General features: G+C 64.9%; 405 protein-coding genes, 1 other RNA gene and 17 pseudogenes (2 of these 423 running past the window's edge). 154 read left to right on the forward strand and 269 right to left on the reverse strand.

Annotation, left to right across the window (positions count from 1 at the left end):
* From ACZY0R_RS25575 to ACZY0R_RS25590, 4 genes are all read right to left on the reverse strand, one after another.
* Window positions 1-958, reverse strand: the 5' portion of a protein-coding gene (locus ACZY0R_RS25575) for an alpha/beta hydrolase (RefSeq protein ID WP_488862258.1). 179 nt of this gene lie to the left of the window's left edge; 958 of the gene's 1,137 nt are visible here — the first part of the coding sequence; its start codon is at window positions 956-958; the stop codon falls past the left edge of the window.
* A gap of 21 nt (window positions 959-979) precedes the next feature.
* A complete protein-coding gene (locus ACZY0R_RS25580; RefSeq protein WP_488862260.1) occupies window positions 980-2,290 on the reverse strand; it encodes an MFS transporter in 1,311 nt (436 codons plus the stop codon).
* 171 nt (window positions 2,291-2,461) lie between these two features.
* A complete protein-coding gene (locus ACZY0R_RS25585) occupies window positions 2,462-3,049 on the reverse strand; it encodes an HD domain-containing protein (protein ID WP_043420468.1) in 588 nt (195 codons plus the stop codon).
* A 118-nt stretch (window positions 3,050-3,167) separates the two neighbouring features.
* A complete protein-coding gene (locus ACZY0R_RS25590) occupies window positions 3,168-3,857 on the reverse strand; it encodes a Crp/Fnr family transcriptional regulator (RefSeq protein WP_006159895.1) in 690 nt (229 codons plus the stop codon).
* Between the two features lie 71 nt (window positions 3,858-3,928).
* Here ACZY0R_RS25590 and ACZY0R_RS25595 point away from each other — a divergent pair, with 71 nt between their 5' ends.
* A complete protein-coding gene (locus ACZY0R_RS25595; RefSeq protein ID WP_488862263.1) occupies window positions 3,929-4,087 on the forward strand; it encodes a hypothetical protein in 159 nt (52 codons plus the stop codon).
* A 6-nt stretch (window positions 4,088-4,093) separates the two neighbouring features.
* Here the strand turns inward: ACZY0R_RS25595 and ACZY0R_RS25600 are convergent, their stop codons facing one another.
* From ACZY0R_RS25600 to ACZY0R_RS25620, 5 genes are all read right to left on the reverse strand, one after another.
* Window positions 4,094-5,095, reverse strand: a complete 1,002-nt coding sequence (locus ACZY0R_RS25600) for an NADP-dependent oxidoreductase (RefSeq protein ID WP_488862265.1) — start codon at window positions 5,093-5,095, stop codon at window positions 4,094-4,096.
* A gap of 8 nt (window positions 5,096-5,103) precedes the next feature.
* Window positions 5,104-5,568, reverse strand: coding sequence for a DUF2147 domain-containing protein (locus ACZY0R_RS25605; RefSeq protein ID WP_488862267.1), 465 nt, complete (start codon window positions 5,566-5,568; stop codon window positions 5,104-5,106).
* 132 nt (window positions 5,569-5,700) lie between these two features.
* Window positions 5,701-6,513 (reverse strand): oxidoreductase, encoded by an 813-nt coding sequence (locus ACZY0R_RS25610; RefSeq protein WP_488862269.1) that lies wholly within the window; start codon window positions 6,511-6,513, stop codon window positions 5,701-5,703.
* Between the two features lie 157 nt (window positions 6,514-6,670).
* Window positions 6,671-7,276 carry a TetR/AcrR family transcriptional regulator gene (locus ACZY0R_RS25615; protein ID WP_488862271.1) on the reverse strand — a complete coding sequence of 202 codons (606 nt, stop codon included), beginning with the start codon at window positions 7,274-7,276 and terminating at the stop codon, window positions 6,671-6,673.
* A gap of 100 nt (window positions 7,277-7,376) precedes the next feature.
* A complete protein-coding gene (locus ACZY0R_RS25620) occupies window positions 7,377-7,925 on the reverse strand; it encodes a TetR-like C-terminal domain-containing protein (protein WP_488862273.1) in 549 nt (182 codons plus the stop codon).
* Between the two features lie 134 nt (window positions 7,926-8,059).
* On the opposite strand from ACZY0R_RS25620, the pseudogene ACZY0R_RS25625 reads away from it, so the two are divergent.
* A pseudogene (locus tag ACZY0R_RS25625) lies at window positions 8,060-9,082 on the forward strand (IS110 family RNA-guided transposase).
* A gap of 351 nt (window positions 9,083-9,433) precedes the next feature.
* Window positions 9,434-10,345: an ISKra4 family transposase gene (locus ACZY0R_RS25630; RefSeq protein WP_488866158.1), complete on the forward strand. Its 912-nt coding sequence runs from the start codon at window positions 9,434-9,436 to the stop codon at window positions 10,343-10,345.
* A 68-nt stretch (window positions 10,346-10,413) separates the two neighbouring features.
* On the opposite strand, the gene acuI is transcribed toward ACZY0R_RS25630, so the two are convergent.
* From acuI to ACZY0R_RS25705, 15 genes are all read right to left on the reverse strand, one after another.
* Window positions 10,414-11,397, reverse strand: coding sequence for an acrylyl-CoA reductase (NADPH) (acuI, locus tag ACZY0R_RS25635; protein ID WP_488862275.1), 984 nt, complete (start codon window positions 11,395-11,397; stop codon window positions 10,414-10,416).
* Between the two features lie 71 nt (window positions 11,398-11,468).
* Window positions 11,469-12,221 carry an alpha/beta fold hydrolase gene (locus ACZY0R_RS25640; RefSeq protein ID WP_488862276.1) on the reverse strand — a complete coding sequence of 251 codons (753 nt, stop codon included), beginning with the start codon at window positions 12,219-12,221 and terminating at the stop codon, window positions 11,469-11,471.
* A 296-nt stretch (window positions 12,222-12,517) separates the two neighbouring features.
* On the reverse strand, window positions 12,518-13,000 hold the full coding sequence (locus tag ACZY0R_RS25645; RefSeq protein WP_488862278.1) for a putative quinol monooxygenase: 483 nt from the start codon (window positions 12,998-13,000) through the stop codon (window positions 12,518-12,520).
* A 17-nt stretch (window positions 13,001-13,017) separates the two neighbouring features.
* Window positions 13,018-13,998 (reverse strand): NAD(P)H-dependent flavin oxidoreductase, encoded by a 981-nt coding sequence (locus ACZY0R_RS25650; RefSeq protein WP_488862280.1) that lies wholly within the window; start codon window positions 13,996-13,998, stop codon window positions 13,018-13,020.
* Between the two features lie 36 nt (window positions 13,999-14,034).
* Window positions 14,035-15,756 (reverse strand): acyl-CoA dehydrogenase family protein, encoded by a 1,722-nt coding sequence (locus ACZY0R_RS25655; RefSeq protein WP_488866160.1) that lies wholly within the window; start codon window positions 15,754-15,756, stop codon window positions 14,035-14,037.
* 255 nt (window positions 15,757-16,011) lie between these two features.
* Complete coding sequence (locus ACZY0R_RS25660; protein WP_488862282.1) at window positions 16,012-17,907, reverse strand: acyl-CoA synthetase; 1,896 nt, start codon at window positions 17,905-17,907, stop codon at window positions 16,012-16,014.
* A 21-nt stretch (window positions 17,908-17,928) separates the two neighbouring features.
* Window positions 17,929-18,933: a Bug family tripartite tricarboxylate transporter substrate binding protein gene (locus ACZY0R_RS25665; protein WP_488862284.1), complete on the reverse strand. Its 1,005-nt coding sequence runs from the start codon at window positions 18,931-18,933 to the stop codon at window positions 17,929-17,931.
* Between the two features lie 124 nt (window positions 18,934-19,057).
* Complete coding sequence (locus ACZY0R_RS25670; protein WP_488862286.1) at window positions 19,058-19,516, reverse strand: MaoC family dehydratase; 459 nt, start codon at window positions 19,514-19,516, stop codon at window positions 19,058-19,060.
* 40 nt (window positions 19,517-19,556) lie between these two features.
* Entirely contained in the window at window positions 19,557-20,345 is a 789-nt protein-coding gene (locus ACZY0R_RS25675; protein WP_488862288.1) for a crotonase/enoyl-CoA hydratase family protein, read from the reverse strand.
* Between the two features lie 59 nt (window positions 20,346-20,404).
* The gene (locus ACZY0R_RS25680; protein WP_488862290.1) at window positions 20,405-21,187 is read right to left on the reverse strand and encodes an SDR family oxidoreductase; all 783 of its coding nucleotides are present in this window, start codon (window positions 21,185-21,187) and stop codon (window positions 20,405-20,407) included.
* A 31-nt stretch (window positions 21,188-21,218) separates the two neighbouring features.
* Window positions 21,219-22,394 carry an acetyl-CoA C-acyltransferase gene (locus ACZY0R_RS25685; RefSeq protein ID WP_488862292.1) on the reverse strand — a complete coding sequence of 392 codons (1,176 nt, stop codon included), beginning with the start codon at window positions 22,392-22,394 and terminating at the stop codon, window positions 21,219-21,221.
* A 28-nt stretch (window positions 22,395-22,422) separates the two neighbouring features.
* Window positions 22,423-24,501, reverse strand: a complete 2,079-nt coding sequence (locus ACZY0R_RS25690; RefSeq protein WP_488862294.1) for a 3-hydroxyacyl-CoA dehydrogenase NAD-binding domain-containing protein — start codon at window positions 24,499-24,501, stop codon at window positions 22,423-22,425.
* Window positions 24,502-24,551: 50 nt separating this feature from the next.
* On the reverse strand, window positions 24,552-25,325 hold the full coding sequence (locus ACZY0R_RS25695; RefSeq protein ID WP_488862296.1) for an enoyl-CoA hydratase: 774 nt from the start codon (window positions 25,323-25,325) through the stop codon (window positions 24,552-24,554).
* Between the two features lie 138 nt (window positions 25,326-25,463).
* Complete coding sequence (locus ACZY0R_RS25700; RefSeq protein ID WP_488862298.1) at window positions 25,464-26,096, reverse strand: response regulator; 633 nt, start codon at window positions 26,094-26,096, stop codon at window positions 25,464-25,466.
* A 3-nt stretch (window positions 26,097-26,099) separates the two neighbouring features.
* Window positions 26,100-27,242, reverse strand: coding sequence for a PAS domain-containing sensor histidine kinase (locus ACZY0R_RS25705; RefSeq protein ID WP_488862300.1), 1,143 nt, complete (start codon window positions 27,240-27,242; stop codon window positions 26,100-26,102).
* Between the two features lie 87 nt (window positions 27,243-27,329).
* Here ACZY0R_RS25705 and ACZY0R_RS25710 point away from each other — a divergent pair, with 87 nt between their 5' ends.
* The gene (locus ACZY0R_RS25710) at window positions 27,330-27,893 is read left to right on the forward strand and encodes a TetR/AcrR family transcriptional regulator (protein WP_043346293.1); all 564 of its coding nucleotides are present in this window, start codon (window positions 27,330-27,332) and stop codon (window positions 27,891-27,893) included.
* Window positions 27,894-27,918: 25 nt separating this feature from the next.
* Here ACZY0R_RS25710 and ACZY0R_RS25715 read toward each other — a convergent pair whose 3' ends face one another.
* From ACZY0R_RS25715 to ACZY0R_RS25740, 6 genes and pseudogenes are all read right to left on the reverse strand, one after another.
* Window positions 27,919-28,533, reverse strand: a complete 615-nt coding sequence (locus tag ACZY0R_RS25715; RefSeq protein ID WP_488862302.1) for a TetR/AcrR family transcriptional regulator — start codon at window positions 28,531-28,533, stop codon at window positions 27,919-27,921.
* A 31-nt stretch (window positions 28,534-28,564) separates the two neighbouring features.
* The gene (locus ACZY0R_RS25720; RefSeq protein WP_488862304.1) at window positions 28,565-29,200 is read right to left on the reverse strand and encodes a hypothetical protein; all 636 of its coding nucleotides are present in this window, start codon (window positions 29,198-29,200) and stop codon (window positions 28,565-28,567) included.
* A 970-nt stretch (window positions 29,201-30,170) separates the two neighbouring features.
* Window positions 30,171-30,488: pseudogene (locus ACZY0R_RS25725) on the reverse strand (TetR/AcrR family transcriptional regulator); the annotation flags it as partial.
* A gap of 26 nt (window positions 30,489-30,514) precedes the next feature.
* Window positions 30,515-30,769, reverse strand: a pseudogene (locus ACZY0R_RS25730) (ISKra4-like element ISBte1 family transposase); the annotation flags it as partial.
* Window positions 30,770-31,153: 384 nt separating this feature from the next.
* Entirely contained in the window at window positions 31,154-31,762 is a 609-nt protein-coding gene (locus tag ACZY0R_RS25735; RefSeq protein WP_488862306.1) for a plasmid pRiA4b ORF-3 family protein, read from the reverse strand.
* Between the two features lie 130 nt (window positions 31,763-31,892).
* Window positions 31,893-32,390: a copper resistance protein CopQ gene (locus tag ACZY0R_RS25740; RefSeq protein WP_488862308.1), complete on the reverse strand. Its 498-nt coding sequence runs from the start codon at window positions 32,388-32,390 to the stop codon at window positions 31,893-31,895.
* 513 nt (window positions 32,391-32,903) lie between these two features.
* Between ACZY0R_RS25740 and ACZY0R_RS25745 the strand changes: the two genes are divergently transcribed.
* Window positions 32,904-34,468, forward strand: a protein-coding gene (locus ACZY0R_RS25745; protein ID WP_488859618.1) for an IS3 family transposase whose coding sequence is annotated in 2 segments (ribosomal slippage) — window positions 32,904-33,342 and window positions 33,342-34,468 — 1,566 coding nt in all. Because the reading frame shifts where the segments join, the coding sequence is not laid out codon by codon here.
* Here the strand turns inward: ACZY0R_RS25745 and ACZY0R_RS25750 are convergent.
* The 3 genes from ACZY0R_RS25750 to ACZY0R_RS25760 form a co-directional block, all read right to left on the reverse strand.
* Complete coding sequence (locus tag ACZY0R_RS25750; RefSeq protein ID WP_488862310.1) at window positions 34,431-35,063, reverse strand: TetR/AcrR family transcriptional regulator; 633 nt, start codon at window positions 35,061-35,063, stop codon at window positions 34,431-34,433. The genes ACZY0R_RS25745 and ACZY0R_RS25750 overlap by 38 nt on opposite strands.
* Window positions 35,064-35,316: 253 nt before the next feature.
* On the reverse strand, window positions 35,317-35,718 hold the full coding sequence (locus ACZY0R_RS25755) for a copper resistance protein CopQ (protein WP_488862312.1): 402 nt from the start codon (window positions 35,716-35,718) through the stop codon (window positions 35,317-35,319).
* 734 nt (window positions 35,719-36,452) lie between these two features.
* The gene (locus ACZY0R_RS25760; RefSeq protein ID WP_488862314.1) at window positions 36,453-37,502 is read right to left on the reverse strand and encodes a DNA-binding protein; all 1,050 of its coding nucleotides are present in this window, start codon (window positions 37,500-37,502) and stop codon (window positions 36,453-36,455) included.
* 125 nt (window positions 37,503-37,627) lie between these two features.
* Between ACZY0R_RS25760 and ACZY0R_RS25765 the strand changes: the two genes are divergently transcribed.
* The 4 genes and pseudogenes from ACZY0R_RS25765 to ACZY0R_RS25780 form a co-directional block, all read left to right on the forward strand.
* Window positions 37,628-38,881: a tyrosine-type recombinase/integrase gene (locus tag ACZY0R_RS25765; RefSeq protein WP_488862316.1), complete on the forward strand. Its 1,254-nt coding sequence runs from the start codon at window positions 37,628-37,630 to the stop codon at window positions 38,879-38,881.
* A gap of 1,163 nt (window positions 38,882-40,044) precedes the next feature.
* Window positions 40,045-41,058: a Bug family tripartite tricarboxylate transporter substrate binding protein gene (locus ACZY0R_RS25770; protein ID WP_488862318.1), complete on the forward strand. Its 1,014-nt coding sequence runs from the start codon at window positions 40,045-40,047 to the stop codon at window positions 41,056-41,058.
* Window positions 41,059-41,153: 95 nt separating this feature from the next.
* Entirely contained in the window at window positions 41,154-43,100 is a 1,947-nt protein-coding gene (locus ACZY0R_RS25775; protein WP_488862320.1) for an Atu1372/SO_1960 family protein, read from the forward strand.
* Between the two features lie 150 nt (window positions 43,101-43,250).
* A pseudogene (locus ACZY0R_RS25780) lies at window positions 43,251-43,522 on the forward strand (biotin carboxylase N-terminal domain-containing protein); the annotation flags it as partial.
* Between the two features lie 131 nt (window positions 43,523-43,653).
* Here the strand turns inward: ACZY0R_RS25780 and ACZY0R_RS25785 are convergent.
* A complete protein-coding gene (locus ACZY0R_RS25785) occupies window positions 43,654-44,013 on the reverse strand; it encodes a winged helix-turn-helix transcriptional regulator (RefSeq protein ID WP_488866162.1) in 360 nt (119 codons plus the stop codon).
* A gap of 248 nt (window positions 44,014-44,261) precedes the next feature.
* Window positions 44,262-44,723, reverse strand: coding sequence for a DUF6130 family protein (locus ACZY0R_RS25790; RefSeq protein WP_488862322.1), 462 nt, complete (start codon window positions 44,721-44,723; stop codon window positions 44,262-44,264).
* Window positions 44,724-45,359: 636 nt separating this feature from the next.
* On the opposite strand from ACZY0R_RS25790, the gene ACZY0R_RS25795 reads away from it, so the two are divergent.
* On the forward strand, window positions 45,360-46,415 hold the full coding sequence (locus tag ACZY0R_RS25795; protein WP_488862324.1) for an alpha/beta fold hydrolase: 1,056 nt from the start codon (window positions 45,360-45,362) through the stop codon (window positions 46,413-46,415).
* Window positions 46,416-46,609: 194 nt separating this feature from the next.
* Here ACZY0R_RS25795 and tnpC read toward each other — a convergent pair.
* A pseudogene (gene tnpC / locus ACZY0R_RS25800) lies at window positions 46,610-47,740 on the reverse strand (IS66 family transposase); the annotation flags it as partial.
* Window positions 47,741-47,910: 170 nt separating this feature from the next.
* On the opposite strand from tnpC, the gene ACZY0R_RS25805 reads away from it, so the two are divergent.
* Window positions 47,911-48,147, forward strand: coding sequence for a winged helix-turn-helix transcriptional regulator (locus tag ACZY0R_RS25805; protein ID WP_488862326.1), 237 nt, complete (start codon window positions 47,911-47,913; stop codon window positions 48,145-48,147).
* Window positions 48,148-48,310: 163 nt separating this feature from the next.
* On the opposite strand, the gene ACZY0R_RS25810 is transcribed toward ACZY0R_RS25805, so the two are convergent.
* The 4 genes and pseudogenes from ACZY0R_RS25810 to ACZY0R_RS25825 form a co-directional block, all read right to left on the reverse strand.
* Window positions 48,311-49,564: an epoxide hydrolase family protein gene (locus ACZY0R_RS25810; protein ID WP_488866164.1), complete on the reverse strand. Its 1,254-nt coding sequence runs from the start codon at window positions 49,562-49,564 to the stop codon at window positions 48,311-48,313.
* 91 nt (window positions 49,565-49,655) lie between these two features.
* A complete protein-coding gene (locus tag ACZY0R_RS25815) occupies window positions 49,656-50,057 on the reverse strand; it encodes a cupin domain-containing protein (protein ID WP_488862328.1) in 402 nt (133 codons plus the stop codon).
* Window positions 50,058-50,625: 568 nt separating this feature from the next.
* Window positions 50,626-51,053, reverse strand: a pseudogene (locus ACZY0R_RS25820) (transposase); the annotation flags it as partial.
* A gap of 48 nt (window positions 51,054-51,101) precedes the next feature.
* Window positions 51,102-52,247, reverse strand: coding sequence for a helix-turn-helix domain-containing protein (locus ACZY0R_RS25825; RefSeq protein WP_488862330.1), 1,146 nt, complete (start codon window positions 52,245-52,247; stop codon window positions 51,102-51,104).
* Between the two features lie 273 nt (window positions 52,248-52,520).
* Between ACZY0R_RS25825 and ACZY0R_RS25830 the strand changes: the two genes are divergently transcribed.
* Window positions 52,521-53,660, forward strand: a complete 1,140-nt coding sequence (locus tag ACZY0R_RS25830) for a Glu/Leu/Phe/Val dehydrogenase dimerization domain-containing protein (RefSeq protein WP_488862332.1) — start codon at window positions 52,521-52,523, stop codon at window positions 53,658-53,660.
* Between the two features lie 246 nt (window positions 53,661-53,906).
* On the opposite strand, the gene ACZY0R_RS25835 is transcribed toward ACZY0R_RS25830, so the two are convergent.
* Together ACZY0R_RS25835 and ACZY0R_RS25840 are read right to left on the reverse strand one after the other, a co-directional pair.
* Window positions 53,907-54,185, reverse strand: a complete 279-nt coding sequence (locus tag ACZY0R_RS25835) for a hydroxyquinol 1,2-dioxygenase (RefSeq protein WP_488862334.1) — start codon at window positions 54,183-54,185, stop codon at window positions 53,907-53,909.
* Between the two features lie 236 nt (window positions 54,186-54,421).
* The gene (locus ACZY0R_RS25840; protein WP_488862336.1) at window positions 54,422-54,643 is read right to left on the reverse strand and encodes a hypothetical protein; all 222 of its coding nucleotides are present in this window, start codon (window positions 54,641-54,643) and stop codon (window positions 54,422-54,424) included.
* A 357-nt stretch (window positions 54,644-55,000) separates the two neighbouring features.
* On the opposite strand from ACZY0R_RS25840, the gene ACZY0R_RS25845 reads away from it, so the two are divergent.
* Window positions 55,001-55,447 (forward strand): GNAT family N-acetyltransferase, encoded by a 447-nt coding sequence (locus tag ACZY0R_RS25845; protein WP_488862338.1) that lies wholly within the window; start codon window positions 55,001-55,003, stop codon window positions 55,445-55,447.
* Between the two features lie 152 nt (window positions 55,448-55,599).
* Here ACZY0R_RS25845 and ACZY0R_RS25850 read toward each other — a convergent pair whose 3' ends face one another.
* From ACZY0R_RS25850 to ACZY0R_RS25865, 4 genes are all read right to left on the reverse strand, one after another.
* Window positions 55,600-56,622, reverse strand: coding sequence for a Bug family tripartite tricarboxylate transporter substrate binding protein (locus ACZY0R_RS25850; RefSeq protein ID WP_488862340.1), 1,023 nt, complete (start codon window positions 56,620-56,622; stop codon window positions 55,600-55,602).
* Window positions 56,623-56,669: 47 nt separating this feature from the next.
* Window positions 56,670-59,141: a CaiB/BaiF CoA-transferase family protein gene (locus ACZY0R_RS25855; RefSeq protein ID WP_488866166.1), complete on the reverse strand. Its 2,472-nt coding sequence runs from the start codon at window positions 59,139-59,141 to the stop codon at window positions 56,670-56,672.
* A 26-nt stretch (window positions 59,142-59,167) separates the two neighbouring features.
* Entirely contained in the window at window positions 59,168-62,485 is a 3,318-nt protein-coding gene (locus ACZY0R_RS25860; protein WP_488862342.1) for an acetyl-CoA carboxylase family protein, read from the reverse strand.
* 233 nt (window positions 62,486-62,718) lie between these two features.
* Complete coding sequence (locus tag ACZY0R_RS25865) at window positions 62,719-64,266, reverse strand: acyl-CoA carboxylase subunit beta (RefSeq protein ID WP_488862344.1); 1,548 nt, start codon at window positions 64,264-64,266, stop codon at window positions 62,719-62,721.
* A 178-nt stretch (window positions 64,267-64,444) separates the two neighbouring features.
* Between ACZY0R_RS25865 and ACZY0R_RS25870 the strand changes: the two genes are divergently transcribed.
* The gene (locus ACZY0R_RS25870) at window positions 64,445-66,190 is read left to right on the forward strand and encodes a sigma-54 interaction domain-containing protein (RefSeq protein ID WP_488862346.1); all 1,746 of its coding nucleotides are present in this window, start codon (window positions 64,445-64,447) and stop codon (window positions 66,188-66,190) included.
* Window positions 66,191-66,433: 243 nt separating this feature from the next.
* Here ACZY0R_RS25870 and ACZY0R_RS25875 read toward each other — a convergent pair.
* The 4 genes and pseudogenes from ACZY0R_RS25875 to ACZY0R_RS25890 form a co-directional block, all read right to left on the reverse strand.
* A pseudogene (locus tag ACZY0R_RS25875) lies at window positions 66,434-66,583 on the reverse strand (DUF4172 domain-containing protein); the annotation flags it as partial.
* 208 nt (window positions 66,584-66,791) lie between these two features.
* Window positions 66,792-67,997 (reverse strand): porin, encoded by a 1,206-nt coding sequence (locus ACZY0R_RS25880; protein ID WP_488862348.1) that lies wholly within the window; start codon window positions 67,995-67,997, stop codon window positions 66,792-66,794.
* 553 nt (window positions 67,998-68,550) lie between these two features.
* Window positions 68,551-69,393: a GntR family transcriptional regulator gene (locus ACZY0R_RS25885; protein WP_488862349.1), complete on the reverse strand. Its 843-nt coding sequence runs from the start codon at window positions 69,391-69,393 to the stop codon at window positions 68,551-68,553.
* 235 nt (window positions 69,394-69,628) lie between these two features.
* Window positions 69,629-70,672, reverse strand: a complete 1,044-nt coding sequence (locus tag ACZY0R_RS25890) for an AraC family transcriptional regulator (RefSeq protein WP_488866168.1) — start codon at window positions 70,670-70,672, stop codon at window positions 69,629-69,631.
* A 129-nt stretch (window positions 70,673-70,801) separates the two neighbouring features.
* On the opposite strand from ACZY0R_RS25890, the gene ACZY0R_RS25895 reads away from it, so the two are divergent.
* Window positions 70,802-71,713 (forward strand): TauD/TfdA dioxygenase family protein, encoded by a 912-nt coding sequence (locus ACZY0R_RS25895; protein ID WP_488862351.1) that lies wholly within the window; start codon window positions 70,802-70,804, stop codon window positions 71,711-71,713.
* 9 nt (window positions 71,714-71,722) lie between these two features.
* Window positions 71,723-72,283, forward strand: coding sequence for an RBBP9/YdeN family alpha/beta hydrolase (locus tag ACZY0R_RS25900; RefSeq protein ID WP_488862353.1), 561 nt, complete (start codon window positions 71,723-71,725; stop codon window positions 72,281-72,283).
* Between the two features lie 652 nt (window positions 72,284-72,935).
* On the opposite strand, the gene ACZY0R_RS25905 is transcribed toward ACZY0R_RS25900, so the two are convergent.
* On the reverse strand, window positions 72,936-73,931 hold the full coding sequence (locus tag ACZY0R_RS25905) for a Bug family tripartite tricarboxylate transporter substrate binding protein (RefSeq protein WP_488862355.1): 996 nt from the start codon (window positions 73,929-73,931) through the stop codon (window positions 72,936-72,938).
* A 269-nt stretch (window positions 73,932-74,200) separates the two neighbouring features.
* A pseudogene (locus ACZY0R_RS25910) lies at window positions 74,201-74,385 on the reverse strand (IS66 family transposase); the annotation flags it as partial.
* Window positions 74,386-74,915: 530 nt separating this feature from the next.
* Between ACZY0R_RS25910 and ACZY0R_RS25915 the strand changes: the two are divergent.
* Window positions 74,916-76,121 (forward strand): MFS transporter, encoded by a 1,206-nt coding sequence (locus ACZY0R_RS25915; RefSeq protein ID WP_488866170.1) that lies wholly within the window; start codon window positions 74,916-74,918, stop codon window positions 76,119-76,121.
* A 75-nt stretch (window positions 76,122-76,196) separates the two neighbouring features.
* Here ACZY0R_RS25915 and ACZY0R_RS25920 read toward each other — a convergent pair whose 3' ends face one another.
* The gene (locus ACZY0R_RS25920; RefSeq protein ID WP_488862357.1) at window positions 76,197-77,150 is read right to left on the reverse strand and encodes a LysR family transcriptional regulator; all 954 of its coding nucleotides are present in this window, start codon (window positions 77,148-77,150) and stop codon (window positions 76,197-76,199) included.
* A gap of 51 nt (window positions 77,151-77,201) precedes the next feature.
* Between ACZY0R_RS25920 and glaH the strand changes: the two genes are divergently transcribed.
* Together glaH and ACZY0R_RS25930 are read left to right on the forward strand one after the other, a co-directional pair.
* Window positions 77,202-78,131 carry a glutarate dioxygenase GlaH gene (gene glaH, locus ACZY0R_RS25925; RefSeq protein ID WP_488862359.1) on the forward strand — a complete coding sequence of 310 codons (930 nt, stop codon included), beginning with the start codon at window positions 77,202-77,204 and terminating at the stop codon, window positions 78,129-78,131.
* Between the two features lie 66 nt (window positions 78,132-78,197).
* Window positions 78,198-79,436 carry an alpha-hydroxy acid oxidase gene (locus tag ACZY0R_RS25930; protein WP_488862361.1) on the forward strand — a complete coding sequence of 413 codons (1,239 nt, stop codon included), beginning with the start codon at window positions 78,198-78,200 and terminating at the stop codon, window positions 79,434-79,436.
* A gap of 114 nt (window positions 79,437-79,550) precedes the next feature.
* Here the strand turns inward: ACZY0R_RS25930 and ACZY0R_RS25935 are convergent.
* Both ACZY0R_RS25935 and ACZY0R_RS25940 read right to left on the reverse strand, forming a co-directional pair.
* Window positions 79,551-79,700 (reverse strand): annotated as a pseudogene (locus tag ACZY0R_RS25935) (IS5/IS1182 family transposase); the annotation flags it as partial.
* A 633-nt stretch (window positions 79,701-80,333) separates the two neighbouring features.
* Window positions 80,334-81,314 (reverse strand): quinone oxidoreductase family protein, encoded by a 981-nt coding sequence (locus ACZY0R_RS25940; RefSeq protein ID WP_488862363.1) that lies wholly within the window; start codon window positions 81,312-81,314, stop codon window positions 80,334-80,336.
* Between the two features lie 924 nt (window positions 81,315-82,238).
* On the opposite strand from ACZY0R_RS25940, the gene ltrA reads away from it, so the two are divergent.
* Together ltrA and ACZY0R_RS25950 are read left to right on the forward strand one after the other, a co-directional pair.
* Window positions 82,239-83,717 (forward strand): group II intron reverse transcriptase/maturase, encoded by a 1,479-nt coding sequence (ltrA, locus tag ACZY0R_RS25945; protein WP_488862365.1) that lies wholly within the window; start codon window positions 82,239-82,241, stop codon window positions 83,715-83,717.
* Window positions 83,718-84,035: 318 nt separating this feature from the next.
* The gene (locus ACZY0R_RS25950) at window positions 84,036-84,965 is read left to right on the forward strand and encodes an SDR family NAD(P)-dependent oxidoreductase (RefSeq protein ID WP_488862367.1); all 930 of its coding nucleotides are present in this window, start codon (window positions 84,036-84,038) and stop codon (window positions 84,963-84,965) included.
* A 394-nt stretch (window positions 84,966-85,359) separates the two neighbouring features.
* Here ACZY0R_RS25950 and ACZY0R_RS25955 read toward each other — a convergent pair whose 3' ends face one another.
* The 9 genes from ACZY0R_RS25955 to ACZY0R_RS25995 form a co-directional block, all read right to left on the reverse strand.
* On the reverse strand, window positions 85,360-85,689 hold the full coding sequence (locus tag ACZY0R_RS25955) for a Rieske (2Fe-2S) protein (RefSeq protein ID WP_488862369.1): 330 nt from the start codon (window positions 85,687-85,689) through the stop codon (window positions 85,360-85,362).
* On the reverse strand, window positions 85,682-86,458 hold the full coding sequence (locus ACZY0R_RS25960) for a DsbA family protein (RefSeq protein WP_488866172.1): 777 nt from the start codon (window positions 86,456-86,458) through the stop codon (window positions 85,682-85,684). Before ACZY0R_RS25960 ends, ACZY0R_RS25955 begins: the two co-directional genes overlap by 8 nt.
* On the reverse strand, window positions 86,370-86,654 hold the full coding sequence (locus ACZY0R_RS25965) for an RBBP9/YdeN family alpha/beta hydrolase (RefSeq protein ID WP_488862371.1): 285 nt from the start codon (window positions 86,652-86,654) through the stop codon (window positions 86,370-86,372). Before ACZY0R_RS25965 ends, ACZY0R_RS25960 begins: the two co-directional genes overlap by 89 nt.
* Window positions 86,596-87,588 carry a Bug family tripartite tricarboxylate transporter substrate binding protein gene (locus ACZY0R_RS25970; protein ID WP_488862373.1) on the reverse strand — a complete coding sequence of 331 codons (993 nt, stop codon included), beginning with the start codon at window positions 87,586-87,588 and terminating at the stop codon, window positions 86,596-86,598. Before ACZY0R_RS25970 ends, ACZY0R_RS25965 begins: the two co-directional genes overlap by 59 nt.
* A 733-nt stretch (window positions 87,589-88,321) precedes the next feature.
* Window positions 88,322-89,644 (reverse strand): NAD(P)/FAD-dependent oxidoreductase, encoded by a 1,323-nt coding sequence (locus ACZY0R_RS25975; protein ID WP_488862375.1) that lies wholly within the window; start codon window positions 89,642-89,644, stop codon window positions 88,322-88,324.
* Between the two features lie 188 nt (window positions 89,645-89,832).
* Window positions 89,833-90,156: a hypothetical protein gene (locus ACZY0R_RS25980; protein ID WP_488862377.1), complete on the reverse strand. Its 324-nt coding sequence runs from the start codon at window positions 90,154-90,156 to the stop codon at window positions 89,833-89,835.
* A gap of 307 nt (window positions 90,157-90,463) precedes the next feature.
* Complete coding sequence (locus ACZY0R_RS25985) at window positions 90,464-90,703, reverse strand: hypothetical protein (protein WP_035862182.1); 240 nt, start codon at window positions 90,701-90,703, stop codon at window positions 90,464-90,466.
* Between the two features lie 67 nt (window positions 90,704-90,770).
* Entirely contained in the window at window positions 90,771-90,983 is a 213-nt protein-coding gene (locus ACZY0R_RS25990; protein ID WP_045240967.1) for a hypothetical protein, read from the reverse strand.
* 250 nt (window positions 90,984-91,233) lie between these two features.
* A complete protein-coding gene (locus ACZY0R_RS25995; RefSeq protein ID WP_488862380.1) occupies window positions 91,234-91,887 on the reverse strand; it encodes a DsbA family protein in 654 nt (217 codons plus the stop codon).
* A 124-nt stretch (window positions 91,888-92,011) separates the two neighbouring features.
* Between ACZY0R_RS25995 and ACZY0R_RS26000 the strand changes: the two genes are divergently transcribed.
* Window positions 92,012-92,923 carry a LysR family transcriptional regulator gene (locus tag ACZY0R_RS26000; protein WP_488862382.1) on the forward strand — a complete coding sequence of 304 codons (912 nt, stop codon included), beginning with the start codon at window positions 92,012-92,014 and terminating at the stop codon, window positions 92,921-92,923.
* A gap of 1 nt (window position 92,924) precedes the next feature.
* Here the strand turns inward: ACZY0R_RS26000 and ACZY0R_RS26005 are convergent, their stop codons facing one another.
* The 7 genes from ACZY0R_RS26005 to ACZY0R_RS26035 form a co-directional block, all read right to left on the reverse strand.
* The gene (locus ACZY0R_RS26005) at window positions 92,925-93,392 is read right to left on the reverse strand and encodes a RidA family protein (RefSeq protein ID WP_488862384.1); all 468 of its coding nucleotides are present in this window, start codon (window positions 93,390-93,392) and stop codon (window positions 92,925-92,927) included.
* Window positions 93,393-93,487: 95 nt separating this feature from the next.
* Entirely contained in the window at window positions 93,488-93,976 is a 489-nt protein-coding gene (locus ACZY0R_RS26010) for a cupin domain-containing protein (protein ID WP_488862386.1), read from the reverse strand.
* 439 nt (window positions 93,977-94,415) lie between these two features.
* A complete protein-coding gene (locus ACZY0R_RS26015; RefSeq protein ID WP_488862388.1) occupies window positions 94,416-94,718 on the reverse strand; it encodes a LysR substrate-binding domain-containing protein in 303 nt (100 codons plus the stop codon).
* A 118-nt stretch (window positions 94,719-94,836) separates the two neighbouring features.
* Window positions 94,837-95,256, reverse strand: a complete 420-nt coding sequence (locus tag ACZY0R_RS26020) for an organic hydroperoxide resistance protein (RefSeq protein ID WP_488862389.1) — start codon at window positions 95,254-95,256, stop codon at window positions 94,837-94,839.
* Between the two features lie 84 nt (window positions 95,257-95,340).
* A complete protein-coding gene (locus ACZY0R_RS26025; protein ID WP_488862391.1) occupies window positions 95,341-95,730 on the reverse strand; it encodes a hydroxyquinol 1,2-dioxygenase in 390 nt (129 codons plus the stop codon).
* 420 nt (window positions 95,731-96,150) lie between these two features.
* Window positions 96,151-97,476: an ATP-binding protein gene (locus ACZY0R_RS26030; protein ID WP_488862393.1), complete on the reverse strand. Its 1,326-nt coding sequence runs from the start codon at window positions 97,474-97,476 to the stop codon at window positions 96,151-96,153.
* The gene (locus ACZY0R_RS26035) at window positions 97,473-98,213 is read right to left on the reverse strand and encodes a response regulator (RefSeq protein WP_488862395.1); all 741 of its coding nucleotides are present in this window, start codon (window positions 98,211-98,213) and stop codon (window positions 97,473-97,475) included. Before ACZY0R_RS26035 ends, ACZY0R_RS26030 begins: the two co-directional genes overlap by 4 nt.
* Window positions 98,214-98,693: 480 nt before the next feature.
* On the opposite strand from ACZY0R_RS26035, the gene ACZY0R_RS26040 reads away from it, so the two are divergent.
* Both ACZY0R_RS26040 and ACZY0R_RS26045 read left to right on the forward strand, forming a co-directional pair.
* Entirely contained in the window at window positions 98,694-99,395 is a 702-nt protein-coding gene (locus ACZY0R_RS26040; protein WP_488862397.1) for a cytochrome c biogenesis CcdA family protein, read from the forward strand.
* Window positions 99,396-99,398: 3 nt separating this feature from the next.
* Window positions 99,399-99,926: a thioredoxin family protein gene (locus ACZY0R_RS26045; RefSeq protein WP_488862399.1), complete on the forward strand. Its 528-nt coding sequence runs from the start codon at window positions 99,399-99,401 to the stop codon at window positions 99,924-99,926.
* A gap of 131 nt (window positions 99,927-100,057) precedes the next feature.
* On the opposite strand, the gene ACZY0R_RS26050 is transcribed toward ACZY0R_RS26045, so the two are convergent.
* Window positions 100,058-101,110 carry an alpha/beta fold hydrolase gene (locus tag ACZY0R_RS26050; RefSeq protein ID WP_488862401.1) on the reverse strand — a complete coding sequence of 351 codons (1,053 nt, stop codon included), beginning with the start codon at window positions 101,108-101,110 and terminating at the stop codon, window positions 100,058-100,060.
* 657 nt (window positions 101,111-101,767) lie between these two features.
* On the opposite strand from ACZY0R_RS26050, the gene ACZY0R_RS26055 reads away from it, so the two are divergent.
* Entirely contained in the window at window positions 101,768-102,478 is a 711-nt protein-coding gene (locus tag ACZY0R_RS26055) for an SDR family NAD(P)-dependent oxidoreductase (RefSeq protein ID WP_488862403.1), read from the forward strand.
* Between the two features lie 107 nt (window positions 102,479-102,585).
* Here ACZY0R_RS26055 and ACZY0R_RS26060 read toward each other — a convergent pair whose 3' ends face one another.
* From ACZY0R_RS26060 to ACZY0R_RS26095, 8 genes are all read right to left on the reverse strand, one after another.
* Window positions 102,586-103,500 carry an alpha/beta fold hydrolase gene (locus tag ACZY0R_RS26060; protein ID WP_488866174.1) on the reverse strand — a complete coding sequence of 305 codons (915 nt, stop codon included), beginning with the start codon at window positions 103,498-103,500 and terminating at the stop codon, window positions 102,586-102,588.
* Between the two features lie 166 nt (window positions 103,501-103,666).
* Window positions 103,667-104,428: an HvfC/BufC family peptide modification chaperone gene (locus ACZY0R_RS26065; protein WP_488862405.1), complete on the reverse strand. Its 762-nt coding sequence runs from the start codon at window positions 104,426-104,428 to the stop codon at window positions 103,667-103,669.
* The gene (gene bufB, locus ACZY0R_RS26070; protein ID WP_488862407.1) at window positions 104,425-105,252 is read right to left on the reverse strand and encodes an MNIO family bufferin maturase; all 828 of its coding nucleotides are present in this window, start codon (window positions 105,250-105,252) and stop codon (window positions 104,425-104,427) included. Before bufB ends, ACZY0R_RS26065 begins: the two co-directional genes overlap by 4 nt.
* Window positions 105,253-105,337: 85 nt before the next feature.
* Complete coding sequence (gene bufA2 / locus ACZY0R_RS26075) at window positions 105,338-105,607, reverse strand: BufA2 family periplasmic bufferin-type metallophore (RefSeq protein WP_035862237.1); 270 nt, start codon at window positions 105,605-105,607, stop codon at window positions 105,338-105,340.
* 43 nt (window positions 105,608-105,650) lie between these two features.
* Entirely contained in the window at window positions 105,651-106,412 is a 762-nt protein-coding gene (locus ACZY0R_RS26080) for an alpha/beta fold hydrolase (RefSeq protein WP_488862410.1), read from the reverse strand.
* A 66-nt stretch (window positions 106,413-106,478) separates the two neighbouring features.
* On the reverse strand, window positions 106,479-106,925 hold the full coding sequence (locus ACZY0R_RS26085; protein WP_488862412.1) for a DoxX family protein: 447 nt from the start codon (window positions 106,923-106,925) through the stop codon (window positions 106,479-106,481).
* Window positions 106,925-107,200: a BufA1 family periplasmic bufferin-type metallophore gene (locus ACZY0R_RS26090; RefSeq protein WP_488862414.1), complete on the reverse strand. Its 276-nt coding sequence runs from the start codon at window positions 107,198-107,200 to the stop codon at window positions 106,925-106,927. Before ACZY0R_RS26090 ends, ACZY0R_RS26085 begins: the two co-directional genes overlap by 1 nt.
* 159 nt (window positions 107,201-107,359) lie before the next feature.
* A complete protein-coding gene (locus ACZY0R_RS26095; RefSeq protein WP_488862416.1) occupies window positions 107,360-107,602 on the reverse strand; it encodes a hydroxyquinol 1,2-dioxygenase in 243 nt (80 codons plus the stop codon).
* Window positions 107,603-108,170: 568 nt separating this feature from the next.
* Between ACZY0R_RS26095 and ACZY0R_RS26100 the strand changes: the two genes are divergently transcribed.
* Together ACZY0R_RS26100 and ACZY0R_RS26105 are read left to right on the forward strand one after the other, a co-directional pair.
* Complete coding sequence (locus tag ACZY0R_RS26100) at window positions 108,171-109,247, forward strand: porin (RefSeq protein WP_488862418.1); 1,077 nt, start codon at window positions 108,171-108,173, stop codon at window positions 109,245-109,247.
* A 295-nt stretch (window positions 109,248-109,542) separates the two neighbouring features.
* Complete coding sequence (locus tag ACZY0R_RS26105; RefSeq protein WP_488866176.1) at window positions 109,543-111,330, forward strand: cytochrome c biogenesis protein DipZ; 1,788 nt, start codon at window positions 109,543-109,545, stop codon at window positions 111,328-111,330.
* Window positions 111,331-111,379: 49 nt separating this feature from the next.
* Here the strand turns inward: ACZY0R_RS26105 and ACZY0R_RS26110 are convergent, their stop codons facing one another.
* Window positions 111,380-112,315 (reverse strand): LysR family transcriptional regulator, encoded by a 936-nt coding sequence (locus tag ACZY0R_RS26110; protein ID WP_488862420.1) that lies wholly within the window; start codon window positions 112,313-112,315, stop codon window positions 111,380-111,382.
* A gap of 255 nt (window positions 112,316-112,570) precedes the next feature.
* Here ACZY0R_RS26110 and ACZY0R_RS26115 point away from each other — a divergent pair, with 255 nt between their 5' ends.
* The 3 genes from ACZY0R_RS26115 to hmpA all read left to right on the forward strand — a co-directional run bounded on the left by ACZY0R_RS26115 (window position 112,571) and on the right by hmpA (window position 116,015).
* Window positions 112,571-113,857 carry an MFS transporter gene (locus ACZY0R_RS26115; RefSeq protein ID WP_488862422.1) on the forward strand — a complete coding sequence of 429 codons (1,287 nt, stop codon included), beginning with the start codon at window positions 112,571-112,573 and terminating at the stop codon, window positions 113,855-113,857.
* Window positions 113,858-113,914: 57 nt separating this feature from the next.
* The gene (locus ACZY0R_RS26120; protein ID WP_488862424.1) at window positions 113,915-114,664 is read left to right on the forward strand and encodes a creatininase family protein; all 750 of its coding nucleotides are present in this window, start codon (window positions 113,915-113,917) and stop codon (window positions 114,662-114,664) included.
* A 139-nt stretch (window positions 114,665-114,803) separates the two neighbouring features.
* On the forward strand, window positions 114,804-116,015 hold the full coding sequence (gene hmpA, locus ACZY0R_RS26125; protein ID WP_488862426.1) for an NO-inducible flavohemoprotein: 1,212 nt from the start codon (window positions 114,804-114,806) through the stop codon (window positions 116,013-116,015).
* A 112-nt stretch (window positions 116,016-116,127) separates the two neighbouring features.
* On the opposite strand, the gene ACZY0R_RS26130 is transcribed toward hmpA, so the two are convergent.
* Together ACZY0R_RS26130 and pedF are read right to left on the reverse strand one after the other, a co-directional pair.
* Complete coding sequence (locus ACZY0R_RS26130; protein WP_488862428.1) at window positions 116,128-117,021, reverse strand: substrate-binding periplasmic protein; 894 nt, start codon at window positions 117,019-117,021, stop codon at window positions 116,128-116,130.
* Between the two features lie 77 nt (window positions 117,022-117,098).
* Window positions 117,099-117,578: a cytochrome c-550 PedF gene (pedF, locus tag ACZY0R_RS26135; RefSeq protein WP_488862429.1), complete on the reverse strand. Its 480-nt coding sequence runs from the start codon at window positions 117,576-117,578 to the stop codon at window positions 117,099-117,101.
* Between the two features lie 261 nt (window positions 117,579-117,839).
* Between pedF and ACZY0R_RS26140 the strand changes: the two genes are divergently transcribed.
* Entirely contained in the window at window positions 117,840-119,885 is a 2,046-nt protein-coding gene (locus tag ACZY0R_RS26140) for a sigma-54-dependent Fis family transcriptional regulator (protein WP_488862431.1), read from the forward strand.
* A 28-nt stretch (window positions 119,886-119,913) separates the two neighbouring features.
* Here ACZY0R_RS26140 and ACZY0R_RS26145 read toward each other — a convergent pair whose 3' ends face one another.
* Together ACZY0R_RS26145 and ACZY0R_RS26150 are read right to left on the reverse strand one after the other, a co-directional pair.
* Window positions 119,914-120,849, reverse strand: coding sequence for an MBL fold metallo-hydrolase (locus tag ACZY0R_RS26145; RefSeq protein WP_488862433.1), 936 nt, complete (start codon window positions 120,847-120,849; stop codon window positions 119,914-119,916).
* Between the two features lie 23 nt (window positions 120,850-120,872).
* Window positions 120,873-121,802: an alpha/beta fold hydrolase gene (locus tag ACZY0R_RS26150; RefSeq protein ID WP_488862435.1), complete on the reverse strand. Its 930-nt coding sequence runs from the start codon at window positions 121,800-121,802 to the stop codon at window positions 120,873-120,875.
* 86 nt (window positions 121,803-121,888) lie between these two features.
* On the opposite strand from ACZY0R_RS26150, the gene pqqA reads away from it, so the two are divergent.
* The 5 genes from pqqA to pqqE all read left to right on the forward strand — a co-directional run bounded on the left by pqqA (window position 121,889) and on the right by pqqE (window position 125,118).
* A complete protein-coding gene (pqqA, locus tag ACZY0R_RS26155) occupies window positions 121,889-121,963 on the forward strand; it encodes a pyrroloquinoline quinone precursor peptide PqqA (protein ID WP_081862055.1) in 75 nt (24 codons plus the stop codon).
* A gap of 111 nt (window positions 121,964-122,074) precedes the next feature.
* Window positions 122,075-122,992, forward strand: a complete 918-nt coding sequence (pqqB, locus tag ACZY0R_RS26160) for a pyrroloquinoline quinone biosynthesis protein PqqB (RefSeq protein ID WP_488862437.1) — start codon at window positions 122,075-122,077, stop codon at window positions 122,990-122,992.
* Complete coding sequence (gene pqqC / locus ACZY0R_RS26165; protein WP_488862439.1) at window positions 122,989-123,681, forward strand: pyrroloquinoline-quinone synthase PqqC; 693 nt, start codon at window positions 122,989-122,991, stop codon at window positions 123,679-123,681. Before pqqB ends, pqqC begins: the two co-directional genes overlap by 4 nt.
* Entirely contained in the window at window positions 123,678-123,950 is a 273-nt protein-coding gene (pqqD, locus tag ACZY0R_RS26170; protein ID WP_035862268.1) for a pyrroloquinoline quinone biosynthesis peptide chaperone PqqD, read from the forward strand. Before pqqC ends, pqqD begins: the two co-directional genes overlap by 4 nt.
* Window positions 123,922-125,118: a pyrroloquinoline quinone biosynthesis protein PqqE gene (gene pqqE, locus ACZY0R_RS26175; protein ID WP_488862441.1), complete on the forward strand. Its 1,197-nt coding sequence runs from the start codon at window positions 123,922-123,924 to the stop codon at window positions 125,116-125,118. Before pqqD ends, pqqE begins: the two co-directional genes overlap by 29 nt.
* 153 nt (window positions 125,119-125,271) lie before the next feature.
* On the opposite strand, the gene ACZY0R_RS26180 is transcribed toward pqqE, so the two are convergent.
* The 11 genes from ACZY0R_RS26180 to ACZY0R_RS26230 form a co-directional block, all read right to left on the reverse strand.
* Window positions 125,272-125,556: a c-type cytochrome gene (locus tag ACZY0R_RS26180; RefSeq protein ID WP_488866179.1), complete on the reverse strand. Its 285-nt coding sequence runs from the start codon at window positions 125,554-125,556 to the stop codon at window positions 125,272-125,274.
* A gap of 152 nt (window positions 125,557-125,708) precedes the next feature.
* Window positions 125,709-127,451 carry a PQQ-dependent methanol/ethanol family dehydrogenase gene (locus ACZY0R_RS26185; RefSeq protein ID WP_488862443.1) on the reverse strand — a complete coding sequence of 581 codons (1,743 nt, stop codon included), beginning with the start codon at window positions 127,449-127,451 and terminating at the stop codon, window positions 125,709-125,711.
* A gap of 193 nt (window positions 127,452-127,644) precedes the next feature.
* Window positions 127,645-128,577: a quinoprotein relay system zinc metallohydrolase 1 gene (locus ACZY0R_RS26190; RefSeq protein WP_488862445.1), complete on the reverse strand. Its 933-nt coding sequence runs from the start codon at window positions 128,575-128,577 to the stop codon at window positions 127,645-127,647.
* On the reverse strand, window positions 128,574-129,338 hold the full coding sequence (locus ACZY0R_RS26195; protein WP_488862447.1) for a quinoprotein dehydrogenase-associated SoxYZ-like carrier: 765 nt from the start codon (window positions 129,336-129,338) through the stop codon (window positions 128,574-128,576). Before ACZY0R_RS26195 ends, ACZY0R_RS26190 begins: the two co-directional genes overlap by 4 nt.
* The gene (locus tag ACZY0R_RS26200; RefSeq protein ID WP_488862449.1) at window positions 129,335-130,159 is read right to left on the reverse strand and encodes an ABC transporter permease; all 825 of its coding nucleotides are present in this window, start codon (window positions 130,157-130,159) and stop codon (window positions 129,335-129,337) included. The genes ACZY0R_RS26195 and ACZY0R_RS26200 overlap by 4 nt, the downstream gene beginning before the upstream one ends.
* A 19-nt stretch (window positions 130,160-130,178) precedes the next feature.
* Window positions 130,179-131,360, reverse strand: coding sequence for an ABC transporter substrate-binding protein (locus ACZY0R_RS26205; protein WP_488862451.1), 1,182 nt, complete (start codon window positions 131,358-131,360; stop codon window positions 130,179-130,181).
* Entirely contained in the window at window positions 131,353-132,363 is a 1,011-nt protein-coding gene (locus tag ACZY0R_RS26210) for a PQQ-dependent catabolism-associated beta-propeller protein (RefSeq protein ID WP_488862453.1), read from the reverse strand. Before ACZY0R_RS26210 ends, ACZY0R_RS26205 begins: the two co-directional genes overlap by 8 nt.
* A complete protein-coding gene (locus tag ACZY0R_RS26215) occupies window positions 132,360-133,160 on the reverse strand; it encodes an ABC transporter ATP-binding protein (protein ID WP_488862455.1) in 801 nt (266 codons plus the stop codon). Before ACZY0R_RS26215 ends, ACZY0R_RS26210 begins: the two co-directional genes overlap by 4 nt.
* On the reverse strand, window positions 133,160-134,155 hold the full coding sequence (locus tag ACZY0R_RS26220; protein ID WP_488866181.1) for a tripartite tricarboxylate transporter substrate binding protein: 996 nt from the start codon (window positions 134,153-134,155) through the stop codon (window positions 133,160-133,162). The genes ACZY0R_RS26215 and ACZY0R_RS26220 overlap by 1 nt, the downstream gene beginning before the upstream one ends.
* A gap of 228 nt (window positions 134,156-134,383) precedes the next feature.
* Window positions 134,384-135,007, reverse strand: coding sequence for a response regulator transcription factor (locus ACZY0R_RS26225; protein ID WP_488862457.1), 624 nt, complete (start codon window positions 135,005-135,007; stop codon window positions 134,384-134,386).
* Window positions 135,004-136,419 (reverse strand): histidine kinase, encoded by a 1,416-nt coding sequence (locus tag ACZY0R_RS26230; protein WP_488862459.1) that lies wholly within the window; start codon window positions 136,417-136,419, stop codon window positions 135,004-135,006. The genes ACZY0R_RS26225 and ACZY0R_RS26230 overlap by 4 nt, the downstream gene beginning before the upstream one ends.
* Window positions 136,420-136,587: 168 nt before the next feature.
* Here ACZY0R_RS26230 and ACZY0R_RS26235 point away from each other — a divergent pair, with 168 nt between their 5' ends.
* Together ACZY0R_RS26235 and ACZY0R_RS26240 are read left to right on the forward strand one after the other, a co-directional pair.
* Entirely contained in the window at window positions 136,588-139,041 is a 2,454-nt protein-coding gene (locus tag ACZY0R_RS26235; protein ID WP_488862461.1) for a TonB-dependent receptor, read from the forward strand.
* Between the two features lie 294 nt (window positions 139,042-139,335).
* Window positions 139,336-139,503: pseudogene (locus ACZY0R_RS26240) on the forward strand (nitric oxide dioxygenase); the annotation flags it as partial.
* A 75-nt stretch (window positions 139,504-139,578) separates the two neighbouring features.
* Here ACZY0R_RS26240 and ACZY0R_RS26245 read toward each other — a convergent pair.
* The 12 genes and pseudogenes from ACZY0R_RS26245 to ACZY0R_RS26300 form a co-directional block, all read right to left on the reverse strand.
* Window positions 139,579-141,117, reverse strand: a complete 1,539-nt coding sequence (locus ACZY0R_RS26245; protein WP_488862463.1) for a class I adenylate-forming enzyme family protein — start codon at window positions 141,115-141,117, stop codon at window positions 139,579-139,581.
* An 89-nt stretch (window positions 141,118-141,206) separates the two neighbouring features.
* Window positions 141,207-141,413: a hypothetical protein gene (locus tag ACZY0R_RS26250; protein ID WP_488862465.1), complete on the reverse strand. Its 207-nt coding sequence runs from the start codon at window positions 141,411-141,413 to the stop codon at window positions 141,207-141,209.
* Between the two features lie 51 nt (window positions 141,414-141,464).
* Entirely contained in the window at window positions 141,465-142,286 is an 822-nt protein-coding gene (locus ACZY0R_RS26255; RefSeq protein ID WP_488862467.1) for an enoyl-CoA hydratase/isomerase family protein, read from the reverse strand.
* A 13-nt stretch (window positions 142,287-142,299) separates the two neighbouring features.
* The gene (locus ACZY0R_RS26260; protein WP_488862469.1) at window positions 142,300-143,094 is read right to left on the reverse strand and encodes an SDR family oxidoreductase; all 795 of its coding nucleotides are present in this window, start codon (window positions 143,092-143,094) and stop codon (window positions 142,300-142,302) included.
* Between the two features lie 277 nt (window positions 143,095-143,371).
* A pseudogene (locus ACZY0R_RS26265) lies at window positions 143,372-143,536 on the reverse strand (acyl-CoA dehydrogenase family protein); the annotation flags it as partial.
* A 38-nt stretch (window positions 143,537-143,574) separates the two neighbouring features.
* Window positions 143,575-144,402, reverse strand: coding sequence for an SDR family NAD(P)-dependent oxidoreductase (locus tag ACZY0R_RS26270; RefSeq protein ID WP_488862471.1), 828 nt, complete (start codon window positions 144,400-144,402; stop codon window positions 143,575-143,577).
* A 28-nt stretch (window positions 144,403-144,430) separates the two neighbouring features.
* The gene (locus ACZY0R_RS26275; RefSeq protein WP_488862473.1) at window positions 144,431-144,856 is read right to left on the reverse strand and encodes a MaoC family dehydratase; all 426 of its coding nucleotides are present in this window, start codon (window positions 144,854-144,856) and stop codon (window positions 144,431-144,433) included.
* 1 nt (window position 144,857) lies between these two features.
* Window positions 144,858-145,310 (reverse strand): MaoC family dehydratase N-terminal domain-containing protein, encoded by a 453-nt coding sequence (locus ACZY0R_RS26280; RefSeq protein ID WP_488862475.1) that lies wholly within the window; start codon window positions 145,308-145,310, stop codon window positions 144,858-144,860.
* A 10-nt stretch (window positions 145,311-145,320) separates the two neighbouring features.
* Window positions 145,321-146,505 carry a lipid-transfer protein gene (locus ACZY0R_RS26285; RefSeq protein ID WP_488866183.1) on the reverse strand — a complete coding sequence of 395 codons (1,185 nt, stop codon included), beginning with the start codon at window positions 146,503-146,505 and terminating at the stop codon, window positions 145,321-145,323.
* Between the two features lie 471 nt (window positions 146,506-146,976).
* A complete protein-coding gene (locus ACZY0R_RS26290) occupies window positions 146,977-147,972 on the reverse strand; it encodes an AraC family transcriptional regulator (RefSeq protein ID WP_488862477.1) in 996 nt (331 codons plus the stop codon).
* Window positions 147,973-148,144: 172 nt separating this feature from the next.
* Window positions 148,145-149,152, reverse strand: a complete 1,008-nt coding sequence (locus tag ACZY0R_RS26295; protein ID WP_488862479.1) for a tripartite tricarboxylate transporter substrate binding protein — start codon at window positions 149,150-149,152, stop codon at window positions 148,145-148,147.
* A gap of 394 nt (window positions 149,153-149,546) precedes the next feature.
* Window positions 149,547-150,857 (reverse strand): hypothetical protein, encoded by a 1,311-nt coding sequence (locus tag ACZY0R_RS26300; RefSeq protein ID WP_488862481.1) that lies wholly within the window; start codon window positions 150,855-150,857, stop codon window positions 149,547-149,549.
* Between the two features lie 221 nt (window positions 150,858-151,078).
* Here ACZY0R_RS26300 and ACZY0R_RS26305 point away from each other — a divergent pair, with 221 nt between their 5' ends.
* The 4 genes from ACZY0R_RS26305 to ACZY0R_RS26320 all read left to right on the forward strand — a co-directional run bounded on the left by ACZY0R_RS26305 (window position 151,079) and on the right by ACZY0R_RS26320 (window position 153,459).
* On the forward strand, window positions 151,079-151,591 hold the full coding sequence (locus ACZY0R_RS26305) for a hemerythrin domain-containing protein (RefSeq protein WP_488862483.1): 513 nt from the start codon (window positions 151,079-151,081) through the stop codon (window positions 151,589-151,591).
* A 206-nt stretch (window positions 151,592-151,797) separates the two neighbouring features.
* Window positions 151,798-152,478, forward strand: coding sequence for a Crp/Fnr family transcriptional regulator (locus ACZY0R_RS26310; protein ID WP_488862485.1), 681 nt, complete (start codon window positions 151,798-151,800; stop codon window positions 152,476-152,478).
* 113 nt (window positions 152,479-152,591) lie between these two features.
* Window positions 152,592-152,891, forward strand: a complete 300-nt coding sequence (locus tag ACZY0R_RS26315) for a DUF2249 domain-containing protein (RefSeq protein WP_045241117.1) — start codon at window positions 152,592-152,594, stop codon at window positions 152,889-152,891.
* Window positions 152,892-153,009: 118 nt separating this feature from the next.
* On the forward strand, window positions 153,010-153,459 hold the full coding sequence (locus ACZY0R_RS26320) for an RrF2 family transcriptional regulator (RefSeq protein ID WP_045241118.1): 450 nt from the start codon (window positions 153,010-153,012) through the stop codon (window positions 153,457-153,459).
* A 37-nt stretch (window positions 153,460-153,496) separates the two neighbouring features.
* On the opposite strand, the gene ACZY0R_RS26325 is transcribed toward ACZY0R_RS26320, so the two are convergent.
* From ACZY0R_RS26325 to ytfE, 8 genes are all read right to left on the reverse strand, one after another.
* On the reverse strand, window positions 153,497-154,684 hold the full coding sequence (locus ACZY0R_RS26325) for a DUF8744 domain-containing protein (protein ID WP_488862488.1): 1,188 nt from the start codon (window positions 154,682-154,684) through the stop codon (window positions 153,497-153,499).
* Window positions 154,633-154,986, reverse strand: coding sequence for a metal-sulfur cluster assembly factor (locus ACZY0R_RS26330; protein WP_488862490.1), 354 nt, complete (start codon window positions 154,984-154,986; stop codon window positions 154,633-154,635). Before ACZY0R_RS26330 ends, ACZY0R_RS26325 begins: the two co-directional genes overlap by 52 nt.
* 111 nt (window positions 154,987-155,097) lie before the next feature.
* Complete coding sequence (locus tag ACZY0R_RS26335) at window positions 155,098-155,814, reverse strand: anaerobic ribonucleoside-triphosphate reductase activating protein (protein ID WP_488862492.1); 717 nt, start codon at window positions 155,812-155,814, stop codon at window positions 155,098-155,100.
* A complete protein-coding gene (gene nrdD / locus ACZY0R_RS26340) occupies window positions 155,798-155,968 on the reverse strand; it encodes an anaerobic ribonucleoside-triphosphate reductase (protein ID WP_488866185.1) in 171 nt (56 codons plus the stop codon). The genes ACZY0R_RS26335 and nrdD overlap by 17 nt, the downstream gene beginning before the upstream one ends.
* 104 nt (window positions 155,969-156,072) lie before the next feature.
* The gene (locus ACZY0R_RS26345) at window positions 156,073-158,103 is read right to left on the reverse strand and encodes a ribonucleoside triphosphate reductase (protein ID WP_488862494.1); all 2,031 of its coding nucleotides are present in this window, start codon (window positions 158,101-158,103) and stop codon (window positions 156,073-156,075) included.
* 48 nt (window positions 158,104-158,151) lie between these two features.
* Window positions 158,152-158,502 (reverse strand): multicopper oxidase domain-containing protein, encoded by a 351-nt coding sequence (locus tag ACZY0R_RS26350; RefSeq protein ID WP_488862496.1) that lies wholly within the window; start codon window positions 158,500-158,502, stop codon window positions 158,152-158,154.
* A 41-nt stretch (window positions 158,503-158,543) separates the two neighbouring features.
* Window positions 158,544-160,829 (reverse strand): nitric-oxide reductase large subunit, encoded by a 2,286-nt coding sequence (locus tag ACZY0R_RS26355; protein WP_488862498.1) that lies wholly within the window; start codon window positions 160,827-160,829, stop codon window positions 158,544-158,546.
* A 37-nt stretch (window positions 160,830-160,866) separates the two neighbouring features.
* On the reverse strand, window positions 160,867-161,547 hold the full coding sequence (ytfE, locus tag ACZY0R_RS26360) for an iron-sulfur cluster repair protein YtfE (protein ID WP_488862500.1): 681 nt from the start codon (window positions 161,545-161,547) through the stop codon (window positions 160,867-160,869).
* A 149-nt stretch (window positions 161,548-161,696) separates the two neighbouring features.
* Between ytfE and norR the strand changes: the two genes are divergently transcribed.
* From norR to ACZY0R_RS26410, 10 genes are all read left to right on the forward strand, one after another.
* The gene (norR, locus tag ACZY0R_RS26365; protein WP_488862502.1) at window positions 161,697-163,265 is read left to right on the forward strand and encodes a nitric oxide reductase transcriptional regulator NorR; all 1,569 of its coding nucleotides are present in this window, start codon (window positions 161,697-161,699) and stop codon (window positions 163,263-163,265) included.
* Between the two features lie 182 nt (window positions 163,266-163,447).
* Window positions 163,448-164,731 (forward strand): MFS transporter, encoded by a 1,284-nt coding sequence (locus tag ACZY0R_RS26370; RefSeq protein ID WP_488862504.1) that lies wholly within the window; start codon window positions 163,448-163,450, stop codon window positions 164,729-164,731.
* A 49-nt stretch (window positions 164,732-164,780) separates the two neighbouring features.
* Window positions 164,781-166,166, forward strand: coding sequence for a NarK family nitrate/nitrite MFS transporter (locus ACZY0R_RS26375; protein ID WP_488862506.1), 1,386 nt, complete (start codon window positions 164,781-164,783; stop codon window positions 166,164-166,166).
* A 175-nt stretch (window positions 166,167-166,341) separates the two neighbouring features.
* The gene (locus ACZY0R_RS26380) at window positions 166,342-170,082 is read left to right on the forward strand and encodes a nitrate reductase subunit alpha (RefSeq protein ID WP_488862508.1); all 3,741 of its coding nucleotides are present in this window, start codon (window positions 166,342-166,344) and stop codon (window positions 170,080-170,082) included.
* Window positions 170,079-171,629, forward strand: coding sequence for a nitrate reductase subunit beta (gene narH, locus ACZY0R_RS26385; RefSeq protein ID WP_488862510.1), 1,551 nt, complete (start codon window positions 170,079-170,081; stop codon window positions 171,627-171,629). Before ACZY0R_RS26380 ends, narH begins: the two co-directional genes overlap by 4 nt.
* Before the next feature lie 91 nt (window positions 171,630-171,720).
* Window positions 171,721-172,413, forward strand: coding sequence for a nitrate reductase molybdenum cofactor assembly chaperone (gene narJ / locus ACZY0R_RS26390; RefSeq protein ID WP_488862512.1), 693 nt, complete (start codon window positions 171,721-171,723; stop codon window positions 172,411-172,413).
* A gap of 10 nt (window positions 172,414-172,423) precedes the next feature.
* Window positions 172,424-173,107 (forward strand): respiratory nitrate reductase subunit gamma, encoded by a 684-nt coding sequence (gene narI / locus ACZY0R_RS26395; protein WP_488862514.1) that lies wholly within the window; start codon window positions 172,424-172,426, stop codon window positions 173,105-173,107.
* A gap of 36 nt (window positions 173,108-173,143) precedes the next feature.
* Window positions 173,144-173,890 carry a peptidylprolyl isomerase gene (locus ACZY0R_RS26400; protein WP_488862516.1) on the forward strand — a complete coding sequence of 249 codons (747 nt, stop codon included), beginning with the start codon at window positions 173,144-173,146 and terminating at the stop codon, window positions 173,888-173,890.
* 121 nt (window positions 173,891-174,011) lie between these two features.
* Entirely contained in the window at window positions 174,012-174,593 is a 582-nt protein-coding gene (mobB, locus tag ACZY0R_RS26405) for a molybdopterin-guanine dinucleotide biosynthesis protein B (RefSeq protein WP_488862518.1), read from the forward strand.
* A 42-nt stretch (window positions 174,594-174,635) separates the two neighbouring features.
* Window positions 174,636-175,085, forward strand: a complete 450-nt coding sequence (locus ACZY0R_RS26410; RefSeq protein WP_488862520.1) for a putative zinc-binding protein — start codon at window positions 174,636-174,638, stop codon at window positions 175,083-175,085.
* 96 nt (window positions 175,086-175,181) lie between these two features.
* On the opposite strand, the gene ubiT is transcribed toward ACZY0R_RS26410, so the two are convergent.
* The 3 genes from ubiT to ubiU all read right to left on the reverse strand — a co-directional run bounded on the left by ubiT (window position 175,182) and on the right by ubiU (window position 177,665).
* The gene (gene ubiT / locus ACZY0R_RS26415) at window positions 175,182-175,634 is read right to left on the reverse strand and encodes a ubiquinone anaerobic biosynthesis accessory factor UbiT (RefSeq protein ID WP_488862522.1); all 453 of its coding nucleotides are present in this window, start codon (window positions 175,632-175,634) and stop codon (window positions 175,182-175,184) included.
* Window positions 175,631-176,557, reverse strand: a complete 927-nt coding sequence (locus ACZY0R_RS26420; RefSeq protein WP_488862524.1) for a U32 family peptidase — start codon at window positions 176,555-176,557, stop codon at window positions 175,631-175,633. The genes ubiT and ACZY0R_RS26420 overlap by 4 nt, the downstream gene beginning before the upstream one ends.
* Window positions 176,558-176,636: 79 nt before the next feature.
* Window positions 176,637-177,665 carry a ubiquinone anaerobic biosynthesis protein UbiU gene (gene ubiU, locus ACZY0R_RS26425; RefSeq protein WP_276290605.1) on the reverse strand — a complete coding sequence of 343 codons (1,029 nt, stop codon included), beginning with the start codon at window positions 177,663-177,665 and terminating at the stop codon, window positions 176,637-176,639.
* Window positions 177,666-177,960: 295 nt separating this feature from the next.
* Between ubiU and ACZY0R_RS26430 the strand changes: the two genes are divergently transcribed.
* From ACZY0R_RS26430 to moaA, 4 genes are all read left to right on the forward strand, one after another.
* Window positions 177,961-179,142, forward strand: coding sequence for an NAD(P)H-dependent flavin oxidoreductase (locus ACZY0R_RS26430; protein ID WP_488862526.1), 1,182 nt, complete (start codon window positions 177,961-177,963; stop codon window positions 179,140-179,142).
* 216 nt (window positions 179,143-179,358) lie between these two features.
* On the forward strand, window positions 179,359-181,350 hold the full coding sequence (locus tag ACZY0R_RS26435) for a type IV pili methyl-accepting chemotaxis transducer N-terminal domain-containing protein (RefSeq protein WP_488862528.1): 1,992 nt from the start codon (window positions 179,359-179,361) through the stop codon (window positions 181,348-181,350).
* 55 nt (window positions 181,351-181,405) lie between these two features.
* On the forward strand, window positions 181,406-182,071 hold the full coding sequence (locus ACZY0R_RS26440) for a response regulator (protein ID WP_488862530.1): 666 nt from the start codon (window positions 181,406-181,408) through the stop codon (window positions 182,069-182,071).
* A 24-nt stretch (window positions 182,072-182,095) separates the two neighbouring features.
* Window positions 182,096-183,220 carry a GTP 3',8-cyclase MoaA gene (moaA, locus tag ACZY0R_RS26445; protein ID WP_488862532.1) on the forward strand — a complete coding sequence of 375 codons (1,125 nt, stop codon included), beginning with the start codon at window positions 182,096-182,098 and terminating at the stop codon, window positions 183,218-183,220.
* A 770-nt stretch (window positions 183,221-183,990) separates the two neighbouring features.
* On the opposite strand, the gene ACZY0R_RS26450 is transcribed toward moaA, so the two are convergent.
* Both ACZY0R_RS26450 and ACZY0R_RS26455 read right to left on the reverse strand, forming a co-directional pair.
* Complete coding sequence (locus tag ACZY0R_RS26450) at window positions 183,991-185,283, reverse strand: MFS transporter (RefSeq protein WP_488866187.1); 1,293 nt, start codon at window positions 185,281-185,283, stop codon at window positions 183,991-183,993.
* Between the two features lie 253 nt (window positions 185,284-185,536).
* Complete coding sequence (locus ACZY0R_RS26455) at window positions 185,537-186,310, reverse strand: putative hydro-lyase (RefSeq protein WP_488866189.1); 774 nt, start codon at window positions 186,308-186,310, stop codon at window positions 185,537-185,539.
* 237 nt (window positions 186,311-186,547) lie between these two features.
* On the opposite strand from ACZY0R_RS26455, the gene ACZY0R_RS26460 reads away from it, so the two are divergent.
* Entirely contained in the window at window positions 186,548-187,480 is a 933-nt protein-coding gene (locus ACZY0R_RS26460) for a LysR family transcriptional regulator (RefSeq protein WP_488862534.1), read from the forward strand.
* A 15-nt stretch (window positions 187,481-187,495) separates the two neighbouring features.
* Here the strand turns inward: ACZY0R_RS26460 and ACZY0R_RS26465 are convergent, their stop codons facing one another.
* Window positions 187,496-188,347 (reverse strand): LysR substrate-binding domain-containing protein, encoded by an 852-nt coding sequence (locus tag ACZY0R_RS26465; protein WP_488862536.1) that lies wholly within the window; start codon window positions 188,345-188,347, stop codon window positions 187,496-187,498.
* 229 nt (window positions 188,348-188,576) lie between these two features.
* Here ACZY0R_RS26465 and ACZY0R_RS26470 point away from each other — a divergent pair, with 229 nt between their 5' ends.
* Both ACZY0R_RS26470 and ACZY0R_RS26475 read left to right on the forward strand, forming a co-directional pair.
* Entirely contained in the window at window positions 188,577-189,887 is a 1,311-nt protein-coding gene (locus ACZY0R_RS26470) for a DUF3422 family protein (RefSeq protein WP_488862538.1), read from the forward strand.
* Window positions 189,888-189,995: 108 nt separating this feature from the next.
* Window positions 189,996-190,571 carry a DUF1294 domain-containing protein gene (locus tag ACZY0R_RS26475; protein ID WP_488862540.1) on the forward strand — a complete coding sequence of 192 codons (576 nt, stop codon included), beginning with the start codon at window positions 189,996-189,998 and terminating at the stop codon, window positions 190,569-190,571.
* Between the two features lie 101 nt (window positions 190,572-190,672).
* Here ACZY0R_RS26475 and rpoD read toward each other — a convergent pair whose 3' ends face one another.
* The 3 genes from rpoD to ACZY0R_RS26490 form a co-directional block, all read right to left on the reverse strand.
* A complete protein-coding gene (rpoD, locus tag ACZY0R_RS26480) occupies window positions 190,673-192,631 on the reverse strand; it encodes an RNA polymerase sigma factor RpoD (RefSeq protein WP_488862542.1) in 1,959 nt (652 codons plus the stop codon).
* 342 nt (window positions 192,632-192,973) lie between these two features.
* Window positions 192,974-194,302: a type II toxin-antitoxin system HipA family toxin gene (locus ACZY0R_RS26485; protein WP_488862544.1), complete on the reverse strand. Its 1,329-nt coding sequence runs from the start codon at window positions 194,300-194,302 to the stop codon at window positions 192,974-192,976.
* Entirely contained in the window at window positions 194,299-194,679 is a 381-nt protein-coding gene (locus tag ACZY0R_RS26490; RefSeq protein WP_488862546.1) for a helix-turn-helix domain-containing protein, read from the reverse strand. The genes ACZY0R_RS26485 and ACZY0R_RS26490 overlap by 4 nt, the downstream gene beginning before the upstream one ends.
* 210 nt (window positions 194,680-194,889) lie before the next feature.
* Here ACZY0R_RS26490 and ACZY0R_RS26495 point away from each other — a divergent pair, with 210 nt between their 5' ends.
* Together ACZY0R_RS26495 and speG are read left to right on the forward strand one after the other, a co-directional pair.
* A complete protein-coding gene (locus tag ACZY0R_RS26495; protein ID WP_488866191.1) occupies window positions 194,890-195,675 on the forward strand; it encodes a TatD family hydrolase in 786 nt (261 codons plus the stop codon).
* Between the two features lie 182 nt (window positions 195,676-195,857).
* Complete coding sequence (gene speG / locus ACZY0R_RS26500) at window positions 195,858-196,400, forward strand: spermidine N1-acetyltransferase (RefSeq protein ID WP_488862548.1); 543 nt, start codon at window positions 195,858-195,860, stop codon at window positions 196,398-196,400.
* A 21-nt stretch (window positions 196,401-196,421) separates the two neighbouring features.
* Here the strand turns inward: speG and ACZY0R_RS26505 are convergent, their stop codons facing one another.
* The 3 genes from ACZY0R_RS26505 to ACZY0R_RS26515 form a co-directional block, all read right to left on the reverse strand.
* Window positions 196,422-198,257, reverse strand: a complete 1,836-nt coding sequence (locus tag ACZY0R_RS26505; protein ID WP_488862550.1) for a flavin monoamine oxidase family protein — start codon at window positions 198,255-198,257, stop codon at window positions 196,422-196,424.
* Window positions 198,258-198,292: 35 nt separating this feature from the next.
* On the reverse strand, window positions 198,293-199,657 hold the full coding sequence (locus ACZY0R_RS26510; protein ID WP_488862552.1) for a c-type cytochrome: 1,365 nt from the start codon (window positions 199,655-199,657) through the stop codon (window positions 198,293-198,295).
* Window positions 199,658-199,794: 137 nt separating this feature from the next.
* Window positions 199,795-199,980, reverse strand: a complete 186-nt coding sequence (locus tag ACZY0R_RS26515; RefSeq protein ID WP_035860331.1) for a DUF2970 domain-containing protein — start codon at window positions 199,978-199,980, stop codon at window positions 199,795-199,797.
* 187 nt (window positions 199,981-200,167) lie between these two features.
* On the opposite strand from ACZY0R_RS26515, the gene ACZY0R_RS26520 reads away from it, so the two are divergent.
* Window positions 200,168-201,580: an aminotransferase-like domain-containing protein gene (locus ACZY0R_RS26520; protein WP_045241147.1), complete on the forward strand. Its 1,413-nt coding sequence runs from the start codon at window positions 200,168-200,170 to the stop codon at window positions 201,578-201,580.
* Window positions 201,581-201,614: 34 nt separating this feature from the next.
* On the opposite strand, the gene ACZY0R_RS26525 is transcribed toward ACZY0R_RS26520, so the two are convergent.
* Complete coding sequence (locus ACZY0R_RS26525; RefSeq protein WP_488866193.1) at window positions 201,615-203,141, reverse strand: ABC transporter permease/substrate-binding protein; 1,527 nt, start codon at window positions 203,139-203,141, stop codon at window positions 201,615-201,617.
* 318 nt (window positions 203,142-203,459) lie between these two features.
* Here ACZY0R_RS26525 and ACZY0R_RS26530 point away from each other — a divergent pair, with 318 nt between their 5' ends.
* The 9 genes and pseudogenes from ACZY0R_RS26530 to ACZY0R_RS26570 all read left to right on the forward strand — a co-directional run bounded on the left by ACZY0R_RS26530 (window position 203,460) and on the right by ACZY0R_RS26570 (window position 214,046).
* Window positions 203,460-204,485 carry a LysR family transcriptional regulator gene (locus tag ACZY0R_RS26530; protein WP_488862554.1) on the forward strand — a complete coding sequence of 342 codons (1,026 nt, stop codon included), beginning with the start codon at window positions 203,460-203,462 and terminating at the stop codon, window positions 204,483-204,485.
* Entirely contained in the window at window positions 204,482-205,978 is a 1,497-nt protein-coding gene (locus tag ACZY0R_RS26535) for an FAD-dependent oxidoreductase (RefSeq protein WP_488862556.1), read from the forward strand. Before ACZY0R_RS26530 ends, ACZY0R_RS26535 begins: the two co-directional genes overlap by 4 nt.
* Window positions 205,975-206,961 (forward strand): ABC transporter permease, encoded by a 987-nt coding sequence (locus tag ACZY0R_RS26540; RefSeq protein ID WP_035860377.1) that lies wholly within the window; start codon window positions 205,975-205,977, stop codon window positions 206,959-206,961. Before ACZY0R_RS26535 ends, ACZY0R_RS26540 begins: the two co-directional genes overlap by 4 nt.
* On the forward strand, window positions 206,958-207,890 hold the full coding sequence (locus ACZY0R_RS26545) for an ABC transporter permease (RefSeq protein ID WP_488862558.1): 933 nt from the start codon (window positions 206,958-206,960) through the stop codon (window positions 207,888-207,890). The genes ACZY0R_RS26540 and ACZY0R_RS26545 overlap by 4 nt, the downstream gene beginning before the upstream one ends.
* Entirely contained in the window at window positions 207,887-208,897 is a 1,011-nt protein-coding gene (locus ACZY0R_RS26550; protein ID WP_488862560.1) for an ABC transporter ATP-binding protein, read from the forward strand. The genes ACZY0R_RS26545 and ACZY0R_RS26550 overlap by 4 nt, the downstream gene beginning before the upstream one ends.
* On the forward strand, window positions 208,894-209,940 hold the full coding sequence (locus ACZY0R_RS26555) for an ABC transporter ATP-binding protein (RefSeq protein ID WP_488862562.1): 1,047 nt from the start codon (window positions 208,894-208,896) through the stop codon (window positions 209,938-209,940). The genes ACZY0R_RS26550 and ACZY0R_RS26555 overlap by 4 nt, the downstream gene beginning before the upstream one ends.
* A gap of 55 nt (window positions 209,941-209,995) precedes the next feature.
* Window positions 209,996-211,570, forward strand: coding sequence for an ABC transporter substrate-binding protein (locus tag ACZY0R_RS26560; protein ID WP_488862564.1), 1,575 nt, complete (start codon window positions 209,996-209,998; stop codon window positions 211,568-211,570).
* Window positions 211,571-211,582: 12 nt separating this feature from the next.
* On the forward strand, window positions 211,583-212,905 hold the full coding sequence (locus tag ACZY0R_RS26565) for an acyl-CoA thioesterase/bile acid-CoA:amino acid N-acyltransferase family protein (RefSeq protein WP_488862566.1): 1,323 nt from the start codon (window positions 211,583-211,585) through the stop codon (window positions 212,903-212,905).
* Window positions 212,906-212,925: 20 nt separating this feature from the next.
* A pseudogene (locus ACZY0R_RS26570) lies at window positions 212,926-214,046 on the forward strand (CMD domain protein).
* Between the two features lie 82 nt (window positions 214,047-214,128).
* On the opposite strand, the gene ACZY0R_RS26575 reads toward ACZY0R_RS26570, so the two are convergent.
* Entirely contained in the window at window positions 214,129-214,494 is a 366-nt protein-coding gene (locus ACZY0R_RS26575) for a cupin domain-containing protein (RefSeq protein WP_488862568.1), read from the reverse strand.
* Window positions 214,495-214,537: 43 nt separating this feature from the next.
* Window positions 214,538-218,485 carry a DNA translocase FtsK gene (locus ACZY0R_RS26580; protein WP_488862570.1) on the reverse strand — a complete coding sequence of 1,316 codons (3,948 nt, stop codon included), beginning with the start codon at window positions 218,483-218,485 and terminating at the stop codon, window positions 214,538-214,540.
* A 259-nt stretch (window positions 218,486-218,744) separates the two neighbouring features.
* Here ACZY0R_RS26580 and ACZY0R_RS26585 point away from each other — a divergent pair, with 259 nt between their 5' ends.
* Entirely contained in the window at window positions 218,745-219,959 is a 1,215-nt protein-coding gene (locus ACZY0R_RS26585) for an EAL domain-containing response regulator (RefSeq protein WP_488862572.1), read from the forward strand.
* Window positions 219,960-220,002: 43 nt separating this feature from the next.
* Here the strand turns inward: ACZY0R_RS26585 and ACZY0R_RS26590 are convergent, their stop codons facing one another.
* Complete coding sequence (locus tag ACZY0R_RS26590; protein WP_045236369.1) at window positions 220,003-220,416, reverse strand: DoxX family protein; 414 nt, start codon at window positions 220,414-220,416, stop codon at window positions 220,003-220,005.
* Between the two features lie 177 nt (window positions 220,417-220,593).
* Window positions 220,594-221,550, reverse strand: coding sequence for a LysR family transcriptional regulator (locus ACZY0R_RS26595; RefSeq protein WP_488862574.1), 957 nt, complete (start codon window positions 221,548-221,550; stop codon window positions 220,594-220,596).
* A gap of 148 nt (window positions 221,551-221,698) precedes the next feature.
* On the opposite strand from ACZY0R_RS26595, the gene ACZY0R_RS26600 reads away from it, so the two are divergent.
* Window positions 221,699-222,301 (forward strand): FMN-dependent NADH-azoreductase, encoded by a 603-nt coding sequence (locus ACZY0R_RS26600; RefSeq protein ID WP_045236367.1) that lies wholly within the window; start codon window positions 221,699-221,701, stop codon window positions 222,299-222,301.
* A 365-nt stretch (window positions 222,302-222,666) separates the two neighbouring features.
* Window positions 222,667-223,956 carry an ergothioneine biosynthesis protein EgtB gene (egtB, locus tag ACZY0R_RS26605; RefSeq protein WP_488862576.1) on the forward strand — a complete coding sequence of 430 codons (1,290 nt, stop codon included), beginning with the start codon at window positions 222,667-222,669 and terminating at the stop codon, window positions 223,954-223,956.
* 46 nt (window positions 223,957-224,002) lie between these two features.
* Here the strand turns inward: egtB and ACZY0R_RS26610 are convergent, their stop codons facing one another.
* From ACZY0R_RS26610 to ACZY0R_RS26630, 5 genes are all read right to left on the reverse strand, one after another.
* A complete protein-coding gene (locus ACZY0R_RS26610) occupies window positions 224,003-224,701 on the reverse strand; it encodes an ankyrin repeat domain-containing protein (RefSeq protein ID WP_488862578.1) in 699 nt (232 codons plus the stop codon).
* Window positions 224,694-225,488, reverse strand: coding sequence for a TatD family hydrolase (locus ACZY0R_RS26615; RefSeq protein WP_488862580.1), 795 nt, complete (start codon window positions 225,486-225,488; stop codon window positions 224,694-224,696). The genes ACZY0R_RS26610 and ACZY0R_RS26615 overlap by 8 nt, the downstream gene beginning before the upstream one ends.
* 135 nt (window positions 225,489-225,623) lie before the next feature.
* The gene (locus ACZY0R_RS26620) at window positions 225,624-227,426 is read right to left on the reverse strand and encodes an acyl-CoA dehydrogenase family protein (RefSeq protein ID WP_488862582.1); all 1,803 of its coding nucleotides are present in this window, start codon (window positions 227,424-227,426) and stop codon (window positions 225,624-225,626) included.
* Window positions 227,427-227,468: 42 nt separating this feature from the next.
* Window positions 227,469-228,704 (reverse strand): CaiB/BaiF CoA transferase family protein, encoded by a 1,236-nt coding sequence (locus ACZY0R_RS26625; RefSeq protein WP_488862584.1) that lies wholly within the window; start codon window positions 228,702-228,704, stop codon window positions 227,469-227,471.
* Window positions 228,705-228,743: 39 nt separating this feature from the next.
* Window positions 228,744-229,721, reverse strand: coding sequence for a Bug family tripartite tricarboxylate transporter substrate binding protein (locus ACZY0R_RS26630; protein ID WP_488862586.1), 978 nt, complete (start codon window positions 229,719-229,721; stop codon window positions 228,744-228,746).
* Between the two features lie 156 nt (window positions 229,722-229,877).
* Between ACZY0R_RS26630 and ACZY0R_RS26635 the strand changes: the two genes are divergently transcribed.
* On the forward strand, window positions 229,878-230,774 hold the full coding sequence (locus tag ACZY0R_RS26635; protein ID WP_488862588.1) for a LysR family transcriptional regulator: 897 nt from the start codon (window positions 229,878-229,880) through the stop codon (window positions 230,772-230,774).
* Between the two features lie 16 nt (window positions 230,775-230,790).
* On the opposite strand, the gene ACZY0R_RS26640 is transcribed toward ACZY0R_RS26635, so the two are convergent.
* From ACZY0R_RS26640 to mltG, 5 genes are all read right to left on the reverse strand, one after another.
* Window positions 230,791-231,312 carry a GNAT family N-acetyltransferase gene (locus tag ACZY0R_RS26640; protein WP_488862590.1) on the reverse strand — a complete coding sequence of 174 codons (522 nt, stop codon included), beginning with the start codon at window positions 231,310-231,312 and terminating at the stop codon, window positions 230,791-230,793.
* 48 nt (window positions 231,313-231,360) lie between these two features.
* Window positions 231,361-231,819, reverse strand: coding sequence for a PilZ domain-containing protein (locus ACZY0R_RS26645; protein WP_488862592.1), 459 nt, complete (start codon window positions 231,817-231,819; stop codon window positions 231,361-231,363).
* Between the two features lie 84 nt (window positions 231,820-231,903).
* Window positions 231,904-232,911 (reverse strand): DNA polymerase III subunit delta', encoded by a 1,008-nt coding sequence (locus ACZY0R_RS26650; RefSeq protein ID WP_488862594.1) that lies wholly within the window; start codon window positions 232,909-232,911, stop codon window positions 231,904-231,906.
* 117 nt (window positions 232,912-233,028) lie between these two features.
* Window positions 233,029-233,643, reverse strand: coding sequence for a dTMP kinase (gene tmk, locus ACZY0R_RS26655; protein ID WP_488862596.1), 615 nt, complete (start codon window positions 233,641-233,643; stop codon window positions 233,029-233,031).
* A gap of 8 nt (window positions 233,644-233,651) precedes the next feature.
* On the reverse strand, window positions 233,652-234,647 hold the full coding sequence (gene mltG, locus ACZY0R_RS26660) for an endolytic transglycosylase MltG (protein ID WP_045236379.1): 996 nt from the start codon (window positions 234,645-234,647) through the stop codon (window positions 233,652-233,654).
* A 352-nt stretch (window positions 234,648-234,999) separates the two neighbouring features.
* On the opposite strand from mltG, the gene ygfZ reads away from it, so the two are divergent.
* From ygfZ to ACZY0R_RS26675, 3 genes are all read left to right on the forward strand, one after another.
* Window positions 235,000-235,995 (forward strand): CAF17-like 4Fe-4S cluster assembly/insertion protein YgfZ, encoded by a 996-nt coding sequence (gene ygfZ / locus ACZY0R_RS26665; RefSeq protein ID WP_488862598.1) that lies wholly within the window; start codon window positions 235,000-235,002, stop codon window positions 235,993-235,995.
* A gap of 27 nt (window positions 235,996-236,022) precedes the next feature.
* On the forward strand, window positions 236,023-236,313 hold the full coding sequence (locus ACZY0R_RS26670) for a DUF4936 family protein (RefSeq protein WP_035867655.1): 291 nt from the start codon (window positions 236,023-236,025) through the stop codon (window positions 236,311-236,313).
* A 109-nt stretch (window positions 236,314-236,422) separates the two neighbouring features.
* Window positions 236,423-237,250, forward strand: coding sequence for an NRDE family protein (locus ACZY0R_RS26675; protein WP_045236355.1), 828 nt, complete (start codon window positions 236,423-236,425; stop codon window positions 237,248-237,250).
* 30 nt (window positions 237,251-237,280) lie between these two features.
* Here the strand turns inward: ACZY0R_RS26675 and ACZY0R_RS26680 are convergent, their stop codons facing one another.
* Together ACZY0R_RS26680 and ACZY0R_RS26685 are read right to left on the reverse strand one after the other, a co-directional pair.
* Window positions 237,281-237,763: a hypothetical protein gene (locus ACZY0R_RS26680; protein WP_488862601.1), complete on the reverse strand. Its 483-nt coding sequence runs from the start codon at window positions 237,761-237,763 to the stop codon at window positions 237,281-237,283.
* A 159-nt stretch (window positions 237,764-237,922) separates the two neighbouring features.
* A complete protein-coding gene (locus ACZY0R_RS26685; protein WP_488862603.1) occupies window positions 237,923-238,348 on the reverse strand; it encodes a GNAT family N-acetyltransferase in 426 nt (141 codons plus the stop codon).
* Window positions 238,349-238,523: 175 nt separating this feature from the next.
* Here ACZY0R_RS26685 and ACZY0R_RS26690 point away from each other — a divergent pair, with 175 nt between their 5' ends.
* From ACZY0R_RS26690 to denD, 7 genes are all read left to right on the forward strand, one after another.
* Window positions 238,524-239,276, forward strand: a complete 753-nt coding sequence (locus ACZY0R_RS26690) for a FadR/GntR family transcriptional regulator (RefSeq protein WP_045236351.1) — start codon at window positions 238,524-238,526, stop codon at window positions 239,274-239,276.
* Window positions 239,277-239,302: 26 nt separating this feature from the next.
* Window positions 239,303-240,199, forward strand: a complete 897-nt coding sequence (gene ltnD / locus ACZY0R_RS26695; protein ID WP_488862605.1) for an L-threonate dehydrogenase — start codon at window positions 239,303-239,305, stop codon at window positions 240,197-240,199.
* Window positions 240,200-240,209: 10 nt separating this feature from the next.
* Window positions 240,210-241,514 carry a 3-oxo-tetronate kinase gene (gene otnK, locus ACZY0R_RS26700; protein WP_488862607.1) on the forward strand — a complete coding sequence of 435 codons (1,305 nt, stop codon included), beginning with the start codon at window positions 240,210-240,212 and terminating at the stop codon, window positions 241,512-241,514.
* Window positions 241,511-242,149, forward strand: coding sequence for a 3-oxo-tetronate 4-phosphate decarboxylase (gene otnC / locus ACZY0R_RS26705; protein ID WP_035867671.1), 639 nt, complete (start codon window positions 241,511-241,513; stop codon window positions 242,147-242,149). The genes otnK and otnC overlap by 4 nt, the downstream gene beginning before the upstream one ends.
* Window positions 242,150-242,313: 164 nt before the next feature.
* Entirely contained in the window at window positions 242,314-243,657 is a 1,344-nt protein-coding gene (locus ACZY0R_RS26710) for an MFS transporter (RefSeq protein WP_488862610.1), read from the forward strand.
* A gap of 46 nt (window positions 243,658-243,703) precedes the next feature.
* Window positions 243,704-244,486: a 2-oxo-tetronate isomerase gene (gene otnI / locus ACZY0R_RS26715; RefSeq protein WP_488862612.1), complete on the forward strand. Its 783-nt coding sequence runs from the start codon at window positions 243,704-243,706 to the stop codon at window positions 244,484-244,486.
* Window positions 244,487-244,538: 52 nt separating this feature from the next.
* Entirely contained in the window at window positions 244,539-245,516 is a 978-nt protein-coding gene (gene denD, locus ACZY0R_RS26720) for a D-erythronate dehydrogenase (RefSeq protein WP_488862614.1), read from the forward strand.
* A gap of 91 nt (window positions 245,517-245,607) precedes the next feature.
* Here the strand turns inward: denD and ACZY0R_RS26725 are convergent, their stop codons facing one another.
* The 3 genes from ACZY0R_RS26725 to ACZY0R_RS26735 all read right to left on the reverse strand — a co-directional run bounded on the left by ACZY0R_RS26725 (window position 245,608) and on the right by ACZY0R_RS26735 (window position 248,292).
* On the reverse strand, window positions 245,608-246,045 hold the full coding sequence (locus ACZY0R_RS26725) for a YbgC/FadM family acyl-CoA thioesterase (RefSeq protein WP_447429628.1): 438 nt from the start codon (window positions 246,043-246,045) through the stop codon (window positions 245,608-245,610).
* A gap of 100 nt (window positions 246,046-246,145) precedes the next feature.
* Window positions 246,146-247,132, reverse strand: a complete 987-nt coding sequence (locus ACZY0R_RS26730) for a tripartite tricarboxylate transporter substrate binding protein (protein ID WP_488862616.1) — start codon at window positions 247,130-247,132, stop codon at window positions 246,146-246,148.
* A gap of 134 nt (window positions 247,133-247,266) precedes the next feature.
* On the reverse strand, window positions 247,267-248,292 hold the full coding sequence (locus ACZY0R_RS26735; RefSeq protein WP_488862618.1) for an alpha/beta hydrolase: 1,026 nt from the start codon (window positions 248,290-248,292) through the stop codon (window positions 247,267-247,269).
* A gap of 229 nt (window positions 248,293-248,521) precedes the next feature.
* Between ACZY0R_RS26735 and ACZY0R_RS26740 the strand changes: the two genes are divergently transcribed.
* The 4 genes and pseudogenes from ACZY0R_RS26740 (at window position 248,522) to ACZY0R_RS26755 (ending at window position 250,964) form a co-directional block, all read left to right on the forward strand.
* Complete coding sequence (locus ACZY0R_RS26740; RefSeq protein ID WP_045236341.1) at window positions 248,522-249,670, forward strand: iron-containing alcohol dehydrogenase; 1,149 nt, start codon at window positions 248,522-248,524, stop codon at window positions 249,668-249,670.
* Between the two features lie 81 nt (window positions 249,671-249,751).
* Entirely contained in the window at window positions 249,752-250,273 is a 522-nt protein-coding gene (locus ACZY0R_RS26745; RefSeq protein WP_045236340.1) for an O-acetyl-ADP-ribose deacetylase, read from the forward strand.
* Window positions 250,274-250,379: 106 nt separating this feature from the next.
* Window positions 250,380-250,524 (forward strand): annotated as a pseudogene (locus ACZY0R_RS26750) (tyrosine-type recombinase/integrase); the annotation flags it as partial.
* 71 nt (window positions 250,525-250,595) lie between these two features.
* Window positions 250,596-250,964 carry a VOC family protein gene (locus tag ACZY0R_RS26755; RefSeq protein ID WP_488862621.1) on the forward strand — a complete coding sequence of 123 codons (369 nt, stop codon included), beginning with the start codon at window positions 250,596-250,598 and terminating at the stop codon, window positions 250,962-250,964.
* A gap of 112 nt (window positions 250,965-251,076) precedes the next feature.
* Here ACZY0R_RS26755 and ACZY0R_RS26760 read toward each other — a convergent pair whose 3' ends face one another.
* From ACZY0R_RS26760 to ACZY0R_RS26830, 15 genes are all read right to left on the reverse strand, one after another.
* Window positions 251,077-251,787, reverse strand: coding sequence for an aspartate/glutamate racemase family protein (locus tag ACZY0R_RS26760; protein WP_488862623.1), 711 nt, complete (start codon window positions 251,785-251,787; stop codon window positions 251,077-251,079).
* A 157-nt stretch (window positions 251,788-251,944) separates the two neighbouring features.
* Entirely contained in the window at window positions 251,945-252,865 is a 921-nt protein-coding gene (locus tag ACZY0R_RS26765; RefSeq protein ID WP_488862625.1) for an alpha/beta fold hydrolase, read from the reverse strand.
* A 121-nt stretch (window positions 252,866-252,986) separates the two neighbouring features.
* On the reverse strand, window positions 252,987-253,892 hold the full coding sequence (locus tag ACZY0R_RS26770) for an SDR family oxidoreductase (protein ID WP_488862627.1): 906 nt from the start codon (window positions 253,890-253,892) through the stop codon (window positions 252,987-252,989).
* 65 nt (window positions 253,893-253,957) lie between these two features.
* Complete coding sequence (locus ACZY0R_RS26775) at window positions 253,958-254,893, reverse strand: glutathione S-transferase family protein (RefSeq protein ID WP_488862629.1); 936 nt, start codon at window positions 254,891-254,893, stop codon at window positions 253,958-253,960.
* Between the two features lie 51 nt (window positions 254,894-254,944).
* Window positions 254,945-255,766 carry an SDR family oxidoreductase gene (locus tag ACZY0R_RS26780; protein WP_488862631.1) on the reverse strand — a complete coding sequence of 274 codons (822 nt, stop codon included), beginning with the start codon at window positions 255,764-255,766 and terminating at the stop codon, window positions 254,945-254,947.
* 4 nt (window positions 255,767-255,770) lie between these two features.
* Window positions 255,771-256,625 (reverse strand): class II aldolase/adducin family protein, encoded by an 855-nt coding sequence (locus ACZY0R_RS26785; protein WP_488862633.1) that lies wholly within the window; start codon window positions 256,623-256,625, stop codon window positions 255,771-255,773.
* Window positions 256,626-256,710: 85 nt separating this feature from the next.
* The gene (locus ACZY0R_RS26790) at window positions 256,711-257,721 is read right to left on the reverse strand and encodes an NADP-dependent oxidoreductase (protein WP_488862635.1); all 1,011 of its coding nucleotides are present in this window, start codon (window positions 257,719-257,721) and stop codon (window positions 256,711-256,713) included.
* 87 nt (window positions 257,722-257,808) lie between these two features.
* Entirely contained in the window at window positions 257,809-259,185 is a 1,377-nt protein-coding gene (locus ACZY0R_RS26795) for a serine hydrolase domain-containing protein (RefSeq protein ID WP_488862637.1), read from the reverse strand.
* Window positions 259,186-259,308: 123 nt separating this feature from the next.
* Window positions 259,309-259,752: a PaaI family thioesterase gene (locus tag ACZY0R_RS26800; protein ID WP_488862639.1), complete on the reverse strand. Its 444-nt coding sequence runs from the start codon at window positions 259,750-259,752 to the stop codon at window positions 259,309-259,311.
* A gap of 89 nt (window positions 259,753-259,841) precedes the next feature.
* Window positions 259,842-260,624, reverse strand: coding sequence for an SDR family oxidoreductase (locus tag ACZY0R_RS26805; protein WP_045236330.1), 783 nt, complete (start codon window positions 260,622-260,624; stop codon window positions 259,842-259,844).
* A gap of 68 nt (window positions 260,625-260,692) precedes the next feature.
* A complete protein-coding gene (locus ACZY0R_RS26810) occupies window positions 260,693-262,543 on the reverse strand; it encodes an acyl-CoA dehydrogenase (RefSeq protein WP_488862641.1) in 1,851 nt (616 codons plus the stop codon).
* A gap of 209 nt (window positions 262,544-262,752) precedes the next feature.
* Window positions 262,753-263,181 carry a PaaI family thioesterase gene (locus tag ACZY0R_RS26815; protein ID WP_488862643.1) on the reverse strand — a complete coding sequence of 143 codons (429 nt, stop codon included), beginning with the start codon at window positions 263,179-263,181 and terminating at the stop codon, window positions 262,753-262,755.
* Between the two features lie 16 nt (window positions 263,182-263,197).
* Window positions 263,198-264,376 (reverse strand): acetyl-CoA C-acyltransferase, encoded by a 1,179-nt coding sequence (locus ACZY0R_RS26820; RefSeq protein ID WP_045236328.1) that lies wholly within the window; start codon window positions 264,374-264,376, stop codon window positions 263,198-263,200.
* 128 nt (window positions 264,377-264,504) lie between these two features.
* Window positions 264,505-265,140, reverse strand: a complete 636-nt coding sequence (pncA, locus tag ACZY0R_RS26825) for a bifunctional nicotinamidase/pyrazinamidase (protein WP_488862645.1) — start codon at window positions 265,138-265,140, stop codon at window positions 264,505-264,507.
* 96 nt (window positions 265,141-265,236) lie between these two features.
* A complete protein-coding gene (locus tag ACZY0R_RS26830) occupies window positions 265,237-267,318 on the reverse strand; it encodes a 3-hydroxyacyl-CoA dehydrogenase NAD-binding domain-containing protein (RefSeq protein WP_488862647.1) in 2,082 nt (693 codons plus the stop codon).
* Window positions 267,319-267,852: 534 nt separating this feature from the next.
* Here ACZY0R_RS26830 and ACZY0R_RS26835 point away from each other — a divergent pair.
* Together ACZY0R_RS26835 and ACZY0R_RS26840 are read left to right on the forward strand one after the other, a co-directional pair.
* Entirely contained in the window at window positions 267,853-269,391 is a 1,539-nt protein-coding gene (locus tag ACZY0R_RS26835) for an amino acid permease (protein ID WP_488862649.1), read from the forward strand.
* Between the two features lie 205 nt (window positions 269,392-269,596).
* Window positions 269,597-270,970 carry an esterase-like activity of phytase family protein gene (locus ACZY0R_RS26840; protein ID WP_488862650.1) on the forward strand — a complete coding sequence of 458 codons (1,374 nt, stop codon included), beginning with the start codon at window positions 269,597-269,599 and terminating at the stop codon, window positions 270,968-270,970.
* 131 nt (window positions 270,971-271,101) lie between these two features.
* Here ACZY0R_RS26840 and ACZY0R_RS26845 read toward each other — a convergent pair whose 3' ends face one another.
* The 6 genes from ACZY0R_RS26845 to ACZY0R_RS26870 form a co-directional block, all read right to left on the reverse strand.
* A complete protein-coding gene (locus tag ACZY0R_RS26845; RefSeq protein WP_035867731.1) occupies window positions 271,102-271,815 on the reverse strand; it encodes an ABC transporter ATP-binding protein in 714 nt (237 codons plus the stop codon).
* The gene (locus ACZY0R_RS26850) at window positions 271,815-272,588 is read right to left on the reverse strand and encodes an ABC transporter ATP-binding protein (RefSeq protein ID WP_035867733.1); all 774 of its coding nucleotides are present in this window, start codon (window positions 272,586-272,588) and stop codon (window positions 271,815-271,817) included. The genes ACZY0R_RS26845 and ACZY0R_RS26850 overlap by 1 nt, the downstream gene beginning before the upstream one ends.
* Entirely contained in the window at window positions 272,585-273,898 is a 1,314-nt protein-coding gene (locus ACZY0R_RS26855) for a branched-chain amino acid ABC transporter permease (protein ID WP_488862653.1), read from the reverse strand. The genes ACZY0R_RS26850 and ACZY0R_RS26855 overlap by 4 nt, the downstream gene beginning before the upstream one ends.
* 4 nt (window positions 273,899-273,902) lie before the next feature.
* Window positions 273,903-274,850 carry a branched-chain amino acid ABC transporter permease gene (locus ACZY0R_RS26860; RefSeq protein WP_488862655.1) on the reverse strand — a complete coding sequence of 316 codons (948 nt, stop codon included), beginning with the start codon at window positions 274,848-274,850 and terminating at the stop codon, window positions 273,903-273,905.
* Between the two features lie 177 nt (window positions 274,851-275,027).
* The gene (locus ACZY0R_RS26865) at window positions 275,028-276,266 is read right to left on the reverse strand and encodes a branched-chain amino acid ABC transporter substrate-binding protein (protein WP_488862657.1); all 1,239 of its coding nucleotides are present in this window, start codon (window positions 276,264-276,266) and stop codon (window positions 275,028-275,030) included.
* A 149-nt stretch (window positions 276,267-276,415) separates the two neighbouring features.
* Entirely contained in the window at window positions 276,416-278,041 is a 1,626-nt protein-coding gene (locus ACZY0R_RS26870) for a 3-(methylthio)propionyl-CoA ligase (RefSeq protein ID WP_488862659.1), read from the reverse strand.
* Window positions 278,042-278,436: 395 nt separating this feature from the next.
* On the opposite strand from ACZY0R_RS26870, the gene ACZY0R_RS26875 reads away from it, so the two are divergent.
* From ACZY0R_RS26875 to ACZY0R_RS26895, 5 genes are all read left to right on the forward strand, one after another.
* Window positions 278,437-279,999, forward strand: a complete 1,563-nt coding sequence (locus tag ACZY0R_RS26875) for a protein adenylyltransferase SelO (RefSeq protein WP_488866196.1) — start codon at window positions 278,437-278,439, stop codon at window positions 279,997-279,999.
* Between the two features lie 102 nt (window positions 280,000-280,101).
* Window positions 280,102-280,548, forward strand: coding sequence for a peptide-methionine (R)-S-oxide reductase MsrB (gene msrB / locus ACZY0R_RS26880; protein ID WP_035867745.1), 447 nt, complete (start codon window positions 280,102-280,104; stop codon window positions 280,546-280,548).
* Window positions 280,549-280,618: 70 nt separating this feature from the next.
* On the forward strand, window positions 280,619-281,158 hold the full coding sequence (locus ACZY0R_RS26885; RefSeq protein WP_488862661.1) for a septation protein A: 540 nt from the start codon (window positions 280,619-280,621) through the stop codon (window positions 281,156-281,158).
* An 87-nt stretch (window positions 281,159-281,245) separates the two neighbouring features.
* The gene (locus tag ACZY0R_RS26890) at window positions 281,246-281,560 is read left to right on the forward strand and encodes a BolA family protein (RefSeq protein WP_045236318.1); all 315 of its coding nucleotides are present in this window, start codon (window positions 281,246-281,248) and stop codon (window positions 281,558-281,560) included.
* Window positions 281,561-281,564: 4 nt separating this feature from the next.
* Window positions 281,565-282,359 carry a peptidylprolyl isomerase gene (locus tag ACZY0R_RS26895; protein WP_488862663.1) on the forward strand — a complete coding sequence of 265 codons (795 nt, stop codon included), beginning with the start codon at window positions 281,565-281,567 and terminating at the stop codon, window positions 282,357-282,359.
* A gap of 125 nt (window positions 282,360-282,484) precedes the next feature.
* Here the strand turns inward: ACZY0R_RS26895 and ACZY0R_RS26900 are convergent, their stop codons facing one another.
* Entirely contained in the window at window positions 282,485-283,168 is a 684-nt protein-coding gene (locus tag ACZY0R_RS26900; RefSeq protein WP_488862665.1) for a TetR/AcrR family transcriptional regulator, read from the reverse strand.
* Window positions 283,169-283,277: 109 nt separating this feature from the next.
* On the opposite strand from ACZY0R_RS26900, the gene ACZY0R_RS26905 reads away from it, so the two are divergent.
* A complete protein-coding gene (locus ACZY0R_RS26905) occupies window positions 283,278-284,918 on the forward strand; it encodes an acyl-CoA dehydrogenase family protein (protein WP_488862666.1) in 1,641 nt (546 codons plus the stop codon).
* 45 nt (window positions 284,919-284,963) lie between these two features.
* On the opposite strand, the gene ACZY0R_RS26910 is transcribed toward ACZY0R_RS26905, so the two are convergent.
* Both ACZY0R_RS26910 and ACZY0R_RS26915 read right to left on the reverse strand, forming a co-directional pair.
* A complete protein-coding gene (locus tag ACZY0R_RS26910; protein ID WP_488862667.1) occupies window positions 284,964-286,175 on the reverse strand; it encodes a cyclic di-GMP phosphodiesterase in 1,212 nt (403 codons plus the stop codon).
* Between the two features lie 377 nt (window positions 286,176-286,552).
* Window positions 286,553-287,281: a helix-turn-helix domain-containing protein gene (locus ACZY0R_RS26915; RefSeq protein WP_488862669.1), complete on the reverse strand. Its 729-nt coding sequence runs from the start codon at window positions 287,279-287,281 to the stop codon at window positions 286,553-286,555.
* 342 nt (window positions 287,282-287,623) lie between these two features.
* On the opposite strand from ACZY0R_RS26915, the gene ACZY0R_RS26920 reads away from it, so the two are divergent.
* From ACZY0R_RS26920 to ACZY0R_RS26950, 7 genes are read left to right on the forward strand one after another with little or no spacing between them, the layout of a single operon-like run.
* A complete protein-coding gene (locus ACZY0R_RS26920) occupies window positions 287,624-289,078 on the forward strand; it encodes a M81 family metallopeptidase (protein ID WP_488866198.1) in 1,455 nt (484 codons plus the stop codon).
* A 58-nt stretch (window positions 289,079-289,136) separates the two neighbouring features.
* The gene (locus ACZY0R_RS26925; RefSeq protein ID WP_488862671.1) at window positions 289,137-290,720 is read left to right on the forward strand and encodes an ABC transporter substrate-binding protein; all 1,584 of its coding nucleotides are present in this window, start codon (window positions 289,137-289,139) and stop codon (window positions 290,718-290,720) included.
* A 39-nt stretch (window positions 290,721-290,759) separates the two neighbouring features.
* Window positions 290,760-291,695 carry an ABC transporter permease gene (locus ACZY0R_RS26930; protein WP_488862673.1) on the forward strand — a complete coding sequence of 312 codons (936 nt, stop codon included), beginning with the start codon at window positions 290,760-290,762 and terminating at the stop codon, window positions 291,693-291,695.
* Between the two features lie 30 nt (window positions 291,696-291,725).
* Complete coding sequence (locus ACZY0R_RS26935) at window positions 291,726-292,628, forward strand: ABC transporter permease (protein ID WP_488862675.1); 903 nt, start codon at window positions 291,726-291,728, stop codon at window positions 292,626-292,628.
* Window positions 292,629-292,644: 16 nt separating this feature from the next.
* Complete coding sequence (locus tag ACZY0R_RS26940; protein WP_488862677.1) at window positions 292,645-293,697, forward strand: ABC transporter ATP-binding protein; 1,053 nt, start codon at window positions 292,645-292,647, stop codon at window positions 293,695-293,697.
* Window positions 293,694-294,686: an ABC transporter ATP-binding protein gene (locus tag ACZY0R_RS26945; protein ID WP_488862679.1), complete on the forward strand. Its 993-nt coding sequence runs from the start codon at window positions 293,694-293,696 to the stop codon at window positions 294,684-294,686. Before ACZY0R_RS26940 ends, ACZY0R_RS26945 begins: the two co-directional genes overlap by 4 nt.
* Before the next feature lie 32 nt (window positions 294,687-294,718).
* Complete coding sequence (locus tag ACZY0R_RS26950; RefSeq protein ID WP_488862681.1) at window positions 294,719-296,179, forward strand: N-acyl-D-amino-acid deacylase family protein; 1,461 nt, start codon at window positions 294,719-294,721, stop codon at window positions 296,177-296,179.
* 17 nt (window positions 296,180-296,196) lie between these two features.
* Here the strand turns inward: ACZY0R_RS26950 and ACZY0R_RS26955 are convergent, their stop codons facing one another.
* Window positions 296,197-296,610, reverse strand: coding sequence for a RidA family protein (locus ACZY0R_RS26955; RefSeq protein WP_488862683.1), 414 nt, complete (start codon window positions 296,608-296,610; stop codon window positions 296,197-296,199).
* Between the two features lie 231 nt (window positions 296,611-296,841).
* On the opposite strand from ACZY0R_RS26955, the gene ACZY0R_RS26960 reads away from it, so the two are divergent.
* Both ACZY0R_RS26960 and ACZY0R_RS26965 read left to right on the forward strand, forming a co-directional pair.
* Window positions 296,842-297,165 carry a putative quinol monooxygenase gene (locus ACZY0R_RS26960; RefSeq protein WP_235185115.1) on the forward strand — a complete coding sequence of 108 codons (324 nt, stop codon included), beginning with the start codon at window positions 296,842-296,844 and terminating at the stop codon, window positions 297,163-297,165.
* A 170-nt stretch (window positions 297,166-297,335) separates the two neighbouring features.
* Window positions 297,336-298,334: a cysteine synthase A gene (locus ACZY0R_RS26965; protein ID WP_488862685.1), complete on the forward strand. Its 999-nt coding sequence runs from the start codon at window positions 297,336-297,338 to the stop codon at window positions 298,332-298,334.
* Window positions 298,335-298,351: 17 nt separating this feature from the next.
* On the opposite strand, the gene prpR is transcribed toward ACZY0R_RS26965, so the two are convergent.
* Entirely contained in the window at window positions 298,352-300,367 is a 2,016-nt protein-coding gene (gene prpR / locus ACZY0R_RS26970; RefSeq protein ID WP_488862687.1) for a propionate catabolism operon regulatory protein PrpR, read from the reverse strand.
* Window positions 300,368-300,655: 288 nt separating this feature from the next.
* Here prpR and prpB point away from each other — a divergent pair, with 288 nt between their 5' ends.
* The 5 genes from prpB (at window position 300,656) to ACZY0R_RS26995 (ending at window position 308,156) form a co-directional block, all read left to right on the forward strand.
* On the forward strand, window positions 300,656-301,564 hold the full coding sequence (gene prpB, locus ACZY0R_RS26975) for a methylisocitrate lyase (RefSeq protein WP_045236306.1): 909 nt from the start codon (window positions 300,656-300,658) through the stop codon (window positions 301,562-301,564).
* A gap of 70 nt (window positions 301,565-301,634) precedes the next feature.
* Window positions 301,635-302,792, forward strand: coding sequence for a bifunctional 2-methylcitrate synthase/citrate synthase (gene prpC / locus ACZY0R_RS26980; RefSeq protein WP_488862690.1), 1,158 nt, complete (start codon window positions 301,635-301,637; stop codon window positions 302,790-302,792).
* A gap of 108 nt (window positions 302,793-302,900) precedes the next feature.
* A complete protein-coding gene (gene acnD, locus ACZY0R_RS26985) occupies window positions 302,901-305,498 on the forward strand; it encodes a Fe/S-dependent 2-methylisocitrate dehydratase AcnD (protein ID WP_488862692.1) in 2,598 nt (865 codons plus the stop codon).
* A gap of 78 nt (window positions 305,499-305,576) precedes the next feature.
* Window positions 305,577-306,767, forward strand: a complete 1,191-nt coding sequence (gene prpF / locus ACZY0R_RS26990) for a 2-methylaconitate cis-trans isomerase PrpF (RefSeq protein ID WP_488862694.1) — start codon at window positions 305,577-305,579, stop codon at window positions 306,765-306,767.
* Between the two features lie 267 nt (window positions 306,768-307,034).
* Window positions 307,035-308,156, forward strand: coding sequence for an asparaginase (locus ACZY0R_RS26995; RefSeq protein ID WP_488862696.1), 1,122 nt, complete (start codon window positions 307,035-307,037; stop codon window positions 308,154-308,156).
* Between the two features lie 236 nt (window positions 308,157-308,392).
* Here ACZY0R_RS26995 and ACZY0R_RS27000 read toward each other — a convergent pair whose 3' ends face one another.
* Both ACZY0R_RS27000 and ACZY0R_RS27005 read right to left on the reverse strand, forming a co-directional pair.
* Complete coding sequence (locus tag ACZY0R_RS27000) at window positions 308,393-308,839, reverse strand: PaaI family thioesterase (protein ID WP_488862698.1); 447 nt, start codon at window positions 308,837-308,839, stop codon at window positions 308,393-308,395.
* A 68-nt stretch (window positions 308,840-308,907) separates the two neighbouring features.
* Entirely contained in the window at window positions 308,908-309,342 is a 435-nt protein-coding gene (locus ACZY0R_RS27005; protein WP_488862700.1) for a PaaI family thioesterase, read from the reverse strand.
* Window positions 309,343-309,463: 121 nt separating this feature from the next.
* Here ACZY0R_RS27005 and ACZY0R_RS27010 point away from each other — a divergent pair, with 121 nt between their 5' ends.
* Window positions 309,464-310,066, forward strand: coding sequence for a TetR/AcrR family transcriptional regulator (locus ACZY0R_RS27010; protein WP_488862702.1), 603 nt, complete (start codon window positions 309,464-309,466; stop codon window positions 310,064-310,066).
* Window positions 310,067-310,094: 28 nt separating this feature from the next.
* Here the strand turns inward: ACZY0R_RS27010 and ACZY0R_RS27015 are convergent, their stop codons facing one another.
* Window positions 310,095-310,571 (reverse strand): hotdog domain-containing protein, encoded by a 477-nt coding sequence (locus ACZY0R_RS27015; protein ID WP_488866200.1) that lies wholly within the window; start codon window positions 310,569-310,571, stop codon window positions 310,095-310,097.
* A gap of 286 nt (window positions 310,572-310,857) precedes the next feature.
* Here ACZY0R_RS27015 and ACZY0R_RS27020 point away from each other — a divergent pair, with 286 nt between their 5' ends.
* Window positions 310,858-311,043, forward strand: coding sequence for a DUF1289 domain-containing protein (locus tag ACZY0R_RS27020; RefSeq protein WP_045238471.1), 186 nt, complete (start codon window positions 310,858-310,860; stop codon window positions 311,041-311,043).
* Between the two features lie 36 nt (window positions 311,044-311,079).
* On the opposite strand, the gene ACZY0R_RS27025 is transcribed toward ACZY0R_RS27020, so the two are convergent.
* The 4 genes from ACZY0R_RS27025 to ACZY0R_RS27040 all read right to left on the reverse strand — a co-directional run bounded on the left by ACZY0R_RS27025 (window position 311,080) and on the right by ACZY0R_RS27040 (window position 316,894).
* Window positions 311,080-311,787 (reverse strand): MOSC domain-containing protein, encoded by a 708-nt coding sequence (locus ACZY0R_RS27025; RefSeq protein ID WP_488866203.1) that lies wholly within the window; start codon window positions 311,785-311,787, stop codon window positions 311,080-311,082.
* 44 nt (window positions 311,788-311,831) lie between these two features.
* Window positions 311,832-312,551, reverse strand: coding sequence for a glutamine amidotransferase (locus ACZY0R_RS27030; RefSeq protein ID WP_488862704.1), 720 nt, complete (start codon window positions 312,549-312,551; stop codon window positions 311,832-311,834).
* A gap of 183 nt (window positions 312,552-312,734) precedes the next feature.
* Window positions 312,735-315,200, reverse strand: coding sequence for a penicillin acylase family protein (locus ACZY0R_RS27035; protein ID WP_488862706.1), 2,466 nt, complete (start codon window positions 315,198-315,200; stop codon window positions 312,735-312,737).
* A gap of 260 nt (window positions 315,201-315,460) precedes the next feature.
* A complete protein-coding gene (locus tag ACZY0R_RS27040) occupies window positions 315,461-316,894 on the reverse strand; it encodes an aldehyde dehydrogenase family protein (RefSeq protein WP_488862708.1) in 1,434 nt (477 codons plus the stop codon).
* A 197-nt stretch (window positions 316,895-317,091) separates the two neighbouring features.
* Here ACZY0R_RS27040 and ACZY0R_RS27045 point away from each other — a divergent pair, with 197 nt between their 5' ends.
* Complete coding sequence (locus ACZY0R_RS27045) at window positions 317,092-317,736, forward strand: hypothetical protein (protein ID WP_488862710.1); 645 nt, start codon at window positions 317,092-317,094, stop codon at window positions 317,734-317,736.
* 108 nt (window positions 317,737-317,844) lie between these two features.
* On the opposite strand, the gene ACZY0R_RS27050 is transcribed toward ACZY0R_RS27045, so the two are convergent.
* The 6 genes from ACZY0R_RS27050 to ACZY0R_RS27075 form a co-directional block, all read right to left on the reverse strand.
* Window positions 317,845-319,455: an ABC-F family ATPase gene (locus ACZY0R_RS27050; RefSeq protein ID WP_045238449.1), complete on the reverse strand. Its 1,611-nt coding sequence runs from the start codon at window positions 319,453-319,455 to the stop codon at window positions 317,845-317,847.
* A 217-nt stretch (window positions 319,456-319,672) separates the two neighbouring features.
* Entirely contained in the window at window positions 319,673-320,647 is a 975-nt protein-coding gene (ldcA, locus tag ACZY0R_RS27055; RefSeq protein ID WP_488862712.1) for a muramoyltetrapeptide carboxypeptidase, read from the reverse strand.
* Window positions 320,644-321,300 (reverse strand): tRNA adenosine(34) deaminase TadA, encoded by a 657-nt coding sequence (gene tadA / locus ACZY0R_RS27060; protein WP_488866205.1) that lies wholly within the window; start codon window positions 321,298-321,300, stop codon window positions 320,644-320,646. Before tadA ends, ldcA begins: the two co-directional genes overlap by 4 nt.
* Before the next feature lie 29 nt (window positions 321,301-321,329).
* Window positions 321,330-321,806: a 6-carboxytetrahydropterin synthase QueD gene (gene queD / locus ACZY0R_RS27065; RefSeq protein ID WP_045238451.1), complete on the reverse strand. Its 477-nt coding sequence runs from the start codon at window positions 321,804-321,806 to the stop codon at window positions 321,330-321,332.
* A gap of 46 nt (window positions 321,807-321,852) precedes the next feature.
* A complete protein-coding gene (gene queE, locus ACZY0R_RS27070) occupies window positions 321,853-322,500 on the reverse strand; it encodes a 7-carboxy-7-deazaguanine synthase (RefSeq protein ID WP_488862714.1) in 648 nt (215 codons plus the stop codon).
* A gap of 324 nt (window positions 322,501-322,824) precedes the next feature.
* Window positions 322,825-323,730: a LysR substrate-binding domain-containing protein gene (locus ACZY0R_RS27075; protein WP_488862716.1), complete on the reverse strand. Its 906-nt coding sequence runs from the start codon at window positions 323,728-323,730 to the stop codon at window positions 322,825-322,827.
* A 106-nt stretch (window positions 323,731-323,836) separates the two neighbouring features.
* Between ACZY0R_RS27075 and ACZY0R_RS27080 the strand changes: the two genes are divergently transcribed.
* Complete coding sequence (locus tag ACZY0R_RS27080) at window positions 323,837-325,039, forward strand: MFS transporter (protein WP_488862718.1); 1,203 nt, start codon at window positions 323,837-323,839, stop codon at window positions 325,037-325,039.
* A gap of 119 nt (window positions 325,040-325,158) precedes the next feature.
* Here the strand turns inward: ACZY0R_RS27080 and ACZY0R_RS27085 are convergent, their stop codons facing one another.
* Window positions 325,159-325,665, reverse strand: a complete 507-nt coding sequence (locus ACZY0R_RS27085) for a DUF1993 domain-containing protein (RefSeq protein WP_488862720.1) — start codon at window positions 325,663-325,665, stop codon at window positions 325,159-325,161.
* 342 nt (window positions 325,666-326,007) lie between these two features.
* On the opposite strand from ACZY0R_RS27085, the gene ACZY0R_RS27090 reads away from it, so the two are divergent.
* Window positions 326,008-326,346, forward strand: a complete 339-nt coding sequence (locus tag ACZY0R_RS27090; protein WP_488862722.1) for a 2TM domain-containing protein — start codon at window positions 326,008-326,010, stop codon at window positions 326,344-326,346.
* Between the two features lie 27 nt (window positions 326,347-326,373).
* Here ACZY0R_RS27090 and ACZY0R_RS27095 read toward each other — a convergent pair whose 3' ends face one another.
* Together ACZY0R_RS27095 and ACZY0R_RS27100 are read right to left on the reverse strand one after the other, a co-directional pair.
* Entirely contained in the window at window positions 326,374-327,135 is a 762-nt protein-coding gene (locus tag ACZY0R_RS27095; RefSeq protein ID WP_488862724.1) for a LytR/AlgR family response regulator transcription factor, read from the reverse strand.
* A 13-nt stretch (window positions 327,136-327,148) separates the two neighbouring features.
* Window positions 327,149-328,063: a sensor histidine kinase gene (locus ACZY0R_RS27100; RefSeq protein WP_488862726.1), complete on the reverse strand. Its 915-nt coding sequence runs from the start codon at window positions 328,061-328,063 to the stop codon at window positions 327,149-327,151.
* A 174-nt stretch (window positions 328,064-328,237) separates the two neighbouring features.
* Here ACZY0R_RS27100 and ACZY0R_RS27105 point away from each other — a divergent pair, with 174 nt between their 5' ends.
* Together ACZY0R_RS27105 and ACZY0R_RS27110 are read left to right on the forward strand one after the other, a co-directional pair.
* Complete coding sequence (locus ACZY0R_RS27105; protein WP_488866207.1) at window positions 328,238-328,639, forward strand: hypothetical protein; 402 nt, start codon at window positions 328,238-328,240, stop codon at window positions 328,637-328,639.
* A 412-nt stretch (window positions 328,640-329,051) separates the two neighbouring features.
* A pseudogene (locus ACZY0R_RS27110) lies at window positions 329,052-329,483 on the forward strand (hypothetical protein); the annotation flags it as partial.
* Here ACZY0R_RS27110 and ACZY0R_RS27115 read toward each other — a convergent pair.
* Window positions 329,480-330,325, reverse strand: a complete 846-nt coding sequence (locus tag ACZY0R_RS27115; RefSeq protein WP_488862728.1) for an MBL fold metallo-hydrolase — start codon at window positions 330,323-330,325, stop codon at window positions 329,480-329,482. The pseudogene ACZY0R_RS27110 and the gene ACZY0R_RS27115 sit on opposite strands and share 4 nt — an antisense overlap.
* Window positions 330,326-330,378: 53 nt before the next feature.
* Here ACZY0R_RS27115 and ACZY0R_RS27120 point away from each other — a divergent pair, with 53 nt between their 5' ends.
* Window positions 330,379-330,975 (forward strand): type 1 glutamine amidotransferase family protein, encoded by a 597-nt coding sequence (locus tag ACZY0R_RS27120; RefSeq protein WP_488862730.1) that lies wholly within the window; start codon window positions 330,379-330,381, stop codon window positions 330,973-330,975.
* On the opposite strand, the gene ACZY0R_RS27125 is transcribed toward ACZY0R_RS27120, so the two are convergent.
* Window positions 330,946-332,667, reverse strand: a complete 1,722-nt coding sequence (locus ACZY0R_RS27125) for an IS1634 family transposase (RefSeq protein ID WP_488859241.1) — start codon at window positions 332,665-332,667, stop codon at window positions 330,946-330,948. The genes ACZY0R_RS27120 and ACZY0R_RS27125 overlap by 30 nt on opposite strands.
* 42 nt (window positions 332,668-332,709) lie before the next feature.
* Here ACZY0R_RS27125 and ACZY0R_RS27130 point away from each other — a divergent pair, with 42 nt between their 5' ends.
* Window positions 332,710-333,060: a DUF6788 family protein gene (locus ACZY0R_RS27130; RefSeq protein WP_488857120.1), complete on the forward strand. Its 351-nt coding sequence runs from the start codon at window positions 332,710-332,712 to the stop codon at window positions 333,058-333,060.
* Window positions 333,061-333,262: 202 nt separating this feature from the next.
* Window positions 333,263-333,604 carry a helix-turn-helix domain-containing protein gene (locus tag ACZY0R_RS27135; RefSeq protein ID WP_488862731.1) on the forward strand — a complete coding sequence of 114 codons (342 nt, stop codon included), beginning with the start codon at window positions 333,263-333,265 and terminating at the stop codon, window positions 333,602-333,604.
* Between the two features lie 253 nt (window positions 333,605-333,857).
* Here the strand turns inward: ACZY0R_RS27135 and ACZY0R_RS27140 are convergent, their stop codons facing one another.
* From ACZY0R_RS27140 to ACZY0R_RS27210, 15 genes are all read right to left on the reverse strand, one after another.
* Complete coding sequence (locus tag ACZY0R_RS27140; RefSeq protein ID WP_488862733.1) at window positions 333,858-334,262, reverse strand: cupin domain-containing protein; 405 nt, start codon at window positions 334,260-334,262, stop codon at window positions 333,858-333,860.
* Between the two features lie 4 nt (window positions 334,263-334,266).
* On the reverse strand, window positions 334,267-334,746 hold the full coding sequence (locus tag ACZY0R_RS27145) for a carboxymuconolactone decarboxylase family protein (RefSeq protein ID WP_488862735.1): 480 nt from the start codon (window positions 334,744-334,746) through the stop codon (window positions 334,267-334,269).
* Window positions 334,747-334,819: 73 nt separating this feature from the next.
* Window positions 334,820-335,572: an SDR family oxidoreductase gene (locus ACZY0R_RS27150; RefSeq protein WP_488862737.1), complete on the reverse strand. Its 753-nt coding sequence runs from the start codon at window positions 335,570-335,572 to the stop codon at window positions 334,820-334,822.
* Window positions 335,573-335,746: 174 nt separating this feature from the next.
* A complete protein-coding gene (locus ACZY0R_RS27155; protein ID WP_488862739.1) occupies window positions 335,747-336,370 on the reverse strand; it encodes an FMN-dependent NADH-azoreductase in 624 nt (207 codons plus the stop codon).
* Window positions 336,367-336,804 (reverse strand): GNAT family N-acetyltransferase, encoded by a 438-nt coding sequence (locus ACZY0R_RS27160; RefSeq protein WP_488862741.1) that lies wholly within the window; start codon window positions 336,802-336,804, stop codon window positions 336,367-336,369. Before ACZY0R_RS27160 ends, ACZY0R_RS27155 begins: the two co-directional genes overlap by 4 nt.
* Before the next feature lie 112 nt (window positions 336,805-336,916).
* Window positions 336,917-337,147 (reverse strand): DUF2798 domain-containing protein, encoded by a 231-nt coding sequence (locus ACZY0R_RS27165; protein WP_488862743.1) that lies wholly within the window; start codon window positions 337,145-337,147, stop codon window positions 336,917-336,919.
* A 91-nt stretch (window positions 337,148-337,238) separates the two neighbouring features.
* Window positions 337,239-337,964: a cysteine hydrolase family protein gene (locus ACZY0R_RS27170; RefSeq protein WP_488862745.1), complete on the reverse strand. Its 726-nt coding sequence runs from the start codon at window positions 337,962-337,964 to the stop codon at window positions 337,239-337,241.
* 68 nt (window positions 337,965-338,032) lie between these two features.
* On the reverse strand, window positions 338,033-339,022 hold the full coding sequence (locus ACZY0R_RS27175; protein WP_488862747.1) for an alpha/beta fold hydrolase: 990 nt from the start codon (window positions 339,020-339,022) through the stop codon (window positions 338,033-338,035).
* A gap of 80 nt (window positions 339,023-339,102) precedes the next feature.
* Entirely contained in the window at window positions 339,103-339,693 is a 591-nt protein-coding gene (locus ACZY0R_RS27180; protein WP_488862749.1) for a TetR/AcrR family transcriptional regulator, read from the reverse strand.
* Window positions 339,694-339,772: 79 nt separating this feature from the next.
* Window positions 339,773-341,206 carry a MocR-like pyridoxine biosynthesis transcription factor PdxR gene (pdxR, locus tag ACZY0R_RS27185; protein ID WP_488862751.1) on the reverse strand — a complete coding sequence of 478 codons (1,434 nt, stop codon included), beginning with the start codon at window positions 341,204-341,206 and terminating at the stop codon, window positions 339,773-339,775.
* Window positions 341,207-341,449: 243 nt separating this feature from the next.
* Window positions 341,450-342,457: a bestrophin family protein gene (locus tag ACZY0R_RS27190; protein WP_488862753.1), complete on the reverse strand. Its 1,008-nt coding sequence runs from the start codon at window positions 342,455-342,457 to the stop codon at window positions 341,450-341,452.
* Between the two features lie 396 nt (window positions 342,458-342,853).
* Window positions 342,854-343,063, reverse strand: coding sequence for a hypothetical protein (locus tag ACZY0R_RS27195; RefSeq protein WP_488862755.1), 210 nt, complete (start codon window positions 343,061-343,063; stop codon window positions 342,854-342,856).
* A 144-nt stretch (window positions 343,064-343,207) separates the two neighbouring features.
* Window positions 343,208-344,593 (reverse strand): MATE family efflux transporter, encoded by a 1,386-nt coding sequence (locus ACZY0R_RS27200; RefSeq protein ID WP_488862757.1) that lies wholly within the window; start codon window positions 344,591-344,593, stop codon window positions 343,208-343,210.
* Window positions 344,594-344,671: 78 nt separating this feature from the next.
* Entirely contained in the window at window positions 344,672-345,028 is a 357-nt protein-coding gene (locus ACZY0R_RS27205) for a YciI family protein (RefSeq protein WP_488862759.1), read from the reverse strand.
* Window positions 345,029-345,052: 24 nt separating this feature from the next.
* Window positions 345,053-345,958: an NmrA family NAD(P)-binding protein gene (locus tag ACZY0R_RS27210; RefSeq protein WP_488862761.1), complete on the reverse strand. Its 906-nt coding sequence runs from the start codon at window positions 345,956-345,958 to the stop codon at window positions 345,053-345,055.
* A gap of 274 nt (window positions 345,959-346,232) precedes the next feature.
* Here ACZY0R_RS27210 and ACZY0R_RS27215 point away from each other — a divergent pair, with 274 nt between their 5' ends.
* Window positions 346,233-346,796, forward strand: coding sequence for a PadR family transcriptional regulator (locus ACZY0R_RS27215; protein ID WP_488862763.1), 564 nt, complete (start codon window positions 346,233-346,235; stop codon window positions 346,794-346,796).
* A 30-nt stretch (window positions 346,797-346,826) separates the two neighbouring features.
* Here ACZY0R_RS27215 and ACZY0R_RS27220 read toward each other — a convergent pair whose 3' ends face one another.
* The 4 genes from ACZY0R_RS27220 to ACZY0R_RS27235 all read right to left on the reverse strand — a co-directional run bounded on the left by ACZY0R_RS27220 (window position 346,827) and on the right by ACZY0R_RS27235 (window position 349,894).
* Window positions 346,827-347,606, reverse strand: coding sequence for an alpha/beta fold hydrolase (locus ACZY0R_RS27220; RefSeq protein WP_488862765.1), 780 nt, complete (start codon window positions 347,604-347,606; stop codon window positions 346,827-346,829).
* 70 nt (window positions 347,607-347,676) lie between these two features.
* Window positions 347,677-348,729 carry an alpha/beta fold hydrolase gene (locus ACZY0R_RS27225; RefSeq protein WP_488862767.1) on the reverse strand — a complete coding sequence of 351 codons (1,053 nt, stop codon included), beginning with the start codon at window positions 348,727-348,729 and terminating at the stop codon, window positions 347,677-347,679.
* 219 nt (window positions 348,730-348,948) lie between these two features.
* Window positions 348,949-349,341 carry an MAPEG family protein gene (locus tag ACZY0R_RS27230; RefSeq protein WP_045241456.1) on the reverse strand — a complete coding sequence of 131 codons (393 nt, stop codon included), beginning with the start codon at window positions 349,339-349,341 and terminating at the stop codon, window positions 348,949-348,951.
* Between the two features lie 118 nt (window positions 349,342-349,459).
* On the reverse strand, window positions 349,460-349,894 hold the full coding sequence (locus tag ACZY0R_RS27235; RefSeq protein ID WP_488862769.1) for a hypothetical protein: 435 nt from the start codon (window positions 349,892-349,894) through the stop codon (window positions 349,460-349,462).
* A gap of 469 nt (window positions 349,895-350,363) precedes the next feature.
* On the opposite strand from ACZY0R_RS27235, the gene ACZY0R_RS27240 reads away from it, so the two are divergent.
* Window positions 350,364-351,140, forward strand: coding sequence for an enoyl-CoA hydratase (locus tag ACZY0R_RS27240; RefSeq protein ID WP_488862771.1), 777 nt, complete (start codon window positions 350,364-350,366; stop codon window positions 351,138-351,140).
* A gap of 33 nt (window positions 351,141-351,173) precedes the next feature.
* On the opposite strand, the gene ACZY0R_RS27245 is transcribed toward ACZY0R_RS27240, so the two are convergent.
* Both ACZY0R_RS27245 and ACZY0R_RS27250 read right to left on the reverse strand, forming a co-directional pair.
* Window positions 351,174-351,608 carry a MarR family winged helix-turn-helix transcriptional regulator gene (locus ACZY0R_RS27245; RefSeq protein WP_045241458.1) on the reverse strand — a complete coding sequence of 145 codons (435 nt, stop codon included), beginning with the start codon at window positions 351,606-351,608 and terminating at the stop codon, window positions 351,174-351,176.
* 111 nt (window positions 351,609-351,719) lie between these two features.
* Window positions 351,720-353,015 (reverse strand): MFS transporter, encoded by a 1,296-nt coding sequence (locus ACZY0R_RS27250; RefSeq protein ID WP_488862773.1) that lies wholly within the window; start codon window positions 353,013-353,015, stop codon window positions 351,720-351,722.
* A gap of 700 nt (window positions 353,016-353,715) precedes the next feature.
* On the opposite strand from ACZY0R_RS27250, the gene ACZY0R_RS27255 reads away from it, so the two are divergent.
* The 5 genes from ACZY0R_RS27255 to ACZY0R_RS27275 all read left to right on the forward strand — a co-directional run bounded on the left by ACZY0R_RS27255 (window position 353,716) and on the right by ACZY0R_RS27275 (window position 361,195).
* A complete protein-coding gene (locus ACZY0R_RS27255; RefSeq protein ID WP_488862775.1) occupies window positions 353,716-354,477 on the forward strand; it encodes an SDR family NAD(P)-dependent oxidoreductase in 762 nt (253 codons plus the stop codon).
* Entirely contained in the window at window positions 354,474-355,241 is a 768-nt protein-coding gene (locus tag ACZY0R_RS27260) for an SDR family NAD(P)-dependent oxidoreductase (RefSeq protein WP_488862777.1), read from the forward strand. The genes ACZY0R_RS27255 and ACZY0R_RS27260 overlap by 4 nt, the downstream gene beginning before the upstream one ends.
* A 25-nt stretch (window positions 355,242-355,266) precedes the next feature.
* On the forward strand, window positions 355,267-356,400 hold the full coding sequence (locus ACZY0R_RS27265; RefSeq protein ID WP_488862779.1) for a DUF5938 domain-containing protein: 1,134 nt from the start codon (window positions 355,267-355,269) through the stop codon (window positions 356,398-356,400).
* A gap of 15 nt (window positions 356,401-356,415) precedes the next feature.
* Window positions 356,416-358,302, forward strand: a complete 1,887-nt coding sequence (locus ACZY0R_RS27270) for an acyl-CoA synthetase (protein WP_488862781.1) — start codon at window positions 356,416-356,418, stop codon at window positions 358,300-358,302.
* A gap of 133 nt (window positions 358,303-358,435) precedes the next feature.
* A complete protein-coding gene (locus ACZY0R_RS27275) occupies window positions 358,436-361,195 on the forward strand; it encodes a winged helix-turn-helix domain-containing protein (protein ID WP_488862783.1) in 2,760 nt (919 codons plus the stop codon).
* A gap of 166 nt (window positions 361,196-361,361) precedes the next feature.
* Here ACZY0R_RS27275 and guaA read toward each other — a convergent pair whose 3' ends face one another.
* The 3 genes from guaA to guaB form a co-directional block, all read right to left on the reverse strand.
* Window positions 361,362-362,981: a glutamine-hydrolyzing GMP synthase gene (gene guaA / locus ACZY0R_RS27280; protein WP_488862785.1), complete on the reverse strand. Its 1,620-nt coding sequence runs from the start codon at window positions 362,979-362,981 to the stop codon at window positions 361,362-361,364.
* Window positions 362,956-363,558 (reverse strand): hypothetical protein, encoded by a 603-nt coding sequence (locus tag ACZY0R_RS27285; protein ID WP_488862787.1) that lies wholly within the window; start codon window positions 363,556-363,558, stop codon window positions 362,956-362,958. Before ACZY0R_RS27285 ends, guaA begins: the two co-directional genes overlap by 26 nt.
* A gap of 159 nt (window positions 363,559-363,717) precedes the next feature.
* Window positions 363,718-365,181: an IMP dehydrogenase gene (guaB, locus tag ACZY0R_RS27290; RefSeq protein ID WP_441631965.1), complete on the reverse strand. Its 1,464-nt coding sequence runs from the start codon at window positions 365,179-365,181 to the stop codon at window positions 363,718-363,720.
* 122 nt (window positions 365,182-365,303) lie between these two features.
* Here guaB and ACZY0R_RS27295 point away from each other — a divergent pair, with 122 nt between their 5' ends.
* On the forward strand, window positions 365,304-366,266 hold the full coding sequence (locus tag ACZY0R_RS27295; RefSeq protein ID WP_488862789.1) for a DMT family transporter: 963 nt from the start codon (window positions 365,304-365,306) through the stop codon (window positions 366,264-366,266).
* A 136-nt stretch (window positions 366,267-366,402) separates the two neighbouring features.
* The gene (locus tag ACZY0R_RS27300) at window positions 366,403-366,972 is read left to right on the forward strand and encodes a DUF4124 domain-containing protein (RefSeq protein ID WP_488862791.1); all 570 of its coding nucleotides are present in this window, start codon (window positions 366,403-366,405) and stop codon (window positions 366,970-366,972) included.
* 13 nt (window positions 366,973-366,985) lie between these two features.
* Here ACZY0R_RS27300 and ACZY0R_RS27305 read toward each other — a convergent pair whose 3' ends face one another.
* Both ACZY0R_RS27305 and ACZY0R_RS27310 read right to left on the reverse strand, forming a co-directional pair.
* On the reverse strand, window positions 366,986-367,327 hold the full coding sequence (locus ACZY0R_RS27305) for an RnfH family protein (RefSeq protein ID WP_488866209.1): 342 nt from the start codon (window positions 367,325-367,327) through the stop codon (window positions 366,986-366,988).
* Window positions 367,320-367,757, reverse strand: a complete 438-nt coding sequence (locus tag ACZY0R_RS27310) for a type II toxin-antitoxin system RatA family toxin (protein ID WP_045241471.1) — start codon at window positions 367,755-367,757, stop codon at window positions 367,320-367,322. Before ACZY0R_RS27310 ends, ACZY0R_RS27305 begins: the two co-directional genes overlap by 8 nt.
* A 323-nt stretch (window positions 367,758-368,080) precedes the next feature.
* On the opposite strand from ACZY0R_RS27310, the gene smpB reads away from it, so the two are divergent.
* Window positions 368,081-368,533, forward strand: coding sequence for an SsrA-binding protein SmpB (gene smpB / locus ACZY0R_RS27315; RefSeq protein WP_045241472.1), 453 nt, complete (start codon window positions 368,081-368,083; stop codon window positions 368,531-368,533).
* 119 nt (window positions 368,534-368,652) lie between these two features.
* Here smpB and ACZY0R_RS27320 read toward each other — a convergent pair whose 3' ends face one another.
* The 3 genes from ACZY0R_RS27320 to ppsA form a co-directional block, all read right to left on the reverse strand.
* Window positions 368,653-369,585, reverse strand: coding sequence for an SPFH domain-containing protein (locus tag ACZY0R_RS27320; protein ID WP_045241473.1), 933 nt, complete (start codon window positions 369,583-369,585; stop codon window positions 368,653-368,655).
* A 72-nt stretch (window positions 369,586-369,657) separates the two neighbouring features.
* The gene (locus tag ACZY0R_RS27325; protein WP_488862794.1) at window positions 369,658-370,083 is read right to left on the reverse strand and encodes an NfeD family protein; all 426 of its coding nucleotides are present in this window, start codon (window positions 370,081-370,083) and stop codon (window positions 369,658-369,660) included.
* Between the two features lie 163 nt (window positions 370,084-370,246).
* Window positions 370,247-372,631 (reverse strand): phosphoenolpyruvate synthase, encoded by a 2,385-nt coding sequence (gene ppsA, locus ACZY0R_RS27330; protein WP_045241475.1) that lies wholly within the window; start codon window positions 372,629-372,631, stop codon window positions 370,247-370,249.
* Window positions 372,632-372,968: 337 nt separating this feature from the next.
* On the opposite strand from ppsA, the gene ppsR reads away from it, so the two are divergent.
* Window positions 372,969-373,784, forward strand: a complete 816-nt coding sequence (ppsR, locus tag ACZY0R_RS27335; RefSeq protein WP_045241570.1) for a posphoenolpyruvate synthetase regulatory kinase/phosphorylase PpsR — start codon at window positions 372,969-372,971, stop codon at window positions 373,782-373,784.
* 124 nt (window positions 373,785-373,908) lie between these two features.
* Here ppsR and ACZY0R_RS27340 read toward each other — a convergent pair whose 3' ends face one another.
* The 17 genes from ACZY0R_RS27340 to rpsB form a co-directional block, all read right to left on the reverse strand.
* The gene (locus tag ACZY0R_RS27340) at window positions 373,909-374,691 is read right to left on the reverse strand and encodes a TrmH family RNA methyltransferase (protein ID WP_045241476.1); all 783 of its coding nucleotides are present in this window, start codon (window positions 374,689-374,691) and stop codon (window positions 373,909-373,911) included.
* Window positions 374,688-375,392 (reverse strand): ribonuclease HII, encoded by a 705-nt coding sequence (rnhB, locus tag ACZY0R_RS27345; RefSeq protein ID WP_488862796.1) that lies wholly within the window; start codon window positions 375,390-375,392, stop codon window positions 374,688-374,690. The genes ACZY0R_RS27340 and rnhB overlap by 4 nt, the downstream gene beginning before the upstream one ends.
* Complete coding sequence (gene lpxB / locus ACZY0R_RS27350; RefSeq protein ID WP_045241478.1) at window positions 375,392-376,600, reverse strand: lipid-A-disaccharide synthase; 1,209 nt, start codon at window positions 376,598-376,600, stop codon at window positions 375,392-375,394. Before lpxB ends, rnhB begins: the two co-directional genes overlap by 1 nt.
* A gap of 14 nt (window positions 376,601-376,614) precedes the next feature.
* On the reverse strand, window positions 376,615-377,418 hold the full coding sequence (gene lpxA / locus ACZY0R_RS27355) for an acyl-ACP--UDP-N-acetylglucosamine O-acyltransferase (RefSeq protein ID WP_488862798.1): 804 nt from the start codon (window positions 377,416-377,418) through the stop codon (window positions 376,615-376,617).
* Between the two features lie 68 nt (window positions 377,419-377,486).
* Window positions 377,487-377,561: non-coding RNA, sX9 sRNA (locus tag ACZY0R_RS27360), on the reverse strand.
* A 62-nt stretch (window positions 377,562-377,623) separates the two neighbouring features.
* Window positions 377,624-378,076, reverse strand: a complete 453-nt coding sequence (gene fabZ, locus ACZY0R_RS27365) for a 3-hydroxyacyl-ACP dehydratase FabZ (protein ID WP_045241480.1) — start codon at window positions 378,074-378,076, stop codon at window positions 377,624-377,626.
* Window positions 378,073-379,179, reverse strand: a complete 1,107-nt coding sequence (gene lpxD, locus ACZY0R_RS27370) for a UDP-3-O-(3-hydroxymyristoyl)glucosamine N-acyltransferase (RefSeq protein ID WP_488862800.1) — start codon at window positions 379,177-379,179, stop codon at window positions 378,073-378,075. The genes fabZ and lpxD overlap by 4 nt, the downstream gene beginning before the upstream one ends.
* Before the next feature lie 35 nt (window positions 379,180-379,214).
* Complete coding sequence (locus tag ACZY0R_RS27375; RefSeq protein WP_276290204.1) at window positions 379,215-379,742, reverse strand: OmpH/Skp family outer membrane protein; 528 nt, start codon at window positions 379,740-379,742, stop codon at window positions 379,215-379,217.
* A 36-nt stretch (window positions 379,743-379,778) separates the two neighbouring features.
* On the reverse strand, window positions 379,779-382,112 hold the full coding sequence (bamA, locus tag ACZY0R_RS27380) for an outer membrane protein assembly factor BamA (protein ID WP_276290205.1): 2,334 nt from the start codon (window positions 382,110-382,112) through the stop codon (window positions 379,779-379,781).
* Window positions 382,113-382,210: 98 nt separating this feature from the next.
* The gene (rseP, locus tag ACZY0R_RS27385; RefSeq protein ID WP_488862803.1) at window positions 382,211-383,602 is read right to left on the reverse strand and encodes an RIP metalloprotease RseP; all 1,392 of its coding nucleotides are present in this window, start codon (window positions 383,600-383,602) and stop codon (window positions 382,211-382,213) included.
* 138 nt (window positions 383,603-383,740) lie between these two features.
* Window positions 383,741-384,919 carry a 1-deoxy-D-xylulose-5-phosphate reductoisomerase gene (gene ispC / locus ACZY0R_RS27390; RefSeq protein WP_045241485.1) on the reverse strand — a complete coding sequence of 393 codons (1,179 nt, stop codon included), beginning with the start codon at window positions 384,917-384,919 and terminating at the stop codon, window positions 383,741-383,743.
* 11 nt (window positions 384,920-384,930) lie between these two features.
* Window positions 384,931-385,752: a phosphatidate cytidylyltransferase gene (locus tag ACZY0R_RS27395; RefSeq protein ID WP_488862805.1), complete on the reverse strand. Its 822-nt coding sequence runs from the start codon at window positions 385,750-385,752 to the stop codon at window positions 384,931-384,933.
* Window positions 385,753-385,787: 35 nt separating this feature from the next.
* Window positions 385,788-386,561, reverse strand: a complete 774-nt coding sequence (gene uppS, locus ACZY0R_RS27400) for an undecaprenyl pyrophosphate synthase (protein WP_488862807.1) — start codon at window positions 386,559-386,561, stop codon at window positions 385,788-385,790.
* 53 nt (window positions 386,562-386,614) lie between these two features.
* Window positions 386,615-387,175, reverse strand: a complete 561-nt coding sequence (gene frr / locus ACZY0R_RS27405) for a ribosome recycling factor (protein ID WP_045241488.1) — start codon at window positions 387,173-387,175, stop codon at window positions 386,615-386,617.
* A gap of 119 nt (window positions 387,176-387,294) precedes the next feature.
* Entirely contained in the window at window positions 387,295-388,005 is a 711-nt protein-coding gene (gene pyrH / locus ACZY0R_RS27410; protein ID WP_488862809.1) for a UMP kinase, read from the reverse strand.
* 285 nt (window positions 388,006-388,290) lie between these two features.
* A complete protein-coding gene (gene tsf / locus ACZY0R_RS27415) occupies window positions 388,291-389,169 on the reverse strand; it encodes a translation elongation factor Ts (protein WP_488862811.1) in 879 nt (292 codons plus the stop codon).
* Window positions 389,170-389,431: 262 nt separating this feature from the next.
* Window positions 389,432-390,175: a 30S ribosomal protein S2 gene (gene rpsB, locus ACZY0R_RS27420; RefSeq protein ID WP_045241490.1), complete on the reverse strand. Its 744-nt coding sequence runs from the start codon at window positions 390,173-390,175 to the stop codon at window positions 389,432-389,434.
* 465 nt (window positions 390,176-390,640) lie between these two features.
* On the opposite strand from rpsB, the pseudogene map reads away from it, so the two are divergent.
* From map to ACZY0R_RS27435, 3 genes and pseudogenes are all read left to right on the forward strand, one after another.
* A pseudogene (map, locus tag ACZY0R_RS27425) lies at window positions 390,641-391,462 on the forward strand (type I methionyl aminopeptidase); the annotation flags it as partial.
* A 67-nt stretch (window positions 391,463-391,529) separates the two neighbouring features.
* On the forward strand, window positions 391,530-394,115 hold the full coding sequence (locus tag ACZY0R_RS27430) for a [protein-PII] uridylyltransferase (protein ID WP_488866211.1): 2,586 nt from the start codon (window positions 391,530-391,532) through the stop codon (window positions 394,113-394,115).
* Window positions 394,116-394,138: 23 nt separating this feature from the next.
* On the forward strand, window positions 394,139-396,055 hold the full coding sequence (locus ACZY0R_RS27435; RefSeq protein ID WP_488862813.1) for a pseudouridine synthase: 1,917 nt from the start codon (window positions 394,139-394,141) through the stop codon (window positions 396,053-396,055).
* Window positions 396,056-396,143: 88 nt separating this feature from the next.
* On the opposite strand, the gene ACZY0R_RS27440 is transcribed toward ACZY0R_RS27435, so the two are convergent.
* The 5 genes and pseudogenes from ACZY0R_RS27440 to smc all read right to left on the reverse strand — a co-directional run bounded on the left by ACZY0R_RS27440 (window position 396,144) and on the right by smc (window position 404,974).
* Complete coding sequence (locus ACZY0R_RS27440; RefSeq protein WP_488862815.1) at window positions 396,144-397,277, reverse strand: hypothetical protein; 1,134 nt, start codon at window positions 397,275-397,277, stop codon at window positions 396,144-396,146.
* A gap of 122 nt (window positions 397,278-397,399) precedes the next feature.
* A complete protein-coding gene (def, locus tag ACZY0R_RS27445; RefSeq protein ID WP_035864901.1) occupies window positions 397,400-397,933 on the reverse strand; it encodes a peptide deformylase in 534 nt (177 codons plus the stop codon).
* Entirely contained in the window at window positions 397,930-400,047 is a 2,118-nt protein-coding gene (ligA, locus tag ACZY0R_RS27450) for an NAD-dependent DNA ligase LigA (RefSeq protein ID WP_488862818.1), read from the reverse strand. Before ligA ends, def begins: the two co-directional genes overlap by 4 nt.
* A 34-nt stretch (window positions 400,048-400,081) precedes the next feature.
* Window positions 400,082-401,461, reverse strand: coding sequence for a cell division protein ZipA C-terminal FtsZ-binding domain-containing protein (locus ACZY0R_RS27455; protein ID WP_488862820.1), 1,380 nt, complete (start codon window positions 401,459-401,461; stop codon window positions 400,082-400,084).
* A pseudogene (gene smc / locus ACZY0R_RS27460) lies at window positions 401,458-404,974 on the reverse strand (chromosome segregation protein SMC). Before smc ends, ACZY0R_RS27455 begins: the two are co-directional and overlap by 4 nt.
* 445 nt (window positions 404,975-405,419) lie before the next feature.
* Between smc and ACZY0R_RS27465 the strand changes: the two are divergent.
* Entirely contained in the window at window positions 405,420-406,295 is an 876-nt protein-coding gene (locus tag ACZY0R_RS27465; protein WP_488862822.1) for a ferritin-like domain-containing protein, read from the forward strand.
* 24 nt (window positions 406,296-406,319) lie between these two features.
* Here ACZY0R_RS27465 and ACZY0R_RS27470 read toward each other — a convergent pair whose 3' ends face one another.
* Complete coding sequence (locus ACZY0R_RS27470; RefSeq protein WP_488862824.1) at window positions 406,320-407,309, reverse strand: DMT family transporter; 990 nt, start codon at window positions 407,307-407,309, stop codon at window positions 406,320-406,322.
* A 264-nt stretch (window positions 407,310-407,573) separates the two neighbouring features.
* Here ACZY0R_RS27470 and dapC point away from each other — a divergent pair, with 264 nt between their 5' ends.
* From dapC to prmB, 6 genes are all read left to right on the forward strand, one after another.
* Window positions 407,574-408,791, forward strand: coding sequence for a succinyldiaminopimelate transaminase (gene dapC, locus ACZY0R_RS27475; RefSeq protein ID WP_488866213.1), 1,218 nt, complete (start codon window positions 407,574-407,576; stop codon window positions 408,789-408,791).
* A 65-nt stretch (window positions 408,792-408,856) separates the two neighbouring features.
* On the forward strand, window positions 408,857-409,684 hold the full coding sequence (gene dapD, locus ACZY0R_RS27480; protein WP_488862826.1) for a 2,3,4,5-tetrahydropyridine-2,6-dicarboxylate N-succinyltransferase: 828 nt from the start codon (window positions 408,857-408,859) through the stop codon (window positions 409,682-409,684).
* Window positions 409,685-409,857: 173 nt separating this feature from the next.
* Complete coding sequence (locus tag ACZY0R_RS27485) at window positions 409,858-410,217, forward strand: hypothetical protein (protein WP_045241500.1); 360 nt, start codon at window positions 409,858-409,860, stop codon at window positions 410,215-410,217.
* A gap of 23 nt (window positions 410,218-410,240) precedes the next feature.
* Complete coding sequence (locus ACZY0R_RS27490) at window positions 410,241-410,588, forward strand: ArsC family reductase (RefSeq protein ID WP_488862828.1); 348 nt, start codon at window positions 410,241-410,243, stop codon at window positions 410,586-410,588.
* A 98-nt stretch (window positions 410,589-410,686) separates the two neighbouring features.
* Window positions 410,687-411,838 carry a succinyl-diaminopimelate desuccinylase gene (dapE, locus tag ACZY0R_RS27495; protein ID WP_488862830.1) on the forward strand — a complete coding sequence of 384 codons (1,152 nt, stop codon included), beginning with the start codon at window positions 410,687-410,689 and terminating at the stop codon, window positions 411,836-411,838.
* A gap of 44 nt (window positions 411,839-411,882) precedes the next feature.
* Entirely contained in the window at window positions 411,883-412,776 is an 894-nt protein-coding gene (prmB, locus tag ACZY0R_RS27500) for a 50S ribosomal protein L3 N(5)-glutamine methyltransferase (RefSeq protein WP_441633421.1), read from the forward strand.
* Window positions 412,777-412,956: 180 nt separating this feature from the next.
* On the opposite strand, the gene ACZY0R_RS27505 is transcribed toward prmB, so the two are convergent.
* From ACZY0R_RS27505 to ACZY0R_RS27550, 10 genes are all read right to left on the reverse strand, one after another.
* Complete coding sequence (locus ACZY0R_RS27505; RefSeq protein ID WP_488862832.1) at window positions 412,957-414,036, reverse strand: M14 family metallopeptidase; 1,080 nt, start codon at window positions 414,034-414,036, stop codon at window positions 412,957-412,959.
* A gap of 85 nt (window positions 414,037-414,121) precedes the next feature.
* Complete coding sequence (locus tag ACZY0R_RS27510) at window positions 414,122-414,937, reverse strand: hypothetical protein (protein ID WP_488862834.1); 816 nt, start codon at window positions 414,935-414,937, stop codon at window positions 414,122-414,124.
* A 169-nt stretch (window positions 414,938-415,106) separates the two neighbouring features.
* Window positions 415,107-415,919, reverse strand: a complete 813-nt coding sequence (locus ACZY0R_RS27515; protein ID WP_488862836.1) for a M55 family metallopeptidase — start codon at window positions 415,917-415,919, stop codon at window positions 415,107-415,109.
* 13 nt (window positions 415,920-415,932) lie between these two features.
* Window positions 415,933-417,000, reverse strand: a complete 1,068-nt coding sequence (locus tag ACZY0R_RS27520) for a DmpA family aminopeptidase (RefSeq protein WP_488862838.1) — start codon at window positions 416,998-417,000, stop codon at window positions 415,933-415,935.
* Between the two features lie 13 nt (window positions 417,001-417,013).
* On the reverse strand, window positions 417,014-417,931 hold the full coding sequence (gsiD, locus tag ACZY0R_RS27525) for a glutathione ABC transporter permease GsiD (protein WP_488862840.1): 918 nt from the start codon (window positions 417,929-417,931) through the stop codon (window positions 417,014-417,016).
* Between the two features lie 11 nt (window positions 417,932-417,942).
* Window positions 417,943-418,863 carry a glutathione ABC transporter permease GsiC gene (gsiC, locus tag ACZY0R_RS27530; protein ID WP_488862842.1) on the reverse strand — a complete coding sequence of 307 codons (921 nt, stop codon included), beginning with the start codon at window positions 418,861-418,863 and terminating at the stop codon, window positions 417,943-417,945.
* Window positions 418,864-419,022: 159 nt separating this feature from the next.
* The gene (gene gsiB / locus ACZY0R_RS27535) at window positions 419,023-420,570 is read right to left on the reverse strand and encodes a glutathione ABC transporter substrate-binding protein GsiB (RefSeq protein ID WP_488862844.1); all 1,548 of its coding nucleotides are present in this window, start codon (window positions 420,568-420,570) and stop codon (window positions 419,023-419,025) included.
* Between the two features lie 38 nt (window positions 420,571-420,608).
* Window positions 420,609-422,498 (reverse strand): dipeptide ABC transporter ATP-binding protein, encoded by a 1,890-nt coding sequence (locus ACZY0R_RS27540; RefSeq protein WP_488862846.1) that lies wholly within the window; start codon window positions 422,496-422,498, stop codon window positions 420,609-420,611.
* Between the two features lie 90 nt (window positions 422,499-422,588).
* Window positions 422,589-423,542 (reverse strand): isoaspartyl peptidase/L-asparaginase family protein, encoded by a 954-nt coding sequence (locus tag ACZY0R_RS27545; RefSeq protein ID WP_488862848.1) that lies wholly within the window; start codon window positions 423,540-423,542, stop codon window positions 422,589-422,591.
* A gap of 5 nt (window positions 423,543-423,547) precedes the next feature.
* Window positions 423,548-424,573, reverse strand: a complete 1,026-nt coding sequence (locus ACZY0R_RS27550) for a MurR/RpiR family transcriptional regulator (protein ID WP_488862850.1) — start codon at window positions 424,571-424,573, stop codon at window positions 423,548-423,550.
* A 325-nt stretch (window positions 424,574-424,898) separates the two neighbouring features.
* On the opposite strand from ACZY0R_RS27550, the gene ACZY0R_RS27555 reads away from it, so the two are divergent.
* Window positions 424,899-426,845, forward strand: coding sequence for an ATP-binding cassette domain-containing protein (locus ACZY0R_RS27555; RefSeq protein ID WP_045241512.1), 1,947 nt, complete (start codon window positions 424,899-424,901; stop codon window positions 426,843-426,845).
* A 72-nt stretch (window positions 426,846-426,917) separates the two neighbouring features.
* Here the strand turns inward: ACZY0R_RS27555 and ACZY0R_RS27560 are convergent, their stop codons facing one another.
* From ACZY0R_RS27560 to alr, 5 genes are all read right to left on the reverse strand, one after another.
* Window positions 426,918-427,403, reverse strand: a complete 486-nt coding sequence (locus ACZY0R_RS27560; protein ID WP_045241513.1) for a disulfide bond formation protein B — start codon at window positions 427,401-427,403, stop codon at window positions 426,918-426,920.
* 320 nt (window positions 427,404-427,723) lie between these two features.
* Window positions 427,724-428,335: a GNAT family N-acetyltransferase gene (locus tag ACZY0R_RS27565; protein ID WP_488862853.1), complete on the reverse strand. Its 612-nt coding sequence runs from the start codon at window positions 428,333-428,335 to the stop codon at window positions 427,724-427,726.
* A gap of 19 nt (window positions 428,336-428,354) precedes the next feature.
* The gene (locus tag ACZY0R_RS27570; RefSeq protein WP_488862855.1) at window positions 428,355-428,930 is read right to left on the reverse strand and encodes a hypothetical protein; all 576 of its coding nucleotides are present in this window, start codon (window positions 428,928-428,930) and stop codon (window positions 428,355-428,357) included.
* 79 nt (window positions 428,931-429,009) lie between these two features.
* On the reverse strand, window positions 429,010-430,371 hold the full coding sequence (gene radA, locus ACZY0R_RS27575) for a DNA repair protein RadA (protein WP_488862856.1): 1,362 nt from the start codon (window positions 430,369-430,371) through the stop codon (window positions 429,010-429,012).
* Window positions 430,372-430,549: 178 nt separating this feature from the next.
* Window positions 430,550-431,665, reverse strand: a complete 1,116-nt coding sequence (gene alr / locus ACZY0R_RS27580; protein WP_488862858.1) for an alanine racemase — start codon at window positions 431,663-431,665, stop codon at window positions 430,550-430,552.
* A 432-nt stretch (window positions 431,666-432,097) separates the two neighbouring features.
* On the opposite strand from alr, the gene lplT reads away from it, so the two are divergent.
* Window positions 432,098-433,417 (forward strand): lysophospholipid transporter LplT, encoded by a 1,320-nt coding sequence (lplT, locus tag ACZY0R_RS27585; RefSeq protein WP_045241518.1) that lies wholly within the window; start codon window positions 432,098-432,100, stop codon window positions 433,415-433,417.
* Between the two features lie 26 nt (window positions 433,418-433,443).
* On the opposite strand, the gene ACZY0R_RS27590 is transcribed toward lplT, so the two are convergent.
* From ACZY0R_RS27590 to tsaB, 4 genes are all read right to left on the reverse strand, one after another.
* A complete protein-coding gene (locus ACZY0R_RS27590; protein WP_488862860.1) occupies window positions 433,444-434,595 on the reverse strand; it encodes a DUF1853 family protein in 1,152 nt (383 codons plus the stop codon).
* Window positions 434,576-435,559 carry a uracil-DNA glycosylase gene (locus ACZY0R_RS27595; RefSeq protein ID WP_488862862.1) on the reverse strand — a complete coding sequence of 328 codons (984 nt, stop codon included), beginning with the start codon at window positions 435,557-435,559 and terminating at the stop codon, window positions 434,576-434,578. The genes ACZY0R_RS27590 and ACZY0R_RS27595 overlap by 20 nt, the downstream gene beginning before the upstream one ends.
* Window positions 435,556-436,050: a ribosomal protein S18-alanine N-acetyltransferase gene (gene rimI, locus ACZY0R_RS27600; protein WP_488866215.1), complete on the reverse strand. Its 495-nt coding sequence runs from the start codon at window positions 436,048-436,050 to the stop codon at window positions 435,556-435,558. The genes ACZY0R_RS27595 and rimI overlap by 4 nt, the downstream gene beginning before the upstream one ends.
* 86 nt (window positions 436,051-436,136) lie before the next feature.
* Window positions 436,137-436,907: a tRNA (adenosine(37)-N6)-threonylcarbamoyltransferase complex dimerization subunit type 1 TsaB gene (gene tsaB, locus ACZY0R_RS27605; protein ID WP_488862864.1), complete on the reverse strand. Its 771-nt coding sequence runs from the start codon at window positions 436,905-436,907 to the stop codon at window positions 436,137-436,139.
* 199 nt (window positions 436,908-437,106) lie between these two features.
* On the opposite strand from tsaB, the gene ACZY0R_RS27610 reads away from it, so the two are divergent.
* The gene (locus ACZY0R_RS27610) at window positions 437,107-437,376 is read left to right on the forward strand and encodes an acyl-CoA-binding protein (RefSeq protein WP_488862866.1); all 270 of its coding nucleotides are present in this window, start codon (window positions 437,107-437,109) and stop codon (window positions 437,374-437,376) included.
* 24 nt (window positions 437,377-437,400) lie between these two features.
* On the opposite strand, the gene ACZY0R_RS27615 is transcribed toward ACZY0R_RS27610, so the two are convergent.
* Both ACZY0R_RS27615 and ACZY0R_RS27620 read right to left on the reverse strand, forming a co-directional pair.
* Window positions 437,401-438,879, reverse strand: a complete 1,479-nt coding sequence (locus ACZY0R_RS27615) for a DHA2 family efflux MFS transporter permease subunit (RefSeq protein WP_488862868.1) — start codon at window positions 438,877-438,879, stop codon at window positions 437,401-437,403.
* Window positions 438,876-439,346 carry an SRPBCC family protein gene (locus ACZY0R_RS27620; protein ID WP_045241579.1) on the reverse strand — a complete coding sequence of 157 codons (471 nt, stop codon included), beginning with the start codon at window positions 439,344-439,346 and terminating at the stop codon, window positions 438,876-438,878. The genes ACZY0R_RS27615 and ACZY0R_RS27620 overlap by 4 nt, the downstream gene beginning before the upstream one ends.
* A gap of 153 nt (window positions 439,347-439,499) precedes the next feature.
* Between ACZY0R_RS27620 and ACZY0R_RS27625 the strand changes: the two genes are divergently transcribed.
* The 7 genes and pseudogenes from ACZY0R_RS27625 (at window position 439,500) to ACZY0R_RS27655 (ending at window position 446,771) form a co-directional block, all read left to right on the forward strand.
* Entirely contained in the window at window positions 439,500-440,228 is a 729-nt protein-coding gene (locus ACZY0R_RS27625) for an SGNH/GDSL hydrolase family protein (RefSeq protein ID WP_488862870.1), read from the forward strand.
* Between the two features lie 200 nt (window positions 440,229-440,428).
* Window positions 440,429-440,860 carry a VOC family protein gene (locus tag ACZY0R_RS27630; protein ID WP_488862872.1) on the forward strand — a complete coding sequence of 144 codons (432 nt, stop codon included), beginning with the start codon at window positions 440,429-440,431 and terminating at the stop codon, window positions 440,858-440,860.
* A 310-nt stretch (window positions 440,861-441,170) separates the two neighbouring features.
* A complete protein-coding gene (locus ACZY0R_RS27635) occupies window positions 441,171-442,358 on the forward strand; it encodes an acyl-CoA dehydrogenase family protein (protein WP_488862874.1) in 1,188 nt (395 codons plus the stop codon).
* A 46-nt stretch (window positions 442,359-442,404) separates the two neighbouring features.
* A pseudogene (locus ACZY0R_RS27640) lies at window positions 442,405-442,736 on the forward strand (DUF3088 domain-containing protein).
* A 22-nt stretch (window positions 442,737-442,758) separates the two neighbouring features.
* Window positions 442,759-444,006, forward strand: coding sequence for an acyl-CoA dehydrogenase family protein (locus ACZY0R_RS27645; RefSeq protein ID WP_488862876.1), 1,248 nt, complete (start codon window positions 442,759-442,761; stop codon window positions 444,004-444,006).
* Window positions 444,003-445,358, forward strand: coding sequence for an LLM class flavin-dependent oxidoreductase (locus tag ACZY0R_RS27650; protein WP_488862878.1), 1,356 nt, complete (start codon window positions 444,003-444,005; stop codon window positions 445,356-445,358). The genes ACZY0R_RS27645 and ACZY0R_RS27650 overlap by 4 nt, the downstream gene beginning before the upstream one ends.
* Before the next feature lie 39 nt (window positions 445,359-445,397).
* Window positions 445,398-446,771: an LLM class flavin-dependent oxidoreductase gene (locus ACZY0R_RS27655; protein WP_488862880.1), complete on the forward strand. Its 1,374-nt coding sequence runs from the start codon at window positions 445,398-445,400 to the stop codon at window positions 446,769-446,771.
* 325 nt (window positions 446,772-447,096) lie between these two features.
* Here ACZY0R_RS27655 and aceB read toward each other — a convergent pair whose 3' ends face one another.
* Together aceB and ACZY0R_RS27665 are read right to left on the reverse strand one after the other, a co-directional pair.
* The gene (aceB, locus tag ACZY0R_RS27660; protein WP_488862882.1) at window positions 447,097-448,683 is read right to left on the reverse strand and encodes a malate synthase A; all 1,587 of its coding nucleotides are present in this window, start codon (window positions 448,681-448,683) and stop codon (window positions 447,097-447,099) included.
* 43 nt (window positions 448,684-448,726) lie between these two features.
* Window positions 448,727-449,428, reverse strand: a complete 702-nt coding sequence (locus ACZY0R_RS27665; protein ID WP_045241533.1) for a haloacid dehalogenase type II — start codon at window positions 449,426-449,428, stop codon at window positions 448,727-448,729.
* Window positions 449,429-449,670: 242 nt separating this feature from the next.
* On the opposite strand from ACZY0R_RS27665, the gene ACZY0R_RS27670 reads away from it, so the two are divergent.
* Window positions 449,671-450,621: a LysR family transcriptional regulator gene (locus tag ACZY0R_RS27670; RefSeq protein ID WP_441634659.1), complete on the forward strand. Its 951-nt coding sequence runs from the start codon at window positions 449,671-449,673 to the stop codon at window positions 450,619-450,621.
* Window positions 450,622-450,732: 111 nt separating this feature from the next.
* Window positions 450,733-451,167 (forward strand): universal stress protein, encoded by a 435-nt coding sequence (locus tag ACZY0R_RS27675; RefSeq protein WP_035864994.1) that lies wholly within the window; start codon window positions 450,733-450,735, stop codon window positions 451,165-451,167.
* Window positions 451,168-451,283: 116 nt separating this feature from the next.
* On the opposite strand, the gene loiP is transcribed toward ACZY0R_RS27675, so the two are convergent.
* On the reverse strand, window positions 451,284-452,036 hold the full coding sequence (loiP, locus tag ACZY0R_RS27680) for a metalloprotease LoiP (RefSeq protein ID WP_488862885.1): 753 nt from the start codon (window positions 452,034-452,036) through the stop codon (window positions 451,284-451,286).
* A 360-nt stretch (window positions 452,037-452,396) separates the two neighbouring features.
* A protein-coding gene (gene aceA, locus ACZY0R_RS27685) for an isocitrate lyase (RefSeq protein ID WP_045241535.1) crosses the window boundary here: on the reverse strand, window positions 452,397-452,515 show its end. Its footprint extends 1,177 nt past the window's final position; 119 of the gene's 1,296 nt are visible here — the last part of the coding sequence; its start codon lies beyond the right edge, outside the window; the stop codon is at window positions 452,397-452,399.

A 452,515-nucleotide genomic window follows, 5' to 3' on the forward strand; every position in this document is an offset into this window, starting at 1 on the left:
CGATGAAGCAGCTGGGCACGTCGATGGTCAATCCGGCATAGAGCTGCAGCCCCTGCTGAAGCTCACGGCTGGTGGCGGCCCGGTACCACAGCAGGCCGCCCTGGAAACCCGTGCGGCCAAATTCCTGGCTATACACGCGAAGCGCTTCTTCCGACAGCCACCGGCTCGGCCGCATCTCGCGTTGTGCAAGGCTGCGGGCGACGGTTTCCGACATCCCCAGGTCGGCGTCCATCACGTAGTAGGTGGGCAGCCGGGCCAAGGATTGCGCGGTCAGGTCGGGCAAGGGCTCGGGCCGCTCGTCGGTGCCCTGCGCACTCTTCAGGTAGTAGTAGCCCCGCAGGAATTCATGCAAGCCCTGGCGGGCGGCGTGCATCTCGGCATTGGCGTGCGGGCCGGAGTAGTAGAGTTGGTAGTGCTTGCGCGGGCGCTCGAGGGCCGAAAGGCCCGCGAGGGCTTCCGCCAGTTGCCTGGAACGAAGGTCCGGGGCATCAGGTGCGCCGAGCCGGAACAGCGGCGGCCCGGTGAAAGGCGTGGCCAACATCGCCAGTGAACGGAAGACGTCGGGGCGGATCAGCGCGCACCAGGCCGCCACGTGCGAGCCGAAGTCATGACCCACCACGGCGTGGACCGACGTCCTTCCAAGCGCCTGGACAAGACCCAGTACGTCTCGCACCAGATTGTCCATTCGGAATGTGCAAAGGTCCGTGTCGGCTTCGGCGATCCAGCCCGTCGTGCGGCCATAGCCGCGCTGGTCGGGCGCGACCACGTAAAATCCCGCTTGCGCCAACGAGTTCAGCTGGTGCCGCCAGCTGAACGCCAGCTCGGGGAAGCCATGCAGCAGCACGATCATCGGCGTCTCGGGACGCGGGTCGCCCGCCTCCAGCCAATGCATGCGAAGGCCATTGCCGTTGTCGGAATAGCACGCGCGCACGCCGGGCTCGAGCGGCAAGGTCATCATCGATGGTTCCTGGGTCATTGTTCAGCGCGCGGAGACATCCGACATCTTCCCGACCGGAAGCGATCGATGATCAGCGCGGGGGCGAATCGACCCGCTGCCGATCATCACGAAGGCGCCGGCCAGCATGACGCCGGCGATCAGGAACAGCCCGCCGGTCAGGCTGCCGGTGGATTGCTTGATCACCCCTAGCACGTACGGGCACGCAAGTCCGGCCAGGTTGCCTAAGCTGGTGATGATCGCGATGCCTGCAGCAGTCGATTGCGGGGACAGCTGGGCGGTCGCGACCGCCCAGAAGACCGGTAGCGCCGACACCGAGCCGGCAATCGCAATCGCGATCAACGCTACCGACAGCCACATGTAGGCACCGCTCCAGCTTGTGAGCGCCAGCCCTACCCCGCCGATGGCGACCGCCACGGCGTAGTGCCAGCGACGCTCGGCTCGCTTGTCCGAGTGGCGGCCGTACAGGATCATGGCCAGGGCCGCGAATGCATAAGGCACGGCGGAGATCAGTCCAATGATCTGCATGCTCTTTGCGCCCAAGCTCTGGATCATCGTGGGCATCCAGAAACTCAGGGTGGTGCCGCCGCAAACGGCCGCGAAGTACAGGAAAGACAGCAGGTAGACCTTGGGGTCGCGCAGTGCGGCACCCGCGGCCTCCAGCGCTGGCGTCGAGGCGTGAGGGGCAGCTTGCGTGGGCAGTTCGACGCAGATCATTCGCTTCTCGTCCTCCGACAGCCACTTGGCCTCCTCAGGCGAGTTGGACAGGCAGGCGTAGACAACGAAACCTAGAAAGGCAGAGGGCAAGCCTTCCAGCAGGAACATCCATTGCCAGCCGCGAAGCCCGTGCCATCCGTCGAGGTTCTGCAGGATCCAGCCTGACAGCGGGCCAGCAAAGAGGCCGCCTACCACCGTCGCGCTCATGAGCAAGGCGATGATGCGCGCGCGGCGCGCTGCCGGGAACCAGAAGGTCAGGTAGAGCACAATGCCCGGGAAGAAGCCAGCCTCGAACGCCCCCAGCAGGAAGCGTGCAATGTAAAACTGCAAGGGCGTAGTGACAAACATCGTCGCGGAGGAGATCAGGCCCCAGCACACCATGATGCGCATGATCGTCAGGCGCGCACCGATCTTCATCAGGAAGATGTTGCTGGGCACCTCAAACAACGCGTACCCGACGAAGAAGATGCCCGCGCCGAGCCCGTAGATGGAATCGGTCAGGTGCAGGTCCGAGCTCATCTGCAGCTTGGCATAGCCGACGTTGATCCGGTCGATATACGAGATGACGTAGGCCAGGAAAAGCAGCGGAACCAGCCGCCACGTGATCTTCCGGTACATCTTCTCCCTGCGTAGTTCATACGCATGGTCCATAGGACCTGCTAGGGCGGGTTTTGCCGTTCGGTTCATCGTGGGTCTCCAACATTCTTCTTATATTTAAGGGCCGTATCAGTCATCAGGGCCGTGCCGTGGGATGACTAGGGCCGAGCGGGGCCGGTCCGCAAGGCCCCGTCAGGTCTCGGCCATCGCGGCCGCTTTCTTGTAGATGCTGTTGACGGGATGCTTGAACAGGCGGCGCACCATCGGCTCGAACTCCGCAAGCGGCAACGTCTCGGCCGTCGGGTCGAAGGCCGGGCTGTCATACAGCTCGCAGAACTCCGCCGTGCGGTCGTAGTGCGGATGCCCGGCGAACTGCTCGCGCATGTCGCGGTCCATGCCCAGATGATGGAAGAAGTAGTGCCCCTGGAAGATCCCGTGGTTCTGAACCATCCAGTGATCGGCTTCGCTCACGAACGGCTTCAGCACCGCTGCGGCAATGTCCGGGTGGTTGAAGGTTCCCAAGGTGTCGCCGATGTCGTGCAGTAAGGCGCAACATACGTACGCTTCATCGCGACCGTCGCGCAAGGCCAGGGTTGCAGTTTGCAAGGAGTGGTCAAGCCGGTCGACAGGAAAGCCGCCAAAGTCGCCCCGAAGCAGACTCAGGTGATGAAGGACTCGGTCGGCTAGCCCTTGGGAGAACGATTGAAACTCACCCGCGATTGCCATCCAATCTTGGGCCGTGCTTTCTTGGAATCTGCGAAATGTTGCGCGCTCAGTCATGGGTGTCAACCAGTGTGATGAAGGATTGCACATGGTACGGATGGGCATGCGCGCGCGAATGCAATGCAGCTGACATTCCACGGGTAAGTCCTAGGGTCAGTCGCTCGCGGCGCCGTGCTCAGGCCTCGCTGAGCGCGCGCAGCGTCTGCTCCGACTCGATGACGATGCGGCCGTACGACAGCGACAGTGCACCCGTCGCGGCCAGGGCCTTGAGCTCCAGGGACAAGGTCTGGCGGGTGAGGCCCAGCATCATCGCGAGGGTCTCCTGTGTGATGGGAATCATCCGCCTGGAACGGGGCAAGGCCGGGGCGTCGCCGCGCGCCAGCCTGAGCAATCGCCGCACGACGCGAGCGCGCGTGCTACGCAGCGCCGCATCCTCGAAGAAACTGAACATGGTTCGGGTGCGCGCGGTCTGCAGGACCGCAATCGCCCGTGCGAACCGGGCATTCAGCATCAATTGCTCGAACAGTGGCGGCGCGATGTGCAGCACGTCGGCGTTGCGCACGGCATGGATGTCGTGCGTGCGGGGCAATCCGTCGAGCGACGATGCCTCGCCGCACCAATCCCCCGGCTCGAGCAAGCCGAAAATCATCTGCCGCCCGTCTTCAAGGACCGAGGAGGCAGCGAGAGCACCACTCACCACGCCGAAAAACCCGTTCGCCGGATCCCCCGTGCGCACAACGAACTCGCCGCTTCTGACACGAAACGGGCGCCCTTGCGTTAGCAATGCCTCTTGCGACGCCGGTTCAAGCGACTCGAACCATGGGTCGCCAAAAATGCCCAGCAGCTCTTTGTATGGCGTCGACATTTGAGGATGCTCTGTTACCGGGGGGACGAGCCGCCCGGTCTGCGCATCGCCGCCTTCAGTACGGCGAGGGAATGGCTTCCATTCACATCAAGCTGGAGGCAGGGCATATCTGGTCGCTTGGTTGGCACTGCACAATGAAGGATCGCATCATGCGCTGGCGGCATGCGGTTTCTGCCCCACGGCTGGTCATTCATGCAGTGGAGCAGCGTCCGAAATGGTCCAACGGGTGATCGCGCCTACCTGACCCGGACGACGACCTTTCCCTTGGCTCGGCCTTTCTCGACATAGGCCATGGCCTCGTTGGTCGAATCAAATGAAAAAACCCGATCCAATACCGGCCGTATTGCGCCGGCATCAATCAGTGAAGTGATCTCGCTCAACTGGCGCCCGCTGGCCTTCATGAAAAGGAATGAGTAATTCAGATTACGACGTATCGCCCGCTTCCGGACTCCGTAACTCAGGAGACGAACAGCCGATCTCACGAACCACGGTGCTCCGATGCCACGTGCGAAAGCGGGATCGGGAGGTCCGGAGATCGAGATGAGTGTTCCGCCGGGCCGAAGGACGCGCAGAGATTTCTCCAGCGCCGTTGCGTCTTGGCTGTGGAGGACAACATCGTAGCCCTGCAGTACTTTCTCGAAATCGTCTTTCTTGTAATCGATGACGACGTTTGCCCCGAGACCTCTTACCAGGTCGGTGTTGGCGCTGCTCGTGGTGGTGGCTACAGTGGCGCCAACATGCTTGGCCAACTGGATCGCAAATGTGCCTACGCCACCGGAACCCGCCTGGATGAATACCTTCTGTCCTTTCTTCAGATTGGCCTTCTCGATCAACGCTTGCCATGCCGTCAGCCCCACCAGGGGGATCGATGCGGCTTCTTCCATGCTCAGAGCCTTGGGCTTGATCGCCAAAGACGCTTCCTTCACCGCGATGTACTCGGCGAAGGTGCCGATGCGGAAATCATCAGGCCGGGAATAGACCTCGTCGCCCGGCTTGAACTGCCGGACGCGAGAACCGACCTCGACTACGACGCCGGCCACGTCGTGGCCCAGGACAACGGGCAAGCGATAGGGGAGGATCAGCTTGAACTCGCCGTCCCTGATCTTGGAATCCAGCAAATTCACACCTGCCGCATGGACCTGGACCATGACCTCATCCTCACCCAGCATCGGGCTCGGTACCTCCGCGGAACGCAACGCGCGCTGTTTCCCGTACCGATCGAGAAGAAATGCTTTCATGGTCGCGCTCATTCCTGACGCCCCCAGGTCTGCGAGCGGCCCAGCATTGGCACGCCAATGTAGCCGCGCACGCTGAGCGTCTTGCCATCGTCGGCCAGGCGGACCTTGCTGCGATAGACCTTGCCGTTGTCGGGATCAAGAATCTGACCGCCGACATACTCGTCGCCCTCCTTCTTCAGGCCACTCAGGATGACCAGGCCGATGACCGGCGCATTCTTGTTTGCGCCCTCGCATTTTTCGCACTTCGGATTCGGGTCTTCGCTCGGGGCGGGAAACACCCTTTCTATCTTGCCCTGAAGCGTTCCATTCGATTCCGTGATGCGGATCAGCGCGCGCGGCTTGCCGCTGACGTCGTCAACATTCTTCCACAGGCCAGCGGGCGAAGCATCGCCGGCCCGCACCGGAGGTGCCGCGAGCGCCGCGGCGAGAATCAGAGCGACGCCGGCCGCTTGTTTCAAACGAAGCGTTGCCATGGCTTCAACGGCTAACGTTGCCTGGCCAGCGCGTGACCGCCTGGCGATGCATGATGACATGGGCATTCCTTTCTCACAGATTGGATGACTGGGTATGTGCAACGTGGAAAAGCGCGCGAAGCGGGTAAGCGCCTACGCTTCAAGCCGCAGGTCTTTGCGAACCCCCGCATCCAGCACGCTGGCGGGCGCAAACCTGCGCAGCATGCGCATGCGCCTCGCCAGGCCGGGGGCGTAGTGAACTTTTGGATGCGTCGCCATGGCCGCCTTCAGCACGACGTCGGCCACCACTTCTGGCCCGTCCGCGTCAACGAGAACTTCCTTCACCCGCCTCTCCACGCCCGCGCGAATCTCTCGATACACATCGAGAGGGGCATCGGGTTTCATCAGGTTGGCATCGAAAGGGGTCTTGATGTAGGCCGGCTCGACCACCGAAACGCGGATCCCCAACGTGCGCAGCTCATGGTCGAGAGCTTCCGAATAGCCGGCCACCGCGTGCTTGGTGGCGGAATATAGCGCCATGTAAGGCATCGGCAAGAAGCCGAGCACGGAGCCAATGTTGATGATGCGGCCATCCCCTTGGTGACGCATATGTGGCACGACGGCCCGGGTCATACGGACTATCCCAAAGAAGTTCGTATCGAAGATCGACTGGGCCTGCTCGATCGAGCTCTCCTCCGCACCCGCCGGAGCGACCCCGAAGCCGGCGTTGTTGACGAGGAGATCAATACGGCTTTCCAGTTGCATCACCTTTGGGACAGCAGCATCGACGGATTCGTCCCTCGCTACGTCGAGAGACAGCAGCTCGAACGAGCGCTGACCGGTTGTGCCTGCGCGTCTACTGGTCCCGTACACCTTGTAGCCCGCCTTCGCGAGCCGCTCCGCGGTGGCTTGGCCGATGCCTGAGGAGGCCCCAGTAACGAGGGCAATCTTGCCGCGCATGTTCATGAAGTTTATCCGTCAGAGTGTGGAGTGCGGGATCGTCCGGGATGCGCGTTGAGGGCGATTCGACGTGGCGCTCCAATACGAGCGTCATCGTCATTTCGCATGATGAACATCATATTAATTGGCGAGCGAGATGATTTCATTAGCGAGAGTTCAGATTTTAGATACCAGGGGGGACCAGGCGTTTCAGCGCAGCTTCGAGCAGGCGGTCGGACAGTGCCGGCTCGTCGACTGCACGAGCCAGTACCAAGGCACCAACCATGGTGGCGATGGTCACGAGTGCTTGTTCGTGCGCATCGGGTTGTCCCCAGTCAGGAGATTGTCGGGCGACCAGGTCCGTCATCGCCTTGATGTGGCGGGTCGTCGCGCGGCGCACTTCGGGCGCCTGTCGCGGCGTTTCCGAGCCTAGCGCGGCCAAGGGACATCCCATCTCGACAAGTTCGAGGTGTTCCTTGGACAGATAGGCTCGAAGCATGGATTCCAAGGCCGTCTTGGGGGTCGCATTAGCCACAACGTCTTCCGCGACGGCCGCGGACTCCACACACGCTCGATCCGCGGCTTCTGCCAGCATGGCTTCGCGCGAGGGGAAATGAGCATAGAACGCCCCATGCGTCAGCCCGGCGTCCTTCATGATGTCGGCGACGCCAGCGCCGTCATAACCACTCCGCCGGATCGCCCGGGCAGCCGCGGCCACAATGCGTTCGTGCGACGCTTCCTTGGCAGCGCTTCTAGCGTTGATCTTCATAATTCGCATGATATATATCATACCAAATTTGCGCGATGTATGTACTGCGGTTTTCCCGCAGACGACAACGGCCTACTCAGCGTTCCCTTTACTGGCCTTCAGGGTTCGCTTGCCATCGGGTTCAGCGCTCGGCGAACCTCCCCATCCGGCTGTTGCATTGGCGGCCGAAGTCTCGGCACGCTTGCGATCTGCGCCAAGCCCGACGGCGATTGACACACATCGGCATCAGGATTTCAGCAGATGGATCCTCGCTGGCCGCGAAGTAGCCACCGAGCTCGAGCATGATGAATCCGTGCAAGGCGCTCCACAACTGGGTCGCAATCCGATCGGGACCGATCTTGCGCACGATGCCGCCTTCCACTAGGCGGGAGCACTCCCAATGCAAATACGCGTAGGACGCGGTGAACGATGCCGAGCGCTCTCTCGGCTCCGTCTCCGGCGTGCTTCGCGAGGAGCTATATCTGCCGTGGATCGACAGACCGAACATCAGGTTGTACAGATGAGGGTTGCTTCTCGCGAAGTCACGGCACGCGAGAGCCATCGCACATAGATCGACCATGGGATCGTCTGTGTTTGCAACCTGCCTGGGGTGATCGCTCTTTTGCTGCAAATTGATACGGTCGCGCTCCCAAATTTCTTGTGAATCAACGACTTGCGAAAGAGTCGACATTCTCGACAAAAGGGAAGTCGGAGAGCCTTGCTGCGAGCGGCTTTCAGGACGGTCACCGTATCAATCTACTGAGATGGACCCGGCGCCCCCTTCGCGGGACACTGTCGGCCTAACCTGACACGTGGAGGTGCATCATGGAAATCGACATCCTTGGCATCGATCTCGCCAAACATGTGTTCCAACTCCATGGCGCCGACCGGCGCGGACGGCCTGTGCATTGAGCGAAGGTCTCGCGTGGCTCGCTCCTGGAAGCCGTCCGCACACTGAAGCCGGGGGTGGTCGTCATGGAAGCCTGCGGCACCGCCCATCACTGGGCACGGCGCTTCCAATCGCTCGGCATTGAAGTCCGGCTGATCAGCCCACAGTATGTGTCGCCCTTCGTCAAGACCAACAAGAATGACCGCAACGACGCCGAAGCGATCGTCGAAGCCGCGAGCCGGCCCGCCATGCGCTTCGTTACAGTCAAATCGGTAGAGCAACAGGACATCCAGGCCGCGCACCGCATGCGCGCGATCCTGCTACGCCACCGTACTTCCATGATCAACCAGATGCGCGGCTTGCTCGGCGAGCGCGGATTCACGATTTCTCGCTCACCAGAGGCGTTCAAGCGTGCAATCCCGGAATTGCTTAGCAAGAGCGCCGGCGAACTGACGTCGTTCTGCCAGACGCTACTGACTGAACTGCTGCAGCATCTGCATGCGATCGAGGAGAGAGTCCACCTGATCGAAGCATCGATCCACTCGTTCATGAAGCGATCCGCACTGTGCAGGAAGATTGCGGAAGTGCCGGGCATCGGTCCGATCACCGCCACGGCCATGGTCGCCGTCGTCGGCGACGCGAAGCAGTTCAGGAATGGTCGACATCTGGCGGCATGGCTGGGGCTGGTGCCACGCCAGTACTCCTCGGGCGGCAAGCCTCGTCTGCACGGCATCAGCCGGCGTGGCGACACATACTTGCGGACTTTGCTCATTCACGGCGCGCGGGCCGTCCTGCGCTACGCAACCACCAAAGCGGATCCGCGGAGTGTCTGGCTGCAGCAACTGATCGCGCGGCGCGGGCACAACTGTGCGGCGGTTGCGCTTGCCAACAAGAACGCGCGCGTCATCCAGGCGCTGCTCAGCAGCGACTCGACCTATATGATGCGAAGCGCGGCATAACAGCCAAAACTGCTTGCAAGGAGGGAATACCCACGCAGGTTTGCGAAGCTTCTCAAAGCGATGACGAAATTGGTTGAACCAGCATCCTAAAACCTGTTTTTGCTGCCGGCTGCCGTATTCGGCGAGCCGTGAATCTGCTAAGGACGGGGTGCGCGGATCTCATCGAGGCTGCGGGCGCGTCGGCAAGCGCCCATCGGGCAAGCCGGATACATGCATGCAGACCGTTTCGACATCACGAACAAGAAGCTTGCAAAAGGCGTCGGGTCCATACATGCAGCAAAAGGACGATTACCCCGATTCGGCGTCAGGTCACCGCTCTCTGTCGCCGGCTGGAAGCGGAACAGGCCACCGATGCCCGGCAGCAGGTGGAAACGGCGGAGCATTCGTTCTCCCGACATCCCGGACCCCAGTCCGGTGCGCGCGATTGGCATTGACGGCGGGTACCTTCGGCTGGCGGGCCGCAAGCGCCGCCAGGACGGTTGGTTTGAAGTGATTGTCGGCAAGTCCGTGCGAGATGAGGGTGCCGGCCACAGCTTTGCCTACGTGCACAAGCTGGAGCATCGGCCGGCCGACCGCATGTTGAATTTCCTCCTGCGAGAAGGTGTGCAACCGGATCAACCGGTTACCTTTCTCTCGGACGGCGGGGATACCGTCCGGTCTGCCCAGTTCGGCTTTGGTGATCGCGGTGAGTGCATTCTCGATTGGTTTCACATCGCCATGCGGGTACAGAACCTCGAACAGATGATCAAAGGCCGGCCAGCACACAGCGATGGTCCGAGCAATGCGACATTGATCAAGGCGCTGCAAGGTGCCAAGTGGCACTTGTGGCACGGTTGCCCCTATCCAGCGTTGCTCCGGCTGGAAAACCTGGGCTGGGATCTCGACGCCGATGCCAGCCCCGAGGAGGCCAAGCTCCTTGGCAAGCTCGAGGAGTTGATCATTTATCTGGATAACAACAGGGGCTTCATCGTGAACTACGGTGACCGCTATCACCACGGGGAGCCCGTTGCATCGGGCTTCGTCGAGTCGGCCGTCAACCAGGTGATCAGCAAGCGGTTCGTCAAACGCCAACAGACGGCCTGGCGGCCGCGGCACGCGCACGCACTGCTACAAATCTGGACCGCCGTGCTTAATGACCAGCTCCGATCGCACGTTGAACGATGGTATCCCTCCATCGCCAGAGCAGAAAACCAGCTTAGTCAGCCCCCGCTTTGGCGCGGTCTCCCAATCAGATGTAGCGCTTGCTCGACCAACACTGCCTAGAATGAAGAAAGGGGCAGCTGACACTCGTCAACACCACCACCCTGGCAGTTGCCGACTGGCATACTCTCCTACCTATTCACGTTCACCACCACTCGCCCGAGCACCTTGCCTTCCAGCAGCTCCTTGGCGACAGGTATCGCCTGCTCAAGGCTGATCTCTTCCACTGCAGTAAGCAACTCGCTCACGCCCAGCGTTGCAGAAAGTTGACGCCAGGCTTCGATCCGCGCTGGTAGAGGACAATTGACACTGTCAACGCCGGCCAGGGTGACGCCGCGCACGATGAACGGCGCTACAGTCGAGGGAAAGTCCATGCCTTGCGCCAAGCCACACGCCGCTACGGTGCCGCCATACTTAGTGCTCGCACAGACATTGGCGAGAGTGTGGCTTCCCACCGAATCTACAGCGCCTGCCCAGCGCTCGCGCTGAAGTGGCTTACCCGGTTCGCTTAGCGTCTGGCGGTCGATGATCTCTGACGCGCCCAGCGCGCGAAGTCGATCGGCTTCCGTGGGACGCCCAGTGGACGCGACAACCGTGTAACCGCGCCTGGCAAGTAGGAACGTGGCAAAACTACCCACGCCGCCGTTGGCGCCGGTCACGAGGATCTCGCCCGAATCCGGCGTCACACCATTTCGCTCCAGGGCCAGCACGCACAGCATTGCGGTAAGGCCGCCTGTGCCGATAGCCATTGCGTCACGAGTGCTCAGCCCCTCCGGCAGTGGTACCAGAAAGCTGCCATTTACGGCGGCTTTCTGCGACAAACCACCCCAATATGACTCGCCCACACCCCAGCCGGTCAGAACAACCTTGCTGCCGACTGGATAACGCGGGTCCGCACTCTGCTCTACCGTTCCCGCGAAGTCGATACCCGGCACCATCGGCCATGTCCTTACCACGGGCCTGCGTCCGGTAATGGCCAACCCGTCCTTGTAGTTCAGCGTCGAGTAATCAATCGCTATCTTAACATCACCCGCAGGGAGTTTATCCGCGGTGAGCGTCTGCACCGACGCCTCGGTCTTTCCTTCGTTTTGATTGAGTAGAATTGCGCGAAACATGGTTCTCTCCGTTAAGGTAAATCAACCGCCTGAGCAAGGATAAAAGTTTGGTGCGGCTCCAACGAGCCGCCTCAGCATGCCAAGAAAGCAAGAGCCTTATTCACAAAGATGTGGTGATAATGAAAAATTCCGCCGTGACCCGAGCCCGGATAGATGCTCAAGGTTGAATTAGGTATCAGTCTGTGCAACGCAAAGGACTGCTCCGTGGGGACCATCACGTCATCATCCCCATTTGCAATGAAGGTCGGCTGAACAATCTCTTTCAGACGCGATGGGTCCTCATGTCCACAAGCCTTGATAGCCTCAACGTGCGCTTGCACCGTTTGCTCGCTAACTGGCTTAACGCGGTCCACCCTCCTATCCTGCAAACGCGTAAGAAAATCATTCGCAGCGGCTTGTCCGACCTCAGTCTGCGGGAAGAAAAGAAAGTGTTTTGGATGTTTATTCAGAGCTGCGCATTTAGCCATAACTTCTTGCATAAGATCGCTAAGTCTTGAACCACCATTGCCATCCCGAGCAATTCCGGCCGGTCCAGTTCCTGTAAGGATAAGCTTCCGCACCAGTTCCGAATGTGCAAGCGGAAGAGCTTGTGCTACATATCCTCCCAGCGAGAATGCAAAGACATCCACCCTTTCGTGCCCAAGGGCTCGAATGAACGAAGCAGAATCCTCAGCCATCTCGGTAACTGAACTTGGAGTAATCCCACTGGATCCGCCAACGCCTCGATTGTCGAAAACGATAACGTGATGACGAGTAGCAATACCGTCCACAATTCTGGGGTCCCAGTCGTCAATTACGGCCGTGAAGTGATGAAAAAATACCACGGGCTTACCACCGCGAGGTCCGCGTTCCCGATATGCAAACGACGTACCATTCACAGCGAGGTACTTTGTCTGAGCATGCTGATATCGGCTGGAACAACGCATCGGCGCGCAAGACCTCGGTCTGTGCACTCATGGCTAGGTTACTCCGTGGTTGGTTGTTGGCAGGCGACCGTGCTGGCCCGCTGCAAGTGGTCAAACAACTGCCGTTTCGAGGTCATCAAACTCCCCTGCCGGAACCTCGCTCCTTGATGCACAGCGCGTCGAAGAAGACTACCGGGTACATCCGTGTTGGCGGGTCAGACCTGCGCAGTCCGGTCGGGCGGTGGCATGCCGTCGTTGATGCATTGGCGAATCACCTCCAGGGTGCCCAAGTCCAATTCGCTCGCGTCCTCGACCCCGAAATGGCGGAGCCACTGTGCTACCAGTCTGACGCGCTCTGCATCGAGGCACCCGTCCGCCGCGGATTCTGGATTGTCGGGTGCCATACCTCCAGCAACCTCCGCGGCAGATAGCCGGTATGCGGTCGGCGCACCATCCATGAGCGCCCCCATCTGGCGGCCGATTCGACGATAGTGGTCGGACTTGACGTGCGCTTGGGTTGCAACATCGTCGGTATAGCGCTCAATGAACACGTATTCACGAGCTTCGTCGGAACGCCACAGGTCGTAAGACAGGCAACCCGCTTCGCGGCGCGACTCCGCAACCAGTCCGGCGGCTAGCGCTTCAAAGTGAGCCTCTTGGCCTTCTTTGATTTTAATCTTGGCAACGATTGCACGCATTTTCTGTCTCCCGATAGTCAGCCGCGCCCCAGCATTCCATGAAGTCGCCCTGCGACAATCTCTTCCGCCTGGCGCATGATTCTGCCGATTAGTTCTCCGACTTTGGGAATGTCGTGAATGAGGCCCGCAACCATGCCGCACGACCAGGCACCCACGTCGAGTTCGCCGTCTTTCATGACGCGCGGATAAATACCGGCGACTTCTTCCGCGATATCCGAGAAGGTTATGTCTGGCCCGAGCCGTCTTTCCTTTTCCAGTAGGCGCTCGACCCCGGCATTGTTTAGCACGCGTTCAGTGTTTCGGAGTGGGCGCATCACGAGCCGTGTATCCAATTCCGTCGCCGCGACGATGGCCTCCTTCACCTTTTGGTGCACTGGCGCTTCCTGCGTTGCAACAAAGCGCGTCCCCATGTTAATGCCGGACGCGCCCATCGCGAGCGCAGCCACCAGCGAGCGACCGTCCGCCATGCCACCCGACGCAACGAAAGGCACCCGTAGTTCGTCCGCGGAGCGGGGCAGCAGGATGAAATTGGGAACATCGTCTTCGCCCGGATGCCCGCCACATTCGAAGCCGTCCACACTGACCGCATCACAACCGATGCTCTCCGCCTTTAGCGCATGCCGCACCGATGTGCACTTGTGAATCACCTTGATTCCGGCTTCATGGAGCACGGGTAGCCACTTCACCGGATTGTTGCCGGCAGTTTCGACGATTTTCACGCCGCCGTCGATAATCGCCTTCAAGTAACCGGGATAGTCAGGCGGTACACGGGCAGGAAGGAAGGTGAGGTTGACGCCAAACGGCTTGTCGGTCATTTCCCGGCAACGCCGGATTTCACGGGCCAAGGCATCTGGACTCGGCTGGGTCAGCGCCGTGATGATGCCCAGGCCGCCGGCGTTTGACACTGCTGCGGCCAACTCCGCGAATCCGACGTAGTGCATGCCACCCTGAATGATGGGATGTTCGATGCCGAACAACTCGGTAATCTTCGTCTTCATCGACGAGCCTCCTTTGAATAGAGAAATGTTGATGGGTCAGAACTGGTCGGCAGGCAGCGCCATCAGGCAGGCGGCGCCCACTTCCACGCGCTCCCGAAATGCGAAGACCAGCGGCAGTTCGCGCGCGAACCAGTAGCGGGCAAGTTCCAGCTTGCGTTCGAGGAACCGCTTGTTGTCGGCGTCGGGCAGAAGACGAAGCGCGACGTTGGACATCTGCAGCCACATCCATGCACAGGCCACGATGCCCATCATTGCCAGGAAATCGCTGGACGATGCGCCTGCGTCGTACGGGTCCCGCGCGGGATCGGCAAACCATTTGGCGCACGCGCGGATTTCCTGCACGGCTTGCCGCAGTGCCTCGGCGTACGCGCGGAGTGGCTCCTGCTGTTCCGCCTCCGATGCGGTAGCGTCCACCAGGTCGAGGAAGTCGGCCAGCGCCCTCCCGCCTGCGGCCGGAAGCTTGCGCAGCACGAGGTCCAGCGCCTGCACGCCGTTCGCGCCTTCATAAAGCTGGAAGATGCGGCAGTCGCGCACGAGTTGTTCGACGCCGTTGTCGCGGATGTAGCCATGGCCGCCCATCAGTTGCATGGCGTCATTGGCCGACTCGAAGGAGCGGTCACTGAAAAATGCCTTGATGACCGGCGTCAGCAGACTGCCGGCTGCGCTCCGGTTTGCGCGTATCGCATCATCAGGCTCGTCGAGCAATGTCCGGACGTGCAGAGCCAAAGCACGGGCAGCTTCGAGGAAGGATGCCTGCTTGAGCAACAGCCGACGAACGTCGGGGTGGACCACGATGGGATCGGCGGCGCCACCGGTGCGGTCTTCCGCCTTCGCCGCGCGGCCAGCTAGTCGCTCGCGGGCGTAGTCGGCCGCATGGCCATAGGCCCTTGTCGCCGACGACACCGCCTGGAGCCCCGTGCCGAGGCGGGCCGAGTTCATCATGTCAAACATGCCGCTCATGCCAGCGGACGTCTTGCGCTGCTTGCCGCCCGACTGACTCGACTCACGCAGCGGATAGGCCAGCGCGTGCTCGAACGACATCGTGCAAGTGGCACTGCCCTTCAGGCCCATTTTGTGCTCGACACCGGCCACAACAACGCCATTTGGACCGCCCAGCGCACCGGTTTCAGAATCCACCACACGCTTCGATACCAGGAACAGCCGGACCGTCGACAAGTCCTCGCGAATGCGGCCGTCCTCGTCCGGGACCTTGGCCAGCACGAGATGGATAATGTTCTCGGTGAGGTCATGGTCCCCGCCGCTGATGAAGGTCTTGGTGCCGCTCAGCCGCCAGCTACCGTCCGGCTGCGGCACAGCGCGCGTCTTCATCAGGCGCAGGTCGGTACCGCAATGCGGCTCGGTCAGGCACATCGTACCGGCCCAGCGGCCCTCCACCATCGGCGGAACGACGTGCTGCAGCATCCACGGCTCGCCGTTGCGGCCGACTGTCGCGTGCGCCCCGCCCGTCAGCCCCGCGTAAAGTCCCAGCGAATTGCAGGCCGATGCAGTGAACTCGTGCACCGCCTGTCCAATCAATTCAGGCAAGCCGGTTCCGCCAAATTCCTCTGGAGCCGAGACCCGGTTCCAGCCCGCGTCGCATAGCGCGGCGTATCCGGCCCGATACCCATCAGGGGTCCTTACTACGCCGTCTTCGAAATGGCAACCTTCTTCGTCTGCCGGCCCGTCCAGCGGTGCCCAGACCTCTTCGAAGAAACGTGCCGCCTGTTCCAGCACCTGACGCGTATCGTCCCGCGTCATCTCGCCAAGCGCGTGCGGCGCGACGGGCGCGATGACGTCGTGCAGCAGAAAGACATAGTCGTCGACGGGAGCCTTGTATTTTGTAGACACAGCGATTCCTTCATGGTTGATGCAATGAATGGCGACACGTCAGGCGTTGCCGTGGCGGTAACCAATCTCCCAGACAAGCTTCGCCCAGGTGGCGTTGGTTTGCCGGTCCACCCCGTCTGTCTGTGCCGGACTCAGGGCTTGCGGCGGCGGGGCTCCGGCTCACGGTTAAACTTCCTCGGCGTGTCGAATTGCATATGGGACGGTGAAGCCGCGTAGCACTTCGGTCAACGCAGCGTCGTCCACCTCGCCTCGCGGCACACGAATCTCGACGAAAAACCCTCGGCTGCCCCGGTCACTCACTTGCACCGAGGTATGTGCGCCCCGGCCGATGCTGTCGAGCGCGGCGCGGAACATCCGCTCAATGGCGTCGACGCGCAGCAGGTTCTTCTGAATCTTGCCCACCGAGGTCTTCGGCATTTCCGGCAGCACGGAGCAGTACTTCGGTATCGCGGCGCGCTCGGGCACGTGGGCGGTGGCGTATTGCAGTATGCAATCTGCGGATGCCGTCGCTCCCGGCTTCAGCACCACGTAGGCGACCGGTATCTCGCCGGCATGCGCATCAGGGGCGCCGACCACTGCAGCATCCTGGATGGCGGGATGGCCGAACAGCACCTCTTCTACCATCCTCGGGTCGATGTTGTGGCCGCCACGGATAATGAGATCCTTGGCGCGGCCCGTTATCCACAGCCAGCCGTCCGCGTCGAAGTAACCAAGGTCGCCGGTGTCGAACCAGTCGCCGTCGAACCAACGCGCTGCCTGCTCCTGCCCCAGGTAGCCCGGGAAGACCGAAGGGCCACGCGCGATGACCAGGCCGGGTTCGCCTGGCGCGCAGTCCCGGGCCGCCTTCCCTTCCCCATCCGGATGCACGATGCGCACCTGCTGGTACGGCAGGCGTACACCGGAGCTGCCGACCTTGACCTGCTCAGCGGGCGGCGTGATGCATGTGACCGCCGTGGTCTCGGTCATGCCCCAGCTTTCGCGGATACGCAAGCCAGTCATGCGATTGAATGCCTCGGCGACGGTGGTCGAAAGCGGCGCAGTCGACGAGGCGACGTAGGTGAGCGACGAGATGTCCGCGCCGTTGAGGGGAATCGACAGCACTTGATTAACCAGCGTTGGCACAAACGTCAGCATGTTCCCGCGAAATGCCTCCACGATGCGCCAGATATTGGGCAGCACGGACGGATGGCGGAATCCGGACGACGTCATAAGGACGACCGTCGAACCTTTCGCCAACGGGCTGTAGCAACTGACCACCGCGCCGGCTACGTGGAAGACCGGCACGCCGACCAGCAGCACGTCAGTCGAATCGAACCCGGTCAAGTACTTCGATGCCCACACCCAGAACACCTGGTTGCGGTGCAGGTGACGCGCCAGCTTCGGGACACCGGTCGTCCCACCGGTGTGAAAAAGAGACGCGGTGTCGTCGGGCGAGAAAACCCGCCCTGAGAGAAGGCGGTCCGCCGGATAGCGCTCCACGGCTTCGGCGAAGTCAATCACTGGCACACCCTCCACCGACGCCGGTCCCGAACCGCCCACGCGAACCACCGCAGCCAGCGAGGGCAGACCACGCGCGACCGCTTCGGCCTTGGCCCAAATCTCCGTGTTCCCCTCACCGCCGAAAGCAACCACTACCTTCGTGCCGGCCGAGCGGAACATTTCGATGAGGTTATCCGGCTCCAACATCCAGTTGGCCGGATTCACGATGCCCGCCGCCTGAGCGCCCCACAGGACGAATTGCGACTCTGGAATCGCGGGCATCAGCACCGAGACGACGTCGTCCTTGCCGACACCCAAGTCACCGAACAGGTTGGCTGTCTGGTGGATCTTCTCGCGCAACTCGGCGTACGTGACATGGCGGCCGGTCTCCAAAGGTCGTGCGCCGTCCGTAAAGAAGTGAATGGCGACCTTGGACGGTGCGATAGCACAGCCGTCCATCAGCATCTCGTAGGTGGACGCCGGCAGCTCGCGGTCCGCAAGCGGGACTCGTTCGAAGCGGGCCACGTCGGCTTGGCTCAGCAGGACTTCGGACGTCCAGTACTTAGGCATTGAGGTGGTCATGGGTTGCTCGTTTTTCCGCGTTCATTCGCGCTCGAGTTTGATATCGCTTGCCAGACGCGCGAAGCGGCTGGACTCCTGGCCGAAGTAGCTGGCGGACTGTTCGAGGTCCATGACGGCACCGACCGAATTGCCTTGCTCCGCTACCCAATCGCGAAAGGTCGGCTCGTCAATGATATGGTTAGCCGCCTTGCTGACAGCCTCCGCGGTTGCCTTCGGAAGCTTTGAGGACACGAAGAGCCCCGTCCACATCGCATAGTGGAAGCCGCGCAATGCCGGGATGTCGTCAACCGACGGGACATTTGGCATTCCGGCATGCCGGTCCGCCGAGAGAACGCCCAGCACCTTAATTCTTCCGGCCTTTGCCGCCTGGATGTAGCTTGGGATTAGGGGCAGGAAAATAATGTCAATCTGGCCGGCCATCACGTCCTGCATCGCGGGGGCGCCACCCTTGTAGGGCACGTGGGTGACAGGGATATTGAGGCGCCTGCCAAAGTCGATGCCCACCATGTGGAAGAGGGAGCCAGTTCCCGTACTGCCGAACGAAAGCGGCCGCGCGCCTGGTTGCTTCGCCTTGTCGACAAGCTCTTTCAGGCTATTGACCGGATGGTCCGGTCTTGCCATGACGGCCAGCACGCCCGTTTGCAATTGCGCCACCATGCGGAAGTCGTCCGGCTTGTAGCGCACGCTCTTCATCGCCAGCGGCGGCAGCGTCAGTTCGTTCGGCGACGCCACCAGCATCGTCAGCATCTCTGCGTCGGCGTTGAGCAGCCGTTGGGCGCCGAGAGAGCCCGAGGCGCCTCCGAAGTTCTCGACGACGACAGTCCGGCCCAGGCGCGTGCCAAGTTCGGACTGAATCCGCCGTGCGACCATGTCGAACGCGCTTCCGGCCGGATACGGAACAATCATTGAGGCCGTGGTGCGAGCAGGTGACTGAGCCAAGGCCCCGGTGCCTCCCCACATGCCGGCTATCAGCAAAGACGCAGCGGCGAGACCGGTGCGTCCAAGTCTTGGAATGAGTAAAGCCATCTTGTTGTCTCCAGTATTTATATTTCTACGACGGGCGACATTCCCGCCGGACGCAGGGTGCCGCCGCGCACGACTGACATCGTCGCGGCGCCACATCGTGTCGGTGGTCGGCGGGAGGACTCGTCTAGAAGTACAGCTTGGCCAGGGATTCGGCGATGCAGACGGGCTTGGCAGCGCCCTCCATCTCGAACGTGACCTTCCACATCACTTTCACTCCACCCTGCCCTTCGTCATCAACGTCGTGCAGAACGGCCCGCACTCGTACTTTCGCGCCAACCGGTACTGGCCCGGTGAAACGAACCCGGTTCAGGCCGTAATTGACGCCCGCCCGCATCCCCTCAAAACTGGTCACCTGGGCCATCAGCATCGGCAGCAGCGACAGCGTGAGAAAGCCATGTGCGACGGGACCACCAAAAGGGGACTCCCGCCGGGCGCGCTCGGGGTCGACATGAATCCACTGATAGTCGCCCGTCGCCTCCGCAAACAGGTTCACTTCGTGTTGCTTGACCTGGTGCCATGGACTGGGCCCGGCCTCCTTTCCCCTGAACGCCTTCAAGGCTTCGATCGACGTAAAAGTCTGCATGGTTGTTCCCCTGTCTGCGTGAATGAAGGCAAGCGCTGCCTCAGCGCCCCTGGAACCTCGCCTCGCGACGCTCAACGAAGGACTGGATGCCCTCCTTGAAGTCTTCCGAGGCAAATACCTGGTCGCGCACCTGGGGGATGACTTCGATGGCGGCCTTTTCGCCGTGTTCGATATAGGTCAGCGCCGCTGCCTTGGTCGCACGCAAGCCGATGGGCGCCACCTTGCAAATAAGACGGGCAATCTCCATCGCCCGTTCGCGGTGCCTGCCATAGGGATGGACTTCCTGAACGAAGCCGCAGCGGTACGCTTCGGCTGCCGAGAATTCGTCGCACAGGAACAGGTGGTACATCGCGTTGCCCCAACCCGTCCGCGTCAGATAGCGGAAGTGGGCGCCGCCGAGCGGGGCGATACCGCGCTTCGATTCAAGCTGGCAAAAGCGAGCGGTATCGGCCGCAATCACGATATCGGAAGCAAGCATCTGCTCGATACCAATTGTGTAGGTAATTCCGTGGACCACCGAGATAAGCGGCTTGCGGCAGCGCTTCTCGAGTCCGAACGGGTCGACCTGGTCGTCCGGGATGGGCTTGGCCGTGGCAGTCGGGCCGAAGAACTTCGGCATGTCCAGGCCGGCCGTGGTGTGCTCGCCGGCCGGGTCGAGCACGGCCACCCACAGGTTGTCGTCGTTGTCGAACTCGGTCAGCCGCTGCGAAAGCTGCTGCATCAGTTCAGGCGTGATGGCGTTCTTCTTGGCGGCGTTGTCCAGCGAGATGATCGCGACGTGGTCTTCGACCGTCATGCGGACTTCGGGCGTGGCTGCAGTGTTGCTCATGGTGTTCTTCCTTCGATTCGGGACGTCTGGGTTACGTAATGAATGTCTTCAGACCGCGCTTAAACCGCTGTGATGCCACCGTCGACAGCCAGGATCTGGCCGGTGATGTGCTTGCCCGCATCGCTCGCGAACAGCAGCGCCGCGCCTTTCAGGTCGTCGTCGTCGCCAATGCGTTGCAAAGGTACCTGCTCCGACAACTTCTCGACACCTACCTTCTCGATAGTCCCCTTCGTCATCTTCGACGGGAAGAAGCCCGGCGCGAGCGCATTGACCGTGATGCCGTAGGGACCCCACTCGCTAGCCAGTGCGCGCGTGAAGTTCACCACTGCACCCTTGCTGGTGTTGTAAGCGATGGTCGGCTGGGCATTGGGACCGTTGCCGATCAGGCCGGCAATCGACGCGAGATTGACGATGCGCCCGTAGCGGTTGGGAATCATCGACAGCTTCCCAATCTTTTGCGTGAGCAGGAAAATCGACCGCACGTTCAGGTTCATGAGCTTGTCCCAGGCGGCCAGCGGATGGTCGACAGCGCTTGCGCCCCACGTCGCACCGGCGTTGTTGACCAGGATGTCGACCTTGCCCAGTCGCTCCATTGCCTCGTTGGCGAGGCGCTCGATGTCGTCCTCCGAGGCGTTGTCGGCCGCAATCCAGCTTGCGTCAACCCCGAGGCTGGCAAGATGCTCCTGCGCGGACTGGAGCGCATCAGCCTTGCGTGATGAAATCACAACGCGAGCGCCTTGCGTGCCGAGCGCCTCGGCAATTTGCAAGCCCAGCCCGCTGGATCCGCCGGTAACGAGAGCCGTGCGGCCCTTCAGGTCGAAAAGATTTGCTACAGCCGTCATTGCTGTCTCCTTCTTGGTGATTAGAACGTTGTCAAAGCACTTCAAACAGCCCGGCAGCGCCCTGACCGCCACCGATGCACATGGTCACTACGACGTACTTGACGCCGCGGCGCTTGCCCTCAATTAGCGCGTGCCCGGTCAGTCGCGAACCGCTGACGCCATAGGGATGACCAACCGCGATGGCACCGCCGTTGACGTTGAGCCGGTCATCGGGAATGCCCAGCTTGTCACGGCAATAGAGCACCTGACAGGCAAACGCCTCATTCAGCTCCCACAGTCCAACGTCTTCCAGCTTGACGCCGGCCCGATCCAGCAGGCGCGGGACAGCGAACGCGGGACCGATGCCCATCTCGTCGGGCTCGCAGCCAGCAATTGCGAACCCACGGAACAGCCCGAGGGGCTCGATGCCGCGGCGCTCGGCGAGTTTCGCGTTCATCACCACGCAGGCCGAGGAGCCGTCCGAGAACTGGCTTGCATTGCCCGCCGTGACGACACCTCCCGGCAAGGCGGGACGGATACGCGACACCGCCTCCAGCGTCGTATCGGGTCGGATGCCTTCATCCTCGGAGATGACGACTTGACGAGTCGTGACGCGACCCGCCTCGTCGACCACGCCCATCGTGGTCGTCATCGGCACAATCTCGTCGTCGAATTTTCCGGCGGCCCGCGCCGCAGCCGCACGCTGCTGGCTGCGCACGCCGTACGCGTCCTGTGCTTCCCTGGTGATGCCGTAGCGCTTCGCCACCGTCTCGGCGGTCTGCACCATGCTCCAGTACAGCTCGGGCTTGTGCTCGACCAACCAAGGGTCGCACGCCATGTGGGTGTTGGCCTGGTTCTGCACACAGGAAATCGATTCGACGCCGCCAGCGACGATGGCTGGGGCGCCCTCCAGAATCACGCGTTGCGCGGCCATCGCAATGGTCTGGAGCCCCGACGAACAGAATCGGTTGACGCTCACGCCTCCCGTTGTCACCGGCAGGCCGGCACGCAGGGCGATGGCGCGGGCGATGTTGCCGCCGGTGGTGCCTTCACCGAAGGTCCCGCCCATGATGCAGTCCTCGAGTTCGGACGGATCCAGGCCCGAGCGGGCCACCGCGTGGTACACCGCATGCGCGCCCAGCGTGGCGCCATGGGTCATGTTGAAGGCGCCCTTCCAGCTCTTGGCCAGGCCGGTGCGAGCAGTCGAAACGATGACAGCCTCATTCATGATGGTCTTCCGTAGGATTGAGTGGGAATCAGGCGTTGAAGGTTCGGCCTTCGTCAGCCAGCTGTTCGATTAATGAGGCCGGCTTCCAACTCTGGTCTTGCGCCGACAGTGCGCGCAGAGTGCGGCGGACGTTCGTCACGCCGACCGTGTCGGCGTAGAACATCGGACCACCGCGCCAGGCCGGGAAGCCATACCCGTGCAAATAGACCGCGTCGATGTCGGACGCGCGTGCCGCAATGCCCTCCTCGAGAACGGCGGCGCCCTCGTTCACCAACGCATAAATCAGCCGCTCGACAATTTCCTGGCTGCTGAAGCGCATTGGCGTCACACCACGTTCCTTCCAGTACGCCTCCAGCATGGCCCGCGTGCGCGCCGACGGCAACGCCTTGCGTTGACCCTGTTCGTAGTCGTACCAGCCGGCGGAGGTCTTCTGGCCGAAGTGGCCAGCCTCGCAAAGGCGATCCCCAAGTTCGAAGCGGGGCTGCGACGGATCTTCGGCATAGTGGCGTTTGCGGATGGCCCAGCCGATGTCGTTGCCGGCAAGGTCTGCCATCCGGAAGGGACCCATCGCGAGCCCAAATTCCTCGATGGCCCGGTCTACCTGTTCGGGGAGCGCGCCCTGCTCCAGCAGTTCGCCGGCGCGCCGGATGTACTTGGCCAGCATGCGGTTGCCGATGAAACCGTCACAGACGCCCGACACGACCGGCACCTTGCCTATGCGTCGGGCCAGGCGCATTGCGGTCTGCAGTACGTCCGGTGCCGTCTTGGCGCCGCGCACGACTTCCAGCAGGCGCATCACGTTGGCCGGGCTGAAAAAGTGCAAACCAATCACGTCCTGCGGTCGCCCTGTTTCAGCGGCGATACGCTCCACGTCGAGCATCGACGTATTGGTCGCCAGAATCGCGCCGGGGCGGGCGATTTCATCGAGCGCGCGGAACATGCGCAGCTTGACGTCCATGTCTTCGTAGACGGCCTCGATTACAAGGTCACAATCGGCGACCCTGCCCAAGTCCACGGTCGGCTGCAGCAGCGCCATGCGCTCCTCGACCACCTCGGCTCGCAGCTTGCCCTTCTTAAGGCTTGCCTCGTAGTTGCGGCGAATTGTGGCGGCACCCTTCTGTACAGCCTCATCGGAGATGTCCAGCAGCACGACGGGAATTCCCGCACTGAGGAAGTTCATTGCAATCCCGCTGCCCATTAGGCCCGCCCCCACGACGGCTACCTTGTTCACCGCGCGCTCGGGCACCGAATCGGGCACACCCGCCAACTTGGCCGCCGCCCGTTCCGAGAAGAACGCATGGCGCAGCGATTTCGAGACGGGGCCATTCATCAGCTCAAGGAAGAGGCGGCGTTCCAGCGCCAAGCCCTCGTCGAAAGGCAGCTTGAAGCTGGCCTCGATGGCGTCGAGACAGCGCAGTGGGGCCTGAAGATTCTTGTAGCGGGCGGCGATGGCCGGGCGCGCTACCGCCAAGTAGCCCTCCGGATTCGGATGGAAGATAGTCAGGTCACGTACTCTGGGATGCGGGCCCGGGCGTGCCGCGACTTCCTGCGCGAAGGCCACGGCGGCAGTGACCACGTCACCTTCCACGAGGCGGTCGAACAGGCCGGAGTCGGCCAGCGCCTCGGAAGGGATGGACGTTCCGTGCACAATCATGTTGGTGGCCGCCTCCAGGCCAATCAGGCGCGGCAACCGCTGGGTGCCGCCGGCGCCCGGCAGCAATCCCATCGTCACTTCCGACAGCGCGATGCGCGCCTTCGGCACGGCGACGCGGTAATGGCATGCCAACGCCAGTTCGAGCCCTCCGCCCATCGCCACCGAGTGAACGGCGGCGACCACGGGCTTGGCACTGTTCTCAATAGCCACTAGCACCGTGTTGAGGCCCGGTTCGCGCCAGGCTTCCGGCGAATTAAATTCGCGCATGTCGGCACCGCCGGAGAAGGCTTTGCCCGCGCCGGTTAGAACGATGGCGCGGACGTTGTCGTCGGCCGCAGCACGGTCGATGCCGTCGATGATGCCAACGCGCACGTCGTAGCCCAGTCCGTTGACGGGCGGGTTGGCAATCGAGATGACGGCGACGTCATGGATGACTGTGTACTGGATGCTCATGGAAGGTTCTTTGCAGATCGGGGTAGCAGATGGGACTGTCTGGTCGCGGCTCAGGCGCGAGCAGGCGCCCTGACCGGCGCGCGTTGCAGGAAGCGCCGGAGAATCTCCTGCGTTTCGGGCGACTGGCGCAGGGAGTCGAATACAACCGTTTCGCGCTGGAGGCTGGCTTGCACGAGCGCCTCGGTTGCCTCGCGCATCAGGCCGCGAGTCGCCATGAGTGCCTGGCGTGGCTTTGCGGCCAGGCACTTTGCAATCGACAGCGCCTCTTCGGCGACCGTCTCCAGCGGTTCCACGCAATTGACAAGTCCTGCTCGATGCGCCTCGGCGGCGGGAATGGTCGCACCGAGGAGTAGCCATTCCGCAGCCTTGTTCCGGCCCACTACTTGCTGGAGCAGCAGCGTGGATGCGAATTCCGGACACAGGCCCAGGTCGACGAACGGGAAGCGGATACGGGCATCGTCGGAGGCGACGACGTAGTCGCAATGGAGCAGTATGGTCGCCCCGATGCCGACGGCGTGCCCGCACACGCAGGCAACCATGGGCTTGTGCAGCGCGATGACCGCGCGCAGGAAACGCCCAGCGGGGGAATCCTTGGGTTCGGACGTCTGCCCATTCACGAACAGGCCGATGTCGTTGCCGCTGGTAAAGTTGCCACCCTCGCCCTGGAGCAGTACGGCGCGCACGTCGTCCCGACGGTCCGCCTCAGCGATGGCGTCGGCAAGCGCCGCGTAAATCTGCGCAGTAAGCGCATTCTTCTTCGCCGGCCGGTTGATTGTCACGACCAGCACGCCGTCGTCTAGGTGCAGCAGCACGTCTGCCGTCATCGTTCTCTCCTTCAGTCCAACCCCAGTGGAGTCGTGTCGTTGAGAAGAGTTTGGACGTCGGGCGCTGATTTGGCTGTCGGAATTGACTCTGCTACTTGTCAGCGTTTTCTGAAGTGAAGACCCCAGTGGTGCAGTGGCTCAGTCAATCAGTCGATGCTCGACGGCATAGCGCGCCAGTTCGGCGTTGCTGGTGATGCCAAGCTTCTTCAGGATGCGTGACCGATAAGTGCTCACGGTCTTTACGCTCAGGAACATCTGCCGGCCAATCTCCGTCAATCGGATGCCCCGTACAATCAGGAGCATGATTTCGTACTCACGGGACGACAGATGTTCATGCGGTGTTTTTTCAGCAATGCGGTCAAAGCCATCGAGCAGACAATTCGCAACGGAAGGAGCTATGTAGCGCTTGCCCTGCGCTACCTTGTGGATTGAATCAACCAACTCCATCGCATCCATGTCTTTGGTGACATAGCCGGATGCTCCCGCCTGGAACGCTCGCAGCGCATACTGCTCGGCCGGGTACATGCTCAGGACGATTACCGGCATTGTTGGCCTCTCGGCCCGCAGGGTGGGTAGCATTTCCAGGCCACTGCGGCCGGGCATGTTCACGTCGAGTAACGCGACATCGAACGGCTGCTCTCGCACGCGGCCCAGCGCTTCCGACGCATCACCGGCCTCGGCAATCACATCGAATCCCTCCTGCTCTGCCAGCAGGCGTTTGAGACCCTCCCTGAAGATTGTGTGGTCGTCTATCAACAGCAGGCGAATCATGAGCTATCCTTTCTCAAAGTTGGTGCGCGACAGAATTGGAACGCCTAGTCTCACGCGCGCTCCGGAGCGGGGTCCGGGATCCAGAACTAGCGTTCCGTCAAGCTCGCGCGCCCTCTCCCGCATGCCCAAAAGGCCGAGATGCCCCTCGGAAGCACCGCAATTCACTTCGAACCCTAGTCCGTTGTCCGCGATTTCAAGCTCTAGCCGGTCAGCAGCCCAATCGAGGCTGACCGTCACTTCGGTAGCCTTGGAATGCCGCGCTACGTTCGTCATGGCTTCCTGAAAGATGCGGTAAATGCCAATCTCTCGATTACGGTCCAAGCACTGCCCCGGGCCCGTGGTCTGGAATCGCGTGGCGATGCCATAGCGCCGCTCGAAGCGGCTCAGATCCAACGAAAGCGTGTCGCATAAGCCTAGATGGTCCAGAGCCCCCGGTCGAAGACCTTCTGAAACCGTGCGCACGGCCTCGATAGTCTCTTGCGTGAGCTGAAGGGTCTGAGCCGCAGTGAGAGCCAGTAAGGCGAGCGAAGACGAAGAGTCGCCACCGCGTTTTTTCCCCGACTCGCGACAGCGGTCCAGTGCCTCGATGCCCCGTGACAGCCTCGACAGGTCGAACTTAATTGCAGTAAGCATGCCGCCAATCACGTCGTGCAGTTCGCGCGCCACGCGGTTGCGCTCGTTCTCCCTTACGTTGTTGGCGCTAGCCACGAGTTCCTGCAATCGCTCGCTGGCGTCGACCAGGTCGGCGCGCTGCCGCTCTCGCTCGGTGATATCGATGCTGACGCCGAAAATCGCCGGTCGACCATGAACATTCACACGGGTGCCGTGAATTTCGAAGCAACCGGGATTGCGGGACGCTGTTCTCCGAATGACAAACACTTCGGTCTGCGCGATGCCCTTGATTCTCTGGTGATACTGGGCCATCAGGTCCGCGCGCTGAGAAGGATTGGCAACGTCGCGTAGCCTGGCACCAATGAGACGCTCCCGCTTCAGACCACACATGCGCGCGAACGTCTCGTTCACGTACCGGAACCTTCCGTCCTGGAGGATATAGATGCCAACGATGGACTGCTCCACGATGCCCTTGAAAGGGATTTCGTAGTCGTCAAGGCCAACGTCGTCCAGTTCAACGTTCGTGTCACGCATGACATCCGCCCTTCTAAATGATGCTTGTCATGCAGGAGGATGACAAGCACAATGTATAAAGTCAAGAGAACGATGGAGGTATGACGCATGGGTCATTCTCAAGCAGACAAGATGCGCAGCAGGGAGCGCATCCTTAGTGAAGCGGCGGAGCAAATCCGGGACGGAGGGCTGGAATCCGTCAGCGTTGGCAAGTTGATGCGCCGCGCCAATCTGACCCACGGCGGGTTCTATGGACACTTCGCATCACGGGCGGACCTGCTCGCCCATGCGTTGGAGCGTGCGCTAGACGATGGAGCGGCCGCATTCGAAGCGAAGAAAGGCAGTACACATCCCGACTATGCCGCAACTGTCAAAAGCTATCTGAGTCGCAAACATCGGGATTCACGTACAACAGGTTGTGCAATCGCGGCCTTGGCCGGTGACGTAGCGCGAGCCGAAGAACCCGTGCGCGAAGTGATGTCGGCCCATATCGAACAGTTCGTGGCACGCATAGACAAGGCGCTTGGCGGCGACCCCGAGAAGGCCCTGTTCGCGGTCAGCGCGCTGATTGGCGCACTGGTGGTGTCGCGGGTAATGGCAGACGAGAAGCACTCAGATGCCGTACTGGCTGCCGCCAAGCGGGAATTGCTCGCATTGGAAGAGAATTGCTGAGGAAAGCCGGCTTCGTTAGGAGGCTTCAGTTGGTCGTCTGACCGTGCCTGAGCGCGCCGGATGGTAAGACGCGGTGGCTCGCCTCTACCGGTACCTCAATGCCATGACGGCCGAAGATTCCCTTCAGAACCGAATGCCGGAATTCCACTGAATCACCCAGGAACAGGTGGTCATGCTGAACACCCAGAGCAAAGCTGAAAACCTCGAACACAAGGTGTTGAACGTCAACATTCGGGTTGATTTCCCCTATATGCGCGGCGTCCTTTAGCTGCGAAGCCAACAGGCCACGCCAGGTGGTTACCGCCTGTGCCACGCTAAGACTGACAGCGTTCTCTGCTCGCCCAGCCGATTCGCTGCCGGCGCGCAGGATGAGGCAACCACCGCGCAATACATAGTCGCCAAGCCAGACGTCCAGCATGCGTACTAGCCGGCGTAAGCCTTTTGGCGCTTGCGCGGCAGCCTTTATCGCGTCGGCTGAGAGAGCCTCAGCGTAAGTAAGGACGGCCTCTGCGAGAAGCTCGATGCGGGATTCGAAGTGCTGGTAGATGCAGCTCTTCGACACGCCGATCTCTTCGCCAAGGTCGCTAATCGAGAAGCTATCGAGGCCTCCACGTCGGGAGAGAGAAATAGCTGCGCCCAAGACTGCTCTCCGTGACGACCGGGATTCGCGCCTAGGCATGATTGTCCTCATAGATGGTGGTTACCGTAGCAATCTTGACCTCTTCCCGCAACATATCAATTTCAACGTGTTGCAAGACGCCAAACTGCTCGTCGCGCAGTAGGGACATTGTCAACGGCCCCGACAAGCTCCCCCGCTCCGCGTTGTCGAAGTAGCGCACCGTGAACCATACTGGATTCGATGCTGCTGCAGTATGCAAATGGCCATACGAATCGCATATTCTAGCTATCGTGAGAAACTGCTCAAAGCCATCGTCAATCGTTGTCGATGCCACTCGCACTCCGCTGCGCCACGGCACATAGCTGGACGACGGGAGTTCGGCATCCAAAACCACATGCGCGCGGCCAACAATGTCTCCCTGTTGCCTAACTTCGGCTAGCCATCGTTGTTGCCGGCCATCTGCATGCCGCAGGCTTGCCTCGAGTTCGTATCTGCCTGATCGCAACGGCTTGTCAATGTAAGCCGTCAGTAAAACTGGGGCGGCGGAGCCGCATGTTGAATCCAGCACGGCACCGAGTAGCAGCTCCACAAGGCCGGGCTGCTCATCAGCAGAGGATGCCATCTGTCCTTGCTGCGCAGCGAACGATGAGTCCAACATCGCTTGCGGAGTAATCGGTGCGAAATCCATGTTTCTCTCCTGTCCTGTCGGTTGCGCCGCCATGGCGCAAATCATTGGTGACTATAGCCAGCAGCCGCGCACCTGTGCGAAGGATGGAAAAATAGGGAAAAATCTGACACCGACTCGCCGTCGGGGAATTCCGCGACCATGAAGTGTGGATGGAATGGTCGGCCCGCCTCGGCAAATCGCCGACCGTGGCCGGCTCAGGCTCCGTCAGTCTGAAGTCACAGTGCTCATTCTGTCGTCGCGGCCTGCCAAGGAGGATCCACATGGAACAACCGCAGTAGCCATCGACCTGGCCAAGCACGTCTAGCAGGTTCATTTTGTCGAGCCAGAGACAGGCGTCATCGCGGCATCTCCAAGCGCAGCGTGCAGCGCGCCTGTCCAACGCCTTTCCCTTGGCTGGGCCCCTCTCGACATAGGCCATGGCCTCGTTGGTCAGTGCTGCGCAACCCGCTGATTCGTATGTGGCCGATTGCCCATTAACTTTGAGCCGGTACAACGGCGGTCCCGGTGTCGTCTGGCTGCCGATGCGCCGGTGCGCTCCTGACTTGCTTGAGGGTTTCGCAGACCACGGCCACGCCCAACTCGGGCGCCGGGGTATCTTTCAGCGCACCACCATAAGTGCCAATCGCTGTGCGCACTGAAGAGCAAAGAACGACTTCAGGCTTGGCCATGGGATCCGAGCGGCCGGCGATCTGTTCCTGCGGCGCGGCATAGAGGTCTTGCAGGCGAGCGCGAACCGCTTTCTCCTCCACTTCCCAACGGGCAACAACCAGATCAACCTACATCGACAGCGCCTTTCCCATACATGGTTGCATATGCAATAGTGGCCCATGGGCAATTTGATTTTTGCCCGACACCAAGGGCCAGCCGCAGCACGGCGCGCGCGTCGATGGCAATAAGCTTCAGCGTCTCCGATATCGGGATGCGCGGTGTCTTGATCCTGCGCGGGCTCCCGGGTCGCACGGCCTGCTTGCTAGTTGTCCACCGACGTCGACAATGGCGCGAGAATTTCTGAGCGGCAGACTTCCAGAATCTCGTCCGCCAGCGGGGAATCATCCGGACAGGCTCGCGACAGCACGATCGCGCCGACCGAATGGGTGAGCATGTCGATCATCTTTGCGCGCGCCTCGCGCTGATCCAGCGTACCCAACGTCACGCCTTCGCGTTCAAGGGCTGTCAGCAGGCTTTCGATCCCAGCCGCAAACGTGGCCTTGACGGCTTCTGGTTGACGCGCCGCATCGCCGCAAAGGGCCGCCATCGTGCAGCCACTGCCACGGGCGTCGCGGTGCTCGGAGACCGCGCCAAACCGGGGGCTGACTAAGCGGCAAGGCGATGGTTTTCTTCTCCGGCGATGGAGGGATACCATCGTTCAACGTAAGACCGGAGCTGGTCATTGAGCACGGCCGTCCGGATTTGCAGCAGGTTGTGCGCGTGCTGAGGCCGCCAGGCCATCTGCTGCCGTTTGACGAACCGCTTGCTGACCACTTGGTTGACGGCTGACTCGACAAAACCCGATGCAATGGGCTCCCCATGCCGATAGCGGTCACCGTAGTTCACGATGAAGTGCCGGTTGGCGACCGGACTGAAGGTGGGGGCGTCGCCCTGGCATTGCCGACAGGGATACAGCCTGGGACTGTCAATCGACAGTCGCCCGATCGCGCTACGGAAGACCAAGTGATGGTGGCCCTTGCAAGCCAACTGCGCACCGCACGTGGGACAAACGCTGGTCCGGGCAACTGCCTCGGCAACCTGTGCCGCGACCATCGTGCGCTGCAGCCGACCCAGCAATGATTTCGCCTCCTCCAGATGCAGGCCCAGCGAGCCCACATCAAGGCTGTCTCTCTCGAACTGGGCAATTTCGGTGACGGTGGCTGGCACCCCTCCCTCGTCCTGCACTACGAGTTGCAAGCTGATACGCATGGCCGCCCTCCTCCCTTGGAAGCTGCGGCGACCAGTCTACCCCTCGAGGTGTCGCAACCGATCATTGACGATCTGACGGTCAAAGCGACGATCCAGCCAAGTCAGACATCGGTCGACCTCATCGCGTAAGTCTGCCAGCACGATTGGACCCTCGCGCAGCGACTCGAGCCAATCGAGGAACTCGTACTCACTGCGTTCGTCCCTGGCCTCCAGATACCTCTCGATCCCGCCAACGTCCTCTAGCGGGCAAGGCCCGCTACCCGCCACGCAATGTGGCAGCCGGCCAGGATGTTGCCGCAGCATACGCCGCTCCACCCGTATCTCGTGGCGCCACCACGCGTTGAAGTCATACACATAGACGAAGCCTTCGTGTTCGCGGAGACGAAACGCGGTCAGCGGCAGTTCGTTTGCCACTGTGGAGAACTGCAAGACGTCCTCATGAGCTTCACCGTAATGCCTGCCACGAATGCTGAACTGGTGCAGATGTTCGTCCGCCCAGCCCATGACTACCTGGATGACATTGTGCAATTGTGGGAGCGTCAAATGCTCGGGAACGAGGACGCGTCGCCAAACCGGCGGGCTCAGGCCGCGCAGAGCAATTCGAAGTTGAAGGATGGAGGTCGCCGCCCCAGGATCGGAAGCCATGCGCGCATTGTAGGTGCCTCATTGGCCTCTCGGCGGTGGTCCGGTCGTTCGCCCCCGTTTTGGCGCGGTCTCCGTATTGGACACCTTCTGCGATGCGATCATCGCCAGGCCGTGGCGACGGGAGTCGATATCAGGCCAGCGCGCCGTCGGTGTAGACGTCACAGTTGCCAATGCTCGCGGTCAGGCCGTCGCGATTGCTGACGCGGGCGCCGTCCGTATAGCCATCACGGTTGCTGATACGGGCGCCGTCGGTGTAGGCGTCACGCTTGCCGATGCTTGCCGTCAGGCCGTCGCGATTGCTGATGCGGGCGCCGTCCGTATAGCCATCACGGTTGCTGATACGGGCGCCGTCGGTGTAGGCATCACGCTTGCCGATGCTCGCCGTCAGGCCGTCGCGATTGCTGATGCGGGCGCCGTCCGTATAGCCATCACGGTTGCTGATACGAGCGCCGTCGGTGTAGACGTCACGGTTTGTGATGCGAGCGCCATCTGTAAAGGCGCTGCGCTGATCGTTGACGCGATAGGTGTAGCCGTACGCTTCGCCGGCCTTTTGCGGGGTAGCCTGGGCAACGCCCGTTACGAAAGCGGCGGCGATAGCGGCGGCGGTCAGGATGGTCTTGGCGTTCATGATGTTCTCTTTGCGATGGGCCGGGCGATCCTGGTTTGGGTAGCTGATTGCGGGGCCGATGTCTGTGCTGCGTATTAAGCAGCCCTTCTCCTCGCCCTCGCTCGCATCTAGCTATCTACTACCAGATAGATGAAAGGGCTAAAAAAAAGACCGCCTCCGGTACTGACAAACTGCTTGGTTGCGTGGACCGGTTCGCGTGCCGTTGTTGTGGCCGCTGCGTCGCTGTCCATGCCTCGAATATTATCTACCTATAGATAGATAGGCAAGAATAGATTTGTGATCCGACGCAAAAAGATTTCTATCAGCCCAATTGAGTGGATCAATATCGACGATAAGTGATTGATCTTATTGAGTAAGATCCGACGCAAGAACCGCGTGTGCATCAGACCCGTCACCAGCCTTGGCCAGCGCCCCAACGCTTAGACTAGGCCGGCTGCTGTTCCGGCTCCCCCCCGCGTCAGAATAGATGTCGCCCAGATAGAATCTGAACCTTGGGGGCGATAAGAGATGGAAGTGGCTCGATACGGACAAGTGTTTAAGGACCGTGCAGTAGCGCGGTTGTTGCCGCCGGAGAGTGTGGCGGTGGAAGTGGTTTCAAGGGAACTGGGTGTGGCAGTGGCCACGTTGGAGCGGTGGCGTGCGGATGCGCTGTCCATGCCCGCTCGCGAGCGGGCATGGACAGCGCCTGCCCGGCTGGAGGCTGTAATCGCCACGGCGGCCATGGACGAGACTGCGCGCAGTGCTTGGTGTCGCGAGCACGGTGTGTACCCCCAACAGCTTGAACAGTGGCGCCAAGCCGCCACGCAGGCGCTGGCTGAACCGGAGGAGGTGCGCGCCAGTCCGAAGCAGACCCAGCATGATCGCCGCCGCATCAAGGAGCTCGAACGCGAGTTGCGGCGCAAGGAGAAGGCGTTGGCCGAGACTGCTGCATTGCTGGTACTTTCAAAAAAAGTCGCGGCGATCTTCAACAAGGGCGAGGACGAATGATCGGCCTCGAAGATCGCCAGACTCTGGCCCGCGACATCGAAGTGGCGCACGCTGCTGGGGCAAGGCTGCACGCGGCCTGCGAGACCGCTGGCATCAGCGCGCGCACGCTGCAGCGTTGGACGGACGGCCAAGGTCTCATATCGGGTGACGGCAGGCCCCAGGCGGTGCGGCCAATGCCCGCTCATGCCCTCACCGAGGCTGAGCGCGAGCAGATCCTGCGCGTGGCCAACGAGCCGCGCTTCGCCGATATGCCGCCGGCGCGCATCGTGCCCATGCTGGCCGACGAAGGCGTGTACCTGGCCAGCGAATCGAGCTTTGGCCGCGTGCTGCGCGCGCATGGCCAGAGCCGGCATCGAGGCCGCGCCAAGGCGCCCCGTCAAAGCCGCCCGCCCACCACGCACGTGGCTACCGCACCGCGCCAGCTATGGTGCTGGGACATGACGTACCTGCCTGCCGAGATCACCGGGCGCTGGTTTTATCTGTACCTGATCCTGGACGTGTATAGCCGCAAGATCGTGGGCTTCGAAGTCCACGACCGCGACGACGCCGACCACGCGGCGCATCTGGTCAAGCGCACGGCGCTGGCCGAGGGCATCCACGCCATGGCGGCCAAGCCGGTGCTGCACGGGGACAACGGCGCCACACTCAAGGCCACCACGGTGCTGGCGATGTTGCACTGGTTGGGTGTCAAGCCCTCGTATTCGCGTCCACGCGTGAGCGACGATAACGCCTTTGTGGAGAGCCTGTTTCGCACGGCCAAGTACCGGCCGGAGTTCCCGTCCAGCGGCTTCGCCGATCTGAGCAAGGCGCGCGCCTGGGCGGCGCACTTCGTGCACTGGTACAACCACGAGCATCGGCACAGCGGCATCCGCTACGTGAGCCCGGCACAGCGCCACGCCGGGCACGACGATAGGATTCTCGCCGCTCGTCATGTGCTCTATGCCGAGGCCCGCGAGCGCAACCCACGTCGCTGGTCACGCCACACGCGAAACTGGACGCCAATCGGCACGGTCACGCTCAACCCGGAGCGCGAGATTGCCGTGCCCAGCGGTATCAAGCCAGGCGCCAAAAAACAGCGTTTGGCTGCATGAATGAGGCGACATCTGCCTTGACGCGCGCCGGCTCGGCCAAGGCCGTACGCACCGCGTTGCAGGCAGCATCGAGCCGCTCCGGCGCGCCGAAAAGACGGGTCGTCACGACGCTGTTCTGCAGCGCGCCGTACAGCACCTGCGCGATGGCGTCCGGCGAAGCCGGCAGCGTGTCACCGCGGGCTTCGGCAGCGCGCTGCACCAGCCGGGCCAGCCAGGCCTCGTTGAGCTTGTAGTAGCCCTGCAGGGCCGTGTGCGCCGACTTGGGTAGCAGCGCCAGCTCGGCCGACAGCATGCCGCACAGGCAGATCTGGTCGCTGCCCGCGCTATCGCGCACCGAGCCTAGGTATTGCTCGGCCTGCTCGGCCAGCGGCAGGCTGGTGTCGATGCTGCGCAGGCGCTCGGCGCGCCGGGCGATGTAGCGCGACATCGCTTCCTGCAGCAGGTCGTCCTTGGACGGGAAGTAGTAGTGGATGCTCGATGTCTTGACGCTGACCAGCTCCGCTAGGTCGCGATAGCTGAAGCCATTGAATCCTCGGCGGCGTATCAGCGACAGGGCGTGCTCCACCAGTTGGTCGCGTACGGAAAGCGTGGTCATCGCGAAACTCCGATGCGTCTGGCAGGGCCGCGGTGTGGTTGCCGGATCAAGCCGGCAGCACCTGTGCCACCGCAGCGGCCATCGAACCGCTGGCGGCGCACAGCAGAAGCCAGCCAGCCGTTGCGAGGAAACCTTGCCGAATATTCATAATGTGCTCCCGATCTGTCGAGTTGCCGCCACGAGGGCCTGCGCTTGGTACTGCTGGCCGGAAACGGCGCGACCCGCGCTGTGGCCAGCCGCCGCTTCCGCCTGCTCAGGCCAGGGCGCCGTCAGTGTACGGGTCGGCCTTGCCGACGCGGGCACCTTCAGTGAACGGGTCGAACTTGCCGGTGCGAGCGCCGTCGCTGTAGACGTCGCGGCTGCGGGCGGGCGAAGACGACACGCCGGTGCGATCCAGGCCGGCTACGATGCGCGCACCGTCGCTGTACGGATCGGCCTTGCCGACGCGGGCGCCGTCGGTGAACGGGTCGAACTTACCGGCGCGGGCGCCGTCGGTGAAGGCGCTCCGGCTGTCGTTGACGCGGAAGTTGTAGCCGTAGCGGTCGCCGCTGAAGGCGCTGTCCTTGGGGCCGGAAGCCTGGGCACCACCTGCGACGAAGGCGGCGGCAAGAGCGGCGGCGGTGAGCAGGGACTTGGCGATGAGCTTGGTGTTCATGATGTTCTCCAATTCGTTTAGCTGAGGTCCGAGGTCTGCACAGGCCACGAAGACCGGAACTGCTTGTTAAGATGCAAGCCAATTTTGTAGTTATCTACTACTAGATAGGCGCGCAGGGCAAAAAAAACGGCGCATGCCAGTCACTTCACATTTACTGCTTGTGAGATCTCCACATTGCGCGGCTTTTGTTTGTTGCCGACGGTGCAGCAGATTCCATAAGTTGAATCTTATCTACCTGTAGATAGATGGTCAAGAAATTTCTCAAGTTTCGCCAGACTGACCACGCTCCGCTCGCGATCACGCCAAGCCCGGCCAAGACGACAAAGACGTCCTAGCCGGAGCGCATTACCAAACCAGCCAAGAACCCTGCTTGGCCTAACCCTGACGCGAAGTCACGCTTAACCCACTTTCTTCCAGACTATGTGTCATTCCTCTGGAGTTAGGTGGCACACGACATGAGCGGGTCATCCATGTAATCAGTGGGCGGAGGTGGGTCCCACCATGGCGCGCTCAACTATTCCCTTGTCGCAACCATCCGGAACTGTTCCACCGTCTGCCCGGCGTGGATTGCCCGCTGCAGCCAGTCCGGCATGGCGCCGCAGCTAGGGTAAGCCTATGCTGGGCCATCTGGAAAGCGGCCGACGCCGTCGGCAATCGGCCCCCGCGCGGCTTGTCCACGGGCTTGTCCCCGCGTGCGGTGGATATATGCGATCCGACACCTCCGGCGTCCCCCCTCAGGCCGGCCCGGGCTTGAACTTGGTGCGCGTCACGGGCGTCCGGCGCTTGGGCGACACCAGGCGGCGCGTCGCGGTGGCTACCGCACCGGCCCGCTCGGCCCGCCGTACTGCCGTTTCCAGTTCGGCCCGCAGCCCTTCTTGGGCCACCTGCCCTCGCCTGAGCGCCTGCTCTGTCGCCGCCAGTTCCTGGCTGAGCGTGTCGCGCTCGGCCTGCAGCCGCGCGCGCGCCTCAGCGCCGGCCACGGCGGCGTCTTGCGCCCTCGCCTGCAGCGCCGCCAGCTCAGCGCGCAAATCCGCGAGCGCCTGCTCGGCCTTCTGGCGCAGCGTGCGCTCCTGGTCGATCTCGCGCAGCGCGCGGCGCTCGGTGGCGCTAGCCCGCTCCTGCGCCACCGCGACCTGCTCACGAGTGCGCTCCAGCTCCGTCGAGAATTGGGTACGCAACTCGTGCAGTTGCCGCTCAAGCGTCTCGATCTGACGCGTGCCTTCCTCCTGACGCGCCTGCGCGGCCGCGAGGGCTTGGCGCGCGGCATCCAGTTCCCCCTGTAGCGCCGCGCGCGCCTGCTGGGCTGCGTCGAGCTCGGCCTGTACTGCGGCTTTCTCCTGCTCGGCCACGACCACCGCGGCCCGCGCCTGGTCGCGCTGCGCGTCCGCCTCGCTCGCCTGCAGCCGCGCTTCGGCCCGCAAGGCGGCCAGTTCGCCGGCGGCCGCCTCGTTGGCGGCCTGCCAGATCGACTGCACGGCATCCGCCGCGATTGACTTGAGCGCGTCCGGCAGCCCGGGGTGGTCGATGGTGACGCGCATCTTGCCGCGCAGGTCCGCCCAGAACTGCGCCAGCACCTCGGTGGGCGTGCCCATGCTGCCCTTGCGCACCAGGCCGTAGAGCTTGTTGGCGGTGGGGGTGATGCCATAGCGGAAGAACAGCAAGGCGCAGACCTCGCGGTAGAGCGCGCGGGTCTCGGGGAACTGCGCGCGCAGGGTGGCCACGTCGGCGGCGAGCGTGGCCTGCAGGGCGGCGTCGGGAGACGTGGATTCAGGGCTGGCAGTCATGTTTGGGTGGCGGACGAGGTTGGTTTATGCAAATATTACTACGTAATACGTTATTTATATAATTCAAAACACAAAACTTTAGACATAAGTGCGCTTCTGTCTAGAATTAGGTCTACACTCACGCCATGACACCCACCGCACCGATGGCACCCACCGCGCTCCCCCACCCTGCCTTCACGGCCCTGCCCGCCACCCCGATCGAGCGCCTGCGCCTGCCCGCCGCGCTCGCTGGCGCCAGCGGCGCCGCCGGCAGCAACCGCGCCCGCGGCGGCATCCCGCAGATCGCAGCCGCCGACGATCTGGCCGCCGTCACCGCCTGGCTGGCGCGCTATACCGACACGCCGGCCACGTTGCAGACCTATCGGCGCGAGGTGGAGCGGCTGCTGTTGTGGGCTGTCATGCAGCAGGGCAAGCCGTTGTCGTCGCTGACGCACGAGGACTTGCTGCTGTACGAGCGCTTCCTCGCCGATCCGCAACCAGCCTGGCGCTGGGTCATGGCGTCGCGCAAGAAGCTCGCGCGCGGCGCGCCGGACTGGCGGCCGTTCGCCGGCCCGCTCTCCCCGGCCAGCGCGCGGCACGCGATGGTGATCCTCAATACGCTGTTCGCCTGGCTGGTGGACGCCGGCTACCTCGCCGGCAATCCGCTCTCCCTGGCACGCAGCCGACGCGGCCAGCCCAAGCCCCGCATCACGCGCTACCTCAGCCACGAAATGTGGCAGACGGTCAAGGACACCATCGAAGCGATGCCGGGCACCAGCGACCGTGCGACCGAGCGCGAGCGCCTGCACGCGGCGCGCTGCCGTTGGCTCTTCACGGTGCTGTATCTCGGCGGCCTGCGCGCGGCCGAGGTGGCTGAGACCCGCATGGGCGCCTTCTTCTGCCGGCGTGACCGCGACGGCGTGGAGCGCTGGTGGCTGGAGGTGACCGGCAAGGGCAACAAGACGCGGCTGGTGCCGGCCACCGACGAACTGATCGTGGAGCTGGCGCGCTATCGCAGCGCCCACGGTCTGCCGCCCGCCCCGCACCCCGGCGAGGCACGTCCCATCGTGCTGCCGATCATCGGCAAGGAAAAACCCTTGTCACGCGGTGCGCTGCACCTGGTGCTGAAGGAAGTCTTCGGGATGGCCGCCGCGCGCCTGCGCTCACGCGGCCCCGAGTGGGAAAGCCGGGCCGCGGTGCTGGCCAGCGCGTCGGCGCACTGGCTGCGCCATACCGCGGGGTCGCACATGACCGACCAGCAGGTGGACCTGCGGTTCGTGCGGGACAATTTCGGGCATGCATCGATTTCTACCACCAGCGCTTACCTGCACACGGAGGACGATGCGCGGCATGAGGCCACGCAGGAACGCCATCGGATCGGGTGGACGCGCGAAGGGTGACCGGCGCCCCACCCTGCCAGGATGCCTGGTTTGGCCGATGCCCCGCCGCGGCGTGGGCCGCAAAGCGAATTGCGACGGTCTTTTGCGAACCGGGCGCAGCAACTGCAAGCTCGTCGCGTGGCGCGCGCGTTGTCTCAGCCAGCGACTGCGCCGAAGCCCAACTGATCTGTGATGGAGATGCCGTGCTTTCGGCGCCGATGTGCCGATGATTGTTGAGCTGCCGCGGACACCACCGCATCGCTCGATGCCTGATTTCTTCATTTCGTGCCGCCTGATTGGGTCCCATTGTGGCTTTCGGGAGAGAGCGTCGGGGCGAGGACCCGACGATTTGAATCCGATACCGGATAAGACACAAAACAGTACATTCGCCCGCCAACGAGACATACATCAGATACACGACGTTCACACACTTGCGACAGCTGAAACTTGACAGTCGAAGTCTTGTCACCGAGATGTGCGTGAGCTTTCTCTCCAGACTATGGACAAAGATCGCGTGAGAGACAGACATCTAGCTCTCTCCATGTTTTGGTCAGCTTTCCCATAACAAGCCAATGCTAGTGGAGCAACTGTCGAATTCCGATCCATCGCTATACACCCGGCCTGCCAAGCATTGCGACGCCGTTATGCTCGCTCCGGATCGCGAGAAAGCAACCCAATTGCCAGTCCTCCTGAAGGTGTCAAGCCGACGGTGGAACACACCTATGTTCAACCGGAGATTCTCGCTCAACCAGGCCTCATACATATCCACATTGATCACTTTGACACTCGTGGACTTGTATGCCAGGGAATCGTGGTCCGCCGAGTTCAAGGGCGCTACGCTGCGTGAATGGGAATCTTTTGCAGGACGACTCTTTCATCGCGCGCACCCGTCCAGGGACACGCGTTCCTCAGAATCGCATGGCACCTGAGAAAGCCCCCCAACAGGCTGCAGGATTTGCGGCCTTTCCTGCTCAACCGGCCCCACGGCGGCCTATGCCAACCGGACTAGCTCACTTGCCTACACCGGCCTGTGCTGCCCATGATCCGCCACCCGCTAACGTTGCCCATAGAGCAACGATCTAGAAAAAAGTTGCTATTGCTCTAGCGAACTTCAAAGACAACAATGTTCCTCACCAACCAATTTACGTCATCTAAGCGAAGGTAATAAGAGAGTCGAGGACGACATGCAAGACCAAGGACCACCCGCCCACAAACGCTGGATGGCGCTTAGCGCCGCCCTCTTGGGGATTACTCTGACCAGCGCGCCGGCATCCGCCGCCGACGCGTTTCCCACCAAGCCGATATCGATGTTGGTCGCATTCCCGCCGGGGGGACCCGCCGACGTACTTGCGCGGGCCATGCAGCCGACGATGGCCAAGGCGCTCGGCCAGCCCGTGATCATCGAAAATCTGCCCGGCGCCGGCGGCGCGCTGGCAGTGCAGCGGCTACTGAGCCGTCCCGCCGATGGCTACACGCTGATCATGGGTTCGCCCAACGAAGCCATCCTGACGCCGCTGGCGCTGGCCAGCGCCAAGTACAAGTCGGAGGACCTGGCGCTGCTGGCGCCGGTCTCGATCCACCCGCTCGTGCTCATGGCTCGCAGCGACCTGCCGTACAACTCGCTCGAACAAATCATTGCGGCCGGCAAGCAGCCGGGCAGCCAGAGCCTGACCTTCGGCAATCCGGGCTATGGGACGATGTACCACATCGTCGCAGAGTACATGGCGCAGCTGACCGGCGCCAAGATGCTGCAGGTGCCGTACAAGGGCGCCACGCCGATGCTGGCGGATCTGACCGGTCACCAGATCGACATTACAATCCTGCCAAACCTCGGTGCCTCCACCCAACTGCTCGAGTCACACAAGATCAAGGCGATCGCGGTGCTGGACACGCAGCGCATGCGAACCCTGCCCGATGTGCCTGCGATCTCCGAAACCAGCGTCGCGCGCAAGTCCGAGTTCGTCTATTCGATCTGGCTGGGCGTCATGGGCAGGACCGGCATCCCTGCAGAACGCGCACGCGTATTGCTGGACGCCTCGCAGCGGGCGCTGCAGTCGCCCGAACTGATCAAGGCCCTTGCGCTCTCCGGCGTGCAGCCGATGAAGCCGCAGACGCTCGAGGCCTCTGCGGCGTTCTACGCCGACGAGACCCAAAAGTTCAGGAAGCTCGCCCACTCAATCAAGCTGACGCCTCAGTAATTCCACCCCTCACGGCAGTGCCCATTGGCGACGCCGACCCTGGCGTCGCCATGGGCACTGCCCGGTCCCAGCATCCAGCCCCAGGAAGGTTTCCCTTGAATATCCTAGTTGCCGGTTTCCAACACGAAACCAATACGTTCGCCCCAACCATGGCCACCTACGAGAGCTTCGTCCGTGGCGAGGACTTTCCCGCCATGGTCCGCGGCGAGGCGATTTATGACCTGCTGAACGTGAACGTGCCGATCAGCGGCTTCATCCACCACGTGCGCGAGCATGGTCACACCGTCACGCCGGTGATCTGGGCGGCCGCCGGTGCCTCGGCCCACGTCACGACCGATGCCTACGAGCGCATCGCCGGAGAAATTGTGGAGGCGGTGACGACGGCCTCGTACGACGCGATCTATCTCGACCTGCATGGCGCCATGGTGGCCCAGCACCTCGACGATGGCGAGGGAGAGTTGCTGGCGCGCATCCGCGCCGTGGCCGGCCCCGACATGAAGATCATAGTCTCGCTGGACCTGCATGCCAACGTCACCGAGCGGATGCTCGCTCTACCGGACGGCGTGGTGGCGTATCGCACCTATCCGCATGTGGACATGGCCGCCACAGGTAAGCGCGCGGCCGAACTGCTCCTGGAACTTGGCAGGCGGGGAACGCGAGCGCACCTGGTAGCACGGCGCGTGCCGTTCATGATTCCGGTCAACAGCATGTCCACGATGATGCAGCCCGCTCAAGGCATCTACGGGCAACTCGAAGAACTGGAGCGGCAAGGCGTGCTGTCGCTGTCGTTCACGCCGGGGTTTCCCGCGGCCGACTTCGCCGAGTGTGGTCCTGTGGTTTGGGGGTACGGCTTCGACAAGGTGCGCGTCGAGCAGGCCGTCGACACACTGTTCGCGCGCATCTGCGAACCGGAGAACCAGTGGGCCGTGCAGTTCGAGGAGCCGGATGCAGCGGTGCGGCGTGCCATGCGGATCGCGCAAAAGGCCACGCGGCCGGTGATCCTCGCTGACACGCAGGACAACCCGGGCGTCGGCGGCGATGGCAACACCATGGGGATGCTGCGTGCGCTTCTCAAGGCCGGCGCGCAGAACGCCGCGATCGGGATCATCTGCGATCCCGCCGCGGCCGCGGCCGCGCACCAGGCCGGTGTCGGCGCGAAGATCGATATTGCGCTCGGCGGCTGCCCACAGGTGAGCGAGGATGCCCCTCTGCGCGCGACCTTCGAGGTGGAGGCGCTGTCCGAAGGCAAGTTCGTCTATGGCGGACCAATGATGCATGGCAAGGCTGCCGACATGGGACCCATGGCGCGACTGCGGATCGATGGCGTGCTCGTTGCCGTTAGCTCGACCAAGGCACAACTGCTCGACCGCAATATGTACCGCGCGGTCGGCATCGAACCGGCGGAGATGAAGATCCTCGTGAACAAGAGCTCGGTGCATTTCCGCGCCGACTTCGCCGCAATCGCGGAAGATATTTTCGTGGTGCGTGCGCCCGGTCCGTTCATTGCCGATCCGGCGGAGCTGCCATGGAAGCATCTCAAGCCCGGCATGCGCCTGAAACCGAACGGTCCGGTGTTCGCCCCGGCGCCTGGGGTCTACGACAGGCTCACGCAGCTAGGCATCGAACTGCCCAAGGCTTCGGGCCCGGCGGCAGCCTACGTGCCGAGCGTGCGGTCCGGCAACCTGATCCACCTTTCCGGGCATCTCTCTCGCGTCAATGGCCAGGTTCGAACCGGCCGCTTCGGTGGCGACCTGCGCACCGCCGACGGTATTGCGGCGGCCCGCCTGGTTGCCATCGACTTGCTCGCGACGCTGCACGCCGCCACCGGCGACCTCAATGCAATCGTGCGGATCGTCAAGCTGACGAGCCTCGTCCATTCGACCGCGGACTTCACTGAGCAGCACCTCGTGACCAATGGCGCCAGCGAACTGTTCGCCGAGGTGTTTGGCACGCGCGGCCAGCACGCGCGCAGCGCGTTCGGAGTGCCGCAGTTGCCGCTCGGCGCCTGCCTGGAAATCGAACTGATTGTCGAGGTCGCCTGATTCCATGCGCCGCCTGAAAGGAGCCGTTCCGTGCTGACGATGAGGAGGGGGCTCGCCTGGCTCGCGCGTGACGCGCTGCGTCAGAAGATGATGGTGGCATTGGGCAACTTCGAGGCGACGAACGACAATAGCGTCGTTATGACCTTCAAGGCCAGGCAAACCGGTGTGGACGCCATCCATCCCGGCTATGGCTTTCTTCGGAGAATCCGGATGCCGCGCAGGCGGTAATCGACTCGGGCATCCGCTGGATCGGGCCTTCGCCCGAAGCGATGCGTACGCTCGGCAACAAAGTCGCTGCGCGCAACGCCGCGGTCGCAACCCGCGTGCCGGTCATGCCGGCCACTGAGCCATTGCCGCACGACATCAATGCGTGCAAGCTGCTTGCCGCGGACGTCGGCTACCCGCTGATGCTCAAGCGAAGCGCCGTGCGTCATAAGTGGCCTGCTCGGGCCAGTGGCAACCGTCCCTGGATTTGGAAACGGAAACAGGTTCGGCACCCACACGCCCAGGTAAGGTGTTGCTACCCTTGGCACATCCGTTCTGCTTTCATGATTCACCCTCCGCCGGGGCGCGCCGGGGCGGTTTGTATCGGCGCTTGCGCCCTTCCGCCGGCCGATAGTGCCAGCCGCCGGTGCATGCGCTCGCTGGCAGCGGGCCCGGCCGCCATCAGGTGATCCGCTTCCGTGATGCGATGCCCGTTCGCTGCATCGACCAGCACTGGATTGACGATGGCGCCCGTGCGCCGGTCCACCAGCAACACCCTTTCGCCCTCGGGTGCGAAATGCTTGTTGCCCCACACCAGCATTGCCAGCAGCACCGGGCGAAACTCATGCCCGCGCTGGGTCAGCACATATTCAGAACGCGGTGGATGGTCGCAATACCGGCGCCGCTCCAGCAGGCGTTCCGCGATCAGGTAGTGTCAGCTCGCGTGGCACCACGAACGGACGCTGCGGACGCAACGGGCTGGCATTTCCACCCGCGGCAATCGGGCTCGGCGCCAAGGCCTTCAGAAGAAGGGACTTTGGGGTGCCCGTTAGAAGCGAAGTCAGCGTCCGATACTTGGCCGCATCCGCAAAGCGCTTGTGCATGCCGCGGCCCTTAACGTTAGACCTGATCGCCGCAGGCAAATGGCGAGTCTCCCGCATAAGAACACACAGGCTCTCAAGGCTCGTGGGGTATTGACGCCTTCAGGTCCGGGACGGTAACGGAAACTGTCTCGCTGCCCAGGATCTTGTGGCTGGGATCGGCCAGTTCGAGCCGCAGCTTGTGTGCGCCAGGCGTCAGCCCCACAACGATGATGGGATCCTCGCTGGTATGGGCCCAGGTGCCGTGCGCGTCGTCAACGGTTACATGAAGATGCCCTATACGCGGCGTTACCTCGACGGCGGTCTTGCCGAATAACGGCATGACTCGGAAGTTCTCTGTCCGGAACTGAACGATGACGACGCCGCGAGCCAGTGGTTCGGGCAGCGGTGGATATGGAATCAGCTTCGGTGCCGGTTCCGATTCGAGCGGCAGGATCGCCGGGGGACGGCCGATATCCGGGGCGTTCTGCGCGAAGGCAGCAATGCAGAAAGCAGCGCCGGCAGCGGCGACTGAAAAGTGTCTGAAGAGGGGTCGCATGGTTTTTCCTTTCGCGGCCAGGCTGGCCGGGGGGTAGCGAAGCCTTTTACGCTTCGCTCTTATGTAAGAGTAGTAGCTGGGACCAAAAAGCGGACTTTGACCGTGGTTCCGGCCGAATCGTAGGCCACTCCTCCATGCGTTTCAGAACCTTTTTGTACCCGTCTGTATCGCCCCCCTGTGTTGATACGTTTCATGACGGAAGCGGCCCAGGTACGTTACAGGCCAGATACAAAGGTCGGCTTAAATTCTTCGCAACAGGCCAGCCGCAAGCTGAGACGCACAGCCCCCCTGAACCTGCTCTTGTTTGCTGCACATGCAACACAATGACGAACATGCCATCAAACGTTCAACCCACCAACCGCGACGAGGTTTGCCGCGAAATTACGCGGAACTGCCCTCTCACGCGGACGCGACAGATCTCGAGGGTCTTGACCGACCGACGCAAGATCTTGATGGACTCGGCCGGCCACTACAACCGGCCGGAATTGCCCAGTCTCCTGATCAACTGCACACCTACCTCGCACGTTCACGAACGCGCTGGGCATGCCGCGCCGAGCGCGGAGCAAGGCCCGGAGGATCCACGCGCCACAGTTGCCTGAACTCGTTCAGTTAGCCCTATACATCATGGAGATTTCTTTGAACTCGATTGTCAGGATTGGCACTGCAACCGCTGCATTTGCTGCTCTCATGGTGGCCGCCCCCCCAGGTTACGCAGGGGCGACCTCCAAAGCTCACACGGATGCGGCGGCTGTTCAGAAGACCACCGCCGCAAAGGTTGCCGACGTGTCAGATGCGGCGCTGGTGAAGTCGTTGCCGGGATTCAGGAACGGCTACGCCGAGGTCAACGGTGTGCGGCTGCACTACGTCGTCGGCGGCAAGGGCGAGCCGCTCGTGTTGCTGCCGGGCTGGCCTGAGACCTGGTGGACCTTCCACAAGATCATGCCGACGCTTGCCGAGCGTTACACCGTCATCGCCGTGGACTTGCGCGGCATGGGCGCATCGTCGAAGCCCGCTGAAGGCTACGACAAGAAGACCATGGCACGTGACATTCACGAGCTGGTGAAATCGCTGGGCTATGACAAGGCCAGTGTCGCAGGTCATGACATTGGCTCGGCGGTGGCCTTCGCGTATGCGGCGAACTATCCCCAGGCCATCGACAAGCTGGTGATGCTGGAGCTGCCGCACCCGGACGAGAGCCTGTTGTCGTTCCAGCTTCTACCGGCGCACAACACCTTCGGCGACAAGCTCGACTTCGCCCATCCGTATCTCTGGTGGTTTGCCTTCAACCAGGTCAAAGGGCTGCCGGAGAAGCTGCTCGCCGGTCGTATCCGGGTCGAGCAGGATTGGCTCTTCAAGTACTTCCTGGTGGACGAGGGTGCGATCGACGCGCGGGACCGAGCCGTGTATGAGCGCGCGTACAACAGTGCCGACGCCATTCGCGCAAGCAACGCGTGGTATCAGGCCTTCACGCAGGACGTGGTAGACAACAAAGGTTACGGCAAGCTCGAGATGCCGGTTCTGGCGATGGGTGGCCCGGCCTACAGATGGATGAAGAAGGTCATTGAACAGAAGGTGTCGAACCTGACTATGGTGAATCTGGAGGGCACGGGCCACTTCGTTCAGGAAGAGCGCCCCGAACTCGTCGCCAGGACGATGGTGGATTTCCTTCAGACCATCGGACCGGCGACCTGAGAACCCCCCACGCGCGCGCCGCACACCCGGATTGCTGTATATGCGTAACCGCGCAATTCAGCACACTGTATTGAGAGTCGTTCTCGGCGAACAGGCGGGCTCGGCCCTATTGCGACGCTCGAGCAGGATCGGCAATGTCCGATGGAGGTACCAGGAATCGCGCGCCGGGGCAGTGCCGGCGCCCTGTCATGTCATCAACCGGGGTTCGTCATTGCGCTCTGCTGGCTGGCGTAGTTGAACGGCAGCAGGTCGCTGATGTCGGCGTCCGCCGCACGCTGCGGCAGCTCGGTGAGAACGTGAAGCAGATACGCATACGGCTCGACGTTGCAGGCGCGGCACGTGAGCATCAGGCTGTAGATCGTCGCGCTCGCCTTCGCACCGGCAACCGTGTCTGCAAAGAGCCATGCCTTTCGCGCGGTTGCAAAGGGTCTCACGTCGCGCTCTATCACGTTGTTATCGAGGGGTGCACGCCCATCGATAACATAGCGGCTGAGGTATTCCCACTGATTGCGCGTGTAGCTGATCGCCTTGCCCAGCAGACTTTCAGGCAGAACCTGCGGTGCCAGTTCGTCCAGCCATTTCCTGAGCGCCTCCAGTAGCGGTACGCTGTGTTCCTGCCGCAGTCGGTAGGTGTAGCCGGCCCGTGTCTCGCCCTCTGGCAGTTCTCTGCGAGCAAGTGTCTCGACCTGATACAGCGCCTTGAAGTACTCGAGCGCCTGCTGTGCGCGACCGCCGGGCTTCTTCTGGCCCTTGTGCGCGTCGACGAACAGTCGTCTCGAATGTGCAAGACACCCGAAGTGCGTGACGGCTTTGAGCGTGCGCCAGGCGCTGTAGCCGTCGGTCATCAGCATGCCTTCGTAGCCGGCGAGAAACGCCTGCGGATATTGCTGACCACGCCCCGGCTGGTAGTCGAACAGCACCACAGGCTGTTCGCAGTCCTGTGCGCTTCTGTAGAGCCACATGTAACTCTTGCTCTGCGCGGTCTTGCCTTCTTCCTTGAGCACTTGCACCGTCGTCTCGTCGCCGTGGATCAGCGGCTGCGACAGCAGCGTCTGGCGCATCGCCTCGTACAACCGGCTGTAGTGCAGTTCGGCAGGCCTGATGATCCAGTTCGCCAGCGTGCCGCGGCCCGCCGGAATGCCCGCACGGGCCAGCGCGTCTTCCATCCGGTATAGCGGCGTGCCATCCACGTACTTGCCGGTCGTCACCGTCGCGATCATCGCCGGACTCGCGTTGCTACCTGGCAGCGGTTGTACTGGCATCGGCGCGACCACGATCGGCGTGCGCTCCGCGTTGCGCTCGCAATGGCGGCACGCGTATTTGAAAAGAGCGTGACGATTAAAAAGTTTGGTGAAGGAACTTACGGTAGCGCATTAACTTGCATCATGCAAGTTTCCAGTCTAGGGTGGCGCTATGTACCGCAAAGCCTTTGACGGCATGAACTGTTCCGTCGCGTGCGCGCTCGAACAGGTCGGCGAATGGTGGAGTGAAGGCATTGGCCGAAGGCAGCGAGCGGCGTACCGAATATCGGCTGGCGGAAAAGGGAGAGGCGCTCTACCCGGTGCTCGTCGCACTGATGCATTGGGGCGACGAGTGGTGTGGACACCAAACGCCGATACGTATTGTCAAGGCCAGCACCGGCCAGCCCCTCGAACGGGTAAGCCTGCGCGTGGGTCCGCGCACACTTGGCTTACGCGACGTGCGTTTCGAGCCCGCCGAGGGCCGCAACTGAGAATAGGTCCGAGATCGTCAAGGCGCGCAACCGGGCCATCCTCGGCAAGGGGTGAGTGATTGTTGCCACCGCGCGTTCCGCGCGGTGTTTTTCCAATAGCGATTTCATCGAGGCGCGCGCCGCCCGGTCAGTTGATCGTGACAGGCGGTGCCACGGCGCCGGATCAGCGCAACGACCGGAACGCGGAACGCAGCTCGGAACTGAACAGCTCCGGTTCTTCCCAGGCCGCGAAGTGGCCACCCTTGTCCACGCGGTTGTAGTAGGTCAGGTTCCGATAGGCGCGTTCCACCCAATGCTTTGGCGGCCGGTACACCTCGCCAGGGAAGATGGTCACCGCCACCGGAATGGTGATGGGCTTTGTGCTGGCTTGGGCGGCCCCAGCTTCCCAGTAGATTCGCCCGCTTGAAGCCCCGGTATCGGTCAGCCAGTAGAGCGTGATGTTGTCCAAAATAGCGCCGCGGCCCAACGCTTTCTCGGGGTCACCACGGGTGAATACCCAGTCCGCCTGTTTGTCGTAGATCCATGCTGCCAGCCCCACCGGCGAATCGGCCAGGCCGTAGCCGATGGTCTGGGGTCGCGTTTGCATGATGCTGGCGTAGCCAAGCCCCTTGTTGAGGAACTCCCTGACTTGGTCGAACACGTCCCCTTCTTCGGGCGTGAGGTTTGCTGGCGCGGGATCGCCGCTCCTCAGCGCCTTCGCAAGGTCCGGTGGCACGGTCGTGGCACGCTCGATCCGGTTGACGTGGATGCCGAGCAGTCCCTCCGGCGCCTGGCGCCCCAGCGCGTCGGAAATGATGGCGCCCCAGTCGCCGCCCTGCGAGACGTAGCGCGTATAGCCGAGCCGCTTCATTAGAACGTCCCAGGCGCGCGCGACGCGATCTGGGTTCCAGCCTTTGTCCTTCGGCTTCTGTGAATACCCGAAGCCGGGTATCGACGGAATGACCAGATGGAAGGCATCGTCAGCGGTGCCGCCGTGCGCCGTTGGATTTGTCAGCGGGCCGATGACGTCCAGCAACTCGAAGACCGAACCTGGCCAGCCGTGCGTCATGATGAGCGGCAGCGCGTTCGGATGGGGGGAGCGCACGTGGACGAAATGAATGTCCAGACCGTCGATGTTCGTCAGGAACTGCGGATAGGCATTGAGTTTCGCCTCGGCCTTTCGCCAGTCGTAGTCCGTCGCCCAATAGCGCACGAGCCGCTGAAGCGTCGCTAGCTGCACGCCCTGGGAGCGATCGCCAACCGTTTCCGCATCGGGCCAGCGCGTGGCGGCAAGGCGGCGGTGCAGGTCGGCAAGCGCGGCCCGGGGAGCATGGGCGCGGAACGGACGGATCGCGTCCGCCGCGGCGGGGTGCCCGCCATCGGCCTGCGCGGCGGCAGACAGAACCGGGGGAAGCATAGAGAGCGCTGCCGTCGCCATGCCGCCCAACAGCAAAGTTCGGCGCGTCGGGTCAGAAGCCTGATTTGATGCGTGTGAGTTCACGAGGATGCGTCGTTTTTTGATTGGGTCCTTATTTGGCCGGCACCACTAGCGGCGCCCCCTTCTTGACAATGTAGGTCGCCAGTTCCGATGCCTTGCCACTGCCGACATTCCTCGCCGAGTGGGCGGTGCCTGCCGGGATAAACAGCGAATCGCCCGTCTTGAGCGTGACAGGCGGGTTGTCACCGAGCTGGTACTCCAGCGTCCCCTGCAGGACATGGGCGATCTCTTCGCCCGGATGCAGATGCTTCGGCGCGAACGCACCCGGATCGAAGTCGACGCGTACCTGTACGCCCTCGCGATCCGGCACGCTAAGATCGTGCTGGACGAGATCGGTGCGATGTACTTCCGCCGTTTGCGCTTGAGCCGCGTGCAGCGTCAAACCGGTGGCGACGATGAGCGTGGCCGCAGCCATGATTCGGGTCGATTTCATTTGGAATTCCCTTTCCTTGATGAAGTGGAGAAGATTCAGTTGAGATCCGATCCGTCCTGGAAGGAATCCGTTGCATACGCAGCATTAAAGGATGGAGATGTATCTCTTCTGTGGCGAGCGACAAGCTCTGACGTACCGTTACGTATCCGCGACCGCGCTCAATACATTTCCATACAAAAAATTCGTTGGCGTGCTGCCTAAGTAACCCCGCTGCATATGCCAGCTTCGGCGTGCTCGGCGCAAGTTCGTTTGCGCTCAGTTCGAATTGATTTAACAACGCATCCGCCACTTCGATTTGCCGCCGTTGCCAGTCTTGTTGGCCATTGTTGATGGCTAACCTAGCTCGCCGCCTGCAGGCCTAGTCCAGCCGAACGAAAGCACCAGTAGTCAGCTTGCCGCCAACTCGCTCGACAACGCGCGCGAGGGTAACGGCACGCTGTACGGGTATCGCGTCTGAGCACTCATGACGCGCCCAATCTGTATGTACGCGCGAGGCCAGAGTTGGCTCGCACGTCAAGGAAACTGATCTTCGAAGAGAAAGGAACCATGCCCCGCCTACCAGGAAGCGTTAGACAGCATGAGCCATGGGATCCACTTGACACCGGAGGTCGGCGAGGCGTTTGAGCAGGCGACGGATGGTTTTGTTGACGTCGTGACGGTCGAAGTAATCGGGGCCAAGGTCGGCATACTCAGCGCCATCCCGGAGCATGTGGCAGGCGGCCGTGAGCATGGAAGCGGCCACCGCGAGGAAGGCCTTCTTGACGCCGCGGCGCGCTTTGAGGCGCAGGAACGGGGCATGCAGATTGCTGGTCCTGACCGGCACAGCCGCCCAGCCAGCCGTCACGAGGGAGGTCATGAGCCAGGTGCCGCTCTAGCGCACTCGGGTGCTGCGCCGCTTGCCAGCACTCTCGTCATTGCGTGGGCATAGGCTTGCCCAGGCACCAGATGGCCGGCATCGGCAAAGCGCGTCATGTCGACGCCGATCTCCGCCAACAGGAACAAAGCTCGGTGGTTCCGGCTTCGTCACCGGCCTTGCACTACTGATTAACCGCGCCTTTGATAAGCCTGCCCTGGCGCGAAGCCGAAGCAACTCTTGAATTGCCTCCCAAAATGACTGTGATCGGCAAATCCGGCCTGAAGTGCCACGCGCCCAATTTTTTCGCCAGAATGAAGCATGAGTTTAGCTTTTATCATTCGCATGACCAACTGATAGCGATGAGGCGGCAATCCGTATACTTGACTGAACCGGCGACAAAAATGTGCGGGGGACATCGCCGCCCGACGTGCGAGGTCGTCCAGCGAAACTGCCTTGTTCCAATGCGACTCCAGGTGCTGCATAGCATTGCGAAGCCTGCTTTCATACCTTAGGGCGCCGACGTCGTCACTGCGATTCGGCATGGTTGCGTATCGCAGGAGGATTTCATCTAGTAAAGCGCGGCAGTCGTGTTCCAGTGATGCATCCTGGCGCGAAGATGATTTCTCGCTGCCGAGTAAGTCGAATACGAACTCCATTAGTCGTCGTGCGAGAAAGCGATCCGATATAGCGTTCTGAGGTATCTCCACGTCGTTCAGGCCAAGGAGACTTGCGCTCGCACGAAGTTGAAAATCACTTACGTAAAGCATGACGTACTCACACGGGCCCGAGCCCAGTACTCGCCCCGCATGGGGTCGGTGAGGAGGTGTGACGACCAACTGCCCACCCTGGATAACGTTGGGTCGGGCTACCGCGGAGTTGTCCTTGGCACCGGATACCACGGCGCCAATCGACCATGTGTCATGCAAATGTGGGGAAAACCTATGAGTATGAAAGGTCGCGTGCATGACCTCCATGCCGCCAAGAATACGAGTGGCGGTCGAAAACCGCGCGCAATCTGCAGAAATTCGATTTGTCTGACTCATGGTTGGATCATCGATGTCGACCCGCTTTCGACACGTAGCTTTTCGAACAGTCGAGGGCCACGGCCTGCGCGAACGGGGGCGTATGTTGTCAGTTATTGGCGATTCCATTCTACGTGGGATCCGGTGGGCTTGCTGCAAGCCATCGCATCGCGCAGCCGTCGCTGTCATTGTGCTCCGCGGATTCGCAACGCGATAGTACGTTTTTGCGCGCTTAGGTGATCGCTCGGCCATTCCTCGTCGACACGCGCCATCCCCGCACACGTCGCGGGTTCTCGCCACAAGGCGAACCATATACTCGAGCGTGATGTCCGCGAGACGCTGCTCTCAGGTGCGAACGCATTTGCCAACGCTGTGATTGCTCAGACCACTCGTGCTCACATTCCCTCGTCCGTCACCACGAGCAAATGCGCAAGAACGTTCTATCGAACGCCGGGCGCTCTTTGCATACTCCAATACAGAGACGTAGCACCGATATCTCGGAACCCGCCATGAACCAACTCGAGCTGATTGCCGCTGTTTTTACGCCTTTCTCTAATGACGGATCATGAGTGTGGGTAGAGTTAAATGGCGAATGCTCATTCATCGCATCGAATTTGTTGGAACGAATCGTCTTCCGAAAACGCCTTATATAATTTCCTGGAGCAGAAATTGATAGAACTTTTTATCCCGACCGATCATGAGCACTTCCAGATCAAACCAGGGCGCAGAACGGGTCTGCCGGTCATGATCGGCGTGCATTCGACGGTGCTTGGCCCGGCAATTGGCGGCCTTCGGATCAAGCATTACGACGACAGTTCCGCCGGCATCGCGGATGTGCTTCGCCTTTCGCAGGCGATGACGGTCAAGGCAGCGGCCATTGACAACGGAACCGGCGGTGGAAAAACCGTGGTGCCCCTGCCGACCGGCTTTAAGCTCACCCCGCAGATCAAAGAAGCGATCTTGCTGGACGTGGCAGAGCACGTCCATTCGCTTGATGGCATGTATCACGTTGCACCTGACGTGGGAACCGGTCCGGCGGACATCGATATCATTCGGCGTCGCACGCCATTTGCCGGCGGCTACTCCAAGGAGGCGGGCGGCGCCGGCGGTACCACATTCGGGACGTACGCGGGGCTGGATACCGCTCTCAGAGCGGCAGCAAAGGCAGTATTCGAGACGAAATCAATGAATGGTCTAAGAATCAGCATTGTTGGCCTCGGTGGCATCGGCACGCTTCTCGCCAAGGACTACGCAAAAGAAGGCGCCATCCTGACCGTGTCCGACATCGATCTTTCGCGAAAGAGCTTTGCGGACGAGATCGGAGCAAAGTGGGCCACCCCTGAAGAAGCAATGCTTGCATCGTGCGACGTGCTGTCGCCTTGCGCGCTGGGTAGCATAATCACGCGCGAGAACGTGGGCACACTCTCGGCGAAAATCATTTGCGGTGCGGCTAATAATCAACGGGCGACGAACGATGTGGCCGATGCGCTCAAGGCGAGAGGGATTGTCTACATTCCCGATTTCATTGCGAACGCAGGTGGCCTGATGTACGCGTCGGGCATCGAACTGCATCATCGTTCAGAGACGAGCTCAGAAAGGCACACACGCGACAGCATCGCCCGAAATGTCCAACTCGTGCTGCGGGATTCGAATAGCGAGGGGGTTTCAACGCAGGATGCCGCTGTCAATATTGCGCAGGCGCGATTACAGGCTGCGCACACTTGAACTTTGCGCGCCAAGTGATAGGACGATTGAGCGACCGTTCAACCCGACACGGGGGCGCTGTGTCGCGTCGGCGGTAGGCGAAGGCGCGGCCGTAGTGGCGCAGATTCATCGTTTTTCGGCCGGCGTCCGGTGAACGCACCGGTCGACCGGAACGGCAGCAGTTAGTGCGGGGTGAAGAAGCGCGCGCATGAATCGGGGGCGGAAGCGCTGTCAGTCGCGCTCCTCGTCTGATCGGAGAGGGAAGCGTCAGGCGTAGGCGCCGTCAAGATAGGGATCAACACTGCGCGCCGGGTCCGCCGAGACGCCCGTACGGTCCATGCCGGCCAGGGTGCGGGCACCGTCGGTGAACGGATCGACAGCCCGCGCGCCATCGGTGTATGCGTCGCGCGACTCCTGCACCGAACGGGCACCCTCGGTATACGGGTCCCGGGCGCCTGCATGGGACAGACCGGCGGCATGCGCACCGGCAGCGGCGGCAACCAGGGCGATGGCGAACACAAAACGCTTGGCGATGTTGGTAGTCATGATCGGTTTCCTTGAAAGTCTGCGTTGGATATGGCAGCCGCGGGATCGCATCGTTGCTGTTCGCCGGCGGGCTACGGAACGTATTTAAGGAGACCGATGTATCGTGCCTGTAGCGCGTAATGACCGTTTCCGTCAGTACGCGTATCGTTGCGGCGGCTTGATACAGTCGCGTACAAAAGTCTTGCGCGAACGGGCGGACCGCCATGGAACATGGGAAACTCATGGTGCACTTCCGTTCACTTGCTGAAGCGCGCCTCGAGCCAATCGAGGAACTCGTACTCGCTACGTTCGTTCCTGGCCTCCAGATACCGCTCGATCCCGCCGGGCAGCCTGGTCATCCGCGTCATCCGTGGGCTCCGCACCGCATTCGCCGCGCGCGTTCGGTTCGCCGAGCAGGCCGGCATCCGGGCGATGACGAAACGGCGAAGCTCTATCAATGGCACGGAAATTTCCGCCATGAGGCCGGTCCCGGCATCCGATGACTTGGTATGGCGCCGCCGGCAGATTGATGTCGCAGGGTATTGATTCGTCGCCAAGATGCTGGACAACAAAAATGGCCCAAGTTGCTGGGCGTTCGGCCGTCGTGATTGCACCGTGATGGCGTTTTGCAACGCATAACGCGATTGGGGGATAGTCGGAAGGGAGACTCATAACCATACTCACCAACGGCAGTCCGACTGCCTAACCGTGGTTCACTCAAAGGCCACCCGGCCCTGTGCGGATCTTTACACGGCATAATAATTAAAAAGGCGGCAGCACGCCTTGATGAAGTCGCGAAAAACATCCGGCTAAACGCCGAGGCGTGAGGGGTCAAAATGAGAGGCATTTCCATTCGCGCTGCCGTCACCGGCCAAGCGCCACAGATTATTAGCGTCCTCGAACAATGCGGGCTTGATGCTTCGGCCCTCAATCTATTTGCAACCACATTCCATATCGCCATCACCGAATCCTTGATCGTCGGTTGCGCCGGCGTGGAACGGCATGGTGATACAGCAATCATCGGGCCCGTCGCCGTGCTTGCCGATTACCGCGACCGTGGTATCGCTTCGTCTCTAGTGCAAGCTGCACTCATGCGCGCCCGGGCTGGAGGGTGTCGACAAGCAGTGATGTTAGCGATGCGTTTTGCGACTTACTTTAGTCGTCACGGGTTTACGTTGATGCCGAGCCGCGCGCTACCGGCAGAGGTACAAGCGTCACAGACATATCAATGTCAGGCCAATCCATCCGATGCCTGCATGAAATGCGACCTGATCTCCGGCTGACGTCCCTTAAGCGCCCGTTGGGCGTTGTATCGCGGTGAGGCCACACCCTTATCCATCATAGCGAGGAAGGCATCGCCCTCGAAACCGTCGCGTCACCCCAGTTCCTGGAGATTCCTTCGCGACGGTCCCTCAACCCGATCTGGTAATGCGGGTCAATCCAGCGTGATTCCTTCACGCTGGATCACAGCCCCCCAACTGGCATCCTCTTTCTCAATGCGCTTCGCGAAGTTTGCGGAGTCGATCATGACCACGTCGCCCTGCTGGCCTAACGCCGCCTTTGCCTTGCCGTCATCAAGCACCCCACGGGTGATCGAATGCAGCTTTTGCACAATCTGCGGCGGCGTGCCGGCCGGCGCGAGCATGCCGATCCAGAAGGTCACGTTGAAGGGCGCGATGCCGACTTCCTCCAATGTGGGCACTTCGGGCAACTGTGCCATGCGCTTTGACGAACTGACGGCGAGGGGTTTCAGCTTCCCTACCTTGATTTGAGGGAGGGCGCTCCAGGTGTCAAAGGCGGTCTCCAGTTCGCCACTCATCACGGCCATCTCCGCCTGCGCAGACGACTTGTAGGGAATATGCGTGGTCTTGACCTTTACCCGGTTGTTCAACATGGCGAAGCTGAGATGCGCAATATTGCCCGGGCCCGCCGATCCATAGCTGATTTTCCCGGGATACTGCGTGGCGAATTGCACAAGGTCCGCTACAGAGCCGACCGAATTCTTCAGCGACCACTCGGGGTTCGTGACCAGGATGAATGGCGCCTCGAGCACTAGCGTGACCGGCGTGAAGTCTTTCAGCTTGTAGTTGCTTTTCTTGTACACCTGATGGTTGATGGTGATGCTGCTGGAGTTCGTGAGCAGCAAGGTGTACCCGTCTGGCGCTGCCCTGGCAGCCTCTGCCACGCCAATCAACCCGTTCGCTCCCGCCTTGTTGTCCACGATCACGGGCTGCCCCAGGGATTTGCTGAGGTGCTCCGACACAACGCGCGCCACGGTATCGGTGAATGACCCGGCCGGGAATGGAACGATCATCCTGATCGGCTTGTTCGGCCAGCTTGCATTCTGGGCTGCGGCCGGACCGGAAATTGCGCCAGTCAGGACGACCAGCGCAGCGACAGCCATTCTGAATCGGCCTGCGACCATCTGGCGGCGCGACGTAAATTTGAGTTCCTTCATTCTTGTCTCCTGTTCTTGGGTAGTAGTCTTCGAAGCTTTTGCTGGCCTTACGCCACCCCTTTCGAGGACTTTGGCTTCGCGGTTTTTCCTGTGATGCCCATGCGTTCCAGGTCCGCGATCTGCCCTGCGCTCAGTCCGAGCACGCGAGTCAACACCTCCTCAGTGTGTTCTCCCAGGGTCGGGGCGGCGTTGCGGATCGGCATGGGCTCGCTTCCAGTGCGAAACCAGGCGGTGCTGGCCGTGTACATGCCACTGTGGGCACGTTCGACGCCACGCCAGAATCCCCGTGCGTGCAGGTGGGCGTCCTGCAGCACCTGTGACATGGGCCGAACCACACCCGCGGCAATGCCCGCCCGTTGCAACAGGCGCATTGCCTCTTCCGGGTCCCGGACCTTGCTCCAGGACGTGATGGCCGCGTCGATCCTGTCCTGCTGCGCACGACGCCCTGACACCTGGGCAAGCTGCGCATCCGCGGCGAGGTCCTCCCTCCCGATCACACGACACAGGGCAGGCCATTGCGCGTCAGTGACAGTCAGAACGATCCACGCGTCGTCGCCTGCGCAGCGGAAACACCCATGCGGGACGTGCATGGGATGCCGGTTACCCAGGCGAGGAGAGACCGTTCCGGAGACCGATTGCTCCAGGATGAACGGCGCAGCCATTGGCAACATGGCCTCGACCTGTGACAGGTTGACATGTCGGCCTTCACCGGTGGCTTGCTGCACGAACAGCGCCAGCAACATTGCGGCCCCTGCATTCAAGCCGCCTATCGGATCACCATAGGCGTACGACGTCATGGCCGGCGGCCCCTCCGGGTGGCCCGTATGAAGCGGCAGCCCGCTGGCTTGCTCCAGCGTGCCGCCGTACGCGCGGGTGTTGCTCCACGCGTTTCCAAGCCCGAATGCCGGCATCGACAGCATGACCAGTCGCTCGTTCACGGCTCGCAGTGCTTCGTAGTCCGAGCCCAGCTTCGGCAAGACCTCGGCAGAGTAGTTTTCGATCACCGCGTCCGCGCGCGCCGCCAACTGCAGCAGCAGCTGCTTTCCCTCGGGGCGCGTCAAGTCCAGGGTGATTCCCAGCTTGTTGCGGTTCATCAGGTTGAAGTTTGAATTCTTCTCGTACAGCCTGTCCCGATAGAACGCTTCAGTGAAGTTGGCGCCGCGCCACCAGTCCGGGTAGCCGGTGCTTTCGACCTTGATGATTTCCGCGCCAAAATCGGCCAAGGTTCGCGACGCCAGGGGGCCCGCCCAGCCCATCGTCAGGTCGACAACACGAATGCCCTGCAGCGGCAGTTGCTCAGCAGACGTTCGCCGGAGCTGCAGACGGGGGTGGTGATCCAGGCCGGATGTCCGATAGAGGGAATTATGGGTGCCCTTCGCCGGAGCCGATCCGCCCGGCAACGGGCCGGCCGCATCGAGGCATAGCGGCACAACGGGGCCTTCGAAGGAAACTCCCCCTACTTCGACCGGGACGAATGCGTTGCGCTGCCGATGCACTTCCTGGCTGAGCAACTCCGCCATGGTGGGGACGATGACAGTCGGATGCTTCTTGTCGCCGAGGATCTCGAACCACTCCCGGGCCGTCCGCGTGAGAAACGCGGGTATGAGCAGCGCGTCGATCTCGTCCGCCCGGGCCATGCGCTCCTGGCCGTTTGCGAAGCGGGGATCGCCGGCCAGCTCGGGGCGCCCGATCGCCTCGCACAGCGCCACCCACTGAGGCAGCGTGTGCGTGAAGATTCCAATCCACCCCTCCGAGGTCTGGTAGATGCCACCCGGATGCGTGCCGCAGAACCGGTTGACGCCGAGGCGCCGAAGCGGGTGGCGCTTGTCCGGCACCATGCCTGCTTCCATTTCGACCACGCTGAAAATGGCCTCGTGCACACTTAGCACGTATCGGCGGCTGCCTTGCGCGCGTCCGATCAGGGCCGCGACAGCGGCCGAGAATGCGGCAAGCCCGACGACGACCGCGGTCTGCATGTCGTGCGGCATGTGGGGCGGCCCCTCCACCGGGCCACTCCCATGCACGGCGCCAGCTAGGCCTCGGCACACAGCTTCTGCGCCTGCGTACTGACTGTAGGGCCCGCTCTCACCGAACCAGGTCAGCGCCACCTCGATCGGCTCGTGCCCTTGCTGCTCGCCTGTATTTCCGGACCAGACCGGCCTGGCAAGGATGACCGGCCCCTCGGTCAGCGCGCGGGCATCCAGGACCACATCGCAGGTTCGCGCGAGCTGTGCCAGCCATGCACTGTCCTCGGCGCTTCCGACATCCGCAGTGACGCTGCGCTTGCTGGTATTCAGCCAGGCAAAGAGCGCGCTTTCCGGCTGCGCGGCACCAGGAATGCAGACCATGGGCGGCATCTGCCGCCAGGCGTCGCCCGCCGGACTTTCCACCTTGATCACTTCGGCACCGAAGTCAGAGAACAACTTGCCCGCGTACGCAAGCGCCGGACCGGTGCCGACCTCCAGTACGCGCAGCCCACTCAACGCCAGTTGCGCAGTGTCAGGACCATTCTTCCTCATGGAACCCTTTTGTGTATGCATGGCGATCACCAGGCATCGATGAACGAGCGGCGCTCTCTGCGGCTTCGAACGCCGGCGGATGCTATACCCTGGACAATCCATTTCCGTGTCTGGGCAGGGTCAATCACGGCATCAATCTCCACAGCAGCGGCCGTGTTGATTGCGTGGCCACGCTCATAGGACTGTGCAACCAGCTGTTCGAACAGCGCTTTACGCTCGGCCCCGTCCGGAACGGCTTCGAGCTCCTTCTTGAAGCCCAGCCTGACCGCGCCTTCCAGACCCATCGGACCGAACTCGCCGGTCGGCCACGAGATGGTGAAATTCGCTGACCGGAAGCCACCACCCGCCATTGCCATGGCGCCAAGGCCATAGCCTTTGCGCAACGTAACGGCCAGCAAACCGACGCGCAGCTTGGCCGCCGTGAGGAACATGCGCGACACATGCCGCACCTGGGCGCGTGCCTCGACCTCCGGCCCGACCATGAACCCAGGGGTGTCGATCAGCGAGATGATCGGCAGCCCGTGCGCATCGCACAACTGCATGAAGCGCGCCGCCTTGTCGGCGGCATCCGCATCGATGGCGCCCCCGAGGTGATATGGGTTATTGGCCATGATGCCCACGGGTTGCCCTTCCACGCGGGCAAGCGCCGTGTGGATGCCCGCGCCGAAGCCGCTGCGCAGCATCAGCACACTGCCGATGTCCGCGATCCCCTCGATGGCTTTACGGGTGTCGTACACGCGTAACCGGTTCTCGGGTACGACGTGCCGCAAGCCCAGGGAATCTGGTGCGCTCCAGTGCGCCACGCGCCCCTGGAACATGGACAGGTAGTGCTTCGCCACCTGCACGGCTTCCGCCTCGTTCTCTACCAGGACATCGACCACGCCATTGGCGAATTGCACCGAAGCCGGACCAACGTCCTCGGGGCTGAAGACCCCGAGGCCACCACCCTCGATCATCGCCGGTCCTGCCATGCCGATGTTCGCGGACCGGTCAGCAATGATGACGTCGCAACAGCCCAGGAAGGCCGCATTACCGGCAAAGCAGCGCCCCGAAACGATGCCGACTACCGGGACATTCCCGTTGAGATCCGCAAATGCGGCAAACGACGGCTGATACAGGCCGGACACCGAAGGAAAGTCCACGTCGCCGGGCCGCCCGCCACCGCCTTCGGCGAAGAGCAAGAGAGGGAGTTCATCACGCAGCGCAACCTCGACGATGCGATCGGTCTTGATATGGTTGCGCTTGCCTTGCGTACCCGCCAGCACCGTGGCGTCATAGGCCATCACCGCACTGCGCGCCCGGTCCTGACCGACAAGTCCTCCGTTGACGTTGCCGATGCCGGTGATCAGTCCATCCGCGGGGGTGTTGGCAATGAGGTCCTGCTGGCTGCGCCGGGAGGCCTGCGCCGCAAGCGCCAGCGCGCCATACTCGACGAAGGTATCCGGGTCGCACAGGTCCGCGACGTTCTCACGGGCCGTGCGCTGCCCGCGCGAACGGCGTTTCGCTACCGCGTCGGGACGCGCGGCGTCATCCAGGTACGCATGCCGGTCCAGCACGCGCTGGAGGTCTGCACGGATCGCATGGGGGTCGACCTTCTGGGCGGCATCCACGGATACGCCATCGGCCTCGACCTGCTCCAGCACGATCAGGATCTGACCTTCGGATGCCAGGGCTCCCTTCTCCAGTCGCAGGTCGACCACACGGCCGCCACATTCCGCTGCGATCGCGTGCTCCATCTTCATGGCGTCGAGCACCGCAACCGTCTGCCCCGGCTTGACGATGTCGTCAAGCTGCACCGAGATCTCCACCACGCGGCCGGTCAGCGGAGCGCGGATCGCCACCAACCCTTCGTCCACCACCTCCTCAATATCGGGGGACCGTGGCGTATGCGCAGCCGGCGGGCGGCCAGCGCCCGCGAAGAGCGCCTCCTGCGCACGCTCGGCATCCGCAATGGCCTCCGCCGATGCCATCAGCTCCGGCAGTATCCCTTCGAAGTGCCGTGTGTGTACCAGTTGCGTGAGGAAGTCGTCGCGCTGCGCGAGGGCCCGCAGCAGGTTGAGGTTGGTCGGCACCCCCACGATCCGGAACTCCGCAAGGCTACGCTGCAGACGCCGCACCGCGACCTCGAACCCGGGCGCCGCACTGCTCACGATCAGCTTTGCCAGCAAGGTGTCGAAGTTGGGCGACGGCTCATAGCCGGTGTAGCCGTGGGAGTCGACGCGAACGTCAGGCCCCGAAGGCGGGTCGAAGCGCTCCAGGCGGCCGTGAGCCGGGCGTGCCAGGCCCTGCGCGTCGGTCATTTCCGCGTTGACGCGAACCTGGATGGCGTATCCCCTGGGTTGCGGCGGCGAAGCGGGATCCAGGCCAAGATCACTTAAGGACCGCCCCGCTGCCAGCCCGATCTGCAGCGCGACAAGATCAACCCCGGTGACTTGCTCGGTGATGGTGTGCTCGACCTGCAAGCGGGGATTGGCCTCGATGAAGACAAAGTCCTTTTGCTCGCCGGCCCCAGTTTCCTCGACCAGGAACTCGAAGGTGCCCAGGCTCTGGTAGTTGACGCGGCGCGCCAGCCTGAGCGCGGCCTTGATGATCTGCTCGCGCAGCTGCGGCCTGAGTACCGGGCTGGGGGCGATCTCCACCAGTTTCTGGAAGCGGCGCTGCAAGGTGCAGTCTCGCTCGCCGAGGGCGATCACCTGGGCCCCGTCGCCGGCAATCTGCACTTCGATATGGCGCGCCCGGCTGACCAGCCGCTCGGCGTACAGCGCGTCAACGCCAAACGCGGAGCTCGCCTCCGACCGGCAGCGCGCGTAGGCTTCGGCCAGGTCCTCGCGCCGCCGGACCACGCGCATGCCACGGCCGCCCCCGCCGCCAACGGCCTTGATGACCACGCCGGCATCGCCTTGCGCATCAAAGAAACTGGTGATTTCCTCGAGAGACGCGCCGCCTCTCGTTGCGGGCATGACGGGAACGTCGCTCTCCGCCGCCAGCTGCAGCGCCCGCCCCTTGTCTCCGAAGAGCGCAAGGTGCTCGACCGTCGGGCCGATGAACCGGATCCCGGCGTCAATACACGCCTGGGCGAAATCAGCCCGCTCGCTCAGGAAACCATAGCCAGGGTGGACGGCGTCGCAACCGGATTCCTTCGCTGCGGCGATGATCCCCGCAATGTTGATATAGGCCGACGGGCCCGCCCCATCGAGGGAACGCGCCTCGTCAGCCAGCATGCGGTGCCGCGCGCTAATGTCGTCTTGCGAATAGACCGCGACTGTGCCGATATCCAGGTCGCGTGCAGCGCGCAGGACGCGCAACGCAATCTCTCCTCGATTGGCGATCAACAGCTTTTTCAATTCAGTCTCCTCATTCAAACTACGATGTCAGTGCCGAGCCCGCAGGTCGGTCATACCGCCGGCAGGAAACGGCAGGATGATGGTCATTGGCTTGCGCGACCAATTGCCCAGTGCTCGCGCCGTGGTTGCGGCCACGGCGGCAGATATTGGGTTGCGAGAGAGCGTGCGCAGGCCTTGCCGGCGCCTGGTCAGTCGTCTCCATTGTGGTGATCGAGAATCCGGAGAAGCGGCGCTCAAGGCCGGATGCCAAATCGGCTGATGCCGCCTTCGCGCAGTGGTGCCGCCAGATCGGCGAACTCGCACAGCAGCGTGCGGGTCTCGCGCGGATCGATGATGTCTTCGATGACGAACGCCTCGGCGCTGCGGAACGGCGAGGTCAGGCTGCGCACGCGCTGCTCGATCTCGGCGCGCTTCTGCACGGGATCGTCAGCGCCTTCGATCTCGGCCTTGTAGGCGACTTCGAGTCCGCCTTCGATCGCCAGTGAGCCCCAGTTGGCAGATGGCCAGGCGTAGCGGAAGTTGAACCGCCCCATGTGCTGGTGGCCGGCTGCCGGCACGCCGTACGCGCGGCGCAGGATGACCGAGCACCACGGCACGGTCGCCTGGTAGACCGCGGCCAGCGCGCGCACGCCGTAACGCATGGCCCCTGCCTTCTCGGTCTCCAGGCCGACCTGGAAGCCGGCGATATCGACCAGGTTGACCACGGGCAGGTGGAAGGCCTGCGCCATGTCGACAAAGCGGGTGAATTTCTCCGCGGTGTCGCTGTCCCAGCCGCCACCATAGAAGTACGGATCGCTGGCGACGACGGCCACCGGCCACCCGTCCAGCCGGGCCAGGCCCGTGACGATGGCGCAGCCCCAGTGCCTGCCGAGCTCGAAAAAGGAATCGGCATCCACCAGCGCCTGCACGATCGGGCGTATCTTGTAGACGGCACGGCTGTCCCGCGGAATGGCTGACAGCAGCCATTCGTCGCGGCGCGCCGGATCGTCGGCCGACTCGGTCCGCGGCGGCAGTTCGTAGACCGAGGCCGGCAGGTAGGAAAGGAAACGGCGTGCGCACTCGAAGGCCTCCTGCTCGGTGGCGACCTCATCATCCACCACGCCGTTGCGGGTATGAATGTGGCTGCCGCCCAGCTCGTTCTTGGTCAGCTTCTGGCCAACGCGCGCCACCACAGGCGGGCCTGCGTTGAACAGTTGCGAGGTTTCCCTGACCATCACCGAATAGTGGCTGGCGGCCACACGCGCCGCGCCCATGCCCGCCACCGATCCCAGCGCCAGGGACACCACCGGTACCACGGACATGTTCTCCACCACGTGCTCCCAGACCTTCATGGTGGGGATCAGGGTGTGGCCCTTGATCTCGATATTGCGCACCGAGCCGCCACCGCCAGTGCCGTCCACCAGCCGGACCATCGGCAGGCGCAGGTCGTGCGCCATCTTCTCGGCGTGGATCAGCTTGTCCCCCACTGCGCCATCATTGGCGCCGCCGCGCACGGTGAAGTCGTCCCCCACCAGCACCACCGGGCGCCCGCCGATGCGCGCCCGGCCCATGACCAGGTTCGACGGGACCAGGTCCACCAGCCGCCCGTTACTGTCATAGCGGCCGCTGCCGCTCAGCCCGCCGACCTCCCGGAACGACCCCGGGTCGGCGATCCCGGTGATGCGCTCGCGCACGGTAAGCTTGCCGGCCGCCCTGTGGCGCTCTACTTTGTCTTCGCCACCCATGCGGGCGGCGAGCCGCCGCCGGTAGTCCAGTTCGTCGATTTCAGGCTGCCAAGTCACAGCTTGTCTCCCGTTGATGTCGGCGGAATATGTGCTGGCGTCAGTACCGCACTAACCATGCCACCCTGAAGACACTTGCATGGCCCTTGATTTCATTGAGGAATTTCCTGGGCATGGCTATCATGTCCGCTACAACGACAGATTGTGTCCGCACTGAGGACACCAATGGAGACGGCCTGTGTCCTCAACAACAACACCACGGTCAGCAGCCGAAACCGTCGCGCTTGGTGCCCTGGTACGTTTGCGCGATGGCGGCCGGGTGGCCGCGGTCGGCGCCTGTGCCGACCCCGCCATTGCGGACGCGGCGGAATCCGCCTGCGAGCGTGCAACGGACCAGGTCAATGGGCGCAGGCTTTTTCCCGTTGAGGCCGGCGCTCACCGCTACATCGGCCTGTGCCTGGAAGACAGTCACCATCAACTGATCCTTCTGCACCGCGCCGACACAAAGGCGGTGCTGCTTGACTTCCTTGGCACGGTCCCCTTTGCGGGTGCGATCCTCGACCACTTCCTGACTGGCCCATACCAAGCCATCACCGTGGCCGACCAGGAAGGCCGGGTACGCTTTATCAGCCCCGTGCACGAGAAATTCCTGGGCCTGGACGCCGGCGCAGGCATTGGCCGCCCCGCGGCGAACGTCATCCCGAACTCACGGCTGCCGCAGGTGGTGGCGAGCGGGAAGGCCGAGATCGGGCAGCTGCAGCAGATGAACGGCATCGCCCGCGTGGTCAACCGCATCCCCATCCGCCAGGACGGCAAAGTGGTTGGGGCAATCGGCCAGATCATGTTCAAGGGGCCGGAAGCCATTGTGCGCATGCACAACGAGTTGTCTGAGTTGCGCTCGCAGGTGGCGCATTACCAGCGCGAGCTCGATGGCCTGCGGGAAGGCCCGTCTCTCCCTGGCCTGATCGGTGAAAGCGCGCCGATGCAGCGCCTGCGCCGGGAGATCCAGACCGTGGCACGCCTTGACGTGCCGGTGCTGATCCTGGGCGAAAGCGGCACCGGCAAGGAACTGGTGGCCCGCGGCATTCACGTGGCCGGGCGGGAGCCGGTCAACGAACGGCCGTTGGTCAGCCTCAACCTGGCGGCCCTGCCCGCCACGCTGATCGAGTCCGAACTGTTCGGCCATGCGCCCGGCGCCTTCACCGGAAGCCGGCGCCAGGGGCAGGCCGGCAAGCTCGAACTGGCGGCCGGTGGCACCGTTTTCCTCGACGAAGTGGCGGACATCCCGATGGAGATGCAGGTCAAGCTGCTGCGGGTGCTGGAGGACCACATGGTCGAACGCCTGGGCAGCCGCCGCGCGCAGCGGGTGGACTTCCACCTGATCTCTGCCACCAATCGCGATATCCCCTCGCTTATCGACGCCGGGCGCTTCCGCCTTGACCTGTACTACCGGCTTAGCGGCGTGGTGCTGCGCATTCCGGCCCTGCGGCAGCGGCGCGAGGATATTCCCGCCCTGCTGCAGCATTTTGTTGGCGCCTTCTGCGAGCGCAACAACGTGCCCGTGCCCAGGATAGATCACGAGGTGGCGCGGCACCTTGCCGGCCAGCCCTGGCCTGGCAATGTGCGCCAGTTGCGCCAGCGCATCGAGGAGGCGCTGGTGTTCTGCGACGGCCGCACGCTGGGCGTCGCGGATTTTGCACGTGGGGAATCGGCGCGCGAGTCAGTGAGCATGGAAAGTCCGCTCGGCGTGCATCCGCTGGCCCAAGCGTATCCGCACGAGGATAGCGAAGCGGGCGGGCCGCCATCCCCCTCACCCACTGCCTGGTCATCCAGCGAGCCCGCGGCGGGCATGAGCGAGCTCGCCTATGCCGCAGTGGTTGACGCCATCGCACGCCACAACGGCAACAAGAAGCGCGCCGCCGAGCAATTGCGGATCTCCCGCTCCCACCTATACAAGCTCCTGGAGCGCGGGCCGGGTGGCTAACCACTCCGGTTCGCGCACCGGCCCGGCGCACGCTGTTTGCGGTGCATGGCTGGCCTCGCTGCTGGCGCAGAATCAGCTCTGCGCTCGATAACCCCGACCGTACCTGCCGAATTTGCCCTCCCTGTTTTTTGGCTACTCCCTTGAGGTGAACGAAGTCCATCTTGGTCTCCTTCCGAATGAGTTGGCAAGAGTCCATGAAGGCGCTGTTCCACCCACGAGCCAAGTCATTTCCCGGAGGCGTGCCTACTCGGATAGGTCGTTCAACTCATAGCTGGTGCTGCGCCCGCCTGCATCCGATTTCGGCAAGACGCCACGTGCGAGCAGATCAGTGATGTCGCGCAGCGCGGTGTCCGGAGAGCATTTGACGATCGCCGCCCACTTGGATGCGGTGACCGTGATAGAGCGATTTGCATTTCTTCATCGCACCATCTTGCTCAACCGCCTTGGTAACGTGACAGTTCCCCTCAAGCAAGTGCGCCCCGCCGGGTGCCGCCGAGGCAGCACAAAGAGCATGTGAGAGAACTGCATGCCCGCGAGCATTCCGCAGGACTGCCTGCACCACTGCGCAAGTAAGCCCTTGTCACATACCGTTGGACTGTCTTTAGAACTTGTGGCGAATACCCGCGGCGACACCGAGCATGTTGCTTTGGCCGCTGGCTAGCGTGTAGCTATTGCCAAGGGAAAGGCTGTTAGCAAAGCCAATCATCGGGGAATCCAGTCCCAGACCCGCATTCTTTGCATATGCCGTGGTCAGGTAGACATCAGTCCGCTTGGAAAGCGTGTAGTCCGCGATGAAGGCAACTTGCCATGGGTTCGGCACCGACTTGCTGGCGAAGAAGTTCTTGACGTTATCGTAGTTGTACTCAAGCGTCAGGCCAAGCGCCGGCGTCACCTGGTAGTTGGCGCCGATCCAGTAGAAGTCGTCGCGCTCGATCAGACTGCCATTCTGGTCCTTGTTCTGGCCCCAGCGATAGCCGCCCATGATCTTTGCCGCGCCGAACGCATAGCTTGCCGCGACCGTCGCCTTCTTGAAGCTGCCGCTGCCGAGGGCAGCAGCCGTTAACGGGTTGGAAATGGTTGGGTTGAACTGGTCGTACGCAACGGCCACACCGACAGGGCCAGAGATATAGGTCAACGCTGCGCCATAGGCGGTGTCGCGGCGGAACTGGCCCGGCACTTCGCCGTTGCCACCGAGCAACGGGCCATTGGCCACGGACGTCGGCAATGCCAGGCCGGTACCGAAGGACCAGTGTGCCAGTGCAGAGACCGAGCCGAACCGACCCGAGTACTTGATGGTGTTGTCCTCGCGGAAATTCGCACCAGTCAGCATCACGATCGGTTCATACTGGGTGGCAAAGGCTGCCGGCACGAAGTTCGCGATGCTCTCGAACATCGAAGTGTACTGACGGCCGAAGGTCACCTGGCCGAACTGCGTACTCTGCAGGCCTACGTATGCCTGTCGACCGAACAGGCGGCCGCCTTGCTGCGACGTGCCGGTATCCAGGTTAAAGCCACTCTCCAGTACGAAAACGGATTTCACGCCATTACCCAGATCTTCCACGCCGCGCAAGCCCCAACGCGACCCAGACAGGCCGCCGGAGTCCATGCGGTAGACATTGTTGGACGGGCCCGCATTGAACTTGTTGGCTGCGGTGGGAACGGCGCCGACATGGTTGGCGAACTCAACGTTTATATCCGCCACGCCATATAGCGTCACGCTGCTCTGTGCGTGTGCGCCGCCACCGCAGATGGCGCCCGCAGCGATGAGTGCGTGATTAAGCTTGCTCAGCTTGCTGAATGATCCCATTGCCTCCTCTCCTTTAGGTTATTTTTTTTGACTGTCACAAACGATGTCATCAGCCACGCGTGTCGCGGCCATGGCGAAGAACACCCCAAGTTACTTAGGGCTTCCCTCAACAGCAACCGCACCGACAAATCGGTTGCTCGGGCAGTTCCTTGAGTCCATGGACTGTACACTAGATATATTATTGTCGACAACAATAAATTTGAGCGCGGCAAACCAGCCATTGGTTTCCGGACCGATGCGTCGATGCACAAGAATGGCGAGAACAGCAGATGGGGCCTGAGGCGGCCTCAACCTCATGAGGCGAGCCGACAGCTATGATGAAGTGCCACCCGGCGGTGTGGATGATTGCAGCATCGCGAGGGTGGAGAGAGCCGTGGATGACGGTGAAGCCAGGCAAGCGCCGTCGCTCCACGCCGTCGTCGCCCCGCGGGCAATGCTTGACAGTGCTGCTCCGCGTAGCTACCGCGGTGGCAACCATCGGCACGAAGCATCAACAGAAGGAACTGCGTACCGCGGGCATCAAACGAGTAACCCTGATGGCCCGTAGGTGCAACTAGGCAGCCTTGCGCCGCCTGGCTGTTTGCGCAGTCTGCTCGCGCGTGCCCGAGTCTTTGCCGTCCTTTGAGACTACCGGAGCGCCGGGCTTCATCTTGAGAGCACGCAGCGCGGCATCCCTCGCCTCATCCAGCCGCTTCTGGGCAACGGAGAGCAGCAACTTTTCGTCACGCTTCTGCACCGCGTTATGAAGCGCACGCCAGGTCTTCAACGAAGCAGGAATGGATTGCGGAGCGGCAGATAGTCCAAGGCGAGCGTAGCGCAACGTGCGAAGCGATATGGATTGCAGCATGTCAACCAGCAATCTGTTGGCACACAAATCGACAATCGCAAAGTTCAGCAGAAAGCTCTCGACAGCATAGGCGTCGACCGACTCCTCCGCTGCCTTGGCAAGCTTCGGCATGCGCTCGTCGAGGACGTCCTGGAGCCCGTCCGAGTTCTCGCGCACAACCTGCTCCAGCATCGTAACGTAGAGTACGGCTCGAACCTTGAAGATATCGCGAAGCTCCATCTCGCCGGGCGCGGTGACGATGGCACCGCGCCTGGCCTGAAACTCGACCAGCCGGTCTCGTTCGAGGATGCGCATAGCCTCCCTGACTGGCGCGCGGCTTACATGCAGCACTTCGCTAATGTCTTTCTCTAGCAGACGCTGACCCGACCGGATTAGATCGAGCGTGATCACGCCAGCCAGTCTAGCGGCGATCTGTTCGGCAATGGGCGCGGATGCGCGTTCCCAGTCCTGCCCTCTTAGCACAGCGTGCTCAACGGCCAGCATCAGCTGATTTTTAGGCGTGAGGAGGCTAGAGAGATCCGGGATGTTTTCAGTCTTACTTCTGCTCATGGTTTCGAATACCGGTGTACTGTCCTGGACGCCGCATGGCTGCTGCGTAACTTCGGTATTCTATCCTTCCCCGGTCGTCGATCCGGCGCAACAGGATGAAGAACGCCGGCATTTGTGGCAGGGCTTGGCACCCTGGTGAAGGCGCCTTCATTACCCGGCGCGACGCGCTGACCAGACGGAAGATCTCCGCGATCCAGCGCAAAGAGCGTCCGTAATGACCTGGCCTGATGAAGGGTTATGCTCTGCTCGCCCGCGGAGGTGCTGTCTGTCGGCGCACGGTGCCGCTTGCGGCCCGGCTCTCCTTGGGGCTGCAACCGAATTGGGCGTGATACCAGCGTGAGAATCCGCTTGGCGCGGAAAAACCTAGCAGGGTCGCCACCTCGGTCAACGGACGATCGCTCTCGATGACGTGACGCGCCGCGAGTTCCGTGCGGATATCGTTAACGATCGACGAGAAGCTCTGCCCCTGTTCCGCCAGCCGGCGCTGGACCGTGCGGCACACCACGCCCAGGTGCTCGGCCACCTGTTCGATGCTGCAGCGCCCACTGGGCAACAGCAGAAGGATCGTGCGCCGCACGTCCTCAAGCATCGTCGCCTGCTGCGACATGGCAGACGCGTCTATCAACTGCTGCGCGTAGCGCACCATGGCCGGATCGGCCGACGGGTTGCGTGCATCGAGATCGGCCTTCGCGCAGATGATGCAGTTGAAGTCATAGTCGAACTCGACGTGAGGGCCAAAGAACCGTTGGTGCGTACTAAGGTCGCGCGGCGCCGGGTGCTCGAAGCATACGCGCCGCGGCTCCCAGTCGGGCTTGAGGAGCTGGCGTATCAGCCGCACCATTACCCCTAGCGCCAGTTCAACCCTTTGGCGCGTTGGCTGATGTGCGTTGCCAGCCATTACCGCCTCGCGAATAATGACCAGTCCTCCGCATTCCTCTACCGCCAGCGACAGCGCACCGTTGAGCATCGCTTGGTAGCGCATCAGCATGCCAAGCGAGTCGCGCAGCGTTGCCTGGTCGCGGATCAGCAATCCTACCGCCCCAAGATTGGACAATAGGCGCGACTCGGCCATGCACAGCCCGAAACTCTCGTTGCCTGACAGGGTTGCGGACGCCTGGAGCAGGCGTCCAAAACGCTCGACTGGAATCATGAGGTCCGGCTCGCGCAGTACGCTCGGACTTATCCCTGCGTCAAAGAGCATTCGCACCGGATCCAGCCCGGCGGCACGAGCGACCTCGCTGTAGTTCGTGAGGGCCGCGGCGCGGACAAGTAACGACATCGGGGAACTGACGTAGGAGGTTGACATAGAATGATAAATGCCTGTCATGTATTGTCAAGCGGGAGAAACCCGCGACGCCCAAACTCGCTAGCATCGAAGGGCATAATCGGCAATGGGAGACAAACGTTCATGATTCAACGCCTCAATGCGGCACCCGCAGCGGTCCGCGCAACCTCTCTGGGCAACTCGATCCGGGTCGAGCCAGTCACTTGCACGATCGGTGCGGAGCTCAGCAACGTCAACCTGGGCGCGGCTGCCGAGGACGACCAACTGATGGCCGAAATCCGGGCCCTGCTCTTAAAGTATCGCGTGCTGTTCTTCCGCGACCAGGACATCACTCGCGCGCAGCACGTGGCCTTTGCGCGCCGCTTTGGCGAGCTGGAGGACCATCCAGTGGTGGGCAGCCACCCCGATTACCCCGGACTGGTTCAGATCTACAAAACCCCGGACAGTCCTCCCGAACGCAACGAGAATTCCTGGCATACCGATGCCACCTGGCGCGAAAAGCCTCCGTTGGGCTGCGTGCTGCGCTGTATCGAATGCCCGCCTGTGGGTGGCGACACGATGTGGGTCAACATGGTCGAGGCCTACAACCAGTTGCCCGAGGATATCAAGACGAAGATCGCCTCATTGCGCGCGCGCCACAGCATCGAGGCAAGCTTCGGCGCCGCGATGCCGATCGAAAAGCGTCTTGCACTGAAGGCTCAGTACCCGGACGCCGAGCACCCGGTGGTGCGCATTCATCCCGAAACCGGAGAGAAGGTGCTATTCGTCAACGGGAGTTTTACGACGCACTTCACAAATTACAACGTGCCGGCCAACGTCCGCTATGGGCTAGACAAGGCGCCGGGTGCCAGTAATTTGCTTAACTACCTGGTCAGCCAGGCCACCATCCCCGAATACCAGGTGCGTTTTCGCTGGAAGAAAAACAGTGTTGTGTTCTGGGACAACCGCTCAACCCAGCACTACGCAGTGATGGATTACCCCCCGTGTCACCGAAAGATGGAGCGCACCGCCATCATCGGTGACGCGCCTTACTGAAAGATCGACATGGCCTCTACGAAAACGACCGTTCTCATCGTCCCTGGCTTGCGTGACCATGTGCCGGAACACTGGCAGACCCTGCTGGCGGCGAAGCTGCCTAGCGTGGTCAGCGTCGCCCCGCTTGAGCAAGACAAGCTGAGTTGCGCTGCCCGCGTCGACGCGATCGATCGCGCTCTGGCCACCATCGAGGGGCAGGTGATCATCGTGGCGCACAGCGCAGGCGCGATGATGGTCGCCCATTGGGCGGCGCGAGGCGCCGCACGCGAGATCCTCGGCGCACTGCTTGCAGCACCCGCGGACCTCGAGACGCCCATGCCGGCAGGCTACCCCACAACCGACACACTGAGCGATCACGGCTGGCTGCCGATCCCTCGCAGCAAATTGCCGTTTCCGAGCATCGTTGCGGCAAGCAGCAACGATCCTCTAACGCGCCTCGATCGCGCCCGTGACCTGGCGCAGGCGTGGGGCAGTCGCTTCGTCGAACTCGGCGAGGTCGGGCATCTGAATCCCGCTTCAGGCTATGGCGAGTGGCCGCAGGCCGAAGAGTTCATTCGCGAACTCTCGTGACCGAAACATGGCCGAGTGCCACCGGCCGGGAAAAAAGGACCTGGACTGCGGGAATTAAAAACGACAGTGCCACTAGGGACGACCGGCCAGATTCAACGACCACGATCCGTATGCTTGCCTGACGGACTTGCCGGAACGGTAGTAGCCCAGCCGGCCAGTTGCGCGGCCGGGCTACTACCGCAGCACCGGCGATCGGCGAAGCTGCCGTTGTCACTGGCGATTGCATTTACGATGCGGAGGCGCCCCATCGCACCCGATTTCGCAACGTGATTGTGCCAGTTGCCTGCCCACGACTCCGGTGCATTGACCCGCCGCGTGATGTGCTGACTGACCGGACAGGTTGCAGCCCTGCATTCGGCTGATTGGCTCGAAAAAGCCTGGCAGGTCAGGCGATGCCCATCCGGTTCGAAGACCCTATCTCCGTCTTCTCCGTCAACTGAGGTCCGACCCGACTACACCAAAATTAGGACACGCCCAGATCTCGGTGCCATATATCCCGGCACTTGCGCCTGCAGGGAGGCCTTGCAAGGATCGCGCATGCCGGGCATGCGCATCCAGCCCCCCCCTGCCTGCCTGACCGCAAGACAGACAGCAGGCGGTTGCGCAAAGCCCATTTGGCATGCAATGGCGAGTTTGCTCAGAGTATTTCTTATTATTCTGGCTGGTAGTTAATGGACTTCAGCAGCGCGGACTGTTGCTGGTATGCCTGCTTGAGGTCCGCCATCAACTCTTCCGAGGTGGCGCCCCCGCCCTGCTCCATGCCCATGTCCTTGACGCGGTTCTGCACTGCGGGTTGCTTGAAATACGCCAGCGTCACCTCGCGGATTTTTTGCTGGACTGCCGGAGCGACATCCGGGCGGGACCACACGGCGAACCAGCCTGCTTCCGCCAGTTGCGGGTAACCGAGCTCCTTGAAAGTCGGCACATCCGGCAATCCGGCAATCCGCGTCGGATAGTTCAGCGCAATCGCTTTGATCTTTCCGGCTTTGATCAGCGGCAAAGAGGTCGTCACGCCATCGAACATCAGGGGCACATGGCCGCCCATCAGGTCGTTCAATGCCGGGGGAGAGCCTTTGTAGCCCACATGGCGCATTTGCACATGCGTGAGTTGCCCGAGCAGTATGCCCGAGGTGTGGCCCTTCAGTCCCGCGGCGTAAGAAGCGAAGACGAGTCCGTCCTTTTGCGATTTGCCGTAGTCTACCAACTGCTTCAGGCTGGAGACGGGCACATCCTTGTTGGCAACCAGCACCAACCCCGTGCGACTGATCTGGGCCAGGGGCTTCAGGTCGGAAAAGGGGTTGTAATGGACCTTGTAGGCCAACGGAGCTTCGCTCACGACGCCGCCCTGGATGACCAGGAGAGTATGGCCATCCTTGCCGTTGGACTGCAGATCGCTGATCGCCAGCGCGCCGGCGGCACCGGGCTTGTTCTCTACGATGACCGGCTTGCTCAAATTTTTCTGCAGCCCTTCCGCCAGCAACCGCGCCAACGCGTCGGCACTGCCGCCGGCAGGCCCTGCCACCATCAGACGGATCGGCTTGCTGGGCCAAGCCTCCTGGGCCTGAGCCATGGGGATCCCACCGGCGACGCCAACACCGATCGCCAAGGCGTAACCGCGCCACCGGAAGTTATTGGTCTGCTTCTTCATGTCTATACCTTTTGATTGCTACGCTTTGCGTGTTTAGAAAGGTTTGTCGCCGATGACCTCGATGCCGCACTTAGCCTTCCGGCCGGGGATCTTGCAGCAGGCTTTGCGATACATTCACCCTTTGTCTAATCTTGGATCGCACCGGGTCAACCGGCTTGACCGATCACGACAAGTTGTTGCCAATTCGCGCAAACAAAGGGAAAACCCTCGCAAGATATAGCGAGCGCACTTTCAAAGACGTCTCTTGCGAGCGCTGCCAGTATCGGCCAGGGATTGAGGTTCCATGGCAGCAAGGCCTCGTCGCCGACGCTCGCGGCGAACGGGAGCGCTTTGAACAGGGCAACGAGATGCGGGTATGTACCGATGCCGTTGGCCTTGGCGGTGTCCACCAGGGAGTGCGGGTTGGCCGAAGCGTTGGCCCCGCCACGGTGTCGCAGAACAACCAGTTTCTTCTCTTTTGGAAGGGCTTCCATGGTCACCAGGCATGGCTCCTTCCAGGTCTGATGCGTTACGGGTAACAACCGACTCCTCAAGGTGTGCTGAATCTGGCCCTTATGGCGATCCAGTGCTCCCCGCGTCGGCGGATTACTGTCATAAAAGGCCAAGTTCAAGGCGTGCAAGGTAAAGCGGGAAGTGGCGCCAGGCTAGATGATCCGGTGCGAGAAGTCCTTACCGAGGGTCGTGTCGTCGAACGTGATGCCGCCTTCCTCGTGGGCCTTGACTGGTCGAGCGTTGAATTCCAAAGCGCGCACGGCGACACAAAGAAAACACCCGGCGATGCTGATGGCCAGCAGTCACCACTGCCGCCCTGGCCCGAGGCCTTGCTTCACACCGCCCACACGACAGCAGGCTGCACTATTAGTCGTGAGTTTCGAGAATCATTAGGAGACAGAATTGAACCCATGTACGAGTGACGCTACGCCGGCTGAGCCGGCTGCGGCTACCACTGGCGCCCGACCCTACGCGTGGGTCGTATTTGCATTGATGTTTTGCCTGTTACTGTCCGACTACATGTCGCGGCAGGCGATCAATGCCTTGTTTCCACTCTTGAAAGTTCAGTGGCAGATTTCCGATACGCAGCTCGGTTCGATTAGCAGCGTGGTGCCGTTGGCGGTCGGCGTGCTGACCCTCCCATTCTCCATAATCGCGGACCGCTGGGGACGAGTCAAAAGCATTGCACTGATGGTTGCGGTGTGGAGTGTTGCCACGCTCGGGTGCGCCATTGCCAGCACCTACCACGAGATGTTCGTCGCGCGCTTGTTCGTTGGTGTCGGCGAGGCTGCCTACGGAAGTGTCGGATTCGCCATGCTTGTGAGCGTCTTTCCCAAGCATATGCGGTCCACCATTGCCGGCGGCTTTACGTCTGCCGCCGCTTTTGGGTCCGTGCTCGGTGTTTCGCTTTCCGGCATCATTGCGACGCACTTTGGCTGGCGCTGGTCGATGGGTCTGATGGCGATCATTGGCTTTGTGCTGGTGATCATTTATTACTTCGTGGTCACGGAAGAAAAACTCGCAAGTGCGCAACCGGACAATGCGAACGGAACTCCGGTATACGGGCATGTGAAACTGACACCGCGTGCGTTTTTCTCTGGCCTGTTTCCGTCCCGTTCCGTCTTTTGCGCGTACCTCGGCTGCGCCCTGCAGATCTTCGTTCAGGGCACTCTTTTCGTTTGGCTGCCCAGCTACCTGAATCGCTACTGGGGCATGCCTGTCAGCGAGGCGGCCGTACTGGCGGCCGGGCTCGTCCTTGTCAGCGGCCTGGGCCAACTCATGTGCGGTGTGATGACCGATCGGATCAGCGGGGATTCGTCGCTTAAGCGGTGGAACATGGCCATTGGCTATTGCCTCGTATTAGGCACTCTGCTGGCGATCGCGTTCCGCTTGCCACAGGGTAATCTGCAACTCGCCCTCCTTGCGCCCGGGGTGTTCTTCCTTGCGAGCTCGTTCGGCACTTGCAGCGCGATCATTGCCGGGGCCACACCGCCAGCTATTCATGGCTCGGCATTTGCCACACTGACGTTGTTTAACAATATATTGGGCCTCGCAGCAGGCCCCTTTATCACCGGTATGGTAGCGGACGCGGTCGGTCTTCAAGTCGCCTTGCGCTGGCTACCGCTCGCGGCAGTTTTGCCCTTCACCGTGTTCCTCATTGGCAGATGGTGTTACATCGCGGAAACGCGACGCGGCTGAGCGCGCTGCCGGCACTCAATCCATCGTCCCCACGATCCTCCATCGCAGGGACGATGCAGGATCCCGTTGGTCGATTCAAGCACGACCATTGAATATCTCGGTTCCGAGTTGCACGAATGCTCGTACCGCTGGGGATATTTCCCGACGCCTGTGAGCTAGCGCCAGGTGCACTGAGAATTTAAAGTCGGCAATCTGTGTGTAGAAGATACCTGGCTGGGAGAAGTTCTGCATTGACTCAGGCACGATGGCCACTCCGTATCCCGCAGACGCGAGGCAAATTGCGGAGATGAAATCCTGGACGCGATATTCCAGATTAGGCGTGAACCCTCCGGCTTTGCCCAGGGCGGATAACGCAGCCCCGAATCCTTCCTCGTCCGCAAACTGAGGGACGATGAAGGATTGATCTGCTAGCGCGCGCGCTGAAACCGTCCCTCGCTTTGCAAGGGGATGGCTTCCTGTCATTGCGGCCAGCAGAGGTTCAGTCTGTACGACTTTCGTGATAACGCCAGCCGGATAGAGCCGTCTGGGCCTGACAATTCCCACATCAATCTGGCCATCGCTGAGCGCTTCGAGCTGCCTTGGCGTTTCCATTGGCACGACTTCGATCCGGACCATCTCGTGTGATTTCCGGAACTCGCTCAGCATCATGGACAAAAGGCCGCTGCTTACGCCAGATGCCACATAGCCGACACGGATGACGCCGGCCAGCCCTCGGGCAGCTAAGCGTCCCACCTGATCGGCTCGCTCAATATGCCGCAACGCAGCGACAGCCTCGGCATGGAACAGGTGCCCCGCGTCGGTAAGTGACACCGGCTTCCTTTTGTTGCGATTCAAGAGCGTGACCCCCAAATCTTGTTCAAGGCGTTGGATTTGGGTGCTGAGCCCTGATTGTGCGACGCCTAAGCGATCTGCCGCCTTCGCAAAGTGAAGCTCTTCCGCCACGGCGAGGAAGCACTGCAACTGGCGAACGTCAATCATCGTTTTAATCTCGATTTCTGAACAAAGATTACTGTCTTCCATCTGGATCATATCAAAGAATCCAGATGAAATAGCGTCATACAACATCCCGGAGAGCTAACGATGAATGCCCCGCTTCCTGCGGCAATGCTTGCCAGCAATGACGAGCCCCGTTTCCAATTGTCTGCCCACGCAGATCACCATCGCATCCTGCATTTGACCGTTGAGCGCGATGCCCTTCTTGGGTTCCTGCATGACGTACGCAAGGTCGATGTCCAGAACCTCGAGTATGTTCCCTTCATGCGCTACGAGCTCGCGGATGTACTCGCGAAGCATGTCGGCGAGGACTTCGCTACAACCGTCAACGGCATTGTGAAGGATCGGCAGCACGGTGGCTTTACGGTAGGCCTCCAGGGACTGACGACGGATGCCGACGATTTCGTTCGCTTCGGCACCGCCATTGGGCACCTCTTGGGCCCCAGCAACCACGATGCGATGTCCGGCAACTACTATGCTCGCTTCGTGGTCAAGCATACGGACGATAGCGACTCCTATTTGCGCCAAGCCTATCGACTCTTCACGATGCACACCGATGGCACCTTCGTTACCGAAGCGACGGACTGGCTGTTGATGATGAAGTTTGCAGAACAGAATGCAATCGGCGGCGAGTCCCGATTCTTGCATCTGGACGATTGGGAGGCGCGTGACCGGTTTGTCAGTCACCGTCTCGGGACGCAGCCTTTCCTCTACAAGGCACCGGGGTCCAAGAATGTGGGCGATAGGGTCGAGCGCCCGCTCTTCTTCCAGAATGCGTTTGGGTTGTCGATGTCCTTCATCGATCAGTTTGTACAGCCTCGCAATCGCGAGGAGGCTGCATTTCTCAACGACCTGTCGACCTCCATGGAGGCTTCGCCGGGAACAAAGGAAGTGTCGCTGCCCGTCGGCGATCTGGTTGTACTGAACAACTACTTCTACCTCCACGGGCGTGCGCCGTTCGAGAAGAACGAGGCGCTGTTCCGTGAGCTGATGCGCCAGCGTGGCACGTTCGCCTAATTATCGATGTGATCCGGCGTGGCTGATAGTGACAGCGGTTGGGCCTGATAGACGCTTCAAATCAAGATGACATCTCAAACAGAAGTTGCAGAAAGCCAAGCCGTTCCGAGCGCTGGAACGCCTGCCAAGCCTGCCTATGGCGCCAACCGTCAGATTCATCGACGACTACGACCGATCCTCTCTCTTGCCGATTTTGAAGTCGCGGCAAAGAGGGGGCTTCCGCGCCCGATCTTTGGCTACATTGCCGGTGCCGCGGAGGATGGAAAGTCGCTTGCCGCGAACAGGACGGCATTCGACGAGGTCAAGTTTCGTCCCAAAGTGCTTGTCGACGTGTCGGGAAGGTCGCAAGCGACTGAGATCTTTGGGCAACGTTACGCTTCTCCCTTTGGCGTGGCGCCCGTTGGAATCAGTGCGATTGCCGCTTACCGCGGCGATGTGGTCCTCGCGCAAACGGCGCGGGAAGAGCAGATACCCGCAATCATGAGCGGCACGTCCCTGATTCCGATGGAAACCGTTCAGGCGGCCGCGCCAGGTACGTGGTTTCAGGCGTACCTGCCAGGCGACGCCGCACGCAGGGACGCCCTGATCGAGCGGATTGAAGCGGCCGGGTTCGCTACGCTTGTCCTTACAGTTGATATTCCCGTTTGGGCCAACCGGGAGAATAACGTCCGTACTGGCTTCTCTTTGCCTTTGCGACCATCTGTCCGCCTGGCATTCGATGGCGTGTCTCGGCCGCGTTGGCTGGCCGGGACGTTCGCCAGAACGCTAGTTTCGAGTGGGATGCCGCATTTTGAGAATTCTTTTGCGTCTCGCGGCGCACCGATCTTGTCGGCCTCCGCTATTCGCGATACGACGGGGCGCGATCATCTGAGTTGGACGGATATCGAGCGAATCCGGCAAAGATGGCGCGGCAATCTGGTCATAAAGGGCATTTTGCATACGTCCGACGCCGAACGCGCTGTCGCCTTGGGCGCCGACGGCATCATTGTCTCGAATCACGGTGGGCGCCAATTGGACGGTGCCGTGGAACCGCTTGCTGTATTGCCGGAAATCTGTGAGGCAGTCGCGCACAAGACAACCGTCATGATGGACAGCGGTATCCGGCGAGGCGGTGATGTTCTGAAAGCGTTGGCACTGGGCGCCCGCTTTGTCTTCCTGGGGCGACCTTTTATTTACGCTGCGGCCGTTGGGGGAGCCGAGGGCGTTCGCCACGCCATCACGCTCTTGCGCGATGAGGTCGATCGAAATATGGCCATGCTGGGCGCGACGACCATCGCAGATGTGAACAATACCGTCATTGTCTAGGGCCACAGAACCCGCCGAATTGCACCGTGCTTCTCTACTCCCATGTAGCCCGCATCGCCAAACGCATGGTCCTCGTGGCCATGCGGCAATGCCTGCGCCTGCGATACGTCCGACTCGTTGGCCCTTGGGGTAGTTTGGCTCGAGCGCCGCTATCACCCGCTGCCACGGCACAACGCTTTTCATCGCCGCCAGGAAGCGCTGCCGGCGCGTTGCCCTCTTCTTACCCCGCCCTTACGCTTCTGCAAAACTGATTTGACGCTTCATTTCCGCACCTGACTGGTACACATGCTCATGACAACGCACTCAGCCGATGTCGCGACGACTCGCGCACCGATTTGATCGGCATGTTCCAGGCGTCATGTGATCGGGATTGAGCACGCGTGCCCAAACCGGCGTGCTCACGCCGCGCAGAGTCATTTGGAATTGAAGGGTGCAGGTCGCAGGCAGATGATCGGAAGCCGTGCGTGCATTCAGGGGGGAGGCGGCATTCACATCGTGGCTATGCCTGGTTCCCGGCAACATGATCTCTGTCGGCAAGATACTTCCGTCAAAGACGCGCCGCTCGTCCAGCAAGGCCTCTGCTGCGCGGCGTCTTGTTGCCGTCGCATTCGGCGAGTTGGATACCACGCTGAGCGGCTTTTGCCGACGGCTGTCGGCGCGGATCGGCGACGCCAACGCGATCGCTACCACCGCTACGGCCACCATTAATGAGATCGCGGCGCTCTTCTGCGACACACAGGGCCATGGCGTGGGACATGTGGATCCCGACGCCGCGTACAACGAAGAGCGCTGCCGACAGCGGGTCCTGAACAACCTGACCCGACTGCCAAATCACTGGGTTACGCTTTGCCGACCAAAACAGCCTGACGGCTCGCGTTTCCCAGGAAGGGGGAACATTCAAATCTCGAAAATGGACGAGCCCGTGGTCTTTCTAGCTTCCAGGTCCCGATGCGCCTGCACGGCGTCCTCCAAGGCATAGCGCTGATTGATCTCGATGCGGATGCGGCCTGCCGCCACGTGGCCGAATAGCTCATCGACCAGTTCCGCCTTCTCGGCCGGATCGGCGATGTAGTCGGCCAGGCCCGGGCGGGTCAGGTACAGCGAGCCCTTGCGGGCCAGAATTTGCGGATCGAACGGCGGGATTGTGCCGGAGGCGGTACCGACGCAAACCATCAGCCCGCGGCGCTTGAGGGAGTCTAGCGAGGACATGAACGTGGCCTTGCCCACGCTGTCGAAGACCACGGACACACCCACTCCGTCGGTCAGTTCCCGCACGCGCTTGGCCACATCCTCATGGCTGTAGTTGATCGTGTGATCGCAGCCGTGGGCGCGCGCCACTTCGGCCTTGGCATCGGTCGAAACCGTGCCAATCACCGTCAGCCCGAGCAATTTGGCCCATTGCGAAACGATCAGGCCAACACCGCCTGCTGCGGCATGCAACAGCACGGCCTCGCCCGCCACGAAAGGATAGATTCGACGCACCAGGTAAGCAGCGGACAAGCCCCGCATGGTCATGGCCGCCGCGGCTTCGCAACTGATGGCCTCCGGCAGTTTGATCAGCAGTGCGGCGGAAATCAGCCGCTCAGTGCTGTAGGCGCCCAGCGTGTTGATAAAGCCCGTGTAGGTCACACGGTCGCCGACCGCCAACTGGGTCACGCCGGCACCGACTGCCTCGACCACGCCGGCTGCCTCGTTTCCGACGCCGCTGGGCAGCGGAACCTGGTAAATGCCACCGCGGAAGTAGGTGTCAGCAAAATTCAGGCCCACGGCCACGTGGCGGACGCGGACCTCTCCCGGTCCCGGTTCGCCAACCTCAACGTCCTCGAAACGAAGGACCTCGGGCCCGCCTGTTTCGTAGAATTTAACGACTTTTGCCATGTTGTCTCCTGTTCTGTATCAAATAAGGCAGTTCGCCTGCGGCTTGCCGCTTGCTCTCGCCAAAGGACAAATGAATTTGGTGGCACAGTTGGCCAGGCTGCAGAAAATTTGCCATAGGCGGCTTGGGAAAGCCACCTATGGCCTCTCCCGGCTAGCAGTGGTGCTTAAGCGGGATCGGTTTGGATTGCTGCTGGGCTCCGCGCATTCAAGCGTCGCTGCGTATCGGCCTTGTGTTGTAGCCATTGCGGTCCGTAGGGCGCGGCTTGAATGACCAGAGGCTCCTGGTGTTCAGGCAGAAGAGAGTTGTCCAGAAAGTGCATTTGCATCTCCTTTACCCGGTTGATGTCAGAGTGTCCCTCGCGACGAGTGAATCATCTGGCCTGGCGCCACTTCCCGCTTTACCTTGCACGCCTCGAACTTGTCTTTTTATGACAATAGTCCGCTGAGGCAGAGCACTGGATCGCCGACTACCGCAGCTTCGATCTGGACGGCAACGCAAGGCAAGATTGCACCACGTGCGCGGACCCGCCGTCCAACCTGGCCTCCGCCCGACGGGAGTCATACTGAGTGCGCCGGGAGACCGGCAAGGAGTAAGTGGTGCGAGTCCACTACGATGAAGGAATAGCGAACCACATCGGCCCCGAGCCGTGCGCAGGCATCCGCGAGGATGTCGGCGAAGCGTCGGTAGGGGAGCGTGCGGGCCAGCCATTGAGCCACGATAGGACTGTCATCCTGGGTGCCGACGCGGTTCAGTACGCGGAAGGCTATACGGAGGGGCGCGTTGAGCGCGAGTGCCCCGACGACCCGGCGTGGTCGAAGACCCTGGCACGTACGGACGCTCTTTGCACGGGAACCGGGAGATCTCTCGTCTGGCCAGTCGCAGCCTGGGCTGGTCCGCGTCGGGAAGGCGAGGAGCCGTAGCCGATGATGAACAGACGGGAGAAGTCAGACTCCGCCGTATTAGCGAGGAAGCCTGCGAACAATGCCGGGAAATCGGCTGCGGAGTGGGTGGAGCGAAGGGCGGGGACCAAGGGGAACATGGGTCAGTCCAACACGTGCCGGGCGCAGAACCGGGAAAGCGTGTCACAGGGGCTGGAACGTGTACGGCAAGCTGCAAGGCAGCGGAAGAAGGAAAAGTTCACCGCGCTGCTGCATCACGTCACGGTCGACCGGCTTCGGGAGTCGTTTTATGCACTCAAACGCAACGCGGCTCCGGGAGTGGATGGCCTGACATGGCGGTACTACGAGGTAGGACTGGAAGAGCATCTCCAGCGTCTGCACACGCAAGTACTCAGCGGAGCGTATCGGGCACTGCCCGTTCGACGGCAGTACATACCCAAGCCGGACGGCAAAAAGCGCCCATTGGGGATTGCCGCACTGGAAGACAAGATCGTCCAGCGCGCGGTGGTTGAAGTGCTAAATGCGATCTACGAGGAAGACTTTCTCGGTTTCTCGTATGGGTTCCGACCTGGACGCAGTCAGCATGATGCGCTGGACGCGTTGGCAACGGCCATCATCCGCACCCCGGTGAACTGGATTTTAGACGCCGACATCCGGAGCTTCTTTGACTCGGTCAGCCAGGACTGGCTGGTTCGGTTCATGGAGCATCGGATCGGCGACGAGCGCATCATTCGTCTTGTGCAGAAATGGCTCAAGGCGGGCGCTCTGGAGAAAGGAGAACTGAGCGTCAGTGAAACAGGTACACCGCAGGGCTCGGTGGCATCGCCACTGTTCGCGAACGTGTATCTGCACTACGTGTTTGATCTCTGGGCCAACCGGTGGCGACGGCGGGAAGCTAAAGGCAACGTCATCATTCTGCGGTACGCGGATGATATCGTGGTCGGCTTCGAGCACGAAGCCGACGCGCGGCGATTCTGGGACGCGATGCGACTGAGGCTGGCGGAGTTCTCGCTTGCGCTTCACCCGGACAAGACGAGGCTGCTGGAGTTTGGCCGCTACGCAGCGGTCAACCGCCAGAGTCGAGGCCTTGGCCGACCGGAGACCTTTGCCTTCCTGGGTTTCATCTTTATCTGCGGACGATCGCGCGGTGGTGCCTTTCAGTTGCAGCGAAAGACCCGAGGCGATCGAATGCGGGCGAAGCTCAGGCAGGTCAAGGAGGAACTCCGCAGGCGCATGCACGACCCGATTCCTGCACAGGGACGTTGGCTCAAGCAGGTGGTGCGCGGCTACTTCGCATATCACGCTGTACCCACGAACTCGCGAGTGCTTGGTGCATTCCGCTATCACGTCACTGACCTATGGCGGCGCACGCTCCGGCGACGCAGCCAGAAGGACGCAATGACATGGGAGCGAATGAACCGGCTCGCAGATGCTTGGCTCCCGCAACCTCGAATCCTCCATCCATGGCCCGATCAGCGCTTCGCCGTCAAACACCCGAGGTAGGAGCCCGGTGCCCGAATTGGGCACGCCGGGATCTGTGCGGGGGGTGCTCAGTAATGGGCATTCCTACCGCGATCTTTCGCGAAAGCGGGCAACTAGCGGTCGCCCTGCTGCCCGACGTACCAAGCTCTCCGGAACGCGGATATACTGAATTGAACTCCCCCGCCGTGGATCGGCATGCGGGTGCCCGGCCGCACGGCGAAACGACCACCAGGCGCATTCATCACGAAGTGAGGTCGTCTGGCACACCGCGGCGGTTCGCGAAAGGCTGCGTTCGCCGGGATTCGAGCCCGCGCCAGACAGCACCCTGGATGAGCAGCAGTGCGACCTGAAAGCACAGTCCGTATCGAACAGGGAAATCGAGCGGCGCTTCGGCATCAGGCCGGACTGAACCTGCGGTCGCCACTAACCGCGCAGCATTGCCCCAACGAAACTACATCAAGAGAAGGAATGAAGATGGCCAATGGCTTTGACACGGAGTTTTTTGCCGAGCGCTTCGGCCTGCGCGGTCTGACCGCAATCGTCACCGGCGCTGGCTCGGGACTTGGGCGGCAGGCGGCAAGGACGCTGGCCGCCACCGGCGCGCATATCGCCCTGCTGGGCAGGCGGCCGGAGCCGCTGCAGGAAACTGCAAAACTGATCGCACAGGCCGGCGGTACGGCACGGGCCTTTCCCGTCGATGTTGCCGACCAGGAAGCCGTGCGCCTTGCCTTGGATGAAATCCAGCAAAGCATGCCGCCGCTATGGGCGCTTGTGAACAATGCGGGCGTCGGAGGGCGCGCGGCGCTGCTCGACGTGGACGAGAAGATGTTCGACCGGGTATTCGACGTGAACACGAAGGCCGCGTTGCTGATGTCTACCGCCTTCGCACGCCGGCTCATCGACAGGCAGCTGCCGGGACGCATCATCAATATATGCTCGCTCGCCGCGCAGACGCACTCGCCGCACCTCGGCATCTACGGCGCCAGCAAGGCGGCGCTGGAGCATCTGACCCGCACGATGGCCCATGAATTGGCGTGCCACGGTATCAACGTCAACGCCATCAATCCCGGCTTCATCGAGACTGACATCAACCGCGCCATGTTCCAGAGCCCCGCGGGCAGGAAGATCGTTGAGGGTCTGCCTCGCCGCCGCCTCGGCACGCCCGCGGCGCTCGATGGCGCGCTGCTGATGCTCGCTTCGCCGGCCAGCGCATTCATGACCGGCTCGACGCTCGTCGTGGATGATGGGCAACGCTTCAGCATCGGCTAAGTCCAGCCTCTGCCGCCATTTCGTGACGCCGCAACCGAAACGGTGGCCGAGCCATCTGGAGATGGCGCTGAGAGAGGCGAAACCTAGCGGCGCCGCGGCTTCGGACAGTCGCCGCGCCTGATTCTCGATATAGCGGCATGCGCGGTCTGTGCAACTGCCACCTTGATGGCAGGCTTGTCCGGATCGAAGCATGGACCAGCGCGACGGATCATCCGCCGTTGGCGGCATGGCAGGTTGGCCCAGGTAACGCCCGGGCGAACCACGTCCTTGACGGCGCAGGATGATCCTCGGTTGAATCGTGCAACGGCTTCTTCGCCATGGCACACATCTCCAATTGTTCCGTTGGAGACATTACGCGCCACCGCAGAAGCGGTTGCCCTGTTTTAGTGATTTCTCAATACTTGAATTCTGGCGGGCGTAGCCAAAGTTGCTTGTCCTCCACGACGACTTCATAGGTGCGGATATACAAGCTCGGAGATGCAGTGCACTGGCCGTTGCGAATGTCAAATCGCAAGCCGTGTGCAGGGCAGCTGATAACGTGCTCAACACACGAACCTCCTGCCATGGAGGCTCCCGCATGCGGGCAACTGTTTTCCATGGCAAAGAATTGGCCGCCAAGGTTGAACACGATTGCCGATTGACCGTCTTGTAACAAGACCAGTTTGCGTGCGCCTGGCGCCAGCGACTCCGGAGGCCCGACCAGAATCCATTCGGAATCAGGCATCGGATTTGCACTCGCTGTTCAAACGCTTGGCCGCCACGGCTTTCTGCATGATATGAATCAACTCGCTTGCTGGAGCTGCGCCAGTGACCGGCCACTGCCCATTGAAGACGAGATGAGGAACCCCTCCTGCATGGCCGGCCCCCATTGAAGACCGGAGCGGAGAGGACGCCCTGGCATCCCAACTGAACCCTGACGATTGAGCCAGGGCCTGCAGTGTCTCTGTCGAACCGATGTCTTGCCCTTGGGAGAAGAACGCACAGTAGATGGACTCTACCAACTGGTACATGGCCTCCGGCACCAGCTTGGACTGGGCCGCATTGACCAAGGCACATGCCAGCGCCGAATTCGGGAAGGTCGCAATGTTTTCGAAGTTCAACGATAGATCGACCGATTCGGCCACAGCGCGAATCTGTGCGCGGCGCATCGCCACAGCCCGTTGGCCACCAAGCCTTGCTTCATAGAATTCTTGGTACGGAATGCCTTGCGCAGGAATCTGCGGCAGCAAAGCATTGGCATGCCATATCGTCTCCAGCTCCAAACCAGGATGCTGCTGCCGAAAGCCTGCCCATGCTGAACGCAGATTGCGCAACCCAATCCAGCACCAGGGGCAAATCAGGTCAAGGTAAAAATCAACGCGCAGAGCTTGCGGCGATGTGGTGGCAGGAACCCCACCCGAAAGTTCAGAGAAATTCACGCAATAATTCCTTAGCGCCCGGCCAGGGGCCGTATCCAGATGCAGGGTTGATGTGACCGCCATTCCCAGGATCATCAAGGCGAGAACTCCGGTCATCCGCCAAATGAACGACCCGCTCGAACCTGGCCAAGGCATCGGGACGGCTGGCTGCCATCAGGCTGGGAAATGGCAGCTTTGTCCTGGACAGGCCGCAATGCCGCGCACGGCACATCCTATTCTTCGAGCCTGATTCCTGCGTCGTTGGCGATCTTCGTCCAGACTTGCAGATCATTCCGGACGATCTCGCCCAACTGCGCGGAGGACTTTACAGGAGGCGGCTCGAAGTTCAGTTTCTTCATCAGGGCCGCAATCTCGGGCAACGCCTGCACCTTGTTGACCTCATCGGCCAGCCGCTTCACGATCGCCGGACTAGTTCCGGCCGGCGCGAACATGCCGAACCATCCCACCGTATTGAACTTGTAACCCTGTTCACCCATCGTTTTGACGTCGGCGAGCTGGGGAGACCGCACGTTGCCTACAATGGCAATGCCGCGCACCTTCCCGGATTGCAGGAACGGAACCGCCACGCTGGGATCGGTCCAGCCGATCTTCAGCACCCCCGATGATAGTTCGGTAAGCAGTTGACTGGATGTCCGATATGCGACGTGTTCGGTCTTCATGCCGGTCTGCTTCTTTAGCCACTCCATCGTCAAGTGCGCGGACGAGCCGGTGGCCCAGCTGCCATAGCTGTACTTATCCGGATTCGCCTTCACGAGCGCGATGAGTCCAGGCAAGTCGTGCACCGGCAGATCCGGGCTCACCAGCAGCAACACCCCACCCACAGCTGTCTGCGCGATCGGCACGAGGCTCTTTCTTGCCTCCTGGGAAATGGGCTTGATGACGGCCGGCGCAACCACCATGTTGGATGCCGTTGTGTAGAGAATCGTGTAGCCATCGGGCGCCGCCTTGAGGACGGCGTTGGTCCCGATCACCCCACTGCCGCCCGGCCGGTTCTCCACGACCACAGATTGCTTCAGCGCTTCGGAAAGGCGCCGCGCCATGACCCGCGCCAGCGCGTCGGTTCCCGATCCGGGAGACGACGGCACGATCATTTGAATCGGGCGCGCTGGCCAGGCTTCCTGTGCCTGGACAGGGCCTGGCGCGCACAAGGCAATGATTGTCTCGGCGCACAACGCAGCTGCGAGCAGCTTTTTCAGTAATGACATCGTCTCCCCCATGTTTTCTGGACTATCACCCAGCCTGCCAAGTGCTGCCTGCCTCACCAACCAACTGTGCGACAAGCGACTTCTACCGGCTCAGGCTATCGTGAGCACGATCATAGCAGCCATAAATTTTAATGTCGACATTATTGTATTGACCGGTAGATGGCACGTAAATCCGCTGGTGCCGCACGCCAGCGTGCAAAAAAACAAACAGCCTGCCGTCGTCCGGCTGGGAAGGACTACATCCGGCGGCGCCTCCCATGAGGCATGGGGGTGCTACCGCAAATCCTTCGATTCGCATGTCAGGTGGGCCAATGCGTGAATTTGCGAATGTGCAGGCCGTTGAGTACGGCACATCTCACCTGCTACAAGACATTGGCCCCCGCCATCGTCCAGCGCATGCAACCGTCCTCCGGATGTGTCTCCGAAGTTCCCACCGGATATGATCAAGCGCTCACGTGACGAGCTTCAATTCACTATTCAGCGTTGGCTGACAACAACATGCGAATTAAGCGGCATCTATTTCAGATGTAGATGTGTTTAAATTCACCCTTCGCAGCGTCGCTGCACCACTTACGCGCACGCTGCGTGAAACCGGAATGGGCACCCCCGCACAGTTCCGGTTTTTTTTCACATCCTGCGTTCCCATGCGGCAGGCAGGAAGCCCTCCACAGGGCTGCAACGGATAATCCATCGCCCCCCTCGGGTCTGTGGAAGGCCCGCCTCCTCAAGCGCCCTAGACATCCCCTCCCGCGCCTGCCACTTCACTCCTGAGTCGAAGCGATGCACCGATGCGCTTGAAAGGTTCAGGCGGCATCCAGCCTGGACGGCTGTTTGCCATGATGAAGTCAAGCTCCCTGCTCCGCATGCCGTTCATGTATTCGGCCATGAAGTGGCCGAGATACGTGCCCTTGACGACGCCGACACCGTTGCACCCCACGGTGCTGAAGAAGTTGTCCCCATCCTTGCGGAACACGGAGTGATGGTTGAGCGTCATGCTGATGAGCCCGCCCCATGTGTATCCGAAGCGCTTTCCGGCAATGGAGGGAAAGCGCGCCTCGAATGACCTGCGGTGCTTTACCCATGCGTCCTGCAGGCAGATGTCGCTGCTACGCAGCGCAGGCTGAAGGTGAAATGTGTTGCGCACAAAGATGCGCCCGTCAGGGGTATAGCGGACGGTGGTTCCGGCCGGGTGCGCCGATGTGGTACCCCAGGGCCGTACCCCGCTGAAATGGGTCGAGACTTCGCTGTCGGATAGCGGTTCGGTCAAGCTCGCATAGGTGAAGAGTGAAGCCAGCCGGCTCCCGACGCGGCCGAATGCCTCGCTGAAACTGCCGACGGCTAGCGCCAGCATGTCAGCGCGCAAGGTGCCGCCCAGGAACTTCAGGGTATGAACTGGCCCGTAGTCGCAGGCCACTACCGGGCTCGCCGCGAACAGCGTGACTGATTCCGGCAGCGCCGCGGCCAGACCGCGAACCAGGCCCGCTGGGTTTACCAGCACGTTGCCGGGTGTATAGACCGCCGCCTTGTAATAGCCGGTGCCGAGCCGCCGGGAGAGGGCCTGTCCTTCCACGACTTCATATTCGAAGCCAGCGGCCTTCAGGGCGTCGGCAAAGCACTCGAGCCTGGCAAGATTGCCTTCCTCGTGCGCCGACATGTATTTCCCCGCGTCGTGCCAGCCGCAATCGATGCGGTATCGTTCTTTCAGGCTGCGCAACTGGCCGATGGCAAAATTGTTCAGCGTGAACAACTGGCGCTCGTATTCGACGTCCTGCTGTCCGCCATCCACGTTGTGCGGCACGTCGATCAGGAAGCCCGCGTTGCGGCCCGAGGTGCCCTGGCCGATCTCGAGTGCGTCGATGAGGGCGATCCTTGCCTGCGGACGGATTTCCGCCAGCCGGCGTGCCAGCGAGATGCCGGTGAATCCGGCCCCTACGATGGCAACATCGAAATGCTGCTCCCCCTTGAGGCGCGCTCCGAGACTGGAATGACGGGAAGGTGATGATTCATACCAGCCGAGATCACCGTCGATGGCTGGTCGTTTGCGTATGGATTGCATTGATAAATTGGCTGCCCGGGAGGAGCAGGCGCCATTCTATACAGATAGTGAGCCTGACATGGCGACTGGCAGCGGGAATCAAGGTTGGCCGGCCACGGCCGTCCGGTGCCATCCCCCGAAGCGTCCGGGGATGTCGGGCCTTCTTAGTCCGAGAAATTCAGCACTCTGGCCGACGCCGGCGCCACCGCTCACAGCGGCCCGGGAAGCGCCTTCAGGCCGATCCAGAGCACCCCGATGACGACATTGACCGGCACGCTGAGCACACCGGGCACGTAGAAGAGCGCTGACAGGCCAGGCGCGCGCAGCATCAGTTCGACCACGCAACCCAAGGCGCAGAAGGACAGCCCGCACCAGAGCCAGCGCCGCATATAGGTCAGCAGCCAGTGCGCGTGCGCCTGGTTGAAACGCCAGGCGACGGTGCGTTCGACGAGATTGCCCCGGCTGACGTCGCGGAACAGCCAGCCGAAGAAAAAGTAGCGGTACAGCATGGTGCGAAAGGCTAGCTCTTGCATGATGACTCCTTCAGCCGCGCCTGTCCGTAGTTCGCCTGGCCCAGCGCTGAATGGTGCCAGTCCCTGCATCTCCACCCCCACCTGTGTCCGGGACGCAATAGCGGAGAAGATACGCACGGCCAAAAGCGCCTCGGGCTGCCTCGCGCCTGGGCTTCCACGCCCTAAGTACACGCTGGTCACCCCTGGATAGTGGTGTCATACCCCATATGACCTGGCCGATACCGCTTAGTCACACGGCAAGTGCCATCATTGCACGGCCCATGATCGACCACGAAGCAGGCACAGCGGCCGGGAAAATGGCGTGAGTCTACAGCCCGGTCTGCGTGTTCTCGACGCAAGCCTTTGCGTAGGCAATGGCTTCGCGGATCGCTTCTTCCTTGCTGCCGAATCGGGTTTTCATCTTGTGCCGCAAGCCCGGGATGAACTCGTTGGTGTGATCGATCTTCCGCTCGAACAATACTGATGCCTGCCAAATCCCGCCATGTGACTCCCAGACCGTGCAGTGGCAGTGGTAATCCCCTTCTTCGACAAAGACATGGCTCGACACGGCAATCTCCCATCGTTACTCATGGATCATGGATCATGGAGTGGGCAGAAAATCACTAGCCATTTTCCTACTCATCACCCAAGCCAAACAGATGCACGGTGTCCCGGTGTCGCCGGTGAGCTACCAGCGCCAAGCACAGGCCTGCGATTGAGAACCCCAAGGCCCAGCCGATAGTCCGCCGCATCTTCGCGGCCTGTTCGGCCCGGTAGCGGGAGTCCGCGGCTACGCGCACGCCCTCCCAAAACTCGGTTTCCTGGTTGCCGTTTTCGACTATCGCCATGTCTGCCTCCCTGTATGGATGTCGGAGAGCTTTATGGAGGAAATCGTAGCATGTGACACCTGACCACGCAGACCATCCACTGCAAATCCGGCACCTGATGGACCTGCCCCCGCTGCCGGGCAGGCTGCCCGTCAGCTCGCAGCGCGAGAATCCGGCATCTCAGGGCGCGATATTGCCGGGAGCGCTACGATCCATGCAGCGAAATTGGATTGCCAACACAAGGCCCCCGGCCATGGAGACAACGTTTCATTCATGCCGCGGCAAATGCGCGCTCGCCCAATACCTTGTTCAATCGATTGTTCAAAATATCCAGGGATGTGAACCCCATCGCCAGAAGTTGCAACTGCCCTCGATCTTCGACGAGCAAACTCGGGAAACTTGATATACCCCAGCTACGGGCGAGGGCAAAATCCGCCTGCGTCGCTTGCTTCACACTATCGGATTCGAAGAGATCGCGAAATGCTTGCTTCGATACATCGAGGCCGCCGTCTGCGAGGGCGCCGGCTGCCACTTCGACCAGGACATCCGTTGCCGTGGTATCTCGGGCATCAATGTAGAATGCTCGCTGCAGAGTACGAAATAGCGGAAGCGGATTCTGTCCTGGAGCGAATGCGCGCGCGGTTACCACCGCTCGGCAGATGGGTTCCGTGTCGTATACAAAGCCTTCGCGAGCCAGGAACCCCTTGCGGTTGAATTGAAGACCGCTAGCCTGCTCCACGCGCGTCCAGTGTTGAAGGCGGAAGCGTTTGCCGGCGTCGTCCAGAATGTCCGTTGCCCCTGCGCGAATGCCGCCCACTACAATTTTCAGGGGGAGGTCCGGGCTTGTTTCCGTGAGTTCCGTCAGAATATTTCCAAATCCGTAACACCACGAACACATCGGGTCGCCAACGTAGATCAACTGCATCGAGTTCTCCTGAATGAAGGGCTGATTGCAATGCGTGTCCAGCCCGGGGACTCCAATCTATTGGATGGGCCGGCACCGATAAACGCCCCTCGCGACATAACAGTCGTTACATGCCCGCAAAACGATGAAACGCAAATTCGATGACCTTCAGCTCGGCAGCATCGAGCTCTTCTGTCTTGCCGCAGAACTCAGCAGTTTTACGGCAGCAGCGATTGCTACCAGCGTGACGCCGGCAGCAGTAAGCCGCTCCGTTTCCCGCCTGGAATCGCGCCTGGGCGTACGCCTCTTTGTCAGGACGACACGACAGATCAGGCTGACGGATGAAGGCCGGATCTATTTCGAGCAATCTCGCAACGCGCTGGCACAACTGGTCGATGCCGAGCGGCAAGTGAGCGGTCAACACGGGAGTCCGGCAGGCCTGCTGCGCATCAGCCTGCCAACCCCATATGCGCACTACCGGGTGCTACCGGTACTGCCGGAATTCCATCGGCGCTTCCCCGATGTTTCCGTCGAAACCCATATCAGCAATCGCAACGTCGAATTCGCAGACGACGTCTATGATCTGTCGGTCCGTGGCAAGGCGCCAGAGGACTCCACTCTCATCGCCAGGAAACTGGAGGACGCGGAACTCGTTGTCGTCGCTACGCCGGGCTATCTCAAGCGCGCGGGCAAACCGACGACGCTCGACGAGCTGCACACGCATGAGTGCATTCAGTTCGATGTTCCCAGCAGCGGACGCCGGTTGGCCTGGACCTTCAATCATGAAGGGAAACACATCGACATCGCGACAACAGGAAGCTACGGATGCTCCGAGGACGTGCTCGGTGGAGCCACGTTAGCGCGCGCAGGAGCGGGATTGTTTCAGACCTATCGATTCGTGGTGGAATCTGACCTGCGCGAGGGGAATCTGGTGGAGGTGTTGCCGGAGTATGGCGGGGCCACCCGGCCGTTCATCCTGCTCTACCCGCACGCGCGCCATTTGTCGCTGCGCGTGCGAGCCTTCGTCGATTTCCTGGTGGAGAAGTTCGCGCACTGAGCTACTGCGCCGGCCGTATCTTCGCGATGACTACCAGCACGACAGCGGCGTTGGCAGGCAGTTGGTTATGCGAGAACGCCGAACGTGCATGGCCGGCCTTTTCACCCAGCACGGCGGCAAACAAATCCGAGGCGCCGTTGATCACCGCGGGTTGATCGAAATAGCCCTCAGCACTGCTCACATGGCCTTCGACGCGCACGATATGATCCAGCCTCTCAAATCCGCCAAGGTAGTGCTTGATTTGCGCCAGAACGTTCAAAGCGGCCAGTTCAGCAGCCTGCTTGCCTTGCTCCACGGTCAGGACTTCGCCAACGCGCCCTTGAAAAATGATGCGGCCCTCCTGAAGCGGGAGTTGCCCCGATATAAAAAGAAGGTCCCCCGCTTCACTGGTCGCGGTGTAGCTGCCCAGGGGCTGCGGTGGCTGCGGCAACGCAAGGCCAAGATCTGCGAGTTTGGATTCCACGGACATTTTCGGCTCCTGAATGGTTACGGCTGAACAAAGACATCTCAAGACTGATTGATTGATTAATTGATTGGCTCGGCATGCTTCCCGCGAGCCATCTGCTACTTCTGGCGAGGGTCATCTTCCGAATTGACATAATCGATCCCTAACGGACCGTTGCCGGTAACTTGGGTGATGTATCCCCCGGATCTTGCCCAATGGAAATGCGGTGTGCCGCCTGGCAACACGACAACGCTCCCTGGTGGATACGCGACGAGCTTCTGTGGATCGAATTCATCGCCGAGGCCGATGTAGAAGACGCCCGCGATGACGGTGTAGATACGGTCCTCGGGATGGACGTGAGGCATCAGCTTGACGCCGGCGGGGACGTTGACCCGTACGACATAAGGGCCCGGCTTGGTCGGGTCGCCCACCAGGACGGCGAGCCGGGCCCGCTGTGGGAATGCAGCGAAGGACGACCATCTGATCTCTTCCTGCAAGATCGCGCCGTTCTGCTTCGGCGACAACCCCTCGGCCGCCGCCAACCCACCGTTCATCAGGCCGGCGAGGACAGCGACCGACACACCCATGCTCTTGATACTTGACCGCATACTGACTCACCCAGATTTCAGGAAGGCGGCCGTAGATGCCACCGCTTTCATTGTTCAACAACGGGAACCGCGTTGCCGCAGATGCGGAATCCGATCCTCCATGCCGGACATATGATGTAGACGATCGGCATTCCGCTTTGGCTAAACTATAGGCTCCGGTGCCGCCCCAATAAGCCGCCGACGTGGAACATCACTTGCTACACGACGGAATAAGTCCGAGTGGCCTTCACCCTCGCGTCCAGGACTTCGCCGGCCACAGTAACTTGACGCCTCCCGGGTCTTGCATGCCTGAGGCCCCACACGGCGCCCGCGCGCCAGTCTCCGATCGGTTGCGTTATCCCTTCCGGCGCCGCCAGGGTCACGCAGGCCGGTCTATTCCATGGACAAGAATTTCGCCCGCGCGTAACGCATCGGGAATCCATTCACGTACGAACGCGATCTAGGTCTTGATCTTGGCGTCGAGGTACTGTCGCGACGCATAGAGTACGTAGATATTTAGCCGCTGGAGATGATATGCGGGGAGTACGCGTACCAAGGTGCCGGCCCGGATCGCCGCGCGCACCGTGAGCGCAGGCAGCGCGCCGATGCCCATCCCTTCTTGCAAGGCGACCACCATCGCATCCGGTACGTTCACGCGGAATCGCGCGTCAGGCATGGACGATCGCGGCAGCACGCTTACGCGCCGCCCGCCCTCCAGCAGTTCGATAAAGCTGGAGTTCTTTTGCCTGGAACCGGGTTCCAAAAAGCCCGCTCGATTTCGAGTCACCTGGAGATCGAGCGTTCTGGTGCGAGTTCAAGGGGATGTGGAAAGGTTGCCTGCCCGATATGCACGGGCAGGCCGGATTTATGAAAACGCTGGCTCAGACCAGGTTAATCACGACGTTGATGTTGCCCCTTGTGGCTTTGGAGTACGGGCACGTCTGGTGCGCGGCGTCCACCAGCGCCTGGGCGACTTCATGCTCCACACCCGGGAGGCTGACATTGAGACGCGCTTGAAGGAAGTAAGCGCCACCGGTTGTGCCCAGGTCCACTTCCGCGTCGATGGCCAGGTCGGCCGGGAGAGTGACCTTCATTTTGCCAGCCGCGATCCCGATCGCACCGATAAAACAGGCCGACCAGCCAGCGGCAAACAGCTGCTCCGGATTGGTGCCACTGCCGGCGGTGCCAGGAGACGAGAGATGAATGTCCAGGCGACCATCAGAGCTGCGGGATGTGCCGTTCCGCCCACCGGAGGAGGTGTGGGTTTTGCCGGTGTAGAGTACATTTTCGATTTGGGTCATGGTGGATTCCTTACTGGAAATAAAAAAGGCTGTTTATCAATTGCATGCGATCAATCTGGGCGGTCATCAGAGTGACGGGACGTGCTATGCGGCCAAGCGGGGATCTGCAGCGTGTTCGCTTTCGGTATAGCCGTCACGATTGCTGATGCGAGCGAGCATGGCCGCGCTGTCGGCAGCGGCATCTGAGCTTCGGGCGGGCGAAGCGGAGACGCCAACGCGATCCAGGCCCGCAACGAATCGCGCGGTGCCATCCACATAACGGGCGCCATCCGTGTAGACGTCACGCTCGCCACTGCGCGCGCCGTCAGTGAACGGATCCCGCTCTACGCTGCGCGCAGCGGCTGCGCTTGGGCCAGCGCCATGGTCCGAAGCCAGCTCGGCTGCGGACACAGCCTGTACTCCACCCGCGGCGGCCGCAAGGGCAACGATCGAGACAAGGCGCTTGGCAAAGGTTGTGACGTTGATGATTTTCATGATGTTTTTCCAGGTTCGTGTAGGGCAGATGCACCGGTGTCCGGCGCGGACAATGTTGCGGCGCGGGCGGGATGATCTGTTCTTGGTTGCCGCCGCCGCGCTACAGGATGCATTTAAGGCGACCGATGTATCTCGTCCGTAGCGAGTTCGCGGTGGCACTGTGAGCACACGTATCGCACTGGGCATGCGATACAAACGAATACAAAATCGGCCGTGGCGGCAGCGAGGAGGAGGGACTGAAGAAACGGCAACTGTGGGCGGACTGTGGGCGGAGAGACTGGACCCGAACCAGAGGACGGCACGGACCGTGCCTTGTCAGGACGCGGAACGAAGTGCTGCATGCCAAACACCAAACGCGACGTGCCCCCCACCCTGCCTGCCGTCGCTGGAAACGAGGCGCCTGCGCGCCGGAACAGCCCGCTATGCCTGTGCAGGCAGGGTGAGCCTGGCCTGAAGGCCGCCCGCTTGCCGATTGGAGAGTACGAGCCGGCCGCCAAGGGCCTGCGCCAGTTGCTGCGCAATCGCCAACCCCAGGCCCGTACCGCCCGTCCCCCTGTTCCGGGACGTCTCGAGGCGATAGAACGGCTGCATGACCCGTTCGAGCTCGGCTTCGGGAATGCCGGGACCGCGGTCCCGCACTGCAATGGCAAGACTGCCTTCCGCCTCCCGGAACACAGCAATATCCACGTCGCCGCCGAACTTGAGCGCGTTGTCCACGAGGTTCGTCAGGATGCGACGCAGCGCCTGCGGGCGCGTCAGTACCGGTGCGCCGACCTTGCCGTCCAAGGTAATCGCATGCCCACCGTCCCGATAGTCACAAGCCAGGCTGTCCAGCAGCGCGTCGAGGTCCACACGAGCCAGCGCTTCCGCGCTGCCATGCAGCGTGCGCGCATAGGTGACACCCTCGCGGACCAGATGCTCCATCGCGCGAAGATCGCTGTAAAGCTTGTCCTGTGTCTCGGATCTCTCCATCAAGTCTAGGCGTAACCGCATTCGCGTGATGGGCGTCTGCAAGTCGTGGGAGATCGCCGCGAGAATCTGCACGCGCTCGGCGAGATACCCCGCGATGCGCTGCTGCATGGCGTTGAAGGCCGCCGCGGCGTGTACCACCTCGGCCGGCCCGCGCTCGGGGATAAGGTCGGCCTTCAGATCCGGCCCCAGGTTCTCCGCGGCCGCCGCCAGTTGTTTCAGCGGGCGCGTTACCAGGCGCACGGCGATCCAGGCGCAGCTTGCCAGCAGCGCCAGTTGAGCGCACAGCATCACCGGCAACCAGGCCGACAATCCCGTTGGCGCCGGATGGACATCGATGGTGAGCGGACTGCCGTCGCTCAGGCGCAAATGCACCTGGAACTGCTCGCCATCGGCAGACAGTGCATTTGCCGTCACATTGTAACGCTCCCCCAGTGCCTCTGCGATCGTCGCGACGGCTTCCTGGGATAGTTGCAGGCCTGGCGGATCGCCGCCGGCCGTGCCGGCGTTGAGCAGATAGCTGTAGTTTCGGCGCCCCAGTTGATCGAGCCAGGCCGGCCGCTTATCCGCCGGCATCATGTCCAGGATGGCAACGGAACTGGCCACATCGCGCCCGAGGTTGCCCAGCATCAACCTGTCGGCGACCTGCGAGCGCTCCCGCAGCACGAGGCTGAAGGCCAGCCCTTGCGCCAGCACGAGGCCGATCAGCAGAACCACCATCAGGCGAGCAAACAACGTGCGCGGCCATCCTCGCAGGGTTCCGTCCGGGCGGCTCATGTGCGCTCCTCCCGAATCTCCACCATCGCCGCGAACACATAGCCCTCGTTGCGCACCGTCTTGATATAGCGGGGCTCCTTGGCATCGTCGCGCAGGCGCTGCCGCAGGCGGCTCACCATCAGGTCGATGGAGCGCTCGAACAGTTCGGCTTCGCGTCCCTGCGTCAGGTTAAGCAGTTGGTCCCGGTTCAGCACGCGCTGCGGATGGTCGAGGAAGACCCGCATGAGCCGGTACTCTGCGCCGCTGAGGGCGACAATGACGTCGTTATCGTCGAGCAGGTGCCGCGCGGTCGTATCCAGCCGCCAGGGGCCGAATGCCAGCACGGTAGCCGCTTCGGTGATCTGCAGGTTGGGCGGCAGCATGCGCGTGCGCCGCAGCACCGAACGTATCCTGGCCAGCAGTTCGCGCGCCGCGAATGGCTTGACGAGGTAGTCGTCCGCACCCATCTCAAGCCCCAGAATGCGATCGGCCTCCTCGTTGCGGGCAGTGAGCATCAGCACTGGCATGTTCTTGTGTTCGCTTGCGCGCAAGTCCCGGCACAACGTCAGTCCGTCTTCGCCGGGAAGCATCAGGTCCAGCACGACGAGATCCACCGCTCCCTTGTCCAAGGCCGCCCGCATCTCGCGCCCGTTCGCCGCAAGGGTCACACGCATCCCGCTGCGTTCGAGATACTCGGCCGCCAGCGTACGGATCTCCCGGTCGTCGTCCACGATAAGGATATGGTCAGGCTGAGTCATGGCGCACCGTCAGATTGGCAGGGTGGTTGGTTGCTGGTCATAGGACGAACACGCCGTCGCCGTGCGGCGCCCGCCAGGCGCAGAACAGGCGGCTTGGAGAAAGCCCATCGGCAGGTCGCGCCTCCGCGAAGCTCATACGCGAGTGCGGACAAGAGCATCGTGGCGAGCAGCAGTGAACGCTTCATTTTCGTTTCCCCTCCAGGATCACGACGCGCAGCCCGCGCCTTGATGCCATTGTGCAGTGGCCTCCGTGGCGCTTTGTATCGTCATGTATCTGGACCGCCTGCGGACAAGAAACATTTCATTTCCGGCCGTTTCCCGAAACATCCTGAATACGCGCGAGCGTTGCAATAGCGCCATCGCTTCAACACCGGAGGCATTCGTGACTTCAACCACCGCCACCCTACCCCATTTACCGCAGCGGCGCCGCGGAGCGGGCATCACCGGGCGCGCCTTGCCGGGGCTTCGGGGCAGCCAGCCATGATCGAACTCGTATTGGCATTCTCAGCCGGCGTGCTGACGATCGCGTCCCCATGCGTGCTTCCCGTGCTGCCGATGGTGGTGAGCACGTCCATCGGCGAGCAAAATCCTCTGCGTCCGCTGTCAATCGCATTGGGGTTCGTCACCGCGTTCTCCTCGGTGGGTATTGCGTTCAGCGCACTTTCGAATTCTATCGGTGACGCGCACGGCCTGATCCGGGATGTCTCCATCCTGATTCTGTTCGTATCCGGGCTCGCTCGAATCTGGCCGCGGCTATTCGACCGGCTCATGACACCGCTTGGCGCCGTGATCGACCGCGTTGCCGGCGTGGGTGCCCGGTCAGGCAATGGCATGGTTGGCGGCTTCGTGCTAGGCACAACGCTGGGCGTGGTCTGGACTCCGTGCGCCGGGCCGGTACTGGCTTCCATCCTCGCACTGGTCGCCAGGGCGCAGGACCTGGGGCGAGCCGCAAAGCTCCTGACGCTGTTCGCCGCGGGCGCCGCGATTCCCATGCTGGCCATTGCCTACGGTGGCCGGTTCGTGACCACTCGCGGCCGCAAGATCGCCCGCTATGCACATCATTTGCAGCGTGGCTTTGGTGCGATTGTCGCCGCGACCGCCGTTGCCATGTACTTCCAGTATGACGTGCTTGCCGTAGCTTGGCTGACCAACTCTTTCCCCTCAATCAACCTCGGAGTCTGACTCATGCACCGCTCGATTCGTGCCTGTATCGCAGCCGTATCCCTACTCGCTGCAACACACGGCAGTGCAATAGCCCCCTCGCCTGTCGACCATGGCAAAGCGCCGGAGTTTCCCGCCAACGCGAAGTGGCTGAACTCCGAGCCGCTGACAATCTCCGCACTGCGCGGCAAGGTGGTGCTTGTCGATTTCTGGACCTATACCTGCATCAACTGCATCAACACGCTCCCGCATGTCAAACAGTGGTACGACAAATACCGGGACAAGGGGCTGACGGTGGTCGGTGTGCATACGCCCGAGTACCCATTCGAGAAATCGACCTCGAACGTACAGGCTGCTCTCAAGCGCCTCGACATCCGGTATCCGGTCGTACAGGACAACGCGTATGTCATCTGGGACGCCTACAGGAACCAATACTGGCCTGCCCTCTATCTTGTCGATGCCAGCGGCAAGATCGTCTACCAGCATTTTGGCGAAGGACACTACGAGGAAACGGAAGCGGCCATACAGAAACTCCTTTCCGATCGCAAATAACCCTGCGCAAGCCCGGATCACGCCAGCAACCGCCGCCCCCGGAAAGACAGATCGCCGCGGAGGCCGCGTCGATCCACGAGGGGGACCTTCCTGCCACAGGCGATCCGGAACGTCCCCCAACCCGCGCTCGCTCAGTAGCGGGCGACTTCGATTACGGCATCCGCAAAGGCCTTCGGCGCTTCCTGTGGAAGGTTGTGGCCCGCACCTTTGACAATCCGATGCGCGTACTTGCCTGTGAACCTTTTCGCGTAAGCGCTACCGTCCGTAGCCGGTGCAACGCCGTTCGAATCTCCGTCGATCGTGATCGCCGGCACCGTGATCGCCGGGCCTGTGGCCAGGCGCGTCTCGAGACTGTCGTACTGGGGCTCGCCCCCGGCAAGACTGAGTCGCCAACGGTAGTTGTGAATCACAATCGCCACGTAGTCTGGGTTATCGAAGGACGCAGCCGTACGGTCGAACGTTGCATCATCAAAGTTCCACTTAGGGGAATTCTCCTTCCAGATAACCTTGGTGAATTCACGCCGGTTAGCCTCGAGGCCGGCTTTGCCACGTTCCGTAGCGAAGTAGAACTGATACCACCATGCGTGCTCGGCGTTCGGCGGCAACGGGTGCTTGTTGAACTCAAGGTTATTGATGATGTAGCCATTGGCGGAAACAATGGCTTTGCAACGCTCCGGCCACAGCGCTGCGATGACACAAGCCGTCCGCGATCCCCAGTCGTATCCGGCGAGAATCGCCTTGTCGATCCTGAGTGCGTCCATCAATGCAATGGTGTCGAGCGCAACTGCCGATTGTTGGCCATTGCGGAATGTCTTGTCGGAGAGAAACCGCGTCGTGCCGTGACCGCGCGTATGCGGAACAATGACCCGGTAGCCGGCGGCTGCCAGATGCGGGGCCACATCGACGTAACTGTGAATGTCGTACGGCCAGCCGTGCAGCAGGATAACGACGGGACCATCGTGCGGGCCAATCTCGGCATAGCCGACGCTGAGAACACCGGCTTCGATCTGCCTGATATTGCCGAATGATGCATTGGACGTCGCCGAAGCGGCGGTTGGAACAGACTGCCTGGCTGGACTCGACTGCGCACGAGCGAGTCCGGTCAGGCCCAACTCCACGGCACCGATTCCGACAGCCGCGGCACCAAGGAAGCGACGACGGTCAGGGTTGATCTCTTCAGACATGCTTAATTCCCCTTTTTGAGGTTGGCTTTGATTTCCAGGATACGAATTGCTTGTATCTGGGATGTGTCCGGGTTCGGTGGCAGGTCCGACTATGGCATCGTGCCGGGGGCGCGGTCGGAGCTGCGCGAGATGAGTTTGAACATTCCGATTTGCCGTGTGACACCCAGCACGCACTGATTCCTCACATGAGCGGGGTGCCGCATTTCCAACGAAGCGGATGACTACCCGTCGTCCGCGTGGAAAATATAGATTCAATCGGCCCGCCGATTAGCCCGCCGCACAGCACATGGGTTGTTACATGGTGTAAATCGAAATGCGCCAGGCTTTCGGCCAGCTTGGCAGTCACAGCTCCCGATGCCTGCTATCCGCGTTGGTAATCGCAAGGCGAAAGGCATGCGGCGCACGCCGGCGCGCCGCCGCTCCTACCATCTGCTGGCCCGTGAGACTGTTGAGCCGCTGCGCCAGCGTTCCCGCACGCTCAACACACAGACAGATCGACGCGGGCACTGGCTGTGCGCTTGACTTGTTCCCGTCAGGCAAGACTCTTTGTCCATGGCGGGTATTCGAACTCAGCATCGATTCAACTAGATTTAGGACCAATCGGTGCCGCCGGCCCGATCGGCAACATAGCCGAATCAACTTGTTTCGAGGTTTATCATGAACACATCGCAAAAGGTCGTAGTCGTTACTGGTGCGTCGCAAGGTATTGGCGCAGAGGTGGTCAAGGCTTTCCGCAAGCGCGACTACCGCGTTGTCGCAACGGCGCGATCCATCAAGCCATCGGACGACGACAACATTCTGACGGTCGCTGGCGACATCGCCGATCCGGCCACCGCCCGGCGCGTAATCTCTGAAGCCGTGGCACACTTCGGCCGCATCGACACGCTGGTCAACAACGCAGGCATCTTCATCGCGAAGCCTTTTACCCAGTACACCGCCGAAGACTACGCTGCGAAAACGGGCGTGAACCTCGCAGGCTTCTTCTACATCACGCAGCTCGCCATCGCTGAAATGGAGAAGAGGTCGAGCGGCCACGTGATCAGCGTCACCACCAGCCTGGTCGACCACGCCATCAACGGCGTGCCTTCTGTACTGGCATCGCTGACCAAGGGCGGACTGAACGCGGCCACGAAATCGCTCGCCATCGAATACGCTAAGAGCGGCATTCGCGCGAATGCCGTTGCGCCGGGCGTCATCAAGTCCCCGATGCACCCGCCGGAAACCCATGCCGCGCTCGGGGCACTCCATCCGGTAGGCCGTATGGGCGAGATGAGCGATATCGTCGAGGCCATCCTGTATCTGGATTCGGCGCCCTTCGTAACTGGCGAAATCCTGCATGTCGATGGCGGTCAGAGCGCTGGTCACTAAAGCACTCCAGGGCGCCGCTGAACGGCGCCCTGCCCGCCTGGGCAGGGCGGACATCTCGTGCGCTAGTCAGTCCAATGCCGCCTGGCTTCGGCCCTGCCCCGCGCCACTCACGTGCGCCATCTGCCGCCGCGCACGAGTTCGGTCACTGCGTCGGCAAAGGCCTCGGGCGCTTCCTGCGGCAAGTTGTGGCCGACGCCGGTAATCTGCCGATGAATGCGCGGCCCCGTAAACCGTGCGGCGCTGGCTTTGCCGTCGGTTGCCGGGACGACGCCATCGGCCGTGCCATCCAGCGTGATAGTGGGAACCGGGATCGGCGGAATCACCGCCAGCTTTCTTTCCGTTGCCTCATGCTGCGGATAGCCGGGCGCCAGGCCAAGGCGGTGGCGGTACGAGTGAATCACGACATCGACATAGTCCGGGTTGTCGAATGCCTCGGCGGCGCGCGCGAACGCAGGCTCGTCAAAGTGCCAGGTCGGCGAATTGTTCTTCCACAGGAGGCGGGCGATATCGCGACGGTTGGCTTCGAGGCCGGCGCGACCGCGCTCCGTCTGGAAGTAGTACTGGTACCAGAGTCCCCGCTCGACCTGCGCCGCCAGGGGTGCGGCGGCATGGGCAATGTCCTGGATCAGATAGCTGTTGACGGAAACCAGGCCGACGCAGCGCGAAGGACGGATTGCAGCCACCACGCAGGCGGCACGGCCGCCCCAGTCATAGCCGGCCAGCACGGCCTCGGGGATATGCAGCGCATCCATCAGCGCGATCACGTCTTCACCGATGGCCCCCTGCTGTCCCGCCCGCGGCGTCGATGCCTCGCGAAAGCGCGTCGTGCCGTGGCCCCGCAGATGGGGCACGATGACCCGGCAGCCACGCGACGCCAGGATGGGGGCGACATCCACATAGCTATGGATGTCGTAAGGAAAGCCATGCAGCAGCATCACGGGGCGGCCGTGTTCGGGGCCCGTCTCGTGATAGCCGATTTCGAGCCAGTCGGTGCGCACCTGCCTGACCGGCATGCGTTGCAGAGGGGCAGTGGATGTAGCGGTTTCGACTCGATTCACGGTCGGTGAGGCCAGCGCTTGCGACGCGGCTACCAGCGTGGCGCCGGCGACACCGGAGAGCAGGAACACCCGGCGGGAACTTTGATGGTTGGACACAGTGCCATTCCTCAGGGTTGGATCGGGGGAATCGTCAGACATTTTCAATATCGGCAATGTTGGCGACTAGCGCGTTGCTCAGCCAGTTGGCAAGCAGTACACCGGCCCTGGCGATGCCCTCGGCTTCGCCGAGGCGCTCCACCAGCATGGCGCAGAGCGCGTCGAATCGGCCGTGCGCCTGGACTTGGATCAGGGCGTCGCGCTCCACTGCATCGACCTGATGCAGGAAGCAGCCGAACTCCCTGCGCCAGACCACCAGTCCGGCGCCTGCTTCGAGCATCTCGCTGGCGGGCGGGGGCATGCCGTCGCTGAGTGAAGTCCAGATGTCCCGTGCATTGGTCGTTGCTGCACTAACCTGCAGGGACGGCACCAGGATCAGCGTCGCCGCATCCCAGTCAATGCCTTCCAGCGCGGTAGCGGGCAGCGGCGCAGCGTCAGCCGCGACGAAGGCCCGGGACATTGCGTGTTCGATCCAGGCCAGTTCATGCAGATCGGGATTGTCGGGATACCGGGCGATCAGCGTTTTTCCAAAGCCGTCGGCATAGGCATCGAGCGTCCATGCGTGCGGCGGATGACTGTCAATATGTGCGATGGCCGAGGCGAGAAACGCTTCGTCGCCCATCCACTCGTGCACGCGCGGGAACGACGTTTCAAGGCAGCCGACAAGCTGCGCGCGGTAATTGTTCTGGTAGACCGCGAGGCCCGCGGCGGCGCCAGACCCGATCCGGCGCGCCGCCGCGGGGGATGCCGTCATCAGCCAGGCCCGAAAATCCTCCTGCATGGCAGACAGGCTCATGCTTCATCTCCCCCAATGGCGCGCGCGACGGCAAGCTCGTCAAGCAGTCCGGCAAGCGGCGGTATGTTGTCGTCGCGCTCGATCATGGTGGCCACGGGGCCGACGCGCGACCGCGCCCGGGCGTAGAGCTGCCATACCGCATCGCAGACCTCGTTGTCGTGGGTGTCGATCAGCAACTCGCGCCCCTGGCTATGGCCGGCCAGGTGAATCTGGCGTACACGGGCGGCGGGAATGCCGTCGATATAGGCTTGCGCGTCGAAGCCGTGATTGGTGGCGCTGACGAACACGTTGTTGACGTCCAGCAGCAGACCGCAGTCGGTGCGGTCGCACATTGCCGCGAGGAACTCCCACTCGGTCATGGTGGCCCCTGGCAGGGCAAGATAGCTGGACGGGTTTTCGAAGAGCATGGCGCGTCCGAGCACGTCCTGCGCCACCGCGATGTTGGCGCAGACAATATTCAGCGCCTCGTCGGTATACGGGATCGGCAACAGGTCGTGGGAATTGAATCCGGCGATCCGCGACCAGCTCAGATGGTCGGAGACGTAGAGCGGATCGATTTCATCGACCAGCGCCTTGAGTCTTTGCAGGTAGTTTCGGTCAAGTCCGTCCGATGAGCCGACCGACATCGACACGCCGTGCAGCACGACCGGATATCGGCTGCGCACCTCGCGCAGGACATGGCGGGGCCGCCCGCCGTCGACCATGAAGTTTTCGGAGATCACTTCAACGAAATCGACTGGGACTTCCGTTTCAAGAAAGTCCTGGTAGTGTTCCTTGCGCAGGCCGAGACCATAGCCGGCGAAGGGCGGACTGAAAACTGGCATGGGTATGCTTCCAACGGTGCAACAGGTCGGGAGAGCCCGGGATGCTTGCGCCTCCCGGGCGATCCCCTGGGCCTGACTTCAGGAATTACTTCGGTTCCGCCAGCGTGCCGCCTTCCTTCAGGCAGACCGATGCGGGCTTGACGAGGACGCCCTTGCCCTTGCAATCGTTAAGACCTGCACAGTCGTTGCTGGCCGTGGCACACAGGCTGGTGCCCTTGCAGGAATTGACGCCATAGCAGCGGCCAGGCTCATCGCTACCGGCCGCACGTGCCGGTGCCATGATCGAAAGGGATGACAGCGCGACAAGCGCGGCGGCGGCGGCCAGGGTGGCACGGGACTTTTTGGTCATGTTCATGGTGAAACTCCAGGTTGGGTGGGGGAAAAATGCTTTGCTGCAATCAAGAATTTCGCGCCGCTTCTTCGATCACTTGCGCAACCGCTTCGGGCTGCGAGATGGGGAGAGCGTGGCTGGCCTTGATCTCCGTGACTTTGGCGCCCGCTCGCTTGTACATCCAGCGCTGCAGGTCCGGGTTCAGCACACGGTCTTCCGTGGCGACAATGCCGTAGCTCGGCTTTTCGCGCCACGCGGCCGACCAGACATTGCCCGCGAACAAGGCGCCGGGCACCGGCACCTGCGAGGCCGCCATGAAGTCGGTGCGGTTGGATTTGAGGTCGGCGGCGTAGTCGGCGTTGAACCGGGCGGAATCGATGAAGAGGTGGCCATCGCGTGTCAAGCGAACGCTTGAAGCAGCGGCAGCCGGCATCGAAGCGTTGAGCTGGTTCATGCCTTCCCCTACGTCCGGCTCCATGCCTGCGACGTAGACCAGCGCCTTCACCTTGGAACGGGCACCGGCTTCCGTGATGACCAGCCCGCCGTAGCCGTGACCGACCATCACCACGGGGCCGATCTGCATGGAGATACGCTCGCGCACGACAGCGATGTCATCGCCGAGCGTCGTGTGCGGAAGCTGGACCACACTGACCTTGTAGCCTTTGTGGATCAGGATGTCGTGAACCACACGCCAGCCCGAGCCGTCGACGAAGGCGTCGTGCACCAGGATGATGTTCTTCGCGCCCGCAGGCGCGTCCGGCGTAGCCGCCGGGGCGAGCGAGGGGATTGCCAGTGCCACCGCGGCGGCGAGCAACGGAATGTACCGCATGTAGTATCTCCGGCAGGCCGGTGTGGCCTGCGTTGGGTGTGTGAAGACATATAAAGCGCGAGCCGGCTAGTTCTTGCGTACGCCAGCGGGCACTGCGCGATCCAGCGACCAGGCCCCGCCGCCGTATGCCACCAGTGGCAGCAGCAAGCCAGCCCAGCTCAGGTGCGTGGGCCATGCGGCCGGATAGACAAAGATCTCGATCACCGCCGTCATGCCGAGCAGCGCTGCCGCCGAGAACCGCGTGAACAGGCCGAGCACGAGCAGCACCGGGAACAGGTGTTCAGACCACATTGCAAGCTGGGCGGCAAGTTCCGCCGGGATCAGCGGCAATGCGTACTCCGATGTGAACAGCGCGTAGGTCGACGCCTTGATCGTCAGCAGCCCCTCCACCTTCGTCCGTCCCGAGAGAAAGAACACAGAGGCAATGCCCAGACGGGCAACCAGCAGCAATGCACCGTCCACTGCTGACGTGCCCTGCCCCGCAGCGCCTGCGTATTGACCGGTGCGCGACATCACTGGATGGCCTTCAGCGAGCCGTAGCCCTTGGGCGTCTTGATCTGCGCGCAGGTGCCCTTCTCCACCATCACCCAGGCATCGCCCTGGTAGTCCGCTTTGGACGTCCCCGCGCAGGTGGTGCCCGCGCCGGCGGAGCAGTCATTCTTTCCGGCGAGCGATACGCCGTAGCATTTTTCGGTGGCCTTGGCCGGTTCCGCGGCGTGGGCGGCGCCCGCCAAGGCATTGATCGAGAGAGCGAGCGTGGCCGCGATAAGCGCATTCGAGCGTTTCATGGGGAACTCCAGAGTTGAGAATGGGGAAGAGCGTTAAACCAACCGCCCGGAACCGATCGCGGCGATGCCGGTCGTAGTCCGCGCAGCGAGAAGACTTTTTCACATGATCCTGGCGGGGCGATGTTGATCGCGCCCCATCGGCTTCAAGCGCGTGGGGCGTCAGGCGTTGGCGCCGTCGTAGTACGGATCAACGTTGCGCGCGCCGTCGGCGTATGGGTCGCGCGGTCCTTGCACCGAGCGGGCACCATCGGTGTAAGGACCGCGTTGCTCTTGCACCGAACGGGCGCCATCGGTGTAAGGATCTCGCGTGCTCCCTTGGGACAGGCTGGCGGCCTGTGCGCCGGCGGCGGCGGCAATCAGGGCGATGGCGAATACAAAATGCTTTGCGATGTTGGTACTCATGGTCGATTTCCTTGAACATTTACGTCGGTGACTGCGCGTCCCCGGGACAGAATCGTTGCTGTTCGTCGCCGGGCCACGGAACGCATTTAAGGAGACTGCTGTATCGCGCTCGTAGCTCGTGAGGGCCGTTTTTGTCACTTCCCGTATCGTTGCGGCGGCTTGATACAGACGGGTACAAATAACGGTGCGGCTGAAGATTCAAAGAAGAACGAGGCTTGTTACGCAGCTTGTCCATCCCGGTGCTCCACACATTGCTACACGCGATCGGGCGCATACCTCAACCGGCTTGGCTTCCGCCTTGGCGTAACGACTGGACGGCACGCCCTTGTATCGCCATGTATTCAATGGGCAGTCAGATACACAAGCTTTCAATGCCACGGCCCTGCGGAAACAGGGCGGATACACGATCACCGTCAAATGGCTCATGCCCCTGACGTGCGCACGGCATGGCTCACTGTTGCCCGCTCACAGCGAGTCCGGTGGCATGAGCATGGCGGCCATTGCAGACCGCCTGTTTCCGAACCGTATTCCCCGAAATCAAGAGCCACGGAAGACCATTGGAGGTCCAATGAAGAAGACACTCACGGTGATTGCCGCATCCGTAGTCGCCAACGGCGTGTACGCCGAGTCCGGCGTCACCCTGTTCGGCGTCGCCGATACCGGCATCGAATACAACAACCATGCCGGGCGCGTGGGCGGCAACCTCTGGCGGCTGAGTTCCGGGAACCAGTCGGGCTCGCGCTGGGGCGTGCGCGGCGTGGAGGATCTGGGCAGCGGGTTGAAGGCTGTCTTCCAGCTGGAAAGCGGCTTCGACCTGGATACCGGCAACTCGGGCCAGGGCGGGCGCCTGTTCGGCCGCAATGCCTACGTCGGAACGGAGAGCCAGTATGGCTCACTGCTGCTGGGACGGCAGCAGACGACATTGCGCGACTTCGGCAACCTCTACGACCCGGCCGCATTGTCCGACCACTACGGCATCCTGGGGATCGCGCCAGAATTCGGCGCGCGCGCGGACAACGCTGCGAAGTATGTCGGTCGGTTCGGGGGGCTGACCGCCTCCGCCTTGTATTCGTTCCAGGCCAATGGCAGCGAGGTGGCCGGCAGCAACGTATTCGGACGCGACTTCGGCGCGTACCTCAGCTATGCCGAGGGCCCGGTTTCGGTGGGTGTGGCCTATGACGACGCGCATGCCGGCACCCCGGGCAATCAGGCGCCGGTCCTGCGGCGCTATGCGGTGGCCGGTACGTACGCGGTGGGCCTGGCCAAGGTCTTCGCGGGGTACCGCCTGGCCAAGGCACTCAATGGTGCCACCCTGCCCGGCGCACAAGCAGCCAATGCCGGCTCGAACCTCTACTGGCTCGGCCTGGCGTACAAGCTGACGCCGGCTTTCTCGATGACCGGCGCGGCCTACTACCAGGATTTCCGTCAGACCGGGTCGGACCCGTGGCAGTTCGTGATGACGGGCGACTACGCGTTCAGCAAGCGCACCGACGTCTACGCGTCGGTGTCATACGCGCTCAACAAGGACAAGTCGTACCTGGGCGTCAACGGCTACAACAGCGGCACCGGCGCGACGGCGGTCTATAACGTGCAGCCTGGCATGAGCCAGCTGGGCGCGGTGGTAGGGGTTCGCCACAGGTTCTAATGCCTTGGCCCTGGCGACACGGAATGTTCGCCGCCGGCGTACGTCCGTTCCGGAACAATTCGTGCCCGCTATGTGTGGGGAGGGAGCCCGGCATGCCTGCCGGGAAGGCACGTGTGCCCGAAGCGGCGCATCACAGGCACCCCGCCTTGTATCGCAATGCATCGGACGGTGGCCTTGGCACAGTTTCTTACCGGCCCTGCCCTGCGCCGATACATCGCGGACATGCGGCTGCTGTCTCATCACGGTAATCGCGGACTCGCGGCGTCGCCACGCCCGCCCCTACTGGAAGACGATGATGTCCACTCTCCTGATTGCCTATCTCGGCGGCATGCTGACGATACTGAGCCCATGCATCCTCCCCGTCGTGCCCTTCGTGTTCGGCACCGCTAGCCAGCCTTTCCTGCGCTACAAGTTGCCGATGCTCGTCGGCCTTGTCCTCGCTTTCTCGCTAGTCACCACGCTGGCGGCGGTGGGCGGCACGTGGGCAGTCGAGGCCAGCCGCGACGGCCGCTACATTGCGCTCGCGCTGCTGACGCTCTTCGGCCTGACCTTGCTTTCCCCGCGGCTGGCCAGCGCCCTTGCGCGCCCGCTCATGACGCTCGCCGAGCGTCTTCTCCCACCGCAGGGCCCCGCCCGTGCCGTGCCCGGTATCGGCTACGCGCTGATGCTCGGCATCGCCACCGGCCTGGTATGGACACCGTGCGCGGGGCCGATCCTGGGCCTCGTGCTCGCCGGCGCTTTCCTGCACGACGCCCAGGCTCAGACCACAGTGCTGCTGGTGGCCTATGCGGCGGGCGCGGCGACGTCGCTGGCCCTGGCGCTGGCCGTCGGGGGGCGCATCCTGGGCGCCCTCAAGCGGTCCCTGCAGGCCGGCGAGTGGATCCGCCGCGGCCTCGGCGCGGCGGTGCTCGGTGGCGTGGCCGCAGTCTCGGCCGGGGCCGGCACGGGTCTCCTTGCCGTGTTCCCGGGTGCGGAAACCACGCGCTTCGAACAAGCGCTGCTGAATGCGTTCCACGCTGACCATCCCGCACCGGCAACCGCCGCGACGACGATGGCGGCAGCCGGCGGCGGCATGATGCGCGTAGCGGCTGAGTCGCTTCCGGCCCGGCGCAGCGGCTTGCCCTACGAAGGCCGGCTCCCGTCGCTCGACGGCGCTGTCGAATGGCTCAACGCCCTGCCGCTGACGAGCGAGCAGTTGCGCGGCAAGGTCGTGCTGGTGGATTTCTGGACGTACTCCTGCATCAACTGCATTCGCACGCTCCCCTATATCCGCGCCTGGGCGGAAAAATACAAGGACCAGGGGCTGGTGGTCATCGGCGTGCATACGCCCGAGTTCGCCTTCGAGAAACGAATCGGCAACGTGCGCCAGGCCGTGGAACAATTCAAGATCCGCTACCCGGTCGCGGTGGACAGCGACTTCCGGATCTGGCGGGCGTTCGGCAACAGCTACTGGCCGGCGCTCTACTTCATCGATGCCAGCGGGCAGATTCGCCACCACCAGTTCGGCGAAGGCGGCTATGAACAGTCCGAGGCTGTCATTCAGGCTTTGCTGCAGGAAGCCGGCGCGCAAAAGGCCGGCACCGCGCCGGTCAAGTTCGACACTTCCGGTGCGCAAGCGGCGCCAGACCTGGACAACGTGCGCTCGCGGGAAACCTATATCGGCTACCAGCAGGCATCCGGCTTCGCTTCGCCCGAGGGCCTGCGCGCAGGCGCCGCACGCGACTACACAATCGCCGAGCCGCGCCTGAATAGCTGGGGCCTGAGCGGCAACTGGACCGTGGACGCCGAACAAGCCACGCTCAACCGTGCCGGCGGCGGCATCGCCTACCGCTTCCGCGCGCGTGACCTGCACCTCGTGCTCGGCCCCGGCGCCGACGGCAAGCCGGTGCGCTTCCGCGTCATGGTCGACGGCAAGGCGCCCGGCGCCAGCCACGGTACCGATACCGATGTGGATGGCAACGGCACCGTCACGCAGACCAGGCTCTACCAACTCGTTCGCCAGTCGGGAAAGGTCGGCGAGCACACCTTCGACATCCGTTTCGTGGACCCGGGCGTCCAGGCCTTCGTCTTCACTTTTGGGTAACCGTTTCCGTGAATGGAATCAGTGGAATCGGCGTTGCCGGTTCCGCCGCCTACTGGTTGTCCGATGACCTCCGGCTGGCGGCAAACATCGACATGCGGCGCGTAATGTGCTCAAGGAACTCGGTTGCCGCGGCAGGCAGGGGCCGGCCGGTCTTCACAAGCAACCGCGCCTGGGTGCCCCGGAGCAATGGATGATTGATCGGTACGGTGACCAGGCTCCCGGCCGCGATCTCGCGATACGCCGCGAATTCTCCGATCAGCGTAATGAAGTTCTCATAGGCGACAAATTGCTTCAGCGCCGTCAACGAGTTGGTGACGAGCGTCGGGCGGATCTTTATATTCTCCGCGAACTCCAGCATCTTCGCGGCGTGCCCGATGCCAAAGGATTCCGGCATCAGCGCAAGCGGGTATGACAGCAAATCGCGGATGCTGGCCTCGCCGCCGCGCAACGCCAGCGGGTGATTGGGACGAACCAGCAACACCACGGGCTGTGGAGAACTGGCACGGTACTCGATGCGCGGGTGAGGCGGTGGATTATAGGCAAGGCCGATGTGGGCGCGGCTCTCAGCGACTTCGTTCAGGACATCGTCGACTGGCAGGATCTCCATGCTGATATCCAGCATCGGGTACCGCGCGCAAAACGGCGCAAGGACTTCGTTGACGAGCGCATCGACATAGCCCTCGCTCATGACCACCTGGACCTTGCCTTGCTGCAATCCCTTCAGCGCGTGCAGCTGGTCCTCGAGATTCTCCTGATGCGAACGGTAGCCGCGCCAGAACTCGAGCAGATGTGCGGCCGCCTCCGTCGGCTTCACACCGCGCGACTGGCGTTCGAACAGCGTAACACCCAGTTCTTCTTCAAGCAGCCTGATCTGTCGAGTGATCACGGAGGGTGACGTATTAAGGCTGTCCGCCGCCCCGCGAATGGTGCCATGCGTCAGAACCTCACGGAAGTATCGCAATCGCAGCTGATTGATCTCTCGCATGTCGAAACACCATTGAGCCGATGTGTTGGGCGGGAGCTAACCATACATGAACTTCACCGCTCCTGCTCGACCCTTCCCCGCCATGACGATCGGGCCTGACTCCGGCCATCTTCACCATCCGATGCGGATGGGATGGGTTGCGTTGCTCAGATTAGAACGAAGCGTGAACGCGGTTACTGTTGGTCGGAACCTCCGGCTCTGTCACCATCGGCGGCACCGATAAGCGACATCAAACACAACGCACTGGAGACCGGCATGTTAGTCATTCCGAACGAAAGCGTCGTCGACGACACCTCGACGCTCTACAACAAGATCAACTGGCGCCTGCTGCCGTTCCTCCTGATCTGCTACCTGTTTGCCTATCTCGACCGGGTCAACATCGGCTTTGCCAAACTGCAGATGCAAAGCGACCTCGGCTTCTCCGATGCCGCTTACGGCGTGGGTGCAGGCATCTTCTTTCTCGGCTATGTACTGTTCGAGTTGCCAAGCAACCTGCTGCTGCCGCGCGTGGGGGCGCGCAAGACGTTCAGCCGGATCCTCGTGCTATGGGGCATCACGTCTGCCTGCATGCTCTTCGTACGCGATGTGCCAACGTTCTATGCCATGCGCTTCCTGCTCGGCATCTTCGAGGCAGGCTTTGCCCCGGGCATGATCTACTACCTGTCGTGCTGGTACGGACCGCAGCGCATGGGACGCGCCATCGCGATCGTCTTCCTGGCGGGACCGATCGGCGGCATTGTCGGAGGACCCGCTTCGGCGTGGCTGATGACCACCATGTCCGGCACCGCCGGCCTCGCCGGCTGGCAGTGGATGTTCTTGATCGAGGCCATCCCCTGCGTATTGCTGGGATTCCTTGCACTGTCGCTCGTGCCGAATCGCCCCGCGGATGCGGCCTGGCTGACGGACCAGGAAAAACGTTTTCTCGCAGCTGAGCTCGGGGTATCCGCCACGCACAAGCACTCGTTCATGGCTGTGGCACGGGATGCAAGAGTCTATGTGCTCGCCCTTGCGTACTTCTGCATTATCGCTGCCATCTATGCCATGAGCTTCTGGCTCCCGACCCTGATCAGGGCGCAGGGCGTGACCGATACCTTGCAGCTCGGCTGGTACACCGCATTGCCATACCTTGGCGCCGCATTCGGCATGTACTACATGGGGCGCAGGTCCGATCAAAAGGGCGAGCGCCGATATCACAGTGCCGTTCCCGCCTTGTTTGCTGCCCTGTTGCTCGCCGGGTCGGTACTTGCAGACGGCAATCTCGGCTTGTCGCTTGTCCTCCTAACGCTCGGTACCACCGCGCTCTGGATGACTTACACGGTGTTCTGGGCCATGCCGGCCGAGTACATCAAGGGCCCGGCGGCAGCCGGCGGCATTGCGCTGATCAACACGATCGGCTTGTCCGGCGGTTTCTGGGGCCCCGCCATCATCGGGTGGGCCAAGACTGCGACCGGCAGCCTGCATCCTGGCGTGCTGGTCTTGGCGTTGATGCCGCTGATCGCCTCGCTGATCCTCCTCGCCAACAAGTTGCCTGAGCGCCGGTAGTCCACTGCAAAACCATGCACAAGGTTCCGAGAGGAACACACGAAAGAAGGAGCAACCATGCTTTTACATCTATCCACCTGGGCCGAAGTCGAACAGTTTCTCAAACGCAGCCGCGTGATTGTCGTGCCAATCGGTTCCAATGAGCAGCACGGGCCAACGGGGCTTCTTGGCACCGACTGGCTTTGCCCGGAGATCATTGCGCGCGAGGCAGAAAAGACAGCCGATATCCTGGTGGCGCCGACGTTCAACATTGGCATGGCCCAGCATCACCTTGGCTTTCCCGGCACCATCTCGCTGCGCCCGTCGACCTTCATTGCCGCGATCGGTGACTGGACCCGCTCACTGGTGGGGCACGGATTCGAGAAGATCCTGTTCCTCAACGGCCACGGCGGCAATGTGGCCTCCATCGACGCCGCGTTCTCCGAGATCTATGCCGAAGCCAGTTTTTCACGGCGCCGCGCTGGATTCGCGCTGAAGCTGTGCAACTGGTGGGACCTCGCAGGCGTCAACGAGCTCGCGCGCGAGCAGTTCCCGACCGGCCATGGCTCTCACGCCACGCCTTCCGAGATTGCCATTACACAGTGGGCCTTCCCCGGCGCCGTGAAGTCGGCCGGCTATGCACCCCAAATCGCCCCATCGGGCCCCATCCGGGAGGCGCTCGACTTTCGTGCGCGGTTCCCGGACGGGCGCATCGGCTCTGACCCGGGACAGGCGACACCGGAAAAAGGACGCGCACTGGTCGAACTGGCAGCGCAAAGCCTCGCGCGCGAGCTTGAAGCATTCGGGTGTGAGCCAACGACCCTCTGATACGTGCGCGATCGCGAGTTCGCTACGGCATACATGACGGGCTTCACCAGGGTTACCGCATCCCCCCGAAGCCTAGTGAGGTATAGACTTTGAACGGGTGTGGTTCACACCTGTTGCCAATCTTCGAAGGAACGATGCAATGCTCACCCAGAAGACCAAGGACATCGTCAAATCCACCGCCCCGGTGCTGGCGGAGCACGGATACGCCATCATCCAGCGTTTCTATAAACGCATGTTCGAGGCGCATCCGGAACTCAAGAACGTCTTCAATATGGCGCACCAGGAACAAGGACAGCAGCAGCAAGCCCTGGCGCGCGCGGTGTATGCCTACGCCGCGAATATCGAGAATCCCGAGAGTCTCTCGGCCGTTCTGAAAAACATCGCAAACAAACACGCAAGTCTTGGCGTGCGGCCGGAGCAATACCCGATCGTCGGTGAGCACCTGCTCGGCGCGATCAAGGATGTTCTCGGGGATGCGGCGACCGACGAGATCATCTCCGCCTGGGCGCAGGCGTACGGGAACCTGGCTGACATCCTGATGGGTATTGAAAGCGAGTTGTACGAGCGCTCCGCCGAGCAGGATGGCGGCTGGAAAGGCTGGCGCACGTTCGTCGTCCGCGAGAAGCGGCCTGAGAGCGACGTCATCACCTCGTTCATTCTGGAACCGGCCGATGGTGGCCCGGTTGTGAATTTTGAGCCTGGCCAGTACACCAGCGTCGCGATCCAGGTGCCCTCTCTTGGCCTGCAGCAGATCCGGCAGTACAGCCTCTCCGATGTGCCGAACGGGCGAAGTTACCGGATCTCCGTGAAGCGCGAGAGTGGCGGCACGACGCCGGCGGGTTATGTCTCTTGCCTGCTGCACGATCACGTTGGTGTTGGCGACGAGGTCAGGCTCGCCGCGCCCTACGGCAGCTTCTACATCGACGTAAATGCCAAGTCCCCGATCGTGCTGATCAGCGGCGGCGTAGGGCTGACCCCCATGGTCAGCATGCTGAAGAAGGCGCTTCAGGAACCGCCGCGGCAGGTAGTGTTCGTGCATGGCGCCCGCAATAGTGCGGTGCAGGCCATGCGAAACCGTCTGCGCGAAGCATCGCATGAGCACGCGAACTTCAAGCTGCTTGTGTTCTATAACGAGCCACTCGCGGAAGACGTCCCGGGCAAGGATTTCGATTACAAGGGTCTGGTCGACGTCAATTTGATCAAGGATTCCATCATGCTGCCGGACGCTGATTACTACATCTGCGGACCGATCCCGTTCATGCGGATGCAGCACGATGCCCTCCAGAACCTGGGCATCCCGGAGACGCGCATTCACTATGAAGTGTTCGGGCCGGACCTGTTCGATGAGTAGCGCTGACCAGCGGCCAACCTAAGTCGCTGCTGGAAATTGCATAGCTCCTGACAGGGGACCATGCCCCACTTGACGCCCGGTTGCGTTCCGCACGTCCAACCGCTGGAGAATCTCACGGCGTCTGCAGCGACACACCGTACTGCGCGAAGATCTGCTGCAGCTCGCCGCTGCGGCGGATCGCGTCCAGCGCGTTCTGCAGTGACTCCGCGAGTTCGCTCTCGTCCGCCTTGACCGCCATGCCGATGGCCCAGCCGCGCGCGGGCAGCAGCGGCGAGGCAACGTCCACCGTGGCGAAGCGCGCGGCGGACTGGCCGGCCGCCCTGAGCGCGCTTTCGTATTGCGAGCGCGTGACCATCGCCGCGGCGATCTCGCCGGCGAAAAGCGCGCGCAGCGTTTCGTCCGGCCCGGCATAAATCTTCACCTTGTCGCGCAGCGCGCCCTGCGCCCCGGACAACAGGGCATTGGCACCGGCGGAGCCCGCTTCCGCGCCGGTAGGCTGGCCGGCCAGATCCTCCAGCTGCCGGACCTCGGAGACGCGCTCGCGGTCGTGTACCAGCACGAACATCTCGCGGTGATAAGGCGCGAAGATCAGCGCCTTGTCGTTCGCGCGCATGAACGCACGGTCCACCGGCACATGCAGCATCACATCCGCCGGGCCATAGCCCAGGTAATGGCCACGCCACACCATATTGCGCAGGTCATCGGACATGTTCTCGTCAGCATCGAACGGCAGCAGCGACACCGACAGCCCCATCTGCTTGCTCAGGGCCTTAGCCAGCGCCACGTCGATGCCCGGCAACGGGTTGCCCGCTGCCGTGGAAAATGGCGGCAGGCTCTTATAGACGGCCACCTTCAAGGTCCCGTTCTGGCGGATCCTGGCCATATCGGCCAGCGACGGCTGGGCGCAGACGAGCGCGGCAAGCGCCAGCAGTGCGCCGGCCAGGCGACGGGAGCCGGCGGGGACCGGCAGGGAGGGAGCGGCGTCCCGGAAAGGGCTGGCGCGCATGGGAGGTCTCCTGGTTTTCTTGATCTTTGTGTTTGCTAATCCGGGAATGCGGGGAAGCGTGGGCGGCCCCGCAGCCCTTACTCGTGGCGCGATTCGAGATAGGTCTTGATGGACCAGACCGCTTCCTGGCTCAGTACGCCATCGAACGGCGGCATGTAGACGCGGCCGTCTCGCGTGCGCCCCTTGCGCACGGTGGTGGTGAAGTACTGCGAGACCTCGCCCATGCATTCCTGCTTCTTCTTGGCGTTGGCCAGCGACGCGCAATCGCTGTCCAGCTTGCGCAGGTCCGGCGCGATGCCGCCCGACACCGCTTCCAGCCCATGGCAGCGCGCGCAGTTCTGGTTGTAGGCCGAGGAGCCGATACGCAGTGCTTCCTGCTGCGCTTCGCCGGTCCTGTATGGATTATCCGGACGCCATTCTTCGCCGAGTTGCGGTAGTGTCTTGGTGTCCACTGCTTGCGGTGTGACGTCCCCATGGGCCGAGGCGGCTTGGGGTAGCTCCCCGGCCAGAAGCGTGCAGATGGCAATCAGGGCAAGTGTGCGGCGTGGTGTTTTCATCAGTGTCACCTCCAGTTGTTGAACTATGTTTTGAAGGTGACTTCCGCAAAAGCCATACCAAGCGCAAAGTGGGCCATAAACCGGACGAGGCCCCGGCAAATGGCAGGCGTGTGACACAGCACGCCGAAACCAGTGCCCTGGAATGCAACACCCTGGCAAGCGTTTTGCTTCATGAAGCAACACTTCGGGCCATGTCGACCACGCCAGGACCCGGAGCGACCCGTGCACAGATCGCGGGCGACTTCCACAGGAGACAGAAAAATGACTTTCCAAGCGGCCGGCGGCCCGCGCGTGCCCGGCGTCCCGCCGGCGGCAACGGGCAACCCGGCGGAGGGCGACCGGCCAGACCTGATCGCCCAGGCCCACCAGCGATCCGAAGCCTATGGCTTGCGGCCCTATGAATCGCCGGACTTCTGCCCGGTGCTGCAAAGCGAGCTGAAAACGCAGATAGAGCGCAGCCAGTCGCTGTTCACCCACGCGCTGCCGGTCATGGAGACGCTCTACGACCAGATCGTCAACACGCAGAGCATGGTGATCCTGACCGACGCCGCCGGCCTGATCCTGCACTCGCTGGGCGACGACGACTTCCTCGCCATGGCCAACAAGGTGGCCTTGCAGCCCGGCGCGCTGTGGTCCGAGGAAAGCCGGGGCACCAACGCCATCGGCACCGCGCTGGCCGAGAACAAGGCCACGCTGGTACACGGCGCGGAGCATTTCCTGGAGGCCAACCGCTTCCTCACGTGCTCCTGCATGCCGATCCTCGATGCCTACGGCAAGACGGTCGGCGCGCTCGATGTGACGGGTGACCAGCGCGGATTCCACAAGCACACCATGGCGCTGGTGCGGATGTCGGCGCAAATGATCGAGAACCAGCTGTTCGCCAATGCCTTCCAGGACATGGTGTGCGTGCGTTTCCACTCGCGCGCGGAGTTTATCGGCACCCTGGTCGAAGGCATCGCCTCCTTTACGCCGGGCGGACGCTTCCTGTCGGCCAACCGCAGCGCGCAGTTCCAGCTTGGGATGTCGGTCGGCGCCTTGCACGCGCACACCTTCTCCTCGCTGTTCGGCCTGTCGCTGTCGCAGTTGTTCGACGCCGAGCGAAAGGCCCCGGGGGGCGTCGTGCACCTGCCGCTGCCAAGTGGCGTCAAGGTCAGCGCACGCGTCGAGTGGAAGGCGCCTGCCGTGTCCGTCCCGGCGGCTGCCATCGACAATGGCAGCGCAGAGGCGCACTGCATGCCTGATGCCGCCTCCCTGCCCCGCCGTGCGGGCGCGCAACCGGCCCGGCGCCCCGCCGGGCTGGACGACCTGGACACCGGCGACGCCCAGATCAAAGGCGTCATCACCAAGCTGCGCAAAGTGATCGGCAAGGATATTCCCGTCATGGTGCTGGGGGAAACCGGCACCGGCAAGGAACTGCTGGCCCGCGCCATCCACGCCGACAGCCCGCGCCATGCCGGGCCTTTCATCGCTGTCAACTGCGCCTCGATACCCGAGACGCTGATCGAATCCGAGCTGTTCGGCTACGAAGAAGGCGCCTTTACCGGCGCCCGCAAGAAGGGCGGCATCGGCAAGATGCTGCTGGCCAACGGCGGCACCCTCTTCCTGGATGAAATCGGCGATATGCCGTTGCACCTGCAGGCGCGCATGCTGCGCGCGCTGCAGGAGCGCGCGGTCACGCCGCTGGGCAGCAGCCGGGTGATCCACGTCGACGTGTCAGTGATCTGCGCCACCAATCGCAATTTGCGCGAGCAGGTGGCCAATGGCCTGTTCCGGGAAGACCTTTACTACCGCCTGAACGGCCTCGTGGTGCGCCTGCCGGCCTTGCGCGAGCGCACCGACCTCGATGTGGTGGCCAACAAGCTGTTGCGCGAGGGCCAGGCAAACGGCGGACCGCGCATCAAGGATTCCGTGATGGCGATGTTCCGCAGCTATCACTGGCCGGGCAATATCCGCCAGCTTGGCAACCTGCTGCGCACCGCGCGCCTGATGGCCGAAGGCGAGGCGGAGATCACCGAGGACCACCTGCCCGACGATTTCCTGGAAGACCGGCTGGCGCGCCAGGCCACCCACCCCGCGCACGGCGCCACGGTGGCGGCAGACGCCGCGCCGGCTGGCGAGCGCGCCGCGGAGGCCGCGCCCCGCGCCCAGCCCACCCGCCTGGCCGACGTCGAGGTGCTGGCCATCGTCGCCGCGGTCAAGGCGCACCACGGCAATATTTCCGCGGCGGCCAAGGCGCTCGGCATCTCACGCAATACGGTCTACCGGAAGCTGGACGAGGCCAACGCGCTGCCGCAGCAAGATGGCTGAAACGGCAGGCGTGCGCGCCGGCTGGCGCTCAGGCCAGCGGCTCGCCGTTCATCCACAGGTCTTCCAGTTCGCGCCAGGCGTGCTGCACATTCAAGGGATGGCGCGAAGCGAAGTAGCGCCAATGGCGGTACGGCCCGGCGGCCGCCGGGCTGAGCACGCGCGCCGCATCGCCGCCCGCTTCCAGTGCGGCGGCAACGCCGCCGGCCAACGCATCCAGGTAGGCCAGCGTGGGCGCCAGCGTTTGCGCCGGCGTGCCCGGCGCGGTGCCCACCACGAGTTCGGCGGGTAGCGCCGACACGGCCCGCAGCGCGCGCCGCCAGCCTTGCAGGGAAGCCTCCTGCATCTCCGGAACGCGGTCGCGGCAGGCCAGGCCGCCCACGCATAACAGCCGCCGCTGCGGCGCATGCAGCACAGTATCCGAAGCGCTATGCGCCCCCGCGTGGACATGCACCTCCCACGCGGTGGCGCCGGTCTGCAGGCGATCGCCATGCCGCAAGCCGGGTTCCGGCAGCACGATCCGCGTGCCGCGCATCGCGGCTGGCCCCAGTTGCGCGGCCAGGCGGGCCAGGCACGCCTCGCAGCGCTGCCGCATCAGGCTGGCGGTGGTGGCAGAGGCCAGGAACGCGGGGCGCGGCCGTAAGCGCGCGAAGGCCGCGTTGGCCAGCACGTTCTCGGGATGCGCATGGGTGTTGACCACCCAGCGCACCGGCTCGGGCGTCACGGCCCGGATCGCCGCCAGCAACCCGTTCCCCCAGGCCAAATGCGGGCCCGGGTCGACCACCAGCACCCCGGCTCCGGTCACATGGACCAGGGTCGGCACCACCTCCCCGGCATTGGCCCGCTCCACCTCGGCATTGGCTGCGCTGGCCACGTACACGCCAGGCTGCAGCCTCGCCAGCACCACGCGGCCAAGTGCGGCGGCCGGGCCGGCGCCGCCGAGCGCCATCGCCAGCAGGGCGCCCATGAATCCGCGCCGGGTGGGATCCGTCACCGCCGGCCGCCCGCCGCGCGGATGGCGGCCCGCAGGGCCTCGGCCATGGCACCGGCAGGCAAGTGCCCGCCGGGCACCCAGACCAGCCGCGCCCGGGGCATGACCGCCTTCAAACGCAGGGCGTTGGCCGGCCGGCAGACCTTATCGGCACGGCCATGCAGCAACGTCACCGGGACGTCGCGCGCACCGATCTGCGACGCCGCCTTCAGCAACGCCGGCTTGCCCAGCCCGGCGCGGCGGCGCAGGTAATGCGCCTGGGTCCGGTATTTGTCCACCGCCGCCATGCGCTCGCGCCACGGCTGCCGCCCTGGCTGTGTCTGGCCAAGGCCCAGCATCCGCCGTTCGGCGCGCTGCCACTGTCCGGCAGTGTCCAGTTTTTGAACAGTCGTACCACTTTGCAACACTTGCGACACAGTGAGCAGGCGAGCCCGGGCGTCGGCCGACCGCTCGCCCCTCACCATGCCGCGCCGCAGCATCAAGCCGCCGCGCGGAGAAAAAAGCCGATGGATATCGTCGCGGCCAGTCAGGAATGCGCCCCGCAGGACCAGAGCCGCCACTGCGTCGGGATAGCGCGCGGCATAGGCCAGCGCCAGCGCTGCCCCCCAGGATCCGCCCACCACGCTCCAGCGCAGGACGCCAAGCGACTCGCGCAACTGCTCCAGGTCTGCCAGCAGCGCGCCCGCCGAATTCCGGCGCAGCGTCCCGGCGGGCCGCGAACGGCCCGCGCCGCGCTGGTCAGGCATTACCACACGGTGCCGCAGCGGATCGAACCATGCCGCCATCGACGGACTGCAGCCGCCGCCCGGCCCGCCGTGAAGCACCATCCACGGATCGCCTGTGGCCGGGCCAGCCTGCCGCACGTGCATGCGGTGGCCATCCCGCGTACGGAGAAAAAAACAATGGGACGGCAGCGGCGCTGCGGGCATGGATGTTGCCTCGGAAAGAACGCGGCGACGTTCGCCGCAAGAAGACGCGATGCATTCACTAACTATGCCACCCCCGAGGAGGAGACATGAACTGGAGTACCCCCGCCTACAAAGAACTACGCCTGGGTTTTGAGATCACGATGTACATAGCCAACCGCTGAGCACTTTTGCCTGAACGCCCCGATCTGGCAAGGCCCGCCCCCGCGGGCCTTTTTTCTCGCTGGCGGGCTTTTTGCTCTTCGACTCCGTAACGAACCCTATCGATACGTGCCATGACAATACTCCGGGTCCTGGGATCGGCCGCAGGCGGTGGCTTTCCCCAGTGGAACTGCAATTGCCGCAATTGCGATGGCGTACGCAACGGCACGCTGCGCGCCACGCCACGCACGCAGTCGTCGATCGCCTTGAGCGACGAGGGACAAGACTGGGTGCTGGTCAACGCCTCCCCCGACATCCTCGACCAGCTGCGCCACGCTCCGCCGCTGCAGCCGGCGCGCCAGCCGCGCGACACAGGCATTGCCGGGGTGGTGCTGATGGATGCGCAGATCGATCACGTCACCGGCCTCCTGATGTTGCGCGAGCACCGGCAGGCGCTGCCGGTCTACGCCACCGCGGCGGTGCTGCAGGATCTCGGCACGGCGTTCCCGCTGACACGCATGCTGTCGCACTACTGCGGCCTTGACACGCGCACGCTGGCCCTGGACGACGCGCCCTTCACGGTGCCGCCGCTCCATGGCGTGATGCTGACGCCGGTGCCGCTGGAGAGCAAGGCGCCGCCCTATTCCCCCAACCGCAACGCGCCGCAGCGTGGCGACAATATCGGGCTGCGCATCGTCGATGCCGCCACCGGCCGGCGCGCCTTCTATGCGCCCGGGCTGGGCCGCATTGAGCCGCACGTGCTCGACGAACTGCAGCGCGCCGACGTGGTGCTGGTGGACGGCACCTGCTGGCGCGACGACGAGATGCAGCAGCTTGGCTTCTCCGCCAAGACCGCGGCGGACATGGGGCACCTCGCCCTGTCCGGCCCGGGCGGCATGATCGAAACCCTCGACCGCCTGCCCGCGGCACGCAAGATCCTGATCCACATCAACAACACCAACCCGATCCTGGTGGACGACTCGCCGCAACGCGGCCTGCTGGCGGACCACGGCATCGAAGTAGCCTACGACGGCATGGAGATCACGCTATGACGCAAGCCACGGCATGGAGCGCCGCAGAATTCGAAGCACGCCTGCGCGCGAAAGAAACGGGCTATCACATCCACCACCCGTTCAACCTGCGCATGGCGGCCGGGCAATGCACGCCGGAACAGATCCGCGCCTGGGTGGCCAACCGTTTCTACTATCAGACCAGCATCCCGCTCAAGGACGCTGCAGTGCTCTCCAACTGCCCCGACCGCGCCACGCGCCGCGAATGGGTCGTGCGCATCCTGGACCATGACGGCACCGAGACCCAGGAAGGGGGCATCGAAGCCTGGCTGCGGCTGGGCCAGGCGGTGGGACTCGAGCGCGAGGCGCTGTGGTCGCACCGGCACGTGCTGCCCGGTGTGCGCTTCGCCGTCGACGCCTACGTGAATTTCGCGCGCCGCGCGCCCTGGCAGGAGGCCGTGTGCTCCTCGCTGACCGAGATGTTCGCCCCGGAGATCCACAAGGAGCGCCTGGCCGGCTGGCCCGGGCACTATCCGTGGATCGAAGCGCAAGGCCTGGATTATTTCCGCTCGCGCATTCCGCTTGCGCAGCGCGATGTCGACCACGGCCTGCGCGTGACGCTCGGCTACTTCCGCACGCCGGAGCAGCAGCAGCGCGCACTGGACATCCTGCAATTCAAGCTCGACATCCTGTGGTCGATGCTCGACGCCATCCAACTCGCCCACCCATGACCCCGACCGAAGCCGACCTGACCAAGCCCACGCTGCACCGGACCTTCCGCCTGCAGTGGGAAGACGCCCAGCAGAGCTGGATCCTGCTGTATCCGGAAGGCATGGTCACGCTCAACGACAGCGCCGCCGCCATCCTGCAGCGCTGCGACGGCAGCCACACCCTCGACATGCTGATCGACGACCTGCAGTCCGCCTTCGGCGTGCAGGGCATCGCACCGGAGGTACACGCCTTTGTCAAACATGCCATCGAACGCGGCTGGCTGGTCTGAGCCGCCGGCAGCCATAGCGCCGCCCGGGCCGCCGCTATGGCTGCTGGCGGAACTCACCTACCGCTGCCCGCTCCACTGCGCCTTCTGCTCCAACCCGGTGGACTATGCCCGGCACGACACCGAGCTCGACACCGCCCGGTGGCGCGACGTTTTCACGCAGGCGCGCGCGCTGGGCGCCGTGCAACTGGGCCTGTCGGGCGGCGAACCCCTGCTGCGCAAAGACCTGGAAGCACTGGTCGAACATGCCCACGGGCTCGGCTTCTACACCAACCTCATCACCTCCGGCATCGGCCTCACGGATGCCCGGCTGGCCGCCTTGCGCATTGCCGGGCTCGACCATATCCAGCTATCGTTCCAGGACTCCACGCGCGAACTCAACGATTTTCTCTCCAGCACCCGTACCTTCAACCTGAAGCAACGCGTGGCCCGCCTGATCAAGGCGCACGGTTATCCGATGGTGATGAACTGCGTGCTGCACCGGCACAACCTGCCTCATGTGGGCGCCATCATCGAGATGGCGCTGGAGATGGGCGCGGAGTACCTGGAACTGGCCAACACCCAGTACTACGGATGGGCCTGGGAGAACCGGCAGGCGCTGATGCCCACGCATGAGCAACTGCGCGAAGCCGAAGCGGTCGTGAAGGCATACCGCGCCCGCATCGGCAACCGGTGCAAGATCCTGTTCGTGGTGCCCGATTACTTCGAGCAACGGCCCAAGAAATGCATGAACGGGTGGGGCACGACCTTCCTTGGCGTGGCGCCCGACGGCGTCGCGCTGCCCTGCCATGCGGCCCGCATGCTGCCCGGGCTTGAGCTGCCGAACGTCACCACGCAATCGCTACGTGAGATATGGCGCGAGAGCGATGCCTTCCAGCGTTTTCGCGGCACGCACTGGCTGCCGGAGCCTTGCCGATCCTGCGATTCTCAGGCGGAAGACCATGGCGGTTGCCGTTGCCAGGCGTTCCTCCTGACCGGCGATGCCGCCGCCACGGATCCGGTTTGCGATCGGTCGGGAGACCATGGGAAGGTCGCGGAGATCGTGCTGCAGGGCAGGCTGGCCGAGGTGCAGGCGCGCGGACGGGAGAGCGGGATGGTCTTCCGCAGTGATGGGAATTCGCTCAGGCTAAGCAGCGAAGCTGGCTGTGCTGGTAGCGAAAAACGGGAGTAAGAAATAGAGAACAAAAAGAGCAAAGACGTTTCACGCCGTGCCTGGGCTGCCGGGCGGGCCGATGTGAAGCGTCTTTGCGAATCCTTCCTTCGTATCCGGTTTCTATCCGACCGTCAGGCCTGACACCGGTCTCTTTCAATGCTCATCCGGTGCTCATCCGATACTCAGCACCCACTCCGCCAGCCTCCTGGCATCCGCGTCACTGATACTCTCGTGCGACGGCATGGGAATCCGTCCCCAAACACCTTTTCCGCCCTCACGGATCTTTTTCGCCAGCCGCTCGGGCGCTTCCCCATCTCCCTTGTACTTGGCCGCTACCTCGGCAAAGCCCGGCCCTACCACCTTGGCATTCATACTGTGACAAGAAAAGCAGCCGCTCTTGTCTGCCAGCGCCTGCATATCCGGTGCCGCCTCGACCCGGGCGGCACACAGCACCATCGCCACGGTGGCCGTCAACGACAGGTATCCTTTCGCCTTCCGCATATCTACTTCCCAATGCTCTGATCATCGACCAGCCCTTGCGCGTGCCGGCTTCGATGTGCGACGCCGGCACGCACAGGGCAGCTTCACTACATGGTGTCCGGCAACGTTCAGCTCTTGTGCAGCTTGAACACCCACACCGATCCGCCCTGCTCCAGGAAATTCACGCGCTTGGCAACTTCCCCGCCCCACAGCGGCACCGCGCCGCCCCAGCCCGACACCACCGCCACATACTGCTCGCCGCCCTCCTCCCAGGTCACCGGAGGCGCCACCACGCCGCTGCCCGTCTGGAACTTCCACAGTTCCTTGCCGGTCTTGGCGTCCGCGGCCTTCAGGTAGCCCTCCGGCGTGCCCCAGAACACCAGCCCGCCGGCAGTGGTCATCACCCCGCCCCACAGCGGCGCGTAGTTCTTGACCTCCCACTCGATCTTGCCGGTCTTGGGATTGATCGCGCGCAGCGAGCCGATGTAGTCCTCGTTGAGCGGATGGATGGTGAAGCCGGCGCCGAGGAAGGCGGCGCCCTTCTTGTAGCCCACGGGTTCGTTCCAGATATCCATGCCCCATTCATTGGCCGGTACATAGAACAGGCCGGTCTGCGGGCTGTAGGCCATCGGCTGCTGGTTCTTGCCGCCGAGGAAGCCCGGCGCGGCGAACACGGACTGGCCCTTCTTCGGATCGCTGCCCGCGGCCGGGTCGCCCGGCCGGCTTTCCGCGATCATGTTGGGGCGCCCGGTCTTGAGGTCGATGCTGCTGGCCCAGGTGATCTTCTTGACGAAGGGGAAGGCGTTCACCAGCTTGCCGTTGGTGGCGTCATTGACGTAGAAGAAGCCGTTGCGGTCGGCCTTGCCGCCCAGGCGCTTCCCATCCTGGTCGAAGGTCACGAACTCGTTGACGCCGTCGAAATCCCAGCCATCGTTCGGCGTGTTCTGGTAATGCCAGACGATCTTGCCGGTGGTCGGGTCGAGCGCCACGGTCGAGGCCGAATACAGGTTGTCGCCCATGCGCATATGGCTGTTCCACGGCCCCGGGTTGCCGGTACCGAAGTAGGCCAGGCCGGTCTTCGGGTCATAGGTGCCGCCCAGCCAGGTGGCCGCGCCGCCGGTCTTCCAGGTCTCGCCGGGCCAGCTGGCGTTCTGGGTACCGGTCACACCGTCTTCGGTCTTGTTGCCGTCCTTGTCGTACTTGTAGCCCATATGGCCTTCCACCACCGGCCTGGACCAGACCAGTTGCCCGGTCTTCGCGTCGCGTGCCTCGACCCGTCCCACCACGCCGAACTCGCCGCCGGAGACGCCGGTCAGCACCATGCCTTTGACGATCAGGGGGGCTGCCGTGTAGGAATAGCCGGCGGCATAGTCCTCGATCTTGTCCTTCCACACCACCTTGCCGGTCTTCTGGTCCAGCGCCACCAGTTGCGCGTCGAGCGTGCCAAAGATCACCAGGTTGTCGTACAGGGCCGCGCCACGGTTGACCACGTCGCAGCAGGGCATGATGCCTTCGGGCAGGCGATGCTCATATTTCCAGAGCTTGCTGCCGGTCTTCAGATCGAGCGCGTAGATGCGCGAGTACGAGGCCGTCACGAACATCTTGCCGTCATGAATCAACGGCTGCGCTTCCTGTCCGCGCTGCTTTTCGCCGCCGAACGAGAACGACCAGGCCGGCACCAGCTGGCTGACGTTCCTGGTGTTGATGCGGTTCAGCGTGGAAAAGCGCTGGCCTTGCGGGCCCATCCCCCACGACAGCACGTCGCCCGGCGACTTCGCGTCGTTCTCGATCATGGCATCGGTCACCGCGGCCTGCGCCGCCAGGCTCGCGGCAGTCGCCGCGAGCACCATCATCACGCGTAACGTCCTCATTGTCTGCTCCTCTCTCTTGTTGTCGATCTTCACCAGTGCGCCACGCACACCAGACTGACTCTTGGCAATTCCCATGCCAATGGAAAACACCCGCTTCCGGCCCCGCGGCGGCCTGTGGATGCCCGGATGGCGTACCAGCGCGGAACACTCCGTTGCCGTTGTTGCGGAATTGAACAGCACACCTGTCCGGGACTCAGCGTCTCAACGCGGCATCCTCATACGCCGGGTAGAGGTGCGTCACATTGCGCAAGTACTCCGCCGGCATGGCGCCCCAGCGCGCGTAAGCGTCCGGCACCGGCATGGCGAGCACCTCGGCCAGGTCGCGGCCCTGGGATGCCGCCTGGGTCATGCGGGCGTCCAGCCACTGCAGGTAGCCGCGTGTCTGCGCGATGGAGTCCGCGCTGCCGAGCGCCGGTCCGTGGCTGGGGATCAGCAGCCGCGCGCCGCTGTCGCGCACCAGCGCCTGCAAATGGTCCAGGCTGGCCAGCCAGCGCTTGAGATCCGCGTGCGGTGTGGTCGGCACGCGCTCGCGAAACGCCACGCCGCCTGCGAAGACCACGCCGGCGCCGCGGTCCACTATCACGAGGTCGTCGGCGGTGTGGCCGTCCATCCGGATCAGGTCGAAGGTGTGCCGGCCGATCGTGCGCCGGCCTGGGGTCAACACATGGCGCGGCGGCGCCGGTTCGGTGTCGCGCATCCAGTTGCCGCACAGGCGGTAGAGGTTGTCGGCATAAGCAGGTCCTTCGCGCCGGGCGCCGTCGATGGTGCCGGCCAGCGCGCTGCCGCCCACGTCCGCATAGGCCTGGTTGCCGAAAAAGTAGTCCGGATGCAGGTTGAGATTGAGCACCAGCCGTACCGGCGCGGCCGTGACCGAAGCAATGGCACGGCGCTGCTGCTCGCCGTACTGGCGCGACGGCCCGGTATTGATCACTACCACGCCGTCACCCGTATCGATAAAGGCGGTGTTGATGATGTTGCAGCCGTTGTCCGGCGCGAAATCCGCATTGGCCCCTTCCAGCAGCCACACGTCGGCGGCGACCTGGCGTGGCGCCAGGCGATAGTCCCCTGCCTGCGCCAGCGCCGCCTGCGCTGCCAGCCATAGCAGGATCCCGAGCGCGCGCTTCATGGCGTCACCTGCGCCGCGAACCGGTTGCCGTTGTTATCGCGCCCGCTCACCGTCATGCCGCGCTCCATGGCCTCGCGCAGGTCGAAGGAGAAGATCGGGTTCTCGGCAACCGGTTCGTACAGCGTCAGGCGCAGCATCGCTTCCCGGGTGGCGTCGAGCAGGCTCAGCGACTCCACATGGAAGGCCGGGATACCGGCCACCAGCCCGGTGTCCATCGGGTGCATCACGCGTAGCCGCACCCGGCCACCGTTGCCGCCGAAGCCGGGAAACACGCGCGATTCGACTCGGTTCAGCGTGGTGCTCCACGAACCGTCGCGGCGCGTAGCGCCCGGCACCGTGCATCCGCCGCCGCTGGCATCCACCATCACCCCGCCCACGTGCCACACCCCGTCCCGCGTGCGGGCCGCCACGCGCACCGGCGAGGCCTGCTCCAGCTTGAAGCGGAACGACAGGGAGGGGCGCACCCTGAGCGGCTCGAACTCCAGCACCTTGCGGATCGGGTTGCGGTCCACCGCCACCACGATACGATCCACCTCGCCGAGCGCCGACGCATCAAAAGCAATCGGCACCCGCATCGGATCTTCGGCAAAAGCCGGCCCGGTGACCTTGACGCGGCTGTCGAACACGTACGGCGCCTGCCGCAGCGCTTCCTTGTGCACCAGCGGCCATTGCGGCGACTGCAACGGATCGCGGCTGTCCAAGGCCCACGCGCCCGTTGCGGCCAACGCCAGGCAAGCTGCCAGCGGCACGGCATGTCTCATGCCGGACCCCCGGCCTGGCGCACGCGGCGAGCCATCCCGCGCTGAGGGTCGTAGCCGAGCAGCGCCAAAGCGAAGAACACGGCCGTGCAACCGGCCACCACCGCGAGACTGACTGGCGCGGCCTGCCCGTACAAGGCGAAGCGGATCGCTTCCACGGCATGGGTAAAGGGATTGAAGCGCGCGAGCTGGTAGACCACCGTGGCGCCGGACTCCTCCAGCTTCCAGAGCGGATAGAGCGCCGAGCTGATGAAGAACATCGGGAAGATCACGAAATTCATGGTGCCGGCGAAGTTCTCCAGTTGCCGCACATGCACCGACAACAGCAAGCCCAACGCCCCAAGCATCAGCGCGGCCAGCACCATCACCGCCAGCGCCCCGGGGAGGCATGCAGGCGCGAACGTCACGTCGAAGGCCATGGCGACAAGCAGGAAGGCGACCATCTGCAGCAAGGAAAGCAAGGTGCCGGCGGCCAGCTTGCAGGCGAGCAGCCAGGCCCTGGGCAGCGGCGCGGTCAGCAGCAGGCGCATCACGCCCATCTCGCGGTCGTACACCATCGCCAGCGAGGACTGCATGCCGTTGAACAGCGCGATCATGGCGAGCAGGCCGGGCGTGACAAAGACCTTGTATTCGACATAGGTGTCATAGGGCGGCACGATGGCGACGCCGAGCGCGTTCTGGAAGCCGGCTGCGAATACCAGCAGCCACAGCAGCGGCCTCGCCAGCGACGAGCACAGCCGCCCGGGCTGCCGGAAAAACTTGTGCAGTTCGCGCCCGGACACCGCGCGCAAGGCGCGCCAGGCATGGATCAGGGTGGTAGTCATGGCCTGGGCGTCGCCCCCTCTATTTGCCTGGACGGCACGCGGTGTCGGCCGCATCGGCGCCCAGCGTGTCGAGATTGTTCTTCGGATGCAGCACGCCCTCCACTGGCGCCACGCCGACCACGCCGTCGGGATGCGCCAGCAGGACCGGCTGGCGCAACTGGCGGTCCCAGCGCCGGAAGGACAGCGGCGGCCCCTTGAAGCCATCCACCACCACCGCCTCGGAGACCAGCGCCTCGGCCTGCCCGGCAAAGCCGCCCTTGGGCTGCCGCGCCACGCTTTCGGCGATCGCCTTCACAGCCACCCACGCGGCCCAGTCGTAGCCGGTCATGGGACGGCCTGCCGCCTTGATGAAACGCCGGTTCAGCTGCGGCCCGCCGTTGCGCTCCCAGGCCCAGTGCCAGGCCTGGCCGGTCAGTCCGCTGGCACCTACCACCGGGCGGGGCAGCTGGGTGGCATAGGGCACGCCGCGCGCGAACTCGCCGTCGGCATCGGCGACCACCACCACGTCGTAGTCCACGCCGGCAGTCAGCAGGCCGAGATTGCCCAGCTCGCGCTCCCGCGGATCGTTTGACAGCTTGAACGCGCGCTGCGCCGACCAGGCAATGCCGAAGCGGCGGGCAGCCTGCGTGAGCACGGCGCGCTGCGCCGCGTCTTCCGGCGACGGCCCGCTCAGCAACAGCGCACGGCGCCACTTGCGCAGCGCCAGGTATTGCATCAGCGCGTCCGCCTGCATGCGCCGGCTGGGCAGCGCGTGGAGCAGGTGCGGCGCGCAGCCGGCGCCGCGCAGTTCGTCGTCATCGGCGGAAACGTTGAACAGCAGCGCTTCGCCCGGCTTGACCGCAAGCGCCGCCAGCCTGACCGCCGGAGCCGGCAGGTCCAGCAGGATAAAGCGCGTGCCCTGGCGCGCCAGCGCGGCTACCATCGGCCCCACCTCGGCCTCGCCGCCGGCTTCCTGCGCATCGAGCCGCAGGACCTGCCCGGCGGCTTCCAGCGCAAAGCGCGATTCCGCCACTGCCACGCGCGCGCCGTCCACGGGACGGCCTTGCGGCTGGCCGGGATAGCGTTGCTCCATCCGCCTGGGTGCATAGCGTGCATCCCCGGCCATGGAAACCACGGCCACCCTTACTTCAGCCGCGTGCGCGGTGGCCGCCAGCAACGCGAACACGGCCAGCCAGCGCAGCCCGGTCGCCGGACTAATCATCGATCGCCACCGAATGCGGCACCCTGCCGGCCTTGAGCGTGGTCACGGCCTTGTTGCTTGCGGTGTCGACCACGCTGACGTCGTCCGACAGCCCGTTGGCCACATAGAGCAAGGCGTTGTCGCGCGTCAGCGCCAGGCCCCAGGCGCGGCGGCCCACCAGCACGTAGTCCAGCACCCGGCGCGAAGCCACATCGACCACGGCCACGCGATTGGCGCGGCCCAGCCCGATATAGGCGCGCTTGCCGTCGCTGCTGGCGGTCAGCCCGACCGGGGTCACGTCCTCCGCACGGAAGCCCTTTGGCGTGAAGGCGATGGTCTGCACCACTTCCAGCGTATCGGTGCGGATCACGCTGACGCTGGCGGCCAGTTCATTGGTCACCCACAGCTCCTTGCCGTCCATGGCCAGCAGCAGGCGGCGCGGGCGGTTGCCGACCCGGATGTTCCTGATCAGCTTGCGCGATGCCACGTCGATCACATGGACCAGGTTGGCCACTTCCGAGGTGACGTACACGCGCTTGCCGTCCGGGCTGGCCTTCACGCCCTCGGGCTCTTCGCCCACCTTGATGGCAAACACCTTCTTGCCGGACGCGATGTCGTAGGCCGACAGCAGTCCGTCCTCCTCGTTGGAGACGTAGAGCGTACGGCCGTCGGGACTGAGGTCGAACAGCTCCGGGTCGTCGCCGACCGGCAGCGAGGCCACGGTCTTGCGGCTCGCCACGTCGACCACGTCCACCCGGTTATCGTCGCTGCAGGCCACGTAAAGGCGCCGCCGGTCCGGCGACAACTGCAGGTGGCGCGGGCGCTTGCATTGCCGCCAGACGGCAATCAGTTGCCTGCTGGCGGCGCTATAGGCGGCCACGGCATCGTCTTTCTCGCTGGAGACGAAGACCTGCCCGGTGGCGTTGCGGCTTTCAGCGGCGCCGGCCACGCCGGCGGCGATCAGCAGCAACATGGCGGCCAGGGTGGCGCAGGCGATAAAGCCAAGGGTGGGCGGCTTGTTCATGCTGGGGTACGCTCGGCGACGGGCTCGCTGGCGCGCGCGGTGGCACGGACAGGCGATGCGGGGAAGCTGGTCAGGGCCAGGAAGGCCTGCTCCAGGCTGTCGCACTCGGCGGCGCCGCGCAGCGCGGCCGGCGTGCCATCGAAGCGCACCGCGCCCCGATGCAGCACGATCACGCGGTCCGCCTGCTCCACCTCCTGCACCAGGTGCGTGGCCCACAACACGCCGGCCTGCGCCTGCGCGGCAAGCCGGCGCGCATCGGCAACGATCTGCGCGCGCGAAGCCGGATCGAGCCCGACCGTAGGCTCGTCCATCAGCAGCACGGCGGGCTCGTGCAACAGCGCGCGCGCCAGTTCCACCTTGCGCCGGTTGCCGCCCGAGAGCTCGCGCACGGATGCCCCTGCCCGCTCCGCCAGGCCGAAATCCTCCAGCAGCCGGGCAATCCGCCCGGCGGCAACGCGGCGCGGCAGCCCGTGCAGGCCGGCATGGAAATGCAAGTTCGATGAGATCGACAAGTCCAGGTCGATGGCCGGCTGCTGGAACACGATGCCGAGGCGGGCCAGCGCGCGCACCGGGTGGCGCCGCATATCCGCCCCCATGACCGTGACGCGCCCCGCGTCGGCCACGAACAAGCCGCTGAGGATCTGGAACAGAGTGGTCTTGCCTGCGCCGTTGGGGCCCAGCAGCGCGACGAATTCGCCGCGCCGCACGTCGAGCGAAACGCCGTCCAGCGCGTGCTGGTTGCCAAAGCGCTTGCGCACCGCTTCACAGCGCAGCGCCAGCGGGGATTCCGGGGCCATCACAGGTGCTCCTTCGGCTGGGCCGTGCCCACCCGCTCGGCGAAGCGCCGCTCCGCCTCCCAGGCGCGCTGCAGGTAGGCCTCGTACCGGGCGGTGTTCAGGTAGGTCAGTTCCTGGTCGTACCTGGCCAGCTCGGCCACGTGGCGGGGCTGTTGCATGGCGATCCGGAACGCGTCGTGCAGGCGGCTGACGATCAGCGGGTCGGTGCCGCGCGGCACGCCGATGCCATACGGCGAGTTGTGGATCGCGTTGTCGAAACCCAGCTCGCTGACGGTCGGCACCTCGGGCCAGCGCGCCGAGCGCTGCGCGCTGAACACGGCCAGAAGGCGCATCCGCCCGCTCTCCACGAAGGGCGCGAAGCCGGTCGAATTCACGCCCGCCATCAGCGAGCCATTGGCCACCGCCAGCATCTGGTCCGCGGTGCCGCGGTAAGGCACGTGCACGTAGCGCACGCCGCTGCATCCGAGCACATCCTCCATGGCGAGGTGGGCGGTGGTGCCGATGCCGGTCGAACCCACCGTCAGCGCGCCGGGATGGGCACGGCCCCAGGCAATCAGGTCATCCAGCGTGTGGAAGGGGCTGTCTGCGGGCACCACGATGCCGAAGGTGTAGCCGGAGATCATCAGCACCGGCTGGATGTCGCGCAGCGGCTGCCACGCGGTCTTCTGCTGATGCGGGAAGCGATAGACCGTCAGCGGCAGCTGGCCGATGGTGTAGCCATCCGGCCGCGCGGCGGCAAGCGCGCCGCCCACCAGCGTGCCGCCGGCGCCCGGCTTGTTCTCCACCACGATGGGCTGGCCGAGCTCGCGCCCGGCCAGTTCCGCCAGTACGCGCATCGAGATATCGGTGGCACCGCCCGCCGGCCACGGCACGATCAACGTGATCGGGCGCACCGGAAAGCGCGGCGCCCCCTCCGCTGGCGCGGCCAGCGCGTTGGCCAGCGCATGCGCCAGGCCAAAGCAGAGCAGCAGCGCGAAAGCGAGGCGACGAAGCATGGCATGGCAGAAGGTGGAAGTGTTCATGCTGGTTAGAAGAGCAAGGCCGATACCATGTGCGGCGCAACATGCGCGCTGTCGGGCGCCTGGCCTTCTCCTGCGTCATCCTGGAGGCCGCCAGGCATCGCGGTAAGGCTGCTCGTTGTGCAGTGCGCTACTGATGGTTGTCCCAGCATGGAACACGCCACCAGCGCCCGGGCCAGACCTGTCCCGTTTTGAAACAGAGCCTCAGCCGAAGCCGTGCTCCACCGCATAGCGATGCATTTCCACCCGGTTGGCCAGGCCCATCTTCTTGCGGATCAGCGTCTGGTAGTTCGCCACGGTCTTGGTACTGAGATAGAGCTGCGCTGCCACTTCCTCGATCGCCGTGCCGCGCGCAAACAGGCGGAACAGGTCGAACTCGCGCGGCGACAAGGCCAGGTGCGGCGGCGGCCGGCTGCCGGCATCGACCAGGCCGGCGACATCGTCGGACAGCGCCTGCCCCCCGTTGGCCACCTTGCGCACCGCGTCCACCAGTGCCTCCGGCGCACTGCTCTTGGTCAGGTAGCCGGCGGCGCCGGCCCGCATGGCCTGGCTCACGATGGCGGCGCTGTCGTGCATGCTGAACACCAGGATCCGCAATGCGGGGACCCGCGCGCCCAGCCGCTGCAGCACCTCCATGCCGCCGCGTCCGGGCATCGACAGGTCCAGGATCAGTACGTCGGCCGGATGCTGCGTCAGCCAGGCGTAGACGGCATCGCTATCGCCGAACTCGGCCACCACGCGCACCCCCTCCTCCAGTTCGAGCAGCCGCCGGTACCCGGTGCGCACTACCGCGTGATCATCGGCAATGACTATGTCGATCGTTTTCATTGGCTCTGGCTCCCATGCGGTTGAACCGGCTCGGCGAAGGCCTGCCGCGCAAGCGGAAAGCTGGCACTCAGGCGGCAGCCGGGCGTGGCAAGGACCGCAGCAGAGGCGGGCTCGATGTGCAGCGTGCCCAGATGGGCCCACGCGCGCTCCTGCATCCCCCGCAGGCCATGACTGCGCTGCAGGGCCGCGGCGACGTCGGCAATGCCCTGGCCGTCGTCCTCCACGCTCCAGCGCACCGCCTCCCCTGCGGCCGTGGCGGCAATGCGGATCGCCACGCGGCGCGCGCCGGCATGGCGCATCGCGTTGGTCAGCGCTTCCTGCGTCATCCGGTACAGCGTCAGGACCAGGTCCGGGCCCGGCGCCATGCCGCCAAGCGCCACCTCACAGTCCACCTGCGTCTGCTGGCCCGGCTGGTCGCGCCAGGCTTGCACCAGGTCCTGCAGCAAGCGCTCCACCGAGGCGAGGCGGCCGTCGGGCTGCACGCCGTGCGGCCGAAGCCGGTGCAGCAGATGGCGTACCTCGTGCTGAATCCTGGCGCAATGCCCGGCCAGGTCGTTGGCCACGAGTTGCAGCACGGGCTCATGGACGCTCTTGCGTACCAGATAGGCGGCATCGGCGCGCATTGCGGTGAGCACCTGGCCGAACTCGTCGTGCAGCTCCCGCGCCAGGCGCGCGCGCTCGCTTTCCTGGGCAGTCAGCAGCTTGCGGCTCAGGGCGCGGCGCTCCGCCTGGGCATCGTCCAGCGCACCGGCCAGGTGGTTGAGCGCACGGCCGACCTGGTCCATCTCGCGCGTGCGCATGGACGGCAGGCGCACGCTGTAGTCCTTGTCTTCGTAGCGACGGATAGCCTCCAGGATCTGTTGCAGGGGGGCGAGCGCCCGTCCCAGGGCCCAGTGGATGCCAAACAGCAGCAGCGCGCCATAGACGGCTAGCACGGCGAGGTTGCCGGCCATGTCGTCGCGGGCTTCCTGGATTTCGCTCTCAGGATTCCAGCGCAAGGCGGCGCGGTAGGTGGCGCCGTCGCGGGTGTGGATCTCCCAGCGGCTTTCCGGCCGCGCCGCATCGGCGCCCAGGCCCGGAAGGACTAGCAGGCCGCCCCAGGCGGAGCTGTCCCGTGGCTGCGGCGCGCTCACCAGCACCTGGCCCGTGGCGTCCTCCAGATGCAGCCACAAGTGGCGCATCCGGGCCGATGCATTGATGGCGCGCAGGGCGGCAAGATGCACCTCGCGTTCGGCCGGAGCCGCCATCTGCAAGGCCGATAGGCGCGGAATCAGTTGTGCCATGGCGTCCGCGCCACGGCGCTCGTCGCCGATGGCGCGCACCGCGAGCCATAGCGCGACCAGCAGCGCACAACACAGGCAGGCCGCGGAGATCCAGATGGCACGGCGTAACAGATAGCGAGACATCGTCATGGCAATGACGCCCCCCTGAAGGTTGCGGTGGCCGGTGGACATCGCCTGCGGATCGGGAGGTATTCCCGAAGCCCGAGGTACGGAACCTGCTCCCTGTCCCTCGAGTTGTTTCCGCCAGGCCGGCACCCAACGCAGGTGCCCCGGCCAATCATTCCGAGGAGATGCAAGATGCCAGCCAACCTACCCCCGCCCAGGCGCAGTGCCGTGCCGCGAGGCGCTGCCCTGCGCCCGGCGCCCCGCCGCGGCGCGCCACGGCGCGGCGCGGTCACCGCCATCGCACTGGCCGTGGCACTGCTGGCCGCCCTGCCCGCTGTTGCACAACAGGACAATGGTGTGCAAATCGGGGACAGTGCCACGCTGCCCGAGGTCCTGGTGGTGGCGGCGGCTCCGCTGCCCGGCATCGGCGTGGACCGCGATGTCGTGCCCTACACGGTGCAGACGGCCAGCGGCGACGAGCTGAACGGCACGCGCACCGGCACCCTCGCCGAATACCTGGCGCGTAACTTCACCGGCGTCAACGTCAACGACATCCAGGGCAGCCCCTTCCAGACCGACCTCACCTACCGCGGCTTTCGCGCCTCGTCGATCCCGGGCGTGTCGCAAGGGCTGTCTGTCTACCTGGACGGCATCCGCGTCAACGAGCCCTTCAGCGATGTGGTGAGCTGGGACATGATTCCCGAGTCCGCCCTGGAAAGCGTCTCGCTGGTCTCCAGCGCCAACCCCGCTTATGGCCTCAACACGCTTGGCGGCGCGCTTGCCATGACCACCCGCTCGGGCCTGACCTCACCTGGCTTCACCGCCGATCTCTCCTATGGCAGCGGCAACCGCAAGCGCGCCGACCTGTCGGGCGGCATCCGCAGCGACAGCGGCTGGCACGCCTTCGCCGCCGGCACCCTGTTCCAGGAGCACGGCTGGCGCGATCATTCCGAGGGCCGGCTCGGCAACCTGTTCATCAAGGCCGGGCACGAGGGCGAGACCAACAGCTGGGACGTCTCCGTGCTGCATGGGCGCAGCATCCTGATCGGAAACGGCCTGGTGCCCAGCTACCGCGCTAGCGGCAATGCCATGCTGCCCGGGCTCTACGAGAGCAATCGCGGTGCCGTCTATACCTATCCCGACAAAACCGAGAACATGGTCACCCAGGCCGCCCTCAACGGCCGCCACTGGTTCGACGAGAAGACCAGCGCCGCCGTGCTCGCCTATGTGCGCACCAGCCGCCGCGACACCACCAACGGGGACGTGAACCCGGTCTACGCTGCTTACACGGAAGACTGCGAAGATGGCTTCAATGCCGACGGCAGCCCGCGCAAGTCCCGCTGCGGCTACACCCGGGACGAAGGCGCGGCGCTGGATCCGGCGGTGCTGAACACGACGCACATGTGGCAGCAGTCCATCGGCATGGCGTTCAGCTTAGCCAAGGAGACGGAAAAGCACCTGATCAACGCCGGGCTGACGTTCGACCGCAGCCGCCTGACGTACTCGCAGTACGAGCAGCTCGGCACCTTTACCGACGACCGCGGCGTGATCGCGGACCCGGATGCGCCGAACGAACTGTTCTCCGGCGTCAGCGGCACCTCGCGCGCGATTGGCCTGTACCTGTCGGACACCTGGGCCGTGACGCCCAGCACCTTCGTGACTGGTTCGGCCCGGTGGAACCACGTGGCCGTGAGCAATACGCTGCGCAACAGCGACGGCAGCGAGCAGCCGAACGAGAGCTTCACCTACCGCAGGCTCAACCCCGCGCTTGGCGTTACGCAGAAGCTGGGCGCCGGGGTCTCGGTATTTGGCGGCTACGCCCAGAACAACCGCGTGCCGACGGCGCTCGAATTGGGCTGCGCCGATCCCGCCCAGCCCTGCCGCCTGCCTGCCGGCCTGCAGGCCGACCCTTACCTCAAGCAGGTCGTCTCGCACTCCTATGAAGTGGGCGCGCGCTGGCGGCCCTCGAAGGATACGGAAGTGTCCGGCTCACTCTACCGCGTTGATAACCACGACGACATCCTCTTCCTGCGCGCCCCCAACACGCAGCAGGGCTACTTCGCCAATTTCGACCGGACGCGCAACCAGGGCTTCGACCTGTCCGCCCGGCAGCGCTTGGGCAAGGTCACCCTGCGCCTCGGCTACAGCTATCTCGACGCCACCTATCAGGCCACCGGGCAGCTCGCGGTGGGCGAACGGACCATCGACGTCAAGCCGGGCATGCGCCTGGCCGGCCTGCCGCGCCACACCATCAAGCTGGGCGTGGACTGGCAGGCGCTGCCCGAACTGACCCTGGGCGCCGACCTGGTTGGCGTGTCCAGCAGCGTCACCAGCGGCAACGAAGACGGCCTGCGCGCCGACCCGCAGCCCGGCAAGGCGCCGAAGTCCTTGAACTGGAGTACGCCGGGGTATGCCACGGTCAACCTGCGCGCCTCGTATCGCGTGAGCAAAGGCTTCGAGGTTTACGTGCGTGTGGCCAACCTGTTCGACCGCCGCTACGAGACCTACGGGCAGATCGCCAATGACGTCTTTCCCAACGGCAATCTGCTACGTCCGCAGAATACGCAGGGAGACAACGCCAGCGCACTGTTCGTCGCCCCCGGCGCTCCCCGCAGCGTCTGGGCCGGCGTGATTTACCGCATGTGATCCGACAATGGAAGCACGCGTGGCATCAGGTGGTGCTTGCCTGGGCTTGATGCTTGGCGAAGTTGAGCGGCCGCGGGGCGCTGATGGCGACGGAGGTATTTCCACTGGTTCCGGGTGCAGGCAATCGCCTTGCCCAACAGGCTCTCTGGCGGCACCTGTGGTGCCTGCTCATCCATCCTGCCTTGAAGGATGTCAACAACGGCACGCCATAGCGGCCGCTGCCGCTCGGCGTGTTGGCTACCCGCGGACTATGGCATGTCGTGTGTTGGCCTCAAGCGAACGGGCTGGAGGAGTGTCGACGTCAATTTGATCAAGGATTCCGTCATGCTGCCCGACGCCGATTACTACATCTGCGGACCGATCCCGTTCATGCGGATGCAGCACGATGCCCTGCAGAACCTGGGCATCCCAGAGACGCGGAGTCACCATGAAGTGTTCGGGCCGGACCTATTCGATGAGTAGAACAGTTCTGAGCCTTCAACCGAATAGTCAGCAGCAGGTCCGGAAAAATGGCGGCCAAAGGCGACGTCGCCGGGCTCACATGCCAGTCCAGTATGGCTTGCGCAACTCGTTCTTGAGCACCTTGCCTGCCGCGGAAAGTGGCAGACTGACGCGGAACTCTATGCTCTTGGGGCACTTGTAGCCACCGAGACTGGAGCGGCAATGCGTACGCAATTCCTCTTCCGAGACCTGGGTTCCTTCGCGCAGCAGCACCACGGCGTGCACCGCCTCGCCCCACTTTTCGTCGGGGATGCCAATCACGGCGCTGACGGCGACTGCGGGATGCCGGCCCAGTGCCTCCTCCACCTCGGCGGGATAGACATTCTCCCCCCCGGAAATGATCATGTCCTTGATCCGGTCCACCACGTAGAGATAGGCCTCGGCGTCCATGTGGCCGCCATCGCCGGTACGCAACCAGCCATCACGCAAAGCCTGCGCTGTTTCCTCGGGGCGATTCCAATAGCCCATCATTACCACGGGCCCGCGCACCTGGATCTCGCCCGGCGCGCCGTAGGGGACCTCCTTGCCCTCGAGGTCGGCAATGCGGATCTCGGTGGCATAGCCGGCGCGGCCTGCCGAACGGATCCGCGGGTCCCGGCGGTCTTCCGGGGCGCTGCCGATGCGGTTGACCGAAACCGACGCCGCGGTCTCCGTCATGCCATAGGCGTGAATGAACTCAACCCCAGGGAACGCCGCAAGTGCCCGCTCCAACAACGGCAGGGCCATGGGCGCGGCGCCCCAGAGGATACGTCGGATGCTAGATAGGTCGTGCCGACCGAACGCCGGGTCATCCACAAGCATCTGGATCATGCTAGGCACCATTACCAAGTCAGTAATGCCCTCTTGCTCTATGGTGCGCAGTACGACCTCCGGCTGAAAGGCCGGCAGCGTGACACAGGTTCCGCCCACGACAATCTGGCCGACCAGCCGCCCGAGCCCTGCGACGTGAAAAAGCGGTGCCACAAGCAACGTGACGAAGTCCGCCGGATTGGGCACCTCCGCCATGCGTCCCACCATTGAGCTCCAGAGATTTCCGTGCGAGAGCATCACACCTTTGGGAAAGCCCGTGGTCCCACCTGTGTAGAGGATGGCTGACAGTTCCTCGGCTGCGCAGCGAACGTCCTCCACCGGGTCGCTCGAGGCGATCAGTACTTCGTAATTTTGCATGCCCTGCGGCGTGGGCTGATGGCCAAGATGAACGATCGTGGCAAGGCTTGGTACTTTCTTCCCCAACTCGCGCCCAAGGGCGACGAAGGCGTCATCGATCAGAAGTACGCGCACGCCGCAATCGTTCAGCGCATAGACCATCTCGGCCTCGCTCCAGCGAGTATTGACCGGGTTGAGCACCGCTCCGCTCCACCAGACCGCCAGGGCGGTTTCAACGTAGCGGCCACGATTCGGCGCGAGCACGGCAACGCGGTCCCCTGGCCGCACTCCCAAGCGCTGCAGACCTGCAGACAAGCACGCAACGCGCGCGTGCAGCTCACGGAACGAAAGCCGCCGGCTCTCGTCCACCAGGGCTGTCTTGTCGGGATGGCGTTGCAATGCACGATGCAGACCAGCGGTGAGGTACATCTTGTCTCCTTATGTCTTGTCCGCCCGATTGGAGCGGGTCTAGCCTGCATTCAAGCGCATGTAAAAGATCGCGGCAACCGCAAATCGGATCAAAAGCCATTGGCAAGAAATGCCAGCATCAGCATGCCACCATGAAGGCTGTGGAAGCTATTGGTCAGATCGGCCCGTGGCTGCAACGACAGTCGCGCCACACCAGCAACGGCAAATTCACGGCGCAAGCCCGGCAGGTGATTGAAGGCCACCTGACTGAACGGCGTGGAAGTGTCGATCTCAGCAGCCATGAATTGCATTTCCATGGTCTAGGGGCGCCGCGGGACACTATGCTTGCAACCGGCAGCTGGCTTCGGTCAGATGGGCGCAGCACCGGATGATGACGCGGGCGGCCACTGGAACGGTGCCGGCTGCTTGCTCAGGAAGGCGTTCACCGCGTCACGATGCTGCGCCGTGCCCATTGCCAGTGCCTGGGCGGAAGCCTCCATCTCCAGGAGAGCCTGGAGGTCGCCGCCGCCGGTGGCGGCCAGCGTGCGCTTGACCAGGCTCACTGCAACCGGTGAGGCTTTCACGAAACTCGCAGCCAGGGCGTGGGCGCGCGCTAGCAGGGCATCCGGCGCATGCAACTCCATTACGATGCCCAGTTGCTGTGCCTCGGTCGCGCCGAGTTCGCGCGCCGAGAGCATCAACTCCTTGGCTCGCTGCACACCCACGATACGCGGCAGGGTATAGAACGCACCACAGTCAGGCACCAGGCCGATGCGCAGGAAGGACATCGCAAAGCGAGCGCGCGGCGTAGCGAGCACGAAATCGGCCGCCAGTGCCAAACTAAAGCCAGCGCCGTAGGCGGCCCCATCTACCGCGGCGATGACTGGCCTGTCCAGCGTCAACAAGGCCTGCAGCCATTCGTGAAGCTCTTGTAGACGTGCGCGCCAGCCCTCGTTGTCGAGGTTCGCGCCAGCGATGTTCTTCAGGTCGCCCCCGGAGCAGAAATGGCCGTTGGCCCCGGTGATGACCAGGGCCCGAATCTCGCGTTCTTGCCGAACATGCGCCACCACCCGCGCAACCTCCACGCGCATGGCCGGGTCCAGCGCATTGCGCTTGCCCGGGTTGTCCAGCGTAAGCGTGGCGACCTGCTCACGAACTTCGAAGCGGATGGTTTGGAAGGCTTGTTCCATGGTTTTCTCCGATTCAGGCGGCCACAGCGGAGCCAAGATCGCGCCCTCCGGCCAGCGAACTGCCGCCGTCCACCGGGATCACCGCACCGGTTACGAATTGCGCACGCAGCGAACTCAGGAATAGCGCCATATCTGCCACGTCATCGACTCGGCCGAAACGGCGTAGCGGGATCGAAGCCTGCATATGCGCGAGGGCTTCCGGCGTCGGCGCCAGACGCCGCACGCCCTCTGTGTCGCCGATCGGGCCAGGCACTATTGAGTTGACGCGGATGCCGTCGCCACCCCACTCCATGGCCAGCACGCGGGTCAGCATATCCACCCCCGCCTTCGCCGCGCAGACATGCGCCTGGTACTTCGTCGGATTGAAGGCCTGCGGCGCCGAGATGCTCAATACCGAGGCCCCTGGCTTGCGCAGGTAGGCGTAGGCCGCGCGCAGGACGTGGAATGTTCCGTTAAGATCGATGTCCACCACGGTGCGAAAACCCTTGGTCGACATGCCCAGAGCAGGCGCAACGAAATTGCCTGCGGCGCCGGATACGAGCACGTCAATGTCGCCGAACGCAGCATGGGCGTGACCTAGCGCCTCGGCGATCGCATCGGCGTCCCGCACATCGGCGGCGAAGCCCAGCGCTTCCCCGCCAAGCTCGCGCAATTGCGCTACTGCGGCCTGCACCCTCTCCGGCGTACGGCTCGCGATCGCTACGCGGGCGCCGCGCTCGGCAAACGCCTTCGCAATGGCAAAATTGATGCCGCTGCTGCCGCCGGCCACGAAAACGGTCTTGTCCTGAAATTGATCGATGGAAGTCATGCGGTCTCCTGCTTGCTGGGATATTGGTTGTGCGAATGGGCCAGTCATTGCCCGTTTCCTGTGCGATGCGCGTCCTGCAATTCGCGCCAAAGGATCTTGCCGGTGCCGGACTTCGGCTCGTACATGACGTTCTCCACCTCCGCGGGCCAGACCTTGCTCTCGGCGTAGCAAGCGCTGGATGCAATCGCCCACAAGGCTGCGCGCGACCTCTGCCCGGGTCGCGCACTCCGCGAGCTTGAAGCGCGTATTCTGCAGGCTCATCGGCCTCGTGCAGGAAGCTGCCCCCTCCGCCGCCATATTCCTCGGGGATACTCGCGCACAGCAGCCCGGCCGCTCCGGCCTTGAACCAGATGTCACGATCGGCATGGTGTTGCTTGGCCCAGCGCGCCTCATTGGGCACGCAATCCTTGTCGAAGGAGCGGCGTGCGGTCTCACGCACCATCACCAGATCGGAATCGGTTCAAGGGTGTGCGGCGGTGCTCATGGCCTGCCCCCGCCGCAGACCAGCACTTGGCCACTGACATAGTTCGACTCTGGGATGCAGAACATGTAAACCGCTCCCGCCGCCTCGTGGGGCGTGCCGCCTCGGCCGAACGGAATCAGCGCCTCGGCGTTCTTCAACACTTGCGGATTCACGCCAACTTTGATCTGCTGGCCAGCGATGTCGATCTTCGCGTCGGCATCCGCGGCGACCTCAGTCAGGCGAGTCATGATCAGTCCGAAGGCGACACTGTTGACGTTCACCTTGTAGCGGCCCCACTCCTTGGCCATCGCCCTGGTCAAGCCGTTAATGCCCGCCTTGGCGGCGGCGTAGTTGGCTTGCCCGGCATTGCCGTACACGCCCGAGGTGGAGGAGATATTGACGACCTTGCGGAAGACCGGCGTGCCAGCCTCGGCCTCGCGCTTGGCCGCGTCCCTAATGAAGCCGGACGCAGCGCGCAGGATGCGGAACGGTGCCGTCAGGTGCACGGCGAGCATTGCCTCCCACTGCTCGTCAGTCATCTTCTGCACCACGCTGTCCCAGGTGTAGCCGGCATTGTTAATGATAATGTCCAAGCCCCCGAAGCTCGCCAGCGCCTGCTGAACGAAGCGGTCGGCGAAGCCAGCATCCGTCACGCTGCCGACGCAGGCCGCAGCCTCTCCTCCGCACGCGCGGATCTCGGCCACGGTCTGCTCAGCCGGGGCAGCGTCCAAGTCGTTGATCACCACTCGCGCGCCTTCGCTAGCGAGCTTGAGTGCGATTTCGCGGCCGATGCCGCGGCCCGAACCGGAGACAAGGGCGACCTTTCCTTCTAGTTTGCGAGTCATAGTGAATGCCTATATGGGTTGGGAGGAATCAGGCAAGAGCGATCAGCGCTTCGCCGGCCAGCTTTGTCTGGCCATCCTGGTAGGTCGTGGCAACTTCGACGCGGGCGCACCGCTCGCCGTCCTTGGACAACAGTTCCACAACGCGGCCGGCACAGGTAATGCGTTCTCCGACCTGGGTGATGGCAGCGAACCGCACGCTGAAATCGCGAATCGCGGGCTGCGGAACCCACTGTGCGAGCAGGCGAGCGAGCCAGGCCATGGACAACATCCCGTGAGCGAACACGTCGGGCATGCCTGCGGCCCGCGCGAAATCAGTGTCCACATGGATAGGGTTGTGGTCTCCCGACGCGCCGCAGTAGAGCGCCAGATTCAAGCGGGAGATCGGCGGCAGTTCGAGCGAAGGCAGGCTATCTCCCACCTTCACGCGGTCCAGGTCAACTGCAGGTGATGTCATCTCATTTCCCCATCGTGTTGCGGATAACGGTGACGCAGCGCAGTTCGGCCACTCGCGCGTTGCTCTGGTTGGTGACCTCTGTCTTTCGAACCACGAACGCCAGAGCGCCACCCTTCTTTTCGTAGATGTCGTCGATGCGTTGCGTGAAGGTCAGCGTGTCGCCGGCGTAAGCCATGGCGTGGTAGGTAAAGCCTTGCTCGCCATGCAGCAAGCTGCGGTAGTCCATGCCAAGCAGGTTGCGGATGGCCGCCGGGTCGGGCGACTCCATCTCCAGGCAGAACAGGAAAGTCGGCGGCACGGGCAATGCCGGATGGCCGGCGGCGCTGGCAGCAGCTTCCTCAATGTAAAGCGGGTCTGCCTGTCCGGTCGCCTTGGCGAAGAAGCGCAACCGCCCGGCCTCGACCGGCACGCTGAACGAAGGGAAAGTGTGCCCGATGAAATGCTTGTCGATCATGGTCGTGCCCTCAAACCGCCTCGTACAGCGTAACCACGCAAGCGCCGCCCAAGCCGAGGTTGTGTTGCAGAGCGAGACGCGCCCCCTCGACTTGGCGCTGGCCAGCCTGGCCGCGCAGTTGCCATACCAACTCCGCGCACTGGGCCAGGCCAGTCGCCCCGAGAGGGTGCCCCTTGGATAGCAGGCCGCCCGAGGGGTTGGTCACCACGCGGCCACCGTAGGTGTTATCGCCGTCGAGAATGAACTTCTCCGCCGTGCCCTCCGCCGTGAGGCCAAGACCTTCATAGGTGATCAGTTCGTTTGCGCTGAAACAGTCGTGCAACTCGACCACATCTAGGTCATCCGGACCGATGCCAGCCGCCTCGTACACCTGCTTGGCCGCCGCCACCGTCATGTCGTAGCCGACAACCTTTCGCATGTCATCGCTGTCAAAGGTGGCAGCGGTGTCAGTAGTCATGGCCTGCGCGGCGATCACTACACCCATGTTGAGGTTGTGCTTGCGTGCGAAATCGGCCGAGCAGACGATAGCCGCGGCCGCGCCGCAGGTCGGCGGGCAGCACTGGTAGCGCGTAAGCGGCCCGAACACTTTGGGGGAGGCCATGACTTCGTCGAGTGTCAGAGTCTGACGAAACACGGCCAGAGGATTGCGCGCAGCGTGCTGGCGCGCCTTGACCGAGATACGTCCGAACGTGTCCGCACGGATGCCGTACTTTTTCATGTAGTCGACGCCCGCGCCACCGAAGAACTGTGCCGCGCGGGGAGCATCGGGCTGATAGCCCTGGTGCGCGGTCATGGCATCCACGAAACGCGCCATGGGTGACGGACGGTCGTCGTAGGCGCCCTTCAGCGCGCCGGGCACCATTTGTTCGAAGCCAAGCGCGATCGCGCATTCGATGCCGCCACTTTCGACGGCCTGGCGCGCCAGGAACAGTGCGCTCGAACCGGTGGAGCAGTTGTTGTTCAGGTTGAACACCGGGATACCCGTCAGCCCTACGCCGTAAATCGCCGCTTGCCCGGCCGTGGAGTCGCCGTAGACGTAGCCGACATAGGCCTGCTGCACATCGGCATAGTCGACACCTGCGTCGTCCAGCGCCAGCTTTGCGGCGCGCGCGCCCATGACGTGGTAGGAATCACTGGCGCCGGGCTTGGTGAAGGGAATCATGCCGACACCAACGACGTGTACGGGTCTTTTCATCTGGGTCATGAGGTTAGCTCCTGGTTGGAGTCGGGAATTAGGACAGGGCAAACGTCGCGGTTCAGGTGGGCGAGATGAATACGTCCATGAGAATCCACTCCAACGGCATGGTTCGCGCCATGATGAACATGTTCGGTTCGAACGGCGTGCCATCAAACAGACGCAGGCCTATCGCCTCCCCCCGAATCTTCGGACTCACCGGCTGATGCCGCTACGGAAGGCCCACGGACCGTAGTTTGCGGCCCCGACGTCGTCTCGCCAATCGCGCTTTGGTACAAAATGATTGGCAAAAAATATCAGCGCGCGCGCCGAGGTAGCCAGTCGTGCCGAGCACGCGCTCTGCCCTGTCGCGCAGGCTGCAACGTCAAGGAAAATGTTGAAGGCAAAGGAGCCCGGGCGCTCGAAACAGGAACTGAAGTCAGGAGGGCACGGGGCAATGCCAACCCGGCTTGGCAGGAAAGATCAGGTGGATCACGATGGACCCGATTTCAGGTGTGTCTGTCGGTAGACGCCCGGCGCTTGACCGGTCCACCCCTTGAAGGCGCGATGGAAGGTGCTGGCCTCCGAAAACCCGAGCCGGTTGGCGATATCCAGCAAGGTAAGGTCGGGCTGCGCGAGGTATTCAATGGCCGCGTCACGTCGCAGTTCGTCCTTGATCCCCTGGAAACCCAGCCCCTCCTCCCGCAAGCGACGACGCAGAGTTTGCGGAGTCATTGCGAGCGACTCGCTGACCGCCTCCAACGACGGCATCTCGCCGGCAAGATGGCGACGGAACTGGCGCCGGATGCGCTCACTGAGGCTACCCTGATCGCGATATCTGATCAGCAGATCGGCTGGCGCACGCCGCACGAAATCAACAAGGCTCTGATGCGTCTGTACTACCGGCAGGTCGAGCCATCGGGCTTCGAAGCGGAAGCCAACCCATGGGTATGCATAGGCTACCGGAGCCTGGAACACGCGACCAGCATCGCTGCTGCTGCCCTGATCACTTGGCCGGTACATCAGTTCGTGCACCGGAATGCGCCGCGCAACCAGCCAGGATGCCAGCCCATAGGTGAAGAAACAGAACGTGAGGTCGGCGTAGTGCAAGCGGGGATCGCGGATGCCTCTCGATACCAGGCGCACCGAGGCAAGCTCACGCTCCACCACCAAGCGCGGCACGAAGTCATCGAGCAACAGGTGATAGATCTGGAATCCGGTGCGCAGGGCTTCGCCAAGCGTGCGACAGTGGATCAACTGACGACAGACCTGCACAAAGCTCCCCGGCCGCAATGGGCGGCTGCACAGGCCCCAGATCTCGTCTCGCATCACGTGACGGAGCGTGCGGATCAGCGCGGCATATTGCTCCTGCGTGACCCTGGATAACGATGACGCCAGAAGCGCCGGGGCAATGCCGGCACGAAGCAGGATCGGCTCTATCGCCAGACCGCGCTGCCGCGCGCCCTGCAGGATCTGTTCGACCTGCAAGAGGGCAATCGTGTGTCGCGTCACCGTTGAGGACATCGGTTGATTCTAGTTCTCAGATCCCGGATGAGGCCTTTCGTCCTCCGTGCAATATGGCGGCCTGAATCAGGCGTCCAGCGAGGGCCTGGGCTGCGCATCCTGCTTCCGTCTTCGATCAGCGTCACTGCGGAGAACATCAGTCAAGTTTAATGCCCAGTTCACGGACGGAAGACTTCTCGCGCTCGTACTGCTCCGCGGCGAACTTCGCATACTGCTCGCTACTGAGGTAGACGTCTTCGAGATCGATGGCCTCCAGCGACTTCGCATATGCCGGCGCCTGTGTCGCGCTTCTGAAAGCGTCATGGAGTCTCTTTACGACAGCAGGGTCCATTCCCTTGGGGCCGACAATGCCGACCTGCGAACTGGCCGTGATGTCGTACCCTCGCTCCTTCAGGGTCGGCACTTCCTTGAAACGCGGGAACCGGCTCTCGCCCACGATCGCCAGCGCACGCACCTTGCCCGCCACGGCGTATTGTCCCCAGCCGGGATCCAGCACGGCGTCTACGTTGCCGGCCAGCAAGGCCATGATCTCCTCAGAGCCACCCTTGTAGGGTGCGAACGTGAACTGTACCCCGGCCGCCTTGCCCAGCCGCTCCATGGCAATATGGCCGAAGCTGCCGATGCCCACCGATGCGTAAGTCACCTTGCCGGGATTGGCCTTTGCATAGGCGAGGAATTCTTCCAGGCTTTTCCACCTGGCATCGGCGCGCACGACAAGTCCGTAGCGGTAGTTTGTGAGCCCGATAATATAGGTGAAGTCCTTTCTCGGGTCATAAGCCGTTTTTTGGAGGTGCGGCATACGAAAGATATTCGCTGCGACCATCGACAAGGTATATCCGTCGGACGCCGCAGTCTGGCTCATCACAGACGCCGCAAGTGTTGCACCGACTCCTGGCTTGTTGATCGGCACCACCCGCTGGTTGAGCGCCTTGCCGGCACCGTCCAGCAGGACACGCATGGAAGCATCGGTCGGCCCACCAGGGGGGAACGGAATCCAGAACTCAATCGGCCTCGATGGATACGCGTCGGCGGCAAAGGCCGGGGACAGCATCGCCATCACAACGGCGACAGTGGAAAATACCCGTAATGCGATAGAACGCAGACATGCCAGCCTCTGAAAGCCTGCAACTGTTTCCTTCTTCATTGTGTAGTCTCCTCTCTTGAATGCGCTTGTAGTCCTGCCCAGCCTTTGTTTTCCACCCCTATCGTTTCGGGCTGCCTCGTGCCTGGGCTGCCACGCCCTTAGCCCACGCTCGTCACCCCTGGATACCGGTGACATACCCCATTTGACCTGGGCGACACCAGTCAGCCGCACGGCAAGTTGGTTGCCACCGGTTTCCATGGCCAGGTTTTCCTGGCAGGTCGGGCTGATACGCAATGGCCGCCGCTTGACGCACTCACCTCAGCGTAGCTGAGCAGCCGGCCGCGCGGCAATTGCCGACTCTTTCATTCTTGTTGGCATAAATGCTCACGTCGAGGCGATGAAATGGGGGAGTCTCGCGCTGGCCAGCACGCCGCTGGCTCGCTTGCCCAGGGACTCAACGGCAACTGGATGTCTGTGGCCGGGGCGGCAGCCCGCCCATGGCCATGGTGAGCCGGAAACATCGCACGGCGCGCAGCAACTGCAAGCCGAACCAGACGTTCGCCGCTGCAAACGAAAGACCGCCAGGCAAAGCCAGCCATCGCGGGGCTAGCGGCAGCGCCAGCAGCAGGACATAGGACAGCAGCAGCAAGTTGGCTTGCCAGCGTTGCCGGGCGGGCGAAATCATCGCTTGCATGGCGGGAATCCGCGCCGGCAAGGGCAACCGGCGGCGCAAATGCAGCCAGATCAGGAATGGCACGATCTTGCCGGCCATCGCGGTTACCGGCAACACCCCGCAGCCGACCAGCACCGCCGTTCCGATCCACCAGGGAATCGCGACGGCCGTTGGCAGGACGATGGCGGCCAGCGACAATGTGACGGCACCCAGCGCGCTCATGCAAGCCGCGACCCAAAGGCGCCACCCCGGATCATGGCGACGCCGCGCACGCAGTACGCCTGCCAATCCGTATGCCGCGAGTATCCCCAGGAGCAGCAGCAGAGGCGCCGCGCCGGGTCCGGCGATCCGTGGCAGATCGATCACCACACCGCTGTACCCCAGCAGGAGCAGCCAGATGCCCCAGGGCAGGAAGCGAACCAGGCTGGCCGGCAGCCGCCCGGTCTGCCAGAACATTGGCACCACCGTCGTCGCGACACCGGCAACGAGCGTGGCCAGCCAGCCAACCAGCCCCCAGGCGACATGCAGTTGCAACAACGGACCCAGCGACAATTGCCACTGCCCGCCAAGTACGCCAGCCAGCGCCGCGCCAGTCGTGACCGTCACGATCAGCGCCCCGCCTATGCCCGCCAGCGTGCGCGTGGTGGCGTCCGTGGCTGCCACGCGCGTTCCCGCCCGCAGCAATGCCAGTCCGACGAGGCTTAGAAATGGGGCCCCTAGCACGATTGCCACGCGAAAGCCCGGTGGCCGGCCAGCCAGGAATCCCCCCGCCAGCCCGAATGCGGTGCTCCCCCCTGTCAAAGCGACCCAGGGTGCCAGGCTGGCGGCGCCGCGTATCCGCACCCCGGCGACCACCGGCATCATCTGGAACAAGGCCCCCACCATGACTGGAACCAGCATCCCCAGCGCCAGCAGATGGACCGCCGCCAGCACCGTCGGGGAAAAGCGGAACGGCAAGCCGTCCGCGGGTCCGAATGCCAGCAGCAATCCCGCCGCCGCGCCAAGCCATGGCGCCGGCAGCAGGCAGCCGAGGACCATGGATGGCCGGGGCGCATTCTCGTATTTCAGGTGTGCCTTAGTGCTCCCCGCCATGCCCTATCCTCGCTCTCAATCCTGGCGCAGCCATGCTAGCCGCCAGAGGCCGCGTTGTCCTTGATCGCGGTAAAGGGTTGCACGCCTGGGTTGCAAGCCAGCCCGTCAGCTTGTGCCGCGCCTTTCTTGCGCTAACTCAACAAAGCGCGTGCCGCTTCGGGCGATACTCGAAGATTGGCAGCAGGCAATTGGAGAAGGCCTGGCCCAACCGGAGTGTGATCATGTTTTCTCCCGCCGCCAGTCTTCCTGGCTTCGATTCACCGATTGAGTTGCTGCTGGCCTGCCATGACAAGGTGCGGCGTTTTGCCGGCTTATGTCACAGGCTTGAGCAGCATGCGGTACTGCACGGCGCGGATGAAGAAGCACGAGCCGCCGCCGCCAGCGTGCTGAGATACTTCCAGTTGGCAGCGCCGCTGCACCACGCGGACGAGGAGGAAGACCTGTTCCCCGCGCTGCGGGAACTGGGTGACGCCAGCCTGACCGCAAGTATTGACGAGCTGGATGCCGAGCATGAGTACCTGGGTGAATTGTGGTGTTGCGTGCAGCCCTGGCTGGAGGCGATGTCGCTGGGGACAAGGCACCCTGCCCCGCCTGAGCTCAAGGCGTTCGCCACACGCTATCCGGAGCACGCATTGCGGGAGGAGCGCGAGGTTTATCCCGCAGCCGTACGGTTGTCGCGCGATCGCCTCGCCGGGATTGGCCAGCGCATGGCGCAACGAAGAGGCGCACGCTAGCGGTCCTGGCCGTCAAAGCTCGCCAGCCAAGACGGGCTGACTTGATCTGCCACAAGATCCGATTGACCCGGGCGTGGAATCCTATGCGCTACTAGCTGTCGTCGCACTCCGGGATACGCCGTCATTTGCCGGTCCGCAAGGCCGGCCTGCCCCAGAGGCAAGCTGCGACAGCTTGACCGATGCAACCACCGCCACTGAGGCAATCCATGCGCCACAAACTAAATCTCGAGGGGCTGCTGGGAAGCCTGCCGCTCTTCCGTAACCTCGACACAGAGCAACTGGCCGAACTGGCGGGCTCCTGCCATGAGGTCAGGGTATCCAAGCACAGCCATCTCTTCCGGCGCGGCGACGCGGCTGCGGGCTTATACGTTGTTGCCGTTGGCCAGATCAAGCTGGCACTGCCCTCGGTGCACGGCAACCTCGAGAAAATCGTCGAGTTCTTCGGCCCCGGCGAGGCATTTGGGGAGGCCGTCATGTTCCTTGACCGCCCCTACCTGGTGGACGCCCAGGCGCTCGACGACACGCTGCTTATCCTGCTCGACAAGAAGGATATATTTGCCGCCATCGATCGCGATCCGTCCTTTGCGCGCCGCATGCTTGCGGGCCTGTCGATGCGCCTGCATACCCTGGTGCAGGATATCGAGACGGTGAACCTGCACAATTCGCAGCAGAGAGTGATCGGCTACCTGCTGAACGGGCCTCGCGAGGGCAACCTCACGCGCTTTGCCGTCAACAAGAATCTGATCGCTTCCAAGCTGGGGCTGTCGCCGGCAACGCTTTCGCGCACCCTGCAGCGGCTCAGCGAAGCGGCCTTGATCAGCGTAGCCGGCCCTGAAGTCGTGATTCACGATATCCAGGCGCTTCAGCGCAGGTTTGCCGGCGGGTAAGCGCGCCCTCGCGGCGTGAAACCCCCAACCGGAAATTGCTTGACAGGCGTCAATCGCGGCGGACCAATACCTCGCTAGCATGCCTGCGTAGACACGCTACCAAGGACGCTGCCATGCAAACCAACACTCCCTTTCTCTTCGACGCGCGCGGCATTGCCAAGCGCTTTCGCCATGCCGCGATTTTTGGTGCGCTCGAAGCGCTGGGCGAAGGCGAGTCGATGCGATTCGTCAACGATCACGATCCCCTTCCCCTGATCGAGCAACTGCGCCGGCGCTATCAAGATCAACTCCAGATTGCCTACGTTGAGCGCGCGGGCGATGCCGTGGTGATCGACTTCACCGTCCATCCCGCAGCCGCCACACAGGGATGCGGTAGCGGAAACGGCACAGGCTGCGGCTGCAGCGGCGGCTAACCACGCCGTCCTCCGCTGCATTCAGGCCGTCTTCGCTCCCCCGATTCGCTTTTTCCGCAATTGGCTTGCCCGCGGACAAGCCGGCCCAGGCAGGCCTGAATATCAACAGGTTCATACGATGCGCCTTACCACCATGACCGACTACGCGCTACGGCTGCTGATCTACGTGGCGCGGCATCCTGAACGGATGTGCACCAATAGCGAGATCGCACAGGCCTACGGCATCTCCAGAGCACACATCGTCAAGGTGACGCACAAGCTCAGCCGCCAGGGATGGATCGCGACCATGCGCGGCAGAGGCGGCGGCATGCAGTTGTCGTCCGGGCCAGGAAGCATCAATCTCGGCGACGTGGTTCGCAGCGTGGAGCCCGATTTCGATCTGGTTGCCGGCCTCGCCGACGGCAGCACCCGCAAGTTCGCGAGCGACGAGCATCTTTGCTGCGTCATGGATGGCGCTCGCCGGAGTTTCCTGCAGCATCTTGAAAGCTATACGCTCGCCGACCTGCTGGCGCGGGCATTTTCGGCTCCGCCGCATGCCGGCGTAGTAGTAGATCCGGGCAGAAACTGAGGCCGTCCGATGTGGCCCTCGCCGTCCGGTGGAAGATTCAGGACTGCCGGGGCCGTGGCGCCTCGCGGGCGCGCCATGCCCGCGCCGCGGCGGCGGCTACGGCGATGAAGAGCAGGATGGCGGCAACGTTGCCCGCCGCCGCCACGGCCCTGACTGCCGGCAACGCGTGGCCGAAACTCAACCGCGCTGCCAGGGAGAGATGCAGCAAGGCAAGCGGCACATAGAAGCTGTTGCCGAACTGCAGCTTGGTACGCGTGATCGCCGGCAGGATGACAGGCGCATGCGCCATCACCATGCTGACGATAAAGCCCAGTCCCAGCGCATGGAAGGCGGCGTCGCGCCATGGCAGCCCTGCCGCGGTTCCCGCCCACGCCACGCCTGCCACCAACAGCCAGCCATAGCCCAGAAGCAGGCAGACCGCCATGTAGCGGCTCAGTCCGTGGCTGCGCACCGTGCGGCGCGCAATGTCGAACAATGCCAGCCAGGCGGCAAGCAACGCCAGCGATGCGCCATAGACGAAACCGCCGATCCTGCCCGGGTTCCCTTCCAGCGCCGAGCCGGCGGCACCGAGCACCAGCACCGTCAGAATGGCAAGCAAGGCCGCTTGCGCGCCGGGCCTGCGGCGCATCAGGCGCGTCATTTCAAGCCGCTCGGCTGCGACCGTGACAACCAGGAAAATAAAGTACCAGGCGTTGACCGAGGCCAGCCAGTGGCCTGACGCCAATCCCGCGTTGCCGGCCAGCCAGGCCACCGCGGCGACCAGCAGCAAGGCGGTATGGGCAGCCGGCTGGCGCCGCACTACTGCCACGCTGACGCCCACGAACACCAGCACGCCGGCTGCCATGGCCCACGCGCCGGCGGCAGGCAATCCCGCCACCATCAGCAAAGCGCCCAGCCCCGATGCCACTGGCGCCGCAAAGGCGGCGGGACGGCCTAGCGCCACCGCACGCTCGATGCCGATGACCGTGCCGAAAAAGCCGCCGGTCATCAAGGCGCCGTGGAACTGGAGCGCGTGCCACGGCAGGTGGTAATCGCCGGCCCAAGGCAGCGTCACGCCTGCGCGCAACAATCCGCCGAGCATGCCCGCGAGCAGTGCGAATACGGCCAGCAGCAGCACCGCCAGCCGAGGCCAGGTCTTGCGCTGGCGTCCTTGCGCGCGACGCGCGGCCACGCTCACCATCCCATGGCGTGCTTCGCGCTGGCGCTCATGCGCTCCGGCGTCCATGCGGGCTCCCAGCATAATTCCACTTCGATCAGGTATCCCAGTGGCATCACGCCTTCCAGTTCGATTTGCACATCGTCCAGGATCATGTCGGCCACCGGACATGCGGCGGAAGTCATGGTCATCGAGACATGCACGGATCCGTCCGATACGGTGATGGCGTAGATCAGGCCAACGTCAAGGATGCACAGTGCCAGTTCCGGATCCACCACGCGGCGCAGGGCGTCCATGATAGGCATGCGCCATTCCTCCGCCCCCTGGTAGTCAAGCCTGCGTGCCTCGGTTGAGGCTTGCCTGGTGAGCATGCTTCTCTCCTTGTCGAATTCCTGTTGCGCAGCTTTCATCGTAGTACGGGCCACCTTTCCTGCGTGGCCCGTACTGCGATCGATTGACATGGCGCAAGGCCGGCGCTTCCATCAGGCCTTGCGCAACGTGAAACTGTTGAAGTGCGATGCCAGCCTGTCGACATCGCCGCGGCCGAGCGATGCGCTCGCGCCGCTGCCGCGGCTCTCCTGCAGCGCCCAGTGCGTTACGCCAAGCGCTGCGATGCCTTCGGCCAGCACATGCAGTTCCGCGACATCGAACAGCCCGGCGTGCCAGGTGGTGCGGCACTCGCCCGCGACGCCGCTGGCAAGCCAGCGGTGCAGCGATTCCCACGCCCGCTCCCCGCTGCCCGGCACCCGCGTCACGCTGTCATAGCGATGCAGCGGTGCCTTGAGGTCCAGGCCGATCCAGTCCAGCCGGGGCAGGATGGCGGCCAGGCGATCGGGGTACATGCCGGCGGTGTGCAGCGCGACCTCGAAGCCCTCGGCCCGCACGGCCTCGATGGCCCCGGGCAGTCCCGCCTGCAGGGTTGGCTCGCCACCGGAAAACACCACGCCGTCGAGCAAGCCCCGCCGCGCCCGCAGGAAGGCCTGCACATCCGCCCAGGCGATGGCGGGTGGCACGCCAGCATCCAGCAAGTCCTGGTTGTGGCAATAGCCGCACCGCCAGGGACAGCCCTGGCAGAACAGGACGGCGGCCAGGCGGCCGGGGAAGTCGATCGTGGTCAGCACCGTCATGCCGCCGATACGCAACGTGGCCGCGTCGTGCCGGCGCCTGGCCGCCGCGCAAGTGTCAGCAGGCAACGGCATTGGGCTCCGCGAAGAAGCGGCGCTCGCGGTGCTCGCCCTGCTTGCCGGTATTGAAACTGGAAACCGGCCGGTGGTAGCCCATCACCCGGGTCCAGACCTCGCAGGGCTGGCGCTCCTCATCGCGCAGCACGGCGCCGCGGGGCTGGGATTGCATGGATGGCGAGGATTGAAATTGGTGAGTCATCAGGTTTGCTCCGTCTTGAGAGTGGGTTGAAACAACAGAAAAACACAAAGGAACGAGAAGAACGGTTGAGCCGGTCAGGCGGCGATCTGTTCCCGCTTGCGCGCGAGGATCTCCTCGTCGCAGCGCGGGCAGAACGGATGCTCGCCGGCAAGGTAGCCGTGCGTCGGGCAGATCGAGAAGGTCGGCGTCACCGTGATGTACGGCAGGCGGAAGCGTGTCAGCGCGCGCCGCACCAGCTCGCGGCAGGCCTCGCCGCTGGACAGGCGCTCGCCCATGTACAGATGCAGCACCGTGCCGCCGGTGTACCTGGACTGCAAGGCCTGTTGCCGCGCCAGCGCCTCGAAGGGGTCGTCGGTCCAGCCGACCGGCAACTGCGAGGAGTTTGTGTAATAGGGCTGCGCGGCCGTGCCGGCCTGGCGGATCTCCGGCCAGCGCTTGTGGTCTTCCCGTGCGAAGCGGTACGTTGCTCCCTCGGCGGGGGTGGCTTCGAGGTTGTAGAGATGGCCGGTTTCCTGCTGGAAGGCCACGATGCGCTCGCGCACGTGTTCCAGCAAGCGCAGCGCGAAAGCATGGCCCCACTCCGATGTGATGTCATGCCGGTCCGCGGTGAAGTTGCGAATCATCTCGTTGATGCCATTTACGCCCAGCGTCGAGAAATGATTGCGCAAAGTGCCGAGGTAGCGCTTCGAATAGGGGAACAGGCCCTGATCCATCAGGCGCTGGATCAGCTTGCGCTTGTTCTCCAGGCTCTGCTTGCCCAGTTCAAGCAGGCGGTCCAGCGCGCGCAGCAGCGCCGCTTCATCGCCGGCATGCAGGTAGCCAAGGCGTGCGCAATTGACGGTGACCACGCCCACGCTGCCGGTCTGCTCGGCACTGCCGAACAAACCGTTGCCGCGCTTGAGCAGTTCGCGCAGGTCGAGCTGGAGCCGGCAGCACATGGAGCGCACCATATTCGGCTCCAGCTCCGAGTTGATGAAATTCTGGAAGTACGGCAGCCCGTACCTGGCCGTCATCTCGAACAGCCGCGTGGCATTCTCCGATTCCCACGGAAAATCGCGCGTGATGTTGTAGGTCGGGATGGGAAAGGTGAACACCCTGCCCTTGGCGTCGCCAGCCGTCATCACCTCGATGTAAGCGCGATTGATCAGGTCCATCTCTTCCTGCAACTCGCCATAGGCGAACGGCATTTCCTGCCCGCCGATCACCGGCACCTGTTCGCGCAGGTCTTCGGGACAGGTCCAGTCGAAAGTCAGGTTGGTAAAGGGCGTCTGGGTACCCCAGCGCGACGGCACGTTCAGGTTGTAGATCAGCTCCTGGATGCACTGCCGCACCTGGGCATAGGACATGGCGTCCTTGCGCACGAATGGCGCCATATAGGTATCGAACGACGAGAACGCCTGCGCGCCGGCCCATTCGTTCTGGAGCGTGCCGAGAAAATTGACGATCTGCCCCACGGCGGATGACATGCGCTTGGGCGGCCCCGCTTCCACCTTGCCCGGCACGCCGTTGAACCCCTCATGCAGCAGCGTGCGCAGCGACCAGCCGGCACAGTAGCCGCTGAGCATGTCGAGATCGTGGATATGGATATCGCCGTTGCGGTGGGCCTCGCCGATTTCCGGCGCGTAGACATGGGACAGCCAGTAATTGGCGGTGACCTTGCCCGCCACGTTCAGGATCAGCCCGCCCAGCGAATAGCCCTGGTTGGCATTGGCATTCACCCGCCAGTCGGCCTTGCTCAGGTATTCATTGATCGAGGCCTCCACGTCGACCAGTGCCTTGCGGTCCTGGCGCAGCCTCGCGTGCTGGCCGCGGTAGGCAATAAACGCACGCGCGGTGTTCCAGTGGTTGGCGGCGATCAGGACCTGCTCGGCCACGTCCTGGATCTGCTCGACGGCTAGCGTCTGGTCACGGAAGCGGTATGCCAGGACCCTGGCCACCTGCTCGGCGAGGCCGGCTGCCTGCGCATCGTTGAATTCGCCGGCTGCCGCGCCGGCGCGGCGCAACGCGGACTGGATCCGCTCGATGGCGAAAGCGGTTCGTTCGCCATTGCGCTTGATGACCTCCCTCGGCAGGCTGGCAACGACGGCTTCAGTACAGTGCTCCATATATTCTCCCAACTGCATGCACACTAAATGTGGGATAGAGCGTACCGCTCAAACACTATATGTAGATTGACGACGGACAAGCGTATGACATGTCGGCGGGTCTGGCTGGCGGCACGCGAGTCCGTGCCCGCCGGTGACCGCGTGCAGGTCGATGGAGTGGATCATCTTGCTGTCGCGGGCATTGGCCAGCGTCAGCTCGATGGTGTCGCCTGCCCTGGCGCGCAGCATCGGCCCGGGGACCTTGCGGTCGAAGGTCCAGCAAGTGAACGAAGTGCCGTCATCCAGATGGCCGGCAAGCTCGACCGTTTCCATGCGGTACTCCAGTGTCTGCGGCGCGCGCGCGCCGATGGGCGCGGGCACGGCGGCGGGATCGTTGTTCTTGGTGTTGACTTCAACCAAAGCGGGTTGCCGCGGCAGGTCCGCCGCAACCCGCTGACTGCTTAACGTTGCGCCGCGTTCAGGCGCCCTTCCGGCGCGGTCTGCGCCGGTGCCTTGCCGAGCAGGCCCAGTACCACTTGCAGCGCCATCGAGAGCGCGCCGACGATAAAGACAACATCGCCGAAGGTGCGCACCCAGCGCAGCGTCTGCAGGATGGGCTGCTGCATGAAGGCCTCGCTGCGCGCATACCACAGCCCCTGGCTAACGCTGGCGTGGAACTGGATGATGCCGATGGGCAGCAGGCTGGTGCCCATCATCAGGACCAGGCCCACGTTGAGCCCCCAGAACGCCGTCTTCATCAAGCCCTGGTTCAGCGCGTAGGCAGGCCGTATATAGCGCAGCACCAGCAGCGTGAAGCCCAGCGCCAGGAAGCCGTAGACCCCGAACAGCGCCGCATGGGCATGCACCGGCGTGGTATTCAGGCCCTGCACGTAGTACAGCGAGATCGGCGGGTTGATCATGAAGCCGAACACACCGGCGCCCAGCATGTTCCAGAACGCCACGGCGACGAAGCACATCAGCGGCCACTTCAGGTTGGCCATCCAGGGTGCGCGGTCCTTCAGGCGCCAGTTCTCCCAGGCTTCGTGGCCCAGCACGATCAGCGGCACCACTTCGAGCGCGCTGAAGCTGGCGCCCACCGCCATCACCGGCGTCGTGGTGCCGGCGAAGTAGAGATGGTGGAAGGTGCCAGGCAGGCCGCCCAGCATGAACAGCGACGCCGAGGCCAGGCTGGCCGCCGTGGCCATCGGCCGCGACACCAGGCCAAGCGTGGAGAAGATAAATGCCAGCGCCGTGGTGGCGAACACTTCAAAGAAGCCCTCGACCCACAGGTGCACCACCCACCAGCGCCAGTACTCCATCACCGACAGGTTGGTGCGCTCGCCGTAGAACAGGCCGGCGCCGTAGAACAGGCCGATGGCCACCACCGAGGATGTCAGCAAGGCCAGCAGGTTCTTGTCGCCGCCCGGCGTGCGCAGCGCCGGCGCGATGGCGCGCAGCATCAACACCAGCCAGAACAGGATGCCGGCGAACTTGCCGATCTGCCACAGCCGGCCCAGGTCGACATACTCGTAGCCCTGGTGCCCCAGCCAGAAGTTAAGGTTCTCGGGCATGATCTGCGCGATCGCCAGGTAGTTGCCGGTGAACGAACCCACCACGACCACCACCAGGGCCCAGAACAGCACGTCCACGCCGAGCTTCTGGTACTTCGGGTCCTTGCCGCCGTTGATGAGCGGCGCCAGGAACAGGCCAGCAGCCAGAAAGCCGGTAGCAATCCAGAACAGCGCGCTCTGGATGTGCCAGGTGCGCATCAGCGTGTACGGGAACCACTTCGACAGCTCGATGCCGTAGAAACTCTGCCCCTCCACCGTGTAGTGGGCCGTCACGCCGCCGATCAGCACCTGGAACACGAACAGCGCCACCACCAGGAACAGGTACTTGCCCAGGGCGCGTTGCGACCGCGTGAGCGCGAACGTCGTGAGCGGGTCGCGCGCGGCCACGGCGGGCGGCGCCTCTTCGTGCCCGCGCAGGAACGCCCAGGCCCATACCAGGAAGCCGACACCGGCCAGCAGGACCACCACGCTGGCGATGGACCAGATGATGTTCTCGCTGGTGGGCTGGTTGCCGATCAGCGGCTCGTGCGGCCAGTTGTTGGTGTAGGTGGCGGTCAGGCCGGGACGCTCGGTGGCGGCGGCCCATGCTGTCCAGAAGAAGAAGTGCGTCAGCTTGGCGCGGCGTTCGGCGCTGGGCAGCGTGTTCTCCTTCATGGCGAAGCTTTCGCGGCTCTTGCGCAGTTCCGGTGCGTCGGAGAATAGCCGCGCGTAGTAGGCGCCGGTGGCCGCGATGGCCTGTGCGCGCCGCGCGGAGACGATGAGCACGCCGCTATCCGGGTCGACGCGGTTGCCACGGTACTCGGCGCGGAGCTGCTCGCGCAGCGCGGCTTGTGTCGGCCCGTCGAGCGCGGCATAGGTCCGGCCGTAGGTATCCCGCGCGGCCAGGTCGAGCCAGGCGGTCAGCTCGCGGTGCAGCCAGTCGGCTGTCCAGTCCGGCGCCTGGTAGGCGCCGTGGCCCCAGATGGAGCCGAGCTGCATGCCGCCGACGGATTGCCATGCGGTCTGGCCGTCGAGGATATCGTCCTTGCTGAACAAGGCCTTGCCGTCAGCGGTAACGACTTGCTGCGGAATCGGCGGCGCCTTGCGGTAAACCTCGGTGCCGTAATAGCCAAGCAGCGAAAAGGTGACCGCAACGACGGCGATCAGGGTGAACCAGAGTCTTTTGTATTGTCCCATGATGGGTCTCGCTGTAATGCGTGTGCCTGCGATCGGATCAGGCGTGGGCCGGGGCGGCTTGCTCGGCGTTGTCGAACAGGATGTTGTTCTCGAGATGGATGTGTTCCATGAGGTCTTCGCGCAAGGTGCGCAGCCCCAGGTACAGCGCGCGCCAGGTGTTGCACGCGGCGCGGGGCAAGGTGATGTCGTTGGTCAACTCATTGAGACGTTGCAGCGCCTGCCCGTGCTCGTCGTGCTCCATGCGCATGACCGTGATGGGGCCGCCCGCCATGTCGGCGAGTTCGCGCGCCAGCAGCGGGAACAGGACCTGCTCTTCCTTCTGCATATGGCTCTCCAGCTCCTGCTGCATGACCCCAAGGTGATCCGCCAGGCCGAGCGGGCAATCCTCGCGGTCGCCATGCACCTGCTCCACCCGGCGCGCCAGGCGGATCAGCTCGGGCAGTTGCTGCCGATGCACCTCGTGGTAGCGCGCGAGGATGTGGGCGATCAGGTCGGCCGCGGATGCCGTGCCCCAGTCGCGGCCGTCGCGCTGCGCCTGGGCTTGCAGCGACAGCAGGCTTGCCTCGACGGCCTGCGCATCCAGGCCCGCGGCTTGCGCGGCCTCGCCCAGGGTCTGCTTGCCGCCGCAGCAGAAATCGAGCTGGAAGTCGTGAAATACCCGGGTGGCGCCGGGAATCTGGCGGGCGAGCTGGCCCAGCGATTGTTCGCTCATGCTCATGATGTTCTCCAGTGTAAGATGTGCATCACTCACATAGCGAAACCCGTGCCCGAAAAATTAACGAAGAAAATCAAGGGCTTAATTTATTCATGGTATTATTTACCCTTGCCAAACAAGGGTGAAAACAACCCTGCAGGGTTAAATTGACCATGATGGAAAATCTCTTGCTGACGGATCTCGTTGCCGACCTGCCGCAGGCAGTGCGGCTGCAGCGGCTGGTCGGCAGCCTGCGCGCCCACTTCCGTTGCGGCGCCGTGGCGCTGCTGCAGCTCGAGGAGGATCAGCTGCGGCCGGTGGCGATCGACGGGTTGGTGCGCGATGCCCTCGGGCGGCGTTTCGCGGTGGGACTCCATCCACGGCTGGCCGCCATCCTGGCCAGGCGCGACGTGACCTGCTTCCACCATGACAGCGTGCTGCCCGACCCCTACGACGGGCTGATCGACGAGCGCGTGGGCGAGCCCCTGCCGGTGCACGACTGCATGGGCACCAGCCTGCATGTGGAAGGCCAGCCGTGGGGCGTGCTGACGCTCGATGCGCTGACTGTCGGCACCTTTGGCGAGGAGGCGCAGGCCGATTTGCGGCAGTTGACGGTGGTCGTCGAGGCGGCGATCCGTACCACACGGCTGGAAGCCGAGATCCGCGCGCTGCGGCTGACGCGCGGCGAAGCCCCGCAGGGCGACACCGCCCGGGACGATGGCGAGATCATTGGCCAGAGCGAGGCGATCGGCCGCCTGCTGCATGAGCTCACGGTGGTGGCCGACTCGGAACTGCCGGTGCTGCTGCTGGGCGAAACGGGCGTGGGCAAGGAGCTGTTCGCGCACCGGCTGCACCGGCTCTCGCGGCGGCGCGCGCAACCGCTGATCCATGTCAACTGCGCCGCGCTGCCGGAATCGCTGGCCGAGAGCGAGCTGTTCGGGCACGCAAAGGGCGCGTTCTCGGGCGCGGTGGGCGAAAGGCCTGGCCGTTTCGAAGCGGCCGACGGCGGCACGCTGTTCCTTGACGAGGTGGGCGAACTGCCGCTCTCGATCCAGGCCAAGCTGCTGCGCACCTTGCAGAACGGCGAGATCCAGCGCCTGGGTTCCGACCGCCCGCGCCGCGTCGACGTGCGGATCATCGCGGCCACCAACCGCAGCCTGCGCGATCACGTGCGCGACGGCTCGTTCCGCGCCGACCTGTATCACCGGCTCTCGGTCTACCCGATCCCGATTCCGCCGCTGCGCGAGCGTGGCAACGACGTGCTGCTGCTGGCTGGCCGGATGCTGGAACTCAATCGCGCCCGGCTCGGTCTGCGCAGCCTGCGCTTGTCCGTCGCGGCCGAGGCCGCGCTGCGCCGCTACCCCTGGCCGGGCAACGTGCGCGAGCTGGAGCATGTGATCAGCCGCGCCGCGCTCAAGACCGTCAGCCGCGGCGCGAACCGCAACGACATCATCACGCTGGAGGCGGAACTCCTCGATCTCGACGGGCTGGAGCCAGCGCCGGCCGGCGTGGCAGCCCAGCTGCCACCCGCCGAGCCGCGCGCGTTCGTGCCATCAGCCGCCACCCTGCGCGAGGCGGTGGACCAATGCCAGCGGTACTGCATCGAGCAGGCACTCGCCACGCAGGGCGGCAACTGGGCGCAGGCCGCCCGCCAGTTGGGCGTGGACGCGAGCAACCTGCACAAACTCGCGCGCCGGCTCGGCGTCAAGCCCGACGACAGGCCACAACGCATAGCGGGCTGAACGTACCCCGTCACCCGGCCTGGCGCCCTCTTCTGCGGCGCCGGGCGTGCCCAGGCCAGCCCCCCCTCCCCATTCGAACTAGCTCCACCGGCACCTGCAAATGTGCTGCCGGCGAATGGTCAATTGCGGTCGCGCTCTCTACGCTGGGAGCCAATCGTCATTGTTGACACAGGAGCATGGCCATGGCCACCCAACCCCTCCCACATGAGCCGGTGCCACCGCGCGCCTATGCGGTGCTGGTGTCCAGCACCTTCGCCTTCACCATCTGCTTTGCCATATGGATGATGTTTGCGGTGCTGGGCATTCCCATCAAGCAGCAGCTCGGCCTGTCTGAAACCCAGTTCGGCCTGCTGGCCGCCACGCCCGTGCTCAGCGGCGCGCTGGTCCGCCTGCCACTGGGTATCTGGACTGACCGCTACGGTGGCCGCATCGTCTTCTTTGTGCTGATGCTGGTCACCGTCATCCCGATCTGGATGATCTCGCATGCCACCACGCTGCCGCAGTTGCTTATCCTGGGCTTGTTCGTGGGTCTGGCGGGCGGCTCGTTCTCGGTGGGCACGCCCTATGTGGCGCGCTGGTTTCCCCGCTCCCGCCAGGGCCTGGCCATGGGCATTTTCGGCGCGGGCAACTCCGGCTCGGCCCTGACCAAGTTCGTGGCACCGGCGCTGATCGTTGCCGCCGGCGGCAGCTGGACCGTGGTGCCGCGCGTGTATGCCATCGCCATGCTGGTCACGGCGGTGCTGTTCTGGGTGTTCTCGTCCAGCGATCCCGCTCACCGCGCCACGTCTTCGGCCAGCCTGCGCGACCAGCTCGCCATGCTGCGCGACCCGCGCGTGTGGCGCTACTCGCAGTATTACTCGGTGGTGTTCGGCGGCTATGTCGGCCTGTCGCTGTGGATGACCAAGTACTACATCGGCGAGTATGGCTTCGACATCAAGATCGCCGCCCTGCTGGCGGCCTGCTTCTCGCTGCCGGGCGGCGTGCTACGCGCCATCGGCGGCTGGATCTCCGACCGCTACGGCGCGCACCGCACTACCTGGTGGGTGATGTGGGTGTGCTGGGTGGCGTTCTTCCTCCTCAGCTACCCGCAGACCGATTTCATCATCCACACCGCGCGCGGCCCGCAGGCCTTCCATATCGGCCTGTCGGCGCTGCCGTTCACCGCGCTGCTCTTTATCGTCGGCATTGCCATGGCGGTGGGCAAGGCCTCGGTGTTCAAGTTCATCGCCAACGATTTCGGCCACAACCTCGGCGCCGTCTCCGGCGTGGTGGGACTGGCCGGCGGCCTGGGCGGCTTCATCCTGCCGGTGATGTTCGGCCTGCTGGCTGACCTCACCGGCGTGCGCAGCAGCTGCTTCATGCTGCTGTACGGCACCGTTTGCGTGAGCCTGGTGTGGATGCACTACAGCCAGCGCGGCAAGAGCGCGGTTGCCGGCCAGCGCGTGCTGGCGGCGCAGCCGGCCTGAACCGACTCCCCCATTCCTCATTCCTCCTTCCGTCACATAGGACATTGTCATGTCTAGCTCCGTACTAACCCGCTGGGAACCCGAAAGCTCGACCTTCTGGCGCACCCAGGGCGAACGCATCGCCTACCGCAACCTGTGGATCTCGATCCTCGCCCTGATGCTCGCCTTCGCGATCTGGATGCTGTGGAGCGTGGTGGCCGTCAACCTGGACCGCGCCGGCTTCCGCTTCAGCAAGAACCAGCTGTTCTGGCTCACCGCGCTGCCCGCGCTCTCGGGCGCCACGCTGCGCATCTTCTACGCCTTCCTCGTGCCGATCTTCGGCGGCCGGCGGTTCACCGCCATCTCCACCGCCACGCTGCTGGTGCCGGCGCTGGGCATGGGGTTCGCGCTGCGCGACCCGACCACGAGCTATCCCACCTTGCTGGTGCTGGCCTTGCTGTGCGGATTCGGCGGCGCCAACTTCAGCTCCTCGATGTCCAATATCAGCTTCTTCTTCCCCAAGGCCAAGAAGGGCCTGGCGACCGGGCTCAATGCCGGCATCGGCAACCTGGGCGTGTCGGTGGTGCAGTTCCTCACCCCGCTGGTGGTTTCCGTGGGGCTGTTCGGCGCCTTTGGCGGCGACGCCCAGACCTACCAGGCCGGCGAGGTAAGCAAGAGCCTGTGGCTGCAGAATGCCGGCTTTATCTGGGTGCCGTTCATCCTGGCCGCGACGCTTGCCGCGTGGTTCGGCATGAATGACATCGCCGATGCGCGCGCCTCGTTCGCCGACCAGGCGGTGATCTTCAAGCGCAAGCACAACTGGCTGATGTGCTGGCTGTACGTGGGTACCTTCGGCTCGTTCATCGGCTTCTCGGCCGGGTTCGCGCTGCTCACCAAGTCGCAGTTTCCCGGGGTCAACCCCACCGCCTATGCCTTCCTCGGGCCGCTGGTGGGCGCGCTGATGCGGCCGGTGGGCGGCTGGGTGTCGGACAAGCTGGGCGGGGCACGGGTCACGCTGTGGAGCTTCGTGGCCATGATTGCCGCCGTGTTCGGCGTGCTGGCCACGCTGCCGCATGACGGCGCCGGCGGCAGCTTCCAGGGCTTCCTGGCCGCGTTCGTGGTGCTGTTCGCGCTGACCGGCATCGGCAACGGGTCAACCTTCCGCATGATCCCGGTGATCTTCCTGACCGAGCGCCAGCGCGCCGCGCGCGGCAAGGACGAGGCGGCGCAAAAGCAGGCGCTGCTGGACGCCGGCAAGGAATCGGCCGCGGTGCTGGGATTTTCCGGTGCCATTGGGGCCTACGGCGGCTTCTTCATTCCCAAGAGCTTCGGCACCTCGCTGGAGCTGACCGGCTCGGCGGACGCGGCGCTTTACTGTTTCGTGGCCTTCTACGTGAGCTGCGTGCTGGTGACCTGGTGGCATTACGCACGCAAGAACGCGCCCATGCCCTGCTGAACGGCGCCGGCCGGCCTAGTTCTTTCGAACTAGGCGGCCGCGGCCGAACTAGCCCAAGCGCATCGCACGCTACTCCTCCACCAGCGAATGGGCACGGCGGGGCCCTGCCCATAAGCTTGCAACATCCCTGGACCGGTTGCCCGACGGTCAGCAAAAGCACTCGCGGAGAACAACAATGAGTCATTTTCTGGATCGACTGAAATTCATGTCACGCGTCAAGTCCACCTTCGCGGGTGGACACGGCGCCGTGGTGGACGAGGACCGCCGGTGGGAGAACGGATACCGCAACCGCTGGCAGCACGACAAGATCGTGCGTTCCACCCACGGCGTGAACTGCACGGGTTCGTGCTCCTGGAAGGTCTACGTCAAGAACGGACTGATCACCTGGGAAACGCAGCAGACCGACTATCCGCGCACCCGGCCCGACCTGCCCAACCACGAGCCGCGCGGCTGCCCGCGCGGCGCCTCCTACAGCTGGTACGTCTACTCGGCGCAACGCGTGAAGTACCCGATGATCCGTGGCCGGCTGATGGAGATGTGGCGGGAAGCCCGCAAGACCATGGACCCCGTGGCCGCCTGGGCCTCGATCAGCCAGGACCCGGTCAAGGCACAGCGCTACAAGAGCGTGCGCGGCCAGGGCGGCTTCGTGCGGGCCGACTGGGACACCGCCACCGAGATCATCGCGGCAGCCAATGCCTTCACCATCAAGCGCTTCGGCCCGGACCGCGTGGTCGGCTTCTCGCCGATTCCGGCCATGTCGATGGTGTCCTATGCCGCCGGGGCGCGCTACCTGAGCCTGCTGGGCGGGGTCTGCCTGTCCTTCTATGACTGGTATTGCGACCTGCCGCCGGCCAGCCCGCAAGTCTGGGGCGAGCAGACCGACGTGCCGGAATCGGCCGACTGGTACAACTCCACCTACCTGATGGTGTGGGGTTCCAACGTGCCGCAGACGCGCACCCCCGACGCGCACTTCTACACCGAAGTCCGCTACAAGGGCACCAAGACCGTGGCGGTGTCTTCCGACTTCGGCGAGATGGTCAAGTTCGGCGATATCTGGCTGGCGCCCACGCAAGGCACGGACGCCGCCCTGGCCATGGCCATGGGCCATGTGGTGCTGAAGGAATTCCACCTTAGCGGACGCTCCGCCTATTTCCGCGACTACATCAAGCAGTACACCGACATGCCCATGCTGGTGCTGTTGCGGGACAACGGCGGCACGCTGGTCCCCGACCACTTCCTGCGCGCCTCCCACCTGGCCGGCGCCCGCGGCGAAGCCAACAACCCGGAATGGAAGACGCTGGTGCTCGACAGCGCCAGCGGCGACTTCGCGGTACCCAACGGCACCATCGGCTTTCGCTGGGGCGAGGGCGCGCACAACGACGGCGAGAAGGTAGGCCGCTGGAACCTGGAAATGAAGGACGGCGGCAGCGGCCGCGCGCTCGACCCCCTGCTCTCGCTGATGGCGGCGGATCACGAGGTGGCGGAAGTCGGCTTCCCGTATTTCGGCGCAGAGCACGATGCTCTGCTCAAGCGCCGCGTGCCCGCCAGGCGCATCACGCTGGCGGACGGCAGCAGCGCGCTGGTGGCCACGGTCTATGACCTGCAGATGGCCAACTACGGCGTGGACCAGGGCCTGGGCGGCGACAACGTGGCCACCTCCTTCGACGACGATGTGCCATACACGCCGGCCTGGCAGGAGAAGCACACCACGGTGCCGCGACACCTGGTGATCCAGGTGGCACGCGAGTTCGCCGACAACGCCGACCGCACCCAGGGCAAGAGCATGGTGATCGTCGGCGCCGCGCTCAACCACTGGTATCACAACGACATGATCTACCGCGGCATCATCAACCTGCTGATGATGTGCGGCTGCGTGGGCAAGAGCGGAGGCGGCTGGGCGCACTATGTGGGCCAGGAAAAGCTGCGCCCGCAATTCGGCTGGGCACCGCTGGCCTTCGGCCTGGACTGGTCACGCCCGCCGCGCCAGATGAACGGCACCTCGTTCTTCTACAGCCACACCAGCCAGTGGCGCCACGAAAAGCTCGCCGTGGACGAAATCCTTGCCCCGACCGCCGACAAGGCCAAGTACGAGAACCTCTCGCTGCTGGACCTGAACGCCCGCTCGGAGCGCATGGGCTGGCTGCCTTCGGCGCCGCAACTGAGCAGCAATCCGCTCGATGTCGCCGACGCGGCCGCGGCGGCAGGCAAGGACCCTGTCGCCTATACGGTCGAACAACTGAAGTCCGGCGGGCTGCAGTTCGCCTGCGACGACCCCGACAATCCGGAGAACTTCCCGCGCAACATGTTCGTCTGGCGTTCGAACATCCTGGGCAGCTCGGGCAAGGGACACGAGTATTTCCTCAAGTACCTGCTCGGCACCCAGAACGCCGTGTTCGGCGACGAAGCCGATGCCATCACGCCGAGCGAGGTGAAGGTGCGCCCCGCCGCCGAGGGCAAGCTCGACCTGCTGACCGTGCTTGATTTCCGCATGAGCACCACCTGCCTGTACGGCGATATCGTGCTGCCCACCGCGACCTGGTACGAGAAGGACGATCTCAACACCTCCGACATGCATCCCTTCATCCATCCCTTGTCGGAAGCGGTGCAGCCACTGTGGGAAAGCCGCACGGACTGGGAGATCTACAAGGCGATCGCCAGGAAGTTCAGCGAGATCGGCGGCGCCCACCTGGGCACCCGCAAGGACCTGGTCTGCAGCCCCTTGCTGCATGACACGCCGGGCGAACTGGCCCAGCCGTTCGAGCCGAAGGACTGGAAGCGCGGCGAGTGCGAGCTGATTCCCGGCAAGACCGCGCCGTCGATGACCGTGGTCGAGCGCAACTATGCCGACATCTACAAGAAGTTCACCTCGATCGGACCGCTGCTCGACAAGCACGGCAACGGCGGCAAGGGCATCAACTGGGATACCCGCCACGAAGTCAAGGAAATCGGCGCGCTCAGCAAGACCGTGGACGAACCCGGCGTGAGCCAGGGCCGGCCGCGGCTGGATACCGCCATCGACGCCGCCGAGATGATCCTGACCTTCGCGCCGGAAACCAACGGGCATGTCGCGGTAAAGGCGTGGGAAGCGCTGTCGGCCATCACCGGGCGGGATCACACCCACCTGGCCGCCGGGCGCGAGCACGACAAGATCCGCTTCCGCGACGTCCAGGTGCAGCCGCGCAAGATCATCTCCGCGCCGACCTGGTCCGGGCTGGAATCCGAGGAAGTCAGCTACAACGCGGGCTATACCAATGTGCACGAACTCATTCCCTGGCGCACCCTGACCGGCCGCCAGCAGTTCTACCAGGACCATCGCTGGATGCTGGATTTTGGCGAGGGCAACTGCGTCTACAAGCCGGCCATCGACACCAAGACCACCGCGCCGATGCTGGGCGCCAGGCCCAACGGCAACACCGAGCTGGTGCTGAACTGGATCACGCCGCACCAGAAGTGGGGCATCCACTCCACCTACTCAGACAACCTGCGCATGCTCACGCTGTCGCGCGGCGGGCCGCACGTCTGGGTCTCCGAAACCGAGGCCAAGGCCAGCGGCATCCGGGACAACGACTGGGTGGAAGTCTTCAACGTCAACGGCACGCTGACCGCGCGGGTCGTGGTCTCGCAGCGGGTCCCCAAGGGGATGTGCCTGATGTACCACGCCCAGGAGAAGATCGTGAACGTGCCCGGGGCCGAAACCAGCGGCATGCGCGGCGGCATCCATAACTCGGTGACCCGCACGGTGACCAAGCCCACGCACATGATCGGCGGCTACGCGCAACTGGCCTACGGTTTCAACTATTACGGCACCGTCGGCAGCAACCGCGACGAGTTCGTGATCCTGCGCAAGATGAACAAGGTCGACTGGCTGGAAGGCCCGCTGGTGGAAAAACAAGCGAAGGAAGGAGCTGAGCAATGAAAATCCGCGCCCAGGTAGCCATGGTCCTGAACCTGGACAAATGCATTGGCTGCCATACCTGCTCGATTACCTGCAAGAACGTGTGGACCAGCCGCGATGGCGTGGAATACGCCTGGTTCAACAACGTCGAGACCAAGCCCGGCATCGGCTATCCCAAGGAATGGGAGAACCAGGACAAGTGGCACGGCGGCTGGGTGCGCAATGCCGCCGGCAAGCTCGAGCCGCGCCAGGGCAGCAAGCTCGGCATCCTGGCGAAGCTGTTCACCAATCCCAACCTGCCGCAGATCGACGAATACTACGAGCCGTTCACCTACGACTACGAGCATTTGCAAAAGGCGCCGCTGGTGCAGACGCCCCCCACCGCTCGCCCGGTATCGGTACTGACCGGCAAGAAGATGGAGAAGATCGAATGGGGCCCGAACTGGGAGGATGACCTGGGCGGCGAGTTCAGCGCGCGCAGCAAGGACAAGCTGTTCGAAGACGTGCAGAAGGAGATGTACTCGACCTTCGAGAACACCTTCATGATGTACCTGCCGCGCCTGTGCGAGCATTGCCTGAACCCGACCTGCGTGGCCTCCTGCCCGTCCGGCTCGATCTACAAGCGCGAGGACGACGGCATCGTGCTGGTGGACCAGGACAAATGCCGCGGCTGGCGCATGTGCATCTCCGGGTGCCCGTACAAGAAGATCTACTACAACTGGCAAAGCGGCAAGGCCGAGAAATGCCTGTTCTGCTATCCGCGCATCGAAGCGGGCCAGCCTACCGTCTGCGCGGAAACCTGCGTCGGCCGGATCCGCTACCTGGGCGTGATGCTGTACGACGCCGACCGCATCCAGGAAGCCGCCTCGGTGGAGAACACGCAGGATCTCTACCAGTCGCAGCTGGACATCTTCCTCGATCCGCACGATCCGGCCGTCCAGGCCGAAGCGCTGCGCCAGGGCATCCCGCAAAGCTGGCTGGACGCCGCGCGCAAGTCGCCGGTCTACAAGATGGCCTGCGAATGGAAGGTGGCCTTCCCGCTGCACCCCGAGTACCGCACGCTGCCGATGGTGTGGTACATCCCGCCGCTGTCGCCGATCCAGTCGGCCGCCGAGGCCGGCCACATGGGCATGAACGGCGTGATTCCGGACGTGAAGAGCCTGCGCATCCCGGTCAAGTACCTGGCCAACCTGCTGACCGCGGGAGAAGTCGCGCCGGTGCTCAAGGCGCTTGAACGCATGCTGGCCATGCGCGCCTACAAGCGCTCGGAAGTGGTGGACGATGTGCAGGACCTGGCTGTGCTGGAACAAGTCGGCCTCACGCCCGCGCAAGTGGAGGACATGTACCAGATCATGGCAATCGCCAACTACGAGGATCGCTTCGTGATCCCGTCCTCGCACAAGGAAATGGTGGAGGACAGCTTCAACGACAAGGCGAGCTGCGGCTTCACCTTCGGCAACGGCTGCTCGGGCGGAACCTCGGACGGCTCCCTGTTCGGCAAGAAGCCGCAGGGCAGCGTGACGTTCGCGGACATGCCGAAGTCGCGCAAGAAGGCCATGACGACATGACCGGCGCCTGACTTCCCGCCCCGCTCCCGTTGGCAAACGGGGGCGGCCGGCATCCGCATTTTTGCCATCCATACAGAACGGGAGCCTACCCATGCCGCTTTACCCCATCCTTAGCGCCCTGCTGTGCTACCCCGAGCAGGACCTTATCGACGCCCTGCCTGAAATCGACGCCGCGCTGGCCGAGTGGCCGCAGGCGCAAGCCACGCTGGCGCCGCTGGGCGATCTGTTGAAGACGAACACGCTGATCGAGCTCCAGGAGAACTACGTCGCCACCTTCGACCGCAACCCCGCCCACGCGCTGCACCTGTTCGAGCACTTGCACGGCGAAAGCCGGGATCGCGGCCAGGCCATGGTCGACCTGATCGACGAATACCGCCGCGAGGGCTTCGAGCCCGCCGAGGCGGAGCTGCCCGACTACGTGCCGCTGTTCCTGGAGTTCCTGGGCGCGCTGGTGGCGGACGGCAAGGACGCGCATGCCGGACAACTGCTGGGCGACGCCATCCATGTGCTCGCCGCGGTCGGCGACCGGCTGGCGCGCAACGAGAGTCCGTATGCCGCGGTGTTCGCCGTGTTGCGCACGCTCACGGACGTGCAGCCACAAGCCCAGACCGAGCCGCCGGTGCGCGACATGGACGAAGCGCTGGAGACCTTCGGCCCCGGCGCGGACGGCGTGGAGCCGCTGCTCGCGCCGCGCCCCTCGGGCGACCAGCCCGTGCACTTCTACGCCCGTGGAACGACACCAACCCGCGCGCCCACCCGCACGCCCATGCCCAACGCTTGCTGAGGCAACGACCATGAACCTGCTCAACCAATTCCTCTACGGCATCTATCCGTACATCGCCCTGGTCGTCTTCCTGTTCGGCAGCCTGGCGCGCTTCGAGCGCGAACAGTACGGCTGGAAGAGCGACAGCTCGCAGCTGCTGCATCGCGGCAACCTGCGCGTCGGCAGCATCCTCTTCCACGTCGGCATCATTGGGCTGTTCTTCGGCCATCTGGCGGGCCTGCTGACGCCGGTGGCGGTCTGGGACGCACTGGGCGTCTCGCATGGCTTCAAGCAAGGCGTGGCCATGGCGGCCGGCGGCCTGATGGGCACCATGTGCCTGTCCGGCCTGCTGATCCTGCTCCACCGCCGCTTCACCAATGCCCGCGTGTCCGCGGTCACGCGCACCGGCGACAAGGTGCTGCTGCTGTGGATCCTGGTGACCTTGCTGCTGGGCCTTTCCACCATCTTTGAATCGTCCCGCCATATGGACGGCCACATGATGGTGCAGCTCATGACCTGGGCGCAGCACATCGTCACCCTGCGCGGGGATGCCGCCAGCTATATCGCCGACGCGCCGCTGCTGTTCAAGCTCCATCTGTTCATGGGGATCTCGCTGTTCGTCATCTTCCCCTTCACCCGGCTGGTGCACGTGTGGAGCGGTTTTGGATCCATCGGCTACCTTGGCCGTGCCTGGCAACTGGTCCGCAGCCGCTAACGCCCACCCATCCGCCCACCCGGCAAGGAGAATACAATGCCTGTCTTAGTCAATGGCGTCGAACTGGAAGACGCCGAAATCGAGCGCGAACTGGCTCACCATAGCGGCTCGCCCGAGCCCACCCGGCATGCCGTGGTTGCGCTGATCCTGCGCCATCTGGTGCGTGCGCAAGCGCGGCAGCTCGGCCTGCCCGGCGACGACGACGAGGCACTGACCGAGGCCCTGCTGGAGCGGGAGGTCGGGCTGCCCGAGCCGGACGAGGCCAGCTGCCGCCGGCATTACGATAACCACTTGGAGCGCTTCCGCGAAGGCGAATGGGTCGAGGCCGAGCACATCCTGTTCCAGGTGACGCCACGCGTCCCGCTCGATGCGCTGCGCGCAACGGCCGAGGCCACCCTCGCGCAGGTGCTGGCCGATCCCTCGGCATTCGCCGGGCTGGCCAGGGCCAGCTCCAACTGCCCGACCGGCGCCGGCGGCGGGCGCCTTGGCCGTGTGTTCCGCGGCGAGACCGCGCCCGAGTTCGAGCGTGCCATCTTCGCGGCGCGCCACCCCGGCGTGCTGGCCCGGCTGGTTGAAACGCGCTATGGCCTGCACGTGGTGCGGGTCATCGAGCGCTGCGAAGGCGTGCAGTTGCCGTTCGATGCCGTGCGGCAATCCATCGCCCGCGCCCTCGCGGCGGCGGCGCGCGACCGCGCCTGGAAGCAGTATGCAAGCCTGCTGATCGGCGGCGCCAGCATTGAAGGGATCGACCTGGGCGGCGCCGAAACGCCGCTGGTGCAATAAACAACCTCCGCCTCCGGCAACTCGCACTGGCAAGCCCGCGGCGCCCGCATTCCCCCCCTGCGGAATGCGCCCCGCGCTTCACCAGTCCGTCTGCCCGGACGCCTTTCATGGGAGCACAGTCATGCAACCCGCCATCATTGGCATCGCCGGCACCTCCGGCAGCGGCAAGACCACGCTGATCACGGCCATGCTCGCCTGGTTTCGCCAGCAAGGGCTGACCGTCAACGTCATCAAGCATAGCCACCATCCCCTCGAACTCGAGCCGCCGGGCAAGGACAGCGCGCGCTTTCGCCAGGCCGGCGCCGGCGAGGTACTGGTGGCCTCGCCATTCCGTTTCGCCATCCTGCACGACCTGAACGGCGCGCCGGAGCCCACCTTGCGCGAGCAGGTGGCACGCCTGGCGCCGGCGGACCTGACCCTGGTGGAAGGGTTCCGCAGCGAAGCCATTCCGCGCATCGAGGTGTATCGGCCGGCGCACGGGCGCGCGCCCTACTACCCGCGCGACGCGTCCATCGTCGCGGTGGCCAGCGATGTGCCGCTCGATATCGGCATGCCGTGCCTGCCGCTCGACCAGGCTGCCCAGGTGGCGCGCTTTATTCTCAGGCTGTGCGGGCTGGACGGCGCCGCCGCGCCGCGTGGCGAGCGCCTCGCCGCTTTGTCCACGGGCATCGCGCGACGCGAACCGTCGGCGATCGCTTCCTGAGGGCGCTCTCTCATACCGATCATCAAGTCCGGAGGTATCTCAATGCCCATGGCTGGCACCACATCCTTGCCCCTCGTCTACGCCTGCTCCGGCTGCTCCAGCGTGGCGCAGCTCGCCAACACCTTCGCCGTGCGGCTGGACCGCAGCGGGATGGCCGAGATGTCCTGCATCAGCGGGGTTGGCGGCGGTGTTGCCGCGCTTACCAGGGTGGCCCGTTCGGGCCGCCCGATCCTGGCCCTCGACGGCTGCCCGCTGGCCTGCGTGAAAGCCTGCCTGGCCGGCGCGGGGGTGGAACCCGACCAGCACCTTGTGCTCAACCGCCTGGGCGCCACCAAGCGGCAGCATGGCGAATGCAGCGAAGCGGAGGCTGGCGCGGCCTGGCAGGCCGTGACGTCGGCGCTGTCGGCCATCAAGGATGCGTCGCCCCAGCCTGCTGACAAACCGGCGGCATTGGCCGAGGGCGACAAGATGCGCCAAAACAGCCTGGAATGACGACGGCTGTGGCGCCCTCTCCCGCGCGCGGGGGAGCGCGACAACGCAGATCCGAGTCAGCAGTCCGGGGCGGCGATTGCCGCCCTTGCTGCATTGTCAGCCAGCCTGCGACGTGACGGCACCCGCAGCCAGATGCCTGGTCAGGCCGGTAAGCCACTCTGGCCGGCTCACCGCGTCCAGCCAGTATTTCACCTCCAGGCCTAGCGCGGTATCGCCGCCGATCGCCAGACGCCGCTGGAAGAACAGCGTATCGGTATCGGCCTCCCCGCCCAGCAGACGCAGGTAATCGACGGCATTGGCGCGCAACGTCAGCGCCGGCAGGCTGCCGTCAAAGGGCCCGGCGGCAAAGCGGCCATCCGCGCAGCGAAAACGTATCTGCAGGCCAAGGTCCTCCACCGTCAGCAGGAAGCAGTGGCCATCGAGCGCCGCCGGTGGCTGCAGCCAGCCACGCCGCCGCGCAAGCTCCAGCGCGGCCACCAGGGGTAAGGCCTGGGCCTGCGCCGGAACCGCGCGGTGCAGGCGTGCCAGCATGGCTTTGGGGCCAATCATGCGTGCGCCTCCTGCCAGGCGATGCCGGCCTTTCCGTCCCAGTAGCCATTGCTGGGCTGTGCCCCCGCCGGCAGCAGGCCGCCGGATGCCGTGGTCCGCTCGCCGGACCGCAGTGCCGCGAGCGCCGCCACGACATCCAGCGTGGCGCTGGCATGCGGGCTGGCGCGCACCGAGTCGATCCCCATGGCCATCAAGGCCGGCACTTCCGCGCACAGGTCGAGACAAGTAGCGGACTGGATCTGCACCCCGTTGAGCGTAAAGAACGGCTGGCCCTCCCCGGTCGAGGCCACCAGGCCATCCGGGTACTCGAGACAGCGGAACTCGCAATTGTCCTTGCGCAGCCTGTGATGGCGTGCAGTGAAGCAGCGCGCCGAGAACGCCAGCGGCATACGGCCCCAGACCAGCACCTCCAGCCCCGTGCCCGCCGGTCGGGCCGCCGCCAGCGCCGCCAGCGCGGCGCGGTCCATTTCCAGCGGGGGCACGCATACCGTGGCACCCAGCCCGCTCAGCCAGGCAAGCGTATCCGCGTGATACACGTTGAGATGCGGGCCGCAGATAAAGGGGCGCCCGTGCATCCGGTTGACCGCGCCCAGGTCGTTGGCCTCGACCAGATAGTCGGTTTGCTCGCAGACGCGGTGCATGCAGGCAATATCGCTGTCGGACTCGACCAGCACCGGAGTCGAGAGCACGACTTCCTTGCCGGCGTCCCGCAGCATCTGCGCGATCTCCAGCCAATGCGCATGGCGCAGTTCATGGCGGCGGGTACAAACGGTTTCGCCCAGGTAGACGCGGTCGACCGCGGAGTCGGCGACCTCGGCATAGAACTGCATGACCGTGGCGCGCGGCCAGTAGTACAGCAGCGGGCCGAGCGAGATGCCGAAGCAGGCCGCGGGCCCGGAAGGGGCGATCATCGAATCGTTCATTGGTAGTCTGGTTCCGGAAGGAGAGTGGCATGCCGCGAGGCATGAGGAATGCAGCAGGCAAAGGCAACACAGCCGGGCTTCAGCGCCATGGCCGGTCGTACGCGCCCTGCGTCACCTGGTCGCCCTCGGCATGCCTGCCGAGTACGCCCTGCCATTCCTGGCGCGCGGTGAATCGCTGTGGATCGGCGCAGGCCGCGTCGATCGCCGCGCGCAGCACGCCGACCACATCGCCCACGTAACGCGGGCTGCGCTGGCGGCCTTCGATCTTGATGGCGGCGATGCCCATGCCGATCAGCGCCGGCAGCAGCGACAGCGCATTGAGGCTGGTCGGCTCCTCGAGCACGTAGCCCCGCTCGCCTTCCACCTCGAATCTCCCTTTGCACAAAGTGGGATAGCCGGCGGGCTCGCCCGGCGCGTAGCTGTCGATCAGGATGCCGGACAGCCGCGCCTGCATGGTTCCCTCACGCTCCTCCCAGCGCACCGCGTGCGCGGGCGAACACACGCCCTTGTTGTTCGGCGAGTCGCCGGTCGCGTAAGAGGACAGCAGGCAGCGGCCTTCGGCCATCACGCACAGGCTGCCGAAGCCAAACACTTCAAGCTCCACGTCGGTCTGGCGCGCGAGCTTGCCGATCTGCGCCAGCGACAGCACGCGCGGCAGCACCACCCGGTGTATGCCGAAACGGGCGCGCATCAGCTCGATGGCGTCGGCATGCGTGGCCGAGCCTTGCACCGACAGATGAAGGCGCAGTTGCGGATGGCGCTCGCGGGCATAGGCCATCAGGCCCGGGTCGGCCATGATGACGGCATCGGCGCCCAGTTCCGCCGCGGCATCGACTGCGCGATGCCAGCAAGCTACCGCGCCCATCTGCGCGAAGGTATTGATGGCGAACAAGACTTCCGCGCCTTGTGCATGGGCCTCGGCCACGCCTGCCTGGATATCGGCCTCGGTGAAGTTCAGCCCGCCGAAGTTGCGCGCATTGGTGGCGTCGCGCAGACCAAGGTAGACGGCGTCTGCGCCCTGTTTCAGCGCCACGCGCAGCGCCGCCAGCGAGCCGGCGGGCGCAACCAGTTGCGGTCGGCGCGTTGCGCCGGATGTGTTGGATGTCATTGGATAGGCTCAACGGGGTTTCGGAGTCCGCATGCGCCACGGTGGCGGCGAACGCCTGTGAGGCACGATCCTAGCCAAGCCCGGGGGCGAACCAGTTGACCAGGCGCAAAAGCGTGGGCTGTGGCGCGCGCATGGAACGGCGGCCCTCCGCCGAGTGGCATAGGCCATTGGTATCGTGCTGTCCGCGGCTTGATCCAGCGCAAGTCCCGGGCCACCTGCCCATGCAAACCTATGCCGGTTTTCCAGCATCGCCCGGCACCTCCGCCGGCGAGCGGGATGTCTTATCGAGGGTGATATGCAAGAGCATTGGCTAAAGCTGATCGGCCGCCGGCTGGTCCCGGTGGTACAGGGCGGCATGGGTATCGGCATCTCCGCGCACCGGCTCGCGGGCGCGGTGGCGAGCCAGAACGGCATGGGCACCATTGCCAGCATCGATCTGCGCCACCATCATCCGGACCTGATGGCGGCCACCGCCAAATCACGCGACAAGGCCAAGACGGAAGCGGCGAACCTGGTGGCCCTGGATCGCGAGATCCAGGGCGCGCGGCGGCTCTCCGGCGGGCGCGGCGCCATCGCGGTCAACGTCATGAAAGCAGTCAGCTCGCATGCCGCACTGGTCCGGCAGGCTTGCGAGAGCGGGGCCGATGCCATCGTGATGGGCGCGGGACTGCCCCTCGACCTGCCCGACCTCACGGCCGGCCACCCGAACATTGCCCTGATCCCGATCCTGTCGGATTCCCGTGGCATCGGCCTGGTGCTGCGCAAGTGGATGAAGAAAAACCGCCTGCCGGACGCGATCGTCGTCGAACATCCGGCGCACGCCGGCGGCCACCTCGGGGCTTCGCGCATCGAGGACCTCGGCGACCAGCGCTTCTCCTTCACCCGTGTGCTGGCCGAATGCCGTGAACTGTTCGCCGGGCTGGGGCTGGCCTGGGACAGCGTACCTCTGATCCTTGCGGGCGGCATCAACACCCACGCCAAGGTCCGTCACTGGCTGGATCAAGGCGCTGCCGCCGTGCAACTGGGCACGGCCTTTGCCGTCACCGAGGAAGGCGATGCGCACCCGGCCTTCAAGGAAGTCCTGGCCAGTGCGCGTCCCGAACAACTGAGTGAATTCACCAGCGTGGCCGGCCTGCCGGCACGCGCCGTGCTGACGCCATGGCTCAAGCGCTACCTGTCGCGTGAAGCCGCGCTGCAGACGCGCGCCAAGGTGCGCGACTGCCTCGAAGGCTTCGACTGCCTGCAGGCCTGCGGCCTGCGCGACGGCGTCGGCCGCGTGGGCCAGTTCTGCATCGACCTCAAGCTGGCCCAGGCCATGCGCGGCGACGTGGAGCGGGGGCTGTTCTTCCGTGGCAAGGGAGCCTTGCCGTTCGGCGAGGCCATCCGTCCGGTGCGCGAACTGATGCACTACCTGCTCACCGGCGAAATGCCCGCGGGCGTCGGCACGCCACGGGGCGCGGCGGCCCCGGCCATTTGACGGCGCCCACCTCATCCGCACTGACCGATTCATCCCGGCCTTGACGCCGGAAATTGCGTCACGCCATGATATTTAAGGAAAGTTAGTCAAGCGCCACCCGGCCCCGCAAGCGATATTGATTTTGCGCAAGTCGCCGCGCCAGCTTGCCGTCAATAATGCGACAAGCCCCTGAAGCGCCGATCCAGACCGAAGACATCCGCCGGGGGCTGGAGCCATATGGTAGATCTCACGCCCCCTTCCCCGCCCGCTTCCACCGTGGAGCAGTCGTTCTCGCCGCTGCCTGGCCAGGCAGCGTTGCCAGGTTTGCGCCACCGATTGTCGACACGCATCGTCTCGCTCTCGCTGGGCGCGCTGCTGATCGTGCTGGCCATGATCTCAGGGACGCTGTGGCTGTCATGGCAACTCGAAGGCGCGGGCGCGGCCATCAACGATGCGGGCAGCCTGCGCATGCGCGCCAATCGCGTCGCCATCGAACTCGCCAGGGCACATGCCGGCGAGCGCCATCAGCTGGACGCCCAGATCAACGGGATGGATGCCACCCTGGCACGCCTGCACCAAGGCGATCCGGCGCGGCCCTTGTTCCTGCCGGACGACCCTGGCATCCGCGCGCAACTGGAGCGGGTCAGCCATGACTGGAACCAGCGCATCAAGCCCAGTGCCCTAGCCGACCTGGGCGTCGCAACCGGCGCAGCGCCTGCCTACCCTGTGGCGCTGGCTTCCTTTGTCGACCAGGTCAATCGCCTGGTCAGCATGATCGAGCAGGAAAACGCCACCAAGACCACCCTGCTGCGGCTGTCGCAGGCCGGACTCGCAGCGATGGCCTGCATGGGTACGGTAGCCGTCATCTACCTGCTCTATATCTGGATCATCCTTCCGGTCATGCGCTTGCAGGACGGCCTGCAGCGCATGGCCGCGCGGGAGTTCTCCCTGCGCCTGCCGGTGGAGACGCGCGACGAGTTCGGCATGCTGGCGGACGGTTTCAACCGGATGGCCGGCGAACTGGAGGGGCTATACCAGGACCTGGAAGCACGCGTGGCGCAGAAGACCGCCGAGCTGGCGCGGCACAACCGCGACCTCGCGGCGCTCTACGACATGGCCGCCTTCCTCAATATGCCAAACGACAGCGAGGCGCTCTGCAGCGGCTTCCTGGAGCGCGTGATGGAGCAGTTCGATGCCGACGGCGGCAGCGTGCGCATGATCGATGCGGACCACGACCAGCTGCACCTGGTGGTGTCGGCCGGCTACTCGGCCGCACTGGAAGAGACCGAGCACTGCATGAAGGTGGACGCCTGTTTTTGTGGCGAGGCGGCCAGCGAATCCGTCGTACTGATTGAAGATCTCAGCAAGGGAGCCGCACTCTCGGCCGGCCGGCCAGCGTCCAATGCGCGCTTCGGCTGCGCGAGGGAAGGATTCCCGGGGCTTGCGGTGTTCCGCATAGAAACGCAGCGCACGGTGCTGGGCACCTTCTCCCTGCACTTCCGCCAGCCGCTGCAGCTGCCTGCCTCGGATATCCGCCTGCTCGAGACCTTCGGCCAGCATCTCGGCGTGGCGCTGGATCATCTGCACCTGTCGGAAACCGCGCGCCAGCTTGCGGTGGTGGAAGAGCGCAACCTGGTGGCGCAGGGCCTGCATGACAGCATTGCCCAGGGACTCAACTACCTGAACCTGCAGGTGCAGTTGCTGGAAGACGCCGTCTCGCGCAGCGATATGGACGAAACCCGCACCATCGTGCCGCTGCTGCGTTGCGGTGTCGAGGAGAGCTATCAGGATGTACGGGAACTGCTGCTCAATTTCCGCAGCAAGCTGGCGCATGGCGAGCTGCGCCAGGCCGTGGAAGACACCGTGGCGCGATTCCGGCGCCAGAGCAGCACGGCGCTAGCCCTGGCGTTCAATGACGCGCAGGGCGGGCCGCCCCTGCAGCCGGAGCAGCAGTTGCAGGTGCTGTTCATCCTGCAGGAGGCCCTATCCAATGTGCGAAAGCATGCGCGTGCCGGTCACGCCAGCGTCATTGTGCGCAACGGGCGCACCTTCAGCATGGTCGTGGAAGACGATGGCGACGGCTTCGACCCCACGGAACCGGCCGCGGACGATCAGGCCCACGTGGGATTGCACATCATGCGCGAGCGGGCGGCCAGGCTATCGGCCAGCCTCCGGATCGTGGCCGCGCGGGGCACGGGCACGCGCGTTGAGCTCGTCCTGCCGCGGTAACTGATGTCACGGCTGCCGGCCGCTCTCTCCCGCCTACTTCATTCAAGTGAATATCATGACCATCCGCATCCTCCTGATAGACGACCACTCCCTGTTTCGCTCTGGCGTGCGCGCCCTGCTCGCGCGCCAGACCGATTTCGAAATCGTCGACGAGGCGGCCGATGGCGTGGAAGGCGTCAAGCGGGCCAAGCAGCACCGGCCCGATGTGATCCTGCTGGACCTGAACATGCCCGGCTTGTCGGGGCTTGAAACCCTGCAACTGCTGGTGGAAGACCTGCCCGACAGTGCGGTGGTGATGCTCACGGTGTCGGAGGAAGCCGAGGAACTGGCGGCCGCCCTGCGCAGCGGCGCCCGGGGCTACCTGCTGAAGAACATTGAAGCGGAAACCCTGACCAGCGCCATCCGCCGGGCGGCGGTGGGCGAGGCGGTGATTTCGCAGGGGATGACGGCAAAGCTTGTCGCGCAATTCCGTGCGCCCACCAACCCTCCCCCGGCGACGGCGGCGGGCTCGACCGACAAGCCCCGCCTCACCTCGCGCGAGCATGAGATCGTACGCGGCCTGACGCGCGGCGAAAGCAATAAGGAAATCGCGCGCGACCTGGGCGTGGCGGAGAGCACCGTGAAGATCCATGTGCAAAATATCCTCAAGAAACTCAATCTGACGAGCCGCGTCCAGATCGCGGTCTACGCGGTCGAGCGCGGCCTGACCGCGCCCGATTGACCCGGCGCACCTGCACCTCAGCCCATGACCGCATCCGTCATCCCCATTGTCGACCTGCGCGACCACCGACGCCGGTCGATGATGCCCACCATCCCGGCGGTGCTCGCGGCGCCGTCCGGACTGGTTGCCGACACCCGCGGCAGGCCGCTGCACGATTTGCGCATCTCGGTCACGGACCGCTGCAACTTCCGCTGCGTCTATTGCATGCCGAAGGAAGTGTTCGGCAAGGACCACCCCTTCCTGCCGCACGCCGAGTTGCTGAGCTTCGAGGAGATCGAGCGTGCCGCCCGCCTGTTCGTTGCGCACGGGGTCGAGAAGATCCGCCTGACCGGCGGCGAGCCGCTGCTGCGCAAGAACATCGAGAAACTGGTGGAACTGCTGGCGCGCATCGAGACGGCCTCGGGCCAGCCGCTTGATCTCACGCTCACCACCAATGGCTCGCTGCTGGCCCGCAAGGCGCGATCGTTGCGCGACGCCGGCCTGTCGCGCGTCAGCGTGAGCCTGGACGCCATCGACGATGCCACCTTCCGCCGCATGAACGATGTCGACTTCGCGGTACGCGACGTGCTGGACGGCATCGAGACCGCCCAGGCTGCCGGCCTGGCGCCGCTCAAGGTCAATATGGTGGTCAAGCGCGGCACCAACGACGCCGAGATCGTGCCGATGGCCGCGCACTTCCGCGGCAGCGGCATCATCGTGCGCTTTATCGAGTTCATGGACGTGGGCGCCAGCAACCGTTGGCAGATGGATGAGGTGCTGCCCTCCGCCGAGGTGGTGCGCCGCATCGATGAAGCCTTCGCACTCGAAGCCATCCCCGCCAGCTACAGCGGCGAGACTGCCGAGCGCTGGCGTTACCGCGACGGCGCCGGCGAGATCGGCGTGATCACCAGCGTGACCCACGCCTTCTGCGGGGACTGCAGCCGTATCCGCCTGTCGACCGAAGGCCGGCTCTACCTGTGCCTGTTCGCCACCGAAGGCTACGACCTGCGCGCGCTGCTGCGCGGCGGCCACAGCGACCTGGAAATCTCCAATGCCATCGCCGGTGTCTGGCAAGCGCGCACCGATCGTTACTCCGAGCTGCGCAGCAACCCCGCAGTGCGGCAGGCACGCGACACACGAAAGATCGAGATGTCTTATATCGGCGGCTGACGCAAGCCGGGCGACGCCATCCGTCAGGCTGGCGATGCGCTTTTTCTTACCGCACCAGCTGCGTATACGGCGTGCCGGAAGGAAATAAAGCGTCGACGCCGGCAGCGTCTCCTGCGGAAGTGCCGCCTATGGCAAATTTCTGCCAGGAGGGAGTGAAGGCGCCTTTGCACGCGTACTGGGGGCGTGCACTGCCTGTCGGCCGCCGGCTCGCGCGCGTGCCCCGTTCCGGCCGGTCGTATCGAGCCCATGCTTGTCGGGCAGGACGCGGCCGCCCAGGCGATTGTCCGCGTTGCCACCGAAGGCGCCGATCCTGACATCCTCGCCCATCCCCCCGACAACATGCTGCGCCCGGGCAGCTCCCGCGGTGGCCGCCAACATGGCAATGGCCACCAGGGGAATCGAACAGATCTTGATCATGCGACTCTTCTTCCATGTAGCACGGCATGCCACTGTACCTGGCTACCGCAGTTTTTGAGCACGGGGGAGCATAGTTCGGCTCGACCACCCCGGTTGTAATCAATTGTTAGCGCCTGTCAGGTGTGAGGGCGAAATGCAACAGTGCGCGCGGCATGAGCGCGAATGGACGGCGGCGGCACCGTTGGTGGCTGTAGTGACAGCGGCAGCAATGGACGAGGCTGCCGGAGGATAGCGGCGCTAACGTCCACCACGCGTCCACCACGCGTCCACGCTGCCGAACGCGCTCATCATGCGGCGCGGTTCATCCACGCCATTCCGGTTCGCCGCCGCCCGGGCGCCGGCCGCCGGGGGACTTACATGCCGGCGGCTTCAAGCTCGCGGCCACGGGTTTCCGGCAGCGTCAGCGCGGCAATGATCAGCACGCCATAGGCCGCCGCGGCGAAGATGCCGATGCTGGCGCCGAGACCATATTGCTTGGACAGCGCGCCGATCAGGAATGGAAAGAGTGCGCCGACAGCCCGGCCGAAGTTGTAGCAAAAGCCCTGGCCGGAGCCACGCACCCGCGTCGGGAACAGTTCGGTCAGGAACGCGCCCATGCCGCTGAAAATACCCGAAGCGAAGAAGCCGAGCGGGAAACCGAGCCAGAACATGGCGCCGTTGCTCAACGGCAGCATCGTGTAGCCAAAGGCAACCGTCATCGAACCCACCGCGAAGAGAATGAAGTTCGGCTTGCGGCCAAGCCTGTCGGTCAGATAGGAACTGACGAGGTAGCCGATCCACGAGCCGAAGATGATCATGGCCAGGTATCCCCCCGTCCCCATCACAGTCAGGTGACGCTCGGTCTTCAGGTACGTCGGCAGCCAGGTCGTGATGGCGTAGTACCCGCCTTGCGCGCCGGTCGCCAGCAGCGCCGCGCGCACCGTCGTCGACAGCAGCTTCGGGCTGAAGATCTCCGTGAAACGGGGGCGATCGCTCGCCTTGCCTTGCGCCGCCTTCTCTTTTTCGTAGACGTCCGGCTCCTTCACGTAGCGGCGGATGACCACCACCAGCAGCGCCGGGAGCAGGCCGATTAGGAACAGCGCACGCCACGCCAGTTCAGCGGGCATGACCGAGAACAGCACGGAGTACAGGATGGCCGTCAGCCCCCAGCCAATCGCCCAGCCCGACTGCACCAGGCCGACGGCCTTGCCGCGATCCTTGGCGCGGATCACCTCGCCGATCAGCACGGCACCGGCGGTCCATTCACCGCCGAAGCCGAAGCCCATCAGCGCCCGCGCGGCCAGCAGCTGCTCGTAGTTCTGCGCCAGACCGCACAGGCCGGTAAAGACCGCGAACCACACCACCGTCAATTGCAGCGTCCGCACCCGGCCGATGCGGTCGGACAGGATACCGGCGGCCCAGCCGCCCAGTGCCGAAGCCAGCAATGTGAGCGTACCGATGAAGCCGGCGTCGGCCAGGCTGATACCCCAGGTAGCGATCAGCGTCGGAATGACGAAGGAGAGCATCTGCGTATCCATGCCGTCGAGCATGTAGCCGACCTTGCAGCTCCAGAAGGCGCGTTTCTCGCGGGGCGATGCATCGCCGTACCAGGAGAACAGGTTACCGCCGGCTTCGACAGACGCCGTTGGTGCAAGGGAGGAAGCCATTGCGGGATTGGCGGCGGCCGCCGCCGCGGGGGTCTTGTTGTCCATGAAACGCTCCTGGGCGCGTGGGGTGAACGGTCTTGCGCGCGGCTGCCGCGGCCGGCGCCCCCCATCGGTGGATGAGCGCAGCCCGCCGCCTCACGCGGATCTTTCGTTGGCGCCGGTGGTCTCCGGCGTCCTGGCTTGTAACGATTGCGGTTTCGGGGGAAATCAAAAAACGACAAAGCGAAAAAGCGAACTGCGTTGCTCCGGCTGGCTAGAACACGGCAAGCGAGGCGTTCCTGATATCGGTCACCAACATGTGGCCGGGCTTGTGCGCGATCGCCAGTGGCAACTTCGCGGCCATGATCGCGGTCTGGGGTGTGACGCCGCAGGCCCAGTAGACCGGCAGCTCCCCCGGCTTGATCGTGACGGGCTCCCCGAACTCAGGCTTCGCCAGGTCTTCTATCCCCAGCTCGGCCGGGTCGCCGATGTGGATCGGCGCGCCATGGACGGCAGGGAAACGGCTGGTGATCTGCACGGCGCGAATCGCCTCGGCGCCGCGCATGGGCCGCATCGATACCACCAGCTCGCCACCGAAAACGCCCGCGCGCCGGTTGGCAACCCTGGTGCGGTACATCGGCACGTTGCGGCCTTCCTCGACATGCCGCAGGGGAATGCCTTCCTGCGCCAGCATGTGCTCGAACGAGAACGAGCAGCCGATGGCGAACACCACGAAGTCGTTTTGCCACAGGTCGGCCAGCGATTCGCTTTCTTCCGCGAGCCGCCCGTCGCGATAGACGTTATAAGCAGGCACATCGTTGCGGATGTCCACCTCGCGCCCGAGTACCGGCACATGCCACTGCCCCGGCTCACCTACGCCCAGCAAGGGACACGGCTTCGGATTGGCCTGGCAGAAGCGCAGGAAATCGCTGGCGTGCGCGGACGGCAGGATGGCCAGGTTGGCCTGGGCGTAGTCGCCGCAATAGCCTGCGGTGGGGCCACGGAACTGGCCACTGCGCACGGACTGGCGAAAGTCGAAAGGCATCAGGTCTTCGGGCATCTGCGCTCTCATGTCGTTATGACGTTGTCGTGTCTGCCTTGAACGATAGAGAGTAAAATTTTTTATCGCCAACGACTTTTTGTTGGCACCCGTGTATAGAATTTCTTAACAACTTTGCGGGTTTTCCCTTACCCGCACTGAGGTGGTGCCAAACCGAGACTGACGCTAACTGCCGGGATACCCAAGGAAATTTGAGCTTTCTGCGGCGATCTACTCCACAGCCTGATGAATACGCGATTCCTCGAAACCTTTGTCACGCTGGCCAAATTGCACAGTTTTCGTGCGACGGCAGCCGCGCTGCACGCGACGCCAGCTGCCATTTCCCAACGGATAAAGGCACTGGAAGATGAGCTGCAAACCGCGCTGGTCGATCGGGAGAGCCGCGAATTTCGATTGACGCCCAACGGCGAGTACCTGCTCGGATACGCGAAGGGAGTGGTTGAGGCCGCACGGCGGTTGCAGGCCGCCGCCTCGGGCGACAGCAAGATCCGCGGGCGCCTGCGCCTGGGCGTGATCGAGACCGTGGTGCACAGCTGGTTGCCGAACTACATGCGACGGCTCGCCGCAGACTACCCGCAACTGGAAGTCGAACTGACCGCCGATGTGAGCGTGGTGCTCCAGCGCAGGCTGATTGCCGACGAGCTTGATCTCATCATTCGCGTCGAAGGCAGTGACGAAAGCAACGTGGTGTGCAATGCACTCGCCAACTATCCCGTGCACTGGGTAGCGCGCGCAGGCTTGCTGTCGCACACGCGCGGCGCGCTCGCCAGGCAGGTGCTGCAGCATCCGATCCTGACGTTCGGCCGGGGGACCGCGCCGCATCGCGCGCTGGAGGACATCGTGGCCAAACTCGCGGGAGCCCACGGTGTGCCGCTTTCGGAGACGCGCATTACCGGGTCGCCGTCGATTGCCGTGATCGTGCAGCTCGTGCGCGACGGTTTCGGCGTGGCCGCTATTCCGCGCCTGTTCGTCGACAAGCTGATCGAGAGCGGCGAAGTCGTGGAGTTACCGCTGCAGCCCGCGCCCCCGTCTATCGTGGTGTCGATGTCGCGGCGTGCCGACGCGCCGCTGTTCGTGCACGGCGCGGCCAACTCGGCACGCGCGGCCTGTGCGGAATACTGCCGCAACAGCAACAGGCGGCTGGTTGAACCGCTGTGACGTCGCATGACTGCCCTATCGCCGCAACTCGGAAACAATCTGTTCGGCAAGGAAATCGCACGGCGGTCGCCTGGATGCTGCGCTTCGCGCGAGGATGACTTCCAGCGCTGCAATCTCCGGAAGCCCCTGAGCCTGGCCAAGCAAGGTGAAGTGAGGCGGAACCGCGCAGCGCGCAAGGGGGGCCACTGCCAGGCCGGCTTCGACCATGCTTAGCAGGCCGAGCAAACTGGGGCTCTCGTACGAGGTCCGATAGGTGATCTTCGCGCGCTCAAGGCTGCGAATAGCATTTTCCCTTGCGACGCTGCCTGGCAGGAACACAGCGATCGGAAGCGGTCTCTCGCGCCATATCCCATCGGCGCTTGGCGCAGCCGCCCAGACCATCGGCTCGTGTCGGATGAACTCGCCGGACAACCCCTTTACGCGTGTTGCGCATACGAGGTCGACCGATCCATCCCTGACCATCGGCGCAAGCGCCACGCTCGGCAGTCCGATGACCTGGATCTCGACCTTAGGGTACGTCGCCGAAAACTTCTTGAGGATCGCGGGCAACAGCGAAGAAGCATAGTCGTCGGGCACGCCGATGACGACCCTGCCCGTCACGTCCGGGCGAACCACCGCCGCCCAAGCCTCGTCGCGCAGGGCAAGCATGCGCCGCGCGAACCCCAACAGGACTTCGCCATCCTGCGTCGGGGCAACGCTTCTGGCTCTTCGCACGAACAGCGGCTTGCCGAGCGCCAGCTCCAGCGCTTTGATCTGCATGCTGACCGCTGACTGGGAGCGATGCACCACCTGCGCCGCACGGCTGAAGCTGCTGGTATCGGCAACAGCCACAAGCATCGTCAGCACGTCGAGGTCAAGCGCTTTCATTAATATCAGAAAATCTGATGCGAACGATCAATTTTACCCGTTTTTCTTAATCATGCGCCAAGGGCATACTCACACACAAGCACGCCAAAGCGTGGGCCGCGTGGGTGTGCGGCGGGTCGCGGCGACGAAAAGCGAATTGAAGATGCCCTCGGTTGCAACCCGACACGCCGCTATCGGAGTCAATGCGGTTAATTAGTTAATTAGCGGATTAACAAACAGGCATCAAGCTATGGACCACCCCCTGCGCGCCAGCCTTTCGCGCGAGTTGCATGCAAGGCCGTTCCTCCGGATTGGCGGCTCGGTGTCACTGGTGCACTTTGCCATCTATGCCGATGACGACACGGCAATTCACCAGACGCTCCTGAGAGCGCTGTGCCGTCTCACTGGACTGGACGCCCCCGTCGACGGCACAAAGCACTATTCAGCGCGGTGGGGAGCGGAAACAGAGTTGAAGTGGGAACGACACACGGAGTTCTCCACCTTCACGTTCGTCGCAAAACGCCATGACACGGACTACTTCTCCGATCTGGCCACGGCGCACGTGCCATCTGAATGGTTCCAGGCGTTTGAAGGCAAGCGGTTTGTCGCGGTCCGAATGGAGCTTGTGTCGGGCGAAGGCGCCAACCGGGCGCGTCGGGACCTGCGGGAGTGGATTGATGGTCCGATTCTTGTCGGCAGCCATGTACTGGGAGGTGGCCAGGTATTCTGCGACTGGACCATCCAGCCGGACGGCTTCTCGCGGTTTCTCGTGATCGACGACGGCTTTCGTGAAGAGCAAGGTGGCCGCCTCCTGCAGCGTCTCTACGAGATCGAGACATACAGAATGATGGCATTGCTGGCATTGCCGGTCGCTCGCGACCTGGGCGGAAGCCTGGACGAACTGCAGCGGGCGCTCGGGCCATTGATGCACAGCATGGATGCGAGTCCCGGACCGCAACATGATGCTGAATTGCTGGTCCGGCTGACCCATCTGGCGGTGCGGATCGAGGCGCTGGCCGAATCCGGTGGGCGCTTCAGTGCATCTCGCGCCTATGAAAAGCTCGTGCTCGCACGGATTCATGAACTCCGGGAAGAGCGCATCGAAGGCGTGCCAACGATCGCCGAATTCATGGAGCGTCGATTTGCCCCAGCAATGGAAACGTGCAAGGCGGTCTGGGCGCGCCACGAACAATTTGCAGGACGTGTCGCAAGAGCTGTCGACCTGCTGCGTACGCGCGTCAACCTAGCGCAAGAGCAGGACACCACTCGCCTGCTGGAGGGAATGGACCAGACGGCCCGCAGCCAACTGGGACTTCAGCACGCAGTCGAGGGCTTATCCGTTGCGGCCATCTCGTATTACGTGCTGTCCCTGACCGGCGCCGGACTCAAAGCCCTCCACGCGGTGCATCTTCCGCTCGATCCCGAACTGCTTGAGGGGATATTGATCATCCCGGTTGTCCTGCTGGTATTGCGCGCTACCAGACGCAGCAAGCGGACCGGACCAAAGCGGAACATGGCCGTCTCCAAGCAAGCCGTTCCGGGCGGAGAGAGGACAGTCTGACGCCAGCTTAAGACGGGCCGCCCTTCCCCTCCCACAGGCTTCGGCTGCCGCTCGTTGTACGAAAGGGGGATTTGTGCGACGCTCCCGGTCTATTTCTACGACCAAAAAATGAAAAAAGCAGGCCGCGTAACATCCTGGAATGCCGACAAGGGCTATGGCTTTATCGATGTACATGCCGACGTGAAGGACATTTTCTTTCACATCACCGCGCTGCAGAACCGTTCAGTCCGGCCAAAGCCTGGCGACCGCGTCATGTTTGAACTGGGCAAGGGCAAGGACGGCCGCATGCAAGCCAGCAACGTCTCGATACTGGGCGCACCGAAACCGCAAAACCAGGCAAGTGTGCTGCCGGTTTTCCTGGCCGCGATCGCCCTGGCGGCGATTTTCGCCGGCGCCCTCGGTGGGTTTCTCCCGCGGCTTGCCGGCGCGATCAGTCTCGTGATGAGTATCGTTGCGTTCCTTGCGTACAAGGCCGATAAGACCCGCGCCAACCGCAAGGAATGGCGCACTCCCGAGGCCCGCCTGCACTTCCTCGCCCTGTGTGGTGGCTGGCCGGGCGCACTTGCCGCACAACATCTGCTGCGCCACAAAAATCGGAAGCAGGAGTTTCAGGCTGCTTTCTGGGGCACCGTGGTCCTGAACATCGGCGCCATGATGCTCTGGAAGACCCTTGTGCCGGCCTGAAACGAAGAAAGGGGTTACGGCCTCAATCTGGCCGTAACCCCCTTCGTCACTACATCGCTTCGTCGCGCGTCAGCGCCAGGACTTGCCCCGGCGCCCTGCTATCAGCCTTCCTTCAGGAACGCCTTCAGATGGTCCGCGCGGCTCGGATGCCGCATCTTCTTCATCGCCTTGCTTTCGATCTGGCGAATCCGCTCGCGGGTCACATCGAACTGCTTGCCGACTTCTTCCAGCGTGTAGTCGGTGGACATGTCGATACCGAAACGCATCCGCAGCACCTTGGCCTCGCGGGGCGTCAGGTCGTCGAGCATTTCCCGCACGGTCGCCCGCAGGCTCGCATGCAGTGCGGCTTCCGCCGGGGACGCGGTATCCGAGTCGGCAATCATGTCGCCCAGGCTCGTATCGCCGTCCTCGCCAACCGGCGTTTCCATGGAGACGGGCTCCTTGGCGATCTTCATGATCGAGCGGACCTTCTCTTCGGGCATCTCCATGCGCTCGGCCAGCGCCGCGGGATCCGCGGCCTTGCCGGTGCGCTGCATGATCTCGCGCGAGATGCGATTGAGCTTGTTGATCGTCTCAATCATATGCACCGGCACCCGGATGGTCCGGGCCTGGTCGGCGATCGCCCGCGTCACTGCCTGGCGGACCCACCACGTTGCATAGGTGGAGAATTTCCAGCCGCGGCGGTACTCGAATTTGTCGACCGCCTTCATCAGGCCAATATTGCCTTCCTGGATCAGGTCCAGGAACTGCATGCCGCGATTCACGTACTTCTTGGCGATCGAGATCACCAGACGCAGGTTGGCTTGCGTCATCTCGTGCTTGGCCTGGCGCATCTGGCGTTCGGCGGTCAGCATCTGGCGGTTCACCAGCTTCAGCTCCGATAGCGGCAACACCGCGCGTGCGTGAATATCAACCAGCTTTTGCTGATGCGATTCGAGGTCCGGCAGGCTGCGGCCGACCGAGTCGCTGTACGAGCGCGATTCGGCTGCAAGCGAGCGGCCCCAGGCAAGATTGGTCTCGTTGCCGGGGAAGCGTTCGATGAACTCTTCCCTGGGCATGCCGCACCGCTCCACCATCAGTTGCAGGATCTGGCGCTCGACGACGCGCACTTCTTCCACCACGGCCTGGACATCGGCGCACAGGCGCTCAATGGTCTTGGCGGTAAAGCGGATCGAGCTCAGCTCTTCGCGGACCGCGAGCTGGGCCATGAGGAATCCTTCCGACTCCACGCCATGTGCGGTGTAGGCCTTGCGCATGGTCTCGAAATGATCGGCCACGCGGGCGAACCGCGTCAGGCAATCGTCCCGCAGCTTGGAAAGCGCGGCGGATTCATTGGCTTGCGCGCTCGCACCTTCGTCGCTGTCGTCGTCGCTGTCGTCATCGGCGGCGACTTCATCGCGGCTGGTGTCGTCGTCAGCTTCGGCGGCCACCTCGGCTTCCCCTTCGATCAGCCCGTCGACCAGTTCATCGATGCGGATTTCATCGCGCTCCACGCGCTGCGAGAGCTCGAGGATCGTCGCAATGGTGGACGGGCAGGCAGCGATGGCGTGAACCATGCGGTTCAGGCCGTCTTCGATGCGCTTGGCGATCTCCACTTCCTGCTTGCGGGTCAGCAAGGTTGCCGAGCTCATTTCCCGCATGTACATCCGCACCGGGTCGGTGGTCCGGCCGAACTCGGAGTCGACGGTCGACAGCGCGACCTCCGCCTCTTCGTCGGCCTGGTCGTCCGAGGCCGCGACCGCGCTATCGCGCAGCAGGAGCGCTTCGGCGTCCGGCGTCTGCTCGTAGATCGTCACGCCCATTTCGGCAAACGTGCTGACGATGCTTTCCATCGCAGCCGTGTCGGTGAAATTGCCCTGCAAATGGTCGCTGATATCCGCGTGCGTCAGGTAGCCGCGTTCCCTGCCCAGCTGGATCAGTGCGCGCAGCTGCTGGCTGCGCTCCGTAGCTTCGGTTGCGGGATCAGCTTGAGCCGTGGACGCCGCACCCCTACCAGCCGGCTTCTTGCCGGCCAATGCTGTTTTCGATTCTGCCAACGTCCGTTGTGCGCCACTCGCCATTAACTGCTGCTCCCTTGCTGAATTACTACTTGATTACTTCTTGACTGTTGCCCATACGAGGGTACACCCATCGCACCTGTGGCTGTCAAAGCCCTCGCAGCATTGCTAGCTGCCGAGAGACGGACATCTGCCGCAATCCGCTGGGACTCCCAGTCCGGCATTGCGTGTCCGATCAAGCCAAAGGGCGATATTCTACATTCGTTGTTGCAACGCATCACGCGAAAAAACTGACTGCCGTGTTGCCAATGCCCCGCTTCCGTGTGATTCCCTCCTGTGCAGGGGAGCACCGGTGTTAGGTATTAGACCTATCGAGGCGTATTCCAATGCGCCGAACCTTCGGGTCTAGCGGGCTTTGTGACCAAAAGCACCATCCGGATCGACATACACATTTGTTTTTTTCCTGCTCACCAAATCGTTCTGCCCGGACAGGCCGGCCTGTTCCCGTAGCGGCGCAGGCTCTGACTTGCCCAACTTGGCGTCCGGCTTGATGTCCTCGGCGCCTTGTGCCCACGCGTCCAGCATGCGCTTGGCGATTTCCCTGAACTCCGGGTAGCGGTCGGCGTACTCGCTTACCAGCGGCACTACCTTCCGGATCGCCTGCGTCACCTGACCCATACATGCGGCCATATCGGCGCTAGACAAGTTCAGTCTTGCGCCGCCGTACTGCGCCAGCAATTTCCCGGATGCCCAGGTCCGCTTGCCAGCCAGCGGCAAACCTGGGATATCCGCCCGATACTCCGGGTAGGCGGTCACCGTGACAATGTCATACACCGGCGCCAGCCTGACGTCATCGATGCTGGTGTACACCACCGCGAAGTTCTTCAGGTGTGCATCGGCATTGCGCAGTGCGTAGTTCAAAAGCAACAACGTAAACAGGCGCCGCGCACTTTCCTTGCGATGCGGGGCGCTGACGTAAATCGCCAACAGCTTTGCCAGATCCTCAAGACTGCCCTTGTATTTATTGACAGGGTCCAGTCCTCTCAGCGCACAAAAATCCTCAACTGCAAGCCGGCTGCCGTCCGTTTGGCGATCGAAACGGCGGATTGCCAGCACTTGCCCGTCGTCCGAGAGTTCTGTTTCCGGCACTTCCAGGCCCGCCAGCCGCGCCACTTCGAGGCACAGGAACTCGTTCACAGACAGACCGGGCAAATCCGCCGGACCTGTCTTCAGGATGAACTCGTCGGTCCAGACCGTGGCTTTGTCCTCAGGCCTGGCAAGCACCTTGGGCATGACGCCCGATACACCTTCGGCAATGCCCGCTTCCAGATGGCGCAGCAGGTTGTCCCGCGATCCGGTCGATGCGAGCAGGCTCGCCATGTCCAGGTTCGAGGCGGCCAACGTCGGCGGCGCCCCGTGAGGCACCACCCGGACCCTGCCGATCGCGTTCGCGCCGGTCAGCGCCAGCAGGCCCAGGTCGCTCACGTCGGCATGGGCCCCAAGCTTGCGCCGGATCAGGTCCTTCTTGTACCCCTCGGGCAAGTTCATCTGAAAAAACGGCAGCAGCCCGGCTGCCCATTTATACGACTCTGCCCGAACTGGCAGCAGAAGCGATACGAAGTCGTGCGCCGGTACATCTGGCAGGTAAGTGAATACGCTCGCGCGCGCTTCTTCGGCCAGCGTGCCGACGGGCGTTGCATTCACATAGACGTCCAACATCTGTGCGCCGTTCACTTCGAATCCTCGTCGTGGGCCTTTTCCGGTACCTTGTCGCCGGACTGGGACGCGTCGAGGTCCGCGGCTGGCTGCGGCCGGCGGTGAAAGTGCCGGACGCGCCGGCGCGCTTCCTCGGAGGTGGAATCGACTTCCTCCGTCTCTGCCAGCACGTCGTCCAGCGTCCTTCGGTGGCCGGCAGGCCTTGCGAGCAGCTCAAGCCCGACGGCCTCGAACAAACTCAACAACTTCACCGCGCCCAGCTCCGGTAATCCGCCCGTCTCAAACCGGCTGATCCGGGCCCGCGGCACCCCGCTGTACTCGGCGACTTCCTGTTGGGTCTTGTTCGCAAGGATCCTGGCACGCTTAAAGGCCTCTCCCAGCTCAGCAAGATTCATGTGCTACCTGTATAACATTATGCTCGAATGAACGTCTAACGTACTGTATACGAAACAACAGCATCAGTCAAGATAACGTGCCATAGACGAAACACTAAGCGCCTGGTTCTTCGTAGTGTTTGATATAGAGAACATTATGAGCGCAGCAAGCCGATTAGCCCAAGGTTAGACTGCATGCTGCGAACGATCAGCCTCTCATCCCAGCCAGACATGCACCTAATCGACATTGGCGTAAACTTTCACTCTTCCCAGATTGCCCCGCACACAGACGCCATCCTTGAGCGCGCCGTGGCAGCCGGGATCGTGGCGATACTCGCGACGGGCACATCGCTGGACGCGAGCAGGAAGGCTAGTGACCTGGCCAGGCTGCATCCCCGCCTCCTATTCGCAACGGCGGGCACGCACCCTCACACGGCCAGGGATTGGTCGCCATCGGTCCGACAATCCCTTGAGTCCCTCTGGGAACGCCCCGAGGTGGTAGCGATCGGGGAGTGCGGGCTGGACTACAACCGCAATTTCTCGACGCCTGCCGACCAGCGCAGGGCCTTCGCGGACCAGCTCGAAGCGGCTGTCCTCTGGAAGAAGCCTCTGTTTCTCCATTGCCGCGACGCCTTCGAGGACTTCTACGCAATGGTGGAACCCGCGGTCCGTGCCGGCGCCCACGGCGTGGTGCACTGCTTTACCGGCGCTGCCGACGAGGCGGCCGCTTTCGTGGAACTGGGCCTGGACATCGGTATCACGGGCTGGGTAACGGATCTCAAGCGAGGCCAGGCGCTGCGGGAGGCCGTACAAGCCATACCGCTCGACCGCCTGCACCTGGAGACAGATGCGCCCTACCTCGGCCCGAAGAACCACAAGAACCGGCGGCCTTACAACGAGCCCGCCAACCTGCCCTGGATCGCGCATGCGGTCGCCGAACTGAAGGGGCTGGCGGTGGCAGAAATCGCCAGCCAGTGCACCCGCAATAGCCGCCGCCTGTTTGGCATCCCGGCCTGAGGTGCGCCCTGCCCGCTCGTGGCAAGCAGTGATTGCGAACAAATGTGCCTGCCTCAGATCGGAACCCGGCTAAGCTGCCGGGGGTCGAACCAGGCTTCGCCCGGAGCCGCTGGACCTCATTGGCTTGTGTTTCCTGCCTGCTCCGGACAGACCCGTGAATAACAATCAAGAAAGGCCCACCCATGGTGACCGAAACCAGCCCAAACCTGATCCTGCGCCCGCTGGAGCGCAGCCACCTGCATTTCGTACACAGCCTGAACAACGACGCGAAGATCATGCGTTACTGGTTCGAGGAGCCCTACGAAACCTTCGCCGAGCTGTCTCAGCTCTATGACCGCCATGTGCATGACCAGCGCGAGCGCCGCTTCGTCTGCGAGAACCTGGATGGCGAAGCGGTCGGCCTGGTCGAGTTGATGGAGTTGAACCATATCCACCGGCGCGGCGAGTTCCAGATCATCGTGGCGCCGGCCAGCCAGGGCCGCGGCTACGCCGGCACGGCTACCCGGCTCGCCATGGACTACGCCTTCATGGTGCTGAACCTGCACAAGCTTTTCCTGATCGTGGACGTGCAGAACGCCAAGGCGATCCATATCTACGAGAAATGCGGCTTCCAGCGCGAGGGCGAACTGGTGGAAGAGTTCTTCAGCTATGGCGCCTATCACAATGCATTGCGCATGTGCGCCTTCCAGCGCGACTACCTCGCCGCACGCAACGCCCGGCGCTGAGCGCCCCGCCCAGGCCCGAAATCAGCCCGCCAGCTCCCCGACCGCCTTCCACGCCTGGTCGATGGCGGCTGTCAGCGAAGGGCTGCCTGCGCTATCGCTGTTAGCGATCACCACATTGCCCGCGCTGGCGCGCGAGCGATCCAGCACGGCCTGCGCTGCCGCCTCCTCCTCGAACAGGCTGTTGGGCATATAGCTGTAGCCGTGCGCCCAGCGATTGACGGTGATGCCGCGAATCACATCCTTGCCGGCGAAGCCGCCCGGCGCCAGCATGCGGTCGAGCTGGCTGCGGATACCCTTCTCCAGTTCGCCGAACGGCGTACCAAGCAGGAAAGCCCGCCCGGCGCGGAAGCGTTCGCGCGCCTGCATGCCGCTGTCCGGCACGGTGGGCACATAGAGCATATGCAGCACCACCGGGTCGGCCGGGCGCGCGCCGGCCGGCTTCTCCAGCCACAGGTCGGTGTAGGCCATGGCCGGCGCATGGATGCGGCTGGTCTTGAGCGCCTCGAAGGCGCGCCAGTTGTCCAGCGCCACCTTGGTGTAGACCACCGGGGCCTTCACGTCGGAGCGCAGGGCCTGCTTTTGGGGCGCCGGCAGGCCGGGCATGATGAAGGGGATCATCATGTTGTAGCCGGCCAGCACCACGTGCGCGGCTTCGACCCGGTGCAGGTTGCCGCTCCAGCCATAGGTCACGCGCGTGATGCGCTGGTCCGGCTCGATGGCGATGGCCGTGCTGTTCAGGCGTACCCGTACCTTGGAATCGTCGGTATCGAGCCGGCTGTAATCGAAACCGGCCGCACCGATGTCGTCGGGGCTGCCGGTCTTCGTCACGCCCGGGATCATGTTCTGCACCAGCAGCCGCGCCAGCGTGGCATTGCCATCGGCAAACCAGAGCTTCGATGCGGGCGACTTGCCAAGGCGTGGATTGAGGCTGGGCGGCGGCATGTTCTTGCCGCCCGGCAGGCCGATGGCCAGCGCGTCGAACAGGGATACGCCGTCGGCGTCCAGGGCATAGGCATCGTTGCTGCGGCTGCGGAAAAAGCGCTGGCCGTCGAGACCCACGCCGGCCTTGTCGCGCAGGAAGGCCGCGTAGCTGGTGCGCTTCAGGTAAGCCAGCCGCTCGCCCTCGCCCATGCCCGCCAGGTAATCCGTGCTGCCATCGGCCAGGCGCGCCAGCGCGTCGCGGTCCTGCTGCGGCAGCGGCGTCTTGTCCAGGAAGGCTTTGAAAGCCGCGGCACTGGCCGGCTGCGCCCCGGTATTGCGGGCATCGATCAGGCTGGCAAACGGATCGCCGGCAAGCAACTGGTCGCGGCCAAAGTGTTCCGCGTCGAAGAAGACCGAGCGGCCCATGCCCAGCTCGCGATAGGGGTCGCGTTCGGCGGCCTGATGCCGCTTGGGATCCACGCCGAGCCCGGCCAGCAGCGTGGCTACGGCGCGGCTGTCGAGCGCGGTCGGCGGCATCTCGGCGCTGCCGCCGTACGTCACCAGTTTCTGTCCGCGCACGGTGAACTCGTTGCGCTTGGCATGGCCACCGAAATCGTCGTGGTTGTCGAGGATCAGGATGCGTTTGCCGGCGCCGAAGCGGCGCTGGTAGAACCACGCCGCCGCCAGCCCGCTGAGGCCACCGCCCACCACTACCAGGTCGAAGACTTGGCGCGCCATCACGGCAGGGTATTTGGCGCCTTCGCGGGCCAGGCTGTGCGCGAGCGTGTAGGTGCCCGCATGGTTGCCGCGCAGCCCGGTCAGCGCCGGAGGATAGCCGGCGCTGCGTTCAGCGGCCTGCAATAGCTGGGACGGCGCCAGCCCCGCGGCAATGGTGAGTGCGGCGCCGTTGAGAAAGTCTCTGCGCGTGATGGTCATGGCAATATCGTTCGCTTGATTTGGGTGGCGCGGGCTCAACGGCGCTCAGCGGCGTCGCGCTGACGGTCCAGTTCGGCGCGGCGCGCGGCTACCGCCCCTTCCGCTACAGCGCTGGCGCGATTGCCCCAGCCGGCGCGGATAAAGGTCAGCACGTTCGCCAGTTCCTGGTTGTCCAGCGTCCAGCCATAGCCGGGCATGTGGTAATCGGTGGCCGCCGTGCCCACGTGCGCGGTCACGGCGCCGTCGAGCAGCAGGTTGGCCAGCGAGGACGGATCAGGATCCACCACGGTCGGATTGCCCGCCAATGGCGGGAAGACGCGGGCAAAGCCCTTGCCGCTGGCGCCATGGCAAGGCATGCAGAATTCGGCGTACTGGCGCGCGCCGGTGGCGTCGAAGCGGCCCTGCGCGAGCATGTCGGCGGTGCCGGCATCATAGACGTATGGTGTTTCGTCGCTACGCGTGCCGGGCACCGACTTGAGATACACGGCAACGGCATCCAGGTCCGGGCGGCTCATGAACTGCGTGGACGATGCGATCACCTCGGACATCGGCCCGAACGACGTCGCATGCCCATTGCGCCCGGTGTGCAGGTATTCGGCGATGTCCTCGCGCGACCAGCTGCCCAGCCCCGTACGCGGGTCCCCCCGCAGATTGGTGGCAGCCCAGCCTTCCACGCTGGCGCCGGCCAGGAAATGCCGGCTGCGTTCATCCAGCCCCTTCTCGGCCATCAGCGCGCCGCGCGGCGTATGGCAGGCGCCGCAGTGGGCCACCGCTTGTACCAGGTAGGCGCCGCGATTCCACGCTGCGCTCTGGCTGGCATCGTTGCGCACCGGCCCGGTTTCGAGGAACAACCAGTTCCAGATGCGCAGCAGCCAGCGCATGCCGAACGGCCAGCGCATCTCGGGTTCGGCGGTTTCCTGCCGCACGGCTTTTACTTCGGTGCGCAAGTAGGCATAGAGCGCCTGCACGTCCGGTTCGGCGAGGCGGGCATACGACGGGTAAGGCATGGCGGGATAAAGCCGCTTGCCGTGTTTCGCCACGCCCTCACGCAGCGCGCGGTCGAACTCCTCGAACGTGTAGGCGCCGATGCCGCTCTCGGCATCCGGCGTAATGTTGGTGGAATAGACGGTGCCCACGCCGGTCTTCAACGGCAATCCGCCGGCAAAGGGCGCGCCGCCGGGGCTGGTGTGGCAGGCGGCGCAGTTGGCCACCTTGGCCAGGTAGCGGCCACGCTCGATCTGCGCCGCGCCGGGGGTGTCCGCCGCAGCCGCGAGGCATGGCGCCAGCACCAAGGCGGCGAAGACGGCGGCAGCGCTGCGCAAGTGCCTGCGCGCGAAAACGGAAATGGTGCCGGCGACGGCGGCGGCGGTAGCGGAGAACCGCCTTGTGGCAAGGCTCATGGGGCTGATTGTCGTTTTTAGCGCCGCGATGGCGTTCCGTGCGGCAAGCGTGCGCAGCCCGCGCGCGGCGGGCAGAGCATCGTGGTTGCAGGCCTGGGCGGCCCTGCGGATGCGGGATGAACTGGCGCGCCCGCTCTTCAGGCGTGGGTCACCGCCCAGTGCGCCAGCGACACAAGCAGCAGCACGAGGCCCGCCGCCAGCGCCACGCCGGTCAGGATCAGCGGCACCGGCCGCACCGCCTGCAGGTCGCGCATATGTTCTTGGCCCTTGCGCAGGCCAAAAAATCCCCACAACACCGTAATCACCAATCTCAAGGGGTTCATTTCCGTCTTCCTTGCATGCTTGCCACACATCGCATGACCGTACGTCCGGGGGCGGCCGACCGTGCAGCAGTATGGCTTTTACTAGTTACGGCGCATTATGGCCGTGGCTGGCAAGTAATAACAGAATCAGATCTGCGATAATTTTGCGTATCAGTTTGACGATCAGGCATTTGTAGACCCCTGCCCCATGAAGCGCTACGAAGAGCTGGCGGAAACGCTGGCCAAGGACATCCGCAGCGGCAATCTGCCGCCCGGCACCAAGATGCCGTCGATCCGCAAGACGGTAACGCAGTATGGCGTGAGCCCCTCCACCGTGTTCCAGGCGTACTACCGGCTGGAGGAACGCGGCCTGGTAAGGGCGCGCGAGCGTTCCGGCTATTACGTGACGGGGCCGGTAGGGAGGCCGCTGCCACAGCCGGCGGTGCGCCGCTCGCACCAGGTCTCGACCGACGTCGATATCTCCAAGCTGGTGTTCTCCGTGCTCGATGCCGCACGCGATCCTCAGCTTGTCCAGCTCGGCTCGGCCTTCCCTTCGCCCGAGCTGTTTCCCTGGGAGCGCCTGGGCAAGTCGCTGGCCCGCGCCGGGCGCGAACTCGATCCCTGGTATTCCGTGAACGACATGCCGGCCGGGCACCTGGCCCTGCGCCAGCAGATTGGCTTGCGCTACCTTGGCGCGGGAGCCCCGCAACCCACCGAGGAAATCGTCGTCACCAACGGCGCGCTTGAAGCGCTTAACCTGTGCCTGATGGCGGTGACCCAGCCCGGCGATGTGGTGGCCATCGAGTCGCCCGGTTTCTATGCTGCCTTGCAGGCATTGGAGCGGCTACGTTTGCGGGCGGTGGAGATCCCGGTGGATCCGCGCGAAGGCATCGACCTGGACGCGCTGGATGCCGCCCTGAAGCACCACCCGATCAAGGCTTGCTGGTTCATGACGCAGTTCCAGAACCCGATGGGCGCCAGCATGTCCGAGGGCAGGAAGCAGCAGTTGGTGGCCTTGCTGGCTCGCCACCGCGTACCGCTGATCGAGGACGATGTGTACGGCGAGCTGTACTTCGGCAACCGCTGCCCGCTGCCCGCCAAGGCCTTCGACCAGGAGGGCCTGGTCATGCATTGCAGCTCGTTCTCCAAGACGCTGGCGCCAGGCTTCCGGGTGGGCTGGGTGGCGCCCGGGCGGTTCGGCGAAGCGATCCAGCGGCTGCGGCTGATGACCACGCTGTCGGCGGGCGTGCCGACGCAGGTAGCGCTGGCGGAATACCTGCAGAACGGGGGCTACGACAAGCACCTGAGGCGCCTGCGCCATCTGCTGGAGATGCAGCAGGGCCAGCTGATCGCCGCCATTGGCCGGCATTTCCCCGAATCGGTACGCGTCTCGCAGCCCGCGGGCGGGTATTTCCTGTGGGTGGAGTTTGCCGAGGGCTTCGATGCGCTGGCGCTGCACCGCGCCGCGCTCGATCATGGCATTGGCATTGCGCCGGGCCCGATCTTCTCGGCGCGGCAAGGCTATCGCAATTGCATTCGCCTGAACTACGGACACCTTTGGAGCGACGCCGTGGAAGCGGCCGTGGCCAGACTGGGCGAGCTGGCGAAGGCGCAATCGTGAGCAGGCAGGCTGCCCGGCTGGCCGGCCCGCCCGCTCAAGCGGCAGTCCCGCCCCGGCCATGCCTGCCTAGGTACCATTCCCCAAGTTCGAATCCCGCCTGCACAAGGAGCGCAAGCACCGCCGCCGGGATGGCGCCCGCCATCAGCAGGACGTGATCATTCAGCGCGAGCCCGGTAGCGATGCGTTCCCCGTAGCCGCCGGCGCCGACGAAGGCGGCTATGGTGGCTGTGCCCACGCTGATGATGGCTGCCGTCTTGATACCGGCCAGCAGCACCGGCATCGATAGCGGGAGCTCTACGTAGCGCAGCACCTGGCCAGGCCTGAAACCCAGGGCGCGCGCCGCCTCGCACATTCCCCTGGGCACTTGCTGCAGCCCCGTCAGCGTATTGCGCACGATCGGCAGCAGCGCATAGAGGAACAGCGCCACCATGGCGGGCCATACGCCAATGCGCCCCAGCAGCGGAATCAGCAGGGCCAGCAGGGCCAGCGAGGGCACCGTCTGCAGCACGCTCACCGCCGCCATCAAGGCCTGGCCCAGCCGGGGACGGCGCGCTGCCACGATGGCCAGCGGCACACCCAGCACAGTGGCGGCGCCCACGGCGCCAAGCACCAGGGCCAGGTGCCGCCAGGTCAGGCGCAAGGTATCGCGGCCGAACAAGGTGGCTGCGAGTCCGGCGCGCGCGTCTGGCCGGGCTCCCGCTTCGGCGGTAGTCGCCGCGGCGCCCCCGTTCGCCAGGAAGGCGTGCGCTACCGTGGCGAAGGATTGCCCATCCAGTTCAGCCGCCGCGTTCATCGCGATCATGTCTTGCGCGTGTATCTTGCCCTCCAGGCGATTCAAGGCCTGCCAGGCCGCCGGAAAGCGCTGTGGCAGGTCGCGCCGGTACAGCACCACGGCGTCGTAGCGCGGGAAGTAGTGCCGGTCGTCGGTCAGCACGCGCAGCCCGTACTTGCGAATCTTGGCGTCGGTGGAGTAGATGTCGATGGCATCGACCTGCCCGTTGGCCAGGGCTTCATAGGCAACGCCGTGATCCAGCCCCACGGGGCGCTGGCGCAGGCCATAGCGTTGCGCCAGACCGGGCCAGCCATCGGCCCGGCCTAGAAATTCATGCGACAACCCCAGGCGCAGTTGCGGCTGCGCGGCCAGGTCTTCCAGCGCCGCCAGGCCAAGCTGGCGCGCCTTGGCCTCGCTCACCGCCAGTGCGTAAGTGTTCTCGAACCCGAGTGGAATGCCAGCCGCCAGGCCAAACGGCGCCAGCGCCCGGTTGATCTGTTCCAGGCTGGCGCCGGGGGGCAGCTTGAGGATTTCGCTGGAAACGGTGCCGGTGTAATCCGGATACAGGTCAATGCTGCCGGCCTTGAGGGCCTCGAACACGATGGCCGTATTGCCAAGGCCGGGCGTGTGTTGCGCACGGCCCCGGACGGCAGCCGTCTGGGTGAGGATTTCACCGAGGATATAGGACTCGGTAAAGCGCTTCGAGCCAACCCGGAGCGTGTCGGCGTACGCCGTGGCGGCCGCGGCGAGCAGCGCTAGCCCGACCAGCACATGGCCGAGCACCGCCATGGTTCCCGGAAGCCCGAACCGATCGCCATGCGTGGCGCCCCGCGTGCAGCTTTGAAGGGGATTCAAATGATGCGCTCTCCTGTTGCATCCGCCAGGCAGGCCCCGTGGCCTCCCGTGCTGACATGGTTCCCATCATACGTGCCTGGCACGGCGCAGTTTAGAACTACAACTGCCTGAAGGACTCGTGCTGGTGAAACCGCGTGAATTCCGCTTCAAAGCAACCGCATGAGCACATATGAAAATAGTATTTGCAATCCGAATGCTGGCGGGGCGAGAATCCAGAAAACACATACATAGCATCGACGACATCTCGCCCCCATGGAAATCCGGCAACTGGAAGCCTTCGCGGCAGTCATGACCAGCGGCAGCGTCACCGCTGCGGGGCGCTTGCTGGGCCGTTCCCAGCCGGCGATCACACGCCTGATCCAGGAACTGGAGAGCGAGATCGGCTTTGCGCTGTTCGCCCGCAGCGGGCCGCGCGTCAGCCCCACCGAGCGGGGCTTCCTGTTGTACGAGGAGGTGGAGCACGCGCTGGTTGGCTTGCAGCAGATCCGGGCCCGTGCCGCTGAAATCGCCCGCGAGGAAAACCGCTCGCTGCAGATCGCCGCCACGCCGGCCCTGGCGGCGGGCCTGTTGCCCCTGGCACTGGCTGGCAACCAGCCGGACCATGCCACCGCGGGCACCGGCACCGCCAGCCACATCCATATCAACAGCGCCTCCCCCGAAAAAGTCGTGCACTCGGTGCTGACCGGCGCGGCCGAGATCGGCCTGACCAGCCTGCCCCTGGAGCATCGCGGCGTCACCGTGCACTGGATCGGGCAGGCTGCCTGCGTGGCCGCGGTACGCGCCGACGATCCGCTGGCGGCGCTGGCCGCCATCCCGCTCTCGGCCTGCAGCGGGCGGCGCATCGTCACCATGCAGAACCCTTACCGGCTGCGCCGCCGCCTGGACGAAGCGTTTGCCCGTGCCGGGGTGGAACCGGCCGCGCTGATCGACACCAATTCCTCGCTCAATGCGCTCACCGCGGTGCGTGCCGGACTGGGGATCGCCGTGCTGGAGCCGGTGACAGCGCGCGGCGTGCCGCTGGCGGATATCGTGGTGCGCCCGATCGATGCCGATATTCCTTTTTACTTTGGCGTGATCACCCCCCAGACCAGGCCCGCCAGCGCGGCCGTGCTGGCGCTGATCGACGCGCTGGCCACCGCGGCACGCCAGTTGCTGCCCGATTTCACCCAGCGCGGCCCGGAACAGCACGGCGCGCTGCTGCAAGCGCTTTATGGCGACGCCGCGGCCACCGAAGCCGCCAACGGCGCCTCCCACGACACCGAACACATCGACCTATGAACTTGCCTGCCGAAGCCATCCCGGCCATATCCGCCACCGCAGAAGGTCTCGCCGCGCTGGAGGCGCGCTTGCGCCAGGACCTGTCCTGGCTGGAACTGCCCGCCAGGAACTGGACCGTGGCGCGCGCGCACGATAGCGAGCCGGTGCTGGATGTTGCGGTGATCGGCGGGGGCATGGCCGGCATGGCGGCAGCGGCTACGCTCAAGCACCTGGGCATCAACGCAAGGATTTTCGACCGTTCCCCGGCCGGCTTCGAGGGTCCCTGGGCCACCACGGCGCGCATGGAGACGCTGCGCTCGCCGAAGCAACTGACCGGCCCGGCGCTGGGCCTGCCCGCCCTGACCTTCCGCGCCTGGTTCGAGGCCCAGTTCGGTACCGCCGCCTGGGAGGCCCTGGACAAGATCCCGCGCCTGCAGTGGATGGATTACCTGCACTGGTATCGCCAGGTGCTGGAACTGGACGTGCGCAACGAACACGTGGTCGAGCGGGTGCTGCCGCGCCCCGATGGCCTGGTGGCGCTGGAGATCTGCGTGCCCGCGGGCGCGCGGACCGTGCTGGCGCGCCGCGTGGTGCTGGCCACCGGCCGCGATGGCCTGGGCGGCGCGCATGTGCCGCCCTTTGTCCAAACCTTGCCGCGCGAGCGTTGGGTGCATTCGAGCGATGTGTTCGACTACGGCACCCTGCGCGGCAAGCGCGTGGGCGTGGTCGGCGCCGGCGCCTCCGCCATGGACAGCGCCGCTACCGCGCTGGAAGCGGGCGCCGCCAGCGTCGACCTGCTGATCCGCCGCGCCGATATCCCGCGCATCAACAAGGGCAAGGGCGCGGGCAACCCCGGCCTCACGCACGGCCACCCCGGCCTGCCGGACGACTGGAAATGGCGCATCCGCCATTACATCAACGAGCAGCAGGTGCCGCCGCCGCGCGGCAGCACGCTGCGGGTGTCGCGGCATGAGAACGCGCGCTTCAACCTGGGCTGCCCGATCGAGCGCATCGAGCAATCGGGCGACGCGCTGCTGGCGCATACGCCAAAGGGCGCCTTCGAGCTGGATTTCCTGATTGTCTCGACCGGTTTCCGCATCGCGCTGGAAACGCGCGAGGAATTCGCCACGTTTGCCGGCCAGATCCGCTACTGGCGCGACCGCTACGCGCCGCGGGAGGGACAGGCAGACCAGGAGCTGTCGGATTCGCCGGATCTTGGCCCGGCCTTCGAATTCCTCGAGAAAACGCCGGGCGCGTGCCCCGGCCTGTCGCGCATCCACTGCTTCTGCTACCCGGCAGCGTTGTCGCACGGCACGGTCTCGGGCGATATTCCCGCCATCAGCGACGGCGCCAGGCGCCTGGGCCAGGGCATCGCAGCCCTGCTCTACCAGGAGGACGTAGCGTTGCACTACGCCAATATGGAAGCCTTCGCCGAACCTGAGGTCTTCGGGGACGAGTGGGTGCCGGCCGGACCGCCGCCGGCGATTCCTTCCGACGCGGCGAACGCATCATGAGCCGCTGGCCGCTCCGATGGCTGGCACGCCGGCTGGCGCAGTCGCTGCTGGTCGTGCTGGCGATGACGGTGATCGTGTTCGCCGGGCTGCACGCGATCGGCAACCCCGTCGACATCCTGATCGGGCAGGACGTGGACCAGGTCGAGCGCGCGCGCATCATTGCGCGGCTGGGGCTGGACCAGCCGCTCTGGCGCCAGTACCTGGCCTTCCTGCACGGCGCCCTGCGCGGCGACCTGGGCAACAGCCTGGTCTATAACGTACCGGCCATCCAGCTCATCCTGCAGCGGCTGCCGGCCACGCTGGAGCTGGCGGTGGCGGCGCTGCTGCTGGCCGTGCTGGTGGGCGTGCCGCTCGGGCTGTTTGCGGGCCTGTACCCGGAGCATCCGCTGTCGCGCGTGCTGATGACCGGCAGCATCGTCGGCTTCTCGCTGCCCACGTTCTGGGTGGGACTGATGCTGATCATGGCCTTCAGCGTGCGGCTTGGCTGGCTGCCCTCGGGCGGACGCGGCGCCACGGCCGAATGGCTGGGCGTGCCGTGGTCGTGGCTCACCGCCGACGGCCTGCGCCACCTGATCCTGCCGGCCATCAACCTGTCGCTGTTCAAGGTCTCGCTGGTGCTGCGGCTCACGCGCGCCGGCGTGCGCGAGGTGCTGCCGCAGGACTGGGTCAGGTTCGCCCGCGCCAAGGGCCTGTCGCCGCAGCGCGTGGTCCTCGGCCATGTGCTGCGCAATACGATGATTCCGCTGGTGACGGTGCTGGGGCTGGAATTCGGCTCGACCATCGCCTTTGCGGTGGTGACCGAGAACATCTTCGCCTGGCCCGGCGCCGGCAAGCTGATCCTGGACAGCATCAACGCGCTGGACCGGCCGGTGATCGTTTCCTACCTGATCGTGGTGGTGTGCCTGTTCGTCACGCTGAACCTGATCGTGGATGTCCTGTACAAGCTGCTCGACCCGCGCGTGCGGCTGGAGGCCGCCGCATGAGCGCCATCGACAACGCCGCCTCCACGGCGCAAGCCGATCCGCGGGCGCTGCGCCGCGAATCGCCCTGGCGCCGGGTGGCGGCGGACTTCTTTTCCTCGCGTACCGCCGTATTCGGCCTGGTGCTGCTGGCGATCCTGGTGCTGGCGGCGATCTTTGCGCCGCTGGTGACGCCGCAGAATCCCTACGATCTGATGCAGCTCGACGTCATGGACGCACGCCTCGCGCCCGGCGCCGCGAGCGGCGCCGGCACCTATAGCTACTGGCTCGGCACCGACGGCCAGGGGCGCGATATCTTCTCCGGCATCCTCTACGGCCTGCGCATCAGCCTGACAGTGGGGGTGGGTTCGGCGCTCATCGCCGGGATCGCCGGCACCCTGCTCGGCTTGCTGGCCGCCTATGCCGGCGGCCGCGTCGACAGCGTGATCATGCGAACGGTGGACCTGCTGCTGTCCTTCCCGTCGATCCTGGTGGCAATGATGATCCTGGCCTTCCTGGGCAAGGGCGTGCTCAATGTGGTGCTGACCCTGGTGATCCAGGAGTGGGCCTACTATGCGCGCGCCGCGCGCGGCCAGGCGCTGGTGGAGAGCCGGCGCGAATACGTGGAAGCGGCGCGCGGCCAGGGCATCTCCAACTGGCTCATCGTGGTCGGCCATATCCTGCCGAACTGCCTGCCGCCGCTGATCGTGATCGGCTCGCTGCAGGTGGCCCGCGCCATCACGCTGGAGGCCACGCTGTCCTTCCTGGGCCTGGGCGTGCCGGTAACGGAGCCCTCGCTAGGCCTGCTGATCGCCAACGGCTACCAGTTCATGCTGTCCGACGAATACTGGATCAGCTTCTTCCCCGGCATCGCGCTGCTGGTCACGGTGGTGGCCATCAACCTGGTGGGCGACCGCCTGCGCGACGTGCTCAACCCGAGATTGCAGAAATGACGGTGGCAAGCCGCGACAACACCGTGCCGACGCTGGAAGTCCGCCATCTGCGCACGCACTTCGAAACCCGCGCCGGCGTGCTGCCGGCGGTGGACGACGTCTCCTTCACCGTGCCGCGCGGCCGCATCCTCGGGCTGGTGGGGGAGTCCGGCTCCGGCAAGTCCGTGACGGGCTTTTCCATCATGGGCCTGGTGGACGCGCCGGGGCGCATTGTCGGCGGCGAGATCCGGTTCCAGGGCCGTGAGCTGACCGGCATGCGGCCCGCCGAACTGCGCCAGCTGCAGGGCAACCGCATCGCCATGATCTTCCAGGACCCAATGATGACGCTCAACCCGGTGATGCGGGTGGACGCGCAGATGATCGAGGCGGTACGTGCCCATAGCCCCGCGAGCCACAAGCAGGCGCGCGAACTGGCGCGCGACACGCTGGGGATGATGGGCATCCCCAGCCCGGAGGAACGCCTGCGCGCCTACCCGCACCAGCTTTCCGGCGGCATGCGCCAGCGCGTGGCGATCGCCATCGCCATGCTCCACCGGCCCGACCTGATCATTGCCGACGAGCCCACCACCGCGCTGGATGTCACCATCCAGGCGCAGATCCTGTCCGAAGTGCAGAAGCTGGCACGCCAGCACGGTACCGCGCTGATCTGGATCACGCACGACCTGTCCGTCGTGGCTGGCCTGGCCGACGAGGTGGCGGTGATGTACGCCGGCCGCATCGTCGAGCAAGGGCCGGTCGATGCGGTGCTGGACCATCCGCTGCACCCCTACACCGCCGGCCTGATCGGCAGCCTGCCGAGCCTGAACAAGCGCGGCCAGCGGCTGCGCCAGATCCCCGGCATGACGCCCAACCTGCTGACGATGCCGCCCGGCTGCGCATTCGCGGCGCGCTGCCAGCGTGTCTCCGAGTCCTGCCGGCAGGCGCCGGCAATCACTTCGCCGGAGGCATTGCGCCAGGTGCGCTGCTTCCATCCGGGCCAGCCGGCCGTCACCGCGGAGTTCGCATGAAGCCGACCGAACACGCTGCCGGCGAGCGGCCGCAATTGCCCGCCCTGATCGAAGCCCGCAACCTCGCCAAGCGCTTTGGCGAGCAGGAATCCGGCCGTTTCGACTATCTCGGCCGCGCGCTGCGGCGGCTGGGCTGGTCGGAACCGGCACCGGTCACGCACGCCGTGGATGGCGTCGACCTGCAGATCCGCCGTGGCGAGGTGGTGGGACTGGTCGGCGAATCCGGCTGCGGCAAGTCCACGCTCGGCCGCATGGTGGCCGGCCTGCTGCAGCCGTCGGCAGGCGAGATCCGCGTGGACGGACAAGCGGTCGAAGGCCTTGATGCCAGCGCCCGCCGTGCATTGCGGCTCAAGATCCAGATGGTGTTCCAGGATCCCTACGCCAGCCTGAACCCGCGCTTGCGCGTGGACCGCATCGTCGGCGAGGGCGCGCGCCTGCACGGCCTGGTGGACGCGGCCGGCTTCGACGACTATGTCAGCGCGCAGCTTGAACGCGCGGGGCTGGACCCGGCCCTGCGCCAGCGCTACCCGCACCAGTTCAGCGGCGGCCAGCGCCAGCGCATCGGCATTGCCCGCGCGCTGGCCGTGCAGCCGGAGCTGCTGATATGCGACGAGGCCGTGGCCGCGCTGGACGTCTCTATCCAGGCGCAGGTGCTCAACCTGTTCATGGACCTGCGCGAGCAACTCGGCCTGACCTACCTGTTTATCAGCCACGACCTTGGCGTGGTGGAGCATGTGTCGGACCGCGTGGTCATCATGTATCTGGGCCGAGTCGTCGAGAGCGCACCCACGGAAGAGATCTTCCGCCAGGCCGGTCACCCCTACACGCAGGCGCTGCTGGCCGAAATCCCCCGGCTGGACTCGCGCCACAAAACCTTCACCGCCATCAAGGGCGAGATTCCCAGCCCGCTGGCGCCGCCGCCGGGCTGCCATTTCCATCCGCGCTGCCCGCATGCCATGGCGCGCTGCCGGACCGAGGTGCCACGCTTGCGCGGTATCGCCGTGAACCATTTCAGCGCCTGCCACCTGAACGACGGCGGCTAACGCCAGCCTTGCTGCCAACGCATTTCCATTCCCATCGCCCCGAGGAAATCCGCTTATGAAACGCCTGCTGTCCCTCTCGATCAGCGCCACCGTCGCGGCCATGCTGTGCGCCGGTGCCGCTTCCGCCCAGTCGCTGTCGATCGGCTTCGCCGATCCGCTGTCCTCGCTGGACCCGCAGCTCAACAACCACGCCGGCGACCGCTCCGTGGACCTGCACTTCTGGGACCTGCTGATCGAGAACAAGGACAACAAGCTGCAGCCCGGGCTGGCGCAATCCTGGAAGCCGCTGGACGACAAGACCTGGGAATTCAGGCTGCGCCGCGACGTGAAGTGGCAGGACGGCAAGCCATTCGGCGCGGAGGACGTGATCTTCTCCTACCAGCGCGCGCGCAATGTGCCGGGCAGCGTGGCTTCGTTCTCGGGGTATCTGCGCACCGTGGAATCGGTGACCGCCAAGGACCCGTACACGCTCCTCATCAAGACCAATATCCCGAACCCGGACCTGCCGCTGAACCTGGCCTCGATCCATATCGTCAGCAAGCATGTGGGCGAAAAGGCCAGCACCGAGGATTACAACAGCGGCCGCGCCGTGGTCGGCACCGGCCCGTACAAGTTCATCTCCTACACGCCGGGCGACCGCGTGATGATGGCGCGCAACGACGGCTACTGGGACGGCAAGCCGGGCTGGCAGCAGGTCAGCTACCGCTATATCAATAACGGCCCGGCCCGCACCGCCGCGCTGCTGTCCGGCGACGTCGATGTCATCGACAAGGTCTCGGTGTCCGACCTGGCCAAGCTCAAGCAGTCGCCCAACGTCAGCGTCTTTCCCTATGCAGGCCTGCGTGTCATGCTGCTGCAGCCGAGCTTCAAGCCCGGCCCCAACCCGTACATCACGGACAACGCGGGCAAGCCGCTGGACAAGAACCCGCTGCTGGACGTGCGCGTGCGCCGTGCGCTGTCGCTGGCGATCAACCGCCAGGCCGTGGTAGGCCGCATCCTGCAAAACACCGCCAGCGTGGCCAGCCAGTGGATGCCCAGGAACACCTTCGGCTACAACCCGGAAGTCAAGGACATCGCCTACGATCCCGAGCAAGCCAAAAAGCTGCTGGCCGAGGCGGGCTTCAAGGACGGCTTCAAGCTGACCATCCACGCGCCTAACGACCGCTATCCGCAAGGCCCCGAGACCGCGCAGGCCGTGGCGCAGTTCTGGACCCGCATCGGCGTCAAGACCCAGGTGGAGGTCGTGCCCTGGTCGGTCTACGCAGGCCGCGCCAACAAGAACGAGTACGCGGTCAGCATGCTGGCCTGGGGCAACGGCACCGGCGAGGCCAGCTATGCGCTGGTCAACGTCCTGGCCACCGTGGATGCCAAAAAGGGCCTGGGAGCCTCCAACTGGGGCCATTACAGCAATCCGGCGGTGGACAAGGCACTGGACGAATCGACCGCGGAATTCGACGCGCCCAAGCGAGAGGCCATCCTGCGCCGCTCCGTCAAGCTGGTGTCGGACGACGTGGGTGTGCTGCCGCTCTTCCACTACCAGAATATCTGGGCCGCCAGAAAGGGCCTGAAGGTGGCGCCGATGACCAGCGACCGCACCGCGGCGATGATGGTCACGCGCGACGGCAAGTAAGGCGGAGCGGATATGGCATTGCTTACCATCACGCCGGCCGACGGCCTGATCGACGTTCCCCGCCGGATCGCCGTGTCGGGCCTGTGCCCCGGCGAAATCGCCGCCATCTCCACACGCACGCTGCGCGGCCGCGAGGTTCCCTGGGCGAGCGAGGCGGTGTTCGTGGCGGACGCCGCCGGCACGGTCGACCTGGAACGCGACGCGCCATCGTCCGGCAGCTACGCGGGCGTCAGCCCGATGGGCCTGCTTTGGTCGCAGCGCCCGGTCGACAGCGACAGCCGGGAGTCATTCCATGCGGATGCCACCCGCCCGCTCGTCACCGATATCACGGTGCGTACCGGCGGCGGCGAGACGCGCGGCGAGCTGGTGCAGCGCCTGGCGGCCGCGGGCGTGACCCGCACGGATGTGCGCGAGAACGGCCTGGTCGGCACGCTCTACCTGCCGCCCGGTCCGGGCCCGCATCCGGCGGTGATGGTGCTCAACGGGTCGGGCGGCGGCATCAACGAACCGCGCGCCGCGCTCTACGCCTCGCGTGGTTACGCGGCGCTGGCGCTGGCGTACTTCAAGGCGCCCGGGCTGTCCGACTATATCTCCGGCACGCCGCTGGAATACTTCGAGCGCGGCCTGCGCTGGATTCGCGCGCGGGTCCGGCCGGCGCGCGATTTCATCGCGCTGTCAGGCCAGTCCCGCGGCGGCGAACTGGTGCTGCTGCTGGGCGCGACCTTCCCCGAGCTGGTCTGCGCGGTGATCGGCTATGTGCCCGGCGCCGTGGTGCACAGCGCGCAAAATGCCGCCGACCCCGCCATCGGCCGCGAAGGCCCGGCCTGGCTGCACCACGGCAAGCCGCTGCCGCATGTGTGGGAGAACAACCGCACCGCGAGCTGGGCGCCCTTCGACGAAGGCCCCGCGCCGCACCGGCACGAACGCGCCATCCTGACCGCGCTGCAGGATCCCGACGCGGTGGCGCGCGCCCGCATCCGCGTGGAAGACATCCGCGGACCGGTGATGCTGCTGTCCGGCACCGACGATGGCTCCTGGCCCTCCAGCCTGTATTCGCGCATGGTGGCGGACAAGCTGGCCGAGGCCGGGCATCCGCATAACGTCGAGCATCTGGATTTCGAAGAAGCCGGCCATGCCATCCTGTTCCCCTATGTGCCGACTACGCAGATGGTCTATGCCCATCCTGTTTCCAGGCGGATCAGCACCACCGGCGGCACGCCGGCGGCCAACGCGATAGCGGATGAGGCGTCCTGGACCGGCGTGCGCGAATTCCTGGCCCGCGCGGTCGCCAGCCACGCCGGCCGTGCCAGCGTCACCGAACGACTAAACCCCTGAGTCAAGACAGAGAGCCCATCATGACCCAAACCAACACAGCCACCGCCGACCTGGTGGACCGCGTGGCCGGCCTTGCCGCCGGCTCCGCCACCCACGCGCTGCGCCACCAGCGCGACAAGGTCACCGTCTCCACGCAGGGCAGCTACGACGCCCTGTTCGATCCCGCCCTGCCCGGCCTGGCGCTTACCGAGCGCCTGCTAGTGGCGCTGTACGCCGCGCGCCTGACGCCGGCGCCGGAGCTGGCCGCGCATTATCGCGAACGGCTCGGCGAGGCCGGCGCCGATGCCGCGCTGGTCGCGATCGCCGGGCAAGGCGATCCCGCGTCGCTGGCCGATCCGCGCCTGCGCGCCATGCTCGCCTTTACCCGCACGCTGATCGAAAACCCCGTGGCCGGCGACGAAGCTGCCCTCAAGACGCTGCCCGCCGCTGGCCTGGCCACGCCCGACGTAGTGACCCTTGCGCAGCTGATCGCATTCCTCTCCTACCAGGTGCGCCTGGTGGCCGGCCTGAAGGCACTGAAGACACTGCAATCCGAGGAGGCCGCAGCATGAGCGCACCGATCAAGATCCAGGGCTTCACCAACGAAGTGCTCGACTGGAAGGCCTGGCTGGATGTGGTCCAGGTGGACCAGGCCACGCCCGGGCAGGTCGCGGTGCTGGAGGAAAGCCATCCCAAGGCCAAGGTTTCGGACTACTACCTGTTCCTGGTGCACCAGCCCGAGATCCTGCGCCAGCGTTCCACCGCCTTCAACGCCATCATGTATGCGCCGGGAGGCATGGCGCGCGCCGAGCGGGAACTGGCCAGCACGGTGGTTTCGCGGGTGAATGGCTGCGTGTACTGCGCGTCGGTGCACGCGCAGCGTTTCGAGCAGCTGGCCAAGCGTAACGACGTCATCAGGCAGGTCTTCGAAGACCCGCATTCGGCGGGCACCACCGCGCGCGAACGGGCAATTTCGCAGTTTTCCATCGAGCTGACCGAGCGGCCGGACGCGGTCAGTGCCGATAGCCTGCGCGCGTTGCGCGAGGTGGGGGTGAGCGATGCGGAGATCCTGGACCTGATTCACTCGATCGCGATTTTTGCGTGGGCAAACCGGTTGATGCTGAATCTGGGCGAGCCGGTGTTCCCGGTTGAGGGCGGCTGAGTCCGCGTTTCAGGCCGGCGGCGGGCCAGGATGGCTGGGCGGCGATGAGGCCAGCGCTCCATTTGACGAAGCGCCCGGCATTTCAGCCTTGCGCCGCCGGCTCGCAATGCACCGCGAGCCAGACCGTGGGCTGATCCGCATCGGTCCACGCCACCCGATGCCGGCAATGCGCCGGCAGATGCAGCCAGTCGCCGGGCGCAAGCGCGCGCGCCGCGGCTTCGCCCTCGATATGCAGCCCCGCGCTGCCGCTCAACAGCAACACCCATTCATCCTGCGCGCTGTCGTACCAGAAATCCGGCGGGCTGGCCTGGCCGTTCGAGACGATCCGTTCGATCTTGAGGCCGGGCCGTTCCAGCAAGGCATCGAAGCGCTCGGCCGCGCGGTCGACCGGCACCTGCGCCAGCAGGTTGCACTGCGGCACAGGCGGCGGGCTGGTCGTGGAATCCATCGCTGTCTCCCCTTGCACGTTGCACGTTGCGTGGTGCGTGCCTTCAATCGCCCGAGCCCGGCGCGAGCACATCGCGCGCGCCGTTGCGGCCCATCGGCGAGACCAGCCCGGCCACTTCCATCTGCTCGATCAGCCGGGCAGCACGGTTATAGCCGATGCGCAACTGGCGCTGCACGGCCGAAATCGAGGCCCGGCGGCTGGTGAGCACGAAGGAGGCGGCTTCGTCGTACAACGGGTCCGCTTCCACGTCGCCGCCGCCTTCGCCGAACAGATCCGCGGCGGCGGCCTCGCCGGGGTCGCCCGCCAGGATGGCTTCATCGTAGTCGGGCTCGCCGAACTGCTTCCAGTGCTCCACCACGCGGTGCACTTCGTCGTCGGCCACAAAGGCGCCGTGCACTCGCTGCGGATAGCCGGTACCCGGCGGCAGGAACAGCATGTCGCCCTGCCCCAGCAGGCTTTCTGCGCCCATCTGGTCGAGAATGGTGCGCGAGTCGATCTTGGACGAGACCTGGAAGGCCACCCGGGTCGGGATATTGGCCTTGATCAGGCCGGTGATCACGTCCACCGACGGCCGTTGCGTGGCCAGGATCAGGTGGATGCCGGCCGCGCGCGCTTTCTGCGCCAGCCGCGCGATCAGCTCTTCGATCTTCTTGCCGGCCACCATCATCAGGTCGGCCAGCTCGTCGATCACCACCACGATCAGCGGCAGCGTGCGCAGGGGCTCGGGCGCGTCGGGCATCAGCGAGAACGGATTGGACACGTGCTCGCCCACGGCCTCGGCGGCACGGATCTTCTGGTTGAAGCCGGCCAGGTTGCGCACGCCCAGCGCCGACATCAGGCGATAGCGCTTCTCCATTTCGCCCACGCACCAGTTGAGCGCATGCGCGGCCTGCTTCATATCGGTCACCACCGGCGCGAGCAGGTGGGGAATGCCCTCGTAGACCGACAGTTCCAGCATCTTGGGGTCGATCATGATCAGCCGCACATCGTCCGGCGTGGCCTTGTACAGCAGGGACAGGATCATGGCATTGACCGCCACGGACTTGCCCGAGCCGGTGGTGCCAGCCACCAGCAAGTGCGGCGCGCGCGCGAGATCGGTCACCACCGGGTTGCCGGTGATATCCTTCCCCATCGCCAGCACCAGGTTCGAGTTGTGTCCGAGGAAGGATGACGCGGCCACGATCTCCGACAGGCGGATCATCTGCCGCCGCGCGTTGGGCAGCTCCAGCCCCATGCAGGTCTTGCCGGGGATGGTTTCCACCACGCGGATCGAGGTCACGCCCAGCGCGCGCGCCAGGTCCTTCATCAGCCCCACCACCTGCGCGCCGCGCACGCCCATGGCGGGATCCACCTCGAAGCGCGTGATGACCGGACCGGCCGATGCGCCTACTACCGAGACCGGCACCTTGAACTCCGCCAGACGCTGCGCGATCAGATTGCCGGTTTCCTGCAGGCGTTCCTCGGTAACCTGCTCGACATCGGCCGTGGCGCTTTCCAGCAGGGCGAGGTCCGGCAGGCGGTAGTCCGAGATGCGCGCGGGCGCCGGCGTGACGGCGATGGCCAGCGACGCCGGCATTGCCGTTGCCACGGGAGCCGCCGCCGCTGTGCCCTGCACGGGCTCAAGCGCCACGACTTTACCGACCACGGCCTGCAGCACGATACGCGGCTTGGGCGCTGGCGTGGCGGGCGCCACTTCCGGCATTAGCGGTGGCTCCGAGGCGGTGGCACCGTCCGCCGCCGGAGCAGGGACATTGTCCTCGCCGCGGGGCTCGATCAGCAGGTTGGCATCGAGAACGCTATCGGCGATCTCTTCCAGTGGGGCATCGGCTTCGGCCTGGATCTCGGCCAGGGCTTCAGTCACAGACTCGGCTCCGGCTTCAGGCTGGACTGCGACCACGGCTGCAGCATCGGTTTGCGGCTCGGTTTCGACAGCCGCTTCTGCCTGAGCTTCGGCTACAGGCTCGGCTCCGGCTTCAGGCTGGATTTCGACCGCGGCTGCGGCATCGGTTTGCGGCTCGGCTTCGACCGCAACTTCTGCCTGACCTTCGGCTACGGGCTCGGCTCCGGCTTCAGGCTGGACTGCGACCACGGCTGCGGCATCGGTTCGCGGCTCGGCTTCGAGCGCAACTTCTGCCTGAGCTTCGGCTACAGGCTCGGCTCCCCCTTCAGGCTGGACTGCGACCACGGCTGCGGCATCGGTTTGCGGCTCGGCTTCGAGCGCAACTTCTGCCTGAGCTTCGGCTACAGGCTCGACTCCGGCTTCAGGCTGGACTGCGACCTCGGCTGCGGCATCGGTTTGCGGCTCGGTTTCGACCGCAACTTCCACCTTGGCTTCGGGCTGGACTGCGACTACTGCGTCGGTTCGCGGCTCCGCTTCGACAGCCACTTCCGCCTGGCCTTCAGCTACGGGCCCGGCTACGGGCGGGACCGCGGCTGCGGCCCGGGAATCCATTTCAGCAACAGCGACCGCATGTCCGGCATCCCCGGCAACCGGCTCGCTGACGATCCCGACGGGGGCTTCATACAGCCCGTTGGACGGTACCTCGGCAGCGGCCAAGGCCGCTTCGGTGGCCACCGGATTGCTCACCGCACCGATTGCGGCCTCGGCGGGGGCATCGATGGCAGCATCCGGCAATGGCGCGGATGCTGCCTGCGCATCGGCCACAGCCTCCTGCGGCGCCGGCACGGCAGCCAACGCTGGCCGACGGACACCAGCCAGTGCTTTCAGCTCCGCCATCAGCGCCTCGGCTTCCAGGCGGATCTCGTCCAGCGTCACGGATGGCGCATCGCCTTGCCTGGCGGCGTTCGCAAGCAACTTGGCGGGCTCGGGTGTCTCGCCGGGCACGGTGGCGGCAAGTCTGGAGACCGGCAAGGCGACGTCCTCGGGGGTCAGCACGGCTACCGTCTGCGGCTCCTCGGCGAGTACTGCGATGGCTTCCCCGGTTTCCAGCACGCCGGTATCCAGCGTGCCCGCCGACTCGGGCTGCGCGGCCGGCGCGTGCGCTGGCCGCGCCTGGGCGTCCGCGGGCGGCGGTGCCACGGCAGCGGTCGTCACGGTCTTTGCGGCAACGGGCTGGACGGGTCGCGCGTTGGCTTCGGGCAGCGTCGTAATCGTCGAACGCGAGCCCGTCTGCGGCTGGCGGAAGGGGCTGCTGACCACGGTCGCGCGCGCAGGCGTCGCCGCGGCTGGGCTGGTTGTGGCGCGGGCCTGCGCGGCCACAGCCGCCGCCGCGCTGGCTGCGGCAGCCGCGGACGCCGTCCGTGCGGCAGCCTGGGGCTGGGTGGCTGCCCGCGCCGGCGCGGTCCTGGCGGGGGAAGGCCTGGCCACGGCGGGCGTGGACACCGGCGCGGGCGCTTCCGGCTTGACGGCTCCCGGCGGCCCGGCTTGCTGCAGCCAGATCTCGCCTGGCTGCGGCGGCGAATTACGGGTGCGCGCCGGCGGCTGCCAGACGGGCTGGCGCCGCGCCGAAACAGCTTCAATGCCCTTGTGGCGCGGTACATGGTCGGCCATGCCCGGCGCCGCTGCGTGCATCGCGCCCAGGTGCGTGGTCTCCCAGTTGTCCGGCTCGCGCGCGGTACGGGCGGGTGTACGCAAAGGCGCGGGATCCGCCTCTTCCGGCTCCGCCACGACGGGCTTGCGCAGGAACAGGCTGCGCCAGGTTTCCCCGAACACCATCGGCGCGGCCAGGGCCAGCACGCCCAGCATCAGCAGCAGGCTTGCGCTCCAGCCGAACATGCCGGAAACCAGGCTGCCCAGCGCACGGCCGGCGCTGCCGCCGGACGTGCTGCCCGCCATGCCGGCCTCGCCAGCGGCCCCCGTCAGCGCTTCGAGCGAAGCGCTCGCGCACAGCACGATCAGCGTGCCGAGCCAGACCCGCAGCGTGCCGCGTCCGCTAAAGAAACGGCGCTCACCGGCAAGCCGGCGCGCCACCTGTCGCCACACCAGTGGCACAAGCCACAAGGTCGAAAATCCGAACCAGCCAAAACCCATTATCGAAACGCCATCATCTAATACCTCGGGCAGCGATTGTAGCGGGTCTGGGCGCGGCGTTTCCGCGCAAGATAGCTGCGAGGACGGAATATCGCGCGATTTCTGTGAAGAAGCGCCCTCCCCCGCCATGCGGACCGCCATCGCCAAAGCGCGCGGCCGTCCTTGCCAGGACACGCGCGGCGCGCATCATGTGCGCTACTATGGCGCGACGCCCCTCTCACTTCATCGACCGTTCCGCCGATCCATTCCCCAGCCAACCATGCAGACACGCTACGCCGGACTGTCCGCCCTGGTGGTCGATGACCACCCTTTCCAGTTGCTGGCGGCAGAGCAGTTGCTGACCCAGCTCGGCGTCAGCGAGGTGCATTGCGCCGCCGACGGCCGCGTTGCGCTGGACCTGCTGGCGACGCGCAAGTTCGACCTCGTGCTCTGCGATATCGAGATGCCGGGGCTCAACGGGCCGGGCATGATGGACGAACTGACCCGGCGCAAGAACGCCTTCGCGGGCGCCCAGCCGCTGTGGGTCTGGGTGTCGGCGCTGCAGGACGACATCATCGAGTCCCATGTGAGCCTGGCCGATTCGGTCGGCCTGTCCGATGCGCGGGCGGTTCGCAAGCCGCTCTCGGCAGTAGTGCTGGAGGAAATCCTGCAGGATGTGCTGGAGCGCAACCTCACCGCCGAAGTACCCGCGGCGGCGCCGAGCCAGCCTGACGACCGCGATTTGCTGGCCGCGATGCAAACGCCCGGCGCCATCTTCATCATGCTGCAACCCCAGTTCCGGATCGGCAGCGGCGCGCTGGCGGGCGCCGAGGCGCTCTGCCGCTGGCGCCATCCGGCACTGGGCCTGATCCGGCCCGATCTGTTCATTCCCAGGCTGGAGGCGCTGGGCGAGGCCGATGCGATCTTCCAGCTGGCGGGCCAGCAATGCCTGGCGGTGCAGCGGCAATTGCTGGCGCGCGGCGTGCGCATCCCGCTCAGCATCAACGCATCCGCCCAGACACTGTGCCGGCCCGGCGTACTGGACGCCTTCGATGCCATGGTGGAAGCCAGCGGCATGCCACGCCAGCTGTTGATCATCGAACTGACCGAAGGCTATCCGGTGCATGACACCCGTGCCCTGTCGATCGCACTGAACCGCTTGCGCCTGCTGGGCTACGGCGTAGCGATCGACGATTTCGGGATCGGCATCGCGACCCTCAAGCTCCTGGCTGACCTGCCATTCACCCAGATCAAGCTGGACCGCTCCTTCGTGGTCGCCGTGCCGGGCAACAGCCAGCGCGCGGCGATCTGCCGCAACGTCATCAACCTCGCGCGCGACCTCAAGCTGGAGTGCGTGGCCGAGGGCATTGAAACGCCCGTGCAGCGCGATGCGCTGCAAGCCCTGGGCTGCGATCTTGGACAGGGCTACCTGTGGTCGCCCGCGCTGCCACCCGATATGTTCGTGGCCGAGGCGCTGGGCCGCTGGACGCCCTGAGGACGCAGGCGGGGGGCGGACCGGAAAGCCATGGGCGGCTACGCTAGTTCCACTTGCCGCTGATGCCGCCCACGCTCAGGCGCCCCGCGCCGAGCAGCGCAACCGCAAGCGCCGCGGCCAGGAACATGGCCTGCAACTCCAGCGCCCAGCCGCCGGTGTTGGCCAGCGTGCCGATCTGCTTCATGTGCACCAGGCCGACCGCGACCAGCATATTGCCGGCTACGATCAGTGCGCCGAGCCGGGCCCAGAGGCCCAGGATCAGCAGGACGGGCGCCACGATCTCGCCAATATAGACAAGGTACGCAATGGCCGGAGGCAAACCGGCCTGCGCCACCACCTGCGTCACGAATCCTGGCCCCTCGATGAGCTTGGAAATCCCATGCAACAGGATCAGCACGCCGAGCACGATGCGCAGTATCGCCTTGCCCAAGTCCTGGGATGCCTGAGAACCACTCATGGTTGTCACTCCTTTCCGGTCCGAAAACGAAAGCGCCGCAAGCAAGCAAGACCAGCCGGGCAGCACTGACGAAGCGCCTTGAGCTCCACGCGACGCACGCACATGTACCTTAGTGCGCCGCGTCGTGAAGGTAAAGCCACAAGTTGCGCCGGCGCGTCATTGTCCGCATGCCCGTCCTCATATCTGGCCAATCGGCCGGTGCATGCCGGGCTGGCGCGGCGGCTGCATGCCGGCTTTGCAGGCCGTCTCGGGCAGGATGTCGGCAAGGAAATCGAGAAAGCGCCGCAGCGCCGGCGGCATCCCCTTGCGCGAGGGAAATACCGCATGCAGGGTACCGACCGGCATGATCCACTGGGGCAGCAGCACTTCCAGTTCGCCGTTTTCGATGGCGTCGCGGCAGAACATGCGCGGCAGCATCGCCACGCCCACGCCCGCGATGGCGGCCTCGCGCAGCAGGGCGAATTCGTCGGTGATCAGGCGGGGCTCGTAGGCAATGTGGATGGACTGGCCGGTATTGCAGCTCAGCGTCCAGACATGCTTGCCATCGTGCGGCTTCTGGTTGACGCCGGGCATGCCGTCCAGCGCCTCGGGCGTACGCGGGCGGCCGATACTGTCGAGCAGCGCCGGACTGGCCACCAGCATCAGCGGGCTTTCGCCGTAAGTGCGCACCACGAGCGAGGAATCGTCCATCACATCGCGCACGCGCAGCGCCAGGTCGAATCCTTCGGCGATGACGTCGACACGGCGGTTGGTGGCCTCCACCTCGATCCGAATCCCGGGATTGGCTTGCATGAAATGCCCGATCGCCGGGGCCAGCAGGCTTTGGGCGATCGCTACCGGACAACTGATCCGCAAATTGCCACCCGGCTGGTCGCGTGCCTGCTCGATCACCTCGCGTGCCGCTTCCGCCTCCGCGAGCATGGCGCGGCAGCGCTCGTAGTACGCCTCGCCAATCGGCGTCACGCGTACCTGCCGGGTAGTCCGGCGCAGCAATTGCACGCCCAGGTCGCGCTCCAGCTGCGCAATGCGCCGGCTCAGGCGGGACTTTGGCACGCCGCTGGCACGGCTAGCGGCGGAAAAACTGCCATGCTGGACCACCTGGGCAAACAGCGAGAGATCGTTCAGGTCTTGCATCGGACTTCCTCGGCGGGGGAGCGCGCCAGGGTAGCAGCCGGCTGGCGTTCTGTCTCTGGAACAATAAGTTCTATTTTGCCCCACTACCGGCATCAATGGCAGACCGCTATCTTTGCTTCATCCAACCCGAACCCCTGTGGAGATGAACATGAAGATCTTGCAAATCGACTCGAGCGTACTTGGCGGCCACTCCGCTTCCCGCACCCTGACCGCCAAGGTCGTGGCCGACCTGCGCGCCAAGCACCCGGAAGCCACCCTGACCGTGCGCGACCTCGACCAGGACGCCCCGGCACACCTGTCGAACGCACTGCTGCCCGTGCTGGGCGGCCCGAAGGACGGCCTGAACGCTCTGCAGGAAAGCGAGCTGCAACGCACCGAAGCCTTCCTGAAGGAATTCCTCGAAGCCGATGTGCTGGTAGTGGGCGTGCCGCAATACAACTTCAGCATCCCCAGCCAGCTCAAGTCCTGGATCGACCGTATCGCCCAGGCCGGCCGCACCTTCAAGTACACCGAGACCGGCCCGGTTGGCCTGGCCGGCGGCAAGCGCGTGATCGTGGTGTCGTCGCGCGGCGGCGTGCGCCAGGACGCCAACGCCCTGGACCTGCACGAGCAGACCGTCGACGTGGTGTTCCGCTTCCTGGGCATCACCGATATCACGTACGTGCGCGCGCATGGCCTCGCCATGGGCCCGGAAGCCCGCGAAGCCAGCCTGGCCTCCGCCAACAGCGCCGTGGCAGCCCTGGCCGCGTGATCGCCTGACCGCCAGGCGGCGGCACGCCGCCGTGCCGCCAGGCAAAACGCCCGCCCGCATTCATGCCGGCGGGCGTTTTGCGCTCCGGCAAGCCGTTTCCCACCTCTTTGGCCGGCCCGCCCGGTGCATGCATTGCCCCCGGTTTTGCAGGCAAGAGCCTGCTATGCCCCGTGCATGATCGGGTCTATGATTGTTCGGAACGCCCGAGCGGTTTCGGTGCACGTCCATCCAGGGGGAAGCCAGCGCGGCCTTGTTGCGAGGGCCTGGATCGGAACCTGTCCGCAATCCACACGCCACGGACAGCCGCCCTTCGCGCGGCATCCGCGGCAGATGCCAAGTCCGCAAAGTTCGATAAGGGAGCCCGCATGTCCTCTGCCCTGCTGCCTGCCAGCGCCGTGCATCCTCCGCACGAGCCGGCCCTGCTTGCCCGGTACCGCCACATCCGCTCGGCCACCGAGGCCATGGTCGCCGACCTGACCGACGCCGACGCCACGGTGCAGTCGATGGACGACGCAAGCCCGGCCAAATGGCACCTGGCGCATACCACCTGGTTCTTCGAGGAGTTCGTGCTGACGGCCCGCATCCCGGACTACGAGCCAGTCGACCCGCAATACCGCTACCTCTTCAACTCCTATTACGAGTCGGTCGGGGCCCGCCACCCGCGCCCGCGCCGGGGACTGCTCTCGCGGCCCTCGCTGGACGAGATCCTGGCTTACCGCGAAGCGGTCGACGAAACCATGCTCGGTCTGCTCACGAGCGCGCAGACGGATGCCGAGGCAGCGCTGATCGAGCTTGGCCTGAACCACGAGCAGCAGCACCAGGAATTGCTGCTGACCGACATCCTGCACTTGTTCGCGCAAAACCCGCTGAAGCCGGCTTTCGCGCCGGAGTTGCTGGCGCCCGTCATCGCCGACCCGCGCCCGGCCGCCGAATGGATCCCCTTTGCCGGCGGCGTGGTCGCCATCGGCCATGACCGCGACGGCTTTGCCTTTGATTGCGAAAGCCCGCGCCACAATGTGCTGCTGCAACCCTACCAGCTCTGCTCGCACCCCATCAGCAACCGCCAGTGGTTTGAATTCATCGAGGACGGCGCCTACCGTACCGCCGGCCTTTGGCTGTCGGATGGATGGCGCTGGGTCTGCGAACAGGGCATCGAAGCGCCGCTGTACTGGGAGGAACGCGAGGGCACCTGGTGGCAGATGAGTTTGCGCGGGATGCAGCCGGTCGATCCCGATAGCCCGGTCACCCATGTCAGCTTCTATGAGGCCGATGCCTTCGCCCGCTGGGCCGAGCGCCGCCTGCCCACCGAGGCGGAATGGGAGCATGCGGCGCGCAACCTGCCAGCCACGGGGAATTTTGTCGAAGGACGGATTCTGCGGCCGCTGCCCGACCGGCAAAATACCTCGGGCGTGCTGCGGCAGATGTTTGGCGACGTGTGGGAATGGACCGCCAGCCCCTTCCAGCCCTACCCGGGCTTCCGGCCGGGCGCGGGCGCGGTGGGGGAATACAACGGCAAGTTCATGTGCAGCCAGATGGTGCTGCGCGGCGGTTCCTGCGTGACGCCCGAATCGCATATCCGCGCCAGCTACCGCAACTTCTTCTATCCGCACCAGCGTTGGCAGTTCACCGGCGTGCGCCTCGCGGACGACGCGTAGCCGGGGCGGGAACACGCCGGGCAAGACCGGCGCGCTTCCCGCAAATTCAGTTCCAGCCCTTTTGCGGGGACTGCGAGCTTAGCGGCGTCTGCGGATACAGTTTCTGCCAGCGCGATTTCAGCCCGTCCGCGATCTCCTTCTGGTGGTAGCGCTCGGCAAAATCGATTGCCGTCATGCCCTGCTGGTTCTTCAGCCGCATGTCCGCGCCCTCGTCCAGCAGCAGCTTGACCGTCTCGATATGGCCGCCGCGCGCCGCCATCATCAGCGGCGTGGTGCCGTTGGGGCTTTCGGCGTCGATATAGGCAGCGTGATCAACCAGGAACTTGACGATCTCGTTGTTGCCGTTGGTCGCTGCGTAGTGCAGCGGCGTCCAGCCCGTCTTGTTGATCTCGACCTCCATCTGGTCGACCATCAGCTTGACCATATCGAGTTCGTTCTGCAGGCTGGCCATCATCAGCGGCGTCTCGCCGGCCGCATTGGTCTTGTCGAAATCGATATTCTTGGCGCGGATCAGTGCCCCCGCCACCTTTAGCGACTTCTCGCGCAATGCCACCACCAGCATGGGATTGCCCTTGGCATCGACGAGGTTGGGATCGACGCCGCGCGCCAGCATCTTCTGGACGGCGTTGATATCGTCGAACTCCACCGCCTTGCGCATATCGTCCGTGGGCGTCGCCAAGGCAACGGTGCCGCAAAGCAGCGCCGCGAAAGCGGCGAGACGCCGTACAATCTTCATGTTAAACATGAGTATTCCTATCTATATGCTTGAAAAGACGGAAGAAATTGTCGGAAGTCTGCTCCGCCAACTCCTCGACCGGAATGCCGCGCAGGTTGGCGATGAATTCGCCCACATGGCGCACCCAGGCTGGCTGGTTGGTCTTGCCGCGGTAAGGCACGGGCGCCAGGTAAGGTGAATCGGTCTCGATCAGCATGCGCTCCAGCGGTATCTTGCGCGCGGTTTCCTGCAGCTCCACGGCGTTCTTGAATGTCACGATGCCGGAAAACGAGATATGGAAGCCTTCATCCAGCGCTTGCCGGGCGATCTCCCAACTCTCGGTAAAGCAATGCATCACCCCGCCGGCGGCGCGCGCGTCTTCCTCGCGCATCAGGCGCAGGGTGTCGTCGGCAGACGAGCGGGTATGGATGATCAGCGGCTTGCCGGTCTGCCGCGCGGCGCGGATATGGGTGCGGAAACGCTCCCGCTGCCACTCCATGTCGGCGATGCTGCGGCCGTTCAGCCGGTAGTAGTCGAGCCCGGTCTCGCCGGTGCCGACCACCCGCGGATGCGCCGAAAGCGCCAGCAGGCGCTCCAGCGTGGGCTCCTCGCCCTCCTCGTAGTCGGGATGCACACCGACCGAAGCGTAGAGATGCGGAAACTGCTCGGCGAGTGCCAGCACGCGCGGGAAATCTTCCAGCGTGACCGAGATGCACAGCGCATGCGTTACCTGGTTGGCACGCATGTTCTCCAGCAATTCGGGCAAGCGTTCGGCAAGTTCGGGGAAATCTAGATGGCAGTGGGAATCGACAAACATTGGGGCGGTTTCCGTATAGAGACGCCGCCGCGGGCGGCGCCACCCGCCATTGTATCCGGTCGTGCCCGCGCGCCCGCCCATGACAGATCAGCGGGCGCGGCCCGCCGCCCGATGCGCCACTTGCGCCAGCCGGGATCAGACGGGGGCGATCGCCGCGCAGGCCTGCTCCAGCGTGAGCGGCGCCGGGTCCAGCAGCAGCCGGCAAGCCGCGGATTCGCCCTCCTCATCCGGGCTCGCCAGCGGATCGGATGGCAGCAGGCGATGCCGCAGCAGCGCGTCGGCCAGTAGCAGCCGGCGGGCGTCGACACCAGGCCGGGTAGCCTCCCAGGCCATCAGGATGGCGGCACTGGCGTGGTAGAGGGCGCTGGCGGCACGGCGGCTCTCCGCCTCGTGCCGCGCGCCGCCAGCCACGGTCTCGGCGAGCGAAGCAGCACGTTGCCACCCTTGCCACAGGGCCTGCCGCAGCGGCGCCGGCAGGTTCCCGGATTGTTCCAGCCGACCCGCCAGCAAGCTCCCCAGGGCACGGTGAGCCCCTTCCTTTCCCACCGCCCGCTGGATGGCATCCAGCGCATTGATATTGCTGGTGCCCTCCCACAGCACGCCGATATGGGCGTCCCGGACCAGCCGCGCGTTGACGAAATCCTCGATATAGCCGTTGCCGCCCCGCACTTCCATGGCACCGGTCGCCACGGCGATATTGTCCCGGCAGGCGCGCAGCTTGATCAGCGGCGTCAGCAGGCGCAAGGCTTGCCGTGCATTACCGTCGCCCTCGCCCTCTTCCTCGCCGGCCCGCCGCATGGCGTCCGCCGTGGCCATGACCATCGACAAGGCCGCCTCGGTGGGAACCATGATCTTCAGCAATTGCCGCCGCAGCAGCGCATGGCCAATGACCTCGCGCCCAAAGGCAGAGCGGTGCCGCGCGGCCCGCAGCGCTTCGTTCAGGCAACGGCGCATCATGGCGGCGGCGCGCACCGCATGCGACAGGCGCGACAGGTTGACCTGCTCCATCATCTGCTTGAGGCCCTGGTCCAGCGCGCCTACCGGATAGGCCACCGCCCCTTCGAGCCGGACTTCGCCGCTGGCCATCGACCGCGTGCCCAGCTTGTCCTTCAGCCGGACGATGCGATAGGCGTTGCGGCTGCCGTCGTCGAGCCGGCGCGGCAGCGCAAACAGCGCGAGGCCGCGGGTGCCGGACGGCGCGCCTTCGGGACGGGCCAGCAGCAGGACGACGTCCGCATCGGCATGCGAACAGAACCACTTCTCGCCGTACAGGCGCCACTGGCCACCCTCCTCGCGCGCCACGGTCTCGATGGCACCCACGTCCGAGCCGCCGGCCTTCTCGGTCATGAACTGGGTGCCCTTCCAGAGCGACGCCAGGTCGGGGGACAGCATGCCGGGCAGCAGTTTTTGCTGCAAGGCCTGGCTGCCGAACTTGCGGATCAGGTGGATCGAGGTATCCGTCACGCTGATCGGGCACATCTGGCCGAACTCGGACTGCACGAACAGGTACTGGAAGGCGTATTTCGCCGCCGGCGCCAGCGGCGCGGCGCACCCCAGCACGCCGGCGCGGTGGCCCATCGCATGGAACTGGAAATCGGCGAAGGCGATATGCTCCATCTCCTGGTAGGCCGGGTGGTATTCGATCCAGTCGTGGTCCTCGCCCCAGCGGGTACGCGCGTGAAGCACCGGGGCGTATTTGTCGGCCACCGCCGCCAGCGCATTCAGGCGGCCGCCAGCCAACTGGCCCATGCGCTGGAAATGCGGCAGCAGGTGCTGGTGTTCCTGCGCCGGCAGGTACAACGCCAACAGGTCCCGCAGGCCCCGGTCGAGCGCGAAGAAATCCAGGCCGGCGCAATCCGGCGCGAGGTGGCGGGAGCTGGTCCCCGCATCACCGGGGCGTGGACTGACGAACTCGGCGTAGCTGGCTTGGAAGGACATGGGAGGGTTCCGGCAGGGAGGATGGAAGGACGAGCGAGGTATTCAGATCACGCCGGCGGCGCGCAGGCGGATCAGATCCTCGGGTGCCATGCCCAGGCTGTCGCCCAGCACGGCCTCGGTGTGCTCGCCGAGGACAGGCGGCCCGCTCTGGTAGTCCAGCGGCGTGGCGGAGAACCGCATCGGGCTGGCGATGGCGGGACAGGTCCCGCCGGTGGAAAGCGGCAGGTCCACGCGGATGCCGCGATGCCTGACCTGCGGATCGTCGAAGGCCTGGGCAAAGTCATTGATGGGACCGCAAGGCACGCCGGCCGCTTCCAGGCGCGCGAGCCAGGTTTCGGTCGTGTCGGCGCGCATGATGTCCGCCAGCAGCGGCAACAGCGCGTCGCGGTTGACCAGCCTGCCGCTGACCTTGGCAAAGCGCGCATCGGCGGCCAGTTCCGGCCGGCCGATGGCCTCGCAGTACGAGGCAAACAGGCCATCGTTACCCACCGCAACGATCAGCTTGCCGTCCCGGGTGGCGAAGACCTGGTAAGGCACGGCATTGGGATGTGCATTGCCGTAGCGGCGCGGGACCTTGCCCGAGGTCAGGTAGCCCACGGCCTGGTTGCTGCCGAGCGCCATCGCGCAATCGAGCAGGGCCATGTCGATATGCTGGCCACGGCCGTTGCGCTCGCGCCACGCCAGCGCCGCCGTGATCGCCAGGCTGGCGTACAGGCCGGTGGTCATGTCGGCCACCGCCACGCCGAATTTCTGCGGCCCGCCGCCCTCGCATTCGCCGCAGGCATCGTCGGGCTCGCCGGTCAGGCTCATCAGTCCGCTCATGCCCTGGAAGACGAAGTCGTAGCCGGGACGGTGCCGATAGGGGCCGGTTTGCCCATACCCGGTGACCGAGCAATAGATCAATCCGGGGTTGGCCGCGCGCAGGTCCTCGTAGCCGAGCCCGAAGCGCGCCAGCGTGCCAACCCTGTAGTTCTCCACGAGCACATCGCATGTGGCTGCCATGCGCCGCACGATCTCCTGGCCTTCGCTGGTTGCGAAATCGACAGTGACCGATTTCTTGCCCCGGTTGGTTGAGGCGTAATACGTGGAGTCCCGCCGCTGCTCCCCGGCTTCGCCGGGCACCCAGGGCGGCCCCCAGCCGCGGGTTTCATCGCCCGCGCCGGGCCTTTCAACCTTGATCACCTCCGCGCCCAGGTCGGCCAGGTTCTGGGTGCACCAGGGGCCGGCCAGCACCCTGGTCAGGTCGAGTACGCGGATATGGGAAAGCGGTTTGTTCATGTTGGCATCGTCGTGGCTTGGTTCGCGGGTCGTGCTTGTTCAGTCGGCGCGGATGTGCGCGGCCGTGATCACCTTGCCGTAGCGGGCGGTCTCCTCGCGGATGTAGGCAGCGAAGGCTTCGCGGTAGTAGCCCACCGGCTCGGCCCCGCTGCGCAGCAAGGTTTGTTGCACCGCCGGCTCGGCCACGATGCGCTCGATCTCGCTGGCCAGCCGCTCGACCACGGCGGGCGGCGTGGCGGCGGGCGCCACCAGGCCGACCCAGGCCGACATCTCGATGCCGCCGAAGCCAAGCTCCGCCGTGGTCGGCACATCGGGCATCACCGCCGAGCGCTTCGCGTTCATCACGGCAAGCGCGCGCAGCTTGCCTGCCGCGATCTGCGGCAGGCCGGTGAAGGCGGGCTCGAAGGTCATCGACACCTCGTTGGCCATCACGGCGGCCTTGGCCGGCGCGCTGCCCTTGTATGGCACGTGCAGCACGTCGATCCCGGCGCGCGCCTTCAGCATCTCGCCGGCGAGATGCGCGGTCGAGCCGTTGCCATACGATGCATAGCTCAAGCTGCCTGGCTTGGCGCGGGACAGTTGCACCAGTTCGTCCATGGTCCTGGCGGGCACCGCAGGATTCACCACGATCACGCTCGGCGCGGTGGCGACCAGCGCGATCGGCGCGAAACTCCGGGCGGGGTCATAAGGCAGCTTCGGGTACAGCCAGGGATTGATGGTCAGCGTGGTATTGGTGGCCGCCAGCAGCGTATAACCATCGGCGCTGGCTCCTGCGACCTGCTCCGCGCCGACGATGGTGGCTGCCCCGGGCCGGTTTTCCACCACCACTGGCTGGCCAAGCCGCTCGCCAAGGCGCAGGCCGATCACGCGCGCCACGACGTCCGTCATGCCGCCGGCCGCATAGGGCACGACGATGCGAATGGGCTGGCGCGGATAGGCTTGCGCGGCGGCCTTGGTAACCGTCATCACGGTCAGCAATGGGGCGATGAGCAAGACGACGAGGGTCTTCGGATTCACGGCTGTCTCCCTGGTTCTTTTTATTGCGCGCCGCTGGCCGCGGAAGGCCGCCGCGGGTGGGTGCGCAAGAACCATTCTCAAACTCGTGAGTTTTCTCGTCCAATATCGTTTTTTGCGCTATTTATATCGGTATTGAATCAATCACCCTGGGCTTCCATGGACCTTCGACAGTTGCGTTACTTCGTTGCCGTCGCGGAGGAACTGCATTTCGGCCGGGCTGCCGAGCGCCTTGCCATCACCCAGCCGCCGCTGAGCTTCAACATCCGCCAGCTGGAAGACTCGCTCGGCTTCGCGCTGCTGCGGCGCAGCACGCGCGAGGTCGCGCTAACGCCCGCCGGGCGGGTGATGTACCAGGAAGCGGTGAAGATCCTTGCCCTGGCGCGCGATGCGCAGGGCCTGGCGAGCCGGGCTGCCAAGGGCGAAACCGGCGCGGTGCACGTAGCCTTTGTCGGCTCGGCCATGCTGACGAAGCTGGCCGCGGCGATTCGTGCGTTCGCACAAGAGCGGCCGGGGGTGGAGGTGGTGGTGCACGAGCTGAACAGCTTCGAGCAGATCGAGGCGCTGCAGCGCGGCCTGATCGATATCGGCATCGCGCATCCGCGCGTCATCCCGGCCGGACTGGCGTCCCGCGTGCTCTATGCCGAACGGTTTATCTGCGTGCTGCCGTCGGATCATCCGCTTGCGGCGCAGGCGCAAGTCGATCTGCGGCAATTGCGCCTGGAAGATTTTGTCCTGTTCCCGCGCCATTTCGCGCCGGAGTACTACGACAAGATCGTCGCCCTCTGCATGGGCGCCGGCTTTACGCCCAGCATCCGCCATGAAGTGCGCCATATGCTGACGATCGCTACGCTGGTATCGCAGAACTTCGGCGTTTCGCTGGTGCCCGCGTCGGTGGCGCTGGTGCAGTTGCCCAACCTGGCCTGCCGGCCACTGGCAAGGCCGGGCCGGGCCTCCGAACTGCATGGCGTCTGGCGCGCGGACGAGCAGGCGCCGGCCGTGCTGGCATTGCTTGCCGCGCTGGATGCGGATGCGGATGGGGAAACGCGGCCTTAGGCGGCCGCCGTCCCGTTTATGCCTCGGGCTTCGTCAAGCGCCGGCCGAGGATGACAAGATCACGCTCCACGCCGTCGAGCACCGCCACGCGCGGCAGGTTGCCCCAGCGTTCGAAGCCGAGCGAGGCGAACAGTCCCAGGCTGGGCGCGTTGTGGCCGAAGATGAAGCCCAGCAGGGTGTTGACCCCGATCTGCGGCGCATGCGCGATGGCCTGCTGCAGCAGGAAGCGTCCCAGGCCCTGTCCCCGGCGGCTGGCGTCGAGATAGATCGAGACTTCCGCGGTGGCGCCGTAAGCCGGGCGCCCATAGAAGTCGGAAAAACTGAGCCAGCCGGCCATCGTCCCTTCCCTGTCCTCCGCCACCCACAGCGGCCGGCGCCCGGGCTTGTGTTCATCGAACCAGGCCTGGCGCGATGCTACCGTGACCGGCTCGGTGTCCGCCGTGACCATGCGCGACGCCACGGTGCTGTTGTAGATGTCGACGATGGCGGCGAGGTCGCGCTGCGCCGCGACCCGGACGGAAAAATCGGAATCACTCATTTTGAAATTCTTCTAAAACAATAACTTGAATAACAAAGTTAAGGTCAACTACAAAGTCTGGGTGGGCTTGACCGATTCGATCGTCTTGCCCAGGATCTCTTCCACCGCACGGCGCAGGTTGTGGCCCATATCGTCATCCGGCAAGTGAATCCCGATGCCCGGTGTCTTGTGCGGCGTGCCGACGGGCGTGATCCATGCCACCTGGCCCGCGATCTGGTACTTCTGCGGCCGGTCGAGCAGCGACAGCACCAGGAACACCTGCTCGCCCAGCCGGAAGGGCCGGTTGCTCGGGACAAAGATCCCGCCGCGCTGCAGGAACGGCATGTAGGCGGCATAGAGCCCCGCCTGGTCCTTGATCGAAAGCGAAAGCACGTTCGGCCGGGAGGATGCGCCGGGAACTGTCGGCGCTCCAATTCCGCCTGCGGCGCCAGGAACGGTCGGCGCCCCAATTCCAGCTGCGGCGCCGGGAACGCTGGCGCCCCGTGCCCCTGTCACTTCTGTGTTCATGACTGACCCCTTGCTCACTCTATGGCCTTCAGGCCTTATTGGACTTATTGGACTTATTGCAACTACCTATCTGACCGCTCCGGCTTATTGGAACAACTGCCGGTACTCCAGAAACACGGACTCCATGACAAGCCGCGCCGCCAGCGGGTGATTCTCGCTGCGGCGATGGTTCAGCAGCCGCGCCGAGAAGGCCTGCAGCCGGTGCGCATCTGTGGCCTGCGCGCAGCGCGCCAGGCCCGCCTGCTCGCGCGGGAAATAGCGCGGAACCGGGGCGGCCGTCAGGCACGCCGACAGCAGATCGTACGTCCAGCGCTGCAAGATGCCAAGCACCGACGGCACCGGCATCTTCTGGACCTGTTCGGCTGCCGCCAGCGCATCGAAGCCGGCGCCGGCGCCGAGCTGGCTCACCAGCCAGCGCTGCATCGGCTGCTCCTCCGCTTCGGCGGCGTGCAGCGCGGTCAGTGGCGAGCCGCCGGCCAGCGCCAGTTGGGCCTCGGCATCGCCCACGCCCTGGCTGCCGAGCCAGGCCATGGCGTCGGCGGCGCTGGGCCGCTGCACGGAGAACTGGCGGCAGCGCGACAAGATAGTGGGCAGCACCCGGTCCAGGCGGTCGGTCACCAGCAGGAACACGGTCGACGGCGGCGGCTCTTCCAGCGTCTTGAGCAAGGCATTTGCGCCCTCGCTTTGCAACGCATCGAGCGGATAGACAACCACCAGGCGCAGGCCGGCACGGTGCGTGCCGATACCCACTGTATCGATCAGCGCCCGCACCTGTTCCATGCGGATCACCTTGCTGGGCGTCTTCTTCTTGCCGCTCTCGTCGGTCTCGGCGTCGCCCGCGGCCTCCATGGCTTCCGGGCGCACCACGCTGAAATCCGGATGATTGCCCTGGCTGAACCAGTGGCAGGCAGGGCATGTGCCGCAGGGCTGGCCATCGGGCCGCGGGGTTTCGCACAGCAGCCCCTGGGCGAAATGCAACGCCAGGTCGCGCTTGCCGATGCCTTGCTGGCCGTGAATCAGCAAGGCATGCGGGAGCCGCTCGCGCAGCGCGTTCAGCCGTTGCCAGTCTTCTTTCTGCCAGGGATAAAGCATGCGAATCAGTGAGTTAGGGTTGAAACTTCGAGTGACTACTCAGATTGAGAGTGCAATGACTTGCGGCGGCCGCCGCAAGGTCCACCACTATCACAATCTGCAAATAATGGTGTCAATTCAAAGTGTTGCCAGGATTGTCTCAAGTTCCACCTGAATCCCGGCAATGGTCCGGGTGGCGTCGATGACCCGGAAGCGCTGCGGGGATTCGGCCGCGCGCCGCAGGTACTCCTGCCGGGTGCGGTCGAAAAAGGCACGCGACTCGGCCTCGAACTTGTCTGGCTCGCGGGCACCGGCCAGCCGGGCGCTGGCGGTTTCCAGCGGCACGTCGAACAACAGCGTGAGGTCCGGCTGCAAGCCGTCCTGGACCCACGCCTCAAGCACTTCGAGGCGCGCGCGCGGCAAGCCCCGGCCCCCGCCCTGGTAGGCAAAGGTGGCGTCGGTGAAGCGGTCGGATACGACCCAGTCGCCGCGCGCCAGGGCCGGCTCGATGACTTCGGCAATATGTTCGCGGCGAGCGGCGAACATCAGCAAGGCCTCGGTTTCGAGGTGCATCTTGCGGTGCAGCAGCAGTTGCCGCAGGTCCTCGCCAAGCGGCGTGCCACCCGGCTCTCGGGTGGTGACGACGGCGGCATTGCCGGCCAAGCGGGCGCGCAGGCGCTCCGCCACCCACTCCACGTGGGTGCTCTTGCCGGCACCGTCGATGCCTTCGAATGTGATGAATTTTCCGCGCATGGAGAGACTTATTTGCCGCGCTGGTATTTGTCTACCGCGCGGTTGTGTTCGGGAAGCGAGTTGGAGAAATGGCTGCTGCCGTCGCCACGCGCCACGAAATACAGCGCATCGGACGGCGCCGGCGCGGTGGCCGCAGCCAGCGAAGCCAACCCGGGCAAGGCGATCGGGGTGGGCGGCAGGCCGTTACGCGTATAGGTATTGTAAGGGGTGTCGGTCTGCAGGTCGCGCTTGCGGATATTGCCGTCGAACCCTTCGCCCAGGCCATAGATCACGGTCGGGTCGGTCTGCAGCATCATGCCCTTCTTGAGCCGGTTGACGAACACGGCGGCAATCAGCGGACGCTCGGCCGGCTGGCCGGTTTCCTTCTCCACGATGGAAGCCATGATCAACGCGTCATAGGGCGACTTGTATGGCAGGTCGGGCGCCCGGGCGTTCCAGGCATCCGTCAGGCGGCGCTGCATCGCGCGGTAAGCATGGCGGTACAGTTCCAGGTCGCTGCTGTCGCGCGCAAACAGGTAGGTATCGGGGAAGAACATGCCCTCTGGGGCCGGCTCGGGCGCGCCGATCGCCTTCATCAGCTCTGCATCCGACAAGCCGCGGCTATCGTGCTTGAGCGCCGGGTGCGCATCCACGACGGCGCGCATCTTGCGAAATTCCCAGCCCTCGATCACGGTCAGCACATAGTGGTTGACCTCGCCCCGGGCGATCTTGCCGATCACCGACAGCGGCGTGGCGCTGCTGTCGAACTCGTAGCCGCCGGCCTTGAGGTCGGCGCTGTGGCCGGTAAGCCGCACCAGCAAGGCAAACAGGCGCGGATCCATGCGCACGCCGCCGCGCTCGATCTGGCGGCCGACGCTGGCCACGCTGGAATTGGGCTTGATCACCACCTCGATCGGCGAGGCCGACAACTGGAGCGGACGATTGGCCCACCAGGCAAAGGCACCGGCGGCGGCAATCGTGAAAACCACGGCGACCAGGGTCAGTCGCAGGAAAATACGTTTCATGTAGGGCAGGTAGTGGTGGCGCATCATGCGCCCCGGCAACGCCGGCCGCGCGCTGCGTCAATTGCGCAGGGTGCCGGCTGAAATGGCGACAGCCTCATATAATACCGGGAGCCTTGCACCGCCACGAGCACGCCCCATATGCCGGAGATCAGCCGGACAGCGGCGCCCCGGCCCGGCGGGCCCCGGTTTGCGCCATACACCGTGCCATTTACCGTACGATTTACCGCGCCTTTTGCTGTCACATTCACTGTAATCCGCCGGCGTTTGTAGCTTTGTAGCCTTTGTGCCTTTTGTTGGCGTTTGCGCCTTCCATCCGGCGCTGCCCAGCGCCCTCTTGCTTGCGATACCTGCCATGAATTCCCCTACCCCAGACCTCGCCACCCAGTTCGAAACCGTGCGCCAGAGCGGAGTCGTCTGCCGGCCCGCGCAGCTGGGCCTGATCCGGGTTGCCGGCGACGACGCCGGCAGTTTCCTGCACACCCAGCTCACCAACGCCGTCGACGATCTCGCCACCGGCACCGCGCGCGTGGCCGGCTATTGCTCGCCCAAGGGCCGGCTGCTCGCCAGTTTCCTGATGTGGCGGGACGAAGAAGGCATCGTGCTGCAACTGTCGGCGGACCTGCAGCCCGCCATCCAGAAGCGCCTGTCGATGTTCGTGCTGCGCGCCAAGGCGCGCCTGTCCGATCTGACGCCTGCCCGCGCCGTGCTGGCCGTAGCCGGCGCCGGCGGCGCCGCGGCACTGCAGGCTGCCGGCCTGCCCGCCCCCGCCGAGCCGTGGTCGACGGGGGCAGCGGCTGCCGCCACCGTGATCCGGCTCCCCGATGGCGCCGGCCTGCCGCGCTGGCAGGTGGTGCTTCCGGCCGAGCAGGCAGCGCAGGTGCAGGCCGCGCTGTCGGCGCAACTGCTGCCGGCGGACTCGGCATTGTGGGACTGGCTGGAGGTGCAGGCCGGCGTGCCGCGCATCGCGCTCGCCACGCAGGAGCAATTCGTGCCGCAGATGATCAACCTGGAACTGGTCGGCGGCGTGAGTTTTCGCAAGGGCTGCTATCCGGGCCAGGAAATCGTGGCGCGCAGCCAGTACCGGGGTACGCTCAAGCGCCGCATGTGGCTGATCCACGGCGAAGGCGAAGTGCCGGCCGCGGCCACCGAGATCTTCCGCCCCGAGGATCCCGAACAGCCCTGCGGCATGGTGGTCAATGCCGCCGCCGCGCCGCAAGGCGGCTGGGACGGCCTGGCCGAACTCAAGATCGATGCCGCCGGTGGCGCCCTGCACCTGGGTAGCGCCAGCGGCAGCCCGGTGCGCGTGGGCGAACTGCCCTACGCGGTACCCTTCGGCGACGCAGCCTGAACCGCCAGCCCCGCGCAGGAGACTGTCATGAGCGATCACCTCTACGTCTATTTCCGGGTGCCGGAAGCCCTGGCCGATGCCGCGCTGCCGCATTGGCATCGCTGGATGGAGACCGTTGCCGAAGCCGGCGGAATTGGTGGTACGCTCTTACGCAGACCCGAAACGCGCGACGGCATGCAGACCTGGATGGAGGCCTATGCCGACGTGCCGCCTGCCTTCGATCTGCTCCTTGATGGCCTTTGGCGGCAGAGCGGGCTGCAGGATTTCATCAGCGGCGAAAGGCAGGTCGAGCGCTTTGTCGACCTGGACCAGCTCTGATGGCGGCAGCGGCAGGATCACCGCGCGGTGGTGCCGCGAAAGATGAAACCGTAGTCGTAGTGATTGCAGTCGAAGCGGCAATCGCAGTGAACGCAGGAAAGGAAGCGTTATGTGCCTGATTCTGGTGGCCTGGCAATCGCACCCGGACTATGCCCTGGTGGTGGCCGGCAACCGCGACGAATTCTACGCACGCCCGGCTGCGCCCGTGCATTGGTGGGAAGATGCGCCCAATGTGCTGGCCGGCCGCGACCTGGCGGAAGTGATCGGCGAGCCGGGCACCTGGATGGGCCTGGCCGGCGACGGCCGCTTTGCCGCCCTGACCAACTACCGCGCACCGTCCGAGAAACGCACCGATGCCCGCTCGCGCGGCGAACTGGTGGCCGGCTTCCTGCGTGGCGACGGCGCCCCCCAGTCCTACCTGGCCGGACTGCAACCTCGCGCCGGCGCCTATAACGGCTTCAACCTCCTGGCGTGCGACCTGCGCGAACTCTGGTGGTACAGCAACCGCGGCGCGGCGCCGCATCCGCAGCGCCTCAAGCCCGGGCTCTATGGCCTGTCCAACGCCTTGCTGGATACGCCCTGGCCCAAGGTGCGCAGCCGCGTCGGCGCGCTCGCCGAAGCCGTGGCAGCCGACACCGGCCAGCCGGGGGCCAGCGCCGAACCCTATTTTGATCTGCTGGCCAATGATCGCCAGGCACTGGATTTCGAGCTGCCCAGCACCGGCGTGACGCCGGAGTGGGAGAAGCTGCTGTCTTCGGCCTTCATCCGCTCGCCTAGCTATGGGACCCGCGCCAGCACGGTACTGCGCGTGCGCCACGATGGTCGCTTCGAACTCAGCGAGCGCAGTTTCGACACCAACGGCCGTACCGGCGAGGTGTCATATCGCGGCCACCTGCGGGTTGCCCGCGACGCCGACTCGGTGCAGGCACCCCGTTAAGGTGCCCGTCAAGGCGACTCAGCGCAGCGCTCAGTACTGACCGGCCACCAGCCCTAGCGGACGCAGCGCCACATTCAGCGCGCGGATGGCGCCCGGGTCGTTGCGCACGGCGAGCAGCCAGGCGTCCTCGAAATGCCCGATCTCCAGCAACTGCATCCCGTGCGGCGCAAGCTCGCGATTGACGTGCGCCAGGTAGAGGGCCGCCGGCTCCATATCGAAATCGTTGTCGTCGCCGCCCAGCGGAATCCCGTCCTCGTCGTAGAGATCGTCGACATCGATGGCCGACACCCCCGCCGCGCGCAGCGTAGCAAGCCGTGCCACGGCTTGCGCGCCCAGCGTGCTGAACTCCCGCCAGTCGACTTGCACCAGGCAATGTTCCGCCAGCCAGGGGTTTAACCAGGCCGACAGCAAATCTTCGCCGGCAGGCGGATCTCCGGCGGGCGCAGCGGCCAGATCGAGGGCAGGCGTGGCATCGGCCAGGGACTGCAGCAGGCGGGAACGGATTTCAGACATAAGCGGGATAAAGACAACCAGATAACGGCAAAAACAAAGACCGCGATGGTACTGCGCGTACGGCGGGATGCAAGTTCTGCCGGGCTTCAGGCCGCTGCCGCCAGCCGGGCGGCGGGCGTCCCCAGCTCTATCCCCCCGGCCGGCCGGAAGCGGCCCCGCTTAACCCAGCCGCTTGCGCATTTCCACGTGAGGGATGCCGGCTTCCTCGAATTCCTCGCCAACTTGCTCGAAGCCCACGCGCGCATAGAACGGCGCCGCGTAGCTTTGGGCATTGAGCACCAGTTCGGGATAGCCAAGCTCGGCGGCCTTGGCCATCAATGCGTCCAGCACCATGGCGCCGACACCGCTGCCGCGCGCCGCCTTGAGCACCGCCATGCGGCCGATATGGCCATCCGGCAGCAGGCGGCCCGTGGCCAGCGCGCTGCCATCCTCGGCCAGCGCCAGCGCATGCCAGCTCGGCTCATCCCATTCGTCCCATTCCAGTTCCACCGGCACGCCCTGCTCTTCGACGAAAACGGCATAGCGGATGGAGCGCGCGGTTTCGCGGACTTCGGACCAGGGGGCGAGGCGGATGGTGATCGTCATGATGGCTCGGATGCGGAAAAGGCAAGGATACGGGCGGGCCGTCATGATACTCCGCTGGCGGCTCGCCGCCGGTTGCCGCACTGCAGCAAGGCTGACGCGTAGGGGTAATTCCCGATCTGCACGCATCCCCGCAAATTTGTATGATGACCGTATTACCTAATCACCTGAGCGCCCCGTGTTCCAGAAAGTCCCGGCCCGAGCCCTGACAGATACCGTTGCTGAACAACTGCTGGAGAAGATCGAAGGCGGTGCCTTTGCGCGCGGCGCGAAGCTCCCCACCGAGGCGGTGCTTTCCGAAGAATTCGGCGTGAGCCGCACGGTCATCCGCGAAGCCATCGCCCGGCTGCGTCACGAAGGCGTGGTGGAGTCGCGCCAGGGCAGCGGCGTCTTCGTCACCGAGCAGGCTGGCATCCGGCCGCTGCGGATCGATTACACCGATGTGGCCACGCTCGAATCCGTGCTGCACATCGTCGAACTGCGCCGCGCCATCGAGGCTGAGGTAGCGGCACAGGCGGCGCGCGACCGCACGGACGCCAGCATGATGGCCATCGATGCCGCACTGGCCCGCATCGACGCCGAGGAAGCCGCCGGCGGCGACGGCGTGGCCGCCGACGTGGCCTTTCACCGGACCATCGCCGAGGCTACCGGCAATCCTTTCTTCCTCAAGACGCTGGCTTTCCTGAGCCAGTACCTGGAAACCGCAACTCGCGTGACCCGTACCAACGAGGCGCGCCGCTCGGACTTCTCGCGCCAGGTGCGCGAGGAACACCAGGCCATCGCTGCCGCCATCCGTGCCGGCGACGCGCTGGCCGCGCGCAACGCGGCCCAGACCCATATGTACAACGCGGCGCGGCGCCTGTCCCTGGGTGGACAGCCCGGCACCGCAGCCGACCTTGCCGACGCGCCCGCGCGCGGCCCGTCCCACTGATCACCGCCCTCCCGGCAGGAGTCTTCATGAGCAAATCAATTGGCGTCATCGGCCTCGGCGCGATGGGCAACGGCGTAGCGCACAGCCTGCTGCGCGCCGGATTCAAGGTACACGCGTGCGACCTGCGGCCCGAAGTGCTGCAGCGCTTTGCCGACGCCGGCGGCATCCCTTGCGCCAGTCCGGCCGAACTGGGCGGGCAATGCGATGTGGTAGTGACGCTGGTGGTCAACGCCGCGCAAACCGAGGCCGTGCTGTTTGGCGAGCAAGGCGCGGCAGGCAGCCTGCGCCCCGGCACGCTGGTGATCGCCAGCGCCACGGTGCCGCCGAGCTTTGCGCAGGCACTGGGCAAGCGCCTGGGCGAGCGCGGCATCCTGCTGCTGGACGCGCCGGTCTCCGGCGGTGCCGCCCGCGCCGCCAGCGGCGAAATGACCATGATGACTTCCGGGCCGGCCGAAGCCTACGCGCTCGCCGAGGACGTGCTGGCCGCGATGGCCGGCAAGGTCTACCGCCTGGGCGACGCGCATGGCGCGGGCTCCAAGGTCAAGATCATCAACCAGTTGCTGGCCGGCGTGCATATCGCCGCGGCAGCCGAAGCGATGGCGCTGGGCCTGCGCGAGGGCGTGGATGCCGAGGCCCTGTACGAGGTCATCACCAACAGCGCGGGCAACTCCTGGATGTTCGAGAACCGCGTGCCCCACATCCTGGCGGGCGACTACACGCCGCTGTCGGCGGTAGACATCTTCGTCAAGGATCTCGGCCTGGTGCTCGATACCGCGCGCGCCAGCAAATTCCCGCTGCCCCTGTCGGCCGCGGCGCACCAGATGTTCATGATGGCGTCCAGCGCCGGGCACGGCGGCGAAGACGATTCCGCCGTGATCAAGGTGTTCCCCGGCATCGACCTGCCGGCGAAGAAGGCCGACTGAGGAAGCCAGCATGACCACACAGAACGAATCCCCGCGCGCCCTGCTCGGCTGTATCGCCGATGACTTCACCGGCGCCACCGACCTGGCCAATACGCTGGTGCGAAACGGCATGCGCACGGTGCAGACCATCGGCGTACCGGCCGGCGGTAAAGCGCTGCCCGGCGTGGAGCATGCCGATGCGCTGGTGGTAGCGCTGAAGTCGCGCACCATCCCGGCGGCCGAAGCGATCGCACAGTCGCTGGATGCATTGCGCTGGCTGCAGGCACAGGGCTGCCGCCAGTTCTTCTTCAAATACTGCTCCACCTTCGACTCCACGGACGCAGGCAATATCGGCCCGGTGGCCGAGGCGCTGCTGGCGGCGCTGGGCAGCGACTTCACCATCGCCTGCCCGGCGTTTCCCGAGAACGGCCGCACCATCTTCCGCGGCCACCTGTTCGTGGGCGATGTGCTGCTCAACGAGTCGGGCATGGAGCACCACCCGCTCACGCCAATGCATGACGCCAACCTGGTGCGCGTGCTGCAGCGGCAAAGCCAGGGCCAGGTTGGCCTGCTGCGCTACGACGCCGTTGCGCGCGGCAGCGCGGCCGCCCGGCAAGCCATTGCAGCGTTGCGCGGCGACGGCGTGCGCCTGGCCATTGCCGACGCCGTCAGCGATGCCGACCTGCATACGCTTGGCGAAGCCTGTGCCGAACTGCCGCTGCTCACCGGCGGCTCCGGCCTGGCGCTCGGCCTGCCTGCCAATTTCCGCCGCGCCGGCCTGCTGCCGGCGCGCACGGACGCCGATCGCGTCGCCCCGGTTGCCGGCCCTGCCGTGGTGCTGGCCGGCAGCGCGTCCAGGGCAACCAATGCCCAGGTGGCCCGGTGGCTGGAGCAACAACGCCCGGCGCTACGCATCGACCCGCTAGCGCTGGCAGAAGGCGCGCCGCTGGTGGAGCAGGCACTCGGGCTGATCGCCTCGCATGCGGAGCCGGTGCTGGTCTACGCGACCACCACGCCCGAAGCGGTCAAGGCCGCGCAGGCCGCGCTCGGCGTGGAACGTGCCGGCCATCTGGTAGAGCAGGCGCTGGCCGCCATCGCCGCCGCCCTGAAGGCCCGCGGCATGCGCCGCTTTGTGGTGGCAGGCGGCGAAACCTCCGGCGCGGTGGTGCAGGCGCTGGGCGTGCAAGCGCTGCGCATCGGCACGCAGATCGCGCCGGGCGTGCCCGCCACCGTCACGCTGGAGGCCCAACCGCTGGCGCTGGCCCTCAAATCCGGCAATTTCGGCGGCGTCGACTTCTTCGACGAAGCGCTGCGCCAGCTCGGAGGTGAAGCATGAGCACCGAAGCCAGCCTGCGCGAAGAAATCTGCCGCATCGGCGCCAGTCTCTACCAGCGTGGCTACACCGTAGGCAGCGCCGGCAATATCAGCGCACGCATGGACGACGGCTGGCTGATCACGCCGACCGACGCCTGCCTCGGCATGCTGGACCCCGCCGCCATTGCCAAGGTGGACAGCGGCGGCAACTGGGTGGCGGGCGACAAGCCGTCCAAGACGCTCACCCTGCACCGCGCCATCTACGACAACAACCCGCAGGCGCACGGCGTGGTGCACACGCACTCCACCCACCTGGTAGCGCTGAGCCTGGCGGGCGCCTGGCAAGCGGACGATGTGCTGCCGCCGATCACGCCCTACTACGTGATGAAGGTGGGGCATATCCCGCTGATTCCCTACCACCGGCCGGGTGACCCGGCGGTGGCGGCGCGCGTCGCCCGGCTTGCCGCCGAAGTGCGCGGCGTGCTGCTCGCGCGCCTTGGCCCGGTGATGTGGGAGACCACCGTCTCGCGCGCGGCGTTCGCGCTCGAGGAACTCGAAGAAACCGCCAGGCTCTGGCTGATGTTGAAGGATAAGCCCGACCCGCTCGACGAGCATGCCCTGGCCGAACTGCGCGATACCTTCAAGGCGCGCTGGTAAGCAGAGCACAACCACAACCACAACCACAACCATAAGCAAAACAGAACGGCCCGGCCGCACGCCCCGATTCCCCCCTCGGGCCGCGGCAAGGGCAGCGTTCGCCCTCGGCTTGCCGATCCGGACCGGATCCAGGCCGGCATCAAGCCGAAACAACGGAGACAACCATGAATACTTCCACCCAGGCCGCGCTGACCGGCGCCGGCCAAGACATCGACCGGGGCATCGACCGGGACATCGAAAAGCGCGCCTACAGCAAGGTGTTCTGGCGCATCATGCCCTTCCTGATGCTGTGCTACGTGATCGCCTACCTGGACCGCGTCAACGTGGGCTTCGCCAAGTTGCAGATGGCGCAGGACCTGGCCTTCTCCGAGACCGTATTCGGCCTCGGCGCCGGACTGTTTTTCATCGGCTACTTCCTGTTCGAGGTGCCCAGCAACCTGCTGATGCACAAGCTGGGCGCGCGCATCTGGATTGCGCGGATCATGATCACGTGGGGCATCATTTCGGCGCTGTTCGTATTCGTGAAGACGCCGGCCACCTTCTACATCATGCGCTTCCTGCTCGGCCTGGCCGAAGCGGGGTTCTATCCCGGCGTGATCCTCTACCTGACCTACTGGTACCCCGCCAACCGGCGCGCCAAGATGATCGCGCTGTTCATGTCGGGCATCCCGGTGGCCGGCATGTTCGGCAACCCCTTGTCGGGCTTCATCATGGACGCCTTCCATGACTACGGCGGCATGCGCGGCTGGCAATGGATGTTCCTGCTCGAAGCCTTGCCCGCGCTGCTGATCGGCGTGATCACGGTGTTCGTGCTCAAGAACGGCATCGACCAGGCACCCTGGCTGGATGCCGACGAGAAGCGCGTGCTCAAGCGCAATATCGAGGAAGACTCGCGCCAGGCCAATGCCTCGGGCACCGGCCACTCGCTGCGCGCGGTGTTCTCGGATCGCCGCGTGTGGTGGATGTGCCTGATCTACTTCTGCTTCGTCACCGGACAATACGCGCTGACCTTCTGGATGCCCACCCTGGTCAAGACCAGCGGCGTGAAAGGCAACCTCAATATCGGCCTGCTCAGCGCCATTCCCTTTGTCTGCGCCATCGTGGTGATGAACTTCCTGGGCCACAGCGCCGACGCCCGCCGCGAGCGCCGCTGGCACCTGATCGTGCCGGCGCTGATGGGCGCGGTGGGCTTTGCCATTGCCGCCTCGTTTACCCACAATACGGTGGTGGCCATCGCCGCGCTGTCCCTGGCCGCCGCCGGCGTGCTGACCTGTGCCCCGCTGTTCTGGTCGCTGCCCACCGCCTTCCTTTCGGGCCTGGCCGCCGCCTCCGGCATTGCAGTGGTCAATTCGGTGGGCAACCTCGCGGGCTTTGTGGCACCGTACATGGTGGGCTACCTGACCGACCTCACCCATAGCACGCAGTCGAGCATGTATGTGCTGTCGGCCATGCTGGTGCTTGGCGCCGGGCTGGTCTGGCTCACGCCGGCCAGGCTGGTCAACCGCTAAGCCAAGAAACAAGAACCAAGAACCACCCCTTCTCCTGGAGCACCGCATGCCGCGCTTTGCCGCCAACCTGTCGATGATGTACACCGAGCACGCCTTCCTGGACCGCTTCGCCGCCGCGGCGGCGGACGGTTTCAAGGCGGTGGAGTATCTCTTCCCCTATGAACATCCCGCCGCCGAGATCCGGGCTCGCCTCGATGCCAACGGGCTGACCCAGGCCCTGTTCAACGCGCCGCCGGGCGACTGGAACGCCGGAGAGCGCGGCATGGCGGCGCTGCCGGGACGCGAGGCCGGGTTTCGCGAGGCCTTCGCCCGCGCGCTGGAATACGCGGCCGTGATCGGCAATGACAAGGTCCATGTGATGGCCGGCCTGGTGCCCGCCGGCGCCGATCGCGCGCGCCATCGTGCCTGCTACCTGGAGAACCTGGCGCACGCCGCCCGTGCCGCTGCCGCGCAAGGCATCACGGTGCTGGTCGAGCCCATCAACGCCCGCGATATGCCCGGTTATTTCCTCAACCGCCAGGACGACGGCCAGGCCATCTGCAAGGAAGTCGGGGCGGCCAACCTGAAGGTGCAGTTCGACTGCTACCACTGCCAGATCGTGGAAGGCGACCTCACCGTCAAGCTCAAGCGCGACTTTGCCGGCATCGGGCATATCCAGATTGCCGGCGTGCCCGAGCGGCACGAGCCGGATCTGGGCGAACTGAACTATCCGTACCTGTTCGATGTGATCGACGCGCTTGGCTACGACGGCTGGATCGGCTGCGAGTACCGGCCGCGCGCCGGCACCTCGGCGGGGCTGGGCTGGCTCAAGCCTTACCTGAAGGGCTAAGCGCCCGCTTGCGGCCCGAACCAATCAACTGGAAGACAACTGGAAGATCAAGATGCATGTACTGATCACCGGCGGCGCCGGCTTTCTCGGCCTGCAACTGGCCCGCCTGCTGCTCAAGCGCGGCACCCTGGACATCGACGGCAAGCCGGCCGCCATCGAAGGCCTGACCCTGCTCGACGTGGTGGCCCCGCCCCCGCTCGACGACGCACGCGTGCGCGTGGTCACGGGCGACCTGTCCGACCCCGCGGTGCTGGCGCAGGCCGTCGATGCCCGTACCGGCGCGGTGTTCCACCTGGCAGCCGTTGTCAGCGGCCAGGCGGAAGCGGATTTTGAGCTGGGCATGCGCGTCAATCTCGACGCCGCCCGTGCGCTGCTGGAAACCTGCCGCGCGCTGGGCCATCGGCCGCGTGTGGTGTTCACCAGTTCGGTCGCCGTGTATGGCGGCACCCTGCCCGCCGTGGTGCAGGACGATACCGCGCTCAACCCGCAATCCTCATACGGCGCGCAAAAGGCGATTGGCGAGCTGCTGCTGTCGGATTACAGCCGGCGTGGCTTTGTCGACGGGCGCGTGCTGCGGCTGCCGACCATCAGCGTACGGCCGGGCAAGCCCAATGCCGCCGCATCGTCGTTCGCCAGCGGGATCATTCGCGAGCCGCTGGCTGGAGAGGCGGCCACTTGCCCGGTTGCGCCGGACACGCCGCTGTGGCTGCTGTCGCCGCGCGGGGCCATCGCTGCGCTGGTGCGCGGCATGGAGATCGATGGCCTTGGTTTCGGCGAGCGCCGGACCGTGAACCTGCCGGGGCTGTCGGTGACGCCCAGGGAGATGGTGGCAGCGTTGCGGCGCGTGGCCGGCGATGCCGTGGCGGATCGGGTGAGCTGGGAGCGCGAGGCGCGTATCGAGAATATCGTTGGCACCTGGCCTGCCGCGTGGAATACGGAGCGGGCGCTGGCGCTGGGGTTCCAGGGAGACGCGGATTTCGATGCGGTGATCCGGGCCTACATGGAGGATGCCGGTATCGCGGTGCGCTGAGTTTCCAGGCGCATTTTCGATGCAGCGCTGGCTTGCACGCAGGCCAGCGCCGCCGCTTACGAGACCATCGGGCCGCCGGGAGGCAGCCGGCTCAGGCGTCCGGTTTCACGACTTCATAAGCCGTGATCGTTTCCCGTACCGGCCCGGGAACCGGCGCCGATTTCTTCGTGGCCGGATCCGCGCACACATAGACGATCTCGCCGGTGATCAGGTGCTCGTCGCCACGATACATCTCCACGCGGAACAACATGCTGGAGCGGCCCAGGCGTGCGATACGCCCCCGGATTTCCAGCATGTCGTCGAAGCGCGCGGACGCGTGATACTCGAGCGTGGACTTCACCACGAAGATATCCACGCCATGCGCGTGCAGCACGTCCTCCGGATAGCGGATTCCCAGCGCACGCCAGTACTCCGTCACGCAGATATCGCAGTAGGTCAGGTAGTGCGCGTTGAAGACGATCGACTGCGGATCGACCTCGGCCCAGCGCACGCGCAGCGGCATGCTGTGACGGAAATCTTCCTTTGCCATGACGGCGTTCCTCTTGATTGCCGGCCGAAAACCGGCCCGATATGAAAACGGCGCCAGCCCCTGACAGGGCGGCGCCGGCTCAATGCAGGCTATGCCCTGCTTATTGCGGCTTGTTCAGCCCCAGCTTGTCGATAATGGCCTTTTCCTTCTTGACCGTATCCGCCGCAAACCTGGCATATTGCTCGCTGCTCATGTAGTAAGGCTCCATGTCGAACTTGGCCAGCGCATCGCGGTAGTTCTGCATTTCCATGGCCTTCTTGAAGCCGTCATGCAGCTTCTTGACGATCTTCGGGTCGGTGCCCTTGGGCGCCACCACGCCGAACGGCGAGGTCTGCACGATGCCCAGGCCCAGTTCCTTGAGCGTCGGCACATTGGGGAAGCGCGCCGAGCGCTTCTCGCCCCAGGTCGACAGCAGGCGCAGCTTGCCCGATTCCACATACGGTGCCCAGGCCGGGGTATCGGCCACCGACATCACGTGACCGCCCAGCAGGGCCTGCATGGATTCCGAGTTGCCCTTGTACGGGATATGCGAGAACTGCACGTTCTGCTTCATGGCCAGCTCTTCCATGGTCAGGTGCAGCGTGGTCATCGAACCCGGCGAGCCGTAGGTCAGCTTGCCCGGGTTGGCCTTCGCATAGGCAATGTATTCCTTCATGGTCTTGATCGGCGAATCCGCCGGGACCACCAGGCCGAACGAGTAGCCGGCCAGGTTGATCACGTAGGACAGGTCCTTGACCGGGTCCCAGTTGATCTTGGTGGTGTACGGCAGGCGGTAGACCGGCATCGCTACCTGCGCCAGCGTGTAGCCGTCAGGCTGGGTCGACTGCATCAGCTGGGCGGGCAGCACGCCGCCCGCTCCCGGCTTGTTCTCGATGATCACCGGCTGGCCGAAGATCTTGGAAGCGTTTTCCGCCAGCACGCGGAACGGCAGGTCGGTGGAGCCGCCAGCGGTATAGCCGATGATCAGGCGGATCGGTCGTTGCGGGAAATTGTCCGCCTGCGCCAGGGCCGGCGCGCTGGCCAGGCCGAGGGTTGCCGCGGTGGCGGCGAGCGCGCCCGCATGGGCGAGGAATTGGCGGCGATGCATGAGTCTCTGTCTCCTGTTGCTATTGCAATTGCTACTACTACAAGTACAAATAATGCACTACTGGTAAAACCATCAAAATCGGGGGTTCTGCGACCGCTTCGATCCGGCTGCCGGCGGCGTCCGGCGAGCCGCGCTCATCCGCCGTCGAAGGCGATGCGCAAGGCAGCGACCGCGTCGGCATGCGCGCCGGCCACCGCCGGGACGAAGCGTCCCAGCTTGAAGAAATCGTGGATCATGCCCGGGTAGTCGGCCAGGTGCGCCGGCACGCCCGCGGCGCGCAGCTTGGCCGCGTAGGCCACGCCTTCGTCGTGCAGCGGATCGTAGCCGGCCACGGCGATCCAGGCGGGGCAGCAACCGTGCACATCGGCGCCCTGGCCGCCGCCATCGAGCGGGGCGAAGCGCCAGTCGTCGCGGCTGGCTTCGCTGTCCAGGTATTGCGCGAAAAACCACTGGATCATCGGCGCCGTCAGCAAATAGCCCTCGGCCAGCGCGCGGTGCGACGGCGTGTCCTGGCGGGCGCACGTGCCGGGGTAGATCAGCATCTGCAGCACCGGCGCCAGGCCGAGATCGCGTGCGCGCACCGCGCAGGCGCTGGCCAGCGTGCCCCCCGCGCTGTCGCCTCCCAGGGCGATGCGGCTGGCGTCGGCACCCAGGCGCGCGGCCTCGTCGAACACCCACTGCATCACGTCGAAGGCATCATTCGCCGCGTGGGGGAATTTCCACTGCGGGCCCAGGCGGTAGTCCACCGACAGCACCATGCAATCCGCCTGCGCGCACAGCAACCGGCACAGCGGATCATGCGAATTGACGCTGCCCACCGTGAAGCCGCCGCCGTGGAAATACAGCAGCAGCGGCAGCGGCTCGGTCCAGTTGGCCTCGCGCGGCGCGTACAGGCGCACCGGGATATCGTAGCCATCGCGCGCGGCCACACTCAGGTTTTCCACGCTGTGCACGGGCTGCGGCGCGATATCCATGATGGGCGCGCTCTTCTCGTAGGCGATCTTGGCGTCGGCCGGATCCAGTTCGTGGATGGATGGGCGCTTGACCCGTCCGATCAGCTCCAGCAGTGCCGCCACCTGCGGGTCGAGCGGGGCCGGCGGCATGCCGGACATGGCAGGCGCGGGCTGGGCGGACGCGGAGGCAGACGGAACAGCGGACATGAAAGACGGTCAGAGTAGTGGCAGCGAACCTTCGGCAAACCGAAGCGCCGGCCGCTCTGGCATGCCGGATGTTCGAATTGTGAACGATCGTTCGATTTTAGTATGATTCCATAGTTTCGGCAGCAAAGCCTATGAAATTTAGCCGGGGCTGGCCAGATCGGCAGGTTTTGCGCGATCATCGACCATCGTCAGAAAAAAAGAAAACCCCTCACCGACGGAGACAGCATAGATGGCCTTCATTTATTACCTGACCCATATCCACCTGGATTTCGGCACGATCGGCCAGCTCAAGGCGGAGTGCGAGCGCATCGGCATCCGCCGCCCCCTGATCGTGACGGATAAAGGCGTTGTCGCCGCCGGAGTAGCCCAACAGGCCATCGACGCCCTGGGCGGCCTGCCGCACGAGATCTTCGACGAAACACCCTCCAACCCGACCGAGGCGATGGTCAAGAAGGCCGCGGCGCAATACCGGGAAGGCGGCTGCGACGGACTGGTGGCGGTGGGCGGAGGCTCTTCCATCGACCTGGCCAAGGGCATTGCGATCCTCGCCACCCATCCCGGCGAGCTGACCACCTACGCCACCATCGAAGGCGGCAGCGCCAGGATCACCGAGCGCGCCGCACCGCTGATCGCCGTGCCGACCACCTCGGGCACCGGCAGCGAAGTCGCGCGCGGCGCCATCATCATCCTGGAAGACGGCCGCAAGCTCGGCTTCCACTCCTGGCACCTGCTGCCCAAGTCCGCCATCTGTGATCCGGGCCTCACGCTGGGCCTGCCGGCCAGCCTGACCGCGGCCACCGGCATGGATGCGATCGCGCACTGCGTGGAGACCTTCCTGGCACCCGCCTTCAACCCGCCCGCCGACGGCATTGCGCTGGACGGCCTGGAACGCGGCTGGAAGCACATTGAACGCGCCACGCGCGACGGCCAGGACCGCGAGGCACGGCTGAACATGATGAGCGCGTCCATGCAGGGCGCCATGGCCTTCCAGAAGGGCCTGGGCTGCGTGCACTCGCTGTCGCACCCGCTGGGCGGCCTCAAGGTGGACGGCAAGACCGGCCTGCACCATGGCACCCTGAACGCGGTGGTGATGCCGGCCGTGCTACGCTTCAACGCCGACGCGCCCAGCGTGGTGCGCGACAACCGCTACGCCCGCCTGCGCCACGCCATGGGCTTGCCCGCGGATGCCGACCTGGCCCAGGCCGTGCATGACATGACGGCGCGCCTCGGGCTGCCCACCGGCCTGCGCCAGATGGGCGTCACCGAGGACATGTTCGACAAGGTGATCGCCGGTGCGCTGGTGGACCATTGCCACAAGACCAACCCGAAAGAGGCCAGCGCCGCGGATTATCGGCGTATGCTGGCGGAATCCATGTAAGTGCCGCGGCGGGCCGGCAGCACAGGTGCGCGGAACAGCCGGGGCGGTCCAGCTTTATCCAACCAGCACGGAGAAGAGGTCATGACAGGGGAACACCTGCAGGTCTTGCACGGAGACATCACCCGCATGGAAGTCGACGCCATCGTCAATGCCGCCAATAGCGGCTTGCTCGGTGGCGGCGGCGTCGATGGCGCCATCCACGGCGCCGGCGGCCCCGCCATCATGGCCGCCTGCCGCGGCATCCGCGAAACCAAGGGCGGCTGCCCCACCGGCCAGGCGGTGATCACCACCGGTGGCCTGCTGCCCGCGCCTTACGTCATCCATGCGGTCGGTCCCGTCTGGCAAGGGGGCAGCCACGACGAAGACGCCCTGCTCGCCAGCGCCTACCAGGCGAGCATCGCGCTGGCCGCGCAGCACAAGCTACGGACCATCGCCTTTCCCAACATCAGCACCGGCATCTACGGATTCCCGCGGGAGCGGGCCGTGGATATTGCCATTGAGGCAGTGCGCAAGGCGCTGGCGGCGGCGCCCAGCATCGAGCAGGTCAGTTTTGTGTGCTTCGACGATGAGAATTACCGCCTGTACCGGCATCGGTTGAGTTGATCGCGTTGAGCTTCGGGCCACGCCGGCGGTGCTTGCCGCGAAGTGGCCGAAGCGATTCCAGGCAACCGGGAATCGGGCACTGGCGATTCCCGGTTGGCCGCATGGCCAGCGGGTGAACCTGCGGTTTGTCAGAGACAATTTCGGGCACGAGTCCATTGCCCGCCACCAGCGCCCACCTGCATGCGGAAGACGATGCCCGGCGCGTGGCCAAGCAGGAGCGGCACCGGATTGGCTGGACCAGCAAGACGTGAGCAGTATCCGCGCGCTCGTAAGGGTTCAGCTTGGGCTCCGCTTGCACAGACCCCTTCCCGGAGATTGCGACATGGCCATCCAGCTCAACCACACCATCGTCTTTTCTCATGACAAGAAGGTGTCCGCCGACTTCCTCTGCGAGATCCTCGGACGTCCCGCGGCCGTGCCCTTCGGGCCGTTTCTTGCCGTGCGGCTGGACAACGATGTCACCCTGGACTTCATGGACGCGGAAGGCGATGTTGCCCTGCAGCACTATGCCTTTCTGATCAGCGACGTCGAATTCGAGCAAAGCCTCGCCCGAATCCGCGCGCGCAATCTGATGTGCTGGTCGGACCCATACCGCCGCCGCCCCGGCGAGGTCAGCACGGACGATGGCTGCCGCAGAATCTATTTCGAGGATCCGAGCAAGCATCTCCTGGAAATCTTCACGAAGGGATAAGACGCATGCGCATCGAGAGGAAGAGGCGCGACGACTGCCACGGGCTTCGGCATTCCGCGGCATCTCGCTACCCGTGAAAAGCCGCCACGACGAAGTCCGCCGCGTGCCTGGTCTAATGCGTGGCCACCGCCCCCTCCAGCGCCCATCCCACCGCCGCCTGCGCATGCAGCGCAGTGGTATCGAACACCGGCAGCGCCACATCATCCTGCCCGATCAGCAACGCAATCTCGGTACACCCCAGGATCACCCCGCCCACGCCCTGGGCCTGCAAGCCATCGATGATCCGGCGGTACGCGTCCCGCGATCCGTCGCGCACGATGCCGTGGCAGAGTTCGTCGTAGATGATCCCGTGGACCAGCGCACGGTCCGCGGCTGCCGGCACCACCACTTCGATTCCATGCATCTCCTGCATGCGGCCGCGATAGAAATCCTGCTCCATGGTGAAGGCCGTGCCGAGCAGGCCGACCCGCGTGATGCCGGAGCGGCGCAAGGCCTGCGCGGTAGGATCGACGATATGCAGGAAGGGAATGTCGAGCGCGGCTTCCAGGGCCGGCGCCACGCGGTGCATGGTATTGGTACAGAGCAGCACGAAATCCGCCCCCGCCGCCTGCACCTGCAAGGCGGCCCGCTGCATGCACTCGCCGAGTTCGTCCCAGCGTTGCGCGTGCTGCAGTGCCTTGATCTGCTCGAAGCTCACCGTGACCATGACGCTGCGCGCGTTGTGATGGCCGCCCAGGCGCTGCTTCATGTCCTGGTTGATCAGGCGGTAGTACTCGGCCGACGATTCCCAGCTCATGCCGCCGATCAGTCCGATCGTCTTCATCCTGACCTTCCTTGCGCGCACCGGCGCTGTCGAATCCGGTCAATGTAGCAGCAGGCGGCACGCGGCCCCATGCACAGTGCGCCGGTTTCCCACCGGGCCAGCGCTGCGGCAAACGCCTGACGCGGCTGGCCGGGAAAGCAGCCGCGTCAGGCGCGGTTCAGGGCAAGGCGCTGCGGATCAGCAGGTTGATGCGCTCCGGCTGTTCGTGGATGACCCAGTGCGTGCCGTCCGGAATGCGTTCCAGCCGCATGTCCGGGACGAACTTCTCCAGACCGTCCAGCAGGCTCCTGGGCAGCGCGGTATCGCGCTCGCCCCAGATCACCAGGGTCGGCACCCTTACCGTAAATGCCGTGGGGTCCAGCTTGGAAATATCGGGCGGCGTTTCGTCGGGACCCGGCGGATGCATCGGCGAGGCGCGGTAATAATTGACGCCGCCGGTCAGCGAGTGCGAGCCGCCGGCGCCGGGCTGCGACCAGGCAGCGTGGTATTTCTCGCGTGTCTCGCCGGCAAACCAGGGCGCGGGCTGCTTGCCGGCTCCGGTCAGGAAACTCTCCAGCCTGGCGAAGCCGTCGGCCGCCAGCGCTTCTTCCGATCCCGGCGCGCGCAGCCAGTTCATATAGGCCGAGGCTTCCTGCTGCTGCGGATCGCTGGTCAGGGCCCTGGCAAACACGTAAGGATGCGGGGAGTTGATGATGACGAGCCGCTCGACCATCTTCGGAAACTGGATGGCCAGGTTCCAGCAGATCGCCCCGCCCCAGTCGTGCGCCACCACCACGCAGTGCGAGTAGCCCAGCGCATTGATGAACTGCACCAGGTCTTCGACGATGTGGCGCGGCCGGTAGGATTCCACGTCAGCGGGCTTGCTCGACAGGTTGAAGCCGCGCAGGTCCGGCGCCACCGCGTAGTGGGTCTTGCCGAACTCGGCGAGCTGCTCTTCCCATTCGTACCAGAATTCCGGGAAGCCATGCACGAACAGTACCAGCGGCTTGCCCCGTTCCCCCGCGCTGGCGTAGTGCAGGCACGTGCCATTGGGTAAGGTGGCGTACTGCAGATGGCGAATGACTGCAGGTTTGGTCATGGAATTCTCCCTTGCCGCAATGGCTGACTTGTCTCCGATGGACTGGCTGCTGGCCGCCGCGCCCAGGGCTGGGCCGGTGGTCCGTTCCACCAGCCTGACGCCCTGTCCGCCGCCTGGCGGCTTACTCGCCGCGCAGGGCCGCGACCAGTCCCGCACGCACTTCCGGTTTGTCGGCGAACGGATCGCTCGGGTTGCGCTGGCTAATGATATCTTCGAAGCGCTGCCGCACGGGCGCCAGTTGCTGCGGATGCGAGTAAATATAGAAATCGTTGTCGCGGATCGCATCGAAGGTGAGTTGCGCCACCTCGGCGGCCGTGACCTTGCCCGAACTGACCGCCTTGTCCGAGAGCGCTTGCGACACCAGTTGCGAACGCGTGGGCGGCGCCTCGTTGGCCAGTTCCGAGGGGCGGTTGCGGCCCGATTGCGTGATGCCGGTCGGCACGAAATACGGGCACAGCACCGAGCAACGCACCTGCTCGCTGACCAGGCTGAGATCCTGGTACAGCGATTCGGACAAGGAAACCACGGCGTGTTTGGAAACGTTATAGACGCCCATCGCAGGCGGGCTTAGCAGGCCAGCCATGGAAGCCGTATTCACGATATGGCCTTCGAACGACGGATCCTTGGCCGTGGCGGCCAGCATCAGCGGGGTGAAGATCCGCACGCCGTGGATCACGCCGTACAGGTTGACGCCCAGCACCCATTCCCAGTCGCGCTCGCTGTTCTCCCACATCAGTCCGCCCGCGCCGACGCCCGCGTTGTTGAACAGCAGGTTGACCTGGCCGAAGGCGGCGATGGCAGCATCGGCCAGCGCCTGGACCTGCTCCGCCTTGGACACATCCACGCGCACGCCGATGACCGGCACACCTTGCGCCTTGAATTCCGCCACCGTTGCATCCAGTGCATCTTCCTGCACGTCCGCCAGCACCAGCTTCATGCCGAGCCCCGCTCCCAGCCTGGCGAATTCCTTGCCGAAGCCGGATGCGCCGCCAGTGATCACTGCCACCTTGCCCTGGAATTGCTTCATGTTGTCTGCCTCTGGTTGCTCTGGTTGGTATGTGGTTGTCTTGCCAGTCCTGCCACGCGCCGGTCCTAGCCCGCGCGCTGCACCTGATAGCCCTGGCGCGGGAAATGCACGTTGACCGCGCCCGCGCGCGGGTCTTGCCGGCGCAGCACGGCACGGTGCGCATCCAGCGCCACCAGCACGCCCGCCACCGGGTCGCGCGCGTAATCGGTCGACGTCACGGTAACAGCATCGCCAGCCTCAAAGCCGCTGTCGGCCGCCACCCCACCGGTCTGCGCCAGTGGATCGGTGCGTTGCGCCACGTCCAGCGCGGCCTCGCTGCCGATCACCCGCACGGTGCCATGGCCGTAGGCCTGCATGCGGTCGTACCAGGCCTGCACGGCCGGATACGCGTCCAGCAGGCGGGCCAGTTCGCTGGCGCGCCGGATAAACCAGACGTTGTGATACAGCGAGAAATCCGCCACCGACAGCTCGGGCCCCGCCACGTGCGCCACGCCCGCATTGAATTGCTGCTCCAGCCGGCCGAAGGTTTCGTGCAGCAGCGCGATGGCCTCGGGCAAGGGCATGCGCAACGCATTGGTGTCGCCCCGCATGGCCTTGCGGTCCGCGGCGAAGGCCTGGATCTGCGCAGGCGTGAGATGGCCCAGCATGCTTTGCGCACCGGCCGGCTGGAACAGGTAAGTCACGGCGGCGGTGAACAGCGCGGTATCGAACCAGCTCGCGGCGACACGCGCGCTGGCAGCCCGCGCCGCGGGGTACAGCGCGGGCGCGGGCGCCACGCTGTCGAGCACCTCGCAGATCAGCGCGGTATCGCAATAGATGTCGGCGCCCACCTGCAGGATCGGGGTACGCCGATAGCCGCCCGTCAGCGCCACCACATCGGGCTTGGGCAGGATCGGCGGGATTTCCACCGCCTGCCAGGCCAGGCCCTTGGCGCCCATCAGCAGCCGGATCTTTTCTGAGAACGGCGAGGTTGCGTACTGGTGAAGGATTAGATCGGCCATGTTGTCGGTGTCGCTCTTGTTGTCCAGCTGAAATTGTTCTGATTGCTGCCGTTACCGCCCCGCCTGCTTCAAGGCCTTGAGCGCCATGTTCTCGACCATGCCGGGCGCCAGCAGCCTGAGCCACAGGCCCAGCCTGCCCCTGGCCGTCATCACCAGTTCGCGCTTGCGCGCCGCCATGGCGCCCAGCATCTGGCGCGCGCATTCCTGCGCGGTCATGGCGTCGTCCTCGCGCAGCCGGCTTTCGCCCAGCGTGCGCCCGTCCGGGCCGAAGCCGTTGATGCGCGTATCGGTCGCCACCACGCCAGGGAACACCACGCACACATCCACGCCGGTACCGCGCAGTTCGGCCCGCAGCGCCTCGCAAAAGCCCGCCAGCGCGAACTTGCTGGCCGAGTAGGCGGTGCGGCCCGGCACGCCGATCTTGCCGGCCAGGCTGGACACCGCCACCATCAGGCCGCCGCGCTCGCGCAGGTACGGCAGCGCCTCGCGCGTGCACCACATGGCGCCGAAGTAGTTCACGCGCATGACCTGCTCGTAGTAGCTGTAGTCGGAGACTTGCTCGAAGTAGCCGTGGGCCGACACGCCGGCGTTATTGACCAGCACATCGATCCCGCCGTATTGCGCAGCCACGGTGGCGACCAGCCGCCTGCAATCGACCTCGTCGGACACGTCGGCGCGCCAGACCGCCACGTCGGCGGCCGGGTGCAGGCGCCGGATGCGTTCCGCCAGCGCGTGCAGCATGTCCACGCGCCGCGCCGCCAGCGCCAGGCGCGCGCCTTGCTGCGCCAGCAGCACGGCCAGTTCCGCGCCGATGCCGTCCGAGGCCCCGGTAATCAGAACGACCTTGCCGGTAAACGGTGCGAAGGCAGCCATGGCGTCAATCCAGCAGGTCGGGTTGTTCCTTGACGATGCGGGCGTACAGCGGCTGGAACTGGAACCAGCCTGCCTGCGCGGTGCCGACGATCGAGTAAGCCTGGCGCGCGGCCGCGTCCGAGATGACCTTCAGGGGCGCGTTGGTGCGCGCGGCGGCAGCCTCGGCCAGCAACTGCACCTGGCAGGAACGCTCCATGGTGATAAACCACCAGGCGGCTTCGTCTACTGTCTTGCCCACCGTCAGCAGCCCGTGGTTCTGCAGGATCGCGGCCTTGTTGGTGCCGAGCGCGGTGGCGATGCGCTGGCCCTCGTCCAGCTCCACCACCACGCCGCCGAAATCGTCGTACAGGGCATGGTCGTTGTAGAAGGCGCACACATCCTGCGTCAGCGGATCGAGCGGCCGGCCCAGCGTGGACCAGGCGCGCCCATACGTGCTGTGCGAGTGCGCGGCTGCCACTGCGTCGGCACGGGTCTGGTGCACGCGCGAATGGATGGCGAAGGCGGCGGCGTTGACGGGGTAGTCGCCCTCCACCACTTCGCCGTGGTGGTCGCAGCGGATCAGGTTGGAGACCTTGACCTGGCTGAAGTGCACGCCGAAGGGGTTGACCCAGAACGTATCCGGGAACTCCGGATCGCGCGCGGTGATGTGACCGGCCACGCCTTCATCGAAGCCAAACTTGGAGAACAGCCGGAAGGCCGCCGCCAGCCGCTGCTTGCGGTGCAGGCGTTCCTCGGCCGGCGTATCGAACTTGGGCGGACGCGGCAGCAAGCGATATTTGGCTTTCACCTCTTCGGACAGGCCGGCAGCCATTTCATCCTGGTCGGCCAGGGGCCTGGCTTGTTCTGCTGGAGCATTCATGGGGTGTCTCCTTTTTTCGTCATTCATACCACCGGTTCGCGTTCCCTCTCCCACAAGCGGGAGAGGGAGCGTCCGCGGGCCCGTCCTACACCAGCTTGACCAGCTGCTTGCCGAAATTCTTGCCCTTGAGCAGGCCCATGAACGCTTCCGGCGCGCTCGCCAGCCCTTGCGCGACGCTCTCGCGGAACTTGAGCTTGCCTTGCGCCACGGCGGTGCCCAGCTCTTGCAGCGCTTGCGGCCACACGTCCATGTGTTCGGACACGATAAAGCCTTCCACGGTCAGGCGCGACACCAGGATCAGTTGCGGGTTCTTCAGCGGCATCGGCTGGCCATCGTAGCCGGCGATCATGCCGCAGAGGGCGATGCGGCCGAAGGCGTTCATGCGGGCCAGCACCGTCTCGAGGATCTCGCCCCCCACGTTCTCGAAGTAGCCGTCCACGCCATCCGGGGTGGCTTCCTTGAACATGGTGTACAGCTCCTTGCTGTCCTTGGCCGCCTTGTAGTCGATGCAGGCATCGAAGCCCAGTTCATTGACCACGTAGTCGCACTTGTCCTTGCCGCCGGCAAAGCCGACCACGCGGCAGCCCTGCAGCTTGGCCAGCTGGCCCACCACGCTGCCGACCGCGCCGGAAGCCGCGCTCACCACGATGGTCTTGCCGGCCTTCGGCTGGATGATCTTGTTCAGGCCGTACCAGGCGGTGACGCCGGGCATGCCAACCGAGCCAAGGTACGCCGACAGCGGGATATGGGTGGTATCGACCTTCTGGATGCCGATGCCGTTGGTGACACCCATCTCCTGCCAGCCGAACATGCCGACCACCTTGTCGCCGACGGCGTACTTGGGGTTCTTCGTCGCCACGATCTCGCCGACCGTGCCGCCGATCATGACTTCGCCCAGCGGCTGCGGCGTGGCGTAGGACTTGCCCTCGTTCATGCGGCCGCGCATATAGGGGTCGAGCGACAGGAAATGGTTGCGGACCAGCACCTCGCCGTCGCCCAGTTCGGGCACAGGCACCTCTTCCAGGCGGAAGTTGTCCGGAGTCACGGCGCCGGTGGGACGCGAGGCCAGGACGATGCGCTTGAAGGTCTTCGACATGATGGTTTCCTTACAGTGAAATGGACAAGGACACTCGTCCTTTGTCATACGTTGTTCGTTGTCAATGGCGGGCTGATTACGGGCTGATTACTTCATCAATGACAGCGCCAGTGCTCGGTATGCGCGATGCGTGACCGGGTCGTTGGCGCCATTGGCAGCGATGGGGTGCGAAGCGTAGCGCACGATGGTCAGTTCCGCTTTGGGGTCGATATAGATCCGCTGGCCGTGGATGCCGCGCGCCTCGAACACGCCATGGTCGTCGTTCGAGACCCACCACATCGAGCGATAGCTCCAGCCCGGCAAGGTGGCATAGCCGGCCTTGGCGAACTTGGCGCGGTCGCCGCCGCGGCGGATGTCCGCCACCACTTCGGCCGCGATGACCTGCTGGCCGTTATAGCGGCCGCCGTTGCGCATGGTCTCGCCAAAGCGGGCCAGGTCGCGCAGCGTGGTATTCAGGCCGCCGCCGCCGGACTCGCTGCCGATGCTGTCCACCATGAAATAGGCATCGTTCTCCGCGCCCATCTTCTGCCAGACGCGTTCGGACAGCAGCCTGGCCAGCGACTGCCCCGACACCCGCTTGACGATCCAGGCGAGGACTTCGGCATTGACGGTCTTGTAGGCGAAGGCCTGGTCGTGCTCGCCTTCCTTCTTCAGCGTGGCGAGGAATTCATAGAAGGTCTTGGGCCCGGCATAGCCAGGCTCGCGCGGCATCATGCCGCCGGCACGGCTGTAGTCCCAGACTTCGGCCTTGGGATCGGCGTAGTTCTCCGAATACTTCACGCCAACCGTCATGTCCATGACTTCGCGCACGGTGGCATCGCCGTATGCGGTGCCGGCCATCTCGGGCAGGTAGCGCGTGACCGGCGCGGCGGGATCGAGCTTGCCGTCCGCCACCAGCATGGCGGCCAGCGTACCGACGAAGGATTTGGTAACCGACATGGCGATGTGCGGCGTATGGTCGTCAAGCGCACCGAAGTACTTCTCGTAGACCACGCGGCCCTTGTGCATCACCAGGATGCCATCGGTATAGGTCAGGCCCAACATGTCGCTGAAGGTGCGGCGCGTGCCGTCGGCATCGGTAAAGGCCACGCTGCCGATATCGTGCTCGGCGCGCGGCAATGCCGCGGCCGGGCCCCGCCCGTGCCAGACCGACGCGGTCGGGACCAGTTCGCGGATATGCGAAAAGCTCCAGCGGGAGCGCGGAAAGCCGTTGCTGGCGGGCGTAAAGCTGATGATCTTGGCGGCTGCCGGGGGAAAGCCCTGCATCCAGCCCGCGGTCACGGGATCGGTAGCGGCGGCATCCGGAAAGCTAGGTGCAGCGGGCGCCGCGGCCGGCGCGGCGGGCGCAGGAGCTGGCGCATTCTGGGCATGGCCCGGCTGGTACATGGCAAGGGCTCCTGCGCCGCAGGCGGCGAGCACGCTCAGTTTCAATAGCCGCATGGCGGCAATCCGTTCAAACAGCATCTGGTCTCCATTATTTGTCTTATCGGTGCCGCGTGCCGGTTGTTCCCGGTCTGGTTCTTGCTGTGCTGCTCCCTGCGCCGGCGGGCCCGGCATTCGGCACGCCGCTGCCGGACATGTGCCGCTTCAGCCGTCGGCGCCGGTATCCGAGGCGCCGCCCGGCGCGCGTTGCGGCGGCACGCGCCTGACAAACTTGAACGTGCCGGAACCGCGCGAAACGGTCTTGCCGTCGGCATCGAGAATTTCGGCCTCGCAGAAAGCCATGGTGCTGGTACGGTGCACGCACTGGCCGCGCGCGATGAGCTTGCCGCGCCCGGGCGCCATGAAGGTAGTCTTCATCTCGATGGTGACCACGCCGCGCCCGTCGGGGTCGGCGGCGCGGCCGGCAATCGCCATGGCCACGTCGAGCAGCGTCATCAGCACGCCGCCGTGCGCCATGTCCCAGCTATTCTGGTGGCGCGTTTCCAGCGCCAGTTCGATCTCGCTGCCTTCCTTGTCCATGCGCGTGCATTGCACGCCGAGATCGGCAAGGAAGGGAATCTTGAGGGGAAAACCGTTGGTTTGAGTCATGTTTGCTAAAGAGGCGAGGACAGTACGGTTGGCCGGCAGGCTCAGGTTGAGCCATGCAAGCCATATGCCAACCGCATTAGAGCATGGACCTAAACCGCGCTCACGCCGCCGTCCACCGCCAGCACCTGGCCGGTGATGTGCTTGCCGGCGGCGCTGGCGAACAGCAGCGCCGCGCCCTTCAGGTCTTCGTCGTCGCCCAGCCGGTGCAGCGGCACCGACGCACACATGGCTTCCACGCCCAGGCGGTCCAGCGAACCCTGGGTCATCTTGGACGGGAAGAAGCCTGGCGCCAGCGCGTTCACCGTGATGTTGTGCTCGCCCCATTCCGCCGCCAGCGTGCGGGTGAAGTTCACCACCGCACCCTTGGACGTGTTGTAGGCGATCGTTTCCATCGATCCCGGCGGGTTGCCCGCCAGCCCGGCGATGGAAGCCACGTTGATGATGCGGCCATAGCGGCGCGGGATCATCGACAGCTTGCCGATGCGCTGGGTCAGCAGGAACAGGCCGCGGATATTCAGGTTCATCACCTTGTCCCAGGCCTCCACCGGGTGGTCCTCGGCGGGCGCGCCCCAGGTGGCGCCGGCGTTGTTGACGAGGATGTCGACATGGCCCAGCCTGGCCAGCGCTTCGTCGGCCAGGCGCGCGATATCGGCGTCGCGGGCGCCGTCGGCGGCGATCCAGTCGGCTTCGATGCCGAGCGCCTTGAGGTGGGCCTGTGCCGCTTGCAGCTCATCGGCCTTGCGTGCCGACAGCACGATGCGCGCGCCCTGCTCGCCGAGCGCTTCGGCGATCTGCAGGCCAAGCCCGCGCGAGCCGCCGGTAATCAGCGCCGTCTTGCCCTTCAGGTCGAACAATTGCTGGATGGTATTCATGGGGTCTCCCGATATTGTGTTGTGCGCGCATCCTGGCGCGCCCGGTCGTCTTGCGCAGTTGCCGGTGGTCAGAACCAGGCGTCCTGCATATCCAGCGTGGTGCGGTCCAGCGAGGCCAGCAGGTCGAGCTGCGGCCCCACCTTGGGCAGTTCCCAGCGGAAGAAATACGCCGCCGCCGCCAGCTTGCCGCGATAGAAGTCCTGGTCTTCCTGGCTCTTCGCTCCGGCCAGCGCGGCCTGCGCCACCAGCGCCTGTTCCAGCCACGTCCACGCCATCACCACGTGGCCGAAGGCTTCCAGGTAGACCGAGGCATTGGCCAGCGTCACCCTGGCGTCGCCCGCCGCCCACAGCGCCTGCGTGACTTCCGCCACGCGCTTGACGGCAGCGCCCAGCGCCTTCGCGTGGCTGCCCAGCGCGGCATCGCCACTGGCCAGCGCGCGGCCGATGGTGCCCTGGATTTCTTCGCCCAGCGCCGCAAACGCGGCACCGTCCTTCATCACCACCTTGCGGCCCAGCAGGTCCAGGCCCTGGATGCCGTGCGTGCCTTCGTGGATGGGATTCAGGCGGTTGTCGCGGTAGAACTGCTCGACGTTGTATTCGCGGGTGTAGCCGTAGCCGCCATGCACCTGGATGGCCAGGCTGTTGGCTTCCAGGCACCACTGCGACGGCCAGCTCTTGGCGATGGGTGTCAGGATATCCAGCAACAGCGCCAGGCGTTCATGCTCTGCGCCCTCGGCGGCGCGCTCCTGGTCCACCAGTTGCGCGCAATACAGATTGAGCGCCAGCCCGCCTTCCACATAGCTCTTTTGCGCCAGCAGCATGCGGCGGATATCCGCGTGCTCGACCAGCCGCACCTGCGGGCTGGCCGGATCCTTGCCCCCGGGGCCGATCGGGCGGCCTTGCGGGCGGTTGCGCGCGTAGTCCACCGAGTGCAGGTAGCCGGTATAGCCCAGCATCACCGCGCCCAGGCCCACGCCGATGCGGGCCTCGTTCATCATATGGAACATGCAGGCCAGGCCCTTGTGCGCTTCGCCCACCAGGTAGCCGATCGCGCCGGCCTTGCCGCCGGGCTTGTACTTCATGCCTTCGCCGAAGTTCAGCAGGCAGTTGGTGGTGCCGCGATAGCCCATCTTGTGGTTCAGGCCGGCCAGCACCACGTCGTTGTGCTCGCCCAGGCTGCCGTCGGCATTGACCAGGTACTTCGGCACGATAAACAGCGAGATGCCTTTCACGCCCGGAATCAGCTTGCCGTCCGGGCCGGGGATCTTGGCCAGCACCAGGTGCACGATATTGTCGGACAGCTCGTGCTCGCCGGCCGAGATCCACATCTTGTTGCCGCGCAGGCGGTACTGCTGGCCGAGCGGCGATTCGCCTTCGTAGTCGGCGCGCGTGGTGATGTCCGACAGCGACGAGCCCGCCTGCGGCTCGGACAGGCACATGGTGCCGAAGAAACGGCCTTCCATCTCCGGCTTGACGAAGGTCTCCACCTGCGCCGGCGTGCCGTGCGTGAGCAGCAGGTTGGCATTGCCGATGGTCAGGAAGGGATAGGAACTGGTGCCGACGTTGGCGCCCTTGAAATAGGCAAAGCCGGCCTTCTCCACCACCACCGGCAACTGCATGCCGCCGATGTCGTAGTCCTGCCCGGCGGCCATCAGGCCGGCCTCGCAAAAGGCCTTCAGCGCGGTCTTGACCTCGGGAATGATGGCGACGGTCTCGCCGTCGAAATGCGGCTCTTGCTGGTCGTTCTTCTTGTTGTGCGGCGCGAACAGGTCGGTGGCGATTTTCTCGCAGGTATCGAGCGCGGCGTCGAAGGTCTCGCGGGAATGGTCGGCGTAGCGCGGAATGCGGGTCAGCCCCTCGACCTTGAGCCACTCGTACAGCACGAAGTTCAGGTCACGGCGGGAAAGGATCAGCGACATGGCAGGAAACGGCTCCCAGACTGAAAGGGAAAATCAAAGATGCGCGACCCGGCGTTGGCGCCAGTGGCGGCCTCGCGGCATGGATCGTCGCTGTCTCCACAACGGCACGCTGCATGGCGCACCGCTAATTCTGCTAATTCTGCTAATTCTGTAAATGGCACGGGGAAAGAAAAAGGCGCTCGCGCGCCCTTCCCTCCCTTGCCGTACTGCTAGCTGCCTTCGCCCATGCGGGCGATGGTGCCCTGCGCTACCGCGCAGAGCTTTTCCTCGCCATCCTTGAGCACGAATACATCGCACCGTACCACCGCCTGCTGGCGGCCCCGGCTGAGGCATTCGGCGCGGGCAATCAGCATTTCGCCGATCGCCGGACGCAGGTAGTTGATCTTGTACTCCGAAGTCACCACCGGCGCAGCCATGGCCGCGCCGCCCGCATAGGTGAGCGCATTGTCGGCCAGATAGCTGACCACGCCCCCGTGCAGGAAGCCGTACTGTTGCTGCAGGTCCGGCCGGATGGCCAGGCGCAGTTCGGCACGGCCGGGCGAGAGCGCGGCCAGCTCCGTGCCGAGCAGCACCGAGAAGGGCTGGCTGGCCAGCACCTCCCGGCCATGCGCCAGCAGGGCATCCGCTTGCTCGCTCACGGTCTCGCCCTGGCGCTCAGAGGACTTCGAACAGGCCGGCAGCACCCTGGCCGCCGCCGATGCACATGGTCACCACCACGTACTTGACGCCGCGGCGCTTGCCTTCGATCAGCGCATGGCCGACCAGGCGGGCGCCGGACACGCCGTAGGGGTGGCCCACCGCGATGGCGCCGCCGTTGACGTTGAGGCGGTCCATCGGGATGCCCAGCGTGTCGGCGCAGTACAGCACCTGCACGGCAAAGGCTTCGTTGAGTTCCCACAGGCCGATGTCGGCCACGGTCAGGCCGGCCTTCTTCAGCAGCTTGGGCACCGCGAACACCGGGCCGATGCCCATTTCGTCAGGCTCGCAACCGGCCACGGCGAAGCCGCGGAAGGCGCCCAGCGGCTGCAGGCCCTTGGCCTCGGCCACCTTGGCGTCCATCACCACGACTGCCGAAGCGCCGTCGGAGAATTGCGATGCGTTACCGGCCGAAACCACGCCGCCGGGCATGGCGGTGCGGATCTTGGACACGGCTTCCAGCGTGGTGTCGCCGCGAATGCCTTCGTCGGCCGAGACCGTGACTTCCTTGGTCATCAGCTGGCCGGTGGCCTTGTCGGCCACGCCTGCGAGCACCGTGATCGGCACGATTTCGTCGTTGAACTTGCCGGCTTCCAGGGCGGCGAAGGCGCGTTGCTGGCTGCGCACGCCGTACTCGTCCTGGCGCTCGCGCGAGATGTTGTAGCGCTTGGCCACGTTCTCGGCGGTCTGCAGCATGTTCCAGTAGATTTCCGGCTTGTTCTTGGTCAGCCAGCTTTCCTGGATCATGTGGCGGTTCATTTCCTGCTGCACGCAGGAGATGCTTTCCACGCCGCCGGCCACGAAGATGTCGCCTTCATCGGCGATCACGCGCTGCGCGGCCATGGCGATGGTCTGCAGGCCGGACGAGCAGAAGCGGTTGACGGTGGCGCCGGGCACGGTGACCGGGCAGCCGGCGCGCAGGGCGATCTGCCGCGCGATGTTGGCGCCGGTGGCGCCTTCCGGGTTGGCACAGCCCATCAGCACGTCTTCCACTTCAGCGGCGTCGATCTTGGCGCGGGCGATGGCGTGCTGGACCGCATGGCCGCCCAGGGTGGCGCCGTGGGTCATATTGAAACCGCCCTTCCAGCTCTTGGCCAGGCCGGTCCGTGCGGTGGAAACGATGACTGCCTCTTTCATGTCTTGCTCCTCGGTATCTCTGGTATCTGGTGACCTGCGGCGTGCGTTCACGTCCGGCAGTGTCATGCAATATGTCGTTGGCTGGGTTCAGCCGGGTTAGCTTGGGTTGGCTTGGCGATTCTTCCGTTTCAGGACAGCAGGCCGGCCGACTGCAGGCGCTGCACGCCCGCGGCTTGCAGGTCTTGCCACGCACGGGCCAGCGATCCGCCGAGGTCGATGGCGCGGCAGGCGTCCTCGACCACGATGGCCTCGAACCCCGCCGCGCGGGCATCGAGCGCGCTCCAGGCAACGCAGTAATCCGTTGCCAGTCCCACGCAAAACACCCTGCGCACGCCGCGCTCGCGCAAGTAGCCGGCGAGCCCGGTCGGGGTGGTGCGATCGGCCTCCATGAAGGCCGAATAGCTGTCCACCTCGCGGTGATGGCCCTTGCGGATCACCATCTGCGCGTGCGGCACATCCAGCCCCGCATGCAGCGCCGCGCCACGGGTGCCCTGCACGCAGTGCGTGGGCCACAGGACTTGCTGGCCATAGGGCAACGCCACGGTCTGGAACGGCTGCGTGCCGGCATGGTTGGCGGCAAACGAAACGTGGCCGGCGGGATGGCAGTCCTGCGTCAGCACCACATGCGCAAACGCCGCCGCGAGGCGGTTGATCACGGGCACGACTTCATCGCCCTGCGCCACGGCAAGCGCGCCGCCGGGCATGAAATCGTTCTGCACGTCGATGACCAGCAGGCAATCTTCCGGGCCGTATTGCTTGGCCATGCCGCTACTCCTCGCTTTGTGACCGGTTTGCGATCTGTGGTGGAAACCCTGCGCGGCCAGCCTGGCCGCGCAGGATCGAATCGCCGCTGGCTATGCTTAGCCGTTGAAGCCCTTGCCCTCGGCAGCCAGCTTCTCCAGCAGCGCTGCCGGCTTCCAGGCTTCGCCGTGGTAGCCCTTGGCATAGCGCGCCATCGACTGCGCCACGTTGAACAGGCCAACCTGGTCCGCGTACAGCATCGGGCCGCCGCGGAACAGCGGGAAGCCGTAGCCGGTCAGGTAGACCATGTCGATATCCGAGGCCTTGGAGGCAATGCCCTCTTCCAGGATCTTGGCGCCTTCGTTGACCAGCGCGAACACCAGGCGCTCGACGATTTCCTCATCGGAAATCTTGCGGCGGGTGATGCCCAGGTCCTTCGAGTGCTGCACGATCATGTCGTTGACCTGCTGGTTCGGGTACGGCTTGCGGTCGCCCGCCTTGTAGTCGTACCAGCCCGCGCCGGTCTTCTGGCCATAGCGGCCCTGTTCGCACAGCAGGTCGGCGGTCTTCGAGTACTGGATGTCCGGCTTGTCCACGGCGCGGCGCTTGCGGATGGCCCAGCCGATGTCGTTGCCGGCCAGGTCGCCCATGCGGAACGGGCCCATGGCAAAGCCGAACTTCTCGATGGCCTTGTCCACTTGCTCCGGCAGCGCGCCTTCGTCCAGCAGGTAGCCAGCCTGGCGGCTGTACTGCTCTATCATGCGGTTGCCGATAAAGCCGTCGCACACGCCCGACACCACGGCGGTCTTCTTGATCTTCTTGGCGACCTGCATGACCGTGGCCAGCACGTCCTTGCCGGTCTTTTCGCCGCGCACCACTTCCAGCAGCTTCATCACGTTGGCCGGGCTGAAGAAGTGCATGCCGACCACGTCTTGCGGACGCTTGGTGAAGGAAGCGATCTTGTTGACGTCCAGCGTGGAGGTGTTGGAAGCCAGGATCGCGCCCTGCTTCATCACTTCATCCAGCTTCTTGAAGACGATTTCCTTGACGCCCATTTCCTCGAACACGGCTTCGATGACCATGTCCGCGTCCTTGATCTCGTCATAGGACAGCGTGGTGGTCAGCAGGCCCATGCGCTGCTCGACCTTATCCTGCGTGAGCTTGCCCTTCTTGGCGCTGTTTTCGTAGTTCTTGCGGATGGTGGCCACGCCGCGGTCCAGCGCTTCCTGCTTGGTTTCCAGCATGATCACCGGGATGCCGGCGTTCAGGAAGTTCATGGTGATGCCACCGCCCATGGTGCCCGCGCCAATCACAGCGATCTTCTCGAGCTTGCGGGTGGCGGTGCCTTCCGGCACGTCGGGGATCTTGCTGGCGGCACGCTCGCCAAAGAAGGCGTGGCGCAGCGCGCGCGATTCCGGCGTGGTGATCAGGTACATGAAGCCTTCGCGCTCTTCCTTCAGGCCGGCATCGAACGGCTTGAGCGAGGCTGCCACGGCGTCCACGCACTTCAGCGGCGCGGGGAAGTTCTTGGCGACGGCTGCGACGGTGTTGCGGGCAAAGGCGATGAAGCCTTCCGCGTTCTCGTGCTTGACCTTCAGGTCGCGCACCTTCGGGTACGGGCCGGGGTTGGCCGCCGCCGTCTTGGCAAAGGCCACGGCCGCGGGCAGCACGTCGCCGTCGACGATCTCGTCGAACAGCTTGGTACCGGCAAACTTCTCGCTGGGGATGGCATTGCCCGAGACAATCATGTTCAGGGCGGCTTCCAGGCCGATCACGCGCGGCAGGCGCTGCGTGCCGCCGGCGCCGGGCAGCAGGCCCAGCTTCACTTCCGGCAGGGCGATCTGCGCGCCCTTCGAAGCCACACGGTAGTTACAACCCAGCGCCAGTTCCAGGCCGCCGCCCATGGCCACGGAATGGATCGCCGCCACGACCGGCTTGCCCGAACCTTCCACCACCTTGATCACCGAATGCAGCGTCGGCTCCTGGGTGGCCTTGGGCGTATTGAATTCACGGATGTCCGCGCCGCCGGAAAAAGCCTTGCCGGCGCCGGTAATGACGATGGCCTTGACGGCCGCATCGTCCAGCGCACGGGTCATGCCTTCGACGATGCCGAGCCGGGTGCTGAGACCCAGGCCGTTCACGGGGGGATTGTCGAGCGTGATGACGGCTACGCCGTCCTGAACCTGATACTGCGCTGTCATGCTGGTTCCTTTGGTAACTGGATGTTGTCTCGGGATTCGAATTCTCGAATTATGTTGTTCTGCGCGCTGTGGAGAGCGCCAGCGGGGCCAACGCCGCCGTGCTCCGCCTGACCACCGCCCGGCTGCCGGGGAACGCATGCCAGCGCCCCTTTGCCGGTGCCCGCCCCTGGTGCCGCCGGTGCAAGCGGGACAAGCATACACAAAATAGCACGGTCGTTCAATTTCATTTTGGGGCCCGCCCGGTGGCGCCATGCGCCCGGTTCATGGGCGAACTCACCGGCGTGCATTCAAGCTGAAAAAGGCACCCGGAAAGCTAGGGTAAATCCCGACCGCCATGCCCCATGCAGCACATTCCCCCTACTCCTGACGAATGCCTCTAGTCACAGTAGGCGACTTTCCTGACATAAACCGCCATAACCCTCGGATTTACCCGGATAACCCGGTAAACTCGCGCCCTTTGCCCGCTCGGGCGCCCCACGAGGCGTCGCCCGTGCCGAAGCCGCGGCCCCGCCCGCCGAAGTTCCAGTGACCCTGATGTCTTCCCATCCTCATCCTCACCAGCACCCCGTCGTCGAGCACGACGACCTGCAGCGCAAACTCAAGGCCCGCCACCTGACCATGATCGCCATCGGCGGCGCGGTCGGCACCGGGTTGTTCGTGGCCTCCGGCGCGTCGATCTCCCAGGCGGGACCCGGCGGCGCGCTGCTGATGTATTGCCTGATCGGCCTGATGGTGTATTGCCTGATGACCAGCCTGGGCGAACTCGCCGTGCATATGCCGGTGGCCGGCTCCTTTGTCACCTACAGCGCGCTCTATGTGGAGGAAGGCTTCGGCTTCGCCCTCGGCTGGAGCTACTGGTTCAGCCTGGCCGTGACCATTGCCGTGGAACTCGTGGCGGCGCAACTGGTGATGCAGTACTGGTTCCCGCATGTCTCCGGCGTGGTCTGGAGTGCGGGCTTCCTGCTGCTGATGTTCGGCCTGAACGCCTTCTCGGTACGCGGCTTCGGCGAGGCCGAATACTGGTTCGCGCTGATCAAGGTGGCCACGATCCTGATCTTCCTGGCGGCGGGGCTGATGATGATCTTCGGCATCATGCAGGGCGGTCCGCAGTCCGGCTGGCAGAACTTCACGCTTGGCGACGCCCCGTTCGTCGGCGGCATCCCCGCCATGTTCGGCGTGGCCATGATCGCAGGGTTCTCCTTCCAGGGCACGGAAACCGTCGGCGTCGCCGCCGGCGAAGCCGCTGACCCGGCACGCACCATCCCGCGTGCCATCCGCCAGACCTTCTGGCGCATCCTGCTGTTCTATGTGCTGGCGATCCTCATCATCGGCGTGCTGATCCCCTACACCGACCCCAGCCTGCTGCGCAACGACGTCACCGACATCGGCGTCAGCCCCTTCGCGCTGGTGTTCCGCCACGCCGGCCTGGCCTTCGCCGCCGGGCTGATGAACGCCGTGGTGCTGACCGCGCTGCTCTCCGCCGGCACCTCCAGCATGTACGCCTCCACGCGGATCCTGTACGGCCTGGCCGTCAGCGGCCGCGCGCCACGAGCGCTCGCCCGGCTCTCGGCCAGCGGCGTGCCCTACAACGCCCTGTTCGCCACCACCGCCATCGGCGCCCTGTGCTTCCTCAGCTCGCTGTTTGGCGACAAGGCGGTTTACCTGTGGCTGCTCAACACGTCCGGCATGACCGGCTTTATCGCCTGGCTCGGCATCGCCGTCAGCCACTACCGCTTCCGCCGCGGGCTGGTGCACCAGGGCTTCAAAGCGTCCGACCTGGCCTACCGCTCGCCGCTCTATCCCTTCGGCCCGATCTTTGCCATCGTGCTGTGCGTGGTGATCGTGCTGGGCCAGAACTACCAGGCCTTCACCGACGTGCGCGGGCGCTGGATGGAGATTGTCGGCACCTATATTGGCGTGCCGCTGTTCCTGTTGCTCTGGCTCGGCTACCGGCTGGTACGGAAAACCCGGCTGGTCGACTATGAAGACATGCCGTTCAACTGCAAGCCGGCGACCGACCATGCCACGGCCTCGCCGCTCGCGCAGGAAGCAGGCAGCCCGCTGATGCGCTAGCCACGCACCCCGGGCGTGCCGTGTCCGGGGACCGGTCAGGCTTCATGGTCATCCGGCGTGTCCCTTCTGCGTGCCGACAGCAATTCCGCATAGCGCGGCAGGTCGCCGGAGACATTTGCCTGTCATGCTCCCGTCACGCTCCTTTCATGCCGCCGTCACGCTGAACATGCATCGTAGTGGTCTTTCGACTCTATTGTTCACCTACATGCGCATGCTTCCGTCCGCGACCGTCACTGCCGTAATCACCATCACCGCTGCCGCGTGGGCCCTGCCCGCCGTGGCGCAGACGGCCGCCGCGCCCGCCTACCCCGCCACCCTGGCCGGCCATGCCATCCTGCCGGCCGAGAGCTTCGTTGCCGCGCCCAAGGATGCGCCGCAGGACTTGCAGGCAAGCGGCAAATTCACCACCGGCGCGCGCGTGGAAAAGCTGGGCAGCGTGGAAGGCCAGTCGAACAACCGGCCCACGGGGGTCTCCGTGCCCTTCAGGGGCCAGCCGCTGCAAGGGCATTCCGGCATCAAGCACATGGCTGACGGCAGCTTCTGGGTGCTGACCGACAATGGCGCCGGCAGCAAGGCCAACTCGCCCGACTTCATGCTCTACCTGAACCACTACAAGGTGGACTTCAAGAGCGGCAAGCTTCAGCGCCTTGGCACCGTGTTCCTGCACGATCCGGACAAGAAAGTACCCTTCCGCATCGTCCACGAAGGGACCAAACAGCGCTACCTGACGGGATCGGACTTCGACACCGAGAGCTTCCAGTTCGCCGGCGGCGCGCTGTGGATCGGCGACGAATTCGGCCCCTTCCTGATCAAGGCCGACCTGCAAGGCAAGGTGCTGGCCGTGTACGACACGCTGGTCGACGGCAAGCCCGTGCGCTCACCCGACCACCCCGCTGTAACCACGCCCGGCGTGCCGGGTGGCTCGGTGGATTTCCAGGTCAAGCGCTCCAAGGGCTTCGAAGGTATGGCCTCGTCGCCCGACGGCAGCAAGCTCTATGCGCTGCTTGAAGGCCCGGTCTGGAACGCCCAGGCCAAGGACTTCGAACGCACCGACGGCAAGGAAACCCTGCGCGTGCTGGAGTTCGACACCCAGGCCGGCAAATGGACGGGCCGCTCGTGGAAGTATCCGCTGGAAGCCAACGGCAACGCCATCGGCGACTTCAACATGATCGACGCCACCACAGGCCTGATCATCGAACGCGACAACGGCGAAGGCACGGCCGACAAGGCCTGCCCCGAAGGCCAGAAGCGCAGCGACTGCTTCTCCGACATCGCCAGGTTCAAGCGCATCTACAAGGTCGAGCTGACCGATGCCAACGCCGGCGGCGCGGTACGCAAGATCGGCTATATCGACCTGCTCAATATCGCCGACCCCGACAAGCTGGCCCGCAAGCCGCTCAACGATGGCGTGCTCAAGTTCCCGTTCTTCACGATCGAGAACGTCGATGTGGTGGACCCCACCCATATCGTGGTTGGCAACGACAACAACCTGCCGTTTTCCAGCAGCCGCGAGCCTAACAAGGCGGACGACAATGAGTTGGTGTTGCTGGAGGTGGGGGAGTTTCTGAAGGCGAAATAAGCGTCGGCGAGACAGCTCTATTGCTCCCAGCCGATGGCGAAGCGAACGATCGCCAAATGGTAAAACAGCCAGCGCATGCTGGCTGTTTTACCAATGTCCGGCGTTACGTCGGACACCAGGCACCAACCGCCCTACACCTCCAGCCATTCCTTGCGGATGGCCGCATTCGCCTTGAGATCCTGCGGCGAGCCTTCGAACACGATGTGCCCGTGCCCCATCACGTAGACCCGCTGGGAAATATCCAGCGCGATGGCCAGCTTCTGCTCGATCAGCAGCACCGACACGCCACGCTCCTTCAGGACCTTCAGGTAGTCGCCCACCAGCGTGACGATCATCGGGGCCAGCCCTTCGGTGGGCTCGTCGATCAGTACCAGGTCGGGGTCGCCCATCAGCGTGCGGCAAAGCGTGAGCATCTGCTGCTCGCCGCCGGAGAGCACGCCGGCAGCCGTGTTCTCTCTTTCCTTCAGGCGCGGGAACATGTTGTACATGTCCTGCACTGTCCAGCGTGGCCTGGACTGGCGCGGATTGCGCTTTTCGCCTAGCAGGAGGTTCTGGCGCACCGTCAGCGTGGGGAAGATGTCGCGGTTTTCCGGTACATAGCCGATGCCGAGGTGGGCGATCTCGAAAGTGCGCCGCCCGAGGATCTCCTCGTCGCGAAAGCGCACCGAGCCCTCCGCCTTGACCATGCCGAGGATGGCCTTGGCCATGGTCGAGCGCCCCACCCCGTTGCGGCCCAGCAGCGCGACGATTTCGCCTTCGTCGATATGCGCATCGACCCCGTGCAGAATATGGCTCTTGCCGTAGTAGGCGTGCAGTCCCTGCACGTCCAGCATGCGCTTGCCCATCAGTGCGCTCCTTCGGTGGCGGGTTCGTCGAGGGTGGTACCCAGGTAGGCTTCCTTGACCTTGCGGTTGGCGCGGATGGCTTCCGGGGTGTCGGTGGCGATGACTTCGCCGTAGACCAGCACCGAGATGCGGTCGGCCAGGCCAAACACCACGCTCATATCGTGCTCCACCATCACCAGCGTCTTGCCCACGGTGACACGGCGGATCAGCTCCACCGCGTGGTCGGACTCCGAACGGCTCATGCCGGCGGTGGGTTCGTCCAGCAGGATCACTTCGGCGCCGCCGGCGATGGTGATGCCGATCTCCAGCGCGCGCTGCTCGGCATAGGTGAGCAGGCTGGCCTGGGTATTGCGGCGGTGATGCAGGCCAATCAGCTCCAGCACTTCCTCGGCGCGCTCGCGCGCATCGCGCAACTCCGACAGGCGATGCCAGAACGAGTACTTGTAGCCCAGCGACCAGAGCACCGCGCAGCGCAGGTTCTCGAACACCGACAGCCGGTGAAAGATATTGGTGATCTGGAAGCTGCGCGACAGCCCCATGCGATTGATCACGAAGGGTTGCAGCCCGCCGATCTCCTGCCCGTTGAGCCTGACCGTGCCCGAACTGGGCGCGAAACGGCCGGAGATCAGGTTGAAAGTGGTCGACTTGCCGGCCCCATTGGGGCCGATCAACGCATGGCGCTCCCCCTTGGGGATGGTCAGGTTGACGCCCCGGATGATTTCGGTCTGGCCGAACTTCTTGCGCACATCGTTCAATTCCAGCGCGGCGCTCATGCCGTACCTCCCGCCATTTCGGCTTGTACCTTGTCCCAGGTGGCGCGCACCCGCGTCCGCGCGGCGCGGCAGGCCAGCAGGCCGGCCACCCACAATGCGGCCGCCACCAGCCACGGCGTGACGGTACCGGCGTCGAAGCCGATACGGAACAGCGACATCGTGGTGCCATTGGCGCTATCCACCTGCACTTTGTAGACCAGTTCCACGGTAAGGATCACCGCGGCCAGCAGCACCAGCCCGGCGGCCGCGGCGCGGCCATAATCCGGCAGCATGCGGCGCAGCTTGCCGCGCGCGAGCAGCGGCACCTGCATCATCAGCAGGCTGGCGATACCGCCCGGCACGAACATGACCATCAGCACGAAGAACAGGCCCAGGTACAGCAGCCAGGCCTTGGTCAGGTCCGACAGCGCCACCGCGAACAGGATGAACACCACGGCGCCGATCACCGGCCCGAAAAAGACGCCCGCGCCGCCGATGAAGGCAGCCAGCAGCACGCCGCCCGAGCGTACCGCGCTGACGTTTTCCGCCGACACGATCTCGAAGTTGATGGCCGACAGCGCGCCAGAAATGCCGGCGAAGAAGGCAGACAGGATCAGCACCAGGTAGCGCACGCGCTGGGTGTTATAGCCGATGAACTCGACCCGCTCCGGGTTGTCGCGCACCGCGTTGGCGATGCGGCCGAGCGGCGTCTGCGTCCAAGCGTACATCGCCACCATCGACAGCAGGCACCACGCCGCGATCAGGTAGTACACCTGCCGTCCCGGCCCGTAGGTGATGCCGAACACCGGATCGCCCACCATGCGGTTGGTGGAAATGCCGCCTTCGCCGCCGAAGAAATCGGGGAACATCAGCGAACTGGCGAACACCATCTCGCCGATGCCCATGGTGATCATGGCGAAGGTGGTGCCGGATTTCTTGGTGGTGACGTAGCCAAACAGCACGCCGAAGAAGGCGCCGGCCAGGCCGCCCACCACCGGCAGCAGCGACACCGGCAGCCACACCTTGCCCGCTCCCACCATGTTGAGCACATGGATGGCAATAAACGCGCCCAGGCCCGCATAGACCGCATGGCCGAACGACAGCATGCCGGTCTGCCCGAGCAGCATGTTGTAGGACAGCGCGAAAATAATCATGATGCCCATCTGCGACATCAGCGTGATGGCGAAACCGCCGGAGAAAAACAGCGGCATCACCAGCATCAGGAACGCGGTCAGGCCCCAGATGATCCAGCGCGCCAGGTTCAGCGGGCGGTAGCGCATGGTGCGGCCGGTCACGACCGCCTCGCAGCGTTGTTGCATTGTCGTCTCCATGCTGTCAGCCCTCCCTGGTACCCATCAAACCACGCGGGCGGAAAATCAGCATCACCACCAGCAACAAATACGGCAGGACCGGGGCCACCTGCGCCACCGTGAGCTTCCATAGCGAAGACAGCGGCGTGCTGTCGGTAATCTGCAGGCCGATCGAGCCCAGCAAGCCTGCCAGCGAGGCATCGAGCGTGACGGCGAAGGTTTGCAGCACGCCGATCAGCAGCGAGGCAATGAACGCCCCCACCAGTGACCCCATGCCGCCCACCACCGCCACCACGAAGACGATCGACCCCACGGCCGCCGCCATCGACGGCTCGGTGATGAAGGCATTGCCCCCGATCACGCCTGCCAGCCCCGCCAGCGCGGCGCCGCCGCCGAACACCATCATGAACACGCGTGGGACATTGTGGCCAAGCGCCTCGACCATCTCGGGATGGGTCAGCGCGGCCTGGATCACCAGCCCGATGCGGGTGCGGGTGAGCACCAGGTAGATCGCCACCAGCATGGCCAGCGACACCAGCATCATGAAGGCGCGGTATTTGGGGAAGGATGATGTGAATACGGTAAACAGCGGGCCATCCAGTTCGGCCGGAATGCGGTAAGGCACGGCGGCGAGGCCCCAGACCAGCTTGACCCCTTCCTCGATCAGGTAGGCCAGGCCGAAGGTGAAGAGCAACTCGGCCACATGCCCGTACTTGTGCACGGTGCGCAGCCCGAAGCGCTCCACCAGCGCGCCGGCGCCGGCCACCAGCAGCGGCGCGAAGATCAGCGCCGGCCAGAAGCCGATCTTGCTGGAGATGGTGTAGGCGAAATAGGCGCCCAGCATGTAGAAGCTGGCGTGCGCGAAGTTCAGCACGCCCATCATGCTGAAGATCAGCGTAAGCCCGGAAGAGAGCATGAACAGCAGCAGCCCGTAGCTGATGCCGTTCAATAAAGAGATGACGAAGAATTCCACAACATATCCTTCATTCTGGCACCGGTCAGCCTGCTGGCTGCCGCTGGCCGGTCTGGAAACGGATGCACGCGGGTGCGCGTCACCCGCCCGGGGCGGCGGGCGCCGCCCCGGGCCGACCGAAGTATGCAGGATCGGGCGGCGCGCCGGACCTGGCCGCGCCGCCCGCCAAGTGCAGGCTTAGCCCGGGCGCTTCATCTGGCAGGAAGTCGGCTGCGCTGCCACATACTGGTCCATCAGCGCATCGGTCTTCCAGCCAAAGCCGGTGTTTTCCTGGTCGAACTTGATCTCCTTGCCGTCGACCTTGGTCCAGGTAGCCACCACCAGCGACTGCTGGGCCTGGTGGTCCGAACCGCGCATCTCCACCGTACCGTTCAGGCTGTCGGCCTTCATCCCTTCGAGCGCCTTGGCCACCTTGACCGGATCGGTCGACTTGGCGTCCGTGAACGCCTTGCCCAGCATGGCGATGCCGGTGTAGGCGGCCATCACGTAGAAGTCGTCGTTGTACTTCTTCTTGAAGCCTTCGATGACATCGCCGCCCTTGAAGCCCTTGTTGTTGGGGTTGTAGTAGCCGACGTACTTGACACGCCCGGCTTCCGACGGCCCCATGGCGGTCGGCACGCCGGTGGTGGCGCCGTAGTAGGTGTAGTAGTTGGTGGTCAGGCCCGCGTCCTTGCCGGCCTTGATCAGCAGGGCCAGGTCGCTGCCCCAGTTGCCGGTGATCACGGTATCGGCGCCGGAGGCCTTGATCTTGGCCGCGTACGGGGCAAAGTCCTTGACCTGGGCCAGCGGATGCAGGTCGTCGCCGACGATCTGGATGTCCGGACGCTTGCGCTTCAGGTAGTCCTTGGCGGCGCGCGCCACCTGGTGACCGAAGGAGTAGTTCTGGTTGATCAGGTAGACCTTCTTGACGTTGGGATCCTTGGCCAGGAAGGTGGTCAGCGCCTCCATCTTCATGTCGGAGTTGGCGTCGAGCCGGAAATGCCAGTAGTTGCACTTGCCATTGGTCATGTCCGGGTCCACCGCCGCGTAGTTCAGGTAGACGATCTCCTTGCCCGGGTTGCGCTCGTTGTGCTTGGCCACCGCGTCTTCCAGCGCCAGGCCCACCGAGGAGCCGTTGCCCTGCACGATATAGCGGATGCCCTGGTCCACCGCCTGCTTGAGGATGGTCAGGCTTTCCTGCGGCGAGAGCTTGTTGTCGAAGCCAACCACTTCAAACTTGTGCCCGCCACCCCAGTTTTTCTGGTTGGCGATGTCCGCGACGAACTGCCAGCTCTTGAGCTGGTTCTGGCCCACCGGTGCCATCAGCCCGGACAGCGGATCGATAAAGGCGATCTTCACCGTATCGGCAGCCGCGACCCCGGAACCCATTGCCGCGAAAATGGCCGTGGCGGCCACGAACGGACGCAATCTGATCATGCTTGTCTCCTTCGGTTTTATTGTTGGCTGTAATTCCCGGTTCGCGGCGGCGCCCTCTCCCGAAACCTCGGCGCGCCTGGAACCTTCGTGCAGGCGCCGGCCGTATGGCCGGCAAGGATTGGCGGCTCTGTGGCCGCCTTGGCTTGGGGTCAGGCCGCCGGCAGGCGGTAGTCCTTGAATTGCTCGCGCAGCTTGAGTTTCTGCATCTTGCCGGTGGCGGTCAGCGGAATCTCGGTAACAAAAGCCACATCGTCGGGGATCCACCATTTGGCGACCTTGCCTTCGAAGTATTTGAGCAACTCCTCGCGCGTCACCTCGGCACCGGGCCGCTTCACCACGACCAGCAGCGGCCGCTCATCCCATTTGGGGTGATAGCAGGAGATACAGGCCGCCATATGCACCGCGGGATGGGCGGCTGCCACGTTCTCGATATCGATCGAGGAGATCCATTCGCCGCCGGACTTGATCACGTCCTTGCTGCGGTCGGTGATCTGCATATAGCCGTCGGGGTCGATGGTGGCCACGTCGCCCGTGGGGAACCAGCCATCCACCAGCGGCGAAGCGCCGTTGCGGTAGTAATGCTCGATCACCCACGGGCCGCGCACGTGCAGGTCGCCGAAGGCCTTGCCGTCCCAGGGCAGTTCGTTGCCGTCGCCGTCGACGATCTTCATGTCCACGCCGTAGATCACGCGGCCCTGCTTTTCCTGGATCTTCTGCCGCTCGTCTTCCGGCAGGCCGTCGTGGCGCGCCAGCAGGCTGCACGACGTGCCCAGCGGCGACATCTCGGTCATGCCCCAGGCGTGGATGGTTTCCACGCCCAGCTCCTTGAGCGTGCGGATCATGGCCGGCGGCGCCGCCGAGCCGCCGATCACGGTGCGATGGAACGTGGAGAACTTGAGCTTGTTGGCCTGCACGTACTGCAGCAAGCCCAGCCATACCGTGGGCACGCCGGCCGAGAAGGTCACCTTCTCCTGCTCGAACAACTCGTAGAGCGAGGCGCCGTCGAGCTTGGCGCCAGGCAGCACCAGCTTGGCCCCGACCAAGGGCACCGAATACGGCAGGCCCCACGCGTTGACGTGGAACATCGGCACCACGGGCAGGATCACGTCGCGCGCCGAGCACCCCAGCGCATCCGGCAGCGCGGATGCGTAGGAATGCAGCACGGTGGAACGGTGCGAATACAGCGCGCCCTTGGGGTTGCCGGTGGTGCCGGAGGTGTAGCACAGGCTGGACGCGGTGTTCTCGTCGAACTGCGGCCAGGCGTAGTTGCCGTCCTGCGCGTCGATCAGGTCTTCGTAGCACAGCAGCGGCAGCTTGGCGTCGGCCGGCATGTGCGCGCGGTCGCTCATCATCACCCAGCCCTTCACGCCCGGGCAATGCGCCGCCACGCCTTCCACCAGCGGCAGGAAGGTGGCATCGAAGAAGACGTACTGGTCCTCGGCGTGATTGATGATGTAGGCGACCTGCTCAGGGAACAAGCGCGGGTTGACGGTATGGCATACCGCCCCCGAACCCGACACCGCGTAGTAGATCTCCAGGTGGCGATAGCCATTCCAGGCCAGCGTGCCGACACGGTCGCCCGACTGCACGCCCAGCGCGGCAATGGCCTGGGCCAGTTTGCGGGCACGCAGCTCGCAGTCGCGGTAGGTATAGCGGTGCAGATCGCCTTCGGTCCGTCGCGAGACGATTTCCGTGCCGCCATAGTGGCGTGCGGCGTGCTTGATGATGGAGGAAATGAGCAGGGGTTCGCTCATCATTTGACCCATCAATGCCATGGAATAGTCTCCTGAAATTTTTTTGAGATTCGTCAAAAAACGAACAACCGTTCTATTTTTTGGCCGATTGTTGCCATCCATTGATGAAACGTCAACGGGAATCCGTTGTGCAGCGCCATATCCGGAAGGCTGGGTTGCTGCACTCCGGCCCCATCGCGGTGCGTCGGGGACGGGACTTAAGGGATAACCGGAAACATTGTGGTGGCAACGGCGGTCAGAGATGCGAGCGACGGCGTGGAAGTACAATACCGCCTGCCATGTTGCACCTCAACATGTCGTTTTCCCTAGCCTGCAAGCGCACTTGCGAGAAATTCGACATGCTGGCGCTGCAGTGCCCAGCCACCCACAGTGATGCCTCAGTGAACTCTCCCGAGCCAACCGGCGCCCCCCGCGCCTTGCCTGAAGCCGCCAGCCCCGCCCAACTGGACGCGGCCGCGGCCGTCCCGCCGTTCACGACCGTGCCCGGCTTTGCCGACCTGGGATCGCGCTTCTTTACCCGGCTTGCCCCGACGCCGCTACCCTCCCCACGGCTGGTAGGCGTATCGCCGATGGCGGCCGGCCTGCTGGGCTGGAACGCGGATGATGCAACACAGCGTAGCTTCATCGAAATTTTTGCAGGAAATCACGTACCCGAGTGGGCGGATCCGCTCGCCAGCGTCTATTCCGGCCACCAGTTCGGCGTCTGGGCCGGCCAGCTGGGGGACGGGCGCGCGATCCGCCTGGCCGAAGCGCGCACCGCCAGCGGCCCCTGGGAAATCCAGCTCAAGGGCGCCGGCATGACGCCCTACTCGCGCATGGCAGACGGCCGCGCCGTGCTGCGCTCCTCGATCCGTGAATACCTGTGCTCGGAAGCCATGTTCGCGCTGGGCGTGCCCACCACCCGCGCCATGTGCATCGTCGGCTCGGACGCTCCTGTGCGACGCGAAACCATCGAGACCGCCTCCGTGGTGACACGGCTGGCGCCCTCCTTTATCCGCTTCGGCCATTTCGAGCATTTCGCCGCGCGCGAGGATATCGGCGCGCTGCGCCGGCTCGCGGACTTCGTCATCGACCGCTTCATGCCGGAATGCCGCGAGGACAAGCAGCCCTACCAGGCGTTGCTGCGCGAAGTCTCGCTGCGCACCGCGGACCTGATGGCGCATTGGCAGGCGGTAGGCTTCTGCCACGGCGTGATGAATACCGACAATATGTCGATTCTCGGCCTGACCATCGATTACGGCCCCTTCGGCTTCCTCGATGCCTTCGACGCCAACCACATCTGCAACCACACGGACACGCAGGGCCGCTACGCCTATAGCCAGCAGCCGCAGGTTGCGTTCTGGAACCTCCATTGCCTGGCCCAGGCGCTGATGCCGTTGTGGCGCGAAGGCGATGGCAAGGGCGAAGGCGAAGCCGGCAAGGCCGCCACCGATGCCGCGGTGCAGGCCGCGCGCGCCGCGCTCGATCCGTTCCGCGAGCGCTATGCGGCGGCCTTCTTCCGGCAATACCGCGACAAGCTGGGCCTGCGTCCGACGGGCGCCGGCGACGAGGACGACGAGCCGCTGCTGACCGACCTGTTCCAGTTGCTCCACGCACAGCGCGTGGACTACACCTTGTTCTGGCGCAACCTCGCCCGCATCTCTTCCGTCGATGGCAGCCAGGATGCGCCGGTGCGTGACCTGTTCCTGGATCGCGCGGCATGGGATGCCTGGGCCGACAAGTACCGCGCACGGCTGCGTGCCGAGAACTCAGTCGACGCCGCGCGGGCGGTGGCCATGCTGGCGGTCAACCCCAGGTACGTACTACGCAACCACCTGGCCGAAACCGCCATCCGCCGCGCTCGCGAGAACGATTTCAGCGAGGTTGACCGTCTGCTGGCTGTGCTGTCGCGCCCCTTCGACGAGCAGCCCGAGGCGGAAGGCTATGCCGCGCTGCCGCCGGACTGGGCCGCGGGACTGGAAGTGAGCTGTTCGTCATAAGGACGCGGCCACGCTGTAAGGATTGGCAGTCGAGATACGACCAACTGGCCGTGGGTGACGAAAAGCAATCGTTTCCCAGCCAACCAGAAAGGAAAGCCGGATATGACCACGCAAAAGACCGAAGCCGAGTGGCGCGAGCAACTCTCCGACATCGAATACCGCGTAGCCCGCGAGGCAGCCACCGAAAGGCCCTTCACCGGCCGCTACTGGGACCACTGGGAGCGCGGCACCTACCGCTGTGTCGGCTGCGGCACGCCGCTGTTCGAAGCCAGCACCAAGTTCGACGCCGGTTGCGGCTGGCCCAGCTACTTCCGCCCTATCAACGGCGAGGTGATCGATGAGCACACCGACCGCACCCACGGCATGGTAAGGGTCGAAGTCCGCTGCAAGGAATGCGGCAGCCATCTCGGCCATGTTTTCGAAGATGGCCCTGCGCCCACCGGTCTGCGCTACTGCATCAACTCGGCTGCGCTAAAATTCGATGAGCGCGACCCCGCCGACTTCGATGCGGGTGACGCCGCGCCGACATCGCCCGACACGCCGCGCTAAGCCCGAACCGCCCGCGCGGCGGTTCGCCGCCAACCCTGTCCTCGACCTCGCGTCGATCAATCCAGTCCGCATGAAATTCCTGTTCGACCTGTTTCCGGTCATCCTGTTCTTCGTCGCCTTCAAGTTCGCGGGCATCTACGCCGCCACCGGAGTGGCCATCGCCGCCACCGTGCTGCAGATCGGCTGGGTCTGGCTGCGCCACCGCAAGGTCGAGCCGATGCAGTGGGTCAGCCTGGTGATCATCTCCGTGTTCGGCGGCGCCACGCTGCTGCTGCACAACGAGACCTTCATCAAGTGGAAGCCCACCGTGCTGTACTGGCTGTTTGCCGCCACGCTGACGCTGTCGGCGCTGATCTGGCGCAAGAACCTGATCCGCGCCATGCTGGGCAAGCAGGTGACCATGCCGGAAGCCGCCTGGGGCAAGCTCAACGCCGCCTGGGCCGCCTTCTTCGCCGTGATGGGCGTGGTCAACCTCTACGTGGCGTACCAGTTCTCCACCGATGCCTGGGTCAATTTCAAGCTGTTCGGCAGCATGGGCCTGATGCTGGTGTTCATCCTGGCGCAAAGCGTCTGGCTGTCGCGCCACATGCAGGAAAACACCCCCGAGTAAGCGCCCCGGCGGGCCATTCCCGCCGCGCCTTCCAAGACTGACCTTCCGGCTCCGGCCGGATTCCCACCAGGACAAGCACAAACGCCGATGGCCGCAGAACCCGCACAAATCGAAGCCCTGCTGCGCGCAGCCCTTTCTCCCTCCCGCGTAGAAGTGCGCGACGACAGCGCGCTGCACGCCGGCCATGCCGGCGCCGCCTCCGGCGGCGGGCACTATCACGTGACCATCGTCAGCGGGCAATTTGCCGGCAGCACCAGGGTGGCACGCCACCGCATGGTGTATGATGCGCTGCGCGATCTGTTCCCCACGCAAATCCATGCGCTGGCAGTGACGGCGCTGACCGACCAAGAACTTGAATCCCGCGAAACCTCCCGCGATTCCTCGAGCAACTCTCAGACCTGATTCCATGAAGACCACAGTCCTCTCGTTCAGCCTGGCGGCTGTGCTTGCCGCTGGCAGCTTGCCCGCCCTCGCCCAGAACGCCGCCGTCGTGAATGGCAAGGCGATCCCCTCGGCCAAGCTGGACAAGCTGATAGCCGGCACCGGACAGCCTCCCAGCGCAGAACTGCGCGACCGTGCCCGCACCATGCTGATCGACCGTGAGCTGCTGCTGCAGGAAGCCAACAAGCGCGGCCTGACCCAGCGCGACGACCTGCAGGAGCAACTGGAACAGGCCAAGCTCAACGTGCTGGCCGGTGCCGTCTTCGAAGACTACGTCAAGACCCACGGCGCCAGCGACGAAGAACTGCGCAAGCAATACGACAAGATCAAGTCCCAGTTCGGCAGCGGCAAGGAATACCACGCCCGCCACATCCTGGTGGAAAAAGAAGCCGACGCGCGCGCCATCATCGCCAAGATCAAGGGCGGCGCCAAGTTCGAAGACCTGGCCAAGGCCTCGTCCAAGGACCCGGGCTCCGCGGCCAACGGCGGCGATCTCGACTGGGCCAACAGCAGCAGCTACGTGCCGGAATTCTCCGCCGCCATGACGGGGCTGAAGAAGGGCCAGATGACCGAGACCCCGGTCAAGACCCAGTTCGGCTGGCACATCATCCAGCTCGACGACGTGCGCGACGCGAAGATCCCGACCTTCGAAGAAGTCAAGCCGCAGCTGGTGCAGATGCTGATGGGCGACCAGAACTGGCAGCGCGAGCAGTTCCAGGCGATGATGAAGTCGCTCAAGGAAAAGGCCAAGATCCAGTAAGCTGGATTCAGCCCTGGCTGTAAGACGAAACCGGCGCCGATGGCGCCGGTTTCGTTTTTGTGGCCCGCGGCGGCTGCAGCATCAAGTGCCGGCAGTCAGGGGCCGTCGTTCAGCCACAGCCGTCGTCATTCCGGACGGTTTTGGCGCGTCCTGCCTGCTTCGTTCAACACCCCAGGCGACTCGCCCAGCGTACCCAGATACCCATACGCAGCCCCCCGCAGCCGCCGCATCAGCCGCGGAAAATCGATCCCCTCCCCCTCGTCGATGCAGGCATGCGAGATCAGACCATAGACGATGGCCTGCAGCGTCACCGAGGCCTCCTCGATCACCGGGGCGGGTGGCGCGTCGGCGGCGCTTTGCAGCGCCCGGCTCCACAGCGCCACGAACCTCCCATACATCTTTCGATACGCCGCGCGCCCCGAATAGTGCCGCTCCAGCAGATAGACCGGCCCCCACCGCTCCGGCGTTTCCCGGTGGTGCCCGACATTGACGGCAATCAGCGCGTCCGCGATCACTGCCATGGGCTCGCCCCGGCGTTGCGCCAGGCATTCGTCCATGGCCAGCACGATGCGCTTGGCACGCAGATGCAGGCAAACACGGGCCAACTCCTCCTTGCTGCCGAAGTACTCATAGAAGGTACCCAGCCCCACCCCGGCCAGGTCGACGATGGCGCGAATCGTCACCTGCCCGTAATCCTGCCCGGCCAAAAGCCGAACAAAGGCCTCCTGAATGGCCAGCGAGGTCTGCCACGAGCGCGACTGCACCGGCTTGCGGCGAGGTTTTTCCGGGCCTTTCTGCTGTGGGTTCATGGTGCTCCGAAAGCCGAACATGCAGGCTGGGCATTGTATCTAGAATGACCCTTCGAATCTAACGGGCGGCGGCGAGCCCTGCCAGCCCGGCCCAAGGAGACAGCCCGCAATGAACGCCACGCATGCCATCACCAACCAGGTCCCCGAACTCAAGGACTACAACCTCTACGCCAGCGACCCCGGCATCCGGCGTGCCGTGGAACGCGCCGGCGCGGCCTGGAACGAAGCCGAGCTTGAGCGCCAGGGCGCGGTACTCGGCGCCGAGGCAACCATCCGCCACGCCGAGGATGCCAACCGCCACCATCCCGAACTGCATACGCACTCGCGCATCGGCGAGCGCATCGACCACGTCCGCTTCCACCCCGGCTGGCACGAGATGATGACCATCGCGCGCAGGAGCGGCCTGGCCAACCTGCCCTTCGCCGATACGCGCCCGTCCGCCTGGGCCTCGTACGCGGCCTCGCTTTACATGCATTGCCAGATCGAGTCCGGCTCGCTCTGCCCCACCAACATGACCCAGGCCTGCATCCCCGTGCTGCGCAAGGAGCCGGACCTGTTCGCGCAGCTCGGCAGCAAGCTGCTGACCCAGGCCTACGATCCGCGCGACATCCCCATCGAGCACAAGCCATCGATCAACGTGGGCATGGGCATGACGGAGAAGCAAGGCGGCTCCGACGTGCGCGCCAACACCACCCGCGCGGTGCCCAGCCGCGGCGAGGGACGCGGCGCCGAGTACCTGATCACCGGCCACAAGTGGTTCTTCTCCTCGCCGATGTCGGACGCCCACCTGGTGCTGGCCAATACCGAAGCCGGCTCCTCCTGCTTCTTTGTGCCGCGCTGGCGGCCCGACGGCAGCAAGAACCCCATTGAAATCCAGCGTCTGAAGGACAAGGTGGGCAACCGTTCCAACTCCAGCAGCGAAGTGGAATTCCGTGAAGCCTGGGGCATCATGGTGGGCGACGAGGGCCGCGGCATTCCCACCATCCTGGAAATGGCCACCTACAGCCGCCTGAACTGCGCGCTATCCAGCGCGGGCTTCCTGCGCCAGGCACTGGTGCAGTCCCTGCACTATGCGCGCCATCGCAGCGCCTTCGGCAAGCCGCTGATCCGCCAGCCGCTGATGGTCAGGCTGCTTGCCGACATGGCGCTGGAGGCCGAGGCCGCGATGCTGCTGGCGATGGACCTGGCCACCGCCTTCGAAGCCACCGGCGATCCCGCTCGTCTCGCATGGCGCCGCATCCTCACGCCCGCCTCCAAGTTCTGGATCTGCAAACGCGCGGTTGAAGTGACCGGCGAGGCAATGGAAGTCTTCGGCGGCAACGGTTACGTGGAGGAAGGCCCGATGGGCCGGCTGTTCCGCGAAGCGCCGGTCAACTCGATCTGGGAAGGCTCGGGCAACGTGATGTGCCTGGACGTGTTGCGCGCCATCGGCCGCAATCCGCACGACTACCTGCGCGTGCTGGACAAGATGAGCGCCGTGGGCGCGGGCGAGCCGCGCATCCAGGCCAGCGTGGCGGCATTGCGCGCGGCGCTGCGCCTGCCCGAGGAAGAGCAGCAGGCCGAGGCGCGCCGCACCACCGCGCGGCTGGTGCTGACCGCCCAGGCCTGCCTGATGCTCCAGCATGCCGATGCGGCCACCGCCGGCGCCTTCCTGGCCAGCCGCTTCGACCCGGAATGGGGTGCCGTCATGGGCATCAGCGCGGGCGGTGGCGATGCCGCGCGCATCCTCGAACGGGCCTGGGCCGCCTGACGCTGCCCTTGCGGACAAGATGCGCCTTGCTGATTTGAGCGCCGGTCAGGCTGCGCAGAGGTCCAGCAATTGTTCGTCGCGGAAGCCCCATTGCGCCGGGTCCTCGAAGCTCATGATGGTGTCTTCCGCCTCGCTCAGATCCAGCGTTTCGGGGCCCACCTGGGCGGCCTCGCTCAGTGAGTAGAACACCTTGACCCGCGGGCGCAGCGGTTCGTTGTCGTTCTGCGCAAACACCACCGCCAGCCGTCCGGAGCGCAAGCGCAGCACCGTGCCCAGCGGATAGATGCCGATCGACCTGGTGAAAGCCTGGAACACGGTGCGGTCGAACAAGGTATCGACCCGCACCGCCATGTATTCGAGCGCCCGCGCCGGCGTCCAGGCCTGGTGCCCCGGCCGGCTGGAGGTCAGCGAGTCATAGGTGTCGCACACCGCGGCGATCTTGGCGTGCACGCTGATCTCATGCCCATGCAGGCCGAAGGGATAACCGCGCCCGTCGATCCGCTCGTGATGGTGCACGCAGACATCGAGCGGGATATTGCTGTAGAGCCTGGCCTCGTTGAGGATGCGATAGCCGACGGACGGATGGCGCTGCACCATCGCCATCTCCGCGGCGGTCATGTCGCCACGCTTGTGCAGCACCTGGGTGGGAATGGAAATCTTGCCGATATCGTGCACCAGGCCCGCCAGGCCGAGTTGCTGCACCTCGCCATTGTCCCGCCCGAGGGTACGCCCGAGCGCGATCATCAACGCGCAGACCGCGAAGGAATGCAGATAGGTGTAGTCGTCCCGGACCTTGAGCCGCGCCAGCGCGATCAGGGCCTGCGAATGGCGCGTCAGCGAATTCGATACGGAATCGACCAGCATCAGGGCGCCCTCCACTTCGAGCGCGCGGCCCATGCGGGCGTCGGTGAACATCGAGCCGACCACTGCCTTGCCGTTCTTCATGACTTCCCGCGCGAGCCCGAACTCCACCTCCAGCGATACCGCCGATTGCGGCACGGCGCCGGCCGGCTCGTCGGCCACGGGTTTCACGCTCAGCGATCCGGTTGCCGCGAGTTGCACCGGCGGCGGGATGCCTTTGCCCTTGAGCAGGTCTATCCATACTTCCTCGACCTTGGAGGCAATCATCTGGTCGATCTGTTCCTGGCTGTTCACCAGGAACCGCGACCGCCAGAAGGGATGTTCAATCCATGGCCCGCCCACCCTGGCCACGAACATTCCGACTTGAAGCTGCCGGGTCTTGATCCGCTTCAGCATGCCAGCTCCTCGTGTGCAGATTGAATAAGGCGTGGTCGCTTAACGGCAGCAAGCCGGAATACTTTAGGGCTGGCGGACATGCTTTCCAGGCCGGCCACGCCAGCCCAGCCCAGCCCAGCCCAGCCCAGCCCAGCCCAGCCCAGCCCAGCCCAGCCCAGCCCAGCCCAGCCCAGCCATGCAGGATGGTTATGCCTTTGCTCACAATCGGCAATTTCCAGGCAAGAACTTAGCCGGGATACTGGCGCATCGCCGCGCGACGCTTCCGGCCCGGGCGCGGCGAGGCCGAACATAAGCTTCATCAGGGCGGCGGGAATTACGGTGGATCGATCCGGGGCGAAGCCGCGCGGCTCCACGGAGCCGGCGCTGACGCGGACACCTCAGCCCTTGCCCTGCCCCTTGCCGGCAGCGGCCTTCCCCCGGGGCCGCCTGACGACACGCGCTGGCGCGGCGTCCGCCTCCCCGGCCTGGGCTGACTTCATGAAGCTGCTTTCGCTGGTGGTCACGCCCACGACCCTGGCGAGTTGGCGGCTTACGCTGACGTAGGCATGGCCCATGCGGGCATCGAAGTACAGCGCGTCGCCGCGCCCCAGGTGCACCTTCTCGCCGTTGTCGAAGTGCACCTCGACCTCGCCGGTGAGCACGTAGACAAATTCCTCGCCGGGATGGCGGGCGAAGTCTTCGGGACCTTCGATGCGGCGCGCATGCACGGTGCCGATCACCGGGCTCATCTGCTTGCCCACCGCCTCGGTGCCGAGAAACTCATAGGAAAACGAAGAGCCCCGGTAGGTCACGCCCTCGCCGGCCCGCGTCACGACGGGCCCTTGGAACGGCGACGTCTTCACGCCGGCGCCGGCGAACATCGAGCCCATGTCCATCTGCAGCGCCTTGCCCAGCGCGGCAAAATTCTCGTAGCCCAATGCAAGCTGCCCGCGTTCCGCGCGCGAGATGGTGGTGATGGAAACACCGGAGAGTCCGGCGAGATGCGCGAGCGTCCAGCCAAAGGCCTTGCGCGCCGTGCGCAAACGCTTGCCAAAGGTCTCGCGGTCGAGCGTGCGCGACTCGTCGCTATCGTCGCTGCCGTGCCCCGGGGCGATATGTGTTTTCAAGCCTGCGTCCTTTTTCCGTTGCTCCGGATGCTATCAGACGGCACCGCCGGGTACGTTCCATGCTGCTCACTCTAGTGGAAAATTTGCGTATTCGCAATTTGCATATTCGCAAATTCTTGAATACACTCACTCGCATTCCAAAGCACTAGCGCCCTGTCTTCCGGGTCGCGGGCCAGGGCGGCCATGGCATCCGGACACCGGCGGCCCTGGGGCAAGACCAGCGCCGCGCTGGCGCCCGCCCATCCCGCCTCGTCCGGGCTTGCCGCCGAGAACGGGCCCGCGCTGCAGCATCGACCTGAATCGCATCTGTCCTCCAACCGCCCAACCCAGGAGTTCACCACCATGCGTGTCTTCAGTGCCTCCCTCGCCACCGAAACCAACACCTTCGCGCCGATGCCGACCGGCCTCGCTTCCTTCCGGGACCGCGGCTACTTCCCCGCCGGCCAGCATCCCGGCCAGATGACCTTCTTCTCCGGCCCGCTGTGGGCCGCCAGGCTGCGCGGCAAGGAGCGCCGCTGGCAGTTGTCCGAAGGCATGGTGGCAGGCGCGCAGCCCAGCGGCACCACCACCCGCCATGCCTACGAAACCCTGCGCGACGAACTGCTGGCCGACCTGCGCGCGGCACTGCCGGTGGACATGGTGCTGCTCGGCCTGCACGGCGCGATGGTGGCCGACGGCTACGACGACTGCGAGGGCGACCTTCTGCAGCGCGTGCGGGCCATAGTCGGGCCCGGCGTGGTGATCGGCGCGGAGCTGGATCCGCACAGCCACCTGACGCCGGAGATGGTGGCGCACGCCGACCTGCTGATCGCCTTCAAGGAATACCCGCACACCGACGTGCTGGAGCGCGCGCTGGAACTGGTCGACCTGTGCGCCGCCAAGGTGGAAGGCAAGATCCGGCCGGTGGCGTCGGTGGTCGACTGCGAGATGATCGTCACCGTCCATACCTCGCGCGAGCCCGCGCGCGGCTTCGTGGACCGCATCCAGTCGCTGGAAGGCCGGGACGGCGTGCTGTCGGTCTCCATAGCGCACGGATTCTCATGGGGCGACGTGCCCGGCATGGGCACCAAGGTGCTGGTCTACACCGATGGCAACCAGGCCAGGGCCGATGCGCTGGCCCGCCAGCTGGCCGATGAGTTGATCGGCATGCGCGAGGCGCTCACGGTGCCCTACCCGGACATCGACACCGCGCTCGACGAGGCGCTGGCCTTCGACGGCGGGCCCGTGGTGCTGGCCGATGGCGCCGACAACCCGGGCGGCGGCGCGGCGAGCGACTCCACCTTCATCCTGCGCCGCATGATCGAGCGCGGCATCGGCAACGCGGCGGTCGGCCCGATGTGGGACCCGATCGCGGCACGCATCGCCTTCGACGCCGGCGTAGGCGCGCGGCTGGCGATGCGAATCGGCGGCAAGATCAGCCCTCTCTCGGGCGATCCGCTGGACCTGGACTGCACGGTCAAGGCGCTGCAAGCCGACATGGTCATGACCGGCTTGTCGAACACCCCGGTACAGATGGGCGACTGCGCGCTGGTGGAAGCCAACGGCATCGACATCGTGCTGATCACGCTGCGCAACCAGGCGATGGGCACGGACCTCTTCACGCAGCTGGGATGCGACCTTGCGCGCAAGAAGATCATCGTGGTCAAGTCCTCGCAGCATTTCTACGCGTCGTTCTCGAAGGTGGCGAAGCACGTGATCTACGCGGGCGCCCCCGGCGCCGTGACGCTCGATCTCACAACCCTGCCCTACCGAAAGGTTCGCCGTCCCAAGTGGCCGCTCGACAGCGCCGCGGCCTGAGCACCGCCCGCCTGTCCACAACGATAACGACGATAACGACGACAAAGGAGACCCGCAGATGAAACTGAATGCCCCACTGTCCGCCGCCCTCGCGGCGAGCGCCCTCGCCCTGGCTGGCGCCAGCCTTCCCGTGGTGGCCCAGACCAAGACGCTCAAGGTTGTGGCGCACGCCGACCTGAAGATCCTCGACCCGACCTTTACCACGGCCTACATCACGCGCAACTTCGGCTACATGGTGTACGACACGCTGTTCGCGCAGGATGCAAGCGGCAAGCCGCAGCCCCAGATGGTGGAGAAGTACAGCAGTTCGAAGGACGGCAAGCAGTGGAGCTTCACCTTGCGCCCCGGCCTGAAATTCTCGGATGGCAGCCCCGTCACCGCCGCCGACGCCGTCGCATCGCTGCAGCGCTGGGGCGCGCGCGACAGCCTGGGCCGCGCCATGGGCGATGCCGGCGCGGAGTGGAAGGCCGTCGACGCGCGCAATTTCACGCTGACGCTCAAGGAGCCCTTCGGCATGGTGCTCGACGCGCTGGCCAAGCCCTCGGGCTTTCCGCCGGTGATCCTGCCCGAGCGCCTGGCCAGGATGCCCGCCACCGCGCCGCTGCCCGAGGTGATCGGCTCCGGCCCCTTCGTCTTCAAGCGCGACGAATGGGTGCCGGGCAACAAGGCGGTATTCGTGCGCAACCCGAACTACGTGGCGCGCAGCGAACCGGCGAGCGGTCTCGCCGGCAGCAAGAAGAGCCAGTTCGAGCGCGTCGAATGGCTCTACCTGCCCGACGCCAACAGCGCCATCGCGGCGCTCAAGCGCGGCGAGGTCGACCTGGTCGAACAGGTGCCGCCGGACTATATCGCCCCGCTGCGTGCCGACACCAGCGTCAAGATCGGCTCGGGCGGCGCCTACCAGGGCGTGCTGGTGATGAACCAGCTCCATCCGCCCTTCAATAACCCGAAGGTACGCCAGGCCTTCCTGCAGGCGGTGAGCCAGGACCGCTTCACCGCGGCCATGGGGTATCCGCTCGATATGCGCATGAACTACTGCGCCACCTATTTCATCTGCGGCGGCGCCAACGACACGGCGGCCGGTGCCGAACCCTACCGCAAGGCCGACCTGGCCCGCGCCAGGCAGTTGCTGGGCGCGGCCGGCTACAAGGGCGAGAAGGTGGTGCTGCTGGTACCGACCGACGTGCCCTACCTCAACGCCGAGGCCCTGATGGCGGCGCAGACCATGCGCAGCATGGGCATGAACGTGGACATGCAGAACATGGACTGGGCCTCCATCGGCGCGCGCCGCGCCAAGCGCGACGCGCCCGAGGCCGGCGGCTGGAATATGTACGTGACCGTGGCGGGAGAGTTCGATTCGAATTCACCGATCACCAATGCCTACCTCAGCGCCGCCTGCGGCAACAGCCTGCCCGGCTGGCCCTGCGACAAGCCGCTTGATGAGCTGCGCACAGCCTGGATCCGCGAGACCGTGCCGGCCAGGCGCAAGGAATTGCTCGATGCGTTCCAGAAGCGCGCCTATGAAGCCGTGCCCTACGTGAACGCCGGCCAGTACTCGGCGGCCTTCGCGGCGCGCGCCAGCCTCAAGGGCATCGACAAGCTGTGGGCCGGCATGCCCACGGTCTGGATGCTCGACAAGTAAGAGAGAGAAAAAAGAACGACCGACCGAGGGGACACGACGATGGGCTACCTGCTCCGACGCCTGGCCGCGACGCTACCCGTAATGGCGGTGGTAGCCGTGGTGGTATTCCTGCTGATCCACCTGTCGCCGGGCGACCCGGCGGCGCTGATCGCCGGCGACCTCGCGACGGTCGACGACATCGCCAGGCTGCGCGGCGCGCTGGGTCTTGACCAGCCGCTGTGGCGGCAGTTCGCGCTGTGGACCGGCCGGCTTGCCACCGGCGACCTCGGCACCTCGATCTTCACCCAGGTACCGGTGGCCCGGTTGCTGGCGCAGCGGCTGGAGCCCACCGTCTCCATCGCCGCGCTGACGATGCTGCTGACCTTGCTGGTCGCGGTGCCGCTGGGCACGCTGGCGGCCTACCGCGCCGGCAGCTGGATCGACCGGCTGGTGATGCTGTTCGCGGTGCTGGCCTTCTCGTTGCCAGTGTTCCTGGTGGGCTACCTGCTGGTTTATGCCTTCGCCATTCAGTTGCCGTGGTTCCCGGTACAGGGCTACGTGCGCTTTGCCGACGGCGCCGGCGAATGGCTGCGCAGCCTGGTGCTGCCCTGCGTCAACCTGGCGCTGGTCTATATCGCGCTGGTGACCCGCATGACGCGCGCCACCGTGCTCGAAGTGCTGCACGAGGATTACATCCGCACCGCGCGCGCCAAGGGCCTGGGCGTGCTGCCGGTGCTGGGCCATGCGCTGCGCAACGCGGCGATCCCGATCGCCACCACGATCGGCGTCGGCATCGCGCTGCTGATCGGCGGCGTGGTCGTTACCGAGACCGTGTTCGCCATTCCCGGCGTCGGCCGCCTGGTGGTCGACTCGGTGCAGCGTCACGACTACCCGGTGATCCAGAGCGTGCTGCTGATCTCGGCCGGCGTGTACGTGCTGATCAACCTGATGATCGACCTGAGCTACCGGCTGTTCGATCCGCGCATCAAGTACTGAGCGCCTTTCCTTGCCGCGAGACCTGCTGACATGACCACTTCCCTGCCCGTGACCGAAGGCGCCGCCCCCGAAGGGGTGGCCGCCGACGACGCGCCCTTCGTGCTGCCGCGCTGGCACTGGGCGCGCAAGCATCCCACGCTGATCATCGGCGCGCTGCTGCTGATCGCGATCGCCGTGCTCTCCATCGGCGCGCCCTGGATTGCCACCCTCGATCCCCAGGACATCGACCCGCTGGCGCGCATGCAGCCGCCCTCGGCCGAGCACTGGTTCGGCACCGACGCGCTGGGCCGCGACGTGTTCAGCCGCGCGGTCTGGGGCGGCCGCGTCTCCATGATCGTCGGCCTCTCGGTCGGCCTGCTCGCGACCGTGCTCGGCGTGCTGCTCGGCCTCACCGCGGGCTTTGTGCGCTGGGCCGATGCCTTCGTGATGCGCGTGATGGACGGCCTGATGGCAATCCCCGGCATCCTGCTGGCGATCGCGCTGATGGCCGTCACGCAGGCCAGCCTGACCGCCGTGATCGTCGCCATCACCATCCCCGAGGTTCCGCGCGTGGTGCGGCTGGTGCGCTCGCTGGCGCTGACCCTGCGCGAGCAGCTCTTCGTCGAGGCGGCGCATGCGGTAGGCACCCGCCTGCCGGTGATCCTGGCGCGTCACGTGGTACCCAATATGGTGGCGCCCCTGATCGTGCAGGCCACGTTCGTGGCGGCCGCCGCCGTGCTGACCGAAGCGGCACTGTCCTTCCTCGGCGTAGGCGTCCCGGGACAGACGCCAAGCTGGGGCAACATGATGGCCGAGGGCCGCAACTTCGTGGCAGTGGCCTTCCACATCATCCTGTACCCCGGCATCCTGCTGGCCGCGACGGTGCTGGCGATCAACCTGCTGGGCGACGGCTTGCGCGATGCGCTCGATCCGCGCCTGGCGCGGCAACTCTGAACCAGGGAGCGCATTCATGACGATGACGATGTCCCGCGCCGCCCTGGCCACCGGCGAGCCGCTGCTCGAAGTAGACGAGCTTTACACCCATTTCGATACGCTCACCGGCCCCGCCCGCTCGGTCGACGGCGTCTCCTACACGGTACGCGCCGGCCAGACCCTTGGCGTGGTCGGCGAGTCCGGCTGCGGCAAAAGCGTGACGGCGCTGTCGGTCATGCGGCTGCTGCCGACGCCGCCGGCGCGCATCCGCGGCGCCGTGCGGCTGCGCGGCACCGACCTGCTGCAGATCAGCGAGCGCGAGATGCGCCGCATCCGCGGCAACCGCATCTCGATGATCTTCCAGGAGCCGATGACCTCGCTGAACCCGGTGCTCACGATCGGCCGCCAGATCGCCGAGACGGTGCGCTTGCATCAGCGTGCAAGCCGTGCCGGCGCGATGCGGCGCGCGGTGGAAATGCTGCGCCTGGTGCAGATCCCCGAGCCCGAGCGCCGCGTCAACGAGTACCCGCACCAGCTGTCCGGCGGCATGCGCCAGCGCGTGATGATCGCGCTGGCGCTGGCCTGCAACCCCGAAGTGCTGATCGCCGACGAGCCCACCACCGCGCTCGACGTGACCATCCAGGCCCAGATCCTGGACCTGATCCGCCGCCTGCAGAAAGAGCTTGGCATGGGCGTGGTGATGATCACGCACGACCTCGGCGTGGTGGCGGAGTGCTGCGACCGGGTGATCGTGATGTACGCCGGGCGCAAGGTCGAGGAAGCCGATGTCACCGACCTGTTCGACCGCCCGTTGCACCCCTATACCCGCGCGCTGATGGCCTCGATGCCCTCGATGAATACCAGCAGCCAGCGCCTGGCCGAAATCCCCGGCCTGGTGCCATCGCCGCAGGAAGCCCGCCGGGGCTGCGCCTTCGCGGCGCGCTGCCCGCATGCCGGCACGCGCTGCGCGCGCGAGATCCCGCAACTCACGCGCCACGGCGCAGACCATGCGGTGGCCTGCTTCGCGGTGGAGGAAGGCCGCATCGAATGCAACCAGCCAGCCCGGGAAGCCCAGGAAGCCATCTCATGAGCACCAACTCCGCAACACCATCGCCCCTGCTCAAGGTCGACCGGCTCAAGAAGCACTACATCGCGCCGCAGCGCTGGCTGTCGCCGCGCAAGCCGCCCATCCAGGCGGTGGACGGCGTGTCCTTAACCGTCGAGCGCGGCGAGACACTCTCGCTGGTCGGCGAATCCGGCTGCGGCAAGACCACCACCGCCAAGTCGGTGCTGCGCCTGGTCGAGCCTACCTCGGGCTCTGTGCAGCTCGACGGCGAGGAACTGGTGGGCCTGCCGGCCAGCGCCATGCGGCTGCGCCGGCGCGACCTGCAGATCATCTTCCAGGATCCCTATGCCTCGCTAAGCCCGCGCCTGACGGCCGGCGAGATCGTCAGCGAGCCGCTGCGCAATTTCGGCATGCAGTCGCGCGCCGAGCGCAGCGAACGCGTGCAGTGGCTGTTCGGCAAGGTCGGCCTGCGGCCGGAGGCAGCGAAGAAATTCCCGCACGAATTCTCGGGCGGCCAGCGGCAGCGGCTGGGCATCGCGCGCGCGCTCGCGCTCAACCCCAAGCTGATCGTCTGCGACGAGCCGGTGTCGGCGCTCGATGTCTCGGTGCAGGCGCAGGTGGTCAACCTGCTGATGGACCTGCAGGCCGAGTTCGGCATCGCCTACCTGTTCGTCGCGCATGACCTGGCGGTGGTGCGCCACATCAGCCACCGGGTCGCCGTGATGTACCTGGGCCAGATCGTCGAACTGGCCGACCGCGACACCTTGTTCTCCGCACCGCGCCACCCGTACACCGAGATCCTGCTGTCCGCGGTGCCAGTGCCCAATCCGCGCACGCCGGCCCGGCGCCTGCTGCTGCAAGGCGACCCGCCGAGCCCGGCCAACCCGCCATCGGGCTGCCGCTTTCACACACGCTGCCCGCTGGCGCAAGCCGTATGCAAGGAACAGGCGCCCGCACTCACCGAACGGTCATCCGGCGGCGGTGGGCATCAGGTGGCCTGCCATTTCCGCTGACCGGCTCGCTGCAGACCAAAATGAGGAATCCGATGTCCGACTCCAATTCCACGCACTACGACCTGCTGATCGCTGGCGGCACTGTGATCGACGGCAGCAAGGCACCCCGCTTCAGCGCCGATATCGGCGTGCGCGGCGGCCGCATCGCGGCGATCGGCAATCTGACCGGGCATACGGCCGACCGGACGCTGGACGCGGCGGGCCAGATCGTCGCTCCCGGCTTCATCGATGCGCACACGCACGATGACCAGGCCGTGCTGTCGCAGGCCACCATGCCCTTCAAGATCTCGCAGGGCGTAACGACCGTGATTGCCGGCAATTGCGGCATCAGTGCCGCCCCGTTGCGCGCCGACATGGACCTGCCCATGCCGCTGAGCCTGATCGACTCGCCGGCCGAGGGCCGCTTCACCACCTTCGCGGCTTACCTCGACGCGTTGCGCGCCACGCCAAGCTCCGTCAACGTGGCGGCGATGGTCGGGCATTCGACCCTGCGCGCGGTCACCATGCCAGCGCTCGACCGGCCCGCCAATGCCGAGGAAATTGCCGCCATGCGGGCACTGGTCGAGGAAGCCATGCAGGCCGGCGCGATCGGCCTGTCGACCGGCACCTTCTACCCGCCCGCCGCCAAGGCGACGACCGAGGAGATCATCGAGGTCTGCCGGCCGCTCAGCGCGCGCAAGGCGCTGTACGTGACGCATATGCGCGACGAGTCCGACCATGTCATGCAGTCGCTGGAAGAAACCTTCCGCATCGGCCGCGCGCTCGACGTGCCGGTGGTGGTGTCGCACCACAAGGTGCAGAACACGGCAAATTTCGGCAGGAGCCAGGTCACGCTGCCATTCATCCGTGAAACCATGGAGCACCAGTGCGTCTCGCTCGACTGCTACCCGTACACGGCCGGCTCCACCATGATCCGCGCCGACCGCGGCATGCTCGAAGGCCGGGTGCTGATCTCCGCCAGCCAGCCGCACCCCGAATACGCCGGCCGCGATCTCGACGACATTGCCAGGGAATGGGGCGTGCCCAAGGACGAGGCCGCGCGCCGCCTGCAGCCCGGCAGCGCGGTCTACTTCCTGATGGACGAGAACGATGTCCAGCGCATCCTCGCCTTCGACGAAACCATGATCGGCTCCGACGGCATTCCCGTCGGCGCAAGCCCGCATCCGCGCCTGTGGGGCACCTTCCCGCGCGTACTCGGCCACTACTGCCGCGAGATCGGGCTGTTCCCGCTAGAGACGGCGGTCTGGAAGATGACCGGGCTGACGGCGCGCAACTTCGGCCTGCATCAACGCGGCACGCTGGAGGTGGGCCACCATGCCGATATCGTCGTCTTCGATGCCGCGAGCGTGCGCGACGCCGCCAGCTACGAAACCCCCACCCGCCCGGCCGAAGGCATCGACACCGTGATCGTCAACGGCGCCATTACCTGGCGGCACGGCGCGCACAGCGGGGCGCGCAACGGGCAGGTCATCGCGCGGCAAGCCAAGCCATAACGCGGGAAACGCGCGGCTTACTGACGGACCGCTGCCACCGCCTTGATCTCGACCACCAGTTCCGGGCGGGCCAGCGCGGCCACGCCCAGGATCGTCCACGCGGGAAAGTCCGATTTGATGAACCGCTCCTTCACGGCACGAAAGTCGGCAAGCTGTTCGCCCACGTTGACGTGGTACGACACCAGTTCCACCAGATCGGTAAAGTCGAGCCCGAGATGCCCGAGAATGGCTTCCAGGCGCCCGAACGCCAGTTCGATCTGCTCCCTCGGCGTGCCGGGAATGGAGCCATCCGCGCGAATGCCGATCTGCCCGGCGATAAAGGCCAGCCCGTTCGCGGTGACCGCAGGGGAATACTGGAAGAGGTCGAAAACCTTGTTGCCGCCGAAAGCGGGATCACTCTCGGGAAGACGAAGACGCTCGATATGACTCATTGCCTGTCCTTGACAATCATTGTTGTGGTTTAGCGAAGCACATGCCGGTTGGCGCATACGGTACATGAGGCGCATGTACCGTATGCGGACCCATTATGCCCACGCTCGCCCAGCAGGCTTACTGTGCCGGCGCCGTACCCCGCCATCACCCGCGGGCCGACTTGTCAACCCGCCCAAATATCCGGCCAGCGCCCTCGGGCATTCAGCCCAAGGACCGGCCGCACGGCTACAATGGCGCGCCACACGCTTGCCGTTCACACCATGTCCACAACGTACACGCTTGTCGGAATTGCGCGCGCCAAGGCTCACCGCCGTGAAGTCCTGGTTGCCAAGCTGGCCGCGCTGCGCCTGCGCGGCGCCATGGAACCCGGCTGCCTGCGCTACCACGTGGGAGAAGACGCCGAGGATGCCGAGGTGTTTGTGCTCTATATGGAGTGGAATTCCAGGCACGCGCTGGAATCGCATCTCAACAGCGAATACGTGCGTGATTTTCACGACACCCGGCAGGAATTTCTTGAGGGTGACATCAATTTCCGGTGGCTGAACGCTGCCTGACGGCCGCCCAAGGGCCGCTATCCCAAAGTGGCCCAAAACCCGCTTTTCCAGCCGAAGCCGAACCCGTCGGCCATCCGGTTTTTCCGGCACGGCTTGTTATTCCCTCAACGCCGATCTATCACTTTGAGTGACGCTCCAGCGCATCCGGAGCGCATCACCCGGAGTACATCATGGACGTCAGGGATGGTTTCGTCGGCACCATCGGCCACACGCCGCTGATCCGGCTGGCAGGACTGAGCGCGGAGACTGGCTGCGAAATCCTGGGCAAGGCGGAATTCCTCAATCCGGGCGGTTCGGTCAAGGACCGGGCGGCGCTCTTCATCATCCGCGATGCGGAACGGCGCGGCGTGCTCAAGCCCGGCGGCACAGTGATAGAAGGCACCGCCGGCAATACCGGCATTGGCCTGGCACATATCTGCGCCGCGCGCGGCTATCGCTGCATCGTGGTGATCCCCGACACCCAGTCCCCGGAAAAGATGGACCGCCTGCGGCTTCTCGGCGCCGAGGTGCGCCCGGTGCCTGCGGCGCCCTATGCCGACCCCAACAACTACCAGAAGGTGGCCGGGCGCCTGGCCCAGGAGACGGAAAACGCCATCTGGGCGAACCAGTTCGACAACCTGGCCAACCGCCAGGCGCATTATGAAACCACCGGCCCGGAAATCTGGCATGACACCGCCGGCAAGGTCGATGCCTTTGTCTGTTCCACCGGCACGGGCGGCACGCTGGCCGGCGTCGCGCGTTTACTGAAGGAGAAGGAGCGCAACCCGCCCGTGCGCATCGTGCTGGCCGACCCGCACGGCAGCGGGCTGTATCACTTCGTCAAGCACCGCGAGGTCAAGGCCGAGGGCAACTCCATCACCGAGGGCATCGGCTCCAGCCGGGTCACCGCCAACCTGGCGGACACGCCGATCGACGATGCGGTCCGGATCGACGACAGGTCCTGCGTCGACACGGTTTACCGGCTGCTGCGGGAGGAAGGCTTATGGGTGGGCGGTTCGTCCGGCATCAACGTGGCGGCGGCGGCGTGGCTGGCCCGCGAGATGGGGCCTGGCCACACCATCGTTACGCTGCTGTGCGACCGCGGCGACCTGTATGCCGGGCGCCTGTTCAATGCGGACTGGCTGGCGGCCAAGGGGCTGACGCCGCAACCCCTCGTGGCACGGCACTGAGCGCAGCCCTGGCATGGCTACGGCGCCTCTTTCAGGCGCCGCCACAGGGTAGTGGCGCTGATGCCCAGCTGATGACAGGCGGCAGCCCGGTTGCCCCCGCATTCCGCCAGCACGCGCCGTATATGCTCTGCCTGGCTCGCGCGGGCCACGCCCGCGAGCGAGCTGGCCTCGGCCGCATCGTCCGCCCCCCCGGCCGCCGCGCTCCGCAAGCCGCCGGCCAGCGGCGCAGGATCGCCCTCCGGCTCCGTGCCAAACAACTCCGGCGCGGCCGCCTGCAATTCATCGAGCAAATCCCGGGGTGCCAGCTTGCGCCCCGCCACCAGCACGGCTATGCGTTCGGTCACGTTTTCCAGTTCGCGGATATTGCCCGGCCAGGCATAGCCCGCCAGCCTTGCCCGCACCGCTTGCGGCAGCGGCTGCGGCGCCGGCTGCCCCAGGCGTTCCTGGGCGCGGCGGTACAGCAGTTCCGCCAGTTCGGGCAGGTCGCCGGCGCGCTCGCGCAGCGGCGGCATCTCGATGCGCAGGATATTGAGGCGGTAGTAGAGATCCTGGCGGAAGCTGCCCTGCCGGACCAGTTCGCCCAGGTTGCGGTGCGTGGCGGCGATCACCCGCACATTGACCGGCACCGCATCCAGGCCGCCGATCGGCAGCACCTGCTTTTCCTGCAGCACGCGCAGCAGGCGGGTCTGCAGCGCGGGCGGCATATCGCCCACTTCGTCCAGGAACAGCGTGCCGTTGTGGGCGGATTCGAACAGGCCCGCCTTGCCGCCGCGGCGCGCGCCGGTAAAGGCGCCTTCTTCGTAACCGAACAGTTCGCTTTCGAGCAGGGTTTCGGGGAACGCGGCGCAATTGACCGCGACGAAGGGAAACGCCCGGCGCGGGCTGGCGTCGTGCATGCCCTGCGCCAGCACTTCCTTGCCGGTGCCGCTTTCGCCTCCCACCAGCACGGTGGAATCCACCGCCGCATAGCGACGCGCCAGTTCGCGCAGGTGATGCATGGCGGGGGAAGCGCCGGCGAGATCATCGAGGCTGTAGCGCACCCCGGCCGGCCGGGCGCGGCTGCGCGAGCGCAGGTTGCGGTCGACCCGGTGGATGGCATTGGCGTCCTGCAAGGTCAGCACCGCGCCGGCGGTGCCGGTCTCGGTCACGATGGGGATGCGGTTGACCACCACCATCTTGTCGCCGAGCTTGTGGATGGCTTCCAGTTCCTTGCTGCCGCTTTGCATCACGCCGTCGAGCGACAGCGCCGGAGCCAGCGTTTGCAGCTTGCGGCCCAGGGCGGCGGCCGGCGCCGTGCCGAGAAAGCGTTCCATGGCCGGGTTGTAGGTCTGGATGCGCCCTTCCGCGTCGACCGCGGCCACGCCTTCATTGAGGTGAGCCAGGATGGTGTTCACGTAGTCGCGCCGGCCAGACTCGATGCGGCGCAGGCGGGCTGCTTCAATCACATCCTCCAGCGCGCCCCGCACCGAATTGCCGGAGTACAGGAACACGCCGATCAGGCCGATCTTGTCCGCCAGGTCGGTCACCATGCCGGGCCCCACCACCACCTTCACGCCCTCCTGCTTGAGGGCCTTCACGCGGGCGGCGGCATCGTCTTCGGTCAGGTACGTGTAGGCCGGGATGGACAGCGAAAAAGTCCGCACGAATTCCTCCACCTCCGGATAGGTGGCGGCGTGCGTCACCAGCGCCACCTTCGGCGAGATGCGCCGCGCCGTCGCCAGCGCGCTCATCACGTCGAAGCCTGTCACCTTGACCAGCACCACGGGCACATCGACATGCTGGCGCAGGTAGGCGCCGTTGGAGCCACCCGCCACCACGGCATCGAGCCGGCCCTCGCGCGCTTCGCGTGCGACGGCGCTGGCGGCGGCGGCGTAGCCCTTGCCGACGATGCGGAACTCCGCCTGGGCAGCATAGCCGGGAATCAGGTCGGCAAAGGCCCTCGACAGGCGGCTGATGCCGATGGCCCAGATGCGAGGGCGCGCGGCATTGCCGGTGCCGGCGGCGTTGATCGGTGCGGGAAGGCCAATTGTCATGGGAGCGGAAAAACCAGTGCTCTTGCCAGTAGCAAGCTAATCTTGAGATTGTGCGCGCAGGCAACGTGCATTTCAATATTGAAATGCAATCCTTTCAAATCTGAAATCTCCCACACGTGCCAATTACATCACAATGATTCGCGGCAAATGGCCGCGGATCGCCGCCAGGCCAAGCCTGACAACGGCTGATGCCTTGCCCGGCGGTCGCCGCGATTCCCAGGGTGCGTAGCCTGGCACGCCTGGCACACCCCTTGCGCTAATAGCCCGTCCACTCCCAAAGCGAACATCATGACCTTCTCCACTTCCGACCTCGCCCGCTCCGCCGGCGCCCGCTTCCGCCAGGCCCTGGCCGATGAGCACCCCCTGCAGGTCGTCGGCACCATCAATGCCAACCATGCGCTGCTGGCCAAGCGCGCAGGCTACCGCGCCATCTACCTGTCGGGCGGCGGCGTGGCCGCGGGTTCGCTGGGCCTGCCTGACCTGGGCATCTCTAACCTGGACGACGTGCTGACCGACGTCCGCCGCATCACCGACGTGTGCGACCTGCCGCTGCTGGTGGACGTGGACACCGGTTTCGGCGCATCGGCCTTCAACGTGGCGCGCACCACCAAGTCGCTGATCAAGTTCGGCGCGGGCGCGATGCATATCGAAGACCAGGTCGGCGCCAAGCGCTGCGGCCACCGTCCGGGCAAGGAAATCGTCTCGCAAGGCGAGATGGTGGACCGCATCAAGGCCGCGGTCGATGCCCGCACCGACGAGAATTTTGTCATCATGGCGCGCACCGATGCGCTGGCCGTGGAAGGCCTGGACAAGGCTATCGAGCGGGCTGTGGCCTGCGTGGAAGCCGGCGCCGACGCCATCTTCCCCGAAGCCATGACCGACCTGGCCATGTACCGCAAGTTCGTCGACGCCGTGAAGGTGCCGGTGCTGGCTAACATCACCGAATTTGGCGCTACGCCGCTGTTCACCACCGAGGAACTGGGTGGTGCCGGTGTGTCGATGGTCCTCTACCCGCTGTCGGCCTTCCGCGCCATGAACAAGGCCGCCGAAAACGTGTACGCTGCAATCCGCCGCGACGGCACGCAGCAAAACGTGGTCAATACCATGCAGACGCGCGCCGAACTGTACGAGAGCATTGGCTATCACGACTTCGAACAGAAACTGGACGCCCTGTTTGCCCAAGGCAAGGCCAAGTAAGCACAACTGCACAGCAGTACGATCGCAAGCAACATCAGTCAGCACAGCATTCCCCCAAGGAGACCCCCCAATGTCCGAAGCGCAACCGCTCGCCACCCCGAAGCCGAAGAAATCCGTCGCCCTATCGGGCGTGACCGCCGGTAATACCGCGCTGTGTTCGGTCGGCCGTACCGGCAACGACCTGCACTACCGCGGCTACGACATCATCGACATCGCCGAGACCTGCGAGTTTGAAGAGATTGCCCACCTGCTGGTGCACGGCAAGCTCCCCACCCGCGCCGAACTCACCGCCTACAAGGCCAAGCTCAAGGCCCTGCGCGGCCTGCCCGCCAACGTCAAGGCCGCGCTCGAATGGGTGCCCGCCAGCGCCCACCCGATGGACGTGATGCGCACCGGCGTGTCCGTGCTCGGCACCGTGCTGCCGGAAAAGGACGACCACAACACCCCCGGCGCGCGCGACATCGCCGACCGCCTGATGGCCAGCCTCGGCTCGATTCTGCTGTACTGGTACCACTACAGCCACAACGGCAAGCGCATCGAGGTCGAGACCGACGACGACTCCATCGGTGGCCACTTCCTGCACCTGCTGCACGGCCAGAAGCCGTCGGCGCTGTGGGAACGTGCGATGCACACTTCGCTCAACCTGTACGCCGAGCACGAGTTCAATGCCTCCACCTTCACCGGCCGCGTGATCGCCGGCACGGGCTCGGATATCTATTCGTCGATCTGCGGCGCCATCGGCGCGCTGCGCGGCCCCAAGCACGGCGGCGCCAATGAAGTGGCGTTCGAGATCCAGAAGCGCTACGACAGCCCCGATGAAGCCCAGGCCGACATCGTGCGCCGCGTGGAAAACAAGGAAGTGGTGATCGGTTTCGGCCACCCGGTGTACACCATCAGCGACCCGCGCAACCAGATCATCAAGGACGTGGCGCGCCGCCTGTCGAAGGACGCCGGCTCGACCAAGATGTTCGACATCGCCGAACGGCTGGAAACGACCATGTGGGACATCAAGAAGATGTTCCCCAACCTGGACTGGTTCAGCGCGGTGAGCTACCACGTGATGGGCGTGCCGACCGCCATGTTCACGCCGCTGTTCGTGATCGCGCGGACCTCCGGCTGGGCTGCCCACATCATCGAGCAGCGCATCGACAACAAGATCATCCGCCCCAGCGCCAACTACACTGGTCCGGAGAACCTGGAGTTCGTGCCGATCAAGGATCGCAAGTAACACCCGGCTGCCGGTTTGCTCCCCTGTACCGCCCGTGGGAGAAGGGGGTAGCCGGCCGCGAAGCACGGCCGCTACCCCCTGATCATTACTCTCTTTCTTCCCTACAAAATGAACACTGCAAACCGCAAACCGCTGCCCGGCACCCAGCTGGATTTCTTCGACACGCGCGCCGCGGTCGACGCGATCCAGCCGGGCGCCTATGACAAGCTGCCGTACACGTCGCGCGTGCTGGCCGAGAACCTCGTGCGCCGCTGCGACCCGGCAACGCTGACCGATTCCCTCAAGCAGCTCATCGAACGCAAGCAGGAGCTGGATTTCCCCTGGTTCCCGGCGCGCGTGGTCTGCCATGACATCCTGGGCCAGACCGCGCTGGTCGACCTCGCCGGCCTGCGTGACGCGATCGCGGCCCAGGGCGGCGATCCGGTCATGGTCAACCCGGTCGTGCCGACGCAGCTGGTGGTGGACCACTCGCTGGCCGTCGAGTGCGGTGGCTTCGATCCCGATGCGTTCGCGAAGAACCGCGCCATCGAAGACCGCCGCAACGAAGACCGCTTCGATTTCATCAACTGGACCAAGAAGGCGTTCAAGAACGTCGACGTCATTCCGCCGGGCAACGGCATCCTGCACCAGATCAACCTCGAGCGCATGAGCCCGGTGGTGCAGGTAAAAGACGGCGTGGCGTTCCCCGACACGCTGGTCGGCACCGACTCCCACACCCCGATGGTGGACGCCCTGGGCGTGATCGCCATCGGCGTTGGCGGCCTGGAAGCTGAAAGCGTGATGCTGGGCCGCGCCTCGTGGATGCGCCTGCCGGACATCATCGGCGTGGAGCTGACCGGCAAGCCGCAGCCGGGCATCACCGCGACGGACACCGTGCTGGCCCTGACCGAATTCCTGCGCAAGGAAAAGGTCGTATCGTCCTACCTCGAATTCTTCGGCGAAGGCACCACCCACCTGACGCTGGGCGACCGCGCGACCATTTCCAACATGGCGCCGGAGTTCGGCTCCACCGCCGCGATGTTCTACATCGACGAGCAGACCATCAAGTACCTCCGGCTCACCGGCCGTGACGAAGCACTGGTCAAGCTCGTGGAAACGTATGCCAAGGAAGCCGGCCTGTGGGCGGACAGCCTGAAGCATGCCGAGTACCCGCGCGTGCTGAAGTTCGACCTGTCCTCGGTGGTGCGCAATATCGCCGGCCCCTCCAATCCGCACAAGCGCGTGCCGACGTCCGAACTGGCCGCGCGCGGCATCAGCGGCAAGGTCGAGAACGAGCCTGGCCTGATGCCGGACGGCGCCGTGATCATCGCCGCCATCACCAGCTGCACCAACACCAACAACCCGCGCAACATGGTGGCCGCCGGCCTGCTGGCGCGCAACGCCAACAAGCTTGGCCTGACCCGCAAGCCGTGGGTGAAAAGCTCGCTGGCGCCTGGCTCCAAGGCTGTCACGCTGTACCTGGAAGAAGCCAGCCTGCTGCCGGAACTGGAACAACTGGGCTTTGGCGTCGTGGCCTATGCCTGCACCTCCTGCAACGGCATGTCCGGCGCGCTGGATCCGGTGATCCAGAAGGAAGTCGTGGACCGCGACCTGTACGCCACCGCCGTGCTGTCCGGCAACCGGAATTTCGACGGCCGTATCCATCCGTATGCCAAGCAGGCCTTCCTGGCCTCGCCGCCGCTGGTGGTGGCGTACGCCATTGCCGGCACCATCCGCTTCGATATCGAGAAGGACGTGCTGGGCACGGACGCCAATAGCAAGCCGGTGACCCTGAAGGACATCTGGCCGACCGACGCGGAAATCGACGCCGTCGTAGCCGCCAGCGTGAAGCCGGAGCAATTCCGTAAGGTGTACGAGCCGATGTTTGCCGTGACCGCCGATACCGGCGAAAAGGTCAGCCCGCTGTACGACTGGCGCGAGATGAGCACGTACATCCGCCGCCCGCCGTACTGGGAAGGTGCGCTGGCCGGTGAACGCGCGCTCACGGGCATGCGCCCCCTGGCAGTGCTGGGCGACAACATCACCACCGACCACCTGTCGCCGTCCAACGCCATCATGCTCGATAGCGCCGCCGGCGAGTACCTGGCGAAGATGGGCCTGCCCGAGGAGGACTTCAACTCCTACGCGACCCACCGCGGCGATCACCTTACCGCGCAGCGTGCGACCTTCGCCAACCCCACCCTGAAGAACGAAATGGTGGTGGTGGACGGCAAGATGAAGGCAGGCTCGCTCGCCCGCGTCGAGCCCGAAGGCAAGGTGACCCGCATGTGGGAAGCCATCGAGACCTACATGGCGCGCAAGCAACCGCTGATCGTGATCGCCGGCGCCGACTACGGCCAGGGCTCCTCGCGCGACTGGGCCGCCAAGGGCGTGCGCCTAGCTGGCGTGGAGGCCATTGCCGCCGAAGGCTTCGAGCGCATCCACCGCACCAACCTGGTCGGCATGGGCGTGCTGCCGCTGGAGTTCAAGCCGGGCGTGAACCGCGCCACGCTGGGCATCGACGGCACAGAGACCTACGATGTGATCGGCGAGCGCAAGCCCAGGACCGACCTCACCCTTGTCATCCGTCGCAAGAACGGCGAGCGTGTGGAAGTCCCCGTGACCTGCCGCCTCGATACCGCGGAAGAAGTGTCGATCTACGAAGCCGGCGGCGTGCTGCAGCGCTTCGCGCAGGACTTCCTCGAGTCGTCGAAGGCCGCTGCGTAAGCACGGGCCGGACGCTTCGTGCATCGTGTTCGGGCGGTACGGTGACGTACCGCCCGTTTTCACCAGGACAATATATCCATGGCCCACGTACCCCAGATCAAGATTCCCGCCACCTACATCCGTGGCGGCACCAGCAAGGGCGTGTTCTTCCGCCTGCAGGATTTGCCTGACGCCGCGCAGGTGCCGGGCGCGGCCCGCGATGCGCTGCTGATGCGCGTCATCGGCAGCCCGGACCCTTACGGCAAGCAGATCGACGGCATGGGTGCCGCTACCTCCAGCACCAGCAAGACCGTCATCCTCTCCAAAAGCAGCAAGCCCGATCACGACGTCGATTACCTGTTCGGCCAGGTCTCCATCGACCAGCCGTTCGTCGACTGGAGCGGCAACTGCGGCAATCTCTCCGCCGCCGTCGGGCCCTTTGCCATCAGTGCCGGGCTGGTCGACCCCAGCCGTATCCCGCAAAATGGCGTGGCCACCGTGCGCATCTGGCAGGCCAATATCGGCAAGACCATCATCGGGCACGTGCCGATCACCAATGGCGCCGTGCAGGAAACCGGTGACTTCGAACTCGACGGCGTGACCTTCCCCGCCGCCGAAGTCCAGCTGGAATTCATGGATCCTGCAGCCGAGGAAGACGGCGCCGGCGGCGCCATGTTCCCCACCGGGAACCTGATCGACGATCTCGAGGTTCCCGGCGTCGGCACGCTGAAGGCCACCATGATCAATGCCGGCATCCCGACCATCTTCCTGGACGCGGAAGCCATCGGCTACAAAGGCACCGAACTGCAGGACGCCATCAACGGCGACCCCAAGGCGCTGGCGATGTTCGAGACCATCCGTGCCCACGGCGCGGTGCGCATGGGTCTGATCAAACATATCGACGAAGCCGCTACCCGGCAGCACACGCCGAAAGTGGCCTTTGTCGCCAGGCCGGCCGCCTATGTTGCGTCCAGCGGCAAGCAGGTTGCCGCCGGCGACGTCGACCTGCTGGTGCGCGCCCTGTCCATGGGCAAGCTGCATCACGCCATGATGGGCACGGCCGCCGTGGCCATCGGCACCGCCGCGGCAATCACGGGCACGCTGGTGAATCTTGCCGCTGGCGGTGGCGAGCGCAATGCCGTGCGCTTCGGCCATCCCTCGGGCACCCTGCGCGTGGGCGCGGAAGCCACGCAGGTCAACGGCGAATGGACCGTGACCAAGGCCATCATGAGCCGCAGCGCCCGGGTGCTGATGGAAGGATGGGTGCGCGTGCCCGGCGATGCGTTCTGAACCACGCTGACGCAGTGGCCGATAGACGGCCCGCGGCGCGCATGGAGCCCGGCTTTTGCCGGGCTTTTTTGTGCCTGCCGTCAGCCTCCCGCCTCGGGAAAACCCCGAAGCCGCGAATGTCGACACATTTGACCACCCTCTCGTATAGTTCACCCTCCGCTGGCCAGGCACCTGTAAGTCAGGCCCGGGCCGGCCGGATTGCGAAGACCGATAGACGACGCAGACGCCCAAAAGGTGCTGTTCAGTCGTGCCTATACGAGGAGAATCATGAAACGTTTTGCCCGTCTCACCACCATCGGCGCCCTGCTGTTCGCCGCCAGCCTGACCACCGGCGCCGCCCATGCGCAGCTTGCCCCGTCCGCCGCCGCGCCGACGCAGGCCAGCGCCCCCAGCGAAGCCCGCAAGGCCAATATCGTCATCATCGGCACCGGCGGCACCATTGCCGGCGCCGGCGCTGCCGCCACCAATACCGCGGCGTACCAGTCGGCCGTGGTGCCGGTCGATAAGATCATCGCCTCGGTGCCGGAAATCTCGAAGGTCGCCAACGTCAAGGGCGAGCAGGTCTTCCAGATCGGCTCGGAGAGCTTCAATAACGAGCGCCTGCTGAAGCTGGGCAAGCGCGTTTCGGAACTGCTCAAGCAGCCCGACGTGGACGGCATCGTGATTACGCACGGCACCGATACCATCGAGGAAACCGCCTACTTCCTCAACCTGACGCTGAAGAGCGATAAACCGGTGGTGGTAGTGGGATCGATGCGCCCTGGCACTGCCCTGGGCGCAGACGGCGCGCTCAACCTGTACGACGCCGTGCTCGTGGCCTCCAGCCCCGAGTCCAAGGGCAAGGGCACGCTGGTGGTGCTGAACGACGAGATCCACACCGGGCGCGACGTCACCAAGAGCAATACCTTCAAGGTCGAGACCTTCCGTTCGCCGTTCGGCCCGCTGGGGTACGTGGTGGAAGGCCGCACACTCTTCTTCCGCCTGCCTGCGCGTCCGCACACCATGCAGACCGAATGGGACATCGACAAGCTCAACAAACTGCCGGAAGTCGCCGTGGTGTACGCCTACGGCAACGTCAACCCGGCCAGCGTGGATGCCGCCGTGAAGGATGGCGCCAAGGCCATCGTCTATGCCGCCACCGGCAACGGCAGCGTGGGCGACTACATGGTCGAACCGCTCAAGGCGGCACGCGCCAAGGGCGTGCAGATCGTGCGCGCCTCGCGCACCGGCAGCGGCGCGGTGATCCGCAACGCCGAGCAGCCGGACGACAAGTACGACTGGCTGGTGACCGACGACCAATTGCCGCAAAAGGCGCGCATCCTGATGGCACTGGCGCTCACCAAGACCAGCGACAGCAAGGAACTGCAGAAGATTTTGTGGAAGTATTGAGCGTATTGAGGACGGCTTCCACGGCTTGCTGAAGTCCCGCGCGGCATGGCCGCGCCTCCTGAATGGCAGTCCGGTCGCGCAGCGATCGGACTGCCATTTTCCATTCTGGCCTTGCCCGCTGCCTTGCAGGCGATTGGCTGCGCCGGAGCCCTTCAGGCTTGAACCATCGCACGCCTGCGGGACGGCACCGATTTTTCGTACGTCGCAAAAATCTGGCCGTTAATTGCACTAACGGGCTAAACCGCTTGTGATAACGCCTTGGCTGCCGGCGAATCCACAGGCACCAGGATCACCTCGCCCGAAGCCACCAGCCGAAGCTCTCCGCCCTGTTCCGCGAACACATCCGCCCGCGCGAACACCTGCCGCTTGCCCGCCCTGGCCACCTTGGCGCGCGCCACGAAGGCTTGCCCCACGGCAGGCACCATGCAGTTCACCGAGTAATGCGATGCCATGACCGGCCCTACCACTGTGGTGGCAGCGCAACCGCAGGCGGTATCGACCAACGCCCCGATCACTCCAGCGTGCAGGAAACCAGCGTACTGCGTGGCCTCGTCCTGCCAGGGCATGCGCAGTTCCGCCTCCCCACCCTCCGCCCGAATGACCTCGAAGCCGAGCCAGCGGTTGAATGCGGCGGTCAAATTGACCTTCTTGAGTACTTCCAGCGAATACGCGTTGCTTGTCATTGCATTTGCCCGCCTGGTTGCGTGGGTGGAAAAGCGGTGAAAAATGCCGGCGGCGCCGGCAACGATTGCTACATCGCGCGGAAGGTCGTATTGGCCCGGGCACAAGCCACGCCTTCGGCCGTGACGAAGGCTTGCGCAAAGCACAGGGTGCCGCCGACCTTGGTAAAGGATGTTTCGAACAACAGCCACTGCCCGATCCTGGCCACGCTGAGGAAATCGATCGACAGGTTCACGGTGACAAGACTGCGCGGCTCGGCGAACTGCATCCCGCACGACAGGCCCATGGCGTTGTCGGCCAGGGCAGTGATCAGCCCGCCGTGGGCAAAGCCCCGCGCGTTGGTGTGGGCCTGGGCGAGCTTGACGGCGAGAACGATGGACCGCTCCGTGCGCCTGGAGAACAAGGGGTCCCAGGGGTCGGTAAGCGGACTGCTGCGAAAATGCGGCGTAAAGCCGGAGGGAAGATCCGCGGGAAGTTCAGGTTCCGCGGCCGTGTCGCATGGCATGGGTGGCGCCTCCTCGTTGTTGCGATGGACAGCCAATGCCGTCATCGCTAGTTTTAATGTAGACCAGTCTATATAATTCAACATGAATAGCAACCCCTCCAACGACCGAGGAAGCCAACAGATGGCCGCACAAGCCAAGCACCGGGACAAGATCATCCGCTCCGCCGCCGTGCTGTTTCGCCGGTACGGCTATGCCGCCAGCGGCACCAATGACATCGTCGCGCTCAGTGGCGCGCCCAAGGGCTCGCTCTATCACTACTTTCCGCAAGGTAAGGAGCAGATCGCCGAAGAAGTCATTGCGTACGCCGGTGAAATGGTACGTACGACGCTGTCACAGCTGTGCGCGGAACACGACTCCCCGGGCGCGATCGTGCGCGCCTACGGCGTCATGATGGCGGGCTGGATGGCTCAGTCCGACTATCGCGACGGCTGCCCGATCTCAACCATCCTGCTGGAAATCGCTCCGGAAGCCGAAGGCGTGGCGGCCGCCGGCAAGGCGGCGTTTGCCGCCTGGGAAGGCGTGCTGGCGGCAGCCTTCGAAGGGCACGGGATCCCCCACGCGCGCGCGACCGAACTCGCTGGCTTGGTGCTCTGCGGCTGGCAGGGCGCGCTGATTCTCGCCAAGGTGGCGCGCAGCGGCCAGCCGATCCGGCGGACCGTGGAAGAACTGGCGCGGCAACTGGATGCGGAGCCGCGGGATGCAGGCAGCGGGCAAGCTGGCTGAGCGCTGGCAGCCTGCGCAGCCGCTCAGATCAGAACAAAGCGCTGCTCATCAGGGCCTTGGCTACCAGTTCAGCCTCGTCCGCCCTTTCCGCGTAGACAGCAACCTCGGTCACCACCTGGCGGCGCCCTCGCCTCACCACGGTCGCGACGGCGCGCAGGTCGGCCCCGCCGGCCGCTTCGAGATACTGGATATTCATCGAACTGGTCGCGCCGCCGCGCATACTGTCGGCATCGACACCGGAAGCTGCCGCGGCGGCGCCCGCCACATCGATCAGGGTCGCGATCACGCCGCCATGCACGATCTCGCCCACCGTCACGTTGCCGGCCTTGAAGTGCAACAGCAATTCAACGTGGCCGGATGCCAGTACATCCAGCACGATGCCAACGGCATGCGCCACGGGCGAGCCCATCAGCACCTGCTCGACGTACTGGCGGATGCGCGGATCGACGCAAGGCGTGGCGGCGGCGCTCGCAGCGCTGGACAAGGCGGGAATCAGGGACAGCATCATGGGCTCCTGCTGAGGCGGGTAGGGACACGTACAGCCTGGGCGCAGCGGCGGCGACGCTCAATTACCTTGAAAGTAATCGGCAAGGGACAAGCGGCCGCGACGGTGCCGCGCCTTGCAGACCATCCCTTCGCCGATGGCGGCGCGGCCAGCCGTTTATAATGTGCGCCCATCCCGCCCGCCTTTCCGCCGCATGCCTTCAAACCCGCAAGACGCCAGCCAGTTCGCCCCGCAATCCAGTGGGCAGCCGGAGTCACAGTCCAGTTCCCCGCGCGGCGACGAAGGACTGTTCGACCGGCCGGACAGCCCTTGCATCGGCATCTGCTCGACCTTGTTCGATGAGATCTGCCAGGGCTGCGGCCGCACCGCCATGGAGGTCAGCAACTGGGTCTTCCTGGACGACACGGAAAAACAGGCGGTGTGGGAACGCATCACGCGCGAAGCAACGGCAAAGCGCTTCCGCCAGGGCTGATCTCCCGCCCTCGGCCGGCACAGCGCCGGCCCGCATTCAACCGCCCGCCAGGCGACGCTCCATATCTTCCACTTCGCGCCGCTCCAGCCGCTGGCGCGCGAGCTTGCGCCAGCTCTCGGCCAGTGCCGGCAATGCCGCCATCGCGGCCAGCGCGCCGGTATCCAGCCGATCCACATACAGCACGTGCAGCAGCCTGCGCAGGCTCCAGTCGGGACAAGGCCGTTCCATCAGCACAAGGCTGTCGCCAAGAATCAACTCGCCCTCTTCCAGCACCCTGTAGTACCAGCCGGTGCGCAGGCTTTGCTGAACCGCGCGCGCCATGCCGGCGTGCCCGAAACGGTGGTTCAGCTTCCAGCAGGGCTGGCGAGCCTGGGAGACTTCGACCAGTGCCCGGCCGAGGCGGAAGCGATCGCCAATACAGACATCGGCTTCGGTCAGTCCAGCGCTGCTCACGTTCTCGCCAAACGCGCCGGGCCGCGCCAGCACCTCGGCGGCCTGCGTGGAATGCGCGGCCAGTTCCTGGCGCCAGGCAGGATAGTGATCGAAGGCGTAATGGTGAACGGCCTTTTCCGGACCGCCATGGTGCCTGGGGTCGCCCTGCTCGTCCCCGGCCAGGCCCAGTGCCGTGACGCGCACAGCAGACCCGACCGGCTGCTTGTCCATGCCGCTGGGCACGCCTTTGGGCCCGAACGGGCGCACCGCGCCCAGCAGTACGCAGTCGACTCGCGTTGTCAGCAGGGGCATGCTGGCCGCCGCTTGCGCATTGCCCTGCCGGTCCGAGACGGGCGTCACAGGCCCGCCTCATCCAGCCACCGGTCAAACATGCGCCGGCCCGCCGCAGCCACCCGGTCGCCGATCTCTGCCGTGCGCGCCCGGATCACGCGCGGATCGATGCCGGCCTTGCCGAGTTCCACGGTGTGCCCAACCAGCCAGCCTTCCAGCTCGCCGGGCCGCACCTCGGGATGGAACTGCAGGGCCAGCACATGCTGGCCGATGGCATAGGCCTGATGCGCTACCGCAGGAGTCGAGGCCAGCAGCCGGGCGCCCGCGGGCAGGTCAAAAGTATCGCCGTGCCAGTGCAGCACATGCCAGTCGGCGGCCTCCAGCTCGGCCAGCGGCGAATCCCGGCCCGCCGGCGTGGGCTGGACCGGCGCCCAGCCGATCTCGCGCGTGCCCGGATAGACGCGCGCACCGGCCGCGCGCGCAATCAACTGCGCGCCCAGGCAGACGCCGATCATCGGCGCACCGGCATCCAGCCGGGCCCGGATGATGTCGACCTGCCCGTCCAGCCAGGGATAGGCCTCGTTCTCGTACACGCCGATGGGGCCGCCCAGCACCACCAGCAGATCGGCTGGCTGCCCCCTGATGACGCTCAGGTCGTCGATGCCCGCACGCAGCACGCGCAGGGTGTGCCCGCGCTCGCGCAAGGCGTCGCCCAGCACGCCGGCGTCTTCGAACGCAACGTGCTGGATCACATGGGTGGTCAGGGCTCTGGTGGTAGTGGACATGGCGGCGGGCATCCCGTTGAATCGACGCAAAGCACCGATATTAGCGGCAGTTGACCGGCACTACATGCGCCATGCGCCGCAAGCCCCGCGTGGGTCCGGTTTCCGCACAAAGCATCACGGCATGATGCTTCCGTCCGGTACCCGTGCCCCGGCACCGGCACCGGCACCGGAGGCTAGCCAGTCTCAGCGCCCTGCGCCGGCAGGCTGCAGCACCAGGGTATCGAAGGCTTCGTTGCCCGGCGCGCGGCGGCCTGCCGCCATGGTGATGTATTGCACGGCTGCCCACTTGTCGGTCCAGTCGCGGTAGTGCGTGGACATGATGTTGCCCGACTGTCCGGTCGAGTCCATGAAGCGGGATTCGGACAGGTCGGACAAGTCATAGATGGCGCGCAAGCTGGCCGCATGTACGCTCTCGAACGGCGCCGCTTCGTCGCGCAGATTGTGGCGCCCCACGTTGACGGTGTAGGTGTCGCCGCCAGTCGGTACCTTGACGTTGAACAAACCCGCCAGGTAAGGCTGCTTGCCGAATGGCTTGTGCTCAGAACGGGCCGCGTGGGCCTTGCCCCAGCGCCAGCGCTCAGGCTTGTCGCCATAGCGCTGGTCCAGGTCGGCGATGGCATGGCGCCAGGCCGTGCCAATGGCATCGTCGCAGTCCTCCTGGCCTGGTGTCTTGCTATCGTCGCACCAGAACGCCCCCAGCCCCCTGGGATTGCGCAACACGTTGAGCATGGGCTGCTGCACGTTGCGCTGCTCCCACAGCCGGTTGAACAGCGTATCGCCCACCTTGTCCTCGAACAACCCGCGCGACAACTCGCGCAGCCAGGCCGTGGCCACCAGCGGCTCGGCAAGGCCGGCCTGCATATCGCCGTCCCATTTGCGCAGCGACTCGATCAGCGCGCGCTCGCGAGGCGGCAGCGCCGGATTGCTGGCGAACGAGGCAGACAGCAGCAGCGGCAAGGCATCGCGCACAGCTAGCGAGAGCGTGTCTTTCTGGATCGCGGCAAAGCTGTCCATGGTATGCCGCTGGGTGGCATCGATCAGCGTGCGGATGCGCTGGTAGCGATATGGCACGGTCCATTCGCTGGTCAGGAAATACGGGTAGTCGTCTTCGACGATCTTCTGGTTGGCGGTGGCGATCACGCCCTCGGGCGGATTGAAGCTGCGCGGCAACTGGTCGAAGGGAACAAAGCCGGTCCAGTCGTAGCGCGCATCCCAGCCAGGGGCGGGCGCCAAACCCTTCAGGTCGTTGTCGGCGCGGCGCAGCGGTACGCGGCCGGGCGCGATAAAGCCGATATTGCCGTCCACATCGGCGTAGACGATATTCTGCTGGGGCGCATGAAAATCGCGCAGCGACTTCAGGAAGCTGGCCCAGTCGGTAGCGCGGTTCAACGCCAGCCCGGCCTGCAAGGTCCGGTCGTCGGCACGCAGCGCGGTCCACTGGAAGGCCACGACGTACTGCGCCCCAAGCGGCGCCGCGGCGGTCGCCACGGGCTCGGCCGCGTCGGAAATCACGGGGCCGTGGCGCGTCTCGCGCACGTTCAGGGTCACGTCCGGCGCGCCCTTGACGTGGATCGTCTCGGTGCGCGTGATGAAATCCGCCCAGCCGTCCGGGATCTGGTAGCGCTGGGTGCTGCCCGGCTGCAGGCGCTCGATGAACAGGTCCTGCACATCGGGGGCGGTATTGGTGAAGCCCCAGGCGATGCGCTGGTTGTGCCCAAGCGCCACCACCGGCGTGCCCGGCAGCGTGGCGCCCGTGACGTCCAGCCCGGGCGCCTGCAAGTGTGCGAAGTACCAAAGCGCCGGTGCCTGCAGCCCCAGGTGCGGATCATTGGCCAGCAGCGGCTTGCCCGAGCGCGTATGGGCGCCCGACACCACCCAGTTATTCGAACCCATCCCCTCCACGTAGCCGGGCGGCGCCTGCTGCTCGACGCGCGCCATGGCGGTAGCCAGCGGCGCCAGGTGACGGTAGAGGTTGCCGTAGTCCATGGTGCGAAGCGGCCGCTCGCCCGGATAAGGCGCCAGCAGTTCACTGATGCGCGAGACCGGCAGCACCTGCGCCAGCCGCATGCGCAGCGTCTCCTGGGTCCAGTTGCCGCCCAGGTCCCACGCCATCATGGTCTGCCAGGCCAGCGAATCGGCCGGCTCCCAGTGCTCGGGCTGCGTGCGCAGGATCAGGAATTCAGGCGGCAATGGCCCCTTGCGGCCATCGATATAGGCATTCACGCCGTCGGCATAGGCCTGCAACGCGGCGCGCGTCTCGGCGGAGGACTGGGCAAGGACGGCTTCGGCGTTGCGCCGCACGCCCAGGGTGCGCAGGAAGCGGTCGGTATCGAGCGCGGGCGGCCCCAGGATCTCGGCCAGGCGGCCCGCCGCGATGCGCTTGTTCATCTGCAGTTGCCACAAGCGGTCCTGCGCATGGACGAAGCCGAGCGCAAAGTAGGCATCCTGCGCATTGGCCGCCTTGATGTGCGGCACGGCGTGGCGGTCCCTGACGATCGACACGCTCTCGCGCAGGCCGGGCAGCTTCAGCGTGCCGGCGGTCAGCGGCTGCGATGCCTGCCGGTACCAGACATAGGCACCCAGCGTGCCCACCACTACCAGCACCGCCGGCATCAATACCAGCCAGGCCAGCCGTTTCAACCAACGCATCGCTCCCTCTCCCCGCGTGGCACGCCGCACCCGCGTCGTTATTTATGTTCTTTTCCCGTGTCCCTTGGCCCGCCGGCACGCTCGCAGGGGCATGGCAATGGCGCGCGGCAGGCAGGCGGAACTCCGGCATTATCGCCGAAGCCGCAGCGCTGGGGCGAGCGGGCGTGGCGGCCAAAAAAATGCCCGGACCAGCCGGGCATCGTTCCTGCTGCGAGGCGAGTGCGCATGGTTCAGCGCGCCCGCCCCGCCGGCTGCCGGTCTCAGGCGGCCGGCTTCTTCATTTGCAGAGACTTGTACTCGAGGAATTCCTCCAGGCCGTACTTGCCCGCCTCGCGCCCGTTGCCGGACTGCTTGTAGCCGCCAAACGGCGCCTGCATATTGAACGGGCCGCCATTGATATCGACCTGGCCGGTGCGGATGCGGCGCGCCACGCGGATGGCGCGGGCCTCGTCGCACGACCACACGCCGCCGCCCAGCCCGTAAATGCTGTCATTGGCGATGCGCACGGCATCTTCCTCGGTGTCGTAGCAGATGATCGAAAGCACCGGGCCGAAGATCTCTTCCTGCGCCACCGTCGCCTTGGGATCGACGTTGCCCAGCACCGTCGGCTTGACGAAGAAGCCCTTGCCCAGGCCTTCCGGCGCCTCGGGACCGCCTGCCACCAGCTCGGCGCCCTCGTTGATGCCGCGCTGGATATAGCCGGTCACGCGATCCTTCTGCGCGGCGGAGATCAGCGGGCCGAGCCGGCTGGTTTCCTGCAGCGGGTCGCCCACTGTATAGCCCTCGACCACCTTCTTGGCGATGGCCTTGACCTCGTCGTAACGTGCGCGCGGCACCAGCATGCGCGTGTGCGCCGAGCAGGTCTGGCCGGAATTGAGGAAACAGGCGCCGATGGTGCCCTTGACCGCGGCTGGCAGGTCCGCGTCGTCCAGGATCACCGAAGCGGACTTGCCGCCCAGCTCCAGCGCCACGCGCTTGACGCTCTGCGCGCCCAGCTCCGACACGCGCTTGCCAGCCCGCGTGGAACCCGTGAACGACACCATATCCACTTCGGGGTGGCTGGCCAGGACCTCGCCCACCACCGGACCATAGCCGGTGACCAGGTTGAACACGCCCGGCGGCAGCCCGGCGGCCTCGATCACCTCGGCCAGCACGAAGGCGTTGAGCGGCGCCACCTCAGACGGCTTGAGCACCACGGTGCAGCCCGCGGCCAGCGCCGGCGCCACCTTCAGCGTGATCTGGTTGAGCGGGTAGTTCCACGGCGTAATGGCCGCCACCACGCCCACCGGCTCGCGCACCACCAGCGAGTTGCCGACCTCTTCCTCGAAGGCGAAGGTGTCGAGCAGCTTGGCGGCCTGCGCCCAGTTGTAGACCGGGCCGCCCACCTGGATGGCGCGCGCCAGCTTGATCGGCATGCCGACTTCGCCCGCAATGAGCTGGGCCAGTTCCTCGCTGCGTTCCTTCAGGCCCTCCGCGATCTTGCGGATATAGCCGGCGCGCACGCCGGGCGGCGTTGCCGACCAGCTGTCGAAGGCGGCCCGGGCCGCCTGGATGGCGTCCTCGGCATCGCGCGCATGGCCTTCCGGAATGCGGCCCATGACGGCCTCGGTCGTGGAATGGATAACGTCGATCAGGCCGGTACCGTGCGGGGCAACCCACTTACCGTTGATAAAGAGTTTGTCTCGTTGTTGCATGGCCACAGTTTTCAGTTGGGTGAATAGGCGGGTGCAAATTTTGTTACTTTTCTGGTGCACCACATTGTAGAGCGGTTTGGCGGCTCGTTTTTTTGCAGCGCGCCAGTGCCCCCCAAACAACGTGGCGATAATCGGCCGGCGAGCCGCCTGTTGCGCAGTGCAGCAAACTGCACAGCCTAGAACAAAGGGAGGGAGACATGACTGACCCGGTTTTCCGTAAAACCGAGCAAGGCCAGGACGAAATCCGCACGCGCGCGCGCAAGCTGGACCATAAATTGCGCGCCTTGCTGCTGATCGTCAACGGCGAGCGCCGGCGTAGCGAGCTGCTGGCCCAGACCGGCGGCATGGGGGTGGGACCAGAGGCCATCGAAGCGTTGCTCGATGCCGGGCTGATCCATGCGGAAGGCGCCCCGCAGCTTGCCGTATCCGGCGCTACCCCTGCAAACCCGGTCGCGGCGGCGGCCAGCGCCTCGGACAGCGCTGACGATCCGGACCGCAAGGCCGACAGCGTCTTTTCCATGTACGCCATGCGGAGCGCCAGCATGCAGCCACCGGACCAAGCCGGCGCGACTGCACAAGCTCCCCAATCCGCCGACGAGCAGGCCGGCCGCAGTTACCAGCGGCTCTATCATTTCTATACGGATGTCATAGGCCATCATCTCGGCCTGCGCGGCTACCTGTTGCAGGTCAAGGTGGAAAAGGCCGCCGGCCTGGCTGAACTGGCGGCACTGCGCGACCCGCTTTACACGGCCCTGCACAAGGCCAAAGGCGAAATCACCGCCGGCGCCATCATCGACCAGCTCGACAGGATGGTGCGCGACGACGGGCATGCAGCGGCCTGAGCTGCCGTCCTGGCATGCATGAAAGCGTGAAAACGAGAAGGGCCGCACATGGCGGCCCTTCTCGTTTCCTGCGGGGCAGTCCGGTTGCCCGGCGCCCTTCCGGCTGGCTTAGCCGTCGATCCCCTGCGACTCCAGGTACTCGTCATACGTACCGAGGTAATCGGTCAGCGTGCCGTCGTTGCGCACTTCGATCACGCGCGTGGCCAGGCCGCTCACGAACACGCGGTCGTGCGAGACGAAGACCAGCGTGCCGGTGAACTTGTCCAGCGCGATCTGCAGCGACTCGATCGATTCCATGTCCATGTGATTGGTCGGCTCGTCGAGCGCCAGCACATTGTGGCGGCCCAGCATCAGCTTGCCCCAGATCATGCGGCCCTTCTCACCGCCTGAGAGCACCTTGACGGATTTCTTGATGTCGTCGGCCGAGAACAGCAGGCGGCCCATGGTGCCGCGCAGCGACTGGTCGTCGTCGCCGGCCTGGGTCCACTGGCTCATCCAGTCGATCAGGTCGCGGTCGACCGGGAATTCCTCGAAGGTGTCCTGCGGCATATAGCCGACATTGGCGTTTTCGGCCCACTTGATGGTGCCGCGATCGACTTCCACGCCGCCCTTGATGGTGCTGCCCAGCAGGCTGCGCAGCAAGGTGGTCTTGCCAGCGCCATTCTCGCCGATGATGGCCACGCGCTCGCCGGCCTGGATCGCCATCGACAGGTTGTTGATGACCTTGCGGTCGTAGGTCTTGGTGATGCCGTCAGCTTCCACCGCCAGGTTGTGCAGCTTCTTCTCGAACTCGAAGCGGATGAAGGGATTCTGGCGCGACGACGGCTTGATGTCCTCGACCTTGATCTTGTCGATCTGCTTTAGGCGCGAGGTGGCCTGGCGTGCCTTGGACTTGTTGGCCGAGAAACGGCGCACGAAGTCCTGCAGCTCGCCGATACGCTCCTTGGCACGGGTGTTGGCCGCCAGTTGGCGTTCGCGCGCCTGCATGGAGGCTTCCATGTAGTCGTCGTAGTTGCCCGGATAGACCTTGAGCGTGCCGTAGTCCATGTCGGCCATGTGCGTGCACACGGAGTTCAGGAAGTGGCGATCGTGGGAAATGATGATCATGGTGGAATTGCGCTCGTTGAGCACTTGTTCCAGCCAGCGGATCGTATTGATGTCGAGGTTGTTGGTCGGTTCGTCGAGCAGCAGCACGTCCGGGTTCGAGAACAGTGCCTGCGCCAGCAGCACGCGCAGCTTCCAGCCCGGCGCCACATTGCTCATGGTGCCCTGGTGCTGGTCGGTGGGGATGCCAACGCCCAGCAGCAGTTCGCCGGCACGCGCCTCGGCCGTGTAGCCGTCGTACTCGGCATACTTGGCCTCCAGCTCGGCGGCCTTCATGTAGTCTTCGTCGGTGGCTTCGGGGTTCGCGTAGATGGCGTCGCGCTCGGCGGCGGCGGCCCACATCTCGGTGTGGCCCATCATGACCACGTCCAGCACGCGCATGTCTTCATAGGCGAACTGGTCCTGGCGCAGCTTGCCCAGGCGCACGCCCGGCTCCAGCATGACGGTGCCGGCGGACTGTTCGAGATCGCCGCCGAGGATCTTCATGAAGGTCGACTTGCCGCAGCCGTTCGCGCCGATCAAGCCGTAGCGGTTGCCCTCGCCGAACTTGACCGAGATATTCTCGAACAACGGCTTGGGGCCGAACTGCATGGTGATGTTTGCGGTAGAAAGCACGTCTGGAACCTTGTATGGATGATGAGGCGCGGGACTCGCGCTTGCCTCGGGCTGCCGCTTGCCAAGGACTGAGCAAAATGCTGATCGCTTGGCAGCGTGGGCGGCTTAAGGCCCGGCGTGGCGACCTGGCGGTGCGTTGGCGCGGGGCCCTGGCAGGGAAATCGGGAAACAACCGGTAATTTTACCACTCGCGGGCAAAGGAACGAAGCGATAGGCCTCAGATGTGGGTGGATGCCGCTGCTTTCAACACCGGATACCCCGACAGCGACAGCGAAAAGCCGTCCGCACGTGCGCTCAACTGCGCCTGCCCGCCAACCGGCAGTGTCAGCTTGCGCGGGCAGTGGCCGAACGGCAGGCCGGTGAGCACCGGCACGTCCAGGCGCTCCTGCAGGTAGGCCACCACCGCGGGCAGGTCGTAGCCATTGTCGTAATCGGTCACGCGGTAGTTGGAGAAGTCGCCCAGCACGATGGCGCGCTGCGCGCCAAGCACGCCGGCCTGGTCCAGTTGCAGCAGCATGCGCTCGACCCGGTATGGCGGCTCGTTGACGTCCTCGAGGAACAGGATGCCGCCCTCCACGGCCGGCATGAAGGGCGTGCCCAGCAGGCTGCACAGCATCGCCATGTTGCCGCCCCACAGCGTGCCCGATAACGTGCCGGTAAAGGGCTGGCCACCAGCCTGCGGCGCGGCCACGTCGACGGCATACGCCGGATTGCGCAGCACGCCGTCGAAATGCTCCCACATGAACGGATCGACCACCTCCACACCGAAATCCGCCAGCAGCATGGGGCCGGCGAAAGTGACCCCGCCCGTGGCCGCCAGGTAAGCCAGCTGGAAGGCCGTGAAATCGCTATGCCCGACGATTGGTGTCTGGCTGGCGCGCGCCTGTTCGGCGATGCGGGCGAAGTCCACGCGCTCCAGCAACCGCGCAATGCCGTAGCCGCCCCGCACCGCCAGCGTCAGCTCGTGCGCCGTGCCGGTGCCGATGGCATGCAGGTCCGCCAGGCGCTCGGCATCGCTGCCGCCGAAGCGCAGGTAGCGGCGCGCCAGCACGTCCGGGTTGCCGACATGGAAGCCATGCCCCTTGAGCCAGGCGCAGCCGCGCGCGGCGATGGCGACATCGTGCGGATAGCCCGACGAAGCGATCAGGCGGACTTCAGTAGGTGGCGTGGGCGTGGTCGTGGGCTGGCTCATGCTTCGGGGTTTTGGCTTGGGTCGGTTTCAGTGGAACGGGTGGTGACTTCGGGGCTGCAATGCGCGCAACCCGGCGCGACGGGCCGGACATCACTCCCGGAAGCGGCGCAAGCCGCTGCCTGCGCCGCTTTCTGGGCAGCCTTCTGCGCTCGGCGCCTGCCGCCGAAGAAATCCTTCAGCATGCGCGAGCAGTCGTCGGCCAGCACGCCGCCGGCGATCGTGGTCTGGTGATTGAGCTGGGCCTGCTCGAACAGGTTTAGCACGCTGCCGGCCGCGCCCGTCTTGGGATCGGTGGCGCCAAACACCACGTGGCGAATCCGCGCATGCAGGATGGCGCCGCTGCACATCACGCACGGTTCCAGCGTCACGTACAACTCGCACTCCGGCATGCGGTAGTTGCCGATCACCTGCGCGGCGGCGCGCAGTGCCTGCATTTCCGCGTGGGCGGAGGGATCGACCGAGCGGATCGGCAGGTTATGGCCGCGGGCGATGATGGTGTCGTTCCACACCACGACCGCGCCCACCGGCACTTCGCCAGCAGCTTCGGCCAGGCGTGCCTCGTCGAGCGCGGCGCGCATGTAGCGGCGGTCGCGCTCCAGGGCGGGATCGGGACTGGCGTCGGCCGCCTGCGGCGGAAGGAGCGGCGCGTTCATCTCGGCTGGCATGCGATGGGTCGGCCGCGTCAGTCCTGCGCGGGCAGGGTAAAGGCGGCGCTGACCTCGGCCCAGCAGTTCGGGGTCTCGAACAGCACCAGGCGCGTGAGCTGCAACTGGTGGCCAAAGCAATCCTTGAACACCGGCGCGAGCATGTCGAAGGCGATCTGCGCCAGGTTCTCCACGGTGGGGATCGCATCGAGCACGACCGTCTTGTGCCCGTCCATGGTCTGCAGGAAATTCAGCAACGCCGTGTCGCCGCGATAGATCAGGAAGGCGTGGTCCCACTTGGAGACCAGGTGCTCCGTGGCCAGCGCCTTGATATCGCTGAAATCCAGGATCATGCCCTCGTCCGAGGCACCGGCGCGATGCAGCACCTCGCCCGACAGCGTCAGGTCAAGGCGATAGCGATGGCCATGGATGTTGCGGCACTGGCCGCCATGGTTGGGGATACGGTGGCCGGAGTCGAACTCCAGCCGGCGGGTAATGGAAACTTGCTTGTTCATGAGGGCCGATGGGTGCCGAGGGGATGCCGATACGTGCCGGTGCGATTTACCGGATGCCTAACAGCTTGTGGGTTTGCAGCGAGAGGCGCCAGAGCGGGCGGCGCTGGCAGAAGTCCACCGCGAGGGCGGTATTTTGCCGTGCCAGCGGGCCGTCCATGGCCTGCACCAGGAAATAGCGGAAATCAAGGCGCTCGTATGCGGCGAAGTCCTGGCCATCCTGGGGGATCACCACCTTGAGCTCGTCGCCGCGCGTGACCACCAGCTCGGCGCCCATCTTGGGGCTCACGCAAACCCAGTCGACGCCGTCCGGCACCGGCAGCGTGCCATTGGTCTCGATGGCGATCTCGAAGCCGCGCGCATGCAGGGCGTCGATCAGGGGCGCGTCGAGCTGCAGCAGTGGCTCGCCGCCGGTGCAGACCACCAGCGGCCGTCCGGCGGCGCTGCTCTCCACGGACTGCGGCCACTGGGCCGCCACCATGTCGGCGAGCGCATCGGCGGTGCGGTACTTGCCGCCCTCGGTGCCGTCTGTGCCGACAAAGTCGGTATCGCAGAACTGGCAGACCGCGCTGGCACGGTCTTCCTCCCGGCCGCTCCAGAGATTGCATCCGGAGAAGCGGCAGAACACTGCGGCCCGGCCCGCGTTGGCGCCTTCGCCCTGCAGTGTGTAGAAGATTTCCTTGACGGCGTAAGTCATGCTGGCTGGTAAAGCTTTAGGTAGCTGTAGGTAATTGTGGGTGATGCAGTCACGATGCGGCCCGACGGCGAGACGCGTCGGCGAAACACGTCGGCGGAGCGCTCAGGCCGGGGGCCGGCAAGCTGCGCATGGCGCAGGCAAGTCCCGGGCGGCGCACGGCGAAGGCCGGGAGGAATGTTCCAGGGGAGCGACGCGCGGCGAATGGCGGGCAAGCTGCGGCTAACTTGCTATTTTCGCACAGGTACGGGATCGGCTCCAGCCGCGCCCTCTTCTACCTGCCTTCCCCTGCCCAGGAGACAAGTCTGCTCCGGGCCACATGCCGGCCTAGACCTTCGCCCAGCCGGCCGTACGCAAGCGCTCTCCGACGAAGTCCAGGAAACTGGCGATCCGCGCCGAAAGCTGGGTGTTGAGGTAGTAGACCGCATTGATGGACTGCCGTTCATCGATGGTGCTCCCCATCAACACCTGGACCAGATCGCCGCGGCGCCGGTCGGCCTCGGTCATGAAATCGGACAAACAGACCAGCCCCTCGCCGGCCAGCGCCAGCTGGCGCAGGGTCTCGCCGCTGGATGCCGCCAGATGCGGCGTGATCTGCACCTCCTCGCCCATGGCGCCGCGCAGGGGCCAGCGGTTGAGCGAATCCGGCTGGTTGAAGCCCAGCAGGCTGTGGCCGGCAAGATCCGCCACCGTTTCCGGGCGGCCCCTTGCCTTCAGATAGGCCGGACTGGCCAGCACGCGCACCCGGCTGCTGGCCAGGGGCCGGGCATGCAGCGTGGAGTCGCGCAGCCGGCCAATGCGGATCGCCACGTCGGTGCGGTGCTCCAGCAGGTCGATGATCTGGTCGTTGGTATTGAGTTCCAGCTCGATCCCGGGATAGGCGCGGCGGAATTCCCCGACCAGCGGCACGACCACATGCAGCATGAAGGGCGATGCCGCATTGACCCGCAGCCGCCCCACCGGCTGCTGGCGGCGCACGGCCATCTGCTCCTCCGCCAGTTCGACCGAGGCAAGGATGGCGCGGCCATGCGCCAGCAGCGCCTCGCCCTCCTCGCTCAAGGCCAGCCGCCGGGTGGTCCGGTGCAGCAACGTCGTGCCCACCTTCTCCTCCAGGCGGCTCAGCGCGCGGCTGATCCCCGACACGGTCTGCCCCAGTTGCTCGGCCGCGGCCGTAATGGATCCGCTATCCACCACGGTGGCAAAGGCCTGCAGTTCTTCGAGAGTGATCTTCATTCTTGAATACTAATCAAATATCTTATCCAGATCACCCACTTATTCCGCAACAAAGACAGCGGCAAACTGCGCCCATCCCAATTCCCGGACGCTTCTGGAGCTAACCATGCCCATTGCCCTGTTCGCGCTGACCGTCAGCGCGTTTGCCATCGGTACCACCGAATTCGTCATCGTCGGCCTGATTCCCACCATCGCCGCCGACCTCAGGATCACGCTGCCCTCGGCCGGGCTGCTGGTCAGCCTCTATGCGCTCGGCGTGGCCATTGGCGCCCCTGTGCTGACCGCCCTCACCGGCCGCCTGCCGCGCAAGGCGCTGCTGCTGTCGCTGATGGCGCTGTTCACGCTGGGCAACCTGCTGGCATGGAAGGCACCCGGCTACGAATCGCTGATCCTGGCCCGGATACTGACCGGCCTGGCCCACGGCGTCTTCTTCTCGATCGGTTCCACCATCGCTACCAGCCTGGTGCCGAAGGAAAAGGCCGCGAGCGCGATCGCCATCATGTTCACCGGGCTGACGGTTGCCCTCGTCACAGGCGTGCCGCTGGGCACCTTTATCGGCCAGCATTTCGGCTGGCGCGAGACCTTCCTCGCGGTATCGGCGCTCGGCCTGGTGGCCTTTGTCGGCAGCCTGATGTTCGTGCCGGCCAATATCCGCCACAGCGCCCCGGCCTCCCTGCTGCAGCAGGCCAAGGTGCTGGCGGAGCCCCGCCTGCTGCTGGTCTACGCCAAGACCGCGGTCGGCTATGGCGGTTCGTTCATCCCCTTCACCTTCCTCGCCCCCATCTTGCAGGATGTGTCGGGCTTCAGCGCCGGCGCGGTCGGGCTGGTCATGCTGGTCTACGGCGTGTCGGTCGCCGCGGGCAATATCTGGGGCGGACGCCTGGCAGACCGCCACGGGCCCATTCCCGCGCTCAAGATCGTATTCCTGCTGCTGGCGATCGTACTGTTCACCCTGACTTTCACCGCAGCGCACCGCTGGCTGGTGGTAGCTACCGTGCTGGCATGGGGCGCAGTTGCCTTCGGCAATGTACCGGGCCTGCAGGTCTACGTGGTCAAGCAGGCGGAGCGCTATACGCCGCACGCGGTGGACGTGGCATCGGGGCTGAATATCGCCGCATTCAACCTGGGCATTGCCGGCGCGGCCTGGGCCGGCGGACTGATCGTGACCCATATGGGACTGATGCATACGCCGTGGATTGGCGCGCTGGTGGTGCTGGTGGCACTGGGCCTGACCGCCTGGAGCGGCCGCCTGGACCGGCTTGACCAACAGCCCGCGTCCGGACGCGAACTGGCGGCCAGCGGGGCCTGAGCCCGGCGCGGAACGCCTGCGGACGAGGCCGCCCACGGCACGATGCCAGGGCGGCCTCGCTGCTTTTCCCCTCCGCATGGCGCCTGGACGGGAGGCCGCCGGGAGCGGCCGTCCTTCGATCAGGACAGACCGAGATAATCGCGCTTGCCAACCGGAACGCCCTTATGGCGCAGGATGTCGTAAGCGGTGGTCACGTGGAAATAGAAGTTTGGCAGCACAAAGCCCAGCAAATAGGTTTTGCCGTCGAACGTCACCGGATTGGGCCGCAGCTTCAGTTCGATGGTGCGCGTCTCGCTGCCGTCAAGCTGGGCGGGTTCGATGGTCTTCAGGAACGCCACCGTCCTGGCGATGCGCTCCTGCAGTTCCGGGAAAGTGGTCTCGGTGTCGGCGAAGGACGGCATCTCGATACCCGCCAGCCGCGCCGCGCAACCCTTTGCGCTATCGCTGGCGCGCTGCACCTGCGCCGACAGCGGATCCATATCCGCCACCAGCCGGGTCTGGATCAGGTCGGCAGGGTCCATGCCCTGCGCCTGCGCAAAGGCGGCGCCCTTGTCCAGGATGGCCGACAGGCTGCCGAAAGCCCGGATAAAGGCCGGGATTGATACTTCATACATCGAAAGTGACATGGGGGTGATCCTTGGGTGGGATTGCCGAACGCGCCATCCTGCCGGCGCGCGAACTGCGCCCCGGCCTGGGTGAGCGACACGGCGAGGATAAACCCTCCGGAAGTTTTTCGCCGGCCGGCCCCCGGGCTCCGGTCAAGGAAGCGGCGGGCGGCAAGCGAATCGCCGCGGCCTCGGTTTGTGCCAGATACCAAGCCACTCGGCTGCGCGATATTCGCCCGGCGGCTGGCGAACGCCTTCCACCACTGGCGACGTTTTCGCGTTGATCCAGCGGGCCACGGTAGCCCGGCGGCCGCCCGATGCGCAACACTACAGCCATACCAGGCTCCAGTGAGACCACAAGCGATGAGAACCGATCCGAACCCATTCCCCTCCGCCGATCAGCCCGGCCCCGAAGCGCTGGCCTATTTGCGCGCATCCCGCCTGGTCAGGATGCTACGCGGGTGGTACATCCACGTGATGGTGTACCTGGCCGTCAATGCACTCTTGTGGCTGCGGTACTTCTTCCTGCCGGCGCCGAACTGGACTCGCCATCACCTTGACAGCTGGCCGTGGCCGATGGGAACGACGCTGGCCTGGGGCCTGGCGCTGGGCCTGCACGGCCTGGTGGTCTGGGTCCGGATCAGTGGCCGCGGGCGTGACTGGGAGGAGCGCAAGATCCGCGAGTTCATGGGCCGGGACTGAAGCGGCGGCCATCCACCCTGCCCCGGCCTACATCTGCCTGAACCGGTGCATGTAGGCCCGGGACACCGGCAATTCGTCCTGGCTGCCATGTAGCCGGACAAACAAGCGGCCGCTGCCGTCCCGCCGCGTGCCCGCCACATGGTTCATGTTGACGATGGTCGACCGATGAATCTGCCAGAACCACTCGGGATCCAGGCTGCCGGCCAGTTCGGCCAGCGGGGTGCGGATCAGGTGCTCGCCGTCGCGCGTATTGACGACCGTGTACTTGTCGTCGCTCTGGAAGTACAACACCTCCTGGACCGGTACGTGGCTGGTCGTATCCCCCCGGCTCGCACGCACCCAGCGCAGCGGCTCGCTCGCTTCTGCGCCGCCGAGCCGGCGCGTCAGCTGGCTCAGCAGCCGGGCCAGCTCGGGCGCAGGCGTAGCCTCTTTGAAGGCCTTGCGCAAACGCTCGACGGAGCGGGCAAGGCGCTCGTCGGTCACCGGCTTGACCAGGTAGTCGACCGCCTCCCGCTCGAAGGCCTCCAGCGCATACTCATCGTAAGCCGTGACGAACACCACCCTGGTGTCGGTTTCCAGCCCCTGCGCCACCTCCAGCCCGGACAGGCCGGGCATCTTGATGTCCAGGAAAGCGACGCTGGGCGACAGCCGGGAAATGGCTTCCGCCGCCTGCAAGCCATTGGAGACTTCCGCCAGCACCTGCATTTCGGGCCACAGGCGAGCCAGCTTGGCACGCAGGTGCGCGCGCAGGTGCTCTTCGTCGTCGGCGATCACCGCGGTCGGGGTCATGACGAATCTCCGGTCAGGTCATGGGAGGCAGAGGCAGGTCGATCAGGACGGCTGTGCCGGGGGAACGCTCTTCGATCCGCACCTGCGCATCGCCGTCGTACAGGACGGCCAGCCGCTCGCGCAGGTTGGACAACCCAACCCCCGAGCCATCGGACGGCTTGAAGCCCAGGCCGTTGTCCTCGACGCAAGCCAGCATGCGATCGTTGCGGCGCTGCAGCCGCACCACCAGCCGGCCGCCCTCGATCTTGGGCTCCAGGCCATGCTTGATGGCGTTCTCGACCACCGGCTGCAACAGCATCGGCGCCAGAGGCGCCTTGGCCAGTCCGGGGTCGATGTCGATGGTGTAGTTCAAGCGCTCACCCATGCGGATCTTGATCACCTCCAGGTAATCGTGGAGCAGCGCAGCCTCCTGGGCCACGGTTCCCTGCGTCGAACGGCTCGCCGTCAGCGATGCCCGCAGGTAGGCGATGAAATGCTCGAGCATCAGCGTGGCGCGGGGCGGAGACGATTCGATCAGGCTCACCACGTTCGCCAGCGTATTGAAGAGGAAATGGGGCTCGATCTGGGCCTGCAGCAACCGCATCTGCGCCTCGACCAGCTGTTTCTCGGTCGACAGGACACGGACCCGGTCGCGCGCCAGCAGCTCGGCGATCTTGCGCTCCTCCCACTGGCGGCCCAGCAGGCCGATCCGGGTCCAGACCAACAGGCCGTGCACGGCCACGCCAGTGCCCCAGCCAAACAAGGGACCCAAAACCCACAGCCGATGCGGAACCGTCATCAGATTGATGACAACCAGGATCGTATTGATCGCTACATAAAGGATGGCGTGGGCATAGAAACCACGCAACGACCGGACGCGCCGCTTGGCATCGTCATAGGCGCGCTGGTCGGCGACGCTACGCCACAACTGGGTTGGGGTCGGCTGCAAGGGTATAGGAATCGGGCTCGCACAGAGTTTGAGCTTACCACCGCAGATATGCGTTCCGCGGCGCTTTGCGCCGGACCGACGGAAATGCGGCGCCAGTGACGGATGATCGGTGGACTCCTGATTTATGATAATCGGCTACCCTCACTCGATGATGCGCATCGCCCCGACGACGACATGAACGTCCCATTTCCGATTCGCAAGGAGTGTCCACCAGGCGCCTGCACGTGCGGCCGGGAAACCCTGCTGAGCGACCCGCAGGCAGACATCCGGATCCTGAGGCTGACCAGGGAAGAAGAAAAAAGGCTGATCACCCGCCTTGAAAGCCTGTCGAGCCTTGCCGACCTGAAGGACATGGAGCGGCGCATGTACGCGCAACTGGGCATCGTACTGACGATCACGCCCAGCATCCACGAAGTGCGCACGGTGCGCGGCATCAGCATCCAGGTGGAGGAGCAAACCGGGTTGTGCCGCAAGACCAAGCAAGCCATTCCCGCAGCGATACGCCGCTGCCTTGAGACAAACCCGGATATAGCGTACGCGATCCTGAACGCGCACGACTTGCTGGACGGCACGTGAGGCCTCTCCCCACCTGTCATTCCGCCACGATCTTCCTGTCGCCGGCGATGTGCTTCCACTGCGCAAGATCCTGCCTCATGCGCGTGCCGGATTCAGAAGGACTCATTGCCTTGGGCGCCGAGCCGTGACCTGGACGTTGCCCGGGTTCACCACCTACCCGAGACGGCCGCGACACTCCATGCGGCCACTCCGGGGGGGGGGGGGCCGGCAGTCCCCGCACGGTGATCCAATTCCCCGCGACACCATGGCGAGCGACATCCTGAGGTACAGCGCCCTGCCTCACGAGCGGTAAGTCCGAATGCTTGCAAGACGGATCCCAATCGAGGCCGAGAGGCCGCCCTAGCGCGTCCAGTTTCAAGCAGAAGGCGTCCATCGGCCCCAATTCAATGGCACCGCCTCCGGACGCTGCGCCGCCGGCCTACACCTGGTGCTGCTGCTTGAGGGAAAGCTGGACCTGTCGTATGGCAATCGGCGCGTGGTACTGACGACCGCCTGCCCACGCGGCGCACACGAGCTTTCCCATGGGCGGCCGGGCTGCGCACAGTCATTCCTGATGAACGCCATCGAGCCCGCAACCTTCAGCCGTCGAATCAGCAAAGGAACCTATGCGCGACGACTTAGTTTCGACATCTCCGACGAATGGCTGCAGCACCTCCAGGAGGCCAGTTGCGCAGCAATGCCGGCGCGCTTGCGTTCTCTGCAGTCCTCTCGCCTGCTGACGCAGCCCTGGCTGCCCACGCCACGCGCGATAGCCCTGCCCGCAATGAAAACCAATGACGCATGGCCGTTGCAGGTGAGAAAAAAACATGGAGACCAGTATGCGAATCCTTCCACGTCATCCTAAGTTTGGGGGCAGTTGCACGCGCCGTGCCTATGGCAGAGAGCACTGCTTTCGCGCCCCGACCGGGGCCGCGTCATATGCAACACCTCGCCGTCTCTTGGAATGCGCAACCGCGCTTCGACACCTGCCTGCCTTGCGGCGAGCGCTAGCGCGGAGCGCGTCACCGGACAGTGGCTGAGCGCTTCCAGATGATTGGCAACCACCGTGCCAGGCGCCAGGCGGGTGAATTCGACGACCTCGTCGATGCCCATGATGATGTCGCTACCCATATCGAATCGCGCACCTCCGGCGGGTACGACGCAGACTTGCGGGCGATGGTGCGCAACGAACTCCCGGACCGTTGGCGTGAGGACGGTATCGCCGCTCAGGTAGAGGCTGGGCTCATCCGGCACCTCGATCAGATAGCCGACCCCGTGCTCCATCAGCTTGCCGACCAAGCCACGGCCGTGCGTGCAGCGAACCGTGCGAATCCGACCGCCCATGAAGGGGCTGGGCTGCCCATGCGCTTCCGGCAACGGCTGGACATTCAATCCGCGTTCGGCCAGATGGCGGGCATCGTGCGGTGTGCAGATGATCGGAAGCTGCCGATCGCGCAGCCAATTTTTGGCCGTGCGGTCCAGATGATCGAAATGACCTTTCTGGCAATGCGTTATCAGGCAATGGGTGACCGACTCAAGCGCTGTCGCAGCCGATTCGGGTAAATCGACCAATGGGTTACGTTGCCTTGCGCCGAATACCCGCAAAGGCGGAAGCGCATCTTTAGGGGCAAACATCGGGTCGATCAGGATTCGATTCGGCCCGAACTCCACAATGATGGTCGCGTTGCGAAGGTGGTGAATTTTCATGACGAAGCCTCCGGGAAGAAACCTTATTGTCTCGACGCGGAAACCCGTTGAGAATGGCGAAATTGGACACAATTGATTCGGTTTCTGCCATGCCAAGACCACTACGCATTGGTTTGCTTCTATTTCCGGGCTGTATGCCGGCAGGGTTATTCGCGTTTTCCGATATGCTCCACGCTGCCAATCGCCGCGCGAACGGCATGCTGTTCGAAACGCACTACGTTGCGCTACACACCGGGACTGTCGAATGCGCCCACGGCTTGTCACTGCATGTTCCCAGGCCGCTGGATCTCGCCAGTCTTGACGCCATCCTGGTGCCAGGCTTTTGGGCGGAGTCAGTGCGGCAGGTAGAAGACATGATTGTGGCCAACGCTGGCCTCGTATCACTGCTGGCGGCCCGTCGCAAGAACTTGCTGCTGTGGAGTTATTGCAGCGGCGTCTGTTTGCTGGCGGAAAGCGGGCAACTGAATGACCAGGCCGCGACCGTTACCTGGTGGTTGGCGGAGGCAATGGCGCAGCGCTACAGGAAGGTGAAATGGCAAAGCGAGCGGAATTGTGTCGTCACCGCGCGTACTGCCTTACATTCCGCACGTCGAGGACACAATTTGACGCGAATTTCGTTGCTAGCCTGGCGTCCGAAAGGCGTGCTCTGAGACGCCGAGTAACGTGAGCACCTGACGCTGCAGATCCGTGAGCGGCACGTCAAAGACTTGCACGGTGTGCGCACCTTCGATCAACTTGTGGCGCTCAGCGAGACTGAATAAACGTAAGATTTGTTCGGTAGTGGGGCGTCTGCACTGACGCTGCTCCGGGTACAGAGGAAGTTCATCGATGTGCTCGCGCTTCATAGCAAGACGTAGCTCGCGCTCGATGAGCGCCTGCACGAGTAGCGCGAGGAAGTAGAGGGTGAAGAGCGCCTCGATTCTGCCCTCGTCCTTCAGGAACACGGGCGCGATCTCGTGCACGGTCTTGACCTGTTCGAAGCGCTTTTCGATCATGGGCTGGCCCTTGTGGGCTTCCAGCACCTGGGCCGGTGACAGGCTGCGATCGTTGGTCATCAGCGGGTACATGCCATCGCTTTTGTGGTCATAGGCGATCGCCTCATCGTCCGTGGTCCACTCGATGTCAAAGCGCCGCTTGGTGATCTTGCGGTAAGCGGTCTCGGGTCCGGGGCGACCCCGCTGCGTCTGCTTGTACTGATGTTCTTCGCGCACGGTGCGGCGGACTTTCAGGTAGCGGCCGACGTGGTGCTTCTCGAGAATCCCCTTGATCTGCAGATCGATCTCGGCGGCGCCCCGCAGTCTCGTCTTCGCGCCGGCGAGCCGCGCGCGTAACTGTTGGAGCGCTTCAATGGCCGCGGCAATGTTTCTGCGCCGCCGGGCCTCCTGGCGTAGCGTGAGTAGCGGGCTCCAGACCCACACGACTGGCCAGGCTTCGGCAGACGGTAAGGGCGCCCGATAGACATACCAGCAGTCGCGCGGCCCGTCGCTGTGGCGTCGATTGGGGCGGTCGCACACACAGGTCCAATCAGGGGTGTTGGTCTGGATCCAGTGGCGGAACTCGCTGTCTTCCAACCGGTTGCGGGGCATCACGGTAACAAAGCGCCCGCCCGCGCGATCAATGTAGTCCGTGTTTTCTCGCGAACACAGTTTTGAATCGGCCACATAGAGAAAGTCGCTGCGCCCTGCCACGGCGCGCAGCGTATTCCAGGTCTCGATGTGGGTACGCGAGTCGCTCGCGTTGCCGTCGGCACAGCGAAACGCGATGGGGATGTTGCCGTCGGCGGTCATGGTGAGGATGAACAGCAACTGCTTCAGATCGGGGCGATGGTCCTTTGAGTGGCCATAGGTGATCACCGGTGCGGTTCGCCCGCGAATCTTGCGGCCTGAGGCGCCACGATAGCTGCCGCAGAAGCGGATCGAAGTGCTGTCGTTATGGCACTCGTCGAAGTTCACGCCGAAACGCTCCCCGACTGCCAACGCCACCTCGGTCAACAAGGCCGCCCGGTCGGCGTCAAACAGCCGATCCAGCGCGCGTCCGAGCCGATCATCGCCGAGGTGCGCCATCTCCTCCGCATGGATGCCGAACATCCCACTGGCGAAGCCGTGCACGGTGTCGTGTTGGCGGTAAATCGGCTCGCGTTCGACGATGATCGAGCGCAGCAGGACGCCCAGGGCTCTGGCGTGAGGAACCGCACAGCGTGCGTCCGAGGGGACGTGTCGATCGAGCACGTCCTCCAGGCCAATGCGTTGAATGAAGTGATTGATGAGGGGTAAAGGACCCAATCGCTCGCTGTGAAGGATGAAGCGAGCCTTGTGCGGAGAAGGTTCTTGCGTGCCTTTCATTCTGTCGCTAAGCTTAGCGACAGACGCCTAAAAGTCAAGTTTATGCCACGCCGTCCCGAAACCATCATCAAGCAAGCTCGCGAGCGGATCGAGCGCATCCGGGAGAGGCTAAATGCGATCGACTATCTGTGTTCCGGGACGCTACTGGAACGCATGAAGGTCTGCGGCAAACCGGGCTGCCGCTGCGCGCAGGATCCCGACGCACGCCACGGCCCGTACTATGAGTGGGGGCACATGAAAGACGGCAAGCTTGTCCATCGGACGGTCTCACCCGAGCAAGCCGCCGTGTTACGGCGTGCCATCGCCAACTACCGGCAGGCGAAGAGGCTGATGCAGGCCTGGGAGGACGAAACCGAACGCCTGATAGACGCCGAAGCGCCCCGCAAACCCTGACCTACCGGCGCCCGGGAAATTACGCGGAAATTCAATCGGCGACCTGCGGAAAGTAAGTACTGCCACCGCTTCTGACGTGAATGGCTATCTACCTATTGCCGAGGCGCTGATAGAGCGGCATGTCAGTCCCGATGTATTGCGTGACCTAGTCAATCTGATGGTACTTCCCCGTGCTGTTCAGCCTCACCGAGCCTTCCAGGCCATGAGCCTGATCGAGCAATCCAGCCGCTTGCTGCGCCAATTGCACGCGCTGGTTGAGCAATTGCCTGCCGAACAGATCACGGTGCAGCAATTGGCGGAGCAACTCTGCATGTCGGAACGCACGCTCGCGCGCAAGGTGAGAGGCGAGACCGGGGTCGCGATCGCGGCGTATGCCCGCTGTATCAAACTGAACCAGGTCAGTGACCGCCTTATCCATACGACATCGCCAGTCAACGTCCTCAGCGCGGAGCTAGGATTCAGTAGCGATTCCAATATGCGCCGCATGTTCAAGGAGCTGACTTCGCTGACACCCCTGGAATACAGGCAACGTTTTGCGAGATGACGAGGCATTCGGCATTGCTACGGTCGTGCGAGAAAAACTGCCGGACTCACGATATCGACGCCATGGAAAGGATGTAGAACCTGCAAATCCGCATCCCCCGAAATGATGGCTTCGGCCTCGCCATTGAGCACGACATGGAGAAACTTGTCATCCTATGGATCGCGGCATGCTGTCACCCGCGGCGTCGCCGTTCAATGCCTCGTGCCGGCCTATCCAGCCGCACCGGCATAGCCGGTGCGTGGATGGACGGCGGCTACTTCACCGGCGTCAGGATCGGTGCGCCCTTGTTCTTGATCAGGAAGACCACGAACTTTGCTGGCTGCGTAGTGCTGGCATTGCGTCCGACGGTGTGAATATCGTTGGGACGTTCGTGGAAGGTTTCGCCCGCCTTGAGCGTCACCTCCTTTCCGCCCCTGACGCCCATGACGATGCTGCCCTCGAGCACATAGACGAAGGCGTGCGCGTCATGGCGATGCACGGGATCGACAGCGCCCGGCGGATACTCCACCACGATCATCGTGGCCTCCTTCCCCGGATACTCGGGCAACGCCTCCGTGAGCAAGGGCGTGACACTCGCCTCCGGCGCAGCGGCGGCCGGCTGTGCAACCATGAAACACGACACCATCAGGGTTACCGCAATGGATGCGACCGTCTTCATGGCATCACTCCAGATTGGCTTTGTCGAGCCCGAACGCCTTGTCCGATGAGCCGGGCACCATGCGGAACGCCACGTTCAGGCGGTTCCAGGTATTGATCGCCCCCACGAGGAACGTGAGATCCGACAGTTCCTTCTCGCTGTACTGGGTGCGCACGCGTTCATAGATTTCGTCTGACACGCCATGGGCGGGAATGTTGGTCAGTTCCTCGGTCCAGGCCAGCGCGGCGCGTTCGCGCGGCGAGAACAGCGTCGACTCGCGCCAGATCGCCACGTGATGCAGGCGCAATTCGCGTTCGCCGTGGATCTTCGCCATCTTGATATGCATGTCGACACAGAACGCGCAGCCATTGAGCTGCGATGCGCGAATCTCGACTAGCTCGCGAATGGGCTGTTCGATCGTGGTGTTCTGGAACAACGCGTTAAGCTCCACGAGCTTCTTGGACAGTTCCGGCGATTGCTGGAAGTAATTCGTGCGTTGCGACATGTTGACTCCTGGTGATTTGATCAAGGTTTTATTCACGAACCTGTGCTGCTTACTTGGGCATGTGCCCTTCGGACTATTTTTGTTGCGATTGACGCATCCATTCCTCGAAGCCGATGCGCCCGAGGCGTGCCTCGCCCAACGGCACGAGCGAATCTTCCTCGACCAGGCCGCCGAAGTAGCGTGCCTCGGGGTCGCACACGACTTCACGCGGGTCACCAACCGCCTTCAGATATCGGGCGATGATTTCGTTGAACGGTGCGCGTTCCGGGCCGGCGATCTCGACGATGCCGTTTCGCGGTGGAGCGAGCGCGACATCGGCAACGATGGCTGCAACGTCATCCGCCGCAATGGGCTGGAACAGGCCGGGAGAAACGCTGACAATGTTTCCTTTCGTACTGGAATCGGCGATGCCACCGCTGAATTCCATGAACTGGGTCGAGCGGATGATGGTGTACGGGATGCCGGAGGCCTCGACCAGTTTCTCTTGCGCGACCTTGGCGCGGAAATAGCCATTGTCGGGAGTCCGGTCGGTACCGACGATGGAAAGCGCGACATGGTGCTGGACGCCCGCTGCGGCCTCCGCCGCGTGAAGGTTTCGGCCGGAAGTCTCGAAGAACTCCAGCACTGCTTTGTCTTCAAACGACGGGGAATTGGCGAGGTCGATCACGACCTGAGCGCCGGTCAGGGCCTCCTTGAGCCCCGCGCCAGTGATGCTGTTGACACCGCTCTTCGGCGAGGCGGCGACGACGTCGTGGCCGCCCAGGCGCAGAATGGGAACGGTCTTCGAGCCGATCAGGCCGGTCCCGCCAATGATGACAATCTTCATGATGCTTCTCCGTACTGAGGAAGGTGGAACGATCCACGAAGCTATGTTAGGTAACGCCAAGTCCCCGCGCCAGATCGACTCGAAGCGCGCGGTGTTTCCTGTTTGGCATCAATCCTGATGCGGGTTACCTGCTGCTTTTCGTTTATCGAAAATGTGATCTTGCGATACCCTGCGTTACACCAGCGCGCCGCTGCGTAGCGATTGCGTGGCCTGCGCTTCGATCACAATTTGAGGCACTTCCGCAAAAGCCAGGCCCGTCGCATGCGTGAACCTGACGTCCTTGAGTCCGATGATGCCAAGCACGGCGGAGAGATACGGACGAAAGAAATCGGGCTGGACGGGCGGATCCCGGAACATGGCGCCGCCGGATGTCACCGCCACGAACGTTGGGCGATCGCGCAGCAATCCGATTTTTCCTTCAGGCGTGGCGGTAAAGGTCACGTCGCGTCGAACCACGAGATCGATCCAGTTCTTAAGCACGGCCGGCACCGTGAAGTTGTGCACCGGGGTGGAGATCCAGAGCAGATCGGCCTGTTCGATCTCCCGAATCAGCGCATCCGACACGGCAAGCGCCGCGCCATAGCGTTCCTTTGCCTCAGCGGCGGGCAGCAGCAGCGACTCTGCGTACTCCGCGGTGATGGCTGGCAGCGGCTCGGCACCAAGGTTGCGTCGCGTCACATGAATCTCCCGCCCGAATTGCGCGGACAGCGCAGGCAGCAATTGCCCGGTCAGGTGCCGGCTCGTGGAATAGTCACGGCGCGGGCTGCAATCAAGCAGCAGCAGGTTGAGGGGCTTCATTGCAGCACCATGCAGAAGTGGAGACCCTCGGCGAGCAGCCCGGAACGGAAATAGAAGCGCTGGGCCTTCGCGTTGGCGAGTCCGGTATCCAGGACGAGTCGCTGGCAGCCCTCTGTGCGTCCAAGCTCGCGCAGCGCTTGCAGCAGACGCTCGCCGTGGCCCTGCCCCCGGCCTCCGGCATCGGTGATCAGATCGTCTACGTACAGGAAGCGCCCGTGGATCAGGTTGTCGAGCCGCCGATATCCGGCCAGCGCAACAGGTTTGCCATCGTCCCAGAGCGCGAGCAGCCGGTAGCCTTGCCCGCTTTGCAGCGTGACGTTGGCCAGAAAGTTTTCCGGCATTTGCAGCTTGGGGCGCAGTTGCTGCATGACAGGGAAACAGGCAAGGATGTCAGCCTCCGTCTCCGCATGTCCGAGAGTCAGGTTGTTTGTCATGGTGCCGATGCGTGCTGGTTTGTGTAGGCTTCAATGTAGTTGAGCGATGACACAGTCAACAGGCACATGTTTATCATTTTCTACTAGGCCATCGACTTGATGGCTGTATGACCTATGGGTGGTTTGTCATTCGATCGACCAGGCGGCGAATGAGGGGTGTGGCCGACACGACAACCGGCAGCATGGTCAGCCAGGAGACGCTCCAGGACCTTAGCCAGTGCTGAAAGAACAGGCCTTCCTCTGCAAATGGAATGCTTGCGATGGCAGCAGCGATGGAGCAGGTCAATCCGGCCTGGATTACGCCATAGGCGAAATAGCTGTAGCGCGAAGGAATCTTAGGCATGTGAGTCGCCCCTATGCATTCTTTGAACCAGACACTCATGCACCCCGCCATTGCCGCGCCAAGGGCTGTCGCCCCTGGCGCATGACAGGCGCTATGCGGCTGCTCCAACCTTTCCTGCTAACCGCTGCACGGTTTCGTTGGTATCCCACAGCGCGTTTGCGATGAAACGGAAGTTGACCAGCGCCGCGTGATACCCGTCGCCTTCCGGTAGCTTCGGCCCGGCTACGGCGTCGCGCACGACAGCAACCTCGAAACCTTGCTCCAGCAGATCCCGCAGATGGGATTCGACGCACAGATTGGCGGCCATGCCCGCAAGGATCACCTGGTCGACGCGCTGCTTGCGCAACTGCAGGACAAGGTCGTTGGCCTGCGGGCCGTACAGCTTGTGCGTGGAGCAGATGATGGTCTTGCCATCCTCGATATACGGCTTGAGCTCCGGCATGAAGTCCGCGCCCGAGTCACGGAATCCGTCCAGGTTCAGCGCGCCAGGACGGTCGAACATGCCGATGGCATGCTGGAACATTTCGGCGGGGCCCTGCACTTTCCATGTGTGATCATGGGGAAAGTAATAGTGGGGCGAGATGGCGACCGTGATGCCAGCCTGCTTTGCGGCCTCGAACAGACGGACCAGGTTGGGCACAAGGTTCTGCTCCGTCACGCTTTCTCCTACGACGCCCCAGCTACGACCTTCGGGGCTCATGAAGTCGATCTGCGGGTCAATCACGACGAGCGCGGTGCGTGGCAGGTCCAGCGTAAAGTCGCTCTTCGGCAGAGCCGGATCAACGGGATCTGCATACGGGGTGTGGTGGTTGCACATGGGAAGTACCTCTTATGGTGAGCCAGTCTGCCGGTGCCTTCGTGGGGCCCGGCAGACGCGGCGTCGTTTCAACTACGGATGAATGCCAACAGGTCGGCGTTGAATCTGTCTTTGTGGGTGTCGGTGAGCCCATGCGGCGCACCGGGGTAGACGATCAGCTTCGAGTTCCTGACGACCTTTGCCGATGCGCGTCCAGCGGCGTCGATCGGCACGATCTGATCGTCGTCGCCGTGGATGATCAGGGTCGGCACGTCGATCTTCTTGAGATCCTCGGTGAAATCGGTTTCCGAAAATGCCTTGATCGAGTCGTACGTACTCTTGTGTCCGCCCTGCATGCCCTGCGCCCACCATGCGTCGATCAATCCCTGCGACGGCTTTGCGCCGGGACGGTTGAAGCCATAGAACGGCCCGGCCGGCACGTCCTTGTAGAACTGGGACCGATTGGCAAGTTGTGCGGCACGCAGGCCGTCGAATACTTCGATTGGCAGTCCGCGCGGATTGGCGGCGGTCTTCACCATCAAAGGCGGCACGGCTGAAACCAGCACCACCTTTGAAACGCGGCGCGTACCGTGCCGGCCGATGTACCGGGCCACCTCGCCTCCACCCGTGGAGAATCCCACCAGGATGGCGTCCCGCAGGTCAAGCCTCTCGAACACAGTGGCCAGATCGTCGGCATAGGTGTTCATCTCATTGCCATTCCATGGCTGGCTTGAACGGCCGTGGCCACGACGGTCATGTGCAACGGCTCGGTACCCTTCCGACGCAACGAGGATCATCTGGGATTCCCAACTGTCCGAGCTCAGTGGCCAGCCATGGCTGAATACAACGGGGCGACCGGCGCCCCAGTCCTTGAAATAGAGCTGGGTGCCGTCCTTTGCCGTGATGTAGCTGCCTGAGGCCTTGCCGCTTGCCGTTGAGGGACTCGATCCCTTTGCCGACGGTGCTGCCGCAGCAGGTCCGGCCAAGCTGGAAGCCACCAGCGCGCTGGCGGCGGCCGCGCTGCCGAGCAGCAGGTTACGTCGCGATACGCCTTCGTTGAGGCTGCGAATTGAAGACATGGTAAGGCTCCTTTGTTGGCGCGTGAGCGCGCCGCTCCAATATATACGACCAGTCGTCTATTTAAAGATGCAAAAAAATTTCAGTACAACAACCGCTTCAGCGTGACTTGCTGAAATCGTCGGCAGGCGTCGCCATTGCGCTCGACCTTGCTGCGCAGGACCGCCCCCTCCCAGGCTTCGATGATGATGGACGCGAGCTGTGCGGAATCACAGTCCGCCGGCAGTTCCTGGCGCATCCTGGCCTCATCAAGGCAGGCTGTGATCATGCCTTCCCAGCGCGCCAGAATGCGCTCCAGAGCCGATCGAACTTCACCGCTGGTATTGGACAATTCGAGGGAAAGGTTGCCAACAAGGCACCCAAGCTTGAATTCTTCTGCCGCGTGGTCCCCTACCAGCAACTCGAACAGCTTTTCGATCCTGGCCAACGGCGTGATGCGCGCGTCGTACATCACTTTGCCGTGGCGTTGCTCAAGGGACTCCCAATAGGCTTCGAGCACTTCGGCGGCAAAGGCCTCCTTGCTGTCGAAGTAGCTGTAGAAGGATCCCTTGGGAACCACTGCGGCAGCTACGATGTCCTGCACGCCAGATCCGTTGAAACCGGACCTGTGAACAACGCGACCGCCGTCGATAAGCAGGCGGTTACGGATCTCGGGGTTGGCGGGTCTTGGCATGTCGAAACGGTCAATGAAGGGGACGGAATGAACAATAGACGACTGGTTGGCTATTTGTCAAGCATCCAGTGACGATCGTCTACGCTTTCAGCGCGCGCATCAACTCCGCAACCAGGCGATCGGCCTCGGACTGGCTGCGGAGATTGGTAAAGCCCATCATCAAGCCACGCCGCCCGGGCGCACCGTGCCGCCACGCGGTCAGCGAATGGATGGCAAATCCTGCCTCGCGCGCGCGGCGGGCCATCGCCAGATCGTCAAGATCGTCCCTCACGTCGACCAGAAGGTGCATGCCGCCATCCTGCAGGCGAACCGTGAAGCCGTCCGTTTCGTATGGCGCCAGCGCCTCGGCCAACATCGCGCGCCGTCGCGCGTAAAGCGTGCGCATGCGTTTGATATGTCGGGCGAAGTGCCCCTCGGCAATAAACTCCGCCGCCGCGGCTTGCAGGAGTTCGGGGCAGCCCCCATGCACCGTGCGCCTGCAGGCCAGCTCCATGGTCGGCACCTGACTTTGCGGCACGACCACGTAAGAGAGCCGTAGCCCCGGGTAGAGTACCTTGCTGAGCGTGCCGCAATAGATCACCCGGTCGCATGTGTCCAGGCTCTTCAACGCCGGCAACGGATGGCCGCGGTAACGATATTCGCCGTCGTAGTCGTCCTCGATGATCCACGCCCCCTGCTCACCAGCCCAGTCGAGCAGTTCGACGCGCCGTTGCAGTGTCAGTGCGACGCCAGTCGGGCTCTGATGCGAAGGCGTCACCACGGCCAGGCGCGCCTTCGGAAAGTGCTGACGCCCAAATTCGACGTCGAGGCCCTGATCATCTACCGGCACATTCCAGACATGCAAGTTCTGGCGCTTGAGTGATTGCGCTGTCGGAGGGTAGCTGGGGTACTCAACCCAGGCGCTTTCGCCCGCCAGCTTGAGCGCGTCCACAATCAGCGCGAGGCTGGCGGTATATGCGGGCACGACGAACACTTGGTGCGGCTGGGCGTCGATGCCACGCGAGCGTTGCAAATAGCCGGCCAACGCTTCCCGCAGCGGGCCAAATCCCGCTGGCGGAGGCTTGGTCAGCGAGCCGGCGCTGCGTATTTGCCGCGCCATCAACCTTGTCCATAGTTTTCGCGGGAACTCATCAAGCGCGGGAAGCCCCAGTTGCAACGGCGCAGGGATTCCACCGTCCGTTTCGATGGATAGCTCGGTGGATTCCTGGTCCGGCGGCGTGCGGCTAGAGCCAGGTGCCGCAGCCGCGCGGCGGGGGCGCGATGACGTAAGCTGTTCGGAAACGAAGGTCCCCGCAGGACCTTTGGCAATCAGGTAACCTTCGCCCAACAGCCTGTCATAAGCAACCTGAACAGTGCCGCGGGCCACCCCGAGCTCGCCTGCAAACGCACGCAAGGATGGCACCCGCTGACCGGGTTTCAGTTGCCCTTGCTGAATCGATGCGCGAATCCGGGCGTAGATCTGCTCATGCAGCGGCGCTGCATTGGATGGATCCTGAGCCGGTGACTTCGTCATAGCCTAGCCCGCGCTGCGTAGCAGCACCATCGCGTACTGGTAAAACTCTTGGCCCACCTCGGTCATGGCGAACTGGCGCGATGTCCGGTTGATGAGTCGAACGCCCAGCGAGCGTGAAACGGCGCCCAACGGCCGAAAAACTTGACGAAGTGGCGCGCGGCCTCCGGATTGTAAAAAAACAGAGTCCATCACCCGCACTGGAAGAAGATGCGCCATTCTCACGGCAAGTACTTCAGCAGCCTGCTAGAGGACAATACCGTGCTCGGCCGCTGGTTCGGGAACATCGCTCTTCTCGCCAAGCATATCCATGAGTTCGCGTTCAATCTTCCGGCAGATCTGTGCCATGGGCACGTCATTGGCGTTTCCTTCGAACGGGCTCTCCGTGCTTTCGCCCACCTGCTCCAGCGCGAGGTACATCCACGAGATCATAGTGCTGAATGGAATGACCAGCCAGATCATGTTGCCATGCATGAAGCCTGAAACGCCGGCATTGATCTTTTCGAATTCCGTAAGAATGCCAAAAGGCAGCAGCAGACAAAAAATACGGACAAAGAGCTTATTGATGACCGCATATTGCCTGGGATACGGATAGTCCTTGATACGCTCCGCCCGTCCTTGCTGCGCGAAGAAGCCCTTGATGGATCCTTCCAACTCCAAATAGAAGGCATTGTTGATCTCGCCGGCATCAAGGAACCGCTTGATGGTCGCTGACTGCGTTCCCAGCAACCGGGTTGTCTTGCTTTCGGCATGCGGAAGCGAGTCGAGTTCGGCCTGCGGCAGATACCGCGCAAGCGCCTGTTCCAATGGAGTCTCCCACTCTGGAACCCGGTAGTACTTTCGGTACTCCACGTTGGATACCTTGCCCGCATTTTCCCAGATCCTTGGGGTTCTCAACTGATAGCGGAGCGCCGTCAACCACGCGCAATGCCGGAGAATCAGTTCCCGCCCAGCTGCCTGCCTCGCCAGAAAGTCCCGGCTCATCACACCCAGACATCGGCTGCCATTCAGGATCTCAGTCCAGATTTGCTGCGCCTCCAAGGCTCTGCTGTAGGTCTGCACGTTCCTGAAACCCACGATGAATGACGCGGCCGTGCCCAGGAGCACCACAACCGAGACCGGGATCGACAGCCATTTCAGCCCGAAGAACTGATAAAGAACAACGGGCAGCGAACCGCATGTTAGCGAGGCATAGAGTTGCCGTCTCGACCAGAACGTGAACTCGGATACCGTGTACGATTTTCCCAGGTGCATGGTGCGCATCTCCCGGCAGTGTGACAGCTCGCAGGGCCGCCGTCCGAACTGCCGACAGGCAATATGGCCAAGCGCCCTCACCACTGACAAGATAGCTGCCGGGGACCTGATTCTGCAATGGTGATCTTGCCAAGAACTTGCCCGGGGCTAGCGAGATGATCAAGCAGATCGGAATGCGGGCAGAACAGGGGGCGCCACCCGCAGCACACCAAATGCTGTCCCCCTTCAAGGATGTTTCCTGGGCGATGATCTTCGGTTTGGTCCACGTGGCGCGGGTCCGCAGAAGGCTGCCGTGCGCAGATTAACATATCGATTGCCGTTCGGCTGCTCGAGACAAGACAGGTCGCCTCCTCCGTTCGCTGAAACCCAGCGGCTGACCAGTCTCCGAACGCGCCCTCAGACGCGATACCCGTAGAGTGTGCCGCCGGCTTCGCGCGCGTTGTCCAGCGGATCGCCCGCAAGTTCGCTGCAGGCATTGCCGTTCGGCTGGACTGTGCCGACATGTGGCCCTCCCGCGTGGTCATTGACCGTAGCCAGGGCAAGGTTGGCGGCAGCGGCGAAAGCAGCGGCTGTAAGCGCCCGCATTAGCATGCGTGTGCGAATCATCTGAAATCCCTTAGTTGAGTAGGAAACTTGCAAAGCGCAAATTTCATGAGCAGTTGGCCGGCGGCTGCACGAATACTTGCAAGCGCCGGTCGACGTCCTCGGGCATGCGCGGCCAGTTGAGCGGGCTGGCCAATGCCCTGGTGTCTAACGGTCCCAGCGGGTCCGCAGAAACCCAAGCAGACTGATGGTCGCTGCCACGGCAATGCTGACGGCCACCAGTACGAAAGCGGTATGCAGGCTCGCGTAGCCTTGCAGGACCAGCACCGTGGCAACCAGCGCAAATACGAAGCGCACCACGCTTGCGATCATCGGCCAAAGGATGCGTTGTGCCCCCTGACCTGCAAAGTAGAGCTCGAAGATCACGCCGATCACCGCATAGAAAGGCGCTACCACATGCAGGTATCCTGCGCCGACCGCCACAACGGCGCTGTCGCTGGTAAACAGGCCTAGCCACGATTGCGGGAAGAGCGAGACAACGAGCCCGACTATGCCAACCACGCCGGCAACGAACAGTACGTTCACCATCGCCACGCGCCGCGCACGCGCCACGTTGCCCGCGCCCAGGTTCGTGCCAACCAGCGTGATCGCCGCGGTTCCGAATCCGAACATCACCGGCACCAGCAACATATCGAGACGGGAGGCAATGCCGTAGCCCGCGATGGCGGCGACGCTCACCGCGCCGGCCGCAGCGGTCAGTGCGGTGACTGACATGGCCGACATGACGGCATTGATCGCCGACAGCAAGCCGACGCCGAGGATCGCGCTGAAATGCTTACGTTGTAGCGGATAGCGGCGCAGGCGCAGCGTCGACGAGGGCGAACGCATGTAGACGACCACAACGCTCAGCGCGGCGATATTGCACAGCACTTGGGCGACGCCGGCGCCCGCTACACCCATGCGCGGCGCGCCCAGCCAGCCGTTAATCAGCACGGGTGACAGTATCAGGCCGGCGACCGCGCCACCCAGTATGATCATCGCCGGCACCTTGACGTTGCCGGCTCCGCGCAACGCCGCCTGCAGCAGCATCAGTATCCAGAACAGGATCGCGCCTCCGAACAGGATGTTTGAGTAGCGTACCGCCTGGTCCAGCGATGACCCGCTGCCGCCAAGGCTGCGGTACAGCGCCGGGCCGGCCAACACCACCACCAGGGAGAACAGTCCTCCTGCTACGGCGGCGATGACCACCGTATGCCAGGCCAGGCTTTCCGCCTCATCCTGGCGGCGGGCGCCGGTGGCGCGGGCGATGGCCGACGACACGCCGCCGCCGATGCCGGCACTCGATACCGTGGTCATCAGCAACATGACGGGAACCACCAGCGATGCTGCGGCGATCGCTTTCACGCCCAGTGAACTGACAAAATAGGTCTCGGCGACACTGAGCAAGGTCGTCATGAACAGCACGACGACTGTCGGCAAGGCAAGGCGGATCAAGTTCGGCAACAACGGACCGTGGAGCACTTTGTTGGCCGGAAGGTTGTCAGGAGGCGGAGAACTCTTCTCGGCCTGACTAGCAAGAGCAGCGGACATCATTTTTTTATGCCAAGAAGAAGAGACCGCCCGACAATTGGCCGGGCGATGACAGTGCCATATGCAAGCGCTGATACGCGCCTACGCGCGGATGATCGGCAGGACCGGGATGACTTCCGTGTATCCGGCTGATGAGCTGGGGCTGCGTTCAGCCCAATTCAAAGCCTCTTCCAGCGTCTCGACATTGATCACCACAAAGCCGCCAAAGAGCGCGCGCCCTTCCGGGGATGGGCCATCCTGAACTTTGCGCTGGCCGTCCCGCACCCGCACGGTGCTGGCGTTGCGCGGATCGAGTTGCGTGCCGGCCCGCATGACGCCGGCGGCCGCCATGGCGCCCATATACTGTTTCCACGCTAGCGAGACTTGCTGCCCTTTGAGCGGATCGGCGTGGATTTCATAGCTGTTCGGTGGCTGTTGAAAAGCGAGAACAAATTCCATCGTTGTTTCCTTTTTGAGGCAGGATCAGGCAGGCGTGAACGCGGCCGCGTGGCGGCTAGCGAATTCGGCGGCGGAAATCGGCGCACGGCCGACCAACTGCTGGAAGGTGTCGGTCATGCGGTTGTAGCGGTTGTCGCGATGCAGCTGGGCCATGATGACCAGGTGTGCGATCAGATACGCCGGTTGTTGGAACTCCTGGAGCTTGGCCTCCCAGATCTGCGGTGGGACGTTGACGTATTGGATGGTGCGGCCCAGAGCGCCGCTGAACTCCTGGGCGAGATCGGCCATCGTCAGCGACTGGGGGCCGGTCAGTTCGTAGATCTTGCCGATATGCGGCTCCGGGTTGGCCAGCACAGCAGCGGCGGCAGCCCCCACGTCGGAGGCGGCGATCGGCGAGGTCTTGCCGTCGGCGAACGGCAGGCGGATGGCGTTGTCGTCGCGGATGCCCCTGGCCGCCGGCAGGAACAAGCCTTCGAAGAATGCGGTTGGACGCAGGTAGACCACCGGCAGGCCGGACCAGCGCAGCATCTGCTCTGCGAGCCAGTGCTGCTGCTGTTGCGGGCTGCCGGTGGTCTCTGTCTCGCTCATCTGCGACAGCGTCATCTGAGACAGATTGACGAAGGCCTTCACACCCAGGCTTTTGGCTGTGACCGCGACGTTGGCGGCTGCTTCCAGGTAGTTGGGAGTGACCGACATCGTGAAATACACCACTGAGCAGCCCTGCATGGCCGCGTGTACGGCAACGATGTCGAGCATGTCGGCGACCACGACTTCGGCGCCCAGTTCACGCAGCATGTCGGCGCGCACGTCCAGCCTGCGCACCATGGCGCGTACGCGATGGCCTTGCTCCAGCAGGATGGCGATGGCCGCGCGCGCCGTCGAGCCGACGCTGCCGGCGGCGCCGGTGACGAGGATGGTTTCTTGGGACATGAATCTCTTCCTTGTATCAATGATCAAAATGAAGCCGGTGTAGCTAATGTTGCCGGCACCGGCCGGCGCCGCCGCGTCCAGGCAACCTTGGCGCTCAGAGGCGGCGACACGGCGGACTGGCCTCACCCGGTCAACGCCGCTACGCCTGGCGCAGTCGCTGCTCGGGGAATAGGGTAAAATCCGGTATGTGGAAAAATACATAGTGGCACGGTTTTTTGACTATGTCAAAAAAAACATAGTCATTCCGCGTGCGCGTTGACGCAATCAAGGAGCAATGCGAGTGAGTGATCTGAAGGAAGCCAGGGCAAGCAAGGAAAAGCCGCTGAAGCATGTTCTTCTTGCCGGGATACATTGCCAGCCGCGTTCCGGCTATGAACTGACCAAATGGTTGCAGATGGCGGGCCAGCATTGCTGGTCGGTCGAGCACAGCTCGGTGTACCCGGCTTTGCGAGAACTGGAGACGGATGGACTCATCCAATCGGAGCGCTTGCCGGGAACGCGCGGGCCGGAACGCTCGATCTACAGCATGACCGTTGCTGGCCGCGAGAAACTGACGGCTTGGGTGGCGAATGGCTCACCGCGCCCGGCCATCAAGGACGAACAGATACTGCGGGTGTTGTGCTTCGATTTGCTGCCGCGCGAGACAGCGTTGCAGCAGATCCGTGAGGTGCGTGCGGACCACCAGGTCCAGCTTGAATTTTTTCTCACAAGGCAGGCCGAGCTGAGCGAGGATCAGCTTGGACCGCTGTTGGTGACGCGCCGCGGCGTGCTGGCGGAACAGGCCTATATCGCGTGGTGTGACGAGGTGGCGGAAATGATTGCTCGCAGGCCAGCCTGATGTCCGGCTGAATTCAGGCTGGTGCGCCAGTTACTGGACTTTGCTGGCCGCTGCGATGATCGCGGCGGCAACCGCCTTCGGATGACTCAGCATTGCGACGTGACTTGAATCGACATGCATCGTCGTTGCGCCGATCTGCTTTGCCATTGCTTCCTCTGCTCGCGGATCGATCATGCGATCCTGGTTGGCGACCACGAACCACGACGGCTTCGTGTGCCACGCGGCGATGCTCACCTTGTCGTCCAGAGAGCCCGCGAACCACGGTCCTTGCGTCGCTGCGAGGGTGCGTGCTTGTGCCGGCGTCAGATCCTGGGCGAAATCATTAACCACCGCATCGGTGGACAACGTCAGGAAGTTGGCGGAGTCTTTCCTCAATTTCCCTGCCCAGGCCGGCGCCGGCTTGCCTTTCATCATGTCGTTGACCGATACGCCGCTATCCGGAACGAGAGCGGCTACGTACACGAGCGCCTTGACTTTATCGTCGTTGCCGGCCTGGGTGATCACGAAGCCGCCCCACGAATGGCCTACGAGCACAACCGGACCGGTTTGCAGGCCTATCGCACGCCTGGTTGCCGCCGTATCATCCGCAAGCGAGCTGAGCGGGTTCTGAACCGAAACCACGTGAAGACCGCGCGCTTCGAGCAGCGGGATCACCTTATTCCAGCTCGATCCGTCGGCGAAAGCGCCGTGCACAAGCACGACGTTCGTTCCTTTCAGATCCTGCGGCGGGGCAGCATGGGCCGCGTTCAGCGAAAACGCGCTGGCGAGCAGCATCGCCGATGCGAGACATCTCTTCAACAAACGGTTCATGATGGGCTTTTCCTCAAATGTGTAGAGTGAGCCGTTAGCATCGCAGGCAGCCCGCGCGACACGTTGGCACTTAGTAGCCGGCAACCTCGATCACCGCGTCCGCAAAGGCCTTGGGCGCTTCCTGCGGAAGATTGTGGCCGATTCCGCCTCCGATGGTCCGGTGCGTGTATTTGCCGGAAAATTTCTTCGCATACGCTGCAGGCTCGGGATGAGACGCACCATTGGCGTCGCCTTCGAGAGTGATGGTCGGCACGGTGATAACCGGCGCGGCTGCGAGACGCTTTTCGAGCGCGTCGTACTGCGGCTCCCCGTCCGCAAGACCCAATCGCCAGCGGTAGTTGTAGATCACGATCGCCACGTGATCCGGGTTCTGGAAGGCTTTTGCGGATCGCTCGAACGTCGCATCGTCGAAATGCCATTTCGGCGAAGCGAGTTGCCAGATGAGCTTCGTGAAGTCGTGCCGGTTGGCTTCATAGCCGCGCCTGCCCCGCTCCGTCGCGAAGTAGAACTGGTACCACCACGTGAGCTCCGCCTGCGGCGGCAAGGGCGCCTTGTTGGCTTGCTGGCTGCCGATCAAATAGCCGCTCACCGATACCAGCGCCTTGCAGCGCACCGGCCACAGCGCCGCGACGACGTTGGCCGTGCGCGCACCCCAGTCGAAGCCGCCGATGATCGCCCTCTCGATTTTCAGCGCATCCATCAGCGCGATGACGTCGACGGCGAGCACCGACTGCTGGCCATTGCGGACCGCGTCGCTGGAAAGAAGCCGCGTCGTCCCGTAGCCGCGCAGGTACGGAACCACCACCCGATAGCCCGCCGACGCGAGCCGAGGCGCGACGTCGACGAAGCTGTGGATGTCGTATGGCCAGCCATGGAGCAAGATCACGACCGGGCCGGTACCCGGGCCGACTTCGGCATAACCGACATTCAGAGCGCCAGCATCGATCTGCCTGATCTCGGTGAACGATGCACCCGACGCTGAGGCGTTCGCGCCTGCAGCAAGCCCGCTGGCTTGACTGGACTGTGCGTGCGCCAGCCCGCTCAAGACCAGTTCCATCGCACCTGCGCTGACGGCCGCCGTCCCAACAAAGCGCCGACGACCGGTGTTGATCCGATTCGACATCAGTACCTCTCCTCTTCAGGTCGATTCAATGTGCTCGAATGCGCGCCGCACGCTTCGCTCTCCGCTGAACACGAATGCTTCGCTCCATTGCACCGGGGGACGCGCACGTGCAATGCCGGTAACCGGGCGGATGGCCAGCCCTTGCAACGTGAAGCTTGGCGAACGAAGGGCCACACCAGGATCCGTTATGAAACCAGACCGCGCGGCGCGGCCAGAGGGCTAGCGGCCGTTGAGCAATGCAACACAGAGGGCCATCCCGAACGCGTAAGTTCCCAAGGCCCCGATAGCTCGGGCCGGATTGGGCTTCGTCATCGATGGCCAAGCAAGTAGTCCAACCACCAGGAGCAAGCGGCAGGCAGTTGCACCTGCCATGCACCAGAGCTGCCATTGAGGCGGATTCCGAAAGCCGAGGTACAGAAAAAGCATCGCGAAGAACGGGACGTACTCGGCGGTGTTACCGTGAGCGCGAACCAGTTTCGTTAGCAGCCTATCAGGCTCAGGAGCGTATCCGCTCAGCACGCCGACACGAGAGCGCAGGACCGAGATGGCGAGTCCAAGTGCGAACAAGAGCAGACCAAGCACAGCGGTGCAGGCCAGTGCAGTGCTATTCATTCGACACCCCCTGCCTGACATTCGAAACCAGCCATGCCCCAAGCGACCGCCAGGGTGAGCCGGGGCAGCGCAGCCACGTTCGGGTGAATCGTGTTTCCCTTCGAGCTGTCGGTAGCGCTCATCTGGAGTCCTCATGCCGAGTGGATTGACAGCTCCATGGTAGATGCCCCACCCTGAGGCCTGAATGACGAATTTCCCTCCTTTTAGGACAATATGAAGCGCATCGGAGTCGTGGTGTTCCCGGTTTCCAGATCGTCGATATGGCTGCCGCTTCTGTTTTCGAGATGGCCAACTTCAAGGTGCCGGCCCATGCGATGACTTCGTCGTGCACCGTAGCAATCGCTGCCGCGAGTTCCTCCTTCGCCAACGAGGATGGCAAGCCGCAGAGGCGGATGCAGTGTATGCAGGCAGGAAGGTCTCCTTGCGGATCAATGGAAGAGACTTTCTCTGCGGCGCCGCGCCTGGCCCAATCCCCCCTGATGTGATGCGCCAGGCCGGCGTACAAACAGATCACAAACCAGAGCGCGCCGAAGGCAATCAGGAAGTCATCCATGATCTCTCCGTTTTCTCCGCCATGTCGGCCACCTCGCGGGTCAGCCGTCGCGCTTGCGAGAAAGAGTTGTCAGACGATTTCAATTGAGCTCCTTCATATCAGGTTGAGTTCGGACTGACCCCAGCAACACTCGACGGCCCCATTTCTGGACGGGCTGACGAATCTTCGGCGCTGCTGCTCGCTTCACCACCAGGGCGATGCCGGCCAACTGGGCTATGGCGCCATCGTAAAGCCGCCAACCAGTACATTCAAATAATTGTTATGGATACACTCTGCGATGCTCGGATGCGCTACAAGCAATGTGTCGATCGCCTGTCTCTTGCCTTCACCGACTATCGCGGCGTCCAGGATGCTCCCGACGCACTGAATCGGCCCAGTTGTTTACTTCGCATGCGAATTATATATACTTCGTATGCGAAGTTACATTGCATGCCTGCACGGCATTGCGCAACCCATCTGGAGACCTACCATGAGCTTGGAAATTCGTGTTGACCTTACCAGCGGCGTTCTGACCATTACGCTTGCCCGGCCGGACAAGAAGAATGCGTTGACGAACGAGATGTACGGCGCACTCGCCGACACTATCGAGCAGGCACAGCAGGACCGCAATATCCGGGTATTGCTGCTGCAGGGGGACGGGGACATTTTTACGGCGGGCAATGATGTGGGCGAATTCGCAGCGATAGCGGCAGGAAATGGCCCCGGCGAACGCCACGTGCACCGCTTTCTGCGCGCCCTTGCCAACTCGACCGTACCGATTGTCGCCGCGGTCAACGGCAAGGCCGTCGGCGTCGGCACCACCATGCTGCTGCATTGCGATTACGTCGTGCTCGCGCAGGACGCGCTACTGATCACGCCCTTCGTCAACCTTGCCCTCGTTCCGGAGGCGGCTTCAAGTTACCTGCTTCCCCTGCGCATCGGGCACGTCAGGGCCTTCGAGATGTTCGCGCTGGGCGAGCCGCTTGACGCGCAAACCGCCGTGGCGTGGGGCATCGCGAACAAAGTTTGCGCCAATGACCAACTGCGGGCGGATGCGCGCCTGATGGCCGAAAAGATTGCCGCCAGGCCCGCCGGCTCGCTGAGCGCAATGAAAAAGCTCATGCGCGACGCGGAAAGACTGGTTTCGCAGATGAACAGCGAAAGCGCCAGGTTCGAGGAGCGGCTATCCAGTGCCGAAGCCAAGGAAGCATTCTCGGCCTTCGCCGAGAAGCGCAAACCGGACTTCACCAAGGTCGCCCAGCAGTAAATCGAGTGACTCGCTGTCCGGCCGCTGCCCAGGTTACAACTCGCCTTCGTCGGCGGCCGGAAACTTCGTCTGCAGGCTGGTCAGCCACCGCGCTACCACGTCAATTTCGGCCGCGGTGAAACCTTCGGTCAGCCTGGCATTTGTTTCCTTCATGCCAGCCTTCGAACGCCGGCGAGCCGAGCGTCCTGCCTCCGTCAACCATAGGCGCGATGCACGGCGATCGGTCTCGTCCGGCCGGCGCTCGATCAGGCCCGCCCTTTCGGTCCGGTCAGCCAGACCGCTCATCCCGGGTGCGCCCAGATCTAGCGCTGCGGCAGCCTCGCCCATCAGCGCTCCGTCGTTCCTGCCCAGAAAGAAAAGCAGCCCAGCCTGGGCCGCTGTCACGCCACCCGCGGCCGTGCGCGCTTGTGACCACCGATGCAGTCGACGCTGGCCGACGTTCAATAGATAGACGAGTCGATGCTCCATGTCTTTGACGGATAAAAGATGCCATTTAGTTCACATGCGAATTTTATCACGTGCCCGGTGCCCGACTTTGGTCGGTCACGGCAATGAACTTCTGTCGACTCCGCCGACGCCTCACCTCGAAGGTTCGCCATCCTTGGTAGCAATCAATTCTTTCGGCGTCAGCGGGATCAAGAGCAGGATCAGTGCGTACACCACGGTCGTCGCGATCACACAATATGTGAATCCGTGCGTTGAGCTGCTGTTATAAATCCATGAGCCCAATAGATCGCCGGCACGCGCCGAGAGCGCGAGAACGCCTTCCACCAGCATCATCAAGGTTCCTTGCAAGCCTGGCGGGCAGGACCGCATCGCGAGATCGAAGTATGCTGCCGTGGCTACACCGCCCATCAGCCCTATCGGTGCCGCCAATACAAGCGCGAGATTCGCAGAGTGAATGAATGCCAGCGGAATCATCTGCGGCACTGCGACGATCGTTCCCCACCACAGCAGCTTGTTCAGCGATACTCTCTTGCACAGAAAGCCATACAGCAGAAATGTCGGGATGAACGCGGCGGCAAAGATCCCGTTGTAGTACGAGTAAACGGAATCCGATGCATGCAGCTCATTGGTCAGATAGAACTGCAGCGGAGTGGCCGATCCTGGCGCAAAGTTCCACAGAAAGCAGATGAGAACCGCTGGATAAATGGCCTTATGCTTCGCCAGCCGCCTGACATTCCCAACAAGATCTGCGCCCCTGGCTTGCGGGTGCTCGTAGATATGGCCGAAGACGGAAACGGGCTTCCAGAGTCCCATCACGGCAATCAATAAAGTGAACATCGCAGCCAGGAAGAAGGCTTCTTTCGCGGCAAGATGATCGGAGAAGTACCCGGAAGCGAACGCTCCCGCAACGACCGGGACGGAGCTGACCACATTCAACAGAGCGCTCAGGCGCCCGGACATGAGCTTCTCCTGGCCCACCAGAGCGACCAGCCCCTGATAGGCTGCGGCGATAAATCGGGACGACAGCATTGCCAGCAGCATCCCGATGACCAGTCCCGCGTATGAGAAACCCGAAAACGCCATCCAGATGAATGCCAGCGCGGTCGCCGGAGCGAACATCAGGAAGAAGCCGCGATCGCGCAATCCCAGCGGGTTCCATTGGTCGCGCGCGAGGCCGAAAGCGAACGCAAAGTACACGGGTATGCCCGTAACCAGCCGGAATGTCGAGATCTGCGTCGCCGTCGCATGCAACTGGTTCTTGAGCATGTACGACGTCTGTATGTCAACCAGATAACCGGCCGGCGTTGCCAGATAGATGAACAGGGTCAGCCAACCGAAATACAGCAGGGTTCGGTCGCTGCCCTCGGAACCATTAGTTGGGGGTGGAAAAATTTCAGCCCGATAGGCGCGTTTGGAGTTCTTGGACATGGGGGAACACGTACACGTTCTCAAAAAACCAATCCAAGGTGCACCCGTGAATGTGCGGGCTGCTCCACCGGGCAACGGTAACTTAATACAGCGATCAGCGCGGAAAAGTATAGGTAAAAAATAGGATTTGATGTTCCGATGCCTACCGCATCGAAGCGAGAGCACATTTCGGACGCACACGCTTACTCGCTTGTACCTCTGGACAGCCAGTTGGGGTCGCCAGACGTCGACCTTCTCCTGCCCTTGGTTGGCCGAAGTCGGCTGTGGAATCAACAGGTCGATGCAACGGATTGTCCAGATCGCCGCCCACGCTTGAGGACTAGCTGGCACACGACGCGCGTTCTTCTCTCTCCACACCGTTCCGGGCTTCAATGGCTCTGATGCTGGCCATGGGCCTTCGGCCATGCGCTCATCGTGCGCTTCGAGCGCGCGGGAGGGACGCAATGCCCCCCGCCGCCGAGAACTTGCGCGTACTCCCGGAGGCTCGCGACCTGGATACCTTCCTGGAGGCCACGATCCGCGCCGCCAGCCAGGGCTGGTGCGGCCGCCACGGAGCGTCCAGGCTCGCGTACAAGCGCAACTACGCGCCAGGCCTTGCTGCGTCGCAGCACGAAAAACCATCCTTTAGGTGGGCTGCTCATCCGCCCGCGCCTGTTGCAATGTCTCCACCGCCGATCACAGGCGGACAGGAGACAACGACATGATCGAACTACAGGGCCGCAACGCCCTCATCACCGGTGCGGCGCAGGGGCTCGGCCTTGCCATCGCCCGGTTGTTCGTCGAGCGCGGCGCACGGGTAATGCTGGCCGACATCGACGAGGCCGGGGCTGCCAGCGCCGCGGACGAACTGGGCCCGCAGGCGCGTTTCGTGCCCTGCGACGTCACCAAGGGCGCCGACTGGGCCCGCGCGGTGGAGGCGGCCACGGCCGCCTTCGGCAGCCTCGACACGCTGGTCAACAACGCCGGCATCGAGATCGTCAAGCCGCTGTTCGACCAGAGCGAGGAAGAGGTCGGCCGCCTCATGAGCATCAACGTCATGGGCGTGTTCCTTGGCATGAAGCACTCGCTGGGCGCGCTTGCCGCCTCGGGCAAGGGTGCGGTGGTCAACATCTCGTCGCTGGCCGGCACCAACGGTGTGCCGCTGTTCGGCTCCTACGCGGCCTCGAAATCGGCCGTGATCCAGCTCACGCGCACGGCCGCGGCCGAGCTGCGTCCCGCCGGCATCCGCGTCAACGCGGTCTGCCCCGGCTTCGTCAGTACCGCAATGGTGGACCGGCTGATCCCCACCGTGGAAGCCATCGTCGGGGTGCCCTTCAGCGCGCTGGTCGCGGTGAAGCAATTGCGCCTTGGCACGCCGCAAGAAGTGGCCGAAATGACCGCGTTCCTTGCATCCGACGCCGCCAGCTGGACCACCGGCTCCCACTACATCATGGACGGCGGGCTGTCTGCCGGATTGCTATGAGCAAGCTACTTCTCCAGGACAAGGCGGCGATCATCACCGGCGCCGGCCGCGGGCTCGGCGAAGCCATTGCCCGCGCGTATGCGGCCGAAGGCGCCAAGGTCATCGTGTCGGACCTCAACCTGGCCGTGGCACAGCGGGTCGCGGCCACGCTGCCGGGCGCCAGCGCCGTGGCCTGCGACGTTCGCGTGCCCGAGCAGGTCGAGGCCCTGGTCGCCGCCTGCGTGCAGCAACACGGCCGGCTCGACATCATGGTGCCCAACGCCGGCATCGCCGTGGTCGCCCCGCTCGCGACGCAAAGCTACGCGCAGTGGCGCGAGGTCACCTCGACCAACCTTGACGGCGTCTTCCTCTGCATCCGCTACGCGGCGCCCGCCCTGATCGCGGCCGGCGGCGGCAGCATCATCACGATGGCGTCGGTCACCGCGAAGGCGGCCTGCGCGCTGATCGGCAGCTATGCCGCGGCCAAGGCCGGCGTGGTGTCGCTCACGCAGACGGCGGCGATTGAATTGCGCGCAAAGAATATACGCGTCAATGCCATCCTGCCGGGTTTCGTCGACACAGAGCTGGTCAGCTCGCACCGGTTCGAGTTCGAGCAGCAGTTGAACATCCCCGACTTCAACGCCGTCATCGCGCAGCGCCAGGGCCGCTACGGCACGCCAGAGGAAGTCGCCCAGCTCGCGGTATTCCTCGCCTCGGAACGCTCGAGCTTCTCCAACGGCAGCGGCTACGTCCTGGACGGCGGCGTGAGCTCGTCCCTTCTCTGATCATCATCCCTTCAGGAGCCATTCCATGAGCAACAACAAGAAACCGGTCGTCGTCTATGGCGCCAGCGGCTACACCGGCCGCCTGGTGTGCGAGTACCTGCGCGAGTACGGCATCCCCTTCATCGCGGCCGGGCGTAGCGCGGAAAAGCTCCACGCGGCCATGAAATCCAATGTGCCTGGCATCGAGACCGCCGACTACGAAGTCGTCGAAGTGCAGCACAACACGGAAGCGCTGACCGAGCTGTTCCGCGGCGCCTCCGTGGTGCTCAATACCGTCGGCCCGTTCGCGAAGTTCGGGCCGGAAGTGGTCCAGGCCTGCCTGGCCGCCAAGTGCCACTACACGGACACCACCGGCGAGCAGGACTGGCTGATCACGCTCGACGAACAGTACGGCGCGAAGTTCGCGCAAGCCGGGCTGCTGCTGTCGCCCGGCCTGGCACAGATGTACACCACCGGCGAGATCGCCGCGCAGCTGTGCCTGGAGATGCCGGGACTGGACACGCTGGACATCGCCGTGTTCTGGGGCGGCAGCCCGACCATCGCCTCGACCCAGACCATCCTGGTCAACGCGGCGACCTCCAAGGCCTTCCACCTGCAGCAGAACCGGCTCGTCGAGTGGCAGCCCGACGCGGGCCTCTACAATCTCGCGATCCCGGGCCAGCACGAGATGGCGCTGGCCCTGCCGTGGGGCGGCACCTCGCACCCGGTGTGGTTCAGGAAGGACCCGCGCGTGGCCAACGTCAAGGTGCTGGGCGGGGTGTTCAACAAGCCGCTGATGCTGGGCGTGCCGAAGATCGTCGAGGCCGCCCTCAAGGCCACCGAAGGCATGGACCCCGACGAGCGCTATGCCGCACTGGCCCAGACCGCAGCCGGCGTGATGAACAGCATGCCGCCGCGCGAAAACCCGCGCCTCAACAAGTCGGTCGACTCGGTGCACGCCTCGGGCCCGCTCGGACGCGCGCACTGCGTGATCTTCGGCAACTGCAACTACAAGCAGACCGGCCTGCTGCAGGCGTATGCTGCCCACGCGCTGCTGCAGCAGGCGCCGAAACGGGTCGGCTTTGCCTCGGGCTGCCAGGCCTTCGGGCATCAAGAGCTACTGGGCCAGTTGCGCAGCTTTGGCCTGGTGGCGAAGCCCGAACTGATCGTTCACCACTGAGGCGGGCCGGCACCCATGACCAAGGCTCTCTTGCCTCTGCGGAACCTGGCCGATATCGAGGCGCTGGAACGGTTACCGATCGAGAGCCGGCTAGCGCAGCCGGTGTCGAGCTATGCCGCGCTGCGCCGCGCGGCCGCCGCCACCCCGCGCGCGCCCGCCCTCACCTTTGTGCCTTCGGGCGACCCGGCCGACGGCGAAGTGCGTTACGACTACGCCGCGCTTGCCGAGCGCGTCACCCAGGCCGCGAATGCCTTCGCGAGCCTCGGCGTGGGCCGGCGCGACGTGGTCTCGTACCTGCTGCCCAACCTGCCCGAGACGCACTTCACGCTGTGGGGCGCCGAGGCCGTGGGCATCGTCAACCCCGTCAACCCGTATCTGGAAGTCGACCACATGGCCGGCATCCTGAATGCGGCCGGCACCGTGGTTCTGGTGGCACAGGGACGCCAGGACCAGGCCGGCATCTGGGAGAAGGTGGAGGCGCTGCGCAGCCGGGTGCCAAGCCTGCGTGCCGTGGTGCGCGTTGGCGGACTGGGCGACTGCCCGCCGTGGGCAGTGGATTTCGATGCCCTGCTGGCCGCGCAGCCCGCCGATGAGCTGATCGGTGAGCCGCCGCAGGGCGATCACGTTGCCTCCTATTTCCACACCGGCGGCACCACCGGTACGCCCAAGCTGGCGCGGCGCACCCATTTCAACGAGGCCGCCAATGCCTGGGGCGTGGCCACCGCGGTGGCGATGAGCCCGGCGGATACGCTGCTCTGCGGCCTGCCGCTGTTCCACTCCAACGCGATGATGGTCACGGGCCTGGCGCCATTCAGCGTCGGTGCCCATGTGGTGCTGCTGTCGACCGCGGGCTACCGCGACCCGCGCACCTTCGCGGCCTTCTGGCGCTCGGTGCAGCGCTACCGTGCGACGCTGTTCAGCGCGGTGCCGACCGTGCTCTCGGCGCTGCTCAATGTGCCGCGCGAGGGTGCCGACCTGAGTTCGCTGCGGTTCGCCATTTGCGGCGCGGCACCGCTCTCGCCCGAACTTCTCCAGCGTTTCGAGAGCGCAACCGGCCTCAAGCTGCTCGAAGGCTACGGCATGACCGAAGCCACTTGCGTCAGCTCGCTGAACCCTCGCGACGGCGAGCGTGCGGTCGGCTCCATCGGACTGCGCATGCCCTACCAGCAGATGAAAGTCGCGCACCTCGGCACCGACGGCGAGGTGCAGCGCGAGGCCGCGGTCGACGAGATCGGGACCATCCTGCTGCGCGGCCCTTATGTGTTCTCCGGCTACGTAAAGGACAGCGACAACCACGGCGTCTGCCTCTCCGACGGCTGGCTCAACACCGGCGACCTTGGACGCCAGGACGCGCAGGGCTACTTCTGGCTCACGGGCCGGGCCAAGGACCTGATCATCCGCGGCGGCCACAACATCGACCCGAGCATGATCGAGGAAGGCCTGATGCGGCATCCAGCGGTCGAGCTTGCCGCCGCGGTCGGCAAGCCGGACGGCTATGCGGGCGAGCTGCCGATGGCCTATGTGACGCTGCGCAAGGGGCAGGCCTGCGAGGCCGCCGAACTGCTGGCGCATGCCTGCGCCACCATCGCGGAGCGCGCCGCGGTGCCGGTCGACGTGGTGATCCTGGAGGCCATACCGCTGACGGCCATCAACAAGATCTTCAAGCCGAAGCTGCGCGAACTGGCGATCGCCAAGGCGCTGGCGGATACGCTGCACAAGGTCTGCGGCGCCATCGAGGTGCAGGTGGATGTGCAGCCGCACGCGAAGTATGGGATTGAATCGCATGTGGTCGCGCATCGCCCTGCCGGCGCGCAGGGCGTGGACTTGATGCGGCTGGCCGAGGCCGAACTCGGACGCCTGCCGCTGCGCTGGCGCATCGAATGGCAAGACGCGCTGGCGTGAGCCCGGCGGCTTGCGAAAGCGGGCATGCGCCTGCCAGGTGCGGCGCTGGCCGGCGTGGGGGTGTGGGTTGACGCCCGGGTTGACGCCGGGTATGGCAAACTGGGCCGCCAAAGACCGACCGGGGACATCCAGCATGGCGCAGCAACAGGCACGTGGAAGGCGTTCGGCCGAGACATCGGCCGCGGTGCTGGTCGAGGCCAAGCTGGCTCCGCCGCAGCTCTCATCGCGCCTGCTGGCGCGCCCGCAACTCTCGAGCCTGCTGCATGCGGGCTTGGCGCAGCACCTGCTCAGCGTGACGGCGCCGGCCGGCTATGGCAAGACCACGGCGCTGGCCCAGTTCGTCGCGCAACTGGAGCCGCTCGGTATCACAACGGCCTGGCTCAGCCTCGACGCCGAGGATAACGATCCGCTGCGTTTCATGCGCTACCTTGCTGCGGCGCTGCACCATGCCGACGCGCGCCTGGGGCGCAACACGCTCGCGCAGGCCGATGGCGGCAACATGGCCTCGCTCGATGCGCTGGTGACATCGCTGCTGCACGATCTGCTAGGCCACGACCGGCGACTGATGCTGGTGCTCGACGACTTCCACCTGGTGCAGCACGAAGGCCTGCACCGCAAGCTGGAATGGCTTATCGCGCATCTCCCGCCCAACATCGGCCTGGTGCTGGCCAGTCGCACGCGGCTGCCGCTTTCGGTAAGCCAGTTGCGCTTGCGTGGCGAGCTGCTCGAACTCGATGCCATGCATTTCGGTCTCGGCCTGGACGAGGCCGCCGACTTCGTCGGCCGCGTCAGCGGCACTCCGCTCGACCGCGCGCAAGTCGAGACGCTGCATGACCTCACCGAAGGCTGGATCGCCGGATTGCAGCTGGCATCCCTCGCGCTGCGCGAGTCCGACGACCGCAGGGCCTTCCTTGCGGATTTCTCGGGCACCGACCGCGACATCACCGACTACCTCGGCGAACAGGTGCTCGACAGCCTGCGGCCCGACCTGCGCGCGTTCCTCCTGCGCACGTCCGGGTTGGACCGCTTTTGCGCCGAGCTCTGCGACGAGGTGCTGGACCGCGACGACAGCCGCGCGATGCTGGCCGAAGTCCAGAGCCGCAACCTGTTCCTCTCGGGCCTGGACCGCTCGCGCACCTGGTTCCGCTACCACCACTTGTTCGCCGACTACCTGCGCGGCCGGGCGCGCGAGCTGCCTGGCGACGCAATGCTCGCGGTCCACCTGCGCGCCAGCGACTGGTTCCATCGCCACAAGCTGCCGCATGAGGCGGTGCGCCATGCGTTCGAGGCCCACGACCTGGAGCGCGCGGCCGACCTCGTCGCCTCGTTCTCGGGCGAGCTGGTGCAACACCGCGGCGAACACGCCACCCTGCTGGGTTGGCTGACCCGCCTGCCGCAGGCGCTGGTGCATGCGCGGCCGAAGATCCGCACCGGGCATGCCTGGTCGCTGGTGCTCACGCGGCGCTACCCCGAGGCCGAACAGGAACTGCGCGCACTCGAAGCCGCCTGCTCGGACAGCGGTGCGGTAGACGACGAGGGCGCGCTGCGCAGCGTGATCGAGATGATCCGCTGCGTCTACTGGGCCCATACCGGCGAGCCGCTACTCGCCAAGTCGCGCAGCGAAGCCTGGCTGCGCAGTTGGCCACACGCCGACTCCTTCCTGACCGGCGTGGTCGCCAACGTGCTAGCAAGCGGCTGCTGCGAGTCCGATGCCTTCGAGCAGGGTATCCAGGCCCTTGCCGTCGCCCGGCGCGCATTCGAGGAATGCCGCGCCGACTACGGCCTGGCCTGGGCCTCGGCGCTGGCGATGATGATCGCCATGCGCCGCGGTGATCAGCACGAGGCGATGGCACAGGCGAAGGCCGGCATCGCCATCGTCGTGCGCAGCCTCGGTGTCGCGTCGTACGCTGGGTCGATGCTCACTTTGCTGGCCGCCGAAGTCTGCTATGAACAGAACGACCTGGCGCAGGCGCAGCGCTTTATCGACCAGGGCCTGCCCTTCATCGACGAGCACGGCCTGGTCGAGATGACCACGGCTGGCTACCTCACGCGCGCGCGGCTGCTGCGCCTGCGCGGCGAGCACACGGCAGCCGATGCCTGCCTGCTTGAAGGCGAGTCGCTGGGTCATCGGCTCAGGCTGCCGCGACTCTCGCTGATCCTGGCGGCCGAGCGCTGCATGCTGCGGCTGCAGGCGGGGGCACCGGACGATGCGCTCAAGCTCGCCCAATCGTATGGCCTCGTCGCGCGTGGCGCGGACACCGCGCCGCTGCTGGCGGCCGCCGACGAGGACATCGTCTGCCTGATGCGGCTGCGCCTGCGTTTCGCGCACGGCGCCGGGCCCGGCCCGTTCGGCGCGCTCAACGATGCCATCCGCCGCGCACAGCGCGACGGCCATCAGGGCCAACTGGCGCGCCTGCTGGCCCTCAAGGCGGTGCAGCAGCACCGCGCGGGTGACCGGGCGCAGGCACTGCGTACGCTGGACGAGGCCTTGCAGCTTGCCGCGCAGCACGGCTTGCTGCGCAGCCTGCTCGATGCCGATGCCCTGCTGCTTGTCATGGTGGAAACCATGGCTGCGGGCCGCGATGAACTGCAGGGCGCCACCGATACGCGGGTGCCGCTGGACTACCTGCAGCAGTTGCTCCAGGCGGCCGGCCGCGGCGTGACGGGCGTGCGAAGCGCGCCGCCCACGCCGGCCGGCACCATGGAGCTGACGGAGCGCGAACTGAAGATCCTGCGCCTGCTCAAGGCTGGCCTTGGCAACCGCGAACTGGCGCAGAGCCTGTTCGTGTCGGAAGCCACGGTCAAATGGCACCTTCACAACATCTTTGCGAAGCTCGGCGTGCGCAACCGCACGAGCGCGCTAGCGCGCGCGCAGGAGAACTCACTGCTCTGATCCGCGAAGTCCCGTACCCGGCCTCTTTCGCCGCCTGATGCTGCCTATCAATGCCAGAAATCTGGATGCAGCCAGGCGAAAAAAAAAGCCCGCAAAATCGCGGGCTTAGATCACTTACTGCCTGTCATTGCCAGGTGGCGCCAGAAAATGCACCAAAAAATGAGGCTCACTCCCACTCGATCGTAGCCGGCGGTTTCCCCGACACGTCATACACCACGCGGTTCAAACCACGCACCTCATTGATGATGCGGTTCGAGCAACGACCCAGCAGCGCGTACGGCAGGTGCGCCCAGTGGGCAGTCATGAAGTCGGTAGTTTGCACCGCGCGCAGCGCGACGACATAGTCATAGGTGCGACCGTCACCCATCACGCCGACCGACTTGACCGGCAGGAACACCGCGAACGCCTGGCTGGTCAGGTCGTACCAGCTCTTGCCCACCTGCGAAGGCTCGCACATGCCGGCCGCGGCGTCCTGTTCGGTAGCGACCGTGCCACGCAGTTCTTCAATGAAGATCGCATCGGCCCGGCGCAGCAGTTCGGCGTAGTCACGCTTGACCTCACCCAGGATACGCACGCCCAGGCCCGGACCCGGGAAGGGGTGGCGGTAGACCATCTCCGGCGGCAGGCCAAGCGCCACGCCGAGTTCGCGGACTTCGTCCTTGAACAGGTCGCGCAGCGGCTCGAGCAGCTTCAGGCCCAGCGTTTCCGGCAGGCCGCCCACGTTATGGTGGCTCTTGATGGTGGTGGCCTTCTTGGTCTTGGTGCCGCCGGACTCGACCACGTCGGGGTAGATCGTGCCCTGGGCCAGCCATTTGGCGTTGGTCAGCTTCTTGGCTTCGGCCTGGAACACTTCGACGAACTCGCGGCCGATGATCTTGCGCTTCTGCTCGGGATCGGTCACGCCGGCGAGGTGGCCGAGGAACTGCTCGGACGCGTCGATGGCGATGACCTTGGCATGCAGGCGGCCGGCGAACATGTCCATGACCATCTTGCCTTCGTTCAGGCGCAGCAGGCCGTGGTCGACGAATACGCAGGTGAGCTGGTCGCCGATGGCGCGATGGATCAGGGCTGCGGCCACCGAGGAATCGACGCCGCCGGACAGGCCGAGAATCACTTCTTCGTCGCCCACCTGCTCGCGGATCTTGGCGACGGCTTCGGCGATATGGTCGTGCATCACCCAGTCAGCCTTGGCGCCGGCGATCTTCAGCACGAAGCGCTCCAGAATGTCGCGGCCCTTGACGGTGTGCGTGACTTCCGGATGGAACTGCACGGCGTAGTAGCCGCGCGCCTCGTCGGCCATGCCGGCGATCGGACAGCTCGGCGTGGAGGCCATCAGCTTGAAACCCGGCGGCAACTCGGCGACCTTGTCGCCGTGGCTCATCCAGACCTTCAGCATGCCGTGCCCTTCGGGCGTGGAGAAGTCCTGCAGGTCCTTGAGCAACGCTGTATGGCCATGCGCGCGCATCTCGGCGTAGCCGAACTCGCGATGGTCGCTCCACTCCACCTTGCCGCCCAGTTGCACGGCCATGGTCTGCATACCGTAGCAGATGCCCAGCACCGGCACGCCGAGGTCCCACACCGCCTGCGGCGCGCGCAGCTGGTGGTCTTCGTAGGTGCTGGCGTGGCTGCCGGACAGGATGATGCCCTTGGGCGCGAACTCGCGCACGAATTCTTCCGTGACGTCGTTCGGGTGAATCTCGCAGTAGACGTGCGCTTCGCGCACGCGGCGGGCGATCAGCTGCGTAACCTGCGAGCCGAAATCAAGGATTAGGATTTTGTCGTGCATGATGGGCGGATGGCGTTTCGTCCGGCACGGGCTCCGGCATCACTTCGGTGCCCGGACCATAACCGGGCGGAGGCGTGACACCGGGCTCGCGCCGGTATTCGGGTGATTGCGGCCGGCGTGCCACGGGGGCCGCGCCGGCATCCTTGTTTTGCGTCTCTTTTTGCAGCTCGCGCTGTTCACGTTCTCGCACGCGCACGCGCTTGGCGGCCGGGATCTGCACCGCCGCGAAGAAGGCCATGACCGCGGCCAGCACCGGCAGCCAGATCTTTCCGGCGCCCTGCACCGGTAGGTCGAGCATGAGCATCCAGGTCACGATCAGCAGCGCGCTGGCCAGGTTGACCTGTCCAACCGTTCGCGCTACCGCGACCGTGAGCTGCCCGTTGACGGTCGCCTGCCACAGCAGCAAGGCTAGGCCAACCAGCGCCACGCCGAGCAGTTGCCCGTACATGGGGGGCTGCGGCTGCGGCAATTGCAGCGCGCTGTAAAAGGTCGTGAAAGGCGAAAGCAGCAAGACGGCGCCGAGCAGCAGATTCAGCAAGGCATCGAGGAACAGCACGGCACGCAGCAATACTTTCATCAGAGCTCCTCCGGCCAGGCAATTAGCGTGGCTTGGGGGCGCAGCGTGGCCGGCGAACGCGGCCGCGCTGGCCCTTGCAGGCTACGCCGGTGGGCGCAGCCGGCACGCGGCTGGCAGGACCGTCGGGACCCGCGCAGCCGCCAGTTCATTGAGACCGGCTTAGTCGATGTAGTAGTTCGGCGCTTCCTTGGTGATCTGCACGTCGTGCACATGCGATTCGCGCATGCCGGCGGCCGTGATCTGCACGAACTCTGCGGTATCGTGCCAGCTTTCGATGGAGCTGCTGCCGCAGTAACCCATGGAGGCGCGCACGCCGCCGCACATCTGGTGAATGATGGCCGTGACCGAGCCCTTGTAGGCCACGCGGCCTTCAATCCCCTCGGGAACCAGCTTGTCGACGTTGGCGGTGTTGTCTTCCTGGAAGTAGCGATCGGCAGCGCCGTCCTTCATCGCGCCCACCGAACCCATGCCGCGGTAGCTCTTGAACGAGCGGCCCTGGTAGAGGAACACTTCGCCCGGCGCCTCTTCGGTACCGGAGAACATGCCGCCCATCATGACCACATGCGCGCCAGCTGCCAGCGCCTTTGCGATGTCGCCCGAGTAGCGGATGCCGCCGTCGGCCACCAGCGGCACGCCGGTGCCCTTGAGGGCTTCGGCCACGTTGGAAACCGCGGTGATCTGCGGCACGCCCACGCCTGCCACGATACGGGTGGTACAGATCGAGCCCGGCCCAATGCCAACCTTGACGCCGTCGGCGCCATGATCGACCAGCGCGCGCGCGGCGGCACCGGTGGCGATATTGCCGCCAATCACCTGCACCTGCGGGAAGTTCTGCTTGACCCAGCGCACGCGGTCCAGCACGCCCTGGCTGTGGCCGTGCGCCGTATCGACCACGATCACGTCGACGCCGGCCTTGACCAGCAGCTCGATACGTTCGTCGTTGTCCGGGCCCACGCCAACCGCCGCGCCTACGCGCAGCTGGCCGCGGTCATCCTTGCTGGCCAGCGGATGCTCCACTGCCTTCTGGATGTCCTTGACCGTGATCAGGCCGCGCAGTTCGAAGGCCTGGTTGACCACCAGCACGCGCTCGAGGCGGTGGCGGTTCATCAGGCGCTTCGCGTCTTCCAGCGAGGCGTCTTCGCCAACCGTGACCAGCTTCTCGCGCGGGGTCATCTTGGCGCGCGCGGGCGCGTCCAGTTCTTCCTCGAAACGCAGGTCGCGGTTGGTGATGATGCCAACCACGGTCTTGCCTTCCAGCACCGGGAAACCCGAGATGCCGTATTGATGTGATAGTGCAATCACATCGCGGATCTTCATGTCGGGGGGAATGGTGATCGGGTCACGCAGCACGCCGGATTCATAGCGCTTTACGCGCGCCACTTCCCGGGCCTGGTCGGCCGGTTTCAGGTTCTTGTGGACGATGCCGATACCGCCGGCCTGCGCCATGGCAATCGCCAGGCGGGCTTCCGTCACGGTATCCATGGCGGCGGATACCAGCGGAATGTTCAGTTCGATCGAACGGGTCAGGCGGGTACGGAGCGAAACATCCCGGGGCAGCACCGACGAATAAGCCGGCACGAGGAGCACGTCATCGAATGTGAGTGCTTTCTGGACAAGACGCATAGCAATTCCTCTAGGCGCAAAACCGAATTATACAGGAATGGCACGTTTCTTGATGCGCCTGAGGGTGCCCTTGTTCAAGTCTGCTATGCTCTTCGTCCTTTTTCCGGCATAGGCAAGCAACAATGGGTATCGGCGTACTGTGCGGCCTGCTGGCCGGCGCGTTCTGGGGCATGGTGTTTATCGCCCCCAAGCTGCTGCCCGTCTTCTCGCCCTGGGAACTGGCGATTGGCCGCTACCTCGCTTACGGTCTGGTGGCGTTTATCGCCGCGCTGCCGCTGATGCGGCGCATTGCACGCAAGCTCACACGCGCCGATTGCGTCGCCCTGCTCCGCCAGGCCTTCACCGGCAACCTGCTGTACTACGTGCTGCTGGCCTTCGGCGTGCAGCTTGCGGGGGTGGGCCCGACCTCGCTGATCATCGGCATCCTGCCGATCTCGGTCACCATCATGGGCCGGCGCGACCATGGCGCCGTGCCGCTGTCGCGCCTGATCTGGTCGTTGCTGGTAGTCGCCGCGGGCATCGCCTGCATCAATATCGACCTGTTCGCCGGCGGCGGCGGCGCGCATGGCGCCAGCGCGGGGGGCGAGGCGCTGCGCACTGTCTGGCAGCGCCTGGCCGGCGTACTGAGCGCGGCCGGCGCCCTGGTGTGCTGGACGCTCTATGCCGTAGACAATGCGCGCTACCTGCAGCGCAATCCGCAATACAGCGGCAATGAATGGTCCGCCCTCTATGGCATTTCCACCGGCGTGGTATCGGTCGTGCTGGCGCTGACGGGCTGGCTGCTGGCCGGAGACAGCCTGGGCGCCGCCGGCAGCGGTCGCGACTGGCAATGGTTCTGGATGGTCAACGCCGCGGTGGCGCTCGGCGCGTCGCTGATTGGCAACAACCTGTGGAACATCTCCAGCCGCCGCCTGCCGCTCACGCTGTCGGGCCAGATGATCGTCTTCGAGACGCTGTTCGCGCTGGCGTATGGCTTTGTCTTCGACCATCGCTTGCCGCGCCCGCTGGAGATCTCCGCCATCGTGTTGCTGATGATCGGCGTGGCCTGGTCGGTGCGCTTGCACGCAACCGACAAGTCTGCATAAACTAGCGGCCAACCCCGGCAGCCAAGGGCGCGTGCGTCACTCGTGGAACGGGGTTTCTGGCCCTGTCCCGCGGATCTCGCCGGACTGCTTGCCTGCTGCCCTACCGTCATCGCAGAGCCACCACAACCCACAAGCCATGAAACGATCGACCGCGCCGTTCAAGCTCGCCACGCTCGCCGCCCTCGCCTGCCTCTGCCAGGGAGCCGCCGCCCAGGCGCAATGGCAGTGGCGCGACGGCAGCGGCCGCATGGTTTATAGCGACGTGCCACCACCGCCCTCGGTACCGGTAGCCAGCGTGATCAAGGCACCGGGGCGCTTCGCCGGGACCCTGCGCCCGGTCGAGCCTGCGCCTTCGCCAGCTACGCCCGCCAGCCCCGCGGCGGTTGCCGCCGGCACCCAACCCGCGCCCAAGGGCGGTGACTCCAAGGGCAATGGCAAGGCGGAATCCACGCCAAGCACAGAGGAAGCCTTCGAGAAGCGCCGGACGGCCAGGCTGAAAGCGGAGGCCGACCAGGCCCTGAAGGACCAGGCCGCACAGGAACGGCAGGTACGTTGCGCACGGATGCAGAACTACGCCGCCGCGCTGCAGCAGAACCGGCGCGTCGCCGTGTCGGCGCCGGATGGCTCCGCGCAGCACCTGGATGACGAACAGCGCCAGGCCGAACTGCAAAGGACCGGCGCCAGCCTCGAACAGAACTGCGTCTGAGCGCCGGCGGCGGTCAGCCGCCGCGCAGCCACTTCAGCCCTTCGCGCGTGCCGCCCTGGCGGGTCTTCTGCACGCGCTTGCGGCGCGCCGACTTGGGGTCGGCCACCAGAGGGCGATAGACTTCGATGCGATCACCGGCCCGCACCTGCGTGTCCGGCGCCTTGAGCTTGCTGAAAATGCCGACCCGCATGGTGGCCGGATCCACCTCCGGACAGGCCTGCAGCAAGCCCGAAGCGGCGATTGCGGCGACAATGCTGGTGCCTGGCGCCACCTCCAGCGCTTTCAGGAAGGCGCCGCCCGGTTGGGCGTAGCACACGGAGATGCGTACCGGACGGGCTCCGGCCTCTTCAGCCATTGCCATAGACCGTTTCGGCGCGTTTGACGAAGGCATCGACAAAGGTATTGGCGATCACGTTGAACACCGGCCCGATGATCTTCTCCAGCAGGAAGTTGGAAAACTCGTAGTGCAGGTGGAATTCGATCTTGCAGGCGTCCTCGCGCAGCGGCGTGAAGCGCCAGGAGCCATTGAAGGTCTTGAAGGGCCCGTCTTCGAACACCATATCGATCCGGGTAGGCGGCTCTTGCGTATTGCGTGTGTGGAAGTACTGCTTGATGCCTTTGAAGTGGATATGGATCTTGGCATCGAGCAGCGTTTCGGTCTGCTCGAACACCTCCACGCCACCGCACCAGGGGAGGAACTTGGGATAGTCCTCGACGCGCGTGACCAGGTTGTACATCTGCTCGGCGGAGTGGCCGACCAGCACGGATTTTTGGACGTCTGCCATTATTGGAAGTGATGGCCCGCGCAGGCACCGCCTGCAATATGACGCAGCGCGGAATCCACCGGGGCGGGCCGGTTTGCTAGAATCGCGATTTTAGCCCACGTGCGTGCCGGCGGCATACCGGATGTGCATGGCAGCGGCATGTACGCCGCAAGCGGCGCGGCGAAGACCATCGGCGGGGCACCCGCGGCGCATCGGGATTCCGGCGGGCCAGCGGCATTTCACGCGGCTTTGCGGCGTGGCGGCACCGGATCCTTCCTTCGTTCCGGGTGTTTGTTTTTTGGTTTTTTTGTTTTACCTATCTCCATTTCCTCTATCCGGACCGCATGACCATCGCAGAAAACAAGAAAGCCTTTTTCGACTACTTCATCGAAGAGCGATATGAGGCGGGGATCGTGCTTGAGGGCTGGGAAGTCAAGGCGATCCGCGCGGGACGCGTGCAGATCAAGGAAGGCTACGTGGTCATCCGCGACGCCGAACTGTTCCTGATCGGCGCCCACATCAGCGCGCTGAACAGTGCCTCGACCCATATCTCGCCCGATGCGGTGCGTACCCGCAAGCTGCTGCTCAAGGCAGAAGAGATCAAGCGGCTGATCGGCAAGGTGGAGCAGCGCGGCTTCACGATCGTGCCGCTCAACCTGCATTACACGCGTGGACGCGTCAAATGCGAAATCGGCCTGGCCAAGGGCAAGAAGATGTTCGACAAGCGCGAGACCGAGAAGGATCGCGACTGGCAGCGCGAGAAGGCGCGCATCATGAAGGGTGCCGGGAAAGAGTAAGGCTGCAAGACAGTTCAAGCACGCGTACCGGCGCCATGCTCCCCTGTCCCGCCCGCAGGGAGAGGGCAAGCGCCCGCAATCGCGGGACGCTCCGCTCCGGCGCCGCCCTCCCCCCGCACTCAAGCCCCCTTCTGCTGGCCTTTGACGATCTGCAGCGCGGAAGCAATCATGCTGCTCATCTCGCCGAGGTTGCCCGGCACGATCAGCGTATTTCCTTGCTTGGCCAGATTCCCGAAGGCGCCCACGTATTCCTCCGCGACCTTCAGGTTGACCGCTTCCATGCCGCCCTCTGTGCGGATGGCGCGCCCGATTTTCTCAATCGCCTGCGCATTGGCTTCCGCCACCGCCAGGATGGCGGAAGCCTCGCCCTGCGCCCGGTTGATGGCCGCCTGCCGCTCGCCTTCTGACTTCTGGATCGCGGCTTCGCGCGCGCCGGTGGCCAAGTTGATCTGTTCCTGCCGCTTGCCTTCGGAGGCGGCGATCAGCGCGCGCTTCTCCCGCTCGGCGGTGATCTGCGCTTGCATCGCGTGCAGGATCTCCTTGGGCGGGGTGAGATCCTTGATCTCGTAGCGCAGCACCTTCACGCCCCAGCTCGCGGCTGCCTCGTCCAGCGAGTTGACCACGCTGTGGTTGATGTACTCGCGTTCCTCGAAAGTCTTGTCCAGCTCCAGCTTGCCGATCACCGAGCGCAGCGTGGTCTGCGACAACTGCGTGATCGCCACCACGAAATTGCTCGACCCGTAGGAAGCCTTCATTGGGTCCGTGACCTGGTAGTACAGCACGCCGTCCACCTGTAGCTGCGTGTTGTCCCTGGTGATGCAGATCTGGCTGGGCACATCGAGCGGGATCTCCTTGAGGACGTGCTTGTAGGCAACCCGATCGACGAAGGGCAGCACCACGGTCAGCCCCGGCGTCAGCGTGGCGCGGTACTTGCCGAGGCGCTCCAGCACCCAGGCATGTTGCTGCGGCACGATCTTGAAGCTCTTCGCCACCAGGACGATGACAGCGACAAGAACCAGCAGGGGCAGCAGGCTGCCAAAAAATTCAAACATGGGACCTCCGTGACGGGGTTGGAAAGACGAACTGCAAGAACCTGGAAACAAGCACGGGCGCGGCCCGCACCGCTATCTCGGGCTGACGAACAGCGTGTTGCCGCGTACCTCGACAATGCGGAAGCGCCCCGGAGCCGCCAGCCCATTGGCCTGGAACTCGACGTCCCATTCCGTACCGCGGTAGCGCACCCGTGCCCGCCCGTCAGCCCCCCAGGCCGGCACTTCCAGTTCCTGGCCGATGTCCGGGTTGACGCTCGGATCGCGCTCCGCCACGTCGCGCCGCGCACGGCCGTAGCGGGACCGCCGCAGCACCACGAAGCCGGTCAGGGCTACCAGTGCGGCCAGAATGGTCTGGCTGGCTGCTTCCAGCCCCGCCAGCGCACCGAGCCCGCCTGCCGCCGCGCCCAGCGCCACCATCAGCAAATACAAGGTGCCGAAACCCAGTTCCACGATCACCAGCACCGCTGCCAATGCAAACCAGATGTAATACGGCGCCATAGCCTCCCCTTCGCGTTGCCTGCCTTCATGCCTGTCCGGACCGGACCACCGCATCGCGCACGGCCGCGGCCAAAACAAAAAACCCCCGCAGCGCCAGAGCGCCTGCGGGGGTTAGGAACACCAGGCGCAGGGCCGGTGTACCGCTATTGTGACGTCAAATGCCTCAGGAAGCCAGTTGCTTCCAGGTATCGATCACGGAATCGGGATTCAGCGAAATCGACTTGATGCCTTCCTTGGCCAGCCACAGCGCAAAGTCCGGGTGATCCGAAGGACCCTGGCCGCAGATGCCGACGTACTTGTCCAGGCGCAGCGCGGTGGAAATGGCGCGCGACAGCATGAACTTGACCGCCGGGTCGCGTTCGTCGAAGTCCTTGGCCAGCAGCTCCATGCCGGAGTCGCGGTCCAGGCCCAGCGTGAGCTGGGTCAGGTCGTTCGAGCCGATCGAGAAGCCGTCGAAATACTGCAGGAACTCTTCGGCCAGGATGGCGTTGGACGGCACCTCGCACATCATGATGACGCGCAGGCCGTTTTCGCCGCGCTTCAGGCCGTGCTTGGCCAGCAGGCCGATGACCTTCTCGGCCTGGCCCAGGGTCCGCACGAACGGCACCATGATTTCGACGTTGGTCAGGCCCATGTCGTCGCGAACGCGCTTCATGGCCTTGCATTCCATCTCGAAGGCTTCTGCGAAGTCTTCGGAGATGTAGCGCGAGGCGCCGCGGAAGCCCAGCATGGGGTTTTCTTCATCCGGCTCGTAGCGCGAACCGCCGATCAGCTTCTTGTACTCGTTGGACTTGAAGTCCGACAGGCGCACGATGACCGGCTTCGGGTAGAAGGCCGCGCCGATGGTGGCGATGCCCTCGGCCAGCTTGTCCACATAGAAGGCGCGCGGGCTGGCATGGCCGCGGGCCACGCTTTCCACTGCTTTCTTCAGGTCGGCGTCGACTTGCGGGTAGTCGAGGATGGCCTTGGGGTGGACGCCGATATTGTTGTTGATGATGAACTCGAGGCGAGCCAGGCCGACGCCCTGGTTCGGGATCTGGCAAAAGTCGAATGCCAGCTGCGGGTTACCGACGTTCATCATGATCTTGACGTCGATTTCCGGCATCTCGCCGCGCTGCACTTCGGTCACTTCGGTCTCGAGCAGGCCGTCGTAGACGCGGCCTTCGTCGCCCTCGGCGCACGACACCGTCACCAGCGTGCCGTCCTTGAGCAGGTCAGTCGCATCGCCGCAACCGACCACGGCGGGCACGCCCAGCTCGCGCGCGATGATGGCCGCGTGGCAGGTACGGCCGCCACGGTTGGTCACGATGGCGGCGGCGCGCTTCATCACCGGCTCCCAGTTGGGATCGGTCATGTCGGCGACCAGCACGTCGCCAGGCTGCACGCGCTCCATCTCTGACGGGTCATTGATCACGCGCACGCGGCCGGTGCCGATCTTCTGGCCGATGGCGCGACCGCTGGTCAGCACGGGGGCGGTGCCCTTGAGCTTGAAGCGCTGCTCGGCCTTACCGGCGGACTGGCTCTTCACCGTTTCCGGGCGGGCCTGCAGGATGTAGATCTTGCCGTCGCGGCCGTCCTTGCCCCACTCGATGTCCATCGGGCGGCCGTAATGCTTCTCGATGATCATCGCGTACTTGGCCAGCTCCGACACATCGGCGTCGGTGATGGAGTAGCGGTTGCGCAACTCGATGGGTACGTCGACGGTCTTGACGCGGCCGGCTTCGCCCGGCGCCGTGAATTCCATCTTGATCAGCTTGGAGCCGATCGAGCGGCGGATGATCGGCTGCTTGCCCGCTTGCAGCGTGGGCTTGAAGACGTAGAACTCGTCCGGGTTGACCGCGCCCTGCACCACCGTCTCGCCCAGGCCGTAGCTGGAAGTGATGAAGACCACATCCGCGAAACCGGATTCCGTGTCGATGGTGAACATGACGCCCGCGGCGCCCACATCCGAGCGCACCATGCGCTGCACGCCGGCCGACAGCGCGACGATGTCGTGCGCGAAGCCCTTGTGCACGCGATAGGAAATGGCGCGGTCGTTGTACAGCGAGGCAAACACGTGGCGGATCTTCTCCAGCACGTCGTCGATGCCGCTGACGTTGAGGTACGACTCCTGCTGGCCGGCGAAGGACGCATCGGGCAGGTCTTCAGCGGTGGCCGACGAGCGCACGGCGAACGACGCCTCGGCGCCCTCGCGCTCTTCGGCACGTGCGTAGAACTCGCGGATTTCCTTTTCCAGGCGCGGCTGGAACGGCGCTTCGATGACCCAGTTGCGGATCTCGGCGCCGGCTTCGGCCAGGGCCTTGACGTCGTCGACGTTGAGGGCCTTGAGGCGATCGGAAATACGCTGGGTCAGGTTGCTGTGGGCGAGGAAATCGCGGAAAGCCAGCGAGGTGGTGGCAAAGCCACCGGGCACCCGCACGCCGGCCTCGGCCAGTTGCGAGATCATCTCGCCGAGCGACGAATTCTTGCCGCCCACGGTTTCCACATCTTCCTTGCGCAACTGCTCGAACGGCAGCACGTATGCGCCGTCAATTGCCGGGTTGTTCATAAAAGCCTCAAAACAAAGTAAGAAACCTGTTGCTGACGCCCGGAATATTGTTGGAGTTCTGCTACCGGACGGATCGCTTGGCTAAACAACCCCAGCGTTGTCACGATCGGCGCGCGATCGTGATTGCTGCAGCGCACATTGTTGACAATTCGTGCCCGAATCGTTGCACCAACAGCGCTGGCGGAATTGCTTAGCGAAAAGATCGCCGCTATTCTACCGTGCCGCACCGCACTTTCGCGGAGCGCGGATTCAAAAATATTGTCCTAACATGTCCCAGCCCGACGCTCCCGCTGCACCGCAGGAACCCCAGGAACCGCGTACGGAAGAGCGCCCCGCCATCCGTACGGTCTTTATCGTCTCCGACGGTACCGGCATCACTGCCGAGACCTTCAGCCACTCGATCCTGGCCCAGTTCGAGATGCGTTTCCGCAAGGTGCGCATGCCGTTTGTCGACACGCCCGAGAAAGCACATATCGCGGTCGGCAAGATCAACGAAGCCTTCTACGCGGAAGGGGTGCAGCCCATCGTCTTCACCACCCTGGTCAACCAGGAGTCGAACAAGGCGATCCGCCGCGCCAAGGCCATGATACTGGACATGTTCCAGACCTTCATCGAGCCACTGGAGAAGGAACTCGGCCTCAAGTCCACCCATGCGATCGGGCGCTTCCACCAGAACGCGGACACCGAGGCCTACCAGAACCGCATCGAGGCGATCAACTTCTCGCTCGCGCATGACGACGGCCAGTCGCACAAGAACCTGGCCGAGGCCGACATCATCCTGGTCGGCGTTTCGCGCAGCGGCAAGACCCCGACCAGCTTGTACCTGGCCATGCAGTACGGTCTCAAGGCGGCCAACTACCCGCTGATTCCCGACGATTTCGAGCGCGGCAAGCTGCCGAGCGCCCTGTATGCGTTCAAGCCCAAGATCTTCGGCCTGTCGATCAATCCGCAGCGCCTGGCCGAGATCCGCAACGAGCGGCGGCCGGGCAGCAAATACGCGGCGCCGGAAAACTGCCGGTACGAGGTCAATGAGGCCGAGGCCATGATGCGCCGCGAGGGCATCAAGTGGCTGTCGTCCACGCACAAGTCGATCGAAGAGATCGCCACCACGATCCTGCAGGAGATCAAGGTGGATCGGGATAGTAATTATTGAGAAGGCAGCCGGCGCGCCGAACGAAGCTGAACGGTGCGCCAAAGCCGCCTGATGCACCTGCCGGTGTTGATTCCTACTGCCCTCAGGGGGAGGGGGAAGCAATCCGCCCGTGGGCCTTATAGCATCAACCGGGCCGCCGCTGCCGCACCGCCTCGAACAGGCAGATCGCCGTAGCCGCCGCCACATTCAGCGATTCCAGCCCGCCCGGCTGCGGAATGCCCACCGTGCGGCTGACCCTGGCCATCCACTCCGGGCTGACGCCCGCGCCTTCATTGCCCACCACCCAGCCCACCGGGCCGCGCAAATCGGTGTCGAACACGGCTGCCTGCGCATGCGAGGACGTCGCCAGCAGCGGCACCGCCAGGCGCGGCGCCAGCATGTCCAGCGTGCAATGCTCGACGATATTCAGGTGGAAATTGGCGCCCATGGCCGCACGCAAGGTCTTGGTGGACCAGGCGAAGGCGCTGCCCGTGACGAGGAACGCATGGCCGATTCCAGCGGCGGCCGCGCTGCGCAGGATCGAGCCCACGTTGCCGGCATCCTGCACGCCGTCCAGGATGATGCAATCGGTATCGATATGCGATGGCAGGTGGCCGGACGGCGTCTCGATAACCAGCATCAGGTCGATGCCGTTGACCACGCCGGCAATCAGGTCGAACAAGGCGTCCGCCAGCAGTACCACGCGTTCGGGCGCGATCTGCCTGAGCAGCGGAGCCACCTCGGCGTGATCGTAGTGCCGCTCCGACACCACGCACTGCACCGGCTGGCCCAGCGCATCCAGGTAGGCCTGCGCAAGATGCACGCCATCGAGCACCGATTGCCCGGCCTTGCGGCGGGCATGCGTGGAACCGGTCAGGGCCTTGAGGTGCTTGAACAGCGCGTTGTCGCGCGACGTGACGTGCTTCACGATACCTGCTCCGGGAAAGACGGCGGTGGCATGCCGGCGGCAGGCGCGATGCGCCCTAGCGCGATGGCCTCGCGCACCGGCGCGAACGAGCGCCGATGGTGCGGCGTGGCGCCGTACTGCGTGAGCGCGGCCAAGTGCTGCGGCGTGCCGTAGCCCGAGTGGGCGTCGAAGCCATACTGCGGGTACGACGCGTGCAGCGTCAGCAATTCACGATCGCGCGCCACCTTGGCGAGGATCGACGCCGCCGATATCGCCTGCACCTTGGCATCGCCCTTGACGATGGCCTCGACCGCAAAGCGCACCTGCGGGCAGCGGTTGCCGTCGACCTGCACCAGGTCTGGCTCCAGGCCGGCATCCGCCAGGCCGTGCACCGCGCGCTGCATGGCCAGCATGGTGGCGTGCAGGATGTTGATGGTGTCGATCTCTTCCACCGTGGCGAAGGCGATATGCCAGCCCAGCGCGCGTTCGCAGATCTGCTCGAACAGCGCCTCCCGGCGCAGGGCTGTCAGCACTTTGGAATCGGCCAGGCCCTTGATCGGACGCTCCGGATCAAGCACCACGGCGGCGGCATAGACGGGGCCGGCCAGCGGGCCCCTGCCCGCCTCGTCCACGCCACACAGGTGGCGGACCTGCGCGGCGGTGTCGGCGAGGTCGAAACCGAGTTGGGCCGGATTGCCCTTGGCAGCGGGACGGCGCGCCATTACCCGCCCCTGCGTTGCCGGATCAGGCCGGCGACCACCTCCGAGGCGATCTCGGCGGTATTGCGTTTAAGGGTCTGGTGCATCTGGGTGAAATGTTCGCGCAGAAACGCGGTATTGCCATCGTCGTTCAACTGCAGCAGCGTCTCGCGCGCCAGCGCCTCTGGCGTGGCGTCGTCCTGCAACAGTTCGGGCACGACAAAGCGCCCCGACAGGATGTTGGGCAGGCCCACATACGGCAGGTACCCCTGCCGCTTCATGATCTGCGCGGTCAGCCAGGGCACCTTGTACGAGATCACCATCGGCTTCTTGTACAGCGCCGCCTCCAGCGTGGCGGTGCCGCTGGCCAGCAGGATCACGTCGGCGGCTTCCATGGCAAGGTGCGACTGCCCGTCGATGACGGTCAGCGGAATCTGCGGATACTGCTGATGCAGGCTCTCGACGATCTCGCGCAGCGGCGCGCTGGCGACCGGCAACACGAAGGCAAGATTGCCGTCCATGCCGTGCATGCGCGCCATGGCATCGAAGAACGTCGCCCCAAGGTTGCGCACCTCGGATTGCCGGCTGCCGGGCAACACGGCCACCACGCGGGGCCCGGCCGGCAGGCCCAGCCGCGCGCGCGCGCCCTGCGTATCCGGCACCATCGGGATCACGTCAGCCAGCGGATGGCCCACGTAGGTAGCGGGAATGCCGGCGCGGGCGTAGATCTCCGGTTCGAACGGGAACAGGCACAGGATGTGATCGACCGCGCGTGCGATGGTACGGATGCGTCCGCCCCGCCATGCCCAGATCGAAGGACTGACAAAATGCACCACGGGAATGCCGGCACGGCGCAGCGGCACTTCCAGCCCGAAGTTGAAATCCGGCGCATCCACCCCGATGAAGCACAGCGGCGGCTGCGCGATCAGCTGTTCCCTGATGGCGCGGCGCGTGGCCAGGATCTCGCGCAGCGAGCCCAGCACCTCCACATAGCCGTTGACCGAGAGCGTATCCATCGGCCATTGCGACTCGAACCCCTGCGCCATCATGCGCGGCCCGCCAATGCCGGCGTAGCGAACGGTTTCGCCGAGCCGGGCCTTGAGCCCGCCCATCAGTAGGGAAGCCAGCAGATCACCCGAGTTCTCGCCGGCCACCATGGCAATGGTGCCGCGCGTACCCGCGCCTGCCACGTCCCGCGTAGCACCCGTGGCCGGTAGGACACCGTCGACCATGGCGTGGGCCGGCTTCAGCGCACAATGCCGCGCTGCGTGGCGGCAATGAAGTCGAGGAAGCCCTGCAGCGGCACCTTGGCGCTGCCTTCGGCATGCGCGATCAGTTGCGCGATCTCGTTGCGGGCGGCTTCGAAGCTCAGGTCGGACTTGTACAGTACCTTGTAGGCCTGGCGCAGGGCCGCGATCTGCGCGGCGTCGAAGCCACGGCGGCGCATGCCTTCCACGTTGATGCCGTGCGGCGTGGCCTTGTTGCCACCCTTGTCGCCGGCGGCGATCACGAACGGCGGCAGGTCCTGCACCAGTGCCGAGGCGCCGCCCAGCATGGCGTGGTCGCCGATGCGCACGAACTGATGAACCCCGCTCATGCCGCCAAGGATGGCCCAGTCGCCCACCTGCACATGGCCGGCAATCTGCGCATTGCTGGAAAACACCGTATGGTCGCCCACCCGGCAATCGTGCGCGATGTGGACATAGGCCATGATCCAGTTGTCGTCGCCGATGCTGGTCACGCCCTGGTCCTGCACCGTGCCGGTGTGGATGGTGGTGAACTCGCGAATGGTATTGCGATCACCGATCACGAGCCGGGTCGGCTCGTTGCGGTACTTCATGTCCTGCGGCGTGCCACCAACCGAGGCATATGGCCCAATGCGGTTATCCGCGCCGACGGTGGTATGCCCTTCGATGGTCGTGTGCGCGCCAACCTGGGTACCGCTGCCAAGGCGAACGTTGGGACCAACGACGGAAAACGGCCCGACGGTCACGTCGGCTGCAAGCTCGGCCTTCGGGTCGACCAGTGCGCTGGGATGGATTTGCGTCATGCGTCCTGTCCTATGGTCTGAGATTGAAAAGTTGAACGATCGAAACAATGAACCAACACGTCCAAATTCGCTTTCAGGGCGTAGCGAGCGGCCGTCAGGTGGTGCCGCCCGCGGCGCAGGAACCGCAACGTACATTGGTACGTGAGGATTCCGAGCAGCGGACGGTGCCGCATGGCGACCGCGCAGTAGCCCTGAATGCGAATTTTCAGGCGTCGGCTTGTTTGACGGTGCACATCAACTCAGCTTCGCAAGCCACCTTCTCGTCGACGGTGGCAAACGCCTTGAACTTCCAGATGCCGCGGATATAGCGCTCTACGGATACGGTCATGTGCAGCTGGTCGCCCGGCGTCACAACCTGCTTGAAGCGCGCGCCGTCGATGCCGACGAAGTAATAAAGCGAGCCTTCCTTGCGCTCCATGTCGGCGCCAAAGGTCAGCAGGCCGGCCGACTGCGCCAGCGCTTCAAGGATCATCACGCCCGGCATCACGGGGTGACCCGGGAAATGGCCCTGGAAGTACGGCTCGTTCATGGTGACGTTCTTCAGCGTTTTGATACGCTTTTGCGGCTCCAGTTCAAGCACCCGGTCTACCATCAGGAACGGGTAACGATGCGGCAGCAGCTTGAGGATCTTGCGGATGTCGATATCGACGGCGTTCATGATTTTTTCTCTTCGGTATGCTGGATAGAATTGCCGGCGTCCTGGCCTTGCAGGCGTTTTTCGAGCTGGATCACGCGCTCGCGCAATTTGCTCAGCCCTCGCAAGGTGGCCGCGGTGCGTTCCCAGTCGCCATGCGGCTGGACCGGGAACACGCTGGTGAAATGACCGCCGGGCTTGGTAATGGATTTAGTGATCGACGTGCCACCGGAAACCGTGGTGCGGTCGGCAATGTTCAGGTGGCCGGCAAAGTTGGCCGAGCCCCCGATGACGCAGAAGCGGCCGACCTTGGTACTGCCGGCAATCGCCGCGCAGCCCGCGATCACAGTATGCGCGCCCACGCGCACGTTATGCGCGATCTGCACCTGGTTGTCGAGCTTGCAGCCGTCCTCGATGACCGTATCGGCCATGGCGCCGCGATCGATCGCGGTATTGGCACCCACCTCGACATCGTTACCTAACACCGCGCGGCCGGTCTGGGGAATCTTGACGTATTCCACGCCGCCCGGGCCGATGTCCGGGGCAAAGCCAAAGCCATCGGCGCCCAACACCACCCCGCTGTGCAGTATGCATCGCATGCCCACCACGCATTGATGATAGATCGAGACATTGGCGTAGATCAGCGTGTCGTCGCCAATCTGTGCCCCGGCGCCGACAAAGCCGTTGGCCAGGATGCGCACCCGTTCGCCTAGCCGTGCCCCGTTCTCGATTACCGCATTGGGCCCGATAAAGCAGGAAGCCGGCACCACGGCATCCGGCGCCACGCTGGCGCGCGGGTCGATGCCGGTACGGTGGTCGGTATTGGCACGGCGCTCGAAGCCCTGCGCGATACGTGCAAAGCACACGTAGGGATTGCGCGCGACCAGCCAGTTGCGGCCGTCGGCCTGGCCTTCAGCCCGGATGCGCTCAAGGTCGGCCGCGGACACGATCACGGCGCCGGCGCCGGACGCCAGCGCCTGTGGCAGGTACAGGGGGTTGGAGAGGAACGAGAGCTGGTCGGAGCCGGCCTGGTCGAGCGGCGCGAGGCCGCGCACGGCGAGGTCGGGATCACCCACAACCTGCGCGCCGGTATCGGTGGCGAGCTGACCCAGTGTGGGTGTTTGCATGGCAGTACTTCCTTGGACGGTGAAAACAGGCAGGCTTACTTACTACCGGCGTTCAGCGCTTTCATCACATCGTCGGTGATGTCGATGCGAGGATTGACATAGACGGCTTCCTGCACGATCAGGTCGTACTTGCGCTGTTCTGCAAGCTGGCGGATCACGCGGTTGGCACGCTCGAGCACCTGGGCCAGTTCCTCATTGCGGCGCTGGTTCAGGTCCTCGCGGAATTCACGTTGCTTGCGCTGGAATTCGCGGTCGAGATCGGCGACTTCGCGCTGACGGCGCTGGCGGTCGGCGTCAGCCAGCACGGCAGTGTCCTTGTCGAGCTTGTCGGCCATGCCCTTGATCTTCTGGGCCATGTCCTGCAGCTCGCGGTCGCGCTTGGAGAATTCCTGTTCCAGCTTGACCTGGGCCTGCTTGGCAGGCACCGAGTCACGCAGGATGCGCTCGGAATTCACCGCGGCAATGCGTGCTTCCTGCGCCATGGCGGGCGCGGCAGCCAGCAGCGCGCCAGCCGTCAGCGCGGCGGCCGTCAGGCTCTTGATCAGTGGGAATGTTGTTTTCATGAATACGTTCCTCAATCTTCTATTCTCTATTCTCGCTCAGAACGCGGTACCGATCTGGAACTGGAAGCGCTGTACCTTGTCGGTCTCGTCCTTCTTCAGCGGGAAGCCCACGCTGATCTTGAGCGGACCGATCGGCGACAGCCACGACATGCCCACGCCCGTCGAATACTTCAGCTGGCTGAACAACAGCGGCGTGCCTTCCTGGTACACGTTACCAAAGTCGAAGAAGGTGAACAGGCGCAGCGTCCGGTCCACGCCCGAACCCGGCAGCGGGAAGATGAACTCGACGTTACCAATCATCTTGGAGGCGCCGCCAGTCGGGTTGCCGTTCTGGTCCTTCGGGCCCAGCGTGCTGGTCTGGTAGCCGCGAACCGAGCCGATACCGCCGGCGTAGAAATTCTTGAACACCGGGAACGGCGTGTTGCCGTAGCCATGACCGTAAGCCACTTCACCGTTGAAAGCCATCGTGAAGGCCTTCGACAGCGGATAGAAATACTGCTGCTGGATACTGGCGCGATAGTACTGCGTATCGCCACCGGGCACGCCCACTTCAAGGTTGGCCTGCGTGTAGGGTCCCTTGGTCGGAACCAGCGCGCTGTCGCGCCGGTCGCGGGCCCAGCCGATCGTGAACGGGAAGTTGTTGATCGGGTCGCCGCTGTTTTTGCCGATCTTCGTCAGCCACTGGGTGTACTGGATCGGCGTGTTCACCGAGGTGTAGACCTGGCTGCGCTCGTAGCCGATACCGAAGAACACCGTATCGACTTCCGAGAACGGCACGCCGAACTTGAAGCCACCGCCCATCGACACGATCTTGTAGTCCTGGTCGCCGGTGTAGTACAGCGGCCGCGACGTACGATAGTAAACATCGGTCGAGCGGCTGATGCCGTCGACCGTGAAGTACGGATCGTACTGCGTCAGCGAGATGGTGCGGAAGGACTTCGCGGTGTTGACGTCCAGGCCCAGGCTGGTACCCGAACCGAACACGTTGTCCTGGCGCAGGCCGGCCTGCAGCACCAGCTTGTCCGTGGAGGAGAACCCCAGGCCCAGGCTGATCTGCCCGGTCGGCTTCTCGGTCACGTTGACGTTCACATCGACCTGGTCGGGCGCGCCGGGCACGTCCTCGGTGGTGATGTTGGTATCGGTGAAGTAGCCGGTACGGTTGATACGCGCCTGCGACTGGGTCAGCTTTTCGCTGTCGAACCACGAGCTTTCCATCTGGCGCATTTCGCGCCGCACCACTTCATCGCGGGTCTTGCTGTTGCCCACCACGTTGACGCGGCGCACGTAGACGCGGCGGCCCGGATCGACCATCAGGGTCAGCGCGACCTCGCGCTTTTCCTTGTCGATCTGCGGCTGCGGATTGATGGTGGTGAACGCGTAGCCGTAGGTGCCCAGCAGGTCGGTAATGGCCTTGGTGCTCTGGGTCAGCTTCTCGGACGAAAAGACCTCGCCCTTCTGCAGCTTGAGCAGCTTTTCCATCTCGGCCTGCTTGCCGAGCAGTTCGCCCGCCAGGCGGATGTCCGACACCTTGTACTGGTCGCCTTCCTTGATGTTCAGCGTCAGGAAGATGTCCTTCTTGTCCGGCGTGATCGACACCTGGGTCGATTCGATGGCGAACTCGAGGTAGCCGCGGTTCAGGTAATACGAACGCAGCGATTCCAGGTCGGCAGTGAGCTTCTGCTTGGAATACAGGTCGTTCTTGGTGTACCAGGACAGCCAGTTCGGGGTCGACAGCTGCATTTCGTCGCGCAGCGTGCTTTCCTTGAAAGCCTTGTTGCCGACGATATTGATCTGGCGGATCTTGGCCACCGGGCCTTCGTCGACATTGAACACCACCGACACGCGATTGCGGTCGACCGGGGTGATCGTGGTCTGGACGTCGGCGGCATAGTAGCCGCGCGCCACGTACTGGCGCTTGAGTTCCTGCTCTGCCTTGTCGATCAGGGCCTTGTCGTAATACCGGGCTTCGGCCACGCCCACCGCGCGCAACGAGCGGCGCAGGGTGTCCTTGTCGAATTCCTTGATGCCGACGAATTCGAGCTGGGAAATGGCGGGACGTTCTTCCACCTGGACCACCAGCACGCCGTCCTCGGAACGGATCTGGACGTCCTTGAAGAAACCGGTGTTATACAGGGCACGAATGGCGTCCGCGCCCTTGTCGTCGCTGAAGGTCTCGCCGACCTTGACCGGCAGGTAGCCGAACACCGTACCCGGCTCGACCCGCTGCAGGCCCTCGACACGAATGTCCTTGACGACGAACGGCTCCGCGGCCCAACTCACTGGGGTCCAGGCCGCGATGATGGCACTCGCCAGAACGCCCAGCGAGATGCGCTTATGTCTGATCAATCTTGATCCCCTCTTTGATTCCATGCAGGATTGGGCTCCGATGCTTCACGGGGCTGCGCCTTGGCTCAGCATCCGGCGCGTGGTGCCAGTGACACCGACACGCCGCTGCCGGCAACCCACGTCTAGCCGCGCGCAAGAAACAGCCGGCTGACGTCGTTGAACAAGGCGAGCGAAGTCAGGAGCAAGACGCAGGCGATGCCGACCTTCTGCAGCACAGCCTGCCAATGGTCTGGTACGGGCCTGCCAGTCAAAAATTCAACGCAATAATACAGCAAATGACCCCCATCCAATACCGGAATAGGTAACAAATTCAATACACCGAGGCTAACACTGACCAACGCCAGGAAGCCGACAAAGGGCTGCCATCCGAGGTGGGCGGCACGCCCGGCGTAGTCCGCCACGGTCAGCGGCCCGCTCAGGTTTTGCAGCGACGCCTGCCCCACCAGCATCTTGCCAAGCAGCTTGAGCGAGAGCGCGCTGGTGCTCCACACCTGCCCGATGGAGCGCGTCAGCGCTTCGACCGGCTGGTAGCGCACGGTTTCCATCTCGACCGCCTGGCTCAGCGCGGCACCCAGCTTGCCGGTGCCAGCCGCGGGCGCGCTGGCACCCTCGGCGGCGGGCACCGCGTCGAGTTTCACCGGCACTTCCAGGCGCCGTCCGTCGCGCTCGATGCCGAGCGTGACCTCCACGCCGGGCCGCGCCCGGACGCCACGGATCAGTTCGCCGGCCTGGGTAAGCGCTTGTCCTTGCCAGGCCACTACGCGGTCGCCCTGGCGCAGGCCGGCGCGTTGCGCCGCGGAATCCGGCAGGACCTCGGTAATGGTGACCGGACCGCCCTTGAGGGCCAGCCCCAGCGTGGCAAGCGGGTCCTGCTCCGGGTTGCCGCCAGTATTCGGCAAGCGCGGCAGTTTCACATCGCGCTCAGCGCCGTCGGCCGCGCGCACGTGCAGCACCGCGCTGGCGTCGCCGAATCCCTGCGCGAATATGGCCATGCGCAGGTCATTCCAGGAACGCACCTGCTCGGTCTCGCCGTTGGCCTGCAACGCGAGGACGCGATCGCCCTCCCGCAAGCCCGCCTCTGCCGCGGGCGTGCCTGCGGGCGGCGCCGCGACGATGGGCGCCGCCTCTCGCATGCCGCCGGCAAACAGTACGAAATACAGCACCACCGCCAGGGCAAAATTGGCCAGCGGCCCGGCCGCGACAATCGCGAAACGCTTGCCTACCGGCTGCCGGTTGAACGCGCGCGGCAAATCCGCCGGATCAATGGGCGCGTCATGCTCCGGATCGCTCTCGCGCTCGTCGAGCATCTTGACATAGCCCCCGAGCGGAATCGCGGCGATGGTCCATTCGGTGCGATCGCGCCCCTTGGACACCCAGCGCAACAGCGGCCGGCCGAAGCCGATCGAGAAACGCAACACCTTGACTCCGCACAGGCGCGCGGCCAGGTAGTGCCCCATCTCATGGAAATAGATCAGGATGCACAGGGCAGCGACGAAAGCGATTACGGTTTGCATGGCTGGCAGCTTGTCGTCAGGGGCTTACCGCCCCGATGGCACAAAGGACACACCGGGCGTCAGGCCCGGCAACCGGCGGTCCGGCATTTGCCGGAACACCGCTATTGTCGCCGATCCCGGCATCGCCCCCCGCCGGCTTCAGCACGAGCCAGCGCTATCCAGCAAGGCACCGGCGCGGCGGCGCGCCTCGCGGTCGGCGTCCAGCACGCCCTCCAGGGTGTCGGCGCTGCCTTGCGTGGCCTGCTCCAGCACATCGCCCACAATGCGCGCGATGTCGGTGAACCGCATCCGGCCTTGCAGGAACGCATCGACCGCGACCTCGTTGGCCGCGTTCAGGATCACCGGGGCGACCCCGCCCGCGCGCAGGGCGTCGAACGCCAGGCCGAGGCAGGGAAAGCGCACGAGGTCCGGGGTTTCGAAGGTGAGCGCGCCGGCGCGGGTGAGATCCAGCGGAGAAACGCCAGCGTGCATGCGCTCGGGATACGCCAGCCCGTAGGCGATCGGCGTGCGCATATCGGGGTTGCCGAGCTGGGCCAGCACCGAACCGTCGGCGTAGGACACCATGGAATGCACGATGCTCTGCGGGTGGATCAGGACTTCGATGCGCTCGGCGGGCGCGGCGAACAGCCAGTGCGCCTCGATCACCTCCAGCCCCTTGTTCATCATGGTGGCGGAGTCCACCGAGATCTTGCGGCCCATCACCCAGTTAGGGTGGGCGCAGGCCTCGTCGGGCGAGATATCGCGCAGCGTGGCCGGGTCGCGGGTCCTGAAGGGCCCGCCGGATGCGGTCAGCACGATCTTGGACACACCCGCGCGGAAACGCGGATCGTCCGCCGGCAGGCATTGGAAGATGGCATTGTGCTCGCTGTCGATCGGCAGCAGCGTGGCACCATGCTCACGTACGGCATCCATGAAGAGCCGGCCCGACATCACCAGCGCTTCCTTGTTGGCCAGCAGCACGCGCTTGCCGGCCCGCGCCGCGGCGAGCGTGGGGCGCAGCCCGGCAGCGCCGACGATGGCGGCCATCACCGAATCGACCGCCGGATCCACCGCTACCGCTTCCAGTGCCGCCTCGCCGTAGCCAACCTCGGTCTTGACGCCATCGGCCCGCAGCAGCGCTTCCAGCTCGCCAGCGGCCTGCGCGGTGCCAACCACGGCATGGGCCGGGCGGAACTCGCGGCACAGGGCGGCCAGCTTGTCGACCTGCCGGTGCGCCGTCAGCGCATGCACGGCATAGCGCTCGGGGTGGCGCTTGACCACATCAAGCGTGCTGTCCCCGATCGAGCCAGTGGCACCCAGTACGGTAATACGACGCATATCAGATCAACTCAAAGATAAATGGCCAGCAACGCGGCCAGCGGGAATACGGGCAGCAGCGCGTCGATGCGATCGAGCACGCCGCCGTGGCCTGGCAACAGCCTGCTGCTGTCCTTCATGCCGACCTGCCGCTTGAGCAGCGACTCGAAGAGGTCGCCGACCACGCTGGCGATCACCAGCAGTGTCGAGAGCAGCGTCACGACGGCCAGGCCGTTATGGCCGGCCATGCGCGAAAACCAGGTCGGCGCAAAAGCCTGGGTAACGGCCAGCGACAGGGCAATCGCCAGGACCAGCGCCCAGCCGCCGATGGCGCCTTCCCAGGACTTGCCCGGGCTGATGGTGGGTGCGAGTTTGCGCTTTCCGATGGCCTTGCCGACGAAATAGGCGCCGATATCGGCCGCCCAGACCAGCACTGCCACCGACAGCAGCACCCCGATGCCCAGCTCGCGCAGGATCAGTGTGGCCTGGCCGAAGGCCGGCAGCATGAACAAACCGAGAATGGCGCCCAGCAGTGTAAAGGCCGGGGTGGCACGACGCACGCCCCGTGCCAGCAAGACCACCGCCACGCCCCAGCAAGCCACGCCGATCTGCAGCAGGAGCGTCAGCGCCTGCCGGCCAGCGGCATCATGCCAGCCAATCAGCGCCACCAGGCAGGCCAGGGCATAGACATAGGGCCAGGGGCCGCGCAGCCCGATCAGGCGGCCGAACTCCCAGCCAGCCAGGATGACAATCACCGCCACCAGGCCGGCCAGCGCCGACGGCGGCGCCAGGAAGAGGATCGGCAGGATCAGCAGCAACAGGCATACGGCGGTGATGACACGGGTAAGGAGCATGCGCTGCGGAATTCCGGTGAAAAAAAGGAAAACGATCAGGCGGTGCCGGAAAGGCCGGGGGGCGCCACCACTTGCGCGCTGGTACGGCCGAAACGGCGCTCACGCTGCCGGTACGAGGCAAACGCCTTGTCGAGCTCGGCCGCACCGAAATCCGGCCAGAACACATCGGTGAAATAAAGTTCGGAGTATGCCAGTTGCCACAGCAGGAAATTGCTGATGCGCTGTTCGCCACCGGTACGGATGAACAAGTCCGGCTCGGGCGCATAGGCCATGGCCAGGTGCGGGGCGAGTACGGCTTCGTCGACAGCCTCCGGCTCGAGCATGGGCGAGCGCGCCAGCATCTTGCGCATCGCCTGCAGCAAGTCCCAGCGGCCGCCATAATTGGCGGCGATGGTCACTGTCAGCCCGGTGTTGCTGGCAGTGCGGGCCTCGGCATCGGCGATCAGCTGCTGGATGCGCGGGCTGAAGCGGCTCAGGTCGCCAACCACCCTCACCCGGATGTTGTTGGCGTGCATCTTGACCACCTCGCGGCGCAGCGCGGTCATGAACAGCCGCATCAGGAACGAGACTTCGTCGGCCGGGCGGCGCCAGTTCTCGGAACTGAACGCGAACAGGGTCAGGTACTGCACGCCACGCGCCGCGCAAGCCTCCACCACCGCCCGGACTGCATCCAGGCCACGGCTGTGGCCGGCAACGCGCGGCAGATGCCGCTGGGTCGCCCAACGGCCGTTGCCATCCATGATGATGGCAACGTGACGGGGCACATAGGTGGATTCGGGGACGCTGAGCGTGGAACTGATGTGATGCATGATTGGAAACGGTAGCGGACACAGCGGCGGCTTGCAAGCCGCCGCACTTTGCGTCACACCGTCATGATCTCCTTGTCCTTCTCGGCGACCATCCTGTCGATTTCGGCAACGAACTTGTCGGTCAGCTTCTGGACGTCGTCCTGGCCGCGGCGCTCGTCATCCTCGGAAATGGACTTGTCCTTGACCAGCTTCTTGAACTGCTCGTTGGCATCGCGGCGCAGGTTGCGCACGGCGATCTTGGCGCCCTCGGCCTCGCCCTTGACGACCTTGGCGAGTTCCTTGCGGCGCTCTTCGGTCAGCATGGGCATCGGCACGCGGATGGTTTCACCCATGGTGGACGGGTTCAGGCCGAGATCGGCATCGCGGATAGCCTTCTCGATGGCGCCGACCATCTTCTTTTCCCACGGCTGCACGCTGATGGTGCGGGAATCGGCCAGGCCGACGTTGGCCACCTGGCTGATCGGCACCGGCGAACCGTAATAATCCACCTGGACATGGTCAAGCAGACCCGTGTGGGCACGACCAGTGCGAATCTTGGCCAGGTCGGCCTTGAACGCTTCAATGGTCTTCACCATCTTCTGCTCGGCGCTCTTCTTGATGTCAGCGACGCTCATCTTTACCTCCAAAAACGGGTAATCATGATCCCGGACGCCGGGATCGAAAATGAATCATTCTACTCTTTGCCGGACCGCATGCCACTCCTGGCGGCCGCGCACCGGCGGCTGGGCAGCGATCAGACGTGCACCAGCGTACCCTCGTCCTCGCCAAGGATCACGCGTTTGAGCGCACCCGGCTTCACAATCGAGAACACCTTGATCGGCAGCTTCTGGTCGCGGCAAAGGGCAAATGCCGTGGCATCCATCACCTGCAGGTTGCGCGAGATGGCCTCGTCGAAGGAAATGGTGGTGTAGCGCGTGGCGCTGGGGTCTTTCTTGGGGTCGGCCGTGTAAACGCCGTCCACCTTGGTTGCCTTGAGCACGATCTCCGCGCCGATTTCCGCGCCGCGCAGGGCTGCCGCGGTGTCGGTCGTGAAGAAGGGATTGCCGGTGCCGGCGGCGAAGATCACCACCTTGCCCTCTTCCAGCTGGCGGATGGCGCGCGGGCGGATGTAAGGCTCGACCACCTGGTCCATGCGCAGGGCCGATTGCACGCGGCCCACGACGTCGGCGTGGCGCATCGCGTCCTGCAGCGCCAGCGCATTCATCATGGTGGCCAGCATGCCCATATAGTCGGCCGTGGCGCGGTCCATGCCCGCCGCCCCGCCGGCCACGCCGCGGAAGATATTGCCGCCGCCAATCACCACTGCGACCTGAACGCCGAGCCTGACGATCTCGGCAATATCATTGACCATGGCCTCGATGGTGGAGCGGTTGATGCCGAAGGCATCATCGCCCATCAGGGCCTCGCCGGACAATTTCAGTAGGACGCGCTTATAGGCTGGCATATTGATCCCCGGAGCTGGTTCGGCTCGCACGAGCGAGCCGGATATTTGAATGCGTGCGGCACGGATCGGCGTGCCGCCGCTGTAAAAGCCGGTTTTCGGGGTGGCCTGCTCCTGCACGGCAAACGCACGGCAAGTCAGACGACTGCGGAAACGGGCTACGACGCCCGCGCCGCACGGGTAGGCGTGGCGCGGTCATTTGTGCCGAGGGGCACCTAGCGGTGCCCCTCGGCATTATACGGCGGCCGCCGGGGCACCCTGCCGGGTACCCGCCTGGCCGCCAGGACTTCAGGCCTTCTGGGCGGCTGCCACCTGGGCGGCCACTTCGGCGGCGAAGTCGTCCTGCTTCTTCTCGATGCCTTCGCCGACCACGTACAGGGTGAAGCCCTTGACCGTGGTGTTGACGGACTTGAGCATCTGCTCGACGGTCTGCTTGTCGTTCTTCACGAAGGTCTGGTTGAACAGCGACACTTCCTTCAGGTACTTCTGCACCGAACCCTCGACCATCTTGGCGACGATTTCAGCCGGCTTGCCCGATTCGGCAGCCTTCTGCTCGGCGATGCTGCGCTCCTTGGCGATCAGCTCGGCGGGCACGTCGGCGGACGACAGCGACACCGGCTTCATCGCGGCAACGTGCATGGCCACGTCCTTGGCGGCGGTTTCGTCGCCTTCGAACTCGACCATCACGCCGATGCGGGTGCCGTGCAGGTAGGCTGCCAGCTTGCCGCCATTTGCGTAGCGCACGAAGCGGCGGATCGCCAGGTTTTCGCCGATCTTGCCGATCAGGGCGGTACGGGTGGCTTCAACGGAAACACCGTCGATTTCCAGCGCCGACAGCGCGGCCACGTCGGCCGGGTTCTGCTTGGCGACCAGTTCGGCGACCTTGGCCGAGAACGCCAGGAAGTCGTCGTTCTTCGACACGAAGTCGGTCTCGCAGTTCAGTTCCACCAGCGCACCGGTGTTGCCGTCGATGTATGACACGACCACGCCTTCGGCGGTGACGCGCGAAGCGGCCTTGCTGGCCTTGTTGCCCAGCTTGACGCGCAGCAGCTCTTCAGCTTTTTCCAGGTTGCCGTCGGCCTCGGTCAGGGCCTTCTTGCATTCCATCATCGGCGCGTCGGTCTTTGCGCGCAGTTCTGCCACCATGCTTGCGGTAATTGCCGCCATTTGTCACTCCTTGAATGGTTCGCCCCGGCCTGCCCGCAATCGATCTGGCGGGCCCGGGACCGGAGGTATGCTCAATTTCACCCACGCCAGATCATGCCTGCGGCGGATGACAACAATTCGAAAAAAGGGGGCGTAAGATTCGCCCCCTTGATTGCCGGAAAGCCCCGGCTGCGCGCAGCGCACCGGCCCAGGGGCCGGTCGGCTAGCGGTGATGTGTCAGCTTGCTTTGCGCGCGGTACGGGGTCCTTTCGGCAGCAAGCGCTTAGGCTTCTTCGACTTCGACGAAATCGTCGCCGCCGCGAGCGGCTTCAACCACGTCCTGCACGGCGTTTGCACGGCCTTCCAGGATCGCGTCGGCGACGCCGCGCACGTACAGGGCAACTGCCTTGCTCGAGTCGTCGTTACCGGGGATCACGTAGTCGATGCCTTCCGGCGAGTGGTTGGTATCGACCACGCCGATCACGGGCACGCCCAGCTTCTTGGCTTCGGTCACGGCAATCTTGTGGTAGCCGACGTCGACCACGAAGATAGCGTCAGGCACGCCGTTCATGTCCTTGATGCCGCCGATGGACTTTTGCAGCTTGTCCATTTCGCGCTCGAACATCAGCGCTTCCTTCTTGCTCATGGTTTCCAGCGCGCCGGCTTCCTTGGCGGCTTCCATGTCCTTCAGGCGCTTGATCGAGATCTTGACGGTCTTGAAGTTGGTCATCATGCCGCCGAGCCAGCGGGCATCGACGTAAGGCATGCCTGCGCGGCCTGCTTCTTCAGCCAGGATTTCGCGCGATTGACGCTTGGTGCCCACGAACAGCACGGTGCCGCGGTTTGCTGCCAGCTGACGCACGTACTTCAGCGCGTCCTGGAACATCGGCAACGTCTTTTCGAGGTTGATAATATGGATCTTGTTGCGATGGCCGAAGATGTACGGAGCCATCTTGGGGTTCCAGAAGCGGGTTTGGTGGCCGAAGTGGCAACCGGCTTCCAGCATTTCGCGCATGGTAACGGACATGAAAATCTCCAAAAGGGTTAGGTCTGAAGGCCGCCCCGACATTCCTGAAAAGGAACACCCCAGATGGACGGACTCGCAATTTCAAACTTCAAACAACTCACAAGCGCCGGGCGCCTGCAAACAAAGCGAACACGCAACAACAAGTAACGTGCCCGGCCTCGCAACCACCAGCCACGCCACCGCATGCATCGCCGGGTGACGAAAAGCCGGAAGAAAGCCAGCCCAAGATTGTAGCAACAAAACAGGACTTCGCTCAAGAGGCTAACTATGATGAGAAAGGTGGGCAGCCGTCGGAAAGCCCCGGGGCGCCTCGCACGCCGCCCCGCGCTTGCGCCGCCCGCCCGAACCGCGCCCGCATCCGGCGCGGCCCGTTTTCGGCTGCGGTCGATGCCCGATGGTGCGATAATCCCACTTTCAGATTCGAATTAAGGCGCAGCCAGTGGCTTCGCCGCCACTTTTGCGAGCAGCATGAGCATCCATATCAAGAACGCCGACGACATCGCCCAAATGCGGGTTGCCTGCCGGCTGGCCTCCGAGGTCCTCGACTACATCACGCCCTTCGTCAAGCCGGGCGTCACCACCGGCGAACTCGACCGGCTGTGCCACGCCTACATGCGCGATGTGCAGGGCACGGTGCCGGCGCCGCTGAATTATGCGCCCCCGGGCTACCCTCCCTTCCCTGGCGCCATCTGCACCTCGGTCAACGACGTGATCTGCCACGGCATCCCGGGCGAACGCGTGCTGAAGTCCGGCGACGCGGTCAATCTCGATATCACCGTGATCACCAGGGAAGGCTACTACGGCGACACCAGCCGCATGTTCATCGCCGGCGAGGGCTCGATCCTGGCCAAGCGCCTGGCCCAGGTCACGTTCGAGTGCATGTGGAAAGGCATCGCCCAGGTGCGCCCCGGTGCCCGCCTCGGCGACATCGGCCATGTGATCCAGGTCCATGCGGAAGCCGCCGGCTATACAGTGGTGCGCGAATACTGCGGCCACGGCATCGGCAAGAACTTCCACGAAGACCCGCAGATCCTGCATTACGGCCGCCCGGGCACCGGCATGGAGATCCAGGCCGGCATGATCTTCACGATCGAGCCGATGGTCAACGCCGGCAAGCGCGACATCCGCACCATGCCAGACCACTGGACCGTCAAGACCCGCGACCGCAGCCTGTCGGCGCAATGGGAGCACACCATCCTGGTGACCGAGACCGGCTATGACGTGCTGACGGTCTCCGAGGGCACGCAGGCGCCGCCCGCCTTCATTACCGATTCTGTCGCAGCCTGACGCTACGGGCGCCAAAGTTGGCGCCCTTCTTATTTCAGCCGTCCCTTCGATGCCCCCAGCCCCAGCCATGGACGCCACGCCGGAACTCATCCTCGCCACCCGTGTTCGCGATCAGCTCAAAGCCGACAAGCAAGCCGTGTTCGAGGACTTCAACGCGCACGGCCACGTCGGCCAGCTGCTGACGCGCCTGCGGCGCGCGGTGGACAACGCGCTGACCGAAGCCTGGCGCGGACTGGGCCTGCCGGCGCATAGCGCGCTGGTGGCCGTGGGGGGCTACGGGCGCGGCGAACTGTTCCCGTATTCCGACGTGGACGTGCTGCTGCTGCTGCCGTCAGAACCCGACCAGGACACCACCGAACGGCTGGAGAAGTTCATCAGCCTGTGCTGGGACCTCGGGCTCGAAATCGGCTCCGCCGTGCGTACCGTGGACGACTGCATCCGCGAATCGCGCCAGGACGTGACCATCCAGACGTCCCTGCTCGAAGCGCGCCTGCTGACGGGCAACCGCGCGCTCTTCACCGAGTTGCAGACGTGCTACCAGGCCGACCTGGACCCGCGCGCCTTCTTCCAGGCCAAGTTGCTGGAAATGCGCCAGCGCCATGCCAAATACCAGGACACGCCCTACTCGCTCGAACCCAACAGCAAGGAAAGCCCCGGCGGCCTGCGCGACCTGCAGGTCATCCTGTGGATGACCAAGGCGGCGGGCCTGGGGGATAGCTGGAAAGAGCTGTTCGAGCGTGATCTGCTGAGCGAGCGCGAAGCGCAGGAACTGGCGCGCAACGAGCGCCTGCTCAAGACCATCCGCGCGCGCCTGCACCTGGTGGCCGGACGCCGCCAGGACGTACTGGTGTTCGACCTGCAGACCGCGCTGGCCGAGGCCTTCGGCTACCGCCAGAACAACAACAAGCGCGCCAGCGAGCAGCTGATGCGCCGTTACTACTGGGCGGCCAAGGCGGTCACGCAGCTCAATATCGTGCTGCTGCTCAATATCGAGGCCATGCTGTTCCCCAGCGAATCCAAGGTGACGCGCGTCATCAACGAGCGCTTCGTGGAACGCCAGGGCATGCTGGAGATCACCAGCGACGATCTCTACGAGCGCGAACCCCACGCCATCCTGGAAACCTTCCTGGTCTACGAGCGCACGCCCGGCGTCAAGGGCCTGTCGCCCCGCACGCTGCGCGGCCTGTACAACGCCCGCACGGTGATGGATGCCGGCTGGCGCAACGATCCGGAAAACCGCCGCCTGTTCCTTGCCATCGTGCAGGAGCCGCAGGGCATCACCCACGCGCTGCGGCTGATGAACCAGACCAGCGTGCTGGGCCGCTACCTGATCAACTTCCGCCGCATCGTCGGGCAGATGCAGCACGACCTGTTCCACGTCTATACGGTGGACCAGCACATCCTGATGGTGGTGCGCAACATGCGCCGCTTCGCCATTGTCGAGCACACCCACGAGTTCCCCTTCTGCAGCCAGTTGATGGCAACCTTCGACCGTCCCTGGGTGCTGTGGGTGGCTGCGCTGTTCCACGATATCGCCAAAGGCCGCGGCGGCGACCACTCCAAGCTCGGCACCGCCGATGCGCGGCGCTTTTGCAAGCAGCACGGCATCGGCCGCGAGGATACCGACCTGATTGCCTGGCTGGTCGAGCATCACCTGACCATGAGCCATGTGGCGCAGAAGCAGGACCTGACCGATGCCGACGTGATCCATGCCTTCGCGCGGGTGGTCGGCACCGAGCGCTACCTGACCGCGCTCTACCTGCTGACCGTGGCCGATATCCGCGGCACCAGCCCCAAGGTGTGGAACGCGTGGAAAGGCAAACTGCTGGAAGACCTCTACCGCATCACGCTGCGCGTGCTGGGCGGCGCCCGCGTCGATCCGCATTCGCTGTGGGCGCAGCGCAGGGACGACACGATCGCCCAGCTACGGCTCAAGGCCTTCGACCCGGAACTGGGCAAGCCGCTGTGGGCCCAGCTCGACGTCGCCTTCTTCCTGCGCCACGATGCGCGCGACATCGCCTGGCTCACGCGTCACCTGTACAACAAGGTGGACAGCCCCATGCCGGTGGTCAAGGCGCGCCTGTCGCCCGCCGGCGAAGGCCTGCAGGTAGCGGTCTACGTCAAGGACCAGCCCGACGTATTCGCCCGCATCTGCGGCTATTTCGAACGCAAGAGCTTCTCCATCCAGGAAGCCAAGATCCACACCACCCGGCACGGCTACGCGCTCGATACCTTCCAGGTAACCGATCCGGGCATCAGCAGCGATGCGAGCGGCAATTACCGCGACATCATTGCGCTGGTGGAGCACGAACTGGCCGAGCGCCTGCAGCAGCAGGCCGCCCTGCCGGAACCCACCCAGGGACGGCTGTCGCGCCAGTCGCGCAGCTTCCCGATCAAGCCGCGTGTCGACCTGCGTGCCGACGAGCGCGGCCAGTATTACCTGCTGTCGCTCTCGGCCAACGACCGCACCGGTCTTTTGTACGCCATCTCGCGCGTATTGGCCAAACATCGCATTTCGGTGCATACCGCCCGCATCAACACGCTCGGTGAGCGGGTGGAAGACGTTTTCCTGGTCGACGGCAGCCGCCTCGCCTCGGATAACAAACTGCAGTTACAGCTCGAACAGGACCTGCTGGCGGCGCTGGCCATCTAGGCCGGACGCCCCACATAGAAGATATGACCGATAGCAATTCGCCCAAGCGCAAGACGCTGGGCATCAAGGCCGCCTCCGAAGGCAACGCCCGCAAACCCGGCGCCACCCGGCCGGTGCGCGTGTCCGACCTGAACCGCGGGCGCGTACGCGCCGTGGTCGACGGCATCAAGCAGGCACAGGAGCGCGCCGGCGGCGGCGAGCGCTCGCGCAAGAAGGCGGAAGACGGTGCCCAGCGCCCGCTACGTGGCCCGCGCACCGGCGAAGGCCAGGACCGTCCCCGCCGCTTTGCCGGCGAAGGCGACGACCGTCCGCGCCGTTTCGGTTCCGGCGAAGGGCAGGATCGTCCGCGGCGCTTTGCTGGCGAAGGCAATGATCGCCCGCGCCGTTTCGACTCTGGTGAAGGCCAGGACCGCCCGCGCCGTTTCACCCCCGGCGAGGGCCAGGATCGCCCGCGCCGTTTCGGCCCCGGCGAAGGTCAGGATCGTCCCCGCCGCTTTGCTGGCGAAGGTAATGATCGCCCGCGCCGTTTCGACTCCGGTGAAGGCCAGGACCGTCCGCGCCGTTTCACCCCCGGCGAAGGCCAGGATCGTCCGCGCCGTTTCACCCCCGGCGAAGGCCAGGATCGACCCCGCCGTTTCGGCCCCGGCGAAGGCCAGGATCGCCCCCGCCGCTTTGCTGGCGAAGGCAATGATCGCCCGCGCAATTTCGGTCCCGGTGAAGGTCAGGATCGCCCGCGCCGTTTCGCCCCCGGCGAAGGCCAGGATCGCCCGCGCAATTTCGGTCCTGGTGAAGGTCAGGATCGTCCGCGCCGCTTCACCCCTGGAGAAGGTCAGGATCGCCCGCGCCGCTTCGGCCCCGGTGAAGGTCAGGATCGTCCGCGCCGCTTCACCCCTGGAGAAGGTCAGGATCGTCCGCGCCGCTTCGGCCCCGGCGAAGTTCAGGATCGTCCGCGCCGTTTCGCCCCCGGTGAAGGCCAGGATCGTCCGCGCCGTTTCGGCCCCGGCGAAGGCCAGGATCGCCCCCGCCGCTTTGCTGGCGAAGGCAATGATCGCCCGCGCAACTTCGCCCCCGGCGAAGGACAAGACCGTCCGCGCCGTGCGCACGATGCCGGCCAGGGCACGGGCGCGGAGCGCGCCGCGCCCGCGCGGCATGCGCCCCAGCCCAGCTCCGATGGCCTGGTACGCCTGTCCAAGCGGATGTCGGAACTCGGCCTGTGCTCGCGCCGCGAAGCCGACGAATGGATTCCGCGCGGCTGGGTGCTGGTCGACGGCCAGCCCGTCACCGAACTCGGCTCGCGCATCAGCCCGGACGCCAACATCGAGATCCACCAGGCTGCCCGCTCAGAGCAGGGCGAACGCGTGACCGTGCTGCTGCACAAGCCCGTCGGCTACGTGTCGGGCCAGGCCGAGGACGGCTACGAGCCGGCCGCGGTGCTGTTCGCGCCGGAGAACCAGTGGGAACTGGATCCCACCCGCAAGCGCTTCGCCCCGTGGCAGCGCAAGAGCCTGGCCCCCGCCGGCCGGCTCGACATCGACTCCACCGGCCTGCTGGTGCTGACCCAGGACGGCCGCGTTGCGCGCCACCTGATCGGCGAAGACTCGACGGTGGAAAAGGAATACCTGGTGCGGGTGAACTGGGATTCGCCCGAAGGCCTGGTCGAGCGCGATATCTCGAAAGTCTTCCCCGCGGAGCTGATCGAGAAGCTGCGCCACGGCCTGTCCCTGGACGGCGAGGCGCTCAAGCCGGCCAAGGTCAGCTGGCAGAACGAGGAGCAATTGCGCTTCGTGCTGCGCGAGGGCAAGAAGCGGCAGATCCGCCGCATGTGCGAACAGGTCGGCCTGCGGGTCGTGGGCCTGAAGCGCGTGCGCATGGGCCGCATCGTGCTGGGCGACCTGCCGGTCGGCCAGTGGCGCTTCCTAGGCGCGTTCGAGAAGTTCTGAACGCCTTGCCCTGAACGCTGGCGGCCAGGTGGCTGCCAGCGTTCACACTAATCGGCGCGTGTCAGCGCCCTGCCCCGCTCCCATCGCCTCATAGCTGCGGCGCACGGCAGGCCGCGCCATCGGCATTGGCCGTCTCCGCCAGCCCGAATACCGCCTTCGCCCCGCATTGCGAGCCAAGCATGCGCCCCTGGTTATGGCCGACGCCGACCACCTCGAAGGCCTGGTGGCGGACCGGAGGGCGCTGGCTGCCCAACGGGTCGGCAAGATAGCGCTCGTAGCGCAGGTAGCCGCGCGCCCGCTCCAACCTGGTCGGGCCTTCGGCTTCGGCGCCGCATGCCTTGTCGAGCACGCGGTGGTTGGGGTCGTTGTCTTCCGTCCCCACCAGATAGGTCACCTGGCGCTGCAGATAGCGGCGGAACAGCGCGTCGCCCGTCGCGCCGCGCGCATACGGCACCATGTCGCTCATGCCGTACCGGTATTTGTCGTAATCCGCGCAAATGGCCGTGTCATAGCGTGCGAAGCCCTTTCCGCTCGGGCGCTCCGGCGTGAAATAGAGATACGACGAAGGATTCGCCACCACGTAGCGCAGGTCGATACCGCCGGCGCGAATGCGCTCGTCGACATTGTTCAGTACCGCATAGCGGTGCACCAGTTGCGCGCCGCCCGAATGGCCGGCAATCGTCACGCGGGTCACTGCGGGAAAGCGGCGCTTGTCGGTCACCATGCCGACGAGATCGTCCAGTACCTGCAGCGAACTGGTCGAATACGGTGGATTGACGGCATCCTCGCCACCCATCCAGCCCTGCACGCTCCAGATCGGCATATGGTCGAAGACGTTGCCCAGGGCCGCGTCCGGCGTGCCGGGGAAGTTGGGCGCCAGCAGCAGCACCTCGTCGGGATTGCGCCCGGTTTGCCTGAGCAAGTCCGCGCCGGCGGCGAAGTAATCGTCGCCGTTACGCCGCAGCCCATGCTGGACAAAGATCACCTCGCGGATGCCGCTCAGATCGCCGTCCAGCGGATGGTTGGCATAGACCGGGAAATCGTAAGTCTGCGCGCCCGTGCCAAACTTTACGCGCTGCCATTGGGGGGCCGCCGCGGCGGTTGCCGGCCTGGCCTGCGCGGCGGCGTTGTCCACGCCGGGCGCCACGCAGCCGAACTGCGCTGCGGCTGCGAGCGCAAGCAGCGCGATCGGCGCGCAATGCCCACGGCGAAATGTCCTCATGTCCCGTCTCCTGATACCGAAGCGGCGCAACGCCTGGCCACCGCTCCATTCTCGTTGGTGAAGTCGCACCACGCCAGGAAGGGCGGCGAGGGGAAGTCCCCCCGCCGCGCCGGGCGAAGCGATCAGTCGTCGCTATTGGGGGGCAACTCGGGGAACAGTACCTCGGTAAAGCCGAATCGCGTGAAATCCCGCACTCGCATGGGATAAAGGATACCCTGCAGGTGATCGCATTCATGCTGCACCACCCGCGCGTGGAAATCCTCCGCCACCCGTTCGATGCGCGCGCCCATCATGTCGAATCCGGTGTACTTCAGCCGGGTATAGCGAGGCACCACGCCACGCAAGCCCGGCACCGACAGGCAGCCTTCCCAGGCCTCGTCCTGCTCCTCGCCAATCGGCGTCAGCTCGGGATTGATCAGCACGGTCTTGGGCACGGTCGGCGCATCCGGATAGCGCGGATTGCGATCGAAACCGAAGATCACCACCTGCAGGTCCACGCCGATCTGCGGCGCGGCGAGGCCAGCGCCGTTGGCGTGATCCATGGTGTCGAACATATCGTCGATCAGCAGCCGCAACTCCGGCGTATTGAAGCGCGTGACCGGGCGCGCTACCTGCAGCAGGCGTGGGTCGCCCATCTTTAGAATGTCACGGATCATCCTTGATCTCCGGTTTGAATCTCGGCCAGCAAGGCCAGCATGGCGGCCTCGTCAAGCACAGGCACGCCGAGCGCCTCGGCCTTTTCCAGTTTGCTGCCGGCTTCCGCGCCGGCCACCACGTAGTCGGTCTTCTTCGACACCGAACCGGCCACCTTGGCGCCGGCGGCTTCCAGCATTTCCTTGGCGTCCTCGCGCGACAGCGTGGGCAGCGTGCCAGTCAGCACGAAGGTCTTGCCGGCCAGCGGCGCGGGCGCGGCGCGCGCCGCCGGTTCGCTTTCCTGCCAGTGCACGCCGGCCGCGCGCAATTGCTCGATGACTTCCACATTGTGCGGCTCGGCAAGGAAGTTGGCGATCGACTGCGCCACCACCGGGCCTACGTCGTTGACCTCCAGCAAGGCGGCTTCATCGGCGGCCAGCAGGCCATCCAGCTTGCCGAAGTGCTTGGCCAGGTCCTTGGCCGTCGCCTCGCCCACATGGCGGATGCCCAGCGCGAAGATGAAGCGGTTGAGCGTGGTCTCACGCGACGCTTCGATGGCCGCCACCAGGTTGGTGGCCGACTTGTCGGCCATCCGGTCCAGCGCGGCCAGCTTGGCGATGCCGAGCTTGTACAGGTCGGCGGGCGTATGCACGATGCCCAGGTCGACCAGTTGCTCGACCACCTTGTCGCCCAGGCCCTCGATATCCATGGCGCGCCGTTGGGCGAAATGCAGCAGCGCCTGCTTGCGCTGCGCCGCGCAGATCAGCCCGCCGGTGCAGCGTGCGATCACCTCGCCTTCCAGCTTTTCGATATGCGATCCGCACACGGGGCACGTTGTCGGCATGACAAAGGCGCGGGCATCGGCGGGCCGGCGCTCCGGCACCACCGCCACCACTTCCGGAATCACATCGCCGGCGCGCCGCACGATCACGGTATCGCCGATATGGACGTCCTTGCGGCGGATCTCGTCCTCGTTGTGCAGCGTGGCATTGGTCACGGTCACGCCGCCCACGAACACCGGCGCCAGCCGCGCCACCGGCGTGATGGCGCCGGTGCGGCCAACCTGCACTTCGATGTCCTCGACCACCGTGGTCATTTCCTGGGCGGGAAACTTGTGCGCCAGGGCAAAGCGCGGCGCGCGCGACACGAAGCCGAGCCGCTCCTGCTCCGCCAGCGCGTTGACCTTGTACACCACGCCGTCGATGTCGTACGGCAAGCTGGCGCGGCGCTCGCCCACGCCACGATAGAAGTCCAGCAGCCCCTCGGCGCCGCGCACTACCGCGCGTTCCGCGCAGACCGGCATCCCAAGCCCGGCAAACCAGTCGAGCATGGCGCTATGCGTATCGGGGCGCGGCGCGCCCTGCAGGTCGCCCAGCCCGTAGGCGAAGAACGACAGGGGTCGCCTGGCGGTGATGCGTGGGTCCAGCTGGCGCAGGCTGCCGGCAGCGGCATTGCGCGGATTGACGAAGGCCTTTTCGCCCGCCTCGGCCTGCCGCGCGTTGAGCTTGTCGAATTCGCGGCGGTACATGAAGACTTCGCCGCGCACTTCCAGCACCGCCGGCGCCGCCCCGCGCAATCGCAGCGGAATGGCCTTGATGGTGCGGACGTTGACGGTTACGTCTTCGCCGGTTTCGCCGTCGCCGCGCGTGGCGGCCTGTACCAGCCGGCCGTCTTCATAGCGCAAGGACATGGCCAGGCCGTCGAACTTCAGTTCGCTGGCATATTCCACGGCATCGGCGGAGCCGAACAGGTCGGCCGTGCCCTCCGCCGGCGCGGTCCGCCCCAGCCCCTGCGCGCAACGGCGGTCGAAAGCCACCACATCTTCGTCTTCGAAGGCGTTGTTGAGCGACAGCATCGGAATGGCGTGGCGCACCGTGTCGAAAGCCGACAGCGGCTGTCCGCCCACGCGCTGGGTGGGCGACTCCGGCGTCAGCAAGTCGGGATGGGCCGCCTCGATGTCCTGCAGCTCGCGGAACAGCGCGTCGTATTCCGCATCGGGAACCGACGGCGCGTCGAGCACGTAATACTGATAGTTATGCCGCTCCAGCTCGGCGCGCAGCCAGTCGGCGCGCGCGGCGGGAGAATCGCCGGCAGGTGCGGGGGCTTGCGCCGCCGCACCTTCTCGTTGGGAACTCATGCTGAATGACCGGATCCGATGTCGTACTGCTGTTTCAGAGACTGAACAAACGTAGCGTCACGGGCGAGCCCGCGGGCATTCCGCGCGCCTCGAGCTTGTCGTAGAGCGTTTGCAGCTGGCCGAAGATGGCGACGAAGGACGACTCGCTCAGCGGCCGCATATTGTCGTCGACCAGCTGCGCGCCCATGCGCTGCGCCAGGCTGTAGCCATACTCGCACACCGTCTTGAACGGCTTGGTCGCCTGCGCCGCCGACGGCACGTCGAGCAGCAGCGTGATCTGGCGGCCGGCCTTGGCCGTCAGATCGTCGCGCAGGAAGTTGGTGTCGCCGAACTGCAGCGTAAACAAGGCACGCTGCACGCCATCGGCGCCGGCCTGGTAGCGGGTAAAGCGGGTGCCGTCGCGCGACAGCACCAGGCCGTCCTGGGTCGCCACGGTCTGCACGTAGGCGGCCGACCACGGCGCGCCGTCGGAGATCACATTGACGCCAAGCTGCACGTCGCAGCTCGCGGCAAACCCATCCAGCTCGCGGCCGTTGGCGACCGTCTCGCTCATGTCGGGCAGCTCGGCAGACGCATCGAGCGACTCCGCCAGCGCTTCCACCGCGTTGACGAACTCGGAAAACTCGAGCGCATTGAGCGCCCCGCCCCGGTTGGCGAGTTGTACCGCCACCTGCAGGTCTTCGTACTGGTGGCCGGCGGTGACCGCTTCCCAGGCATTGGCCTCGGCGCGCAGGCCCTCGATATGCACCTGCTTGGTCCCCGCGCGGCGCAGGCGGCCGGTGAGCGGCAGGATGCGGTCACCGGAGCTCTTGCGCTCCAGGTGCAGCGGCACGATGCAGTCGATCAGCGGATCAATCACCGCGGGCGTGGGCTGGCCATCGGGGACGGCGGGCTCGACATAGGCTTCCTTGCGCGGCGCGGCTTCCTGCTGCGCGAACGCGTGGTCTTCGCCTTCCTCGTGCGCTGCGTGTTCGGCATGCCCTGCGTGTTCGGCATGCGCCTGCGCCACCGGCTGGCCAGCCACGGCTTGCACACCTTCGGCGTCCGCTGGCTTGCGCGAGGCGGCATGGCCGGACGCCGGCGCGGCGGCGATGGCGACTTCCTCGGCTACCACTTCATCGGCATCCGCCGAACTGGCGGCCATGCCCGCCGCCACGGCGGCGGCGTCCAGCGGCGAGCCCGACAGCGTGGGCTCGCGCCGCTCGACGACATGCGCGGCCGGCGGCTCGTGCAGCTTGGCACTGACTTCCGGCGTCACCACCGGGCTGACCACCGGCTCGCGCATCGGCGGCAGGTCGTCCTCGGGCTGCAGCGCGCGCGGGCGGCGCGCCTTGCGGATCTGCCATTGGTTATAAGCCACCACCAGCAGCAGCAGGACAATGCCTGCCACGATAAGGGCAGTCTGGAGCGTCATGCTGCCTCCGCCATCGACATCGCTGCGTCCATATCAACAGCGACGATACGCGAGACGCCTTGCTCCTGCATCGTCACGCCAATCAACTGGTGTGCCATTTCCATTGCGATTTTATTGTGGGAAATGAAAACAAACTGGGTCTTGTCCGACATGCGCGCCACCATATTGGCGTAGCGCTCGGTATTGGCATCGTCCAGCGGCGCGTCCACCTCGTCGAGCAAGCAGAACGGTGCGGGGTTGAGCTGGAACATGGCGAACACCAGCGCAATCGCGGTCAGGGCCTTCTCGCCGCCGGACAGCAGGTGAATCGTCGAGTTCTTCTTGCCCGGCGGCTGCGCCATCACCTGCACGCCCGCGTCGAGGATTTCGTCGCCGGTCATGATGAGCTTGGCCTGGCCGCCGCCGAACAGCGACGGGAACAGCTCGCCGAAGTGGTGATTGACCTGGTCGAAGGTCCCCTGCAGCATCGCGCGGGTTTCCTGGTCGATCTTGTGGATCGCGTCTTCCAGCGTGGTGATGGCGTCGATCAGGTCGGCCGATTGCGCATCGAGGAAGGTCTTGCGCTCGCGCGCGGCCGCCAGCTCGTCCAGCGCCGCCATGTTCACCGGCCCAAGCGCGTTGATGGCGTTGTTCAGGCGGGTGACTTCGCCTTGCAGGTAGGAAGGCTTGAGGTCCGGGGTCAGCTTCTCGGCCAGCGCGGTCTCGTCCACCTCGGCGGTGGTCAGTTGTTCGCCGAACTGCTCCTGGTTCAGGCGCGCGGCCTGTTCCTTGAGCTGGTACTCGGTGATGCGGTCGCGCAGCGGCTGCAGGCTGCGTTCGGCGGCCAGGCGCTGGTCGTCGTACTGGCGCAGTTGCGCCGACAGCGCGTCGAGCTCGGTGCGGGCCAGGCCGAGCTTTTCTTCCTTCTCGGCGCGGCGCTCCAGCGCGTCCTGCAGTCCGGTGTGCGCGGTCTGCTCGTTGATGGTTTCCAGTTCGGCGCGCGCGTCTTCCAGCGACTGGGCAAGGCGCTCCGACTGGTCGCCGGCGGTCTGGATATTGCGGCGCAGCTCTTCGATGCGGTTGGCGAGATTGCGCTCGGCGAACAGGGCTTCCTGCGCCGCACGCTCGAAATCGCGCAACTGGTGCCGTGCCGAAGACAGCTTGCTGTCCAGCGCCTCGAAGGCCATCTGGTGGTCTTCGTGCGTGGCCTGCATTTCGGCCAGCGCGGCGTCGTGATGCTCGAAGCTGGCTTCGGATTCGGCACGGATGGCGCGCTGCTCTTCGATCTGCGCGCCGATTTCCGCCAGCTCCTCGCGGATCTGGCCGCTGCGGCGCGGCATAGCGCTCCATGGCCTGCGACAGCTTGAGCACGTCCATCTGCAGCGCGTGCACGCGGCGGGTGGCCTGCTCGCTGCGCCCGCGTGCCTCCGTCAGAGCGGCGCTGGCCTGGGTGTAGGCCGCTTCGGCGCGTACCGCCTGGCTCTTGGCCTCATCCGACAGCAGCATCTGGGCGCGCGCCTGCTTCTGCAGGTTCTCGATTTCCTGCTCGCGGGCCAGCATGCCGGCCTGCTCGGAATCGGCAGCGTAGAGGTGGACCGAGCTGCGGCCCACCAGGTGGCCATCGGCCACGACAAAAGATGCGCCTTCCGGCAGCGTGGCGCGCTGGGCTAGCGCCGAAGCCATGTCGGTGGCGGTATAGACATCGGCCAGCCAGTCCTGCATCACGGCCCGGATGCCGGGCTCGGTGATCTGCACCAGCGCCATCAGCGGGCGCAGGCCGGCGGGGGTTTCCTGCGGGCGCGCGGCCGGCGGCGGCGAGTAGAAGGCCAGCTTGGCGGGCGGCGCGTCGGACAGGAAGGACGTGATCCAGTCCAGGTTGGAGACTTCGAGCGCGGCGAGTTTTTCGCGCAGCACGGATTCCAGCGCGCTTTCCCAGCCCGGCTCGATATGGATCTTCTTCCACAGGCGCGGCAGTTCGGCCAGGCCGTGCTTGGCCAGCCAGGGCTGCACCTTGCCTTCGGTCTGGACATTTTCCTGGAGCTGCTTCAGCGCGGCCAGGCGGGCTTCCAGCGACGCGATCGCCGCGGCCTCGCTCTGCACGCGTTCCTGCGCGCCGCGGCGCCCGGCGTCCAGGCGCGGCACGCTTTCGGCGGAATCGGCCAGGATGGCCTGCGCTTCTTCCAGCACGGCTTCCTGCTCGGCCAGTTCGGCGCGCTGCTCTTCCAGGCGGATTTCATCGGGGCGGTCGAGCCCCTTCTCCTCGCCGGACAGGCGCTCGCGGCGCTGTTCCAGCTGCTGCAGCATCTGGTCGGCGCTGCGCTGCTGCGCGGCTTCGAGCTTGAGCGCCTGCTCGGCCTGCATGATGCTGGCGCGTTGCTCGTTGGACAGCGTCTGAGCATCGCGCCACTGGGCTTCCAGCGTGGGCAACTCGTCGGTCTTGTGCGCCACCGCTTCCTGTGCCTCGACGGTGCGGCCTTCCGCCACCGCCAGTTCTTCCTCGGCCTGCGCGAGCGCGTCGGTGGCCTGCTCGGCCTTGCCCTGCCACTGCTCGCGCTGCGCGGTCAACGCGGCGATCTGCGCTTGCACGCGATTGCGCGATTCCACCACATAGCGGATCTCGGCCTCTAGCTTGCTGACCTCGGCATTGGCTTCGTACAGCGCGCCCTGCGCGGTGTGCATATTGTCGGACGCAGCATAATGCGCGGCGCGCATGGTTTCGAGTTCGGCCTCGACATGGCGCAACTGCGCGGTCTGGGCTTCGAGATCGATCTGCGCCTGTTCGATGGCGCGCGTGTGCCGTTCCTGCTCGGCCTGCGCCTCGCGCTTGCGCAGCAGCCACAGCAGGTGCTGCTTTTCCTCGCCGTCGGACTGCAGCGTCTTGAAGCGCTGGGCCACTTCAGCCTGGCCTTCGAGCTTGTCCAAATTGGTGCCGAGTTCGCGCAGGATGTCTTCGACGCGGGTCAGGTTCTCGCGTGTGTCTGACAGGCGGTTTTCGGTCTCGCGGCGGCGTTCCTTGTATTTGGACACGCCGGCGGCTTCTTCCAGGAAAATCCGCATGTCGTCGGGCTTGGCCTCGATGATGCGCGAGATCATGCCCTGCCCGATGATGGCGTAGGCGCGCGGCCCCAGGCCGGTACCCAGGAAGATGTCCTGGATGTCGCGGCGGCGCACGGCCTGGTTATTGATGTAGTACGAGGACGTGCCGTCGCGGGTCAGCACCCGCTTGACGGCGATCTCGGCATATTGGCTCCATTGCCCGCCGGCACGCCCCTCGGGGTTGTCGAACACCAGTTCGACGCTGGCGCGCCCGGCCTGCTTGCGGGCGGTGGAGCCATTGAAGATCACGTCCTGCATGGACTCGCCGCGCAGCTCGGAGGCGCGCGACTCACCCAGCACCCAGCGCACCGCATCGATGATGTTCGACTTGCCGCAGCCGTTGGGACCGACGATGCCGACCAGCTGGCCGGGCACTTGAAAATTGGTGGGATCGACAAAGGACTTGAAGCCCGCCAGTTTGATCGAGGACAGTCGCACGGTTGGTCGTGGGGTATTTAGCGTAATGCAGCGTTCAGGAAGCCGGGCCCAACGAGAAGCCGGGCGACGCGTGCCGCTTGCGCCCCATGCCTGGCTCTTGTGCCCGATAGTTGGCGCTAATCATACCATCGTGCCTTCCGCGTCCGCGCGCTTTCCGGGCTAAGCGGAAGCCATTTCCCAATGGTGTTTGAGCCATTTCCTATGCACTTTGTACAGTCCCCGCCCCACTCTCCGGGGTGACGTTTCGCATGCAAGGGAGCGCTTGTACTGCCGGAAACGACACTGCCTTGCGCACCCTGCGGGAAACTTCTGAGGGTTAATGCTAGTCTCTTCATTGTCAGCGTGATCTTTGATGCCCATTGCGCCCCTCATTCCGAGGCCAGTACGCCATCTCTTGCCGGTACAACGCGAAGCCTGCCTCGCTACTCTTCTGGGAGTGTCCAGCATGACCGCCTACACACCGGCGACATCACACGAAAGCTCGCCCGGCCGGGCTGCCGATCCCACGGCAAAAGCGCTGCCCTGGTCTCTCAGCCAGATCGATTTCGGGGCAATCGACATCGCCCGGGTGCGGCCCGATCGGGAGTTGTTCTACCTGCTGGTGTCCGCCTCCTTCGTTGAAAGCGGCTCGGACACTTACGCCGGCAATCTGGCTGGCTATTACGCCGCCCATCCGGAGGCTTCCGGCTGGCTGTCCGAACACTGGGAGGCCGAGGAGTTGCAGCACGGCCTGGCACTGCGGCGCTACGTGGAACATGTTTGGCCGGAGTTCGACTGGGAACGCGGTTACGCGCGGTTCTTCGAGGAATACCGCCACACCTGCTCGGTGGACAACTTTGAGCCGTCGGAAGCACTTGAAATGGCCGCCCGATGTGTAGTCGAAACCGGCACTGCGGCGCTCTACCGCGCGCTGGAGCAAGCCAGCGACGAACCGGTGCTGCGCAGCCTGACGCGCCGCATCGCCAACGACGAAGTGCGCCACTACAAGCACTTCTACCGCTACTTCAACAGCTTCAACGCCGCGGAACGGCTCGGCCGCCTGCGCGTGCTGGGCGCGCTGGTGCGCCGCCTGCTGGAGATCAAGAACGAAGACGCGGAGATCGCACTGCGCAATGTGCTGCGCATCGAGCGCGGCACCGAGCATGTTCCACAGAAAGACGTGCGCAAGCTCAATTCCAGGGTCAGCGCGGTAATCCGGCGCAACCTGCCGATCGAAATGACAGTCAAGATGCTGCTGCGCCCGCTGCACCTGCCGGCGGGCGTCGAACGCGCGATTCGCAGGCCGCTGGTGGCGGTTGTCTCGCGGGCGATGCTTTACTAAGCCTTTACCAGGCCAGGCCGCTGGCTATTGCGGCTGCAGCGCCGGATCGCCGGCACCACCCTCGCCGCCGGCAGCGCGGGCCCTGGTGCGGTGCACCAGCCCGGACAAGGCGCCGGCCGCCACGATGCACAGGCCACCGGCGGCTTCCTTCCAGCTCAGCGTCTCGGTCGCCAGCCACCACGACGACACCGCCGCGATCACGATCTCGAACAGCATCAGCAGGGATACCCGATTGGCCGGAAGGCGCTGCAACCCGTACTGGACCACCGAATTGCTCAGGACCAGGGTGGCGGCCAGGCCCAGCATCAGCGCCAGGCCGCCCCAGCCGATCGCCGGCGCCAGCGCGACGCCGCCCGGTTCCAACAAGAGCGCGCAGGGCAAGCCGACCGCGGTGCAACCCAGGTAGACCATGACGGTGCGCAGGCGCGCATCCATTTCCGGGTAGAGCTGGCCGGCCCGGCGCGACAGCACGTTGTTCACGGCGAATCCCATGCCGCCGATCAGGCCCGACCATTCGGCGGCATGCGTCGGCAGCGGCAGGCCGACTTCCGGCGTCCACAGCATCAGGCCCGCGCCGAACAGCGCCAGCGCCACCAGCAGCAAGCCGGCCGTGGACAGCTTCTCGCCAAGGAAGGCGCGGGCGAACAAGGCCGTCCACACCGGCGTCAGGTAAAACAGCAGCAAGACCCGCATCACATGGCCGTTGACGCTGCCCCACACGAACCCGGCGTTGGTCACGCCGGCCGCCAGCCCGATGGCGACAAACAGCCACGACCAGCGCAGGCCACCCAGGTGGCGCGCGAAAGCGGCCAGTGCGATCAGCGCGGCCAGCGCGCTGACCAGCGCCGCCGCCGTCATGCCGCCCAGCCCCCAGCCTGCCAGCAGCCGGTACGGAAACCAGGCGATACCCCAGACCGAGGCGCCCAGCAGAATGGACAAAGTGGATTTGAAGGCTTGCGGATCGGAACCGGCCGGGGAACTGGAAGACGCAGGCGAAGCAGGCAGATTGCTCATAAAAGCGAGATAGGGTCGCCGGGTGGGTGGCCTGTTTGTATTCGGTATCGGAAAATCGTCCAGGGACACACTGGCGCCCCGTCCATCGGCAACCAGCATCGGGCCGGACGGGTGACTACAGGCGAGCGGGGCTTGCATCATGCCGCGCTGATGAACCGCATGGCGATCCGGCGCGCCGCCAAGCCTTTGCGGGCGCACGGGACAGCCTGGCAATCCTTTATAATGACCGGCTTTGAGCTTGGCCCTACCGGCCTGAACCTGACCGTGAATCCCCGCCTCGACCTGCTCCAGCCCTATCCGTTCGAAAAACTGCGCGTGATGCTGGCTGACGTCAAACCGAACGGCGCGTTGCCAGCGATCAGCTTCGGCATTGGCGAACCCAAGCATCCCACACCCGAATTCATCAAGACGGCGCTGTCGGAGTCACTTGCGGGACTGGCGAATTATCCCACAACGGCAGGTTCGGACGCACTACGACAGTGCATAGCCACGTGGCTCCAGCGCCGCTACGGCCTGCCGGCGGTCAATGCCGCCACCCAGGTCCTGCCGGTGACCGGCTCGCGCGAGGCGCTGTTCGCCTTCGCCCAGACCGTGGTCGACGCCAGCCGGCCTGGCGCGCTGGTGCTCTGCCCCAACCCGTTCTACCAGATCTACGAAGGCGCCGCGCTGCTGGCCGGCGCCACCCCGGTGTTCGCCAACAGCGACCCGGCGCGCAATTTCGCCCCGGCCTTCGATCGCATCTCCGCCGACACCTGGGCCAGGGTGCAACTGGTCTATGTGTGCTCCCCTGGCAACCCGACCGGCGCCGTGCTGTCGCTGGAAGACTGGCGCGAGCTGTTTGCGCTGTCCGACCGCCACGGCTTCGTGATCGCCTCGGACGAGTGCTACTCGGAGATCTATTTCAAGGAAGGCGAGCCGCCATTGGGCGCGCTGGAAGCGGCGCACAAGCTGGGCCGCGCCGAAGGCACCCATCCCTTCGAACGGCTGGTGATGTTCTCCAGCCTGTCCAAGCGCTCCAATGTGCCCGGCCTGCGCTCGGGCTTCGTGGCGGGCGACGCCGCCCTGCTGAAGAAATTCCTGCTATACCGTACCTATCACGGCGGCGCCATGAACCCGGCGGTGCAGGCAGCCAGCGTGGCAGCCTGGAACGACGAGGCCCATGTGCGCGACAACCGCGCCGCCTATGTGCGCAAGTTCGCCGAAGTCACGCCGATGCTGGCCGAAGTGATGGACGTGGCCCTGCCCGATGCCGGCTTCTACCTGTGGGCGGATGTTTCGCGCACGGGACTGACGGATACCGAATTCGCCGCCCGCCTGCTGGCCGAACAGAACGTCACCGTGCTGCCGGGCAGCTACCTGGCGCGCGAGGCCGACGGCATCAACCCGGGCGCCAACCGCGTGCGCATGGCGCTGGTGGCCACGCCCGGGGAATGCCTGGAAGGCGCGCGCCGCATCGTCGCCTTCTGCAAGTCGCTGGGCTGAGCCCCGCGTGCAAGCCACACACTGAGTTTTGTTGTAGACAACGATCAACCACTGAAAACACGCATATGACGCAAGCACTGCAAGCCCTGATCGACCAGGCATGGGAAGACCGCGCAAGCCTCTCGCCCAAGTCCGCCCCCAACGACATCCGCGAAGCTGTCGCCACCGTGATCGGCCAGCTCGACACCGGCGCCCTGCGCGTGGCCGAGAAGCAAGGCAAGGAATGGATCGTCAACCAGTGGATCAAGAAGGCCGTGCTGCTGTCGTTCCGCCTGGAAGACAACGCGCCGATGTCCGCCGGCGGCTTCGCCCAGTTCTACGACAAGGTGCCGACCAAGTTCGCCAACTGGACCGCTGACGATTTCGCCAAGGGCGGCTTCCGCGTGGTGCCCCCCGCCGTGGCCCGCCGCGGCTCGTTCATCGCCAGGAACGCCGTGCTGATGCCCTCGTACGTCAACATCGGCGCCTACGTCGATGAAGGCACCATGGTCGACACCTGGGCCACCGTCGGTTCCTGCGCCCAGATCGGCAAGAACGTCCACCTGTCCGGCGGCGTCGGCATCGGCGGCGTGCTCGAGCCGCTGCAGGCGAACCCGGTCATCATCGAAGACAACTGCTTCATCGGCGCGCGCTCGGAAGTGGTCGAAGGCGTGATCGTGGAAGAAAACTCGGTGATCTCGATGGGCGTGTACCTCGGCCAGTCGACCAAGATCTATGACCGCGAAACCGGCGAAATCCACTACGGCCGCGTGCCGGCCGGCTCGGTGGTGGTGGCGGGCAACCTGCCGTCCAAGGACGGCAAGTACAGCCTGTACTGCGCCGTGATCGTCAAGAAGGTGGACGCGCAGACCCGCGCCAAGACCAGCCTGAACGACCTGCTGCGCGGCGACTGATTTCGCCGGCAGTAAAAAGGGGAGCAGACGCAAGCCGGAACCGCGCGCGTGCGCGGCCGGTCTGACCCGGAATGCCGGATCAGACTAGCACTCCCCTTCCCCCGCTTCCCAACGGTGCCCGCTCCACGGGCACCGCCGCCGGCATGAGCTGGCCCGCCCTTCGCAAGCGACTCATGGCCCTGGACCCGACCACCGTCACCACCGTTCTTTCGCTGTTGCCCACGATCCTCGAACAGGCCAACAAGACCATCGAGAAAATCAAGAAAGGCAAGCGCAAGGATGGCGGCACCGACATGCCCGGCCCGGACTCGCGCGATGCGGCCGCCCGCATCGCCGACCTGGAAAACGCCGCCATGCAGCAGGCCGAGGCCGTCAAGCTGCTGGCCGAGCAACACGCCATCACCATCGAGGCCCTGCGCCGCGAGGCCGCGCGGCTGGACCGCCGGCTGCGCCTGATGACCGCGGTAGCCATGGCTGGTTTCGCGCTGGGCCTCGCCGGCCTGGTGGTCGCCCTCAACCTCTTGCTGCGCTAGCCCCGGCTGGCCCCGAATTCGCCATGACTGTCCTGCTCTACGGCATTCCCAACTGCGATACCGTCAAGAAAGCCCGCACCTGGCTCGAAGCCAACGGCGTGGACTACACCTTCCACGACTTCAAGAAGCAAGGCGTGGACGAAGCCATGCTGCGCGGCTGGCTCGCGCATGTGCCGCTGGCAACCCTGCTCAACCGCAAGGGCACGACCTGGCGCGCGCTGTCCGACGCCGACAAGGCCCGCGCCGAGCAGGAAGCCGGCGCGATTGCGCTGATGCAGCAAAGCCCTTCGCTGATCAAGCGGCCAGTGCTGGCGCACAAGGGCAGTGTCAACGTGGGGTTCTCGCCGGATAATTACGCCAGCCTCTTTTAAGCCCGATGGCAGCGCCATGACATGCGCGCTGCCAGGATGCAAGACTCGAACAATGCACCCCGCCGGATTCCGGCGCCACGTGCCTCCTCGCTGCCACCATGAACCCCACACTCGCCCTCACCGAAGACCTGATCCGCCGCCGCTCCGTCACGCCCGCCGATGAAGGCTGCCAGGCCGTGCTGGAGACACGCCTGAAGGCGCTCGGCTTTGCCTGCGAAGCCATCGTCAGCGGGCCTGACGATTTCCGCGTGACCAACCTGTGGGCCGTCAAGCGCGGCACGCGCGGCCAGGACGGCAAGCTGCTGGCCTTCGCCGGCCATACCGACGTGGTGCCCACCGGCCCGCTGGAGCAATGGGGCTCGGATCCCTTCCTGCCCTCCCACCGCGACGGCAAGCTGTACGGCCGCGGCGCCGCCGACATGAAGACCTCGATCGCGGGCTTCGTAGTGGCCGTGGAAGAATTCGTCAAGGCGCATCCGGATCACGCCGGCTCCATCGCGTTCCTGATCACCAGCGACGAGGAAGGCCCCGCGCACGACGGCACCGTCAAGGTGGTCGAAGCGCTGAAGGCGCGCGGCGAGCGGCTTGATTACTGCGTGATCGGCGAGCCCACCTCGGTCGACACGCTCGGCGACATGGTCAAGAACGGCCGGCGCGGCTCGCTCTCGGGCAAGCTCACCGTGAAGGGCGTGCAAGGCCATATCGCCTATCCGCACCTGGCGAAGAACCCCATCCACCTGGCCGCGCCCGCGCTGGCCGAACTGGTCGGCGAGCGCTGGGACGAGGGCAATGAGTACTTCCCGCCGACCACCTGGCAGATGTCGAATATCCACGCTGGCACCGGCGCCACCAACGTGATCCCGGGCCACGTCACCATCGACTTCAATTTCCGCTTTTCCACCGCCAGCACGCCCGAGGACCTGAAGGCGCGCGTGCATGCCATCCTGGACCGCCACCAGCTCGAATACGACCTGGCCTGGACCCTGGGCGGCGAGCCCTTCCTGACCGCGCGCGGCGATCTCTCCGATGCGCTGGCCGGTGCCATCGCGGCGGAAACGGGCGTCAAGACCGAGCTATCCACCACCGGTGGCACCTCGGATGGCCGCTTTATCGCCAAGATCTGCCCGCAGGTGATCGAGTTCGGGCCGCCCAATGCAAGCATCCACAAGATCGACGAGCACGTGGAAGTGCGCTTTATCGAACCCTTGAAAAACATCTACCGCGGCGTGCTGGAACGTCTGATCGCCTGATCGCCTGATCACGTCATTGCACACCCGGATACAAGAAAGAAGCTATGGCCACACCCTCCCCCCTGCGCACCGTGCGCGACCTGCTGCGCCTGGCGGTCTCGCGCTTCACCCAAGCCAAGCTGTCTTTTGGCCACGGCAGCGCCAACGCCTACGACGAAGCCGCCTACCTGGTCCTGCACACGCTGCACCTGCCGCTGGACACGCTCGACCCCTTCCTCGACGCGCGCTTGCTGCCCGAGGAAGTCGAGGCCGTGCTGAACGTCATCGAGCGCCGCGTCACCGAACGCGTGCCCGCCGCCTACATTACCAACGAGGCCTTCATGCATGGCCTGCGCTTTTACGTGGATGCGCGCGTGATCGTGCCGCGCAGCTTCATTGGTGAACTGTTGCAGGAAGGACTGGAACCCTGGGTGGGCGACAGCGCCGAAATTGGCCCGGTGCTGGAACTGTGCACCGGCTCCGGCTGCCTGCCCATCATCGCCGCGCATGTTTGGCCGAAGGCCCGCATCGACGCCGTCGACATCTCGCCGGATGCGCTCGCCGTAGCACGCCGCAATGTGGCGGACTACAAGATGGAAGACCGCATCAGCCTGTACGAGGGCGACCTGTACGCACCGCTGCCCGCCGGCGCCAAATACGATGTGATCCTCACCAACCCGCCCTACGTCAACGAAACCTCCATGCAAGCGCTGCCGGCCGAATACCAGGCCGAGCCGCGCATCGCACTGGCTGGTGGCGACGACGGCATGGACGTGGTCCGCCGCATCATCGCTGGCGCCAAGGCGCACCTGAACCCCGGCGGCGCGCTGGTGGTGGAGATTGGCAACGAGCATGCCAACGTGGAAGCGGCATTCCCCGACCTGGAGATCGTCTGGCTGCCGGTCAGCGCCGGCGAGGAGCAGGTGTTCCTGCTGACTTATGAGGCGCTGCCTGGTTGACGGCTCGCTCAAGACACGGCCGCAGATTCCTGCGGCCTTTTTTCTTTGCACCAACAGCACTGCCGTTTCGGCGGCTCCGCGCAGTTTTGACTGATAAACCCGTTGGCAAGGAGGTTCAACGGCCAACACCGATCAAACGACGAGCGATCCCTCCTGCCGCCGGATAGTCTACCGATACACTCACCACCCCGCCAATCCCTTCAGCACCGCCTCCCTGACCTGCTCCACCACGCTCTCGCGCCAGTCATCGGTATCCCCATAAAAGGCATGCCACATCGCCTGCCGAATCAGGTTCCGCTGGCCTTCGTCCGCTTCCGGATGCAGGTGCAGCCAATGATCGCCACGTAATGCCTCCAGGACCTCGGTGACAGGCAAGGTGCCGAACTCAAGTGCGATGCCGTTGTACGCCAGCATCGGCAAAGTCTCTGGCGCGGCCATCCAGGCCATGCCGTTGAGATTGGCCGATGCCGACGAGCCGTCGTAGATCGAAGTGACATTGCTGCCCCAGATGGCGCGCACCTTGCCGATTCCCTCTTCGCGGTCCGGGCCCATATAGATAGGCTCGCCGTAGCCCCAAGGCCCCAGACCGGTATGCAGGTCGATCCAGCGCAGGGCTTCGCGCCCGGCACCGAAGCGGGCCAGGACGCGGCGCAGCGTGTAGTTGCTCCACGTCGCCTTGTTGCCGCCGAAGAACAGCCCTTCGGGCGCCTGATACTGGCCGGCGCTCACCGCCGCCTGGTACCAGGACAAGCCCTTCTCGGCCACGGTCTTCATCAGCGCCGCCTGGGCAGCCTCGGAAGGCGGCCACTGCTCGGGCAGCAGCATCGGCGCCACTTCGGCGTACGGCGCGTTCTCCGGCAAGGGCCTGGTGAAATCCATGAAATTGCGGTTGAGGTCGACATTGTCCTCATTGACGCGCCGCATATGCGAGAAGCCGTAGGGATTGACCGCATGCACCATCAGCAGCGCCACGCCGGCATCGGCGCACGCCTGCAGCAACGCGGCGTCGCCCAGCATGGCGACCTGCGCCCCTGAACCGCAGAAACCCTCCACGCCATGCATGCCCGAAGTCACCATCAGGAAGCGCCTGGCCTCGGCGTCGCCGACCCAGGCCACATCCATGGCGAGTTCCTCGCCGGCGCTGCCGCGCTTGGTGGGATGGGGAAAATCGGTCAGCGTGGCGCCGGCGGCATGGGCGGCATCGCGGAATTTCTGCCTGGCTTCGGCATAGCTGCGGGAAAAGCTGGTGTGCAGGGACATGACAGCAGATTTCGCGCTTGGCGAGGAGTGAGGGTGCCGCTATTAAACGCCAACTTGCCTGCCAATGCCATCCGAAGCCGGCCAGCTAGCCCTTGGCGCCCTTGGCGCCCTTTGCGCCCTTGGGATCCGCCGGCGGGGTCTCGCGCAGCAACAGGGAGCGGAAGGCATGCGGATGCACCTGGATGCCGGCGGCGGCAATCTGTGCCGCGGACAGCACCAGATGCCGCGCCAGCCAGTCATGGATGCTGCGCAGGAACCGGCGTTGCTCCAGCCGGTTGGAATCCCTGATCACACGCTCCAGCTTGACGTGGGCGGTATAGACATCGAGCAGGTTGATACTCTTGAGCTTGGGCGGCGTGGTTGCGCTGCGCTCGATGGCGAGAATGCGCTTGACCTGGGCATCCGGCAGTTCGCCGCTATGTAGATAGGCCTGATAGACCTCTTCCAGCGCCGGAAACCGCACGGTCGGCTGTACGCGGGGGACGCCAGCCACCTTCTCCATGCGCAGGACCAGGTAGCGGATGGCGGCCGCGCGACGCAGCGCGGCGTCGCCAGCCTTGCCGCCACGTCCGCTGCCGGCAACGGCTCGCGCACGCACCACGGCGGTGGTAGGCGCCTCGAATTCCTCGTTGTCCGCGGCGGTGGGCTCGGGCACGGGTTGGCCCGCATCCCGCTCCGTGAAGTCGGGGACCAGTTCGAGCAGGCCCGGTTCGGCCAGCACGGCACGCGCGCAGGCTTCGCCGAAGGGGTGTTCGTGGCCCTGCGCGTCACGCAGGATATAAGCCTGCCCGTTGCCGAAGCCGTGATGCCGGCCACGGCCGACATGCTGCCGGCAGCGCGTGCCGGGTTCGACGAAATCCTTGCGTACGGGGGTCCAGCTCCCGTCGTTGACTGCAATCATGAATCTGCGTGTGCCTGCGGTTGCCCGCGCTTGCCGGTCCAGGCCGGTGCGCTGCGTGATGGATGCTGCGGGATGCTGCGGGATGCTGCGAATGGCCCGCCACCTGCGGCGCGCCACCCGCTATTGTCCACCATCGCGCCAGCGCCGGCCATGCAGGCCGGCCAATGCCCTACTTCAGCATGAACGACATCGCCGACAGGCAGTTCAGCATGCGCACGGCCGCCTGCGCCGAGGCAGCCTCGAACACCAGCGTGACGCCGTCCATGCGCTCCAGCGTGGGCCACTGGCAAAACAGGTCGGCGAACGCCGGGCTCTGGGTCTGCAGGCGGCAACGGATCGGGCCTTCGATCATCAGGGGGCGCCCGTCCGCATTGCGCACCGCCAGTTCGGCGGCCGCCGCGATGGCCTCGCGCGAGGCGGCAGGCGACAGCGTGGTGCCGCTGCCGTTGCCGCCGGCTTCCTTGGTCCGCACATAGCGCACCCACGGCATCAGCGGGCGGGTTTCATTCACGAAGACATCGTCGCCGCTGGCCATCAGCACCGGCACGCCAAATTCGCCCGCCAGCGCGCCGTACAGCCCGGCCTCGCCCAGTTCCTGCCCGTTGAGCCAGATACGGGCGAACGCGCCGCTGTTGATGGTGTGCGCCAGGATGCCGCGGCTCTGCGCGCGGCCGTGGTAGCCGATCATGAAGACGCCGTCGCAGCCCTGCACGCCGGCCAACATGCCCAGGTAACGCGGCTTGCCCAGCACCAGGCGCGCGCGCGGGTCGAGCTGGTCGGGCAGCAGGTTGCGAAAGCCACCGTGCGAATCGTTGACCAGCACATCGGTCGCGCCGCCCGCGAAGGCGCCCTGCACGGCGGCATTGGCCTCGGCCGTCATCCAGGCGCGGGCGCGTTCGTACTCGCCGTTGCCGGCTCGCGTCTGCTCGGGATGGAAAACCCCGGCTACGCCTTCGATGTCGGTGGAAATCAGGATCTTCATGGCTTGTGGAGATTCAGTTCTTCGGTGCCGCGTGCCGCAGCCATTGCGGCAGCCCGGGCATCAGTTCGCGCAGCGCGACACGCTGGTGCCCATCGCGGCCACGCACGGTTTCGGCCTCCCACAGCGCATGCAGGATGGCCTGCTCGACGCTGTCGGCGGCGGCATGGAACAGCGCATCGAGCCTGGTTTCATGCAGCATGGCCAGCGCCGGCATAGGCGCGCCGGCTTGCTGCGGCACGGTGTAGGCGGTGGAAAAAGCCAGCGCGATGTCGCCCGAACCGTGGCCGAATACCGAGCCGGTGCGCGCCAGGCCCGCACCCGCGCGTAGCGACAGGCGGCGCAACTGGCGGGCGTCGAGCGGCGCGTCGGTGGCGAGGACCATGATGATCGAGCCCTTCTCCGGCCCGCACTCCGCCGGCGCTTGCGTATGCGCCTTGAGCCGTTCGGCCAGCACGCCGCCAAGGCGCGCGCCGGCCACGGTGAAACTGGGCAAGGTGCCGAAGTTCGCCTGCACCAGCACGCCCACATGGTATTCGCCCGCTTGGCGGGACGCTGAGCCGATGCCGCCTTTCAGCCCGAACGACGACATGCCGCGCCCTGCCCCGACAGCGCCCTGCGCGAAATCCACGCTGGCCGCGGCGCAAGCCTGCGCATAGTGCGCCTCCTGCACAGCCATCGCCTGTATGTCGTTCAGGTAGCCGTCATTGCACTCGAACACCAGCGGGTTGACCGTGGGCCAGGCGCGGCCGATCTCCGGGTTGGCCGCAATGGCCTGCCGGATCTGCGCCTGCGACAGCGCGCCCACGGCAAAGGTGTTGCTCAGCGCGATGGGCGTCTCCAGCACGCCGAGCTCGTCCACCTGCACCAGGCCCACGCTCTTGCCGAAGCCATTGAGCACCGTCGCGGCGGCCGGCACCTTGTCGGCGAACAGGTTGCCGCCGTGCGGCAGCACCACCGTCACGCCAGTCTGGCAGGCGCCGTCGGCCAGCGTGCAATGGCCGACCGTCACCCCCGGCACGTCGGTGACGCTGTTGCGCGCGCCGGCTGGCAACGCGCCGATATGCGGCATGCATCCGAACATCTGCGTGCGTTCCTTAGCGCCGGTCGATCTTCGGGTCCAGCGCGTCGCGCAGGCCGTCGCCCAGCAGGTTGAACGCCAGCACGGTCAGGAAAATGGCAAGGCTGGGGAAGATCGCCACGTGCGGCGCGGTGACCATGTCGGCGCGGGCTTCGTTGAGCATCGCGCCCCACTCCGGCGTGGGCGGCTGCGCGCCCAGACCGAGGAAAGACAGGCTGGCTGCGGTGATGATCGAGGTACCGATACGCATCGAGAAATACACCACGATGGACGAGATGGTGCCCGGCAGGATATGCCGCATCAGAATGGTGAAGTCGGATGCGCCGATGCTGCGCGCGGCTTCCACATAGGTCAGGCGCTTGAGCATCAGCGTATTGCCGCGCACCAGGCGGGCAAAGGCCGGGATGCTGAACACCGCCACCGCGAAGATCACATTGGTCATGCCGTTGCCGAGGATGGCCACGATGCCGATCGCCAGCAGGATGCCGGGGAAAGCGAACAGGACGTCGGAGATACGCATCACGATGCGGTCCCACCAACCCTCGTAGTAACCGGCCAGCAAACCCAGCACGGTACCGACGATGGCGCCGATGATGACCGAGAAGAAGCCTGCCGCCAGCGAGATGCGGGCGCCGGCCAGGATGCGGCTGAAAATATCGCGCCCGAGCGAATCGACGCCGAACCAGTGCGCGGCGGAGGGGCCGGCATTGAGCGCGTCATAGTCGAAGAAATTCTCCGGGTCGTAAGGCACCAGGTGCGGCGCGAGGACCGCCACCGCCACCAGCAGCAGCACGAACACGCCGGCGCCGAGCGCCAGGTGCTGCTTGCGGAATTTGCGCCAGAACTCGGTCCAGGGCGTACGCACGGCTTCTTGCGTGGCGGCTGCGGCCGGGACGGCGGTGTCGCCGTTGGCGGGCGTCGAAAGCTGGGTCATGCCGGCCTCACTTACTTGTAACGAATGGCGGGGTTGATGACGGTGTACAGCACGTCGACCACCAGGTTGATCAGGATGAACTCGAGCGAGAACAGCAGCACCTCGGCCTGGATGACCGGGTAGTCGCGCATCTCGACCGCGTCCACCAGCAGGCGTCCGAGGCCAGGCCAGTTGAACACCTTCTCCACCACGATCGAGCCGCCCAGCAGGAAGCCGAACTGCAAGCCCATCATGGTCACCACGGGAATCATGGCGTTGCGCAGGCAGTGCTTGGCCACCACCAGGAACTCGCCCACGCCCTTGGCGCGCGCGGTGCGCACGAAATCCTCGTTCAGCACTTCAACGAAGGAGGCGCGGGTGAAGCGGGCCATCACCGCGGCCACCGCGGCGCCCAGCGTGATGGACGGCAAGATGTAGTGCTTCCAGGTATCGGCGCCGATCGACGGCAGCCAGCCCAGCTGCACCGAGAACACTTCCATCAGCAGCATGCCGAGCGCGAAGGCGGGAAAGGAAATGCCCGACACCGCCAGCGTCATGCCGAAACGGTCGGGCCAGCGATTGCGCCAGACCGCAGAACTGATGCCGATCACCATGCCGAAGATCACTGCCCACACCATCGAGGCCAGCGTCAGGTACAGCGTCGGCATGAAGCGGTCGCCGATTTCCTCGCTGACCGGGCGCTTGGTGCGCAGCGAATTGCCGAACTCCCACCGCAGCGCGTTCGAGAAGAAGTTCACGAACTGCACGGGCAGCGGCTTGTCCAGGCCGAGATCGCGGCGCACCAGTTCCACCGTGGTCTGGTCAGCCTCGGGGCCGGCCGCGAGCCGGGCGGGATCGCCCGGCAACAGGTGGACGAACAGGAACACCAGCACTGCCACGATCAGCAATGTGGGGATCACGCCCAGGAATCGTTTAAGAAAGTAGTTCAGCATGAAGCACCGGATGATTAGAGACCGCGGGCCGCCCGCCCTGCCCCCGCATCTGTGGGCAGGCGGCCGTGCACGGCTTACTGCGCTGTACCGCTAAGCGATGGCTGGGAGCGTGGCGCCTGCTTGTGGGACGCGCCACGCGTCGTGCCGATACGCTTACTCTTACTGCTTGATATCGATCTCGTCGAAGCTGAACGAACCGTCGGGCATCACGTAGGCGCCGGTCAGGCGCTTGGCGCGCGCGAACAGCACCTTCTCGGTCACCAGGAAGGCCCAGGGCGCATCCTTCCAGATGTGTTCCTGCGCATCCTTGTACAGGCGGGCCTTCTCGCCGCGGTCGGTGGTACGCAGCGCGCCGGCGATGTCGGCGTCAACCTGGTCGTTCTTGTAATAGGCGGTGTTCAGCAGCTTGGGCGGCATCGACTCGGAAGCCAGCAGCGGGCGCAGCGCCCAGTCCGACTCGCCGGTCGACGACGACCAGCCCACGTAGTACATGCGCACGCCGGCGTCTTCCGGCTTCTGCACGCTCTCCACCTTTTCCACGCGCTGGCCGGCTTCGAGCGCCTGCACCTGCGCCTTGATGCCAACCTGCTGCAGCTGCTGCTGCACGAACTGGATCACCTTCTGCGCAGTGGTGTGGTTGTAGGCGGACCACAGCGTGGTCTCGAAGCCGTTCGGGTAGCCGGCTTCCTTGAGCAGCGCGCGCGCCTTGGCCGGGTCATACGGCCACGGGCCCAGCTTCTCGGCATAGTCCACGCCCGCGGGCACCACGCCATCGGACGGCGTGGCGTAGCCGGCAAACGCGACCTTGGCCAGCGCTTCCTTGTTGATAGCGTAATTGATCGCCTGGCGCACCTTCGGGTCGTTGAAGGGCTTGACCATGGTGTTCATGGTCAGGTAGCGCTGGATGATCGACGGCGAGGCGATCAGGTCCACCTTGGCGCTGCCCTTGAGCACGGCCGCCTGCTCGAACGGAATGCTGAAGGCAAAGTCCGCTTCGCCGGTCTGCATGATGGCGGCGCGGGTGTTGTTGTCCACCACCGGCTTCCAGGTGATGGTGTCGATCTTGGGATAGCCGGTCTTCCAGAAACCGGCGAACTTCTTGCCCTTCAGGTAATCGGGCTGCTTCCACTCGACGAACTCGAACGGGCCGGTGCCGACCGGGTGGAAGGCGATGTCCTTGCCGTATTTCTGCAGCGCGGCAGGCGAGATCATCACGGCGGACGGGTGGGCCAGCACGTTGATGAACGGCGAGAACGGCTCCTTCAGCGTGACCTTGACGGTGTTGGCGTCGACCACGTCGGTCTTGGCCACGCGGTTGAACAGCGTGTAGCGCTTGAGCTTGTTGGCCGGATTGGTGACGCGGTCGAAGTTGGCCTTGACGGCGGCGGCATCGAAGGTGGTGCCGTCGTGGAACTTCACGTTCTTCTTCAGCTTGATGGTGTACGTCAGGCCGTCCTTGCTGGCTTCATAGCTCTCGGCCAGCACGTTGATCAGCTTCATGTCCTTGTCGAAGCCGAACAGGCCTTGATAGAAGGACTTGGCGGCGGCTTGCGACAGCGTGTCGTTGGCGTCGTACGGATCCAGCGTGGTGAAGGTGGAATACACCGCCATCACGGCATCCTTGGCGGCAAAGGCGGGACCTGCGCCGAGCGCGGCCAGGGCCAGGCCACCGGCGATCAGCTTCGAAGGGACCAAACGGGACATCATCGATTCTCCTTGGGAAATTCTTCGGTTCATGCTTAGGTTCAATAAGCGCCGCCAATGGCGTGCCGGGCTACAAAATGATGGGAAGCGGCGTTGCCGCCAACCGCCACCAGCGGCTGCACCAGCGGCTCGTCGCCGAGCGCGCGGATCGGGCTGGGCATCTCGTCCGAGAGCGGCTCGCGCTTGAGGTGGCGGCGCGCCGGATCGGCGATCGGCACGGCCGACATCAGCTTCCTGGTGTACGGGTGCTGCGGGTTCTCGAAGATCGCGCGGCGCGGGCCGATCTCGACGATCTGGCCCAGGTACATCACCGCGACGCGGTGGCTCACACGCTCCACCACCGCCATGTCGTGCGAGATAAACAGGAACGCGATGCCCAGTTCGCGCTGCAGGTCGAGCATCAGGTTGACGATCTGCGCCTGGATGGAGACATCGAGCGCGGAGACCGATTCGTCGGCCACCACCACCTTCGGGTTGAGCGCCAGGGCGCGGGCGATGCAGATGCGCTGGCGCTGGCCGCCCGAGAACTCATGCGGATAGCGCGAGGCGTGCGCCGCAGGCAGCCCGACCTTCTCCAGCAGCCACGCCACCCGTTGCTCGGCCTCCTTGCCGCTGGCGACCTTGTGCACCAGCAGCGGCTCCATGATGGAGTAGCCCACCGGCACGCGCGGATCGAGCGAGGCGAACGGGTCCTGGAAGATGAACTGGATATTGCGGCGCAGGGTCTGCAGTGCGCCGCCGCGCATCTGGCTGATGTCCTGCCCGTTGAACTCGATGGTGCCGCTCTGGCTGTCGACCAGGCGCAGCAGCGAGCGCCCCGTGGTGGACTTGCCACAACCGGACTCACCCACCAGCGCCAGCGTCTCGCCGGGGTAGAGGTCGAAGCTCACGCGCTCCACCGCATGGACGCGGCGCGCCACGCGGCCCAGCAGGCCGCCCGGCACGTCGAAGCGGGTCACCAGGTCGCGCACGCGCAGGATAGGCGAGGCGTGCGCCGGCACCGTGTCCTGCGGCACCGGCGCCACCGGCTCGCCCTCTTCCAGCTGCACCAGCGGGAACTTGGCCGGCCAGTCGGTGCCGCGCATGGCGCCCAGCTTGGGCACGGCGGACAGCAGCGCGCGGGTGTACGGATGAGCCGGCTTGCCGAACACCTGTTCGGACGTGCCCTCCTCCACCTTCTCGCCGCGGAACATCACCAGCACGCGGTCGGCCACCTCGGCCACCACGCCCATGTCGTGGGTGATGAAGACCACGGCCATGTCCATCTCGGCCTGCAGGTTGCGGATCAGCTGCAGGATCTCGGCCTGGATGGTTACGTCGAGCGCCGTGGTGGGCTCGTCGGCAATCAGCAGCGCCGGCTTGCACGACAGGGCCATGGCGATCATCACGCGCTGGCGCATGCCGCCGGAGAGCTGGTGAGGGAAGCGGTCCAGCACGCGGCGCGCTTCGGGAATGCGCACGATCTCCAGCATGCGCAGCGCTTCGGCGCGCGCCTCGGCGCGGTTCTTGCCCTGGTGCAGGCGGATCGATTCGGCAATCTGCTCGCCGACCGGGAACACCGGGTTGAGCGAGGTCATCGGCTCCTGGAAGATCATCGCCACGTCGCTGCCGCGCACGCCGCGCATGGTGGCGCCGTCGGCCGTGGCGAGATCGAGCACCGCGCCGTTGCGGCGGCGCAGCGCCATGCTGCCGCTGGCGATCTTGCCGCCGCCGTGTTCCACCAGGCGCATCAGCGCAAGGGAGGTCACCGACTTGCCCGAGCCCGATTCGCCCACCACGGCCAGCGTTTCGCCGCGATCGACGTGGAAGGACAGGTTGCGCACCGCGTCCACCGTGCGCTCCGAGGTGGAGAAACGCACGCTGAGATCGTTGACGGAAACCACCCGTTGCGGTGGCAGGACGATGGTCGACTTGGAAGAGGATGCAGCCACTGGGCCCCCTTAGTGCCTAGGTTGATGCTTTGCTCGATGCTTTGCTTGGTGCTTTGCCTGGTGCGGTGCGGATGCCGTGCCCTGGCACGCTCACCCGTAGATCCACACATTGGCCGCTTCGCCCACCCGGGCGAAACCGCGGTACATGCCTTCGGTGTTGAAGGGCAGCGTGACGTTGCCTTCGCGGTCCACCGCGATCAGGCCGCCGCGTCCGTTGATGGCGGGCAGCTTATCCATCACCACCCGGCGCGCGGCTTCCTCCAGCGGCAGGCCTGCATAGCGCATCTGCGCCGCCACGTCGTAGGCGGCCACCGTGCGGATGAACATTTCGCCGGTACCGGTGGTGGAAACCGCGGCCACGTCGTCGGCAAAGCAGCCGGCGCCGACGATGGGCGTATCGCCCACCCGGCCCACCTGCTTGTTGGTAACGCCGCCGGTGGAGGTCGCCGCGGCGAGGCGCCCTTGCGCGTCGAACGCAACGGCCCCTACCGTGCCGAACTTGTTGTCCGGGTCGATCGGCTCGGCGGCCAGCGAGGCGGCATCGTGGTCCAGCAGGGTCATGCCGCTGGCGGCGCGGGCGCGTTCCCACTGATCGGTGCGCGCCTGCGTGAAGTAGTAGCCGGGCGCGACAAGCTCCAGGCCCTGCGCTTGCGCAAATGACTCTGCGCCCTCGCCGGCGAACAGTACGTGCTCGCTCTTTTCCATGACCGCGCGCGCGGCCAGCACCGGATTGCGCAGCCGCTTGACACAGGCCACGGCGCCAGCGCCCAGCGTGGCGCCGTCCATGATGGCGGCGTCCAGCTCATAGGTACCGGCGTGGGTCAGCACGGCGCCCTTGCCAGCATTGAACAGCGGGCAATCCTCAAGCAGGCGCACGGCCTCGGTCACGGCGTCGAGCGCGCTGCCGCCATCGGCCAGCACACGCTGGCCGGCTTCAAGCACGGCGCTGAGCGCGGCGGTGTATTCGGCCTCCTTGGCGGGGTTCATGGCGGCACGGGTGATGGTGCCGGCGCCGCCGTGGATGGCGATGACTGGGGTGTTCATTGGATTCACGATGCGTTCGGGGTAGTGTTCTTGCGGCGTGCCGGGGCACGCCTGGCGCGGCCTTCGGCAGCCTCGTCCTGGCGCGGCTCGCGCGCGTCGCGCCCTTGTCCGGGCGGGGCGCCGTGCAGCCACGGCAGCAGGAACTCGGTCATCTCGGCGGCCGCCTTGACGGCATGCGCGGCGCGGTAGGCCACGGCGCCGCACAGCGCTTCGATGTAGGCGAGCACCGCGGCGTCCGAGTTGGCGGAAAGCTGGCGGCCGGTATGCGCGTACAGCGCGATATCGGCGAGCGACGCCAGCGGCGAGGTGGGTCCGTCGGTCAGCGCCAGGATGCGCGCGCCACGCGAGCGGGCGCGCCGGGCGATGGTCACGGTGTCATACACGTAGCGCGGGAAACCGATCACGATCAGCAGGTCGCTGCGCTGCAGCTTGAACAACTGGCGCGCGGCGGTGGAGGCGCCCCCGGCGCCGGATACCGAAATCACCGTGCGGCAGGACATGTCCAGCCCATGTTGCAACAACCCGGCGAGAAAGCCGCTGGCGCCGAAGCCCACCACGAAGATGCGCTCGGCAGCCAGGATGGCCTCCACCGCGCGTTCGCAGGTCTCGGCGTCGAGCGCGCGGCGCGAGGCTTCCAGGTTGCGCACGTCCTCTTCCAGCGAGGCGGCGAACACTTCGGCCACCGTGGCCGGACGCGCCAGTTCGGTGCGTAGTTTCTCAACGGGTGCAAGAGTGGCTTCGAAACCGCGCACCAGTTCGGCGCGAAATTGCGGAAAGCCCTCGAATCCCAGCGCACGCGCGAAGCGATTGGCGGTGGCCACGGACACCTCCACGGCATCGGCGAATTCGTCGATACGCATGGTGGCGGCACGGAACGGGTTGCCCAGCACGTACTCCGCCATGCGCTGGTGCGCCGGCGTCAGCGTGGGCAGGGCGCGGGCAATTCGTTCCGTGATTGAAGCGCTGCCATTGCCGCCATTGCCGCCATTAGGGGCAGCCTTGCCGGGAGAGCCTTGGGTACCGCTGGACATGGTGCGTGCTTTTGGTTGGTTGGAGATGCGCGCGCCGGAAACGAGGCCTTCATCCGGTGCGCATCGATGTAAATAAATTTACACGCAAAGCGCATGCCATGAAAATAGAGTTTTACCAGCTCAAGGGTTTTCACCTATGACCGCTACCGGCTGACCTGGCTCCGTGCGGCGCATAATTCACATTAATGAAGGGCTGGCTCGCAGCGCGTTGCGCGTTCCGGAGGTATCGGCATATGAAGCGGCTACAATGCCGGGTTGCCCCGTGCCATGCCGGGGCCGGATTGACCGAACGCCCAGACCCGCCCTTCTCCAGCCTCTCCCTCCCGTGATCCGAATCGACCAGCTAGTCCTCCAGCGCGGCACCAAGGTGCTGTTCGACCACACCAGCGTGACGCTGAACCCCGGCGAGCGCGTCGGCCTTGTCGGCGCCAACGGCAGCGGCAAGTCGACCTTGTTCGCCATGCTGCGCGGCGAGTTGCAGGCTGACGGCGGCGACGTGGCGATCCCGCCGCAGTGGCGCACCGCCCATGTGGCGCAGGAAACCCCGGCCGTGATGCGCAGCGCGGTGGAATATGTCATCGACGGCGACACCCAGCTGCGCGATATCGAAGCGCGCATCGCCGCGGCCCAGGCCAGCGGCGACGGCACCGCGGAGGGCGACGCCCACGCAGCGTTTGCCGACGCCGACGGCTACACCGCGCCGGCGCGGGCCGAAGCGCTGCTGCTGGGCCTGGGCTTCACGCTGCCGCAGGTGTCGCAGCCGGTGGCCTCCTTTTCGGGCGGATGGCGCATGCGGCTGAACCTGGCGCAGGCGCTGATGTGCCCGTCCGACCTGCTGCTGCTCGACGAACCCACCAATCACCTGGATCTGGATGCCATCGTCTGGCTGGAAGACTGGCTGGCGCGCTATCCCGGCACGCTGGTGATGATTTCCCACGATCGCGAGTTCCTCGATGCGATCTGCAACGTCACGGTGCACATCGAGAACCAGCAGCTGCGCCGCTACGGCGGCAACTACAGCCAGTTCGAGACGCTGCGCCTGCAGCAGATGGCCTTGCAACAGTCCGCCTACTCGCGCCAGCAGAAAGAAATCGCCCACCTCGAGTCGTTCATCACCCGCTTCAAGGCCAAGGCCAGCAAGGCGCGCCAGGCACAGAGCCGGGTCAAGGCACTGGAGAAGATGGAGCGGCTGGCGCCGGTGCATATCGCCGCGGGCTTTGCCTTCGAGTTCCGCGAGCCGGATTCGGCGCCCAACCCGATGATGGTGCTGGAAGGCGTGGACTGCGGCTATCCCGCCCCTGCGCCGGATGCGCCGCCCGTGACCATCCTGCATAACCTCACGCTATCGATCCAGACCGGCCAGCGCATCGGCCTGCTGGGCGCCAACGGCCAGGGCAAGTCGACGCTGGTGAAGACGCTGGCCGGTTCGCAGGAAGCGCTGGCCGGCACGCTGCGCCTGGGCAAGGGGCTGCAGATCGGCTATTTCGCCCAGCACCAGCTGGAAACGCTGCGCGACCAGGACTCGCCGCTGCAGCACCTGGCGCGGCTCGCGCCGGACACGCGCGAGCAAGAGCTGCGCGACTTCCTCGGCAGCTTCAATTTCCGCGGCGACATGGCCACCGCATCGATCGAGCCGTTCTCCGGCGGCGAGAAGGCACGGCTGGCGCTGTCGCTGATCGTCTGGCAGAAGCCCAACCTGCTGCTGCTCGACGAACCGACCAACCACCTGGACCTCGACACCCGCGAGGCACTCACCATGGCGCTGGCGCAGTTCGAGGGCACGCTGATCGTGGTCTCGCACGACCGGCACCTGCTGCGCGCCACCACCGACCAGTTCATCCTGGTAGCGGACGGCACCATCAAACCCTTCGACGGCGACCTGGACGACTATCGCGACTGGCTGCTGCAGCAAGCCGCCGCCAAGCGCAACGCGGCCAGCGCCTCGCACGCGCCGGCGGACGGCGATGCCTCGGCCACATCGAACGCCAACCGCCGCGACCAGCGCCGCGCCGAAGCGGACGAACGCCAGCGCCTGACGCAGTTGCGCAAGCCGCTGACCAAGGAGCTGGAAAAGGTGGAGAAGCGCATGGCCGTGCTGCAACAGGCCAAGACCGAGATCGACGCCTTCATGGCCGACGAGACCAGTTATGCGGAAGCCAACAAGGCCAGGCTGATGGAGATGCTCAAGCGCCAGGGCGAGGTCGGCGGCGAGCTGGACACGCTGGAGGAGCGCTGGCTCGAACTGCAGGAGCAGATCGAACAGATCGTGTAAGCGTGCGAGGAATGCCGGGGGCGCCAGCCCCCGGGAAGCGCGCGCCGGCAGCAGCCGGCCGCGCCAGGCAGATCAGCGGAAGTTCTTCTCGCGCCGGATCATGCCCACCGCCAGCGTGGCGGTCAGGATAAACAGCCAAATCAGCGACCACGCCGGGATCGACAGGCCGAAGATCGGGGGCAGCGGCGTGGTGCACATGCCATCCGAGAAGAACACCTGCGGCAGGACCTTGGCCGTGGGCAACTGGTTGACCCAGTTCTCCAGCGGATCGATGCCGCAGCTGGCCTTGGGATTCAGCAACAGCGACACGTGATAGCCCGCCACCGCGATGCCAGCCACACCGGACAGCATGCCCAGCCCTTGCCACAGGCTGCGCGTGTTCTGCGCGATGGCGGCCAGCAGCGAGAACACGCCGATTGCCACGAAGGCAAAACGCTGCATCACGCACAGCGGGCACGGCTGATACCCCTCGACATGCTGCAGGTAGAGGGCATAGCCGACCAGCCCGAAGGAAATCGCGGCGATCAGCAGAAAGAAACTACGGGAATTGGCTTGCATGGCTCACTAGCAAAAAAATGGCCGGGCGGCACCCGTCGAAGCGCTAGACAGGCACCGCGAGGCCCTCCATCGGTGCGCCGGACGGCGTTGCCGTCCGCGCAATACGAGGCACATTATTACCGATTTTGCGAAAGATGCCCCCACAATCCCGCGCGACGGGCCCGACGCCACTTGCGGCGGATTGACGCAGGCCGCGATGGCACCGCGCGGCGCGCAGGGCCACGCGCAGGCGCCCGCACAACAGGCTGGCGCATGGCTCGCGTAAGGCGGGTGGAAACCGCCACAGTAAGAGCGGCCAGCCTCCCGCGAGCGCGCCGCCCTCAGGGTGCGCGGACGTTGCCGGACAGCGCTTGCCAGCGCTGCGCTGACATGCGGTACAGCCAGTGCAACAGCAGCGGGCTGTCTTGCGCGACCGCAGGGTGCTCAAAGGTGCCGTCCGCCACCATGCCCAGCCGCTCCATCACGGCGCGGGAACGCACATTGACCAGCGCGGTGAACGAGACGATCTCCGCCAGCGCCAGCCGCCCGAAGCCAAATTGCAGCGCAGCCCGCGCCGCCTCCGAGGCAAAGCCCTGCCCCCAATGCGTCCGCGCCAGGCGCCAGCCGATTTCCACGCAGGGGGAAAACGGCAGCGTCGCGGCAGGTTCATGCAAGCCGACGAAGCCGATAAAGGCGCCATCCTCCTTGCGCTCGACCGCCCAGAAGCCCCAGCCGCGCGCAGCGATCAGCGACTGGCAACGCAACGCCATGGCGTCGCTGGCGGCGCGGTCCAGCGGCGTCGGAAAGCACGCCATCACCACCGGATCGGCATTGAGCGCGGCAAAGGGCGCGAAATCCGCCTCGCGCCACTGGCGCAAGCGCAGGCGGGCAGTTTCCAGGACGACCGGCTCATTACCGGCCGCGCCTGCCAGGGAAGTCTGTCGATCGGGCATGTTGACGATACCTCCCGGGCTAGCGCGCGGCCGCGCCCTGCCCGGCCTGGCTGCGCTCGTAGGCTTTCAGCGCCTGCGCATCCTGATGGCTGACGAGCTCGCAAATCAGCAGCGTCTTGCCCGGCAGCGCAGCGCTTTCGCGCGCCACGATGGAAACGGTGCCGAGACCGGGCAGAGGCTGCTGAGCGGCCGGCAGAGCGCGGGCAAAGCCCTTGGTGGCGGTGCCCAGCAAGGTCGAAGTCTCCTGCTTGAGCTGGTAGCGCGCGGCCAGCGCTTCGGCCTGCCGGCCCTGCACCAGCACACCCACCGACGTACCGGCGAATACCACTTCATCGCTAGCGAAACCGTCCTGCACGATGGGCTGCGGCAGCTTGTAAATGGCCGCGCCCAGCCTCGACAGATCCGGCTTGGCGAGCTTCTCGGCGGCCTCGTAGAGCGCGGTGGCGGTCTTCGTCGTGTAGGGCGGCTTGCACAGCGCTGCGTCAAAGAACGGCCTGGCGCCATCGGCCGCGGCCGCGGCCCCGTGCAGCAACGCAGCGCCGCAGCCGATCGCGGCGAGCATGCCGTGGCGGCGATGGACGTTGAAAAACCGCATGGATGAACTCCGATTGAGAAAGTGCTGCGGAATATACCCAAAATTGCCACCGGAGAGGGTCAGGAAAAGGCTGGCGCCGTCACTCCAGGTGCCGGACCCGGTCGATTGCCTGTTCCAGCCGCTCCACCGCCATCACCTCCAGCCCGTCGATCTTCTGCTTGGGCGCATTGGCCTTGGGAATCACCGCGATCGAGAAGCCAAGCTTGGCCGCTTCGCGCAAGCGTTCCTGCCCGCGCGGGCTGGGCCGGATCTCGCCGGCCAGGCCGACTTCGCCGAAGACCACCAGCCCGCGCGGCAGCGGCTTGTTGCGCATGGAGGAATGGATAGCCAGTAGCACCGCCAGGTCGGCCGCCGGCTCGGAGATCTTGACCCCGCCCACGGCGTTGAGAAACACGTCCTGGTCGAAGCATGCAATGCCGGCATGGCGATGCAGCACCGCCAGCAGCATGGCCAGCCGGTTCTGCTCCAGCCCCACGGCCAGGCGCCGCGGGTTCGGCACGTGCGCGGTATCCACCAGCGCCTGTACCTCCACCAACAGCGGCCGCGTGCCCTCCTGCGTCACCAGCACGCAGGAACCGGGCACCACCTGCTCGTGCTGCGACAGGAACAGCGCGGAGGGATTGCTGACGCCGCGCAGGCCACGCTCGGTCATGGCGAACACGCCCAGCTCGTTGACCGCGCCGAAGCGGTTCTTGAAAGCGCGGATCAGGCGGTGCGAGGAATGCGTGTCGCCCTCGAAATACAACACGGTATCGACTATATGCTCCAGCACGCGCGGCCCGGCCAGGCTGCCGTCCTTGGTCACGTGCCCGACCAGGATGATGGTGGTGCCCGTGCTCTTGGCGATGCGGGTGAGCTGGGCCGCGCACTCGCGCACCTGGGCCACCGAGCCCGGCGCCGAGGTCAGCGCCTCCGAGAACAAGGTCTGGATCGAATCGATCACCGCCACCTCGGGCTTCTCCGCCTCCAGCGTGGCCTGGATTTTTTCCAGCTGGATCTCCGCCAGCAGCGCCAGGTGCGGACTGTCGACGCCGAGGCGCTGCGCGCGCAATGCAATCTGCGCGCCGGATTCCTCGCCGCTGACGTACAGCACGCGCCGCTGCGCGGCCAGGTTGGCCAGCGCCTGCAACAGCAGGGTGGACTTGCCGATGCCGGGATCGCCGCCGATCAGCACCACGCCACCGGAGACCAGGCCGCCGCCCAGCACGCGGTCGAACTCATCGATGCCGCTGGAGAAACGCGGCACGTCGGCGGCGTCGATTTCCGACAGGCGCTGCACCATCGCGGAAGCCGCCAGCGGCTGGAAGCGCTTGGCCGAGCCGGTTTCCGCCACGGTCTCCACCAGGGTGTTCCATTGCTGGCACTGCGGGCACTGGCCTTGCCAGCGCGGCGAGGTACCACCGCATTCGGTGCAGGTGTAGACGTTCTTGGGCTTGGCCAACTGGAGTCCTCGGGAATGGGGGGGATATGAGATACGGCGGGTACAGGCAGGCGGGCAACACATCCCGCGTGGGCGAGCCGCGCCTTCAATGCGATGCACATGCACGGCCCGGAGCCGCCCCGGCCTGCCCGCGAACGGACCGGCCGGGCTGGATGTGGCAGGCGCTCCGCGCGGCCGCTCAGGCCAGTGCCGGCTGCTCCGGCGCGGTCAGCGTCGCCACAGTCACCGGCACGCGGGGCGACAGTGCGCACATCAGCTCATAGCCCACGGTACCGCTGGCGGCGGCGACGTCGTCGATCGGCAAGCCCTGGCCCCACAGGGTCACGGGACTGCCCACCTTGGCCTTGGGGCAAGGAGTCAGGTCGACGCAGATCATGTCCATGGAGACCCGGCCCACCAGCCGAGTACGCACGCCGTCGACCAGCACCGGCGCCGGGTTGTCGCCCCAGCCCGCCGCATGCCGCGGATAGCCGTCGGCATAGCCGCAGGCCACCACGCCGATGCGCATCGGCCGCTCGGCCTTGAACAGCGAACCGTAGCCAACGGTATCGCCCGGCTGGAGGTCCTGTATCGAGATCAGCTCGCTGTGCAGCGACATGGCCGGTTGCAGGCCGAAGCTGGACACATCGGCCGCCTGGCCCGTGGGCGATGCGCCGTACAGCACCACCCCTGGCCGGACCCAGGCGCGGTGGGCCTGCGGATGCCACAGCGTGGCGGCGGAGTTGGACAAGCTGGCCTCGCCCGGCAGGTTCGCGGTGGTGGCGTCGAACACTTCCATCTGGTGCGCGATGCCGCGCGCGCTGTCGGCGTCCGAGAAATGGGTCATATGCACGATACTGCCCACGCATGAGAGGGTCCGCGCACGCTCCCAGGCTGTCCGGTATTGCTCCGGGCGAAAGCCCAGGCGGTTCATGCCCGTATTGAGCTTGAGCTGGATCGCCAGCGGGCCCTTGGGCCGCGCCACTTCCAGCATGCGGAGTTGTTCGTCGCAGTGCACCACGGTGGTAAGGCGGTACTGCTCCAGCAGGGCCACATCCTGCGGCTGGAAGAAACCCTCCAGCAGCAGGATCGGGCCCTGCCAGCCCAGTTCGCGCAACAGCACGGCTTCGTTCAGGTCGAGCAGGCCGAAACCGTCGGCGGCGCGCAGGCCGGCGAAAGCACGGCGGATGCCGTGGCCATAGGCGTTGGCCTTGATCACGGCCCAGACCCGCGACTGGGGTGCGCAACGGCGCACAACGTCCAGGTTGTTGGCCAGGGCCGGTTGGTGGATGACGGCGTGAATGGGTCTTGGCATGAGATCGCTTCTAGAGGCTTGCGGCGCGGCGGCGCGGCTGGGGTCCTGGCTGTCTGGCTGGAACGCGCCCGCCCGATGGTTGCACCATATCCGGGAAGACCCGGTACGCGCGGCACGTTGCACAGACGTTATTTGAACACATTGGAGCAAACATTTAGGGAATCGCGGCGCGCTTGCGTTGTCCAACCGGCGGCCCGTGGATGCTCGGAATCGCCTTATTTTCGTGTTATAAAGCCGGACGTTCCGGCCATGTTTTAAAAGTGATGCAATATGTCAAACACGGTCAGGCAAACTGCGCGGCACTCCCGAGGTTGGCACGAGCATCACTTTGACAACGACGCGGGCCCAGGTTCCCTACAGGCAACAACAGCGCCGAGCGGCGCGCTGGTGCCAGTCACGTACGGTAATAGCGATGGAGATAGAGTCCAAAGTATGAAGAAGGGTTTTTATACCATCATGGCGGCGCAGTTCTTCTCATCGCTGGCCGACAATGCGCTGCTCATCGCCGCCATCGCCCTTCTCACCGAACTGCATTCCCCGCCGTGGATGACCCCGCTGCTCAAGTTGTTCTTCGTGCTCTCCTACGTCGTGCTGGCCGCCTTCGTGGGCGCCTTTGCCGACTCGATGCCCAAGGGCAAGGTGATGTTCATCACGAACACCATCAAGATCGGCGGTTGCGCCATCATGATGTTCGGACTGCACCCGCTGCTGGCCTATGGCATCGTCGGGTTCGGCGCGGCGGCCTACTCGCCCGCCAAGTACGGCATCCTCACCGAACTGCTCCCCCCGGAAAAGCTGGTGGCCGCCAATGGCTGGATCGAAGGCCTGACCGTGGGCTCGATCATCCTCGGCACCGTGGTGGGTGGCGCGCTGATCTCGGTGCATATCTCGCAACTTCTGCTGGGCATCGACGTACCCGGCGTCAATACCGGCATCAATACGCCGGCCGAGGCTGCGATGGTGGTAATCATGCTGTTCTACGTGATCGCAGCCATCTTCAACCTGTTCATTCCCGAGACCGGCGCGCGTTACCCGCAGCAGGAAAAGAACCCGATCAAGCTGATTGCCGAATTCGCCGACTGTTTTACCGCGCTATGGCGCGACAAACTGGGCCAGATCTCACTGGCCGTGACCACGCTGTTCTGGGGCGCCGGCGCCACGCTGCAGTTCATCGTGCTGAAATGGGCGGAGAAGTCGCTCAGCCTGAACCTCTCGCAAGGCGCGCTGCTGCAGGCCGTGGTGGCAGTGGGCGTCGCGGTCGGCGCGATCATGGCGGCCATGCGCATTCCCCTGCGCAAGTCGCTGTCGGTGCTGCCCTTCGGCGTGGCGATGGGCGTGGTGGTGATGCTGATGGCCTTCTACACCAAGAACAGCATGCCCGACATTACGTTCCAGTTCTTCGGCATGCATATGCCGTTGTACATGGCCATCGCCTACGTGTTCCTGATGCTGGTAGGCGGCATGTCCGGCTACTTCGTGGTGCCGATGAACGCCCTGCTGCAGCACCGCGGGCACGTGCTGCTATCGGCCGGGCACTCGATTGCCGTGCAGAACTTCAACGAGAACGTTTCCGTGCTGCTGATGCTGTGCCTGTACGCATTGCTGATCAAGCTCAATGTGCCCATCGGCATCGTCATCGTCGCGTTCGGCATTTTTGTCTGCGTGACCATGCTGCTGGTGATGCGCCAGCACCGCTACAACGTGCGGACCTTCAATTCGCTGGCCATGATCGGCGAAGACAAGCACCACTAGCCAGGCAGAGGGCCGGGCACGGCCCTTCACCCCACCGGCCTGGCGATGCGCTGGCGCGCACGCTCTTCCCACCCCGGCGGCACCACGAAGCCGCGCGTACGTTCCCGCCACACGCCGGGCTGCCCCGCCGGTTCCACTTCGCATAGCATCACCGGGGCCTCGCGCCGCCAGTTCTTCTCGTGGTGCGTTTCGGCAAAGCGCTGCGCCAGGGCCTCCTGCACCGCCTCCGGCGTCTCCGTATGCGCTTGCGCCACCCTGGCCGGCGCCATCCATGCCGAGCGCGGCAGCCGGTACCAGCGCGATCCTTCCCGCTTGTGCGCCCAGTCCGACCAGTCCTGCAAGGTAGACCACCAGCCATGCAAGTGGTCGGGCGCGATTCCCAGATCGCCGATGGCAGCCGGCACCACGCCGTCCCGGTAGAACAGCCACCCGAGCAGGTAGACCTCGCTGCGATCGACCGGCCGGCCCAGCAGCGCACGGGCCTCCGGCGTATGCGACAGCGGCAGCTGGCGGCGCACGATATGTTCGAGCTTGTCGCCCAGCCGGTCCACCAGGTTGGGGCCGACGAAGCAATGCCGGTCCAGCACGGCGTTGCCGCCCCCGCCACCGCGCGGCCCGGCATCCGCGAGGGGCTCGACCAGCAGGTAGAACTTGGCCGCCATCTCCCAGTGCACGGTGGCGCCGCTGGCCACGTCTCGCCAGACAAAATCCAGCTCTCCAAGCGTTTGTACGCCATGGGTGCCGGCGCGGCGCACCGGCAGGTTCGCCGCGAGCAGTTCCAGTCCCTCGGTGTGTTCCAGCGTGAATTGCAGCAGGCGTTCCGCGTGCCGGCCCAGGCGCAGGCTGGGCGCGGGCGACGGACCACGCACGCGTTGCTGTTCCTGGCCAAGCGCCAGCTCGGCAATGGTGGGCGGCAGCGAACCGGGATCGGCAGCCGGCAGCCAGCGCTGCCAGGCGGCCAGTGCCCCTTCCGGCCAGCGCGCCAGGGCCGCGTGCGAAAGCGCCGAGCCGTTGAGGATGGGATCCGCCTCAGCTTCGGGCAGGAACGCGAGCAATGGGGGCGAAAGCGAGCACCAGGCGAGTTCGCGCAGGCGCTGCGAGGCGGCATGGCGCCAGAGCGGCGCCATCTCGATGGCGCCGCTCTGGCTTAGCGCGAAATCAGGCCTTGGCTCCCGCACGGTCGTGCACCTCGCGTGCCAGGCACAAGTCCTCCCAGGCACGCGCCTTGTCGGACAAGGTGCGCAACAGGTAGGCGGGATGGTAGGTCACCACCACCGGGATGCCTTCATAGCTGTGGACGGTGCCGCGCAGCTTGCCGATCGGCGTAGTGGTGCGCAGCAGGGACTGAGCGGCAAAGCGCCCCAGCACCAGGATCAGCCTGGGCTGGATCAATGCGATCTGGCGCTTCAGGTAGGGTTCGCACTGGGCGACCTCTTCCGGCTCGGGATTGCGGTTGCCGGGGGGATGGCACTTGAGTACGTTGGCGATATACACATTGCGTCCGCGCGCCAGGTCCAGGGACGCCAGCATATTGTCGAGCAGCTTGCCGGCCTGGCCGACGAAGGGCTCGCCCTGCTTGTCCTCGTTTTCGCCAGGCGCCTCGCCGATCAGCATCCATTCGGCCTGGCGGTCGCCCACGCCGAACACGGTCTGGGTGCGGCCGTTGCACAACTGGCAGTCCATGCAGCCCGAGACGCGCTGTTCGAGCGCGGTCCAGTCCAGCGCGGCAATGGCGGCGGAACGCGCATCGGCGTCCACACCCGGTTGGGCTGCCGGCGAGGGATCGAAGCCGCTTTCCGCCGGGATCGCAACGGGCGGCCGGGGAGGAAGACGGACCGGTGCCGGTGCCGGGACGGGCCCGGCATCCATGTCTGGCCCCCATGCGGAAGGCGCCGCCCCTGCAACCGCGTCGTCCGCGCCGGCTTCGGCTGGCGCATCGACAGCGGCAGCGCGCGTGATGACAACCTGCTCGGCTTCCTGCGCGGGCTGGTCGTCGTGATCCAGGGCATCTTCACCGACGGTGGCGGAGGCGTCCGCGGCCGCTCCGGGTGGCTCGGCGGCCTCCGGCATGGCTGGTGCGCGGCGCAGCACCCATTCATCGGCGATGCCGAGCACTTCGAGAAACCTGGCGCGGCGGCTCATGGCATGGCCTCCACAGGCGCCCAGGCGCGGCGCAGCACCAGCGCATCCTCCCGCGCATGGCCCGCGGCCGGGTAATAGCCCTTGCGCCGCCCGATCTCGGCAAAGCCCGCCTGGCGGTACAGCTCGATCGCCCCGACGTTGGAGGGCCGCACTTCCAGCAGCATGGTATGCAGGTGATGCCCGTGCGACGTGGCCAGGGCAACGGCCAGCAGCAGCCGGCCCAGCCCGCCACGCTGGCGCACCGGGTCCACGGTGATATTGAGCAGGTGCATCTCGTCGACCACCGGCATCAGCACCGTATAGGCAACCAGCACGCCGCCGGGATCCCGCAAGGTCAGGCCAATATGCCCCGCCTTGACGGAATTCTCGAAATTGCCGCGCGTCCACGGATGGCTATAGGCCCTGGCTTCGATCTCCGCGACGGCTTCGACATCCAGCGCGCTCATGCGGCCAATGGTCCAGCCTGCCGGTATGCTCGGCATCACCGGCATCTCGGGCCACGCGCAGCCGGCGCCGGCTCCCTGGCCAGAGCCGGGACGGGCCGCGCCGTCGGCGGGTGGCAGGTTGCGCTCCACGCTCACGGCTGCTCCCCCGCCGCGGCCAGCGAGGCGCGCTGCGCCGCTGCGGCCTGGCGCTCGGCGATGGTCTGGGCAACCTTGTCGCGCAGGTAGATCGGCATGGCGTCCGCCGCCGCGACGGTTTCATTGCGTGCCAGCGCGCGCAGGGCAATCGATACCAGCGCCGGCGCGGCGGGCAAGGCTTCGGGCACGCTTTGCTGCGCCATCCCCGTGACCTTGAGGCGCTCGCCAAACACGGCAGCGGCGCTGCCTGCCAGCCAGAACGGCCCGGCCGGCAGGCTGACGGCCTCGGGCGGGCACACCTGCATTTCGGTCGCCGCCTGCCACTCGTGTGCGCTGGCGTCCCAGCGGAAAGCGCCCGCATAGGCTTCGTCCATGCGCGCATCCAGGGCAACCAGCACCGACACGCCGGGCGGCAAGGCGGGCATCCCCTCCCCGCCCAGGCGCACGCGCTCGGCACAGGCCATCAGCGAATTGACGGGAATCACCGGCAGGTCGGCCCCGAAGGCCAGCCCCTGGGCCACGCCGCAGGCGGTGCGCAGGCCCGTGAAGGAGCCCGGCCCGGCGCCAAACGCGATGGCGGCACAATCGGACAAGGCGATGCCGGCCTCGGCCAGCAGCTCGCCGGCGGCCGGCAACACGCGGGAAGACGAGCGCGGGCCGGTATGTTCATGACGAACCAGGCACTCAAGGGCGCCGCCATCGGCAAGGCGCCCGAGCGCGACCGAACACCACTCGGTGGAGGTTTCAACTGCAAGAATCCAGGACATGGCGAGATTGTATCCGGAGCGACCTCAAAAGCTGAACTTGCGCGCGTCCGGGCCAACCCGCAACCGGGCGCCCCATCCCCGCGGACTGAAGTGTTCTTCGGTTTCTTTCAGCGCCAACGCACGGTGGCGGGCGCTATCATCGCGGCTCACGCGCTTTGTCCCCCAACGCTTCCCCTTCAAACCCACCCAGGAGAATCCCATGAGCGATCTGCAGGCACGCTTCGCCCAAGCCCAGCTCGACGTCAAGCAACTGACCGAGCGCCCCAGCAACATGACCCTGCTGCGCCTGTATGCGCTGTTCAAGCAAGGCAGCGAGGGCGACGCCCACGGCGACAAGCCGGGCATGACCGATTTCGTCGGCCGCTACAAGTTCGAGGCCTGGGAGACGCTCAAGGGCACGGCCCAGGACGACGCCAGGGAAAAATACATCGCGCTGGTGGAGGAGCTGCTCAGCGGCACCACCGCCTGAAGCCGGACCGCCCCCCCGGTTCCCCTAGGCCTGCGCCGCGTCGGACAGCGGCCTTGGCCGGATCCGCCAGGCCGCCAGGATCGCGGTGGCGATCACCAGTCCCACCGCGAGGAAGGTCTCGTCGAAGGCGCGGATGCGCGCGGCGGCGTCGCCTTCCGGGCCGAGCACCGCGCCCTGCGCCGCCAGCCGCCATTGCAGCCCCACCCCGGCCAGGCTCACGCCGATGGCGCCACCCAGTTGCCGCAGGAAGTTGATACAGCTGGAGCCCTGCGCGATCAGCGAATAATCCACGCCGCGCATCGCACCCAATGTCAGCGAAGGCAGGATGCAGCCCAGCCCGATGCGGCCGAGTATCGCAAACCCCACCAGCAGCAGGTAAGGCGTGGCCTTGTTGCCCATCGCCATCAGCAGGAAGGAAGCCGCCAGCAGCGCGAGGCCTAAGGACACCTGCCAATGCGGCGCGACGCGATTGGACAGGCGTCCAGACGCGGCGATGGTCAAGGCCAGCGCGATGCCCGCAGGCAACAGCACCAGGCCGGCGCGCGACGGCGTATAGGCCAGCGCCAACTGCATATAGACCGGCAGCAGGTAGGTGGACCCGAACAGCCCCGCGCCGTAGATGAACGCCACCACCGCCCCGGCCGCGAACTGCTGGTAGCTGTACAGGCGCATATTCATCAGCGGATGGGCGGCGCGCAACTGCCACAGCACGAACACCACCAGCATGAGTACCCCGAAGCCGGCCAGCGCCAGCCCGGCCGGCAGGCTTTCACGCATCTGCACCAGCCCGTTGAGCAAGCTGACGGTGGCAATGCCGGCCAGCCCCAGGCCCTGCCAGTCGAGCGGCTTGCGCTCGCCCATCATGGCGGAGTCCACCGCCATGAAGCGCCGCGCCATCCACAGCCCGATCAGCGTCAGCGGCACCACCACGAAGAAGATCGAGCGCCAGCCGAAGGCCTCCACCAGGAAGCCACCCAGGCTCGGCCCCAGCGCCGGCGCCAACACCACGCCGAAGCCGAACAGGCTGATCGCCTTGCCCTGCTCGCGCTCCTCGAACACCCGCAGGATCAGGATATTCGGCAGCGGCTGCAGAATCCCCGCGGCAATGCCCTCGGCCGCCCGCATGGCGATCATCACGCCGTAAGTCGGTGAGAATCCGCCAACCAGCCCGCCCGCGCCCAGCAGCAACAGGCTGCCCAGGAAGGTGCGGCGCAGGCCATAGCGGTTGAGCAGCCAGGGGGTCAGCAGCATCGACAGCGTCATGGCGATCATGAAGCTGGCCGCCACCCATTGCGCGCGCTCCTGCCCCAGCACGAAATGCCGGCTCAGGTCCGGAATGGCCACGTTGACGATGGTCGACGACACGATCGACGAAACCGTCCCCAGCATCAGCGTGAGCAGCACCAGCCAGCGCAGGCGGCTGCCATAGCGCGCCCGCAGCGATTCCCGGGTCGGCCCGCCCGGCTGCCCGCCAGAGGCAGGCGACGAAGGCTGCCCGCTCACCCCAGCCGCCCGAGGGCCGCCAGTTCGCGAATTTTGCGCACGGTGTCGAGGTCCGCCTCATGGTAGGCCGACTTGACGATCTCGGCGTAACGGTCGTCGCCGCTGTCGTCCACCGCGGGCATGGTGGTCTCGTAGATAAAGCGCAGCAGCAGCGCGCCAGGGCCCGGCGTCTCGATCGCCATGGTCAGGGTGCCGCCTGCGTGTTCGTCCGTGGGAGCGGTTTCATAGCGCACCACGCGGCGCCGCTCGAAGACCACGCGGTCGCGGATCGTGGCCTTGCCGAAGTGCAGCTTGCGCTCGACCCAGTCGTCGCCCCGTTCCACGATTTCCGCGCGGTCCAGCCCCATCACAAACAGCTCGGGCTCGGCACTGCGCAGCACCAGCCCTTGCCAGAGCTGCTCCGGCGTAAGCATGTCCAACTGGATATTTCGTGGATCGTTGATCTCCACCAGGTGCTCGAAACGCAACTTCACTCTCCCGATCTATTGTTAGCCGATATTATGAGGGTTTCCGAGCCAAGGTTCGCAGCAAAACTTCCGCGCCCGGAACCATGTCGCAAAGCTGCCAATGCGGCTTTTCCCGACGCTTCCCGCCAGTCCTGCCCGCCCCGGAGAATGCCCATGAGCCATCCCCCGCTGTCCGCTGCCGCTCCCTCCCCCCTCGACAGCGCGTACGCCGACCCGCTCCAGGTACTGGTCTATGCCGACTCGCTGTCGTGGGGCATCGTGCCGGGAACGCGGCAGCGCCTGCCCTGGCCGGTGCGCTGGCCAGGGCGCCTGGAGCTTGCCCTGAATGTGGCGAACGGCGCGGCCGGCGGCCTGCGCCGGGTCCGCATGCTCGAAGACTGCCTCAACGGCCGCCGCACGGTCTGGGACGACCCCTTCAAACCCGGCCGCAACGGCATCCAGGGCCTGGCGCAGCGCATGGAAATGCATTCGCCGCTGGCCCTGGTCATCCTGATGCTCGGCAGCAACGACTTCCAGTCCATGCACCCGCACAATGCATGGCATGCCGCGCAAGGCATCGGCGCCCTGCTCGACGCGATCCGCGGCGCGCCCATCGAACCCGGCATGCCGGTGCCGCCGGTACTGGTGCTGGTGCCGCCCCCCATCACTACGCCGCGCGGGCCGCTGGCGCCCAAGTTCGCCGGCGGCGAGCACAAATGCGCCGGGCTGGCGCAAGCCTTCGAGGAGGTCTGCCGCGCCCGCGGTTGCGACTGGTTCGACACCGGGACGGTGATCCGCAGCAGCGAGGTCGACGGCGTGCACCTTGATGCCGCCGACCATATGGCGCTCGGCGATGCGCTGGCGCCCGTCGTGGCCGCGCTGCTGGCGCCGGCGCGCGCCTGAAGGCCGCCCCCGGGCGCCGGCTACAACACTCCTGACAGCATTTGTCAGGAGTGTTGGCGCACAATCCGCTCCTCACTCAGCGGGGGGGGTTCTGGCAAGCGCTTGACTCACGCTTGACTCACCATCCGCATCCGGCACGCACGTGGCGGCAGGCGGAACACTCCGGAGTGATATCGCCCCAATCTAAGCAGGAGGCAGCGATGCAATTGCTGGTCAATATCGATGTCGACGACCTCGCGCGCGGCATCGGCTTCTATCAGCGCGGCCTGGGACTGCGCCTGGCGCGCAAGCTGTTCGACGGAACCGTGGCAGAAATGGTGGGCGGCGCCACGCCCATCTACCTGCTCGCCGGAGCGCCAGGCGCCTCGCCCGGGACACGCGCCGACGGACGGCGCAACTATCGCCGGCGCTCGATGCCGGTACATCTCGACTTTGTGGTGGAAGACCTCGAAACCGCCATCGAGCGCGCGCTGGAAGCCGGCGCCGAACTCGAGGACTGGCCGCAGGATTTCGCCTGGGGCCGGCAAGCCATGCTGTCCGATCCCTTCGGCCATGGCATCTGCTTCATCGAGTGGAAGGGCGAAGGATATGGGGCTGCAACGGACGGGAAACGAGCCGTGGAGGCGGCCTAGCGGCTCTGCCGCAAGTGCAGTTCGCCGGGGCACGAGCCCCTTCCGAACTGTCGCAAGGAAATTTCTGCGAGTGGCCATCGCGGCGGGCCGCCATCCATAAAAGTGGATATGCAAGCGCAGTTTGCTTCGTTGGTGGCGTGGCGAGCTTGTTCTATCGTGTCTCCGGTGCAAACAACGAGACGACAACGAGAAGACAACGCTGAGCTTGCCAGGGACGTCGCCGGCCAACCTGCCGGCCTTGTTCCCGCGGGCTCCAGGCCCAACCGGACCGCCCGGCGCATCGCCGCCGGTCCACCTCGCCAAATCAAGCATGTCCACCTTCGGCCCGGATCTGACCGATCCCTTTGTCGCCCGCGCAGTGGTGCTGCGCGAGGCCTTCCATACCGATGCCGCGCAGCGCGATAAAGCCGGCGGCCGGCCCATCAGGCAGATTCGCCTGCTCAAGGAAAGCGGCCTGCTGGCGGCCGGCATTCCGGCGGCTTACGGCGGCGGCGGCGCTTCGTGGCTGTCGCTGCTGCGGGTCGTGCGCGAGTTCGCGCGCACCGATGGCTCGCTGGCCCACCTCTTCGGATACCACCACCTCCCCGTGCATACCGTGCTGGCGCGTGGCGCGCCGGAGCAGAAAGACCGGCTCCTGCGTGAGGCCGCGCAGCAGCAATGGCTATGGAGCAATTCGGGCAATGCCCTGTCGAAGACCTCCGGCGCCCGGCGCGCGCCCGGCAACGATGGCTGGATAGTCACCGGCTTCCGGCCCTTCTCCAGCGGCACGCATGTGGCCGACGTGATCCAGGTCGCCTGGGAAAACGAACTCGGCCAGCGACTGACGGGCGTCGTGCCGGCGGAACGCGCCGGCATCGTGATCGAGGATGACTGGGATGGCATCGGCCAGCGCCAGACCGGCAGCGGCACCGTCACCTTCAATGGCGTGCTGGTGCGCGACGACGAACTTCTGGGCCAGCCCGCCGATCCGCTGACGCCCTTTGCCTCGCTGGTCACGCTGCTGCAGCAAAGCGTGCTGCTCAATGTGTTCGTCGGCACGGCGCAGGGAGCGCTGGACGAAGGCCGTGCCTATACCGCCACGCAGTCGCGCCCGTGGATCCACTCGGGCGTGGCGCGCCATGTCGACGACCCGTGGGTCCAGCGCAAGTACGGCGAACTCGCCATCCGCACGCTGGCGGCCACGGAACTGGCCGACCGGGCCGCGCGCAGCCTGGACGCGATCTACCGCCATGGCCCGGCGCTGACGCCGGAGCAGCGTGGACGTGCGGCGATCGAACTGGCCACGGCCAACCTGTACGCGGGGGAAACCGGCCTGGCGGTCTCCAGCGAGATCTTCGAGGTCATGGGCGCGCGCTCGGCCACCAACGCCAACGGCTTCGACCGCTTCTGGCGCAACGTGCGCACGCATACGCTACACAACCCGGCGGAATACAAGAAACGCACGGTGGGCACATGGCTGCTCACCGGCGAATTCCCCTCCCCTGCCGTGTACCGCTGACTTTACCGATCACCCGGTATTCCATTGATTCATTCCATTGATTCCCATGAGCCGCGACCGACTGTTCCTGCTGCAACCCGGATTCACCGACCCCAAGCAACCCGGCGAACGCTACGTCTGCCCGCATTGCCTGGCCATCGAAGGCTTGCTGGCCTCGGACCCGGCGCTGGCCGGGCGTCTCGACATCACGCGCGTCCGCGCCAGACGGTGATCGCCGTGCTCGGCGAGGCGCACCAGGGCCTGCCCGCGCTGGTCCTGGGCGACGCCGCGCCGGCACCCGCCGATGCGCAAGCCATGGGCGAACTGCGCTTCGTCACCGACAGCCGCCGCATCCTCGAACTGCTGGCCGAACGCCACGGTTTTGCCAAGGTGCACTGAGCGCACCAACCGGAACGCCATCATGACCGCTAACGTCGCTTACCTTCACGCGCTGGAAGATGCAGCGCCCGCGCTGTTCGAACCCGACACCGGCAACCCCTTCGTCGCGCGCGCCGTGGCACTGCGCGAGCGCTTCGCCGAAGATGCCATCGCGCGCGACCAGGCCGGCGGGAAACCGCTGGCACAGATCCGCTTGCTCAAGGAGCACGGCCTGCTGGCGCTGCTGCTGCCGCGCGAGCATGGCGGCCAGGGCGAGTCCTGGTCGACCGTGCTGCGCATCACACGCCTGTTCGCGCAGGTGGATGGCTCGCTTGGCCATCTGTTCGGCTATCACTACAGCAGCCTGCTGAGCCCGCGCTTGCGCAATGCACCAGAGAAGGCGGCCAGCCTGTGGCGCCGGTCGATCGAGGGCAACTGGTTCTGGGGCAATACCGCCAACAGCTTTTCCAACAGCCTGTTTGGCCGGCGCGACGGGGAGTGGTTCGTGCTGGACGGCTACCGCCCCTTCACCTCCGGCTCGCATGTCGCCGACTTCCTGGCAATTGCCTGGGAGGATGCCGAAAGCGGCGAGCGCCGCTTCGCCGCGATTCCCGCGGACCGCGAGGGCATCGTGATCGAGGATGACTGGGACGGCATCGGCCAGCGCCAGACCGGCAGCGGCCGCGTCACCTACCACGGCGTGCGCGTGCACCAGGACGAGGTGCTGGGCGAGCCCGTGCCGCTGAATCCCACCGGCGCGCCGCCCGAGCCCTACCGCACGGTCACGCCGCTGCAACAGCAAAGCGTACTGCTCAACGTGTTTATCGGCACGGCCCAGGGCGCGCTGCGCGCCGGGCGCGAATACACCGTGCACCAGTCGCGCCCGTGGATCCACTCGGGCGTGGAGCGCCATGTCGACGATCCCTGGGTGCGGCGCCAGTACGGCGAACTCTGGGTCAGGACCCAGGCTGCCACCGCGCTGGCCGACCGCGCGCTGGCGGCGCTCGACGGCGTGCAGGCGTGCGGGGAAAAGCTCACCGCCGACGAACGCGGCGAAGCGGCCGTCGCCATCGCGGCTGCCAATGTGCTGGCCGGCGAAGTCGCTTTGCAGGTCTCCAGCGAGATCTTCGAAGTCACCGGCGCACGCTCGGCGGTGCGCAAGGTTGGCCTGGACCGCTTCTGGCGCAACGCCCGCATCCACACGCTGCACAACCCGTCGGAATACAAGACCCGCAATGTAGGCCGCTGGGTACTCGGCGAAGGCCATCCGGAACCGGGGACATTCCAATGAGCGCATCCCTTGCATCGCGCCGGCCGCGCCAGCTTCACCTCAACATCAACATCCTGCATTCGGGTTTCGTGCCGTCGGCCTGGCGGCTGCCCGAGAGCGACCCCGGCGCCTTCGCCGATGTGCGGCACTACATCCGCGTGGCGCAGATCGCCGAGGCTGGCAAGCTCGACGCGGTCTTCCTGGCCGATAACGCCGCCATCGTCGACCAGATCCACTTCCGCCCGATCACCGCGCTGGAGCCGACCGTGCTGCTGGCGAGCATCGCGGCGGCGACCACGCATATCGGCCTGATCGGCACGGCATCCACCAGCTACAACGAGCCCTATAACATCGCGCGGCGTTTCGCCACGCTGGACCACGTGAGCGCCGGGCGCGCCGGATGGAATGTGGTCACCACCGCCGACGCGCCCTCGGCGCGCAACTTCGGGAGCGACGCGGCGCCGGATCACGCGCAGCGCTATGCGCGCGCTTCCGAGTTCACCGCGGTCGTCAAGGCGCTGTGGGACAGCTGGGAGGACGATGCCTTCGTCGGCGACAAGACATCGGGCCGCTTCGTCGACCCGGGCAAGGTGCTGCCGATCGCGCACCATGGCGAGCATTTCTCGGTGCAAGGACCGCTCAACCTGCCGCGTTCGCCGCAAGGCCATCCGGTGGTGGTGCAGGCAGGCGGCTCCGCGGACGGCCGCGAGCTTGCGGCGCGCCACGCGGAAGCCGTGTTCTCGGCCTCGCAATCGTTCGAGGAGTCGCTGGCCTACGGGCGCGAGCTGAAATCGCGCGCGCAGGCGCTGGGGCGCGGACCCGATGCCGTGCAGGTGCTGGCGGGGCTGACCACCATCATCGGCGCAACGGAAGCACAGGCGCGCCGGCGGCGCGACGAACTGGTCGACCTGATCCCGTGGGACTACAGCCTGACGCGGCTGGCCGGCACGCTGGGCATTACGCCGGACCGCCTCAAGCTCGACGAACGCCTGCCCGCCAGCCTCGCCCTGCCCGCCAATGGCAACGGCAACCATACTTTCTTCAATGCCACGCTCGCGCTGGCGCGGCGCCACGGCTATACCGTGCGCGAACTGATCCGCGAGCTGGCGGGCGGCGGCGGGCACCGCGTGATCGTCGGCACGCCGGAGCAGATCGCCGACGACATCGAGCACTGGTTCCGGCACGGCGCGGCCGACGGCTTCAACCTGATGCCGGATGCATTGCCCGGCGGACTGCAGGATTTTGTCGACGGCGTGGTACCGATCCTGCAGCGGCGCGGCATCTTCCGCACGGAGTACGAAGGCGGCACGCTGCGCGAGCATCTGGGCCTGGCACGGCCGCAAGGGCGGCAAAGCGCCCGCGAGGCGGCCTGACACCAACACTGACATCAGCAAGACGCGAGACAATCCATCATGGCTCAACGTAGCGGTTTCCTCAGCCTGGGTGCCTTCCTTTACCCCAGCGGCCACCATATCGCCGCCTGGCGCCATCCCGACGCCAAGGCCGACGCCGGCATCGACTTCAGGCATTACGTGGCGCTGGCGCAGGCCGCCGAGGCGGCGAAGTTCGACCTGATCTTCCTGGCCGACGGCGTGGGCACGCGCGGCGACGATACCGAGTTCCTCAGCCGCACCGCGCACAGCTACCAGGCGCAGTTCGAACCCATCACCCTGCTATCGGCATTGGGCGCGGTGACGGAGCGCATCGGCCTGGTCGGCACGGCGTCGACGAGCTTCAACGAGCCATATCACGTGGCCCGCAAGTTCGCCTCGCTGGACCACATCTCCGGCGGACGCGCGGGCTGGAACCTGGTCACATCGTCGAGCGAGCACGAAGCGCGCAACTTCAACCGCGACCACCACCTGGCGCATGCCGACCGCTACGAGCGAGCCGCCGAATTTGCCGACGTGGTCACCGGCCTGTGGAACAGCTGGGAAGACGACGCCTTCCTGCGCGACAAGGCCAGCGGGCGCTACTACGATCCGGCCCGGCGCCATGTGCTGCGCCACAAGGGCAAGCATTTCTCGGTGCAGGGGCCGCTTAACGTTTCGCGGACGCCGCAGGGCCACCCGGTCGTGGTGCAGGCTGGCTCGTCGGAAGCCGGCAAGGAGCTGGCGGCCCGCACCGGTGAGGCTGTGTTCACGGCGCAGCAGACCGTGGAGGACGCGGTGGCGTTCTATGCCGACGTCAAGGGGCGGCTAGCCAGATACGGCCGCGAACCGGACGATCTCAAGATCCTGCCCGGCGTGTTCCCGGTCGTGGCGGAAAGCGAGAGCGAAGCCCGGGAGAAATTCGAGCAACTGCAATCGCTGATTGACCCCGTGGTCGGGCTGGCGCTGGTAGCGGGCCTGAGCGGCGGTTTCGACCTGTCCGGCTATCCGCTCGACGGGCCGATTCCCGAACTGCCCGAGACCAACGCCAGCAAGAGCCGCCAGCGCCTGGTGATCGATCTCGCACGGCGCGAGAACCTGACCATCCGCCAGCTCTACCAGCGCGTGGCCGGCGCGCGCGGCCACTGGCAACTGGTCGGCACGCCCGTTCAGATCGCGGACCAGCTCGAAGAGCGCTTCCGGAAATTCGGCGCCGACGGCTACAACATCATGTCGCCGGTATTGCCGGGCGGGCTCACCGATTTCATCACACTGGTGCTGCCGGAATTGCGCCGCCGCGGCCTGTTCCGTACCGAGTACTCAGGCAGCACGCTGCGCGAACACCTGGGCCTCAAGCGCCCCGCGCATCCCGCAGCCGCCTCACCCGCCACATCCACCATTGCCGCTGCCGCATGACCACTACATCCTCCCTCCCCGCATCCGATCCGGATTTCCTCGCGCGTGAAACGCTGCGCCTGCTCGGATCCGCAGCACGTCACTACGGCAAGTGCGCTGCTATCCATTGCGACACGAAGACCGTACACCCGATGAACAGTGTGAAGCCGATGCAATAAGCGCTGAGGATGTGCCAGCGGGCGGCGGACCGCCGAACCAGCGCCACCGGCAGCGGATGCGCCCAGCCGGGCGAACCAATAAAAAAACCCGCAGCACCAGGCTGCGGGTGGCTGCGGGGTTTTTTACGCCGGGGCAGAACCCCGGCCAGTCTACTGCAACGGCCCGATCAGATTTCCTCGTACAGCGGCAGCGTCAGGAACTCGGCAAAATCTTCCGACGTGGACATCTGTTCGAAGATTTCGCCGGCGCGGTCATAGGTCCTGGTGTCGCCACCGACGAACGCCTTGACCTTGGCCAGTTCTTCCGGGATCAGCGCGCGCACCATCTCTGCGGTCACCTTGCGGCCGTCTTCCAGCTTGCCCTTGGGCGAGCGGATCCACTGCCACACTTGCGAGCGCGAGATTTCGGCGGTGGCGGCGTCTTCCATCAGGTTATGGATGGGCACGCAGCCGTTGCCGGCCAGCCAGGAGCCGAGGTAGTGGATGCCGACGTTGATGTTCATGCGCAGGCCGGCTTCGGTGATCGGGGTTTCCGGCTGGAAGTCCAGCAGGTCCTTGGCGGTCACGTTGACGTCGTCGCGCTGCTTGCCGAACTGGTTGGGCGCGTCGCCCAGCACTGCCACGAATTCCTTCATGGCCGGCTCGACCAGGCCCGGGTGAGCCACCCAGCCGCCGTCGTAGCCGTCGGTGGCATCGCGCTTCTTGTCGTTGATGATGCCTTGCATGGCGATGGCGTTCTTCTCCGGATCGTTCTTGATCGGGATCAGTGCGCTCATGCCGCCGATCGCGGGCGCGCCGCGCTTGTGGCAGGTCTTGAGCAGCAGCAGCGCGTACGAGCGCATGAACGGCGAGGTCATGGTGACCTTGGCGCGGTCGGCCAGGCAGAAGTTCTTGTCAACCTTGAACTTCTTGATGCACGAGAAGATGTAGTCCCAGCGGCCGGCGTTCAGGCCAGCGCTGTGCTCGCGCAGTTCATACAGGATTTCTTCCATCTCGAAGGCGGCCAGGATCGTTTCGATCAGCACGGTCGCCTTGACGGTGCCTTGCGGCAGGCCGATTTCGTTCTGGGCCATGACGAAGACGTCGTTCCACAGACGGGCTTCGAGGTGGCTTTCCATCTTCGGCAGATAGAAGAACGGGCCGGCGCCGCGTGCGATCTGTTCCTTGGCGTTATGGAACAGGAACAGCGCGAAATCGAAGATGCCGCCGGAGACGCGCTGGCCGTCGATGGTGACGTGCTTTTCGTCCAGGTGCCAGCCGCGCGGGCGCACTTGCAGCGTGGCGATCTTGTCGCCCAGCTTGTAGTGCTTGCCGTTGGAGTCCAGCGTGAGGGTGCGGCGCACGGCGGCCTTGAGGTTGACCTGACCCTGCAACTGGTTGTGCCAGTTGGGGGTGTTGGAGTCCTCGAAGTCGGTCATGTAGCTGTCCGCGCCGGAGTTGAACGCGTTGATGACCATCTTGGCTTCGACCGGGCCGGTGATTTCCACGCGGCGGCAATGCAGCGCGGCGGGCACCGGCGCGACCTTCCAGTCGCCTTCGCGCACGCTCTTGGTTTCCGGCAGGAAGTCGGGCAGTTCGCCGGCGTCCAGGCGCTTGGTGCGCTCGACGCGGGCAGCCAGCAGTTGCTGGCGGCGCGGCTCGAAGGCGCGATGCAGTTTGTCCACCAGGGCCAGGGCCGCCGGCGTGAGGATATCTTCGTAGGCCGGCAGGATTTCGCCGGTAATCTTCATGCCCGCAGGCAGCGTGATGGCCATCAGTGTTCTCCTGTGATCGATGGTTTGTTTAGGGTGCCCGCTGTCAAACCGCCGCACCGCGGGTGCGGGCGAATTCGAGCAGGTCGTTCATGTCGTGCCCGGTGCCGGAGGGGCTCACATCGAGCTGCTCCGCCGGATGGCCGGCACGATTGATCCAGAACGTGGTGTAGCCGTACCAGGTGGCGCCGCAAGCGTCCCAGCCGTTGGACGAGACGAAGAGGATTTCCCCGGCCGGTACGCCGAAGGCCTTGGGGCCCAGCGCGTAGGCGTCAGGCGCGGTCTTGTACATGCGCACCGCATCCACCGACAGCACGTGGTCGAACAGCCCGTGCATGCCGGCGCTCTTGACCGAGATGTCCAGCATCTCGGGATTGCCGTTGGACAGGATGCCCAGCGGCAGCCCGGCGGCCCGCAGGCGCTTGAGCGCCCCGAGGTTCTCCGGGAAGGCAGACAGGCAGGCATATTCCTTGAGCAGCTGCGCCTCCGCGGCGGGGTTCAGCACCAGTTGCAGGCGCTCGGCGGCATAGCGCAGCGCGTCCACCGTGATCGCCCAGAACGGCTTGTAGTATGCGCCGTCGGGAGCGGCCAGCGAGCGGATGCGGGTGTAGTCGATCTGCCGCTCGCGCCACAGCAGCGCCAGCGCTTCGCCCTTGCCCGGAAACAATTGCTCCGCGCGCGCGGTGACGGAATACACGTCGAACAGCGTGCCGTAGGCGTCGAAGACGACTGCGCGGATCTTTTGCATGAGCTGAAGCGGTTCCCCTGGGCAAACCCGGCAGGCCAGCGCATTGCGTGGGCCTGTACACCAATGAATGCATGCATTGTAGGGAGGCGTTGCGGTGCGGCAAAGTCGGCCCGGGTCACTTGATCTTTTACTTTTACCCCACTAATCTTTGCGAACGCTGTAAAGAATAGGCACCAAATCCACCCCATTGCTTCAAACCCCCTGATTTTTGGGTGGCATGAGGCACAAAACTGGCGAATACTGTGGATCATTTCAAGCAATTGGAGACGTTCGTCTCCGTGGCCGCGCGCGGCAGCCTGTCGGCGGCGGCGGCGGCAGAGGGTGTGGCACCTGCCATCATCGGGCGCCGCATCGATGCGCTGGAAGAGCGCCTGGGCGTCAAGCTGCTGCTGCGCACCACCCGCAAGATCAGCCTGACCTTCGAGGGCTCGGCGTTCCTGGAAGACTGCCAGCGCATCCTCAACGATCTGCACAACGCCGAAGCCAGCGTCTCGGCCGGCGGCGTCAAGGCCAGCGGCCACCTGCGCGTGACCGCGCCGGCTGGCTACGGACGCAAGCATGTGGCGCCGCTGGTGCCGCTGTTCATCGAGTCGCATCCGGATGTGACCATTACCCTGGACCTGTCCGACCGCGTGGTCGACCTGGTCAACGAGGGCTTCGACTGCGCCATCCGCCTGGGCGACCTGCCCGATTCCAGCCTGGTCTCGATCCGCCTGGCCGAGAACCGGCGCGTGGTGGTGGCCTCTCCCAATTACCTGTCGCGCCACGGCGTACCCGCCCTGCCCGAGGACCTGACCCGCCACAATTGCCTGGCCTTCGGCGCCAGCGCCAATGTGCAGCGCGGCTGGGCCTTCCAGCAGGAAGGACGCCCCCTCACCGTCAAGGTAGGCGGCACCATGGAATGTTCCGATGGCGCGGTGCTGCACGCCTGGTGCCTGCAAGGCCACGGGCTGGCCTGGCGCTCATGGTGGGAGGTGGGGCAAGAGATCGCGAGTGGCCGGCTGGTCACCGTGCTGGATGAGTTCCAGGCGCCGCCGATCGGCATCCATGCGGTCTTTCCGCAGCGCAAGCACTTGCCGCTGCGCGTGCGGCTGTTTATCGACCACCTGAAGAACACCTACGGGAATCCGGCGTACTGGCGGCGCGCGGAACAAGCTTCCGCCGCCAGGCAGCAACTGGCGGTCAATCAGTAATTTGATATAAGGCAATGACGCATGAGCCACCCCTGCCTACAATGAAATCCGACAGGTGCCGTGCGGCCTGCCCCCCACCACCCGTTAAACCGCGTCCCTAAGGAGTCCAGCATGTTCAAGCACATCCTGCTACCCACCGACGGTTCGGAGCTGTCCAAGAAAGCCATCGACGGCGCGCTGGAACTGGCCAAGACGATCAATGCGCGGGTCACCGCCTATGTCTGCCTGGAGGAATATCCCTACACGCCCTTCAGCGAGATCGTGGTGGAAGCGCCCCAGGCCTTCAAGGACCGCATCGAAAGCCAGGCCAAGCTGTACCTGAAGGAAGTGGAAACCGCAGCCAGGGCCGACGGCATTAGCTTTGACGCCGACATGAGCACCTTTGCCGTGCCCTACCTGGGCATCATCGACGCGGCCGAGCGCCATGGCTGCGATGTGATCTTCATGGCATCGCATGGCAGGCGCGGGCTCTCCGGCCTGTTGCTGGGCAGCGAAACACAGAAGGTGCTCACGCACACAGACATTCCGGTCATCGTGTATCGCTGAGCGCCGGCACGCACCATGGCATGAGGCGGTGGAATTCAAAAAGGCTGGCTGCCCGTCGGGGCAGCCAGCCTTTTCATCCTTCCGTCCTTCCGTCCAACCGGCTGCGCCGGTTGAGATCAGCTGGCCGACTTGATGCGGTCTTCGATATGCCTGGCGCGGTCTTCCGAGCCCGGGTGCGACGAGAACATGCTCGACTTGCCGCCGTCCAGCTTGGCCAGCTTCTGGAACGCCGAGACCAGGCCGCGGGTATTGGCCTTGTTCTTGGTCAGCAGGTCGAACGAGTAGTCGTCGGCGGCGCTCTCCTGCGTTTGCGAGAATTGCGCGTTGATCAGCTGCTCGCCCAGTTCGCCCAGTTGCGAGGCCGACAAGGCAGCCACGGCGCCATTGCCGCTGGCGGCCAGCGCGCCGCGCGCCGCCATGGCGGCGTATGCCACCTGCATCTTGTTCTTGGTGTGGCCCAGGGCCACGTGACCCAGTTCGTGGCCAACCACGCCGCGCACTTCGTCGTCAGTCATCATGTCCATCAGGCCGCTGTACACGCGCACGCAGCCGTTTGCCATGGCCCAGGCGTTGACGTCCTTGGTCAGGTAGACCTTGGCATTGACGTTCGGCACGCCGGCCGACTGCACGCCGGCCATGATCTTGGTCAGGCGCTTGGCGTAGTTGCTGCTGGGCGCAGCAATCTTGTTGGTGCTGTCGAGCTCGGCGCACGACTGGTCGGACATGGTCTTGACGTCGCCGTCGCTCAGGGAGGCCGCCTTGAACAGCGACGTGCCGGCACCCATCATGCCGTCGACATTGGTGCCGGCGCAGCCGACCAGAATGGCGGAAAGACCGGCGATGGCCGCCAGGGAGAATTTGTGCTTCATGCTTGGTTTTCTTCTTGGAATGTGCACCGGCTGGATTGCCGCCAGTGATCTTTATGGATATGCGCCGGCGACTAACCGGCGACCCTGCTGTGTGCCTCTTTTGACACACGGGCGAAATCATATCGCTGAAATCATTCCAAGTGAACTGTATATGTCTTAATCGCTACAGATACAATTTTTGACATTTCTCACACCCCGGCCACGTCTCCCCAGCCGGTCCGGGCGTCCACCAGACGCCAGAAAGCAAAAAACCGCGCCGTCCCCGAGAGAGACACGGCGCGGCGCCTAAATGAAGGGCGTGATGGTCGCACGCCCTCCAGGTGACCAGCTATGGATCTGAAGATCCGAAGATCCGAAACATCAGGCCACTTTCTTGTCGTCGAAGAACTGTTCGTCTTCGGTCGAACCCTTGAGCGCGGTAGTCGACGACTGGCCGCCTTCGATGGTCTGGGTCACTGCGTCGAAGTAGCCGGTGCCGA

The organism is Cupriavidus sp. F041, assembly GCF_057814235.1.

What these genes read in the sequence shown, in the direction of transcription:
- ACZY0R_RS25580 (WP_488862260.1), bottom strand. Translation starts at nt 2,290, where the DNA reads ATGTACCGGAAGATCACGTGGCGGCTGGTTCCGCTGCTTTTCCTGGCC.
- ACZY0R_RS25585 (WP_043420468.1), bottom strand. Translation starts at nt 3,049, where the DNA reads ATGACTGAGCGCGCAACATTTCGCAGATTCCAAGAAAGCACGGCCCAA.
- ACZY0R_RS25590 (WP_006159895.1), bottom strand. Translation starts at nt 3,857, where the DNA reads ATGTCGACGCCATACAAAGAGCTGCTGGGCATTTTTGGCGACCCATGG.
- ACZY0R_RS25595 (WP_488862263.1), top strand. Translation starts at nt 3,929, where the DNA reads ATGGCTTCCATTCACATCAAGCTGGAGGCAGGGCATATCTGGTCGCTT.
- ACZY0R_RS25600 (WP_488862265.1), bottom strand. Translation starts at nt 5,095, where the DNA reads ATGAAAGCATTTCTTCTCGATCGGTACGGGAAACAGCGCGCGTTGCGT.
- ACZY0R_RS25605 (WP_488862267.1), bottom strand. Translation starts at nt 5,568, where the DNA reads ATGGCAACGCTTCGTTTGAAACAAGCGGCCGGCGTCGCTCTGATTCTC.
- ACZY0R_RS25610 (WP_488862269.1), bottom strand. Translation starts at nt 6,513, where the DNA reads ATGAACATGCGCGGCAAGATTGCCCTCGTTACTGGGGCCTCCTCAGGC.
- ACZY0R_RS25615 (WP_488862271.1), bottom strand. Translation starts at nt 7,276, where the DNA reads ATGATATATATCATGCGAATTATGAAGATCAACGCTAGAAGCGCTGCC.
- ACZY0R_RS25620 (WP_488862273.1), bottom strand. Translation starts at nt 7,925, where the DNA reads ATGTCGACTCTTTCGCAAGTCGTTGATTCACAAGAAATTTGGGAGCGC.
- ACZY0R_RS25630 (WP_488866158.1), top strand. Translation starts at nt 9,434, where the DNA reads ATGCCCGGCAGCAGGTGGAAACGGCGGAGCATTCGTTCTCCCGACATC.
- acuI (WP_488862275.1), bottom strand. Translation starts at nt 11,397, where the DNA reads ATGTTTCGCGCAATTCTACTCAATCAAAACGAAGGAAAGACCGAGGCG.
- ACZY0R_RS25645 (WP_488862278.1), bottom strand. Translation starts at nt 13,000, where the DNA reads ATGCGTGCAATCGTTGCCAAGATTAAAATCAAAGAAGGCCAAGAGGCT.
- ACZY0R_RS25650 (WP_488862280.1), bottom strand. Translation starts at nt 13,998, where the DNA reads ATGAAGACGAAGATTACCGAGTTGTTCGGCATCGAACATCCCATCATT.
- ACZY0R_RS25655 (WP_488866160.1), bottom strand. Translation starts at nt 15,756, where the DNA reads ATGACGCGGGACGATACGCGTCAGGTGCTGGAACAGGCGGCACGTTTC.
- ACZY0R_RS25660 (WP_488862282.1), bottom strand. Translation starts at nt 17,907, where the DNA reads ATGACCACCTCAATGCCTAAGTACTGGACGTCCGAAGTCCTGCTGAGC.
- ACZY0R_RS25665 (WP_488862284.1), bottom strand. Translation starts at nt 18,933, where the DNA reads ATGGCTTTACTCATTCCAAGACTTGGACGCACCGGTCTCGCCGCTGCG.
- ACZY0R_RS25670 (WP_488862286.1), bottom strand. Translation starts at nt 19,516, where the DNA reads ATGCAGACTTTTACGTCGATCGAAGCCTTGAAGGCGTTCAGGGGAAAG.
- ACZY0R_RS25675 (WP_488862288.1), bottom strand. Translation starts at nt 20,345, where the DNA reads ATGAGCAACACTGCAGCCACGCCCGAAGTCCGCATGACGGTCGAAGAC.
- ACZY0R_RS25680 (WP_488862290.1), bottom strand. Translation starts at nt 21,187, where the DNA reads ATGACGGCTGTAGCAAATCTTTTCGACCTGAAGGGCCGCACGGCTCTC.
- ACZY0R_RS25685 (WP_488862292.1), bottom strand. Translation starts at nt 22,394, where the DNA reads ATGAATGAGGCTGTCATCGTTTCGACTGCTCGCACCGGCCTGGCCAAG.
- ACZY0R_RS25690 (WP_488862294.1), bottom strand. Translation starts at nt 24,501, where the DNA reads ATGAGCATCCAGTACACAGTCATCCATGACGTCGCCGTCATCTCGATT.
- ACZY0R_RS25695 (WP_488862296.1), bottom strand. Translation starts at nt 25,325, where the DNA reads ATGACGGCAGACGTGCTGCTGCACCTAGACGACGGCGTGCTGGTCGTG.
- ACZY0R_RS25700 (WP_488862298.1), bottom strand. Translation starts at nt 26,096, where the DNA reads ATGATTCGCCTGCTGTTGATAGACGACCACACAATCTTCAGGGAGGGT.
- ACZY0R_RS25705 (WP_488862300.1), bottom strand. Translation starts at nt 27,242, where the DNA reads ATGCGTGACACGAACGTTGAACTGGACGACGTTGGCCTTGACGACTAC.
- ACZY0R_RS25710 (WP_043346293.1), top strand. Translation starts at nt 27,330, where the DNA reads ATGGGTCATTCTCAAGCAGACAAGATGCGCAGCAGGGAGCGCATCCTT.
- ACZY0R_RS25720 (WP_488862304.1), bottom strand. Translation starts at nt 29,200, where the DNA reads ATGGATTTCGCACCGATTACTCCGCAAGCGATGTTGGACTCATCGTTC.
- ACZY0R_RS25735 (WP_488862306.1), bottom strand. Translation starts at nt 31,762, where the DNA reads ATGGCTTCCGATCCTGGGGCGGCGACCTCCATCCTTCAACTTCGAATT.
- ACZY0R_RS25740 (WP_488862308.1), bottom strand. Translation starts at nt 32,390, where the DNA reads ATGAACGCCAAGACCATCCTGACCGCCGCCGCTATCGCCGCCGCTTTC.
- ACZY0R_RS25750 (WP_488862310.1), bottom strand. Translation starts at nt 35,063, where the DNA reads ATGACCACGCTTTCCGTACGCGACCAACTGGTGGAGCACGCCCTGTCG.
- ACZY0R_RS25755 (WP_488862312.1), bottom strand. Translation starts at nt 35,718, where the DNA reads ATGAACACCAAGCTCATCGCCAAGTCCCTGCTCACCGCCGCCGCTCTT.
- ACZY0R_RS25760 (WP_488862314.1), bottom strand. Translation starts at nt 37,502, where the DNA reads ATGACTGCCAGCCCTGAATCCACGTCTCCCGACGCCGCCCTGCAGGCC.
- ACZY0R_RS25765 (WP_488862316.1), top strand. Translation starts at nt 37,628, where the DNA reads ATGACACCCACCGCACCGATGGCACCCACCGCGCTCCCCCACCCTGCC.
- ACZY0R_RS25770 (WP_488862318.1), top strand. Translation starts at nt 40,045, where the DNA reads ATGCAAGACCAAGGACCACCCGCCCACAAACGCTGGATGGCGCTTAGC.
- ACZY0R_RS25790 (WP_488862322.1), bottom strand. Translation starts at nt 44,723, where the DNA reads ATGCGACCCCTCTTCAGACACTTTTCAGTCGCCGCTGCCGGCGCTGCT.
- ACZY0R_RS25810 (WP_488866164.1), bottom strand. Translation starts at nt 49,564, where the DNA reads ATGGCGACGGCAGCGCTCTCTATGCTTCCCCCGGTTCTGTCTGCCGCC.
- ACZY0R_RS25815 (WP_488862328.1), bottom strand. Translation starts at nt 50,057, where the DNA reads ATGAAATCGACCCGAATCATGGCTGCGGCCACGCTCATCGTCGCCACC.
- ACZY0R_RS25825 (WP_488862330.1), bottom strand. Translation starts at nt 52,247, where the DNA reads ATGGTTCGCCTTGTGGCGAGAACCCGCGACGTGTGCGGGGATGGCGCG.
- ACZY0R_RS25830 (WP_488862332.1), top strand. Translation starts at nt 52,521, where the DNA reads ATGGCGAATGCTCATTCATCGCATCGAATTTGTTGGAACGAATCGTCT.
- ACZY0R_RS25835 (WP_488862334.1), bottom strand. Translation starts at nt 54,185, where the DNA reads ATGACTACCAACATCGCCAAGCGTTTTGTGTTCGCCATCGCCCTGGTT.
- ACZY0R_RS25840 (WP_488862336.1), bottom strand. Translation starts at nt 54,643, where the DNA reads ATGGCGGAAATTTCCGTGCCATTGATAGAGCTTCGCCGTTTCGTCATC.
- ACZY0R_RS25845 (WP_488862338.1), top strand. Translation starts at nt 55,001, where the DNA reads ATGAGAGGCATTTCCATTCGCGCTGCCGTCACCGGCCAAGCGCCACAG.
- ACZY0R_RS25850 (WP_488862340.1), bottom strand. Translation starts at nt 56,622, where the DNA reads ATGAAGGAACTCAAATTTACGTCGCGCCGCCAGATGGTCGCAGGCCGA.
- ACZY0R_RS25855 (WP_488866166.1), bottom strand. Translation starts at nt 59,141, where the DNA reads ATGAGGAAGAATGGTCCTGACACTGCGCAACTGGCGTTGAGTGGGCTG.
- ACZY0R_RS25880 (WP_488862348.1), bottom strand. Translation starts at nt 67,997, where the DNA reads ATGGGATCATTCAGCAAGCTGAGCAAGCTTAATCACGCACTCATCGCT.
- ACZY0R_RS25885 (WP_488862349.1), bottom strand. Translation starts at nt 69,393, where the DNA reads ATGAGCAGAAGTAAGACTGAAAACATCCCGGATCTCTCTAGCCTCCTC.
- ACZY0R_RS25890 (WP_488866168.1), bottom strand. Translation starts at nt 70,672, where the DNA reads ATGTCGTTACTTGTCCGCGCCGCGGCCCTCACGAACTACAGCGAGGTC.
- ACZY0R_RS25895 (WP_488862351.1), top strand. Translation starts at nt 70,802, where the DNA reads ATGATTCAACGCCTCAATGCGGCACCCGCAGCGGTCCGCGCAACCTCT.
- ACZY0R_RS25900 (WP_488862353.1), top strand. Translation starts at nt 71,723, where the DNA reads ATGGCCTCTACGAAAACGACCGTTCTCATCGTCCCTGGCTTGCGTGAC.
- ACZY0R_RS25905 (WP_488862355.1), bottom strand. Translation starts at nt 73,931, where the DNA reads ATGAAGAAGCAGACCAATAACTTCCGGTGGCGCGGTTACGCCTTGGCG.
- ACZY0R_RS25915 (WP_488866170.1), top strand. Translation starts at nt 74,916, where the DNA reads ATGTTTTGCCTGTTACTGTCCGACTACATGTCGCGGCAGGCGATCAAT.
- ACZY0R_RS25920 (WP_488862357.1), bottom strand. Translation starts at nt 77,150, where the DNA reads ATGATCCAGATGGAAGACAGTAATCTTTGTTCAGAAATCGAGATTAAA.
- glaH (WP_488862359.1), top strand. Translation starts at nt 77,202, where the DNA reads ATGAATGCCCCGCTTCCTGCGGCAATGCTTGCCAGCAATGACGAGCCC.
- ACZY0R_RS25930 (WP_488862361.1), top strand. Translation starts at nt 78,198, where the DNA reads ATGACATCTCAAACAGAAGTTGCAGAAAGCCAAGCCGTTCCGAGCGCT.
- ACZY0R_RS25940 (WP_488862363.1), bottom strand. Translation starts at nt 81,314, where the DNA reads ATGGCAAAAGTCGTTAAATTCTACGAAACAGGCGGGCCCGAGGTCCTT.
- ltrA (WP_488862365.1), top strand. Translation starts at nt 82,239, where the DNA reads ATGATGAACAGACGGGAGAAGTCAGACTCCGCCGTATTAGCGAGGAAG.
- ACZY0R_RS25955 (WP_488862369.1), bottom strand. Translation starts at nt 85,689, where the DNA reads ATGCCTGATTCCGAATGGATTCTGGTCGGGCCTCCGGAGTCGCTGGCG.
- ACZY0R_RS25960 (WP_488866172.1), bottom strand. Translation starts at nt 86,458, where the DNA reads ATGATCCTGGGAATGGCGGTCACATCAACCCTGCATCTGGATACGGCC.
- ACZY0R_RS25965 (WP_488862371.1), bottom strand. Translation starts at nt 86,654, where the DNA reads ATGATCTGCAAGTCTGGACGAAGATCGCCAACGACGCAGGAATCAGGC.
- ACZY0R_RS25970 (WP_488862373.1), bottom strand. Translation starts at nt 87,588, where the DNA reads ATGTCATTACTGAAAAAGCTGCTCGCAGCTGCGTTGTGCGCCGAGACA.
- ACZY0R_RS25975 (WP_488862375.1), bottom strand. Translation starts at nt 89,644, where the DNA reads ATGCAATCCATACGCAAACGACCAGCCATCGACGGTGATCTCGGCTGG.
- ACZY0R_RS25980 (WP_488862377.1), bottom strand. Translation starts at nt 90,156, where the DNA reads ATGCAAGAGCTAGCCTTTCGCACCATGCTGTACCGCTACTTTTTCTTC.
- ACZY0R_RS25990 (WP_045240967.1), bottom strand. Translation starts at nt 90,983, where the DNA reads ATGGCGATAGTCGAAAACGGCAACCAGGAAACCGAGTTTTGGGAGGGC.
- ACZY0R_RS25995 (WP_488862380.1), bottom strand. Translation starts at nt 91,887, where the DNA reads ATGCAGTTGATCTACGTTGGCGACCCGATGTGTTCGTGGTGTTACGGA.
- ACZY0R_RS26000 (WP_488862382.1), top strand. Translation starts at nt 92,012, where the DNA reads ATGAAACGCAAATTCGATGACCTTCAGCTCGGCAGCATCGAGCTCTTC.
- ACZY0R_RS26005 (WP_488862384.1), bottom strand. Translation starts at nt 93,392, where the DNA reads ATGTCCGTGGAATCCAAACTCGCAGATCTTGGCCTTGCGTTGCCGCAG.
- ACZY0R_RS26010 (WP_488862386.1), bottom strand. Translation starts at nt 93,976, where the DNA reads ATGCGGTCAAGTATCAAGAGCATGGGTGTGTCGGTCGCTGTCCTCGCC.
- ACZY0R_RS26020 (WP_488862389.1), bottom strand. Translation starts at nt 95,256, where the DNA reads ATGACCCAAATCGAAAATGTACTCTACACCGGCAAAACCCACACCTCC.
- ACZY0R_RS26025 (WP_488862391.1), bottom strand. Translation starts at nt 95,730, where the DNA reads ATGAAAATCATCAACGTCACAACCTTTGCCAAGCGCCTTGTCTCGATC.
- ACZY0R_RS26030 (WP_488862393.1), bottom strand. Translation starts at nt 97,476, where the DNA reads ATGAGCCGCCCGGACGGAACCCTGCGAGGATGGCCGCGCACGTTGTTT.
- ACZY0R_RS26035 (WP_488862395.1), bottom strand. Translation starts at nt 98,213, where the DNA reads ATGACTCAGCCTGACCATATCCTTATCGTGGACGACGACCGGGAGATC.
- ACZY0R_RS26040 (WP_488862397.1), top strand. Translation starts at nt 98,694, where the DNA reads ATGATCGAACTCGTATTGGCATTCTCAGCCGGCGTGCTGACGATCGCG.
- ACZY0R_RS26045 (WP_488862399.1), top strand. Translation starts at nt 99,399, where the DNA reads ATGCACCGCTCGATTCGTGCCTGTATCGCAGCCGTATCCCTACTCGCT.
- ACZY0R_RS26050 (WP_488862401.1), bottom strand. Translation starts at nt 101,110, where the DNA reads ATGTCTGAAGAGATCAACCCTGACCGTCGTCGCTTCCTTGGTGCCGCG.
- ACZY0R_RS26055 (WP_488862403.1), top strand. Translation starts at nt 101,768, where the DNA reads ATGAACACATCGCAAAAGGTCGTAGTCGTTACTGGTGCGTCGCAAGGT.
- ACZY0R_RS26065 (WP_488862405.1), bottom strand. Translation starts at nt 104,428, where the DNA reads ATGAGCCTGTCTGCCATGCAGGAGGATTTTCGGGCCTGGCTGATGACG.
- bufB (WP_488862407.1), bottom strand. Translation starts at nt 105,252, where the DNA reads ATGCCAGTTTTCAGTCCGCCCTTCGCCGGCTATGGTCTCGGCCTGCGC.
- bufA2 (WP_035862237.1), bottom strand. Translation starts at nt 105,607, where the DNA reads ATGAACATGACCAAAAAGTCCCGTGCCACCCTGGCCGCCGCCGCCGCG.
- ACZY0R_RS26080 (WP_488862410.1), bottom strand. Translation starts at nt 106,412, where the DNA reads ATGCGGTACATTCCGTTGCTCGCCGCCGCGGTGGCACTGGCAATCCCC.
- ACZY0R_RS26085 (WP_488862412.1), bottom strand. Translation starts at nt 106,925, where the DNA reads ATGTCGCGCACCGGTCAATACGCAGGCGCTGCGGGGCAGGGCACGTCA.
- ACZY0R_RS26090 (WP_488862414.1), bottom strand. Translation starts at nt 107,200, where the DNA reads ATGAAACGCTCGAATGCGCTTATCGCGGCCACGCTCGCTCTCTCGATC.
- ACZY0R_RS26095 (WP_488862416.1), bottom strand. Translation starts at nt 107,602, where the DNA reads ATGAGTACCAACATCGCAAAGCATTTTGTATTCGCCATCGCCCTGATT.
- ACZY0R_RS26100 (WP_488862418.1), top strand. Translation starts at nt 108,171, where the DNA reads ATGAAGAAGACACTCACGGTGATTGCCGCATCCGTAGTCGCCAACGGC.
- ACZY0R_RS26105 (WP_488866176.1), top strand. Translation starts at nt 109,543, where the DNA reads ATGTCCACTCTCCTGATTGCCTATCTCGGCGGCATGCTGACGATACTG.
- ACZY0R_RS26110 (WP_488862420.1), bottom strand. Translation starts at nt 112,315, where the DNA reads ATGCGAGAGATCAATCAGCTGCGATTGCGATACTTCCGTGAGGTTCTG.
- ACZY0R_RS26115 (WP_488862422.1), top strand. Translation starts at nt 112,571, where the DNA reads ATGTTAGTCATTCCGAACGAAAGCGTCGTCGACGACACCTCGACGCTC.
- ACZY0R_RS26120 (WP_488862424.1), top strand. Translation starts at nt 113,915, where the DNA reads ATGCTTTTACATCTATCCACCTGGGCCGAAGTCGAACAGTTTCTCAAA.
- hmpA (WP_488862426.1), top strand. Translation starts at nt 114,804, where the DNA reads ATGCTCACCCAGAAGACCAAGGACATCGTCAAATCCACCGCCCCGGTG.
- ACZY0R_RS26130 (WP_488862428.1), bottom strand. Translation starts at nt 117,021, where the DNA reads ATGCGCGCCAGCCCTTTCCGGGACGCCGCTCCCTCCCTGCCGGTCCCC.
- pedF (WP_488862429.1), bottom strand. Translation starts at nt 117,578, where the DNA reads ATGAAAACACCACGCCGCACACTTGCCCTGATTGCCATCTGCACGCTT.
- ACZY0R_RS26140 (WP_488862431.1), top strand. Translation starts at nt 117,840, where the DNA reads ATGACTTTCCAAGCGGCCGGCGGCCCGCGCGTGCCCGGCGTCCCGCCG.
- ACZY0R_RS26145 (WP_488862433.1), bottom strand. Translation starts at nt 120,849, where the DNA reads ATGGGCGCCCTGCTGGCGATGGCGCTCGGCGGCGCCGGCCCGGCCGCC.
- ACZY0R_RS26150 (WP_488862435.1), bottom strand. Translation starts at nt 121,802, where the DNA reads ATGCCCGCAGCGCCGCTGCCGTCCCATTGTTTTTTTCTCCGTACGCGG.
- pqqB (WP_488862437.1), top strand. Translation starts at nt 122,075, where the DNA reads ATGACAATACTCCGGGTCCTGGGATCGGCCGCAGGCGGTGGCTTTCCC.
- pqqC (WP_488862439.1), top strand. Translation starts at nt 122,989, where the DNA reads ATGACGCAAGCCACGGCATGGAGCGCCGCAGAATTCGAAGCACGCCTG.
- pqqD (WP_035862268.1), top strand. Translation starts at nt 123,678, where the DNA reads ATGACCCCGACCGAAGCCGACCTGACCAAGCCCACGCTGCACCGGACC.
- pqqE (WP_488862441.1), top strand. Translation starts at nt 123,922, where the DNA reads ATGCCATCGAACGCGGCTGGCTGGTCTGAGCCGCCGGCAGCCATAGCG.
- ACZY0R_RS26180 (WP_488866179.1), bottom strand. Translation starts at nt 125,556, where the DNA reads ATGGTGCTGTGTGCCGCCCGGGTCGAGGCGGCACCGGATATGCAGGCG.
- ACZY0R_RS26185 (WP_488862443.1), bottom strand. Translation starts at nt 127,451, where the DNA reads ATGAGGACGTTACGCGTGATGATGGTGCTCGCGGCGACTGCCGCGAGC.
- ACZY0R_RS26190 (WP_488862445.1), bottom strand. Translation starts at nt 128,577, where the DNA reads ATGAAGCGCGCGCTCGGGATCCTGCTATGGCTGGCAGCGCAGGCGGCG.
- ACZY0R_RS26195 (WP_488862447.1), bottom strand. Translation starts at nt 129,338, where the DNA reads ATGAGACATGCCGTGCCGCTGGCAGCTTGCCTGGCGTTGGCCGCAACG.
- ACZY0R_RS26200 (WP_488862449.1), bottom strand. Translation starts at nt 130,159, where the DNA reads ATGACTACCACCCTGATCCATGCCTGGCGCGCCTTGCGCGCGGTGTCC.
- ACZY0R_RS26205 (WP_488862451.1), bottom strand. Translation starts at nt 131,360, where the DNA reads ATGATTAGTCCGGCGACCGGGCTGCGCTGGCTGGCCGTGTTCGCGTTG.
- ACZY0R_RS26210 (WP_488862453.1), bottom strand. Translation starts at nt 132,363, where the DNA reads ATGAACAAGCCGCCCACCCTTGGCTTTATCGCCTGCGCCACCCTGGCC.
- ACZY0R_RS26215 (WP_488862455.1), bottom strand. Translation starts at nt 133,160, where the DNA reads ATGGCCCCGGAATCCCCGCTGGCGCTGCGCTGTGAAGCGGTGCGCAAG.
- ACZY0R_RS26220 (WP_488866181.1), bottom strand. Translation starts at nt 134,155, where the DNA reads ATGCTTCGTCGCCTCGCTTTCGCGCTGCTGCTCTGCTTTGGCCTGGCG.
- ACZY0R_RS26225 (WP_488862457.1), bottom strand. Translation starts at nt 135,007, where the DNA reads ATGAAAACGATCGACATAGTCATTGCCGATGATCACGCGGTAGTGCGC.
- ACZY0R_RS26230 (WP_488862459.1), bottom strand. Translation starts at nt 136,419, where the DNA reads ATGACGATGTCTCGCTATCTGTTACGCCGTGCCATCTGGATCTCCGCG.
- ACZY0R_RS26235 (WP_488862461.1), top strand. Translation starts at nt 136,588, where the DNA reads ATGCCAGCCAACCTACCCCCGCCCAGGCGCAGTGCCGTGCCGCGAGGC.
- ACZY0R_RS26245 (WP_488862463.1), bottom strand. Translation starts at nt 141,117, where the DNA reads ATGTACCTCACCGCTGGTCTGCATCGTGCATTGCAACGCCATCCCGAC.
- ACZY0R_RS26250 (WP_488862465.1), bottom strand. Translation starts at nt 141,413, where the DNA reads ATGGAAATGCAATTCATGGCTGCTGAGATCGACACTTCCACGCCGTTC.
- ACZY0R_RS26255 (WP_488862467.1), bottom strand. Translation starts at nt 142,286, where the DNA reads ATGGAACAAGCCTTCCAAACCATCCGCTTCGAAGTTCGTGAGCAGGTC.
- ACZY0R_RS26260 (WP_488862469.1), bottom strand. Translation starts at nt 143,094, where the DNA reads ATGACTTCCATCGATCAATTTCAGGACAAGACCGTTTTCGTGGCCGGC.
- ACZY0R_RS26270 (WP_488862471.1), bottom strand. Translation starts at nt 144,402, where the DNA reads ATGACTCGCAAACTAGAAGGAAAGGTCGCCCTTGTCTCCGGTTCGGGC.
- ACZY0R_RS26275 (WP_488862473.1), bottom strand. Translation starts at nt 144,856, where the DNA reads ATGACATCACCTGCAGTTGACCTGGACCGCGTGAAGGTGGGAGATAGC.
- ACZY0R_RS26280 (WP_488862475.1), bottom strand. Translation starts at nt 145,310, where the DNA reads ATGATCGACAAGCATTTCATCGGGCACACTTTCCCTTCGTTCAGCGTG.
- ACZY0R_RS26285 (WP_488866183.1), bottom strand. Translation starts at nt 146,505, where the DNA reads ATGAAAAGACCCGTACACGTCGTTGGTGTCGGCATGATTCCCTTCACC.
- ACZY0R_RS26295 (WP_488862479.1), bottom strand. Translation starts at nt 149,152, where the DNA reads ATGAAGAAGGAAACAGTTGCAGGCTTTCAGAGGCTGGCATGTCTGCGT.
- ACZY0R_RS26300 (WP_488862481.1), bottom strand. Translation starts at nt 150,857, where the DNA reads ATGGCGGGGAGCACTAAGGCACACCTGAAATACGAGAATGCGCCCCGG.
- ACZY0R_RS26305 (WP_488862483.1), top strand. Translation starts at nt 151,079, where the DNA reads ATGTTTTCTCCCGCCGCCAGTCTTCCTGGCTTCGATTCACCGATTGAG.
- ACZY0R_RS26310 (WP_488862485.1), top strand. Translation starts at nt 151,798, where the DNA reads ATGCGCCACAAACTAAATCTCGAGGGGCTGCTGGGAAGCCTGCCGCTC.
- ACZY0R_RS26315 (WP_045241117.1), top strand. Translation starts at nt 152,592, where the DNA reads ATGCAAACCAACACTCCCTTTCTCTTCGACGCGCGCGGCATTGCCAAG.
- ACZY0R_RS26320 (WP_045241118.1), top strand. Translation starts at nt 153,010, where the DNA reads ATGCGCCTTACCACCATGACCGACTACGCGCTACGGCTGCTGATCTAC.
- ACZY0R_RS26325 (WP_488862488.1), bottom strand. Translation starts at nt 154,684, where the DNA reads ATGGACGCCGGAGCGCATGAGCGCCAGCGCGAAGCACGCCATGGGATG.
- ACZY0R_RS26330 (WP_488862490.1), bottom strand. Translation starts at nt 154,986, where the DNA reads ATGCTCACCAGGCAAGCCTCAACCGAGGCACGCAGGCTTGACTACCAG.
- ACZY0R_RS26335 (WP_488862492.1), bottom strand. Translation starts at nt 155,814, where the DNA reads ATGCCGTTGCCTGCTGACACTTGCGCGGCGGCCAGGCGCCGGCACGAC.
- nrdD (WP_488866185.1), bottom strand. Translation starts at nt 155,968, where the DNA reads ATGCAATCCCAGCCCCGCGGCGCCGTGCTGCGCGATGAGGAGCGCCAG.
- ACZY0R_RS26345 (WP_488862494.1), bottom strand. Translation starts at nt 158,103, where the DNA reads ATGGAGCACTGTACTGAAGCCGTCGTTGCCAGCCTGCCGAGGGAGGTC.
- ACZY0R_RS26355 (WP_488862498.1), bottom strand. Translation starts at nt 160,829, where the DNA reads ATGGGACAATACAAAAGACTCTGGTTCACCCTGATCGCCGTCGTTGCG.
- ytfE (WP_488862500.1), bottom strand. Translation starts at nt 161,547, where the DNA reads ATGAGCATGAGCGAACAATCGCTGGGCCAGCTCGCCCGCCAGATTCCC.
- norR (WP_488862502.1), top strand. Translation starts at nt 161,697, where the DNA reads ATGATGGAAAATCTCTTGCTGACGGATCTCGTTGCCGACCTGCCGCAG.
- ACZY0R_RS26370 (WP_488862504.1), top strand. Translation starts at nt 163,448, where the DNA reads ATGGCCACCCAACCCCTCCCACATGAGCCGGTGCCACCGCGCGCCTAT.
- ACZY0R_RS26375 (WP_488862506.1), top strand. Translation starts at nt 164,781, where the DNA reads ATGTCTAGCTCCGTACTAACCCGCTGGGAACCCGAAAGCTCGACCTTC.
- ACZY0R_RS26380 (WP_488862508.1), top strand. Translation starts at nt 166,342, where the DNA reads ATGAGTCATTTTCTGGATCGACTGAAATTCATGTCACGCGTCAAGTCC.
- narH (WP_488862510.1), top strand. Translation starts at nt 170,079, where the DNA reads ATGAAAATCCGCGCCCAGGTAGCCATGGTCCTGAACCTGGACAAATGC.
- narJ (WP_488862512.1), top strand. Translation starts at nt 171,721, where the DNA reads ATGCCGCTTTACCCCATCCTTAGCGCCCTGCTGTGCTACCCCGAGCAG.
- narI (WP_488862514.1), top strand. Translation starts at nt 172,424, where the DNA reads ATGAACCTGCTCAACCAATTCCTCTACGGCATCTATCCGTACATCGCC.
- ACZY0R_RS26400 (WP_488862516.1), top strand. Translation starts at nt 173,144, where the DNA reads ATGCCTGTCTTAGTCAATGGCGTCGAACTGGAAGACGCCGAAATCGAG.
- mobB (WP_488862518.1), top strand. Translation starts at nt 174,012, where the DNA reads ATGCAACCCGCCATCATTGGCATCGCCGGCACCTCCGGCAGCGGCAAG.
- ACZY0R_RS26410 (WP_488862520.1), top strand. Translation starts at nt 174,636, where the DNA reads ATGCCCATGGCTGGCACCACATCCTTGCCCCTCGTCTACGCCTGCTCC.
- ubiT (WP_488862522.1), bottom strand. Translation starts at nt 175,634, where the DNA reads ATGATTGGCCCCAAAGCCATGCTGGCACGCCTGCACCGCGCGGTTCCG.
- ACZY0R_RS26420 (WP_488862524.1), bottom strand. Translation starts at nt 176,557, where the DNA reads ATGAACGATTCGATGATCGCCCCTTCCGGGCCCGCGGCCTGCTTCGGC.
- ubiU (WP_276290605.1), bottom strand. Translation starts at nt 177,665, where the DNA reads ATGACATCCAACACATCCGGCGCAACGCGCCGACCGCAACTGGTTGCG.
- ACZY0R_RS26430 (WP_488862526.1), top strand. Translation starts at nt 177,961, where the DNA reads ATGCAAGAGCATTGGCTAAAGCTGATCGGCCGCCGGCTGGTCCCGGTG.
- ACZY0R_RS26435 (WP_488862528.1), top strand. Translation starts at nt 179,359, where the DNA reads ATGGTAGATCTCACGCCCCCTTCCCCGCCCGCTTCCACCGTGGAGCAG.
- ACZY0R_RS26440 (WP_488862530.1), top strand. Translation starts at nt 181,406, where the DNA reads ATGACCATCCGCATCCTCCTGATAGACGACCACTCCCTGTTTCGCTCT.
- moaA (WP_488862532.1), top strand. Translation starts at nt 182,096, where the DNA reads ATGACCGCATCCGTCATCCCCATTGTCGACCTGCGCGACCACCGACGC.
- ACZY0R_RS26450 (WP_488866187.1), bottom strand. Translation starts at nt 185,283, where the DNA reads ATGGCTTCCTCCCTTGCACCAACGGCGTCTGTCGAAGCCGGCGGTAAC.
- ACZY0R_RS26460 (WP_488862534.1), top strand. Translation starts at nt 186,548, where the DNA reads ATGAATACGCGATTCCTCGAAACCTTTGTCACGCTGGCCAAATTGCAC.
- ACZY0R_RS26465 (WP_488862536.1), bottom strand. Translation starts at nt 188,347, where the DNA reads ATGAAAGCGCTTGACCTCGACGTGCTGACGATGCTTGTGGCTGTTGCC.
- ACZY0R_RS26470 (WP_488862538.1), top strand. Translation starts at nt 188,577, where the DNA reads ATGGACCACCCCCTGCGCGCCAGCCTTTCGCGCGAGTTGCATGCAAGG.
- ACZY0R_RS26475 (WP_488862540.1), top strand. Translation starts at nt 189,996, where the DNA reads ATGAAAAAAGCAGGCCGCGTAACATCCTGGAATGCCGACAAGGGCTAT.
- rpoD (WP_488862542.1), bottom strand. Translation starts at nt 192,631, where the DNA reads ATGGCGAGTGGCGCACAACGGACGTTGGCAGAATCGAAAACAGCATTG.
- ACZY0R_RS26490 (WP_488862546.1), bottom strand. Translation starts at nt 194,679, where the DNA reads ATGAATCTTGCTGAGCTGGGAGAGGCCTTTAAGCGTGCCAGGATCCTT.
- ACZY0R_RS26495 (WP_488866191.1), top strand. Translation starts at nt 194,890, where the DNA reads ATGCACCTAATCGACATTGGCGTAAACTTTCACTCTTCCCAGATTGCC.
- speG (WP_488862548.1), top strand. Translation starts at nt 195,858, where the DNA reads ATGGTGACCGAAACCAGCCCAAACCTGATCCTGCGCCCGCTGGAGCGC.
- ACZY0R_RS26505 (WP_488862550.1), bottom strand. Translation starts at nt 198,257, where the DNA reads ATGACCATCACGCGCAGAGACTTTCTCAACGGCGCCGCACTCACCATT.
- ACZY0R_RS26510 (WP_488862552.1), bottom strand. Translation starts at nt 199,657, where the DNA reads ATGAGCCTTGCCACAAGGCGGTTCTCCGCTACCGCCGCCGCCGTCGCC.
- ACZY0R_RS26515 (WP_035860331.1), bottom strand. Translation starts at nt 199,980, where the DNA reads ATGAACCCCTTGAGATTGGTGATTACGGTGTTGTGGGGATTTTTTGGC.
- ACZY0R_RS26520 (WP_045241147.1), top strand. Translation starts at nt 200,168, where the DNA reads ATGAAGCGCTACGAAGAGCTGGCGGAAACGCTGGCCAAGGACATCCGC.
- ACZY0R_RS26525 (WP_488866193.1), bottom strand. Translation starts at nt 203,141, where the DNA reads ATGGCGGTGCTCGGCCATGTGCTGGTCGGGCTAGCGCTGCTCGCCGCG.
- ACZY0R_RS26530 (WP_488862554.1), top strand. Translation starts at nt 203,460, where the DNA reads ATGGAAATCCGGCAACTGGAAGCCTTCGCGGCAGTCATGACCAGCGGC.
- ACZY0R_RS26535 (WP_488862556.1), top strand. Translation starts at nt 204,482, where the DNA reads ATGAACTTGCCTGCCGAAGCCATCCCGGCCATATCCGCCACCGCAGAA.
- ACZY0R_RS26540 (WP_035860377.1), top strand. Translation starts at nt 205,975, where the DNA reads ATGAGCCGCTGGCCGCTCCGATGGCTGGCACGCCGGCTGGCGCAGTCG.
- ACZY0R_RS26545 (WP_488862558.1), top strand. Translation starts at nt 206,958, where the DNA reads ATGAGCGCCATCGACAACGCCGCCTCCACGGCGCAAGCCGATCCGCGG.
- ACZY0R_RS26550 (WP_488862560.1), top strand. Translation starts at nt 207,887, where the DNA reads ATGACGGTGGCAAGCCGCGACAACACCGTGCCGACGCTGGAAGTCCGC.
- ACZY0R_RS26555 (WP_488862562.1), top strand. Translation starts at nt 208,894, where the DNA reads ATGAAGCCGACCGAACACGCTGCCGGCGAGCGGCCGCAATTGCCCGCC.
- ACZY0R_RS26560 (WP_488862564.1), top strand. Translation starts at nt 209,996, where the DNA reads ATGAAACGCCTGCTGTCCCTCTCGATCAGCGCCACCGTCGCGGCCATG.
- ACZY0R_RS26565 (WP_488862566.1), top strand. Translation starts at nt 211,583, where the DNA reads ATGGCATTGCTTACCATCACGCCGGCCGACGGCCTGATCGACGTTCCC.
- ACZY0R_RS26575 (WP_488862568.1), bottom strand. Translation starts at nt 214,494, where the DNA reads ATGGATTCCACGACCAGCCCGCCGCCTGTGCCGCAGTGCAACCTGCTG.
- ACZY0R_RS26580 (WP_488862570.1), bottom strand. Translation starts at nt 218,485, where the DNA reads ATGGGTTTTGGCTGGTTCGGATTTTCGACCTTGTGGCTTGTGCCACTG.
- ACZY0R_RS26585 (WP_488862572.1), top strand. Translation starts at nt 218,745, where the DNA reads ATGCAGACACGCTACGCCGGACTGTCCGCCCTGGTGGTCGATGACCAC.
- ACZY0R_RS26590 (WP_045236369.1), bottom strand. Translation starts at nt 220,416, where the DNA reads ATGAGTGGTTCTCAGGCATCCCAGGACTTGGGCAAGGCGATACTGCGC.
- ACZY0R_RS26595 (WP_488862574.1), bottom strand. Translation starts at nt 221,550, where the DNA reads ATGCAAGACCTGAACGATCTCTCGCTGTTTGCCCAGGTGGTCCAGCAT.
- ACZY0R_RS26600 (WP_045236367.1), top strand. Translation starts at nt 221,699, where the DNA reads ATGAAGATCTTGCAAATCGACTCGAGCGTACTTGGCGGCCACTCCGCT.
- egtB (WP_488862576.1), top strand. Translation starts at nt 222,667, where the DNA reads ATGTCCTCTGCCCTGCTGCCTGCCAGCGCCGTGCATCCTCCGCACGAG.
- ACZY0R_RS26610 (WP_488862578.1), bottom strand. Translation starts at nt 224,701, where the DNA reads ATGTTTAACATGAAGATTGTACGGCGTCTCGCCGCTTTCGCGGCGCTG.
- ACZY0R_RS26615 (WP_488862580.1), bottom strand. Translation starts at nt 225,488, where the DNA reads ATGTTTGTCGATTCCCACTGCCATCTAGATTTCCCCGAACTTGCCGAA.
- ACZY0R_RS26620 (WP_488862582.1), bottom strand. Translation starts at nt 227,426, where the DNA reads ATGTCCTTCCAAGCCAGCTACGCCGAGTTCGTCAGTCCACGCCCCGGT.
- ACZY0R_RS26625 (WP_488862584.1), bottom strand. Translation starts at nt 228,704, where the DNA reads ATGAACAAACCGCTTTCCCATATCCGCGTACTCGACCTGACCAGGGTG.
- ACZY0R_RS26635 (WP_488862588.1), top strand. Translation starts at nt 229,878, where the DNA reads ATGGACCTTCGACAGTTGCGTTACTTCGTTGCCGTCGCGGAGGAACTG.
- ACZY0R_RS26640 (WP_488862590.1), bottom strand. Translation starts at nt 231,312, where the DNA reads ATGAGTGATTCCGATTTTTCCGTCCGGGTCGCGGCGCAGCGCGACCTC.
- ACZY0R_RS26645 (WP_488862592.1), bottom strand. Translation starts at nt 231,819, where the DNA reads ATGAACACAGAAGTGACAGGGGCACGGGGCGCCAGCGTTCCCGGCGCC.
- ACZY0R_RS26650 (WP_488862594.1), bottom strand. Translation starts at nt 232,911, where the DNA reads ATGCTTTATCCCTGGCAGAAAGAAGACTGGCAACGGCTGAACGCGCTG.
- tmk (WP_488862596.1), bottom strand. Translation starts at nt 233,643, where the DNA reads ATGCGCGGAAAATTCATCACATTCGAAGGCATCGACGGTGCCGGCAAG.
- mltG (WP_045236379.1), bottom strand. Translation starts at nt 234,647, where the DNA reads ATGAAACGTATTTTCCTGCGACTGACCCTGGTCGCCGTGGTTTTCACG.
- ygfZ (WP_488862598.1), top strand. Translation starts at nt 235,000, where the DNA reads ATGAATTCCCCTACCCCAGACCTCGCCACCCAGTTCGAAACCGTGCGC.
- ACZY0R_RS26670 (WP_035867655.1), top strand. Translation starts at nt 236,023, where the DNA reads ATGAGCGATCACCTCTACGTCTATTTCCGGGTGCCGGAAGCCCTGGCC.
- ACZY0R_RS26675 (WP_045236355.1), top strand. Translation starts at nt 236,423, where the DNA reads ATGTGCCTGATTCTGGTGGCCTGGCAATCGCACCCGGACTATGCCCTG.
- ACZY0R_RS26680 (WP_488862601.1), bottom strand. Translation starts at nt 237,763, where the DNA reads ATGTCTGAAATCCGTTCCCGCCTGCTGCAGTCCCTGGCCGATGCCACG.
- ACZY0R_RS26685 (WP_488862603.1), bottom strand. Translation starts at nt 238,348, where the DNA reads ATGACGATCACCATCCGCCTCGCCCCCTGGTCCGAAGTCCGCGAAACC.
- ltnD (WP_488862605.1), top strand. Translation starts at nt 239,303, where the DNA reads ATGAGCAAATCAATTGGCGTCATCGGCCTCGGCGCGATGGGCAACGGC.
- otnK (WP_488862607.1), top strand. Translation starts at nt 240,210, where the DNA reads ATGACCACACAGAACGAATCCCCGCGCGCCCTGCTCGGCTGTATCGCC.
- otnC (WP_035867671.1), top strand. Translation starts at nt 241,511, where the DNA reads ATGAGCACCGAAGCCAGCCTGCGCGAAGAAATCTGCCGCATCGGCGCC.
- ACZY0R_RS26710 (WP_488862610.1), top strand. Translation starts at nt 242,314, where the DNA reads ATGAATACTTCCACCCAGGCCGCGCTGACCGGCGCCGGCCAAGACATC.
- otnI (WP_488862612.1), top strand. Translation starts at nt 243,704, where the DNA reads ATGCCGCGCTTTGCCGCCAACCTGTCGATGATGTACACCGAGCACGCC.
- denD (WP_488862614.1), top strand. Translation starts at nt 244,539, where the DNA reads ATGCATGTACTGATCACCGGCGGCGCCGGCTTTCTCGGCCTGCAACTG.
- ACZY0R_RS26725 (WP_447429628.1), bottom strand. Translation starts at nt 246,045, where the DNA reads ATGGCAAAGGAAGATTTCCGTCACAGCATGCCGCTGCGCGTGCGCTGG.
- ACZY0R_RS26730 (WP_488862616.1), bottom strand. Translation starts at nt 247,132, where the DNA reads ATGCATCGCCGCCAATTCCTCGCCCATGCGGGCGCGCTCGCCGCCACC.
- ACZY0R_RS26735 (WP_488862618.1), bottom strand. Translation starts at nt 248,292, where the DNA reads ATGTCCGCTGTTCCGTCTGCCTCCGCGTCCGCCCAGCCCGCGCCTGCC.
- ACZY0R_RS26740 (WP_045236341.1), top strand. Translation starts at nt 248,522, where the DNA reads ATGGCCTTCATTTATTACCTGACCCATATCCACCTGGATTTCGGCACG.
- ACZY0R_RS26745 (WP_045236340.1), top strand. Translation starts at nt 249,752, where the DNA reads ATGACAGGGGAACACCTGCAGGTCTTGCACGGAGACATCACCCGCATG.
- ACZY0R_RS26755 (WP_488862621.1), top strand. Translation starts at nt 250,596, where the DNA reads ATGGCCATCCAGCTCAACCACACCATCGTCTTTTCTCATGACAAGAAG.
- ACZY0R_RS26760 (WP_488862623.1), bottom strand. Translation starts at nt 251,787, where the DNA reads ATGAAGACGATCGGACTGATCGGCGGCATGAGCTGGGAATCGTCGGCC.
- ACZY0R_RS26765 (WP_488862625.1), bottom strand. Translation starts at nt 252,865, where the DNA reads ATGACCAAACCTGCAGTCATTCGCCATCTGCAGTACGCCACCTTACCC.
- ACZY0R_RS26770 (WP_488862627.1), bottom strand. Translation starts at nt 253,892, where the DNA reads ATGAAGCAATTCCAGGGCAAGGTGGCAGTGATCACTGGCGGCGCATCC.
- ACZY0R_RS26775 (WP_488862629.1), bottom strand. Translation starts at nt 254,893, where the DNA reads ATGGCCGATCTAATCCTTCACCAGTACGCAACCTCGCCGTTCTCAGAA.
- ACZY0R_RS26780 (WP_488862631.1), bottom strand. Translation starts at nt 255,766, where the DNA reads ATGGCTGCCTTCGCACCGTTTACCGGCAAGGTCGTTCTGATTACCGGG.
- ACZY0R_RS26785 (WP_488862633.1), bottom strand. Translation starts at nt 256,625, where the DNA reads ATGAATGCTCCAGCAGAACAAGCCAGGCCCCTGGCCGACCAGGATGAA.
- ACZY0R_RS26790 (WP_488862635.1), bottom strand. Translation starts at nt 257,721, where the DNA reads ATGTCGAAGACCTTCAAGCGCATCGTCCTGGCCTCGCGTCCCACCGGC.
- ACZY0R_RS26795 (WP_488862637.1), bottom strand. Translation starts at nt 259,185, where the DNA reads ATGCTGTTTGAACGGATTGCCGCCATGCGGCTATTGAAACTGAGCGTG.
- ACZY0R_RS26800 (WP_488862639.1), bottom strand. Translation starts at nt 259,752, where the DNA reads ATGACTCAAACCAACGGTTTTCCCCTCAAGATTCCCTTCCTTGCCGAT.
- ACZY0R_RS26805 (WP_045236330.1), bottom strand. Translation starts at nt 260,624, where the DNA reads ATGAATACCATCCAGCAATTGTTCGACCTGAAGGGCAAGACGGCGCTG.
- ACZY0R_RS26810 (WP_488862641.1), bottom strand. Translation starts at nt 262,543, where the DNA reads ATGTCGCTGATCCTTTCCCGCCGTGACCTGAACTTCGTGCTGTACGAG.
- ACZY0R_RS26820 (WP_045236328.1), bottom strand. Translation starts at nt 264,376, where the DNA reads ATGAAAGAGGCAGTCATCGTTTCCACCGCACGGACCGGCCTGGCCAAG.
- pncA (WP_488862645.1), bottom strand. Translation starts at nt 265,140, where the DNA reads ATGGCCAAGCAATACGGCCCGGAAGATTGCCTGCTGGTCATCGACGTG.
- ACZY0R_RS26830 (WP_488862647.1), bottom strand. Translation starts at nt 267,318, where the DNA reads ATGACAGCGCAGTATCAGGTTCAGGACGGCGTAGCCGTCATCACGCTC.
- ACZY0R_RS26835 (WP_488862649.1), top strand. Translation starts at nt 267,853, where the DNA reads ATGTCTTCCCATCCTCATCCTCACCAGCACCCCGTCGTCGAGCACGAC.
- ACZY0R_RS26840 (WP_488862650.1), top strand. Translation starts at nt 269,597, where the DNA reads ATGCGCATGCTTCCGTCCGCGACCGTCACTGCCGTAATCACCATCACC.
- ACZY0R_RS26845 (WP_035867731.1), bottom strand. Translation starts at nt 271,815, where the DNA reads ATGGGCAAGCGCATGCTGGACGTGCAGGGACTGCACGCCTACTACGGC.
- ACZY0R_RS26850 (WP_035867733.1), bottom strand. Translation starts at nt 272,588, where the DNA reads ATGAGCGCCGCGCTGGAATTGAACGATGTGCGCAAGAAGTTCGGCCAG.
- ACZY0R_RS26855 (WP_488862653.1), bottom strand. Translation starts at nt 273,898, where the DNA reads ATGGAGACGACAATGCAACAACGCTGCGAGGCGGTCGTGACCGGCCGC.
- ACZY0R_RS26865 (WP_488862657.1), bottom strand. Translation starts at nt 276,266, where the DNA reads ATGATCAGATTGCGTCCGTTCGTGGCCGCCACGGCCATTTTCGCGGCA.
- ACZY0R_RS26870 (WP_488862659.1), bottom strand. Translation starts at nt 278,041, where the DNA reads ATGGCATTGATGGGTCAAATGATGAGCGAACCCCTGCTCATTTCCTCC.
- msrB (WP_035867745.1), top strand. Translation starts at nt 280,102, where the DNA reads ATGACCACGCAAAAGACCGAAGCCGAGTGGCGCGAGCAACTCTCCGAC.
- ACZY0R_RS26885 (WP_488862661.1), top strand. Translation starts at nt 280,619, where the DNA reads ATGAAATTCCTGTTCGACCTGTTTCCGGTCATCCTGTTCTTCGTCGCC.
- ACZY0R_RS26890 (WP_045236318.1), top strand. Translation starts at nt 281,246, where the DNA reads ATGGCCGCAGAACCCGCACAAATCGAAGCCCTGCTGCGCGCAGCCCTT.
- ACZY0R_RS26895 (WP_488862663.1), top strand. Translation starts at nt 281,565, where the DNA reads ATGAAGACCACAGTCCTCTCGTTCAGCCTGGCGGCTGTGCTTGCCGCT.
- ACZY0R_RS26900 (WP_488862665.1), bottom strand. Translation starts at nt 283,168, where the DNA reads ATGAACCCACAGCAGAAAGGCCCGGAAAAACCTCGCCGCAAGCCGGTG.
- ACZY0R_RS26905 (WP_488862666.1), top strand. Translation starts at nt 283,278, where the DNA reads ATGAACGCCACGCATGCCATCACCAACCAGGTCCCCGAACTCAAGGAC.
- ACZY0R_RS26910 (WP_488862667.1), bottom strand. Translation starts at nt 286,175, where the DNA reads ATGCTGAAGCGGATCAAGACCCGGCAGCTTCAAGTCGGAATGTTCGTG.
- ACZY0R_RS26920 (WP_488866198.1), top strand. Translation starts at nt 287,624, where the DNA reads ATGCGTGTCTTCAGTGCCTCCCTCGCCACCGAAACCAACACCTTCGCG.
- ACZY0R_RS26925 (WP_488862671.1), top strand. Translation starts at nt 289,137, where the DNA reads ATGAAACTGAATGCCCCACTGTCCGCCGCCCTCGCGGCGAGCGCCCTC.
- ACZY0R_RS26930 (WP_488862673.1), top strand. Translation starts at nt 290,760, where the DNA reads ATGGGCTACCTGCTCCGACGCCTGGCCGCGACGCTACCCGTAATGGCG.
- ACZY0R_RS26935 (WP_488862675.1), top strand. Translation starts at nt 291,726, where the DNA reads ATGACCACTTCCCTGCCCGTGACCGAAGGCGCCGCCCCCGAAGGGGTG.
- ACZY0R_RS26940 (WP_488862677.1), top strand. Translation starts at nt 292,645, where the DNA reads ATGACGATGACGATGTCCCGCGCCGCCCTGGCCACCGGCGAGCCGCTG.
- ACZY0R_RS26945 (WP_488862679.1), top strand. Translation starts at nt 293,694, where the DNA reads ATGAGCACCAACTCCGCAACACCATCGCCCCTGCTCAAGGTCGACCGG.
- ACZY0R_RS26950 (WP_488862681.1), top strand. Translation starts at nt 294,719, where the DNA reads ATGTCCGACTCCAATTCCACGCACTACGACCTGCTGATCGCTGGCGGC.
- ACZY0R_RS26955 (WP_488862683.1), bottom strand. Translation starts at nt 296,610, where the DNA reads ATGAGTCATATCGAGCGTCTTCGTCTTCCCGAGAGTGATCCCGCTTTC.
- ACZY0R_RS26960 (WP_235185115.1), top strand. Translation starts at nt 296,842, where the DNA reads ATGGCGCGCCACACGCTTGCCGTTCACACCATGTCCACAACGTACACG.
- ACZY0R_RS26965 (WP_488862685.1), top strand. Translation starts at nt 297,336, where the DNA reads ATGGACGTCAGGGATGGTTTCGTCGGCACCATCGGCCACACGCCGCTG.
- prpR (WP_488862687.1), bottom strand. Translation starts at nt 300,367, where the DNA reads ATGACAATTGGCCTTCCCGCACCGATCAACGCCGCCGGCACCGGCAAT.
- prpB (WP_045236306.1), top strand. Translation starts at nt 300,656, where the DNA reads ATGACCTTCTCCACTTCCGACCTCGCCCGCTCCGCCGGCGCCCGCTTC.
- prpC (WP_488862690.1), top strand. Translation starts at nt 301,635, where the DNA reads ATGTCCGAAGCGCAACCGCTCGCCACCCCGAAGCCGAAGAAATCCGTC.
- acnD (WP_488862692.1), top strand. Translation starts at nt 302,901, where the DNA reads ATGAACACTGCAAACCGCAAACCGCTGCCCGGCACCCAGCTGGATTTC.
- prpF (WP_488862694.1), top strand. Translation starts at nt 305,577, where the DNA reads ATGGCCCACGTACCCCAGATCAAGATTCCCGCCACCTACATCCGTGGC.
- ACZY0R_RS26995 (WP_488862696.1), top strand. Translation starts at nt 307,035, where the DNA reads ATGAAACGTTTTGCCCGTCTCACCACCATCGGCGCCCTGCTGTTCGCC.
- ACZY0R_RS27000 (WP_488862698.1), bottom strand. Translation starts at nt 308,839, where the DNA reads ATGACAAGCAACGCGTATTCGCTGGAAGTACTCAAGAAGGTCAATTTG.
- ACZY0R_RS27005 (WP_488862700.1), bottom strand. Translation starts at nt 309,342, where the DNA reads ATGCCATGCGACACGGCCGCGGAACCTGAACTTCCCGCGGATCTTCCC.
- ACZY0R_RS27010 (WP_488862702.1), top strand. Translation starts at nt 309,464, where the DNA reads ATGGCCGCACAAGCCAAGCACCGGGACAAGATCATCCGCTCCGCCGCC.
- ACZY0R_RS27015 (WP_488866200.1), bottom strand. Translation starts at nt 310,571, where the DNA reads ATGCTGTCCCTGATTCCCGCCTTGTCCAGCGCTGCGAGCGCCGCCGCC.
- ACZY0R_RS27025 (WP_488866203.1), bottom strand. Translation starts at nt 311,787, where the DNA reads ATGCCCCTGCTGACAACGCGAGTCGACTGCGTACTGCTGGGCGCGGTG.
- ACZY0R_RS27030 (WP_488862704.1), bottom strand. Translation starts at nt 312,551, where the DNA reads ATGTCCACTACCACCAGAGCCCTGACCACCCATGTGATCCAGCACGTT.
- ACZY0R_RS27035 (WP_488862706.1), bottom strand. Translation starts at nt 315,200, where the DNA reads ATGCGTTGGTTGAAACGGCTGGCCTGGCTGGTATTGATGCCGGCGGTG.
- ACZY0R_RS27040 (WP_488862708.1), bottom strand. Translation starts at nt 316,894, where the DNA reads ATGCAACAACGAGACAAACTCTTTATCAACGGTAAGTGGGTTGCCCCG.
- ACZY0R_RS27045 (WP_488862710.1), top strand. Translation starts at nt 317,092, where the DNA reads ATGACTGACCCGGTTTTCCGTAAAACCGAGCAAGGCCAGGACGAAATC.
- ldcA (WP_488862712.1), bottom strand. Translation starts at nt 320,647, where the DNA reads ATGAGCCAGCCCACGACCACGCCCACGCCACCTACTGAAGTCCGCCTG.
- tadA (WP_488866205.1), bottom strand. Translation starts at nt 321,300, where the DNA reads ATGAACGCGCCGCTCCTTCCGCCGCAGGCGGCCGACGCCAGTCCCGAT.
- queD (WP_045238451.1), bottom strand. Translation starts at nt 321,806, where the DNA reads ATGAACAAGCAAGTTTCCATTACCCGCCGGCTGGAGTTCGACTCCGGC.
- queE (WP_488862714.1), bottom strand. Translation starts at nt 322,500, where the DNA reads ATGACTTACGCCGTCAAGGAAATCTTCTACACACTGCAGGGCGAAGGC.
- ACZY0R_RS27075 (WP_488862716.1), bottom strand. Translation starts at nt 323,730, where the DNA reads ATGAAGATCACTCTCGAAGAACTGCAGGCCTTTGCCACCGTGGTGGAT.
- ACZY0R_RS27080 (WP_488862718.1), top strand. Translation starts at nt 323,837, where the DNA reads ATGCCCATTGCCCTGTTCGCGCTGACCGTCAGCGCGTTTGCCATCGGT.
- ACZY0R_RS27085 (WP_488862720.1), bottom strand. Translation starts at nt 325,665, where the DNA reads ATGTCACTTTCGATGTATGAAGTATCAATCCCGGCCTTTATCCGGGCT.
- ACZY0R_RS27090 (WP_488862722.1), top strand. Translation starts at nt 326,008, where the DNA reads ATGAGAACCGATCCGAACCCATTCCCCTCCGCCGATCAGCCCGGCCCC.
- ACZY0R_RS27095 (WP_488862724.1), bottom strand. Translation starts at nt 327,135, where the DNA reads ATGACCCCGACCGCGGTGATCGCCGACGACGAAGAGCACCTGCGCGCG.
- ACZY0R_RS27105 (WP_488866207.1), top strand. Translation starts at nt 328,238, where the DNA reads ATGAACGTCCCATTTCCGATTCGCAAGGAGTGTCCACCAGGCGCCTGC.
- ACZY0R_RS27115 (WP_488862728.1), bottom strand. Translation starts at nt 330,325, where the DNA reads ATGAAAATTCACCACCTTCGCAACGCGACCATCATTGTGGAGTTCGGG.
- ACZY0R_RS27120 (WP_488862730.1), top strand. Translation starts at nt 330,379, where the DNA reads ATGGCGAAATTGGACACAATTGATTCGGTTTCTGCCATGCCAAGACCA.
- ACZY0R_RS27125 (WP_488859241.1), bottom strand. Translation starts at nt 332,667, where the DNA reads ATGAAAGGCACGCAAGAACCTTCTCCGCACAAGGCTCGCTTCATCCTT.
- ACZY0R_RS27130 (WP_488857120.1), top strand. Translation starts at nt 332,710, where the DNA reads ATGCCACGCCGTCCCGAAACCATCATCAAGCAAGCTCGCGAGCGGATC.
- ACZY0R_RS27135 (WP_488862731.1), top strand. Translation starts at nt 333,263, where the DNA reads ATGAGCCTGATCGAGCAATCCAGCCGCTTGCTGCGCCAATTGCACGCG.
- ACZY0R_RS27140 (WP_488862733.1), bottom strand. Translation starts at nt 334,262, where the DNA reads ATGAAGACGGTCGCATCCATTGCGGTAACCCTGATGGTGTCGTGTTTC.
- ACZY0R_RS27145 (WP_488862735.1), bottom strand. Translation starts at nt 334,746, where the DNA reads ATGTCGCAACGCACGAATTACTTCCAGCAATCGCCGGAACTGTCCAAG.
- ACZY0R_RS27150 (WP_488862737.1), bottom strand. Translation starts at nt 335,572, where the DNA reads ATGAAGATTGTCATCATTGGCGGGACCGGCCTGATCGGCTCGAAGACC.
- ACZY0R_RS27155 (WP_488862739.1), bottom strand. Translation starts at nt 336,370, where the DNA reads ATGAAGCCCCTCAACCTGCTGCTGCTTGATTGCAGCCCGCGCCGTGAC.
- ACZY0R_RS27160 (WP_488862741.1), bottom strand. Translation starts at nt 336,804, where the DNA reads ATGACAAACAACCTGACTCTCGGACATGCGGAGACGGAGGCTGACATC.
- ACZY0R_RS27165 (WP_488862743.1), bottom strand. Translation starts at nt 337,147, where the DNA reads ATGCCTAAGATTCCTTCGCGCTACAGCTATTTCGCCTATGGCGTAATC.
- ACZY0R_RS27170 (WP_488862745.1), bottom strand. Translation starts at nt 337,964, where the DNA reads ATGTGCAACCACCACACCCCGTATGCAGATCCCGTTGATCCGGCTCTG.
- ACZY0R_RS27175 (WP_488862747.1), bottom strand. Translation starts at nt 339,022, where the DNA reads ATGTCTTCAATTCGCAGCCTCAACGAAGGCGTATCGCGACGTAACCTG.
- ACZY0R_RS27180 (WP_488862749.1), bottom strand. Translation starts at nt 339,693, where the DNA reads ATGCCAAGACCCGCCAACCCCGAGATCCGTAACCGCCTGCTTATCGAC.
- pdxR (WP_488862751.1), bottom strand. Translation starts at nt 341,206, where the DNA reads ATGACGAAGTCACCGGCTCAGGATCCATCCAATGCAGCGCCGCTGCAT.
- ACZY0R_RS27190 (WP_488862753.1), bottom strand. Translation starts at nt 342,457, where the DNA reads ATGCACCTGGGAAAATCGTACACGGTATCCGAGTTCACGTTCTGGTCG.
- ACZY0R_RS27195 (WP_488862755.1), bottom strand. Translation starts at nt 343,063, where the DNA reads ATGATTCGCACACGCATGCTAATGCGGGCGCTTACAGCCGCTGCTTTC.
- ACZY0R_RS27200 (WP_488862757.1), bottom strand. Translation starts at nt 344,593, where the DNA reads ATGATGTCCGCTGCTCTTGCTAGTCAGGCCGAGAAGAGTTCTCCGCCT.
- ACZY0R_RS27205 (WP_488862759.1), bottom strand. Translation starts at nt 345,028, where the DNA reads ATGGAATTTGTTCTCGCTTTTCAACAGCCACCGAACAGCTATGAAATC.
- ACZY0R_RS27210 (WP_488862761.1), bottom strand. Translation starts at nt 345,958, where the DNA reads ATGTCCCAAGAAACCATCCTCGTCACCGGCGCCGCCGGCAGCGTCGGC.
- ACZY0R_RS27215 (WP_488862763.1), top strand. Translation starts at nt 346,233, where the DNA reads ATGCGAGTGAGTGATCTGAAGGAAGCCAGGGCAAGCAAGGAAAAGCCG.
- ACZY0R_RS27220 (WP_488862765.1), bottom strand. Translation starts at nt 347,606, where the DNA reads ATGAACCGTTTGTTGAAGAGATGTCTCGCATCGGCGATGCTGCTCGCC.
- ACZY0R_RS27225 (WP_488862767.1), bottom strand. Translation starts at nt 348,729, where the DNA reads ATGTCGAATCGGATCAACACCGGTCGTCGGCGCTTTGTTGGGACGGCG.
- ACZY0R_RS27230 (WP_045241456.1), bottom strand. Translation starts at nt 349,341, where the DNA reads ATGAATAGCACTGCACTGGCCTGCACCGCTGTGCTTGGTCTGCTCTTG.
- ACZY0R_RS27235 (WP_488862769.1), bottom strand. Translation starts at nt 349,894, where the DNA reads ATGGATGACTTCCTGATTGCCTTCGGCGCGCTCTGGTTTGTGATCTGT.
- ACZY0R_RS27240 (WP_488862771.1), top strand. Translation starts at nt 350,364, where the DNA reads ATGAGCTTGGAAATTCGTGTTGACCTTACCAGCGGCGTTCTGACCATT.
- ACZY0R_RS27245 (WP_045241458.1), bottom strand. Translation starts at nt 351,608, where the DNA reads ATGGAGCATCGACTCGTCTATCTATTGAACGTCGGCCAGCGTCGACTG.
- ACZY0R_RS27250 (WP_488862773.1), bottom strand. Translation starts at nt 353,015, where the DNA reads ATGTCCAAGAACTCCAAACGCGCCTATCGGGCTGAAATTTTTCCACCC.
- ACZY0R_RS27255 (WP_488862775.1), top strand. Translation starts at nt 353,716, where the DNA reads ATGATCGAACTACAGGGCCGCAACGCCCTCATCACCGGTGCGGCGCAG.
- ACZY0R_RS27260 (WP_488862777.1), top strand. Translation starts at nt 354,474, where the DNA reads ATGAGCAAGCTACTTCTCCAGGACAAGGCGGCGATCATCACCGGCGCC.
- ACZY0R_RS27265 (WP_488862779.1), top strand. Translation starts at nt 355,267, where the DNA reads ATGAGCAACAACAAGAAACCGGTCGTCGTCTATGGCGCCAGCGGCTAC.
- ACZY0R_RS27270 (WP_488862781.1), top strand. Translation starts at nt 356,416, where the DNA reads ATGACCAAGGCTCTCTTGCCTCTGCGGAACCTGGCCGATATCGAGGCG.
- ACZY0R_RS27275 (WP_488862783.1), top strand. Translation starts at nt 358,436, where the DNA reads ATGGCGCAGCAACAGGCACGTGGAAGGCGTTCGGCCGAGACATCGGCC.
- guaA (WP_488862785.1), bottom strand. Translation starts at nt 362,981, where the DNA reads ATGCACGACAAAATCCTAATCCTTGATTTCGGCTCGCAGGTTACGCAG.
- ACZY0R_RS27285 (WP_488862787.1), bottom strand. Translation starts at nt 363,558, where the DNA reads ATGAAAGTATTGCTGCGTGCCGTGCTGTTCCTCGATGCCTTGCTGAAT.
- guaB (WP_441631965.1), bottom strand. Translation starts at nt 365,181, where the DNA reads ATGCGTCTTGTCCAGAAAGCACTCACATTCGATGACGTGCTCCTCGTG.
- ACZY0R_RS27295 (WP_488862789.1), top strand. Translation starts at nt 365,304, where the DNA reads ATGGGTATCGGCGTACTGTGCGGCCTGCTGGCCGGCGCGTTCTGGGGC.
- ACZY0R_RS27300 (WP_488862791.1), top strand. Translation starts at nt 366,403, where the DNA reads ATGAAACGATCGACCGCGCCGTTCAAGCTCGCCACGCTCGCCGCCCTC.
- ACZY0R_RS27305 (WP_488866209.1), bottom strand. Translation starts at nt 367,327, where the DNA reads ATGGCTGAAGAGGCCGGAGCCCGTCCGGTACGCATCTCCGTGTGCTAC.
- ACZY0R_RS27310 (WP_045241471.1), bottom strand. Translation starts at nt 367,757, where the DNA reads ATGGCAGACGTCCAAAAATCCGTGCTGGTCGGCCACTCCGCCGAGCAG.
- smpB (WP_045241472.1), top strand. Translation starts at nt 368,081, where the DNA reads ATGACCATCGCAGAAAACAAGAAAGCCTTTTTCGACTACTTCATCGAA.
- ACZY0R_RS27320 (WP_045241473.1), bottom strand. Translation starts at nt 369,585, where the DNA reads ATGTTTGAATTTTTTGGCAGCCTGCTGCCCCTGCTGGTTCTTGTCGCT.
- ACZY0R_RS27325 (WP_488862794.1), bottom strand. Translation starts at nt 370,083, where the DNA reads ATGGCGCCGTATTACATCTGGTTTGCATTGGCAGCGGTGCTGGTGATC.
- ppsA (WP_045241475.1), bottom strand. Translation starts at nt 372,631, where the DNA reads ATGAACAACCCGGCAATTGACGGCGCATACGTGCTGCCGTTCGAGCAG.
- rnhB (WP_488862796.1), bottom strand. Translation starts at nt 375,392, where the DNA reads ATGGCGCGCCGTCCCGCTGCCAAGGGCAATCCGGCCCAACTCGGTTTC.
- lpxB (WP_045241478.1), bottom strand. Translation starts at nt 376,600, where the DNA reads ATGGTCGACGGTGTCCTACCGGCCACGGGTGCTACGCGGGACGTGGCA.
- lpxA (WP_488862798.1), bottom strand. Translation starts at nt 377,418, where the DNA reads ATGACGCAAATCCATCCCAGCGCACTGGTCGACCCGAAGGCCGAGCTT.
- fabZ (WP_045241480.1), bottom strand. Translation starts at nt 378,076, where the DNA reads ATGAACGCCGTCGATATCGACATCCGCAAGATCCTCAAGCTGCTGCCG.
- lpxD (WP_488862800.1), bottom strand. Translation starts at nt 379,179, where the DNA reads ATGCAAACACCCACACTGGGTCAGCTCGCCACCGATACCGGCGCGCAG.
- ACZY0R_RS27375 (WP_276290204.1), bottom strand. Translation starts at nt 379,742, where the DNA reads ATGAAAACAACATTCCCACTGATCAAGAGCCTGACGGCCGCCGCGCTG.
- bamA (WP_276290205.1), bottom strand. Translation starts at nt 382,112, where the DNA reads ATGGAATCAAAGAGGGGATCAAGATTGATCAGACATAAGCGCATCTCG.
- rseP (WP_488862803.1), bottom strand. Translation starts at nt 383,602, where the DNA reads ATGCAAACCGTAATCGCTTTCGTCGCTGCCCTGTGCATCCTGATCTAT.
- ispC (WP_045241485.1), bottom strand. Translation starts at nt 384,919, where the DNA reads ATGCGTCGTATTACCGTACTGGGTGCCACTGGCTCGATCGGGGACAGC.
- ACZY0R_RS27395 (WP_488862805.1), bottom strand. Translation starts at nt 385,752, where the DNA reads ATGCTCCTTACCCGTGTCATCACCGCCGTATGCCTGTTGCTGCTGATC.
- uppS (WP_488862807.1), bottom strand. Translation starts at nt 386,561, where the DNA reads ATGCATCACATCAGTTCCACGCTCAGCGTCCCCGAATCCACCTATGTG.
- frr (WP_045241488.1), bottom strand. Translation starts at nt 387,175, where the DNA reads ATGAGCGTCGCTGACATCAAGAAGAGCGCCGAGCAGAAGATGGTGAAG.
- pyrH (WP_488862809.1), bottom strand. Translation starts at nt 388,005, where the DNA reads ATGCCAGCCTATAAGCGCGTCCTACTGAAATTGTCCGGCGAGGCCCTG.
- tsf (WP_488862811.1), bottom strand. Translation starts at nt 389,169, where the DNA reads ATGGCGGCAATTACCGCAAGCATGGTGGCAGAACTGCGCGCAAAGACC.
- rpsB (WP_045241490.1), bottom strand. Translation starts at nt 390,175, where the DNA reads ATGTCCGTTACCATGCGCGAAATGCTGGAAGCCGGTTGCCACTTCGGC.
- ACZY0R_RS27430 (WP_488866211.1), top strand. Translation starts at nt 391,530, where the DNA reads ATGGACGCCACGCCGGAACTCATCCTCGCCACCCGTGTTCGCGATCAG.
- ACZY0R_RS27435 (WP_488862813.1), top strand. Translation starts at nt 394,139, where the DNA reads ATGACCGATAGCAATTCGCCCAAGCGCAAGACGCTGGGCATCAAGGCC.
- ACZY0R_RS27440 (WP_488862815.1), bottom strand. Translation starts at nt 397,277, where the DNA reads ATGAGGACATTTCGCCGTGGGCATTGCGCGCCGATCGCGCTGCTTGCG.
- def (WP_035864901.1), bottom strand. Translation starts at nt 397,933, where the DNA reads ATGATCCGTGACATTCTAAAGATGGGCGACCCACGCCTGCTGCAGGTA.
- ligA (WP_488862818.1), bottom strand. Translation starts at nt 400,047, where the DNA reads ATGAGTTCCCAACGAGAAGGTGCGGCGGCGCAAGCCCCCGCACCTGCC.
- ACZY0R_RS27455 (WP_488862820.1), bottom strand. Translation starts at nt 401,461, where the DNA reads ATGACGCTCCAGACTGCCCTTATCGTGGCAGGCATTGTCCTGCTGCTG.
- ACZY0R_RS27465 (WP_488862822.1), top strand. Translation starts at nt 405,420, where the DNA reads ATGACCGCCTACACACCGGCGACATCACACGAAAGCTCGCCCGGCCGG.
- ACZY0R_RS27470 (WP_488862824.1), bottom strand. Translation starts at nt 407,309, where the DNA reads ATGAGCAATCTGCCTGCTTCGCCTGCGTCTTCCAGTTCCCCGGCCGGT.
- dapD (WP_488862826.1), top strand. Translation starts at nt 408,857, where the DNA reads ATGACGCAAGCACTGCAAGCCCTGATCGACCAGGCATGGGAAGACCGC.
- ACZY0R_RS27485 (WP_045241500.1), top strand. Translation starts at nt 409,858, where the DNA reads ATGGCCCTGGACCCGACCACCGTCACCACCGTTCTTTCGCTGTTGCCC.
- ACZY0R_RS27490 (WP_488862828.1), top strand. Translation starts at nt 410,241, where the DNA reads ATGACTGTCCTGCTCTACGGCATTCCCAACTGCGATACCGTCAAGAAA.
- dapE (WP_488862830.1), top strand. Translation starts at nt 410,687, where the DNA reads ATGAACCCCACACTCGCCCTCACCGAAGACCTGATCCGCCGCCGCTCC.
- prmB (WP_441633421.1), top strand. Translation starts at nt 411,883, where the DNA reads ATGGCCACACCCTCCCCCCTGCGCACCGTGCGCGACCTGCTGCGCCTG.
- ACZY0R_RS27505 (WP_488862832.1), bottom strand. Translation starts at nt 414,036, where the DNA reads ATGTCCCTGCACACCAGCTTTTCCCGCAGCTATGCCGAAGCCAGGCAG.
- ACZY0R_RS27510 (WP_488862834.1), bottom strand. Translation starts at nt 414,937, where the DNA reads ATGATTGCAGTCAACGACGGGAGCTGGACCCCCGTACGCAAGGATTTC.
- ACZY0R_RS27515 (WP_488862836.1), bottom strand. Translation starts at nt 415,919, where the DNA reads ATGAAGATCCTGATTTCCACCGACATCGAAGGCGTAGCCGGGGTTTTC.
- ACZY0R_RS27520 (WP_488862838.1), bottom strand. Translation starts at nt 417,000, where the DNA reads ATGTTCGGATGCATGCCGCATATCGGCGCGTTGCCAGCCGGCGCGCGC.
- gsiD (WP_488862840.1), bottom strand. Translation starts at nt 417,931, where the DNA reads ATGACCCAGCTTTCGACGCCCGCCAACGGCGACACCGCCGTCCCGGCC.
- gsiC (WP_488862842.1), bottom strand. Translation starts at nt 418,863, where the DNA reads ATGCTGAACTACTTTCTTAAACGATTCCTGGGCGTGATCCCCACATTG.
- gsiB (WP_488862844.1), bottom strand. Translation starts at nt 420,570, where the DNA reads ATGATGTCCCGTTTGGTCCCTTCGAAGCTGATCGCCGGTGGCCTGGCC.
- ACZY0R_RS27545 (WP_488862848.1), bottom strand. Translation starts at nt 423,542, where the DNA reads ATGAACACCCCAGTCATCGCCATCCACGGCGGCGCCGGCACCATCACC.
- ACZY0R_RS27550 (WP_488862850.1), bottom strand. Translation starts at nt 424,573, where the DNA reads ATGTCCAGCGGTACCCAAGGCTCTCCCGGCAAGGCTGCCCCTAATGGC.
- ACZY0R_RS27560 (WP_045241513.1), bottom strand. Translation starts at nt 427,403, where the DNA reads ATGCAAGCCAATTCCCGTAGTTTCTTTCTGCTGATCGCCGCGATTTCC.
- ACZY0R_RS27565 (WP_488862853.1), bottom strand. Translation starts at nt 428,335, where the DNA reads ATGCCCGATCGACAGACTTCCCTGGCAGGCGCGGCCGGTAATGAGCCG.
- ACZY0R_RS27570 (WP_488862855.1), bottom strand. Translation starts at nt 428,930, where the DNA reads ATGCGGTTTTTCAACGTCCATCGCCGCCACGGCATGCTCGCCGCGATC.
- alr (WP_488862858.1), bottom strand. Translation starts at nt 431,665, where the DNA reads ATGCCAAGACCCATTCACGCCGTCATCCACCAACCGGCCCTGGCCAAC.
- lplT (WP_045241518.1), top strand. Translation starts at nt 432,098, where the DNA reads ATGAAGAAGGGTTTTTATACCATCATGGCGGCGCAGTTCTTCTCATCG.
- ACZY0R_RS27595 (WP_488862862.1), bottom strand. Translation starts at nt 435,559, where the DNA reads ATGAGCCGCCGCGCCAGGTTTCTCGAAGTGCTCGGCATCGCCGATGAA.
- rimI (WP_488866215.1), bottom strand. Translation starts at nt 436,050, where the DNA reads ATGCCGGTGATGCCGAGCATACCGGCAGGCTGGACCATTGGCCGCATG.
- tsaB (WP_488862864.1), bottom strand. Translation starts at nt 436,907, where the DNA reads ATGTCCTGGATTCTTGCAGTTGAAACCTCCACCGAGTGGTGTTCGGTC.
- ACZY0R_RS27610 (WP_488862866.1), top strand. Translation starts at nt 437,107, where the DNA reads ATGAGCGATCTGCAGGCACGCTTCGCCCAAGCCCAGCTCGACGTCAAG.
- ACZY0R_RS27625 (WP_488862870.1), top strand. Translation starts at nt 439,500, where the DNA reads ATGAGCCATCCCCCGCTGTCCGCTGCCGCTCCCTCCCCCCTCGACAGC.
- ACZY0R_RS27630 (WP_488862872.1), top strand. Translation starts at nt 440,429, where the DNA reads ATGCAATTGCTGGTCAATATCGATGTCGACGACCTCGCGCGCGGCATC.
- ACZY0R_RS27635 (WP_488862874.1), top strand. Translation starts at nt 441,171, where the DNA reads ATGTCCACCTTCGGCCCGGATCTGACCGATCCCTTTGTCGCCCGCGCA.
- ACZY0R_RS27645 (WP_488862876.1), top strand. Translation starts at nt 442,759, where the DNA reads ATGACCGCTAACGTCGCTTACCTTCACGCGCTGGAAGATGCAGCGCCC.
- ACZY0R_RS27650 (WP_488862878.1), top strand. Translation starts at nt 444,003, where the DNA reads ATGAGCGCATCCCTTGCATCGCGCCGGCCGCGCCAGCTTCACCTCAAC.
- ACZY0R_RS27655 (WP_488862880.1), top strand. Translation starts at nt 445,398, where the DNA reads ATGGCTCAACGTAGCGGTTTCCTCAGCCTGGGTGCCTTCCTTTACCCC.
- aceB (WP_488862882.1), bottom strand. Translation starts at nt 448,683, where the DNA reads ATGGCCATCACGCTGCCTGCGGGCATGAAGATTACCGGCGAAATCCTG.
- ACZY0R_RS27665 (WP_045241533.1), bottom strand. Translation starts at nt 449,428, where the DNA reads ATGCAAAAGATCCGCGCAGTCGTCTTCGACGCCTACGGCACGCTGTTC.
- ACZY0R_RS27675 (WP_035864994.1), top strand. Translation starts at nt 450,733, where the DNA reads ATGTTCAAGCACATCCTGCTACCCACCGACGGTTCGGAGCTGTCCAAG.
- loiP (WP_488862885.1), bottom strand. Translation starts at nt 452,036, where the DNA reads ATGAAGCACAAATTCTCCCTGGCGGCCATCGCCGGTCTTTCCGCCATT.